Source organism: Streptomyces sp. YKOK-I1 (assembly GCF_054660435.1).
Window position 1 is genome coordinate 8874539 of the sequence record NZ_BAAGDR010000001.1, and the last position, 454376, is coordinate 9328914.

A 454376-nucleotide genomic window follows, 5' to 3' on the forward strand; every position below is an offset into this window, starting at 1 on the left:
CCGGCGGGAGCGGCCGCGGTTCGTCGGGATCAGCATCATGTACGACCTGCACATCGTCGACGCGGTGCGGTTGTTGCGGTGTGTGCGGGAGGCGGATCCTTCGGTGTTCGTGGCGATCGGCGGGGCGTTCTGTACGTACAACGCGAAGTTGATCGCGGAGCGGATCCCGGAGGCGGACTGTGTGGCGTTCGGTGAGGGGGAGCTGACGGTCGAGGGGTTGATGGAGTGTCTGGCGGCGGGGCGGGACTGGCGTGGGGTGCCGGGGTTGTGGTTCTGGCAGGACGGGCGGGTCCGCAGCAGCGGCCCGCCCAAACTCCCCGACCTGGCCAACGAACCCTGGCCCGCCCGCGACCTGCTCGTCCACCACCGCAAGAACGGGATCCCCACGCCCCGCGCGTCGACGTACACCAGTCGTGGCTGCCACGCCAAGTGCACCTTCTGCTACGCCCCCCGGCAGCCCGGAGTGGTCGACGGCCCCTGGCGGGTGCGGCCGGTGGAGGACGCCGTCGACGAGATCGAGTATCTGCAACGGGAGTTCGGCACCCGGTTCCTGTGGTTCAACGACGACAACTTCGGCGGCGCCTTCCAGGACGGCTACAGCCATGCCGTCGGCTTCGCCGAGGAGGTCCTGCGCCGCGATCTGAAGATCAACTTCCACTGCGAGTTCCGGGTCGACACCGGACTCATCGACCGGGAGGCGCTGCGCACCCTGCGCCGGGCCGGCATGGACCTGGCGCTGCTCGGCATGGAGACCGGCTCGCCCGGCATGATGAAGCGCTTCCGCAAGGGCACCACGGTCGAGTACAACTTCGACGCCGCCCGCCTGTTCAAGGAGGAGCGCATCGAGCTGGAACCCGGCTGGATCATGATCGAGCCGGGGACGACCCTCGACGAGCTCTGGGAGAACCTCAAGTTCATCGTCGCCGCCCGGGTGCACGAGAGCGAGAACCCGTTCTTCCTGATCAACCGGGCCATCGCCCTGCGCGGCACCGAGATCTACGACAAGGCCACCCGGTACGAGGAGCCCGACATCCCCGGCGTGGAGGGCGCCGCCCGGGAGGTGCTGCGGCACGCCCGCCGCGACTACCGCGTCGAGGACGAGCGCGTGGAGCACCTCTGGACGGCCTGGAGCAGGGTCTCCTCCGAGATCAACGACCGCAAGGAGAACGAGGTCCCCTTCCTCGCCCAGAGCATCGCCGACGCCGTCCGCGCCCGGCGCGGCACCGGCGCCGCCTCCCTGCGCCCCCTGCTGGGCCGGCTGCGCCACTGGGACCAGGGGCTCGCCGGGCTGCTCGTGGCCTTCCTGAACGCGGGGCTGCTGCTCGCCGACGAGAACCCGCCCGGGCTCGCCGAGCGGCTGGAGACCGAACTGCGCGCCATGATCGTCGCGTACGACCGCGAGCATCTCGGTCTGGCCTTCCCGGACTTCGTCGTCGAGACGGCGCGGGCGTGCGGCGAGCACGCCCTGGCCCAGGTGAGGGGCTGAGGCGATGACGGGCGAGCCGATCCGGTTCGCGGCGGTGGGCTGCGGCCGGGTGTTCGAGCGCTACCACCTGCCCTGCGCCGACGCCCGCGACGCGATGCGCCTGGTGGGCGTGGTGGACACGGACGCCGGACGGGCCGGGGAGCTGACGGCGGGCCGGCCGGGGGTGTGGACCGGCACCCGCGTCGACCGGCTGATCGAGGAGACCCGGCCGGACCTGATCAGCGTCTGCACCCCCAACGACGCCCACGCCGCCCCGGTGCTGGCGGCGCTGGACGCCGGCATCGCCGTGCTGTGCGAGAAACCCCTCGCCGCGACGGTCGCGGACGCGCGCCGGATCGCCGCCCACCCCGCCGCCGAGGAACTGCTGGGGGTGAACATGCCCTTCCGGTTCCATCCGCTCCTCGAGGCGTTCACCGAGGCGGTCCGGCCGGGGGCGCGGCGCGTCACGTTCACCTTCGCCACCCCCGGCAACCGGGTCTGGCGGGCCCGCACCCCCTGGTACGGCGACGCCCGCCGGGCCGGCGGCGGCGCCCTCCTGGACCTGGGGCCGCACGCCCTCGACCTGCTCACGACGGTGTTCGGCCCGGCCGAGGTCGAGGCGTGCGAGACGGACGCGCCGGAGGTCGAGGAGCGGGTCCGGCTGGACCTGTCCTTCCGGGGGCTGCCGGCGAGGGTGGACATCGACCGGGCCGCGCGCCGGCTGGAGACGTCGGTCACCGTCGCCACCGCCGACGGGGACCACGTCCTCGATCTGCGCCGGGGCGAACTGCGCCGGCCGGACGGCACGGTCGACAAGGGCGGCGACCGGCCCGAACTCGCCGCCGTCTCGGCGTACTTCGACCGGGTGACGGGCGCGCCCGGCGGCCCGCACGCCAAGGTGGGCGTCCGGGACGCCCTGGCGCTCCAGCTCCTCGTCGAGTCGGCCTACGAGCACGCCCGTCGGCCTCGGCCGAGGAAGCGGGCCACTTCGGCGCAGTAGCGCTCCGGCCGCGCGCGATGCACGTAGTGGCCCGCGTCGAGCGCCAGCAGCCGCCCCCGGGGCACCGCCGCGGCCACCTCCGCCAGCAGGGAGCGGGGCACCGGGCTGGACAGGCCTCCGCTGATCACCAGGGTGTCGGCGGTGACCTCGGGCAGCCGCCGCCACCAGCCGGGATCCGCCCGCCGCAGGCCGTCGATGACCGGGCGCACCGCGGCCCCGTCCAGCTCACCCGTGCGCAGCAGTTCGCGCAGCTCCCGGTAGAGCGAGACGACGGGCGCCCGGTCGCCGGGCGCCCGGGACCGGGCCCGCAGCTCCGCCTCCGCCGCCGTGTCGCGCGGCGGCGGAGGTGTGTCCTCGATCACCAGCCGGCCCACCCGCCAGGGCTGCCGCTGCGCGACCAGCCAGGCGACATGACCGCCCATCGAATGCCCCACCAGGTCGACGGCGTCCAGACGGTGACGGTCCAGCAGCGCCGTCACGTCCCGGTACATCAGCTCGAAGGTGTACGCGTCCGCACGGACCCTCGGGCTCAGACCGTGCCCGCGCTGGTCCGGCACGAACACCCGGCGCCCCAGGGGCCGCAGCGCGGACACCACCCGGTCCCAGCCCCGCCCGGTGTCGCCCAGCGCGTGCAGCAGCACGGTCGGCCGGCCCGCCGGATCACCGGTGATCCGGCAGGCCAGCGTCACCGCGGCGTCAGGAGCGCGCACTGGTCACGAGGTAGTCCACGATGGCCGTGACCGTCTGCTGGTGCCAGACCAGATTGGCCGGCAGCCTGCGCTCCAGCAGCCGTTCCAGCCGCCGCCTGATGACGATCGCCATCACCGAGTCCAGCCCCGTCTTCAGCAGTGAGCGGTCCGGGTCCAGCTCCGCCGGGTCCAGCTTCATCTCGCTGACGATGACGGAGACCGTCTGCTCGTGCAGCAGCTCCCGCAGCGCCTCCTCGGTGAGGTCCGCCGCCCGCGGAGGCCCGGCGGGCCCGGCCGGATCCGGGGGCGGGTCGTCGGTGAGGTCGCGCAGCAGGCCCCCGCGCCGCGCCCCGGGCGGCAGCGGCACCGGCCGCAGCACGGCCAGGGCGGCCGCCCCGGACCGGGCGGCCAGGTCCCAGGCGCCGAACGCCTCGGCCGCCGTGATGTCCCCGACGCCGTGGGCCCGCAGTTCGGCGTCCACCGCCGCGTTGTCCGCCATGCCCAGGCCCCGCCAGGACGTCCACGCCAGACTCAGACCGCCCACCGCCCCCCGGCCGTGGTCGTGGACGGCCAGGGCGTCGAGAAACGCGTTGGCGGAGGCGTACGCCGCCTGACCGGTGAGGCCCAGGAACTGGCCGCACGAGGAGAAGTGGACCAGGAAGTCCAGGGACCCCGGCGGGAACAGCCGGCGCAGGGTCAGGGCGCCACCGGCCTTCGGGCGCAGCACCGCCGCCAGCGCCGCCGGGTCCAGCCGGTCGACGAGCTGGTCGTGCAGGACCCCGGCCGCGTGCACCACCCCGCGGATCGGGGGCAGGCCCAGCGCGTCCGGCGACAGCGCGGCCGCCGCGGCCTCCGGGTCGGCCAGATCGAGGGCCACCACCCGCACGGTCACCCCGAGGGCCTCCAGCGCCCGTACGGTCCCGACCCCGCGGGCCCGGGCCGGATCCGTCACGGCGTCCCACCGCGACCGGGGCGGCAGACCACCACGCCCCGCCAGGACGAGACGGCGCGCGCCCCGCTCCACCAGCCACCGGGCGATCTCGCCCCCGAGGACGCCCAGCCCCCCGGTGACCAGGTAGGTGCCGTCCGGCCGGCACCGGGGCGGGGCGTGCTCGCCGCCCGGACCGGCCGGGACCAGCCGGTTCACGAAGGCCGCGCCGTCGCGGACCGCGACGACGTCCTCGCCCGGATTCCGGGCGATCACCCGCACCGCGGCGACCAGATCCTCCCGCGTGGGCCGCGGACCGAGATCGAGCGTGCCGCCCCACAGGCCGGGATGCTCGCCCCCGACCACCCGGCCGAGCCCCCACCGGGACGCCTGCGCCACCGCCTCCAGCCGGTCCGCCTCCCGCACACCCGTGGTCAGCGACCACAGCCGCGCCGTACCGGGCGGCCACACCCCGAGCCGCTGCGCCGCCCACGCCAGCCGCCACGCCTCCCGCACCGCGAGGTCCCCGGCCGTCAGCGGCTCCGCGCAGGGCAACACGAGGACGTCCACCGGCCCGGACACCCGTCCACGCAGCCCGTCGAGCGCGTCCGGATCCTCCACCGGCAGCCACGCGACGCCCAACTGGTCGACTGTAGTGCGCAGTTCGGCGGCCAGCGCACTGTCCGCGCCGATCGCCACCAGGGTCCGGGGGAGGGCGGGACCGCCCTGCGGGAGGGGCCGCCACTCCGTCCGGAACAGCAGCTGTCCGGGCGCGCCGGGACGGGGCTCCGCGTCCGCGCCCGCGTACCGCACCCCGGCCAGCACGGCCGCGGTCCGTCCGTCCTCCGCCGAGATCCGCACGCCCACCGTGCCCACGGCGCCGGTGACCGGTCCGTCCACGAGCGCCTCGAGCCGGGCGCGGACCGGCGGCTCGCCCGTGGTCCACACCCGCCCCACCCCGGCCACCACGCGCAGGACGGCGGGCCTCGGGAAGGCGACGGCCGCCATGGACAGCGCGGCGTCGAACAGCGGGGCCCAGGTCCGCGCCGCGGAGCCCCGTTCGTCGGCCGCGACGACATCCGCGCGCAGCCCCCCGGCCAGCCGCTCCAGCCGCTCCACGCGCCAGGGGAAGGCCATCGACGGCACCCCGACCGAGGCCAGCTCGGCGGTGATCCGGTCCGCGGCGAGCGGTGTCCCGGGTCCGCCGCCGGCCGTGGGAAGGGCCGGTGGCGCCGGCTCGTCGGACGCGGTGGCCGTGGCGTGGGTCAGCCACGGCCGCCCGTCCCCGTCGGGGTCCGGGGTACCGGCCCCGTCGGGCTCCACGGTCCTGGACAGCAGCCGTACGACACCGTCCTGGGCGACCACGTCGACGTCCCGGGCCTCGGCCAGGGTCAGCGGCAGTTCGAACGACACCCCCGACAGAGCGGGCCGGCCCGCCGCGGCCAGGAAGGTCTGGAGGACGACGGCCGCCGGGACGAGCTCCACCCCGTGGAGGGCGTGGCGGCCCGGATACGGCCGTGACGCCAGGTCGACGCGGGTGCGCCACAGGTCCAGCGGGCTGCTTCCGGCCAGTGTGCTGCGCGACCCCAGCAGGGTGCGGCGCGCGCTGTCGTGCCGGCCCCGGTCGGGCCGGCGGACCGCCGGCTCGCGCCAGTGGCGCTGCCGCCGCCAGCTCCGGGGCGGCAGGGACAGGGGCGGCCCCTCGTCCGGGGTGGCGGCGGGCCAGTCCACGGCCGCACCCGCGCAGTACAGCAGCGCCGCGTTCGTCAGCAGCTGGGCGCGCCCGCCGGCGTCCCGGCGCAGTGACCCCGCGACACAGTGCCGGTCGGCCCCGGCCGCCTCCAGGGTCTCCTGCACGGAGTGCCGGACCACGGGATGGGCCGACACCTCCAGGAAGGTCCGGAAGCCGTCCTCGGCCGCCGCGGCCACCGCCCCGGCGAACCGCACCGGGTTGCGCAGATTGGCCGCCCAGTAGGCGCCGTCGCGGGGAACCGGGTCCCGGGGATCGGCCGACGCGGTGCCGTAGACGGGCAGGCCGGGCGCGTGGACGGCGAGGTCGGCGGCGGCCTCCGCGAGCTCCTTCGCCAGCGGGTCCATCTGCGGGCTGTGGAACGCCACGTCACTGTCCACCCGGCGCACCAGCAGCGCCGGATCCGCCGCCAGTTCCCCGGCGAGCGTGTCGATCTCCGCCCTCCCGCCCGCCACCACGGTCGACGTGGGCGAGGCGAACACCGCCGGCCCCACTCCCTCGGCGCCGCCCAGCCGGGCCGCGGCCTCCTCGGCGGGCAGGCCGATCATCAGCATGCCGCCCGCACCGGCGACCCGCCGCAGCAGCACACTGCGCCGGCACACCAGCCGGGCACCGTCCCGCGGCGACAGGATCCCGGCCGTCACCGCGGCCGCGATCTCCCCCATCGAGTGGCCGAGGACCGCCGACGGCGTGAACCCGAGCGACCGCCACACGGCGACCAGGCCGAGCTGGACCGCGTAGATCATCGTCTGGGCGAGATCGACGCGGCCGACGTCCCCGTTCTCGATCAGCTCCCGGGCCGTCGCGCCGATCTCCTCGGCGAACACCGGCCCGATCCGGTCGATCGCCTCGGCGAACACGGGCTCCGTGGCCAGCAGTTCACGGCCCATGCCGGGCCACTGGGCGCCGGTGCCGGAGAACACCCACACCACCCCGTCGCCGCCCCCGCCCGTCGGCGGGCCCTCGACGACCCCGGGGGCCGACTCGCCCGCCGCGAACCGGCGCAGCCCGCCCGCCAGTTCCCCGGGACCGGCGGCGACGACGGCGACCCGGCGGTCCAGATGGCTGCGCCGCGCCCCGAGGTCCCGCGCGAGGACGCCGAGCGGCACGTCCGCGCCGGGCCCGCCCAGCCAGTCGGCGAGCCGGGCCGCGTCCTCCCGCAGGGCCGCCCCGGACCGCCCGGAGAGCGGGAACAGCCGGGACGGCGTTTCCTGTCCGGCGGGACACGGCGTGGGCGTGGGTTGCGCCTCTTGCTTGTTGGGGGGCGGCGTGGGCTGGGGGTGCGCCTTCTGCTTGTCGGGGGGTGGCGAAGGCCGGGGGTGCGCCTTCTGCTTGTCGGGGGGCGGCGCGGGCGTGGGTTGCGCCTCCTGCTTGTCGGGGGACCGCATGGGTCCGGGCTGTGCCTCCTGCCCGGCCGGGGACCGCGTCGGCCGGGCGGGTGCCTCCTCCAGGACGACGTGGGCGATCGTGCCGCCGTAGCCGAAGCTGGAGACGCCCGCCCGCCGGGGCCGCTCCCCGCGTCGCCACGGGGTGCGCTCCCTCGCCACCCGTAGCCCCGACTCCTCCCACGGGATGCGCGGGCTGGGCACGGAGAAGTGCCCGCTCGGCGGGATCTCCTCGTGCACCAGCGCGAGGATCGTCTTGATCATCCCGGCGATCCCGGAACCGGCCTCCAGATGCCCGATGTTGCCCTTCACCGACCCGATCAGACAGGGGCGGTCCGCCGGCCGGCCCGCGCCGAGGACCGCCGCGAGCGCCCCGGCCTCCAATGGGTCGCCCGCCACGGTGCCGGTACCGTGCGCCTCCACGTAGTCCACATCGGCGGGCGCGATGCCGCACCGGTCGTACGTCCTGCGCAGCAGGTCCGCCTGGGCCTCGCCGCTGGGCGCCATGATCCCGGCGGTCCGCCCGTCCTGGCTCACCCCGCTGCCCCGGATCACCGCCAGCACCCGGTCGCCCGCCCGCTCGGCGTCCGCCAGCCGCTTCAGGACGAGGACGCCCGCGCCCTCACCCCGGCCGTAGCCGTCCGCCGCGGCGTCGAAGGGCTTGCTGCGGCCGTCGGGCGAGGTGGCGCCCGCCCGGTCCAGGGTGACCGACAACCCGGGCGCGACCATGAGGTTCACCCCGGCCGCCAGCGCCAGGTCGCAGTCCCCGGACAGCAGGCTCCGGCGGGCCAGATGGACACCGACCAGCGAGGCCGAGCAGGCGGTGTCCACGGCGAGGCTCGGGCCCCGCAGATCGAGGCTGTGCGAGACACGGTTCGCGGTGGCGCACAGCGCCGCGCCGATCCCGGTCCACGCCTCGATGCCGGGGAGGTCCTCCAGCAGCCGCCGCCCGTAGTCGTCCGAGCCGACACCGACGAAGACCCCGCAGTCGCCGCCGCCGAGACCCAGCGGCGGGATCCCCGCGTCCTCCAGCGCCTCCCAGGCCAGTTCGAGCAGCAGCCGCTGCTGCGGGTCCATCAGCTCGGCCTCGCGCGGCGCGATCCCGAAGAACTCCGCGTCGAAACCGGCGATGTCGGCGAGGAAGCCGCCCCGGCTCGTGGTGGCCCGTACGACGGCCTCCTGCTCGGGCCCCGCCTGCGCGTACGGCGCCCAGCGCTCCGCTCCGTCGCCGATGCCGTCCCGTCCCTCGACGAGGAGGTCCCAGAACGCGGCGGGGGAGTCGGCGTCGCCGGGGTACCGGCAGCTCAGCCCGACGACCGCGACGGGCTCCTCGGGCCCGGCCGCCCGGGGGAGACGCGCCTGCGTCACGCGACCCTCCCCTCGGAACCCGGCGTCTCCAGCACGGTGACGACCGCGGCGGTGATCATCAGCCCGGGTCCGGCGCTCAGCAGGAGCAGATGATCGCCCGCGCCCAGATCACCGGCCTCCACATGGTGGTTGAGCTGGAGTCCCACGTCGGTGGCGCCCGCGTGCCCCACGTCGCGGAAGAAGTCGACGGCGCCCAGCGCGGCGTCCAGCCCCATCGGCCGCAGATGGCTGTCCAGGAAGTCCGCCGTGGCGGCGCCCAGATGGAGCACGCGTGACAGGTCCGCCACGGCGATCCCCGCCTCGGCCGTCACCTGCTCGACCAGCTTCGTCCCGCTCGCCCCGTACTCCTGCACGATCTCCGACGCCTTCGGGCCCAGCTCCTCGACCATCGCCTCCAGGTGCTCGTTCATGTCGAGCGGGCGCCCGGTGGTGACGGCCGGCGGGAAGATCGGCTCATGGCCCCGGTTGAGGATCTCGAAGTGCGGGAGGGAGACCGACTCCACCGAGCGCAGCGCGGCCCAGCCGGACTGCTTCGACAGCACGACCGCCGTCGCCGCGTCGGCCAGCACCGCGTCCCGGTGCGCGTACCACCGGTCGACCGACGGGGCGCCGAAGTTGTCCGCCGCGCTCACCACGGCCCCGGTGCGCGAGGGCGCGCACAGCAGGTACTGGGCGGCCACCTCCAGGGCGGCGAGGAACGCGTTGCAGCCCTGCTCCACCGTCAGCGCCGGCACCCCGGAGCCCAGGGTGGACCGCAGGATGTAGTGCGGCGCCGACCAGCCGTCGGGCCCCTGGTGGTAGGCGCAGGAGTGGACGAGGAGGTCGATGTCCTCGGGGCCGAGGCCCGAGCGGCGCACCGCCTGCCGTACGGCCGCCACCGCCATGTCCGGCGCGGAGACCCCGTCGGACACGGCGATGTTGCGCCACCCGCAGGAGTCCATCCGCTCCCTGTCGTACGCCCCGCGCCGCACCGCCTCGGCCACGCTCGCCCGGGGCGGGATGTACGCGCCGGTGCCTGCCAGGAAGAGGTTCTCTGTTCGCACGCTCACTTGTCCTAACTGTCCGGACGCCCGGGCTGCCCCGGCGGTCCGGTCCTCGGTCGGATGACCTTCCCGGTCTCGGTGGTGGGCAGGTGTGCCACGGAGGCGAAGGCATGCGGGACCCAGGAGGGCGACAGACGCTCCCGGCAGAAGCGCTCCAGCTTCTCCAGGTCGACCGTCCCGGGGGTCACCGTCGCCACGATCCGCTGCCCGAGGACCGGGTCGTCGGCGCCGGAGACGAGACAGGAGGCGACCTCCGGGAAGGCGAGCAGGACGGCCTCGATCTCCTCCGGGCCGATCTTGACGCCCGCGACGTTGATACAGGTGGACAGCCGCCCGGTGAGGACGAGCCGCCCTTCCTCCCAGCGGGCCAGGTCGCCCGTGGTGAACCCGCCCCGCAGCGGTGAGGTGTCGACGGTGTCCTGCTCGGCGTATCCGAGCATCGCCGACCGTGAGGTGACGGTGACCAGTCCCGTGCCGGCCTCGGCGTCGGGGACGGGGGAGAGGCGGACCTCCACCCCGGGCAGCGGGGCGCCCGGCCCGGCGGCGTCCGGTCGCCACGGGGCCGGAGGGGTCACGCAGACGGGCCCGGTCTCGGTGGTCCCGTAGACCTGGCCGACGTGCCCCGAGAGCCGGGTCGCGACCAGTTCGGCGGTGTGCGCGTCCAGGGCCATCCCGGCGGAGAGGAACCCCACCGCGCGCCCCTCCAGGGGCAGCGAGCGGGCGGACCGCGCGAGCAGCCGCAGCAACGGGGGCACCCCGACGAACAGCGTCACCCCGTCCTCGGCGAGCTCGCGCAGCAGCATCCGCGGCCTGTCCGGGGCGGTGCAGCGGACATGGGCGCCCGCCAGGGGCGCGGCGAGGGCGCACAGCCCGAAGCCGTACGCGTGCTGGAGCGGCACCGGGCACAACAGCCGGCTGTCCGGGCCCAGCGCGAGGGCCGCACGGTAGTTCTCCACCTCGGCGAGCAGCGCGGCGGCGGACCGCAGGGCGAGGCGCGGACGACCGGTGGTGCCCGAGGTGAGCTGGGCCGTCGCCGCCGCCTCGAAGGGGGTACGGCGCATCCGGCCGCCGTGCCCGCTCAGCCGGCGCGCCCCGCAGTCCCCGGCCGGGAGGGGGAGCGCCGACGGTGCGTCCAGGGGGGTCCACAGGAGGTCGAGCGGGCAGCGTTCGCGCAGCCGGTCCAGCTCCCACGGGGTGATCCGGCGTGAGAGCGGTACGGCGACCGCCCCGGCGGCCAGGATCGCGAACACCTCGCTGACGAACTCGGCCGCGGGCCCGCCCAGGGTTCCCACGAGGACCCCGGGACCCGCGCCCGCCGCCCGCAGGGCCCGCGCCTTGGCGTCGACCCGTTCGACCAGTTCCTCCGCACCGGTGCTGCCGGTCTCGTCGCTGATCAGCGGCGTGTCTCCGAGCCGGGCCGCCCGCTCGCGCAGCAGGGAGAGCAGTTCCGTGCGCGCGGCCGTCATCCGAGCTCGGTCAGCGCGCGGTGCAAAGCCCCTGCCGCCTTGTCGAGGACCTCGCCGGTGTGCGCGGTGCTCAGGAACCACGGTTCCAGCGCGTTGGGGTGGAAGTAGACGCCCTCGCGCTGGGCCAGGGTCTGCAGGCGGCGGTGCCGGGAGAAGTCGACGGCGTCGGCGAGGTCGCGCAGGGTGCCGTGCCGCTCGGGCGGCCTGCGCAGCAGCGCCACGCACAGCAGGGTGCCGACCCGGCTGATGTGCACCGGCCGCTTCTCGGCGGCGAACACCTCGCGCAGCGCCGCCTCCGCGTCGGCGCCGATCGCCTCCAGTTCGTCGTACAGCCCGGGCCGGGAGCGGATCTTGGTGAGCACGGCGACGACCGCGCGCAGGGCGGCGTGGTTCCCGGCGTAGACGCCGGCGTGGTGCGCCTCGTTCGTGGCGAGCAGCCGCATCGCCTCCTTGCGCCCCCCGAACGCCGCGACGGGGAAGCCGCCGCCCATCACCTTCGACAGCACGGTCAGGTCCGGTTCGACGCCGTACCGCTCCTGCGCCCCGCCGCGGGCGACCCGGAAGCCGGTGATCACCTCGTCGAAGACGAGCAGGGCCCCGCTGCGCGCGGTGAGGTCGCGCAGCAGTTCCAGGAAGCCGGGGGCCGGGGGGATCACCCCGGCGTTGGCCAGTACCGGCTCCAGGATGACGGCGGCCGTCCGGTCGCCGTCCCGGGCGAAGAACTCCCGGACGGCGTCGGCGTCGTTCCACGGCAGCTGGGCGGTGTGCGCGAGCGCCTCGGGGATCATCCCGGGCGCGCCGGGGACGACGTCCGTCGGCCGGGTGCCCGCGACCTGGAGCGTGGTCTTGCCGGCGCGCAGCACGGTCTCGCTCCAGCCGTGGTAGTGCCCCTCGAAGGTGACCACCAGGGAGCGGCCCGTGACGGTACGGGCGAGGCGCAGGACGGAGGCGACCGCCTCGGTGCCGGAATTGGCGAACCTGATCTGCTCCACGCCGGGCACCAGTTCGGCGACGAGCCCGCCGGCCTCGGCGTCCAGTGCGTGCGGCAGACCGGTCATATGACCTTGGGTGAACTGATCGGCCACGGCCTCCGCGACATCGGGGTCCGCGTAGCCGAAGAGATGGGGACCGTAGCCCATGTTGAAGTCCACGAGCTCGCTGTCCTCGACATCCCGTATCGAACAGCCGTGGGCGCGCCGTACGACGAGTGGGACGGGTACCGCCGTGGCGCGCATGCTGCTGCTGACGCCCCCGGCGATGACCTCCTTGATGCTTTTCAGGTAATCAGTATTCGTCCGACGTTCGGCGTCCATGGCACCCACTGAAAACCTCCAGCTTCGTCGGCCTGATCCGAAACCACAGAATGCCGCAGAGGTTTCGAGGCCGACAGCGGCCGTTGCCGGAATGGCCGGATCACGGGGGGTGATAGGCCAGTCTTGGGTGGCAGGATCGGACGGGTGATCAGGCCGCGTTGCGGAGGGGGAATGTGATGTCTTCTCGGGGCGTCGCCGTCGTCACGGGGGCGGGTTCCGGCCTCGGGGCGGCCGTCGCCGTACGGCTCGCCGCCACCCATGACCTGGTGCTGACCCATCTCGACCAGGACTCCGACCTGGTCAGGACCGTCGACCGGGTGACGGCGGCGGGTGCGGACGTCGTCGCCACCGTGCCCGGGGACCTCACCCGCGAGAAGACCGTGGAACGGCTCGGGGAGGTCATGGCGCGATACCGGGAAAGGCTTGACGTCCTGGTCTGCAATGCCGGCGCATACACATATGCGCCATGGCAGAAAACCACCTGGGACGAGGTCAGATCGGCCGTCGACATCAATCTCCTCGCGCATATCGCCTGCGCACGGACCGCCACCCCGCATTTGGTGGCCCGCGGGTCTGGCCGGATCGTTGCCGTTTCCACCGTGCTCACCCGGATCGGACGCGTGGAACTCGCCCCCTACATCGCCGCGAAAGGCGGTCTGGAGGCATTCGTGCGCGCCCTGTCCCGTGAACTCGGCCCGCACGGGATTACAGTGAATTCCGTGAGACCGGGGCCGATCGAACTCAGTACGGCCCAACGGTCTCATCCGGATTACCCGGCCTGGCGCGAACGGGAATTCGCCCGCCAATGCATCAAACGGCATGGGCGTCCCGAGGATGTGGCGGCGGCCGTGGCGTTCCTGGTTTCCCCGGAAGCCGGATTCATCACGGGCCAGAGCCTGACCGTCGACGGCGGCTGGGATCTCCACTGACCTGCTCGGGCAGGCCGATTGAAGGACCACTACGCGCATGGAACACCACGCACACGGCTCCTGCACCCATGTCCTGCTGGTGCGGCACGCGCAGTCGCACGCCAGCGTGAAGAAGCAGCTGGCGGGCTCCCGGAACTGCCGCGGGCTCACCGAGCGGGGCCGGGACCAGGCCGCGCGCCTCACGGCCCGGCTGGCGGCGGAACGGCTGCGGCCGCACGCCCTGCTGACCAGCCCCGTCCGCAGGGCCCGCGAGACCGCCGACATCCTCGCCGGGGGACTGCGCGTAGGGGCGCCGGACGTCGAACGGGAGGTGCGGGAACTCGACTTCGGGGCCGCCGACGGACTGTCCGTCGAGGAACACCTGCGCCGGCACGGCTCGTTCGACATGACGGCCGATCCCGACCGGCCCTTCGCGCCCGGCGGGGAGACCTGGAACCAGTTCCGGTTCCGGGCCGGCCGCGCCGCCGGCGCACTGCTGGCCCGGCACCGGGGCGGCACCGCCGTCGTGGTCTGCCACGCCGGTCTCATCGTCGCGGTGATGTCCGCACTGCTGGACAGGGTGCCGACCACGCTGTTCACCGACGCCACCCCGGCGGCGACCTCGATCAACGAGTTCGTCCACGACGGCACCCGGTGGAGACTGGGCCGCTTCGACGACGCCCGGCACCTCGACGACGCCTGACACCTCCCGGACCCACTCGCCTCAACCGTCCTGCCGGGGCCCCCGCTTGCGCTCCATCATGTGGCGGCCCAGCGCCTTCTTCCGCTTCCAGTCCCGCAGCAGCTCGGCGCTCAGGCGCGCGTCGCTGCGGGCGGCGATCCGCCCGTTCTCCCGGACCAGCTTGTGGTAGTTCTCCAGCCGCCGCAGCGGCAGGGTCCCGTCCTCGGCGGCCGCGAGCACCGCGCAGCCGGGTTCCGCCCGGTGCGAGCAGTCGTGGAAACGGCAGTCCCGGGCGAGGGCCTCGACATCGGTGAAGGCCTGGGCGAGACCTGCGTCGGCGTCCCACAGCCCCACCCCGCGCAGCCCCGGGGTGTCGATGAGGACCCCGCCGCCCGGCAGCGCCAGCAGATCACGGGTCGTGGTCGTGTGCCGCCCCTTGCCGTCCGCGTCCCGGGTGGCGTCCACCCGCTGTACATCCGTCCCGGTGAGCGCGTTGGCCAGCGTGGACTTCCCGGCACCCGACATGCCGAGCAGCGCGGCCGTGCCGCCGGAGACCAGGGCGGCGAGCAGGTCCATCCCCTGCCCCGTGGCCGCACTGACCGGCAGCACCCGCGCCCCGGGGGCCACCCGCTCGGTGTCCTCCACGAGATACGACAGCGTCGTCGCGTCGGGCACCAGATCGGCCTTGGTCAGCACCACCACCGGCTGCCCGCCGCTCTCCCACGCCAGGGACAGGAACCGCTCGACCCGCCCGAGGTCCAGCTCGTCCGCCAGCGACACGGCGATCAGCACCTGGTCGATGTTGGCGGCCAGCACCTGTCCGTCGGACCGCTGCGAGGAGACGGCCCGCACGAACGCCGTACGCCGCGGCAGCACGGCCCGTACGACACGCTGCTCCCCGTCGACCGTCACCCAGTCGCCGGTGCAGGGATGGCCCGTGGCCTCGGCGGACACCAGCGCCCCGGTACCCGCCCGCAAGGGCACCGCCCGCCCGCTCCGGTCGACGGTGACCACCTCGCACGACCCGCGATCGACCCGCACCACCCGCCCGGGGCTGAGCCCCCGCGTCCCCTCCGCGGCGAAGCCGGCCGCGACGGCGTCGCTCCAGCCGTACGGAAGGAGCGGATGCGGGGTGCCGGGGGAGGAGGTCAAGCCACCAGTGTACCGGCCAACCCGTCCCGCCCAGCCGGGACTTGCCCCTCACACCGACACGGTCCCCCCGCAGCTCCCGCAGCCGCGCGGGCTCCAGCCTCGGCTCCCGGGCGGAGGCGGCGAGCAGGGCGCGCCACAGCAGCGCCTTGCCCTGCACCCCAGCCGCATGGCCTCGCACTCCACCAGGACCGCGAGGCCGGAGCGGCGCAGCGGCCGCCCGTTGGGCGTCAGCCGCGCGGCCTTCTCCCCCGGCCATGCGCCGTACACCTGGTGGTGCCGCACCGGAATCCCGAGGTCGGCCAGGACACCGAGCAGGGACCTCCGGTCCTGGGTGATCTCCGCCGCCGGTCAGATGGTCGTTGAGGGAGACGTCCAGGACCCTGTGCCGGTTGTCTCAGCTCTTGGTGGCGGCCGCGGCGCGGGTCGGTGCGCCCAGGGCCCAGAAGAGGACGCCGAGGAGCATGAAACCGGCCAGTGGGACGGCCTCGGTCAGCAGGTACCTCCAGCGTTCGGCGTGGGTCCAGCCGTCCGGGGCGTAGGCAGAGCCGAACCAGTGGTCGCCGAGGCCGGGGGCGACGAGCTGCACGCTCGCGAACAGGACGAGCAGGGTGAGCACGGTGCTGATGGTGCGGGGGAGGGGCGCCCGGTAGGGGCGGGGGGTGTCGGGGGCCTTGCGGCGCAGGACCGCGAGGGCCGGGAAGATGCCCAGGTAGCTGACCAGGGTGGTGGAGACGGCGAGGCCGAGGACGGCGCCGAAGAGCTTGGCGGCGCTGCCGCCGGTGAGCTGGTGGGCCAGGATCAGGACGACGGTGGAGACCAGTCCGCTGAGGATGTTGACCCGTACCGGGGTGCCGAACCGGCTGGAGATGACGCCGAGGAAGCGGGGCGCCGCCCCGTCGTAGCCGGAGACGGCGAGGGCGCGGTCGGAGCCCATGACCCAGGTGACGCCGGAGGACAGCACGGTGAGGATGAACAGGATCGCGGCGAGGTCCCCGAGCACGCTGCCCGCGCCGCTGAGCGTGGCGGTGCCGTCGCCGGCCACGGAGCCGCCGTAGACGGTGAAGACCTGGCGGATCGCGTCGATGAACCCGCCGAGGCCGGTGACGGCCTTGACCGGCAGGACGAGCAGGATGCCGAGGATCGGCAGCGCGTAGAGCAGGACCGCGAGGAGGGCGCTGCGGAAGATGGCGAAGGGCACGTCCCGCTGGGCGTCCGTCATCTCCTCGCCGGCGGTGTTCGGCAGCTCGAAGCCGACGTAGTTGAACATCAGGACGGGGATCAGGCCGACGAATCCGGCGTACGTCGGGGAGAAGTCGCCGAGTCCGAAGCCGTGCAGGCCGTGGCGGACGCCGTAGAGCACGACGGTGACGGTGAACAGGCCGAGCAGGACGAACCGGCTCCAGGCGCCGATGGTGGGGATCCACTTGCCGACGTCGAAGGAGAGGATCGCGGCGAGCACGCCCACCCAGACGAACGCGAGGGTGAAGACGTAGAAGGCCGGGGTGCTCAGGTCCTTGCCGTCGTGGAAGAAGGTGGTGAAGGCGGTGACCGCGGACACCGACAGGGTGCCGCCGAGCCACACCGGATTGGTGATCCAGTACAGGAAGTTGTTGACGGCTCCGGCGAGGCGCCCGAAGGCCCGGCTGGTCCAGATGTAGGGCCCGCCCTCGTCGGGGAACGCGGCGCCCAGCTCGGCGATCAGCAGCGCGGACGGGACGAAGAACACGACGGCCAGCACGATCAGCCAGGTGAAGGCCTCGGCGCCGGAGGAGGCCACCGTGCCGATGGTGTCCACGCCGACGATGGTGCACAGGAGGAAGAAGAGGATGTCGAAGCGGCCGAAGTGCTTGCGCAGTTTCCGCCGCTCGGCCTGGGCTGCCGCCGGCATGCCGGCCGGCTCGGAGAGGATCTGGCCAGCGGCCACCGGGGCTCCTGGATGCTCGTGGTACGGGCGGGATCCGGCCAATGATGGGCCGTCGCCCCAAATGCCCACAAGTGTTCGAGCGCAAGTCTTGCCTGTTGCTTACGAAGCGAACGAGGTCCCCGCAGCCGCGTCGGCCGGGCTGCGGGGACCTGGTTCGGGTGTCGCGCGGGCCTCAGTGGCCCCCCGCGGGTGCCGGCCGCATACGCGCGGCCGTGGTGACGGGTTCCTTCCGGGGTGCCCGTTGCGGTACGAGGACCCGGCCGACGACCGTGGCGTAGAACAGACCGGAGGCCATGACCAGGGCGAAGTCCGGCGGGTACAGGGTGATCATGCGCCAGGCGGCGACACCCACCCACAGCACCGCCGTACCGCCGCTCCACACCCGGACGCCGATGCGGAAGCGCAGATTGGTGGCGCGGCCCGCGGACGCCGAGCCGGTGGGCCGCCAGGACTGGCGCCGGCCCCGGACGATGTCCCAGATGGCGAACAGATGGGCCCAGCCGTACAGCAGCCGTACGGCCCAGGCCTCGATCCGGTAGGGGCACCGGTGCCACAACGGGAAGACCAGCAGGGTGTAGACGACGCTGGGCAGCACCAGCAGCATGTAGTCGACCTGGAGTTTCTCCGGCATCGCCACCAGCAGCACGATCGGCAGCAGGGGCGCCACGAACGTGAAGACCGCCGTGTGCAGGTAGTAGAGGAAGCCGGAGAAGTAGCAGAGCCGGGTGGTGAGCCGGAGCTTGGCGCTCCAGAACTTCCTGCTGCCCAGCAGGCTCATGGACCCCGAGCACCAGCGGTACTGCTGGTGGTAGAACGCGCTGACGTTGTCGGGGCAGTTGCCGGTGGCCAGGGGGATCGGGACATAGCGCAGCTTCCAGCCCAGGCGCCCGAGGTCGAAGCCCGTGTGCACGTCCTCCGAGTGCTCGATCAGCGTCGTACCGCCGTTGGCCTCCAGGGCCGTCCGCCGGTACACCGCGCAACTGCCCACGCAGATGGCGCCGCCATGGCGCTGCCGGGACACCTGCACGGCCCGGTAGAACAGCTCCTGCACGGAACCCGCGCCGCGCTCGATCCAGGTCTGCCGCCGGGCCACGCGGAAGTACTGCGGCGACTGGACGATGCCGGTCTCCGGGTCGTGGTCCATGTACGGCAGGAGTTCCTCCAGCAGATCCGCCCGCGGGGCGAAGTCGGCGTCGAGGATGAGGACGTACTCCTCGTCGGAGATGCCGAGGCCGTAGTGCAGATTGCCCGCCTTCTTGAACCAGCCCCGGTTGGGCCTGCTCCCGTACTCGAAGCCGAACTTCTCGGCCATGGCGGCGAGTTCGGCGGAGGCGGAGTCGTCGAGCACATACGCGGTGGCCCGGCCGGGATAGCGGTCGGCGAGCCGGCGCACATGCCGCCAGGTGTTCTCCAGGACGTCGGCGGGTTCTCCGCAGACCGGGAGGAAGACGGCGACCGTCGGATAGGTCTGCGGACGCCAGTCCCGGACCAGCTCGCGGTGGGCCGTCAGGTCGAAGTCGGGGGTGAAGCCGTTCACCCGCAGCGAGGCCAGGTAGTAGAGGATGCTGAAGACCAGGCACGGCAGCAGGACGAACAGCCAGGGCGAGGACTGGATCAGCCGGAACTGGCTGTAGACGAGACAGCCCATGCTGACGATCGAGGCGCCGGTGAGCACCCAGAGACGACGTCTGGCGTAGGAGTACTTCTCCTCGTCGTCAGGGGGCTGGGGCAGCACGGTGCCGGCTTGCCGCCCGGACCGGAGTGTTATCCGCGGGATGGTCGGTCGTCGGTCGGTCTCCAGCGTCAGGTCAAAGGAATCCAGGCTCAAGGCGTGCTCCTCGAAGGTGTGCTCCTCGAAGGGGGGCGGTCACCTCCAACCGATAGCCAGGCAGGGTGTGACCTGCGCCTTCCGCTGGGCTGATTGCTGCACCGGTCGCTCGAAGGAAGGATGCGCCGGAGTGGCACCCGGCGAGGAGCGCAGCGGACCGGGGCCGTGCGGCCTCGGCGGGGCCCTGGAACACGGTCTCTGCACTCGGGTGAACCTTGACCGGGGCTCGGACGAATCGCGGTGACGGTGCATCACCTATCAGCTGTCCTATCGTCATATTTGCCTTTGGTCCCCACCCCCTCAGGAACCGGAGGCACCCATGCCCTCAACGCATTCCCGCGCCCGTCGCGTCGCCTGGACCTCGCTGGCCCTCGCGGCGGCGGTGGGCTTCCTCCCCGCGAACCCGGCGCACGCGGCCGGATCCGGAACGGCCCCCAAGGCCAAGACCCCCGTGCAGACCTACGGCAGGCTCCACGTCTGCGGCACCCAGCTGTGCGGCGAGTCCGACCAGCCGGTCCAGCTCCGCGGCATGAGCACCCACGGCACCCAGTGGTATCCGCAGTGCCTCACCGGCGCGGCGCTGGACGCCGTCGCCCAGGACTGGAAGGCGAGCGTGCTGCGGGTCTCGACGTACGCCCGGGAGGGCGCCTATCGCGCGGATCCGAAGAAATACACCGAACTGGCGAGCAGACTCGTCGACATGGCGAGCGCCCGCGGCATGTACGTCATCGTCGACTGGCACACCATCCACCCGGGCGATCCCCACGAGGACCTCGACAACGCCCGCGCGTTCTTCAAGGCGATCGCCGAGAAGCACAAGAACAAGAACAACGTGATCTACGAGATCGCCAACGAACCCCACGGGGTGAGCTGGTCGACCATCAAGGACTACGCCGCGAAGATCATGCCGGTGATCCGCTCCCGCGCCCCCGGCAGCGTCGTCCTCGTCCCGACGCGTGGCTGGTCCACGCTCGGCGCCGCCGAGGCGACCAACGAGAAGATCATCCTCGCCGACCCCGTACGCGACAAGAACGTCATGTACACGTACCACTTCTATGCGACGGCCGGGCGGGAGCAGTTCCTGAAGCTGCTCGACCGCGCCTCGGACAAGCTGCCCATCTTCGTCACCGAGTGGGCCGTCGCCTCCTGGAACGGCTGGGGCACCGACTACCCGATGGCCCAGAAGTTCGTCGACCTCATGGCCAAGAAGAAGATCAGCTGGACGAACTGGAGCCTCTCCGACAACCACAAGGACCTGTCGGTGTTCAAGAAGGGCGCCTGCAGCACGGGCAAGTTCGGCACCGCCTCGCTCTCGCCCAACGGCGTCTGGGTCCGCGACCGCGTCAGAGGCTGATCTCCTCCGCCGCGAACGGGTCCCCCGAGCCGCACCGATCCGGCTCCGGGGACCCCTGCGCGTCAGCCGTGGAAATTGATGTAGCCGTTTCCGTCCGCGTCGTTCGCGCGCTTGGTGTAGGAGTGGACGTCGGCCCGTGAGCCGTTGGGCTTCACGAGGTAGATGGTGTCCTTGTCGTTGTTCCAGATGAAATTGCAGTTCTGGCGGTAGACGACATTGCCGGCGTCGGAGTCGGTGCCCCGGCCGCCCCGCAGCTTCACCTGGTCACCCGGCTCGAGCCGGTGGCTCGCGGGGAAGGTGAACTTGTTGCCCGTGGCGTCCTTGACGACGTACCCCCGCAGATCGACCGTCGCGGTGCGGGAGTAGTTCTTGATCGTCAGGTACTCGTCCTTGGTGTTGCCGCCGGAGCAGCGGTTCGAGTCCGTGCCGGGCGCGTCGTACTGCACGCCCTTGAGCTTCAGCGCGGACGTGTACTCGGTAGCCCGGGCCGGACCGGCGGTCGACACGGCGAGCGCGCCCGCCAGGGACGCGGCGGCCAGAACATGACGCATGCGCGTGGGCATGAGGAATCCCCCCCTCAATGGTGCGATTGGAGCGCCTGGAGCATACCGAATGTGACAGAGGCGTGCGCTCTGCGTGTTCTTTCCGTGAAGAGTTCAACTCTGCAGTTGCGCATTACGCATCCACATCAGCAATACGCAACTGCATCTCCCTGGTCAAATCGACATCCGCCAACCCCTTGACGCCTGTCCGTGCGGCGGCCAGGGTGTTCCACCACAAGCAATTCAATGCGCTATGCGCAACACATTGTGTGGCCCGAACACATCTGGCAGACCATCCATCCTCGGCCGCAGCACTGGTTCCGCGGCTGAACGCCGAAAAGAGGGCGATCGTGACCCCCACGCAGACCGAGGTATCCCAGCGGCGGGGTGCGCCCGAGGATGCGGACGGCGCTCCGGTGATCTCCGTGCGCAATCTGTGGAAGGTGTTCGGGCCGAAGGCCGAGCGGGTGCCGGGTGATGAGGAGCTGTGCGGCCTGACCCGGCGTGAGCTGATGGATCGGACCGGGTGTACGGCCGCGGTGCGTGATGTGAACTTCGACGTCCGCAAGGGCGAGGTGTTCGTGGTGATGGGCTTGTCGGGTTCGGGCAAGTCGACGCTGGTGCGGTGTCTGACGCGGTTGATCGAGCCGACGTCGGGTGAGCTGGTGTTCGAGGGGCAGGACATCCGGCAGGCGGACGCGGCGCGGTTGCGGGAGTTGCGGCGGCGGAAGTTCTCGATGGTGTTCCAGCATTTCGGGCTGTTGCCGCACCGTCGGGTGGTGGACAACGTGGCGTTCGGTCTGGAGATCCGGGGGATGGGGCGGGCGGAGCGGACGCGGCGGGCGCTGGAGGTGGTGGAGCTGGTCGGTCTGGCCGGCTACGAGAACTCCTACCCCGACCAGCTCTCCGGTGGTATGCAGCAGCGGGTGGGTCTGGCGCGTGCGCTGGCGGGTGATCCGGACGTGCTGTTCTTCGACGAGCCGTTCTCGGCGCTGGATCCGCTGATCCGGCGGGACATGCAGAACGAGGTGATCCGGCTGCACCACGAGGTCGGCAAGACGATGGTGTTCATCACCCACGACCTTTCCGAGGCCCTCAAGCTGGGGGACCGGATCCTGATCATGCGGGACGGGAAGATGGTCCAGTGCGGTACGGGTGATGAGCTGGTGGGGGCGCCGGCGGACGACTATGTGCGGGAGTTCGTGAAGGACGTGCCGCGGGGTGATGTGCTGACGCTGCGGTGGATCATGCGGGCGCCGGAGGACGGGGATGCGCTGGACGGGCCGGAGCTGGGTCCGGACGTGGTGGTGCGGGAGGCGACGCGGGCGGTGCTGGCGGCGGAGAAGCCGGTGAAGGTCGTCGAGGACGGCAAGCTGCTGGGGATCGTCGGGGACGAGGAGATCCTCGCGGTCGTCGCAGGGCAGGAAGGCGGCCGGTGATGACCGTCACCATCGAGAAACCAGAGAAGACCGAGCCCGCGCAGCCGACCGCTTTGGCCAGGAGGGCGCTCAAGGTCAGCCGGCCCGTGGTGCTCGGCGCGATCCTCGTCGTCTGGCTGCTGCTCTTCGCCGTTCTGCGCGGCAGGCAGACCCTCACCCTGGCCGCGGCCGACCTGACGGGTCTGCACCGCTGGTTCAACGACGTCAACGACTCCATCGGCGCCAACCGCAACTCCAACCCGCTCTTCCTGTACTTCTTCAACGAGATCCGGCTGGTCATCGACACCCTGGTGACCTTCATCCAGGATCTGATCTCCCAGCCGTCCGACGCCCGGCCGGTCCCGCAGATCGGCTGGCTCGGGGTCGTCGGCATCGCCGGATACGTCTCCTGGGCCCTCGGCAACTGGCGGGTGGCCTTGCTGGCGGTGGCCGGGTTCACGTTCATGGGCTTGCAGGGTCTGTGGCAGGAGAGCATGGACACCCTGGCCCTGACCCTCTCCGCGGTCCTGGTCGCGCTGCTGTTCGCGATCCCGCTGGGGGTGTGGGCGGGACTGTCGGACCGCTTCAACCGGGTCGTGACACCGTTCCTGGACTTCATGCAGACGATGCCGACCTTCGTCTACCTGGCGCCCCTGACCCTGTTCTTCCTGATCGGCGGCGCTTCCGCGGCCATCGCGACGCTCATCTACGCGGCACCCCCGGCGATCCGCATCACCGCGCACGCCATCCGCTCGGTGCCCACGACGACGGTCGAGGCTGCCGACTCCCTGGGCGCCACCCGCAGACAGGCCCTGCTCAAGGTCCTGCTCCCGATGTCCAAGCGGACCGTGGTGATGGGCGTCAACCAGACCATCATGGCGGCGCTCGCCATGGTCACGATCGCGGCGCTGATCGATGCTCCGGGTCTGGGCAAGACGGTGGTCCAGGCGCTGCAGTCGCTGGATGTCGGTACGGCGTTCAACGCGGGCCTGGCGATCGTGGTGATGGCGATCGTACTGGACCGGGTCACCACCGCGGCCAGCGCGCGTGAGGAGAGCGCCCGGAACTCGAAGAACCGCTTCCTGAAGTGGCGCAAGCAGCTCCTGGGAGCCGGGGCCGCCGTGACGGCCGTACTGATCTACCTGTCGCACACCTACCTGTGGGCGGCGGAGTTCCCCGGCGAGGGCAGCACCGGGAGCGCGATCGCGAGCGCCGCCGACACCGCGACCACCTGGGCGCAGGACAACCTCTCCGGCCTGACCAACGCCTTCCGCGACGCGATCACCAACGGTCTGCTCAACCCCTTCCAGACGCTGCTGACCGATTCGCCGTGGTGGGTGGTGGCGGGGGTGCTGGTCTCGCTCGCCGTCGTGCTCGGCGGCTGGCGGGCCGGGGTGACCACGGTGGTGTGCGTGGGCCTGCTGGTCGGCACGGGCATGTGGTCGGACGCCATGACGACACTGGCCTCGACCCTCGTCGCCACCGTGCTCGTCATGGTGCTGGGCATCGTGTTCGGGGTGTGGATGGGGCGCAGCCGGATGGTGGACCGGGTGATGCGGCCGAGTCTGGACGCGGCGCAGGTCATGCCGCCGTTCGTCTATCTCGTGCCGTTCCTGGCGCTGTTCGGCGCGACCCGGTTCACGGCGATCGTCGCCGCCCTCGTGTACGCCGCGCCGGTCGCGATAAAGATCATCGCGGATGGGGTGCGGGCGGTGCCGGAGGCGACGGTGGAGGCGGCGACCTCGGCCGGGTGCAACACCTGGCAGATCATCACCAAGGTTCAACTGCCGATGTCACGCAGTGCTCTGACCCTCGCCACGAACCAGGGTCTGATCTACGTGCTGTCGATGGTTGTGGTGGGCGGCCTGGTGGGGGCGGGCGCCCTCGGCTACGACGTGGTGGCCGGTTTCTCGCAGGGCCAGTTGTACGGGAAGGGACTCGCGGCGGGTCTCGCCATCGTCCTTCTCGGCGTCATGTTCGACCGGATCACTCAGGCAGCGGCGCGGCGTACCAGCGCGTAAGGAGCAACTGACCATGGCAGGACAAGCAACACACTGGAGAGCCGGCGTGGTGGGCATGGCCCTCCTCGGCCTCACGCTCACCGCCTGCGGCGGCACGAAGGTCGGTGACAGCTCCTCGGAGGCCGGCAGCTCGGGCGGCTCCGGAAAGTGCGGCACCTTCAACCTCGCGGTCAACCCGTGGGTGGGCTACGAGGCCAACGCGGCGGTCATCGCGTACGTCGCACAGCACGAACTCGGCTGTACGGTCAACAAGAAGGACCTGAAGGAAGAGATCGCCTGGCAGGGCTTCGGGACGGGTGAGGTCGACGCCGTCGTGGAGAACTGGGGCCACGACGATCTCAAGAAGAAGTACATGACCGACCAGAAGACCGCGGTCGACGCCGGCCCCACCGGCAACGAAGGCCTGATCGGCTGGTACGTGCCGCCGTGGCTGGCGAAGGCGCACCCGGACATCACGAACTGGGAGAACCTGAACAAGTACGCGGCCAACTTCAAGACCTCGGAGTCGGGCGGCAAGGGTCAGCTCCTGGACGGTGACCCGTCGTACGTCACCAACGACGAGGCGCTGGTGAAGAACCTGAAGCTGGACTTCAAGGTGGTGTACGCGGGCAGTGAGACGGCGCTCATCCAGGCCTTCCGCAAGGCGGAGAAGGACAAGGAATGGGTGATCGGCTACTTCTACGAGCCGCAGTGGTTCCTGTCCGAGGTCCCGCTCGTCAAGGTCAGCCTGCCCAAGTACACGGACGGCTGTGACGCCGACGCCGCGAAGGTCGCCTGCGACTACCCGGTGTACAAGCTCGACAAGATCGTCAGTGCGAAGTTCGCCAAGTCCGGCAGCCCCGCCTATGACCTGGTGAAGAACTTCACCTGGGCCAACGACGACCAGAACACCGTGGCCAAGTACATAGCCGAGGACAAGATGACCCCGGAGGCGGCGGCCAAGAAGTGGGTCGACGCCAACCCGGACAAGGTCAAGGCCTGGCTGAAGTAGCCCCGGCCTCCTGAGCTCGGAAACCGGTCGGAACACGCCCGGTGGGCGGTGCGCGATCCCTGCGCACCGCCCACCGGGCTTCGCCGTGTTCGGGCCCGTTTTCCGAGGTCCCGGGACCCTTGACACCCCTCCCCGGGGCGGGCACATTGAGTTGCGCAACATGAATCGTGTTGCGCAGAGGGCAACTTGGCCGGAGGTGCGGCGATGGCGGGACCCCGAGTGGTGATCATCGGTGCGGGTGTCGTGGGTGCGGCGCTGGCGGACGAGATCTCCGCGCGTGGCTGGACCGAGGTGACGGTGGTCGACCAGGGCCCGCTGCCGGCGACCGGGGGCTCGACGTCACACGCTCCGGGTCTGGTCTTCCAGACGAACTCCTCGAAGACGATGACGGAGCTGGCCCGCTACACGGTGGAGAAGTTCTGCTCGCTGGATGTGGACGGCAAGCCGTGTTTCCTCCAGGTCGGTGGTCTGGAGGTGGCCACCACCCCTGAGCGTCTGACCGAACTGCGGCGCCGGCACGGCTGGGTGACCGCGTGGGGTGTCGAGGCCGAGCTGCTGACGGCCGAGGAGTGCGTGGAGCGGCACGGGCTGCTCGACGGGGAGAAGGTGCTGGGCGGTCTGCTGGTGCCGACGGACGGTCTGGCCAAGGCGGTCCTGGCGGTGGAGGCGCAGATCCGCAGGGCGACGGAACGCGGTGTCCGCTTCCTCGCTCGCCACGAGGTCCTCGACGTTCTCCACGCCGACGGTGAGGTCAGCGGGGTGCTGACCGACCAGGGGGAGATCCCCGCGGACATCGTGGTGTGCTGTGCGGGGATCTGGGGTCCGAAGATCGCCCGGATGGTGGGGATGAACCTGCCGCTGACCCCGCTGGCGCACCAGCTGGCCTGGACCGGCCCGATCCCGGCGCTGGCCGGACAGCAGCAGGAGGCGGTGCGTCCGATCCTGCGTCACCAGGACGCCGACCTGTACTACCGCGACCGTTTCGACGGCATCGGCATCGGCTACTACGGCCACCGCCCGATGCCGATCTCGGCCGACGACATCCTCTCCGTGGACGAGGCCGAGGCGATGCCCTCGGTGCTGAAGTTCACCGAGGAGGACTTCGAGACCGCCTGGAGCGAGACCCAGGCCCTCCTCCCCGCGACGCGGGAGGCGAAGGTCGAGGAGGGCATCAACGGCCTGTTCTCCTTCACCACCGACAACTTCCCCCTGCTGGGCGAGTCCCAGGACGTCAGGGGCTTCTGGGTCGCCGAAGCCGTCTGGGTCACCCACTCCGCGGGCGTCGGCCGCGCCATGGCGGAGTGGCTGGTGGACGGCTACTGCTCCTCGTTCGACCTGCACGAGTGCGACGTCAACCGGTTCGAGCCGCATCAGCTGTCTCCGGAGTACGTGCTGGCGCGGGACTGCCAGAACTTCGTCGAGGTCTACGACATCCTGCACCCGCTGCAGCCCTCCGGCGACCCGCGCCCGATCCGCACCAGCCCCTTCCACACCCGGCAGAAGGAGCAGGGCGCGTTCTTCCTGGAGGCCAACGGCTGGGAACGCCCGCACTGGTACGAGGCCAACGCGCCCCTGGTCGAGGGCCGCAGTATCCCGACCCCCAACGAGTGGGCGGCGCAGTTCTGGTCGCCGATCGTGGGCGCGGAGGCACAGGCCACCCGCGAGACCGTGGCGATGTACGACATGACCGCGCTGAAGCGGCTGGAGGTCAGCGGCCCGGGCGCCGGTGCGTTCCTGGAGCGGCTGACCACCAGCAAGGTCGCCAAGTCGGTCGGATCCGTCACCTACACCCTGTTCCTTGACCACGACGGCGGCATCCGCAGTGACGTCACGGTGGCCCGCCTGGGCCGTGACCTCTTCCAGATCGGCGCGAACGGCAACGTGGACCTGGACTGGCTGACCCGGCACCTGCCCGCCGACGGCACCGTCCAGGTCCGGGACATCACCGCCGGGACCTGCTGCATCGGCCTGTGGGGCCCGCTGGCCCGCAAGGTCCTGCAGCCCCTGACCGACACCGACTTCTCCAACGACGGGCTGAAGTACTTCCGTGCCCAGCGCGCCTACATCGGATCCGTCCCCGTCACCGCGATGCGCCTGTCGTACGTCGGTGAGCTCGGCTGGGAGCTGTACACCACCGCCGACCAGGGCCAGAAGCTGTGGGACACCCTGTGGGCCGCGGCCGAGCCGCTGGGCGGGATCGTCGCCGGACGCGGGGCGTTCAACAGTCTGCGGCTGGAGAAGGGCTACCGCTCCTTCGGCACCGACATGACCTACGAGCACGACCCCTACGAGGCCGGGATCGCCTTCGCGGTCAAGCTCGACAAGGGCGACTTCATCGGCCGCGAGGCGTTGGAGCGGCGCAAGGACGACGTCCGGCGCAGGCTGGCGTGTCTGACCATCGACGACCCGCACTCGGTCGTGATGGGCAAGGAACCCGTCTACGACGGCGACCGCCCGGTCGGCTATGTGACCAGCGCGGCCTACGGCTACACCGTCGGCAAGGGCATCGCCTACGCCTGGCTGCCGGCCGACCTCGCCGTCCCCGGCACCGCCCTCCACATCGGCTACTTCGACCAGCGCGTCGACGCGGTCGTCGCCGAGGAGCCCCTGTTCGACCCGTCCATGTCCCGCCTGCGCGGCTAGCGAGCAGCGTCCACTCCGAGGGAAGGAACACCGCCGGTGACCGCACAACTGCTGGACGGCAAGGCCACCGCCGCCGAGATCCGCCGCGAACTCACGGAGCGCGTGGCCAAGTTGACGGCGGCGGGCGGTCGCCCGCCCGGTCTGGGCACCGTCCTCGTCGGCGACGATCCGGGCAGCCGTGCCTACGTCGCCGGCAAGCACCGGGACTGCGCACAGGTCGGCATCGCCTCCCTCCGCCGCGACCTGCCCGCCGACGCCACCCAGCAGCAGGTCGAGGACGTCATCGACGAACTCAACGCCGACCCGGCCTGCACCGGATACATCGTCCAGCTCCCGCTCCCGGCCCACCTGGACGCCAACGCCGTGCTGGAGCGCATGGACCCGGCCAAGGACGCCGACGGACTGCACCCGGTGAACCTCGGCCGGCTCACCCTCGGGGTCGACGCACCGCTGCCCTGCACACCGCGCGGCATCGTCGAACTCCTCCGCCGTCACGACGTGCCCCTCGCCGGAGCGAGGGTGTGCGTGATCGGCCGCGGCATCACGGTGGGGCGTCCCATCGGCCTGCTGCTCACCCGCAGGTCCGAGAACGCCACCGTGACCCTGTGCCACACCGGCACCAAGGGCCTGGCCTGGCACGTCCGGGAGGCGGACATCGTCATCGCCGCCGCCGGTTCGCCCGGTCTGGTCACCAAGGACATGCTGCGCCCCGGCGCGGCCGTCCTGGACGTCGGCATCACCCGTACCGACCAGGGCCTGGTCGGTGACGTCCACCCGGACGCCGCCACCGTCGCCGGGCGGCTCGCGCCCATGCCCGGCGGGGTGGGCCCCATGACCCGGGCCATGCTGCTCGCCAACGTCGTCGAGGCCGCCGAGAAGAACGCCGGCGCGGCATGAACCCGCACGGGCTGCCACGGCCCGGCCGGACCCTGGTCATGGGCGTCGTGAACGTCACGCCCGACTCGTTCTCGGACGGCGGGCTGTCGTTCGCCCCGGAGGCGGCCGTCGCGCACGGACTGGAGCTGGTCGGGCAGGGCGCGGACATCGTGGACGTGGGCGGTGAGTCCACCCGGCCCGGCGCCGTGCGTCCGCCGGTGGCGGAGGAGCTGCGCCGGGTGCTGCCCGTGGTCCGGGAACTGGCCGCGGCGGGCGCGGTGGTCAGCGTCGACACGATGCGGGCCGAGGTCGCCGCCCGTGCGCTGGACGCGGGCGCCCGGCTGGTCAACGACGTCTCCGGCGGGCTCGCCGATCCCGCGATGCTGCCGTTGATGGCGCGGACCGGAGCGCCGTACGTCGTGATGCACTGGCGCGGACACGCCGCCGGCATGCAGGCGCACGCACGCTACGGCGATGTCGTGACCGATGTGCTCGGCGAGCTGCGCGCGAGGATCGACGCCGCGCTGGCGGCGGGCGTCGCGCCCGGGTGTCTGATCGTCGACCCCGGGCTGGGCTTCGCCAAGGAGGCCGGGCACAACTGGGAGCTGCTCGGCCGGCTGGGGGAGGTGCGCGCGCTGGGCTGTCCCGTGCTCGTGGGGGCGTCGCGCAAGTCGTTCCTGGGCGCCCTGCTGGCGGACCCGGTGACGGGGCTGCCCCGCCCGGCGGCGCAGCGGGACGCCGCGACCACGGCCGTGTCCGTGCTGGCCGCGGCGCAGGGCGTGTGGTGTCTGCGCGTGCACGATGTCGCCTCGACGCTGGACGCGGTGCGGGTGACCGCCCGTTGGGGCGCCGAGGGCGTCGGATCACCCGCGCCGACGGCGGCGCTGAGCTGAGCCGGACCGAGCGGGTGGGCCGGGCTCAGCCCAGGTGGCCCATCCGGCGGCTGATCTCCGCCGCGCCCTCGACCAGCAGCGGGGCGAGTTCATGGATGCGCGCCTCGGTGAAGCGGTAGGCGGGGCCGGAGGCGCTGAGCGCGGCGATGACCTCGCCGTCCCGGGAGCGGACCGGGGCGGCCATGGCGTGCAGCCCGATCTCGAGTTCCTCCAGCGTCATCGCGTACCCGCGGTCGAGCGCCTCGGTGAGGTTCTTCTCCAGCTTGGACTTCACCGTCAGGGTGTGCGGCGTCAGCTTGCGCAGCCCGGACGCGGTGAGGACGTCGGCGCGGGCCTGCGTGGGCAGATGGGCGAGCAGGATCTTGCCGCTCGACGTGGCGTGCAGCGGGGTGAGCTGCCCCACCCAGTTGTGCGTGCCGACGGCGCCGGGGCCGCGTACCTGGTGGAGGTTGACGGCGTAGTGCTCCTGGAGGACCGCGATGTTGACGGTCTCGCCGATCTGTTCGCTGAGCCGCTCGCACACCACCCGTCCCTGCTGGGTGATGTCGAGCCGGCCCGTCACCGCTCCGGCGAGCCGCACGAGCCCGAAACCGAGCCGGTACTTGCCGCGCTCGGCCGTCTGCTCGACCAGGCCGCGTGTCTCCAGCGCTCCGAGCAGACGGAACGCGGTCGACTTGTGGACGTCGATCTCGGCGGCGACCTCGCTGACACCGGCCTCGCCGCGCTGGGCGAGGATCTCCAGGACGCTGACGGCACGGTCGACGGACTGCACGCCGTTCACCGCACCTGTCGTTGCGCCCTCTGCCGCGTAGTTGCTCATAGCGCAACTATACGCAATGGCCGACGGGGGGCGAGGGGCCACAGTGGCCGGACATGGGGCCGATCGGACACTTGACGCGCCGACTGTTCCCCGCACCCTAGGGCCGGTCGTTCGTCAGCGGAAGACCACGGTGCACTTCCCGTTCACCAGCACACGGCTCTCGCTGTGCCACTCCACGGCGCGGGCGAGCACCCGGGCCTCGACGTCCCGGCCGATGGTGACCAGCTCGTCGGGGTCGCGGGAGTGGTCCACCCGGACGACGTCCTGTTCGATGATCGGGCCTTCGTCGAGGTCGGACGTGACGTAGTGCGCGGTGGCCCCCACGAGCTTCACCCCGCGCCGGTACGCCTGGACGTACGGCCGCGCGCCCTTGAAGCTGGGCAGGAAGGAGTGGTGGATGTTGATGGCCCGGCCGTCGAGCTGCTTGCACAGGTCGTCGGAGAGGATCTGCATGTACCGGGCCAGCACCACCAGGTCGACGTCCAGCTCGCTCACCAGCTCCAGCAGCCGCGCCTCGGCCTCGGCCTTGGTCTCCCTGGTCACCGGGATGTGGTGGAAGGGGATGCCGTAGCTCCGCGCCAGCGGCTCGAAGTCGCGGTGGTTGGAGACGATGGCCGGGATCTCGATGCGGAGCGAGCCGGTGGACCTGCGGAAGAGCAGGTCGTTGAGGCAGTGGCCGAACTTCGACACCATGATCAGGGTGCGGGTGGGGGTCGAGGCGTCGTGCAGTTGCCAGCTGATCCCGTACGCCTGCCCGACCGGGCCGAAACCGGTCCGCAGGTCCTCCAGTGAGACGCCGGGGTCCGAGACGTCGAAGTGCACCCGCATGAAGAAGCGGCCCGACGCCCGGTCGTCGAACTGCCGGCTCTCCAGGATGTTGCCGGAGCGGTTCAGCAGGAAGGTGGACACGGCGTGGACCAGGCCGGCCTGGTCGGGGCAGGACAGGGTGAGGACGAACTCGCGGCCGGGCTGCGGTCGGGGGGACATGGCCATCCTCCGTGATCGGGTGCGCAATCCATCTGGCGCGGAGGCCTCCGGCACGTATCCGTCTGGTGCGTATTGCGCAACGCTGTGGGTGATACGCAACATGCTCCAATGCCGGCGGCCCGGTGGTCAAGGGGTCAGGAACGGCGGAGGTGGCCCAGGCGGTCCGAGATCTCCTCGGCGGCCGCCCGTACCGCGGCGCAGACCGCCGGCAGCCGCTGCGCGGTCAGCCGGACGGACGGTCCCGAGGCGCTGAGCGCGGCGACCGCCTGCCCGTCGAAGGTGAAGACCGGCGCGGCCACCGCGTTCAGGCCCGGTTCGAGCTCCTCGAGGCTGTACGCGACCCCGTCCGCGCGGGCGCGCTCGAGCTGGGCGCGCAGGAGCGCGGGGTCGGTGACGGTGTGCGGGGTGTAGCTCTCCAGCGGCTCCGTGAGCCGGTCCGCGAGCGCGGGTTCGGGCAGATGGGCCAGCAGGATCTTGCCGCTGGACGTGGCGTGCAGCGGGGTCCGCCGGCCCAGCCAGTTGTGCGTGGTCAGGGCCGAGGGGCCGAGCACCTGGTTGATGTTGATCGCTGCGTCCCGGTCCAGGATCGCCAGGTTGATGGTCTCCGCGATCCGGTGCGCCAGCCGCTCGCACACCGGACGGCTCTGCTGGGAGAGGTCCAGCCGGACCGTGGCGGCACCGGCGAGACGGATCAGCCCGAGGCCGAGGCGGTACTTGCCCCGCTCCTCCGTCTGCTCGATGAGTCCGCGCATCTCCAGGGCGGTGGCGAGCCGGGACGCCGTGGACTTGTGCACCCCGAGTTCGGCGGCCATGTCCGTGACGCCCGCCTCGACGTGCCGCCCCAGGAGTTCGAGGATGGTCGCCGCCCGGTCGACCGACTGCACCGGGGACTCGGGCTGCGCCGGGGCGTCCGTACCGTCGCTCATTGCCGCTGTCGCTCCTCTGTCGTTGTTTCGTTGTTTCTCCATACAGAACAAGCATCGCAGTATGCGACACCGTCGCGGCTCGGTGAACCCCTTGACAGTGGGTGTCCGTGAGGGGACAGTTTCGGCGGACGTTGCTTATCGCGAAGATAGTTGCGAACTATGCAACAAGGAGATCGACTGTGACACACGAGGTACGCGCCGTCGTCGCCCGGAACCTGCAGTCGAGGCGGTCGGCGAGGGCGTCACCGATGTCGCGCCCGGCGACTTCGTCGTCCTCGACCGGCGTGCCGTCTGCGGCACCTGCCGCGCCTGCCGCAGAGGCAGGCCGTGGTGCTGCTTCGCCACCCGCAACGCCGCGACCCTCGTCGCCGCCGGACAGTGCACCAAGGTCAACCCCACCGCCTCCGCCGCCGCGGCGGGGCTGCTCGGCTGCGGCGGTGTGGGCATGGCCGCCATCGCCGGAGCCAAGGTGGCCGGCGCCGGCCGCATCATCGCCGTGGACGTCGACGAGCGGAAGCTGAAGCGGGCCGAGCGGTTCGGCGCCACCGACGTCGTGGACTCCTCCGGGACCGGCGCCGTCGAGGCCGTCCGCGCCCTCACCGGCGGCTTCGGCGCCGATGTCGTCGTGGACGCCGTGGGCCGCCCCGAGACCTTCGAGCAGGCCTTCTACGCCCGCGACCTGGCCGGCACCGCCGTCCTCGTCGGTGTCCCCACCCCCGGGCCGACGCTCGAACTGCCGCTGCTGGACGTGTTCGGCCGCGGCGGCGCCCTGAAGTCCTCCCGGTACGGCGACTGCCTGCCCTCCCGGGACTTCCCCACCGACCACCCCCTCGCCCTGTTCGTCCCCCCGTCGCGGGTGTCGGACCACTCCGAAGGTGACACGATGACCAGCACGAACCTGCCGCCCAGCCTGATCCCCACGCTGACCGGCGCGTACTACACCGACCCCGGGATCTTCGCCCAGGAGCAGGAACGGGTCTTCGAGGCCATGTGGTTCTGTGTGGCCCGCGCCTCCGAGCTGGACAAGCCCGGCGCGTTCCGCACGTATCAGGTCGGCCGGGAGAGCGTGCTCGTCTCCCGGGCCCGGGACAACTCGGTCAAGGCGTTCCTCAACATCTGCCGGCACCGCGGCGCCAAGCTCTGCACCGAGGAGTCCGGCGAGGTCAAGCGCGCCTTCCAGTGTCCGTACCACGCATGGACGTACGGCCTGGACGGCAAGCTCGTCGCCGCCCCGAACCTGACCTCGATGCCGGACATCGACCGGACCGAGTACGGCCTGATCAACGTCCATGTCCGCGAGTGGCTGGGCTATGTGTGGGTGTGCCTCGCCGACGAGCCGCCCTCCTTCGAGGCGGACGTGCTGGGCGCGGTCGTCGAACGCCTCGGCGACATCGCCTCCATCGAGCGCTACGACGTCGACAACCTGTCCGTCGGCAGGCGCATCACGTACGACGTGAAGGCGAACTGGAAGCTCATCATCGAGAACTTCATGGAGTGCTACCACTGCGCCACCATCCACCCCGAACTCACCGAGGTCCTCCCGGAGTTCGCGGACGGCTACGCGGCCCAGTACTACGTGGGCCACGGCGCGGAGTTCGGCGAGGAGATCCAGGGCTTCACGGTGGACGGCTCCGAGGGCCTGGACCGCATCCCCGGGGTGGCCGAGGACCAGGACCGCCGCTACTACGCGATCACCGTCAAGCCGCAGGTCTTCATCAACCTCGTCCCCGACCACGTCATCTTCCACCGCATGTACCCGGTGGCCGTCGACCGCACGATCGTCGAGTGCGACTGGCTGTACCTGCCGCACGTCGTCGAGAGCGGCAAGGACGTGGACCGCTCGGTGGAGCTGTTCCACCGGGTCAACGCGCAGGACTTCGACGCCTGCGAGCGCACCCAGCCCGGGATGAGCTCGCGGATGTACGCCAAGGGCGGGGTCCTGGTGCCCAGCGAGCACCACATCGGCGAGTTCCACACCTGGCTCCAGAACAAGCTCGACGTGGGCCCCACGCACTGACCACCCCTCCCCCCTCTTGACAACCGCAGCTTCCCGCCCGAACCATGTTGCGCATGACGGATGTCGTTGTGCCATGTGAGACAGCTTGTCTGGAGCCCGCATGAGGAGCATCACCGTCGTCGGAGCATCGCTGGCCGGGCTGAGCACGGTCCGCGCGCTCCGCACGGACGGCTACGACGGCGAGATCGTCGTCGTAGGAGAGGAGCGCCACACCCCCTACGACCGCCCTCCGCTGTCCAAGGACTTCCTCAAGGGGGACATCGACGCCGCCGCGCTCTCGCTCGGCGACGCGGAGGAATACGCGGACCTGGACGTGCAGTGGCTGCTCGGCGAGCGGGCGGTGGGCCTCGACCCCGGCGCCCGGACCGTCACCCTGGCCGGCGGACGGCATGTGCGCACCCACGGGGTCGTCATCGCCACCGGCGCCGCCGCCCGCACGCTCCCCGGCACGGACGGCCTGGCCGGCGTCCACACCCTGCGCACCCTGGACGACGCCCTGGCGCTGCGCGCCGAGCTGACGAACGGCCGGCCCCGGCTCGTCGTCATCGGCGCCGGTTTCATCGGCGCCGAAGTGGCCTCCACCGCCCGTGGACTCGGCCTGGACGTCACCGTCGTCGAGGCGCTCGGCATCCCGCTGGAGCGCCAACTGGGGCGCGAGATGGGGCTGGTGTGCTCCTCGCTCCACAGTGACCACGGGGTCCGACTGCTGTGCGGGACCGGCGTCGCGGGACTTCTCGGCGAGGGCCGGGTCACGGGCGTGCGGCTCGCCGACGGGCGGGTGCTGCCCGCCGACGTCGTCGTGGTCGGGGTCGGGGTCAGGCCCGCCACCGACTGGCTGGCCGGGTCCGGGGTGCCGGTGGACGACGGGGTGGTGTGCGACACCGGCTGCGCGACCGGTGTCCCGGATGTCGTCGCCGTCGGTGACGTCGCCCGCTGCCCGCACCCGTTCACCGGACGGCACGCCCGCATCGAGCACTGGAGCAACGCCGGCGAGCAGGCGAGGACCGCCGCCCGCACCCTGCTCACCGGGGTGTCCGCCCCCGCTCCGGCCACCGCGCCCTACTTCTGGTCCGACCAGTACGGGGTGCGCATCCAGCTCGCCGGGTACGTCGCTCCCGGCGCCGAGCCCGAGGTCGTCGAGGGCGATCTCGGCAGCCGTACCTTCACGGCCGTCTACCGGCGCGAGGGCACCCCCGTCGCCGTGCTCTCCCTCGACCAGCCCAAGTTCTTCAACCGGCTCCGCCGCACCCTCGTCCCCGCCGTCCCGGCCGCCGCCCACTGAGCCCCCACGCGAGGAAACGTCGATGACCCTGTTCCACCAGTCCCTGCACGAGCTCGACCCGGAGATCGCGGCCGCGGTCGACGCCGAGCTGCACCGCCAGCAGTCCACGCTCGAGATGATCGCGTCGGAGAACTTCGCTCCGCTCGCGGTCATGGAGGCGCAGGGCTCGGTCCTGACCAACAAGTACGCCGAGGGCTACCCGGGCCGCCGCTACTACGGCGGCTGCGAGCACGTGGACGTGGCCGAGCAGATCGCGATCGACCGGATCAAGGACCTGTTCGGCGCCGAGTACGCCAACGTCCAGCCGCACTCGGGCGCCTCCGCCAACCAGGCCGCCCTGTTCGCGCTGGCCCAGCCCGGCGACACCATCCTCGGCCTGGACCTCGCCCACGGCGGCCACCTCACCCACGGCATGAAGATCAATTTCTCGGGCAAGCAGTTCGACGTCGTGGCGTACCACGTGGACACGGAGACCGGGCTGGTCGACATGGCCGAGGTGGAGAAGCTGGCCCTGGAGCACCGCCCGAAGGTGATCATCGCGGGCTGGTCGGCGTACCCGCGGCAGCTGGACTTCGCCGAGTTCCGCCGGATCGCGGACGCGGCCGGCGCCCGTCTGTGGGTGGACATGGCCCACTTCGCCGGCCTGGTCGCCGCCGGACTGCACCCCAACCCCGTCCCGTACGCGGACGTGGTCACCTCCACCACCCACAAGACCCTCGGCGGCCCCCGCGGCGGGATCATCCTGGCGAGGAAGGAGTTCGCGAAGAAGCTGAACTCCTCCGTCTTCCCCGGCTTCCAGGGCGGCCCCCTGGAGCACGTGATCGCCGCCAAGGCGGTCTCCTTCAAGGTCGCCGCGAGCGAGGAGTTCAAGGAGCGCCAGCAGCGCACGCTCGACGGCGCCCGCATCCTCGCCGAGCGCCTGACCGCCCCGGACGCCCGCGAGGCCGGCGTCGACGTGCTCTCCGGCGGCACCGACGTGCACCTGATCCTGGTCGACCTGCGCGCCTCCGAGCTCGACGGACAGCAGGCCGAGGACCGCCTCCACGAGGTCGGCATCACGGTCAACCGCAACGCCGTCCCCAACGACCCGCGCCCGCCGATGGTCACCTCCGGCCTGCGCATCGGCACCCCGGCCCTCGCCACCCGCGGCTTCACCGCCGAGGACTTCACCGAGGTCGCCGACGTCATCGCCGAGACCCTCAAGCCGACCTACGACGCCACCGCGCTGAAGGCCCGGGTCGAGGCCCTCGCCGCCAAGCACCCGCTCTACCCCGGCCTGTAACCGACAACCTCCCACGGGGGCATGCCCGGCACCGCTCGGCATGCCCCTTCGAACTCACGGAGTATGGCGTGGCAATCAGCGTCTTCGACCTGTTCTCCATCGGCATCGGCCCGTCCAGCTCGCACACCGTCGGCCCGATGCGTGCCGCCGGGATGTTCGTCACCCGGCTGAAGCAGGAGGGCCTGCTGGCGCAGACCGCCGCGGTCCGGGCGGAGATGTTCGGTTCCCTGGGCGCCACCGGCCACGGCCACGGCACCCCCAAGGCGGTGCTGCTCGGCCTGGAGGGGTACGAGCCGCACACGGTCGATGTCGCACGGGCCGAACTGGACGTGGAGCGGATCCGCGCCACCGGGCGCATCCGCCTCCTCGGCGCGGAGATCGGCCCCGCCCACGAGATCGACTTCGACCCCGCGGCCCAGCTCGTGCTGCACCGCCGACGCTCGCTGCCCTACCACGCCAACGGCATGACCCTCTTCGCGTACGACGCCGACGGAGGGCCGCTGGCGGAGCGGACGTACTACTCGGTCGGCGGCGGTTTCGTCGTGGACGAGGACGCTGTCGGCGCCGACCGGATCAAGCCCGACGACACGCCTGTGGCCCACCCGTTCCGCACCGGCGACGAACTGCTGCGCCTCACCGCGGAGACCGGTCTGTCGATCTCCGCGCTGATGCTGGAGAACGAGAAGGCCTGGCGCACCGAGGCGGAGATCCGCGCCGGTCTGCTGGAGATCTGGCGCGTCATGCGGGCCTGTGTCGCCAAGGGCCTGGGCCGTGAGGGCATCCTCCCGGGCGGTCTGAAGGTCCGTCGCCGGGCCGCCGCCGCGGCCCGGGCGCTGCGCAGCGAGGGCGACCCGGCGGTCCGCGCGATGGAGTGGGTGACGCTCTACGCGATGGCGGTGAACGAGGAGAACGCGGCGGGCGGCCGGGTGGTCACCGCCCCGACCAACGGCGCGGCGGGCATCATCCCGGCCGTGCTGCACTACTTCCTCGACTTCGTGCCGGGCGCCGACGACGACGGCATCGTCCGCTTCCTGCTCGCCGCCGGGGCGATCGGCATGCTCTTCAAGGAGAACGCCTCCATCTCCGGTGCCGAGGTCGGCTGCCAGGGCGAGGTCGGATCCGCCTGCTCCATGGCGGCCGGCGGACTGGCCGAGGTGCTCGGCGGCAGCCCGGAGCAGGTCGAGAACGCCGCCGAGATCGGCATGGAGCACAACCTCGGCCTCACCTGCGACCCCGTGGGCGGCCTGGTCCAGATCCCGTGCATCGAGCGCAACGGCATGGCCGCGGTCAAGGCGGTCACCGCCGCGCGGATGGCCCTGCGCGGCGACGGGCGGCACCACGTCTCCCTCGACAAGGTCATCAAGACCATGAAGGAGACCGGCGCCGACATGAAGGTCAAGTACAAGGAGACCGCCCGCGGCGGCCTCGCCGTCAACGTCATCGAGTGCTGAGGCCATGGGACGGGCCGAGGAGGGGGCGACCATCGTGTACTGCGTGGGCGCCACCGAGGACGGCTCGAACACGTACAACGTGGTCGACGTGCGGCTCGCCCCCCAGCTGCCGGCGATGCTGCCCGACCGGCTGCGGGCGGCCCAGCGGGTGTTCGACCGGACCGGGGGGCTGCCCGCCGCCGGACCGTTCCCGCCGGAGGGCGACCTGCTGGACCTGCGCGAGGACGTCGGCCGGCACAACGCCGTCGACCAGCTGATCGGCCGGGCGCCGCGGTCCGGTGGACCGCCGCTGTCGCGGAGCGTGCTGCTGGTGTCCGGCCGGGCCTCCTTCGACCCGGCGCAGAAGGCGGCCATGGCGGGCATCCCGGTGCTGGCGGCGGTCTCGGCACCGTCCTCCCTCGCGGTCGACCCGGCGGCCGGGACCGGCCTGACGCTCGTCGGCTTCCTGCACGGTACGTCCATGAACGTGTACACGGGCGAGGAACGCATCGACCTGCGGGCCCGGGCCATGGCAGGGGGACGGGACACATGAGCCGGTACGGCCGTACCCCGGCCGGCGCCGCGGTCGCCCCGCCTCCGTCGTGGCCGCCCGACGTCCGGCACCGCCCCCGCCGGGTCGCCATGCTCAGCGTGCACACCTCACCGCTGCACCAGCCCGGCACCGGCGACGCCGGCGGGATGAACGTCTACATCGTGGAACTCGCCAAGCGGCTCGCCGCGCTCGGCGTCGAGGTGGAGATCTTCACCCGCACCACCTCGGCGGCGCTCCCGCCCCGGGTCGCACTCGCGCCCGGTGTCCTGGTCCGGCACGTGGACGCCGGACCCTACGAGGGGCTCGCCAAGGACGATCTGCCGGCTCAGCTCTGCGCCTTCGCGCACGGGGTGACGCAGGCCTGGGCGGGGGAGCGCCCCGGCCACTACGACCTGGTCCACTCCCACTACTGGCTCTCCGGTCACGTCGGCCGGCTCACCGCGGAGCGCTGGGGTGTCCCGCTGGTGCACGCCATGCACACCATGGCCAAGGTCAAGAACGCCGGCCTCGCCGACGGCGACACCCCCGAACCCGCGGCCCGGGTGGCCGGCGAGGCGGAGGTCGTACGGGCCGCCGACCGGCTGATCGCGAACACCGGGAAGGAAGCCGGGGAGTTGCTCCACCACTACGACGCCGACCCCGGCCGGGTCGCCGTCGTGCACCCCGGGGTCGACCTCGCGCGCTTCCGGCCCGACGCCCGCGGGGTCGACGCCGGGCGGGCCGCGGCCCGGTCCCGGCTCGGCCTTCCGCCGGACGCCCTGATCCCGCTCTTCGTGGGCCGCATCCAGCCGTTGAAGGCGCCGGACGTCCTGCTGCGCGCGGTGGCCCGGCTGTTGCAGGAGCGGCCGGACCTGCGGGAGCGGCTCGTGGTGCCGGTCGTGGGCGGCCCCAGCGGCAGCGGCCTGACCCGGCCGGAAGGCCTCCGGAAACTGGCGGCCCGGCTGGGGGTGTCGGACGTCGTGCTGTTCCGGCCGCCGGTCGGCCAGGACCGGCTGGCGGACTGGTACCGGGCGGCGTCCGTGCTGGTCATGCCGTCCCACAGCGAGTCCTTCGGCCTGGTGGCCGTCGAGGCACAGGCCTGCGGCACCCCGGTGATCGCGGCCGAGGTCGGCGGTCTGCCGGTGGCCGTGCGGGACGGGGTGAGCGGCGTCCTCGTGCCGGGGCACGATCCGGCCCACTACGCCCGGGCCCTGGCCGCCTTCGCCGACGACCCGGCCCGCTCCGCCCGGATGAGCGAGGCCGCGGTCCGCCACGCCCGGTCCTTCGACTGGGCCACGGCCGCGGCGGCCACGGCGGACGTGTACACGGCGGCCCTGCGCGGGCACCGGCTGCACCGGGTGCCGTGACGCACGTCTTCGGGCTCCACGCCTGCCGACGCGCCCTACGCGTGCCGATGGCCCCGGTCGGCGTCGAACTCGGTCCAGGCCCGCTCCCACTGGCCCCTGCGACGCACGTCCAGCCGGATCCGGGCGGCCCACCAGCCGCCCGCGACCAGGAGGCCCACGCCCGCTCCGGCGGTCGCGCCGAGGGCCGCGCCCTGGGACCTCGCCTGGGCCGGGGTGGGCGGGGTGGGACGGACGCGGCCCGTGTCGTCGAGCCACACCGTGGTGGGGGAGCCCGCCTTGCTGCCGGAGGCCACCTGGGCCTCACCCGTCACGGACGAGCCGTCGGCCCCGGTCCACCGCACGGCCGCCCGCACCCACGCGTCCGCCGTCCCGCGGAACCGTGCCGGTGTCGTGGGCGCGTCCTCGGCGAGGTGTGCGGTGGTGTGGTGCAGGCCCCGCGCCTGGTCGAGGGCGGAGCGCTCGCCGACGTCGGCCATCGTCACGCCCACCACCGGCACCGTGAGCAGCAGCGTCGCCACCGCCGCGGCGCCGAGCCATGCTTCGGCGACGTCGGAGCGCCGCCGCAGCGGGTTGCGCCGCCAGCGCCAGAACCACACCCTGCCCACGTGTTTCGGCATGTGTGCATCCTTCCGTGCGCGATGTGCCCGACCGTGACCTCTCTACGGTGACGGATCGGCGTTCGATGGTGGCAGAGGCCGAACGGGACGTACCACAGGGCCGGTCGGCCCGGTCGGCGGCCGAAGTGCCGCTGGGCGGTACGTCGTCGAACTCTGCCGGCACCGATGTCTCGTGTCATGCGTCTGCCGGCTACAGCAGGCTGCTCCAGTACGGCCAGAAGCGGGTGAGCACGAGCAGCGCGATCACCCCGTACCAGGCGGCGAGCAGCATCCCGTGCGTGTCCCGGACCACCTCCAGGACGCCCCGGCGCACGGGGACGACTCCCTGTTCCAGGCAGTGCACGGTGACGTACCAGAACAGGGCGATGGTGGCGGTCCAGACCACGGCGCAGTAGGGGCAGATCTTGTGGAGTTCGTACAGCGACTGCACGATCAGCCAGTGCGTGAACACCACCCCCAGCAGCGCTCCCGCGTCCAGCGCGAGCCACAGCCGGCGGTGCAGGCGCGCCCCGCAGAGCACGGCGGCGCCCAGGGCGGTCACGGCGGCGAAGGCGCCCAGGCCGAGCAGCATGTTGGGGAAGCCGAACACGCTGCCCTGCGCACTGGACATGACGCTGCCGCAGCTCACGACCGGGCTGATGTTGCAGGGCGGCCGGTAGGCGGGGTCGCGCAGCAGCCGCCAGTCGTCCACGGCCAGCTGGAAGGAGGCCAGCCAGCCGGCGATCCCGCTGAGGACCATCACCCATCCGGTACGGCGGCTGCCGCACACCGCGAGCGCGGGGCCGTGGCTCATGCGGCTCGTCGCGGGGCGGAGGCCGACGAGGTCCGGCCTCCGGGTGTCTGGGCCGATGCCGGTGCGGCCCGCCGCCGGTAGACCAGGTACGGCCGGACCAGATAGCCGACCGGGACGCTCCAGACATGCACCAGCCGGGTGAACGGCCAGGCCGCGAAGAGCAGACAGGCGGTCAGGGCGTGCAACTGGAACAGCAGCGGCGCCCCGGCGATCGCCTCGGGCTGCGGCTGGAGCACGAACAGCCCCCGGAACCAGACCGAGACCGTGGAGCGGTAGTCGTACCCGGGGCCGAACACATTGTGGGCGGCGGTGGCGGTGATGCCGAGCAGGACGGTGGCGGACAGCAGCGGGAAGAGCACCTTGTCGCTGCGGTCGGTGCCGAGACGGATCCGCCGGGTCAGCAGCCTGCGGGCGCACAGCATCCCCAGCCCGGTGACCATGGCGAGCCCCGCCACCGAACCCGCCCAGACGGCCGTCGTGTGGTAGGCGTGTTCGCTGATCCCGGCGGACTCGGTCCAGGACGCCGGGATCGCCAGCCCCGCCACATGCCCGGCGATCACCATGAAGGCCCCCAGATGGAACAGCGGGCTGCCCCAGCGCAGCCAGCGGTGTTCCAGGAGCTGGCTGGTGTGCGTGGTCCAGCCGAACTGGTCGTGCCGGTAGCGCCACACGTGCCCGGCGACGAACACGGCGAGGCATACGTAGGGCACGGCGACCCACAGCAGCAGATCGTTCATCGCGGGTCCTCTTCATGACTGGCCGGGGCGGTGAGGGGCGGGACGAAGGTGTCCGGCGGGGCGAACTCGCCGTTGCCGTAGGCGGGGTACGTGCCGTAGGGGTCCAGGCCGACGTCCTCGTTCGGCGGGCCCTCGGCGACGAGCAGGGCCACCGCCGCCCGGTCCGCCTCGGTCGGCGGCGGCAGCAGGGTGAGCAGCGCGGCCAGCACATGCCGGTACGGCGAGTCGGCGTCGGTCAGCGCCCGCTGGATCAGCTCCAGCCCGCGCCGGTGCTGGCGCAGGGGCGCCTCGCCGCCGCCGGGGCCGGCCAGCGCCGCGAACTCCAGCACGACCGGGAGGTGGTCGGGAAGTTCACCGCCGTCGGTGTCCCAGCCGGCGACCCGGTAGCGCTGGTTGAGGGTGAGCAGGGCCATGCCCCGGCGGCGGGTGTCGCCGTGCAGGTAGTACGTGAGGTAGAGGCTGCTCTTGCGGCGCAGGTCGAACATCTCGACGTAGTGCCGCTCCAGTGCCTCGGGCTCCTGGGCGGCGAACCAGCCGGTGAACCGGGCCAGGTGCTCCGCCGCGGGCGTGGCCGGCAGGGCCGCCACCACGGTGGTCAACTCGGTGCGGGCCGACGTCAGTTCGGCGTCCGGATACTGGAGGAGCAGCGACACGAGCCGCAGGGTCAGCGCCCGGCCCGCGGTCTCCTCGGGGGTGAGCCGGGCCGGGCGGCGCACGGCGGCCCGGACCCGGGTGCGGACCAGGGCGGGAAGGGTTGCGGGCAGCGGGCTCATCGGTGGTCTCCGGCGGTGGTGTCGCGGCGCAGGGTGGGGAGGCCGAGCATGATCTTGCGCGGCGCGGCGTCGCCCGGGGTCTCGACCGGGCAGCGGTTCTCCAGGGCGGTCAGCGCCGCCGCGTCCTCCTTGTGGGCGGCGGGGACGACGTACCGGTCGGCGTACTTGGCGACCGCGAGCAGCCGGTGCAGGTCCTCCGCCTCGCGTGCGGTCAGGCCGACGGCCTCGAGCACCGTCTCGTCCCCCGCCTCGCCGAGGGTGCGTTCCCGCATGTAGGAGCGGAGCGCCGTGAGCTTCATCAGCACACCGGCGACGACGTCCGTGTCCCCCGCGGTGAACAGTTCCGCCAGGTACTCCAGCGGGATCCGCAGCCGGGTGACGGCGGCGAAGACATGGTCGGGGTCGTCCTGGTTCCCGCCCGCCGCGTCGACGGCGTCGAGCACGGGGGACAGCGGCGGGACGTACCAGACCATCGGCAGGGTGCGGTACTCCGGGTGCAGCGGCAGCGCCACCTTGTAGCGCATGACCAGGTCGTACACGGGGGAGCGGCGGGCGGCGTCCAGCCAGTCCTCGGGGATGCCCGACTCCCGTGCGGCCGCGCGGACCCCGGGGTCGTGCGGGTCGAGGAAGACACCGCGCTGGGCGTCGAGCAGGTCGTGCTCGTCGGGGGTGGCGGCGGCCTCGCCGACACGGTCGGCGTCGTACAGGAGGAGACCGAGGTAGCGCAGCCGGCCGACGCAGGTCTCGGAGCAGACGGTGGGCTGACCGGCCTCGATGCGCGGGAAGCAGAAGGTGCACTTCTCCGCCTTGCCGGTGGCGTGGTTGACGTACACCTTCTTGTACGGGCACGCCGTCACGCACATCCGCCAGCCCCGGCAGCGGTCCTGGTCGACCAGGACGATCCCGTCCTCGACCCGCTTGTACATCGCGCCGGACGGACAGGCCGACACACAGGCCGGGTTGAGGCAGTGCTCGCACAGCCGGGGCAGATGGAAGAGGAAGGTCTGCTCGAACTCGAACTTCACCCGCTCCGCCCACGCCCCGCTGAGGTTGGGGTCCGCCCCGGCGTTCTCGGGCGCTCCGCCGAGGCCGTCCTCCCAGTTGGCGCCCCAGGTGATGGCCGTGGGCCGGCCGGTGAGGACCGAGCGGGGGCGGGCGACCGGGATGTCCTTCCCGGCGGGGGCGCTGACGAGGTTGTCGTAGTCGTAGGTGACCGGCTCGTAGTAGTCCTCGATCGACGGCAGGTCGGGGTTGGAGAACAGGGACAGCAGCCGCTTGATCCGCCCGCCGGAGCGCAGGACCAGACGCCCGCGCTTGTCGAGCATCCAGCCGCCCTTCCAGTGCTCCTGGTCCTCGTAGCGGCGCGGGTAGCCGACGCCGGGCTTGGTCTCGACGTTGTTGAACCAGGCGTACTCGACGCCGGTGCGGTTGGTCCAGGTCTGCTTGCAGGTGACCGAGCAGGTGTGGCAGCCGATGCACTTGTCGAGGTTCATCACCATCGCCACTTGAGCCATCACGCGCATGTCAGTACTCCACATCCTGCGAGCGACGGCGGATGACGGTGACCTCGTCGCGCTGGTTTCCGGTCGGGCCGTAGTAGTTGAAGGCGTAGGTGAACTGCGCATAGCCGCCCGCGAGATGGGTGGGCTTGAGCAGCAGCCGGGTGAGTGAGTTGTGGATGCCGCCGCGCCGGCCGCTGACCTCGGTCTTCGGCACGTTCACGGTGCGGTCCTGGGCGTGGTACATGTACACGGTGCCCTCGGGCATCCGGTGCGTGACCACCGCCCGGGCGGCGACGACACCGTTGCGGTTGTACGCCTCGATCCACTCGTTGTCCTGGACGCTGATCTTCTCGGCGTCGGCGGTGGACATCCAGATCGTCGGTCCGCCCCGGGACAGGTCGAGCATGTACTTGTTGTCCTGGTAGTTCGAGTGGATCGACCACTTCGAGTGCGGGGTCAGATAGCGGACGGTGACCTCCGCGCGGTCCTTGTCGTGCAGGTGTTCGTCGCCGTAGTGCCGGGGGGTGTTCAACGGGGGCCGGTAGACCGGGAGTTGCTCGCCCATTTCGGCCATCCAGTCATGCTGGACGAAGAAGTGCTGCCGGCCGGTGAGGGTGTGCCAGGGCTTCTTGTGCTCGGTGTTGATGACGAACGGCGAGTAGCGGCGTCCGCCGGTCTCCGAGCCCGACCACTCGTACGACGTGATCACCGAGCGCGGCTGGGTGCGGGTGTCGGCGAACGTGATCCGCTCCGCCTCGCGCTCGGCGGACAGCTCGACCAGACCCTCGCTGCCGGTCTGCCGCTCCAGCTCCCGGAAACCCTCGGTGGCGAGGCGGCCGTTGGTGGTGCCGGACAGCGCGAGGATCGCCTCGCACATGTCGCTCGCGGTGGCGAGCGAGGGCCGCCCGGCGGCGACGCCGTCCCGGACGGTGCCGTTGCGGTGCCGCAGGTCCTCGATCTCCTGGTCCGGGTGGACGGTGACGCCCTTGGTGGTCGTGCCCAGGGTGTCGAGCAGCGGGCCCACGGCGCGCATCTTCTGCCCGACCGCCGTGTAGTCCCGCTCGATCGTGACCAGCTTCGGCATGGTCCGCCCGGGGACCGGCTCGCACGCGCCGTCCTTCCAGTCCCGCACCACCCCGCCCGGCTGGGCGAGTTCGTCGGGGGTGTCGTGCAGCAGCGGCACCGCGAGGACGTCGGTCCGGGTGCCGAGGTGCTCGGCGGCCAGCTCGCTGAACCGGTCGGCGATCGTCAGGAAGGTGTCGTAGTCGGTGCGGGCCTGCCAGGGCGGCGCGATGGCCGGGGTGAAGGCGTGCACGAAGGGGTGCATGTCCGTGCTCGACAGGTCGTCCTTCTCGTACCAGGTCGCCGCCGGCAGGACCACGTCGGCCAGCAGACCGGTGGACGTCATCCGGAAGTCCATGCAGACCAGCAGGTCGAGCTTGCCCTCGGGGGCCTCCTCCCGCCACACCACGTCCTTCGGGCGGCCCTCGGGCGGGGTCTCCTCGGAGCGGACCGCCGCGTCGGTGCCCAGCAGATGCCGTAGGAAGTACTCGTTGCCCTTGCCGGAGGAGCCCAGCAGGTTCGCCCGCCACACCGTCAGCACGCGCGGGAAGTTGGCCGGGTCGTCGGGGTCCTCCACGGCGAACCGCAGCCGCCCCGACTTCAGTTCGTCGACGATGTGCTCGGCGACCGGACGGCCGGCCCGCGCCGCCTCGTCCGTCAGATCGAGCGGGTTGCGGTTGAAACCGGGGTGTCCTGGCGTCCAGCCCAGCCGCACCGCCTGCGCCAGACAGTCCGCGAAGCCCTTGCCCTTGAACCGTCCCTCCCCCAGCGGGGAGGCCAGCTCCTCGGGCCCGAACGCCTCGTACCGCCACTGGTCGGAGTTCAGGTACCAGTACGAGGTGCCCGCCATGTGCCGGGTGGGCCGCTGCCAGTCGAACGCGAACGACAGGTGCTGCTGGCCGGTGACCGGGCGGACCTTCTCCTGGCCGACGTAGTGCGCCCAGCCTCCGCCGTTGACGCCCTGGCAGCCGGTCATGGTGAGCAGGGCCAGGAAGGCGCGGTAGATGGTGTCGGAGTGGAACCAGTGGTTGGTGCCGGCGCCGAGCGCGATCATGGACCGGCCGTGGGTGCGCTCGGCGTTGCGGGCGAACTCCCGGGCGATCCGGGCCGCCTGCTCGGCCGGCACCGAGGTGATCGTCTCCTGCCAGGCCGGGGTGTAGGGCTCGGAGGCGTCCTCGTACGACGACGGCCAGCTGCCCGGCAGACCCGGCCGCTCCACCCCGTACTGGGCCAGCATCAGATCGAAGACGGTGGTGACGAGCCGTCCGCCGACACGCCGCACGGGCACCCCGCGCACCATGACCGAGCCGCCCTCGGTGCCGCCCTCGTCGAAGCGCGGCAGGGACACGGCCACGGACTGCTCCGCCCGGCCGAGCAGGCTCAACTCGGGCACGGTGTCGCCCAGATCGAGGTTCCAGTGGCCCGGGTCGGTCTTCGTCCAGCGGAAGCCGAGCGACCCGTTCGGCACGACCGGTTCGCCGGTGGCCGCGTCGAGGAGCACGGTCTTCGACTCGGCGTGTTCCGTCTCCTGTCCGAGATCGGCCGCGGTCAGGAACCCGGCCGGCACCAGGCCGTTCTCACCGTGCTCGCGCAGCGCCACCAGGAACGGGGCGTCGGTGAACCTGCGCAGGTAGTCCTGGAAGTACGGCACCTCGCGGTCGACGAGGAACTCGCGCAGGATCACATGCCCCATGGCCATCGCCAGCGCGCCGTCCGTGCCCGGGTGCGGGGCGAGCCATTCGTCGGCGTGCTTGACGTTGTCCGCGTAGTCGGGGCTGACCGCGACCACCTTGGTGCCGTTGTAGCGGGTCTCGGTGAGGAAGTGCGCGTCGGGCGTACGGGTCACGGGGATGTTGGACCCCCACATGATCAGATAGCCCGCGTTCCACCAGTCGGCGGCCTCCGGTACGTCCGTCTGGTCGCCGAAGACCTGCGGCGAGGCGACCGGCAGGTCGGCGTACCAGTCGTAGAAGGACAGGAGCGTGCCGCCGATCAGCGAGGTGTACCGGGCGCCGGCCGCGAAGGACGCCATCGACATCGCCGGGATCGGGGAGAAGCCGGCGACGCGGTCGGGGCCGTACGTCTTCACGGTGTGGACCTGGGCGGCGGCGACCAGCTCGGCCACCTCGTCCCAGTCGGCGCGCACCAGACCGCCCTTGCCCCGGGCGCGCTTGTAGGCGCGGGCCTTCGCCGGGTCACCGGTGATCTCGGCCCAGGCCGCCACCGGGTCGCCGAGCCGCCCCCGGGCCTCGCGCCACAGCTTCAGCAGCGCCCCGCGCACATACGGGTAGCGGACGCGGCTGGGGGAGTACGTGTACCAGGAGAACGACGCGCCGCGCGGGCAGCCCCGGGGCTCGTACTCGGGGCAGTCGGCGCCGATCGACGGGTAGTCGGTGGCCTGGTGCTCCCAGGTGATGATGCCGTCCTTGACGTACACCATCCACGAGCAGGAACCGGTGCAGTTCACCCCGTGCGTGGAGCGGACCACCTTGTCGTGTGCCCACCGGTCCCGGTAGAAGCCCTCCCAGTGCGGATCGCCCGTGCCGAACACCGCGCGGCCGTCCGCCGACACCTCGCGGCGCGTGAGCAGCCGACGGGCCGCGAGCGGCCAGCCCTCACCGGCGTGCGGCTCCCGGCGCCCTGCGTTCTGATCGTTCTCCATGGCCGGAACGCTAGGGGGCGCGCCCCCTTCCGCACCTGGGGCCGGCGGCCCCTGCCCGAAGACCTTCCGGCCCTCTCCGGCCGGCCGAGACAGGGCCCAACGGCCCTGGCGGCGGGACCCGGTCGGCCGGGTGGCCGCAGGCGGTCTTCCGTGCATGCTGGGCCCCGATCGGACCGCGGACGCCCCTGTGCACGACCGCCCTTCCGTGCCCGCCCGGACGACCGATTCCCCGTCCCCGGCCGCCCGGGCGCAGCGCACACGGCGCGTGGCGCGCGGCGCCCGGCCCGATCCCGCGTCCGGCCCTCCACCACGGCCGGACGCGGCCCCTACCCTCCGAGGCGCGACCGCCTCGACCGTTCCCGCACCAGAGGAACCAGGAAAGAAGGAAGACACGTCATGGACGGATCGCACCGCCGGACCGGCGCCCGCGTCCTGCTCACCGCGGTCGGTACGGCCCTCGCCGTCGCCGGACCGGTCATGGTGCTGCGCGGCCGCGGCGGCCGAAAGGAGATCCGAGCCGAACTGGCCGCCCAGAAGATCACCTTCCCCCGGCACGGCCTGCCCGCCGATCTCGCCGCCCACGCCGGCCGCGGCGTGGAGAGCGGCCCCGACGCTCACGCCTACGCCGAGTTCATCCAGGGCAACCTCACCCAAGCCACCGGCGGCCGCACCTACGCCGAGATCACGGCGGAGCTGCACGCCGCCGGCGGCGACGACGAGAAGCTCTCCCGACTGCGCCAGACCGCCTTCATGGGCCAGTCCCTGCGCGCCTCCCTGATGTCCGCCTACCAGGCCTGGCACCTCACGACCCTGGTCACCGGCCTGGGCGCCGCGCTGACCGGCCTCGGCGTCGCCCTGGTGGCGACGGCGAACACCCTGGCCCCGCGCACCCCGAACCGCCGCTGACGGCCCGTCCGGCCCCGGCGCCGGCCTGGCGCAGGGACCCTCGGCCCCGTGGAAGAAGCCCATCGGCCGCCGCGCCGACCACCGCCGCCGGTGGATGCTGACGGCGACCGAACCGGAGGTACCCGTGCACGACCCCATCGACCACCCTCAGGGCCGATCCCACCGCTGTCGCTCGCGGCGGGCGCCGCGCACGGTCCGGCCCGGTCACCGTCCGGCCGCCCGCCTCGTCTGCCCCGACTCCAGGGCGGCCGGACACAGCCTCAGCACGCCGGGCAGGCCCGCGCGATGAGCACCGCCGCCCATGCCGTCCGGCGTCAGCGGCACGACGCCGGGGAACGGCCGTTCATCGTCATCTGGGAGTCCACCCGCGCCTGCCCGCTGGCCTGTCTGCACTGCCGCGCCGAGGCCGTGCCCGACCGCGACCCGCGTGAGCTGGACACCGCCGCCGCCAAGGACCTGCTGCACCAGGTGGCCGCCTTCGGGCAGCCCGCCCCGCTGTTCGTGATCACCGGCGGCGACCCGTTCCAGCGACCCGACCTGACCGAACTCGTCGCGCACGGCCGGCAGGCGGGCGTCCGGGTCGCGGTGTCCCCGTCCGGTACGCCGACCCTCACCGCCGAACGGCTGCGGGAGGTGCACGCGGCGGGCGCGGTCGGGCTCTCGCTGAGCCTGGACGGTTCCACCGCCGGGATCCACGACACCTTCCGCGGGGTCCCGGGGGTGTTCCGCTGGACCCTGGACGCCTGGGACACCGCCCGCGCCCTCGGGATGAAGGTGCAGATCAATACCACGGTCGCCCGGCACAACCTGCACGACCTCCCCGATGTCGTCCGCCTGGTCGCCGAGCACGGGGCGATGCTCTGGAGCGCCTTCTTCCTGGTGCCCACGGGCCGCGGCCGCGGTCTCGGCGCGCTGACCACGGGCGAGGTGGAGGACCTCCTCAACTTCGTGTACGACATGGGCCTGACCGTGCCCGCCAAGACCACCGAGGCCCACCACTTCCGCCGGGTCGCCCTCCAGCGCCGGATCCTCGCTGCCACCGGCGACGACCACGCGGCGGTGCTCGGACTCGGCCCGCTGTACCGGGAGTTGCGCGAGCGGGCCGCCGAGCTGGGCCTGGACGCCGGGGTGCGCCGGGTGCGTCGCCCGCCGCTGGACGTCAACGCCGGCCGCGGCTTCGTCTTCGTCTCGCACACCGGCACCGTGCACCCGAGCGGTTTCCTGCCCCTCGGCGCCGGCAACGTGCGCGCGACACCGCTGACCGAGATCTACCGCACCGCGGAGCTGTTCACCGGCCTGCGCGACCCCGGCCGGCTGGGCGGCCGGTGCGGGGCGTGCGAGTTCCGCCGGGTCTGCGGCGGCTCGCGGTCGCGGGCGTACGGCGTCACCGGTGACCCGTACGCCGAGGAGCCCTGGTGCGGTTACGTCCCCGGGTCCTTCCCCCACCAGCGGGAACTGGCCGCCCTGCTGGGCGGCGGTACCGGCACCGAGCCGCCCGTCCGTCCCCGCCCGACCGCCCCGTAGGCGGCGAGGAGCACCATGTACCGCAAGAACGACGACCCGGCCGTCGGGGGCGGGCCCCCGCCCTCTCGATTCAAGGCGTCCGGCCTGCGCGGGCGGCATCTCGCCGCCCATCTCCTGGTCGCGGCCTGGGCGGTGCTCGCGCTGACGGCGGCCGCAGCCCAGCAGACTCCGGTGGCTCGCTGGCTGGCCGTCCACCTCTTCCTGCTGGGCGCCGCCACCACCGCCGTCGTGGTGTGGAGCGAACACTTCGCCGTGGCCATGCTGCACGCCCCGCAGCCCGGCCGGCGCTGGAGCGCCGCCCGGCTGGCCGGCGTCAACGCGGGCGTCGTCGGCGTCCTCACCGGCGTGTGGACCGACCGGGCCGTCCTGACCGGCGCCGGCTGCGCGCTGCTCGTCGCCGCGATCGGCGCACACCTGGTGGTCCTGGTCCGGATGGGCCGGGGCGCGCTGGGCGGACGGCTCGCCCCCCTCGCCGACTACTACCGGGCCGCCGCGGCCGCCCTGGCCGTGGGTGCGGTGCTGGGCTGGCTGCTGGCCACCGGCCGGGCCGGGCCGGGGCACCACACCGCGCTGCGGCTGGCCCATGTACACGTCACCCTCCTCGGCTGGATCGGACTGCCCGTGCTGGGCACGCTGTTCATGCTCTGGCCCACCGTGCTGGGCGTGCGCATGGCCGAGCGCACCACCCTGCTGGCGCGCCGGGTGCTGGTGCTGACCGGGGGCGGGCTGCTCATCGCCGTCGCCGGACTGGCGGCCGGCCTGCGTTCCGCCGCCGTGGCCGGTGTCGCCGCCTACACCGTGGGCGTCGCCCTCGCGGCCCACCTGTGCGCGCGGACGGTACGCCGACGGCCCGCGATCTCGGCCGCCGCCGCGTGGACGCTGGCCGCCGCGGCGGGCTGGCTGCTCGTCGGCGTGACCGTGGACCTGGTGCTGCTGGCGGCCCGGCCGCTCCCCGAACTCGCGGACGCCCTGGGCTCGTTGGTCCCGGTGCTGCTCATCGGGCTCGTCGCGCAGGTCCTCGTCGGCGCCCTCACCTACCTGCTGCCCATCGTCCTGTCCACCGGTCCGAGGGAACGGGCCGCGCTGCGGGCGGTGCTCGAACGGGGCTGGGTGCCCCGGCTCGTCGCCCTCAACATCGGCGTGGCCCTCCTCGCGCTCCCGCTGCCCGCCCCCTTCGGTACGGCGGGCATGCTGCTGGCCGGAGCGGGCGGGGTCGCGTTCCTCGCGCAGGTGGTGTGCGTCCTGGCGCGCAGCGGCCGGGGACTCCTCCGGGAGCCGGACCACGGGACCGCCACCTGGAGGAGTCCCGTCCTGTGGGGCACCGCCGCGGGCGCCGTGGTGACCGTGCTGGCCGTGCTCGTGGCGAACAGCGGCGGCGGCACGAGCGGCGGCACGAGCGGTGGGACGAGCACCGCCGCGACGGCGGGTGCGGGCGCCGGGACCTCCCGCACGGTCGCCGTCACCCTGACCGACATGCGCATCCGCCCGGCCCGGATCGAGGTCGCCGCGGGCACCGCGCTGCGGCTGAAGGTCACGAACACCGACGCCCAGCGCCACGACCTCAAGGTCGACAACGGCCCCGCCACCCCGATGCTCGCCAAGGGCGCGACCCGCGTACTCGACCTCGGCACCGTCACCGGGAACCGTGCGGCATGGTGCACCCTGCCGGGCCACCGGGCCGCCGGGATGACCCTGGACATCGTCGTGAGCGAGGACACGGCCACCGCCGGCGGCGCACACGGGGGACACACCTCGGCCGCCGACGACACCGCCCTCGACCTCTCGGCCGACTTCTCCACCGGCTGGCGGGCACGCGACGCCGCCCTGGCCCCCGCGCCCGGCGGAACGGTCCACAAGGTCGAACTGCACGCCGCCCGTACGACGGTGGAGGTGGCCCCGGGGGTGAAGCAGCAGATGTGGACCTTCGGCGGCACCGCACCCGGCCCCACCCTGCACGGCACGGTGGGCGACGTCTTCGAGGTCACCCTCGTCAACGACGACCAGGAGATGGGCCACGGCATCGACTTCCACGCCGGATCCCTCGCCCCCGACCGGCCCATGCGCACGATCCGGCCCGGCGAGCGCCTCCTCTACCGCTTCCGTGCCGAGCGGGCCGGAGCCTGGCTGTACCACTGCAGCACCGCGCCGATGCTCCAGCACCTGGGCAACGGCATGTACGGCGCAGTCGTCATCGACCCGCCGGGCCTGGCGAAGGCCGACCACTCGTACGTCCTGGTCTCCTCCGAGCTCTACCTCGGTACGCCCGGCAGCACCGCCCAGGTGGCGAAGATGCGTCAGAACACCCCGGACGCCTGGGTGTTCAACGGCGTCGCGAACCAGTACACGAAGCGGCCCCTGCAGGTGAGGGTCGGCGAGCGGGTCCGGTTCTGGGTGGTCGCGGCCGGTCCGAGCGACGGCATCGCCTTCCATGTCGTCGGGACCGTCTTCGACACCGTGTACAAGGAGGGCGCCTACCTGCTGAGGCCCGGCGACCCGGGCGGCGCCCAGGTGCTGGACCTGGCCACGGCGCAGGGCGGGTTCGTCGAGACGACGTTCCCCGAGGCCGGTCACTACGCGTTCGTCGACCACGACATGCGTCACGCCGGGGCCGGAGCGCACGGCATGGTGGAGGTGAGCGGGTAGTGGACACCGTCGGCTGGTGGTCCCTGGTGCGGTTCGCGCACGTGGCCGGCGCGGCCCTGTGGGTCGGCGGCCAGCTGGCCCTCTCCCTGGTGGTCCTGCCGCTGGCCCGCCACCTCCTCGCCCCGGAGGCCAAGGACCGCTTCACCGCCGCGGCCGGCCGCCGGTTCGGCCTGCTGACCGGGGCGGTGTTCCTGCCGGTACAGCTCGCCACCGGCTGGGCCATGGCCTGGCACCGGGGCGTCACCTGGGCCTCCCTCGCCGAACCCGGTTACGGCCGTACGCTCGCGACCAAACTCGCCCTGTTCGCGGTGGTGATGCTCGCGGCGGCCGGACACGGCATCGCCCACGCCAAGGGCCGTTCCGACCTGGCCCGCGCTCTGGCGGTCGTCTCGCTCACCGCCTCACTGGGCGTGGTCCTGCTCGCCACGGCCCTGCCCACGACCTGAGCCGGACCACTCGGCCCGCGATCGAGGCCGCACGGCCCGCGGCAGGGACCGGTCAACCCTCCTCCCGGAGCGGACGGCGGCGCAGAGTTGACGGAACGGAAGGCAACTTGGTGAAGGAGCCGTGATGCACACCCGGGAAGTCGACGCCCCGGCCGTCCAGGCCCTGCTGGCCGCGGCGGTGGCCGCGCCGTCGATCCACAACACACAGCCCTGGCGGTTCGGCCTGGACCCGGACAGCAGATCGATCCTGGTCCGCGTCGACCGGGAGCGACAGCTGCCGGCGGCCGATCCCGGGCGGCGCGCCCAGTACCTCTCCGTGGGCGCCGCCGTCCTCAACCTCAGGGTGGCCGCGGAGCACCTGGGCTGGGAGCCCGTCGTCCGGCTGTGTGCCACCGCGGACGATCCCGACCTCCTGGCCACGGTGCAGCTGACCGGCACCGCAGCGGCCGGGCAGTCGCCGGTGCGCGATCTGTACGGGGAGATCGAGCGACGCCACACCAGCCGGATGCCCTTCACCGGCCGCAGTGTGCCGGACGCGATCGTGCAGGAGATGACCGGCGCCGCCCGGGCCGAGGGCGCGCACCTGGACGTTCCCGACATCATGGCGACCCGGCGCCTGCTGCGCCTGACGGCGGCGGCGGAGTCCCGCAACGCCGTGCACCCGGCCCGCGCGTCCGAGGCGCGCACCTGGCTCACCGCCCCGGGAACGCGCACCTCCTACGGCATTCCCGTGACGGCCCTGGGGCCGCGGGACGCCTCCGGGCGGGTGCCCGTGCGCGACTTCGTCGGTGCGGTGCCCGCGCCACGGCTGCCCACCCTGCCCTTCGAACGGCACGTCCAGGTGGCCCTGCTGTGGACGTCCCACGACCGTCCGGAGGACTGGCTGCGCGCGGGACAGGCGCTCCAGCGCGTGCTGCTCACGGCGACCGCGCACGGGGTGCGGACCTCGATGCTGCACCAGGCGATGGAGTGGCCGGACCTGCGGGCGGCGACGGCCGGATCGCGGCACCGGTGCTGCCCCCAGGTGATGATCCGCTTCGGCTACGGCCCGGACGGCGCCGCCACGCCCCGCGCGTCCGCGGACTGCGCCCACGCCGACGGAGGAGGGGCCGGTCCGTCCGCCGGCGCCGACAAGCGGCAAGCGGCCGAGGAGGTCCGCGCGTAGAGTCGTTCGCGGCCGGACTGGAGCACGACTCGAACGGGCCCGCGCGCCCGGGACGGGGTGGCGCGGTGGGCACCGAAACCAACCGGACACGGGCGGCGGGCCTGGACGGTGAGCTGACGGAGGCGCTGGTGCGCAGCCGCCGGTTCTTCACCCGGGCGGAGGTCTCCGACGACCTGCGCACCCTGCACCGCTCGGGCGGCCGCCGGGCCGACGAGTTCTACCGGGACCGCTGGTCGCACGACAAGGTGGTCCGCTCCACGCACGGGGTGAACTGCACCGGCTCGTGCTCGTGGAAGGTGTACGTCAAGGACGGCATCATCACCTGGGAGGCCCAGCAGACCGACTATCCCTCGGTCGGCCCGGACCGCCCCGAGTACGAGCCGCGCGGCTGTCCGCGCGGGGCGGCGTTCTCCTGGTACACGTACTCGCCGACCCGGGTCCGCCACCCCTACGTGCGCGGCGTGCTGCTCCAGATGTACCGGGAGGCCCGGGCGCGGCTGGGCGACCCGGTGGCGGCCTGGGCCGACATCGTCTCCGACCCGGAGAAGGCGCGCCGCTACAAGCGAGCCCGCGGCAGGGGCGGCCTCGTCCGGGCGAGCTGGGACGAGGCGGTCGAGATGGTCGCCGCCGCACACGTGCACACCATCAAGGAGTACGGCCCCGACCGGCTCGCCGGTTTCTCGCCGATCCCGGCGATGTCGATGGTCTCCCACGCCGCCGGGGCCCGCTTCTACTCGCTGCTCGGCGGAGTGATGCTGTCGTTCTACGACTGGTACGCCGATCTGCCGGTCGCCTCCCCGCAGGTCTTCGGCGACCAGACCGATGTACCGGAGTCGGGGGACTGGTGGGACGCCGGCTACCTGATCATGTGGGGCTCCAATCTGCCGGTGACCCGCACCCCCGACGCCCACTGGATGGCGGAGGCCCGCTACCGGGGCCAGAAGGTCGTCGCGGTGTCACCCGACTACGCGGACAACGTGAAGTTCGCCGACGAGTGGCTCGCGGTCCAGCCCGGCACCGACGGGGCACTGGCGATGGCCATGGGGCATGTGATCCTCAAGGAGTTCTTCGTCGACCGGCGGACGCCGTACTTCACCGACTACGTCGAGCGGTACACGGACCTGCCCTTCCTGGTCACCCTCGACGAGGCCGAGGGGGAGGCCGCGGGGCAGGCCGAGGGGCAGGCCGGGGGCGAGCCGGGCACGTACACGCCGGGCAAGTTCCTGACCGCCGCCGACCTCGGCGGCGAGGCGGCCGCGGCCGAGCACGCGGAGTTCCGGACCGTGCTGCTGGACGCGGCCACCGGACGGCCCGTGGTGCCCAACGGCACGCTCGGCGACCGGTACGGCGACGCGGGCGCCGGCCGCTGGAACCTGGACCTCGGCGGCATCCGGCCCCTGCTCTCCGCCGAGGGCGGCGACGAGGCACCGGTCGCCGTCGTCCTGCCCCGCTTCGACGCCCCCGACGGCAGCGCCGGCCGGCTGCGGCGCGGCGTGCCGGTCAGACGGATCGCCGGACGCCGGGTGACCACGGTGTACGACCTGCTGCTGGCCCAGTACGGCGTGGCCCGCGAGGGTCTGCCCGGCGCGTGGCCCGCCTCGTACGACGACGCCACCGAGCCGTACACGCCCGCCTGGCAGGCCGCCGTCACGGGAGTGGAGGCCGGGAAGGCCACCCGGATCGCCCGGGAGTTCGCGGCCAACGCGGAGGAGTCCGGCGGCCGCTCGATGATCATCATGGGGGCGGGGACGAACCACTGGTTCCACTCCGACACCATCTACCGGGCGTTCCTGACGCTGACCACGCTGACCGGCTGCCAGGGCGTCAACGGCGGCGGCTGGGCGCACTACGTGGGCCAGGAGAAGGTGCGCCCCCTCACCGGGTACTCGGCGATCGCGACGGCCGCGGACTGGAACCGGCCGGCGCGGCAGATGATCCAGACGGCGTACTGGTACCTGCACAGCGACCAGTTCCGCTACGACCCCTTCTCCGCCGACACACTCGCCGCGGCCGGTGCGGGCGGCCCCTTCGCCGGGAAGTCCACGGCGGACGTGATCGCGCAGTCGGCCCGCCTGGGCTGGATGCCGTCGTACCCGACCTTCGACCGCAATCCCCTCGACCTGGCCGACGAGGCGCAGGCGGCAGGGCGTGCCGTGGGTGAGCACGTGGTGGCGGAACTCAGGGCCGGGCGGCTGGGGTTCGCGGGCGAGGACCCCGATGCCCCCGAGAACTTCCCGCGTGTCCTGACGGTGTGGCGGGCCAACCTGCTCGGCTCCTCGGCCAAGGGCGACGAGTACTTCCTGAAGCACCTGCTGGGCGCCGACTCGTCCGTGCGCGCCACGGAGGCGCCGCCCGGGGCCCGGCCGAAGGACGTGAAGTGGCGGGAGGAGGCCCCCACCGGCAAGCTCGACCTGCTGCTGACCCTGGACTTCCGGATGACCAGCACGACCGTCTTCTCCGACGTCGTCCTGCCCGCCGCGACCTGGTACGAGAAGCACGACCTGTCCAGCACCGATATGCACCCCTTCGTGCACGCCTTCAACCCGGCGATCGCCCCGCCCTGGCAGACCCGTACCGACTGGGACGCCTTCCACACCCTCGCCGGGGAGTTCAGCCGCCAGGCCGCGGAACATCTCGGCGTACGCCAGGACGTGGTGGCCGCCCCGCTGCTGCACGACACCCCGGACGAACTCGCCAACCCGCACGGCAGGGTGCGCGACTGGAGGGCGGGTGAGTGCGAACCCGTGCCCGGCCGCACGATGCCCAAGCTGGTCACCGTCGAGCGTGACTACGGTGCCGTCGCCGAGAAGATGGCCGCGCTCGGCCCGCTGCTGGACAGCCTGGGCGCCACGACCAAGGGCGTCACCTTCGAGCTGGAGCGCGAGCTGGACCACCTCCGGCACAAGAACGGCACCGTACGCGGCGGAACGGCCGACGGACGGCCGTCGATCGCCCGCGACGTGCACGCCTGCGAGGCGATCCTGGCCCTGTCGGGCACCACCAACGGCCGGCTGGCGACCCAGGGCTTCCGCACCCTGGAGGCCCGCACCGGCACCCGGCTGGCCGATCTGGCCGCCGAGCACGAGGGCAGGCGGATCACCTTCGCGGACACCCAGGCCGCGCCCGTGCCGGTCATCACCTCCCCGGAGTGGTCCGGATCGGAGACGGGCGGGCGCCGCTATGCGCCGTTCACCGTCAATGTCGAGCGCCTCAAGCCGTGGCACACCCTCACCGGGCGGCAGCACTTCTACCTCGACCACGACTGGATGGCCGCGCTGGGCGAGCAACTCCCCGTGTTCCGGCCCCCGTTGAACATGCAGGCCCTGTTCGGTGAGCCCCGGATCGGCGACATCGGCGAACTCGGGGTGACCGTGCGCTACCTCACCCCGCACAACAAGTGGTCGATCCACTCCGAGTACCAGGACAACCTGTTCATGCTCTCCCTCTCCCGGGGCGGGCCCACGATCTGGATGAGCACCCGGGACGCGGCGAAGATCGGCGTCGCGGACAACGACTGGGTCGAGGCGGTCAACCGCAACGGCGTGGTCGCCGCCCGCGCGATCGTCTCGCACCGCATGCCGGAGGGCACGGTCCACATGCACCACGCCCAGGACCGCCTGATCGACGTCCCCCGCACGGAGACGACCGGCCGCCGGGGCGGCATCCACAACTCCCTTACCCGGCTGCTGATCAAACCCAGCCATCTGATCGGCGGCTACGCGCAGTTGTCGTACGCCTTCAACTACCTCGGCCCGACCGGCAACCAGCGCGACGAGGTCACGGTGATCCGCCGCCGTACCGATCAGGAGGTGACGTACTGACATGCGTGTCATGGCCCAGATGGCGATGGTGATGAACCTCGACAAGTGCATCGGCTGCCACACCTGCTCGGTCACCTGCAAACAGGCGTGGACCAACCGCACCGGCGTCGAGTACGTGTGGTTCAACAACGTCGAGACCCGGCCCGGCCAGGGCTATCCGCGCCGCTACGAGGACCAGGAGCGGTGGCGCGGCGGCTGGGAGCTGAACAGGCGCGGCAACCTCGCGCTGAAGGCCGGAGGCCGGTTCAAGAAGCTGATCCAGATCTTCTCCAACCCGGTGCTGCCCTCTCTCGACGACTACTACGAGCCCTGGACGTACGACTACGCCACCCTGACGAACGCACCGCTCCAGGAGCACACCCCGGTCGCCCGCCCCCGGTCCCTGATCACCGGCAAGGACATGAAGATCGCCTGGTCGGCGAACTGGGACGACGACCTCGGCGGCTCGGCCGCGACCGGCGAGCAGGACGTGGTGCTGAACCAGGTCGCGGAGAAGGTGAGGCTGGAGTTCGAGCAGACCTTCATGTTCTACCTGCCGCGGATCTGCGAGCACTGCCTCAACCCGTCCTGCGCGGCCTCCTGCCCCTCCGGCGCGATCTACAAGCGCACCGAGGACGGCATCGTCCTCGTCGACCAGGACCGCTGCCGCGGCTGGCGGATGTGCGTCACGGGCTGCCCGTACAAGAAGGTCTACTTCAACCACCGCACCGGCAAGGCCGAGAAGTGCACCTTCTGCTTCCCCCGGGTCGAGGTCGGGCTCCCCACCGTCTGCTCCGAGACCTGCGTCGGCCGGCTGCGCTACATCGGCCTCGTCCTCTACGACGTCGACCGTGTCCTGGAAGCCGCCTCCACCCCGGACGACACGGACCTGTACGAGGCACAGCGGCAGGTCTTCCTCGACCCGCACGACCCCGAGGTCGTCGCCGCGGCGGAACGGGCGGACATCCCGCGGGACTGGATCGAGGCCGCCCGGCGCTCCCCGGTGCACGCCCTGATCAACACCTACAAGGTGGCCCTCCCGCTGCACCCGGAGTACCGCACCCTCCCCATGGTCTGGTACATCCCCCCGCTGTCCCCGGTGGCCGACGCCGTCCGCACCACCGGCGAGGACGCCGAGGACCACCGCAACCTCTTCGCCGCCGTCGAGGCCCTGCGCATCCCCGTCGACTACCTCGCCCGACTGTTCACCGCGGGCGATCCGGCCCCCGTGGACGCCGTGCTGCGCCGCCTGGCGGCCATGCGCTCCTACATGCGCGACATCAACCTCGGCCGCGAGCCGGACGCCGCCATCCCCGAGGCGGTCGGCATGGGCGAGGAACAGATGTACGACATGTACCGGCTCCTGGCCCTGGCCAAGTACGACGAGCGGTACGTCATCCCGCCGGCCCACGCCGAACAGGCCCACCGGCTCGAGGAACTGGCCACCGAGTGCAGCCTGGACTACGAGGGCGGCCCCGGCATGGGAGGCTCCGGCCCCTTCGGCGAGACGTCCGGCGGCGCCGCCCCTGTCGCGGTGGAGAACTTCCGGGCCCTGCGCGAGCGCCAGACCTCCGACACCCCCGCCACCCCCACCGACAAGGCCGGCCGCGTCAACCTCCTCAACTGGGACGGCAAGGGCTCCCCACCCGGCCTGTTCCCGGATAAACAGGCCGGCAGGGGCAGCGACGAGGAGGCCGGACCGAAGCCATGAGACTGAAGACCCCACGCACCGTCCGCACCGCCCCCTGGCACTCCCACGCCTGGCAGGCCCAGTCCCTGCTGCTCGCCTACCCCGACGAGCGGTTCGAACAGCGCGCGGCCCTCGCCGACCGGGTTGCCGCCGCCCTCCCGGAGCCGGTCGCCGCCCCCCTGCTCCGCTTCACCGCCCACGCCGGGCGGACGCCGACCGCCGACCTGGCCGCCGCCTACGTGGCCACCTTCGACCACCGCAAGCGCTGCTGCCTCTACCTGACGTACTACGCCCACGGCGACACCAGGAAGCGCGGCCTCGCCCTGCTGCGGCTGAAGCAGACCTACACCGCGGCCGGATGGCGCCTCGGCGACGACGAACTGCCCGACCACCTCGCCGTCGTCCTCGAGTTCGCCGGGACCGACCCGGAGGCCGGACACCGCCTGCTCACCGAGCACCGCGCCGGCCTGGAACTGCTGCGCCTGGCCCTGACCGAGGACGGCTCGCCCTGGGCCGCCGTACTGGACTCGGTCTCGGCCACGCTGCCGCCGCTCGCCGGAGACGAACACGAGGCGGTGAGACGTCTCGCCGCGCAGGGCCCGCCCGAGGAACGGGTGGGCCTCGACCCGTACGCCTCCCCGGTCCTCCTGCCCGACCCCGTCGTAGGAGGTCCCCGGTGACCGCTCCCGCGCACCCCCTCCCCCTGGCGGCCGAGGCGGGCACCGGCGGCATCCTGCTCTGGGTCGTCCTGCCCTACGTCGCCCTGGCCGTCTTCGTCCTCGGCCACGTCTGGCGCTACCGCTACGACAAGTTCGGCTGGACCACCCGGTCCTCCCAGCTCTACGAACGCCGTCTGCTGCGCATCGGCAGCCCGCTGTTCCACTTCGGCATCCTCGTCGTGCTCCTCGGCCACATCGGCGGTCTCGTCGTGCCCAAGAGCTGGACCGAGGCGGCCGGGATCAGCGCACACACGTACCACATCGGCGCGGTCGTCCTCGGCACGGTCGCGGGCGTCGCCACCCTGGGCGGACTGGCCGTCCTGATCTACCGGCGCCGCACCGTCGGCCCGGTCTTCTCCGCCACCACCCGCAACGACAAGGCCATGTACGTCTCCCTCAGCGCGACCCTCGTGCTCGGCCTGTCCGCCACGGTGGCCGCGAACGTCGTCGGCGAGGGCTACGACTACCGTGAGACCATCTCCCCTTGGTTCCGCTCCCTCTTCGCCCTCCGGCCCGACCCCGGCCTGATGACCGGTGCCCCGGTGCTGTTCCGGCTCCACGCCCTCAGCGCCCTGCTGCTCTTCGCGGCCTGGCCCTTCACCCGCCTGGTGCACATGCTCACCGCACCCCTGGGCTACCTGACCCGCCCCTACATCGTCTACCGCAGCCGCGATCCCCGCCTGGGCACCCGCCCACCACGGCGCGGCTGGGAACGCGACGGGTCGGTGTGAGTGCGCGCCGAAGCGGCGTGACACAGATCTCGGTGCCGGCGAAGTCGGCCGACATAGCCTTGGAGGACAGCCCTTGACCTGCAAGAAGCGGACAGGGAGCGCGTTCCGGGAGTCCTGCATGCAGCGCACCATGTCCAAGTCCAAGATCTAACGTTTGGGTGTTTTTGCATGGACACAGGTGGCTGGCTCCCGCTTGGGAGGTTCGCTGCGTGACTCGACAGCTCGTCCGCGGCATGGGGCCTGAGCGAGTGGGCTGTGCCGGCGCCATGGGCTTCGGCTTCGGTACCGTCGTTATTTCCGACACCGAGACCGAAGCCGACTCCACCGCGGCGGCCCTCCGCGTGACCTGCAGCGTCATGATCACCCGCGCCCGCGCCCGCGAACGGGGCCGGTTCCGGGCCGACAGGGCAGCCGGTTGCCGCGCCACCCGGGGGCTGCACGGGTAGGCCGTGATGCGCTAAGCGCCCACTGGGTGAGATGTCCGGGGGAGGGGCGGGCGGTGCCCGACCCGTACGTACGACAGGGGAGCCCGGTATCCGCCATGCCGCCGCCTCCCAGCAGCGATACTGGATGCATGGACCCGACGATCACCGCCCCCCGCGCCGAGGTGCTGCGAGACCGCTACCGCAGTCGACTGCCCGAGCGTTTGCAGGAGCTGGCCGGCCCCGTCGAGGGCAACGTGGACCTGCCGCTCCACATCGTCTGGTCCGGGCGGACGAGCTACAGCCTGGACCGTCCGAAGTCCCGCATGACGCTCTACCGGACCGTCCTCGCCGAAGGACTGCGTGAGGACCTGGCGGCCCTCCTGCACCACCGGCTGCTCACCGAGCAGTGGCCCGTGCTGCGGCGCTTGATCAGTCCCTACATCCGCGAGGTCTGGGAGGATGCCTTCCCCGAGCTGCTCCGCACCGCTCCGGCCGGCACGACCGCCGCGTGAAGCTCACTCCGCTCCACGAGCGTCTCCTCGCCGACATCCTCGACCTCGGCTCCCCTTACCCGCTGGTCCTCACCGGCGGATACGCCGTGCAGGCCCACGGCCTGGTCGAACGCTTCAGCCGTGACCTCGACGTCGCCACCGAGAACCCCGCTCCGATGCAGGAGATCGTCGCCTCACTCACGGCGGGCCTCAGCGCGCGAGGATGGCGGACCACGCACGTCCAGACCGATCCGCTGAGCGGCCGTTTCCTCGTCACTGATCCGGACACCGGCGAGGAGTGCGAGGTCGACGTCCTCAAGGAGGCGTTCTGGGCTCCGCCGGCCCAGACCCCCTATGGCCCCGTTCTTTCCCTCGACGACGTGATCGGCACCAAGGTCCGTGCCCTGGCCGACCGCGGCACCGTCCGCTCCCTCATCGACGTCCAGGCCGCCTCCCGCCACCGCTCCACCGCCGACCTCGAATCCCTGGGCCGCCGTCGCGCCCACGACGAGTTCAGTCTCGAAGACCTCAGGGACCGGCTGATCGGCGCGGACTGGTACGAGGATGAGGACTACACCGCGTACGGGCTCACCTCCCAGTAGATCGAAGAACTCAAGGCGTGGCGCTGGAGTGGGCGGAGGATCTGGGTGCGCGGATCCATGACGAGAACGCCTGAGAGGCGGTCATCGCGTCCATCCCCCCTCTACCGCCGTTGCAACGAGGGCTGCCGTGTGGCCAGCAGGTTCCCACCTGGAGCCGTCCACGGCGGGTGGCTTCCCTGCACAGCGGATGTGCAGTGCAGCCGAGCGATACCCCGCAGTGGCTCACGGCGAAACCGGGCTGCAGTAACGGTCAAAAACCGCATCCCGCTCCCACGCCCATGTCCAGTCCGGGTCCCGACGGTGGAACTCGGGCACGGTCAGCTCGAAGAATCGGTCGGAAGGCTTCCGCGACGAACGGTGAACAGGTGTTCACGGAAGGCGGTACGTCCTCTCGTCCGCTTGCGCAGAGTCTCCCTCGTCCTGCGCACGGCGAGGGCCAGGAGGAGGCAGCGGTCCTCTGGCGGCAGCGACGTATCCTTGCCTCCATGTACGGAGACCGTCTCTCCGAACAGGACGTCGAGTTTGTCCCGCCAGTCGGTCAGGGCGGACCTGATCCGTTCGGCAAGTCCGGCATCGAGCGCGGACCACGAGGACGGGACGTCCATGGGGAGCGAGGAATCGGTCAGCCGTTCATGTTCCCGCCACGCGAGCACGATCGAGTCCGCCGTGCGGACCGCTTCCACGGCGTCGAGACGGTTTAGCGAAGCCTTGGCCTTGTCGACGGAGTGAAGATAGGCAATCAGGCCGGGGGCGTTGCGCGCCCTCAGCCGGGCCTCCACGACACTCTGGGCAGACGGCTGCTCGCTGAGGTGGACGACGTGAATCCCTGACTGGACCGGGATGAAGTGATCAGTCCAGAGGTCCTTGGCCACGTTCAGGACGAGGTAGGAGCCCAGTTTCTCCAGAAGCCCGGCATGCTCTTCGAGCATGGTGAGGAAATCGGCCGAGATCCGGTCGTGCTCGGGGTCCTTGAGGTCGACCTGGTAGGCGTGGCGCTCTTCGGCGGGAAGCCGGCCCACCTTGGGTGTCTTCCAGTCCGCGTCCAGTTTCACGATGTCGGTGTCCTCGTCCGTGTGCCGGGCGAGGAGGTGCAGGGCCAGGGTGGTCGATCCGTACGACCGCGGGGCGACAATGATCAGCACGTGAGATTCTCAGAACGTAAGGAAGGAGAGCAACAGGACTAATCCAGCCATACCGATTGCGGCCACGGTGAGATCGACGGCCACCTTGATCGCCCGGAACTTTCGGCGCGCGAGGACGGTGAGAGCGGCCTCGCGTTCCGGTACCTCCGTGCAGTTCGCCAGGAGCCGCGGGACAGAGGTCGACGCGTGCCTGCTTCCGCTGCCTCCGTCACCGAACTCCTCACGCCAGACGAGCCCGTCGTCCTTCGGGAAGATGGGGTGCAGGGCCGTCAGCGCCGATACCAGGGCTGCCCCGAGCAGGATGCCCACCAGTGCCACAGCCGCACTGAGCATGCGAGAGGAGCCGACAGGTGTGGTCAGTGCCGTCCCCGCCGTGATCGCAAGTAGTGCACCGGCAACTCCGCACAGCGCTGTCGCTTTCGTATCCGCACGCTGCACCTCGACGAACATCCTGCTTTCGCCACTCGGAGGTATGCCGGTTGTTGTCGAGACGGAAAGCGGGACGTTCTGCGCTTCGGATCCTTCCACTACCTTCTCCCCTTCCGTTGCCTGCGGCTTGGAAATAGCAGTCTGGGCAGGCGAACGGAACTCAGCTGCCCACCGAGTGGTAGCGGCCGTGATCGATAGATCACAGTCGGGAGCCCGGCTTGGTTTGAAGGTCGGTCATGGCCAGGTGAATCATGGCTTCGGATCGGGTCCGGAGCGTCTCGTAGTCGCGGGCCGGACGCCTGTGGAGCATCAGTCGGCCGTAGGTCCGCTCGACCACCTGACATTCCGGGACCGGGCGAAGCCCTAGGGCGACGGGGTGGGCTGAACGATGACCGGGCTCGGTGCCGAGGGCGGCCCAGTGCTCGAGGTAGTGCCCGTTCCGAGACCGGTCTCCGAACGGGCGCTTGGTCGGCGACGTCACTCCTCACAGTGAAGCGATGTTCCTCACAATCTTCGAGTCCGACTGTCCTTGTAAAGTGAAGACCGCCCTTGACCTGCACAAAGCAGGCAGGGAGCCACCCTCCAGGAGTCCAAAGTGCTGCGCACCATGTTCAAGTCCAAGATCCACCGCGCCACCGTCACCCAGGCCGACCTGCACTACGTGGGATCGGTGACCATCGACGCCGAGCTGCTGGACGCCGCCGATCTGCTGCCCGGTGAGCTGGTCCACATCGTCGACATCACCAACGGGGCGCGGCTGGAGACGTACGTCATCGAGGGCGAGCGCGGCTCGGGGGTGGTCGGGATCAACGGGGCCGCCGCCCATCTCGTCCACCCCGGAGATCTGGTGATCATCATCAGTTACGCTCAGGTCACCGACGCCGAGGCGAGGGCGCTGGAGCCGCGGGTCGTGCACGTGGACGGCGACAACCGGATCGTGGCCCTCGGGGCCGACGCCTCGGAGCCGGTACCGGGCTCCGACCAGCGGCGCAGCCCGCAGGCGGTGTCCGTCTGAGCGACGCGTCGGCCGTACCGACCGCACGCATCGCACCGGGAGTGCCCATGAGCGACATCGAGATCCGTGACAACCGGACGGCCGGCCGTCTCGAAGCCCTCGGTGAGGGGGCCGAGGTCGTGGGTCACATCGAGTACTTCGTCCTGGAGTCGCCCGCCCGCGCCCTCGTCCCGGTGCACACCATCGTGGAGCCGGCCCACGAAGGGCAGGGCATCGCGGGCTCCCTCGCGCGCGAGCTGTACGGCATCGCCGCGCGCGAGGGCGTCCCGGTCGCGCCTCTCTGCCCGTACGTCGTGAAGTGGGCGGCCCGCCACCCGGAGGAGGCCCCGGCCGCCGACCCCGCCCTGCTGGCCGCCGCCAAGGACTGGCTGCGCGCCCATCCCGGCCGTTTCTGACCGCCGGGCGGACCCACCCGGGTGAGTGTCCGGGGCGGTGCCGGGTACGCGGGGGAGTAGTCCAGAGCCGAGCGACACGACTGGCCGGAGGACACGATGACCACCCCACCCCCCGACCCCGCCCCGCCCACGCCGACGCCGGGCCCTCCGGACCCGTACCCGACCCCGGTGCCGACCCCCGAACCCCCACCGGCCCCGCAGCCACCGCCGATGCCGGGCCCGCCCCCGGAGCCCTCTCCGTCACCGATTCCCCCGGGCCCGGAACCAGTCCCCAACCCGGAACCGGGCCCGCCGCTGACATGAGACCGGGGGCGGCCCGAAAGGGCGCGGGGAACTGCGCGACCAGCACCCCACACCCGCACTCCTGACCAGGCGCTACGCACCCACTTCGGACCGATCCCCACCCCACAACGTGTGGAACGCCCCCTCCCGGTCCACCCTCCGGTACGTGTGCGCCCCGAAGAAGTCCCGCTGCCCCTGAGTGAGCGCCGCGGGCAACCGCTCCGCCCGCAGCGCGTCGTAGTACGCCAGCGCCGCCGCGAAGCCGGGCGTGGGCACCCCCTGCCGCACCGCGGCCACCACCACCTCACGCCAGTCGTCCTGCGCGGCCCCGATCTCCGCCGCGAACGTCTCGTCCGACAGCAGACTCGGCAGATCGGCCCGCGCGTCGTACGCCGCCCGGATCCGGTCCAGGAACGCCGCCCGGATGATGCACCCGCCCCGCCAGATCGCGGAGACCGCGCCGAGGTCGATGTCCCAGCCGTACTCCTCGCTGCCCGCCGCGATCTCGTGGAAGCCCTGGGTGTACGACACGATCTTCGACGCGTACAGCGCCTGCTCCACCCGGTCCGCGAACGCCGCCGCCTCCGCCTCGCCCAGCGGGGCCGCCTTCGGCCCGGCCAGCCCGCGGGACGCGTTGCGCAGCGCCGCGTGTCCGGACAGCGAGCGGGCGAAGACCGCCTCCGCGATCCCCGACACCGGCACACCCAGGTCGAGGGCGATCTGGACCGTCCAGCGGCCCGTGCCCTTCTGCTCCGCCTCGTCCACGACCACGTCCACGAACGGCCCGCCGGTCGCCGCGTCCACGTGCGACAGCACCTCGGCCGTGATCTCGATCAGGTAGGAGTCGAGCCGGCCCCGGTTCCAGGTGCGGAAGATCTCCGCGATCTGCGCCGGCGCGTACCCGGCGACATCGCGCAGCAGCTGGTACGCCTCACCGATCAGCTGCATGTCGGCGTACTCGATGCCGTTGTGGACCATCTTCACGAAGTGCCCGGCGCCGTCCGGCCCGACGTGCGTCACACAGGGCGCGCCGTCCGCCGCCTTCGCGGAGATCTTCTCCAGCATCGGTCCGAGCGAGCCGTACGACTCCGTCGAACCGCCCGGCATGATGCTCGGCCCGTGCAGCGCGCCCTCCTCGCCGCCGGAGATGCCCGTGCCGACGAAGTGCAGGCCCTGCTCGCGCAGTTCGCGCTCCCGGCGCCGGGTGTCCGCGAAGTGCGCGTTGCCGCCGTCGATGATCATGTCGCCGGGCTCCAGGAGCGGGGCGAACTCCCGGATGACCGCGTCGGTCGGCTCCCCGGCCTTCACCATGATCACCAGTCGGCGGGGCCGCTCCAGCGCCGCCACGAAGTCCTTGGCGCTCTCCGCCGCCACGAACGTTCCCTCGTGCCCGAACTCCTCCACCAGCGCGTGGGTCCGCGCCGCCGTCCGGTTGTGCAGCGCCACCGTGTAACCGTTGCGCGCGAAGTTGCGGGCGAGATTGCGGCCCATGACCGCGAGTCCCGTCACACCGATCTGCGCTGTAGTGCTCATAGGGCAGGCTCCTAGGGGTGGTGCCGGTCTGTTTCGTCCTGGGGCCCATCCTTGCGGGTTTCCCGCTCCCCTGCGCGCACCGGGAGCGGCTGATTGCGGTCTTGTCACGGGCTGTGAACGGCCCGTACTTTTGCCCCTCCTGACGCTTGTCGAGGGGGAACTCCATGGCCGTACGCGGCCGGCACCGCCGGTACCAGCCGAACAGGATCAACCGGGCCTCACTCACGGTCACCGCGGGCGGCGCCGGTATGGCGATACCGCTCATCGGCGCCGGGGCGGCCCAGGCGGCCGACGTGGACACCTGGAACAAGGTCGCCGCCTGCGAGTCCAGCAACAACTGGCACATCAACACCGGCAACGGCTTCTACGGCGGCCTCCAGTTCACCCAGTCGACCTGGGAGGCGTACGGCGGCAAGCGGTACGCGCAGCGCGCCGACCTGGCCACCAGGGACCAGCAGATCGCCGTCGCGGAGAAGGTCCTGGAAGGCCAGGGCCCCGGGGCCTGGCCGGTGTGCTCGGTACGGGCCGGACTGGCCCGGGGCGGCGACACCCCCGACATCCACCCGAACGGCACCTCCGGCGGCACCTCCGCCAAGCAGTCCAAGTCCGCCAAGTCCGCCAAGTCGGCCAAGACGTCGCTGAAGGACGTACAGCCGCAGGCCACGCCCCAGTCCCGGGCCGGTACCGCCGAGATGTACACCGTCGTCCGCGGCGACACCCTCTCCGGCATCGCCGACACCGAGGACGTCAAGGGCGGCTGGCGGCGGCTCTACGCCGCGAACCGGAGCACGATCGGCGCCGATCCCGACCTGATCCTGCCGGGCCAGCGGCTGAGACTGAGCGCCCCGGCCGACACGAAGGCCCCCAGGACGAGCCCGAGCACGTCCAGATCCCGCACCGAGAAGGAATCCGACGCCGACGACAAGGCGAAGACCGGCCATTCCCTGGTCGCCCCCGTCGCCGCGGCCACCGGGACCCCGTACCACGCGACCGGCTCCTCCTGGTCGAAGGGCTACCACACCGGCGTCGACTTCCCCGTCCCCACCGGGACCTCCGTGAAGGCCGTCGCCGCGGGCACGGTCGTCAGCGCCGGTTGGGGCGGGTCCTTCGGCTACCAGGTGGTCATCCGGCACGCCGACGGCCGCTACACCCAGTACGCCCATCTGTCCGCGATCTCCGTGCGGGACGGGCAGTCGGTGGGCGGCGGGCAGCGCATCGGGCGCTCCGGCTCCACCGGCAACAGCACGGGCCCGCATCTGCACTTCGAGGTGCGGACGGGGCCCGGTTTCGGTTCGGACGTCGACCCGCTGGCCTACCTGCGGGCCGGCGGCGTCAGGATTTGACCCGCACCCGATGCCGGTCGACGGCCGGCATCGGGATGTACGTCGCGCTCCAGAGCGGGCTCTGGAAGAAGACCATCGGCCGGTCGGCCGGGGCCGGCGCCTCGGCGAGGTCGTCGAGGTTCCCGATGTCCTCGAGAGACTCCCCGGCCGGGACGAGAGGCTCCCCGGCCTGGACCGGTACGAGCGGCTTCTCCCACCGCTCCGCCTTCTCCTGCCGCATGCCGTCCCGCATCTCCACGGCGGCCAGCAGATCCTCCGGCAGGTCCGCCATGAGCGGCGCCGACGCGGTGTCCACGGCCGTCAGAGCGGGCCGCGCCGCCTCCTCCGGTGCGGCCACAGCCCCGGCCACAGCGGATCCTCCTTGAAGACGCTCGGTGGTCAGCAGGATGAGCCCGCCCGCCGCCACGACTGCGCAGCCCAGGGCGAGCACGGTGCCCGTCGTGCCGTACCGGAACGTCTCGCCGAACATCGTGATGCCGACCGCGGCGGCCACCACCGGGTTGACCACGGTCAGCGTGGCCAGCGGCGCCGCTAGGCCCGCGCCCCGGTAGGAGGCCTGCGACAACAGCATGCCCGCGGTGGCCAGCACGCCGATCACCGCGAGGGAGGGCACGTCGGCCGTCGAGACCCCGCCGGTCCAGTCGACCGCGACGGTCTTGGTGAAGACGGACGACATGCCGAAGGCTATGCCGGAGGCGGTCGCCAGCAGCATGCTGCGCACCGCCGGATGCCGATGCGCGGCTCGCCCGGCGACCATCAGGGCCACCACCGCGCCGGCGGTCACCACGGCCACGCTCACCCGCTGCGCGGTGCTCAGCGACTGCGCGTCCGAGGCGCCGACCAGGGAGAGCAGACCGGCCAGACCCACCGTCGCCATGATCGCGCCCCGCCAGGCCGTCGCCCCGGCCCTGCGGCCGACGAACAGCGCGGCCATCGGCAGCGCGAACACGATGGTCAGAGCCCCCAGCGGCTGCACCAGGCTCAGCGGGCCGTAAGCCAGCGCCACCACGTGCAGCAGACCGCCGAGGCCGTTCAGCACGACCGCCGCCCACCAGCCGGGGCGGCGCAGCGGCGCGTACTCCCCGTCCGGCGAGGACACCGCGACCTGCTCCTGCACGATCGCGCCGGAGGCGTACGCCACGGCGGAGACCAGCGACAGGACCACGGACAACGCGAGGGCGCTCATGAGCTGCTCCTCTGCGTGAGGCCGGGGCCCGGGACCCGGCGCGGCGAACGGTCGGCTTTCATAACCAACACGATGCCTTGTCGATCTGTTCCCGTCGTCGTACCTGAGCACTCAATGCCTCCTACTGCCGATGGAGTACGACGGGACCACCGTCCTCCCTCAGACGGGTGACGTCTGAGGGATCCCCCTGATGTCGGCTACGGCCGCCCTTGGTACTACTGCACGTCGTGGACCTCGACCCCCGGCTCGCCGCGCTGCGCCCGCTCGGCGGCTTCTTCGTCCTACGCGCGGCCGCAGCACCGCCGCGCCCGCTGCCGACCCTCGCGCAGGCCTACGCAAACCTGTCGTCGGATGTTTACGGAAATGTGCTGACTTTCCGTGTCCGGAAGGTGAGCCGGGCGCTGCGGGCCCCCGAGGAGCGGATCGGGGCCTCCGTGGCCCAGCAGGGGCTCGCGGCCCGGCTGTGGTCGGCGGCCCTCGGCTGCGCCGTCCTGTACGGCGCGCTCCCCGACCTCGATCCGCGGCTGCTGCGCTGGGACCCGGACGGCAGCGCGCCCGACGACCTCTGGCTGACCGAGGTCAGGGAGCTGCCCGGGGACGCCCCGACCCTCGCCGCCGCCGTACTGGACGGCCACCTCGCACCGCTGTCGGCGGCCCTGCGCGCCCACCACCGCGTCGCGCCCGGTCTGCTGCGGGGCAACGCCGCCTCCGCGCTGGCCGGGGCCGCCCGGCAACTGGAGCAGTGGGCGCGGGCGCACGGGCGCCCCGGGGCCGCCGCACGCGCGCGTGCCCTCACCGCCGAACTGTTCACCCACCCCCTCCTCGCGGACACCGGCGTCCGCGCCGGCACCGCCTTCCGCCGCCGCAGCTGCTGTCTCTACTACCGGGTGCCCGGCGGCGGAGTCTGCGGTGACTGTTGCTTCACACGACCCCCGCGCTCTTCCCCGCGCGCCCCGTCTGGGTGACCATGAAGGGAGCCAGCCGCTGAGAATGGGGGGTTCCGGGTGCGTGTGGGACTGCTGACCCGGGAGTACCCCCCGGACGTGTACGGCGGCGCGGGCGTCCATGTCGAGTTCCTCGCCCGGGAGTTGCACCGGCTCGTCGACCTCGACGTGCACTGCTGGGGCGAGAGCTCCCTCAGGGAGCGCGCGGAGGGCGTCCAGCGCCACCGCCCCTGGTCCGCCCTGGACGACGCCAACGACGCGCTGCGCACCTTCTCCGTGGACCTGGCCATGGCCGCCGCCCTCGAAGGCCGTGAACTCGTCCACTCCCACACCTGGTACGCCAACCTGGCCGGCCATCTCGCCAAGGAGCTGTACGGCGTCCCCCACGTGGTCACCGCGCACTCCCTGGAGCCCCTGCGCCCCTGGAAGGCCGAGCAACTCGGCGGCGGCTACGCCCTGTCGAGCTGGGCCGAGCGGACCGCGCTGGAGGCCGCCGACGCGGTGATCGCCGTATCGGCGGCGATGCGCGAGGACATCCTCACCTGCTACCCCGCGCTCACCCCGGAGCGGGTCCACGTGGTGCACAACGGCATCGACACCGGCATCTACCGCCCGGACCACGGCACCGACGCACTGGCCAGGATCGGACTGGACCCGGACCGCCCCTACGTGCTGTTCGTCGGCCGCATCACCCGCCAGAAGGGCGTGCCCCATCTCCTGCGCGCCGTACGGGACATCGACCCGGCCGCCCAGGTGGTGCTCTGCGCGGGCGCCCCCGACACCCCGGAGATCGACCGGGAGTTCCGCGACCTGTTCGCCGGACTGAGCCGCGCCCGCGACGGCGTGCACTGGATCCCGCGCATGCTCCCGCGCCCCGAGGTGATCCAACTCCTCACCCACGCGGCCGTGTTCGTCTGCCCCTCGGTCTACGAGCCGCTCGGCATCGTCAACCTGGAGGCGATGGCCTGCGGCACCCCCGTGGTCGCCTCCCGGGTCGGCGGGATACCGGAGGTCGTCGAGGACGGGGTGACCGGCCTCCTCGTACCGGTCGACGAGGAGGCCGCCGTGTTCGAGGCGGGGCTCGCCCGGGCGCTGGACACGGTCCTGGGGGATCCGGCGGCCGGACGCCGGATGGGTGAAGCCGGGCGGGTGCGCGCGGTGCACGAGTTCGGCTGGGACGCCGTGGCCCGGCGGACGGTCCGGCTGTACCAGGAGATCGTCAAACAGGCGTAGCGGGCCCCGTGGCGGGGCATCCATGGGTTCCAACCAGGGTGAGGGGAGCGGCCAATGCGTCGTGGTGGACCTTCTGTGCTCGGCATCGTGCTGGCGGGCGGCGAGGGCAAGCGCCTGATGCCCCTGACCGCCGACCGGGCCAAACCGGCCGTCACGTTCGGCGGCACGTACCGGCTCGTCGACTTCGTGCTGTCCAACCTCGTCAACGCCGACATCCTGCGCATCTGCGTGCTCACGCAGTACAAGTCGCACTCGCTGGACCGGCACATCACCACCACCTGGCGGATGTCCAGCCTGCTCGGCAACTACGTCACCCCGGTGCCCGCCCAGCAGCGGCTCGGCAAGCGCTGGTACCTGGGCAGCGCCGACGCCATCCTCCAGTCGCTGAACCTGGTCTACGACGAGCGGCCGGAGTACGTCGCCGTCTTCGGCGCCGACCACGTGTACCGCATGGACCCCCGCCAGATGCTCACCCAGCACATCGACAGCGGCGCCGGGGTCACGGTGGCCGGGATCCGGGTCCCGCGCAGCGAGTCGTCCTCCTTCGGGGTGATCACCCCCGGCTCGGACGGTCAGACGATCGAGAACTTCATGGAGAAGCCCGCCGACCCGCCCGGCCTGCGGGACGAGCCCGACACCGTGTTCGCCTCGATGGGCAACTACCTCTTCACCACCAAGGCCCTCATCGAGGCCCTCCAGCGGGACGCCGAGGAGGAGGACTCCGTGCACGACATGGGCGGCTCGATCCTGCCGCAGCTCACGCGGCGCGGCGAGGCCCAGCTGTACGACTTCAGCTCCAACCACGTCCCCGGCGAGACCAGCCGCGACCAGGGCTACTGGCGGGACGTCGGCACGCTCGACGCGTACTACGACGCCCATATGGACCTGATCGCCGAGCGCCCCGCCTTCAACCTGTACAACCGCAGCTGGCCCATCTACACCCACTCCAACCAGCTCTCCCCGGCCCGCTTCAACGCGGGCGGCATGGCCAGCGAGTCGATCATCAGTGCGGGCTGCCTGATCCGCGGCCAGGTCACCCGGTCCGTGCTGTCGCCCGGTGTCCGGGTCGACCCGGGGGCGGTCGTCCAGGGCTCGATCCTGCACGACAACGTCCACATCGGCCGGGGCGCGGTGGTGCGCGGCGCGGTCCTCGACAAGAACGTGGAGGTGCCGCCGGGCGCGACCATCGGGGTCAATCCCGAGCGCGACGGAGAGCTGTACACCGTGTCCGAGAACGGGGTCATCGGCCTCGGGAAGGGACAGCAGGTGTCATGAACTTAATCGGCTGTTAACTGTGCGTAGCCTGAACATGCTTGACCGTGATCGCCTCCAAGGGGTTGACTGCTGCCTCACCCGTCGTCGACGCGAGGCAAGCCCTTGTCTGCTGATGATCTTCTGGCACCCCTCGACCTGGCGTTCTGGAACATCGAGTCCTCCGAGCACCCGATGCACCTCGGTGCCCTCGGGGTCTTCACCGCGCAGTCGCCCACCGCGGGCGCCCACGCGGCCGATCTGCTCGCCGCGCGCGCGGCGGCCGTCCCCGGGCTGCGCATGCGCATCCGTGACGTGTGGCGGCCCTTCGATCCCGTCCTGCCCCTCGACCTGCGGCGCCCGCTCGCCATAGGCGGTGCGGTACGCGAGAGCGACCCCGACTTCGACCCCCACCGGCACGTCCGGCTGCACGCCCCCACGGCCGACTTCCAGACCGCGGCCGGACGGCTCATGGAGCGCCCCCTGGAGCGCGACCGCCCGCCCTGGGAGGCGCACGTCCTGCCGGGCGAGGACGGCCTGTCCTTCGCCGTGCTGTTCAAGTTCCACCACGCCCTCGCCGACGGACTGCGCGCCCTGACGCTCGCCGCCGCCGTCCTGGACCCCATGGACCTGCCCGCTGCCCGGCCGCGCCCCGCCGAGCCCGCCCGGGGCCTGATCCCCGATGTGCGCAGACTCCCCGGGCTGCTGCGCGGCGCCGTCTCGGACGTGGGGCGCGCCCTCGACATCGGCGCCTCCGTCGCCGTGTCGCGGCTGGGCGTACGCTCCACCCCCGCCCTCGCCGCCGCGCCCACCGGCACCCGCCGCACCGCCGGGGTGGTCCTCGACCTCGACGACGTGCACCGCGTCCGCAAGGTGGTCGGCGGCACCGTCAACGACGTCCTGATCGCCGTGGTGGCCGGCGCCCTGCGCAGCTGGCTGGACGAGCGCGGCGACGGCAGCGAGGGTGTACGCCCCCGGGCGCTGATCCCCGTCTCCAAGCGCCGCCCGCGCACCGCACACCCCCAGGGCAACCGGCTCTCCGGGTACCTGATACGGCTTCCGGTCGACGACCCCGACCCGCTCGGCCGGCTCGCCCAGGTCCGCACCGCCATGGACGCCAACAAGGACGCGGGGCCCGGCCGGGGCGCGGGCGCCGTCGCCCTGCTCGCCGACCACGTCCCGGCGCTCGGCCACCGGCTCGGCGGACCGCTGGTCAGCCAGGCCGCCCGGCTCTGGTTCGACATCCTCGTCACCAGCGTCCCGCTGCCGAGCCTCGGTCTGAAGCTCGGCGGCAACCCGGTCACCGAGGTGTTCCCGTACGCCCCGCTGGCCCGCGGCCAGTCCCTGGCGGTCGCCGTCTCGACGTACCGCGGCCGGGTCCACTACGGGCTGGTCGCCGACGGCGAGGCCGTCCCCGATCTCGACCGGTTCGCGCACGCGCTGACCACCGAGGTGGAGACACTCATCACGGCCTGCGGTTCCTGACCGGAACGGGTTTGGAGGAGAGGCCCGGCGCTCCGTAGACTTCCCCGTTCGAAAGCGGGCGCGGTCGGAGCGCCGCACTTCTCAGCAGGGAACAGCAGCGCGATGACGGTGACAGAGGACGGCTCGGCCGCCACCGAGGAGACGGTCTACGGCCCCGGCATCGACCCCGAGCGGCTGGCCGTCTGCCTCGGCGTGCTCGAGGAACTCGACAAGCTGGAGGTCGACCACCCGGACGCGATCGCCGTGCGCCGGGCCACCGCCGGTGTCTACCGCACGGTGAAGCAGCGCCGCCGCCAGGAGCGCCGGGCCTCCAAGACCGCCCATGACAAGGCGGTCACCGAGTCCACCGCGACCGGCTCCGCGCAGCGCATCGACGACGAGACCGAGGGCATCCTGCCGTCGTCCGTCACCGAGGCGGGCCGGATCGCCGGGATACTCCAGCGCCCGCGCTCCTGCTACACCTGCAAGACCCGCTACGTCGAGGTCGACTACTTCTACCACCAGCTCTGTCCGGACTGCGCCCGGCTGAACCGCGCCAAGCGGGACGCCCGCGCCGACCTCACCGGCAAGCGGGCCCTGCTCACCGGTGGCCGCGCCAAGATCGGCATGTACATCGCGCTCCGGCTGCTGCGCGACGGCGCGCACACCACGATCACCACGCGCTTCCCCAAGGACGCCATCCGCCGTTTCAAGGCCATGGACGACTCCGCCGACTGGATCCACCGGCTGGAGGTCGTCGGCATCGACCTGCGCGACCCGGCGCAGGCCGTGGCCCTCGCCGAACAGGTGTCCGATGCGGGTCCGCTGGACGTGCTGATCAACAACGCCACGCAGACCGTACGGCGCCTGCCGACCGCCTACGCCGCGCTGGTCGACGGCGAGAGCGCCCCGCTGCCCGCCGGTGAGCTGCCCGCCCACCACGTCATCGGCGCCTTCAACTCCGGCGCGGTCGACGGACTGGCCGCGCTGCCCCTCGGCACCAGCGGTCTGGACGCGCAGAAGGTCGCCGACCTCGCCCTGGTCGCGGGCAACGCCAGCGTCGCCCGGCACCTCGACGGCACCGCCATCGACGCGGGCGGGCTCGTCCCCGACGTCGTCGACAGCAACACCTGGGTGCAGACCATCGAGCAGATCTCCCCGGTGGAGCTGCTGGAGACCCAGCTGTGCAACTACACCTCGCCGTTCATCCTGATCAGCAAGCTGCGGCCGGCGATGGCCGAGGCGGCCCGGCGGGCGGCCAGCGGGCGGTCGTACGTCGTGAACGTGTCCGCCATGGAGGGTGTCTTCGGCCGGGGCTACAAGGGCGCGGGGCACCCGAACACCAACGCCGCCAAGGCCGCGATGAACATGGTCACGCGGACCAGCGCGCAGGAGATGTTCCAGACCGACGGGATCCTGATGACCTCCGTCGACACCGGGTGGATCACCGACGAGCGGCCCCACTTCGACAAGCTGCGGCTCGCCGAGGAGGGGTTCCACGCGCCGCTGGACCTGGTCGACGGGGCGGCCCGGGTCTACGACCCGGTGGTGCGGGGCGAGGCCGGTGACGACGTGTACGGGGTCTTCCTGAAGGATTATTCGCCGGGCAAGTGGTGAGTTCTTCGGGTGCGGGTTGTGGGGGGTTGCTCGCGCAGTTCCCCGCGCCCCTTCAGGTTGCGGTGCGTGCCGCCCTCACGCGGGTGCCGCCGTCCACCAGGAGATCAGTGCCCGTGATCCATTGCGCCGCATCCGAACACAGCCACAGCACCGCCTGCGCCACGTCCTCCGGTTCGCCGATGCGGCCGAGGGGGAGGTCCGCCGCGATGGCCCTCTCCTTCGGCTCCCAGACGAACCGTGCCATCTCCGTCCGTACCAGGCCGGGGGAGACCGAGTTGACCCGGACCGCCGGACCGAGTTCGCCGGCGAGCTGCTGGGTGAGGTGGAGGAGGGCGGCCTTGCTGGTGCCGTAGGCGCCGACGCCGGGGCCCACGTGGCCCGCGCCCTCCGTGCAGACGTTGATCACGGTTCCGCCGTGCTCGCGCATCCAGCCGTGCCAGGCGCACTGCGCGAGGCGCAGCGGGGCCTCGACGTTGACGGTGAAGGCCTCGCGCCACAGGGCCGGATCGGCGTCCATGAGGGGGCCGTACGGCTGGTTCGTCGCCGCGTTGTTGACCAGGACGTCCAGGCGGCCGAAGGTGCGCAGGCACAGGTCGGTGAGCGCCTCGGGGTGCCCGGGGTCCGCGACGCTCCCGGGCAGGCCCACCCCGCCCAGCTCACGGGCGGTCCGCCGGACCTCGTCGGGATCGCGGGCGCTCACGCACACCCGCGCCCCCGCCTCCGCCAGGAGCCGTGCCACCGCCCGGCCGATGCCCCGGGTGGCGCCCGTGACGACGGCGGCCCTGCCGTGCAAACCGTACGACGAGGTCATCGGCGTACGGTCTCACGGGGTGCGCTCAATCGACAGCCCCGAGACGGGAGTTGCGGGCCGCGATGAGTTCCAGGACGGTGCGCCAGTCCTCCAGGACCCCCGCGTCGACGTCGGGGGAGCGGCCGTCCTCGTCGGCCTGGTGGAGACGGGCCAGGTCGTCGTCGGTGCCGCGCCAGGGGTGCAGCCGGAGCAGATGGGCGACACGGGGGCCGAGCAGGGGGCGCACGGCCTCCGCGGTGCGCTCGGCGCGGCCGGTGGGGTCGGCGGGCCGCAGGAGGTGGCCGATGGGGTGGACCAGGCCGGTCAGCTGGAGCTCCTTGTCCGCGGGGCGGCTTCGGCGCAGCAGCGCCGCCGTCTGGAGCGCGTGGTCGTGCAGGTCGACCCCGTGAGCCGGACCGCCCGGGGACTCCGGCACGCCCCGGCACGCGTACAGCAGGTCCATCAGCTCCTCGACGCCGCGCAGCTCCATGCGTCAGTCCTCCCGCGAGACAGCCGTTCGGTACCTCAGCAGATCATGGCGTGCTTGCGACGGGGCGAACGGCACTTGAACGACGCGGCCGACCGTCGCCCGGACGGGTCCAGATACGCCGGACGGGTGAACTCGACCGGCGCGAAACCACCGAAAAGGGTTCAATTCACCTACGTGGAGCCGTAGGTGACACGCCATGGTTACCTCAAATTTTCGACGCTATCGAGCGGCACCCCGCTCATTTGGTTAGTCTGTAGCGACGGACAGCAGGACGGAGTGCCACCCACACCCACCGTCCGTCCGGGGCAAGCCGGTTCACAACGGCCAGCTCTCCTGGGAGTCACGGCACCACCGCGTAGCCATCGGCTCCAGCCCGACCCGAGGGAGCGTTAAGCGCCGGACCGCAGACTGGCCGGCACGCCCCGAGGGTGACCCGACACATAAGGAGTGCGCGGTGACACCGGAGAAGACCAATCGCGAACAACGCCCCAAGGAACGCACGGAGCGCGCCGGCCGCAGGCCCGGCGAGATCGGCAGCCTCGACGTGTGGGCGCGCTCCGCCCCGATCCGCCTGGCCGGTTACGAGGACGACCTCGCCGAGGACCACATCCTGCCCAGCGTGGACTGAGCCGCCCGGCCCTGCGCCGCTCGCGCTCAGTCGAGCGGCGCTGTCCGCGTCCAGGGGCGCAGCCCCTCCAGCTGCTCCGCGACCCGCAGCAGTTCCGCCTCGGCCCCCGGCCGCCCCACCAGCTGGACGGCGGCCGGCGCCCCCGAGGGCAGGGTGCCGAACGGCACCGCCATCGCGGGCCACCCGGTCAGGTTCCACGGCGGGGTGAGCGGCGAGTAGTTCGTGTTGACCAGCACATTGCGCAGCCAGCCCCGCTCGTGCCAGGCCTGCGACCTCGGTGAACGCCGGGCCAGTGCCGGTGTGAGCAGGACGTCGTACTCGTCGAAGAACGGCTCCAGGCGCCGGCGCAGCTCCTCCCGCGCCGAGCCGCCCCGCACCCCGTTCAGGAACCGCCGGCCGAGGGCCGCGTGCACCCGGGTGCGCCGGGTCAGCAGCCGGGGGTCCAGGGGGGCCGCGTCCACGGCCGTGCCCGCCGTCCAGTGCGCCAGCGAGGTCACCCCCAGTGACAGCGGGTAGCTCGGGTCGGCCCGCCGTACCTGATGGCCCGCCTTCATCAGCACCCCGGCCGCGTCCCGCGCCGCGTCCGCGTACGGGGCGCTCACCGTGACCCCCGCCAGCGGGCTGCGCACCGACACCGCGATCCGCAGCGCGCCGGGCTCGCCGTCCTGCCGTACGGCCCCCGTGTCGTCCGCCAGGACCGACAGCATCAGCCGGGCGTCCTCGACCGTCGTGGCCAGCGGGCCGTTCTCCGACATCCCGAACCAGTCGCCGTCGCCTATCCCCGCCGGCACCACCCCGTGCCCCGGCTTGATGGTCACCAGACCGCAGTTCGCGGCGGGTATGCGCAGGGAGCCCATGCCGTCGTTGCCGAGCGCGATCGGCACCATCCCCGCGGCCACGGCCGCCGCGCTGCCGCCGGAGGAGCCGCCCGCCGTGCGCGAGGTGTCCCAGGGGTTGCGGGCCGTGCCGTGCACGCCCTCGGTGGTGCCGAAGACACACAGCTCCGGCACGTTGGTCAGCCCCACGACCACCGCGCCGGCCTCCCTCAGCCGGGCCACGGTCACATGGTCGGCGCCGGCCGGTGTGTCCGGGGTCGCGGCCGAGCCGACCCGCGTCGACTCGCCCCGCACCGGCAGATTGTCCTTGACCGCCACCGGCACCCCGGCCAGCGGCAGTTCGGCCAGGTCGGACCGGGCGGCCACCTCGTCTGCCTCGGCGAGCGCGGCCTCCGCCCGCACCACCCGGAACGCCCCGATCCGGCCGTCCAGGCGTTCGATCCGGGCGAGGTGCTCCGCCACCACCTCCCGCGGGGTGACCCGCTTCTCCCGCACGGCTGCGGCGATCTCGACGGCGGTCCGGCCGACCCAGGTGGTCACGGCGACTCCTCGGTGCTTCTGGTGGGTACGTGGTGCTACTGGTGAGTACGTAGGGAGAAACCATGCCCGGCCGGGCGGCCCGCGTCGAGAGGCCGCCGGGGAAATCGGTCAGGAACCCACCTGCGCCCGCAGCCACTCCTCCACCTCGCCGACATGCGCGGCCGCCGCCGCGCGGGCCGCCTCCGGATCGTGCGCGGCGAGCGCGCGGTGGATCGCGGCGTGCTCGCGCCGGGTGCGCTCGAACGCGCCCTCCTCGCGGTAGCCGCGCCACACCCGGGCCCGGAACGTGCGCGAGGACAGGCCCTCCAGGATCGCCGCCATCGTCTCGTTGCCCGCGGCCCCGGCGATCGCCCGGTGGAAGGCGAGATCGTGGGCGAGGATCTCCTCCGGGTCCTCGGTGGCGTTCATCGCCGCCAAGTGCCCTTCCACCACGGCCAGTTGCGTGGGCGTGATCCGGGCGGCGGCCAGCGCGGCCGTCGTCGACTCCAGGATCCGCCGCACCTCCAGCAGCTCCACCAGACGCGGCCCGCGCGAGAGATCGGCGACCACCCCGAACGTCTCCAGCAGATCACCGGCCTGCAGCCGGGTGACGTAGATCCCGGAACCGTGCCGCGCCTCCAGCACGCCGAGGACCGTCAGCGCCCGGATCGCCTCCCGCATCGAACTGCGGGAGATGCCCAGCTGGGCCGCGAGATCGCGCTCGGTCGGCAGCCGCTGGCCCGGCTCCAGCAGCCCCTCGCCGATCATCGCCTTGATCCGCTCGATGGCGCGCTGCGTCACCGTGCCCTTAGGGGCGGTGCTCCCGCTCTGCCGCGGCTCGTCCACGTGCTCTCCTCCTCGCCGGTCCGCGCAGTCTAGCCAGGGATGTGGTCCGACCACTTGGGTCAATACCGCCCCTTGATCCCGGTCGGGGGCTGTCGCGGCGGCGAAGTGGTCTGATAAATATGCGGCTGTCGTACGAAGCACGTCAGATGAGGAGCCGGCCGATGGCCCCGCCGACCACCGCCCGCGTCACCGCGGTCGAGACCCACGACATCCGCTTCCCCACCTCGCGCGAGCTCGACGGCTCCGACGCGATGAACCCGGACCCCGACTACTCGGCCGCCTACGTCGTGCTGCGCACCGACGCCGCCGACGGCCACGAAGGGCACGGCTTCACCTTCACCATCGGCCGGGGGAACGAGGTGCAGGTCGCCGCCATCGACGCCCTGCGCGCCCACGTGGTCGGCCGGTCCGTCGACGCGCTCTGCGCCGACCCCGGCACCCTCAGCCGCGACCTGATCGGCGACAGCCAGCTGCGCTGGCTCGGCCCCGAGAAGGGCGTGATGCACATGGCGATCGGCGCGGTCGTCAACGCCGCCTGGGACCTCGCCGCCAAGCGCGCGGACAAGCCGCTGTGGCGGCTGCTCGCCGAGGCCGACCCCGCCTGGCTCGTCAGCCAGGTCGACTTCCGCTACCTCACCGACGCCCTCACCCCCGACGACGCTCTCGCCCTGCTGGTGCGCGGCAGGGAGGGCGCCGCCGGCCGCACCGCGCACCTGCTGGAGCGCGGCTACCCCGCCTACACCACCTCCGCCGGCTGGCTCGGCTACGACGACGAGAAGCTGACCCGGCTCGCCGTCGGGGCTGTCGCCGACGGCTTCCGGCAGATCAAGCTGAAGGTCGGCGCGGACCTCGCCGACGACATACGGCGCTGCCGCGCCGCCCGCGCCGCCGTCGGCCCCGGCATCCGGCTCGCGATCGACGCCAACCAGCGCTGGGACGTCGACGAGGCGATCCGCTGGACCCGCGCCCTCGCCGAGTTCGACCCGTACTGGATCGAGGAACCCACCAGCCCCGACGACATCCTGGGCCACGCCGCCGTCCGCCGGGCCGTCGCCCCGGTCAGGGTGGCCACCGGCGAACACGTCCACAACCGTGTCGTCTTCAAGCAGCTCCTCCAGGCCGGCGCCCTCGACGTCCTCCAGCTCGACGCCGCCCGCGTCGGCGGCGTCAACGAGAACCTCGCGATCCTGCTGCTCGCCGCCAGGTTCGGCGTCCCGGTCTGCCCGCACGCGGGCGGCGTCGGCCTGTGCGAACTCGTCCAGCACCTGTCGATGTTCGACTACGTCGCCCTCACCGGCACCACCGAGGACCGCGTCATCGAGTACGTCGACCATCTGCACGACCACTTCCTCGACCCCGTGGTGATGCGCGCGGGGCACTACACGGCCCCCACCGCGCCGGGGTTCTCGGCGGCCATGCGCCCCGGGTCGATCGAGCGGTACACCTACCCGGGCGGCACCTTCTGGGCCGCCGACCTCGCCGTACGGAAGGAGAACGAGGCGTGAGCGACTTCGCGGGGCTGAGTGCCCTGGTGACCGGTGGCGCGTCCGGCATCGGCCGGGCCACCGCCGCAACTCTGGCCGAGCGCGGCGCCCGGGTGGCCGTCCTCGACCTGGACCCCTCCGGCGTCGACAAGCCGATCCTCGGGTACCGCGCCGACGTCACCGACGACACCTCCGTCCGGGAGGCGGTCGCGGCGGCCGTCGCCGACCTGGGCGGTCTGGACGTCCTGGTCAACAACGCGGGCATCGGCGCCCAGGGCACCGTCGAGGACAACGACGACGCCGAATGGCACCGCGTCCTCGACGTCAACGTGATCGGCATGGTCCGGGTGGCCCGCGCCGCCCTGCCCCACCTCCGGCGGTCGCCGCACGCCGCGATCGTCAACACCTGCTCCATCGCCGCCACCGCGGGCCTGCCCCAGCGGGCGCTCTACAGCGCGACCAAGGGGGCCGTCCTCTCGCTCACCCTCGCCATGGCCGCCGACCACGTCCGCGAGGGCGTCCGGGTCAACTGCGTCAACCCCGGCACCGCCGACACCCCGTGGGTCGGCCGGCTGCTGGACGCGGCCGACGACCCGGCCGCCGAACGCGCCGCGCTGGAGGCCCGCCAGCCCACCGGCCGCCTGGTCAGCGCCGCCGAGGTCGCCGGGGCCATCGCCTATCTGGCGAGCCCCCTCTCCGGCGCCACCACCGGCACCGCGCTCGCCGTGGACGGCGGAATGCAGGGCCTGCGGCTGCGCCCGGCGGCGACCCGATGACCGGCCAGGGCCGCAGCGGCGACCCGGTGGCCGCCGTCGGCCGCAGCGGCGACCCGAGGCCCCTCCTCGGCCACAGCGCCGTCCCCGTCACCGGCCTCGGCCTCGGCGCCGCACCCCTCGCCAACCTCTTCACCGAGGTCACCGACGAACAGGCCCACGACACCGTCGCCGCCGCCTGGCGCCACGGTGTGCGCTACTTCGACACCGCACCGCACTACGGACTCGGCCTCTCCGAACGCCGCCTCGGCGCCGCCCTGCGCGAGCACCCGCGCTCGGCGTACACGGTGTCGACCAAGGTGGGCCGCCTCCTGGAGCCCCACCCGGACGGCGGCGACGACCTCGCCGACGGCTTCGCCGTGCCCGCCACCCACCGCCGCGTCTGGGACTTCAGCGCCGACGGCGTACGGCGCTCCCTGGACGCCTCCCTCGAACGCCTCGGTCTCGACCGCGTCGACGTCGTCTATCTGCACGACCCCGACGACCACGCCGAACAGGCCTTCCGCGAGGGCTACCCCGCCCTGGAGAAGCTGCGCTCCGAGGGTGTGGTCGGGGCGATCGGCGCGGGCATGAACCAGGCCGAGATGCTCACCCGGTTCGTCCGCGAGACGGACGTCGACGTGGTGCTCTGCGCGGGCCGCCACACCCTGCTCGACCAGCGTGCCGCCGCCGAACTGCTGCCGGCGGCCGTCGAACGGGGCGTGTCCGTCGTCATCGGCGGCGCCTTCAACTCCGGGCTGCTCGCCGACCCCGGCCCCTCGGCCACGTACAACTACGCACCCGCCCCGCCCGAACTGCTCGACAAGGCGCTGCGGATGAAGGCGGTGGCCGGCCGGCACGGCATCACGCTGCGCGCCGCCGCCCTGGCCTTCTGCGCCGCCCATCCGGCGGTCGCGAGCGTCCTGGTCGGCGCCCGCTCGGCGGCGGAGGCCGACGACTGCGCGGAGCAGTTCGCCACCCCGGTCCCCGACGCCTTCTGGCAGGAGCTGCGGGACACCGGACTGCTTCCGCCCGAGGAGCCGTCATGAGAATCGCCCTGCACACCAAGGTCCGCGCCGACCGGATCGACGCCTACGAGTCCGCGCACCGCGAGGTGCCCGAGGAGCTGACCGACGCGATACGGGCCGCCGGGGCCTCCTCCTGGACCATATGGCGCAGCGGCACCGACCTCTTCCACGTGCTGGAGTGCGAGGACTACGCCCGACTCCTCGCGGAGCTGGAGAAACTGCCGGTCAACGTGGCCTGGCAGGCCCGGATGGCCGAACTCCTCGACGTGGTCCACGACTACTCCGGCCGCGGCGCCGACGCCGGCCTGCCCGTCGTATGGGAGCTGCCGTGACCGTGGACGCCCACCACCACGTGTGGGACCTGTCCGTACGGGACCAGGACTGGATCGGGGCGGGCAGCCCGCTCCGCCGCGACTTCACCCTCGCGGACCTGGAACCCGCGGCCCGTGCGGCCGGGGTGGACCGTACGGTCCTCGTCCAGACGGTCACCGTGGCCGAGGAGACCCCCGAGCTCCTCGCGCTCGCCGCCACGCACCCGCTGATCGCGGCCGTCGTCGGCTGGACCGACCTCACCCGCCCGGACACCGCCGACGCACTCGCCCGGCTGCGCGGACTCCCCGGCGGCCGGTACCTCAAGGGCGTCCGCCACCAGGTCCAGGGCGAACCCGACCCCGGCTGGCTGCTGCGCCCCGACGTCCAGCGGGGCCTGGCGGCCGTGGCGGCGGCGGGCCTGGTCTACGACCTCGTCGTCCTCCCGCACCAGCTCCCCGCCTGCGCCGAGGCGGCCGCCGCCCTGCCGCAGCTCACCTTCGTCCTCGACCACCTGGGCAAACCCCCCGTCGCCTCCGGCGCCCTGGAACCCTGGGCCTGCGACGTGCGCGCCCTCGCCGCCCTCCCCAACACCGTCTGCAAGCTCTCCGGCCTGCTCACCGAGGCCGACCCCGCCCACCGGAGCACGGAGGACCTGCGCCCGTACGCCGACACCGTCCTGGACGCCTTCGGCCCGGACCGGCTGATGTTCGGCTCGGACTGGCCGGTGTGCACGCTCGCGGCCCGGTACGAGGACGTCGTCACCCTCACCGCCGGGCTGGTGAACCCCGCCGAACACGGGCAGCTCTTCGAGCGCACCGCCGTACGCGTCTACGACCTGTGAGCCGCCGCCGTCAGCCGGGTCGGTGGCAGGTACTCCCTCACGTAGGTGCGGTGCCAGCACGCGCCCGTCTCCCGCAGCTCCCGCCAGGTGGTGTACCGGTAGCGGAAGAGCCGGGCGCGGACGTACCGCGGTGGCTCGCCGGGCGGGAACGGTGAGCGGCGCAGCAGCCTCAGGGTGTCGCGGTCCTCCGCCAGCAACCGTTCCACCAGCGCGCCGAACCACGGTCCGGCGTACGCCGGGGAGAGCGCCGCGAACCACATCAGCCAGTCCAGCCGCAGATGGCAGGGGGCGAACTGGCGCGGCCAGTACCGGGGATCGCCCGGCTTGCCCTTGAACTCGTACTCCCGCCAGTCCGATTCCTCGCGCGGTACGTCGTCCCGGGTGCCCTCGACCACCACCTCGTAGCGGATCCGGCTCACGCTGCCGAACGCGCCGTACGTGTTGACCAGGTGCAGCGGATCGAAGGAGCGGTTCATCACCTGGCGGCGGGAGAGCATGTTGACCACCGGGCGGTGGCTCAGGAAGACGAGCACAGCCGCCGCCACGAGGACCACCACCTCGTACCAGAGCGGTGGGCCGGCGAGCCGCCGGTGGTCCGTGGGCAGGGAGAGCGCGGGCACGGCCAGCACCACCGTGATCCAGTTCAGCCAGGCGAAGTTCCCCGACAGGATCAGCCACAGCTGGGTCAGGATCATCAGTGCCGCGGCCGCCGTGGCCACCGGCTGCGGCGCGAACAGCAGGAACGGCACCACGAGTTGGGTGACATGGTTGGCGGCCGCCTCCACCCGGTGCAGCGGCCCCGGCAGATGATGGAAGAACCAGCTCAGCGGGCCGGGCATCGGCTGGGTCTCGTGATGGTGGTAGAGACAGGTCAGCTTCCGCCAGCAGGCGTCGCCCCGCATCTTGATCAGCCCCGCCCCGAACTCCACCCGGAACAGCAGCCAGCACACCAGGAAGAGCACCACGACCGGCGGGTCCACCTCGTCGTTGCCGAGGAACACCGCGAGGAACCCGGTCTCCAGCAGCAGCGACTCCCAGCCGAAGGAGTACCAGGTCTGGCCGACGTTCACGATCGACAGATACAGCGCCCACGGCACCAGCCACAGCAGCATCCCCGCCCACAGCGGGACCAGCCCGTCCAGCCCCGCCAGCAGTGCCGCCGCCACCGCACACCCCGTCCAGGCGCAGCCCGCGAACAGCCGGTCGGAGTAACGCCACTGGAACAGGCTGGGCGCCGCCCGGAACGGCACCCGCTCGACGTAACGGGGGACCGGCAGCATCCCGCGCTCGCCCAGCAGCGCGCGGAACTGGAGGGCCGCCGTCAGGAACGCCACCAGATACACACCGGCCAGCGCCCGCTGGAACAGCAGTCGGCTCAGCCAGTAGTCGGGTGCGGTGAACCAGTCCACGGCGGTGCGCTCCTTCGCGTTCGTTGCGACCATCGTGACGGGGCGTGATCCCTCCCTCCGTTTGCGTCACCCTCGTGAGTGAAGCAGACAATGGAGGGCGAATCATCCAGATCCTTCGGGAGGCAGAGGTGCGAGTACCCGTTGCGACCCTCACCGCCTGCGCCCTCGCGGCGGTGCTCCTCGTGGCCGGCCGCAGTGGCGCGGAGGAGAACGGCACCCCGCCGGATGCCGGGGTCGTCCTCCCGGCGACCGGGGAGCAGGACCTCTCCGGGGATCTCGGGCCCGAGACCGTCCCCGAGATCCCCGACCTGCCCGACGGCGGCGGGCTGGTTCCCGACGGACCCGACGAGTCCGACACCACCGAGCTGGTCGACGGCGTCGCCCTCGACTGAGACGCCGTACGGCCCCCGGTCGAAGAATCGGACGAATCCTGGCAAGGTGGCCCCATGGTTGATCGGGGAGCGAGCGCCCTGTCACTCCCGGACGACTGGCCCGCCCACCCGGATCCGATCCTGGCGCTCAACCGCATGGGCAGCTTCGACTGGGACCTGGACTCGGGGCAGTTCCACATGGACGCCCGGGCCCATGAGATCTTCGATCTGCGGCCCGACGAATACGACGGCGACCCCGCCTCCCTCGCCGTGCGCGTCCCGCCCGGCGAGGGCGAACGCCTGGACGAACTGGTCTCCCAGGCCATCAAGGACGGCAGCGAGAACTACGGCGCCTACTTCCGGATACGGCTGCGCGACGGCGCCCTGCGCTGGACCCACACCCAGGGCTACATCCGCCGCGACGGCACCGGCCGCCCCCGCCGGATCGTCGGCATCATCCGCGACGCCACCGACGAGCTGAGCGACCTCGCCGCCCGTGACGAGGCGGCCGCCCTCGACGACGCCCGCCGCGAGCAGACCAACGTCGTCCAGCTCACCACGGCCGCCCTCGCCCACGCCCGGACCGTGCAGGACGTCATCGACGTCCTCAAGGACACCCAGGGCCTCACCCACCTCGGCGCCACCAGCCTCGTCATGGGTCTGGTCGAGGCCGGGCGGATCCGGCTGGTCGCCGAGGGCCCCGAGGGCAGCTTCGTCCCCGGCACCCTGGTCACCCGGATCGACGAGCCGTACCCGATGAGCGAGGTGGTGCGCACGCTCACCCCGCGCTTCATCGAGTCGGCGGAGGAGTTCGCGGCCGGCTATCCCGTGCTGTGGCCGCACATCACCGACCTCAGGATCACCTCGGCGGCCTATCTCCCGCTGATCGTCCAGGCCCGCCCGATCGGCGCCATGGGCCTGCTCTACAGCAACCGCGAGGGCTTCACCCAGGAGGAGCGCAACATCCTCGTCGCCCTCGGCAGCAGCATCGCCCAGAGCCTCCAGCGTGCGATGTTCTACGAGCAGGAGAAGGACATCGCCCAGGGCCTCCAGCAGGCCATGCTGCCCCGCACCATCCCCAGCGTGCCCGGCGCCGACGTCGCCGTCCGCTACCGCGCCGCCACCATCGGCGGCACCCACGGCCGGGACATCGGCGGCGACTGGTACGACCTGATCCCCCTGCCCGGCGGCCGGGTCGGCGCCGTCATCGGCGACGTCCAGGGCCACGACACCCACGCCGCCGCCGTCATGGGCCAGCTCCGCATCGTCCTCAAGGCCTACGCCGCCGAGGGCCACACCCCGGCCACCGTCATGGCCCGCGCCTCCGTCTTCCTGCACGAACTCGACACCGACCGCTTCGCCACCTGTCTGTACGCGGAGGCCGACCTGTCCACCGGTGTCGTCCAACTGGTGCGCGCCGGGCACATCGACGCCCTGCTGCGCGCCGCCGACGGCACCTGCCGGCGCGTCCACGTCCCCGGCGGGCTGCCGCTCGGGCTGTCCGCCGAGTTCGGCAGCCTCGAGTACCCGGTCGGCACCATCGAGCTCGACCCCGGACACACCCTGCTGCTGTGCACCGACGGCCTGGTCGAACAGCCCGGCACCGACGTCGACGACGGCATGCGGGGCCTCGCCGCCCTCGTCGCCGCCGGCCCCGACGACGTCCGCAGACTCGCCGACCAGCTCATCGACGTCGCCGAGGAGCGCGGCGGGGACGACGACGTGGCGCTGCTCCTGCTGCGCCGGCGCGGACTCGACACCCCGCAGACCGGCGGACGGCTCCAGCAGCATGTCGCGCCGGGCGACCCCGAGGCCCTCACCGCCGCCCGGCACATGATCCGGGCCGCCGTGCGCGCCTGGGGCGCCCGTGACTGCGCCGACGAGATCGAACTCGTCGCCGACGAACTGATCACCAATGCCCTCATGCACACCGAGGGCGCCGCGATCGTCACCCTGCGGGTCCTCGGCGGCGGCGACCGGCGGCTGCGCGTGGAGGTCGAGGACTCCTCCAGCGCCCTGCCGCGCCGCCGCGAGGCGGGCGAGAACGGGGTCTCCGGACGCGGGCTGCTCCTGGTGGACCTGCTCACCGACGTGTGGGGCGTGGAGGCGCGCGGCGGCGGCAAGTGCGTGTGGTGCGAGTTCGTCGTGCGTGAGCGCGACTGACCTCCGTGGCACCCTGGACCCATGCCGGAACTTCCCGAGGTCGAAGCGCTGAAGGACTTCCTGACGGAGCACGTCGTCGGCCATGAGATCGTGCGCGTCCTGCCGGCCGCCGTCAGCGTCCTGAAGACGTACGACCCTCCCGTCACCGCCGTCGAGGGGCACGAGGTCACGGCCGTGCACCGGTACGGCAAGTTCCTCGACCTGGAGACGGACGCGGGCCTCCATCTCGTCACCCATCTCGCCCGGGCCGGCTGGCTGCACTGGAGGGACCGCCTCCCCGACGGCCCGCCCAAGCCCGGCAGGGGCCCGCTCGCCCTGCGGGTCGCCCTGGAGACGGGCGAGGGCTTCGACCTCACCGAGGCCGGCACCCAGAAGCGGCTCGCGGTGTACGTCGTCCACGACCCGCAGCAGATCCCCGGAGTCGCCCGACTGGGCCCCGACCCGCTCGCCGCCGGCTTCGACGAACCCCGCCTCGCCGGGCTCCTCACGGGTGAACGCCGGCAGCTCAAGGGCGCGTTGCGCGACCAGAGCCTGCTCGCGGGCGTCGGCAACGCCTACAGCGACGAGATCCTCCACGCGGCCCGGATGTCCCCGTTCAAGCTCGCCGCCTCCCTCACCCCGCCGGAGATCCACACCCTGTACGAGGCCCTGCGCACCACCCTCACCGAGGCGGTCGAGCGGTCGAGGGGGCTGGCCGCCGGGCGGCTGAAGGCCGAGAAGAAGAGCGGGCTGCGGGTCCACGGCCGTACGGGGGAGGCCTGTCCGGTGTGCGGCGACACCATCCGCGAGGTCTCCTTCAGCGACTCCTCGCTCCAGTACTGCCCCACCTGTCAGACCGGCGGCAAGCCGCTCGCCGACCGGCGGATGTCACGGCTGCTGAAGTGACACGGCTGTCGAAGTGACACCCGGGCGGCGCCAGGAACCGGCTCACCAGATGCTGTTGGTGATCGGGTACGCGATCGCCATGACCACGCCCACGACCAGCGCCGGTACGGCCAGCAGCCGCGCCGTCCAGACCACGGACGTCGTGGTGCTCGCCGTGGACGCCGGGTAGCGGCGGGGGCGGACCGTCAGGTCGCGCCCGGCGAGGGCGCACAGCAGCAGCGCCACCGCCGCCGTGACCAGCGAGACGACGAGCGCGGGGAGCATCCCCGAGTCACTGATGTGCTGTCCGAGGTCGCCCTTGACGTCGTGCAGCGCCTGGACGGCCGTCTTCGCCTTGTACACGGCCCGTGCCGCGGTGCCCACCGAGGCGACGGCCAGCACCAGTGCGACCCCGGCGAGCACCGGCGCCCGCTGTGCGGGCCGCGCCTGCTCGCGGCCCCCGGTCCCGGCCGGGGCCCGGGGCGCCGCCTCGGCCACGGGCGCCCGTCGCGGCCGGGGCGTCCGCCGGGTCGCGGGTTCCGCGGGAGCGGGCACCGGCGCGGGCTCACGGACGGGCGGGATTCCATGGACCGGCGTGGCAGCCGCGCCCGGACGGCCCGGGGCGCCCTCGGTCCCGCCCGTGCCTGTGGCCCCGCCTGTGCCTGCGGTCCCGCCTGTGCCTGCGGTCCCGCCCGTGCCTGCGGTCCCGCCCGTGCCTGCGGCCCCGCCGGCGTCCCGGCCCGCACGGTCCTCGCCCGGGATCCGTGCCGCCGTACCGCTCCGCGGCGGGGCCGGGCGCCCGGCACCACCCGCGGTTCCCGCGTCCGTCGGGGTCCCGCCCTCACCGGCGCCGTCCGAAACGGCAGGGTGCCCTCCCTCTCCGGTGTGCTCCCGCAGCCCGCCGGGCACCGCGTGGATCCCGCTCCGCCCGTCCCGCCGCGCCTCCTGCTCTTCCTCCTCGGCAGGCCCGGCAGGTGGGGTCTTCTCCAGAGGCCGTCGCAGCGCCGCAGGCGGCGGCGGTTCCGGCTCGGGGGCGGGCAGCGGGGCGGGCGCCGGTACGATCTCCGCCTCCACCTGGAGGGTCGCCTCGCCGGTGACGACGCCCTTCAGCAGCAGCTCGCCGCTCAGCCGGCCCGCCCGGGAGGTCTCGACGCTGATGTCCAGGCCCTCGGGCGACTCCTCGGCCCGTAGCCAGCCGCCCGCCTCGGCGACGGGATGGGGGGTGCAGGCGCGGGCCAGGGGCGGGCCGAGCAGCTGGACCGGCCGGTGCGGGGTCTCGGAGTCCTGCGGCACCCGGCCGAAGTCGATCCGCACCGGATCGGGCCGCGGTTCGACGTCGGCCAGTGCCTTGCGCGCCTCGTCCGAGACCACCCGGATGTCGTTCTGGACGAGTTCCTCCAGGGCATCGCACGCGCCCAGCGCCTTGGCGAGGTCGGTGCTCTCCAGCCAGGCGCGCAGTTCCGCCACCGCGCCCAGCCGGGTGTAGAAGTTGGCGGCCCCCATGGCCTTGCGCAGGGCGGGCGGCAACGGCTTGGCCACGATCCGCCGCCGTCGGCTGTGGGCGAGGTACATGTCGCCCTGCATGTCGACGGTGCGGCCCGGGGTCTGGTGCGGGCTCTGCCGCCGGACATGGTCGAAGACGTACTCGTACAGCTCGTCCAGGGACACCTCGCCGTCCGCGTCGAGGTCGGCGTCCCCGGTGGCCAGGCCCTCCACGACGGCGTGGGTGAACACGGAGGGCCGCGGGGCCGCGGTCCGGGTGAGCTGGGCGCCCTCGAAGGCGTACTCCATGGAGTTGGAGGCGGTGATCACGGCCCAGCCCCGTCCGCCGCCGAGCTTCTCCCCGGCGAACGACTCCAGCACATGGACGTCCCCCGCGGCACGGACCGAGGACGAACCCCGGGAGAACGCGCCGCCGTAGCAGCAGTCGAGGAACAGCACGGTCCGCCTGGCCCGGGTGCGGAACATGCAGTGCCGGACGAACTGCGCGGAGACCGCAGTCGCCTCCAGCAGCCGGGGTTCGGTGTCCCGGGCCGCGAAATACAGGGATCCGGATTCGCTTTTCAGGCCGTGGCACGAGAAGTGCAGCATCAGCGTGTCCTCGCGCCCGCCCTCGGAAAAGAAACGCTCGATGCCACGCCGGATGGCGTCCACCGGTTCATTTCTCAACACTTCCACATCGAAATCGCCGACCTCCGGATCGCCCAGGACTTCCGCGAGGGACACGGCGTCCTGCGCCGGTGCCCGCAATTGTCCGAGGCCCTGGTCGTCGTACCGGTCGTTGGCGATGATCAGCGCATGCCGGGTGGTGGTCATGGCTCACGCCTCGATGGGGGAGTGGCGCCTGACGAACAGGTCGAACGCCTCCGACACCTGCTCGGTCGTCGCCTCGGAGATCTCCAGCTGGTCGTCGTCCAGGGTCAGCCGCAGGCTGGGGCGGGTGCCCCGGCAGCGGCCGCGCCACTCCCGGATGGCGTTCACGACCTGGGACAGTCCGGCGGCGGAGCTGCCCAGGCTGACCAGCAGGGCTCCGATCGTGGCGATGTCCCCGGCGCGGGCGCCCGGCGGGAGCGCCTCCTCGCCGGTGACCGTGGTGACGTCGTCGACGTCGAGCTGCAGCAGTTCCTCGCGCAGAAAGCCGGTCAGTTCCGCGATGTCCTCGGCCTCCGCGCCCTCCTCGGACAGGAGGATTCGCAAAGTCTTTTCCATCGGTGGCTCCACGTGTCGACAACATTTTCTGCCGAAACGCACGCCATGGCAAATCGCGATATCACGGCGATTTATCTGCCGGGAAAGGTGGGGGAGTCATGGGAATCACATGAATCACGGGAATCGAGGGAATCGCGGGAATCCCTGTCCGGGAACGAGGTTGAATTCGATACCGAAGTGACCTGAACTCACTTCGGTACGGACTCAGTCGGCGGGCAGGGTGACCAGATGCTCGCCCTCGGCGGTGCGCAGCTCGTAGCGGGCGACCTCCCCGGGGTGGTAGGCGGTGCCGCCCTTCATGGTGTTGGGCCGGGCGTCGTGCAGCGGGACGTTCCAGCTCGTGACGGTCTGCTCGGAGCCGTCGTGGCCGACGGCGATCAGCCGGCAGTCCCGGGGGCCCGCGCCGTCCTTCACCTTGAGCTCGATGTCGCTGCCCCAGGCCTCGTCCTCGATGGTCACCTGCGCCCATACGCCCGACTTCTCGTCGGTGGCCGTGACCCGTACCGCGTCCTCGGCGTCGTCACCGCCCGCCATCATCGCGACCGCGGGGCCGGCGAGCGCGATCACCACGGAGGCCGCGAGCGCGAACATCACCCGACGGCGGGCGGCCCGGTGCCGGGTCGCCACCTCGGCGAGCAGCTTGTCCAGCATCCGCGGCCCGGGGCCGGCGAACGGGTGCACGCTGCGCGGGGTGGCGCGTCGGTAGAGCATCATCTGCCGAGCGGTGGGGCCGAACTCGGTGACCTGTGCCGCGCATTGAGGACACTCCATGAGGTGGTCCTCGAAGCGGAAGGCCTCCGCCTCGTCCAGCACGCCGAGCGCGTACGCGCCGACGTCGCGATGCCTCTCCAGGGACCTCATGCCGAAACCTCGTGCCGTTGAGTGCCAGTGGGGTTACTCCTTGCTCCCACCGGTACGGACCAGGCACATGAATCACTCAGGCGCGTACCGAATCGTGACCCAGATGTTCGGAGCGGCCGGGCTCGCGGATTGGTCGGATTCTAAAAAAGATGGATCGCGAGGTGTCCGAGGGGCAGTCCGAGCTGCCACGCGGGCGTCCAGACCTTCGGTCCCTCGTCCTCGCCGCCCCCCGGAGTGCCGCCCGGGACCGCGTTGAGATCGGGGGCGAGCAGCTCGGTCTCCTCCAGCCAGCGCCAGGCTGCCTCGGCCAGGTCGAGATCGGGCGAGGGGCCGTCCGACTGCTTCGCCTCGGCCCTCAGTTGGGACATACGTTCGTCGACCCAGTCCTGCCACGGCTGGTCGTACGCCGTGAGCGAAAGCCAGGTCTCGAGTTGGGTGACGACCCGGATGCCGGGGAGCTCGCCGTCGGTGTCGGACAGGAAGATGGTGAGCGCCAGGGCGTCGCGCCCGGCGCGGAACTCGAAGGACGTCGGCGGCATGAGATCGCCGGTCCGCAGCAGTTCGTCGGCGATGTACTCGGCGTACAACCAGGCCATGGGGACGGTGAGTTCGCCGCCGCCGGCGCCGTCCGTGCTCTGATGACCTCTGTGCTGCATCCCTTCCTGCCTTCCTCCGGTGCGTGCGCGCAGCCCGTCGCCGGGCCCCTGGAGTCCGGTGGCCGGCCCCCAGGCCGGAACACGGATAAGGACACCCGATTACTCAACCGGGGTCCTCGGCAAGGCGCTTTACGAAGGCTTGACTCAGCCGTGTGTTTCAGCCCAGGTCGGGCGCGTATCCGGGAAGCACCCGGCGCAGGGCGCGCAGCGCGTAGTACGCGCGGGACTTCACGGTACCGGCAGGGATGCCGAGGGCTTCGGCGGCCTCCGCCACACTGGCCCCCTGGAAGTACACGAGCACCAGGACTTCACGGTGTTCGGGAGTGAGTGTCTTCACGGCCTCGCGTACATCGAGGGCCGCGGCGGCCCGTTCGGCGTGATCGCCGCAGACCGGCGCGTTCTCCAGCACCGCGTCCCCGACCTCCGGGGGCCGCGCCTGCCGGGCCCGCCGTGCGTCGATCGCCAGCCGCCGGCCGACGGTGAGCAGCCAGGGCCGTACGGAGTCGAAGGCGTCGGTGCGCAGGGCCTCGGGATGCTGCCAGGCGCGGACGAGGGTCTCCTGGACGAGGTCCTCCGCGCGCTGGCGGTCGCCGTCGCAGAGCCGCAGCAGCAGCGCGAAGAGCGGCCGGCCGTGTTCCCGCTGGAGCGCGGCGAGTTCATGTTCGGCGGTCGTCTTCGTGGCGGCGAGGGCGGTTCCGGCGGTCATGGGCGTATGGCACCGCAAGGCACCGGTTCCGGACAGGGCGCGGACACGGCTCTGCGGCGGACGGTCGATCGCGTCGACGAACGGTTCGACGAACGGTCGGGGCTACGCCGATCGGGCGGCCCGTAGGGAGCGGCGGAGCGGTCCGTCCGGGGGCATGCGCTAGGAGTGAGGCGTGCGTAAATATGACAATCTATGTGAAAGGGGGTAACCCATGATCGTCGCACGCAGGCACGCGGTGGCCCTGGCCGTGACCGCCCTCCTCGCCGCCGGCGCCGCATGCCAGGCCCATGAGCGGGAGCGGCAGCAGCCCCAGCGGCCCGGACCGCCGGCCGCCTCCGCCGCCCGCGGCTTCACCCTCGTGGCCTCCGGCGACATCCTGCCGCACAGCTCGGTCATCGAACGCGCCCAGTTCGACGCGGGCGGCACCGGTTACGACTTCCGCCCCATGCTGGCGGACATCGCGCCCGTCGTCTCCCGGGCCGATCTGGCCCTGTGCCACATGGGCACCGTGTACGGCGCGAACGGCCTCTACAGCGGCGCCCCCGTCTTCAGGTCCCCGCCCGAGATCGCCCAGGGTCTCGCCGCCACCGGCTACGACGGCTGCGCCACCGCCTCCGACCACAGCCTCGACGACGGTGCCGCCGGGGTGCAGCGCACCCTGGACGCCCTCGACGGGGCCGGGGTACGGCACACGGGCACCGCCCGCTCCCAGGCCGAGGCCGGCGCGGTCCCCCTGCTGCACGCCGGCTCCGCCGAGGTCGCCCACCTCTCCTACACCTACGGCACCGACTCCCCGGTGCCCGCGGAGCAGCCCTGGAGCGTCGGCCTCGCCGACGAGCACCGCATCCTGGCCGACGCCCGGGCCGCCCGGAAGGCGGGCGCCGACGTGGTCGTCGTCTCGGTGCACGGGGGCACGGAGTGGCAGGACGCCCCGGACGACCGCCAACTCGCCCTGGCCCGCGCCCTCACCGCCTCCCGTACGGCCGGCCGCCCCGACGTCGACCTCGTCCTCGGCGCCCGCGCCCATGTCCCGCAGGCGTACGAGAAGGTCAACGGCACCTGGGTCGTGTACGGCCTGGGCGACCAGATCGCCGGTGAGACGGTCAACGGCCAGGGTGTCGGGGACCCGCGCGGCAACGAGTCCACCGTCGCCCGCTTCGCCTTCGCCCCGCCCGCGAAGCCCGGCGGCCGCTGGGAGGTGGCCAGGGCGGAGTTCCTGCCGCTGATGTTCGACGTCGACGCGGGCCGGGTGGTCGACCTCAACAAGGCGCTCGCCCAGGGCGCCGGGGTCCAGGGCGTGCGCGACCGGATCCGGGACGTCGTCCTCAGCCGGGGCGCGGCCAAGGACGGGCTGGTGATGGGGGAGTAGGGGGAGTAGGGGGCGTCGCCCGCGGCGGCGGCCGGCGTCAGTCCTCGACGTCGACGTGGTCGAAGGTCTTCAGCATCTCCCGCAGCACCCGCACACAGGTCTGCACCTCGGCCGCGGTGAGGTCCCCGCCCACCTGGCGGTTCAGCATGTGCTCGCGGCCGAGGACGAGGGTGACGAGCCGGTGGCCCTCCTCGGTGAGCCGGATCAGGGACGAGCGCTGGTGCGCGGGGTTCGGGACGCTCTCCACCCACCCCCGCTCCGCCGCGTCGTTGACCATGCGCTGGACGAACTGCCGGCTGAGCGCCATGACGCGGGCCATCTGCGGGACGGTCATGTCCCCCTTCTGGCGCAGCAGGTCCAGCACCGAGCGCACTCCCACGGACGCCCCCTCCACCGCCTCGCCCTGCTCCACCTTGCGCAGGGCGCGCCGGTAGAGCGGTCCGACGAGGTCGAAGACCTCGGTGAGGCGGTGGCCGAGTTCATCGGGCGGGAGCGGAGTGTCGTTCACGCTCCCATCATGCACGCAGGGACGACATGACAACCAGGTTGTCAAAATCTCGAGAAGATGACACCTTGGTTGTCATGACTGCTGCTGCGGAACCGAAGTACTTCACCTCCTCCGACGGCGACCTCGCCTACCACGAGGCGGGCGCCGGGGACCTCGTCGTCCTCCTCCACTCGGGATTCGTCGACCACCACGTCTACGACGCCCACATCCCCGCCCTCGCCGAGACCCACCGGGTGATCGCGGCCGACGTACGCGGCCACGGCGCCTCCGCCAACGCGACCGAGCCGTTCCGCTGGGCCGACGACGTCGCCGGACTGCTCCGCCACCTCGACGCGGGCCCCGCCGTGCTCGTCGGTGTCTCGATGGGCGGTCGCATCGTCAGCGACACCTTGCTGGAACACCCTGAACTCGTCCGGGCCGCCGTCGTCTGCGGCGCCTCGACCAGCGACTTCCAGGACTCCGACCCCTGGCACCGGGAGATCCAGACCGAGATCGCCCGCACCCTCGCGACCGGGGACCTCGAAGGCTGGCTGAAGGCCTTCCTCTCCTATGTGCCCGGCCCCCACCGCACGCTCGACGACATCGACCCGGCCATCCCGCGCCGACTGCGCGAGATGGCCGTCCGCACCCTCTCCAAGCACACGCCCGGTGAGAAGGACTGGCTCGAGCCGGTGACCGACACCTGGTCCCGCGTACCGGAGATCGACGTCCCGCTCCTCACCCTGAACGGAGCCCTCGACACCCCCGACGTGATCGCCTCGGCACAGCGGCTGGCCGACGAGGTCCGGCACGGGCGCGCCGAACTCATCGACGGCACGGGGCACTACCTGAACATGGAGAAGCCGGCGGAGTTCACCGCGGCGATCAGGACCTTCCTGAAGTCCCTCTGAGCCGCACCGCTACGGCACCACGGTGACCGGCCACCGCCCGGCCTTCACCAGCCGCACCGCGACCGATCCCACGATCCGGTGCCCGGCCTGTTCGGAGGCGCCCACCACCACCGCGTCGGCCTTCAGCTCGTCCGCGGCCCGCACCAGACCCGTGTACGGGTCGCCGTGGAAGGTGTGAAACTCCCAGCGCACGTCGAATGTCCCTCGCACCCGCTCGGCGGACTCCCGGATCTGCGCGACCAGGTCCTCGGCGATCTGCCCGGTCGTCTCCGCGACCGGCACCCCGAAGGCCGTCCCCGCCGCCATCACCGGCTGCACGTACACCACGGCGAGCAGCGCGTGCTGGCGGCGGGCCAGACCTCCCGCGTAGGCCGCGGCCCGCAGGGAGGAGTCCGAACCGTCGACCCCCACCAGGACGACCTTGGGGCCGTCCGTGCCCCGCTCGAACCGCTGCGAGGGCTCCCGCGAAGGCTGCTGCGCATGCTGTTCCGTCACGGCCCGAGGCTATCGGAAGCCACCGCAACCCCCGGCTCCGCGGGCACCCGAGGGCTTCGGGCATCGCGACGCCCCGCGACCGACCGGCGCTGCGCCGGAGGGTGGAATCGTGTGACCGGTGCGGTGCGCGGGGGGCCGGACGGGCGACTGATGACTGCATGAAGAAGGATCAGTTGTTCACCCGGCGCCGGATCCTGCTCGTCGGCGCCACCGCCGCGGCCGGGGCGGCCGGAGCCGCCGGACTGCTCGCCACGGGAGACGACGAACCGGCCGGCGACCCCGCGGGCCCCGCCGCGGGCGCCCCGGCCCGCCCCGCGATGAAGGCCTCCGCCTACCGCCTCCAGCCCCTCACCGGGTACGGCCCCCCGAGCGCCGCCCCCGACCGGGTCCCGGTGCGCAGCGAACCGCTGATGAGCCTGTCCGGGCGCGGCCGCAGCATGGTGCTGACCTTCGACGACGGCCCCGACCCCCGCTACACGCCGCAGATCCTCGACACCCTCGCCCGCTACGACGTCCGCGCGATGTTCTTCGTGTGCGGGGAGATGGCCGTCGACCACCAGGACCTGCTGGCCCGGATGGCCGACGAGGGCCATGTCGTGGGCAACCACACCTGGTCCCACCCGCTGCTCACCACACTCTCCCGCCGCCGGATCCGCTCCGAGATGACCCGCACCAGCGAGGTCATCGAGACCGGCTACGGAGAGCTCCCCCGCTGGTTCCGCGCCCCCTACGGCGCCTGGAACCGCGCCGCCTTCCAACTGGGCTCCGAACTCGGCATGGAACCCCTCGCCTGGACCGTCGACACCCTCGACTGGACCACCCCCGGCACCCGCCGCATCGTCGACCGGGTCAGGGAGGGCGCGGGCCCCGGCGTCGTGATCCTCTCGCACGACGCCGGCGGCGACCGCTCCCAGAGCGTCAAGGCCCTGCGCCGCTATCTTCCCCAGCTGCTGGACTCCGGCTACCAGATCACCGTCCCCCGGCGGCAGCACACCTGAACCGGGCCGCCCGCCCGGCCCGGGCCGCTCAGCGGACCTCGACCAGGCGGGCGAAGGCGACGACGTTCCCGTCGTACCCGTTCGCCTTCGAGAAGCCGCCCCCGCAGGTGATGACCCGCAGTTCGGGGGCGCCCTTGGAGGCGTAGACACGGTCGCCGGGGAAGTTGTTCTTCGCGAAGACCTCGATGCCGTAGATCTCGAAGACCGCCGTCCTGCCGTCCTGCCGTGTCACCTCGACGCGATTGCCCTTCTTCAGCGCGCCGAGTCCGTAGAACACGGCCGGGCCCAGCTTGTTGTCGACATGGCCGACCACGACGGCCGTGCCCTTCTCACCGGGCGACACACCCCCGGTGAACCAGCCCGCCAGATTGGGGTCCTCCGGCGGCGGCGCCCCCACCCAGCCGTCCGCGTCCAGCCCGACCGGCATCACCGGGGCGTTCACCGAGATGGCGGGGATCGTCACCCGGTCCGGCTGGGCGAACGCCAGCGCGGCCGGGGCCCGGCCGAAGGCCCCGGCCGAGGCGCGGCTGTCCGGAGCCGCCGCCGCGGCGGGCTGCGGCGGACCGATGTCGAACTCCCCCGAACCGTTGCGGATGAGCGCGAGACCGGTGAGCAGCACCAGCGCTATCACTCCCCAGGGGGCACGCTTGCGCTGCCGCTCCTCCTCTTCCGCCCGCTCGGACAGGTCGTAACCGGACATGCGGCAATCCCCTTTCGACACGGCCGTCGCCGCGTCCCTTTCGCGCATATCAGAACGCTAAGTCCGGTACCGGCAACCGGCGACGGCTCACGGGCGAACGGGTGGCGGGCGCGCCGTTCGGTGCGCCATCCGAGTCGCCGCCCGGAGGATTTTTCTGACGGTCCGTGACCTGCGGCGATGGGTGATCACGCGCTTTTCCCCCGGCGTGTCCGCTCACCAGGACGGACCATTCCCGAAATGCGGGCGCGTGCACGGCATCTGAGGGTCGTTCCGGGAGGCGTTCTCTCGCCGACAGACCGGGGACGGGACCCGGGGCGCCTTCCGCGGAGGATCACATGCGCACCACAAGTCTTCGGAGAGTCTCGACGGCCTCGGCGGTCTCGGCCGCCGCGGTCGCCGCCCTGGGCCTCGCCGCCCCCGTGGCCGTCGCGCGCGACGGCATGAACATCAGCCCCAGCAACATCGTCGTGCAGCCCAGCGTGATCGCCCGGGGCGGCCAGATCACGGTCACCGTCGACGGCTGCCCGCAGGGCGGCACCATGACCTCGGACGCCTTCGGGACCGCCACCCTCACCGCGATCAGCGGCACCAACCAGAGCGCCCGGGGCACCGCGACCATCAGCAACAACGCCCGCCCCGGCAGCTACGACCTCACCGTGACCTGCTCCGGCCGCACCCTGGTCAGCCCGCGCGCCTTCACCGTGCTCGGCGGTGTCCGCGGCGGTCTCGGCGGCAGCAGCTCCACCGGCGCCACCCCCACCGACATCGCCATCGGCGGCGGGCTGGTCGCCGCCGCGGTGGCCGGCGGCGGGCTGTTCTGGATGCGCCGCCGGGCCGAACGCCGTACCTGAACGCCGTATCCGAGGCGCGCTCACCCGCCACGGCGCACAGGGTCCCTGACGGCACCGCCCACCCGGGCGGTGCCGTCAGGCCGTGTCCGCGCCCCTGCGGCGGCGCGCGAGGTGGTACGCCATCCCGACCGAGCCCGCGATCAGCGCGGCCCCCAGTGCGATCTGCTTCAGGTCGAATCCGGCCACGGTGCCACCCTCGCCGGCCTGGACGCCGTGGGGCAGCGGGAAGGGCGTCGGAAGGGGCCCGTGACCGGCGGCGACGGTCAGCTCCTTGACAGCGCTCAGACCGCCGCAGGTGAACGTCACCCGGTACACCGCCCCGGGCCTCGCGTCCCGGTCCACCAGCGTCACCGCCGAGGAGGACCCCCGAGGGACGGTGACCGCGTCGAACACGCCCGAGGTGACCGTCACCGAGCCCTTGCAGCCGCTGACCTCCCGGTCCACCAGCAGCGTCACCTGGCCGCCCGCCGCGACGGTGGAGGGCAGCACCCGGTACCCCTCGGACATGACGTAGTGGCCGTCGTCGCTCGCGACGGCCACCGGGGCGGTGAGGGTCAGGGCGGTCATGCCCAGCAGGGCGGCCGAGGCGACGCGTATCGCGCGCATGGTGGTTCCTCCGGTCTTCGAGGAGCCGCGGCGGACCTGTTCCGCTCGTGCCGTGAATGCACCTCGATGACCGAAACGCTAGGAACGGGTGTGCGCCCGCGCGATCGCAGTAGCGCGAATGGGGCACGGATGTGGGCCGCCCAGGGGACAACCGCTCCCGCGAGTGGGGGACGGCCCCGGCGTGGCGGCCCGATCCGTCCCCCCGGCGGTGCGTCAGCCGCCGGCGTTCGGGAACAGGTGCAGGAAGGGTTCGGCGGAGGCCGCGATGCCCCGGCTGTAGGGGGCGTCGAAGTCCCAGATGAGGAAGAGCAGGAAGGCGATCAGGGCGGAGAACAGCCCGGCCAGGATCAGCTCCCGGGGCGTCCGCCTGATCTGGAGCGCGAAGACCATGCCGATGGTGATGATCCCGCCCGCCAGCAGCCCGAACCACACCACTCCGGGCATGGTCGCCCCGGTCGCGCCGGCCCGGGCGTTGCGCGCCTGGTCCGCGGCGGCCATCTGGTCCAGGACGGGCTGGTAGGCCTGTGCCTGGAAGTCGTCGGCGGGCCGGTAGTCGGTGACGTCGACCCGGACCTTGTGCAGGAGCTCGTCCCCGCGCTCGGTCACCTCGCCCTTGTCGGCCATCGTCTTCCACTCCGTGGTGACGACGTGTCCGACGTAGGCGTCGACGTCCGCCCGGATCCGGTCGCGGACCTCGGGCGGGTACACCCGCACCCGCTCCGAGATCTCGTGCAGCGCCTGGGCCTCGGCCTGGACGTGGTCCTCGGCGCCGCCCCGCGCGTCCCAGACCCCGGCGATGGCCAGGCCCAGGACGATGGCGTACACCACGCCGATCCACATCGTCATGTACTCGATGACGTCCGGGGTCTCGGACGGGTCCTCGTCCTCGGCGGCCGAGCGGTGCCGCAGAAAGGTCACGGCGACGACGACCACGCAGGCGGCCAGCATCGCGAGGGTGAGAACAAGCCATTCCGGCAAGACATGCCTCCTGGATCGGCGCTAGCGGGGCCGCAGCGCGGCGACGGCGGCCAGCGCGGGCACGGTGATGAGCAGGACGTAGGTGACCGGAGGGGTGCGCTCACCGGCCGGTCGGGGGCGTGGCTTGGAGTGGTACTCCGGGTAGGTCACGGGGGTCACCGACGGCCGCGGACGGGGCTTCGGCGGTGTCGGTTTCGGCGTCGGCCTCGGTGTGGCGGCCGGCCGGGGCGGAGGCGCCGCGGGTGCGGGCGGCGGGGGCGTCGGCGCGGGTCTCGGCCTGAGGCTCGGCTTCGGGGGCGGGGCGGGCCTGAGCGTCGGTTTCGGCGGCGGGGTGGGCTTCGGCGGCGGGGGCGGAGGCGGCGGGGGCGTCGGGACCTGGCAGGTCGTGGGCAGCACGGGCTTCGGGAACTTCGGTGCCTTCGGGAAGTCCGGTGAGTCCGGGAAGTCCGGTGACGTCGGTGGCGTCGGCCAGGCTTGGGCCCGCCCTCCCGCCACTGCCACCGCCGAGGTGCCGCCCTGGCCCGTGGAGGCGTACGCGCACGCGTCGGCCGCGGCCGTCCCGGCCGGCGCGGCCGCGAGGATCCAGGCCGCCGCCATCAGGGACAACGCCCGGGTGACGAGGGCGGATCGGGTCGGTTCGGGTCCATGCACGACCGAGATCATGCGGTCCGCCGCGTCCCCCTACGCGCCCGATGGCCCCGATTGCCCCGAACGAGGGAAGTCCGCGCCCCGAGGTTTCGCCGGTGCGGGGGCGCGCGTCCCCTTCGGGTACAGCTGTACGACCCCGGGGCCGGGCCCACGCCTGGCGCGAAGGGGCCCCCGGACCCCCCGGGGCACAGGCCTCGGAAAGATTTTTGTGCCGCGTTTGAACACAACGACCGCCGCCATGCGTACCCAGTGCCGTGCGGCGGCGCAGCAGGGCGCTGCGAACACCCTTAGGACTATCGGGGAGTTGTTGACGATGAAGACCTCCTGGCGGAGCGCCTCACTCGTGGCGAGCGCTGTGGGCGTTCTGGTGCTGACGACGGCGTGCGGTCAGGAAAGCGGCACGTCCGCGTCCAGCCAGAACGTGGGCGCGACGGCCCAGGCCGGCGGTATCGCCGGTGTTGGCAGCGGCATCGGCGGCGTCGGAGCCGGTACGGGTGCCTCGGCGAGTGCGAGCGCGACCGGCGCGGCCGGTGCCGGTGCCCAGGGCGAGGCCGCGGGCGAGCTGGCGATCAGCACCAATGCCGAACTCGGCAATATCCTGACCGACTCGAAGGGGATGACCCTCTACCGCTTCGACGCGGACACCGCCGAGCCGCCGAAGTCGAACTGTGACGGCGACTGCGCCACCACCTGGCCGCCGGTCTCCGCCGACGACGTCTCCGCGGGCGACGGCATCGACAAGTCGCTGCTCGGCGAGGTCACCCGCTCCGACGGCACCAAGCAGCTCACCGTCGACGGCTGGCCCGCGTACTACTACGCCAAGGACGCCAACGCCGGTGACACCACCGGCCAGGGCGTGGGCAACAAGTGGTTCGCGCTGGCCCCCGACGGCAAGAAGGCCAAGGCGGACTCGGCGTCGGCGTCGGCGGGTCTCTCCGTCCGCAACGACCCCAACCTCGGCAAGATCGTCGTCGACAAGAACGGCATGACGGTCTACCGCTTCATCAACGACAAGGCGTGGCCCAAGCCGGTGTCGAACTGCAACGACGCCTGCCGTGACAAGTGGCCCATCGTCGACCCGGTCGACTTCTCCCAGACCAAGGGGATCCAGGAGAAGGGCTACATGAACTTCACCCGGTCCGACGGCGACAAGCAGCAGACCATCAACTGCTTCCCGATCTACACCTTCTCCGGTGACAAGTCCCCCGGCGACATCAACGGTCAGGGCGTCGGCGGCACCTGGTACGCCGTGTCCCCGAAGGGAGAACTGGTCGGTGCGCCCAAGCAGTAGAGATCACCTCCCCAGGGCTGATCCCCGCACCTGCTGAACCAGCGCGTCCGACCACAGGTCCGCCCCCTCCACGCCGCACGGAGGGGGCGGATCGCCGTTTCCCCGTTCCTGCCGCCTATGCGTAGACTTTCGCCGCCCTTCAAGCGGCCCATCCGGCACGTGCCGCAGGCAGTGACCGGGAACGGACGGTCAATTTCCGTTTCCACTCGCCCCTTTGGCGGGCGATCAGTAGCCTCAGCTCGAACACCGGATCGCCTACGCCTTGGAGAGAGAGATGGAGCGTCCCGCCTGGGCCCCTCGGAGCATCGACATCTCGGTGCCGAGCGTCTCGCGGATCTACGACTACTTCCTCGGCGGTTCGCACAACTTCGAGGTCGACCGGGAGGCGGCCCGCAAGGCCATGGAGTTCACCCCCGGGCTGCCGAAGATCATGCAGGCCAACCGGGCGTTCATGCGGCGCGCGGTGCGCTGGGCGGCGGGCGAGGGCATCACCCAGTTCCTCGACGTCGGCTCGGGCATACCCACCTTCGGCAACGTCCACGAGGTGGCCCAGGCCGCGAGCCCCGGCGCCCGGGTCGTCTACGTCGACCACGACCCGGTGGCCGTGTCGCACAGCCAGGCCGTCCTGGAGGGCAACGGGGACGCGGGCGTGGTCGCCGCCGATCTGCGCAAGCCGCAGGAGATCCTGGGCAGTACCGAGGTGCGGAGTCTGATCGACCTGGACCGGCCGGTGGCGCTGCTGCTGGTTGCGATACTGCACTTCGTGGAGGACGCGGACGACCCGTACGCGGCGGTGGCCGAGCTGACCGAGGCGCTGGCGCCCGGCAGTGTGCTCGTCCTCACCCATGCCTCGTACGAGGGAATGCCGGTGGCCCGGGAACAGACCGAGGCGATGGTGGACGTGTACAAGGACATCCGCCTCCCGTTGATCATGCGCACGCGTGACGAGGTCGCGCGGTTCTTCGAGGGATACGACATGGTGGAACCGGGACTGGTGCCGATGCCACGCTGGCGGCCGGAGACGGACCCTCAGGACGAGGATCCGTACGCGTTCTGCGGGTTCGCCGGCGTGGGGCGTACCGCGTGACCGCCGCGCCGGACGGGCCGGAGGACAGACTGCGCCGGTTCGCGACGATCTGGAGCCGGGCCGTGTTCCCGGTGACGTCGACGTCGCTGACCCGGCCGGAGTTCGAGGAACAACTCCTCCCGTCGGCCCGGCGGTTGCGGGAGGCACTGCTGGCGAGGACCTTCGACGCGGACACCGGCAGAGCGGTCGGCGCGGCCCTCGTCGAGGCGCACTGCACCGACCCCGAGGCGCTCAGCCGCGCCCTCGACTGCGTCGACGCCTATCTGGTGCTCTACTGCGGTGAGGACGGCCCCCAGGAGGAGCTGCGCACCCGGGCCTCCCGGCTCCAGCACGCCATGGCCGCCGGGTACGCGCAGGCCCTGCGCGAGCGCACGCTCGCCGAGCAGGAGGCCATCGCCCGGGCCGCGCTCCAGGCCCAGGGCGTGGTGGCGCAGGCGCTGCACGCGAGCGAGGCCCGCTTCCGCGCGGTCTTCGAGGGCGCCGCGATAGGGATCGGCATGGCCGACCTCGACGGCAACATCCTCCAGGTCAACGGCGCGCTGCTGCGCATGTTCGGCATCTCCGAGCAGACCATGCACGGCCGTAACGTCAGGGAGTGGACGCACCCCGAGGACGCCCCGCAGACCTGGCGGCTCTACGACGAGCTCGTCCGCGGCGACCGCGAGCACTACCACCTGGAAAAGGCGTTCTACCGCCCCGACGGGACGGTCCTGTGGACCAACCTCACGGTGTCCCTGCTGCGGGACGCCGACGGCGAACCGCAGTACCAGCTGGCCCTGATGGAGGACACCACCGAGCGCCGGCTGCTCAACCTGCGGCTGCGCTACGAGGCCACCCACGACGCCCTCACGGGTCTGCCCAACCGCACGCTGTTCTTCGAACGCCTGGAGAAGGTGCTGGGCGCGGGCGAGAAGCAGGGCTTCGGGCTGTGCTACCTCGACCTGGACGGCTTCAAGACCATCAACGACAGCCTCGGTCACGCGGCCGGTGACCAGCTGCTCGTCGAGGTCGCCGACCGGCTCCAGTCCTGCGCGACCGCGCCCGGAGAGATGGTGGCCCGCCTCGGCGGCGACGAGTTCGTGGCGCTGACCACCGGCACCGAGACCCGAGGCGAGGTCGATGAACTCGCCACGCGGATCCAGAACGCCCTGGTCGCACCGGTGCGCATCGACGGCCGGGAGCTGACCGTGCGGGGCAGCATCGGCATCGTGGAGGGGCGGGCGGGGGAGCACAACGCGGCGGAGGTGCTGCGCAGCGCCGACATCACCATGTACCGGGCCAAGTCGGCGGGCGGCAACCGCTTCGAGCTCGCCGACCCGGAGGCCGACGCCCGCGCGATCACCCGCCACGGGCTCACCACCGCGCTGCCGGCCGCCCTGGAGCGCGGCGAGTTCTTCATCGAGTACCAGCCTCTGGTCCACCTCGGCGACGGCAGTGTCCGCGGCGCGGAGGCCCTCGTCCGCTGGCTGCACCCGCAGCACGGGGTGCTCGGCCCCGACCGGTTCATCCCGCTCGCCGAGCACACCGGGCTGATCGTGCCGCTCGGCCGCTGGGTCCTGGAACAGTCCGTACGGCAGGCCCGCGCCTGGCGGGAACGGGACGGGGACACCGACCCGGTGCGCATCAACGTCAACCTCTCGCCGTGCCAGCTCACCCATCCCGGGCTGGTGCAGGACACGGTCGACATCCTGGAACGCACGGGCATCGAACCACAGGCCCTGTGCCTGGAGGTCACCGAGTCCGCGCTGATCGGGGCCGACGACGACCTGCTCAAACCGCTGCGCAGGCTGGCCGAGATGGGCATCGACATCGCCCTGGACGACTTCGGCACCGGCTACTCCAACCTCGCCAACCTGCGCCGGCTGCCGGTGAGCGTGCTCAAGCTGGACCGCTCCTTCACCCAGGGCATGCAGCAGTTCCCGGCCGACCCCGTCGACCTCAAGATCGTCGAGGGCATCGTCTCGCTCGCCCACAGCCTCGACCTCGCGGTCACCGTCGAGGGCGTGGAGACCGGCGCCCAGGCCGAACAACTGCGCATACTCGGCTGCGACACCGCCCAGGGCTGGTACTACGCCCGCCCGGGCCCACCGGAACGCCTCCACGAACTGGCCCTGGCAGACGCGACGGGCTGACCCCCCGGGCACCGACCCCGACCGGGCCCGGGACACCGCCGCCGAGGCGTTCCCGTCCCCCGTCGGGGTCGCCACCCCGGACCTGGTCACCGAGGTCCGCGCCGAGCAGGGGGACTCCCCCTGAGGGACACCGTTCAGCCCGCCGCCCGTGTCCTGCGCTCGTCCGCCACCGCCACCGCCGCCCGGACCAGCGCCGCCGTCGCCGTGGAGCGGGACTGCTGGGGCCAGGCGACGGCCAGGACGGCCGGGGGCGCGTCCCGGACCGGGCGGTAGACGACACCGGGGCGGGGGTAGCGGTCGGCGACGGACGCCGGCAGCAGGGGGACGGCCTCGCCGAGGGCGACGAGCGTGAGGAGCTGCGCGAGGTCGGCGCCCCTGCCGCGGACCGCGTCGATGTACGCGTACACCGTGTCGGCGCGCAGCCCCAGGTCGGCCAGGCACAGTCCGGCCCGCCCGGCCAGCGGATGGCTCGTGGCGAGGGCGGCGATACGCGGTTCGGCGGCCAGCTCCTCCGCGTCGAGACCGACGCGGTCGTACGGCTCGTAGACCAGGGCGGCATCGGCCTCGCCCCGCCGCAGCAGCCGGGACTGCTCGTGCCAGGCGCACAGCCGGACGGAGACCGGCACCGCGGCCGGGTCGGCGGCGTACCGCGCGAGGATCGGCTCCAGCAGCCCGCCGTCGCCGTCGGCCTTCACGGCCAGCGCCAGCTCCGGCCCGGCGGCGGCCGCACGCCGGGCCCGCCGCCCGGCGGCCTCCAGCGCCTCCAGCGCGAACCGGGCCTCCGGCAGCAGGACTTCACCCGCCGGTGTCAACGTCACGCTGTGCGTGGTGCGTTCGAGGAGTACGGCCCCGAGCTCCTCCTCCAGCGCGCGGATCGCCCGCGACAGCGGCGGCGGCGAGATGCCCAACCGCTGCGCCGCGCGGGCGAAGTTGAGCTCCTCGGCGACGGCGACGAAGTAACGCAGCGGACGGGACTCCATGGCTGCCTGCTCTCCTCCTCCGTGACCCCGACGATCGGTATTGCCCTGAGGGTAACAACCGCGAGCGAAACGGACCTTCAGTTCACCGGACCGTGGCGGCAGGCTCAGGGGTGTCCCGACAAGCCTTGTTCCAGGAGCAGTTCATGATCGTGGTCACCACTCCGACCGGGCAGATCGGCCGTGAGGTCGTCGCCCGCCTCCTCGACGCCCCCGAGGCCTCCGCACCGGTCCGGGTGATCGTCCGCGACCCCGCCGTCCTCGCCCCCGAGGTGCGGGAGCGCGTGGAGGTCGTGCAGGGGTCGCACGCGGACCCGGCGGTGCTGAAGGAGGCCTGCCAGGGCGCCGACCGGGTGTTCTGGCTGGTCCCGCCGAATCCCGCGGCGGAGAGCGTCGAAGAACACTTCCGGGCCTTCACCGAGCCGCTGTGCGAGGTCATCGAGGCCCAGGGCCTGGAGCGGGTCGTGGCCGTCTCCACCCTGGGCCGCGGTGTCGCCAGGAACGCGGGGCTGATCTCCGCGGGCCTGGCCATGGACGAGGCGATCGCGGCCACGGGCGTCCACTACCGGGCCCTGTGCCCGCCCTCGCTGATGGAGAACGAGCTCCGCCAGCTGGCCTCGATCCGCGACGCGGGTGTCTTCTCCACGTCGCTCGTTCCCGACCGGGTGCTGCGCCTGTGCGCCACACGCGACATCGGTGCCGCGGCCGCCCGCCTGCTCCTCGACGGCTCCTGGACCGGGCAGGAGGACGTTCCGCTGGTCAGCCCCGACGACCTGACCCCCGAAGGCATGGCAGGCGTCCTCTCCGAGGTGCTCGACCGCCCTGTGCGCGTCGAGTTCACCACCCCCGCGCAGCTCGCGGCACGGTGGACCCGGCTCGGCGCCACCCCGGCATGGGTGAAGGGCTTCGCCGACATGGTCGACGCCCAGAACACCCAGGGCTTCTACGGCGTCGTGCAGCCCAGCACCCCCGACACCGCCCCGACCGGCTTCCGCCAGTGGTGCGAGGAGGTGTTCCGGCCGGCCGCCCTCCGGGGCTGAGCCGCAGCTCATCGCTCCAGCAGCATCCGCTGCAGCTCGCGCGCCGCCCGCGGCGGTGCCACGTCGCTGCGGTGCGCGAGGGCGATCGTCCGGTGCAGACCGGGCCGGGCGAGCGGGGTGACCCGCAGGCCCCGGCCGGACCGGGCGGCCACCATCCGGGGCACGACGGCCACCCCGAGACCGGCCCGGACGAAGCCGAGGACCGCGTCCATCTCCCCGCCCTCGACCGCGAAGTCCGGCTCGAAGCCCTCCGACCGGCAGGCGGCCACGGTCAGTTCCCGCAGGTCGTAGCCGTGCCGGAACATCACCAGGCGCTCGCCCTCCAGATCGGCGATCCTGACCGTGCGCCGCCCGTCGCCCGGTTTGGCCTCCTCGGGGGAGGACACCACCACCAGGTCCTCGCGCAGCAGCTCGACCGTGGTCAGCGCGGGGGAGGGCGTCGGCAGGGGCAGCACGACCAGGGCGAGGTCCAGGGCGCCGCGGGCGAGCTCTCGTACGAGATCGTGCGAACCGCCTTCCTCGATCAGCAGCCGGATGCCCGGATAGCGGTCGTGGAAGGCGCGCAGCACGTCCGGCAGCAGACCGGTGCACAGACTCGGAGTGGCCCCGAGCCGCACCCGCCCGCTGCGCAGCTGCACCAGCTCCTGCACCTCGTACCGCGCGGTCTCGGTGTCCGCGAGGATCCGCCGGGCCAGCGGCAGCAGCGCCTCGCCCGCGTCGGTGAGCGTGATGTTGCCGCGCGCCCGCAGGAACAGATCCGCGCCCAACTCCCGCTCCAGCGCCCTGATCTGCTGCGACAGCGAGGGCTGGGCGACATGGACCAGCTCGGCGGCCCGGGTGAAGTGCCGGGTCTCGGCCACCGCCACGAAGTACTGGAGCTGCTGGAACTGCATCCCTCCAGGATAGGCGGATCGATAGAGGATGCCTATCGGAACGAGCCGTTTCATGTCTTGGACCGATGGGGCCGAACGGCCCTAGCGTCTGGAGGCATGGCTCTGGCAACGCGGACGGACCGACGGCCGTCGATGGCGCGTACCGTGTGGGACTCCTCCGTCGGCAAGAAGACGGTGATGGCCGTCAGCGGACTGATCATGCTGCTGTACCTGGTCGTCCATATGATCGGAAACCTGAAGATCTTCTTCGGGCCGGGCGAGTTCAACCACTACGCACACTGGCTGCGCACCGTCGGCGAACCGTTCATGCACTACGAGTGGACGCTCTGGCTGATCCGCGTGGTGCTGGTCGTCGCCGTGATCGCGCACGCCACCTCCGCCTACCAGCTCAGCCGGCGTGACCTCAGGGCCCGCCCCGCCAAGTACGTGCACCGCAAGGCCCGCGCGAGCTACGCGACCCGCACCATGCGCTGGGGCGGGATCATCCTGGGGCTGTTCCTCGTCTGGCACCTCCTGGACCTGACCACCGGCACCGTGCACAGCGGCGGCTTCCAGGAGGGCCACCCGTACCAGAACGTCGTGGACACCTTCTCCACCTGGTACGGCAACGTCATCTACCTCGTCGCCATGCTCGCCCTCGGTCTGCACGTCCGGCACGGCTTCTGGAGCGCCGCCCAGACCCTGGGCGCCGGCAGCCGCACCCGCGACCGCGCCCTGAAGGCCACGGCGAACGTCCTCGCGCTGCTGCTCACGGCCGGCTTCATCGCCGTACCCGTGGGCGTCATGACCGGAGTGGTGAGCTGACCATGACCTACACCGAGTACACGATGGGCGATCCCCTCGTCGACACCGTGGCCCCCGCGGGCCCCGTCGCCGAGCGCTGGGACAAGCGCCGCTTCGAGGCCAAGCTGGTCAACCCCGCCAACCGGCGCAGGCACACGGTGATCGTCGTCGGCACCGGACTCGCCGGCGGCTCGGCCGGCGCCACGCTCGCCGAACAGGGCTACCACGTCGTCCAGTTCTGCTATCAGGACTCCCCGCGCCGCGCCCACTCGATCGCCGCCCAGGGCGGCATCAACGCGGCGAAGAACTACCGCAACGACGGGGACTCGGTCCACCGCCTGTTCTACGACACCGTCAAGGGCGGCGACTTCCGGGCGCGCGAGTCCAACGTCCACCGCCTCGCCCAGATCTCCGTCGAGATCATCGACCAGTGCGTGGCCCAGGGCGTGCCCTTCGCCCGTGAGTACGGCGGACTGCTCGACACCCGTTCCTTCGGCGGCGTCCAGGTCTCCCGGACCTTCTACGCCCGCGGCCAGACGGGCCAGCAGCTGCTGCTCGGCGCCTACCAGGCCCTCAGCAGGCAGATCGCCGCCGGGAACGTGGAGATGCATCCGCGGACCGAGATGCTCGATCTGATCGTCGTCGACGGACGGGCCCGGGGGATCGTGGCCCGGGACCTGATCACCGGCAAGATCGACACCTATTTCGCGGACGCCGTCGTCCTCGCCAGCGGCGGCTACGGCAACGTCTTCTATCTGTCGACGAACGCCATGAACTCCAACGCCACCGCGATCTGGCGGGCGCACCGGCGCGGCGCGTACTTCGCCAACCCCTGCTTCACCCAGATCCACCCCACCTGCATCCCGCGCACCGGCGACCACCAGTCCAAGCTGACGCTGATGAGCGAGTCGCTGCGCAACGACGGCCGGATCTGGGTGCCGAAGGCCAAGGGCGACATCCGCCCGGCGAACCGGATCCCCGAGGACGAGCGCGACTACTACCTGGAGCGCATCTACCCGTCCTTCGGCAACCTGGTCCCGCGTGACATCGCCTCCCGCGCCGCCAAGAACGTCTGCGACGAGGGCCGGGGCGTCGGCCCCGGCGGCCAGGGCGTCTACCTGGACTTCGCCGACGCCGTCGCGCGCATGGGCCGCAAGGCGGTCGAGGCGAAGTACGGCAACCTCTTCGACATGTACCAGCGGATCACCGACGAGGATCCGTACGAGGTGCCGATGCGGATCTACCCGGCCGTGCACTACACGATGGGCGGCCTGTGGGTCGACTACGACCTCCAGACCACGATCCCCGGCCTGTTCGCGATCGGCGAGGCCAACTTCTCCGACCACGGGGCGAACCGGCTCGGCGCGTCCGCGCTGATGCAGGGCCTGGCCGACGGCTACTTCGTCCTCCCGGCCACCGTCAACGACTACCTCGCCCGCCACCCGAAGCAGAGCGAGGTGACCGACGACCACCCGGTCGTGCAGGAGGTGCTGGCCGAGACCCAGGACCGGCTGAACCTGCTGCTGTCCGTGGACGGCGACCGCACCCCCGACTCCTTCCACCGCGAGGTGGGCGAGCTGATGTGGGAGTTCTGCGGCATGGCCCGCACCGACGCCGGACTGCGCAAGGCACTGGAGCGCATCCCGCAGATCCGCGAGGAGTTCTGGCGCCGCATCAAGGTCCCCGGCACCGGCGAGGAGTTCAACCAGTCCCTGGAGAAGGCCAACCGGGTCGTCGACTACCTGGAGCTCGCCGAGCTGATGTGCCTCGACGCCCTGCACCGCGCCGAGTCCTGCGGCGGCCACTTCCGCGAGGAGTCCCAGACCCCGGACGGCGAGGCCGCCCGCCGGGACGAGGAGTTCGCCTACGCCGCCGCCTGGGAGTTCACCGCCACCGGCGAGGCCCCCGCCCTGCACAAGGAAGACCTGGTCTTCGAGTACGTCCACCCCACCCAGCGGAGCTACGCATGAAGCTCACCCTGCGCGTCTGGCGACAGCGCACCGCCGAGGCCGACGGCGCCATGTCCACGTACGAGATGGACGGCGTCTCGCCCGACATGTCGTTCCTGGAGATGCTCGACACCCTCAACGAGGACCTCATCCTGCGTGGCGAGGACCCGGTCGCCTTCGACCACGACTGCCGCGAGGGCATCTGCGGCGCCTGCTCCCTCGTGATCAACGGCGATGCGCACGGACCCGAGCGCACCACCACCTGCCAGCTGCACATGCGGTCCTTCGCGGACGGCGACACGATCGACGTCGAGCCGTGGCGGGCGTCGGCGTTCCCGGTGATCAAGGACCTCGTGGTCGACCGGAGCGCCTTCGACCGGATCATCCAGGCCGGCGGCTACATCACTGCGCCCACCGGGGCCGCGCCCGAGGCGCACGCCACGCCGGTGCCGAAGCCCGACGCCGACTTCGCGTTCGAGCACGCGGAGTGCATCGGCTGCGGGGCGTGCGTCGCCGCGTGTCCCAACGGGGCCGCGATGCTGTTCACCTCGGCGAAGATCAACCACTTGAACGTCCTGCCCCAGGGGGCGCCCGAGCGGGAGACCCGGGTGCTGGACATGGTGGCGCGGATGGACGAGGAGGGATTCGGCGGCTGCACGCTGGCGGGGGAGTGCGCCACCGCCTGTCCGAAGGGGATTCCCCTGGTGTCCATCACCGCGATGAACAAGGAGTGGCTGCGAGCCGCGCGGAAGGGCAGGCGGTAACACCCGGAACAGCGCCGGAGCGCCTGGCATTCAACATTCCCACATCCCTGCTCCCGGCACCGGACACGTACACGCCAACCGGGGTCGGGAGAAACAGGGGGAGCGCCACCGTCCCCGATGTGGCCCGTGCCCAGGAGTGAGCCATGACCGGCGTTTCCACCCTCGACCGTCCCCAGCAGTCCACGGCACCCGTCCGCTACACCGTCACCCTGGCCCGCGACGAGGCCGACGTACGGGCCGCGCAGCGGCTGCGGCACGAGGTGTTCGCCGGTGAGATGGGCGCCCTGCTGTCCTCCCCGCAGCCGGGCCTCGACGTCGACCCGTTCGACGCCTGCTGCGACCACCTGCTGGTGCGTGACGCGGAGACCGGCCAGGTCGTCGGCACCTACCGGCTGCTGCCCCCGGAGCGCGCCTCGGTCGCCGGACGGCTCTACTCGGACGGCGAGTTCGACCTGAGCCGGCTCGACGCGATCCGGCCCGGCCTGGTCGAGGTCGGCCGCTCGTGTGTCCACCCCGACCACCGCGACGGCACGGTCATCGGCCTGATCTGGGCCGGCATCGCCCGCTACATGGTGGACCGCGGCCACGAGTGGCTGGCCGGCTGCTGCTCGGTCCCGCTCACCGACGGCGGCGCCCTCGCGGCCGCCACCTGGGACCGGGCCCGCGAGAAGCACCTGGCCCCCGAGGAGTTCCGGGTCCGCCCGCTGCTCCCGTGGACCCCGAAGGAGGCCGCCGCGGTCCCGGCCGCCCGCACCGAACTCCCCGCCCTGCTGCGCGGTTACGTCCGCCTCGGCGCCTGGGTGTGCGGCGAGCCCGCGCACGACCCGGACTTCGGCGTCGCCGACCTGTTCGTGCTGCTGTCGATGCGCCGGGTCGACTCCCGCTACCTGCGGCACTTCCTCTCCCTCGTGCCGAGCGCCTGATGAGCGTCTGGCTGCCCGGCGCGCCCTGCACCCCGCGGGCGTGCGTGGAGGGCACGGCGTCCTGGACGGCCGTACCGCGCGCCGTGCTGCGGCTCGTCACGGTGGTCGTCCTGGTGCTGGCCGGGGTCGCCCTCTCCCCGCTCGGCCGGCGGATCCCGGCGGCGGCGATACGGCGCTGGAGCCGGGCCGTCGTCCGGGCGGCCGGGGTACGGATCCGGGTGACCGGCGAGCGCGCGCCCGCCACCGGCGGACTGCTCCTGGTCGCCAACCACATCTCCTGGCTGGACATCCCGCTGCTGGCCGGGGTCCGCCCGGCCCGGATGCTCGCCAAGAAGGAGATCCGCGGGTGGCCGGTCGTGGGAGCGATGGCCGCGAACGGCTCCCTGTTCATCGACCGGGACCGGCTGCGCGCCCTGCCCGGCACGGTCGCCGCCATCGCCGGGGTGCTGCGGTCCGGGCAGGCGGTCGCGGTGTTCCCGGAGGGCAGCACCTGGTGCGGCCGCGCCCAGGGACACTTCCGGCGCGCGGTGTTCCAGGCCGCGCTCGACGCGGGGGTCCCGGTCCAGCCGGTCCGGATCCGCTACCGGGACGCCGCCGGGGCGGCCAGCACCGCGCCCGCCTACGTCGGCGACGACCCGTTGCTCGCCTCGCTGTGGCGGGTGACCTCGGCGCGCGGTCTGATCGCGGAGGTCGAGGTGCTCCCGCTGCTCGTACCGGACGGTGCCTCCGACCGCAAGGCACTCGCGGCGGCGGCCGGGGAACGGGTCCTGGCCGCGCCCCACGAGCATCGCCGCCGGTCCCCCGACGAACGCCTCTAGCCCCATCGATTCCCCGCAAGCGGGGGGCCGTCGGGCGCCCGGGATGGGATCATGGCGCGCGTCCCGACCAACTGAGGGGAGCGCGCGCGTGAGCACAAGCCCGGCCGGCCGAACGGTCCTGGTCACCGGAGGCAGCGGTTTCGTCGCGGCGCACCTGGTGCGGCAGCTCCTCGAGCGCGGCCACCGGGTGCGTACGACGGTCCGCAGTACGGCGAACCCGGCGAAGGTCGCCCCGCTGCGCGCCCTCCAGGACGCCCACCCCGGCCGGCTCGGCCTCTTCGAGGCGGACCTGCTGCGGGAGGGCTCCTTCGACGAGCCGGCGCAGGGCTGCTCGGTCGTCTTCCACGTCGCCTCGCCCTTCCTGATGCCGGAGAAGATCAAGGACGGGCAGCGGGACGTCGTCGACCCGGCCCTGCACGGCACCCGTAACGTCGTCGGGGCCGTCGACCGCACGGAGACGGTGGAACGCCTGGTGTTCACCTCCACCGTGGGCGCGATCTTCGGCGACTACGCGGACGTCGACCGCATGGACGGGCGGGTCCTGTCGGAGAAGTACGTCAACACCACCAGCACGGTGGAGAACAACCCGTACCACTACGCCAAGACGGTTGCCGAGCAGGCCGCCTGGGACGCCGAGGCCGCGCAGAGCCGCTGGCGGATGGTCTCCCTCAACCCCGGCCTGATCCTCGGCCCCTCCCTCACGCCCGCCTCCGACTCGGGCAGCCTGTTCCTCCTCGACGAGCTGTTCAAGGGGTACTTCTGCTACGGCGCCCCCGACTTCAGCTTCACCACGGTCGACGTCCGGGACGTGGCCGCCGCCCATGTGGCCGCCGCCGAACACCCGGACGCCCACGGCCGGTACATCCTCGCGGCCGAGGAGATGACCTCCTTCCACCAGATGGCGCAGCTGCTCCGCAGGCACCACCCGCGCGATCTGCGCCTGCCCCGCACCGCGCTCCCGCACTGGCCGGTCCGCATCCTCGGCCCCGCGTTCGGCCTCTCCCAGGACTACATACGCAAGCACCTGGGCATCCGCTTCCGCGTCGACAACCGCCGGAGCACCGAGGAACTGGGCCTCGTCTACCGCCCGGTTGAGGAGACCCTCGTGGACCACCACCGGTCCTGGAGCGAGCAGCGGCGCCGCTGACCCCCTACCGGTGCACGATCCCGGCGAGCCGCCGGTGGGAGTCCAGCAGCGCCGTACGGTCGTACGTGCTGGTGGTGACGAGGAGCTCCTGCGCGCCGGTCTCCTTCACCAGGGTCTCCAGCTCGTGCGCCACCTGCTCCTCGGTGCCGGCGATGTGGCCGGTCAGGCCGGACTCGTAGAAGCCGCGTTCCTTCGCGGTCATCGGGCGTGCCTCGACCGCCTCGGCGGGCGGGAGCGGCGGGAAGGTGCCGTGGGTGCGGGAATACGCCATCGACCAGGCCTCCGGGAGCAGCAGGCGCCGCGCCTCCTCGGGGCTCGCGGCCACGGCGACCGTGCCGGAGACGACGACGTACGGCTCGGACGCCCAGGGGGAGGGGCGGAACAGCGCACGGTAGGCGTCGATGCCGCGCCGCATCTTCTCGCGGTTCCCGAGGTCGCCGATCACCAGGGGCAGGCCCGCGCGGGCCGCGATCGTCGCACCCTCACCCATGGCCAGCACGAACGGCGGCACCGTCAGCCCCTCGGCCGGGTAGGCGTGCACCCGGGTCGGCGAGGTGCCCCGGAACCAGCCGAGGAGTTCCCCGAGCTGGGCGGCGAAGTCGTCGGCGTCGTCCTTGTCGCGGCCGAGCGCCCTGCGCACCCCGTCCGTGAAGCCGACGGACCGGCCCAGACCCATGTCGATCCGCCCCGGGAAGAGGGACTCCAGGACGCCGAACTGCTCGGCGACCACCAGGGGCCGGTGGTTGGGCAGCATCACCCCGCCGGTGCCGACCCGGATGGTGCGGGTCGCGCTCGCGACGGCGGCCGCGAGGACGGTGGGCGCGGAGCCCGCGACGCCGGGGACACCGTGGTGCTCCGAGACCCAGAAGCGATGGAAGCCGAGGCTCTCGGCCTCCCGCGCCAGCGCCACCGTGTCCCGCAGTGCCTGTGCCGCGGTGTGGCCCTCGCGGATCCGGGACCGGTCGAGGACGGAGAGGCGGGCGGAGGCGATCGCGGAGCTCATACCTGGTTCAACATCTGACGGCTCACGGGATTCCCGGGAAAATGCTTCCATGACCGACAGCAGCGGACGGCCGATCGCCGTGTTCGATCTGGACAACACCCTCGCCGACACGGCCCACCGCCAGCGGTTCCTGGAGCGCAGGCCGCGCGACTGGGGCGCGTTCTTCGCCGCCGCGCCCGAGGACCCGCCGATCCCGCAGGGCGTCGCGTTGGTGCGGGAGCAGGCCGAGGAGTGCGAGGTCGTCTACCTCACCGGCCGGCCGGAGCGCTGCCGGCGGGACACGCTGGCGTGGCTCGACGCCCAGGGGCTGCCCGAGGGGCGGGTGTACATGCGGCGCAACGACGACCGCAGACCCGCCCGCCGCACCAAGCTGGAGATCCTGCGCCGGCTCGCCCGGTCGCGCGAGGTGCGGATGCTGGTGGACGACGACGCGCTGGTGTGCGAGGACGCCGAACGGGCGGGATTCCGGGTCGTCCTCGCACGCTGGAGCGCGCCGTCGCCGGAACTGCGCGAGGCGCAGGAGGGGGAGGGCCGTACCTGATCGTCGATCGGGTGCGTCAGTCCGACACCCCGTCAGTCCGACACTCCGTCAGTCGGTCTCGTCCAGGCGGAAGCCGACCTTCAGGCCCACCTGCCAGTGCGCGATGTCGCCGTTCTCGAGCTGCCCGCGCACCTGGGTGACCTCGAACCAGTCCAGGTTGTGCAGGGTCTGCGAGGCGCGGCCGATGCCGTTGCGGATGGCCTGGTCGACGCCGTCCGGCGAGGTGCCGACGATCTCCGTGACCCGGTAGGTGTGGTTCGACATCGGGTGCTCCTCTCGGCCGTGTCACTCCACCGTGCCCCAACCCGCGGCACACCGCCATGCCACGCCACTCGCCACCACGCGATAAAAGCCTATTTTCCTACCCGTACAGTGATATAAGGATCATGTGAGGAATGTGATCTGCGAGTGGGGGTTCGAAGGAAACCATGCGCCGGTTCAGAATCGCGATGTCCCGGCAGGCGCCGATTCCCGTGGCGCGCCACCCCGTCCCGCGTATGCGGACCCGGGCCCGCTGGTACGGGCCGTTCTCCGTAGGTGTCGACCTGGCCGCCGCGGCCCTGCCGGTCGCCGCGACCATCGTGGAGGTCCATGAGCCCCACCCCCTGCGGCTGGCGGCCGCCGCGGCCCTGCTGTGGCCGCTCATCGGGGTGGTGAGCAAGCGCTACACCCCCGTCGCCTGGGGCGACGGAGGCGGGCTGCGCGCCGTGGCCCGGGACTGGCTGGTCCTGGTCGGCGCCCTGGCGACGCTACGGGTGGTCTGCGGACTGCAGAGCGTGCCCGCCGAGGCGTTCACCGCGCTCATCCCCGCCCTGGTGGCCACCGGTGTCTGCCAGAAGCTGATCCACCGTCATCTGCTGGCCGCCCGCCGCAACGCCCGCGCCCTGCGCCACGTCCTGGTCGTCGGCGAGGCCTCGGCCCTCGACGCCGTGGTCGGACAGCTCGCCCAGCGCACCGACCACGAGTACGTCATCGTCGGCGCCTGCCCGGTGGGCGAGGACGAGGTGACCTCGGGCGTCCCCGTGTGCGCGCAGCTGACCCGCGAGGCACCCGACACACCCGACACGGACGCCGCCGTCGTCCTCGGCGCGGCCGACGAACTCGGCGCCGACCTGGTCTTCGTGGCACCCGGCCCGCACCTGGACGGCGAGCGGATGCGCCGGTTGTCCTGGGCGCTGCACGACCGGGGCCGCTCGCTCATGGTGCTGCCCGGCATCACCGACGTGGCCCGCCGCCGGGTGCGGCTGACCTCGGCGGCCGGTCTCACCCTGCTGCACATCGCCCCGCCGCTCCAGCGCGGTGCGCACACCGTCGCCAAGACGGCGGTGGACCGCACGGGCGCCCTGCTGCTGCTCCTGCTGCTCTCGCCGCTGCTGTGCGTGCTGGCGCTGGCCGTCCGGCTCGGCTCACCGGGCCCGGTCCTCTACCGTCAGACCAGGGTCGGCCGGCACGGCATGCGGTTCGCCATGTGGAAGTTCCGCACCATGGTGGTCGACGCCGACCGGCTCAAGGGCGGGCTGGAGCAGCAGAACGAGAACGACGGACACATGTTCAAGATGCGCCGCGACCCCCGGGTCACGCCGGTCGGACGCGTCCTGCGCCGCTACTCCCTGGACGAGCTGCCCCAGCTGTTCAACATCCTCTTCGGCCACATGTCCCTGGTGGGCCCGCGCCCGCCGCTGCCCGAGGAGGTCGTCAAGTACAACGGCGTCGAGATGCGCCGGCTCAACGTCCGGCCGGGCCTGACCGGTCTGTGGCAGGTCAGCGGGCGCTCGGACCTGTCCTGGCGCGAGACGGTCGCACTCGACCTGCGCTACGTCGACAACTGGTCGCTGTCCGGCGACGTCAACGTGATGGCCCGCACCGTCCGAGCGGTCCTCAACGGCCAGGGAGCCTATTAGGCAGGGCGCCTGTCAGGCTTGTGAGGAGCGGCCCCGGGTTCCGGCCCGCGGGCCGCTTCCGCCATCCGGGCAGGTCTGCCGCCAACACGCGGCCGACGCGGGTCCTTCGTCCCCGCCGCCGTGAAGGATCGCGTCATGGTACAGACCACTTCCGTCGCGGACCCGGCGCGCCGGCCCGTCGTGGACCGCCGGCTGCGCGGCTTCACCGGAGCCGGATACGACAAGGGCCGTCCCCCGCTGGTGCAGGCCGCCTGGTACGCCGCCCAGCATCTGCTGTTCACCCAGTGGTGGTTCCCCGCCCGGTGGCGGCCGCCGCTGCTGCGCGCCTTCGGCGCCCGGGTCGGCCGGCGGGTGCTGATCCGGCGCGGGGTGCGCGTCCACTGGCCGTGGAAACTCGACGTCGGCGACGACGTCTGGATCGGCGAGGACGCCTGGATCCTCAACCTCGAACCGGTCACCATCGGCCACGACTGCTGTGTCTCGCAGAGCGCCCTGCTGTGCACCGGCAGCCACCGCCGCCGCAGCGCCACCTTCGAGTTCGACAACGGCCCCATCCGGCTGGAGCCGGGCAGCTGGGTCGCGGCCCGCGCGGTGGTGCTGCGCGGGGTCACCGTCGGCCGGGGCGCCGTGGTCGGCGCGGGCGCCGTCGCCCACCAGGACCTCGCGTCCGGCGCGGTGCTGACGACGGGCGCGGCGGCGCCCGCGAGGGGAGGGGCGGCATGAGGCTGGTCCACGTGGTCACGCTCGTCAGTGACGACGGGGCCTTCGGCGGTCCCACGAGCGTGGCGGCCGCCCAGCTCGAGGAGTGCGCCGCCCGCGGCCACGACGTCCGGCTGGTGTCGCTGTGGCGGGGCAGGGGCGCGGCGCCGGCCCCGCGGCGGGTCGGCACCGTCCCCTTCGTCTCCCGCCCGGCCCGCCGCCTCGTCCCCGGCCGGGGCTGCCTCGGCCTGATGCACCCGCTGCTGCTGTGGGACCTGTGGCGGGAGACCGGCCGCGCCGACGCCGTGCATCTGCACGCGGGCCGCGACCTCGTCTCCCTCGCCGCGCTCGCCGTGGCCCGGCTGCGGGGCAAGGACTACGTCACCCAGACCCATGGCATGGTCGAGCCCCGTACCTCTGCCGTGGCGCGGGTCTTCGACCGGCTGTTCGTGCCCCTGCTGCGCGGCGCCCGCGCCTGTCTCGTGCTCACCGAGCGGGAGCGCCGCGAACTGGGCGGGGTCCTGGGCCCGGACGGCCCCCCGCTCGTCGACCTGCCCAACGGTCTGCGGGTGTCCACCGCGCCGGACGCCGACCGGACGCGCACCGGCCACGACGTGGTCTTCCTGGCCAGACTGCACCCGCGCAAACGCCCCGAGGCGTTCGTGGAGATGGCCGCCCTGGTCCACAAGGAGTTCGACGAGGCCCGCTTCACGCTCTACGGCGCCGACGAGGGCTCGCTGCCCGCCGTACGCCGGCTGATCGAGGACCGGGGGATCGGCGACGTCGTCTCCTACGGCGGCGCGCTCGACCACGCGGCCGCCCTGGCGGCGTACCGCCGGGCCGCGGTGTACGTCCTGCCGAGCGTGCAGGAGCCGTTCCCGATGACGGTCCTGGAGGCGCTCGCCGAGGGAACCCCGGTCGTGTGCACGGACAGCAGCGGCATCGCGGCCGAACTGGCCCGCAGGGAAGCCGCGTTGGTCACCGACGGCAGCCCGCGGGCGCTGGCCGACGCGGTGGGCCGGCTGCTCGCCGACCCGGAGCTGCGGCACCGGCTCGCCGCGGCCGGCCGGCGGGCGATCGACGAGGTCTTCTCCATCCGCGCGGTCGTGGACCGGCTGGAGAAGCTGTACCGGCAAGGGTGACGGAAGCGGTTCGGCCGCCGGGTGCGGCCGAACCACCGCCCGTTCAGTGCCGCCGCGCGCGGCTCGCCGTACGGAGGATGTCCTCGAAGCGCGAGGCACAGTCCTCCAGGGCGAACTCCCGCTCGGCCAGGGCCCGGCTCTCCTTGCCCAGCGACTCGGCGCGCGCCGGGTCGGACAGGATCTCCCGCCCCCAGGAGGCGGCCTCGTCGAGCGAGGTCTCCTCCGGCGGGAACACCGCCGACCCGGCGCGGCGCAGCAGCTGCGCCGCCAGGTTGCCGGCCGGCATCAGCCCGAGCACGGGACGTCCGGCGCACAGGTACGACAGGGTCTTCGACGGCACCGAGAACTCCCCGGCGTCCGCGCCCAGCAGCACCACGAGGAGATCGCCCGAGCCCAGCACCTCGGGCAGCCGCTCGTAGGGCTGGAAGGGCAGCAGGGTCAGATCGACGCCCCGCTCGGCCGCCGCCCTGCGCAGCACCGGCACCGCCGGGCCGTCGTTGACGACGACCAGCCGCACCGGGGTGCCCCGCGCGCCCAGCCGCTCGGCCAGCCGCACCAGCAGCTCCGGGTTGTGCTTCAGGCCGAGCGTGCCCGAGTACAGCACCGTCCGCACGCCGTCCAGGCCCTGCTCGGCCGACCAGGCGTTGGCCCGGTCCACCGGCACGATCTCGTCCAGCGGCGCCCAGTTGGGGATGACGGTGACCTTGCCGGCCGTGCCCCACGCGCGGTGCACGCGCAGGAACGACTCGGCGATCACCACGACGGCCGCGGCCTGCCGCGCCGACCACTTCTCGCCGGCCCCGAACACCTTCGCGGCGACGCCCATGGACCGCGCGACCTTCTCGGCGGCGAAGCTCTTCAGCGCCTCCGCCGTCACGTCCTGGTGCCACAGCACCCACGGGACGCCCATCCGCCGCAGCACACCCGCCGCGACCACCAGCACCGGGATCGGCATGTTCGACAGCAGCGCCACGTCCGGCTTCTCCCGCCGTACCTGCCGGGCCAGTTCCAGGCCCAGCAGGGTCTCCTGGCGCAGTCGGCGGAAGTAGGCGTCCTTGCGCAGCGCGGTGCCGTCGCCGATGGTGACGAAGCGCAGCCCGGGGGTGTCCCCGGCGAGGTTGCCCTTGCCGGAGACGTAGGCCGTGCAGGTCGAGTGGACGACGTCGTGACCGCGGCGCGCCAGTTCACGGCTGAGCTGGGCCTGGAAGGGGTGGCCGCTGTAGTCGTGGACGAGGATCCTCATGGGTTCACCGCCTCCTCTGCTCGCCCGCGGCTCACTGCTGGGAGCGCTTGACCTGGTCGTAGACCCAGGCGTAGGTCGTCTCCAGACCGTCGAGCAGGGTCACCGACGGCTCCCAGCCGTGGATCTCCTGGATCAGGGTGTTGTCGGAGTTGCGGCCGCGCACCCCCTGCGGGGCGTCGAGGCGGTACGCGCGCTCGCAGCGGACACCGGCGATCTCCTCGACGAGGTCGACGAGCTGGTTGATGGTGACCAGCTCCGAGGAGCCGAGGTTGACCGGGATCCCGCTGTCGCCGTTCAGGATCATCTGGCTGCCGTGCACGCAGTCGTCGATGTACATGAACGAACGGCTCTGGAGCCCGTCGCCCCAGATCTCGATCCGGTGGTCGCCGCTGAGGACCGCCTCGGCGATCTTCCGGCACACCGCGGCCGGCGCCTTCTCCCGGCCGCCGGTCCAGGTGCCGTGCGGGCCGTACACGTTGTGGTAGCGGGCGACGCGGGTGACGAAGCCGTAGTCCTCGGCGTAGTGCCGGCACATGCGCTCGGAGAACAGCTTCTCCCAGCCGTAGCCGTCCTCGGGCTGCGCCGGGTAGGCGTCCTCCTCCTTGAGGGCGGTCAGGGCCGGGTCGGTCTGCTTGCCGGCGGCGTACACGCAGGCGGAGGAGGAGTAGAAGTAGCGTTCCACACCGGCCTCGTGGGCCGCCTGGAGCATATGGGTGCTGGTGAGCACCGACATCATGCAGGCGGCCTTGTTGTTCTCGATGAAGCCCATGCCGCCCATGTCGGCGGCCAGCATGTACACCTGGCGTGCGCCCCGGACCGCCACGCGGGCGCTGTCCAGGAGCGAGAGGTCGGCGACCGCGTTCTCGGCGTCGGGGTGGACCTGGTACCAGTCCTGGCGCGGCTTGATGTCGACGGAGCGGACGGTCAGGCCCTGGGCGAGAAGGTCGCCCACCAGGTGACCGCCGATGAATCCCCCGCCCCCGGCGACGACGACGTCTACCTGCTGGCTCATGCGCAACTCCTCTGTGAATCGGGAGATCTGATGGCCGATAAGCTATGCAGACTTGTCATGATTTGGGGTAATTGGCACGCCGAGAATTTCGCGATTTCTGCGCGCCTGGGGTGATTAGGGCGATCTAAGCGCTATATATCCTTCAGTGATGTTTCAGCCTAAATATTCGCTCGACGGAGAGGCCGGGATGCAGGACGCTCGCGTCCGCAGTGTGGCTGCGGTCTCCCTCTGGGCCGTGGCGCTGACGGTCCTGCTGCCGGGGCTGATCCTCCAGTCGCACGGCGCGCACCCGTCGGCCGCGCTCGTCCTGCAAGGCGTCGTCGTGGTGCACAGCGGCGGTGCGCTCGCCCGGGTGCTCACCGCGTCCCGGGTGCAATTCGTCGCCCTCGGCTTCTGGGTCTTCGCCTACATCTGGCTGGGGCTGGCGGGCCTGGCGATGCTCGCCGCCGACGCGTACCCCTGGCCGTACCGGACCGACGAGACCACCGCGCTCATGGCCGTGGCCCTCGTCGAACTCGGCCTCCTCGCGCACAGCGCGGGAGCGGCCCTCGCCGCCCGCCGGGAACGCGCCCGCGGGGACACCGCCCCGCCCGGACGCCTGGAACGCATCCTCGCCCGCCGTGTCGCGCCCTGGCGGCTGCTCGCCCTGTGCGCGCTCGCCCTCGGCCTCGCCGCCGTGCTCATCGCAGGCCAACCCGGCCGACTGGGCGCGTACTTCACCAGCCGGCAGGCCATCACCGAGGCCGGCGGGGAGGACGCCTCGCTGCGCTCCCTGCTCAGCTGGTCGCTGTCGGTGCCCGCGTTCTGGGCGCTGCTCGGGCTGCTCAGGGTGCCGTGCCGCCCCGGCGGCGACCGCTGGCTGCGCGCGGTGCGCTGGCTGCTGCTGCCCGTGCTGCTCGCCCTGAACGTGGTCGTCAACAACCCCATCAGCAAGCCGCGGTTCTGGGCCGGCATGGTCCTGCTGACCCTGCTCTTCTCGGTGCCCCGGCTCTGCCGGCCCCGGGCCTTCCGCGTCACCTCGGCCGCGATCCTCGCCGCACTGCTGTTCGTCTTCCCCTACAGCGACTACTTCCGCTACAGCGACCGGGAGACCCTCACCGTCGCCTCCCTCGCCGACCAGTTCACCTCCAACGGCGACTACGACGCCTTCCAGCAGATGCAGACCGGCGTCGACTACGCCCACGACCACGGGTTCTCCCCGCAGAACGTCCTCGGCCCGCCGCTGTTCATGGTGCCGCGCGCGATGTGGCCGGAGAAACCCAAGGACACCGGCATCTCCCTGGCCGAGTACGCCGGGTACGAGTTCCACAACCTCTCCGCGCCCCTGTGGATCGAGAGTTACCTGTGGGCCGGCCCCCTCGCCGTGATCCTCGTCTTCCTCCTGCTCGGCGCGTTCGGCCGGCGCGTGGACGACATCCGCCACCGGCTGCGCGAGAGCCCCGCCGCCCTCGCCGCCCTGCTCGTCCCCGCGTTCGCCTTCTACCAGATGGTCTTCCTGCGCGGCAGCCTGCTCGCCATCGCGGGTCCGCTGACCCTGCTGGTGGCCGTACCGCTGCTCATCACCACCCCCGTCGCCCGGGCATCCCGGTTCCGCTCATCGGCGATGCCGGCCGCAACCCCCCGTCACGCATCGATCCCCGGAACAGGAGGGCACCCGTGACCGGCCCCATCCATCTCGACGACCGGTACGACGAGCCGGACCAACTACGCGACCAACTGCGCCGCATCCTTCGCCACCGCGCCCTGATCGCGCTGGGCCTGGTCCTGGGACTGCTCGGCGGGCTGGCGCTGGCCGAGTACCGCGCGCACACCTACACCGCCACCGGGGAGGTCCTGGTGCGCTCCACCGCCGACCCGTTCGGCGCGGTCGGGGTCTCCGCCGACAACCAGGTCAGCATGACCACCGAGCAGCAGGTCGCCACCAGCGCCGAGGTCGCCCGCCGTGTCGCCCGCGCCCTGCGCCTGCCCGAGAGCCAGGCGAACGGGCTCGCCGCCCGGCTGCGCGTCACCAACCCGATGAAGTCCCGGGTACTGCGCTTCGAGTTCACCGCCGGCAGCCCTCGGCGCGCGGCGGAGGGCGCCAACGCCTTCGCCGAGGCCTACCTCACCGACCGCAAGAGCCGCAACGACGCCGCCGTCCGGCGCGCGACCGACGCCCTCGGCCAGCAGATCCGGGTGCTCAACCAGGATCTGGCCGAGGAGAAGCTGGGGCAGAAGGACGCCAAGACGGCCGCGCAGAGCCAGCTCTACACCCTCCAGAAGCGCGTCCTGGACATCAAGTCCCGGGACACCGACGCCGGTGACGTCGTCCGCCGGGCCAGCGCCCCGCACCTGCCGGTCGGCCCCGGTCTGCGCGTCCTGCTCGCCCTCGGCCTGGTGTGCGGCCTGCTGCTCGGCCTGGTGCTGGCCTGGCTGCGCTCCGCCCTGGACTCCCGGATCCGCTCGGTCGGCGAACTGCGCGGCGCGCTGCGCGCCCCGGTGCTCGGCATCCTGCCCGACGACGAGGACGGGCGCGACGAACTGCTGAAGGTCGGCCGCACCGGCGGCACCCGCGCGGAGGCGTTCCGCGCCCTGGCCTTCCGGCTGCGCAAGACCGACAGCCCCTCGGGGCCCGGCCAGGTGCTCGTCGTCGCCCCGCGCGACGCCGAGGCCGCCGAGGAGGTCGCCGCCAACCTGGCCGCCGCCCTCGCCGAGTACGGCGGCGAGGTCCTGCTGGTCGACGCCGACTCCGACGCCTCCAGGCTCTCGGACCGGCTGCCGCTGATGCCGTACGAGGCGCCCACCCTGGAGGAGGCGTTCCTGCCCAGCGGGAGCGTCCTCGTCGACGCCGACGTCTCCGGGCGGCTGGCCTTCCGCTCCGGCGGCGGGATCGGCGCGCACACCCGCTCGAGCCTGTCGACCGAGGCCCATCGGCTGCGGCCGGGCACCGAGTCCACCACCGTCGTCGTGACGGGGCCGTTCCTCACGCACGCCGACGCGCTCGCCGTGGCCCAGCGCGTCGACGGCGTGGTGCTGGTCGTCGGCCTCGGCGCCACCCGGCAGGACGACCTGCGCCAGGTGCAGGAACTGGTCGACTGCTCCGGCGGACGCCTCCTCGGCACGGTCCTCGACGCCGCCCGGCCCCGCCGCCTGCGGCTGCCGCGCCGCCGCCCGAAGTACCGTCCGGCCTCGCACCCCGCCGCGCCGATGGAACTTCCCGCGCAGGACGGCACCTTCTCCATCTCCCGGCGGTGACCGCTGCCGACACGACCGCTCCCACCCGCGCCGGGGCGAAGGCCCCGCGCGCGGTGGCGGCGGTCGCCCGGGGCGGGTGGTGGGGCATGGCGGGTTCCGTCGCCAACGCCGTCTTCTCCTTCCTGCTGGTCGGCCTGTTCACCCGCGCCGTCGGCGCGGACGGCTCGGGCGTGGTCTTCACCGGCGTCGCCCTGTTCACCATCCTCAGCAACACCTGCAAGCTCGGCGCCGACGCCGGGCTCATTCGTTTCGTCCCCCGGGACCTCGCCCTGCACGACGGCCGCTCGGTCCCCGACCTGCTGCGCATGGCCGTCCTGCCCGCCGCCGTGGTCTCCACCGCGGCCGCCGCGCCCCTGCTGCTGTCCTCCACCGCGGCCCGGCTGCTGCTGCCCCAACTGCCCCCGGCGGACGCCGTCTCCCTGGTACGGCTCTTCGGCGTCTTCCTGCCCGTGGCCACCGTGGGCATGGTCCTGCTCGGCGCCACCCGGGCCTACGGCACGGTCGTCCCGTTCGTCGCGGTGGAGCAGATCGGCAAGCCGGTGCTGCGGCTGCTGATCGCCCTCCCGGTCGCCTTCCTGCTGCCCAGCATGACCGCGCTGGCCTCGGCGTGGCTGCTGCCGGCGCTGGCCGGTTCCGTGGCCGCCTGGTTCACCCTGCGCCGCTGCCGGGCCGGCCGGGGGCCGACGACACCCCCGGCCGACGGCGGGTCCGTGTCCTGGCGGACGTTCTGGGGCTTCGCCGCGCCCCGCGCGGTCTCCTCCGTCTTCGACATCAGCGCCGTGTGGGTCGGCGTCATCCTGCTGTCGGCCATGGCCACCGCGGGGGAGGCCGGCGTCTACACCGCGATCGGCCGTGTCGTCACCGCGGGCACGCTCCTCCAGCTCGCCGTACGGCTCGCCGTCGCGCCGGAGGTCAGCCGGCTGCTCGCCCTCGACGAGGACACCGAGGCGCACTCCCTGCACCGCGTGTCGACCTGCTGGATCGTGCTGTTCTCCTGGCCGCTGTTCGCCCTCCTCGCGTCCTTCCCCGCGACCTTCCTGTCCGCCTTCGGGCCGGAGTTCGTCCGCGGCGCCCCCGCCCTGGTCGTGCTGTGCGCGGCCTCGGTGGTCAACGTCGCCGTCGGCAACGCCCAGACCGTGCTGCTGATGGCCGGCCGCAGCTCCTGGCATCTGGCCGTCACCGCGGTCGCGTTCACGGTGCAGCTCACCGTCGGGGTGCTCGCCGTCCCGGCCTGGGGCGTGCTCGGCGCCGCCGTGTCCTGGGGCGCGGCCATCGTCGTGGAGAACCTCGCGGCGGCGCTGCTGATCCGGTGGCGTCTCGGCTTCACCACCGTCGACCGCGGCTATGTCACCGCTCTGGGAGTCGCCCTCACGGTCTGCGTGGTGCTGGGAGCCGCCCGTACGAGGGAAGGTGACACTCCATCAGGACTCGCCGTGGCGATGGCCTTGGGAATGTGTGTATTTGCTATTAGTTTGTGGCGATATCGGACGTCGCTGAGAGTGACCGAGCTGGCCGGAGTGCTGCGCCGCCGCGCCGCATGAGGCCGGCCCCGGCCGCAGCGCCGCGGCCCACTCGGTGGGCGTCTTCCGAGCTCCGTACCACTCCCACCACTGCCACCCGGGGTTCCCTTGCACCTGAGAAAGCTCCGTTCGAAGCCGGTCACCAGGGTCGCCGTCACCGCCCTCGTGTGTTCCGCAGCCCTGCTCGACGCCTCCCTCGCCGCGGCCGCCGACAGCGGTCCGAAGACGTTCTCCGCCGATGCGCTGCCGACCTGGCAGACCGAAGGCATCGTGTGGTCGATGGCCGCCGCGAACGGCGTCGTCTACGTCGGAGGAACCTTCGAGGCGGTCCGCCCGCCGGGTGCGGCGCCGGGCCGGAAGCTGGTGGCCCGCCGCAACTTCGCCGCGTTCGACGCCGTGACCGGCAAACTCCTGCCCTGCGCCCCGGCCTTCACCGGGCACAACCACACCGTGCGGGCCATGAAGGCCTCCGCGGACGGCCGGGTGCTGTACATCGGCGGGTCCTTCGACACCGTCGGCTCAGAGAAGGCGGCCAACGTGGTCGCGCTCAACACCGCCGACTGCTCGGTGCGCAAGGAGTTCAGGCCGACCGTGTCCTCGACCGTGCGGGCCGTCGAGCCCACCGACCGGGCGATCTACCTCGGCGGTGACTTCGGCCGGGTCTCCGGCGAGACCAGGAGCCGTATCGCCGCCGTCACGCCCAAGGGCGCGCTGCTGCCCTTCAAGGCCGAACTCGACCAGCCGGTGCGCGCCCTGTCGGCCGCGCTCTCGCAGGGGCGCCTCTTCGTGGGCGGCGACTTCGAGCAGGTCAACGGGCAACGTGCCCGTTCCCTGGTCACCCTGAACCCCGTCACCGGCGCCACCGTGCTCGCCTACCCCGGCTGGTTCCCGAGCCAGTCGTCGGTGAAGACGATCGCCCAGGACAACTCCCGTTTCTTCGTGGGCGCCGAGGGCCATGGCCCGGGCATCTACGACGGCCGGATCGCGGGCCGGACCGCCACCGGCATCATGGTGTGGAACGACACCTGCCGTGGCGCCACCCAGTCCGTCCTGCCCTACAACGGGGTGCTCTACAGCGCCTCGCACGCCCACGACTGCAACGAGACGCCCGGTGGTTTCCCCGACCGGGGCGACCGCCAGCACTTCCTGGCCCAGCGGGTCGACGACCGCAGGATCCTGCACTGGTTCCCCGACACCAACGGCGGCCTCGGCGAGCAGGTCGGCCCCCGCGTCCTGGTGGCGTCACGGGGCGTCCTGTGGGCGGGCGGTGAGTTCACCGAGGTCAACGAGGCGCCCCAGCAGGGCCTCACCCGCTTCGGTGACAAGGACACCGGCGCTCCGGAGGAGCCGCCCACGCTGTCCCTGTCGGCGGCCGAGCCCGGCAAGGTCACCCTCGCCTGGCGGGCCGCCTGGGACCGCGACGACGCCGTCCTGACGTACCGCGTCTACCGCGACGGCAAGCTGGTCACGACCAAGGCCAAGTCCTCCGCCTTCTGGGACCGCCCCCGGATGACCTGGACCGACACGGTGCCGGCCGGCTCGCGCCACCAGTACGCCATCGAGGTGACGGACGGCGCCAACACCGCGGCCAGGTCCCGTTCCCTGACCGTGAACGTGCCCAAGAAGCCGGCGCAGCAGACCACGACGGCGCCGAAGCAGACGGCCCAGGACGGCGCCCAGGCCGCGCAGTCCGGCCGGACGGCCCAGCGAGGAAAGGGTGAGGCGCGATGACCCGCATCGGATTCGCCCCCGGCGTCTACGACCTGTTCCACATCGGCCACCTCAACATCCTGCGCGAGGCCCGGCGGCACTGCGACCGGCTCGTCGCGGGGGTGAGCTCCGACGAGTTGACGGCACGGCTGAAGGGCAAGGTCCCGGTCGTCCCGCTCGCCGAGCGGCTCGACATCGTCCGCAGTGTGAAGTACGTCGACGACGCCATCGTGGAGACGGAGGTCGACAAGCTCATCACCTGGAAGCGGGTCGGCTTCCACGTCATCTTCAAGGGCGACGACTGGCGCGGCACCCCCAAGTGGCTCGAGTACGAGCGGCGGTTCGGGGAGGTCGGTGTGGAGGTCGTCTACTTCCCGTACACCATGCACACCTCCAGCACCCTGCTGCGCAGCGCGCTCAGGATGCTGGCCGCCCACGAGCCGCCGTCGATCCCCTCAGCGCAGCTCCCGGAACCACTTCACCAGGAAGGCGGCCATGAACAGGACGTGTGCCAGCAGCAGCGTGGCGTACACCGCAAGGAAGACGTCCTGACTGCCCAGGAATAGGAAGGCCAGACAGGTCAGGCCGTAGTCGACGGGCAGCAGCAGGACGGCCCTGAAGGCCGGGGGCGCACCGGGCGGAACCTCGCCCGGTGTCCGCCGCTTGAGCTTCTCCGTCAGGATCCCGGCGAAGAAGATCACCACGGCCGCGAGCTGGAAGACCATCGGCGCCAGCAGCCAGAGCGGGCTCGGCAGGGCGAAGAACCGGTAGAACGACACCAGCACCACCAGGTGCAGGGTGAGGATCTTGACGCAGTCCAGCACATGGTCGAGCCACTCGCCCGACGGACTCCCCGACCGCTGTCCCCGCGCCAGCTGACCGTCCGCCGAGTCCAGGAAGAACCCCACGGCCAGGGCCGCGCCCACGCAGGCCGCCATCGACGGCGTGGGCGGCAGCAGGGCCACCGCGGCCAGCGCCGGAAAGGTGAACAGGGCGCCGAGGACGGTCAGCTGATTGGGTGTCGCCCCCGCCTGATAGGCCAGCGCGGCCAGGACCCGCCCGGCCGGGCGGTTGACGAACCGGGTGTAGAGCGAGACCCCCTTCGCGGGCTTCTGTGCCGCCGACAGATGCCGGAGAACCTCAACAAACTCGGCCATTTTCCTCCTTATTCATATCTATTCAGGCAAATTCACCGAATGGCTTACAAATCATTGGAAAGAAGGCAATTATGGCAGAGTGGGGAGGCGGGATGTCCCGTGTGAGCCGTCGGCAGCTTCTGCGTGGCGGGGTGACCCTGCTGGGCGCGACGGTCCTCACCGGCCACAGCGCGTCCGCCGCGTCGGGACCGGGAAGCGGCCCCGGCGCCGCGGTCGGCCCCGCCGGTGCGGTGCGGGCGCCGGCCTCCGCCGGTCTGCTGTCCCGGGTGATCAACGTCCGCGACCTCGGTGCGGTGGGCGACGGACTCGCCGACGACACCGCCGCGTTCGAGTACGCCTACGCCCTAGCCGCCGCCCGGGTCTCCCGGGGCATCGGCCGCACCGTGATCGAGATCCCGCCCGGCGAGTTCCTCATCACCCACCCGAACGCCCTGCTGAACGGGGCCGCGCCGCTGCGCCCGGCCAACGGGCTGCGCTTCTCCGGCGCGGGCAAGCGCATGACCACCCTGGTCTTCCGCCCGCCGGTCGGCCCCGGCTCCTATCTGTGCCGCAACGAGGACATCTGGGCCAACCTGTCCTTCGAGCGCATCCAGTTCCGCTCGGCGACCCCGGGCGCCTCCTTCTTCAGCTCCTATTCCACCGGCCAGGCGCAGGACTACCGGTTCTCGGAGTGCGAGTGGATGGGGGAGTGGGAGTACGGCATCTCGCTGGACGGCACCGACACCAACTCCGAGATGCGCTGGGAGGCGTGCCGGGTCGGCGGCGCCTACCGCAGGGCGTTCCTCTACTCGGGCGTCACCGGCCGGGGGCAACAGCCCAACGACCAGGACCAGTTCCTCAACTACTGGTTCACCGACATGAAGGTCGAGTACGACTGGGGCAACTTCCTGGAGTTCCCCTACGGGGGCTCCATCACCTGCCGGGGCGGCTCGTACATCATCACGGGCACCCGGCCGCCGAGCCAGGAGTACGGCACCACGAGCACGTTCTTCCGGTTCCCCGTCGCCCGGCACCACGACTCGGTGCAGCGCTTCCACGCCCAGGACATCCGGTTCGAGGTGCGCAATCCCGACGCGCGGGTCATCGACTGTGTGTGGAAGAGCGGCACGGTCCACTTCAGCGACTGCGACGACACCGGGCTGGCTTTCAAGGACTTCGCGCCCGAAGTGCGGCCGCACCGCTATGTCGTGGGGCCGCGGGGGCCCCTGATCCGGTACGACTCCTGCCAGTTGGTCGGCCGGCACGAATACCGAACGGACGGCGCACGCGACTCCCTGCCGACGGTCGCCCGCTATGACATGTGTCTGCTGCGCAGCCATCCGCAGGAGGAGTTCGCGGTCACCGACGGCTCCGCGAAGGCCGATTTCGTCAGCTTCGTCGACTGCCTGGCCGATGCCGGTGCCGATGCCGACGCCACCGACCCGGCGACGGCCCGCGCCCCGGAACCGGCGGGCGACGCCCCGCCGTCGGCTCCGGCTACGCAGGTGGCCCCCGGGGTGCCGACCGCCGGTCCGGCCGGGACCGCGAACCCGACGGCGGCCCCGGCGCAGACGCCTCCGCCCGCGTGAGGGCGCGAGGTCAGCGGACGGTGCTCAGCGACAGCGCGAACCGACGCGCGCCGTCCGTCCACCAGTGGGTCAGCTCAAGCCCTGCGGCGGCCAGTTCGGTTCGCACACCCTCCTCGCGGAACTTCGCCGACACCTCGGTGCGCAGGTCCTCGCCGGGAGCGAAGTCCACGGCCAGGCCCAGCGTGGGGATCTTCACGGTCTGCTCGGTGCGCGAGCGCAGCCGCATCTCGATCCACTCACTGCGCGCGTCCCACAGCGCGACGTGATCGAAGGCCCCGGGGTCGAAGTCCGCGCCCAGCTCGCGGTTGACGACGGCCAGGACGTTCTTGTTGAACTCGGCCGTCACCCCGGCCGCGTCGTCGTACGCCCGGACCAGCACCTCCTCGTCCTTGACGAGGTCCGTGCCGAGCAACAGCGTGTCGCCCGGGGACAGCAGGGCGCGCAGCGAGCCCAGGAACACCGCGCGTTCGGCCGGCAGCAGGTTGCCGATGGTGCCGCCGAGGAACGCCAGCAGACGCGGGCCCGGCGTGTCCGGCAGGGCGACCTCCTTGGTGAAGTCCGCGATGAGGGCGTGCACGTCCAATCCGGGCCGCTCGGCGATCAAGGCGTGACCCGCCTGGGTGAGCGCGCTCTCGCTGACGTCGACGGGCACGTACGTGGCCAGTCCGGTCAGCGCGTCGAGGAGATGGCGGGTCTTCTCCGAGGACCCCGACCCGAGTTCGACGAGCGTGCGGGCGCGGGCGGCACGGGCGATGTCGTCGGCGCGGTCCACGAGGATCTCGCGCTCGGCGCGCGTCGGGTAGTACTCCGACAGTTCGGTGATGCGCTCGAACAGCTCGCTGCCGCGGGCGTCGTAGAACCACTTGGGCGGCAGCGTCTTCGGGGCGGTGGTCAGGCCCCGCAGGACATCGGCCCGCAGGGCCGCGTCCGTGGCGTCCTCGGGGAGGGTGCGGGAGATCTGGAACGGACTCACGTGCGGGGCTCCTTGGGTGGTGCGGACACCGGCTCCTTGAGGGGGGTGAGGAGGACCTCGGTGCGGTTCGCGGTGAGGAGGGTGCGGTCGGGGACCTCCAGCCAGTGCGGGTCGTCGTCGTACGGTTCGGAGGCCACGACCGTGCGCCGGCCGGGGTCGGTGCGGTACCAGAGGGAGTCGCCCCAGGCGGTGGCGGTGATGGTCGCGCCGTCGGTGAGCAGCAGGTTGAGCCGGGAGCCGGGGGCCGCCGCCGCGACCTCCGAGGCGGTGTCGGCCAGGGCCTGCCCACCGGGATCGCCGGCCCGCAGCCGGGCCAGGACCAGCGCCCAGACGAACGCGGAGTCGGTCCGGGCCTCCATCGACAGCAGATCCGCCGCGGGCAGAGTGTGGGCGAGGACCGCCAGGGAGTCCGGCCAGCCCGGCACCGCCCCGTTGTGGCTGAACAGCCAGGGCCCGCCCGTGAACGGCGCCGCGGCGGCCTCCGCGTCGGCCCCGGCGAGCGTCGCGTCCCGTACGGCGGCCAGCACCGCGCCGGAGCGCACCACACGCGCCAGGTCGGCGAACGACAGGTCGGCCCAGACCGGCCCGGCACGGCGGTAGCGGGCCGGGACCGGATCGCCCTCGGCGTACCAGCCCACGCCGAAACCGTCGGCGTTGACCGTCCCGTACCGCTGCCGCCTGGGCGCCCACGACTGCCGGTACAGCCCGTGCGGGGGGTCCACCAGGATCCGGCCGAGCGGCTCCGGGGGCCCCAGACAGGCGAGATGACGGCACATCAGAGATTCCCCGAGCGGGCGGTGCGGAAGCCGGAGAAGATCTGCCGCCGGATCGGGAGGTCCCAGTTGCGGAACGTGCCCCGGCAGGCCACCGGGTCCACCGCGAACGAACCGCCGCGCAGCACCTTGTACTCGGGGCCGAAGAACACCTCCGAGTACTCCTTGTAGGGGAACGCGGTGAAGCCGGGGTAGGGGAGGAAGTCGCTCGCCGTCCACTCCCAGACGTCGCCGATCAACTGCCGTACGCCGAGCGGGGACCCGCCCTCCGGGTAGCTGCCGGCGGGCGCGGGGCGCAGATGGCGCTGGCCCAGGTTGGCGTGCTCGGGCGCGGGGTCGGCGTCGCCCCACGGGTAGCGCATCGAGCCGCCGGTCGCCGGGTCGAAACGGGCCGCCTTCTCCCACTCGGCCTCGGTGGGCAGTCGGCGCCCGGCCCAGCGGGCGTAGGCGTCGGCCTCGTACCAGCACACGTGCAGGACCGGCTCGTCGGGCGGGACGACCTCGGTGATCCCGAACCGGCGGCGCAGCCACTGCCCGGCGTCGCGGTGCCAGAACAGCGGCGCGTGGAGGCCGTGCCGGCGGATGTGCGCCCAGCCCTCCTTCGTCCACCAGCGCGGCTCGTCGTAGCCGCCGTCCTCGATGAACGCCTGGTAGGCGGCGTTGGTGACCGGGGTGGTGTCGATGTGGAAGGGGGCCACCTCGCGCCGGTGCGCGGGGCGTTCGTTGTCCAGCGCCCAGGGCTCGGCGGAGGTGCCCATGGTGAACGGGCCGCCGGGGACCAGGACTTCGGCCGGACCGGTGAACAGCGGCGCCGGCGCCGGATCGGGAGCGGTGAGGACCTGCGGGCCCAGCCGCAGCTGATGGGTGATCAGCATGGTCTCGTCGTGCTGCTGTTCGTGCTGGGCGATCATCCCGAAGGCGAACCCCGCCTCGGTGAGCCGGGTGCCGTGGAAGTCGGCCGACTCCAGCACGTCCGTCACCCGCCCGCGCACCTCCGCCGCGTAGGCGCGGGCCTCCGCGGGCGGCAGCAGCGGCAGCGAGGGGCGTTCGGCACGCGGGTGCTCGAAGGCGTCGTACAGGCCGTCGATCTCGGGGCGCATCGGCTCCCGGCCGCCCACCGTGCGCAGCAGCCAGAGCTCCTCCTGGTTGCCGATGTGCGCGAGGTCCCACACCAGCGGGGACATCAGCGGGGAGTGCTGGGCGGTGAGGTCCGGGTCCTCGACGCAGGAGGTCAGCAGGGTGGTGCGGTCCCGGGCGGTGGTCAGGGTGGTCAGCGCGCGCTCGCGGAGCGTGTCGGCGTCCGGGAGGTGCTCGGTGGTCATCGGCGCGGGTCCTTCCCGTACGCGCGGGTGTCCGTGCCGCGCAGGCTGTCCAGCTGGTCGTCGGCGGGGGTGCGGCCCTTGAGCACATAGCGGTCCCGGTACTCCGAGACGGCGTCCACGATCGCGGCGGGGGCGCCGAGCCGGGGCAGGGCGCGCAGGGCCGCGGCGAAGCAGGCCACGGCGGCCGTGTGCAGTCCGGGGTCGGCCAGGCCGTACCGGGCCGCCTCGATCCACAGCGGATTGTGCGGGGCGGGCTGCGGCAGTCCCCGCGGGGCCAGGGGCTCCACGGCGTGGCAGGCCTCCTCGGCGGCCTCCGGATCGTCGAAGAGGGCCGTCGTCACGGCGACCGGCACGATCCAGCCGTGGTCGCCGGGCTGGGCGTCGATCATGCGCAGCTCCAGATGGCCGCGCGGCCTGACCGGCGGGAACAGCGTGGTCAGGTGGTAGTCGAGGTCGGCACGGGTCGGCCGCCCGGTGCGGGTCCACTCACGGAACGTCATCCGCTCGGGCACGTCCCACGGCCCGCTGTCGCGCCGTACGCACATCACCGGCGCGTCCAGCACATGGCGGGCCCAGGCGTCACGGGGGTCGCCGTCCAGGGCCGGGGCGCCCGCGCGGCCCGCGCCGATCTCCATCCACAGCAGCTGCCGGGTGGAGCGCCAGCCGGTCGGGTCGCCGCGCAGCAGCGGGGAGTTGGCGAAGGCCGCCACCAGGACCGCGCCCAGGGTGTGCGCCAGCCACCAGCGGCGTCCGTGCCCCAGCGGGCCGGACCCCTCGTAACCGGCGTCCAGACAGACCTGTACGGAGGCCGAGGTGCACATCATGGCGCGGCCGGCCGGGCCGGTGCGGTCGAGACAGGCCTCCATGGCGTCGTAGCGCGGCTCGCGGAGGAACCGGCGGGGGGTGTGCCAGGGGTCGGTGCCGAGGCCGGTGAGGACGAGCTCGTGCTCGCGCAGGACCGCGCGGACGGCGTCCAGGTCGGCGGAGAGGGTGCCCACGCACTCGGTGAGGGAGGCGGCGGGCGGAGAGCTGAGCTCCAGCTGGCCGCCGGGCTCGACGGTGAGCGCCGACCGCAGGGGCACGCTCTCCAGCGCGGCGTAGGCCGCCGCGAGTCGTTCGGGTGTCACGGGGAGCTGCGGGGCGCGCAGCTCGTGGACGAGCCATTCGAGTTCGACGCCGACCGTCCTGGGCGGGCCGGTCTTGAAGCAGATGCCCCTGACCAGGGCCTCCACCTCGGCTTCGGAGAGGCTGTCGCGGTGCTCCGTACAGTCGGTGGGGCTGTCTGGGCTGTCGGTACAGTCGCTGACCGAATCGGACATGTCGGGATCCTCCTGAGGTTCCACCATGCCACCGGTCCGACGTCGGGGCCGCCGGACCGCCATCACATCTGTCCCACCCAAGACCCTCGATTCGAAACGCACAAGGGTGCAAAATGGTGCATAAACCTCGGTGAGCCTTTGATTCCGTGCCGATCGCGTGCTGTTACCTGGGAGTTCCCTGACTGTTCCCGGTATCGGAAAATTTCGTTGCACGGCCCGTACGCCGTCGCCCACGATGCGTGCATGAGCACGACGACGGGGGTGGCGCCATGAGCGCGCGCCTGCGCGGCATCGCCCGCGAGACCGAGGGGATCGTCGCGGCCGGGGGCTATCGCTCGCCCGGCGGCCGCGCGGTGGAGCTGACGGCGCTGATCGAGGCCGCCCGGGCCGGGACCCGGATGCTGGGACCGGAGCCGGTTCCGGTGCCCCCGGCACCCTCCGTGGTCACCTCCGTCGAGGTCACCGGCGAGAGCAGCACCGAGGCCGCCCGCCGCCTCGCGGACGCGCCGGTCGCCGTCCTCAACTTCGCCTCCGCCCGCAACCCCGGCGGCGGCTATCTGAACGGCGCCCAGGCGCAGGAGGAGGCCCTGTGCCGGGCCTCCGCGCTGTACACCTGCCTGCTCGAGGCCCCTGCGTTCTACGAGCACCACCGCGCCCGTCGCGATCCGTTCTACACCGACCGGGTCGTCCACTCGCCGGCCGTGCCCGTCTTCCGGGACGACCGGGGCCGGCTGCTGGACGAGCCGTTCACCGCCGGGTTCCTGACCTGCGCCGCGCCGAACGCGGGTGTCGTGCTGCGCACGGTGCCCGAGCGGGCGCCGGAGCTGCGGGGCGCCCTCGCGTCCCGCGCCGAGCGGGTCCTGCAGACGGCCGCCGCGCACGGCTACCGGCGGCTGGTGCTGGGCGCGTGGGGCTGCGGGGTGTTCCGCAACGACCCCGCGCAGGTGGCGGGGGCGTTCCGGGTGCTGCTCGGCCCCGGCGGCCCCTTCGAGCGGACGTTTGAACAGGTGGTGTTCGGGGTGCTGGACCGGACGCCGGGAGCTGTGGTGCGGGCCGCCTTCGAGCAGGTGTTCGAGGATGGGAGTCGTGGGGCTCAGGTCCAGCCGTAGCGCTCGTGCAGCCGCTGCCGGACGAGGTTGAAGCGGCCCCGGTCCAGTGCGCAGGCCTCGCGGCGCATGCCGTCCTCGTGGAGGCGCAGGACGCGGTCGACGTCGACCCAGGAGTCCCGTCCGGTGCGGTCCCAGGGGCCGCTGCCGATCCCGACCCACTCGCGGTCGTTGTCGTGCCGCTTGCTGGAGAGCTGGACCGCGAGGAACGTGCCGGCCGCCTCACGGGCGACGACGAGCACCGGGCGGTCCTTGCCCCGGCCGTCGTTCTCTTCGAAGGGCACCCAGGTCCAGACGATCTCACCGGGGTCCGGGTCGCCGTCGTGCGCGGGGGAGTACTCGGTGCGGACCCGGCCCACCTCGCGCGGGTCGGCCTCGGTGGTGGCGGAGGGGCCGAAGCGCCCCGGGACGTTCTCATCGGTGAAAGCGGTCACGGGGGCACCCTAATCGCAGCCCCTGCACAGCCGGATGGCACCCACCGGGTCGCCCGGAGGGGCCTGCGCCGGGTCACCCACCGGGTTGCTCCGGGGGGTGTTCGCCGGGTCGCCCACCGGGGTCGCTCTGGGGGGGTGCCGGATCGCCCACCGGCTTGTTCCGAGGGGTGTTTGCCGGGTCGCCCACCGGGTCGCCCTGGGGGTGTTTGCCGGGTCGCCCACGGGTCACCCCGAGGGGCGTTCCGCCGGGTCGCCCACTGGCTTGCTCCGAGGGGCGTTCGCCGGGTCGCCCACCGGCGTCGCTCCGGGGGGTGTTCGCCGGGTTGCCCACCGGGGTCGCTCCGGGGGGTGTTTGCCGGGTCGCCCACCGGCTTGCTCCGAGGGGTATTCGCCGGGGCACCCGTCGGGTCACCCCGATCGGCATTCGCCGGGGCACCCACGGGGTCACCCCGAGTGCGCCTGCGGAAGCGCCCCGAGTGCGCTCGCGGAAGCGCCCTCGGCGTGTCCTGAACGCACCCGTGGGGGCGACCCGAAGGCCGCCCCCACGGGCATGTCACGCGGGTCGGGTGCGGGTCACGCTCCTTCGACCGGCACCTTCTGCGACGGCGGTGCCCCGGCTCCATTCAGGGGCGAAGTCCCGGCCGGGGCCTGCCCGTTCTGGTTCATGGACGCCAGCAGCTGACGCGCGAGCCCGAGCCCGGTACCGCCCATGGTGAGGGCCTTCGCGAACACGTCGGCCATGCCGTCGGCACCGTTGAGCAGCACCATGTTGTCGACGTTGCCGAACGCGGACGCGCCCGCCTGGACGATCTCCGGCCACTTCTCCGCGAGTTGCTGGGCGACGACGGCCTCCTGGTTCTCGGCGAGGGCCGCGGCCCGCGCCTTGATGGCCTCCGCCTCCGCGAGACCCTGCGCCTTCGTCGCCGCGGCCTCCGCCAGACCGCGGGCCTGCGCGGCGGCCGCCTCGGCCTCACCGGTGGCCCGGGTCGCCGCCGCGGTGGCGGCACCCCGGGTCTTGGTGGCCTCGGCCTCGGCGCCGGCGGCGGTCTTCACCCGGGTCGCCTCGGCGGCGGCCGCGAGTTCCGTCTCCTTCGCCTTGGCCTCGGCCGCCGAGATCCGCGCGTCGCGCTCGGCCTCGGCCAGCGTGCGCTTCTCGTAGGCCGCCGCGTCCGCCGGCTTGCGGACATCGGCCTGGAGCTGCTGTTCGCGCCGGTGCGCCTCCAGTTCGGCGACCCGGGTCTCCTGGACGACGACCTCCTGCCGGGCGGCCGCCTCGGCGTGCGGGCCCGCCTGACGGGCCTTGGCCGCCGCCTTGTCCCGCTCGGCCTGGTAGCCGGCCTGGAGGATCTCGCTGTCCCGGGTGGCCTCGGCCATCCGGGCGAACGAGGCCTGCTCGGCCTCCGTGGCGAGCCGGTTCGCCTCCGCCTGCGCGATACGGGCGTCCCGCTGCACGGCCGCCGCGTGCGGCATCGCCAGGTTCTGGATGTACCCGGTCGGGTCCTCGATCTCGTGGATCTGGAGGGAGTCCACGATCAGACCGAGCTTCTCCATCTCCGTGCCGCAGGCGGCACGGGTCTGCCCCGTGAGCTTCTCCCGGTCCCGGATCATGTCCTCGACCGTCAACCCGCCCACGATGGAGCGGAGATGACCGGCGAACACGTTGTGCACCCGCTCCGACATCATCCTCTGCTGGTCGAGGAAGCGCCGGGCGGCGTTGGCGATCGACACGAAGTCGTCGCCCACCTTGAAGATGACCACGCCCCGCACCTTCAGCGGAATGCCCTGGTGCGTCACGCAGTCCACGTGCAGCTCGGTCTCGTTCAGGTCGAGCGACAGCTTGCGCACCACCTGCACGCCGGGCATCACCAGCGTGCCGCGCCCCGTGACGATGCGGAAGCCCATGCCCTCCTCCAGCCCCTCCACACGGTGCTTGGAGCCGGAGATGACGAGTGCCTCGTTGGGTTCCGCGACCCGCCACATCAACTTGAACAGACCGATCAGAACGAGAACGGCGGCGACCGCCATCCCCGCAACGACGCCGACAACCATCGGCATACGCCCCCTTTGCATGGTGCCCTTTCGGCACCGAACGAAGGGAGTGTGCGCCTGCCGGGGCCCCGGGTGAAGACGCAGACGGATCCTTGTTGCAATCTTGACGCACACATGGCCGACCCCGCTCTCACCTGCGCCTGAGCCGGCTCAACTGTCGTACGCCTCCGTGACGTAGACGGTCCTCGGCGCCAGGTACTCCACCACCATGACGACCCTGCCGCGCTCGATCCGGCCGGTGCCGTCCGCGGCGTAGGCGAGGAAGTGCTCGGCCCCGCCGCGCACCCGGACGATCACCTCGCCGACCAGCCCCGGCCCGATCGTCCCGGTGACCCGCCCCATCAGCCCGACCATCGACGCATCGTCCATGGTCACAGCGTACGGGCGGCAGGACCGCGGGTCAGCGGGTCGACGTGAAGGGCACGGTCAGACGGCCGGGGAGTCCGCCACGAGCGGCTCGGGCCAGTGCTCGTGCCAGCGCAGCTCCGCCTCCAGCTGGGCGGCGAGCGAGAGCAGCAGCGGCTCGCTGTGCGCCGGGCCGAGTAGCTGCGCGCCGACCGGCAGTCCGCCGGGCGCGAAACCGGCGGGGACGTTGACGCCGGGCCAGCCCAGCACGTTCCACGGCCAGGCGTAGGGGCAGGCGGCGATCATCGCGCGGTCGGTGGCGAACCCGCTCAGATGCAGCATGGCGCCGATGCGCGGCGGGGGAGCGGCCGTGGTCGGCGCGAGGACGACGTCGTACGAGGTGAAGAAGGAGCCGATACGGCGGTGCAGGACCGCCTCCGCGCGCCGGGCCGCCTTGAGCGGGGCGCCGCCGAGCAGCCGTCCGAGCCGTGCGGCGTCCCGGGTGCGGGGGTCGAGGAGCGCGGGGAAGGGGGCGTCGGCCACCCACTCGGCGATGCCCGCGGTAGCCCGGGGCACGAAGGTGAGCCCGATCCGCCCGTACGGCGGGTCCGCCTCCTCGACCTCGTGGCCCAGGTCGGCGAGGTGCCCGGCCAGTTCGACGACCCGCGCCCGCACCTCCGGCGTCAGCCGTGCGGGCACCGCGGTGAACGGGGGCTTCAGCGAGAGCGCGATCCGCAGCCGTCCGGGGTCGCGGCGCACGGCCGCCGAGGCGTCGATCGCGGCGGGCCGGTGCGGATCGAGGGCGTGGTTGCCGCTCGCCGCGTCGAGGAGCAGGGCGGCGTCCTGCACCGTCCGGGCGAGGGTGCCGTTGACGGTGATGCCCTGGAAGGACTCGCCGCGCGGCCAGGTGGAGACCCGGCCCCGCTGCGGCTTCACTCCGACGAGATGGGTCCAGGAGGCGGGGATACGGACCGAACCGGCCCCGTCCGACCCCAGCGCGGCCGGCACCAGGCCCGCCGCCACCGCGGCCGCCGAGCCGCCCGAGGAGCCGCCCGGGGTGTGCCCGGTGCTCCACGGGTTGCGGGTCGCGCCGAAGGCGGGGCCCTCGGTGAACGGCCACTGCCCCAGCTCACAGGTGTTGGTCTTGCCGACGACGACGGCCCCGGCCGCGCGCAGCCGCCGTACCGCCTCCCCGTCCCGGGCGACCGGCGGGTGCTCGCCCGCGCAGCCGAACGCGGTCGGCGAACCCGCCACGTCCATGTCGTCCTTGACCGCGACCGGCACCCCCAGCAGCGGCCCGCGCGCCCCGGCCGCCAGCTCCCGGTCGGCGGCGTCGGCCTCGGCGAGCGCGGCCTCGGCGCGGACGATCCGGAAGGCGTTGAGGGTGGCCTGGCTGGCCTCGATCCGGGCCAGGGTCTGTTCGACCAGCGTGCGTGAGGAGACCTCGCCCGCGGCGAGCGCCCGGGCGGTCTCGGCGAGGCCGGCGGCACGGTCGGGCGTCATACGGGGCACCTCCGGGACGACGTCGTCTGACACTACCGAACGGTAACGTCTCGGGGGCGGTTGACGGAACGGCGCGCGGGGAGCGGTGGTTGACGGGGTGTCACGCCGGTGGTCGACGGGGTGTCACGCCAGCGGTCGACTGGGTGTCACAGCGGCAACACAGGCACCACCTGTTCCTGCGCAAACCATTGACGTGTTCCTGACTCGCGCCTACCTTCTGACCGACTTTCCGAACCTTGTTCGGTATGTCGGACTACTGAGCCGTAGTGAAGAGAGCCGACCATGACCTCACCCCGCCCCGCCGCGTCCCCGTCCCGCCGAGCCCTGCTGCGCGCGATGGCCGTCCTGCCCGCCTCGGCGTTCGTCCTCGGCGAGCTGCCCGGCCTGCTGGGCACCGCCCTCGCCGCGGCCCCGGCCGCCGGCTCCGCCACCCGCTACACCATCGTGCCGTTCCTCAACAGCAACGACGGCACGGTCAACGTCTACCAGTCCGACGACGCCACCGACTTCCGGCTGGTGCAGTCCTCCGCGTACACCCCGCCGTCGAACCGCATCCGCGACGCGAGCGTGTTCAAGCACTCCGACGGCTACTACTACCTCACCTACACCACCCACACCTGGCAGGACGTCAGCACCACGATCGGCTTCGCCCGCAGCTCCGACCGGGTCACCTGGACGTTCCTCTACGACTACACGGTCCCGATCACCAACCTCTCGCGCGCCTGGGCGCCGGAGTGGTTCGTGGACAGCGACGGCAGCGTCAACGTCATCGTGTCCTGCTCGCTGACCAGCGACGAGTGGATCTTCACCCCGTATCTGCTGAAGGCCACCAACACGGCGCTGACGGCCTGGAGTTCACCGGTCGCCCTGTCCGGTATCGGCTCCAACCACATCGACACCTACATCGTGAAGGTCGGCTCGACCTACCACGCCTTCACCAAGAACGAGACGACGAAGTACATCGAGTACGCCACCGCGAGCAGCCTCGCCGGGCCCTACACGATCTCCAAGACCGGCGACTGGGCCGGCTGGGGCAGCTACCGCGAGGGCCCCTCGGTGATCCAGCTCGACAACGGCACCTGGCGGATCTTCTTCGACGGCTACGGCGACGGCAACTACTACTACAGCGACAGCACCGACTCCTTCGCCACCTGGAGCGCGCCCAAGGCCCTGCCGGCGATCTCGGGCACCGCCCGCCACTTCACCGTCATCAAGGAGACGGTGTCCGGCGGCCCGAGCATCACCAAGAACGCCACCCGCTCCTTCCAGTCCGCCAACTACACGACGCGGTACTGGCAGACGCAGTCCTCGCTGCTCAACCTCCCGGTGGTGACCAGCTCCAGCACCAGCAGCGAGAAGACGGCGTCCACCTTCACGGTCGTCGCGGGCCTCGCCGACTCGGGCGGCTACTCGTTCCGCGACTCCTCGGGCAACTACCTGCGGCACTACAACTTCCGCGCCCGCTTCGACGCCAACGACGGCACCACGACCTTCGCCAAGGACGCCACGTTCGTCGCCCGCACCGGCACGGCGAGCGGCTCGGTGCGCTTCGAGTCGTACAACTACCCGGGCTACTACCTGCGGCACTACAACTACCAGCTGAGCGTGGTGGTGTCGGACGGGACCGACCTGTTCCGGCAGGACAGCTCCTTCACCCCGGTGACGGCCTGGGCCTGAGCACCCGTCAGCCGGTGATGTCCACGCCGCAGCCGTGGGCCAGGGCGTCCAGACCGTGGTCGTAGCCCTGGCCCACCGCGCGCAGCCGCCACAGCGGGCCGCGGCGGTGGAGCGCGGCCGGCAGCCGTGGAAGACGAAGTCCTCGTCGAGGGCGACCTGCTCGTCCTCGACGACCACGAAGGCGACGACGTCGATCTCGCACACCGTCTGCGCCGCCCAGGACGCGGTGACCGTCCAACGGGCGGACGCCGCAGGCCCGTTCGGGGGCGGCAGATCGAGGACACCGCCGCGCGGCGGCCGGGTAGGTGATGCGCCGCATCCGGCGGTCGGCGTCGCCGCCCGGCGGCGGGACGACGTCGGTGACGTTCCCGGAGAGGTTGATCGCGGCGGCCCCGCCGAGTCCGACGACCCGGCCACGGGCGGCTACGGCCTCGGGACGGGTGCCACCCAGCACAGGAGCCCGCCGCCCGGCAAGCGGCCCGACGGGCCTCCCGGGGCGTCGGGGCGTCGGGGCGCAGAGTGCGCGGGTGGCAAGGGTGGCGCGGACTGCTCGGGTGGCGCCTCTTCGTTCCGGCCGGAGTTGGGGCGTTCCGGGCCGGGGGAAGCGGCGGCCCGTGGTCACCGTGGCTCGCGCAGTCCCGCGACGAGGAGGCCGACCAGACGGCGGGCGTCGTAACGGGCGTCGTGCTCCGCGCCGATGCAGAGATTGCCGGCGCCGCGCATGAGTTCGTAGGCGGTGATGCCGGAGCGGATCTCGCCGGCGGCCACGGCGGCCTCGATCAGCTCGGTGCACACGGGCATCAGCCGGTCGAGGAAATAGTGGTGCAGGCCCTCGAAGCCGGCGTCGTCGGACTGGAGCACGGCCGCGAGCCCGTGCTTGGTGACCAGGAAGTCGGTGAAGAGGTCGATCCACCGGCCCAGCGCCGTGTACGGGGTCGGGCCTGCCGCCAGCAGCGCCGGGCCCGCCTCGGCACAGGCCTCGACCTGGTGCCGGTAGACCGCGATGATCAGATCGGCCCGGGTCGGGAAGTGGCGGTAGATCGTGGCCGTGCCGACGCCCGCCTTCGCCGCGATGTCGCGGACCGGCGCCTCCACGCCCGACTCCACGAAGATCGCGGCCGCCGCGTCGAGCAGGCTCTCCTTGTTGCGCCGCGCGTCCGCCCGCTGCGGCCGCTCCGCCTGCCCCGCGCCGCCCTCGCCGTCCTTCACCGTGCGTTTCCTCCGCTCCCCGTTCGGTCAAGCGAGACGCCGTTCCGTTTGCCCATGATGGCACGGTGGCCCAAGGGGGCGCCCTAGGGGCGGGGCCAGGGGCGGCCGCCGATGGCCTCGATACCGTGGTTGAAGCGGCGCAGATAGCCCGCGAAGGCGGCGATGTCGTCCTGCGACCAGTCGTGCATCACCTGGTCCAGGATGTCGACGATCCCCTCGCGCTCCGCGTCCACCAGGCGCAGCCCCTCGTCGGTGAGCCGGAACTTGCGGGCCATCCCGCCCTCGGGGTCGGGGATGCGCTCGATCAGACCCGCCCGCATCGCCGCCGCCGTCTGCCGGTTCAGCGTGGAGGCGTCCAGACCGAAGGCGTCGCTCAGCTCCCCGATCGACATCGGCCCCTGGATCTGGATCCGGCTCAGCAGGATGTACGCGCTGCGCTCCAGGAGGCTGTTCTTGCGGCGGCCGCCCCGCTGGTTCAGGAACGTATGACGGCTGAGCAGCAGCTGCTCGTACTCGACCTCATGGGTGGGCGTCTCCATGGGGTCATCCTGGCATATGGGTGTGCACGGGCCACATCATGTGGTTGATACATACGGCATGTACGATGCACATCTTCCCGCACGTCCGTTCCCGCACGTCCGTTCCCGCACGTCCGTTCCCGCACGTCCGTTCCCGCACGTCCGTTCCTGTACGTCCGTTCCCGCACGCGCGTCCAGCGCGTCGGGTCGGCACCCCTTCACCTTCACCGAGGAGAGTCGCCCATGGGCGCCCCCGTTCCCCAGCCCACGGCCCGCTCAGGAGCCGTGATCGCCACGCTGGCCTTCGCCGGCACCACGGCGGCGATCATGCAGACGCTGGTCACGCCCCTCATCGCCGAGCTGCCCCGGATCCTGGACACCTCGTCCTCGAACGCGGCCTGGGTGATCACGGTCACGCTGCTGGTGGCGGCGGTGTGCGTCCCCGTCGTCGGCCGTCTCGGCGACCTGGTGGGCAAGCGGCGCATGCTGCTCGCCTGTTCCGTGCCGCTGGTCGTCGGCTCGGTGGTGTGCGCGTTCGCCTCCGACGTCGTGACGATGATCGTCGGGCGTGGACTCCAGGGCATGGGCATGGGCATGGTGCCGCTCGGCATCGCGCTGCTGCGGGACGTCGTACCGGCGGAGAAGCTCAGCGGTTCCATCGCGCTGGTCAGCGCCTCCATGGGCATCGGCGGCGCCATCGGACTGCCGCTGGCCGCCGCCGTGGCGCAGTACGCCGACTGGCGCGTCCTGTTCTGGGGTTCGGCGGCGCTGGCCGCCGTCGTCGCCGTCCTGATCTTCCTGCTGGTCCCCGACGTCCCCGCCGGCGCGAAGGGGCAGCGCTTCGACCTGCCCGGCGCGATCGGCCTCGGCGTCGGCCTGGTCTGTCTGCTGCTCGCGGTCTCCAAGGGCGCCGACTGGGGCTGGGCCTCGGGCACCACGCTCGCTCTGTTCGCCGCCGCCCTCGTGGTGGTGCTCGGCTGGGGATTCTGGGAGATCCGCACCACCGACCCGCTGATCGACCTGCGCACCACCGCCCGCCCCCGCGTCCTCCTCACCAACCTCGCCTCGGTCTTCATCGGCTTCGGCATGTACGCGAGCATGCTGGTGATGCCGCAGCTGCTCCAGTTCCCCGAGGCCACCGGCTACGGCCTCGGCCAGTCGATGCTCGCCGCCGGACTGTGGATGGCCCCCGGCGGTCTGATGATGATGGTCGTCTCGCCGCTCGGCGGGAAGCTCACCAACGCCCGCGGCCCGAAGTTCACCCTGATCTGCGGCGCCCTGGTCCTGGCCGTCGGCTACTTCGCCTCCATGGCCCTGATCGGCTCCGCCTGGGGCGTCATGGTCGTCACCATCATCACCAGCAGCGGCGTCGGACTCGCCTACGGCGCCATGCCCGCGCTGATCATGAGCTCGGTGCCGCTGACCGAGACCGCCGCCGCGAACGCCTTCAACACCCTGATGCGCTCGCTCGGCACCTCGATCGGCTCCGCCGTCATCGGGGTGATCCTCTCGCAGATGACCACCACCATGGGCGGCTACACCTTCGCCTCCGAGGACGGCTTCCGCACCGCGCTCCTCGTCGGCGGCGGCCTCGCCCTGGTCTCCGGCGCCATCGCCGCCGTCATCCCGGCCGCCCGCGACACGGCCGTCGGCCAGGAGAGCACGGACCCGGCCGCCGAGCCGGAGCAGCCCGCCAAGGTCTGACCCACCTCGAGGGGCGCCCGGCCACCGGGCGCCCCTTTCGTCACCCCAGGTCCAGCAGCCCCCGCCGCACCGCCTCCGACACCGCCGCCGCCCGGTTGTCCACGCCGAGCTTGCGGTAGAGGCGCACCAGATGCGTCTTGACGGTGGCCTCGCTCAGGAACAGCGCCTCGGCGATGCCCCGGTTGCTCAGCCCGTCGGCCAGCAGCCGCACCACCTCCACCTCCCGCCCGCTCAACTCCCGCTCGGGCGCCACCACTTGGCCCACCAGCTCGTCCATGACCTCCGGAGCGAGCCCCAGTGCCCCGACGGCCGCGCCGCGCACCGCCCGGAACAGCTCCTGCGGCGGCCCCGCCTTCAGCACATACCCCCGCGCCCCGGCCTCCAGCGCGCGCACCACGTCCGCCCGGCCCGAGTAACTCGTCAGCATCACCGCCGGCACCCCCGGCGCCTCGGTCGCGAGCCGGCGCACCGCCTCGATCCCGTCGACCCCGCCCCGGCCACCGAACCGCAGATCCATCAGCACCACATCGGGCCGCAGCCGCGCCGCGAGCCCCACGGCCTCCTCCCCGCTGCCCGCCTCCGCCACCACCTCGACGTCCGGCTCCCCCTCCAGCAGCGCCCGCAACCCGGCCCGTACGACGGCATGGTCGTCCGCGAGCAGCACCCGCAACGGCCCACCGCTCATCGCGCGGCCACCGGCGCCGGGCGGGCCGAGGGCGCCATGGGGACCGTGGCCCGCACACAGGTGCCGTGGCCCGGAGTGCTGCCGACGGCGAGCTCGCCGCCGCACTCGCGCAACCGGGCTCGGGCGGCCGGCAGCCCCAGCCCCCGGCCCGCAGAGGAGAGTCCGGTGATCCGCCCGGGCTCGAACCCGGCGCCGTCGTCCCGCACTTCGAGCTCCACGCGGTCCACCCCGGCCCGCAGCGTGACCTGGACGTTCACCGCGTGGGCGTGCTCCCGCACATTGGCCAGCGTGCTCTGCGCCACCCGGAACAGCGTCGCCGCGGCCTGCGCGTCGAGGCCGGCGGTCTGTACGACGGGGCGCGTGCTCTGTGCGGCGGGGCCCGTCGGCTGTGTGGCGAGGGTCGTCCCACGGGGGCCCGCCGTGTGGAATCGGACCCGCGCCGCCGCGCCCTCCGCCTCGGCCCGTGCGCACAGCAGCCGCAGCGCGCCCTCCAGGCCGGCCTCGTCCACGGCCGACGGCGTGAGGTCGCGGATGATCCGCCGGGTCTCGGCGAGCGTGGTGTGCAGCCCGTCCGCGACGGCCCGCACCCGGGTACGGGCCACGTCCTGGCGCCCGTCCCAGTCCCGCTCGGCGGCCTGCAGCAGCATCACACCACCGGAGAGCTCCTGGGCCAGGGTGTCGTGCAGATCCCGGGCGATCCTCGCCCGCTCGGCCAGCACCCCCGCCTGCCGCTGCTGTCGCGCCAGGACGTCCCGGGTGCCCCGCAACTCCTCCACCAGCCGCAGCCGTTCGGCGGCGTCCCGCTGCTGGGAGCGGTAGAGCGCGAGCGTGCCCCACACGGCCGCCACCGGGATCAGCACCACCTCCGGATCGAACGGCCCCGTACCGTAAGCCAGTTGAGCCACGAGTACGACGGTCAGCGCGCCCACCGCCACCCCGGCCGCCCGCCGCCCGAGCACGCGCAGTGCCGCGCAGGCCAGCGGGACGGCGCACCAGGTGTAGGTCGGGACGAGCGAGGGGGCGAGATGCAGCAGCAGGGCCCAGAGCCCGAGCAGCGCCGCGATCCACGCCTGCCGTCCGTACCGGCCCCAGGGCCCGGAGCGCCCGAGCCGGTCCCCGGCGGCGAGCCCGCCCGCGTAGCCGACGGCCAGCAGGGTGCTGACCGTCATCACGTCCCAGCACGGCCCGATCCCCAGCCGCGCGAATCTCACCAGCCCCGCCCCGACGACCAGGAAGAACGTCAGATGGGTGAGGTGGGACAGACCCGGCCGGCTCCCGAGGACGGCTTTCACAGCGGTACGGACGGGAGCGCGGTCGGACACGAAATCCCCTTGGACGATGATCCGTTCGAACAGGGGAGCCGAGTCTATCCGTCGGCTGTAGGGACGATGTGAGGACGCTCGGCGACCATGGTCAGGCGCCCGGGCGCAGCCCGAGGAAGCCCGGCGTCGGATCGCCCTTCACCTCGCCGAAGTACAGGGCGAAGGTCTGCTTCAGCCGCTCCACCTCGGCGCGGTCGGACATGAAGCGGGGGAAGCCGTCGAGGTGGGCGTTGGGGTACTCCCAGACCGGCTTCAGCCCGGCCGGGGGAGTGATGTCGGTGCGCACCGACCAGCCGTTGAACGCGCTCGCCTGAGTGGCCGTCGACAGCTGCCAGTTGAGGTACAGCTTCGCCGCCGTGGTGTTCGCGGCAGCCTTCAGGATCGCCGCCCGCTGGCCCCAGGCCATGAACGGCGCGCTCTCGGGCATCACCCACTTCACCGGGCCGGTGGACAGCGGCGCGCCGGAGCCGCCGACGCCGATCGCGTACTGTCCGGCGCGTACGGCGTCACCGGGGGAGTTGCTGCCGCGCGCGAACCGGACGTCCTGCGCGGCCAGTCGGGCCACGAAGTCCCAGCCGTAGTGCTTGACGTACAGCGAGTAGAGGTAGAGGACCGCGTCGTCGTCGTGCGGGAAGGAGGACGCGATCCGCCCCTTCCACCGCGCGTCGAGCAGGTCCAGCGGGGTGCGCGGCGCGTCGGCGCCGGCCGCGGCGGGGCCGTACATGAAGCTGAATCCGATCGCGGCGATCGCGACCCAGGCGCCCTGCGGGTCCTTGAACTTCTCGTGGACCCGGGAGAATCCGGCGGGCCGGTAGTGCAGCAGGCGGCCCTGGGACTTCCAGCGGACGAAGTCCTGGAGCGTCTGCAACTGGACGACGTCGGGGACGAGGGTGCCGGTGGCGAGCTGGTTGTCGATGCGGACGTCGTGGTACTTGCTGTAGTCCACGATCAGCTTCAGGTCGATGTCCGGGAAGCGCTTGAGGAAGGCGGCCTTGGTGCCGTCCTGCTGGGTCGGGGTGTCTCCGCCCGCGTACACGACGAGCTTGCCGCCCTCCGCGAGGGCGGCCTGGTACAGCTCGTCGAGCGACCGGGTCTCCTCGGCCCCGGAACCGGACCGCGCGGTGGTGGGGGTCGTGGCGGGGGTGGCGGAGACGGGGGAGGTGCCGAGGGCGCCGAGGCCGAGGGCGGCACCCGCGCCGGTCGCGAGAAGACGCCTTCTGCTGGGGGAGCTGGGCATGATGCGCAGACCTCTCTGAACTCTGAGGGGGGGGTGGGGACCGGGCGCCGCGGTCGATCCCGATTCTGCGCCGCGCGGGCGCTGCCGCGCGTCGTCCGGACGGCCCCGATGCCGGGCGTCCGGTGGAACCCCCGTTCAACCGATCGGTTGAACGACAGGAGGTGGGGCGGGGTGGCTCCAGGGAGGGCTACGACCGTGTCAGGCGCCGTGCCGTCAGCGCGAGGTGCAGCCGCAGCCGGCCCTGCGGGGTCCGCACGGGCCAGCCCAGCAGATGCTCGGCGTGGGTCAGCCGGTCCTGGAGCGTGGAGTGGTGCACGTTCGCCTCGGCGGCGGCCGCCCGCAGACTCGCCGTCGCGACGACGGCGTACAGCGTGGTGAGCAGCCAGGGTGCGTCCGCGGCGGCCGCCTCCAACGCCTGGACGTCCGGCGGCGGTTCGGCCCCCGGCAGGACGACCTCGGCCAGCAGGGCGATCCCGCCCAGCTCGTCGGCGTACACCACCCGGGGTCCGGGATCCTGCGCGGTTCCCTCGGCGGTGAATCTCAGCGCGGTGCGGGCGGCGGCCCAGGAGCGCGGCAGGTCCAGGACGGGGACGGCGGGGCCGACGCCGGTCCGCGGGCCCGCGGCCTCCGTGACCGCGGCCTCGGCGGGGACCACCCGGGGCCGTCCGGACGGTACGGCGACGGCGCGGGCGGCGGCGTGCGGGTCGAGGCCGAGCCGCCGGGCCGCGTGCAGCCGGGCCGGTTCACCGGCCGTGGCGTCCAGCACCGTCTCGACCAGGGCGGGATCGTCGAGCGGGGCCCGTCCCCGGGTGCGGTCGAGGACGAGCCGTGCCGCTCCGGCGGCCCGCTCCAGGATCACCGCGTCGACCACGCTGGGCACCGCTCCCGAGCGCTCCAGCCACAGCGCGGGCGCGCCCTCGGGCGTCAGCGCCGCGGACGGCCACTCCGGGTCCGGCGGGAGGTCCGAGTCGCGTCGGGTGCCGTCCGCCTCGACGCGTACCCGTACCCGCCGGTCGGCGTCGACCAGCCGCGCGGGCACCCCGGCGAGTACGGCGGCCCCGCGCACCAGCGCCTCCACCCCGGCGCGGGCCTCGGCCAGGCGGTCGAAGTAGGCGATGACCCGCACGGCGGCACCCGCGTCCGGGTCCAGAGCGGTCAGACGCCCGGCCAGCTCTTTCATACGGCCATCATGCGCCACGCGTGCGCCGCTGAGGAGAGCCGAGAGCCGGGGGCACGGGCGGACCGCCCGTGATCAGGATCGTGCATGCCGGTCCGATCCGTTCGCGCTGGTAGGAGGGACGGCGGGAAGGCGAAGGCCCGGACACACCCGACGGAACGCCGGCCTCCGGTCGGCCTCCCTCCGACCGGTCGGCGCCCCGCGCGTCGAGACACCGGCCCCATTTCCCCTGGGCAGGCCCGTGAGGTCCTGGCGTGGACCTATTGCGCGCCGGAGCAGACCCGCGTGCGCCGGCTTCGACCCACCCCGTCTGAAGCAAGCCGATGCGGTCCTTTGGCGGGCCTGCTCTGGGGTTCTGGCGCAAGTCCCGTCGGACCGGAGTCGGGCTACTCCGCGAGGAGTCGTCGCAGCCAGTCCACGTGGGCCGCTCGGGCCGTGCGGGACAGCGCCGCCTGGGGGGCGAAGCCGTCGAAGCCGTGGAAGCCGCCGGGCCAGACGTGCAGCTCGGCCACTCCGCCCGCCTGCCAGATCCGGGAGGCGTAGGCGACGACCTCGTCCCGGAAGGTCTCCGCGGAGCCGACGTCGAGGAAGGCCGGGGGCAGCCCGGACAGGTCCTCCGCGCGGGCCGGCGCCGCGTACGGGGAGACGTCGGGGCCGCCGCGCAGCCCGCCGAGCAGGGCGCCCCAGCCGGTCTCGTTGGCCGTGCGGTCCCACACGCCGAGGCCCGCCATCTGGTGGGAGGAGGGGGTGTCGTTGCGGTCGTCCAGCATCGGGCACATCAGCAGCTGACCGATCGGCCGTGGCCCGCCCCGGTCGCGCAGCAGCAGGGCGAGCGCCGCGCTGAGCCCGCCGCCCGCGCTGGCCCCGGCGATCACGATCCGCTCCGGGTCCGCGCCCAGCTCCTTCGCGTGCTCCGCCGTCCACAGCAGTCCGGCGTACACGTCCTCGACCGGCGCCGGGTGCGGGTTCTCGGGCGCCAGCCGGTACTCCACGGACACCACGACCAGGTCCAGTTCCCGGGCCCAGTCCAGCGCCACGTCGACGCCGACCCGGTTGGTGCCGAGGACCATGCCGCCGCCGTGCACGTGGTAGACGACCGGGCGCGGCCGGGCGGGGGCCGGTGCGGTGGGCCGGCAGATCAGCAGCGAGATCTCGGGGGCGCCCTCGGGCCCCGGCACCGTCCGGTCCTCGACCTCGAAGGCGCCGCCCGCCGTCAGATCCAGCTCGGCCAGCATCGAGATGCCCGGCCCCTGGCGGATGGCCTCGATGTCCTCGGGGGACATCCCGGGCTGGATCACCTCCTTGATCAGCTCCAGCGCGGCGGCGAGCTCGGGGTCGAACGGCGGCGGAACGGATGTCATGGCTTCTCCTCACACGAGAACGCGGCGGCTCGTGCGGACATGATTCAGCCGTCCGCCGCCGTCCGGAGCACCGCCGTCCGGCGGAACCTCCCCGCCATCCGGCGGGTGACACCCTCCACGGCCGTTCCACGGCCTTCCACGGGCCCGGCGCCTTGCGAGGTCATGACCTGTCGATCACCCTCGGCTTCATCGTGCTCGTCCTCACCGTCACGACGATCACCAGCCTGCGGGCAGCCGCGGCGACTGCGGCGGCCTAGGAGGCCGGGTCCGGGGCCGACGCCGCGCGCATCATCACGCAGTCGAACTCGATCACGCGGCCGGTGGTCGCCTCGCGGGTCACCGGGTACATGCCGGTGATGCCGAAGCCCTCCGCCTCGTACGCGGCGACGGCCTCGCCCATCGTCGGGCTGCCCTCGTACAGCCGCAGACAGGCGACCTCGGACTGCATGCCCACGAAGTCCGCGACGCGCTTGCCGGCCCCGGCGAACACCTCCAGGTCATAGCCCTGGGTGTCCATCTTCAGATACGGGACGGGGTCGGCGAGCCCCGCCAGGGCCTCGTCCATCACCTCGTCGAGGCGGCGGATGCGGATCTCCTCGGTGTCGGACTTCTTGAACCGGCTGTAGCGGCCCTTGCCGTAGTCGCTGGGCGGCAGCAGGGAGTTCATGGTCAGCCAGCTCTTGTGGATCTCCGCGGTCGTCTCCTCGCGGCCCAGTCCGCACTGGTGGACCTGCCACTCGGGGTCGTTCTCCGCGGCCTTCGCCAGCCGGGCGAACGTCTCCGAGGTCGGCTCGAAGGACACGATCCGGCCGGTGTACCCGGCCTTGCGCAGCCGCTTGGCGTACTGGCCGGTGTTGGCGCCGACGTCGAAGACGCAGTTCACGCCGTACAGCTGGAGCATGGCGGTCACATGCTGGACGCACAGGTATTCGGCAGCGGAAAGCTGGATCCTGCGCTCGTCCTGGTGCTCCGGGTCCTCTATCAGGAGCACGGCCCCGGTGTCGCCGAGCGGGACGACCCCCTTCTCGGCGACCCCCGTCCGCGCGCCGCCGCGGGTGCGCCGCAGGACCCAGGTGTCCTTGTCGACACCGGTCACGCGGTACGGGCCACCCCGCCGGGAGACGACCTTCGTGGCCGCGTCCACGTCGGTCACCTCGTAGGGGCCGCCCCGCCGGGACACCACCGCCGCACCCGGGCCGAGATCGGTCACTTGGACGCCCACGCGGGGCATCAGCTGGAGCAGTCGTCGAAAAAGGGTCTGCATCCCCCAGCCTTATCAGACCGTATGGCCGGCGGTCTGCGGGTTGAACGACTTTCGACGCGGTGGCGACGGGCGGGAAACACGGGGGACACGGCGAGGGGGCCGCGGCCGTCGTGCCGCGGCCCCCTGGTGGCGTGCCCCACGCCGGGGTTCGTCCCCGTGATCAGGCGGCGAGCTCGCCCGCGGTGCCGTGCAGCCGGGCCACGACCTCGGTCAGCTGGGCGGCGACCTCGGCGTCGTCGGACGGGTGGGTCTCGGCGAAGCGGGTCAGCGAGCCCGGGATGGAGAGCTTGACGTCCTCGAGGACCTTGCCGCCGGCGATGCCCACGGCCTTGCGGGCCTCGTCCTGCGCCCATACGCCGCCGAACTGGCCGAACGCGGTGCCGACCACGGCGACGGGCTTGCCGCCGAAGGCGCCGGCGCCGTAGGGGCGGGACAGCCAGTCGATGGCGTTCTTCAGGACGGCCGGGATCGTGCCGTTGTACTCGGGGGAGAAGAGCAGGAACGCGTCGGCGGCCTGGGCGGCCTCGCGCAGCTTCGCGGCGGCGGCCGGGACGCTGCCCTCGACGTCGAGGTCCTCGTTGTAGAAGGGGATCTCGGCCAGGCCCTCGAAGAGCTCGACCTCGGCGCCCTCGGGAGCGACCTTGACGGCCGCCTCGGCGAGCTGGCGGTTGGTCGAACCGGCGCGGAGGCTGCCGACGAGCGCGAGGATGCGGACAGACATGGGAACTCCCAAGGGGCTGAAACAGGGCGTTTAAGATCCGGACCGAGGTCCGCTTAATTTCTAGCACCTTAAACGGACCGTGGTCCAGTTTCATTCCCGGTGCTTTACGCTGAGTTCATGTCCAGCCTTCTGCCGCCCTGTCCGGAGCCCGAGGAGAAGATCGGCGAGCCCCAGCAACTGATCCAGCTGGGAACCGCCGGCGACGAGCCGTGCCTGCGCGCGGACGCGGCGCGCAACCGTGCGCGGCTGCTGGACGCCGCCGCCCGGCTGATCGCCGAGCACGGCGCCGCCGGGGTGACGATGGAGGCGGTGGCCGCGGCCGCCAACGTGGGCAAGGGCACGGTCTTCCGGCGCTTCGGCGACCGCACCGGTCTGCTGATGGCGCTGCTCGACCACGCGGAGCAGAAGATGCAGGCCGCGTTCCTCGGCGGGCCCCCGCCGCTCGGACCGGGCGCGCCGCCCGTGGAGCGGCTGCGGGCCTTCGGCATCGCCCTGCTGCGCCGCCTCGCCGACGAACTGGACCTGCAACTGGCGGCCGAGGCCGCCGCGGACCGCCGCTACGCGGTGCCCGCCCATCGCGTCCAGCACAGCCATGTGGTGCTCCTGCTGCGCCAGACGCTGCCCCACGCCGACCACGAACTCCTGGCCCACACCCTGATGGGCTACCTCAACCCGGTCCTGGTCCACCATCTGACCCGGCGGTGCGGGGTGCCGATGGCCCGGCTGGAGCACGGGTGGAGCGATCTGGTGGACCGGATCACGGCAGGCGGCTGAGCGCTCGCCGCGCGCACGCCACGACACGCCGTGACGCGCCGCGCCGTACCGGAATCCTTGTTCGGGCGTTCGTCGGAATTCGCACTGATGAGCGCAGGTGCTGGTCGGCGCTTGATCAAAACTGGGCGTCCCCCGCCCAAAACGCCGCTCACAGCTTCTGCCAAGATGCCGTACGTCATGGTGCAGATACCCAACACGCCCGCGCCGACGAAGCCGCCGGCGCCGCGCCCCGTGCCCACCAGCGCCGACGTGGCCCGCCTGGCCGGAGTCTCCCGCGCGACCGTCTCCTACGTGCTGAACAACACCAGCGCCGTACGTATCAGCGAGCCCACCCGACGCCGGGTCCACGAGGCCGCGCGGGAACTGGGGTACGTGCCGCACGCGGCCGCCCGCAGCCTGCGCGCCGGACACAGCCGGGTCGTCCTGATGCCCACGCTGCCCGTCCCGGCCGGCCCCCTCTACAGCCAGTTCGTGCACGACTTCCAGGGCGCCCTCAGCCGCCTCGACTACACCGTCGTCCAGTACGGCAGCTCCGGACTGCGCGGCGACGACGCCGCCCGGGCCTGGGCCGAACTGCGGCCGGTCGCCGTGCTCGTGCCCACCCCCGGCATCGGTCCGGAGGGCGTCGCCGTCCTCAAACGGTCCGGCGCGCGGGCCGTGGTCACCCTGAGTCCCGTGCCCGTCGAGGGCGCCCACGCGCTGCTCCTGGACCACGCCCGCGTCGGCCACAGCGCCGCCGAGCACCTGCACGCGCGGGGCAGACGCCGGATCGGTGTCGTCGTGCCCGAGGAGCCCGGCATGGAGATCTTCTCCGGACCCCGCCTCACCGGCGCCCGCGAGGCCCTGCGCGGCACCGACGCCACCGTCGTCGAGCTGCCCCTCGCCTACACCCAGAGGTCCGCCGCCGCCCTCGCCGCCCGCTGGGCCGACCTGGGCCTGGACGCCGTGTTCGCCTACAACGACGAGTACGCGATGCTGCTGATGCGGGCCCTGACGGAGGCGGGGGTGCGGATCCCCGAGGACACGGCCGTCATCGGCGCCGACGACCTGATGCTGGGCCGGCTGCTGCGGCCTACGCTGAGCACGGTGCGCATCGCGCTGCCCTCCGGCCGTGAACTCGCGGCCCTGGTCGACCGGGCGGTGCGCAACCCCGGCGCGGAGCCGGAGACACACCCCCTGTCCGGCGCGACGGTGGTGCACCGCGAGTCCAGTTGATCCATGGAGGGTGCGCCCGAGCGGAACAAGCTGTTAAATGCTCAACCAGATGGGACGTGTGCGCCCCTGAGCAGTGCGTCCCGCGGGTCACCGATCGGAGAGCCATCCATGCCGCTGCTCGACCCCCAGACCTGGCAGACCTCGCAGTCCCGCGCCCTGACCGGCCCGCGGCACACCGTCACCGAGCCCGCCACCGGGGCCTCGCTCGGCACCGTCGTACTGGCCTCCGCCGCCGATGTCGCCCCGGCCGCCGAGGCCTCCCGCGCCGCCCAGGGCGAATGGGCCCGCCTGCCGCACTTCGTCCGCGCCGGGGTGCTGCGCAAGGCCGGCGACCTGTTCGCCGCACACGCCGACGAACTGCGCGACTGGCTCGTCCGCGAGTCCGGCTCCATCCCGGGCAAGGCCGACTTCGAACTGCACGTCGCCGCCCAGGAGTGCTACGAGGCCGCCGCCCTCGCCTCCCGTCCCGCCGGCCAGGTCCTGCCCAGCGAGGCGCCCAGGCTGTCGTACACCCGGCGGATCCCGGTCGGCGTGGTCGGCGTGATCTCCCCGTTCAACGCCCCGCTGATCCTCTCCATCCGCTCCGTCGCGCCCGCCCTCGCGCTCGGCAACGGGGTCGTCCTCAAGCCCGACCCGCGCACGGCGGTCTGCGGCGGCCTCTCGCTGGCCGCCGTCTTCGCCGAGGCGGGCCTGCCCGCGGGCCTCCTCCAGGTGCTGCCCGGCGGCGCCGAGACGGGCGCCGCCCTGGTCGCCGACCCGCGCGTGCCGGTCATCTCCTTCACCGGCTCCACCGCCGCGGGCCGCGCGGTCGGCGAGGCCGCCGGACGCCACCTCAAGCGCGCCCATCTGGAACTCGGCGGGAACTCCGCCCTGATCGTGCTGGAGGACGCCGACCTCGACGCGGTGATCTCCACCGCCGCCTGGGGCTCGTTCTTCCACCAGGGCCAGATCTGCATGACCACCGGCCGCCACCTGGTCCACGCCTCGCTCTACGAGGAGTACGTCGAACGGCTCGCCGCCAAGGCCGAGTCCCTGGCCGTCGGCGACCCGCACCGCGCCCAGGTCCACCTCGGCCCGCTCATCGACCGGGGCCAGCTCACCAAGGTGCACGGCCTGGTCGAGGCCAGCACGGCCGCCGGCGCGAAACTCGCCGCGGGCGGCACCCACGAGGACCTCTTCTACCGGCCGACCGTCCTCACCGGCGTCGACGAGACGACCCCGGCCTACGCGGAGGAGGTCTTCGGCCCGGTGGCCCCCGTCCGCTCCTTCACCAGCGCCGACGAGGCCGCCGCGCTCGCCGCCCACAGCGCCTACGGCCTCTCCCTGGGCATCGTCACCCGCGACGCCGCCCGCGGCCTGGACCTCGCCGAACGCATCCCCACCGGCATCGTCCACATCAACGACCAGACGGTGAACGACGAGGCCGTTGCCCCCTTCGGAGGCGTCGCCGCCTCCGGCACCGGCGCCCGCTTCGGCGGCGAGGCCAACGTGGAGGCCTTCACCGACCTGCGCTGGACGACGGTGCGCGGCGATGTGGCGCCGTACCCGTTCTGAGGTCTACTGGTCGGCCTTGGCCTGCTGCTCCGCCACCGACTTGCGGACCTCGTCCATGTCCAGCCCCCGCGCCTGCCCGATCACGTCCGCGAGGGCGGCCTCGGGCAGCGCGCCCGGCTGGGCGAACACGGCGACACGGTCACGGACGATCATCAGCGTGGGGATCGACTGGATGCCGAACGCCGCGGCCAGCTCCGGCTGCGCCTCGGTGTCCACCTTGCCGAACACCAGGTCCGGGTTGTCCTGCGCGGCCTTCTCGTACACCGGCGCGAACTGACGGCACGGGCCGCACCAGGCCGCCCAGAAGTCGATCAGGACGAAGTCGTTGTCCGTGACCGTCTGGTCGAAGTTCTCCTTGGTGAGCTCCACGGTGCTGCTCATGACCTGCAACCTTCTTCCTGGTGTGGGCTTCCTGGTCGGCACCAACACGGCCGTGCGGGCGCGTATTCCGCGCCCCTACCCGTGTGGCCACCGGGCACACCACCCACCAGACTGACCCCATGACGGAATCGGAAACCATCGCCTACGACGTCGTGGTGCTCGGGGCCGGGCCCGTGGGGGAGAACGTGGCCGACCGCACCCGTGCGGCCGGCCTCACCACCGCGGTCGTGGAGAGCGAGCTCATCGGCGGCGAGTGCTCGTACTGGGCCTGCATGCCCAGCAAGGCCCTGCTGCGCCCGGTGATCGCCCGGGCCGACGCCCGCAGACTGCCCGGACTGCGCCAGGCCGTCCAGGGACCCCTGGACGCGGACGCCGTCTTCGCCCGCCGCAACTGGTTCACCGGCGACTGGACGGACGACGGCCAGGCCGACTGGCTCACCGGCATCGGCGCCGACCTCTACCGGGGCCACGGCAGACTGGCCGGCCCGCGCACGGTGACCGTCGGGGACCGGACGCTCACCGCCCGGCACGCCGTGGTCGTCTCCACCGGCACCCGCGCCGTCCTGCCGCCGCTGCCCGGCCTCGCCGGGGTACGGCCCTGGACCAGCCGCGAGGCCACCAGCTCCCAGACCGTGCCCGGCCGGCTCGTCGTGGTCGGCGGCGGAGTCGTCGCCACCGAGATGGCCACCGCCTACCAGGCCCTCGGCTCCCGGGTCACCGTCCTCGTCCGCGGCAAGGGCCTGCTGAACCGCATGGAGCCCTTCGCCGGCGAACTCGTCGCCGAGGCGCTCACCGAGGCCGGCGCGGACGTACGGACCGGGACCTCGGTGGAGTCGGTGACCCGCGCCGACGGCACCGTCACGGTCGTCACCGGCGCCGGGGACCGGATCGAGGCCGACGAGATCCTCTTCGCCACCGGCCGCGCCCCGCGCACCGACGACATCGGCCTCGACACCATCGGCCTGGAACCCGGCTCCTGGCTCACCGTCGACGACAGCCTGCGCGTCACCGGCACCGACTGGCTGTACGCGACCGGCGACGTCAACCACCGCGCCCTCCTCACCCACCAGGGCAAGTACCAGGCCCGGATCGCGGGCGCCGCGATCGCCGCGCGCGCCGCCGGCACCCTCCTGGACGGCGCCGACCCGTGGAGCGCCCACGCCGCGACGGCCGACCACGAGAGCGTCCCCCAGGTCGTCTTCACCGACCCGGAGGCCGCCGCGGTCGGTCTCTCGCTCGCCGAGGCCGAACAGGCCGGGTACCGGGTGCGCGCCGTCGACGTCGACATGTCCTCGGCCGCCGGGGCGGGCCTGTACGGCGAGGGCTACAAGGGCCGCGCCCGGATGGTCGTCGACCTGGAGGAGGAGATCCTGCGCGGGGTCACCTTCGTCGGCCCGGGCGTCGGCGAACTGATCCACTCCGCGACCGTCGCCGTGGTCGGCCGGGTCCCGATCGCCCGCCTCTGGCACGCGGTCCCGTCCTACCCGACCCTCAGCGAGGTGTGGCTGCGCCTGCTGGAGGCCTTCCGGGACAACTGAGCTACGGCAGCTCGAAGTTCAGGGCTCCGGCCGCCTCCGACGGGGTCGGCTGGGCCCAGCGCTCCAGCACCGTCTGGTGGGCGGACAGCGAGCGCAGCTCGGCCCGGTCGAGGTACAGGGTGCCGTCGAGGTGGTCCGTCTCGTGCTGCACGATCCGGGCGGGCCACCCGGTGAACACCTCGTCCAGCGGCCGCCCGTGCTCGTCCTCGCCGGTCAGCCGGACCCCGGCGGCCCGGGCCACCACCGCCTGGTAGCCGGGCACGCTCAGACAGCCCTCGAAGAACGCGGCACGGGCCGGACCGATCTGCTCGTACGACGGGTTGACCAGGACCCGGAACGGCAGCGGCACCCGGCCGCGGGTCACCCGCACCTCCTCCGGCACCGGCGCCGGGTCCTCGATCACCGCGATCCGCAGCCCCACGCCGACCTGCGGCGCGGCCAGCCCGACGCCGGGCGCCGCGTGCATCGTGACGCGCAACGCCTCGACGAACCGGGCCAGCAGAGCCGCGCCGAGCTGACCGTCGTAGCGCTCGGTGCCGGCGCGCAGGACCGGGTCGCCGGCCGCGACGATCGGCAACGGGCCGCCCGGGGCGAGGAGTTCCTCGACGCGGTCGGCAAGGGGCGTACGGGGACGGGGAGCTGCCATCGGGCCAGCATGACATGAGCGACGCCCATGTGACGCAGGTCACGAGAACTCGTGGGAACTCGGCCCGTGCGCGATCCGACTACTGGACCGTCCCGGCTCAACCCGTCCCCCCGATCCCGGAGTAGCCCGCCGATGTCCACCGCTCCCTCGACGTCCCCCGCTTCCGGCCCCGCTCCAGAGGGGGAACCCCCGTCGGACGAGGCCTCCGAGGCAGCCCCGGCCCCGGCGCCCAAGTCCCCCGGCCTGTGGGCCCCGTTGCGCCCCCTGGTGCTGCGTCTGCACTTCTACGCGGGTGTCCTGGTCGCGCCGTTCCTGCTGGTCGCCGCCGTCACCGGCCTCCTGTACGCGGGCTCGTTCCAGGCCGAGAAGCTCCTCTACGCGCACGAGATGACCGCGCCCGTCGGCGACACCAAGCTGCCGATATCGGAGCAGGTGGCCGCCGCCCGCAAGGCCCACCCGGAGGGCACCGTCTCGGCCGTGCGGCCCTCCCCGGCGGACGGCGCCACCACCCGCGTGATGCTCTCCGGGGTCGAGGGCGTCGACCCCGAGCACACGCTCGCCGTGTTCGTCGACCCGTACACCGCCGAGGTGCGCGGCGCGCTGGAGCAGTACGGCTCGTCGGGCGCCCTGCCGGTGCGCACCTGGATCTCCGGGCTGCACCGCAACCTCCACCTCGGCGAAACCGGCCGTCTCTACAGCGAGTTCGCCGCGAGCTGGCTCTGGGTGATCGCGGCCGGCGGTGTCGCGCTGTGGTTCTCCCGCCGTCGCGCGCTGCGCAAGGTCCGCGGCACCAGCGGCCGCCGCCGCACCCTCGGGCTGCACGGCACGGTCGGCGTCTGGGCCGCCGCGGGCTTCTTCTTCCTGTCCGCGACCGGACTGACCTGGTCCACGTACGCCGGCGCCAACATCGACGAGCTGCGCACCTCCCTCAAGCAGGCCACCCCGTCCGTCTCGGCCGCGGTGAGCGGCGGCGGCGAGCACGCCGGCCATGAGGCGGCCTCCGGCTCGGGCGGCGACGGCGAGCACGGGGTCGGCCTGGACAAGGTCCTCGCCGCTGCGCGCGCCGAGGGGCTGGGCGACCCGGTCGAGATCGTGCCGCCCGCCGACGCCTCCTCGGCGTACGTCGTCAAGCAGGTGCAGCGCAGCTGGCCCGAGAAGCAGGACGCCGTCGCGATCGATCCGGCGACCGGCGAGGTCACCGACACCGTGCGGTTCGCCGACTACCCGGTGCTCGCCAAGCTGACCCGCTGGGGCATCGACCTGCACACCGGCAGCCTCTTCGGGCTGGTCAACCAGATCGCGCTGATGCTGCTCGCGCTCGCCCTGATCCTGCTGATCGTGTGGGGCTACCGCATGTGGTGGCAGCGCGGCCGGGGCTCCGCGTTCGGCCGCCCGATCCCGCGCGGCGCCTGGGCGCAGGTCCCGCCGTACGTCCTGGTCCCGCTGATGGCGGCGGTCGCCGTGCTCGGCTACTTCGTCCCGCTCCTCGGCATCCCGCTCGCCGGGTTCCTGGTGGTGGACGTGGTCCTCGGCGAACTGGCCCACCGACGGCGGACGAAGGCGAAGGCGCAGGCCTGAGTCCGCGTACACGGGAGCGGCCCGGCGGTGGGGTCCACCGCCGGGCCGCTCCAGTGTCCTGAGCCGGACTACTCCTTTGGGAAGTCCCCGGCCAGCGCCGAGGCGATCCGCAGATGCGGGCCCGCCTCCGTGTGCCGGCCCTGCCGCTCCAGGGTGCGGCCCAGCATCAGCCGGGCGTAGTGCTCCACCGGGTCGCGCTCCACGATCAGCCGCAACTCGGTCTCGGCGCGGCGCAGTTGGGCCGAGTGGTAGTAGGCGCGGGCCAGCAGCAGCCGCGGTCCCGTCTGCTCCGGCACCTCGTCGACCAGCGGCGCCAGCACCCGCGCCGCAGCGGTGTAGTCCCGCGCGTCGAAGAACAGCCTCGCGCGCTCCCAGCGCTCGGCCGGGGTCCCGTGGGTGTAGTACGCCGACTCGTTCGCCGCGTCGTACCCCGTGCCGTATGTCATGTTCACTCGTGACCTCCTTCGGGGCCGTCAACCGGGGGTGGTGGTTGAATATTCCACTACTGCTTCGGCGGTGGGGCGGCGTCGGCGGCGCCCGGAAGCTCCATACGGCCCAGCCACCCCGTGAGCAGCGCTTCGAGGGACGCGGCCTCGGCGGGCGTCAGCAGGTCCAGCAGGCGGCGTTCGTTGTGCATGTGCTCGGTGAAGGCCCGGTCGATCAGTTCGCGGCCCGGCCCGGTGAGGGCCACGATCCGGCCGCGCTGGTCGTCGGCGGAACGGCGGCGCGTGACGAGCCCGGCCCGCTCCAGCCGGTCGATCCGCTTCGTCATCGCGCCGGTGGTGACCATGGTGTGCGCCGCGAGTTCGCCGGGCGCCCGCTCATAGGGCTCCCCGGCGCGGCGCAGCGCGCACAGCACGTCGAACTCCCCCTCGCCGAGGCCGTAGCGGCCGTAGACGAGGCACAGTTCCTCGGTGAGCCGGTCGGCCAGCCGGTGCAGCCGGCCGATCACTCCCTGGGGACTCACGTCCACGTCGGGGCGCTCGCGGCGCCAGTCGGCCTGGATGCGGGCCACGCGGTCCACGGGGTTCACGGGGTTCACGGGGTCCAGCGGTTCACCGTTCTGCTCCATGGGTCCATATTAGCTTCCCAGGAAGTTATATTGGCTTCCATGGAAGCCAATCTGCGCTGGGTGGCACTGACGGCCCTGACCGCGGTCGCGCCGGTGGCCTGGGGCGCGAACTACTTCGTCACGCACGAGTTCCTGCCCGCCGACCGTCCGCTCTGGGGAGCCGCCCTGCGGGCGCTGCCCGCCGGGCTGGTCCTGCTGGCCCTGTGCCGGCGGCGGCCGCACGGCGCGTGGTGGTGGCGTTCCGCCGTGCTCGGGCTGCTCAACATGAGCGTGTTCTTCGTCCTCGTCTACGCCGCTTCCCAGCTCCTCCCGACGAGCGTCGCCTCGACGGTCATGGCGCTGTCGCCGCTCACGATGATGCTCATCGCCTGGCCCCTGGTGTCCGAGCGGCCCCGGGCGACCCACCTGGCCGGGGCCACGATCGGACTGGTCGGGGTCTGCCTCATGCTGCTCACGGGGCCGGAGGCGGTGAGCGTGCCGGGGGTGCTCGCCTCGGCCGCCGCGCTGCTGGTGTCGTCCTTCGGTCACATCCTGGCCAAACGCTGGAGCACCGGCACGGACGTGCTCGCGTCGACGGCCTGGCAGCTCACGGCCGGCGGCCTCTTCCTGCTCCCGGCCGCCGCGGCGGTGGAGGGCGCTCCACCCGCCCCCTCCACCCCGACCCTCCTGGCTTTCGCCTACGTCTCCCTCGTCGCCACGGCCCTGGCCTTCGTCGTCTGGTTCACCGGTCTACGGCACCTGCCCGCGGGCACGGTCGGTCTGATCGGCCTGCTCAACCCGGTGACCGGCGTCGTCCTCGGCACGGCGATCGCGGGGGAGGCCCTGTCCGTCCAGCAACTGGCCGGCCTGGCCCTGGTCCTGTCGGGGGTCACCCTGGGCCGCCCCCGACGCACACCCCGGCCTTCCGGGCCGGCGCACTCGGCCCCGGGCCCGGAGCGGCAGGTGGCGAGAACGTCTCCCGTCCTCCCCGGCGTCGAGGGCGATCGGTCATGATCGGTGCATGAAGGAGATCGTGCTGATGCCGGATCCGGCGATCCCGGCAGTCGACTGCGGCGAACCACTCGTCGACGTCCGGCTCGACGGATTCCTGGCCGCCGACTTCCGCAAGGCCGCCCCCTCGGGGGGCGTTCACGCGTCTGCGTACATCCGGCCCGTGCTCGTGACGTCCCGAACACCGCATATTCCTTGCCGTAGGCCGAGTCGCGATGCGGTCGCTCTCGTCTGGGGCGGCGACTACCCGTTGGCCGCCGCGCCGTTCATCGCCGGGCCCAGGTCCGCCGGGGTGGACGTGGCGTTCGGCGGCGGGGGAAGGACGACCAGCGGCTGACCGGCGGGCGGGACGGGCGGCGTCATGTCCGTCTTGGGCAGGGTCGGCGGCTTGGTCTGGTTGAACAGGGTGGTGTCGAAGTCGACCAGACCGGTGTTCTCCATCACCGTGATGTGGTCGAGGACGGTGTCGTTGGCCTGGTCAGCCAGGGCGCGTACCAGGGAGTTCTTCGTCGTCGAGCGGACCTTCGCCACGGTGTTGAAAATGGAACCGTGCGTCATGCGCAGGATGTTGGCGAAGTCGACGTCGAACTGCTTGCCCTGGGACGCCTTCAGGGTGGTGACGAACCCCTCCTGCTGCGGGCTGGCCACGTTGGGCAGGACGACGTTCAGCATCGGCGCGATCTTGCGGCAGGTCTCGTCCAGCGCCGCGTGTCCGTCGATCAGGTGCTCGCTCGCGGTGATGACGGCCTTGCTCTGGCCCTTCTCCACCCCGATCAGTCCGACGGGGTGCTCCCAGAGACCGGCCGCCCGCACCGCCACCACGAAGGCCCGGTCGCTTTCGGTGAACGGCCCCCACTGGGTGTTGGCGATGAGCCGGTCGGACGAGGTCGACACGGTGGTCAGACCGAGCATCGACGGATATACGAGGGCGCTCACTGTCAGGGCCAGGGCGCCGCCCACGACGAGAGTGCCCACGATGTTCCGTGAGATCTGCACTGTTCCTCCTGCGCGGTCGAGGGATTGGTCGAGTCGCTCATCGCCCGGCGGGGCGGCGGTCGCAGACGAATACGTGCGTGACGTGGCTTGGGCTCACCCCGTCCCAATAAATGTTCAAGAGGGAGCAAAGAAGATCTTGACTGTGGCCGTTCGAAGGAGGGAGTGCGCGCCGCGCATCCGGCGCCGGCCGTCATCTGCCTGGGCGGATGAGGCTTTCCAGTGTCCGAGGCAGTGGATACACCCGCTCTGCGGGGAGCAGCCGCCGGGCTTGGGCGGCCTGCCCGCCTTGCGCCAACGCCGCGGCCTTGCGGACCTGCGGGGTGAGGTCGGTGAGGCCGACGATCCAGTCGTCGGTGAACGCACGGATCAGACCGCGGCCGATGCCGACCTGGATGCTGTAGTGGTTCAGTGCGGCTCCCCGCAACGAGCGTTCCGGGTCCCACTGGACATGGACCGCCGCCTGAGCGACAGCTGCCGGATCCGCGGTCGTGAGCACAGCCTGGGACAGCGCCTCCTCCCAGCCCTGCCGGGTCATCCGTACTGCGAGAACGCGCTCTTGACCGGGTTTGCGGGCCCAGTTGCTGCGATGCATGAGCCACAGGAACGAGGGCTTGATCCACGTCATCCTGTGGAAGGAGAACGGCGCGACGAAGCGGCCCGCTCGCAGCGTCGCATCGGCCAGGGCAGGCGCGTATGCCTGGTAGACCACGATCGTGTCGGCATCGTAGTCCGCGCGAACCTGGTACTGGGGTGCCATGCGCCGCACCCTGTCATCCGCTCCCCTGGCATCGCGAACGTTTTTCCCACCCCGGCCGGAGTGGATGTGCTGGTCATGGGCGCTGGTTGACGGCTGCTACGAGGACGGTCGCCTCGCGGCCGACGGGGCCACCAGCGGAGCCGGACTGCCACCAGCAGAGCTGGAATCGGCCCTCCGCGCCCTCAGGGGCGGTGCAGGGTGATGACCGAAGGGGTGTCCGGGTCCCCCTTGACGACGAAGAGTTGTGGCCGGTCGGCCGTGCCGGCCGCCTGCCAGTCGCGGAGGGCGCCGCAGCCCTGGATCGTGAGCGTGATGCGGTCCCGCGGTCCGCCGTGGGCCGGGCGGCCGGCCTCGGGCTGCGGCGCGAAGGTCCACGTCCCGGTGCCGTCGCAGGAGTCCCACGGCCCGGCGTTCTCGTCGACCAACGGCAGGTTGATGCCCTCGGCCTCGCCGTTCTCGTCCAGTCGCAGCCGGTACGCGCCACCGCCGCCGTACCAGTCCCCGACGTACTCGCTCCGGTCGAGCCGGGGCGGCTCGTAGGCGTGCCAGTGGGTCCACTGCTGGAGGCACCCGCCGACCACGGTGAGGAGCAGGGCCGCTCCGGTGACAGCGCCGATCCGGGCCGCCATCGCGCTCCACCCCAGCGACCGGTGGTGCGCGTACCAGGCCGCCGTCACCGGGAGGAGTCCGGTGCCCGCGATCCAGGCCACCGTCCACCCGACCGGGACGCGCCACACGGAGGCGGCCCACGCCGTGTGGGCCGCGGTGACCGCGGCGGCCCCGAGCGCCGCTCGCAGCGCCGCCCACGGCGGAGCCGGCATAAGCCGGGCCAGTGCCATGGCGGGCAGGGTGAACAGCAGCCAGTGCAGGTACCCGGCGAGGACCACGAGGAGGAGCACCCGGGGGAGCCAGGTGAGGGCGCCGCCGGCGAAGCCGATGCCGTGGTCGTCGCGCATGCCGGCGGTGGCGAGGAAGACCGCTCCCGCGACGACGAGCTGCGCCATGAAGGCCAGCTCCGCCCCGGTCGCCAGGTACGACCACCTCCCGCCGGGCGCCGGAACGGCGGACTGCGGACTCGGCTGCAGTGCCACTACCGGCACCCCCATCCCTGGTCATCAGCCGCGTGACGCCGTAGCCGCGCCCCCGGCCATCGCCAACCGTGAACACCCCGCGTGCCGCAGCCCGTTTCACCCGGGAGCCTCCCAGACGCTCCCACTCGGCCGCCTCGGGGGAACTACGCAAGCGCACACGTATGCGAGACGGGCCCAAGGCGCGAAGCCTACGAGCGCTGATCAGCCGGTCGGGCCGCCCGGCGCTGATATGGCCCGACTGAGCAAGGCGCAGCGCCGCTGTTGTCATGTCTCCGTGGCGACCGTTGTGTCTTCCCTGCTACGATCAGGCTCCGATTTGAACGCGTTCAAAGTGAGGATTGCGTGCCCGAGTCTGTCACGCCCGACCGAAGTGACACACCCGCCGTCGCCTTGGGGCCCACGGCGCTGATGCTCGGGATCATCTCTGCCGTGGGGGCATGGCCGGCGTTCATGTTCGCCGTGTTTCCGTGGTCGATCCTCGCCGGCGCCCTCTCCGTCACCTTCGGCGCCATGGGTATTCACTACGCCCGCCTGGGCGCAGGCCGCTTGTGGACCGCAGTGGCAGGGACCACCCTTGGGGCAACCGGACTGGCCGTTGCCATCACCTTCATCGGGGCGCTCGGCGTCTGGTGAGTGGCAGCCTCCAGTACCGCGAACGCCGCACCGAGGGACGGCGGCGAGGTCGGAGCACCGAGAATCCCGTCCCCGGCGCCGCAGGCTCAGGACCCGGCACGGTCCCGCGGCCTGAACTACGTGTTCGATTGCGTGATTTCCCTGATGGCACCGGGACATATTCCGGGAGAGAATCCTCCGAAACGCTCATTGATGCCGGCGGCAACCGTGGAAGCGGGCGGATGCGTCAGGGACTGTGAGTCCGCGCGTGAAGGAGTGAATTTTGCCTGGCAATCTCCAGACGGATCCACACGTCACCGCCGCCTTCGATACCCCCGCACCTGTCTACCGTCCTGATTCTCGACTTTGGGCGGTCCTTCGGCACTCACTGTCGATCACCCTGACGACAGCAGTCATCACCACGGCCTTCATGGTCCTCACCCTTCCGATGATGGCGGTTTTTCTCATCGACGATGACTTTGTCCTCACCGAGTACGCCGAGTCCGTTCTGTGGGCCGCCGGCATGGGGTTTATCGCAAGCCTTCTCATCTCTCCCCTTGCCTTTGGATTTGAGCGGCTGGTCATGCGTGGCGGCCGGGCATGGAAGGTGCTGGCGGTGTGCGCACCTGTAGCCTCTCCGGTCGCGGCTGTACTGCTTGTTGTCTCACTGGCCAAAATTCCGCACTCGGCCGCCGTCTCTGATGCCGTCGGTGTTGCGATCCTGTGCTTCATGAGCTTCGCCGTCTATTGGTTGTCGCTGTGGTCATTGAATGCTGTTCGCTACGGCGTTTGGCGCCTTGTCCACCGCATGAGCCGAGGCCGGCGGTTCGGCTGAGCTTTCCGCACCCACCCCCGGTGGCCGATATCGCGAGGTGCCGGAAAGGTCCCGTGAGTCACGGCCGGATGCACGCGGCCGGTGAAGACTGCGACAGAGGTGATGAGATGAGTGACCACTCTCCGTACCCCCCTTTCCCGCCAGGGTTTGGCCCGCCTCCGCCTCCTCGGCGCCGTCCTGCCGAAACAGTGCTCATAGCCGTGTCGGGGGTCCTGTTCGGTGTGGCTGCCCTGAACACCGCCGCGCTGTCCTTCCTGTTCCTCTTTCTCGGCGACGGCTGCGGGTCGCCGGACAGTCCGCCGGCCTGCAGCAGCGACTGGTGGGGGATGGTGGCGTTTCTGGGACCCGTGGCCTCGCTGGCCGCGGCCGGCGGCACCGGGTTCCTCTGCTTCACCTGGGCTCGGCGGCGGGGCTGGACACCATGGCTGGCCCTGTTGCCGGCAGTGCTGATCTACGGGACCGCGACGCACCTCGTCCACCACAGCTGGGGGTGGACATCCATGGGCGTCATCCGCACCCTTTTCTCCGATTTCATGGATGCGGTGGCGGCCAGCGGCGATCGCCCATAGCCGTCCCGGCGCGCCAGCGGCTCTACGCGCCTTGCGCCAGGGCTTCGGTGGGGAGGCGTGACGCCCGGTCGGTGATCAACCGAGGCCGGCAGCATCCGAGAGGCCGCGCCGTCAGCGGTCACTGGTTCATGGCAAGCAGAGAGACGGGCTTGAGCCTGCTGGTGCGCCCGCCCGCCTTTCCTCAGGTCAGCGCGTCCTTCCGCGTGGTTTGAGTGGTGTGGCCGGCAGCTCCGGCGCGGGCGAGTTCTGCGTGGCGGCGTAGTCCCCCGGGCCGCGGGGAGCGGACACCCGGGCGTCGGTGGTCTCCTCCGCCACGTGCGCCACGTAGAAGGGGCTGGAGAAACCGGTGTCGTTGTGGAAGTGCGTGAACACGAAGGACGCCGACTGGTGCTCGGCCGGGGCGAGAGTGAGGGCACCGACGATCACGGCTACACCGATCAGCTGCCACCACACCGATCTCGAGTTCAGCACGGTGACCAGGCGAACACCGATTGAGTCGAGCGTGCCGTACGACCAGGATGACGCCGAAGATGGCCATGGTCCATGGGCCGGTGGGGGTGATGCCCCCTTGCATCTGCGCGAACGCTTCGAGGAGATTGAGCCAGCCGGTCACCCACCCCCAGCGGGCGCGTGATCTGCATCCTGGCCGGCGGCATGAGCCTGTTCGGGTTCGGCATGAGCCACGGCGGGCCCGAGAGGGAGATCTGATGACTGGTCAGTAAAGTCGGCATTGGGTCAGCATCGGTCCAGCCAAAGCAGGCCACAGATGCCCACGAATGGGGAGCGTGGACAGCCTCGGAGGCGTGTGTTCGGCAGCATCCGAGGGTCCGAGCCGTCGGCGATCACCGGTTCACGGGAAGCAGCGAGACGGGCTGGAGCGTTCTGGAACGCAAGTCCGACTTTCCCCAGGTCACCGCGTCCTTCCCCGCGGTTTCAGGGGTGTCGCCGGCAGCTCCGGCGCGGGCAGCGGAGCCCCGTCGTAGCCCCGTACCTCCCCGAATCGTGCCCCCTTCATCCAGTCCTCGCGGGCCTGTTCGATCTCGTCCTGAGACCGTCCGACGAAGTTCCACCACATGATCAGCTCCTCCTCGAAGGGCTCGCCGCCCAGGAGCATCAGGCCCGCGTCGGAGGCGGCGCGCAGGGGGAGATCGGTGCGGCCGCAGCCGAGGTAGAGGAGGGAGCCCGGCAGGACCGGGACGCCGTCCACGTGGACCTCGCCGGACATCGACAGGACGCCGTACTCGAAGTCCGGGACGAGCGGCAGGCGTACGTCCGTGCCCTGGGCGAGGGCGAGGTCCGCGCCCACGATCGGGGTGTACGTCGTCCCGGGGGAGCGGGAGCCGTCGAGTTCGCCGAGGACGAGGGTGGCCGTGAGGCCGGGGGCGGTGACCGTGGGCAGCGCGGCGTGGTGTTCGAAGCGGGGCTCGGTGTGGCGGTGGGCGTCGGGGAGGGCCACCCAGAGCTGGGCGCCGTGGAGGAAGCGGGCGTGGGTCCGCGGGCTCTCCTCGGAGTGACTGATCGCGCGGCCCGAGGTCATGAGGCCGAGTTCGCGGGGGCGGACGGTCTGCAGGCTGCCCGTGGAGTCGCGGTGCAGCACCTCGCCCGCGTGCAGCCAGCTGACGGTCTGGAGTCCCATGTGCGGGTGCGGCGGCACCTGCATACCGGGTTCGTCGGCGATGTCGTCGGGGCCGTAGTGGTCGACGAAGGCCCAGGCGCCGATCATGCGCCGGCCCAGGTTCGGCAGCAGCCGGCGCACCTCGGTCGACTCGCCGAGCTTCACCCTGCGGGGGCTCAGCAGCTCGCGGACGGGTTCGGCGACGACGAATCCACGCCCGCCGCACACGCTCGGCACGGGCGCACGGTCAAGGTTGCTCATGCGGTCAACCTAGCGGCCGGGTCCCCGGGACGGGCCGACTCGCCGCCCGTTCTTCAGTCGTTCAGCGTCGCCGCGAGCTCCCGGCCGGCCTCGGCGATCTCGCTGTCCCGGTCCGTGAGGAGGTCCTCCAGGAGGTCGCGCTGGGCCCGGACGGCGTGGCGGGCCTCGCGTTCCCAGGCCACGTGGTTGTCGGGGTGGCGCAGCAGCTTGGGGTAGGCGGCGGCCGTGGTCTCCCACTGGCGGGCGTCGGCGATGCTCTTCAGCAGGCGCAGTATCGCCACCCGGCAGGTGACCTGCGGGAGCCGTGCGAGTTCCCAGAGGAACGGCACCGTGGCCGCGGTCGCCTGGTCCACCACGAAGCCGTACCGGCAGATACGGCGCCGCAGTTGCCCGAGGGCGCCTTCTGCGGTCTTGGCGTCGCCGCGGGCGACGGTGGTGAGCAGGGCGGGGATGCCGGCGGCGGATCCGGTGGTGTCCTGGATCTCGGGCCAGGGCACATGTCCCAGGTCCTTCAGGGGTGAGGTTCTCTTCGTGGCAGTCATGTCGTGGTGGTGCGGGTCGGCAGCATGGCCCAGACGGTCTTGCCCGCGGGGGAGCGGCGGGTCCAGCCCCAGTGCTCGGAGAGGGCTTCGACGATGTGCAGCCCGCGGCCGTGCTCCAGCAGGTCGTCGCCGGGGTGCGGGTAGAGGGGCGGGCTGTCGCTGGGGTCGGTGACGGCGCACATCAGGTGCGCGCGGCGCAGGGTGAGTCTGAGCCGTACGTCGAAGTGATCCGTCGGCAGGTGCGGCAGGCCGTGCAGGACGGCGTTGGAGGCGAGTTCGGTGACGACGGTGAGCGCGTCGTCCGTGCAGTGGTCGAGGGACCAGCCGCCGAGCGTGCGACGGGTGAAGTTCCGTGCCTCCACGCATCCCTCCCGGTCGCCCCCGAGATGCAGGCTCGAGGTTCTGAACGAGTCGAGGACGGACTCGTGGTTCCGGAACTGCGCAGGTGATGACACGGGGCATCTCCCTGAGGCGAGGTCAGGACGGGTTGCCGGAAGTGCGGTTGACGGCATGGTTATTATCCACGCTGACGATGTCCTCGTGCAATTTCACGGGAAATTGCGCGTACGAAGCGAGGAGAGTTGCCGTGTCGTCAGGAACCGGATCGATGTCGAACGGAGTGCGGGCGAGCTCGCTGGGCGTCCGCTGGATCAAGAGCAGTCACAGCAACGCGGAGGGCAACTGCGTCGAGGTCGCGGCGCTGGACGGGGGCGGCATCGCGATGCGCAACTCCCGGGACCCCGACGGCCCGGCCCTGGTCTACACGCCGGCCGAGGTGGCGGCGTTCCTGGCGGGGGCGAAGGACGGGGAGTTCGACCACCTGCTGTGAGCGTGCGCGGCGGGAGGGCGCCGTCCGACGCGGCGCGCGGTTCAATTCCCGTGCTCCATACGGTCGTAGGACGTCGGATGCGATACTGGGGTCTGTCGTCTGCCGGTCCGTGGGGAGTCACAGCATGTCTGCCGAGTCGCCTCGAGTCTCCCGCCTCGAACCGTATCTGAACCGCGCGGAGCCCGCCCCGACCTTGCTCAAAATGCTGGTCGGGGTTCAGCTCACGGGCATGCGGGAGGACGCCGGGCTCGCCCAGGACCAGGCCGCGCGTGCGGTGCGGTTCAGCCCGGCGAAGCTGTCGCGCATCGAGGCCGGCAAGGGGCGCCGCCCTCCCACGGAGGGCGACGTCCGCGCCCTGCTGGCGCTGTACGGCGCCGAGGAGCACGAGGCCGCGGTGCTGCTGGAGCTGCTGCGGCAGGCGGGGGAGCCGGGCTGGTGGCAGCGGTACGACAAACGGCTGATGCCCGAATGGTTCGATCGGCTGGTCGGACTTCAGGAGGCGGCCACCGCGATCCGTACCTTCGAGATCCAGTACGTACCGGGTCTGCTCCAGACCCCCGCGTACACCCGTGCCGTCGTGGAGCGCGGACTGCCCTCGGCCTCGCCGCGGGAGGTGGAGCGCCGGGTGGAGCTGCGGACCCGGCGCAGCGAGCTGCTGCACCGCGCCGACGCCCCGCGGGTGTGGGCGATCCTCGACGAGTCGGTGCTGCTGCGGGTGCTGGGCAGCCGCGAGGTGATGCGGGAGCAGCTCGCCCATCTCGTGTCACTGGCCCGGCTGCCCCATGTCACCGTGCAGGTCGTCCCGTTGGACGTCACGCACGCCTCGGCGCCGGCCATCCCCGTCACCTATCTGCGCTTCGGCGGCGCCGATCTGCCCGACATCGTCTATCTGGAGCAGATCAGGAGCGCCACCTTCCTGGAGGACCGGGACGAGACGGAGGAGTACCGGGTCGCCCTGGACCGGCTGGCCGACCAGGCGCTCCAGCCGCGGGAGTCGCTCAGGATGCTCGAGGAGACCATCCGGCAGCGTTACGCCTGACGGCCCGACCGGGCCGGGGCCCGGTCAGCCCAGCCGTCCCACGCCGCCGAACTCGATCCACTCCTGGGTGAGTTGGCGGGGCGCGACCTCGGTGTCGGGCCGCCAGGTGGAGACCTCCACCAGTCCGGGGTCGAGGACCTCGAGCCCCTCGAACCAGCCGGCGACGTCCTTCTGCTCCCGCACCCGGCCCCAGTGCCCCTGCGTGGCCTTGTCCATGAAGTCGGTCACGAACTCCCGGACCGCCGGGTCCTCGCTGACCAGCTGACACATCACCAGATAGCTGCCGGGGGCCAGGCGTTCGGCCACCCGGCGGACCACGGCGGACGGGCCGTCGGTCTCGCTGTCGGGGATGCAGTGGAAGACCGAGTTGAACAGCACGGCCACCGGCTGGGAGAAGTCGATCAGCCGCTCGGTGTCGGGATGGGCGAAGACGGCCTCGGTCTCGCGCATGTCGGCGTGGATCACGGTGGTGCGCTCGTTCTGCTCCAGCAGGGCGCGGCCGTGCACGAGGACCATCGGGTCGTTGTCGACGTAGACGACGCGGGCGCTCGGGTCGATCTGCTGGGCGACCTGGTGGACGTTGTCCTGGGTGGGCAGGCCCGATCCGTGGTCCAGGAACTGCCGGATGCCGTACTCCTGCGTCAGGGTGCGTACGACCCGCTGGAGGAAGCGGCGGTTGTTCAGGGCGAGGACGCGGGTGCTCGGGACGACCTTGTCGAGCTCGGCGCAGGCGGCCCGGTCGGCCGCGTAGTTGTCCTTGCCGCCGAGATAGTGGTCGTACATGCGCGCGGCTGTCGGGACCGTGGCGTCGATCTCCGTGGACAGAGGCTTCCCGGACTGCATGTCTTCTCCCCCAGCTCCCGGCCGTGGCCGCGTCGTCGCGGTCGGTAACCCATCCTAGGGAAGCGGCAATTGGCGACGCCACCCCTTGATCGACGGTTCGCCTGAAGGGGGCGTACGGAACGGGTCTTGGACTACAGGTCCAATGGCTGGACGTACGGTCCAGGCGGTGGTCTAATCGGCCCATGGACACCAGGGAAGCCGAGCGGGACGCGATCCTGCGGGCGCTCGTCCCCGTCGTGGACGGGATCGCGGCCACCTTCGGGCCGGTGTGCGAGGCCGTCCTGCACGACTACCGGCGGCCGGAGAGGTCGGTGGTCGCCGTCGCCGGATCGGTGACCGGACGGACGGTCGGCGGGGCGATGAGCGAGATCGGCCTGCGCGTCCTGGCCCGCGGCGACGACGCCCGTGACGAGCTGAACTACGTCACCCGTACCGGCACCGGCAGACGGGTGAAGTCGTCCACGATGGTGCTGCGCGACTCCACCGGCGCGGTGTTCGGCGCCCTCTGCGTCAATGTGGACATCACCGAGGTCGACCGCGCGCGGGGGCTGCTCGCCGCGCTCGCGGGCGCCGACGCGCAACCGTCGCCGACGCCGGTGACCACCTTCGGCGACGACATCGACTCCGTCGTGGACGCCCTGCTCGACGAGCATCTGCGGCGCCAGGACCAGACCTGGCCCGGCCTCGACCGGACCCGCCGCCTCGCGCTCTTCCGCGGCCTGGACGAACGGGGCGTCTTCGCCGTACGCCGAGCCGTCGAACAGGTCGCCGCCCGCCTCGGCATCTCCCGGGCCTCCGCCTACCACTACCTGGCGCAGGCGAGAGCCGCGCCCACCGACTCCTCCGAGGGAGCCCGCCCATGACCACCGCACCCCCGCCGATCACCCTCGACGACGTCCGGGACGCGGCCGTCCGGCTGAAGGGGGTCGCCCGTCGCACCCCCGTGCTGCGCTCCCGCACCCTGGACGCGGCCGTCGGCGCCGAGGTGTTCCTGAAGTGCGAGAACTTCCAGCGCGTCGGCGCCTTCAAGTTCCGCGGCGCCTACCACGCGGCCTCCCGGCTCGCCCCCGAACAGCTCGCCCGGGGCATCGCCGCCTACTCCTCCGGCAACCACGCCCAGGCCGTCGCCCTGGCCGCCCGGGAGCTGGGCACCACCGCGGTGATCGTGATGCCCGAGGACGCCCCGCGCTCCAAGCGGGCGGCCACGGAGGGCTACGGCGCCGAGATCGTGACGTACGACCGCTACACCGGCGACCGGGAGGCCGTCGCCCGGGCCCTGGCCGCCGAGCGGGGCCTCGCCCTGATCCCGCCTTACGACCATCCGCACGTCATGGCGGGCCAGGGCACCGCGGCGCTCGAACTCCTCGACGAGGTGGACGGCCTGGACGCACTCCTCGCCCCGGTCGGCGGGGGCGGACTGATCGCCGGGAGCGCCACCGCGGCGAAGGGGCTGCGGCCCGGCATCCGGATCGTCGGCGTCGAACCGGAGGCCGGGGACGACACCCGGCGGTCCCTGGAGGCCGGCCGGCGGATCGAGATCCCGGTGCCGCGCACCATCGCCGACGGCCAGGCCCTGTCCACGCCCGGTGAGCTGACCTTCTCGGTGAACCGGCGGCTCGTCGACGAGATCGCCCTCGTCTCCGACGACGAGATCCGCGCCGCGATGCGCTTCGCCTTCGAGCGTCTGAAGATCGTCGTGGAGCCGAGCGGCGCCACCCCGCTGGCCGCCCTGCTCGCGGGCCGGGCCGGCGCACCGGGCCGCCGTGTCGGGGTGATCGTCTCCGGCGGCAACATCGACACCGGCCGTTTCGCCGAGTTGTGCGCGGGCGGTGCCTGACGCCCGGTCCGCCGAATGGCGCCCCCCGGTGGCGGGGCGGACGATGGAGGTGTGGGGTGCGGCCCCCACCGGTGACGTCCCGGGCCGCCGGGGAGACCGGCCCCGGCCGTGGCGCAGCACGGCCGGAAGGAGGACGCCATGCTGGAAGTGAAGACGCTGGACAAGCCGGACGAGCGGCGCGACTTTCCCCGGGGCCACCTGGAGGCCGTCCACATGACCGGGCTGGACTTCGCCATGGCGACGTTCGAGCCCGGTTGGCGCTGGACGGAGTCGGTGGCACCGATAGCGGGCACCGAGACCTGCCAGATCCACCACAACGGGTACGTGGTCAGCGGACGGATGCACGTCACCATGGACAAGGGCGGCGAGACCGAGGTGGGCCCCGGCGACGTCTTCGTGATCTCACCCGGACACGACGCCTGGGTCGTGGGTGAAGAGCAGTGCGTGGTCTACGACTTCGCGGGGTCGATGGCCAAGGAGTACGCGAAGGCCGACTAGGGCGAACCGGGCCGCACATCCGTCGTCGGAGCAGGGGCCGGAGGGCCTGGGCGCGTTGCCCGGGTCCTCCGGCCATGTCACCGGCTCCCCGCCGTCACGGCCTTCAGTTCGGTCAGTGACTCGCGGAGCAGCTCGGCCAGTTCGCGGTGTTCGGCGGGGGCGATCCAGCGTTCGTAGCCGATCTTGAAGACGGCGATCCCGGCCTCGGCGGCGAGGGCCGCGGCGGGGTCCGGGACGCCTCGGGCGTGCAGGGCCTCCGTCACGGCGGCGGAGAGCGTGGCGAGTTTGATCAGCTCGCGTTCCAGGAGTTCCGGGTGCGAGCCGACGACGGACTGCCGCTGCCGGGCTCTCTCGCGCTCCGGGAACACCGCCGCGACCGCCGCCAGTCCCGCCGCCACGACATCGATCGGCGCCGCGGCCGGGGGCGCCTCGGCGACCGCCTTCGTGAACACCTCCCGCAGCACCTCCGAACCGCCGAACAGCACCTCGCGCTTGTCGGCGTAGTGCCGGAAGTAGGTGCGTTCGGTGAGCCCGGCCCGCCGGGCGATCTCCGCCACCGTGGTCTGTTCGTATCCGCGCTCGCCGAACAGTTCCAGCGCGGCCCGCGCCAGGCGCTCCCGAGTGTTCGGCTCCCATCTGCCCATGGCCGGATCCTACGCGATGACAGTCACTGACATCAGTGCTAGCGTCGATGACGACAGTCACTGACATCGCTCGGTGCCGCCCGACGGCATCCGACTCACTCGTGGTCTGAGGTACTCCCATGCGCATCTTCGTCACCGGCGCTTCCGGCTGGCTCGGTTCCGCCCTCGTCCCCGATCTCCTCGACGCGGGGCACGAGGTCACCGGCCTCGCCCGCTCCGACGCCTCCGCCGCCGCGCTCTCCGGCGCCGGGGCCGCGGTGGTCCGGGGCACGCTCGACGACCTCGACGTCCTCGGCACGGCCGCCGCCGCGTCGGACGGCGTGGTCCATCTCGCCTTCCAGCACGACATCGCCTTCACCGGCGACTACGCCGGCGCCGCGCGGGCCGACCGCAGGGCCGTCGACACCCTCGTCGACGCGCTGGCGGGCACCGGGCGCCCCCTGGTCGTCGCCGGCGGGTTCATGGGCTTCCCGCCGGGACGTCCCGCGACCGAGCGGGACATACCGACGGCCGACGGCTCGGCGCTGTCCGTCCGCTCCGCCACCGCCGCCGCGGTGCTGGACGCGGCCGCCCGGGGCGTGCGCTCGTCGGTGGTACGGCTGTCCCCGACCTGTCACGGCGAAGGGGACGCCGGGTTCATGGCCTCCCTCGTCGCCCTCGCCCGCGCCAAGGGCGTCTCCGGCTACCTCGGCGACGGCGCCAACCGCTGGCCCGCCGTCCACCGCCTCGACGCGGCCCGGCTGTTCCGGCTGGCGGTGGAGCACGCACCGGCGGCGAGCGTGCTGCACGGCGTCGCCGACGAGGGCGTCGAGATCCGCGCCGTGGCGGAGGTGATAGGCCGCCATCTGAACGTGCCGACGGCCCCGATCGCCCCCGCGGACGCCCCGGCCCACTTCACCTGGCTGGCCGGCCTCGTAGGCCAGGACGTTCCCGCCTCCAGCGCCCTCACCCGCGAACTCCTCGACTGGCGCCCCCTGCGGCCGGGGCTTCTGGAGGACCTGGAGAAGGGGCACTACTTCCGCGCGTGAGCCGGTGCTCCCGTGAGCCGGTGAGCGGCGTTCAGATCGGGAGCAACCGCCCTACCAGCGCGCCGAGTTGGTGTGCGTTGCGGCACTCGTGCATCGCGACCAGCCCGGCGTACTCGGGGGCGGCCGAGTCGCCCGTGCCCCACAGCGGACGGGGCTCCGGGTTCAACCAGTACAGACGGCGGGCCCGTTCGGAGATCTCCCGGAGCGCCGCCAGGTTCGGGTCGCTCATGTTCGTCCGCGCGTCCCCCAGGACGAACACCGTCGTGCGCGGGCCCACGGTGGCGCCGTACCGCTGCGCGAACTCGCCCAGCGCGACACCGTAGTCACTGCTGCCGTGATAACCCGTCAGCCGCGCCTCGGCGCGGATCCGGGCACCCAGCCCCTCGGGATCGGCCCGGCCGTGCTCGAGCAGCCCCGTGACCTCGTCGATCCGGTTGACGAAGGCGAACACCCGCACCTTGCCGAACTGGTCGTGCAGCGCCTGCACCAGCAGCATCGTGAAGTCGGAGAAGCCGGACACCGAGCCCGACACATCGCACAGCAGGACCAGTTCGGGACGGGCCGGCCGCCGACGGCGCAGCACCGGCCGCATCGGCACCCCGCCCGTGGACAGCGAGCCGCGCAGGGTGCGGCGCAGATCGATCGTGCCGCGCGTGGCGCGGCGGCGGCGCGCGGCCAGCCGGGTCGCCAGCTTCCGCGCCAACGGCTGGACGGTCCGCCGCAGTTCGGCCAGCCGGTCCCGCCCCGCGTACAGGAAGTCCACCCGGTCCGCGGTCGGCGCCACCGCGCGCCGCGCGATCTCGTCCCGCCCCCGGCGCTCCGCCACCCGGCGCCGCGCCTCCGCCGCCACCAGCCCCCGGAACTCCTCGATGCGCCGCCGGATCTCGTCCTCCAGCAGCCGCCCCGCGAACCCGGAACCACCGCCGCGCCGCCGCATCTCGTCCCGGACCCGGGCCAGCAGCGTCTGCGGGCGCAGCCGGTCGAGGGTCTGGTACGACGACCAGCCGTCCGCCCCCGGTGAACTCCCGTATCCGCCCAGCCCGTCGACCGCCTCGATCGCCAACTGGCCCAGCAGGGCGCGGTCGTCGGCGGCCAGGGCGTCGGCGAGCCGCTCGCGCAGGGAGTCCCGGTCGCCGGGCTCGCCCGCGGGCGCGCCGACGCCGTAGGGGAAGTACAGGTCGAAGACGGTGTCGAACACCCTGCGTTGGTCCGGCGTGTGCAGCAGGGTGGCGGCCAGCCCCTCGCGCAGCAGCCCCCGGTCGGCGAACCCGAGCGCGGCCACCGCCTCGGCCGCGTCCACGGTCTCGCCGGTGCCGATCCGCAGGCCGTGCGCGCGCAGCGCGGCCACGAACCCGGTCAGCCGGTCTGCGGCGCCGCCGCTCACACGGCGTCCAGGTCGAGCTTGGCCCCGGCCTTCAGGATGTCGTCCTGGTGCTTGAGGATCACGCCCAGACTGTCGCGTACGACGGTCGCGTCCAGCGTGGTGGCGCCCAGCGCGAGCAGGGTGCGCGCCCAGTCGATGGTCTCGGCCACCGACGGCGCCTTGCGCAGGTCCATCGCCCGCAGCGCGGCCACCACCCGGACCACCGACTCGGTCAGCGCCGTGTCCAGCCCGGGCACCTTCAGCCGCACGATTTGCCGCTCCAGCTCCTCGTCGGGGAAGCCGAGGTGGAGAAAGAGACAGCGGCGGCGCAGCGCCTCCGACAGCTCGCGGGTGGCGTTGGAGGTCAGGACGACGAACGGCCGGCGGCTCGCGGTGATCGTGCCCAGCTCCGGGACGGTGACCTGGAAGTCGCTGAGCACCTCCAGCAGCAGCCCCTCCACCTCGACATCGGCCTTGTCGGTCTCGTCGATCAGCAGCACCGTCGGCTCCTCGCCGCGGATCGCCGTCAGCAGCGGGCGGGGGAGCAGGAACTCCTCGCTGAAGATGTCGGTGCGGGTCTCGTCCCAGGTCTCGTCGCGGCCGGCGCTGATGCGCAGCAGCTGCTTGGCGTGGTTCCACTCGTACAGCGCGCGCGACTCGTCCACGCCCTCGTAGCACTGGAGCCGCACCAGCCGTGCCCCGGCCACCTGGGCGACGGCCTTGGCGAGTTCGGTCTTGCCGACGCCGGCCGGGCCCTCCACGAGCAGCGGCTTGCCGAGCCGGTCGGCCAGGAACACGGTCGTGGCGACCGCCGGAGAGGCCAGATAGCCGGTCTCGGCGAGACGGGCGAAGACGTCGTCGACGGACGTGAACAACGGGCCCTCCGGGGGATCGGGCGGATCGGTCGGGGACAAGCAGGTCCGCACACATATCTAAGCGCTTGTTCACCCGCCTTGTCGATGTTGTCAGTGGCGGCGGATACCTTGCGGCCATGGGTATCTACCTCGTGAGCGTGGACCCGGAGGACTGGTCGGTCCCCGGTGAGGACGGCCACGGCGATGTCGCCGCCGCCCTGGACGAGCGGCTGGCGCGGCGCGGTCTGCCGCCGTACCGGCCGGGCCGGCCGCCCCAGCCGGGCCGGTTCGCGGAGAAGACGAGCCCGCCGATGGACGGCTTCGACACGCTGTGCCGGGCGCACCTCGCCCCCGAGGAGCGGCACACCCTCCTCAGCTGGTCGTTCCTGGTCCCCTTGGCGCTGGAGGAGCCCCTCCTGCTGCCGGTGGAGAACGCCCACGACACCGAGACCCTGGTCGTCGCGGCCCCCTACGCCCTCGCCCTCGCCGAGCGGCTCGCCGCCGCCCTGCGCCTGCCGCTCGACCTGATACCGGAACCCTCCGGCCCCCACGGACTCGGCGCCTGGTTCCTGGACGGCGCCGCGCAGAAGGCCGCCGCGACCCGCCCCGGCCCCTGGGCCGAGGACCTGGACACCGCGTTCTTCACGGCGCTGTATCTGCGCGCCGCCCAGTACGCGCTGCGGTACGACTGCCCGATGACCTACTCCTGAGCGCGCTCCACCAGGAACACCGTCAGCCACTCCGCGTCCGCCGCGTGATAGCCCAGCCCCACCAGCGCCTCCGAGGCCGCCCGCATGTGCTCGGCGCCGTAGACCACGGCGATCGTGAACGGCCCGGTGCGGCTCGTGTACGCCTGGTCGAACTCGGTGAGCACCCGCACGAGCAGCCGGTCCCGGCGGCGCATCACCAGGTCGTCGAGGCCGGGCATACCGTCCGCCACGGCCTGCTCGGTGTCGCTCACCAGATCCTCGGTGGCCATGTGCCGGGCCAGATAGCGGCGGGTGCCGAACATCCGCATGCCCGCGGTCATCGCCGGTGTCAGCGTGGCGATCAGCAGGCGCTCGCGCAGCGGCAGCCGCCGGAAGCCGGACTCGAACTCCCGGCCCGACATGTCCGGGCACACCACGGGCACCCCGAGCGTCCGGTAGTCGATGTCCTGCACGACCAGCCCCAGCCGCTCGTTGTACTCCAGCTGCTCGTACGACGCGACCAGGGCCTCCGCGCCCGGGGAGCGCGTCTCCCGGCCGATGCCCTCGGCGAGCACCAGGTCGCAGCGGCGCAGCCGGTCCGTCACCTCCCGGTAGAAGGCCGGCTCCCCGAGGTGGATCATCGGGAAGAGCAGGAAGGACAGGCCCGTACCGGGTCTGGTGAACCGGATCACGGCGGAGCGCACCCCGGCCAGCCCGGTCACCTCGATGAACTGCATGGGAGCCCCCTGGGTCCGCGCACGGCACCAGGCCCATACCCGCGCGGGGCCCCGCTCAGCCGACCAGGATCACTTCGAGGGTGCGTGGACCGTGCACGCCCTCCACCCGGTCCAGTTCGATGTCGCTGGTCGCCGAGGGGCCGGAGATCCAGGTCAACGGCCGTGCGGGGTCGAGCCGTTCGAGGGCCTGCGGCACCGACGAGACGACCTGGTCCGGTACCCGCACCACGCAGATGTGGTGGTCGGGGACGAGGGTGATCCGGCGGCGGCCCTGGTCGGGGGAGCCGTCGAGCACGATCGTCCCGGTCTCGGCGATCGCCACCGCGCAGGCCGTGACCACGGAGTCGACCCGGTCCAGCTCCTCCGCGGTGCTCGCGGCGGTGTCCTCGACCCGTTCGGCCCCGGTCGCCGACAGCCATCCCGTGTCCAGCCCCGGTGGCACGACCACCGACCTCGCCCCGCGCTCGGCCAGCAACCGGCCGATGACGGACGGCAGTTCGTCTTGGGTGCAGCGGTGCACGTGCGCGCGGTAGTCGGCCAGGTTCTCCGCCAGCAGCGCCACCGTCTCCTCGACCCCACGGCCGTCTGCGTGCGTGTGCAGATAGCCGCGCTCGATCGGGGTGTCGTCCTCGGGCGCGTCGGCCAGCGCGCGCCGCACCCGCCCCAGGATCCGTTCCCTGCTGTTCACTTCGCCCCGTCCTTCCCGCCGTTCGTTCCGCCGCGGGTGCGCTGCCACCAGTCGCGGAAGGGTTCCGCCGGTACGGCCGGCAGGTCCCGGCTGCCGCTCCACGCCTTCCCCGGTCCGGGGAGCGTACGGGGGTGCAGGCGGCGGGTCCGGGAGGCGAGCCGCTGTCCGGTGCGCAGGGCTGCGGGGTGGGCGAACGCCCAGCGTGCCGCCCGCATGGCCGCCCGCTCGGCCGCGTGCCCCTTGGCGGGCTTGAGGACCACCTTGTTGCCCTCCCGGATCACCGGTCCGCCCTGGACGACCCGCTCGCGCAGATGCACCAGCACCTCGGGGATGTCGATGGCGACCGGGCACACCTCGTAACAGGCGCCGCACAGCGAGGAGGCGTACGGCAGCGAGGCGTCGATCTCGCTGCCCGTGCCCCGCAGTTGAGGGCTGAGGATGGCGCCGATCGGGCCGGGGTAGACCGAGCCGTAGGCGTGTCCGCCGGCCCGTTCGTAGACCGGGCAGACGTTGAGGCAGGCCGAGCAGCGGATGCAGCGCAGGGCCTGGCGGCCGACCTCGTCGGCGAGGGTGTCGGTGCGGCCGTTGTCGAGCAGGATGAGGTGGAAGTTCTGCGGGCCGTCGCCGTCCGTGGTGCCGGTCCAGGTCGAGGTGTAGGGGTTCATGCGCTCGGCGGTCGAGGAGCGGGGCAGGGTCTGCAGGAAGACCTCCAGGTCCCGCCAGGTCGGCACGGTCTTCTCGATGCCGACGACGGAGATCAGGGTCTCGGGCAGGGTCAGGCACATCCGCCCGTTGCCCTCGGACTCGACGACCACCAGGGTGCCGGTCTCGGCGACCATGAAGTTGGCGCCGGAGATGCCGACCCTGGCCCGCAGGAACTTCTCCCGCAGATGCAGCCGGGCCGCCTCCGCCAGCTCGGCGGGCGTGTCGGTGAGCCCCTCCGGCGCCGCGCGCCCCCACGCGCCCATCTCCCGGCGGAAGATGTCGCGGATCTCGCCCCGGTTGCGGTGGATGGCCGGGACGAGGATGTGAGAGGGCCGGTCCTTGCCCAGCTGCACGATCAGCTCGGCGAGATCGGTCTCGTAGGCGCGGATGCCCTCGGCCTCGAGGGCCTCGTTCAACCCGATCTCCTGGGTGGCCATGGACTTGACCTTCACGACCTCCGACTCGCCGGTCGCCTTCACCAGATCGGCCACGATCCGGTTGGCCTCCTCGGCGTCGGCCGCCCAGTGCACGGTCCCGCCCGCCGCCGTGACCGACTCCTCCAACTGCACGAGGTAGCGGTCGAGATGACGCAGCGTATGGTCCTTGATCCGCTTGCCGGCCTCCCGCAGCTCGGCCCAGTCGGACACCTCGGCGACGGCCTTGGCCCGCTTGCCGCGGATGGTGTGGGTGGCGTGCCGCAGATTGCCGCGCAGGGTCTTGTTCCCCACGGCCTCCCGCGCGGCCTTCGGGAAGGCGGGCATGCCCAGATACGTGCCGCTCATCGGGCCGGTTCCTCCTCCGTGCTCGCCAGGATCTCCGCGAGATGCACCGGCCGCAGACCCGACTTCAGCCGGGTCATGGTCCCGCCGATGTGCATCAGACACGAGTTGTCGGCCGCGCACAGCACCTCCGCCCCCGTCGACTCGGCGTGGCGCACCTTGTCCGCGCCCATCGCCGCCGAGACATCGGAGTTCTTCAGCGCGAACGTGCCGCCGAACCCGCAGCACTCCTCCGCGCCCGGCAGCTCCACCAGTTCCAGCCCCTTCACGGCCTGGAGCAGCCGACGGGGCCGGTCCCCGAGCCCGAGGCCGCGCAGCCCGTGACAGGTCGGGTGGTAGGTCACCGTGTGCGGGTAGTAGGCGCCGACGTCCGTCACCCCGAGCACGTCCACCAGGAACTCGGTCAGCTCGTAGGTCTTGGGCACCACCGGTGCCAGCGCCGTGGCCAGGGAGCCCCCGCGCCCTTCCGCCCGCGCCCGCTCGCCCATCCGCGGATACAGCTCCCGCACCATCGCCCCGCACGACCCGGATGGCGTCACGATCGCCTCGTACTCCCCGAAGACATCGGAGAAGTGCCGGGCGAGCGGCTCGGCCTCATGGCGGTAGCCGGTGTTGTAGTGGGCCTGGCCGCAGCAGGTCTGGGCCATCGGGAAGTCGACCTCGACACCCAGCCTGGTCAGCAGTTTCACCACGGCACGGCCGGTGTCCGGATAGAGCGTGTCGTTGACACAGGTCAGGAACAGTGCGACACGCATCGCGGCTCCTTGGGGTCGATCATCGGATGGGTGCAGGGTAGTCCGGCGGCAGAGCCCGGGGGAGGCCCCGGCTCACCGCGCGGCGAGCCGGGCCTGTGCCTCGCGCCACCGCCCGGTGTCGCCCTGCGGCTCGTAACGCGTCAGCGGCTGGGTGTGGGCGAGCAGCCGGCGCATGTCGGCCCGGTCGCCGACCAGTCGGTGCGCCCGCGCCTGCACCAGGACGTTGCCGAGCGCGGCGGCCTCCGTCGGCCCGGCCACCACCGGCAGCCCGCAGGCGTCGGCGGTCAGCTGGCACAACAGCGCGTTGCGGGTGCCGCCCCCGACGATGTGCACCACGTCGACGGGATGATCGGCGAGCCGCTGGGCGTCCTGGACCGCCCGGCGGTGGGCGAGGGCGAGCGAGTCGAGGATGCAGCGGGTGATCTCGCCGCGTGTCCCGGGCACCGGCTGCCCGGTGGCCCGGCACGCCTCGGCGATCCGCTCCGGCATCCGCCCGGGCGCGAGGAACGCGGCGTCCCCCGCGTCCACGACCGACCGCAGCACCGGCACGGCCGCCGCTTCCCGCAGCAGCACCCCCAGATCGGGGTCACCCCAGGCCCGTACGCACTCCTGGAGCAGCCAGAGGCCCATGATGTTGCGCAGGTAGCGGACCGTGCCGTCCAGCCCAAGTTCGTTGGTGAAGTTGGCGGCCCGGCTCTCCTCGGTGAGCACGGGCGCCGCCAGCTCCAGCCCGGCCAGGGACCAGGTGCCGGTGCAGATGTAGGCGAACCGCTCCCCGGTGGCGGGCACGGCTGCCACCGCGGACGCGGTGTCGTGCGAGCCGACGGCGGTCACCGGCACCGGCCCGGTCAGCCCGGTCTCCTCCAGCACCCCGGCGCGCAGCACCCCGGCCGGATCGCCCGGCTGCCGCAGCGGCGCGAACAGCTCCAGATCGATGCCGAGGCGCGCGGCGAGCTCGTACGACCAGTCGCGCGTGCGGGGATCGATGAGCTGGGTGGTGGAGGCGTTGGTGATCTCGGTGCCCTGCTCCCCGGTCAGCCAGTACGCCAGCAGGTCGGGGATGAGCAACAGCCGTTCGGCACCGGTGAGACGGTCGGCCATGAGCTGGTACAGGGTGTTGAAGGGCGCGTACTGGATGCCGGTCGCCGCGTACAGCTCCGCGGCCGGCACACCGGCCCACACCTTCTCCGCGACTCCGTCGGTGCGTGCGTCGCGGTAGTGCACCGGATTGCCGAGCAGCGCCCCGTCGCCGTCCAGGAGCCCGTAGTCCACGGCCCAGCTGTCGATCCCGACGGAGTCGACCTGCCCGGCGGCCCTCAGCCCGTCGAGCACACCGGCGTAGAGACCGAGGATGTCCCAGCGCAGGCCCTCCGGCACCCGCACCGGCCGATTGGGGAACCGGTGGGCCTCGACCAGTTCCAGGGAATCACGGCTGACCCGGCCGACCATGACGCGCCCGCTGGACGCGCCGAGGTCGACCGCGGCATACGACCGCACACCCGTCACCGGAGGAAAGCGGCCGCCACACCCGCGTCGACGGGCACGTGCAGCCCGGTGGTGTGGGTGAGCTCCCCGCCCGTCAGCGCGAACACCGCGTTCGCCACATGCTCGGGCAGCACCTCCCGCTTGAGGATGGTCCGCTGCGCGTAGAACTCGCCCAGCTTGTTCTCCTCGATCCCATAGGTCGCCGCCCGCTGGGCACCCCAACCCCCCGCGAAGATCCCCGAGCCGCGCACCACACCATCGGGGTTGACGCCGTTGACGCGGATCCCGTGCTCGCCCAGCTCAGCGGCGAGCAGCCGGACCTGGTGGGCCTGGTCGGCCTTCGTCGCGGAGTAGGCGATGTTGTTCGGCCCGGCGAACACGGCGTTCTTCGAGGCGATGTAGACGATGTCCCCGCCCAGCCCCTGAGCGATCATCACCCGGGCCGCCTCCCGCGACACCAGGAACGATCCCCGGGCCATGATGTCGTGCTGCAGGTCCCAGTCCCTGGCCGAGGTCTCCAGCAGCGGCTTGGAGATCGAGATCCCCGCGTTGTTGACCACGAGATCCACCCCGCCGAAGGCGAGCGCGGCGGCCCGGAACGCACCGGCGATCTGCTCCTCGTCCGTCACGTCGACGGTCACGGCGACCGCCTTGTCCGGCCCGCCCAGCTCCTCGGCGACGGCGGCCGCGTTCTCGGCGTTGAGGTCGGCGACGACGACACACGCCCCCTCGGCGACCAGCCGGTGCGCGATCGCCTTCCCGATCCCGCTGCCGGCGCCGGTCACCAGCGCCACCCGGGTGGCCAGCGCCTTCGGCTCCGGCATCCGCCGGAGCTTGGCCTCCTCCAGCGCCCAGTACTCGATGCGGAACTTCTCCCGCTCCTCGATCGGCGCGTACGAGGACACCGCCTCCGCACCCCGCATCACATTGATCGCGTTGACGTAGAACTCACCCGCGACCCGCGCGGTCTGCTTGTCCTTGCCGAAGGAGAACATGCCCACGCCGGGCACGAGCACGATGGCCGGGTCGGCGCCGCGCATCGCGGGGGAGCCGGCCTCGGCGTGCCGCGCGTAGTAGGCCGCGTACTCCTCCCGATAGGCGGTGTGCAGTTCCTTCAGCCGCGCGATCGCCTCCTCCAGCGGAGCGGTGGGCGGCAGGTCGAGGACGAGCGGCCGTACCTTGGTCCGCAGGAAGTGGTCCGGGCACGACGTGCCCAGCGCGGCCAGCCGGGGATGCTCCGCGCGCGCCAGGAAGTCGAGGACGACGTCGGAGTCGGAGAAGTGCCCGACCTGCGGCCGGTCCTGCGAGGCGACCGCCCGCACATACGGCGCGAGCGCCGCCGCCCGCTCCCGCCGCTCACCCTCCGGCAGTGCTTCGTACCCCTCGACGACGGGCCCGAACGGCTCGGCCTTCCCCCGCTCCTCCAGGAACGTCTCGGCGGTGCGGATGATGTGCAGCGAGTTGCGCTCGCACTCCTCCGCGCTCTCCCCCCAGGCGGTGATGCCGTGCCCGCCGAGGATCACCCCGACGGCCTGCGGGTTGGCGGCCTTGATCGCGGCGATGTCCAGCCCGAGCTGGAACCCGGGCCGCCGCCACGGCACCCACGCCACACTGTCCCCGAAGCACTCGGCGGTCAGCTTCTCCCCGTCCGCCGCACAGGCGAGCGCGATCCCGGAGTCCGGGTGCAGATGATCCACATGCGCGGCGTCGACGAGCCCGTGCATCGCGGTGTCGATGGACGGCGCCGCCCCGCCCTTGCCGTGCAGGCAGTAGTCGAACGCGGCGACCATCTCGTCCTCGCGCTCGACCCCCGGATACACCTCGACGAGCCCCCGCAGCCGGTCCAGCCGCAGCACGGCCAGCCCGCCCTCGGTGAGCGTGCCGAGGTCGCCGCCCGACCCCTTCACCCACATCAGCTCGACGTCCCCACCGGTGACGGGGTCGGTGCCGGTGCCCTTCGCGGACGCGTTGCCGCCGGCGTAGTTCGTATTACGGGGATCAGCGCCAAGCCGATGAGACCGTGCCAGGAGAGCGCCGGCTTCGGGATGGGTGGACATGGAGAATCCTTACTTTTCCAGGAAGAGGGGAGTGGGCTTCTTTTCAGGGGCGCGGGGAACTGCGCGACCAGCCACAACCGGCCCGCACCCCGCAACGGAACAGATCCAGGCAGACGCTCACGCGCCCCAGCCGGCCTGTGCTCCTCCCACCCGCTCGGCAACGATCTTCTCCGCCCACCCCGACCGCCGGTACGCAGCAATGGGGTCGCCGTCCAACCCCATCTCCTCCCGCACCTCACGAAGAAGCGGCCGCACGTCCGTGTTGTACGCATCCATCAACACGGCATTGGCTTCCAGCACATCCCCCGAAGCCTGCGCAGCAGAAAGCGTGTCCCGGTCCACCAGCAGCGCCTTCGCCGTAGCCTCCTGCACATTCATCACCGAACGGACGATCGCCGGGATCTTCGCCTCGATGTTGTGGCACTGGTCCAGCATGAACGCCACCTCGGAGGTGAACCCCCCGCCCCGCACCACCTCGTACATGATCCGGAACAGCTGGAACGGATCCGCCGCCCCCACCATCAGGTCGTCATCGGCGTAGAACCGCGAGTTGAAGTCGAACCCGCCGAGCTTGCCCTCCCGCAGCAGCGTCGCCACGATGAACTCGATGTTCGTCCCCGGCGCATGATGACCGGTGTCCACCACGACCTGCGCCTTCGGCCCCAGCTTCAGACAGTGCGCATACGCCGTACCCCAGTCCGGGACATCCGTCGAGTAGAACGCCGGCTCGAAGAACTTGTACTCCAGCAGCATCCGCTGCCCGTCCCCCAGCCGCTCGTACACCTCGGCCAGCCCCTCTGCCAGCCGGTCCTGCCGCGCCCGGATGTCGTCCTGGCCCGGATAGTTCGTCCCGTCCGCGAACCACAGCTTCAAATCCGTGGACCCCGTCGCGTCCATGATGTCGACGCACTCCAGCAGATGACCGACGGCCTTGCGCCGCACCGCCGCCTCGGGATGGCAGATGCTGCCCAGCTTGTAGTCGTCGTCCTGGAAGGTGTTGGAGTTGATCGCCCCCAGCCGCACCCCCCGCTCCTCCGCGTGCTTCGCAAGTGCGGAGTAATCCTCCACCTTGTCCCAGGGAATGTGCAGCGCCACCGTCGGCGCCACACCGGTGACCGCGTGCACCTGCGCCGCGTCCTCCAGCTTCTCCTGCGGCGTGCGTGGCACGCCCTCCTGGGCGAACACCTTGAAACGGGTCCCCGAGTTCCCGTACGCCCACGACGGCGTCTCGACGGCCTGGGTCTTCAGCGCGGCCTTCACGGCGGCGAGGTCGGTCACTTCGGGCTCCTGTGACATCGGTCCGGGACAGAGCCCGGATGAAACGATTCAGAACGGGAAGCTATGAGGCCACGAAGGCAGTGTCAACCCTTTCGACCGCGCCCCCTTTTCGTGACCGCCGCGTGACCTTCGGCTATCGAAAACTTTTCGAGACGGACCCATTGACGTGACATGCTCGCCGTGCCTAACGTCCCGGCAATCCAGTTGAAACCTTTCACGACGCCGTGACGGGCCCCCAGGGGCACCGCCGCGGACGTTCGTCGAGGAGCCACCCATGACCCACCCGTCCGACACGGGACCGGCCCCGGTGCTGGCGCTCAGGGACGTCGCCAAGTCCTTCGGCGCCGTACGCGCCCTGCGGGGCGTCTCCCTGGAGCTGTTCCCCGGCGAGGTGCACGCCCTCGCCGGGGAGAACGGCGCGGGCAAGTCGACCCTGATCAAGACCCTCGCGGGGGTGCACCGGCCGGACACCGGCCGGGTGCTGCTCGACGGCGAGCCCGTCGTCTTCCACGGTCCCGGCGACGCCCGCGACGCCGGCATCGCCGTGATCTACCAGGAACCGACGCTCTTCCCCGACCTTTCGATCGCCGAGAACATCTTCATGGGCCGCCAGCCCCGGCGCGCCCTCGGCCGGATCGACCACAAGGCCACCCACGCGGCGACCGCCGCCCTGATGACCCGGCTCGGCGTCGATCTCGACCCCGACCGCCCGGCCCGCGGACTGTCCATCGCCGACCAGCAGATCGTGGAGATCGCCAAGGCGCTCTCCTTCGACGCCCGCGTCCTGATCATGGACGAGCCGACCGCCGCCCTCACCGGCAGCGAGGTCGCCCGCCTCTTCGGAGTCGTGCGCACCCTGCGCGAACAGGGCGCCGCCGTCCTCTTCATCTCGCACCGGCTGGAGGAGATCTTCGAGATCTGCCAGCGGGTGACCACCCTGCGCGACGGCGCCTGGATCGCCAGCGAGCCCCTCGCCGGCATGACCGAGGACGACCTGGTCCGCCGTATGGTCGGCCGCGACCTCGACGAGCTCTACCCCAAGCAGGACGTCACCCCGGGCGAGGTCGCCCTGAGCGTGCGCCGGCTGACCCGCGAGGGCGTCTTCACCGACGTCTCCTTCGACGTACGGCGCGGCGAGATCGTCGGACTGGCCGGACTGGTCGGCGCCGGACGCACCGAAGTGGCCCGCGCGGTGTTCGGGATCGACCGCTGGGACGCCGGTGACGTCACCGTGGACGGAAAGGCGCTGGTCAACGGCGCTCCCTCCACCGCGATGTCCGCGGGCCTCGCCCTGGTCCCGGAGGACCGGCGCGCCCAGGGCCTGGTGATGGACATGTCCATCGAGCGCAACATCGGCCTCACGGGTCTGCGGACGACCGTGAAGGCGGGCCTGATGGACCGGGGCGCCGAGCGCAGCCGGTCCCTGGACTGGGCGGTCAAGCTCCAGGTGAAGTACGCCCGGATCGCCGACACCGTCAACACGCTCTCCGGCGGCAACCAGCAGAAGGTCGTCCTCGCCAAGTGGCTGGCCACCGCCCCCAAGGTGCTGATCGTCGACGAGCCCACCCGCGGCATCGACGTCGGCACCAAGGCCGAGGTGCACCGGCTGCTCAGCGAGCTGGCCGCCGACGGCGTCGCCGTCCTGATGATCTCCTCCGACCTGCCCGAGATCCTCGGCATGGCCGACCGCGTGCTGGTGATGCACGAGGGCCGGCTCACCGCCGAGATCCCCCGCTCCGATGCCACCGAGGAAACCGTGATGGCCGCAGCCACCGGGAGGGCCGCCGCATGACGGTCGCCACTCCTGAGCAGGCCCCCGTCGCCGAGGCGCCCCAGTCCAGTGGGACGCGACTCGTCGACCGTGTCTTCAAGATGCGCGAACTCGCCATCCTGGTCGTCTTCCTGGTGATGATCGCCGTCACCCAGGCCGGCAACAGCGAGTTCCTCTCCGAGCAGGGCATCAAGGACCTGCTGCTGAACGCGACCATCCTGGTGCTGGTCGCCACCGGCCAGTCGCTGGTGGTGATCACGAGGAACGTCGACCTCTCGGTCGGCTCCACCCTCGGCATCAGCGCCTTCGCCGCCGGCACCTATCTGCACGGCGGCGGCAACCCGGTCGTCGCGATCGTCCTGGCCGTCCTGCTCGGCGTCGGCTTCGGGCTGCTGAACGGACTGCTGGTCAGCCTCGGCCAGGTGCCCGCCCTCGTCGTCACCCTCGGCACGCTGTACATCATCCGCGGCATCGACTCCATCTGGGTCGGCTCCCGGCAGATCACCGCGGCCGACCTGCCCGGCGGCTTCGTGGACTTCGGCTCCGGCGGCCTGTCCGCCGTGCCGTACCTGGCGCTGATCGCCCTGGCGGTGCTGATCGCCACGGCGTACTACCTCAAGCACTTCGGCAGCGGCCGGGAGCTGTACGCCCTCGGCTCCAACCCGGAGGCCGCCCGCCTCGCCGGCATCCCCGTGCGCAAGCGGATCCTCGCCGCGTACACCTTCTGCGGCGGACTCGCCGGACTCGCCGGCGCGATGTACCTGGCCCGGTTCGGCAACGTCGACTCCGGGACCGGCAACGGCTACGAACTCACCGTCGTCAGCGCGGTCGTGGTCGGCGGCGTCGTCTTCACCGGCGGCTCCGGCAGCGTCTACGGCGCCGCCCTCGGCGCACTCCTGCTGACCTCCATCAACAGCGTCCTGCCCGCCCTCGGCGTCAGCTCGGTGTGGGTCCTCGCCATCAACGGCGTCCTGCTGCTGCTCGCGATCGCGGTCGACCGGATCGTGGCGCTGCGGGTGGCGACCGCCCTGAAGAAGAAGTCGGCGTCCGTCACGCCGGCCGTGGAGAAGGGGGAGACCCGTGCGTGAGTCTCTTGCCGGTCGGGTGATCCGCTGGGACACCGTGGTCAGTGCGCTGCTGATCGTCCTGCTGCTGTTCTCCTTCTCCTTCGTGGACGGCTTCGGCAACGCGCTGAACCTGTCCTTCCTCATCGGCAACACCCTGCCGATCGCGCTGGTCGCGCTGCCGATGACCCTGCTGGTCGTCTCCGGCGAGATCGACCTCTCGGTCGCCTCCACGGCCGGACTGTCCGGCGCGGTGATGGGCGCCCTGTGGAACCAGGGCATGACCATCGAGACGATCATCCCGCTCTGTCTGCTGCTCGGGGTCGTCTGCGGGCTGATCAACGGCCTGCTGGTGACCCGGCTCGGACTGCCCTCCCTCGCCGTCACCATCGGCACCCTCGCCGCCTACCGGGGCATCGCACAGATCGTGCTCGGCTCCGACGCGGTGACCGATTTCCCCTCCCAGTACCTGGACTTCGCGGCCGGACGGGTCGGGGACAGCTTCCTGCCGCAGGCCTTCCTGCCCTTCCTGGTCCTGCTCGCGATCGCCGTGGTCGTCCTGCACGCCACGCCGTTCGGACGGTCGCTGTTCGCGATCGGGGCGAGCGAGGAGGCGGCGCGGTTCGCCGGGATCCGCGTCAAGCGGCAGAAGCTGATCCTGTTCACGGTGACGGGGTTCATGGCCTCGCTCACCGGGATCTTCTGGGCGCTGCACTACGCCAGCGCTCGCTATGACAACGCGACCGGTCTCGAACTCTCCGTGGTCGCGGCGGTGTTGCTCGGCGGTATCGACTTCGACGGCGGCAAGGGCACGTTGGGCGGTGCGATCGCGGGGGTGTTCCTCCTCGGTGCGCTGCAGAACGTGATGAGCCTCGTCAACGTCTCCGCGCAGTCCCAGATCGTCGTGACCGGTGTGCTGCTGGTCGTGTCGGTGCTCGGCCCCCGGGTCGCCCGTCAGGTGTCCGTTGCTCGGGCGGCAGCTCGTTCCGCCGGTTAGGGCGCGGCGGCCGGCTGCGGGTCCGTCGTAGCTGGTCGCGCCCGCGCGGCGGGGCCGCATATCGATGCAGCCCCGCGCCCCCAAGAAGAAACCCTCACCTCACCTTTCTCACGAAGGAACCCCATGCGCAAGTCATCCCTTCGGCGTGCCTGTGCCGCCCTCGCTGTCGTCTCCTCGCTCTCCCTCGCCGCCACCGCCTGCGGCGGCACCACCAAGGAGGACGTGAAGAGCGAGGGGGCCTCGGCGGCCGCCACCGGCAAGGCCGACCCGAACGCCGCGACCAAGAAGGGGCTGACCGTCGGCTTCCTGCCGAAGCAGGTCAACAACCCGTACTTCACCACCTCCGACAAGGGCGGCGAGGCGGCCCTGAAGGAGCTGGGCTCCAGCTACAAGGAGGTCGGTCCGTCCAGCGCGACCGACACCTCGGGGCAGGTGTCGTACGTCAACACCCTGACGCAGCAGAAGGTCGACGCGATGGCCGTGTCCGCGCAGGACCCGGGCGCCCTGTGCACCGCCCTGAAGACGGCGATGAGCAACGACATCAAGGTCGTCACCTACGACTCCGACACCAACCCCGAGTGCCGCAACGCCTTCGTCTCGCAGGCCTCCGCCGAGGACCTCGGCCGCACCGAGGTGCAGCTGCTCGCCGAGCAGATCGGCTACAAGGGCGAGATCGCGATCCTGTCCGCCGCGCAGACCGCGACGAACCAGAACACCTGGATCGACTTCATGAAGGACGAACTGAAGGACGCCAAGTACAAGGACATCAAGCTGGTCAAGGTCGCGTACGGCAACGACGACGCCCAGCAGTCCTTCCAGCAGACCCAGGGCCTGCTCCAGGAGTACCCGAACCTGAAGGGGATCATCTCCCCGACCACCGTCGGCATCAAGGCCGCCGCCCAGTACCTCTCGGGCTCCAAGTACAAGGGCAAGGTCAAGCTGACCGGCCTCGGCACCCCCAACGACATGCGCAAGTACGTCAAGAACGGCACCGTCGAGGGCTTCGAGCTGTGGGACCCGGCGAAGCTCGGCGCCCTCGCCGCGCAGACGGCCGTGGCGCTGGTCTCCGGCCAGATCACCGGCAAGGAGGGCGAGACCTTCACGGCCGGCGGGACGTCGTACACCATCGGCAAGGACGGTGTGATCAGCCTCGGCAAGCCGACCGTGTTCGACGCCAAGAACATCGACCAGTTCAACTTCTGATCCCCACGCCCCAGTCCCCCCACCCACCGGGAGCGGTACCTCCGATGCAGCGCGTCTGTTTCCTGCTCAAGGTCCGTCAGGACCGTCTCGCCGACTACCGCGAACGGCATGCCGCCGTGTGGCCGGAGATGCTTCAGGCTCTCTCGGCCACCGGGTGGCACAACTACTCCCTGTTCCTCAGAGACGACGGCCTGCTCGTCGGCTACCTGGAGACCGAGGACTTCGCGGCCGCCCAGGCCGGGATGGAGGCCGCCGAGGTCAACGCCCGCTGGCAGGCCGAGATGGCACCGTTCTTCGAGTCCCTGGACGGCGCCCGGCCCGACGAGGCCATGAAGCCCCTCACCGAAGTGTTCCACCTCGCCTGACACCACCCCGTACCCTCCGCTCGTACGACAATGGAGTCCCCCGAGATGAGACGACGCACCCTGTTGGCCGGCGCCCTCGCGAGCGCCGCGGCGACCCCTCTCCTCGCCTCCGGCACCGCCCGCGCCGCCGACCCCGGTCCGTCCGTGACCAGCAAGGGCACCACCCAACTCGACGCCACCGCCGTCTTCTTCGTGTCCTACGACGGCCTGGTCAACAACAACTCGTTCCAGAAGAACGGTCTGTTGACCTACAAGGGCTACCAGTACGCCGCCTGGTACACCTCCACCGGCAACGCGGTCGTCGCCCGCCGCGTCCTCGGCGGCACCACCTGGTCCACGGTCACCCTGTCCCACGTCCTGAAGTACAGCGACTCCCACAACGTCATCTCCATGGGCGTCTCCAAGGCCGACGGCCGGCTCCACCTCAACATGGACTCCCACAGCGACGGCTTCTTCTACGTGAAGTCCGTCGCCGGACTCCTGGACAACCCGGCGTCCACGTCCTGGACCTCGTCCGTCTTCGGCGCCGTGCAGACCAGCCTCGACGGGCTCGCGCTCACCTCGCAGTTCACCTATCCGCAGTTCGTCTCCACGCCGGAGGGCAAGCTCCAGCTGAGCTACCGGGTCGGGATCTCCGGCAACGGGCGCAACGCCCTCGCCGAGTACGACGGTTCGGCCTGGACCGCGCTGGGGGAGTGGTCCAGCTCCACCGGTACCTACACCAGCTCGCACGGTTCCTCCACCGCCCGCAACATGTACCTCCACGGCATCGACTACGACGTCAACGGACGGCTGCACTCCTTCTTCACCTGGCGCGAGCAGTCCGCGGCCGTCATGTGCAGCAGCGGCGGCATCACCAACCACGACACCGGTTACGTCTACTCCGACGACCGCGGGCGGACCTGGCGCAACAACGCGGGCACCCTCGTCGGCACCACCGGCACCTCGGACACGGTGGCCGTCACCGACGCGGGACTCGTCGTCGACTCGCTCAACCCCGACCACTCCCTGATGAACCAGGAGAGCCAGACCACCGACTCCGGCGGCCTGCCGCACGCGATCATCAGCTACGTGCCCGGCCGCTTCGGCCAGTGCACCACCAACTACGTCAGCGACCGCACCGCCAACGGCCGCGCCTTCCATGTCCGCAAGAACTCCTCGGGCACCTGGCAGAAGACGGAGATCCCCGTCGTCCTCGGCTCCAGCCAGCGCACCAAGCTGATCCTGGACAAGTACGACAACGCCTACGCGATCTTCCCGTTCGGGCGGATCGCCGGCGCCTCGAAGTCCTCCGGATACACCGACTGGAGCGTGCTCTTCGACGGCAGCGGGCTGAACGCCTTCGGCGAGGTCGTGATCGACGAGTTGCGCGTCAAGTACGACAACACGCTGTCGGTCATGTACCAGGAGAAGTCGAGCGGGACCACCCCCTCGGCGCTCCACGTCATCGACTTCGCACTGCCCGCATGACAAGAACGACCAGGGGTCGGCGTGACGGTAATGTGAAGCCCGTCCCGCCGAACCCCGTTCACCTGGAGGTCCCCGCCTGATGGCCCAGCCGGTGGGAATCAAGGACGTCGCCCGTGCCGCAGGAGTCTCCGTCGGCACGGTCTCCAACGTCATCAACCGCCCGGACACCGTCGCCACGGAGACCCGGGCCCGTGTGCTGTCCGCGATAGACCGGCTGGGGTACGTCCGCAGCGAGTCCGCGCGCCAGCTGAGAGCCGGCCGGTCCCGGATCATGGGGCTGCTCGTCCTCGACATGGGCAACCCGTTCTTCGTGGACGTCGCGCGCGGCGCCGAACGGGCCGCCCGGGACGCCGGGCTCGGTGTGATGGTCTGCAACAGCGCCGAGAGCGTGGGCGAGGAGGCCGAGTACCTCTCGCTCTTCGCCGAGCAGCGGGTGCGGGGCGTGCTGCTCACCCCCGCCGACGCCACCGGCCGCAACATCGAGTCCTTCCGCCGCCACGGCATCCCGTTCGTGCTGGTCGACCGGGTCTCCGAGGGCACCACCGAATGCTCGGTGTCCGTGGACGACGTCGCGGGCGGCGCGCTCGCCGTCCGGCACCTCGTGGACGCCGGGCACCGCTCCCTCGCGTACGTCAGCGGCCCGCCCGGCTTCAACCAGGTCCGCGACCGCCGCACCGGCGCCCTGAACGCGCTCGCGGAGGCCGGTCTCGGTCCCGACTGTCTGCGCGAGCTGCCCACCGAGCGGCTCGACGTGGCCGCCGGACGCGACGCCGGCGCCCGGCTGCTCGGACTCGCCGACCGGCCCACGGCCGTGTTCTGCGCCAACGACCTGCTCGCCCTCGGCGTGCTCCAGGCCATGTACGCGGCCGGCGTCGGGGTCCCGGACGACCTCGCCATCGTCGGCTACGACGACATCGAGTTCGCCGCCGCGGCCGCCGTCCCGCTCACCTCGGTCCGCCAGCCCGCCGTCACCATGGGCGCCCTGGCCGCCGAGATGCTGCTGGAGGAGACCGAGGAGGACACCGGCAGACGGCACGAGCACCGCAGGGTCGTGCTCCAGCCCGAACTGGTGGTACGCCGCTCCAGCCTGTCCGCCCGCTGAGCGGCCGTTCAGTAGCCGCTCATGATCCCCCGGGCGCCACCGCCCGCCCGGAGATGTGCTGAACTGGGACGCGGCCCGTACACCGAGCGTCCCAGGAGACCCCTGTTGTCCCTCAGCTACCGCCAGCCCGGCGTCGTACTCACCGACCGCCGTTTCACCGTCCCCCTCGACCACACCGACCCGGCCGGGGAGACCATCGAGCTGTACGCCCGTGAGGTCGTCGCGAGCGAGAAGGCCGGCCAGGACCTGCCCTGGCTGCTCTACCTCCAGGGCGGCCCCGGGTTCGGCGCCAACCGTTTCGTCGGCAGACCGGCCTGGCTCGGCCGCGCACTGAAGGACTACCGCGTCCTCCTGCTGGACCAGCGCGGTACCGGCGCCTCCACGCCCGCCAACCGCCAGACGCTCCCGCTGCGCGGCGGCCCGGCCGCCCAGGCCGACTACCTCACGCACTTCCGCGCCGACTCGATCGTCCGCGACTGCGAGGCCGTCCGCCACGAGGTCACCGGCGGCGCCCCCTGGACCGTCCTCGGCCAGAGCTTCGGCGGCTTCTGCACGGTCAGCTATCTCTCCCTCGCCCCCGAGGGCCTGGCCGCCGCCCTGATCACCGGCGGTCTGCCCGCCCTCGACGCCCACGCCGACGACGTCTACCGCGCCGCCTACCCGCGCATGGAGCGCAAGAACGCCGCGCACTACGCCCGCTACCCGCAGGACGTCGAGCGGGTCCGCCGGATCGCCGACCACCTCCTGACGCACGAGGTCACCCTCCCCGGCGGCCACCGGCTCACGGTCGAGGCGTTCCAGACGCTCGGCATCCTGCTCGGCACCGGAGACGGCAGCCACCGACTGCACCACCTCCTCGAGGACGCCTTCGTCCCCACCCCGCACGGCCCCGAGCTGTCCGACGCCTTCCAGGAGCAGCTCCGCGGCCAGCTATCCTTCGCCGGGCACCCCCTCTACGCCCTCGTCCACGAGGCGGTCTACGGCCAGGACGCCCGCCCCACCGCCTGGTCGGCGGAGCGGGTGCGCGCCGAGTTCCCGCAGTTCGACGCCGCGAAGACACTCACCGGCGACGGACCGCTGCTGCTCACCGGCGAAACGATCCACCCCTGGATGTTCGACACCGACCCCGCCCTGCGTCCCCTGCGCGAGACCGCCGGCCTCCTCGCCGCCAGCACCGACTGGACGCCCCTGTACGACCCCGCCCGCCTCGCCGCCAACGAGGTCCCGGTGGCGGCCGCGATCTACCACGACGACCTGTACGTCGACACCGCCCACTCCCTGCGCACCGCCCGCGCGATCCGGGGCCTGCGCACCTGGGTCACCGACGAGTTCGAGCACGACGGCGTCCGGGCCGGCGGACCCCGCGTCCTGGACCGGCTGCTCGCCCTCGTCCGTGACGAAGCGTGATGTCAGTGTCACCGATTAGTCTTCGGGCATGACCGTGCCGACCATCCCTCAGCTCCAGCCCATGCCCGAGGACTGGCGACGGGCCCTGGCCGTCGTGGCGCACCCGGACGACCTGGAGTACGGCTGCTCCGCGGCCGTCGCCGCCTGGACCGACGGCGGCCGTGAGATCGCCTATGTGCTGGCGACCCGCGGCGAGGCGGGCATCGACACCATCGCGCCCGCCGAGTGCGGCCCGCTGCGGGAGCGGGAGCAGCGGGCGAGCGCGGCCGTCGTGGGCGTCACCGAGGTGGAGTTCCTCGACCACCACGACGGAGTGATCGAGTACGGGCCGGCCCTGCGCCGCGACATCGCGGCCGCGATCCGCAGACACCGCCCCGAACTGGTGATCACCCTCAACCACCGCGACACCTGGGGCGGCGTCGCCTGGAACACCCCCGACCATGTCGCGGTGGGCCGGGCCACGCTGGACGCCGCGGGGGACGCCGGCAACCGCTGGATCTTCCCCGAGCTGGCCGAGCAGGGCCTCCAGCCCTGGAACGGCGTGCGCTGGGTCGCGGTCGCCGGCTCCGCCACCCCCACCCACGCCGTGGACGCCTCGGCGGGCCTGGAGCGGGCGGTGGGCTCGCTGCTCGAACACCGCGCCTACATCGAGGCCCTCACCGACGAGGACCCCGAGACCTATGTACGCGGCTTCCTCACCGGGGTGGCGCACTCCGTGGGGGAGCGGTTCGGCGGCAGGCCGGCCGTCGCCTTCGAACTGTTCAACCGATAGAGACCGACCGGACACCGACGCCCGAGGGGGAGTGGCGCCATGACCGACACCGACGTACTCGCGCAACGCTTCGAAGAGCACCGCGCCCATCTCAAGGCCGTCGCCTACCGCATGCTCGGCTCGCTCACCGAGGCCGAGGACGCCGTGCAGGAGGCCTGGCTGAGGCTCGCCCGCAGCGACGTCGACGTGGTGCGCAACCTGGGCGGCTGGCTGACCACCGTGACCGGCCGGGTCTGTCTGGACCTGCTGCGCTCGCGCACCGCCCGCCGCGAACTGCCGATGGACGAAGGGCGCGAGGGGTACGACACCTTCGTCCCCGACCCCGTGATCGGCCCCCTCACCCGGACCGATCCCGAGCAGGAGGTGCTCCAGGCCGACGCGGTGGGCCTCGCCCTGCTGATCGTGCTGGAGACCCTGGAGCCCGACGAGCGGCTCGCGTTCGTGCTGCACGACATGTTCGCCGTGCCGTTCGACGACATCGCGCCGATCGTCGAGCGCACCCCGGCCTCGACCCGGCAGCTCGCGAGCCGGGCCCGCCGTCGGGTCCAGGGGGCCACGCCCGTGGCGGAGCCGGACCTCGGCAGGCAGCGCGAGGTGGTCTCCGCGTTCCTGGCCGCCGCCCGTGCCGGGGACTTCGAGGCGCTGGTCTCCGTCCTGCACCCCGATGTGGTGCTGCGCGCCGACTCCGGGGCGCTGGTGCGTGGCGCGGCGGCCTCCAAGATCGTGCACGGCGCGAAGACAGTGGCCGAACAGGCCATTTTCTTCCGGGAGTTCGCTCCGGCCGGGCGGCTGGCGCTGGTGGGTGGCGCGGTCGGGATCCTCAACGGTCCCGAGGGCGAGGTGCGTTCGGTCATGGGGATCACCGTCGCCGACGGCCGGATCGTCGCCCTGCACATCCTGGCCGACCCGGAGCGGGTGGCTGCCCTGGAGGTGCCGGAAGGAGTGTGAGCGCAGGTCAGTAGGGTGGAGGGCATGCACGACAAGACGGTGGACCGGGACGGACTGCGCGGCGACTGCGCGAACTGCTTCGGCCTGTGCTGTGTGGCGCTGCCCTTCGCCCGCTCGGCCGACTTCGCGCTCGACAAGCCGGCCGGGCGGCCCTGCCTCCACCTGGCGCAGGACCACCGCTGCGGCATCCACGACCGGCTGCGGCAGAAGGGATTCAGCGGCTGCACGGTCTACGACTGCTTCGGCGCCGGCCAGAAGGTCTCCCAGGTCACCTTCGGCGGGCGGGACTGGCGGGGCGCCCCGGCCGGGCACGCCCGGGAGGTGTTCGAGGTGTTCCCGGTGGTCCGCCAGCTCCACGAGCTGCTCTGGTACCTCACCGAGGCGCTCGGCCTGCCCGCCGCCCGCCCGGTCCACCCGGAGCTGCGCCGGGCCCTGGAGCGGACCGAGGCGCTCACCCGGCAGAGCCCCGGGGAGCTGGCCGCCCTGGACGTTCCGGCCCACCGCCAGGAGGTCAACGTCCTGCTGCTGAGGACCAGCGAACTGGCCCGCGCCGGTGTCCGCGGCCGCGGGAAGGACCGCCGGGGCGCCGATCTCATGGGCGCCCGCCTCAAGGGCGCCGATCTGCGCGGGGCGAATCTGCGCGGGGCCTGTCTGATCGCCGCCGACCTCACCGGCGCCGATCTGCGCGGCGCGGACCTGATCGGGGCCGACCTGCGGGACACCGACCTCACGGACGCCGACCTGACCGGCGCCTTCTTCCTCACCCAGCCCCAGGTGACCGCGGCCCGGGGCGGCGTCGGCACCCGGCTGCCGGACTCAGTCACCCGCCCGGTGCACTGGACAGCGTGACACTGAGCCGGCCCCCTCCGAAACCGCCGCGGCCCCAGCCGTCTGCGGTGCCGGCCTGCCGGGCGCGATCTCTCGCGCTGCCGGTTGGTGTGGGTCGGTCGTTTCCGGGAGGGTCTCGGCGTCGGCCGTCCGTGGTGCCGGCCTGCCGGGCGCGGTCTCTCGTGTTGTCGGTTCGGGCCTCCCGGCCCTCTCCGGGCGGGCCCCGCCCGTGCCGGTCGCCGTCGCCTCCCCGCCGCTCGGCGCCCCCGTGGCCGTACGCCGCTGCAGACCCATCCGCAGCCCCTCCGGCATCAGCGTCAGCCGCTCCGTGACCCGCAGCCGGTACGCCGGGTCGGGGCGCAGGTCGTAGCGGCGCAGCAGGAGGCCGAGGACGAGGGTGGCCTCGTGCAGGGCGAACTGGCGGCCGATGCAGGCGCGGGCGCCCGTGCCGAAGGGCTTGAAGGTGTGCGGGGCGCGTCCCCGCACGGCCGCGGCGTCGAAGCGGTCCGGGTCGAACCGCTCGGCGTCCTCGCCCCACACCTCGGGGTCCCGGTGCAGCATCGCCGTCAGGACCAGCGCCCAGGCGCCCCGCCGCATCGGATGCTCCCCGCCCAGCACCGTGTCCTCGCGGGCCTCCCGGGCGAACCCGGGCGCCGTCGGCCACAGCCGCAGCGCCTCGTCGAGGACCCGGCGCACATAGCGCAGCTTCGCCACCTGTTCGTACCCGGGCACCGCCGTGTCGCCCCACACCCGGTCCACCTCGGCCCGCGCCCGGGCGGCGATCCGCGGGTTCAGGGAGAGGTAGTGCAGCGCGAAGGAGAGCGCGCCGGAGGTGGTCTCGTGGCCCGCGACGAGGAAGGTGATGACCTGCCGCCGTACGTTCTCGTCGGACAGCCGCTCACCGGTCCCGGGGTGCGCGGTGTCGAGCATCCGGTCGAGCAGGTCCCCCTGCCCGCCGCCTCCGGCGCGCCGCTGCCGTACCAGCTCGTCGACCGTGCGGTCGAGGTAGGCGATGTCGGCCTCGTTCTGCCGGGCGGCACCCTTCAGCAGCCCCGGGAACGGCAGGGTGTTGAGGCGCTGCGCGTAGGTGAGGGTGCCCACCATCGCGCTGACGAAGGGATGCGGGCGGGTGCGCTCGAACGAGCCGAAGTCATGCCCGAACCCGGTGCGTGCGATCGTCTCCAGGGTCAGCTTGGTCATGTCGCCGGGTACGTCGACCGGGCGTCCGGCGGCGGCCTCCCGGTCCCAGTGGGCGGTGAGCCGCTCGGCGACGTCCAGCATCATCGGGTGGTAGGCCGCCATGGCCTCCCGGCTGAACCCGGGCGCCAGGACGTCGTGCGCGAGCTGCCAGTTGGGCTCGTGGTTGTACGCCGTGAACAGCGCGTCCCCGACCACCGGCCGCAGATTGGCGATGCCCAGCCCCACGTGTTTGGCGAACCGCGCCTCGTCCGCCATGTCGGCGGCCAGCTCCGCACCCCACACGAACACGAACTCCCGGCCGAACGCCTTGCGCCGGAAGATCGGGCCGAGCTGCCGGGCGTAGCGCAGGGAGTCCTGGAGGGGAGTGCGCCGGCTGGCGCCCAGGAGGTCGCCGAGCAAGGGGATCCGGTACGGCGGGTGCGGGATGCGCCGCAGCTCCGGCCAGCCCAGCTCGGCGCTGCGGAACCCCTTGGGCAGGATGTCCCCGGTCGTCGTCGACACCGTCTCCGCCATGACGCGATCTCCCTTGATCCAGCGGCAGGTTGGAACTGTTGTACGTGAGTTCAATAACGCGCCCAGTCTCGTCCCGCTGTTGAACCGGCGTCAAGTAAAGTGCGGGCATGGCCGCGAACCAGGAGGAGCGCACCCGGCGCCGACTCAGTACCGAGGAACGCAGGGAGCAGCTGCTGTCGGTGGGCGCGCGCCTGTTCTCGGAGAGTCCTTATGACGAGGTCCGGATCGAGCGGGTCGCCGGGATCGCCGGGGTCTCGCGCGGGCTGCTCTACCACTACTTCCCGACCAAGCGGGACTTCTTCGCGGCGGTCGTCGAGCGGGAGAGCGAGCGGATGCTGCGGATGACGGCGGCGGTGCCCGGCGTCCCGGTCCGCGAGCAGCTCGCCGCGGGCCTCGACACCTATCTGGAGTACGTCGAGACCCATGCGCACGGCTACCGCGCCTTCCATCGTGCCGACGCTGCCGGGGACCGGGGCGTGCGCCGGGTCTACCAGCGGGCCCTCGCGGCGCAGGAGGAGCAGATCCTGGCCGCCCTCGGCGCCGACCCGGAGTTCGGCCCGCTCTTCGAGGAACGCGCCGACGTACGGCTGGCGGTGCGCGGCTGGCTGGCGTTCATCACGGCCGTCTGCCTGGAGTGGCTGCGGGGGCCCGATCTGACGAGGGAGCAGGTCCGGGACCTGTGCGCGCGGGCGCTGCTCGGGGTCATCGCGCGCTGACGGTCCTACGACGGGCACGAAAGATCACCTGTCCGGCTTGGCGTGCGCCCCGAACTCCGATAGGTTAGGCAAGGCTTACCTAAGGAGGTTCTGGGATGGGTGACAGCCACAGCTGGACGGCGGTGCCCGGTGCGGCCGAGCGGGCCCGGTCGGTGCTGGCCGCCTCGTGGTCCTGCGCGGTGACCGCCGACGGCGGACGCGAGGAGTTCGTCGGCGCGCACACCGTCGACGAGGACGGCCGGGTGCACCTCCATGTGCCCGACGACAGCTCCCTGCTCACGGCGGCCATCTGCGCCCCCCGCGGCGAGCCCTCCGCCGTCCTGGAGTTCGCCGACGTGGCGCCCGTCCCCGTGCGCCACCGTATCCGGGGCCGGCTCTGGCTCGCCGGCTGGTTCGCCCCCGAGGACGACCATCTCGTCCTCCACGCCACCCGGGTCGTCCTGAAACAGGCCACCGGCGCCGTCGTGGTCGGTCTGGACGAGTTCGCCGAGGCCCGCCCCGACCCCCTCGCCACCGCCGAGGCCCAGTTGCTCACCCACCTCGCCGACGCCCACCCCGACGCCGTCGAGCGGCTCACCCGTCTGGTCCGGCACGAGAGCCTGCACGGTGCCGTACGGGTCCAGCCGCTCGCCGTCGACCGGCACGGACTGACCCTGCGGATCGAACGCGCCCGCGCCCACGGCGACGTACGCCTGCCCTTCCACACGCCCGCCGACGACGTCGGCCAGCTCACCGAGCGCATGCACGTCCTGCTCACCCAGGCGAGCACCGCGTCCTGCCCGCGCCCCCTACAGCGGCAGCGCACAGACGGCGACGGGTGACGCGAACGGCTCGCCCGCGAGCCGCAGTCCGCCGCTGCCGGCGTCCACCTCGAAGACACTGACCGTGCCCGAGCGCTGGTTCGCCGCGAACAGCAGACCGCCGTCCGGCGAGAGGGCGATCTGCCGGGGGAAGTCCCCGTGCACCGGGACCGTGCCGAGCAGCCGCAGCCGCGCCCCGTCCGCCTCCACCGCGTACCGGGCGAGCGTGTTGTCGCCACGGTTGGCCAGGAACGCGTGCGCCCCGTCCGGCGTGAGGGCGAACTGCGCCGGATAGCTGGGATCCGTCTTCGCCCCCGTGGACTGCGGCGCACCGATCGTCAGCCGCCCGCTGCCGGCGTCGTACGCGCAGACCGCGACCGTGTCGTCGCCCTCGTCGGCGAGATACGCGTACCGCCCGCCGGGATGGAAGGTGAGGTGGCGCGGCCCCGCGCCCGGCCGGGTGTGCGCCTGCGCGACCTCGGTGAGCGTGCCCGCGCGCTCGTCCAGGCGGTAGCTGTACACGGTGTCCGTGCCGAGGTCCACGGCCAGGACGTGCCCGCCGTCCGGCGCCGTCAGGAACTGGTGGGCGTGCGGCCCCCGCTGACCCGGCCCCGGCGCCGGACGCGTGTGCGTGACCCGGGCGGTGCGCTCGCCCAGCGCCCCCGAGGCGCCGATCGGGTGCACGGCCACACTGCCCGAGCCGTAGTCGGCGCTCAGCAGCCACCGCCCGCTCGGATGCACCGACAGATGGCAGGGGTGCGCCCCGCCCGTCGCCCGGCTCCCCAGCACCGTGCGGTCGGACAGCCGTACGGCGGTCACCGTGCCCTTCGCCCGCTCGTTCACCGCGTACAGCGTGCCGCCGTCCGGGTGGATCGCGAGGTACGACGGGTCGGGGACGCCGGTGATGGTGCCCCGGCCGGTGATCCGGCCCGAGGACGGGTCGTACGAGGCGACACCGATGCCCTTCCCGCCGCCCTCGGCGGAGGTGTAGGTACCCAGGTAGAGGGGCCGGGGACCGGACGGACTCGGTGCGGGCCCGGACGAGGAGGACCCGGACGACGAGGGCTCCGAGGACCGCGGAGCCTGCGGGGACGTCGCGGCCTCCTGGGGCTCCTGCGCCTTCCGCGCCGCCCCGGACGAGCCGTCGCCGTCACCGCCGCAGCCCGCCACGGCCGGTGCCACCGCCGCGCCGCCGAGCACCGCGACGAACCGCCGCCTGCTCCACGGGCCGCGTTCCCCTGCCGTCCCACTGTTCATTCCGCGCACCTCAGGTCGTCCCGCGCCCCCGCCGTCCCCAGCACCTTGACGCGGAACGACCCTCGAACGCAAAAGCGGAGGGCCCCGCCCCGGCTACCAGTCGCCGTCCTGCACCGGCGTCCCCGGTGCGTCCTTGAGCGGGTGCACCTGGCCGGGCGCCGGCTGCTCCCAGGGGTCCGGATCGTCACCGAGCCAGTCGCCGACCGGCTTGACCCCGGACAGGGCGTCGCCCGGAGCGAGGTCCTGCGCGCCCTCGTCGTAGTAGTCGAACCAGGGCAGCCCGGCCTTGGTGTACGCGGCACGGTCCACCGGGGACGGCGGGGGCTCCTCGCCGGTGATACGGCGCCACTCCGGGGGAGTGACCAGGTGCACGAAGACCCGCGCGCCCGGCTCCCGTGTGTAGTCCTCCACCGGGCGGGTGTCCCGGTAGACCTCCTGCCGCATCGCACCGCCCACACCCAGCCCCATCGCCGCGACGGCCCGCGCCCGCGGCGCACCGGGCGGGGCGGGGACGGCGGCGGGCATCATGGGCATCGCCGCCTGCGGGGGCATCGCCCCGGGGGCCGCGGGCACCGCGCCGTGCCCGCCCCCGACCGACTTCACGCTCCGCGTCTCCAGGGAGAGGAGCCGCTGCGCCTCCTCCCACTCCGCGTGCTTCTCCTCGTTCAGCGGGAAGGACTGGAGCTGGACCCCGCCCCACACCTCCTCGCCGGTGACCTGGCCCTCCACGGTCGCGCCCAGGCCGAGCGGCACCGCCACGAACTGGCGGACCGTGCCCTTTCCGGAGTTGATGCCGTCCAGCCAGGGCTGACGCGGCAGCGCCAGGTAGTTCTGCGGGTCGTGGGAGAGCCGGTCGCTCCACGGCTTGCCGGAGACCGCGCACACCTTGCCCGCCCCGACCTGGAGCGCGGCCGGCCGCGTGGAGCCCGCGAAGCCCAGCCACATCGCCTCGCGGAGATACATCGGCAGCAGCACGCCCCCGCGTGCCAGCCACTCGGCGGGAACGGTGTCCGGGTGGTCGGCGACCCGGCGGAGCGGGAACGTCCCCAGTCCGGGCGGCAGGTCGTGCTCGCCGCTCTCCGGCAGCCGCAGGGTCCGCATGAACCGCACGGCCACCCCGCCCGGCAGCCTCAGCGTGTCCCCGTCGATCCGTACGTTCGTGCCGCCCACAGGCGCGCTCCCTCGCATCCGGCGCCGGCCCCGTCCCGGCGCTCCCTCAGAGAGAACGCCCGCCGATCCCCGTGCGGTTCCGCCACAGCTCCTCCTGGATGCCGAGGCGCTCGCGCAGCCGGGTCAGCCGCGGCATCCGCGCCCGCTGCTCGGAGGAGACCCGGTCCAGTTCCTCCAGGAGCCGGCGCGAGCGGTGCTCGGTGTCCAGCTCGTCGATCATCCGGTTCACCTCGGTGAGCAGGGCGCCGTGCAGCTGCCACTGCCGCGCGTCGTGCTGGAGCCGCTCCAGCAGCAGCTGGGCGAGCTTGTCGCGGGTGGCCGCGGCCTGCCGCAGCTCCGCGGTGAGCCGGGCCTCGGCGGCGTCCGCGTTGAGGCTGACATGGGTGGTGACCAGCACCGCGAAGCTGACCACCGCGTCGGCGATCTCCGACAGCAGCCGCTCCACGACCTCGCCGGTCTCCTCCGGGAACAGCGGATCGGGCTCGCGCTCCTTGGCGAGGTCGGTCAGGGTGCGTGCCAGCACCCGCAGGACGACCGTGCAGATCTCCAGGGTGTCCAGACCGGTGCGCAGCACCACCCGGCGCAGCAGGCCCTCCCGGACCCGGGGATTGAGCCGCAGACTGTCCTCGGCCTGCCGCAGCGCCGCGTCCACCTCCACGATGTCGTGGTCGAGGCGGCGCGCCTCGTGCAGCCGGGCGGCCGCCTCCTCGACCGCCGGGCGGCCGGCCGCCTCCTCGCCGATCCGCAGCATGAGCTGCCGCAGCCTTCGGGCCAGTCCCTCGATCGACTCGCCGGCCTCCTCGATCCACACCGGGGGCGGCAGCAGCAGATTGACGGCGAGGCCGACGACCGCGCCGATCAGGGTCTCCACGATCCGCGCCCAGGCGGTGTCGCCGACGGTGGTCACGCCCAGCACCAGCATGGCGCTGATCGCCACCTCCGGCACGTACTCGTCGACCCGGACCAGGTTCCCGACCGCCAGCGAGGCCACGATCAGCAGCGCGAGACTCCACCAGGTCAGGCCGACGAGCTGGCTGAAGGCGATGGCGACCAGGACGCCGGCCACCACCGAGTTGACCCGCCGGACGCTGTTGGTGAGCGTGGCGAACAGGGTGACCTGGACGACCAGCAGCGCGGTCAGGGGCGCGGTGAGGGGGGCCGCCTCGGGGCTGAGTCGCAGGGCGACGACGTACGCGATCGTCGCCGCGGCCGCGGAGCGGAACGCCTGGACCACCGCCGGTTCCCGATGACGCCGCAGAAACCGGATGAACGGCTCCGCTCGCTGGCTTACCTCTCGCATTCCCGGACCAGTTCCCCTTCCCCACGGTGCTCGAACGTTTCTTCTGTACCCATCCCCGGGTTGTCCGCACCCCCAGGACGGCGGTCCGCAGGATGGTTTCCACGGGTGCCGCGGGGCGACGCTCGGTTCATGAGACTTCACACCATCCGACTCGGTATCCCCGTCGTTCTCTCCCTGCTCTGCGTCACCACGGCCTCGACCGTCACTGTCGCGGCTCCCCGGGCCCCCCGACCGGATGGTCGGCGACGCCCGGGTCGTCGGCCTCGGCGAGGCGACCCACGGCTCGCCGGCCTTCTTCGCCCTCAAGGACCGGGTGTTCCGCCATCTGGCCGAGGAGTTCCAGCGGGACCACCGGCGTCGGCGATGACATCGCCTGAACCGGCCTCGAGGTGTACGACCAGGTCACCCGGAGCCGCGCAGGCCGCCGCCTCCATGCGCTACCGCGACGCGGCGATGGCCGACAACGTGCTGTGGTGGCAGCGGCGCACCGGCACCAGGGTGCTGCTGTCCGCGCACGACACCCACCTCGGCCATGTGCCCCCCGACCCCGCCGAGCACCCGAAGGTACAGGGCGCGCTCCTGCGCGACGCCCTCGGCGCCGGACACCTGAGCTTCGGGGGCACCTTCGACCGGGGCTCGTTCAACGCCACCGGCCCCGAAGAGGTGACGCTCGACCGGGTGCCGTACCCGGGACTACGCGTACAGCTGGTCCAGGAAGGCCGACAGTCGGCTCGTCGTACGGGCGATCTGCTCGTCCAGGGTGAGGCTCTCCTCCAGCCGGCCGCCCGACTCCGGGACCTTCCTGCCGCGCACGTACAGGGAGCAGGCCAGGTCCGCGCACATGTACAGGCCGACCGAGTTGCCCTCGCGGCCGGCCGCGCCCGCCTTGCGGGCCGTCATCAGCGAGACCCCGCCACCGGGGTGGGTGGTCAGGCAGAGCGAGCACATGCTGCGGTGCGGCAGCCCGCGGCGCGAGGAAGGCAGACGCAGGGTCACGCCCACGAGTCCGCCCGGCCGCTCGGCGACCACATAGCTGCGGTCGGGCGCCCCCGGATCCCGCCAGCCCAGGAAGTCCAGCTCGGCCCAGGGGAGTTGGTCGAGGTCACGGGGCGGGGACAGCCGTTTGGCCTCTCCCTTCGAGCAGTTGACGAACGAGGTGCGGATGTCGCTTTCGGTGAGTGACCTCATGGGGAGCCTCCTGGGGTGCCGGTTCACGTGACCTAGTGTGAACCTAGTGCTTCTAGGTTTGCGCCTAGAGTAAATAGCCTCACCGAGGAGAGCCAGTGGATTTCCAGGACGTCCCTCCGTCACCGCGCGCCCGGACGGCCCTGCGGCATGTCGCCGCCCGCTCCACCGGCCCAGCCCTCGGCCCGGACCTGCGGATCACGCTGAACTTCCACCCGGACCGGGAGGCCGGCGGTCTGCCGATCCTCGCCGCGCTCGCCCGGGACGGCGTCTACCGCTCGCAGTTCGTCACCGGCACGAGCAACGGCGGCCTCACCGCCCACCCCGGCGGTGACCGGTGGCGCTGGGAGAGCCGGATCTTCGGAGGGGCGTACGACGACGCGGACCCGCGTGAGCGACCGGTGTACGGCGCGCTCGACTTCCGCCGCCAAGTCGTCGGCGCCGCCCCGAGGTTCGGCTCCTCGCACCTGCGGCTGCGCCCGGGCGCGCTCAGCCGTGCCACCTTCTGCTACCCCGACAGCGCGGCCGAGCCCGGCGACTTCGGCGTCGCCGCCGCGATGCCGCTGATCGCCCTGGCCGAGGCCGACGAGCGGGACGCCCTCAACGACTACGTCGAGGCCCATGTCCACGGGGGCGTCGATCTCGCCCGGGACGTCGAGGCACTGGTCCTGGACCCGAGCTACCGCGGCACCCCGGTCGAGGCGGCGGCCGGCGCCCTGCCCTGCCCGGTCGAGTGGCACCCCGGCTACCGCATCACCGTCGCCGAGCTGTACCGGAACGCCGAGTACCGGGGCCGCGCGTACGCCGAGCTGGGCGCCCGGATCGCCGAGGGCGCGGTGGTCGACCCGCGCGTGATCGGCGACGCGGTGCGCGCGGGTCTGGCCGCCCCGCAGGACCTCAAGATGGTCTGGCACACCCTCGCCCGCTTCGGCGCACCCCCGGGCGCGGGCACGGCCGAGACAACCGAGAACGCCCTCACCCGCCACCGGGCCGACCTCACCCGGCCCACCGCGCGGTAGCCGAAACGCCCGCATTCCGGTGCCGAAAGCGCCCTGCGCACCGGTGGTGGGAGTCCCCGGTTCGGGCGGCCATACCCGCGTCGCCAGTGCGCCCAGCGCAGAGGCGCGGGCGATCAGGCCCGTACCGTTCGCCGCTCCCCGGCGGGCGGACAGTCACCGCAGGTGGTGCGTCACGCCGTCGGAGGTGAGGCCGCGAGCGGCGCGAGGACCCGGCCCTCCGATGGGACGGCGCGGGCGGCTAGCGATCACCCGGGGCGCGCGGCGTCACCGGCGGTGCGGGAGTCTCGCCGACGGCGCACCGGCACCCGGTAGCGCGAGCGGTGCCGCAGCCGTAGCGCCTGGGTGGTCTCCCGCGGTCCCGCCCGCGCAGCCGCCCCGGCGTGGTCCCGCGCTCCCCGGCCGACGCCGGATTGGCCGACAGGACATGGCGGTACACCTCGCACACCGCGACCGGCACGGCCACGCGGTCGAAGGAGGCCAAGGAACGCCCGCCCTCAGCCGACGGGATGGGCCGCCTGCCAGGCCAGTCGGCGCGGCGCGCCCGCGCCGACCCCGGTGAGGAACTCGTCCAGCGCCAGGAACTCCTCCCAGACCGGCCGACCGCCCGCCCGCGACAGCTCCGCCACCACCAGGTCCTCCAGGTCGGCCACCCGTTTGTCCTTCCACACCTTGTCGGCCAGGCTCACCAGCAGATCCTCGACCTCGACGCCCGGCGCCTGCCAGGAGGCGTGAGTGCCCGCGAAGCGCGCCAGCCGGGGAGCCACCCCGCGCGCCAGCAGCAGCTCGCGCCCCGCCTCCTCGTGCCGGGCGCCCGGACCGGACAGCTCAGCGGGGTGCAGCACTTTGCCGATGTCGTGCGTGGCCGCGCCGAACAGCACCGCCGCCCCGTCCACGGCCAGTTCCGGCCGGTGCTTCCCGGCCCACGCCACGATCAGGGCGGCGACCTCGTGCACGGCCCGCAGATGGGCGACCAGCCGGGCTGGCGCCCCGAGGTCGCCGAGCAGCCCGGCGACGCCCGCCGGCAGAGGCCGCAGCGGCGGGTCCGACGTCTCGTCCAGGGCGATCGACAGCACGTCCGGGGTGGAGGTCATCGGTCCAGCCTAATAATCCGGGGCGGCCGACCGGACCACCGCCTGCACGCGCTTCTCTCCCCTGCACCGTTGCGGCGAAAGGCAGTTGTCTCGCCATGCCCCCACCGCATTGCACCCCCGCACTTGTCTCGCATCATGAACTAAGGGTTGGAGGAAGTCGCGCCCGGCCCGTCCCCGAGGGTATGTTGCAGATCGGGCAGGGCACGAAAGGAGCGGGCATGACGGGGCGGAACGGGCGCACGGTACGCGATCTCAGGCGGGCCAACCGCACGGCCGTCCTGCAACGGCTCTACTTCGACGGCCCCCTCAGCCGCTTCGAGCTGGGCCCGGCCACCGGCCTCAGCTCCGGCTCGATCAGCAACGTCGTCGCCGACCTGGTCGCCGACGGACTGGTCGAGGAGGCCGGCAGCGTCGACTCCGACGGCGGCCGCCCCCGCATCCTGCTGCGTGTGGCCCCCGGCAGCGGCCACATGATCGGCGTGGACGTCGGCGAGACCCGGGTGCGGATCGAGCTGTTCGATCTCACCCTCACCGAACTCGCCCGCGTGGAACACCCGTTGGAGCAGCGGCGGTACGAGGTCGAGGGCATCGTCGGCCACGTCCGGGACGGTGTCGCCGAGGTGCTCGCGACGGCCGGCCTCGCCCCCGAACGGCTCCTGGGCGTCGGCATCGGCGTCCCCGGCATCGTCGAGCACACCCCCGGGGGCGGCGCCGTCGTACACGGACAGACGATCGGCTGGGACGCCGTCCCGCTGGAGGCGCTGCTGCGCGAGGGCTCCCCCCTGCCCGACACCGTGCCGTACTTCATCGACAACGGCGCCCGGACCCTCGGCCAGGCCGAGATGTGGTTCGGCGCCGGACGCGGTGCCCGCAACGCCGTCGTGGTCCTCTTCGGCTCCGGCGTCGGCGCCAGCCTCGTCACCCCCGAGGCGGACCAGGGCCGGGCCCTCGAATGGGGCCATCTGACGGTGCGGGTCCGGGGCCGCCGCTGCCGGTGCGGCGCCCTCGGCTGTCTGGAGGCGTACGCGGGGGCCGAGGCGCTCCTCGACCGCTGGCGCGAGGCGGGCGGCCGGCCGCCCGCGGACACCGACGAGGAGAGCGCGCTCGCCGCGATGCTCGCCGCCGCCCACCCGGACGACGGCACCGAGGGCGACCCGGTGGCCCGCGCCGTCCTGGAGGAGACCGCCGAGTACGTGGGAGCGGGCCTCTCCGACCTGATCAATCTCTTCCAGCCCGAGCGCATCCTCATCGGCGGCTGGGCGGGCCTCCAGCTCGGCCCCCGTCTCCTGCCCGCCGTACGCCGCCACGCCACCGCCTATGCCCTCGGCCACCCTGCCCGCCGGGTCGGCGTCGACCTCGGCAGGCTCGGCCCCGACGCGGTCACCGTGGGCGCGGCGATCCTTCCGCTCGCGGACTTCTTCGCACACGGCGGCCGACGCCCCGCCCCGCAGCCCGATCTCCCCCGGCCGGCCTGGCACACCGCCCTGGAGGAGCGCACCCCGCACTGAGGTTTCACCGGCCGCTGCCGAGGTACCCGCCCTCGCCCCCCCAGAAGTGGAGGCACACCGTGGCCGCCCACCGCGACGAGGGTCCGGGCGAGACCGGCCCCCCTGTCCCCCGAGACCTGCCCGACCAGCAGACCCGCCCCGGCGAGGACCCGTGGGACGTCAACGCACCCGACCTGCCCGACACCGAACTCCCCGCCACCGACGAGGCCGGCACCGGCCGCCGGGGCGACCCCCGCCCGGCCGGCAGCCGCCCCGGACAGCCGACCCCCGAGGAGCCCTCCGGCTGAGCCGGAACACGGGTGCGGCGCCGCCCTCGCGGCTGCGACCATCGGCCGCATGGCTGACTGGGCGACGTACGTCGTCGTGCCCGAGGAGGGCGCACACGAGGTGTACGAGGCGCGTTTCGGGGCCGTGGGCCTCGACCACGACCTGCTGGCCGGCCCCGACGTCGTCCTGCCGGCCCTGCGCGCCCGCCCCCGGGCGGACGGGTGGCGCGAGGACTGGATGTGCGAGGCGGCGGCCCTGTTCGACCTGCGCCGCCGCGTCCTGCTCTGCTGTGCGAGCGAGGGCCCGGTCACCGAGTTCCGGCACCGCGCGGTCACCTGGCGGGCGCTCGCCCGCGCCTGGCCCGGCTGGGAGCTGCGCTGGACCTATGACGGCCCCGCCGACCTGCGCCGCCATCTCGGCCTGGACCCGGCCGCCGTACGCGAGCGCGAGCGCAAGGTGTACCCGGCCCCGTTCCTCGGCCCGGACGACGAGGAATTCCTGGAACGCGATCCGCTGGTCACCGCCGTGACGGTCGGCGACCGCCGCTGTCATCTGCTGGCGGCGATCGACGACCACCCGGTCTGCGAGGGCCCGGCCCTCCTCGACCGGCTCGCGGACGCCCACGACCACGGCCGCTGCACCGTGCCGGCCGGGGCCGGCATCCACCTCGACCCCCTGCGCCGCCGGGTCGGCTGGTGGACGATGAGCACCGTGGCGGAGGCCGGGGAGATGGGCGCGTACTGGCCCGGCTGGACGGTGGAGTGCTGGCAGGACCGCTGGGAGGAGCACGCCCGGGCGGCCCCCGGCCGACTGGTCCCGCCCCGCGTGGACCCCGCGCAGGCGCTCGCCGAGCTACGGGAGGACGCCGTGGAGCACTGGTCCCGCCGCCCCGGTTCCGCCGCCCTGTACGGCTGGATGCAGGCGGCGGTCACCGACACCGTCGCCGCCGACGTCGTACGGGCGATCCGGGACCTGTGACGACGTGCCGCATCCCGCCTTCCGCCCGCGCACCGGCACCGTCGCCCGCGGCTCAGGCGAACGCGTTCACCCCGGTCAGTTCGGCCGAGAGGTCCCACAGCCGGGACGCCTGCGCACGGTCCGTCGCCCAGGCCTTCACCCCGGTGCGCTCGCCGTTCTCCGGAGCGGGCTCGGCGATGTCGCAGTCCTCCAGATAGACGCCGCCCATGCCGTCCAGCTGCGGGGAGGTCGCCGCCCACACCTGGGTGGCCGCGCCCTGCTCCGGCGTCTTGAAACCGGGCTGCGGGATCGGGTTGCCGTCCTCGTCGATCCAGCCGTTCGCCATCATCTCCTCCCGTGGCAGATGCCGCTGGAGGGGCGTGAGGATGCCGCCCGGGTGGAGCGCGAAGGCCCGTACGCCGCGGTCCCGGGCGAGCGCGTCGAGGTGCACGGCGAACAGCACGTTCGCCGTCTTGGCCTGCCCGTACGCCTGCCACTTGTCGTAGTCCCGCCGCCAGTGGACGTCGTCCCAGCGGATGCCGGAGAAGTGGTGGCCGCGCGAGGACACGGACACCACCCGAGCCCCGCCGGGCTCGATCGCCGGCCACAGCCGGTTCACCAGGGCGAAGTGACCGAGGTGGTTCGTGGCGAACTGCGCCTCCCAGCCCGGCCCGACCCGGGTCTCCGGGCACGCCATGATCCCGGCGTTGTCGATCACCAGGTCGAGGGTGCGGCCCGAGGCGAGGAACCGGTCGGCGAAGGCGCGCACGCTGTCCAGGTCGGCGAGGTCGAGCTCGTCCACCTCGACGTTCTCGATGCCGTCGAGGTTCTCCCGGGCCGTCTGCGGGCGGCGCGCCGGGACGACGACCCGGGCGCCGGCCTTCACCAGCGCCCGGGTGGTCTCCAGACCGAGCCCGGAGTAGCCGCCCGTCACGATCGCCAGCCGTCCGTCCAGATCGATGCCCCGCAGGACGTCGTCCGCGGTGCTCGTGGCGCCGAAGCCCGAGCCGATCTTGTGCTGTGCGGTGCTGCCCATGTGGCTGTTACTGCTGTTGCTCATGTCTGAAACGCTACGAATTGGAGTGCGCTCGAAGTCAAGCGGAGACGCCGTTGCGGGACCAGTCCAGGAGCTTGTCCATCGGCCAGGTCGTCACGATCCGCTCGGCGGGCACCTCGCACTCCTCGGCCCGCGCGCAGCCGAGGATCTGCCAGTCCAGCTGGCCGGGCGCGTGCGCGTCGGTGTCGACCGAGAACAGCACCCCCGCGCCGACCGCCCGCCGCAGCAGCCGCCGGGGCGGGTCCAGCCGCTCGGGCCTGCTGTTGATCTCCACGGCCGTGCCGGACGCGGCACACGCCGCGAACACCTCGTCCGCGTCGAACTCCGACTCCGGCCGCCCCCGCCCCCGCACCAGCCGCCCCGTGCAGTGCCCGAGGATGTTCGCGTGCGGATCCCGTACGGCCTTCAGCATGCGCCGGGTCATCGCCCGCCGGTCCATCCGCAGTTTGGAGTGCACGGACACCACGACCACGTCCAGCCGGTCGAGCAGCTCGGGCTCCTGGTCCAGGGAGCCGTCCTCCAGGATGTCGCACTCGATGCCGGTCAGCAGCCGGAACGGCGCCCAGGACGCGTTCAGCTCCGCCACCACCTCCAGTTGGGCGCGCAGCCGCTCCGGCGACAGCCCCCGGGCGACCGTCAGCCGGGGCGAGTGGTCGGTCAGTACGGCCCACTCGTGGCCGAGGGCGGCCGCTGTCCGCCCCATCTCGTCGATCGGACTGCCGCCGTCCGACCAGTCGGAGTGCAGATGGCAGTCGCCGCGCAGCAGGGCCCGCAGCTCCTCCCCGGCGCCGTCGGTGAGCGGCCGCCCCACCTCGTCCTGGAGTTTCCGCAGGTAGGACGGCACCTCGCCGGCCAGTGCCTCACGCACCACCTGGGCCGTCTTCGGCCCCACGCCCTTCAGTGACTCCAGCGTGCCGGACCCGGCCCGCTCGGCCACCTCGCCCTCGGGCAGCTCGGCCAGCACCCTGGCGGCCGTACGGAACGCCTTCACGCGGTACGTCGGCGCCAGGGACCGCTCCAGCAGGAAGGCGATCCGGTCCAGGGCATCGAGCGGATCCATCGCCACCTCCTCGCTCCAGCGTCGCCCAGCGCGGCGTTTTACGCTCTATGACATGACCGAAGTCGCGAGCCCCTTTATGAACCAGCCACGGATCATGGTGCTCGGGGTGCAGCCGGGCAAGCCCCCGTTCCGGATCGTGGAGATCGACGGTGAAGTCGTCGGCTCCGCGCACACCGTCACCGACGTCCTGGAGACGGCCGCCGCGTTCGGCATCACCGTCCACGATCTCGACGACCCCAATGTCGTGCGCTGGGTGGGCGGCGACAAGTACACCTGGAGGCCGCGCCCCTAGGCCCTGTCGTCACATTCCCGCCTGCCCCGCGACGCCATGCACGCCGCGGGGCCGCCCTTCGGGCGACGGCGGGAATGTGACGACAGGGCCTAGGAGACACCTCGCCGGGGCCGGGGAGCGTGCACCGCGCGGCTCATCCGGCGTCCGAGCAACAGGTAACCGAAGAGCGCGCCCGCCGTGTTGAGGATGACGTCGTCGATGTCGAAGGCGCGCCCGGTGATGAGCGCGCCCTGCGCGAACTCCACCAACAGCATCACCGACGCCGTCAGCACCAGCACCCGCAGCACCCCGCGCGCCTTGGGCGCGAGCACCGGTACGAGAATGCCGAACGGCACCCCGAGCAGCACGTTCCCGCCGATCTGCTTGACCGCGTCCCGCAGCGCGGGCTGGTCCAGATAGGCCTGGAGCGACCGGCCCGGGTGCAGATTCGAGTGCACGAGCGCCTCGGAGGCGGGGGAGGGCTCGAGGGTCAGCCGCGCCAGCACCACGGCGAACCCCACCATGAAGGCGAAGGCGAACAGCATCGCGAGGAGCCGCAACGGGAAGGGCAGCGGACGGGGCTCGGAACGCGCCGGTGCGGTCTTCTTCTCAGGTGCCGCTCCCTTCCGAGGTGCGGCTTTCCCGGGAGCGGACTTCTTCCGGGAGGCGCCCCGCCGCCAGGGCGCCGCCTTCCTGCGGGGCGCCGCCTGATTCCCGGGTGTGGTCTTCTTCTCCGGTGTGGCTTTCTTCTCGGAGGCGGGCTTCCTGCCGAACGCGGCCTTGCGCCAGGCCGCCTTCTTCCTGGGAGCGGCCTTCGTCCCGCCGGACGCGGTCGCGTCCGGCGGCTGTTCGTGTCGGGGCGGGCGCAGGCGGAACACGGTGCGTGGGCGTGAGGCTGCACGGGCCATGCTGTCCTCCAGTCTTCAACTTACCTGCGTCGTAAAGCGGTTACCCGCTCAGGACCCGAGGATGCGCATGGCCCGTGGGAACCCCGTCCGGCAGGTCAGGACGCGTAGGTGACCTTGACCTCCTCGAAGCCGAGGGAGTGCAGCAGACCCTCCAGCATGTCGGTGGTGTTGGTCTCGGCGCGTGCGGTCAGCTCGCTGTCCTTCGCCGCCTCGCCGATGTGCTTCACGGCGAGCTTCTGCACGGCCTGCTCGCTGTTGGGGTTGTCCGAGAAGAGGTCGCCGAGGCGGTCGAGGAGACCGCGCTGCTTGGAGACCGCGTACGAGCGGTCCGGGTCGAGGGCCGGCTTGCCGAGCCGCGCGTGCGGCAGCCGGAGCGTGGCCGACGTACGGTCGCCGTCGACCGTCACATCGTCGTCGCCCACCTCGCCGAGGTCGACATAGGCGTCCACGGTGCCCGCCCCCACATACAGGGTGCGGGTGCCGCGGAGGGCGTCCGGGAGGTACTTGGCGTCCTTCTCCAGGTCCACGACGACCTGGAAGTTGCCGGAGGCGGCGTCGTAACGGCTCATGTCCTGAATGGACTTGAGCAGGGCGGGGCCCGAACGGTCCTTGGTCTCGGTGCCGAAGAACTCGCGCAGCCCGGGCAGCAGGCTGAGCCGGATCCCGGCGAACATCACGGTGAGCACGACCACGACCGCGATGAGCACCTTGGCCCAGCCGGGTATGCGCCCCTGGAGGCGCTTGACGGGAGTCGTCATGGCGACGGCCCTCCTTCCTGTCAGGACGGATTCCCGTCAAAGCCCTTGGCAGACCGCCTTGTTGACGACCTGTGACAGAAAGCGAGCCCTTGGGGCACGGTGACCCGGCCCACCGGGGTCCCCGCGATCACGCCCGCCGTCCTCACCCGCTCGGCCCATCCGGCCGACCGCGCGGCCCGGCGGGGTCCGTAGCATGAGAGATCCCGTGAGTGATCCCCTCCAGTCGGACCTGGTCGAGGAGTCCTTTCGTGCGAGACATCTCCGTGTTCAGCGGCAGCGCCCACCCCGAGCTGGCCGCCGAGGTCTGTTCCCATCTGGGCGTGCCGCTGAGCCCCACCCGGCTCAGCAGGTTCGCCAACGACTGCCTGGAGGTCCAGCTCCAGGCCAACTGCCGGGAGCGGGACGTCTTCCTGGTCCAGCCGCTGGTGAAGCCCGTGCAGGAGCACCTCGTGGAGCTGCTGCTGATGTGCGACGCGGCCCGCGGCGCCTCCGCCGGCCGGATCACCGTGGTCATGCCGCACTACTCCTACGCCCGCTCCGACAAGAAGGACGCGCCCCGGATCTCCCTGGGCGGCCGTCTGGTCGCCGATCTGATGGCGGCGGCCGGGGTCCACCGGGTCCTCGCCATGACCCTGCACTCACCCCAGGTGCACGGCTTCTTCTCGATGCCCGTGGACCATCTGCACGCCCGCCGTGAGCTGGCCGCCCACTTCCGCCGCTACGACCTGACCTCCACCACCGTCGTCTCGCCCGACCTCGGCAACGCCAAGGAGGCGGCCGCCTTCGCCCGGATGATCGGCGCCCAGGTGGCGGCCGGCGCGAAACAGCGCTACGCCGACGACCGGGTCAGCATCAACTCGGTGATCGGCGAGGTCACCGGCCGGGACGTCATCGTCCTCGACGACGAGATCGCCAAGGGCAGTACCGTCCTCGAGCTCCTCGACCGGCTGCGGGAGCTTCAGCCGCGCTCGATCCGGGTGGCGTGCACCCACGGACTGTTCGCGGCCGGCGCCCTCAAACGGCTCAGCGAGCAGCCCGACGTCCTGGAGATCGTCTGCACCAACACCGTGCCGGTGCCCGCCGAGGAGCACACCGACAAGCTGCGGATCCTGTCCATCGCCCCCGCCCTGGCCGAGGCCGTGCGCCGTATTCACAACGGTGAGTCCGTCAGCGCCCTGTTCGACGCGGCCCGCAGCGAATAGACAGGAAGGAGTGGATACGCGCATGTCGTCACCCATGTGACCAGGGAGGGCTCGCAGTGGCGAAGGCGAAGTTCGAGCGGACGAAACCGCACGTCAACATCGGCACCATCGGGCACATCGACCACGGCAAGACGACCCTCACGGCAGCCATCACCAAGGTGCTGCACGACAGGTTCCCCCAGCTCAACCCCTTCACCCCGTTCGACCAGATCGACAAGGCGCCCGAGGAGCGGCAGCGCGGCATCACCATCTCGATCGCCCATGTGGAGTACCAGACCGAGCGCCGGCACTACGCGCACGTGGACTGCCCCGGGCACGCCGACTACATCAAGAACATGATCACCGGCGCGGCCCAGATGGACGGCGCGATCCTGGTGGTCGCGGGCACGGACGGGCCGATGCCGCAGACCAAGGAGCATGTGCTGCTGGCCCGGCAGGTGGGGGTGCCGTACATCGTCGTCGCCCTCAACAAGACGGACATGGTCGACGACGAGGAGATCCTGGAGCTGGTCGAGCTGGAGGTGCGCGAACTGCTCACCGAGTACGAGTTCCCGGGCGACGAGGTGCCCGTCGTACGGATCTCCGCGCTGCGGGCCCTGGAGGGCGACCCGCGGTGGACGCAGTCGGTGCTGGATCTGCTGGACGCGGTCGACGAGGCGGTGCCGGAGCCGCAGCGGGACGTGGACCGGCCGTTCCTGATGCCGATCGAGGACGTCTTCACCATCACCGGGCGCGGCACGGTCGTCACCGGCCGCATCGAGCGCGGCACGCTGCGGGTCAACAGCGAGGTGGAGATCATCGGCATCCATCCGCAGAAGACGAGGAGCACGGTCACCGGCGTGGAGATGTTCCGCAAGCTCCTCGACGAGGGCCGGGCCGGGGAGAACGTCGGCCTGCTGCTGCGTGGCGTCAAACGGGACGAGGTGGAGCGGGGCCAGGTGGTGATCAAGCCGGGCTCGGTCACCCCGCACACCCGGTTCGAGGCGCGGGCGTACATCCTGTCCAAGGACGAGGGGGGCCGGCACACGCCGTTCTTCCAGAACTACCGCCCGCAGTTCTACTTCCGCACGACGGACGTGACGGGCGTGGTGACCCTGCCGGAGGGCACCGAGATGGTCATGCCGGGCGACAACACCACCATGCTCGTGGAGCTGATCCAGCCGATCGCGATGGAGGAGGGGCTGAAGTTCGCCATCCGGGAGGGCGGGCGGACCGTGGGGGCCGGACAGGTCACGAAGATCGTGCGGTAGGGCCCGGGAGCGCGGGTCGGCGGAGCGCGGTCATAAGGTGCCGGACGTGGCCTCGGGCTGCCCCAGGGCCGAGTCCAGCGTCGTGGCGGGCGGCAGTAACCGGTGCAGTCCGGTGGCCTTGAGGACGCGCAGGGCCAGCGGGTGGGTGCAGACGAGGTGGAGCTCGCCGTCCTGGTCGAGCACTCGGCTGCGGGCCCGGTACAGCAGGCGGAGTCCGGAGCAGTCGAAGAAGTCGATCGGCGAGAGGTCGATGACCACCCGCGGGGCGGGCCCGGCGGTCGCCTCGTCGAGCCGCGGACCGATCTCCGTCGCCGCGACGATGTCGATCTCGCCGCGGAACTCCAGCACCGTGTACCCCCGCTCCTGCCGGACGCACAGGTGTGGGGTGTCCGCGGCGGGTTCCTGCTGCACGACGACATCGCCTCCAACCCGCTCCACCGGTCGGGAGCCTTCAACGGCGGGGAAGCGCACAGCAGTTCCCCGCCCCAGCAAGGTACCCCGATAGAGTGAATTTCAGCATGTTCGATTGACATATGTCTTCGAAACTCGGGCGTGTCTCGACCGAGTTTTTTCGCGTCGTGAGCGAAGGGGTGCGAGAAGCTTACGAGAGCGCCTGCCATGCCTTGGACAGGGCTGTCCGGAACTGCTCCGTCTGGTGCGCCGTGAGCTCCCGCACCATCTGCTCCTCCAGCTCCCGCACGGGCTGCGCGCACTGCTCCAGCAGCGCCCGCGCCTCGTCGGTGAGCAGGATCAGCAGCTCGCGCCGGTTGCGCGGATTGCGCTCGCGACGGATCAGGCCGCGGTTCTCCAGGGAGCGCACCAGATCCGCGATGGACTGGGCGGTCACGAAGGAGTCCCTGGCCAGCTGGGCGGCGGACAGCCCGTCGTGCCGCTCCAGGACGGTCAGCGCCGTGTACTGCAGGGCGGTGATTCCGGACGGCTTGACGAGTTCGTCCAGCCGGGATCGCACGACGAGCTCCACCTGCTTCACCATGTAGAGCAGGGACGGGGGAGCCTTGTGGGGCGGGCGCGCGGGAGTCGCCGCCTGGGTCGTCTGGGTGCCGGCCATGAGTCCGAGCGTAGACCATTGACAGGAAACCTGTCTGTAATGAGACTGCGGACCAACAGGAATCCTGTTAGTTGAAATCTTGGCGACGATGCTGAGGAGTGGTGATGACCACCTTCGAGATCGACCCCGGTCGACTGTTCATCGGGGGACAGTGGCGCGAGGCCGCGGACGGAGCGCGGACCGAGGTGGTCGACCCGTCCCGGGGCGCGGTCGTCACCACCGTCGCGGAGGCGGGCGCCGCCGACGTGGACGCGGCGGTGCGGGCCGCCCGTGAGGCCTTCGACTCCGGCCGGTGGTCCGGGCTCAGCGGCCGGGAGCGCGGCCGGATCCTGCTGCGGGTGGCCCAGCTGATCCGAGAGGAGGCCGACGAGATCGCCCGGCTGGAGAGCCTGGACGTCGGCAAGCCGATCACCCTGGCCCACGCGGTCGACGTCACCAACGCGGCCAACGACTACGAGTACTACGCCACGCTCGCCTTCTCCCTGGAGGGCGGCAACCGCGACACCCCGATGAACGCGCTCGCTTACACCAAGCGCGGCCCGATCGGCGTCGTCGCCGCCATCACCCCCTTCAACTTCCCGCTGATCCTGGCCGGTTCGAAGCTCGCCCCGGCCCTGGCCGCGGGCAACACGGTCGTCCACAAGCCCGCCGACGAGACCCCGCTGAGCGCCCTGTACATGGCGGGACTGCTCCAGCGGGCCGGAGTGCCCGACGGTGTCGTCAACGTCGTCACCGGCACCGGCCCGATCGCCGGAGAGGCGCTGCTGCGGCACCCCGGCGTGGACAAGATCGCCTTCACCGGCTCCACCGCGATCGGCCGGCATGTCGCGGGCATCGCCGGCGAGAACCTCAAGCAGGTCACCATGGAGCTCGGCGGCAACGCCGCGCACATCGTCTTCGAGGACGCCGACCTGGAGAAGGCCGTCGGTGCGGTCATCAAGGGATTCGTCTTCAACACCGGCCAGTTCTGCATGGGCGGCCCGCGCCTGCTGGTGGCCCGCCCGGTCTACAGCACCCTGCTCAACATCCTCGGCGAGGCCGTCCCCGGTGTGCCCGTGGGCGACCCGCGCGCGGCGGAGACCGTCGTCGGACCCATGGCGGGGGAGAAGCACCTGCGCAAGGTCGAGGAGTACGTCGACCTCGCCCGCAAGGAGGGCGCCCGGATCGTCTGCGGCGGTGAGCGCCTCGACCTCGACGGCGGCTACTACTACAAGCCCACCGTCATCGCCGACCTCCCGAACGACTCCCGGGTGATCCAGGAGGAGATCTTCGGCCCGGTCCTCACCGTCCAGCCCTTCGACGACGAGGACGAGGCCGTCGCCCTCGCCAACTCCACGCCGTACGGCCTGGCTTCGGGGGTGCAGACCGGCAACCTCGCCCGCGCCCACCGGGTCGCCGACCGCCTCCAGGCCGGCATCGTCTGGGTCAACGACTGGGCCATGCTCGACCCGGCCGTCCCCTTCGGCGGCGTCAAGGACTCCGGCTTCGGCCGCGAGTACGGCCCCGAGGCGCTCGCCTCCTACACCAAGGTCAAGTCCGTCGTCGTCTCGCTCGACTGAACGCGCCGTACAGCAAAGGGAGTTCCACCGATGTCCATCACCACACGCGCGGCCGTCGTCGAGTCCGCCGGAGCGCCGTTCACCCTCTCCGAGGTCGTCCTCGCCGAGCCCGGCCCGCACGAGGCGGTGGTCCGGCTGGTGGCGGCCGGCCTGTGCCACACCGACCTGGGCGTGCAGGGCGGCGGACTGCCCTTCCCGCTGCCGGGCGTCCTCGGCCACGAGGGCGCGGGGGTCGTGGAGGCGGTCGGAGCGGCCGTCACCGGGGTGGCCCCCGGCGACCATGTCGTCCTCTCCTTCACCTCCTGCGGTGAGTGCCGCAACTGCCACGGCGGTCACCCCGCCTACTGCGCGACCTGGCTGCCGCTGAACCTCATCGGGGGCCGCCGCGCCGACGGCACCAGCACCATCAGCCGCGACGGCGAGCCGCTCGGCGGGCACTTCTTCGGTCAGTCCTCCTTCGCGGAACGGGCCCTGGTCGACGAGCGCAGCCTGGTCAAGGTCGACCCCGACGTCCCGCTGACGTCGATCGCCCCGCTGGGCTGCGGTGTGCAGACGGGTGTCGGCGCCGTCTGGAACGTCCTGCGGCCCACCGCAGGTGACACGGTCGTCGTCCTCGGCGCCGGAGCCGTGGGTCTGTCCGCCGTCATGGCCGCCGCCCTCAGCCCCGCCACCACGATCATCGCCGTCGACCGGGTCGCCGAACGCCTGGCACTCGCCAAGGAGTTGGGTGCCACCCACACCGTGGACGCCGGCGGGGCCGCGCTCGGCGAGGCCGTCGCCGAGATCACCGGCGGCCGGGGAGCCGACGGGATCGTGGAGACCACGGGCAGTACGGCCGTGCTGCGCCAGGGAGTCGACGCGCTCGCCGCCCGCGGCACCCTGGTCGTCGTGGGCGCACCGCCGTTCGGCAGCGAAGTCGCCCTGGACGTCAACGGGTTGCTCGGCGGCAAGCGGGTCGTCGGCCTCACCCTCGGCGACAGCGAGACACAGACCTTCATCCCCGCCCTGGTGGAGCTGGTCAAGGCGGGGCGGCTCCCGCTGGACCGGCTGATCGGCACCTACGCCTTCGAGGACATCGGCCAGGCGGTCCAGGACATGACCTCGGGCAAGACCATCAAGCCGGTGCTGACCTTCTGAACGACCGTCAGTCCACCGTCAGGACCAGCTTCCCGGTGGTCCGGCCGGTGTCGCCGAGCCTGTGCGCCTCGGCGGCACCGGCCAGCGGGAAGGTCCCGGCGATCGTCGCGCGGAGCTTCCCCGCCTCCACCAGTTCGGCGATCGCCCGCATCCCGGCCCGGTCGGCGTCCACCAGCATCCGCACCGCCCGCACTCCCAGCCGTTCGGCCTCCTCGTGGAACTCCGTCGAACCCACCGGCAGGATCGACACCACGGTCCCGCCCGGCCGCAGCACCCGGAGCGAGCGCACCGAGGTCTCGCCGCCCAGCGTGTCCAGGACCACGTCCACGTCCTTCACGGCCTCGGCGAAGTCGGTCTCCCGGTAGTCGATCACCTCGTCGGCGCCCAGGTCACGGAGGAAGTCGTGCTTGCCCGCGCTGGCCGTGCCGATGACGTACGCGCCGCGCGCCTTGGCGATCTGCACCGCCACATGCCCGACGCCCCCGGCGGCCGCATGGATCAACACCCGCTGCCCGGCCGCGAGTCCGGCGTTCTCCACCAGCGCCTGCCAGGCGGTCAGCGAGACCAGCGGCAGCGCGCCCGCCTGGACGTGGTCGATGCTCTCCGGCTTGTGCCACAGGGCGCGGACCGGCGCGATGACGTACTCGGCGTGCGAGCCGTGGCCCCACGGGTACGGCAGCATCCCGAAGACCTCGTCGCCGGGTGCGAACGTGGCGACCCCGACGCCGACCGCCTCGACGGCCCCGGAGACGTCCCAGCCCAGGACGAAGGGCGGCTCGCCCAGGAACCCGCCGGTGGCGCGGTGCTTCCAGTCGGTCGGGTTGACGCCGGCGGCGCGCACCCGTACCAGTACCTCGTTCGCGCGCGGCGCGGGCCGCTCCGCGTCCCTCTCCCTCAGGACCTCGGGGCCGCCGAGGACGTCCTGGCCGATGACGCGCATGGTGTTCACAGTGCTCATGGTGGACCAGCCTGCCGGGCCCCGGCCCGCCGGGAAATGGCATGAATGCCAACCTCCGATAGAATCGTGCCATGCCGCATCGCGCCAAGCCCGACCGCCACCGAGTCGTCGTCCTCGCCGTCGACGGCGTCTACCCCTTCGAACTCGGTATGCCGAGCCGGATCCTCGGCGCCGCCGACGGCCGCTACGAGGTGCTGACCTGCACGGTCGACGGCGGCCCGGTGCGGACGAACGCCGACTTCACGATCGGTGTCGAGCACGGCCCCGAGGCGCTGGCGACCGCGGACACGGTCGTGATCGCGCCCGTCGCCCCCGACCGGCTCACGGCCGGGCTGCCGCCGGGCCTGGCCGAGGCCCTGGCCCGGATCCGTCCCGACGCCCGGATCGTCTCCATCTGCACGGCCGCCTTCTTCCTCGCCGCCGCGGGACTCCTCGACGGCCGCCGGGCCACCACTCACTGGAACTGCGCGGACCACTTCCGCCGGATGTATCCGCAGGTGGACCTCGACCCGGACGTCCTCTTCGTCGACGACGACCGGGTGCTGACCTCCGCCGGCGCGGCCTCCGGCGTCGACATCTGTCTGCATCTGATCCGCAAGGACCACGGCAGCGAACTCGCCAACAAGGTGGCCCGCCGCTGCGTGGTGCCGCCGTTCCGCGACGGCGGGCAGGCGCAGTACATCGAACAGCCGGTGCCCGAGGCCGGTCCGGCGAGCACGGCGGCCACCCGGGCCTGGGCCCTCGCGCACCTGGGCGAGCCCCTCACCCTCACCGACCTCGCCGCGCACGCCCGGATGAGCCTGCGCACCTTCGCCCGCCGCTTCCAGGACGAGGTGGGCATCAGCCCCGGCCGCTGGCTGATCCAGCAGCGGGTGGCGCACGCCCGGCAGCTGCTCGAGGCCAGCGACCTCTCCGTGGACCAGATCGCCGGCCGGGTCGGCTTCGCCACCGGCGCCTCGCTGCGCCAGCACCTGCACGCGGCGATCGGGGTCTCCCCGCAGGCCTACCGCAGAACGTTCCAGGCGGCCCGCTGAACGTACCGGCCCGCCCCGGCGTCGTAGGGACACGGGATCGACCGGAGGGACGGGGGCACGCATGCGCAGAGGGCTGGCGGCGGTGACGGCGGCACTGGTGGCGGCCGTGGGCTGCGGGGCGGGGGCGGGGGAGAAGGCGGACCTGGTCGTCGAGGGAACGCCGCCGGCGACGCCGTACACCGGACGCCTGGACATCGCGACGACGACGCTCGACACGTACACCCCGCAGGCCCTGCTGGCCGAGTCCGGGGCCGCGGGCCGGGCGCTGGAGTGCGACGGCGAGATCTACGACGGCGATGGCCCCGACGGCTGGAGCAGCGGCGACGGCGGTGACACCCCGGAGGACGGGCTACGGCTCTTCTTCGACATGGTGCAGCCGCAGGTCCCGGACTCCGGCTACCGGGTGGAGCGTGAGGCGGACGGCCGGGTCCTGTACTCGTACGACGTCGGCGGCCGGACGAAGGTCGCGGTCGTGGTCGCCGAGGACCAGAAGGGCCGGCCGGGCTGGGGTCCGGAGACGAACGCCTCCTGCGACCCGGCCGAACTCCCCGCGAGCTTCACCGACTCGATCGGTCTGGAGATCTGGACCGACCGCGACGGACATCGCGTCCCGACCACCGCCGTCACCAGCCACGCGGGTGCGGAGCACTGCGGCTGGGAGAAGGCGCACTTCCTGGGGATGGGCCGGGGCGAGGACTACCGCCAGTACGTCCGCGACCCCGACGGTGTGCTCGAACCCGGCCTGCTCACCGCCCCGTACGACGGCGACGTCCGGATGCCGGCCGGCGCCCACGACACCGGATACCGCTACGGCCACCGGCGGTTGTGGCTGACGAAGGACCGTACGACGGCCTACGTCCGTACCCCCGACGGAGTCGAGGCCTGGCCGCAGGCGAAGAAGGCGGTGGCCTGCAAGTGAGGGCGGTTCAGCGGCTGGCGTGCAGGGCGACCAGCAACTGCCAGACCTGGTCGGCGATCTCACCGGGAGTGCCGCCGAGGTCGCCGTGCAGCCAGTCGGCCAGCACACCGGCGAAGGTCGCGGCGACGGCCGAGGCCACCAGCGGGGCGTCCGCCGCGCCCGCCCGCTCACGCTCCCGCAGGCTGTAGGCCCGCAGGTCCCGGTGGAGCACCCGGCCGAGCGGACCGCCGCCGCCCGGTGCGAGCAGGGTGCGGTAGAGCGGGGCATGCGGGGTGAGCGAGGCGAAGAACTCCGCCAGGGCGGCCGGCGCCCGCACCGGGTCCGGCCGCCCCTGCCAGGCGTGCAACGCCTCCACGGCCTCGCGTACGACATCCGCGCACGCGTCGACGGCGAGGGCCTCCAGGTCGGGGTAGTGGACGTAGAAGGTGGCCCGGCCGACACCGGCCCGCCGCACCAGCGCCGCCACGCCCACCTCCTCCAGCGGCCGCTCCGCGCACTCCGCCAGCAGCGCGGCCCGCAGCCGGGCCCGGGTCCGGGCCGCCCTCGGGTCCTCGGCCTCCGCCCGGATCACTGCGCGAGGAGCACGGCGGCCAGGGCGAGCGCGCCCGGCAGCGCCTGGGCGACCAGGATCCGCCGGTTGGCGGTGACCGCGCCGTACACGCCCGCGACGATCACACAGGACAGGAAGAACACCTGCGCCGCGAACCCGGTCGGGTCCCCGGCGACCAGCCCCCACACCAGGCCCGCCGCCAGGAACCCGTTGTACAGGCCCTGGTTGGCGGCCATCGGGGCGGTCCGCCGCGCCAGCTCCGCGTCGAACCCGTGGAAGCCCATCCCCGGCTTCTTCTGCCACAGGAACATCTCCATCACCAGGATGTAGAGATGCAGCAGCGCCACCAGCGCGACCAGTACACCGGCCAGAATTTCCATGATCTCCCTCTGATCTTCCGCAACTTCCTGGACAGGTGTCCACTATAACGGGACACCTGTCCAGGAAGTCCAGGGGGGTGTGCCGTGACCGTGGACACGGCGGTCTCCACGGTCTCCTCGCCCGGGGTGCGGCGGCGCGGGCCGCGGCCACACTGGAGACATGACCCCAGCACCGGCACGCACCGCGCAGCAGCGCAAGCACGACACGCTCCACCGGCTGGAACACGACGTCGACGTCTGGGTCGCCACGGCCGCCGAGGACGGCGCCGCCCCCCAGCTGGCCCCGCTCTCCTACGTCTGGGACGGCGCCGTCCTGCTGGTCGCCGCCCCGGTCACCACGCCCACCGGCCGTGCCCTGCACGACACCGGTGTGGCACGTCTCGCCGTCGGCCCGGCCGACGACGTGGTCATGATCGAGGGCCGGGCCGTCGCCGTCCCGCCCGCCGACCTTCCGGAGGAGGACGCCGAGATCTTCGCCGGCAAGACCGGCTTCGACCCCCGTGAACTGGCCGCGCCCCACCTGTACTTCCTCATCCGCCCGCAGCGGATCCGGTCCTGGCGGACCCGGGAGGAGGAGACCGGGGGGTGCGAGGTGATGCGGGACGGGGAGTGGCTGGTGGCCGGCTGAAACCGGGGTATCCGCAAGGTCCGGGACGGGAGCCGGCTCGGCGGGGTCGCGTGGGCGTCGCGGCGGAAGGCCAGCCGGGTACCGTCGGCGCTGCGGATCTCGACGCGGTGGGCGGACACCTCGGTCTCCTCAGCGTCCAGGAGCTCCTTGTAGAACTCGGCGAGTTGCTCCGGCTCGGCACAGTCGAGCACCACGACTCCCGCTTTCACCACGGCCATGTCGTCTCCTCCACGAGGTCGGGGACGGGCGGTGGTCGACGACCTGGACGAGGCCGAACACGCTGTCGTCGGCCTGGGCGGCCGCCCCCTGGACACGAAGGGCTCCGCGGGCCCACTCAAGGAACGCGGCTACGCCGACCCGGCGGGCCACTCCTTCACCCTGCGCCACACCACCCCGACCACCCCCAAACACGGCTGACCACCGCAAGCGCCTTTGCCGAACACCTCGCGACCCGGACTGATGCGGTTCCGGCGGCTTTCTCCCAGGGGCACTGCGGCTGCGGGGGGCTGTCTCCCGGGACACTGTGGCTACGGCGGCTATCCCTCGGGGCGTGCGGTTCCGGAGGCTCTCTCCCCGGGGTGCTCTCGGGGGCGTGCGGTTCGGGAGGCTTTCTCCTCGGGGTGCTCTCGGGGGCGTGCGGTTCGGGAGGCTTTCTCCTCGGGGCGCTGTGGCTGCGGCAGCTTCCCCCGGGGCACCGTGGCTCCAGCAGTCTCGGACCGGGCCGATCCGGGGCCGGTCTTTCGGACCGGGCTGTTTCAGCGCCGCCTCCTCGGCCCCGCCTCCTCAGCCCAAACGCCCTGCAGCTCCGGCGCTCTGCAGCCCAGGCCGCTCCAGCCTGCCTCCCCAGCCTCAGCCCCGGCTGCGTCGGCGGCGAGGGCTTCGGCCGAAGGGCCGGTTCAGCCCCGGCTCTTCGGCCCGTGCCGGCACCACCCCGTCCTCCGGTCCGGACAGCTTCAGGCCTGGCCAATCCGCCCGGGTAGCTTCACCCCGACCGAGCCGCCGTGCCACTTCAGTCCACCCCTCAGCCCCGGCCCTTGGGCCAGCCCCGGCCCAGTCAGCCCGGGCGGCTTCAGGCCCCGCCGCTCAGGCCCGGCCGCCCTTCTCCTTCGTCGGCCAAGTACCCGTCGAGCGTTCGATGGCCTTGGCACCCGTGCGGTCGGCCGCGCTTCGGGCCGCCGCGAGATCACCGCCCGGCTCGCCCACGGGCAGGCACGGCCGACCACCAGACGGTAGCGCCCGGCCGTCACCGGCCGGCCGCCCCGGCCGCTCATGGGACCTCCCGCATGCTCGCACCGGTCGCCCGGTCGCCGTCCCCCTGACCGATTTCCCGGGTTCCCCGATTTCCGCCGACGGCACGGTGTGATCCCGACCTGCCGGGGCAGCCGGCTCGCGTGAGCGGGACGACACCGAAGCCGAAGCCCGGCCCGGCCGCAAGGACACGGCCCTCGGCGCCGCACGCGTGGACCTGATGCCGGGCCTGGACAGCGAGCGGGTGGAGGAGGTCGCCGACCGGATCAAGCGCGCCATCGGCGACGCGATCTTCCTCGACGTCACCGACCGTCCGCCGCCCGGGGCGCGCAAGAGCCCCGCCGCGACGGGGGAGCGCGGCGGGGCCTGACTGTCGGGTGCCCGGTGCGGGCCGGTTCATGCGTGCCGGCGACAGATTTTTCTACGCGTGCGCCGCCGCCGTGCGGTCAGCGCCGTGCGGTCAGCTGCTCTGCGGCTCGGCGACGAACACGGGGATCTCCCGGTCGGTCTTCTTCTGGTAGTCGGCGTACGGCGGAAAAGCGGCGACGGCACGCTCCCACCACTGGGCCTTCTCCGCACCGCTGATCTCACGGACCGTCATGTCCTGCTTCGCGGGACCGTCCTGGAGCTCCACCTCCGGGTCGGACACGAGGTTGTGGTACCAGACCGGATGGGTGGGCGCCCCGCCCTGGGAGGCGACGAGCGCGTACCGCCCGTCGTGCTCGACCCGCATCAGCGGGGTCTTGCGGAGCTTGCCGCTGCGCGCGCCCCGGGTGGTCAGCAGGATGACCGGGAGCCCGGTCTCCCGCAGCGTGGTCCCCTCGGTGCCGCCGGAGCTCTCGTACAACTCCACCTGCTCCCGCACCCACTGGGTCGGGCTGGGCTCGTACTCGCCTTCGAGAGGCATGGCATCCGTCCCTTTCGTCACATGGTCGCTCACGACCGGCTGACCCCTTCAACACCATTGCCCCCTCGATTCATCCGCCCCCCTTACCTCGCGGGTAATCGCGCCGCCCGCACCCCGTCGGCACACTCGGAGCCATGACGAAGACCACCGGCACCCGCGCCGTGATCGAGGAGCTGCTGCGCCGTATCGGCGAGGGAGACCCGGAGCGGATCGCGGCCCTGTACGCCGACGGCGTCGACTGGCGGCTGTCCTGGCCCGAGGACGAGCACGGCCGCGCCGATACGCCCTGGATCCGGCATCGTGCCACCGGCGCCGAGGCGGCCGACCACTTCCGGGCCCTGGCCGCCCAGCACACGCCCGGGGCGGCGGACACGCGCGTGGAGCGCGTCCTCGTCGACGGCGCCGACGCGGTGGTGCTGGGCGAGATCCGGCAGACCGCCGCCCCCACCGGGCGCCCCTACCGGGCGGCCTTCGCCCTGCACCTCACCGTCCGCGACGGCCTGGTCGTCCGCCACCACGTGTACGAGGACAGCCTGGCCGTCGCCCGGGCCTTCACCCCCTGACCCCCCAGGAGGCCTACACCACCATCCCGACAGCCAGCACGATCATCACCCCGCTCGACACGAGTGCGGTCGCGAGGCGTCCGCGGTGGCCGGTCAGGGTCCGGCCGAGTAGAGCGCCGCTGCCGGCCAGCAGCAGTTGCCAGCTCGCGGACGCGGCGAAGGCGGCCAGCACGAACGTGCCCTGTTCCAGGGGGCGTACGGCGTCCGTGGCACCGGTGCCGAGCACCAGCGCGGCGAAGTAGACGACGGTGGTCGGGTTGAGCAGCGTGATGCCGAGCAGGGCGAGGTAGGCGCGGGCGGCGGTGGGCGGGGTGGGCACGGAGCGGGTGGCGAGCCGGTGGGCCCGGTACTGGCGTACGGCCGTCAGGGCGCCGCGTGCCGCGAGGGCCAGCAGCACCAGGGCCGAGGCCCAGCGCAGCGGCACCAGCACCGGCCGCAGCGCGGCGGCGAGCGCGGACCCGCCGACGGTGGCCAGGAGGGCGTAGAGCCCGTCGGCGGTGGCGACGCCGAGCGCGGCGCACGCGCCGGTGCGCAGGGAGGTGCGGGCGGTGAGGGAGACGAGGTAGGTCGCGACGGCCCCGACGGGTACGGCGATGCCGTAGCCCGCGATCAGGCCCGCGACGAGCGCGGCCGTCACCGGCGCACGGGATCGGGCCTCCGGGGACGGCCGGGCTGCTGCCGGTGCCGCGCCGGAAGGACGGCGTCGGACAGTGGCGGCAGCAGAACGGTGCATCGGGACATGGCTGGATCCTGCGACTCGCCCCCGCCCACCGGCAAGTGGATTTCCGTCCCGAGGACCTCCGTGCGGTGCAGTCCTAGACAGCTCCACCACATCGGAGGTCTTCGCCATGTTCAAGACCCGCCGGTGTCAACAACGCTCGTGATCAATACACCTAGTCCACGAGCGGCTGCGCGACGGCACCGTGGACCGCGAGGGCGCGATCGCCCTGGCCGTCATCCTGCTGGTTACCGGCCACGCGACGACCGCCACCACGTGGCGTTCGGCTTCGGCATCCACCCGTGTCTCGGCCGGAACCTGGCCCGCGCCGAGCTGGAGATCGCCCTCGGTGCCCTCGTCGCGCGCCTCCCCGGCCTGCGGCTCGCGATCCCGGCCTAGGGCGTCCGCTGGAGACCCGGCGACATCATCCGGGGGATGCTCGAACTCCCCGTGACCTGGTGAGGGTTACGGCCTTGCGCGGCGACACCCCCACCGGCGGACCCATCCGCATCGACACGGACGTCCGCATCCGAGCCGGTCAGTGCGCGCTGGCCGCACCGGGCGTCTTCACCCAGGACGACGACGGCTTCAGCACACTGCTGCCCGGCCGGGAGGACGGCGTGACCCGAGGGAGCCCCCGGGTCAGCCCTTGCCCCGCAGCAGGGCGCAGACGAAGTCCTCCTGGAGGGCGCGCATCCGCGCCAGCACGGCGGGTGTCTGGGTCTCGTTGATCTGACTGGTCACCGAGAACGTCAGCGAGCGGCGGCCGTCCGGGGTCGCGGCCATCAGCTGGGTGTAGCCGGGGAAGTTGCCCGTGTGCCCGAGCACCACACCGCAGCGCGTCCGGTACCGGAAGATGCCGAGGCCGGTGGTGTTCCGCCCCGGCCCGGCCGGCTGCGAGGCGCCGGGCCGCCACCGCCGCTGCTCCCGGACGACCTTCGGGCCGTACAGCGCGCCCCCGGCGTAGCCCCGGACGAACCGGGTCGCGTCGGCGGGCGTGGAGACGATCCCGCCGGACGCCCAGGCGCCGGAGGCGCTCAGCAGCTCGCTGACGTCCACCGGCGGCCCGGGCGGGGTGACGTCGTAGCCGTGGAGGTAGGGCACGGGCAGCCGGTAGCCCTGCGGCAAGCTCGTGTCGCGCAGCCCCAGCGGCCGGTACACCAGCGTGCGCAGCAGCTTCTCGTACGGCGTCCCGGTGGCCGCCTCCGCCATCAGCGCGATGGCGATGTTGTCGGAGTTGGAGTAGTGGTACCGGGTCCCGGGCCGGAAGAGCAGGGGCCGGCCGGCCACGTAGTCGAGCAGTCGGTGCGGATCGAAGCGGCGGTGCGGGTCGGCCTGCACCTGGGCCAGGAACACGGGGGACTCCGAGTAGTCCGGCAGTCCGCTGGTGTGGTTCAGGAGCTGGCGGAGCGTCACCTTGCCCCAGGCGGAGGGGAGTTGGGGGAGTCGTTTGCGCAGGGTGTCGTCCAGCCGCAGCCGGTGGCGGTCCACCAGGCTCAGCGCCACCGCCCCGCTGAACGCCTTGGCCGTGCTCGCGAGACGCATGTGGTCGGTCGTCCGGGGCGCCCGGCCGGTGGCGAGGTCGGCGACACCCGCCCGCACGACCCGCGTCCGCCCGTCCCGGCGTAGTACGGCGATCGCCCCCGGTGGCCCACCGGGACCGTCGACGAACGCCTCCAGCCGGCGGTGCAGCGTACGGTCGTCCGGCGTCACCGAGGCGGCACCGGCCGGGTCGGCCACGGCCGCCGGGGCCAGCGCGCCCAGGCAGACGACGAGGACGGACAGGGCCCGCGGCCGCCGGTGGAGCGGGGTGCGGTGGTCGGGTGCGGAAGGCAGCGGCATGGGGGGCTCCCGGGGGTGAACGGCCAAGAAGGCAAGCCTCCGTGCGCCCCGGGCGGATCGCCGCCCGGGTTGCTGCACACGGCCCAGCGGGCCAGGGTCGACGGCGGAACCCGATCACCGTGCGGAGGCGCCGACATGCCCGTGCTCTTCTTCGACATCGGAGCGACCCTCGCGGACGCGGCCGTCGACGCCGACGGCTCCCTGACCCTCACGCCCCGGCCGCGTGTCCTGGCCGTACTCGACACCTTCGCCGAGTTCCGCAAGGGGATCGTGTCCCACCCCGGCCCGGGCGAAGCCGCCGTCGCCCGGGCCGAGTCCGCCCTGCACACCGCGTTCCCGGGCCGCTTCCCCGACGAGGCGCTGGTGCTCTGGGGCGCGAAGGACAGCCCGGCGATCTTCGAACGGGCCGTCGCGGCCACCGCCCGCGACGGGGTCCCGGCGGTACCGGCCGACGCGTGTGTGTTCGTCGGTGAGGACGCCCGGGAGCGCGCCTTCGCCGCACGCGCGGGGCTGCGCACCGCGCCCCACCCCGTCCTCACCCTCGCCGCGGTCGAGGGGCGTCCCGTGTTCGAGGCCCGAATCGCGCTCCCGGCGGGACGCGGGCCGGCCGACCTGGAGGCGGTCGCCGGCACTACCGAGGCCGTACCGCTGCCCGGCGACGACCGGCACCTCGTACCGGCACTGGTGAGCGCGCTGGGTGCCGGGGTCCTCGAGCGCGCCGGATTCACGGTGGACCCGGGCGCTCCCCTGCCCCTCGCCTGAGGCTCACCCCATCAGCAGCCGGGCCGCCTCACGCGCCTCGGCGGCCGGTGTGGCCGCCCCGTCGATCCCGGCCGTCACCATCGCGCCCTCGGCCAGCAGGAACAGCGGTCCCGTCAGGGCGCCGGACAGCCCGGCATCGGCGACCAGCGCGCCGAGATACTCCCGCAACGCCCGCTTGTGCGCCCGTACCCGCTCCGCCACCCGCTCCGAGGTCGCGCCCAGCTCGCCGTACGCGTTGATCCAGGCGCAGCCCCGGAAGTCCGGCTCGGCGAACCACGCCTCCAGCCAGTCGAACACCGCGAGGATCCGCTCCCGGGGCTCCTCCCGCCGCGCCACGAACTCCGCGAGCCGTCCCCGCCAGCGCAGGTCCCGGCGCTCCAGATAGGCCTCCACCAGCAGTTCCTTCGCGGGGAAGAGCTGGTACAGCCGCTTGAGCGAGACCCCCGAGGCGGCCCGGACCTCGTCCATCCCCACGGACTGCACACCCCGCCCGTAGAACAGCGTCTCCGCGGCGTCGAGCGCCTGTTCGCGCGCCGTCATGCCGTCCATGGCCACCATCACCGTGCTCCCGATCCCTCTGCCGGGTCCTCCCCGTCGGCTCCGCCTTGACGGGGAGAACGCTCGTTCTCTACGTTGGCAGCGTACCGGAGAACGCTCGTTCTCCAGGTGTCGTCGCAGCCGGCCGCAGTCACACCCCCAGGAGACGCCCCATGTCCGACCCCCGACCGCCCTTCCCGCCCTTCACCCGGGAGACCGCCGCACAGAAGGTCCAGGCCGCCGAGGACGCCTGGAACACCCGCGACCCGCACCGCGTCGCGCTCGCCTACTCCGAGGACTCCGTCTGGCGCAACCGCGACACCTTCCTCACCGGCCGCGCCGCGATCGTCGACTTCCTGACCGCCAAGTGGGCCCGCGAGCGCGAGTACGCCCTGCGCAAGGACCTGTGGGCGTTCGACGGGAACCGCATCGCCGTCCGCTTCCAGTACGAGTCGCGGGACGCCGACGGCCGGTGGTGGCGGTCGTACGGCAACGAACTCTGGGAGTTCGACGCGCGCGGACTGATGACCCGCCGGGAAGCGAGCATCAACGACGTACGGATCGACGAAGGGGACCGCCGCCTCCACGGCCCGCGCCCCGACTCCGAGCGAGGGCTCTCCTTCCCGCTCGCATAGGGTGCCCGGGTGACCGCACCCGAGGAGAAGCCGCCCTTCCTCTACGTCGTCGTCTGCGCCGCCGGCGTCGCCTCGGGCGTCGGCAGGCTGATCACCGCCGCTCAGGAACGGGAGTGGCAGGTCGGGGTCATCGCCACCCCGCACGCCATGAACGGCTTCTTCGACACCGCCGCCGTCGAGGCGCAGACCGGCCGGCCGATCCGCTCCGCCTGGCGGCGCCCGGGAGACCCGCGCCCCTTCCCCGACCCGGACGCGGTCGTCGTCGCCCCGGCCACCTTCAACACGATCAACAAGTGGGCGGCGGGCATCGCCGACACCCTGGCCCTCGGCACCCTGTGCGAGGTCACCGGCCAAAGCGTCCCGGTCGGCGTCCTGCCCTGCGTCTCCGACGGCCTCGCCGCCCACCCCGCCTACCAGGACAGCCTCATACGGCTGCGCGGCATGGGCGTCCGCCTCGGACCTCCCCACCAGGGCGGGGAGTTCGGCTGGGAACGGGCGCTGGACCTGGTGGAGTGAGTCACCCGGGGGAGCGGCCCGCGCCGACGTAGGCTCCCCTCTGTGTACTCCCCACCGAGTCAGGAGCAGCATCGATGCAGTACGTGAAGCTCGGTTCGACGGGTCTGGACGTGTCGCGGATCTGTCTGGGCTGCATGACCTACGGCCTTCCCGACCGGGGCGCGCACGAGTGGACCCTCGACGCGGAGGCCGCACGTCCGCTGATCCGCCAGGCGCTGGACGCCGGCATCAACTTCTTCGACACCGCGAACGTCTACTCCGACGGCACCAGCGAGGAGATCGTCGGCCGGGCGCTGCGCGACCTCGCCCGCCGCGACGAGATCGTCCTCGCCACGAAGGTGCACGGCCGGATGCGCCCGGGCCCCAACGGCGGCGGCCTCTCCCGCAAGGCGATCCTCTCCGAACTGGACCACAGCCTGACCCGCCTCGGCACCGACCACGTCGACCTCTACCAGATCCACCGCTACGACCCGCACACCCCGGTCGAGGAGACGATGGAGGCGCTCCACGACGTGGTCAAGGCGGGCAAGGTCCGCTACATCGGGGCGAGTTCGATGTACGCCTGGCAGTTCTCCAAGATGCAGTACACCGCCGAACGACACGGCTGGACCACGTTCGTGTCCATGCAGAACCACTACAACCTCCTGTACCGCGAGGAGGAGCGCGAGATGCTGCCGCTCTGCGCCGACCGGGGCGTGGGCGTCCTGCCCTGGAGCCCTCTGGCCCGGGGCCGCCTCACCCGCGACTGGGGCACCCCCACCGAGCGCAGCGCCACGGACACCTTCGGCAGCACGCTCTACCTGGAGGGCGACCACACCATCGTCGAGGCGGTCTCCCGCATCGCCGCCACCCGCGAGGTCCCCCGCGCCCAGGTGGCCCTGTCCTGGCTCCTCCACCAGCCCCAGGTCACGGCCCCGATCATCGGCGCCTCGAAGCCCCGGCACATCGAGGACGCGGTGGCGGCGGTGGAACTGGAGCTGACCGAAAAGGAACGGCAGGAACTGGAACGCCCCTACAGCCCCCATCCCATCTCCGGCCACTGAAGGGCCACTGAAGCGCGCCCCTCACGGGCGCGGGGAACTGCGCGACCAGCCCCCACGCACCCGCACCCGCCGAACGGCTAATGCGGACCCGCCGCCGGGGCGAACTCCGTACCGCAGGGCCCGGCGCCTTCACTCTCCCGCAGTGAAACCCTCGCCCCACTCATCGACATGGTCCGGTAATACCGCCCGATCCGCTCCGCCGACCGCCCCACGTAATGCCCGATGAACGACCGCCGGAACCGATCCCCGCTCCGGTTCGGCGGAGACCCGTGCACCAGACTCCCGTTGAAGAACAGGACATCCCCCGGCGCCATGTCCACCGGCACGGGCGCCAGCCCGGCCGGCGGGGGCACATACTCCCGCGCGAACGACACCTCCGCGTCCGCCTCCTCCGGACAGAACACCTCCATCCGATGCGTACCGGGGACGACTTCCAGCCCCCCGTTCCCCCGGTCGATCTCGTCGCACGCCAGCCAGGCCGCCACACAGGTGCCCGGCTCCACCCGCAGATAGAAGTTGTCCTGGTGCAGCGCCTGCCCCCGCGCCCCCGGCGGCTTGAAGTAGAACATGCTCTGCGCGGCCAGCACCTCCTCGCCCAGCAGTGTCTCCAGCACCTCCCGCAACCGCCCGTCCAGCAGCACCCGCCGGGCGAGCGCACTGATCTCGTGCGGATGCATCACCCTCGGGAACCGGTCCAGCGGATCGTCCCCGGCGCGCGGCTCGAAGTGCCCCGGAACCGCCCGCCCCGCCGCCTGCAGCCCCGCGAACTCCGCGCGCAGGCGCTCCACTTCGTCGTGTCCGAACAGCCCCCGGACGACCGTGAAGCCGTCCTCCTCGTACTGCCGCAGCATGGGTGCCCTCCTTGATCGGTCCCCTTATCGTGAGGCGGACCCGGCCCACCGGAGGATGCCCATGCCTGCTGACGACCTGCCCGCCGCTGCCGGGCCCGGGGATCCCTCGCCGCCGCCCGGTCTGGTGGTCGCCGCCCATTTCGACGAGCGCCCGGGGTACGGGGTCGACAGGCCCGGGGGATCGGACAGCTGGCTGTTCACCTGGACGACCGCGGGGCGGGGCCGGCTGCGGCAGGGCGCGAGCGAGGTACGGGCCGGCGCCGGTGATCTGATCGCCCTCGCGCCGGGTGTCCCGCACGGCTACTCGGTCGAACCCGGCGCCCCCCACTGGCGGTTCTGGTGGGCGCACTGTCAGGCCCGCCCCTCCTGGACCCCCTGGCTGCGCCCGTACGGCACCGACGACGGCCTGTACGCCGTGACCCCCGTGCCCAGGGCCCTGCACCCGCGCGTCGAGGCCGCGTTCCGGCGACTGTACGCCGACGCCCGCCGGCCCGGGGGAGCCGAGCAGGCGCCGGACGGCTGCGGCATCGCCGTGGCACACGGCACCACCGCCCGTGAACTCGCCCTGTGCGCACTGGAGGAGGCCGTCCTGCTCACCACGGCCGCCGCCCGTGCACCCCTTGCCCCACCCGGCCTCGACGAGCGCGTCCGGCGCGTCCAGGCGCTCCTCGCCGCCGACCCCGGCGCCCCGCACACCGTCGACTCGCTCGCCGCCCTGGTCGCGCTGTCCCCCTCCCGGCTGTCCCACCTGTTCACCGAGCAGACCGGCCAGTCCCCGATGCGGGCCCTGCGCGAGGCGCGGCTGCGGCACGCCGCCCGGCTGCTGGAGGGCACCGACCTCCCCGTGGAACGCGTCGCGGCGGCCTCGGGATTCGTGAGCCCGTTCCACTTCACACGGGTGTTCCGCGCCCGATACGGCAGTCCGCCCGGCGCGTACCGGGACGGAATACGCGCCACAATGGACCCCCCGGGAAACGGCCCCTGAAAACGACGGCAAAAAGGGACACCGATACCGGGACCCTCCCTAACTCAGACAGTGCATTGACGTTTCGTCAATTCCTGGGCCCCGCACGCCGTGCACGAAACCGCGAGATCTCTTGTTCCTCCTGGTCCGGCTGTGCGAAGGTGTGGCGTGTCGGCGCACGGACAACGTTTTCTCCCCTGTGCGCGCGAGGCCCCTGTGTTCCGTCACACCCCCCACGCTTCACAAGAGCCAGCTCCTCCGCTGACCTCACAGGTGTCGAACCCTGCCTATTGCCGCATGTCCCGCTCCCCCCGGACATGCCTCCAGGAGGAATGCAGCCGTGAATGACGCAGGCCTGTCGAATTCCCCTTCGGCTCGCCGCCTCGACGTGACGGACGAACAGCTGAGCGCGGAACTGACCCAATGGACGGGGGAGGAGCCCGCACTCCATCCCGTCGGTGAGTTGCTGGACCGGCACTGGGAGGCGGTCTTCTCCTACGCGCGGCTGTGCACCGACGGCGAACGCGCGGCCGGCATGCTCACCACCGCCGCCTTCACCCGGCTGTTCGGTGCGACCCAGCACCAGGACGGACCGACCGCCGCCTGGCGCCCCCATCTCCTGGCCACCGTCCGCCGGCTCGCCGCCGAGTGGGACGCCGACGGCCGCCGCGACCTGCTCCACCCCGCCCTGCGCGTCCAGGACGCCGACGACACCCCCGTCGCCGCCCGGCTGCTCCCGCCGGCCAACCGCCGTATGATCGCCCGCGCCTTCCAGCGGCTGCCCCAGTCGGCCCGCTGCCTGCTCTGGCACTGCGAGGCCGAGGCCGAACCCCTCGCGATCCCCGCCGGACTGCTCGGCCTCGACGAGGAGGGCGCCCACGTCGAACTGCGCCGCTCCCGCGAGCGGCTGCGCGAGGAGGTCCTCCAGGTCCACCGCGAACAGGCCACCGACGACGAGTGCCACCGCTACCACCGTCTGCTGGACGTCACCTGCCGCCGCGGCGGCCTGGACGTCGACCCCGATCTGCGCGGCCACACCGAGCAGTGCCGGCACTGTGCGCACACCGCCGACCAGCTCCTCCAGTTCGAGGGACTGCTCGGCGTCGCCCTGGCCGAGGGCATCCTCGGCTGGGCGGCCGGCGCCTACCTGGAGGGCCGGGCCACCGCGGACGGCCGCGAACGGGCGGCGGCGCCCGCGCCGGAGCGGCACCCCGGCGCCACCGGCGAGGCCTTCGACGGCGAACCGGCCGCGCCCCGGACGCCCGCCGGCGCGCCGACCCTCGCGTCCGGTGCCCGGGGCGGGGCCGAGGCGCCCCGGCCTGCGGCCGGCCCCGGCTCCGGAACCGAGCTCGCCCTGCGTCCCGCGTCCCGCCGCTCGGACCGCAAGGCGGCCCGCCGGATCCGCCGCCGCAACCTCACCGCCGCCGTCCTGACGGTCAGCGGCATGGTCGTCCTCCCGCTCGTGGTGTGGGCCGCCCTCGGCACCGACGGCGGCTCCGGCTCGACCGCGGGCGAGGGCACCAAGACCCCCTCCGCGGGCACCGACACCGCCACCGACACCCCGTCCTGGATCGCCGACCAGGAGACCCAGGGCACCCTGCGCGGCCGACTGCACAACGTCGCCTCCGGGCTCTGCATCGGCGTCGCCGGCGGCAAGGCGGCCAAGGGCGCCGACACCGAGCTGGCCACCTGCTCCTCCGACGCCGGCCAGCAGTGGACGTACGAGACCGACGGACTGCTGCGCAGCGCCGCCGACCCGAACCTGTGCCTCGACTCCCACCTCGGCTACGCCGTGCGGCTCGGCGAGTGCGCGGACTCCTCCGCGGGGACCGCGAAGAACGTCCGGTACGACTTCACCCTCCAGGGCACGCTCGTCCCGCGCTCCGACCAGAACCTGGCCCTCGCCCCCGCCGCCACCGACGGCTCGGGAGCCCTGGTCCTGAAGAACCGCGCGAACGGCACCTCCCAGCGCTGGGTGATCGACACCTCGCAGCCCGACCCGCAGATGGAATTCGTCAACTGGGGCGCCGACGACACCGGGTCCGCCGGCCCGACGCCGACCGCGACCCCCCAGGCGGCCACGCCCAAGTCGGCCGACCCGGCCCCTTCGGCCACCCCGACGACGAAGAGCTCCTCGGGCACCTCCTCCTCCGGCAGCTCCTCCTCGGGCACCTCCTGCTCGTACTCCTCCTGGTACTACTGCACCTGGGGCGGCAAGGACGGCGGTTCCGGGTACGGCTACGGCGGCTCCGGCTACGGTTCCTCCGGCAACGGCAACGGCTCCGGCGGCGGGTACGGCTCCGGCAGCGGCTACTCCGGCGGCGGCCGCCGCTGACGGAGACCTCGGCGGGCTCAGACCACCTGGAGCGACACCCACAGTGCCACGACCGCCGCGCCCAGCGTGACCGGCACGGTGAGCAGCCCCAGCCGAGTGAACTCCCCGACCTCGACGTGCTCCGCCCGCTCCTGCACCACCCGCCGCCACAGCAGGGTCGCGAGCGAACCGGCGTACGTCAGGTTGGGGCCGATGTTCACCCCGAGGAGCACCGCGAGGACGGCCCCGGTCCCGGCCGGGGCCGCCAGCGGGACCAGCACCAGGACCGCCGGCAGATTGTTGATCAGATTGGCGAGCACGGCGGCCAGCGCGGCCGCGCCGAACAGCGCGATCAGCCCCGAGCCGTCCGGCAGGGCATGCCGCAGCGCGTCGGCGAGCCCGTTGTCGACGACCGCCCGGACGACGATCCCGAGCGCGAGCACGAAGGCCAGGAACCCGGGCGCCGCCGACCGCACCACGGCCACCGGCGTCACCCGCCGCCGCGCCAGCGCCCGCCCGGCCATCACCAGGGCGCCCGCGAGCGCCGCCCACGCCGGTTCGATACCGAGCGCCGAGGCCACCACGAACCCGGCCAGCGTGCACCCCACCGTGACCAGCGCGAACAGCGGCAGCTCGGGTGCCGGACCGGCCTCGGACACGGCACCGGACGGTCCGGCGGGCAGGTCGTCGGCGAAGAAGCGCCGGAAGACCGCGTACTCCAGGCTCACCGCGACCAGCCACGGCAGCGCCATCAGCGCCGCGAACCGGGTGAAGCTCAGCCCGCTCGCGGTGAACGCCAGCAGGTTCGTCAGATTCGACACCGGCAGCAGCAGCGAGGCCGTGTTGGACAGATGCGCGCAGGCATAGACATGCGGCTTCGAGCGCACCCCCATCCGGGCCGCCGTGGCGAACACCACCGGCGTCAGCAGCACCACCGTCGCATCCAGACTGAGCACGGCCGTGATGATGGAGGCCAGCACGAACACCGAGGTCAGCAGCCGCCGGGGCCGCCCCGCCGCCCGCCGGGCCATCCACGCCCCGCACGCCGTGAAGAGACCCTCGACGTCACACAGATGCGCCAGCACCAGCACCGCTGCGAGAAACCCGACGACCGGCCCCAGCCGCTCGGTCTCCGCCAGCGCGTGCCCCGGCGAGATCGCCCCCAGCCCCACGGCCACCACGGCGGCCGGAACGGCGACGAACGCCTCCGACCGCCCGGCGGGCCGCACCACGGCCCACGCGAGGGAGGCGACGAGCAGGCAGACGGACAGGGCTTCGGCAAGCGGGGCGTTCAGGACAAAACTCCGAGAGACGGTCGGACGACGGTTCAGGCCCCTTCTGCCCACCCAGGGGCGCGGGGCTGTATTGAATGTGCGGCTCCGCCGCGTGGGCGCGACCAGCCCAGGACGGCCCGCACGCGCCGTCAAACCTAACCCACCACGGCGAACGCCCTACTCCTCCTCGAAGAGCCCCAGCTCCGCCCAGATCGTCTTTCCCTCCGTCGTGTGCCGGCTCCCCCACCGCCGCGTGAGCTGCGCGACCAGCAGCAACCCCCGCCCACCCTCGTCCCACGTCTTCGCCCGCCGCAGATGCGGCGCGGTGTGACTGGTGTCGGACACCTCACAGATCAACGTCGTCGCATCGTGGATCAGCCGCAGCCGTATCGGATGGGCCCCGTACCGGATCGCGTTGGTGACCAGCTCGCTCACCACCAGCTCGGCCGTGAACGACGCCTCACTCATCTCCCAGCGCGCGAGCTGGTCGACGACCTGCTTGCGGATCGGCGCGACCAGCGCCGGATCGGCGGGGATGTCCCAGGTCGCGACCTGGGACGCGGGCAGCCCCCGGGTGCGCGCCAGCAGCAGCGCCACGTCGTCGGCGACGCCCCCGGCCGGCAGCAGGGCGTGCAGCACCCGGTCACAGGTCTCGTCCAGGGAGTCCGCGTACGCGGAGAGGGCCTCGCTGAGCAGCCGGTGACCGGCCTCCGCGTCCCGCTCGCCGGACGCGAGCAGCCCGTCCGTGTAGAACGCCAGCACGCTGCCCTCGGTCAGCTCCAGCTCCGCCGACTCGAACGGCAGCCCCCCGACGCCCAGCGGGGGACCGGCGGGCAGATCGATCCGGTGCGGCGCGCCGTCCGGCCGCAGCAGCAGCGGCGGGGGATGTCCGGCCCGGGCCAGCGTGCACCGCCGGGACACCGGGTCGTACACCGCGTACAGACAGCTCGCGCCGACCTCGCCGGGGTTGCCCTCGCCGCCGGCCTCCTCGGACAGCCGTACGACGAGATCGTCGAGGTGGGTGAGCAACTCGTCGGGGGCCAGGTCGATGTCGGCGAGGGTGCGCACGGCGGTCCGCAGCCGGCCCATCGTCGCCGAGGCCTGGATGCCCTGGCCGACCACGTCCCCGACGACCATGGCGACCCGCATCCCCGACAGCGGGATCACGTCGAACCAGTCGCCGCCCACCCCGGCGCGCGCGGCCGGCAGATAGCGGGAGGCGGCGTCGACGGCGACCGTCTCGGGCAGGGAACGCGGGAGCAGGCTGCGCTGCAGGGCGAGGGCCGTGTCGCGCTCGCGGGAGAACCGGCGGGCGTTGTCGATGCAGACGGCCGCCCGGGCGGTGATCTCCTCGGCGAGCAGCACATCGTCCGGGGTGAAGGGGTCCGGCCGCTGGTAGCGGGTGAGGACCGCGACGCCCAGGGTCGCGCCCCGGGCCCGGATCGGCACCGACATGGTGGAGTGGATGCCGAACTCGCGCACCCGCTCGCCGCGCAGGGTGTCCCAGGCCAGCCAGGCGTTCAGCTCGTCCACCGAGGCGACGATGGTGCGGCCCGCGATCAGCGAGTCGGCCTGCGGGGAGCCGGCCGGATAGCGCAGGACGTCCCCGGGCTTGGCCACGGCCATCGGGTTGCCGGCGTCGACGGAGTGGTGCGCGGCCCGGCGCAGTTCCAGCGGGGCGACGAGCCGGGTGGGCGGATCGCCACCGTCCTGGGGGTCCAGCAGATCGACGCTGACGAAGTCGGCGAGCGCGGGCACGCACACCTCGGTCAGCTCCTGAGCCGTCCGGGTGACGTCGAGGGTGCTGCCGATCCGCACGCTGGCCTCGTTGACCAGCCGCAGCCGCTCGCGGGCGAGGTAGTTCTCGGTGAAGTCGTGCGCGGCGAGGCACACGCCGCGCACCCGGCCCGCGGCGTCGGTGACCGGCTTGAACCGCGCCAGCCAGGCGTGCGCCCGTTCCTCGCCGCCGGTGCGGGTGTAGATCTGGATGTCCTCGGCCCGTCCGTTGGCGAGCACCCGGATCATGTGCGTCTCCAGTTCGGCGCTCTGCGGCCGGCCGCCGATCTCGGAGAGCCGCAGCCCTCTGATGCGTTCCTCGGGCAGACCGATCGCCGCGGCCATCGCGTCGTTGACCCGGGCCAGCCGCAGTTGCTCGTCGTAGACGGCGACGGCGCACGGCGCCTGGGCCAGCGCGGCCGTGTCCAGGGGGTCGTCGGAGGCGCGGGAGCCGTCCGGGGTGAGCGGGGTCACGACGAGCCAGGTGCCCGGGGTGTCGTGCAGGGCCGGGCGGTGGTGGGCGAGCAGCCACACCCGTACGGTCCGGCCGTCGCGGTGGCGCAGCGCCAGCGTGCCGTCCCAGCGGGGGCCGGTGGGGGCCGGAGGCCTGCCCTCCGCGAGGAGCTCGCCTGCGGGCCGGCCGAGCACCTCGGGCGACGCCCAGCCCAGCAGGGTGCGGGCGCCCTCGTTCCAGCCGACGACCGTGCCGGTGTCGTCGACGACCACCCGGGCCGTCGCGGCCTCGTCGAACGGATACTCCGGGCTCATCGTCGCCACTCCATCGCGGACACTCACAGTGAACAGGCGCGCCACATCCGTTCCAGCCTAGTCCGTTCCGCTCGTGCGCGGACGGGAACCCCCTCCGGGGGCCGCGCGGTCTCATTCCTGCCGAGGTCAAGGGTCAATTCCGGCCGAAGCGGCATGCCGGACGCGACTGTCACCCGTGGGGCGTCAGGACGCCCCCGGCCCCTTGACGGGCAGGAGGGGCTCGTCGTCAGATTCTGTTTGGTCACGATCAGTTGTCAGATCAGTTGTGAGTACTTCTGGGTCCTGAGAGGGAGAGCCGCCAGTGACAGTCACTCGCAGATCCGTCTTGATCGCCTCCGCGGCCGCCCCGGCCGCCGGAGCCCTCCCCGCCGGTCCGGCCGAGGCGGCTCCGGCGGCCGGGCACACCGCCGGCCGCCACACGGTCGCCCTGCGCGACGGCTGGCGCTTCGCGCTGGTCAACCCGGGCGGGATCACCGACCCGACCGGCGCGTACGCCGACGCGGCCACTCCCGGCCACGACGACTCGGCCTGGCGCGAGGTCGCCGTCCCGCACGACTGGAGCATCGAGCAGGGCCCCACCACCGAGCACGGCACCACCAGCGGCACCGGCTTCTTCCCGGGCGGCCTCGGCTGGTACCGCCTCGGCTTCACGCTGTCGCCCGCCCACGCGGGCAAGCGGATATCGGTCGAGTTCGACGGCGTCCACATGGACGCGTACGTCTACTGCAACGGCACCGAGGTCGGCCGCCACCCCTACGGCTACACCGGCTTCGCCTTCGATCTGACCGGGCTGCTGCACACCGACGGCACCACCGGGAACGTGATCGCGGTCAAGGTGCAGAACCGCCTCCCCAGCAGCCGCTGGTACTCCGGCAGCGGGATCTACCGCGAGGCCCGCCTGGTCGTCACGGAACCGGTGCACGTCGCCCGCCTGGGCACGTACGTCACCACCCCCGAGGTCACCGCCGAGCGCGCCCTCGTGCAGGTGGCGACCGCCGTCGAGAACGCCTCCGGCGCGGACACGGAGGTGGAGGTCGTCTCCCGGATCGTCGCGCCGAACGGCCGTACCGTCGCGCGTACGGCCTCCACGGTCACCGTGGGGGAGCGGGCCACCGAGACCCAGCGGCTCACCGTGGACCGCCCGCGGCTGTGGGACTTCGCGGCGCCCCACCGCTACACCCTGCAGACCGAGCTGAGGGTCTCCGGCCGGGTCACCGACACCTTCCGCACCCCCTTCGGGATCCGCACCTTCCGCTTCGATCCGGACGAGGGCTTCTTCCTCAACGGCAGGCACGCCAAGATCAAGGGGGTGGACCTCCACCACGACCTGGGCGCCCTCGGCGCCGCGGTGAACAAGGACGCGATCCGCCGCCAGATGACGATCATGCGGTCGATGGGGGTCAACGCCTTCCGCACCTCCCACAACCCGCCCTCGCCCGAGATGATCGAGGTCTGCGAGGAGCTGGGCATCGTGATGATGGTGGAGGCCTTCGACTGCTGGCGGACCGGCAAGACCCGCTACGACTACGGCCGGTTCTTCGACGAGTGGTGCGACAAGGACGCCGGTGAGATGGTCCTCGCCGCCCGCAACTCGCCCGCCGTGGTGCTCTGGTCCATCGGCAACGAGATCACCGACTCCACCTCCACCGCCGGACTCGCCATGGCCGACCGGATCATCGCCGCGATCAGGGCGGCCGACGGCACCCGCCCGCTGGTCATCGGCTCCGACAAGTACCGCACCCCGCCCGCCAAGGGCTCCGCCGCCGATCTGATGCTGGCCAAGCTCGACGGCCTCGGCCTCAACTACAACACCGCGAAGAGCGTGGACGCGCTGCACGCCGCCTACCCGCATCTGTTCCTCTTCGAGTCCGAGTCCTCCTCGGAGACCTCGACCCGAGGGACGTACCAGGAACCCGAGCACCTGAACACCGGCGAGAACCACACCCCCGGCAGGCGCGCCACCTCGTCCTACGACAACAACCTCGCCTCCTGGACGATGAGCGGCGAGTACGGCCACAAGAAGGACCGGGACCGCAAGTGGTTCGCCGGGCAGTTCCTGTGGTCCGGCATCGACTACATCGGTGAGCCGACCCCGTACAACGTCTTCCCGGTGAAGGCCTCCTTCTTCGGCGCGGTCGACACGGCCGGCTTCCCCAAGGACATGTACCACCTGTTCCGGAGCCAGTGGACGGACGAGCCGATGGTCCATCTGCTGCCGGCCACCTGGAACCACGAGGAGGGCGACACGGTCGAGGTGTGGGCGTACGCCAACGTCGACACCGTCGAGCTGTATCTCAACGGAACGTCGCTGGGCGTGCGGACGTTCGACACCAAGACGACCGTGGACGGCCGCGTCTACCTGGAGACCACCGAGGCCACCGGCGACGACAAGACCTTCACCACCGGCCCCTGGCCGGGCAGTTACACGAGCCCGAACGGCAGCGCGGGCACACTGCACCTGACCTGGAAAGTCGCCTATGAACCAGGGGTGTTGAAGGCGGTGGCCCGGCGCGGCGGCAGGGTCGTCGCCACCGACGTCCTGCGTACGGCCGGCGCCCCGCACGCCGTACGGCTCACCCCTGACCGCACCTCCCTCCCGGCGGACGGGCGTTCCCTCGTCTTCGTCACCGCCGACGTCGTCGACGCGCACGGGGTTCTCGTCCCGGACGCCGAGCACCTCATCTCCTTCGCGGTGAGCGGCGGTTCGCTCGCCGGACTCGACAACGGACGCCAGGAGAGCGCCGAGCCGTACCAGGCGAGCACCCGGACCGCCTTCCACGGCAAGGCGCTCGCGATCGTGCGCGCGGGAACCGAGGCGGGGCCCCTGAAGGTGACCGCCCGGGTGGAGGGGCTGCGCGAGGGCACCGCCACCGTGCGCACCACCCGGGCCCGCCGGGTGGCCGCCACGCCCGCCGCCGCGTTCGCCCCCGCCTCCCCCGAACCCGTGAACTACCCCTATGCGGACGCCAGTTACTCCGGACGGGCGGACACCCTGCCCGCCGCGATGCTGGACGGGAACCCGGCCACCGGCTGGTCGAACGCCTTCACCAAGGCGGCCACCGCGCTGCTGCCCGCCTTCGGCGGGGCCCGGCCGACGGACTGGGTCTCGGTCGACTGGGGGCGCACCCGGGACGTGGACCGGGTGGCGGTCTCCTTCACCGTGGACGCCACGCACAGCCTGCCCGCGTCGATCGAGGTCGCGGTGGGGGACGGGCGGCGGTACACGCCGGTCACCGGGGCGGCCGTGGAGTGGGCCACGGACTCGGACGCCCCGACCGTCGTCACCTTCGACGCGGTGCGCGGCTCCCGGGTGCGGCTGACGTTCACCAGTGCCGCACCCGGCACGGCCCAAGGAGCCGTGCGGATCAGCAGGTGGGAGACGTGACCGGGTCAGCGGTCCGGGCGGGGGCCGGGCGGGGGCCGGGCGGGGGAGGGCCGTCCGTTCCCGTCCGGACCGTTGACGCGGTGTCATGACTGGGACAAGCATGTCCCTGCGCCTATTTGGGAGCGCTCCCATGACGCTGACCGAGGAGCCGGACGTGACACGACGCAGAACCGCCCTGCTGTCCCTCGCGGCCCTGCTGGGCGCCGCCCTCACGGCGCTGCCCGTGCGGCAGGCCGGCGCCGACGAGGTCGAGCAGGTCAGGAACGGCGGCTTCGACACCACCGCCGACCCCTGGTGGACCAGCAACGTCACCGCCGGCCTGTCCGACGGCCGCCTGTGCGCGGACGTCCCCGGCGGCACCGCCAACCGCTGGGACTCCGCGCTCGGCCAGAACGCGATCACCCTGGTCAAGGGGTCCTCGTACCGCTTCTCCTTCGCCGCCTCCGGGGTGCCCGAGGGGCATGTGGTGCGGGCGATCGTGGGGCTCGGGGCCGCCCCGTACGACACCTGGTACGAGGCGACGCCGGTGCTGGGCGCGTCGGGCGACTCCTACACATACACCTTCACCTCGCCGGTCGACTCCACCGAGGGGCAGGTCGCCTTCCAGGTCGGGGGCAGCACCGACCCGTGGCGGTTCTGCCTGGACGACGTGTCCCTGCTCGGCGGGGTGCCCCCGGAGGTCTACGAGCCCGACACCGGGCCACGGGTGCGCGTCAACCAGGTCGCCTATCTGCCCGCCGGGCCGAAGAACGCCACCCTCGTCACCGACGCGACCGCGAAGCTGCCCTGGCAGCTGAAGAACGCCGCCGGGGCGACGGTCGCCCATGGCTGGACCGTGCCGCGTGGCCTCGACGTCTCCTCCGGGCAGCGCGTCCACTCCATCGACTTCGGCGCCTACCGGGGGCGCGGCACGGGCCTCACGCTGGTCGCCGACGGCGAGACCAGCCGCCCGTTCGACATCGGCACGACGGCCTACGAGCAGCTGCGGCTGGACGCGGTGAAGTACTACTACACCCAGCGCAGCGGCACCGCGATCCGCGACGACCTGCGCCCCGGCTACGGCAGGGCGGCCGGCCACGTCGGCGTCGCGCCCAACCAGGGCGACACCAGCGTCCCCTGCCAGCCGGGGGTCTGCGACTACCGTCTCGACGTCAGCGGCGGCTGGTACGACGCGGGCGACCACGGCAAGTACGTCGTCAACGGCGGCATAGCCACCTGGGAGCTGCTCAGCACCTACGAGCGCTCCCTGCACGCCCGCACCGGCCGGCCCTCGACACTGGGCGACGGCACCCTCGCCCTCCCCGAGAGCGGCAACAAGGTGCCGGACATCCTCGACGAGGCCCGCTGGGAGCTGGAATTCCTGCTGAAGATGCAGGTACCGGACGGACAGCCGCTCGCCGGCATGGTCCACCACAAGGTCCACGACGAGCAGTGGACCGGCCTCCCCCTGCTGCCGAGCGCCGATCCGCAGAAGCGCGAGCTGCACCCGCCGACCACCACGGCCACCCTCAACCTCGCCGCCACGGCCGCCCAGGCGGCCCGCCTCTACCGGCCCTACGACAAGGAGTTCGCGGCGCAGGCCCTCACGGCGGCCCGCAAGGCCTGGGCGGCGGCCCTCGCCCACCCCGACGTCCACGCCAGTCCCGCCGACGGCAACGGCGGCGGCACCTACGACGACGCCGACGCGACCGACGAGTTCTACTGGGCGGCCGCCGAGTTGTACCTCACCACCGGCGAGAAGCGGTTCGCCGACCACGTCCTCGGCTCCCCGGCGCACACCGCCGACATCTTCGTCCCAGGCGGCTTCGACTGGTCCCGCACGGCCGGCGCCGGCCGCCTCGACCTCGCGCTCGTGCCCAACCGGCTGCCCGGCCGGGACCAGGTCCGCCGGTCCGTGGTGCGGGGCGCCGACACCTACCTGGCCACGCTCGCCGCACAGCCGTACGGCATGCCCTACGCCCCCGACGGCAACCGCTACGACTGGGGCTCCAGCCACCAGGTGCTGAACAACGCGGTCGTCATCGCCACCGCCTACGACCTCACCGGCGCCTCGAAGTACCGCGACGGGGCCGTCCAGAGCATGGACTACGTCCTCGGCCGCAACGCGCTCAACCTCTCCTACGTCACCGGCTACGGCGAGGTCGCCTCCCATCGCCAGCACAGCCGCTGGTACGCCCACCAGCTCGACCCCGGCCTTCCCGAGCCGCCGAGGGGCACCCTCGCGGGCGGCGCGAACTCGAGCATCCAGGACCCCTACGCGCAGAGCAAACTCCAGGGGTGCGTGGGCCAGTTCTGCTACATCGACGACATCCAGTCCTGGTCCACGAACGAGACCGCGATCAACTGGAACGCGGCCCTGGCCCGGCTGGCGTCCTTCGTGGCGGACCAAGGCTAGGCATGCTGTCGGTACCGCCTGGAAACTCGCTTGACCTGGGGATATTTACGAGTAAGTACCCGGGCGGTACCGTGAGGGCATGCCAGCCCTCAATGTGGAGTTCAGCGATCGCGAGCTGGAGGACCTGCGGCAGATCGCCAAGGAACGCGGCACGTCGATGAAGGCGCTCGTGCGGGAGGCGGCCGCCGCCGACATCGCGCGGCACCGGGCGCTGCAGGAGGGCGCGGAGGCGTTCCGCCGCTTCTTCTCCGCCCACGCCGACGAGTTCGCGGCCGCGTTCCCGGACGACGAACCAGCCGTCAAGGGCGAGGGGCGGGTCGCCTGACCGATGACACCCGTCATCCACATCGATGTGCCCTGGCTGCTCCAGCGCCACGAAGAGGTCCTTCCGGACCAGCCCACCGTCAACGACTTCTCCGCCCTGGTCGCGGCCGTCGCCCGGCACCGGGTGGATCCGCCCCGGCTCGGCGTCGACTCCGACCCGGCCTGGCGGGCCGCCGCCCTGCTGCACACCCTCGCCCTGCTCAAGCCCCTGCCGTCGGCCAACGCCCGGTTCGCCTGCGCGACCGCGGTGGCCTACATGTTCGTCAGCGGCGTCGGCATCGACCCGCCCTACGGCGCGCTCGTCGACCTCGCCCGTGACCTGATCGCCGGCAAGACCGATGTGTACGGGGCGGCGGACCGGCTGCGGTCCTGGCAGATATAGCCCTGCGACATGTTTGTGGCCGCCGGCCCAGGGCGGGAGGAACAGGGCCGGCGGCCGTGGCGCGCAGGAGAGCCGCCGTCCTGCGCGGGGCCTCCGAGGAAGTGGCCGGGTCCCAGTCCACTACCGCGCGCACTTCCCGGGAAGGTGCGCGACGCCCCTGCGCGTGCGTCTGTTTCACACGGGGCGCAAGAACGGACGAAAGGCGTGCCGCGGGGCATTCGCGCGACCTTGTTGTCGACATTCTTTCAACAACGGGCAGGTTGTCGCCGCGCCTTGTTGCGCACGACTTAGTTGTGCAATGGTGAACCATCCGAGCGGGGGGTGACGGCCGGGTCCCTGTGCGACGCCTGTGGGGCGGACGCACGCTCCCCGTCGCGCCATCAGGTACGTACCAAAGGAACCGCTCAGTGCCGACCGCCCAGCCGCCTCGCCCTCCCTACCCGCCGCCCGGCGTTGGCCCCGGAGAATCCGACGAGTCCCTCGCCGCAGGGATCCGCGGCGGCACGGACAGCGAGGTCGCGCAGTCCACCGCGGTGCTGATCGCCCGGCACTGGCGGCCGGTCCACGAGTACGCGGTCATCTGCCTCGCGTCCTCCGGGAACGTCTCGAACATGCTCACCGCGGCCGCCGTCCACCAGGTCTTCGACCGGCTGAAGCTGGGCGAGCCGGGCACCGCGCTGCGGCCCCGGCTGCTGGTGACCGTACGGGACATGGCGCGGCTCTGGGCCGCCGACGAGAACATCTCCGGCGTGCTGCCCGTGCTGACCAAGCCCGCCGGGGCGCGGGGCATGCGCGCCGCGAAGTCCATGACCCCGGACAACCGGGTGCTCGCCGAACGCTCCTTCCAGAGCCTGCCCGCGGTCGCCCGCTGCGTCCTGTGGCACGTCGAGGTCGAGGCCGAGTCGATCCCGGCGGCCGCCGGACTGCTCGGCATGGACACCGAGATGGTCGCCGGCGCCTACGAACAGGCCCGGGACAAGCTCCGCGAGGGGCTGGTCCGCGCCCACCGGGACCTCGCCCCGAGCAAGGAGTGCCGCTTCTACAACCGCCTCCTCGACGTGCCCATCCGGCGCGGCGGCGAACTGCTGCCGGACGTCCGCAAGCACCTCGACGAGTGCCGCTACTGCCGGGCCGCCGCCGAGCAGCTCGGGCACTTCGAGAACGCGCTCGGTGTGCTGCTCGCCGAGGCCGTCCTCGGCTGGGGCGCCCGCCGCTACCACGACTCCCGCCCCGGGCGCGCCCAGCAGCCCGTACGGTTGAGGGGCTCCGCCCGGCACCGGGGCGGCCGGCCGCGCGGCGGCACCCTGCTCTCCCGCATTCCCTCGCCACGCCGTCGCTCCTCCGGCGCGGCGCGCTCCCCGCGCGCCCTGTTCACCGGTGTGGGGCTCGCCTCCGCCGGGCTGCTGACCAGTCTGCTGGCCGCCGGGATGTATCTGGACGACGGCGGCGCCGACCCGGCCGCCTCCACCAGCGGTGTCGTCCCGGGCACCGACACCCCGGCCGCCAGTGCCTCGCCGACCACCCCCGGCACCGTCCAACTCCCCACCGCGCCCCAGCGGACCAGGCTGCGCGACGCCGACGCCGACCTCTGCCTGGACATCCGGGGCGAGGCCGAGGCCGGCGCGGCCCTCGAACTCGCCACGTGCGGTACGGGGGCCACCCAGCAGTGGTCGTACGCCGAGGACGGCCAGCTGCGCAGCGCGGCGCAGCCCGACCTGTGCGTGGACTCGCACGCCGACGCCGGGGTGGTCATCCTCGGCGACTGCGTGGACGTAGGGGACTCCCGGGCGGACGACGTCCGCTACGACTTCACCGTCCAGGGCGAGTTGCTGCCCCGCTGGGACGACTCCCTCGCCCTGACCAGTGCCGGAACCGAGGCGGGCGCCGACGTGGTGGTGAAGGTCCGCGACCGCTCCGACGCCCAGCGCTGGCTCCCCGACACGGCCGCCGCCACGCCCGGCTCCCTCGCCGTCACCGGCACGGCCGCCCCTCCGTCGGCCCAGCCGGTGGGCCTGGAGGAGGGAACGGCCTGAGGAACGGTCACGGGGGCGGTCGGAGAGCGGCCGAGGTGGCCGTCGGAGGGTGGTCGAGGTGGTGGTCGGAGGGCAGTCGAAGCGGCTGGCTGAGGACGTCCGGGCGGGCGCGGCCTGAGGGTGGTGGGGCGGCCCTGAGGATGGTCCAGGCGGCGGTCGGAGGGTGGTTGAGGTGGCGGCCTGAGGACAGTCCAGGCGGTCGGCCTGAGAGTGGTGGTGGCGGCCTTGAGACGGTCCCGGCGGCGGCCTGAGGGTGTTCCCGGGTGCTAGATCTCGTCCTCCGCCAGGTCGGCCGGGCCCACGGTTGCCGGTGTGGCATGGCCCGACAGGGCCAGCGTGAGGTCGAACTCGGCGAGCAGACAGCGGATGACGTGCTCGACGCCGGGCTGTCCGTCCAGGCCGAGGCCGTAGACGTACGGGCGGCCCAGCAGGACCGCCTCGGCGCCCAGGGCGAGGGCCTTGAAGACGTCGTCGCCGGTGCGGATCCCGCTGTCGAACAGGACCGTCAGCCGGTCGCCGACCGCCCGTGCCACCCGGGGCAGCGCGTCGGCCGCGCCGATCGAGCCGGCCACCTGGCGGCCGCCGTGGTTGGAGACCACCACGCCGTCCATCCCGGCGTCGGCGGCCAGCCGGGCGTCGTCCGGATGCAGGATGCCCTTGAGGACGATCGGGCCGTCCCAGTGCTCCCGCAGGAACGCCAGGTCCGGCCAGGTCTTCCCGGGGTCCGCGAACAGACCGATGAAGTGCAGCACGGCCGCGTTCGGATCCTCCGCCGCCGGCTTGGCCAGGCCCGCCTGGAAGGCGGGGTCCGTGAAGTAGTTGGCGGTGCCCACGCCGTGCAGGAAGGGCAGATACGCCTGGTCCAGGTCACGCGGACGCCAGGCCAGCAGCGGGGTGTCCAGGGTGACCACGAGTACCGTGAAGCCACTCGCCTTCGCCCGGCCGAGGAAACTCCGGGTCACCTCGCGATCCTTGGACCAGTACAGCTGGAACCAGCGCTCGGCGTCCCCCATCGCCTCGGCGATCCGCTCCATGGGGGTACTGGAGGCGGAGGACAGGATGTACGGCACTCCCTGCGCGGCCGCCGCCCGGGCAGCCGCGGTCTCCGCCTCCGGGTGCATGATCGACAGCACGCCGACCGGTGCGAGGGCCAGCGGCGCGGGCAGGGCCCGGCCCAGCACCTCGACCGTCAGATCCCGCTCGTGGACGTCCCGCAGCATGCGCGGCACGATCCGGCGGCGCTCCAGCGCGGCCCGGTTGGCCCGCGCCGTGCCGCCGTCCCCCGCGCTGCCCGCCACATACCCGACCGGACCCGGCCCGAGCCGCCGCTCGGTCAGCTCCTCCAGCCGGGTCAGATCGGTGGGCAGCCGGGGGACCTGGCCCGTCATCCCGTTCAGATAGATCTCGTACTGGAAGTCCGCCCAGTGCTTCGCCATCCGTCCCTACCGCCTCTCGCCGTCGAGCCCGCGTGCACGGCGACGATACCGGCGGGTAGGGACAGGAGGGAGGAGGGCTAGCGCCCGGCGGCCGACGCGTGCAGGATCCGGGCCAGTTCGGCCGGGCGGGAGAACATCGGCCAGTGACCGGTGTTCATCTCCACCAGCTCCCAGTTCTCGTCCTTGAAGAGGTCCGCCACGGCCGGCGGCGGGGCGTCCCCGTCGAGCAGGCACTTGATGTACGTCGTGGGGAGATCGCCCGCGGAGCCCTTGAGTTCCGCCCCCTCGGTGAGGGTGGCGCCGGGGTGGGCGGTGGCCCTGGCGAGTATCCCGGCGATCTGCTCGTCGGTCAGGTCCTGGCCGGCGTAGTCCTCGGCGTCGAGCGGGAGCCAGACGCCGCCGTTCGCCTCGATCGACGCGCGGACGTGGTCGCTCGACCAGCTCGCCAGGAAGGACTCCCCGTCGAAGGGCACGTCCGCGTCCACGTACACCACCCTTCTGAGCCGGTCGCCGATCCGCTCGGCCGCCTGCCCCACCGGGATCCCCGAGTAGCTGTGCCCGACCAGCACCACGTCCCGCAGGCCGAGGCGCTCCACCTCGGCCACGACGTCCTCCACATGTGTCCGCTGCCCCGCGGGCTCCGCGGCCCGCTCGGCGAGCCCGGACAGCGTCAGGGGATGGGCCTCGTCCCCGGCGGCGCGCAACTCGGCCGCCACCTCGTCCCAGGCCCATCCACCCAGAAAGGCACCCGCCACCAGCACGAAATGAGTCATGCCCCCACGGTAGAGGCAGGGTCTGACAACGCCCCTCCGCCAACCGCCGCGCCCGGACCGGTGATCGGCGGAACCGGCACCTCCACGGTCCGGGCGAGGCGCGCGCCCTCGGGGCCGTACACCGCCCGGGGCTCGGGGAACAGCCGCAGCAGGGCCAGGTAGAGGACGGCGGCGACGGCCAGCGACAGCGGGAGGCTGATGTCGATGCCGTTCGCCAGATCGCCCAGCGGGCCGACGAACTGGCCCGGGATGTTCGTGAACAGCACACCGAGCAGGGCCGACACCCACCAGGCGGTCATACCGCGCCAGTTCCAGCCGTGCGCGAACCAGTACCGGCCGCCGCGCTGACGGCGGTTGAAGACCTGGAGGGCGTCCGGGTCGTACCAGCCGCGCCGGGTGTAGAAGCCCAGCATCATCACGACCATCCACGGCGTCGTACAGGTGATGATCATGGTGGCGAAGGTGGAGATGGACTGCACGAGGTCCAGGCCGAACCGGCCGATGAAGATGAACGCGATCGACAGCACGCCGACCAGCACGGTCGCCTGCACCCGCGACAGGCGCGGGAACACCGAGGAGAAGTCCAGCCCGGTGCCGTAGAGCGAGGTCGTGCCCGTGGACATGCCGCCGATCAGCGCCAGCAGACACACCGGCAGGAAGAACCAGCTCGGCGAGATCGCCAGCAGCCCGCCCACGAAGTCGGGGGCGGCCGGGTCGACGTACTCCGGGGCCTTGGCGGCGATGATGCTCGCGGTCGCGAGGCCGAAGACGAACGGCAGCAGCGTCGCGAGCTGGGAGAGGAACGCGGCGCCGATCACCCGGCGGCGCGGGGTGGCCGCCGGGATGTAGCGCGACCAGTCGCCCAGGAACGCGCCGAAGGACACCGGGTTGGACAGCACGATCAGCGCCGCGCCGATGAAGGAGGGCCAGAAGAGGGACTGCGTCGCCGCGTCGGCGGAGTCCGTGAAGACCCCCGCGTACGAGGCGTCGAAGTCACCGGCGAAGGCGATCGCCCCGAGCAGGAACAGCACGGTCGCCGAGGTCACCGCGACCTTGTTGACGAACAGCATGAACCGGAAGCCGTACACGCACACCGCGAGGACCAGTCCCGCGAACAGCGCGTACGCCACCCCGTAGGTGACGTTGCTCCGGGAGAGGCCGAAGAGCCGGTGCGCGCCGCCGACCAGCGCGTCGCCGGAGCTCCACACCGAGATGGAGAAGAAGGCGACCGCGGTCAGCAGGGACAGGAAGGAACCGACCACCCGGCCGTGCACACCGAGGTGCGCGGAGGAGGACACCGCGTTGTTGGTGCCGTTGACCGGGCCGAACACCGCCATCGGGCACAGGATCAGCGCTCCCGCGACCACGCCCAGGAGGGTGGCGGCGAGGCCCTGCCAGAAGGAGAGGCCGAAGAGGATCGGGAAGGCGCCGAGCACACAGGTGGAGAAGGTGTTCGCACCGCCGAAGGCGAGCCGGAACAGGTCGAACGGACTCGCCGAGCGTTCGGCGTCGGGGATGCGGTCCACACCATGGGTCTCGACCTCGGTGAGGGAGGGCGGCGCGGTGAGGGAGGTCTCGGGGGACGGCGGGGTCACGGGGGCTCCAGCAGCGGGCGGTCGACGGCGGAGCGCGGGGTGGCGCGGCGGGGAGCCGGACGCCGTCGCTGCCGCGGGGTGGGCGGCGCGGGCGGAGGCCGTCCGGGACGGGGTCTGCCGAACCTAAGCGGTGGGGCAGGACCCCGGCCAGTGGACGGATCATCCTTCTTCCTGGTCCCGGGTGGATGAATCGTCCCGAGTGGATGCGTCGTCCTGGGGGTCGGTCACCTCCCCCGTGTCGGGCCCCTGGGCCCGGACCCGCTGCACATGCTCCAGGGACTCGCGCAGCTCGGTGAGCCAGTCGTCGGTGTGCCGCTGGACCAGCCGGACGCACCAGGCGAGCGCCTCGCTGCGGCTGCGGGCCACGCCCCCGGCGATCAGCGTGTCCAGGACCTGCCGTTCGGGCTGCCGCAGCCGGGTCATCACCGGCGCCGCGACATGGGTGAACAGGGCCCGCTCCCCGTCGCACACCACGCCCCACGACACCTTGCGGCGGAACCGGTGCTCGGCGTCCCGGGCCACGGCCATCCGGGCCTCGCGCGTGCGCTCCCGGAACTCCTGGATCCGGGCCGTGACGGCGGCCTCCCGCTCGGCGGCCGGGGCGTCCCCGGCGAGCCGCGGCGCGGGCACCCGGCCGATCACGGTGATCTCCTCGCGGTCCACGACGACCTCGACGAGTTCCTCGAACAGGTCGTCGGGCAGCCGCCCGGCGAACCAGCCCCTCAGTTTGTCCCTCTGCTCCGAAGTAATCATGTAATGACGATTACTCCGCTGGTCCATGAACACAAGGGGTCGCGAAGGGGTCAGCCGAGAGCGGAAAGTGAGCAGGAGCGGAATGTTTCAGGCCGATTAACGAAGCCATCGAAACCAGCCATCTGGCCGACCGAAGAGATCATGAAGCGCTTGCTTCCGGGGTTGGAACGTTCGAATTCCGTGACTTCACGCCACTGATTCAATACGCAAGGTTACTGAAACGCATGGGGTCGATGTGAGTTTCGGCGGCGGACTCGGCAGACTCGCGGTCGCCGCGTTCGGCTCCGATCGGGTCGGCCGGCACACCCCGTAATCGAGCGGAAGGATGCACACAATGCGGAACACCGCGCGCTGGGCGGCGACCCTCGGCCTCACGGCCGCCACCGTCTGCGCACCCCTGACCGGGGCCGCGCTCGCCGCCCCGGCCGCCGCCCCCGCCTCGCTCTACGCCCCGTCCGCCCTGGTGCTGACCCTGGGCCACGGCGAGAGCGCCGCCACGGTGGGTGCCGCCCGTGCGGTCACCCTGAGCTGCGCGCCGGGGCCCTCCGGCACCCACCCCGCGGCCGCGCTCGCCTGTGCGGAGCTGCGCGCCGCCGGCGGCGACCTGGACGCCCTCGCGGGCCCGGGCGACGCCCTGTGCACCAAGCAGTACGCCCCGGTCGTCGTCACCGTCGACGGGGTGTGGCAGGGCAAGCGGGTCGCCTATGAGCGCACCTTCGCCAACGAATGTGTGAAGAACGCTGCCGGGAGCAGCCTCTTCGCCTTCTGAGACCGGGATCGCGTGGCTCCCGTGGACGCCGTGACCGGCCCGTGACGTGGGGAGTGCGGGCCAATGGACACGGGACGACCGTGATCTCGTAACCCAGGGGCCGGACGGGCGGAGTGGGGCCGCCCGCCGGTCCCTGGGGTCATTCCGTACGGCTGTCCGTGAGGCCGTCGGGCAGCGAGGCGAGCGGTGGGAAGCGCCCGAGCAGGCCCGTCGCGCGGAACAGCCGGTGCAGGGACGGCTGGTCGCAGACGACCCGCAGGCGGCCGCCGCCGCGCACCGCCCGGTCCTGGGCCCGGCACAGCACCCGCAGCCCCGAACAGTCGAAGAACTCCACCCCGCGCAGATCGACCAGGACGTCGACGGCCGTCGCGGCCGTCACCGCGTCGAGCTGGTCCGCGACGAACCCGGCCGTCGCCAGGTCTATCTCGCCCGTCAGCTCCACCACGGTGCAGGGGCCGTTGACACGAGTACGGGCGTGGGGATTGGCCGGTGGCGTCATGTCCGCTCCACCTCGGCAGGGGGCTTTCGGCGGCTCACGGGAACCGCTTTCGGAGCCGGTAGCTACCCCGTCGGGGCGCAGGGCATCCCTGCACGGCCGGGCGCAAGATCAAGTTCACTCGTCCCAGTGAATTTCCGGCATATCGCTTGTTGTCGGAGCTTCGGGGTGGTCTTCGAAGGGGTTGAGTTCGTCGGCGCGGGCCTCGGCGTCCTCTATCTCCCGCAGGACCGCCTCGAGCGCGGTCTCGGGCGGTTCGCGGTCGTCGGACATGGCCTGCTCCTCGGGTCGGGCGTCTTCGGGGCCCTTCAGTGTCGCGCGACGCGCAGCGGCACCGGCTCCGGGGGGCCCGGGGCCCCTTCGGCCAGGCCGCTGACCTGCGCCCACCAGGACGCGCCGTCCTCGATGTGCCGCAGCATGACGCCCTCGCGGATCGCCCAGGGGCAGACCGTGACCCTGCGCAGCCCGGTCAGCTTCATCGCCGTGTGCCCGACCACCGCCCCGGCCAGGCTCTGCGCGGCGCGCGGTGCGGAGATGCCGGGCAGCCGGGCGCGTTCCGCCGCCGGGAGTTCGGCCAGCCGTTCGATCGCGGTCCGCAGATCACGGCGGTGCAGGGTGCGCTCCACGAACGGACCGTGCCGGCCCGGCAGGGCCCCGCACAACCGGCCGAGCTGCTGGAAGGTGCGGGAGGTGGCCACGGCGGTGTGCGGGCCCTCCCAGCGGATCCGGGCGGCCACGTCCCTGAGCTGATGGCGGACCCTGCGCCGCAGCGCCCGGACCAGGTCCGGGGACGGCGGGTCCTGCCCGGTGAAGACGTCATGCGTCAGCCGGTTCGCCCCGAGCGGCAGCGAGGCCACGAAGTCCGGCAGCCGGCCCCGGCCGAACGCCACCTCGAACGAGCCGCCACCGATGTCCAGCAGCGCGAGCGGGCCGGACCGCCAGCCCATCCAGCGTCGGGCGCCGAGAAAGGTCAGCTCCGCCTCCAGCTCGCCCGGCATGGTGCACAGCGCGACCCCGGTCCGGGTGCGGACCGCCCGCAGCACCTCCGTCCGGTTGGGGGCGGCGCGCACCACGGCGGTGGCGAAGGCCAGCGGGCTCGCCGCACCCCACCGGTCCGCGGTCCGGGCCGCCGCGGCGACCGCGGTCACCAGCCGTTCGACGGACTCCTCCGGGACGGGCGCGCCCGGACCGACCTGTTCGGACAGCCGCAGCCGCCACTTCTCCGTGTGCACCGGGAGGGGCACCCCGCCCTCGGCGTCCGCCACCACCAGCCGTACCGTGTTCGACCCCACGTCCAGCACGCTGATTCTCATGGCCCGGCGCGTACCCAGAGGGCCGAATCCCTACGCCGGACGCGGTACGAAAGGAGCCACCGTCCCGCAGCGGACGGTGGCTCCTCGTGCTCCGGCGTTCCCCGTGCTCCGGTGTGCCCCGGTACGGATCTGCGGGACTACATGTGGACGACCGGTGCGGCGTCCGCGTCCAGCTCCGGCACCCCGCGGCGGAAGAGCGCGAACGCGATCACCGCGCCCGCCGCGAAGAGGCCCGCCGACCACCAGAAGGCGGTGGTGTAGCTCTCGATGGTCGCCTGCGCCTGGACCAGCTTGCTGGTGGCGTCCCGGCCGGCCAGGTAGTCGGTCGCGGCGCTCGCGGCGAGGGTGTTGAGCAGCGCGGTACCGATCGAACCGCCGACCTGCTGCATGGCGTTGACCGTCGCGGACGCCACCCCGGCGTCCTCCGCGGCGACCCCGCCGGTGGCCATCTGCATGGCGGGCGGCATGACCAGGCCGAGTCCGATGCCGGTGACGACCAGCTGCGGCAGCACCGCGGTCGCGTAGTCCGAGCCGACGCCGATCCCGGTCAGCCAGGCCATGCCGGCGGCGGCGATCGCGAAGCCCAGCGGGATGACCGCCTTCGGTCCCATCCGGGGCACCAGGACGGTCGTGCCGAGCTGGGCCGCCACCATCAGCGCGCCGACCATCGGCAGGAACGCCACACCGGTCTTCGTCGGGCTGAAGCCCAGGTTGAGCTGGAGGTAGTAGGTGAGGAAGAGGAACACGCCGAACATGCCGGCGCCGGAGATCAGCACGGCGAAGAAGGACGCGGCGCGGTTGCGGTCGAGCAGGATGCGCAGCGGCAGCAGCGGGTGCGCGGCGCGGGTCTGCCACCAGGCGAAGGCAGCCAGCAGCACCCCGCCGCCGATCAGGAAGCCCCAGGTCTCGGGGGAGCCCCAGTCGTGCGTCTCGGCGTTGGAGAAGCCGTAGACCAGAAAGAACAGTCCGGCGGCGACCAGGACCGTGCCGGGGACGTCGAGCTTGGAGTTCCCCGCGTCGCGGTGGTTGGTCAGCAGGACCCAGCCGCCCGCGAAGGCGAGGACGGCGATGGCCACGTTGACGTAGAGGGTCCAGCGCCAGTCCAGCGCGTCGGTCAGGACGCCGCCGAGCAGCAGGCCCACCGCGCCGCCCGCGCCGGCGATGGCGCCGTAGACGCTGAACGCCTTGGCCCGTTCCTTGGCGTCGGTGAACGTCGTGTTGAGCAGGGAGAGCGCGGCCGGGGCGAGCAGCGCGCCGAAGGCACCCTGGAGTGCGCGGGCGGTGACCAGCATCTCGAAGTTGGTGGCGGCGCCGCCCAGTGCGGAGACCGCGGCGAAGCCGACGACCCCGACGAGGAAGGCGGTCTTGCGTCCGAAGAGGTCGGCTATGCGGCCGCCGAGCAGCAGCAGCGAGGCGAAGGCCAGCGCGTAGGCGGTGACGATCCACTGCCGGTTGCCGTCGGAGAAGCCGAGGTCGGCCTGGGCCGAGGGCAGGGCGATGTTCACGATGGTGGCGTCCAGCACCACCATCAGCTGGGCCAGGGCGACGACCGCGAGGATCCACCACTTCTTGGCGGAGGCGGGCGGCGCCGGCTCGGTGCCCGTGCGGGCGCCGTCCGTCAAGGTCTTCGGGGGCATGCGGAACCACTCCAGGGAGGTCGGTGCGGTGGAGCAGGGGGAAGGGCAAAGAGCGCGTAAACGAAACGGTTTCGTACACATCGAGCCTAGACCACTCTGAGCGAAACGGCAAAGTTTCGTTAGGAGGGGTTGTGGGGCCGGCCGTAGCGTGGACCTCATGCCGGAACTTGCCGGAATCCACCAGGTGACGATCCCCGTCACCGACCTCGGCCGGGCGCGCGACTGGTACGGGCGGGTTCTCGGCCTCTCGGTCTCGCGGGAGTCCGCCGACGCCGAGGGAGTGCCGCGCGAGGTCGCCGGCCTGGTCCCGGGACTGGGAGACACCCTGCTCGCCCTGCGGGTCGCCCCGGCCGCGGTGCACGAGCGCCGGGACTTCGGCGCCGTGAGCCTCGCCGTGCGCGACCCGGCCGCCGTCGATGCCTGGGCCGCGCACCTCGACGCGCTCGGCGTCCCGCACGCCCCGGTCGTCGACGCGGCCCCGGGCCGGCTGCTGGCCTTCGCCGACCCCGACGGCATCCCCCTCCACCTCTGCAGCAGGGAGCAGCGCGGCATGGACCCCTCCGATCTCACAGGTGCCGCTGTGACCCTGGACGACGGCCGGCCCGCCGTCCGCTTCACCCGCACCTACGACCATCCGGTCGCCCGGGTCTGGCGGTTCGTCACCGACCCGGCCGAATTGGCCCACTGGTTCCCGTCCCGCGTGACGATGGACCTGCGCCCCGGCGGCACGATCCGCTTCAGCGGCGATCCGCATCTGCCGGAGTCGACCGGCCGGGTCCTCGCCGTGGACGCGCTCAGCCATCTGTCCTTCGCCTGGGGCGGCGACGAACTCCGCTTCGACCTGGAGCCGGAGGGCGACGAGCGCACCCGTCTCACCCTGACCGACGTCCTGGACCGCGCCGACGCCGCCGCACGCAACGCCGCCGGCTGGGAGGTGTGCCTGACCGCGCTGGACAGCCGCGCGACAGGCACCCCGGCGTCCTCACCCCACGAGGGCCCCCGCTCCTGGGAATCCTCCTACCGTGCCTACGTCGAGGCGGGCTTCCCCTCGGGCGCCCCGCTGCCCGACACCTCCTGACGAGCACGGGACGCCCGCCCCCGCTCTACGTCAGCTGCCGCCGTACCAGTTCGTGCAGGCGGCCGGTCGTGTCCGCGAGGAGTTCGGCGGGCGGGCCCTGTTGGGTGATTCTGCCGTTCTCCATCACCACGACCCGGTCGGCGTCCAGCACCGTCGACAGACGGTGGGCGATGACGATCCGGGTGGCGTTCAGCTTGCGGGTGCTCTCGATGACCGTGCGCTGGGTGTCGTTGTCGAGGGCGCTGGTCGCCTCGTCGAAGAAGAGGACACGGGGCCGGCGGATCAGCGCCTGGGCGATCATCAGCCGCTGGCGCTGGCCGCCGGAGACCGAGCCGCTGCCGGAGACGATGGTGTGCAGCCCCATCGGCATCCGCCGGATGTCCTCCGCGAGCCCCGCCAGCTCGGCCGCCGCCATCGCCTCCTCCGGCGTGTAGGCCCCGGTGCCGCAGATGACGTCCAGGATCGAGCCGGTGAACGGCTGGGCGTGCTGGAGCACCACCCCGCACTGCCGGCGCACCGCGGACTGATCGAGCGCGGCGAGGTCCTGACCGTCGTACAGCACCTGGCCCGAGACCGGCCTGTCGAAGCCGATGAGCAGGCGCAGCAACGTCGACTTGCCGCAGCCGCTCGGGCCCACCACCGCCACGAACTCGCCCGGCCGGACCTCGAAGGAGACGTCGTCGAGGACGAGCGGACCGTCGTCGGAGTAGCGGAAGGAGAGCCTGCGGGCCTCCAGGGCGCCGGACAGCGGGCCCGGGCGGGTGCTCGCCGTACGGACCTCCGGAGTCGCCTCCAGCACCGGGCGGATCTCCTCGAACAACGGCAGCGCCGCCACCGCCGAGACGAAGGCACCGGTCAGCGAGGTGACCGAGGTGAGCAGCATCGTCATCGACGTGTTGAAGGTGAGGAAGTCCGCCGCCGACAGCGCGCCCCGCGCCGGACCGGCCAGCAGCATGAACATCAGCAGCGAGCACAGCGGCAGATACACCGCGCCCAGCACCGTGGAGAGGTTCTTGATCCGGCCGAGGCGCTGCTGGAGCTCACGGCTGCGCGCGAACTGCTCCGCCCAGGCCGCGTACGCGTAGTTCTCGGCGGCCGCCACCCGCAGCTTCGGCAGGCCGCGCAGGGTCTGGAACGCCTGGTTGTTCAGCTTGTTGGAGAGCACCACCAGCCGCCGCTGCCAGCGCACCTGCCACAGCCCGAGCCCCAGGAACACCCCGGCGACGACGACCAGCATGCCGATCGCCGCCAGCGCCATCGGCACGCTGTACCAGAGCAGCAGCCCCAGGTTCATCGCGCCGACGGTGAGCGACTGCGCGACCGAGGGACCGAGTCCCGCCAGCAGCCGGCGGATCGCGCTGATCCCCATGGCGGCACTGGCCAGCTCACCCGTGGACCGCTCGGCGAAGAACCGCGTCGGCAGTCTCAGCAGCCGGTCCCACACCGCCGGCTGGAGGGTCGACTCGATCCGGCCCTCCAGCCGCAGGATGGTGAGGTTCTGCAACAGCGTGAACGCCGCCGCGACCACCCCGCCGACCATCACGGCCAGACACACCTGCACGATCAGCCCCGACTGCGCCTTCGGCACGTACTCGCCGAGCACCTTGCCCGTGGCGACCGGCACCAGCGCCCCGATCGCCACCGTCACCAGCCCGCTCAGCATCAGGTGCGTCAGATCGCCGCCGGTGCCCCGCATGCTGAACCGCAGCAGCCCCAGCGGGCTCGGCCTGCGGTCCGGCAGCGGACGGTAGAACATGACGGCCCGTGGCTCGAACTCCTCGGCGTTCGCCCTCTCGACCGGGGTCTCCCGTCCCGTCGACGGCTGTACGGCGACGTAACCGCCGCGCCGCCACAGCAGCGCGACCGGCGCCCCCGACAGCGTCCGCCGGCCGACCAGCGGGCCGACGTCGTCCCGCCACCAGCGCCCGTCGAGCCGTACCGCCCGGGTGCGCACCCGGGCGGCCAGCGCCACCTGCTCGACCGGGTCGAGACGGTCCTCCGCGGCCCCCGTCCGCGTCGGCTCCACGAGCGCGATCCCGGCCGCCCCGGCGACCAGCCGGCACGCGGCGAAGGTGGCGTCCGCGTCGGCGGACGTGGTGCGCCGGGCCGTCTTCGCGCCGATCGAGGCGAGCAGCGTCCGGTCGGCCCGGTCACGGACCGCCTCGCCCGCCTTGATGCCCGCGGCGGCCCGGGTCTCATGGGTGCGCTCCAGCTGCTCGATCCAGCGGTCCAGCGTGGTCAGCAGGCGGTACTGCTGGTCGACCATGCTCTGCCACACCGCCGGGTCCATCAGCAGATCGGCGGCCGCCTCCGCGCCGTACAGGGACCCGTACTGCACACTGCCCGGCGGAACCTGCATCCAGAACACGTCGTCGTCCGTCACCGACGCCGGTCTCTCCGTCGCCGTCGGCGCCTGGAAGAGGACGGACAGGCCGCGGCCGACGCCCAGGGCGAGCGCGTACTCCAGCGGGCTCGACGTCGGCGGTACGTACTGGGGGTTGCCGTACGCGTCGTAGGACCAGGTCTGGGTCCCGGCCGGCTGGTACAGCTCCCGCAGGCCGATGCGGTGCACCACGCAGTCCCGCAACGGCCGGGCCACGAGCGTGTGCTGAGGTCCGGCGACCGGGCCCAGCAGCAGCGCCCCCGCCTCCAGCCGCCCCAAGTGGTGCCAGTGGCCCTGCTGTCCGGCGTCCACCGCGAACAGGTCCAGCGCGCCGGACACGACGAGCCACAGCGCCTGCGGGCCTTCGAGGTCGAGGCGGCCGAAGCCCGTGCAGTCGATGCGCGCGCCCATCCCGCCCAGCGCGCCCAGGACGACGTCACCGTCGGACATGGCGGTCACCGCTCCCTGACCAGCGCCGCGTACGCGCCGCCGCGCGCGACGAGTTCCTCGTGCCGTCCCCGCTCCACGATCGTGCCGTGCTCGAGCACCACGATCTCGTCGCTGTCGCGGACCGTGCTCAGCCGGTGGGCGATCACCACACAGGCGCAGCCGCGCCGGCGCAGGTTGTCCATGACCACCAGCTCGGTCTCCGCGTCCAGCGCGCTGGTCACCTCGTCCAGGACCAGGACGCTGGGCCGGCGCACCAACGCCCGTGCGATCTCCAGGCGTTGCCGCTGACCGCCGGAGAAGTTGCGGCCGTCCTGCTCCACCCGGCCGGCGATGCCACCGGGCCGGCGCATCACGACGTCGTACAGCGCCGCGTCCCGCAGCGCCTCGATCACCGCCTCGTCCGGGATCGACGGGTCCCACAGCGCCACGTTGTCGCGGACCGTGCCCTCGAAGAGGAACACCTCCTGGTCGACGAAGGAGACGGAGGAGGCGAGCGCCCCGCGCGGGATGTCCTCCAGCCGCTGTCCGTCGATCCGGATCACGCCCTCCCACGGTGTGTACAGGCCCGACAGCAGCCGGGAGACCGTCGACTTCCCGCTGCCCGAGCCGCCGACCAGCGCCACCTGCCGCCCGGGGCCGACGGTCAGGTCGAAGCCCGACAGGAGGGGCTTGTCCAGCGGGCTGTAGCCGAAGGCGATGTTCTCCAGCTCGACGTGCCCCCGGAGCCGGCGCGTGGAGTCGGCGCCGGCGCGGCGGTCGTAGAGCGGGTCGGCGCGGAAGCTCTCCACGTCCTTGAGCCGGGCCACGTCGGCCGCGAAGTCCTGGATGCGGCCCGCCACACCGTTCAGCCGGGTCAGCGGGGCCGTGAAACGGGCGACCAGCGCCTGGAAGGCGACCAGCAGACCCACGGAGAGATGGCCCTCGATGGCCCGCATCCCGCCGATCCACAGGATCAGCGCGCTGTTGAGGGTGGCGAGCGTCGGCGCGACCACGCCCAGCCAGGCGCTCGGCACCCCGAGCCGCTGCTGCTCCTCCAGCGTGGTGGCGTGCTGCCCGGCCCACTTGCGGAAGTAGCCGTCCTCCCCGCCGGTCGCCTTCATCGTCTCGATCAACTGGAGCCCGGTGTAAGCGGTGTTGGTGAGCCGTGCGGTGTCCGCCCGCAGTTTCGCCGTACGCGTGGCACGCAGCCGGACGACGACCCGCATGGCGACGATGTTCAGGAGCGCCACCCCGATGCCGACGAACGTCAGCTGCGGGTCGTAGGTGTAGAGGAGGACGGCGTACAGGACGACGACGATCGCGTCCACGCCCGCCGAGGCCAGATCACGGGCCAGGGTCTCGGCGACGGCGTCGTTCGACTGGAGCCGCTGCACCAGGTCGGCCGGGCTGCGCTGGGAGAAGAAGGTCACCGGCAGCCGCAGCAGATGGCGCAGGAAGCGGGCGCTGGAGAGGGTGGAGGAGATGATACGGCCGTGGTGGAGGTTGGCCTGCTGGAGCCAGGTCAGCGCGACGGTCAGCAGGACGCAGGCGCCCATCGCCGTGAACAGCGTCTCCAGCAGCGAGGTCTGACCGCCGATCAGGAACATGTCGATGTAGGTCCGGCTCAGCGCCGGGACGGCGGCGCCGACCAGCACCAGCAGCAGACTCGCCAGCACGGCGGCCGGCAGGGTGCCCGCCGTGCCGCGCAGCCGGGCCGGCAGGGCGCCCAGCACCCCCGGCCGGCGCCCGCCCCGCTCGAACCCCTCGCCCGGCTCCAGTACCAGCACGACCCCGGTGAAGCTGCCGTCGAAGTCCTCCATCGGCACGAACCGCCGGCCCTTGCCGGGGTCGTTGACGAACACGCCGCGGCGGCCGAAGCGGCGGCCCATGCCGTCGTAGACGACGTAGTGGTTGAACTCCCAGAAGAGGATCGCGGGGGCCCGTACCTCGGCGAGGGCCGCCAGATCCATCTGCATGCCCTTGGCGGTGAGGCCGTAACCGCGCGCCGCCTTCAGCAGGTTGCCGGCCCGCGAGCCGTCGCGCGAGACCCCGCACGCGATCCGCAGCTCCTCCAGCGGGACATGCCGGCCGTAGTGGCCGAGGACCATCGCGAGGGAGGCGGCGCCGCACTCCACGGCCTCCATCTGCAGGACGGTGGGGGTGCGGACGCTCTTCGCCCCGGCCCGGGGGACCGTGCGCCGGGGCGGCGCCGCCCGTCTCCGGCTCCGGGTCTGCTCGGCGGTGGTCACGGAAGCAGCCAATCGACGGGTCGCTGGTCGGCCAGCCGGATCGCACCCGTGGCCATGGTCAGGGAACTGAGCTCGTACGGCGGCCCGTCGGCGGAGGACCACCGGTAACCGCTCTTCGTGGAGGCCGACTTGTCGAGCCGCACGAGAACCGCCACCGGACGCCCGTCCTCGGTGAACTGCTCGCCGAGCCCGCTGTCGCCGAGGAACGCGGAGATCTGCTGGGCCGACTGGGCCGTGCGGTCCACCGACTTCACATGGCCGCGCAGCACGCCGTACTCCTGGGCGGGCACGGTCTGCACGGTGAGGTCGACGGCCGCGTCCTCGGGGATCGACGCGGCGCTTCCGGCCGGCACGTACACGGTGGCGTACAGCGGGTCGTCGGCGTCGGCGACCTTCTCCACGGCGGCGACGTTCGCGCCGGTGGCGATGATCTGTCCGAGGGAGGCGGCGAGGGCGGTGATCCGGCCGGCGGCGACCGTGCGGACCACGGCCTCGCCGTCGGCCGTACGGACCTTCAGCACCGGCGAGTCGGCGGGCAGCCGCTCGCCCTCCTTCGCGAGGACGGCGGTGACCTGGCCGGCCGCCGGGCTCTGCAGGATGTAGCTGCCCTCGCCGTGGGTCAGCACGGCGGGCGCGCTCACCGTGGTGGCGACCGAGCCGGTCACCGCCCAGCCGGAGGCGGCCGCCATGACGGCGACGGTCACGGCCAGCACCAGCCGGCCCTGAGGGCGCGCGAAACGCACCGGGAGGTCGAGTTCCTCCGGTGACTGGAGCTTGGTGAGGGCCTGTTGGCGGAACTGCACGGGCGCTTCTTCCGGGTCGGGACGCCGACGAGTCCCGGAGCCGGGTGAGGGCTCCGGGACTCAGAAGGTCACACGGGGTGCGGTCAGAGACCGGCGACCAGGTTGGTGACCGGGGCGGTGTTCAGGCCGGTGACACCCTCGACGGTGCCGACGACCGTGTCGACCAGGCCGGAAACCGGGGCGACGCCGTCCACCAGGCCGGTGACGGTGCCGAGGGCGTTCACGGACAGACCGCCGGAGACGTTGTCGAGGTCCGCGTCGGAGATCTCGACGGTCTCAACCTGGGGGGTGGAGTTCATGGTGGAACTTCCCTTCATATGGATATTCACAAGGGGGGAGCGGCCCCCTCTGGGGACAGACGACGGCCGCGACCGTGGGGGCCGGACCCCCGTTTCCGGGAGGCGTCCGAGCCCTGCGGTGCGATGGATGAAAGCAGGTCCGCGGGGCGCGGTTCCAATCAATCACCGGCCTCACCTGGGAACTTGCCGCACGGGAGGGGCGAACGGTGCAGGCGCGCGCACGACTTGTCGCCGACTCCTTCACGACTCGGGCCGGATTCACCCGGGTTCGCTCGGATGAGCGGCGGGGGCCGTCACGGCGAATCCGACACTCCTGCCCCAATGACGTGAGCGGGATCCGGGAGTTGTGCAGAATCCCCGCTTCCGGTGACCCCCTTGGGTAATCGATGTGCAGATTCTCCGACGGGCGCGGACCGTGACGCTCCGCTCACCGACGGTGCGTCCCGCGGGGTGGCCGGGACTGCCGGGATCGAGACATCCGATCCGTCAGGGGACTGTGGGGCGGCTGTGCGCCTGGCGGGATTTCGATGCCCGTGTCCTGGAAGGATCCCGTCTGCTTCGACGGTGGTCGTCGCGGTTTGGGGGGTTCTCGCCCCATGGCCCGGTCAGGGCACGGTCATGGCCGATTCCGCATTGCGCAAAGGAAGTTGGCAAACGCGATTGAACGCATCCCGCGCCCCCCGCGTACTCAAGGCCAACCAGGCGCCGCTGTACGGAGCTGCCGACGACCGGCAGCCAGACCCCGTCCCCCAGGAGGTCGAGTTTTTTGAGTCACAAGCGAGTCACGAAGCGCAATGCCATCATCGCCGCCGGCGGTGTCGCGGCGCTCGGAGCGGCGGCCATCTTCCTTCCGCAGGCCAACGCCTCCCAGGACGGCTCGAACAACGCCGCCTCCGTGAAGGCCCTGAAGGCGGGCGACGCCTCGGACCTCGCCGCACAGCTCCAGGAGCTGCTCGGTGACGCCTTCGCCGGTTCGTACTACGACTCCGACGGCCAGCAGCTCGTCATCAACGTCATCAACGTCGAGGGCGACGACATCAACATCGACGGTGACAAGAACCAGGTCATCGTGCAGGCGGAGGAGGCGGGCGCCAAGGTCCGCCAGGTCGACAACAGCACGGCCGAACTCGAGGCGGCCGCGGCGACGTTGAAGAAGGATGCGACCATCCCGGGCACCGCCTGGGCCGTCGACCCCAAGACGAACAAGATCCTCGTCACCGCCGACTCCACGGTCACCGGCAACAACTGGGACCAGGTCCAGTCCACGGTCGCGAAGCTCGGCTCGGGCATGGCGACCCTCAAGAAGTCGGCCGGCACCTTCTCCACCAAGGTCTCCGGCGGCGACGCCATCTTCGCCCAGGCGGAGGGCGGCACGGTCCGCTGCTCGCTCGGTTTCAACGTCACCGCCAGCGACGGAAGCCCGGCCTTCCTGACCGCCGGTCACTGCGGCGTGGCCGCCAAGGAGTGGTCCGACTCCGAGACCGGGCAGCCGATCGCCACGGTCGACCAGGCGACCTTCCCCGGCAGTGACTTCGCACTCGTGAAGTACGACGACGCGAACACCCAGGCGCCGAGCGAGGTCAATGTCGGTCAGCAGACCGTCGCCATCTCGCAGGCCGCCGACGCGGTCGTGGGCACCCAGGTCTTCCGGATGGGCAGCACCACCGGCCTCAACGACGGCCAGGTGCTCGCCCTCGACGCCACGGTCAACTTCCAGAGCGAGACCGACCCCAACGGTGTCGACACCGTCAACGGCCTCATCCAGACCGACGTCTGTGCCGAGCCCGGCGACAGCGGCGGCCCCCTGTTCACCCAGGACGGCCAGGCGATAGGCCTGACCTCGGGCGGCAGCGGTGACTGCACCGCCGGCGGCGAGACCTTCTTCCAGCCGGTGACCACCGCCCTCGAGGCGACCGGCGCGACCCTCGGCGACGGCGGCGGTGTGGGCGCCGGTGACGCGGTCGGCGGCGACGACAACGCCGGCGCGGGTGCCGTGGACGAGAACGGTGACGGTATCGACGACAACACCGGCGAGGCCATCCAGGGCGGCGACGAGCAGGCCGGTGCCGTGGACGAGAACGGTGACGGTATCGACGACAACACCGGCGAGGCCATCCAGGGCGGCGACGACGCCGGTGCGGGTGCCGTGGACGAGAACGGCGACGGCATCGACGACAACACCGGCGAGGCCATCGACGGCAACGGAGCCGAGAACCAGAACGGCGCCGAGGAGAACAACAACGGTGTCGAGGGCGGCTCGGGCGTGAACGAGTCGCACTGACCACTGACACCTGCTGAACGGTCCGGCCCTCCGGCGGGGGCCGGACCGTTCATGTCGTCAGCTCGCCCGCAGCAACAGCAGCGCCACGTCGTCGATCCGCTCCTCCGCCGCCGCGTACGGCCCCACCAGATCGTCGGCCAGCTCCTCCAGCGGACGGTCACCGCCCTCGCCCAGCCGTCGGCCCAGCTCGGCGACCGCGTCCTCGATGTCCACCCCGGGCGACTCGATCAGCCCGTCCGTGTACAGGGCGAGCACACAGCCGGGGGCGAGCTCCACCTCCGTCGTCGGATAAGCCGCCGACCCGTCGATGCCCAGCAGCGGACCGCCCGCGAGGTCGAGCACCCGCACCTGTCCGTCCGCCCGGCGCAGCAGCGGCGGCGGATGCCCGGCCCGCGCCATCACCGCCCGCCCGCGCGCCGGGTCCAGCCGCAGATACAGACAGCTCGCGAACAGATCGGACCCCAGGTCGATCAGCAGCCGGTTGGTGCTGCGCATCACCTCCGCCGGCTCCTGCCCGACGGTCGTGTACGCCCGTACGGCCGTCCGGAGCTGCCCCATCAGCCCCGCCGCCGTCACGTTGTGGCCCTGGACGTCCCCGATCACCGCCGCCGCCAGCGGCCGGGACGGCACCAGGTCGTAGAAGTCGCCGCCGATCTCCATGCCCCGGGTGGCCGGCAGATAGCGGGCGGTCGCCCGCACCCCGGGCAGTTCCGGCAGCGTGTGGGGGAGCAGGGCCGCCTGGAGACCGTGGGCGAGCTGGTGCTTGACGTCGTACAGCAGTGCCCGGTCCAGGGCCTGCGCGATCAGCCCGGCCAGACTCGTCAGCACCGCCCGTTCGTGCGTGGAGAACTCACGCGGCCGCCCGTACGCCAGCACACAGGCGCCCACCGGACGCCCCGAGGCGATCAGCGGCAGATACGCCCACGCCTCGAAGCCGTCCGGGCTGGACCGCTTGGCCGGATAGAGCTGCTCCAGCTGCCGCCGGGACGCGAAGAACGACGGGACGCCGTGCGCCACGGCGTGCGCCCCCGGCGAGGGGGCCGACAGCGGCATCCCCTCGTACCGCTCCACCGTGTGCGGGTCGGGATAGCCGTGATGGCCCAGCACATGCAGCCGTCCCGCCCGCGCCCCGAGCAGCGCCAGCGCCTGACTGCCCACGGTCGGCGCGATCTCGTCCGCGACCAGCCCCACCACGTCCTGCACGGTCACCGTCTCGGTGAGCGCCCCCGCCAGACTCAGCGCCTGCGACATCGACACCAGCCGGGTCGGCGCGTCCCCCGGCCGGGCCGGCGAGGGCTTCGGCTCCGACACGTTCCGGGCCCGGGTGATCCGGACGCTGATCCCCGTGATGCTCGGGTACAGCCGGAACGACAGCCAGTCCTTGGGCGGCCGCAGCGCCACGAACGACACCGGCGCCTGCCCGATCAGCGCCGCCCGGTAGCGCTCCTCGTACGAGGGATCGTTGAGCCAGGGCACCGCGGCCCACAACTGCACCCCCAGCAGCCGCCGCACCGGCACCCCGAGCAGATCCGCCGCCGCCGTGTTGGCGAAGCCCACCCGGCCGCTCAGATCCAGCGAGCACAGCCCGTACGGCAGCCGGGCCACCATCCGCGCCGCCTCCACCGTGCCGAGGGTGTCCGCGGTCCCGCCGATCGACCAGGCGTCCATCAGATCGGACTCGACCCGCAGGGCGCGGTTCTCCGCCGCCGTCCGCTCCAGCCGCACCGCCAGCCGCTCACAGCCCGCGGTCAGCTCCTCGCGCTCCCGCTCGGACAGCTCCGGCGGGTGCGAACCGGGCCAGGTCACGTACACCGCCCCGTACACCCTCGACTCCGTCGCCACCGGCATCGCCGCCAGCGCGAAGGGATACGGCAGGACGACCGCGATCCGCGGGTACCGGCGGGCCATGTCCTCCTCCCCGCCGACCCACACCAGCCGCCGCTCCCGGACCGCCTCCGCCACCGGGATCGGCGCGTTCAGCCCGACCCGCTCCCAGGGCGCCGAGAAGGAGCGGGGCAGCCCCGCCGTCACCGCCATCTGGAGCACTTCCTCCTCGCCCGGCCGCAGGTACACGGCACCCGAGTGCGCGCCGACCGCGTCCATCATCGAGGTCAGCGCCAGGGACAGCAGCGGCCTGCCGACCGGCGTCCGCACGGCGGCCGCCGTCTGACCGGCCTGGATCCCGTCGGACACGGTGCCCACCTCCTCGGCCCACCGACCACCCCGGGTTCCCGCTCCAAATCTGCCCCCTACCGGGCGAGGGCGCACGGCGAACGCGCCGCGGCGGGGCGTGGACGGCCCCGCCGTGAGGAGGGGCTGCGCCCGGGTCCCATACGCGCTGTAATTGCGGACGTGGTCAGTGAGGGTGCTGCGGGGCGCGGAGCGGGACCCGTGCGCGCCGAAGTCGCCCTCAAGACGATCACGGCCGATCCCGCCGCCCCGGACCGCGCGCGGCGCGTCCTGGAACAGGCGCTCGTCTTCACCGGGGCGTCCCTCGCGGCCCTCTACGCACCCGGCGAGGACGCCGGACCGCTCCGGCTGACCGAGTCCGCCGGTGTGCCCGGGGCCCTGTACGGACTGCGCGAGAGCTATCCCGCCGACGGCCGCTCCCCGGTCGCCGACGCCCACCGCACCGGGCGGCCGGTGTGGCTCGGCCCGGACCACCTCGCCGAGGGCGCCCCGGACGTCCGGCTGGCCGCCCTGCCGGTGCCCGGCGACGGCGGACGTCTGCTGCTCGCCGTCAGCGAGCGCCCCACCGGCTTCGACGGCGACGACCGCACCTGCCTCGCCCTCGTCGCGGAAGCCCTCGCCGCGCCCGCACCCCCCGCCCCCGACACGGAGGACGAACCCGGCGCCGGCTCCTTCGGCCTCGCCATGGACACCGGTCGCGTCGAGGTCGGCGACGCGCTCCTGGAGCTGTTCGGCATGGACCGGCAGGACTTCGACGGCCGGGTGGAGACCCTCCTCGCCCGCACCGTCCCCGAGGACCTGCCCTCGCTGATGTCCGTCGTCGAGGCCGACCACATGTCGATCGGCGACCGCGAACTGGAGTTCCGGGTGCTCCGGCCCGACGGCCCGCCCCGCTGGCTGCGGCTGCGCGGCCGGCTGCTGCCCGGCGGGGAGGACCGGCCGCCCCGGCTCGTCGGCACCGTCGCCGACGCCTCCAGCCTGCGCGCCGAGGTCACCGACGTGGCCCGGGTGCAGCGCCTGGCCGCCGCCCTCGCCACCGCCGGCACCGTCCGGGACGTCAGCCAGGCCGTCGTCACCGCCCTGCGCGAGCCGCTGCGCGCCGACCGGATCGCCCTCGCCGAACTGGAGAACGACCGGCTCGTCGTCATCGTCCTCGACCCGCCCGACCCCGAGGCCTGGCCCGAGCTGTGGCGCTCGGAATGGCGCGGCGAATGGCCCGACGCACCCGTGCGCGCCATGCCCACCCTCGCCGCCGCGCTGCGCGAGGGCCGCGCCCGGATCTGGCCCGCCGGCGCCGGCGAGCTGGAACCCGCCCTCGCCGAGGTCGGCCCCGGCGGCCTCGCCGTCCTGCCGCTGCCCGCCGCCGGCCGGACATTGGGCGCCTGTCTCATCGGCTGGGACAGCCCGCACGACTTCGGCCCCGACGAACGCGCCCTGCTCACCGCCTCCGCCGGGCTCGCCGGACAGGCCCTGCTGCGCGCCCACGCCTTCGACGCCGAGCACGAACTCGTCGGCATGCTCCAGCGCCAGCTCCTCCCGCGCCGGCTGCCCGTGCTCCCCGGTGGGGTCGCCGTCGCCCGCTATCTGCCCGCCACCGCCGGGCTGGAGGTCGGCGGCGACTGGTACGACGTGATCCCGCTGCCCGACCACCATGTGGCCCTCGTCATCGGCGACGTCCAGGGCCACAGCGCCGGTGCCGCCACCCTGATGGGCCAGATGCGCACCGCGCTGCGCGCCTACGCCGCCGAGGGCCACCCGCCGGACGTGGTCGTCGCCCACTCCAACCGGCTGCTGACCGAGCTGGAGACCGACCTCTTCGCCACCTGCGCCTACGTGGACATCGACATGGAGTCCGGCACCGGCTGGTGCGTACGGGCCGGACACCCGCCACCGGTGCTGCGCCACCCGGACGGCGCAACCGAGCTGGCCGAGGGCGAGGGCGGCCCGCCGCTCGGCGTGCTCGACCGCACCGAGTTCCCGATGACCCCGCTCAGGCTGCTGCCCGGCACGGTGATCGCCCTGACCACGGACGGCCTCGTGGAGTCCGCCCAGCTCGACATCGACACCGGCCTGGCCCGGCTCGCCCAGGAGCTGTCCGCCTCCGACCCCGCGGATCTGGGTCTGGTGGCCGACGCCCTGCTCGCCGGCGCCCACCGCGCGGACGACGTGGCCCTGCTGCTGATGCGCTACGACGGCATGGCGGTCAAACCCCTGCGCGAGGGCTGGACCGTGTGGCGCGTGCCCGAGGCCGCCCGCCAGGCCCGCCGCTTCACCCGGCGCACCCTGCGCTCCTGGGGCGTGACCGGGGACGCCGTCGACACGGCCCTGCTCGTGGTCTCCGAACTCGTCACCAACGCCCTGGTGCACACCGACGGCCGGGTCCGCCTCGACCTCACCCTGGCCGGCAACCGGCTGCGGGTGGCCCTCACCGACACCTCGCCCCGCACCCCCGTCAAACCCAACCTCGGCTGGGAGGCCACCGGCGGCCGCGGCATCCTCCTCGTCGAGGCCGTCTCCGAGACCTGGGGCACGCTCCCGGTCAGCGGCGGCAAACAGGTGTGGGCCGAGCTTCCCCTGGACCGCTGACCCCTGGACCGCTGACCGTTGACGTGTCCGTGCCCCGGTACCCCGTCCGGGATGCGCTCCGGCCCGGAATGGAACATCGTCAGGGGTGAGGACCAAAGGCAGACAACCACCACGATCCAGGCATCCCGGGGTTACGGGGGCAGAGGTGAGGCGATGAAGGCTCTCGTGCTGTCCGGCGGTGCCGGTACCCGACTCCGGCCGATCACCCACACCTCGGCCAAACAGCTCGTCCCCGTGGCCAACAAGGCCGTGCTCTTCTACGGCCTGGAGGCCATCGCCGCCGCGGGCGTCACCGAGGTCGGGGTGATCGTCGGCGACACGGCCGACGAGATCCGCGCGGCCGTCGGCGACGGCTCCCGCTTCGGCCTCGCCGTCACCTACATCCCGCAGGAGCGGCCCCTCGGCCTCGCCCACGCGGTCATGGTGGCCCGCGACTACCTCGGCGACGACGACTTCGTGATGTACCTGGGCGACAACTTCATCGTCGGCGGCATCACCGACCTCGTCGACGAGTTCCGCAGGGTCCGCCCCGCCGCCCAGATCCTCCTCACCCGGGTCCCCGACCCGCGCTCCTTCGGCGTCGCCGAACTCGACGCGGACGGACAGGTCGTCGGTCTGGAGGAGAAACCCGACCGGCCCAAGAGCGACCTCGCCCTGGTCGGCGTCTACCTGTTCACCCCGGCCATCCACGCGGCCGTGCACACGATCCGGCCCTCCCGGCGCGGCGAGCTGGAGATCACCCACGCCATCCAGCGGCTGATCGACGACGGCGCCGACGTCCGCTCCACGATCATCAAGGGCTACTGGAAGGACACCGGGAACGTCGTCGACATGCTGGAGGTCAACCGGACCGTCCTGGAGGGCCTCGAACCCCGGATCGACGGCGAGGTCGACGAGGCCTCCGAGACCGTCGGCCGGGTGGTCGTCGAGGCGGGCGCCCGGATCGTCAACTCACGTGTCGTCGGCCCCGTCGTCATCGGCGCGGGCACCGAGGTCCGCGACTCCTACGTCGGCCCCTTCACCTCCGTCGCGGAGAACTGCCGGATCACCGACAGCGAGCTGGAGTTCTCCATCGTGCTGCGCGACTCCTCCATCGACGGCGTGGGCCGCATCGAGAACTCCCTGATCGGCCGGCACGTGGAAGTCACCCCGGCGCCCGGCGTGCCGAGTGCCCACCGTCTCGTCCTCGGCGACCACAGCAAGGTACAGATCCACACATGAACCTCCTCGTCACCGGAGCCGCCGGCTTCATCGGCTCCACGTACGTCCGCGGCCTCCTCGCCCGCGACACCGCCCTCGACATCACCGTCCTGGACAAGCTGACCTACGCGGGCACCCTCACCAACCTGCCGGCCGGCCACCCCCGGCTGGAGTTCGTGCAGGGCGACATCTGCGACGCCGACCTCGTCGACAAGCTGGCCGCCGACGCCGACCAGATCGTGCACTTCGCCGCCGAGTCCCACGTGGACCGCTCCATCGAGGGCGCCGGGACGTTCGTCCGCACCAATGTGCTCGGCACGCAGACCCTGCTCGACGCGGCCCTGCGGCACGGTGTCGGACCGTTCGTGCACGTCTCCACCGACGAGGTCTACGGCTCCATCGAGACCGGCTCCTGGCCCGAGGGCCACCCGCTCGGCCCCACCTCCCCGTACTCCGCGTCCAAGGCGTCCTCCGACCTGATCGCGCTCGCCTACCACCGCACCCACGGCCTGGACGTACGGGTCACCCGCTGCTCCAACAACTACGGCCCGCACCAGTTCCCCGAGAAGGTCATCCCGCTGTTCGTGACCCACCTCCTCGACGGCGAGCGGGTCCCCCTGTACGGCGACGGACGCAACGTCCGCGACTGGCTGCACGTCGAGGACCACTGCCGGGGCGTCGACCTCGTGCGCACCCAGGGCCGCCCCGGCGAGGTCTACAACATCGGCGGCGGCACCGAACTCAGCAACCGGGAGCTGACCGGGCTGCTGCTGGCGGCCTGCGACGCCGACTGGGACCGCGTCGACCACGTGCCCGACCGCAAGGGCCACGACCTGCGCTACAGCGTCGACTGGACCAAGGCCCGCACCGAACTCGGCTACCGGCCCCGGCACGACTTCACGGCCGGTCTCGCCGACACCGTCGCCTGGTACCGGGACCACCGCGACTGGTGGGAGCCGCTGAAACGGGGAGCGCGGACCGTATGAGATGGCTCGTCACCGGCGCCGCCGGACTGCTCGGCCGCGACACCGTCGCGGAACTCGCCCGGCGCGGCGAGGAGGTGACCGGCCTCGACCACGCCGGCCTGGACATCACCCGCCCGGACCAGGTGGACCGGGCCGTCGCCGCGCAGCGGCCCGACCTCGTCGTCAACTGCGCCGCCTACACCGCCGTCGACGACGCCGAGAGCGACGAGGCCCGCGCGCTGCGGATCAACGGCGACGGCCCCCGGCTGCTCGCCCGGGCCTGCGCCGCGCACGGCGCCCGGCTGATCCACGTCTCCACCGACTACGTCTTCGCCGGCGACGCCACCGTCCCCTACCCGGAGGACCACCCCCCGGCCCCGCGCACCGCCTACGGCCGCACCAAACTCGCCGGCGAGCGGGCCGTCCTCACCACCCTCCCGGCCGCCTCCGTCGTCCTGCGCACCGCCTGGCTCTACGGCGTCCACGGCCCCAGCTTCGTGCGGACCATGCTCGGTCTGGAGGCCCGCCGGGACACCCTCGACGTCGTCGACGACCAGCGCGGCCAGCCCACCTGGAGCGCCGACGTCGCCGCCCGGATCGCCGACCTGGGCCCACGCACCGGCCGTACCGCCACCGGCATCCTGCACGCCACCGCCGCAGGCGAGGCCAGCTGGTACGAGCTGACCCGCGAGATCTTCCGCCTGATCGACGCCGACCCCGACCGGGTGCGCCCCACCACCAGCGACGCCTTCCCCCGGCCCGCCCCGCGCCCCGCCTACAGCGTGCTCGGCCACGGCCGCTGGCGGGAGACCGGCCTGCGCCCCCTGCGGGACTGGCGCACCGCCCTGCACACCGCACTGCCGCTCATCCGCAAGGAGACCCAAGGAGTCCGTTCGTGAAACGCCATGAGTTCCTCCGGGAACTGCACAAGGTCACCGCCACCCGCAACTACCTGGAGATCGGCGTCAACGACGGCCGCAGCCTGCGGTTGTCCCGGGTCCCCAGCATCGCCGTCGACCCCGCGTTCAAGGTGACCTCCGAGATCCGCTGCGACGTCCATCTGGTGAAGGCCACCAGCGACGACTTCTTCGCCCGCGACAACCCCCTCCAGCACCTCAGGGGAGGCCGGCACCCATGGCGCAACCTGCGCCGCGGCCGCCCGGCCCTCGGCCACTGGCGGCGCCCCGTCCTCGACCTCTCCTTCATCGACGGCATGCACCTGTTCGAGTACGCGCTGCGCGACTTCATCAACGTCGAGCGGCACTCCGACTGGGCGAGCGTGATCGTCTTCGACGACATGCTGCCGCGCAGCGCCGACGAGGCGGCCCGCGACCGCCACACCACCGCCTGGACCGGCGACGTCTACAAACTCACCGAGATCCTCGCCCGCCACCGCCCCGACCTCGTCACGGTCCTCGTCGACACCCAGCCCACCGGCCAGCTCCTCGTCTTCGGCGCCGACCCGCGCAGCCGGGTACTGAGTCAGCGGTACGACGAGATCCTCGCCGAGTTCGACGTGCCCGACCCGCAGAAGGTCCCCGAGACGGTCCTCGACCGCGTCCGCGCGGTCCCACCGGAGACCCTCCTGCAGGCCGGCTTCTGGCGCCCCCTGACCCGGGCCCGCAACCGCCACCTGCCCCGCACCCGAGGCTGGGACGCCCTGCGCACCGCCCTGACCCAGGTATCAGTCGCCCCCTGACCACCGACGGAGTCCCCGCGCCCCCTCTGGCCAGGGGCGCGGGGATTCCGCCGGCTCTTTGGGGGCGTGGTTTTTTGGGGGCGCGGGGAACTGCGCGACCAGCCACGACGCACCCGCACCCGAACGACGGCCTCAGCGCTCCCCGCGCCCCCCACCCCGCACGACAAGCCCCAGCACCCGCCGCCACACCCACCGCACCCGCCGACCCATCCTCCGCACCCTCCCGGGCCGAGGCGCCGCCACGGCCCGCACCCCGTCCGACCCCACCCGCAGCGCCACCGCCAGCGGATGGAACCGCACCTCGGGCCCGTCCGGCGTCAGACAGAGCGCCGTGCGCCAGGTACGGCCCACGAGGTCGGTGACGGGCAGCGACGCCTCCAGCCGCCCGCCGGGCAGCAGCACCGCGGGCACGTCGTGCGAACCCGGCCCGCTCAGCCGCAGCAGCACCCCGGTGCGGACGGGCACATGCAGCCGCAGGTCCGCCCCGATCCGCTCCCCGGCGACCGTGACGTCCCCGGGCACCAGCCGGCCGAGGCCCAGCCGCCGGCCCGCGCGGCCGATGTCCAGCGCGAGACTGGTGTGCCGGTCGGTCCAGTACGGCAGCACCACGCGCCCCGCGACGACGGCGGCCGGCGGCTCCGGGCGGTCGTGACGCGGCGCCGGGCCCAGCCGCAGCTCCTTCGTCCAGCCGCCGAGCCCGACCCGTACATACGCGTCCCACAGCCCGTCGCCCGGCAGCACCGCCCGGTCCGCGGGGTCGACGGTCGCCGTCCCCCGCAGCACCAGCCGCACCCGGCTGCCGTCCCCGGCCGGGACCGTCTCCCGGACCACCTCGACCGGATGGAAGTACTGCGCGGCACTGGCCCGGTCGCGCAGCAGCAGATCAGGCCGGGCCCTGCCGAAGCGGCCGACCGTGTCCTCGCCCAGCCACCGCACCGCCTCGCCGACGTCCTTCGGCGGCCACTGCGGGGAGCCCCCGGCGGCCGGGAACGTCATCGGCCCGCCGTCGTGCGTCAGCTCCGCGGCGAACGCGATCCGCAGCACCCCGTCCTGCCAGCGGACGTCCTCCGGGTCCACGGTGAGCGCGACCCCGGACTCCCACTCGGCGAACGCGACGACATCGTCGTAACGCCCGTCCGTCACCAGTGCGGCGACCACCCGCTGGGTGGGCTGGAGCGGTGCCGCCACCCCCGGTCCGAACCGCTCGACGATCACCGCGTGGATCTCCCCGAACAGCTCCTTGCGGTAGTCCTCGGGCAGGTTCAGGAACTTCCGGCCGCGCAGCCGCTCCACCATCTCCACGCGCAGCCAGCGCCGGAAGAGCCGGTCGCGCAGCGGGCCCGGCTCGGTGTACCTCTCGACGACGTCGAGGGCCTCGCGGAGGTTCTTGAAGTACCCGGCCGGATCGAAGCGCTGGAAGCCCGCGTTCGCGTCGTCGTCCCGTCGTACGTGGTAGTAGCAGACGTAGTCGCCGAGCACCGAGACGTTGTCCGCGCGCAGATAGGCCTCGGTGACGAAGACATGGTCCTCCAGGCGCCGCCGCCCCTCCGGGAAGCGCAGCCCGGTGCGTTCCAGGAACGCGCGGCGGACCATCTTGTGCGGGGTGAGACTGTCGATCAGCGGCGCGTTCTCGACGCTCGCCTTCGGCCGGTTCACCCGGAACAGCTCCACCGGCACCCCGCGGCCCCGGCCGACCATCTTCCCCACGACCACGTCGGCGTCGTTGGCGACCCCGTACGCGTACATCCGCTCCAGGGCCTCGTCGCCGAGGTGGTCGTCGTTGTCGACGAACATGACGTACTCGCCGCGGGCGGCGTCGATGCCGACGTTGCGGGGCTTGCCCGACCAGCCGGAGTTCTCCTGGTGGATGACCCGCACCCGGGAATCCTCGGCGGCGAGCGCGTCGAGACGGGCGGGGGTGGCGTCGGTGGAGCCGTCGTCCACGAAGATCACTTCGTAGGCGTCGGGCGGCAGCGACTGCCTGAGCAGCGACGCGACACAGTCCTCGATGTAGGGACCGGGGTTGTAGACGGGGACGATGACGCTGACCTTGACCGGCATCGGGCTCCTGGCCCCCTTGGGATCTGCGCCGTAGGGCGGATGAGCGTGGCCCGATGCTAACTCCGCGGCCCCTCGGTCACCTGTCCTGTTCCCGAGCGTTCATGAGCCGTTGCCCGCCGTTGCCCGCCGGTTGCGGGGGAACGGGGCCGCAGAGCCGATTTCCGGCCTTGGTCCGGTCGGGGGAGGCGCGGCCCGGCCACGCGTAGCCTGGCCCCGTGCGACTCCTGCTGATGTCCGACACCCACCTGCCCCAACGCGCCAGGGAACTCCCCGGCCCGCTGCTCGCCGCGCTTCCGGAGGCCGATGTCGTCGTGCACGCCGGGGACTGGGTCGACGTCGCCACCCTCGATCTGCTGGAGAGCCGCAGCCGACGGCTGATCGGGGTGTACGGCAACAACGACGGCCCCGACCTGCGCGCCCGGCTGCCCGAGGTGGCCCGTGCCGAGCTGGGCGGGCTGCGCTTCGGCGTGATCCACGAGACGGGCCCGGCCCAGGGGCGCGAGGCCCGCTGCACCGCCCGCTTCCCCGAACTCGACGTCCTTGTTTTCGGCCACAGCCACATCCCCTGGGACAGCACCGCCCCCGGCGGACTGCGCCTGCTCAACCCCGGTTCCCCGACGGACCGCCGCCGTCAGCCGCACTGCACCTATCTCACCGCCACCGCGGCGGGCGGCCGGCTCACGGACGTCGTCCTGCACCGGCTGCCGCCCCGCTGAGAACCGGGCCGCGCCCGGCCGAAACGGTCGGGGGCGGCCCGGCTGCTGCGAGTCTGCTGTGCTTCACGGACCTCCTTCCCTCGCGGGGATGGATGAACGTGCCACTACCCAGCATCCGCCCGTCCCACACGCCCTGATTTGGGTTAATTGGGCATATCCTCCGGAGGGTGGCCGTGGATCGCCCCGGCCGTCCCCGTCAGCGGAGCGCCCGTGCCGCCCCAGCGCAGCGCGACGATCTCGGCGGCCACCGACACCGCGACCTCCTCGGGCGTACGGGCGCCGAGGTCGAGCCCGACCGGGGAGCGCAGCCGGGCCAGCTCCGGCTCGCCCAGCCCCGCCTCGACGAGCCGCCGCCGACGGTCGTCGTGGGTGCGCCGGCTGCCCATCGCCCCGATGTACGCGGCCGGCCGGCGCAGCGCCTCCTCCAGGAGCGGCACGTCGAACTTCGGATCGTGGGTGAGGACGCAGATCACCGTGCGTTCGTCCGTCGGGGTGCCGCGCAGATACCGGTGCGGCCAGTCCACGACCACCTCGACGCCCTCCGGGAAGCGGCTCGGGGTCGCGAACACCGGGCGCGCGTCGCACACCGTGACCCGGTAGCCGAGGAAGTCACCGATGCGGGCCACGGCCGCCGCGTAGTCGATCGCCCCGAACACCAGCATGCGCGGCGGCGGGGCGAAGGAGTGCAGGAACACCGTGACCGCGTCCTCGCGCCGCTGCCCGCGCGGCCCGTAGTGCCGCAGGCCGGTGGCGCCCAGGGCGAGCTCCCCGCGCGCGTCGGCGGTGACCGCCGCGTCCAGGCCCTCCGTGCCGAGCGAGCCCGCGGCCCGGTCCGGCCGGACCGCGAGGGCGGCGCCGAGCGCGGCCGGGCCGTCGGTCACGGTCGCCAGGGTCACCGGTTCGCCCGCGGCGACCGAGGCGGCGAGGACACCGAAGGCGGGATCCCGCGCGGGGATGACCGGCCGTACCAGCACGGTGAGCTCCCCGCCGCAGGTCAGCCCCACCGCGAACGCGTCGGCATCGCTGTACCCGAAGGTCTCCAGGCGGGCCCGCCCGCTCGCCACGACCTCCTGGGCGAGTTCGAACACCGCGCCCTCCACACAGCCCCCGGACACACTGCCCACGACCTCGTCGTCCGGCCCCACCGCCATCGCCGCCCCCGGCGCCCGCGGCGCGCTGCGGCTGACCGCGACCACGGTCGCGAGCCCGAACGGCACACCGGCGCCGTACCACCCGCTCAGCACCGGGAGAATCTCGCGCACGTCTGCACGTTAATCCGTTGCGGTCCCGCCCGCCGCTCTGGTGCACTGCGCGGGCAACGGCACCGGAAGATCAGGAGCAAGAGATGCGCACTGCGTTCATGTCCACCCCGGAAGGAACGACCCCCACTCCAAAGGACATGACACCTCGTGCATCTGCTCAACCTCGGGATCCTCGCCCACGTCGACGCCGGTAAGACCAGCCTCACCGAGCGGCTGCTGCACTCCGCCGGGATCATCGACGAGCTCGGCAGCGTCGACGACGGCAGCACCCGGACGGACACCCTCGCGCTGGAGCGGCAGCGCGGCATCACCATCAAGTCCGCCGTCGTCTCCTTCCCGGTCGGCGACGTCACCGTCAACCTCATCGACACCCCGGGCCACCCCGACTTCATCGCCGAGGTGGAGCGGGTCCTCGGCGTGCTCGACGGGGCCGTTCTCGTGGTGTCGGCCGTCGAGGGCGTGCAGGCGCAGACCAGGATCCTGCTGCGCACCCTGCGCCGGCTGCGCATCCCCACGCTCGTCTTCGTCAACAAGATCGACCGGCGTGGCGCCCGCGAGGACGGTGTGCTGCGCGAACTCACCGAGAAGCTGGCGGTGCCCGTGGTCCCGATGGGGACCGTGAGCGGGATCGGGACGCGCGAGGCCGCCTTCCACCCCGCTCTGGTGCCGCCGGACGTCCTCGCCGAGCACGACGACGAGCTGCTCGCCGCGTACGTCGACGGCACCCTCACCCCCGCGCGGATCCATGCCGCGCTCCTCGACGGGACCCGCCGCGCGGTGGTCCACCCGGTCTGGTTCGGCTCCGCCGCGACCGGCGCCGGGGCGCCCGAACTCATCGCAGGGATCAAGGAGTTGCTGCCCCGCGCGGACGGGGACCCCGACGGTCCGCTGTCCGGATCGGTGTTCAAGGTGGAGCGGGGACCGGCCGGCGAGAAGATCGCCTACGCCCGTCTGTTCTCCGGCACCCTGCACACCCGCGACCGGGTGCCGTACGGGGAGACCACGGGCAAGGTCACCGCGATCAGTGTCTTCGACCACGGCACCGACGCGTACGAGGAGACCGTCACGGCGGGCCGGATCGCCCGGCTGTGGGGACTCACGGACATCCGCGTCGGCGACAGCCTCGGCGCACCGCACCGGGAGCACGGCCGGGTGTTCGCACCCCCGACCCTGGAGTCGGTCGTCGTCCCGGACGCGGACACCGACCGGCGCTCCCTGCATCTGGCCCTCACCCAGCTGGCCGAACAGGACCCGCTGATCGCCCTGCGCCACGACGGGGTCCGCCAGGAGACCTCGGTGTCCCTGTACGGGGAGGTGCAGAAGGAGGTCGTCCAGGCGACCCTCGCCGACGACTACGGCCTCCGGGTCAGCTTCCGGGGGACGACACCGCTGTGTGTGGAACGCCCGGCCGGGAGCGGGGCCGCCGCCGAGTTCATCAAGAAGGACGCCAACCCCTTCCTCGCCACGGTGGGCCTGCGCGTCGACCCCGCCCCGCCCGGCACCGGCGTCACCTTCGGACTCGAGGTGGAGCTGGGTGCGATGCCGTACGCCTTCTTCAAGGCGGTGGAGGACACCGTCCGCGCCACCCTCGGCCAGGGCCTGCACGGCTGGCAGGTCACCGACTGCGCGGTCACCATGACCCACTGCGGCTACTGGCCCCGCCAGAGCCACGCCCACCAGGGCTTCGACAAGAGCATGTCCAGCACCGGGTACGACTTCCGGGGCCTGACCCCGCTGGTCCTGGTCGAGGCGCTGCGCCGGGCGGGCACCCGGGTGTACGAGCCCATGCACCGCTTCCGGCTGCGGGCCCCGGCGGACACACTGGGCGCGCTGCTGCCGGTGCTGGCCGCGCTGCGGGCCGTACCGCGGTCGACGGACACCGGGGGCGGCCGGTGTCTGCTGGAGGGAGCGGTGCCGGCCGCCCGGGTGCACGGACTGGAGCAGCGCATCCCAGGGCTGACCAGGGGCGAGGGGGAGTGGGAGAGCGCCTTCGACCACTACGCGCCCGTGGCCGACGGGACGGTCCCGGAGCGGCCGCGCACCGACCACAACCCGCTCGACCGGAAGGAGTACCTGCTGAACGTGACGGGCCGCACGGGCGCGTGAGGTGCGCGATGGGCGCAAGAGGTGAACAACGTTCAACCTTACTCGTGAGTCAGATGTATTGACGGTGTCCGGAAAGCGCCCGACTGTAGTGGACATGCCGAATGTCCGGGCACGTCTGCTCGCTGTTCTGGTTGTCCTCTGCGGACTCTGCGGTTTCCTCACGGCGGCGGGCACGCCCGCCGCCGCGGCCACCGTCCCCGACTCCCTCTCGTTCGACGGCACGGCGCTCACCGTGTCGAACGGCCGCTTCGTCGACGCGAACGGCCGTGAGGTGGTACTGCGTGGCTACAACGTCTCCGGTGAGACGAAACTCGCCGAGAACAAGGGTCTGCCCTTCGCCTCGGTCGCCGACGCCAGGAAGTCGGCGACGGCCCTGCGCGCCCTCGGCGGCGGCAACGCCGTGCGCTTCCTGCTCTCCTGGGCCTACGCCGAACCGGTGAAGGGCCAGGTGGACACCACCTATCTGGCCTCCGCCACCGCCCAGATGCAGGCCTTCCTCGACGCGGGCATCCGGGTCTACCCCGACTTCCATCAGGACCTGTACTCCCGCTGGCTGTTCAACTCGGGCAGCTGGTACACCGGCGACGGCGCCCCCGCGTGGGCGGTGGCGCTCGGCGGCTACCCCACCGAGTCCTGCGGCATCTGCTTCGTGTGGGGCCAGAACATCACCCAGAACAGCGCGGTGACGAAGGCCCAGTACGACTTCTGGCACAACACCTACGGCCTCCAGGACTACTTCCTGGCCACCGCCCAGAAGACCATGGCGTACATCAAGGCGAACCTCAGCACCGAGGAGTTCACCGGCGTCCTCGGCTTCGACCCGTACAACGAGCCCTACGCCGGCACCTACGACTCCGGCCAGGCCAGCCGCACCTGGGAACGCGACCTGCTGTGGCCCTTCTACGTGAAGTTCCGGGCCCGGATGGACGCGGCGGGCTGGACCGACAAGCCCGCCTTCGTCGAGCCGAACCTCTTCTGGAACGGCAACGTCAGCAAGGAGGAGGGCGGCCTGCTCGACGCCGGCACCATCGGCTCCCGGTACGTCTTCAACACCCACTTCTACGACCAGAAGGCGATCTCCGGGATCCTGATGTGGGGCAACGCCGAGGACGGCCAGTACGTGAGCGACTTCGGCACGGTCCGCGACCGCGCCTCGGCGCTCGGCACGACGGCCATCGTCAGCGAGTTCGGCCACCCGCTGAACGGCAGCACCGCCGGCAAGGCGCCGACCGTGCTCAAGGCGATGTACCAGGCCCTCGACTCACGGGTGAAGGGCGCCAACTGGTGGACCACCCCGGCCACTTCGGGACCGGTCCTGTCCGGTTCGCAGTGGCAGTGGGACATCTACAACGGGCGGCACCACGAGCTGATGAACGACAACGCCGACAAGGTGATGACCTCCGGTGACGCCTGGAACGACGAGGACCTCTCGGCCGTACGCCTGGACGACAGCGGGGTGGCGACGCTCCGTCAGGACGCCCGCCTCCTCGACCGGGTGTACCCGAGCGCCACGTCGGGCTCCACCGTCGCCTTCACCTACGAGGACCGCTCCCGCGACGGCTCCACCACGCTCACCTGGAACCCGGTCCCCAGCAGCCTGCCGAACGTGGCCTCGCTGGTCGGCTCCGGCCAGTACAGCGTGTTCGTGTGGCGCTCGAACGGCGGGACGGCGCCGACGGAACTGCATCTGCCCGCGTCCTTCCCGACCGCGTCCACCACGGTCGTCTCCGACCTGGGCACGGTGTACGGGCCGTCGGCGTACTCCTCCTCGACGAAGATCGGCGCCACCGTGGAACCGGGTGGGACGGGCAGCCGCCGACTGCTGCTCAGCACCACCGACTCCGGTGTCCTGCACTACGCGCTGGTGACCAACGGCGCGACCTCGCCGTCCGCGACCCTGCTGGCCGCGGCCCGCAGCGAACTGGCGGCGTGGGTGGCCTCGAAGATCGGATAGCCCCGGCAGCACAGGAGAAGGGGGCGGGCGCCCGGCGCCCGCCCCCTTCTCCTCGCGTGCTGCCCGTCGGATCAGCTGCCGGTGCCGGTCCAGTCGGCGGCGACATGGCCGAGCCGTACCCGCTGCGGGTGGTCGCCCACCGGGATCGACAGCACCTTCTGGCCGGTGGCGAAGTCGATCGCGGTGACCTGGTCGGCGCCGCTCTCGGAGATCACGCAGTCCTTGCCGTCGCCGCTGACCGTGGCCCAGTACGGCTTGGACGCGGTGACCAGCGGACCCTCCTGGAGGGTGCTGCGGTTGACGACCGTCGCGTAGTCGTCCATGGTGCCCGCGACGCACAGCTTGCTGCCGTCCGGGCTCATCGACAGGCCGTGGTGGCGGGAGTCGTTGACGTACGTGGTGCGGTCGTCGCTCGTCGCCGGGTTCTTCGGCAGGGTCTTGGTGCGGGTGATGCTGTCGCTGGCGAGGTCGTACTCGAAGAAGCCGTTGAAGAACGACACCTGGAAGTACAGCTTGGACTCGTCCGGCGAGAACACCGCCGGGCGCACCGCGTCGGAGTAGTCGGTGAGGCCGATCGCGTCCAGCTTCTCCCGCATGTCGATGATCTTGACCTGCTTGTAGGTGGTCGCGTCGACGACCGTGATGTGCCGGTCGCCCTTCGTCCAGTCCAGCCACGGGGCGTCGAGATCGGTGTTCACGTCACCGATCGCCATGTTGTAGATGTACTTGCCGTCCTTGGTGAAGATGTTCTCGTGCGGCTTGTCGCCGGTGGCGAACGACCCCACCTGCTTGCCCGTGTTGATGTCCAGGACGTGCACGGTGTTGGCGGTCGACGCGGAGACCGCGACCCGGGTGCCGTCGGGGGAGACGGCCATGTGGTCGGAGCGGTAACCGGACACCGGGAAGCGCCAGTTGATGGCACCGGTGGAGAGGTTGATGGAGACGACGTCGGCGAAGCTGGGGCGCGAGACGACCACGGACTTCCCGTCCGGCGTGGAGTACATGTCGTCCACGAACTGGTCGTGGCCCTCGCCGACGCCGTTGCGGATGGCCATGAAGTAGATCCACTTGATCGGGTCGGCGTTGATCTCCGCCATCCGCGCGTCCTTGTCGGGGATCACATTGATCCGGCCGACCTTCGCGAAGTCACCGGTGGACTTGATGACGTCCGCGGTGCCCTCCCAGTTGTTGCCGACGAACAGCACCTCGCGCAGTGCGGCGCCGGACGCGGCCTGGGCGGTGGTCGCGGGGGCGGTGACGGACAGGACGAGGGCGGCGGCTACGGCACAGAGGTGCCCGGGTCTGAAGGCGGCCATGAGTGCTCACTCCTCCGGAGTGGGGAAACGGGTGGGGCAGGGCTGAGCGGCTCGAAGAAGCCCGAATCTGAACACGGCTGCGTTCAGACTGTACTTACTGGAAAGTAAGGAAGGGGTGCCCTTCGCCACAAGACTCTGTGCACGACAAAATTGGCCACGGGGGAGCACGGAGCGACTCGGGAGGGTGCAGTGACGGGCAGGCTCAGGGCGCCGACCGGCCGGTACGGCGGCAAGACCGCGGTCGAGCGGCAGGCGGAGCGGCGCGGGAGATTCCTCGACGCGGCGCTGAAGCTGTTCGGGGGCGCCCCCGGTTACCGCGGGACGACGGTGGCGGCGCTCAGCGAGGCCGCGGGGCTGTCGACGCGTCAGTTCTACGAGGAGTTCCGCACCCTCGAGGACGTCCTCGCCGTGCTCCACCTTCAGGTCAACGACTGGGCGGAGGAGGCGGTCGTGGCCGCGTTCGCCGCGGCGGAGGGCCTGCCGCTGGCCGAGCGGGTCACGGCGATCTTCCGCGCCTACGCCGCCGACGTCACCTCGGACCCGAGCCGGATCCGGATCACCTTCGTCGAGATCGTGGGCGTCAGCCCCCGTCTGGAGGAGCAGCGCCTGGCCCGCCGGGCCCGCTGGATCGAGCTGATCTGCGCCGAGGCCACGGCCGCCGCCGAACGGGGCGAGGCGGCCCCCCGCGACTACCGTCTCTCGGCGACGGCCTTCATCGGCAGCGTCAACGGCCTCCTCCACGACTGGAGCGCCGGCTGGGTCGACGCCACCCTCGACGAGGTGGTCGACGAACTGGTCCGCCAACTGCTGGGGATACTGCGCCCACCGGGCTGGACCCCGGAGGATGAGCCATGCTGAAGCGTTGTGCGGCCGCACTCCTGCTTGCTCCGCTGCTGCTTGTGTCGGGGTGCAGAGGAACGCTTGCCGAGCAGTACGAGAAGGGCTACCGCTTCGGCCAAGAGGGACCTGCGGGACATCTCGGGGGTCTCACTTCGTTCGACAGAACCGACACGGCAAGGTCGGAGTGCAACGACCACGCCGACGCACAGGGAGTGAAGACTTCCCAGAAGTGGATGGACGGCTGCATCGACGGCGCTCTGGGCCGACCCGCCGATCCACCGGCGTATCGCTGATGCCGCAACAGTGAGCCTCTGCCGGTCTCCCTCACCGCAGCCGCCTCACCGCCTCCACCGCTCGTTCCGCTCCGTTCTCCGCGCGCACCTGTGCGCCCAGCTCTCCGGCCCGTTCGGCGTACCGGGGCTCGCGGGTGGCGCGGACGAGGGCCGCTGCCAGGGTCTCGGCGGTCAGGCGGCGCAGGGGGACCGTCCCGGGAGCCACCCCCGCCCTCACGAGGCGGTCGGCCCAGAAGCCCTCGTCGAACTGGACCGGGACCGGCACGGCCGGCACGCCCGCGCGGACCCCGGCCGCCGTGGTGCCCGCGCCGCAGTGGTGGACCACCGCGGCCGTCTCGGGGAAGAGCAGCGAGTGCGGCACCTCGTCGACGGTCAGGAGGTCGTCGCCGTCGGCCGCGAGACCCGCCCAGCCGCGCTGGATCACCCCGCGCAGCCCCGCCAGCCGCAGCGCCCGTACGATCTCGGCGCTCAGCCGACGGGGGTCGGGCACCGTCGCGCTGCCCAGGCCGATGAAGACCGGTGGCGGCCCCGCGTCCAGGAAGTCCCGCAGGACGGAGGGGAGTTGTCGCTCGCGGTCGTACGGCCACCAGTAGCCGGTGATGTCGAGCCCCGGGCGCCAGTCGTGGGGCCGGGGCACCAGGAGCGGGCTGAACCCGTGCAGCACCGGGGTGGAGCGCCGCTCGCGTGCGCGCGGGCCCTTGGCCGGCAGGCCCAGCCGGGCGCGGACGGCGGGCAGGACCGGGGCGAAGACCTGGTCGACCGCCCGCTCGACACCGTGCCCGGCGAGACGGTTGCCGAGGGCACCCCAGGAGCCGCCGCCGAGCATGGGCGGGGCGAACTCCCGGGTGGGCGCGATGGGCTGGAGGTGGAGACCGAGGATCGGCAGGGCGAGCCCCTCGGCGACGGTCTGCGCCAGGGGTGCGAGCGGGGCCGCCGCCAGCAGGGCGTCGGCCGACTGCGCGGCGGTCAGGAGATCGTCGGTCATCTCGCCGACCACCGCCCGCGCCAGCCGGATCGCCCGCAGCAGCTTGCCCGGCCCGCTGTCGCTGTGGTGCAGCCCCCGGCCGCGCTCCGACTCCAGTTCGGCCCGCGGGTCGACCGGGAGCGGATGGAAGCGCACCCCGGAGCCGGTCACCAGCGGCGCGAACCGCTCATGGGTGACCAGGGTGACCTCGTGGCCCGCGCGCACCAGAGCGTGCCCGAGACCGGTGAAGGGGGCGACATCGCCCCGGGAGCCCGCCGTCATGATCGCCACTCGCACGTCGGACAGTATGGCGGCGGCCGGAGCGCGGTGGGGCCAACGACCTGAAGGAGGCCTTCACTTCATTTCTGAGACCGGTCACATCACTCTTCCTGAGACCGGTCACATGACTTCTGTCGCAGCCGTTGACTTGCCCCACGGGCGGCCCTACTTTCGGGCCCGCAACCGTTCGGTTCGCCGATCCTCGTTCGAGATGTCGAATACCCTCGGAGTCGCCGCATGTATCCCCCACCGCGCTCAAGCCTTCTCAGGCGCTGCAGAACCGCAGCCGTGCGCCTCCTCGCGCTGGCGCTGACCGCGACCGCCGCCCTCCTGTTCGCGGGCCCCGCCCCCGCGCAGGCCGCGACGACCCGTCAGATCGCCGTGCCCACGGCCCCGATGGGCTGGGCGTCCTGGAACAGCTTCGCCGCGAAGATCGACTACAGCGTCATCAAGGGGCAGGTCGACGCGTTCGTCGCGGCGGGCCTGCCGGCGGCCGGGTACCAGTACGTCAACATCGACGAGGGCTGGTGGCAGGGCACCCGCGACAGCGACGGCAACATCACCGTCGACGAGTCCGAGTGGCCCGGCGGGATGAGCGCCATCGCCGACTACATCCACAGCAAGGGACTCAAGGCCGGCATCTACACGGACGCAGGCAAGGACGGCTGCGGGTACTACTACCCGACCGGTCGCCCCGCCGCGCCGGGCAGCGGCAGCGAGGGCCACTACGACCAGGACATGCTCCAGTTCTCGAAGTGGGGCTTCGACTTCGTGAAGGTCGACTGGTGCGGCGGTGACGCCGAGGGTCTCGACGCGACGACGACGTACACGGCGATCAGCGACGCGGTCGCCAAGGCCACGGCCGCCACCGGCCGTGCGCTGACCCTCTCGATCTGCAACTGGGGCTACCAGAACACCTGGAACTGGGCCCCGGGCCTCGCCCCCATGTACCGGACCAGCACCGACATCATCTACTACGGCAACTCGCCGTCGATGACGAACCTGCTCTCCAACTTCGACCAGGGCCTGCACCCGCTCGCCCAGCACACCGGCTACTACAACGACCCGGACATGCTGATGGTCGGCATGACCGGCTTCACCGCCGCCCAGAACCGCACCCATATGAACCTCTGGGCCATCTCCGGAGCCCCGCTGCTGGCCGGCAACGACCTCACCACCATGACCACCGAGACCGCGAACATCCTCAAGAACCCCGAGGTCATCGCCGTCGACCAGGACGCGCGCGGACTCCAGGGCGTCAAGGTCGCCGAGGACACCACCGGGCTCCAGGTGTACGGCAAGGTCCTCGCCGGCACCGGCAAGCGGGCCGTCGTCCTGCTCAACCGGACCTCCGCCGCCGCGAACATCACCGTCCGCTGGTCCGACCTGGGTCTGACCAGCGCCTCCGCGACCGTGCGCGACCTGTGGTCCCGGTCCGACATCGGCTCGTACAGCACGAGCTACACCCAGAGCGTCCCGGCGGGCGGCTCGGTGATGCTCACCGTCACCGGCGGCACCGAGGCCTCCGGCAGCACCTACACCGGTACGTCGAGCTTCTCGGGGGTGGTCGCGGGCGCCACCGGCACCAAGATCGTGGACGTCGCCTACACCAACACCGCCTCGACGGCCAAGACCGCGACCCTCAAGGTCAACGGCCAGGGCGCCACCACGGTCTCCTTCCCGCCGACCGGCTCCAGCCAGGGCACGATCAGCCTCCTCGTGGGCCTGTCCAAGGGGTCGGCCAACACCCTGACCTTCAGCAACGCCCCCACCCTCGCCGACATCACCGTCCGACCCCTGGCGGGTGTGAACGGCACCCAGGTCGTCGGCAAGGCGTCCAGCCGCTGCCTGGACATCTACAACAACACCATCACCAATGGCACCCAGGCCGAGATCTGGGACTGCAACGGCGGCCAGAACCAGTCCTGGACGTACACCTCCCGCAAGGAACTCGTGGTGTACGGCAACAAGTGCCTGGACGCCTACAACCTGGGCACCACCAACGGCACCAAGGTCGTCATCTGGGACTGCAACGGCCAGAACAACCAGAAGTGGAACGTCAACAGCGACGGCACGATCACCAACGTCAACGCGGGCCTGTGCCTCGACGTCAACGGTGCGGCCACCGCCAACCGCTCCGTACTGGTGCTCTGGTCGTGCAGCGGCGCCACCAACCAGAGCTGGTCGCTGAACTGACGCGGACGACACCGCCGCCGCCGGACGTCAGCGCATCCGGCGGCGCCGCACCGGCAGCGGGGGCCGGTGCCGGTGTCGGTGCGGGGGTGCGGGAGGAAGCGGACGCGGGCGGCGCGCCGCTCCCAGGACCGTCCGCAGCACGGCGACGGAGAGCTTCCGGCCCGCCGCCGACGCCGGCCCCGGCAGCGCGGAACGACGGCCGCGCGAGCGCCCCAGCCGGGCCGAGAAGGTCCAGGTCATCCGGGAGGTGACCTGGACCCCGGCGAACCTTCCTCCTACTCGTCCCATGCCTGGATCATCGTCTGGTCGACGATCTTGCCGTCCCGCAAAGTGATCATCGACTCGGCGAGGACCCGCACACCGTCCGCGTACTCGCAGGACTCGGTGAAGGCGGCACGGTCGCCCTGCACGATGCACTCGTCCACCTTGTGCGCCTTGATGTCGCGGCTGTACACGTCCTGGAGCAGCTCGCCGATCTCCGCCCTGCCGTGCAGCACCCGGGGGCTGCTGGGCTGGGTGTTGCGGTCGACGATGCGCAGCTGCGCGTCGTCCGCGTAGAGGGACAACAGATCCGAGGCGGTGGATCCCTCGATCCCCCTGCGCAGAGTGTCGGTGGAGAAGCCGGAACTTGACGCGGTGCCCATGGTGACCTCCTTGGAGGGCCGCGGACCGTGGGGAGCCGGGCCGCCGGTCCCTCTCCTTCGAGCGTCCTCCGCCCCGCGGGCCACGGCAAGCGCAGCGGCCACGGCTCCGCCTCCCGAGTGAGCCCGGCCCGCCACCCGTGTCCGGGACGGCGCCCCCCGCGTTGCTGAAGGCATGATCTCCACTCGACGCATCGCCGCAGTCGTCGCCCTCGCCGCCGGGGTCACGGGCCTCGCCGCGCCCCTGGCGAACGCGGCCGACGCCCCGTCCGACGGCCGGATCCACCCGATGGCCCTGATCGACTCGCTGGTCGCCGACGGGATGCCGGCGGGGCACCGGGCCGAGCTGCCGCCGGTCTCCCGCCAGCTCGCCGAACTGAACAACGTGCACCAGCTCGACAAGCTGAGCGAACTGCACCAGGTCACCGACCTCGCGGCCCCTGTCACCGGGCTGCTCCCCGCGATCCAGTAGCCGCAGGTTCCCCGTGGGGCCGCCGCCCGGGCCTTCCCGCCGGGCGGCGGCCCCTTCGGCATCGGCGCCCTCAGGGCCCTTCGCTCACTCGGCCGTCGCCAGGAACTGGGTCGCCGCCAGCTCGGCATAGAGCGGGTCACCCGTCACCAGCTCACGGTGCGTCCCCACCGCCCGCACCCGGCCCGCGTCCATGACGACGATCCGGTCGGCCATCGTCACCGTCGACAGCCGGTGCGCGACGACCAGCACCGTCGTCGTCCGGGCGACATCGGCCACCGTGTCCCGCAGCGCCGCCTCGTTCACCGCGTCCAGCTGCGAGGTCGCCTCGTCGAGCAGCAGCAGCCGGGGCCGGCGCAACAGGGCGCGGGCGATGGCCACCCGCTGCCGCTCCCCACCGGACAGCTTCGTCCCCCGGTGCCCCACCAGCGTCTCCAGGCCCTGCGGCAAACGGTCGGCCAGCCCGTCCAGCCGGGTCGTCTTCAGCACCCGCCGTACGGTGTCGTCGTCCGCCTCCGGATTGCCCAGCAGCAGGTTGGCGCGCAGCGAGCCCGACAGCACGGGCGCGTCCTGCTCGACGTACCCGATGGACCACCGCAGCAGCGGCAGCTCCCAGTCCCCTAGGGCGCGCCCGTCGAGGCGGACCGTGCCGGACTCGGGGTCGTAGAACCGCTCGATGAGCGAGAACACCGTGGTCTTGCCCGCGCCCGACGGGCCGACGAACGCCGTCATGCCCCGTGCCGGGACGTCGAACGTCACTCCGTGGTGGACGTACGGCAGGTCGTCGGCGTACCGGAAGCGGACGTCGGTGAAGGAGAGCGAGGCAGGTTCGGCGGCGGGGGAGGGCAGCGGGGCGGGCCGGGCCGCCGGTTCCGCGGGCAGCGCCAGCGCCTCCTGGATCCGGCCGAGGGCCGCCGCGCCCGTCTGGTACTGGGTGATCGCACCCACGACCTGCTGGATCGGCGCCATCAGATAGAAGACGTACAGCAGGAACGCCACCAGGGTGCCGACGCCGATCGCGCCCGTGGCGACCCGCGCCCCGCCCACCGCCAGCACCGTGATGAACGCGCTCTGCATCGCGAGCCCGGCCGTGTTCCCGGCCGCCGCCGCCCACTTGGCCGCCCGCACGCTCTGCCGCCAGGACTCCTCGGCCGCCGCGTGCAGCGTCTCCTCCTCCCAGGGCTCGGCGCCCGACGCCTTCACGGTGCGCAGCGCGCCCAGCACCCGCTCCAGCGAGGCCCCCATCACCCCGACCGCGTCCTGCGCCTGCCGGCTGGCCCGGTTGATCCTCGGCACGATCACCCCGAGAACCGCTCCCGCGCACAGGATCACGGCCAGGGTCACCCCCAGCAGCACCGGATCGACCAGCGCCATCATCACGACCGTCGCGGCCAGGGTGAGCCCTCCGGTGCCGAGGCCCACCAGCGAGTCGGTGGTGACCTCGCGCAGCAGGGTCGTGTCGGAGGTGATCCGGGCCATCAGGTCACCGGGCTCGCTGCGGTCCACGGCCGGGATCCGCAGCCGCAGCAGATACGAGGACAGCGCCCGCCGCGCGCCCAGTACGACGGACTCGGCGGTGCGCCGCAGTACGTACGAACCCAGGGCCCCCACCGCCGCGTTGGCGACGACCAGGCCCGTCAGGACGAGCAACGCCCCGGTGATCGCCCGGTCGTGGGACAGGTCCTCGATCAACCCCCGTGCCACGAGCGGCAGCAGCAGCCCGGTCGCCCCGGTGACCAGCGACAGCACCGCCCCCGCCAGCAGGGTCCAGCGATGGGGGCGGACATAGTCGAGCAGCAGCCGCCACGGGGGTCGTATGCCGGCTGTCTCTGCGTTGCTCACGGGGCTCCTCGGCGCGGGGTCGGGCCCCCAGGCTACGGCGGCGGGCGCCGAGCGTGCCCTTACCGCTCCGTCACGCGTAGGGTCGGACCTGGGACGGATGACCGCAGAGGAAAGGGGCAGCCCCATGCCGCAGGACGTACGCGGAGTGATCGCGCCGGGCAGGAACGAGCCGGTGCGGGTGGAGACGATCGTGATCCCGGACCCCGGCCCCGGCGAGGCGGTCGTACAGATCCAGGCCTGTGGCGTGTGCCACACCGACCTGCACTACAAGCAGGGCGGGATCAACGACGAGTTCCCCTTCCTGCTCGGCCACGAGGCGGCGGGCGTGGTGGAGTCCGTCGGCGAGGGCGTCACGGACGTCGCCCCGGGCGACTTCGTGATCCTGAACTGGCGTGCGGTGTGCGGCCAGTGCCGGGCCTGTCTGCGCGGGCGCCCCTGGTACTGCTTCGACACGCACAACGCGCAGCAGAAGATGACCCTCCTCGACGGCACCGAGCTGTCCCCGGCCCTGGGCATCGGCGCCTTCGCGGAGAAGACGCTGGTGGCGGCCGGCCAGTGCACCAAGGTCGACCCGTCGGTGTCGCCCGCGGTGGCCGGGCTGCTCGGCTGCGGGGTGATGGCGGGCATCGGCGCCGCCATCAACACCGGCAACGTGGGCCGCGGGGACACGGTCGCGGTGATCGGCTGCGGCGGCGTCGGTGACGCGGCGATCGCCGGCGCGAACCTCGCCGGTGCGGCGCGGATCATCGCCGTCGACATCGACGACCGCAAGCTGGAGACGGCGAAGAAGATGGGCGCCACCCACACGGTCAACTCCAAGGAGACCGACGCCGTCGAGGCGATCCGCGAGCTGACCGGCGGCTTCGGCGCCGACGTCGTCATCGAGGCGGTCGGCCGCCCGGAGACCTACCGGCAGGCCTTCTACGGCCGCGACCTGGCCGGCACGGTCGTCCTGGTCGGCGTCCCGACCCCGGAGATGAAGCTCGAACTCCCGCTCCTGGACGTCTTCGGCCGCGGCGGTTCCCTGAAGTCCTCCTGGTACGGCGACTGTCTGCCCTCCCGCGACTTCCCGATGCTGATCGACCTGCACCAGCAGGGCCGGCTGGACCTCGGCGCGTTCGTCACCGAGACGATCGCCCTCGACGAGGTGGAGCAGGCCTTCGAGCGGATGCACCACGGCGACGTGCTGCGCTCGGTGGTGGTGCTGTGATGGCCGCCCGGATCGAACGGCTCGTCACCTCGGGGCAGTTCAGCCTCGACGGGGGCACCTGGGACGTGGACAACAACGTCTGGATCGTCGGCGACGACCACGAGGCGATCGTCATCGACGCCGCCCATGACGCCGCCGCCATCGCCGAGGCCGTCGGCGACCGCCGGCTCACCGCCATCGTGTGCACCCACGCCCACAACGACCACGTCGGCGCGGCCCCCGCGCTCGCCGAGCTGACCGGCGCGACCATCTGGCTGCACCCGGACGACCTGCCGCTGTGGAAGCTCACCCACCCGGACCGTGAGCCCGACGCCCATCTGGCCGACGGCCAGGTCATCGAGGCCGCCGGCACCGACCTCACCGTCCTGCACACCCCCGGGCACGCGCCCGGCGCGGTCTGCCTGTACGACCCCGGACTCGGCGTCCTGTTCACCGGCGACACCCTGTTCCAGGGCGGCCCCGGCGCCACCGGCCGCTCCTACTCCCACTTCCCGACGATCATCACCTCGATCCGCGAGAAGCTGCTCTCCCTTCCGCCCGAGACCAAGGTGCTCACCGGCCACGGCGACGCCACGACCATCGGCGCGGAGGCACCCCACCTGGAGGAGTGGATCGCGCGCGGGCACTGACGCTGCCGTTGGCGGGAAACGGCGCGCGCAAGGCCGTAGGACACTCCTACGATCATCCGCATGACCACCACCGCGACCACGCTCACGATCCTGCACACCACCCGCGTCCTGCGCTGCGCCCCCGAGGGGCCGGCGCTGGACGGGGAGCGCGCCGCGCTCGATCTCATCGGCGACGCGATGGGACAGGACGCGGAACTGGTGGCGGTCCCCGCCGAGCGGTGCGGGGAGGAGTTCTTCCGGCTGCGGTCGGGGGCCGCGGGCGCGGTCGTGCAGAAGTTCGCGAACTACCGGCTGCGGCTGGCCGTCGTCGGCGACATCTCCCGGCACCTCGCCGACAGCTCCGCGCTCCGTGACTTCGTGTACGAGGCGAACCGGGGCGGGCAGCTCTGGTTCGTCGCCGACGAAGGCGAACTGGCGGAGCGGCTGCGCCCCGGCGGGTGACCGCGGGCGAACCCGCCGGAAAAGGCGACAGAAGATGTCCGGCTTCCACGCGACCCTCGAATCCACACCGGGGAACACGAGGGACACACGAGGAGGCCGGACATGGCAGGTCCGCTGGCGGGCAGGGTCGCACTGGTGGCGGGGGCGACGAGAGGCGCCGGACGGGGCGTCGCCGTCGAACTGGGCGCGGCCGGGGCCACCGTCTATGTGACGGGACGCAGCACGCGCGACCGCCGCTCCGAGTACGACCGCCCCGAGACCCTCGAGGACACCGCAGACCTGGTCACCGAGGCCGGGGGACAGGGCATCGCCGTACCCACCGACCATCTCGAACCCGACCGGGTCCGCGCGCTGATCGAGCGCGTCGACGCCGAGCAGGGCCGGCTGGACGTCCTCGTCAACGACATCTGGGGCGCCGAGCACCTCTTCGCATGGGACACCCCCGTCTGGGAGCACGACCTCGCCAAGGGCCTCAGACTGCTCCGCCTCGCCGTGGAGACCCACGCGATCACCAGCCACCACGCCCTCCCGCTCCTGCTGCGGCACCCCGGGGGCCTGGTCGTGGAGATGACCGACGGCACCGCCGAGTACAACCGCGACACCTACCGCAACAGCTTCTTCTACGACCTCGCCAAGACGTCCGTGCTGCGCATGGCGTTCTCCCTCGGCCATGAACTCGGCCCGCGCGGCGCCACCGCCGTCGCCCTCACCCCCGGCTGGATGCGCTCGGAGATCATGCTCGACGCGTTCGGCGTCACCGAGGACACCTGGCGCGACGCCCTGGCCGCCCAACCCCACTTCGCGATCTCCGAGACGCCCCGCTATGTCGGCCGGGCCGTCTCCGCCCTCGCCGCCGACCCGGACGTGGCCCGCTTCAACGGCCGGTCCCTCTCCAGCGGCGGCCTCGCCCCGGTCTACGGCTACACCGACCTCGACGGCAGCCGCCCCGACGCCTGGCGCTATCTGGTCGAGGTCCAGGACGCGGGGAAACCGGCGGACGTGACGGGCTACCGCTGACCCCTCACCCGTCCGAGACCGCCGTCATGGGCCAGCGCGCCGGATGTCCCGGCGGCAGCGCCAGGTCCTCGCGCACGGCCGTGTAGTAGCCCTCACGGCCGGCGCGCTGCCGCTCCAGCAGTCCCTGCCAGGCCTCGGGGTCCACGGTCCCCGCCCGCAGGAACGCCTCCATGTCCATCACCACCCGCACCCACACCCGGGCCCGGTCCACCACCTGCCGGCTGCCCAGCATGATCAGCGCCTCCCCGGCCGGGTCCCGCCCGTCGGTGGCCTCCGCCAGCAGCGGCTCCGCCTCCGCCAGTGCCATCGGATGCGGATGCGGGTCGTTGCCGAGGTGGGCGGCGACGCGGTACGTCAGGACCACCGACCGCTTCAACGCCTGCGCGTAGTCGGCGTACACCGACAGCAGCCGCTCCTCCCACCGCGCCGCCTGCTCCCGCCCGAACCGGGCCCGGTCGCTGCGCACGACCGCCAGATACGAACCGAGGGCACCGATCACGACCCCTATGAGAGCGGGAAGTTGCTGGATGAAACCAGACATACGTGAACGAACTCCATTTCATCGGCCGGATGTACTTCACTGATTCGTCACAGCTTGCCCCGGACCACAACCACGCACCCCGCCCACCGGTCTAGGTTGTCGAGATCGCAACCGCGCCGGAAAGAGGGCACCCATGGGGGACATACGCAGAAGAGGAGCCGTCGCGCTCGGGGTCACGGGGCTGCTCGCCCCGCTGACGCTCGTGCTGGGCGCCGCGCCGGCCCAGGCCGCCACCTGCACCACGCAGGCCGGGCCGTACCAGAAGCAGGTCGAGAAGTTCCTCGGCCGGCCCGTCGACGGCCGGCAGTCGGCCGCCGACTGCCGGGCCATCCAGGCCTTCCAGAACAAGCACGGCATCACCCCGGCCATCGGCTACGCGGGTTCCGTCACCTGGGGCGTGATGGACCTCATGAACAAGCAGAAGGCCGTGGGCGACAACCCCAACGCGGCCGGCCGGTGCCCCACCAACAAGGGCCGGATCGCCTGCGTCAACCTCACCCTCCAGCTCAGCTGGATCCAGGACGGCAGCAGGCTCGTCTACGGTCCCGTCCCGGTCCGCACGGGCCGCAACGGGTACGAGACCCGCACCGGGCTGAAGAAGATCTACTGGCGTGACATCGACCACGTGTCGAACATCTACAACGTGCCGATGCCCTACAGCCAGTTCTTCGACGGCGGTCAGGCCTTCCACTCGGTCAACCTCAGCATGTGGAACCCGCCGGGCTCCCACGGCTGCGTCAACATGACCACGACCACCGCCAAGAAGTACTGGTCGCTGCTGAAGAACGGCGACGACGTCTTCGTCTACGGTCGCAAGCCGGGCACCTGACGGCACCCGGCCACCCGCCCCCGGGCTCAGCTCTCCGGCGCGTCTCCGAAGTCCGGGATCTCCAGCCGTATCCCGCCCTGCCGTGCCGACTCGTGCGCGACGATGCCCGGCAGGGTGTAGCGGGCCGCGACCCAGGCGTTCACCGAGGGCAGGGTGCGGGTGGTGACGGCCGTCACGAAGTCGTCCACCAGGAAGTGATGGCTGCCCTCGTGCCCGTTGTGCAGCTCGTCGAACGCGCGCGGCAGCCGGGAGCGGTCGTGCACGGGCGCCGAGCCGGAGGTGAAGGCGGCCCGCAGTTCCGGCGCGATGTGCTGGAGCGACGGGTCGTCGGGGGACAGGGTGGGCTTGGGCTCAAGGAGCTCGCTGATGTCCGTGACGCCCTTCTTGTCCTGCCAGAACGCCACCGTGGCGAGCTGCTCCATGCTCGCCTCCGTGCCGAAGAAGCGGAACCGCGACTCCCGGATGTGCGAGGGATAGCCCACCCGCCGGAACTCGTTCGTACGGAACGAGCCGCCGCCCGCCACCTCGAACAGCGCGGTCGCGTTGGAGACGTCGTTCCCGAACTGGCTGACGTCCTTGTCGAAGACGCCGTCGCCGCGCCCGTCCACCACCCCGATCGCCGACACGCTCACCGCGTGCGTCTTCCAGGCGCCGAGCACCCCGCCCACCGAGTGCGTCGGGTAGAGCAGTGGCGGATAGCTGGCGGTGGCCTTCCAGTTCTCGCCGCCGCTGTACCGGTACGCCTCGTAGAACCCCAGGTCCATGTCGTGGACGTAGTCGCCCTCGGCGTAGAAGAGCCGCCCGAAGGCGCCCTCGGCGATCCGGTTGCGGGCGTGCACGGTCGCCGGGTTGTACTGGCTGGTCTCGCCCATCATGTACGTCAGTCCGGTCGCCGCGACCGCGTCGATGATCGCCGCGATCTCCTCCGTGCTGATCGCCATGGGGACGGCCGAGTAGACGTGCTTGCCGGCGTTCAGGCCCTGGACCACCAGGGGGCCGTGGGTCCAGCGCTGGGTGAAGATCGCGACGGCGTCCACCGCCGGTGACTCCAGCATCGCCTCGTAGGAGGGAAAGGTGCCGGCCAGCCCCTGCGCGGAGGCGAGCTGCTCGGCCCGCTCGGGCAGCAGATCGGTGACGTACACGTCGCCGACGCCGGGGTGGGCCTGGAACAGCGTCGCGAACTGACCGGAGAACTGACCGGCGCCGACGACGCCGAGCGAGAACGTCATGGGAGGAATGCCCTTCGTTGACTGGGATACTTACTTTCGTTGCAAAAGAATCTGGTCGTCAAGAGGGCCGATGGTGAGCCCTTCGGTCCGTTTTCTCTTACCGGAGGCGGCCTGATATTTTTGCGGTGAAAGAAAGATCGCGCCTCCGGCCCTGGGGGAGACTGACCCGCATGACCGCACGTACCGCCAGCTGGCTGCCGCTGAGCCCCCAAGAGCGCTCGGTCGCGATCGAGGTGCTCGTCCACGGGCCGCTGTCCCGCACCGACCTCGCGCACCGGCTGAACCTCTCCGCGGGCAGCCTCACCCGGCTGACCAAGCCGCTGATCCAGTCGGGCCTGCTCGTCGAGGTGGCCGAGGCGGGAGTCCCGGCGGAGGTGCGGCAGGGGCGCCCCTCGCAGCCGCTCGACGTGGTCGCGGGCTCCCGCACCTTCCTCGGCTTCAAGATCACCGAGGACATGGTGTACGGCGTCGTCACCACCCTCAGGAGCGACATCGTCGCCCGCCACGACCGCCCGCTCACCAGCCATGAGCCCGCCGAGGTGGTCGCCCTCCTCGGCGAGATGACCGAGGAGCTGACCGGCGCGCATCCCGGGATCGCCGGTATCGGCATCGGGGTCGGCGGGTACGTCCGGGACCGCGCCGTGGTCGGCGAGTCGGTCTTCCTCGGCTGGCGGGACGTGCCGCTCGCCGCGCTCGCCGAGCGGCGCACGGGTCTGCCGGTGGTCGTCGAGAACGACGTCGCCGCCCTGGTCGAGGCCGAGACCTGGTTCGGCGCCGGCCGCGGCCTGGACCGCTTCGCCGTGCTGACCATCGGCGCCGGCCTCGGCTACGGACTGGTCCTCGGCGGCCTGCGGGTCCCGTGGGCCGAGGAGGGCCGCGGGTTCGGCCGCCACTGGATCGTGAACCCCCACGGGCCGCTCACGCCCGACGGGGAACGCGGCAGCGCGGTCTCGCTGCTGACCATCCCCAGCATCCGCTACCAGGTCCAGGCCGCCACCGGCCGCGCGTGGAGTTACGAGGAGATCCTCGCCCGCGCCGCCGACGGCGAGCCCCTGCCCGCCCGGGTCGTCGAGGAGGCGGCCCGCGCCCTGGGCACCCTGGTGGCCCAGATCGCCAACTTCGCCATGCCGCAGAAGATCCTGCTGGCCGGCGAAGGGGTCGGCCTGATGGAGGTGGCCGGCGTCACGGTCGCGGAGACCGTCCGCTCCCACCGGCATCCGCTGGCCACCCCCGTCGACCTCGAGACCAAGGTGTCCGACTTCCACGACTGGGCACGCGGAGCCGCCGTTCTGGCCATCCAGGTGCTGGTGTTGGGGGCCGGGAAGGATGAACGGGCCGATGGGGGTTGACAGATGGGGGTGTACAGGGGGACGTGATCAGTAACACGGTACGAAATGCCCGAATTATCCTTACTTACTCACGCGGCCTTCACCCCGGGAGCCGTATGCTTCACACCATGTCCACCACTGTTGAAACCGTTTCCGAGCGTTCGGCTGACGAGGTCAACGAGGAGATCCGGGCCCTGTGGCTGCGGTCGGGCGGGACACTGAGTGTCGAGCAGCGCGCGGAGTACCAGCGCCTCGTCCTGGAGTGGGCCGCCGCGGCTCCGCAGCCGCTGAACGCGGTCTGAGCCTCGTAGGCCGAAGCGGGCACCCTGACCGGGTGCCCTTTTCGTTTGCCCCGCTCAGCCCCAGGTCGCCGAGTAGTAGTCGCGGTAGGCCTTGCGGTCCTGTTCGGCGCGGAAGTAGCGGGTGGCGACCAGGGCGATCAGACTGCCGCCGATGACCAGCAGACCGGGACCGATGTTGTTGGGGTCGGTGAGCCGGGCGGCGAGGGACGTCCCGCCGCCGATGCCCGTCACCGGGGTCGTCGAGCCCGGCGAGGTCGAACCCGGCGCGATCGCCGCCTGGGTGGGGGAGAGGGACGGCTGGGGGGCGCCGGACGGAGAGGTGCCGCCGCCCTGCCCGTTGCCCGCGGGGGCGGCCACGATGAGCGTCACGCCCAGCTGTGCCAGGGCCCGGGTCACCGGCTGGAAGAACGTCGTCCCGCCCGTCGTGCAGTCGCCGCTGCCGCCCGAGGTGATGCCGAGCGCGACGCCCTCCGAGAACATCGGCCCGCCGCTGTCGCCGGGTTCGGCGCACACGTTCGTCTCGATCAGACCGCTGACCGTGCCCTCCGGGTAGTTCACCGTCGCGTCGAGCCCGGTGACCTCCCCGTCCTTCAGCCCCGTGGTGCTGCCGCTGCGGAACACCCGCTGGCCCACGGCCGCGTCGCCCGTCCCCGTGATGCGCACCCCGTTGCCGTCGCCGATCGCCACGACGTCGGCGCCGTCACCGGCCTTGCCGCTCGCGTACTGCACCAGCGAGAAGTCGTTGACCGGGAAGCTCTGCTGGACGGTCTGGCCCACCTGCTGCTTCGCCGTGTTGTCGGCGAACCAGGTCGATCCGGTCGGCCCGCAGTGCCCGGCGGTGAGGATGAAGTCGTTCGTCCCGTTGGTCACATTGAACCCGGCCGAACAGCGGCCGCCCGTCGACAGGATCGGCTGGGCGCCGTTGAGCCGGGTGGTGAACTCGCCCGTGGTGCGCTCCATCCGGACGTAACTGCCGATACCCGTCGCGGTCTTCGTCAGGCTCGCCCAGTCGGCGGCCGACACGGTGCTGTCGGCCTGCACGATGACCTCGTTGGTCTTGTAGTCCGTCACCCACGCCGTGCCGGGCACCGTGGGCGCCGAACGCAGCGTCGCCGCGGCCGACTTCAGTTCGTTCATGCTGTGGTCCACGAGCTTCGGCCGGGCGCCCGCCTTGCGCACGGTGGCGGCCGACCTGTCGTCCATGACCGCCACGACCGGGCGCCCCTCGTCGTCGAGCCAGGTCCCCGCGGTGCGCGCGGTGCCGAGCTTCTTGACCAGTGCCGCACCGGGGTTGGTGACCACGGACTCCGGTGCGGTGCGCGGTGTCGCCGAGGTCGCGGGCGTCTCGGTGGCCATGGCCGCCTGGGTGACCATGGTCCCGCCCAGGAGAAGTCCGCCGACTGCCGCCAGCCGTGTCACCCGCCGGACGATCCGTCGTCGTGCGTGCCTCATGCCCAGCTCCCGAAAACCCCGGTTGTGCGGCTCCAACACCGCGGGGCGCTCCGGTCGTTGAGTGCCCTCACCCCCATACGTGCGAGGGCCCGGTCATGTTCAGCCCGGAAGTGATCACCTCGCGGAGCCGTGTCAGTGTTTTCGGCCCACTCCACCGAACATCGCGACCTCCGCCGGCTCCGGCCCGTCCGTCCCCCGCTGCTCGGGCCGCCAGCGCGAGCACGACACCACGCCCGGCTCCAGCAGCTCCAGACCGTCGAAGAAGCGCGCCACCCGCTCGGGGGTGCGCTGGGTCAGCTTCGGGGTGCCGTGCTCGTTCCAGAACTTCACGGCCTCGTCCACGTCCGGCATCGCGGGGGTGGTGACGGTGTGCGACAGCACCAGATGACTGCCCGTGGGCAGCCGGTCGAGCAGCCGCCGCACCAGGGTGTACGGATCCTCGTCGTCGCCGACGAAGATGACCACGCCGAGCAGCATCAGCGCGACCGGCTCCGCGAGGTCCAGCGTCTTCTCCGCGTGTTCCAGGATCGCCTCGGTGTGGCGCAGGTCCTCGTCGAGGTAGTCGGTGCGGCCCTCGGGCGTGCTGGTGAGCAGGGCCCGGGCGTGCGCGAGGACCAGCGGGTCGTTGTCGACGTAGACGACCCGGGCGTCCGGCGCCAGCCGCTGGGCCACCTCGTGGGTGTTGTCGGCGGTGGGCAGTCCGGTGCCGATGTCGAGGAACTGGCGGATCCCTGCCCTGGTCACCAGATGGGTCACGGCACGGCCCAGGAAGAGCCGGTCGGCGCGGGCGTACTCACCGATGTCCGGGTGTAACTCCCGGATCCGGTCGCCGGCGGCCCGGTCGACCTCGTAGTTGTCCTTGCCGCCCAGCCAGTAGTTCCAGATGCGGGCGGTGTGCGGCTGGGTGATGTCGATACGGGAGTTCTCTGGCGTGGGTGTCAGGGATGACATGGGTTCGGCTCCGACGGCAGGAGGGGCGGACGGGGAGGTGTGCGATCAACAAGTAATCTATGCAAGGGAGTTGACACCCGGGGCGGGACCAGCGGAATCCGTGGCGGGATGCCCGGATTCCATCGCCGCGGGGCCGAGCCGGGCCCAGCTGCGCGCGTCGCCCCAGACGGCCGAGGCGTCGGTGTAGGGGCGAAGGAGAGCGGCGAGCGCGGGGTCGCCACGGCCGTTCAGTTCGTCGGAGGCGATGCTGCGGGCGATCCCGGCGAGGAAGTCGGCGAGCTGCACCCGGGCGTCGTACCGGGAGACCACGAGCCGCAGCCCGGCGAGTGCGATGCCCTGCCGCCGCGCCGTGCGCTCGATCCAGGCGATCCGCTCCGGTGTGAGCATGTTCTGCCGGTCGTGGACCAGCCGGACCGGCCGCCCGCCGCGGCTCCAGTGCGCCGCCGTACGCACGACGGAAGGGAGCAGGGGATTGAGCAGGGGGACGAGCGGGGGCCCCGCGGAATCGATTCCGTCCCGATAGGCGGCCGCCCGGGGCCGCGCGGTCGCCAGCCGCCCCAGAATGTCCGCCGCGGGCGTTCCGGAATACGCCCGCAGCAATCCGTCGACCGTGCGGAAAAACCCCTCCACGGGTTCCTCGGGCCCTTCCGCGGACCGTACGCGCAGCAATCGGTTGGCCGCCGCGAGGAATTCCCGCCATTCCTCGCCCGAGAAGGTGCGGGGCCCCTCACGGAAGAGCGCGTCGGCCGCCCCGGGATCGCCGAGCAGCAGGTCCGCGGTGCGGTCCACCACGAAGTACGTCTTCTCCACCAGATGCACATGGGCGTGCCCGAAGAGCGGCCCGGACTCCGACAGCAGCCATTCCAGGACCGCCCGGTGTTTCTCCCGCAGCAGGTGGTTCGCCTTGTACTCCTCGGCGGGGGAGCGGATACGGCCGCGGATCTCCCGCACCTGCGCGGCGGCGCGTTCCTCCGTGAGGCGCACACTGGCGTGGGCGAACACATCCGTGTTGCCGCCGGTGAGATTCTCCCCGTCCGAGCCGGACTCGTCGCACGCCACTTCCAGGGATGTCCCGTTCAGCCGATCCCAGGTCACTCCACAGCCCCCTATCTTGTGCCCCATGAACAGGATCCCGCACGAAACGTCCGGTGAGCCAAACCCTTTTCGGTCCGTCAACCTCGACCTGTTGCGCCGCCGTACGAGCATGAAATGGCGCACCCATCCGGCCGACGTCCTTCCGCTGTGGGTCGCGGAGATGGACGTACCGCTCGCCGAGCCCGTCGTCCGCGCGGTCACGGACGCCCTGGCGCTCGGCGACACCGGCTATCCGGCGGGCACGGCCTACGCGCGGGCGCTGGCCCGGTTCGCCGCCGAGCACTGGGACTGGCACGGGCTCGCGGTCGAGCGGTGCGCGATCGTGCCGGACGTGATGATGGGCGTCGTCGAGATGGTCAAGCTGGTGACCGGGCCCGGCGACCGGGTCGTGGTGAACCCGCCGGTGTATCCGCCGTTCTTCCAGTTCCTCGCCCATATGGACCGCCGGATCGCCGAGGCGCCGCTCGGCGCGGACGGACGGCTCGACCTCGCCGTCCTGGAGGAGGCGTACCGGCGGGCGGTCGCGGACGGCGGGCGGGCCGCGCATCTGCTGTGCAGCCCGCACAACCCGACCGGCACCGTGCACACCGCCGAGGAGCTGACCGCCGTCGCCGCCCTCGCCGAGCGGTACGGCGTCCGGGTGGTCGCCGACGAGATCCACGCCCCGCTCACCGCCGCCGGCGTGGACTTCGTGCCGTACCTGAGCGTGCCCGGCGCGGAGTCCGGGCTGTCGCTGATGTCGGCCTCGAAGGCCTGGAACCTGGCCGGTCTCAAGGCGGCCCTGGCGGTGGCGGGCCCCGAGGCCGCCGCCGACCTGGCCCTGCTGCCCGAAGAGGTCGCCCACGGCCCGAGCCATGTCGGCGTGCTCGCCCACACCGCCGCGCTGAGCGAGGGGACGGCCTGGCTGGACGCACTGCTGACGGCCCTCGACGCACACCGGCTGCTGCTCGCGGAGCTGCTGGCCGAGCACCTCCCCGATGTCCGGTACCGGCCGGGGGAGGGCACGTATCTGGCCTGGCTGGACTGCCGCGCCCTGGGCCTGGGGGACGACCCGGCCGCGGTCTTCCTGGAGCGCGGCCGGGTGGCGCTGAGCCGCGGGCCCGACTTCGGCACCGGGGGAGCCGGGCACGTCAGGCTGAATCTCGCCACTTCGCCCGAGATCCTCACCGAGGGGGTGCGCCGGATGGCTGCCGCGCTGCGTTCACGGAGATGAACGGAGGTGCTCATGGGGATGCGCCGACGAAGTCGCCGCCCGGCCGCCGTGCCCGCCGCCGCGGGCCTCGTCCTGGAGGGACGTCTTCGACGCCGCCCTGCTGCCGACCGTGCCCTTCGCGGCGTACCCCTTCTTTTCGGGGCGCTGGTGTTCCCGCCTGCCTAGGATGCGGGGCATGGATGACAAGGCGCTCGAACGGCTGGGAGCGGGCAAGTATCTGCTGATCACCAGCTACCGGAAGAACGGCAGCGGGGTCGCGACCCCGGTGTGGGTGGTGCGCGACGGGGACACGCTGGGGGCCTGGTCGGCCGCCGACGCCTGGAAGGTGAAGCGGATCCGGGCCCGCGGTGACGTCCTCGTCGGCCCCTGCGACGTACGCGGCAATCCCACCGGCGAGCCGGTCCCGGCCACCGCCGAGATCTGCGACGCGCAGACCACCGCCCACTACCGCACCCTGCTCGCCCGCAAGTACGGGATCCTCGGGCGGCTGACGCTCCTCGGCAGCCGACTGCGGCGCGGGCAGGACGGGACCGTCGGGATCCGCATCACGCTGTGAGCACGGAAAAGGGGGGCGTGGACCGCACGGTCCACGCCCCCCTCCGCATGCCGTTCCGTTCTTCGTCCTACGGCGCGTCCACGACCGTCCCCGTCAGCGCCTGCTGGCCGGGAAGCGGGTCGCCGTTCTCGTCGGTCAGCGCCAGCCGCATCGACTCGGCGGGCTCGGCCACCTGGTCCTTCACCGTGGGCACGGTGAAGTCGACGGTGGTCGCCCCGGCCGGGATGTTCAGCCACGCCCACACGTCCGCCTGGGACAGCGGGCGCTCCGGGTCGGCGGGGCCGTCGGCGTGGTCCGCGAGCCACTGCGGGTCCACGTCCTTGGTGGACAGCTCGGTGCCCTCGGTCACCGGCAGCACCCGCACCGGCGTCCACATGTCCACGCCGGCCGCCTCGGACAGGGAGATCCGCCAGCTCAGCGAGCCGCCCTCGGTCACCCGGTCGGCGATCGGCGTGAGCGACGCCGTCGGCGCCGGGTCGTCGTTGCGCGCGATGACGCCGCCCAGGTACGAGCCGACGACGGCACCGCGGACCGCCTTGGCGACGAGGTCGTACTGCTTGTCGTAGCCGAAGCGCGTGTCGCCCTTCACCACGACCGGCACGTCGACGGGCGTCGACCCGGGCCGGACCGTGACCAGCTTGTCCACGGTCCGTCCGGTGTCCGGGTCCAGGACGGTGAAGCGGACCTTGCCGGTGCCGTGTCCGGAGACCGCGACCGGGACGTGGTAGGTGCGGGTACCGGAGTCGCCCTCGTCGACCGACAGCCGGCCGATGTCGACGCGCGGCAGCCGGGCCGCCGTGACCGACGGGGTGCCGGGAGCCCAGCCCCAGGCGTCCATCAGCCAGGCCCGCCCGGAGCGCGAACGTGGAGTCAGTTCCAGCGACTTGACGTGCTCGAGGTCGAACCCGGCGCGGGTGGCCGCGGTGAGCGGCACCCGCACCTCGCGCGCCCAGTAGGAGGAGGTCCGCTCGGTGCCGGGCAGCCCGTCGGCCTTCACCTGGCCGAGCCGGGCGCGGTGACCGGCGGAGTCGGTGAGCGACACGTCCAGCTTGGTGCCGGTGGTGTTCGGCGGCACGAAGACCCGCAGCGTCAGATTCCGGGCGCCGGACAGCGAGAGCGGCCTGGCGGGGGTGACCTTCGTCGCCCTGCCGGGCGCCGACCACTTCAGCGCGACCGCGCCGCGGCCGGCCTCCTTCTCCAAGGCCCAGGTGGCGAAGTGCGGGGAGGAGCCGTGGGCGTCCGGCCCCAGGCAGGCCTTGGCCGGAGCCGGGTCCACCGCCGCGCACAGCCTGCCGCCGGACACCTTCACCCCGGCGTCCGGCAGGAATCCACCGGTACGGCGGGCGCCGACGGCGTGGGTCAGCACCCGGGCCGGGTCGGCCGAGGGCGCGCGCCGGCCGGTGCCGTCGAGCAGCGGGCGCACCCGGTCGTCGCCGGCCACGAACAGCCGGGCGGCCGCGGCGATGTAGGTGGCGCCCGCCTTGTGCTGCTGGTCGGCGGTCAGCCGGGTGCGGGTGCCCGTGGAGCACACCGGGTCGCGGTCCGTGCTCTCCGGGTCGTCCCAGAAGTCGTCGTTCGCGGGCGCCTGGGCCTTGCCCGGGGTCCACTCCGTGTTGAAGAAGTTGTGGTTGGCGCCGACCACGTACACGGCGCTGTGCAGGGCGGCGCCCTTGCTGACGCCGCGCGTGCCGTCGGCGTACACCTCGCCCTGGAGGTCGGAGACGTCACCGTCGCAGCCGGGCAGGATCGTCGCGGAGGGGACGTCGGCGACCGGGTTCTGGCCGAAGACCGTCGGGCCGATGAGGACGGTGCCGCGGATCTTCCAGCGGACCGGGCCCCGGTAGCCGTCCTGTGCGGCGGGCGCCCGGTAGAGGCTGTCCATCGCGGCCCGGTTGACGCCCTCGCCGCCGCGCGAGTGCCCGACGAGGAGGACGCGGTTCAGGTCGGCCTTCGGCGCGTCCCGTACGACCGCCGGTGCGTCACCCGGGTGCGCGGTCCAGCCTGCCCACTTCGCGAGGTGCTGCCGCACCAGCGAGGAACGGGCCTGGGCGCCGCCGTCCTCGGCCGCCCAGTCCTGGGCGTTGATGCCGTTCGCCGAGATCGACACCGTCACATAGCCCTGCGAGGCCAGCAGTTTCTGGTCCTGGAGATAGCCCTGGTAGCTCGGGATCGCCTTCAGCCCGGTGGGGCAGGGCCAGTCGCCGGTCACGCCGTCGTCACCTCCGCCCGGCTTGTAGCAGGTGGCGTGCCGGCCGTGCAGGAACAGCGCGAGCGGCCGCTTGCCGGGGGCGCCCTTCGGCGCGACCACCACGGCCTGCATCTCGACCGGCTCGGCGAAGCCGGGCAGCTTCACCGGGTCGAGGTCGTACTCACCGGTGACCGTGCGGTACGCGCCGGGCCTGCCGGGGTCCACGGAGTTGGCCGGGAGCGCGGCCGGCGGCCGCGCGGTTGTCAGGGAGTTCTTCGACGGTGCGCCGGAGTCCGCGCCGGCCTCGTCCAGCCGGCGTCCGGCCGCGAGGACCTGGAGGTCCGTCAGCGACGCGGCCCGGTCGAACGGGAGCCGGAAGGTACGGCCGTCCTTGGCCGCCTTCGGCACACCGAGCAGTCGGCCGCCCGCGTGGAACTCCACCCGGGCGTCCCCCATGGGCACGGTCCGCTCCGCGCGCCACACCAGCTGACGGGACGCGCCCTCGCCGGTGACGCGCCATCCCGGTGGCAGTCCGCCGTCGGAAGCGGCCGACGCCGATGGACCGGACGGCTGCTGGGCCTGGGCCAGCCCGGGTGTTCCCGCCAGTGCCGCGAGTACGGCCACGGCGGTGACACCTATGCGCCGGGCATGGAACAAGGGTCCCTCCTCACACTTCGCGTGTGGGCGCCCCGTCCTTACCGGGAGCGCCTCACGCCTCGAAGGAGGCGATCAGGGACCTGTGGGTTGCCTGTGGGGATCGAATCGGCCCGCGAATGACCGGAACTGAGCCTCCGTCACCCGCACGGGAGCCGGTGGCTAGTGGTGCCAGCCCCGGTACGGCTCGTCGATCAGCTGGAACACCGGCTCGCCGCGTACCGGGTCCTTCACCGTGGAGAGCCGGACGCGGTCGCCGCTGTGGATGCCGATGAGGGGGCCCATGACCCGGCCGCGCACGACGAACCCCTCGGTCATCTCGACCAGCGACACGTTCCGCGCGGAGGGGGTGTTGCGGTGGACGACGGTGGCGTGGCGGACCGTCCCGACGCCCTCGCTGCGCTCCGTGCGCAGATCGCTGCCCTGGCACACCGGACACAGCAGCCGGTGGTACATCGAGGTGCCGCACCAGGTGCAGCGTTGGAAGAGGATCGCCTCGCCGTCGGCCCTCGCGCGGTCGAGCAGCCCCGCGGAGGAGCCGGCTGCCCGCTGAACGGCGCTTCCTGAGTAGTGGTACACGCTGGTCAACTCCCTGCCCCGGGCCGGAATCCCCCGTGCGCGGCTCACCCGTGCACGGACGTGCCCGGTCACCGTGCCACCGTGCACGGGCTCAGCGTATGGCACTCAGTGCCAGGCGTAAAGGTACTGCGTACCCACAATGTGGGGCGGATTCAGGTCCGGCCGAGCGTCGTCTCGATCTCCTGCACCACCCGCCACAGCGGCGCCCCGCGCCGCGACACCACCACGACCACGTCCTCGGGGTGTCCGTCGGCCGGGGGCGCGGGCGCCGTGCCGAACGCGGACTGCACATACCCCAGCGCATGGTCCACGGTGGCGGTCGCGTCGCCCTCGCCGTCCGAACGCAGCCAGGACCGCAGGGCGTTGTTGTGCGCGGCGACCACGGCCGAGGCGATCACATCGGCCCGCAGGCTGCTGTCGGCCCCGCCGGCGAAGCGGCCCCGCAGATACGCGGCGAGGGCGCGCTCGTAGCGCCACACCACCGACAGCTCGTACGCGCGCAGCCCCGGCACCTTCTTGGTGAGCCGGTAGCGCTGCACGGAGAAGGAGGGGTTCTCGGCGTACATCCGCAGGACGAGCCGGGCGCCGTCGCACACGCGCCGCACCGGCTCCGCGTCCGCCTCGCTCGCGGCGAGGAAGGCGGTCATGTCGGCCAGGCACCGCTCGTGGTCGGGGAAGACCACGTCCTCCTTGGAGGGGAAGTAGCGGAAGAACGACCGCCGGCCGACGCCCGCGAGGGCCACGATGTCGTCGACGGTGGTCTGCTCGTAGCCCCGCTCCAGGAACAGCCGGAAGGCCGCCGCCACCAGGGCGTCCCGCATGGGCGGCTTGGCCTCCGCCTTCTCAGTGGCGCTCATGGACGGAACGTAACATCCGAGGCCCTCCGGTGGCACTCAGTTCCCTCCGGTCGCCGCCGGACAGGGAACTGAGTACCTGGCACGGAGTGCCGGGAAAGCGGGGGCTCAGAGCCGCTCGGCCGCCTCGACGACGTTCGTCAGCAGCATCGCCCGGGTCATCGGGCCGACGCCGCCGATCGGCGGGGCGAAGGAGCCGGCGACATCGCCGACATCGGGGTGGACGTCACCGAGGACGCCCTCGACCGTGCGGGTCAGGCCCACGGACAGCACGGTCGCGCCCGGCTTGATCCAGTCCGGCCGCACCAGATGGGCCACCCCGGCGGCGGCCACCACCACATCCGCCTCCCGGGCGTGCGCGGCGGTGTCCTGGGTGGCCTCGTGGCACAGGGTCACCGTGGCGTGCTCGGTGGCGCGGGTCAGCATCAGGCCCAGCGGGCGGCCGACCGTCACACCGCAGCCGATGACGCAGAACTGCTGACCGGTGATCGCCACGTTGTTGCGGCGCAGCAGATCGATGATGCCGCGCGGGGTGCACGGCAGCGGCCCGGGGATGCCCAGCACCAGCCGGCCCAGGTTCGCCGGGTGGAGCCCGTCGGCGTCCTTGACCGGGTCGATCAGCTCCAGCACGGCGTGGGTGTCGATGTGCGCGGGCAGCGGGAGCTGCACGATGAAGCCGGTGCACGCCGGGTCGGCGTTCAACCGCAGCACCGCGGCCTCGACATCGGCCTGGGAGGCGTCGGCGGGCAGCTCCACCCGGATCGAGGCGATGCCGACCTGGGCGCAGTCCCGGTGCTTGCCGCCCACGTAGGAACGGCTGCCGGCGTCGTCGCCGACGAGGATCGTGCCCAGACCGGGGGTGATGCCGCGCTCCTTCAGCGCCTCCACGCGCAGGGAGAGTTCGTTCTTGATGTCGGCCGCGGCGGCCTTGCCGTCGAGAAGAGTTGCGGTGGTCACGGAGTGGACGAGCCCTTCGGGAGAGAAACGACGGTCCTGTCATCGTACGACCCCTGCGTCACCCTCCCCGCAGGAGCACCCACCACCCCGGCGTAACCTTTCCGCACCGCCGACCAGCCCCAGGAGCCCCCCGTGCCGTCCGCCCGCCCCCGTCTCCTCTACGTCACCGACCTGGCCTACCCGGCCCGTGGGCGGCGCTACGGCGACGAGGACGTCCGGCTCACCTCCCGGCTGCGCGCCGACTTCGACCTCGCCCTGTGCCACCCCCTGGACGCGGCGGCCCTGATGGACGGCTTCGACGCCGTGATGGTCCGCAACAGCGGGCCCGTCCTCGGCTACCAGGACGCCTACGACGCCTTCCGCGAGCGCGCGCAGCGGGACGGCGTCCGCGTCTACAACCCGCTCACCGGGCGCGCCGACATGGCCGGCAAGCAGTACCTCCTCGACCTCTGCGCCCAGGGGTACCCGGTGATCCCCACGGTCGACCGCGCCGAGGAACTGCACCGCCTTCCCGAGACCGACCGGTACGTCGTCAAGCCCAAGCTGGGCGCGGACTCGCTGGGCCTCAGGATCGTCACCGCGGACGACCTGCCCGCCCTGGCCGACGGCGCCGTCCTGGTCCAGCCGTGCGTCGACTTCGCCTACGAGGTCTCCTTCTACTTCGTCGACCACGACTTCCAGTACGCCCTGTACGCCCCCGACCCCGGCCGCCGCTGGGAGCTCCGGCCGTATGCACCCACCCCCGCCGACCTGGAGTTCGCCCGCCGTTTCATCGACTGGAACACCCTGGCGTACGGCATCCAGCGCGTCGACGCCTGCCGCGCTCCCGGCGGCGAGCTGCTCCTCGTCGAACTGGAGGACCTCAACCCCTATCTCTCCCTGGACGTCCTCGACGACGCCGGACGGGACGCGTTCGTCGCCGCGACCACGCGTTCCCTGCGCCGCTTCCTGACCGGCTGAACCCGTCCGCCCGTCCGCCCGTATCTCTCCCCGGGGACACGGAACGGAGGGAGACCAGGGTGCCGACACCGGCCGAACCCGGACAACCGCAGGAGCGCAAGGTCGTGGAGCCCATCCGGGTCCTCAGGCCCCGCAACACCGACGCCCTGGCGGACCTGTTCCGCGAGATGACCGAACTGACCAAGGAACCCGTCTCCTACGAGTCGATCCCGATGCAGGGGCTGCCGGGCGGCACCGACGAGCCGGCGACGGAGCAGCTCCCCCCGGTGGAGCACTGGACCGACACCGTCCCCGCGCCCGACGCCGACGGCCACGATCCCGCGGGACCGGCGACGGAACCGGTCGTGGGCCAGGACTGGGCGGCCGAACAGCACCCGCACGAGCCCGCCGACCCGGGCACCCACGGGCATGTGCACGGGTCCGCCGCGGTGCAGGACACCGCGCCCCAGCCCGGGTGGGGCGAGCACGTCTCGGCCATGCCCTCGACGGCTCCGGGCGGGCGCCCCGCGTACGGATCCCGCCCCTACGGACCCCCTCCGGGGCGGACCGGCACCGGCCGGCGCCCGGGCGGTGGGTACCCGGGGGCGTCCGTTCCGCGTGGTGCGCGCGGGCGCGACGACGAAGGGTCCGGCAACGGGCTGCGCCGGGCGGCCATCACGATCGGCGTGTGCGCCGCGGCGCTCGTCGGCTTCGCCGGTGCCCTCCTGGTGCCGGGCCGTGGCGGCGAGGCGGCGGCGGAGACCGTCCAGCCGCAGCCGAGCGCCACCCAGCCGGACACCTCCTCGTCGGCCGACCCCGACGGCGCCGGCACGCTGCGGGAGGGCGACAGCGGCGCCGAGGTGACCGACCTCCAGCAGCGGCTGCTGAAGATCCCCGACGTGTACCGCGACGGGGCCACCGACGGTCAGTACAACGCCACCCTCACCGAGGCCGTGGCCCGCTTCCAGCTCTGGTACGGCATCCGGGGCGACGAGGACGGCGTGTACGGCGACGACACCCGTCAGGCCCTGGAGTCACGCACCGGCGGCTGACGCCAACGGTCCGACACAGCACGCGTCAGCCTCGCGGCCGGGCGCCGGGGCGACCGCGACGCCCGGATGGCCGGGCGGCTGGGCTGCCGGGGCGCAGGGGGTGCCGGGCTGCCGGGTGCTTGGTACCCGGGCCTGTGGAACCGTAAGGCGGTCGGCCGTGATGCCCGGATGGCCGCGAGGCCGGGGCGACCGCGATGGCCGGGCCGCGGGCCGCTGGGCTGCAGGGGCGCGGAACGGACCCGCGCGGTGGCGCAGCACGCCGAGCGTGACCTCGGCCGGTTCCCGCACGGCCGCGGTGGCGGCCAGCTCCTGGAGCCGGTCCATCTCCGCGCGCTGACGTGCCACGACCCGGGTCAGGGCGGACTCGCTCGTCACGCCTTGAGCATGGCACAGGTGTGCGGCCACGATCAGGGCCTTCGCCGGCGCCGTGGCAGCAGCCGACGCCGGGGCGCTCAGCGGCCCGCGTGGGACTCGATCAGGGCCTGGGTGACACAGCGGACGCTGCGGGCGATGTGCTGGAGCTGCATGAGCTCGGCGGCGTACAGCTTGATGGTGTGCTCGATGACCGACTCGGGCATGCCCAGCCGGGGCAGGTCGGCGCGCGCGGTCTGCAGGGCGGTGCGGGCCACCCGGATCTCCTGCTGGACCTGGATCTGGGCGTGACGGCCCAGCAGCACCGGCTGACGCAGCATGAGCGGGTAGCTCGCGTACCGGGCGGGCACCAGCTCCCGCAGCCACTTCGCGGCCGAACGCTCCCAGTCGTAGCTGCCGGGGGTCTTGACCTGGCACGGCCAGTCCGGGCTGATGCGCTGCGTCGTCGTCAGAGTCATGGTCATCGCTTCCGGGTGTGCGGCGTCGGGACGGGTGGTCCGACGGGGTGGGGCGGCCCCGGTCCAGGGGATGACCGAGGCCGCCACGGGCGCTCGCGCGAGCGGCGCCCCGAGCACCCTGGGCGCCGACGTGGGTAGGGGACGACGGCTTCGGGTGCCCGTACAGGAGCCCTGAGCGGGCGGGTGCGGCCGTGAGCAGTATTTATATATACCGACGGGTTTGCAAGGCGTATGAAAACATTCATGTGCGAAGTGCCCGCAATGATCCCTCTGCCCTTTTCCGGGGGAGGGGGGTGGTCGGGGCGGCCGGGGGTGGCCGTTTCACTCGCGCAGGAAGAACTGGTGCTGCTCGGCGATCTGCTCGTACTCCTCCAGCCGCGCCTGGGTGCGCTCCGGGCCCGCGTCGGTCATGGCCTGGAGCAGCGCGGCGGCCATCACGCCGGGGGCGGCGTAGGAGTCGAACACCAGCCGGGAGCCGGTGCCGCTGGCGAAGGTGACGTCGGCCTCGTCGGCCACCGGGCCGAGGGCCAGATCGGTGATCAGCGCGACCTTCAGTCCGGCGCTGCGCGCGACCCGTACCGCCGTCAGCGTCTCCTGCGCGTGCCGGGGCATCGAGAACGCCAGCACCCAGGTCCCGCCCGCCTCCCGGGACTGCAGCAGAGCGTCGTAGGCGACGCTGCCGCCCCGGGTCACCAGCCGGACGTCGGGGTGGACCCGGCGTGCGGCGTAGGCGAAGTACTCGGCGAGCGAGGCCGAGATCCTCAGGCCCAGGATGGTCAGCGGCGTCGACTGCGACAGCGCCCGCCCGACCTCGATCACCCGGTCCGGGTCGGACAGGTCCCGCCGCAGGTTCTCCAGGTTCTCGATCTCCGCGTCGACCGCCGCCTGGAGCTCGTTGCTGCGGTTCGCCTCGTCCGGGGCGGGCCCGCCGGCCAGGGTGCCGAGCGCGATCGACTGGAGCCTCTCGCGCAGCGCGGGATAGCCGCTGAAGCCGACCGCAGCGGCGAACCGGGTCACCGAGGGCTGGCTGACCCCCACGCGGTCGGCGAGGTCGGTGATCGACAGGAACGCCGCCTCGGTGATGTGCTCGATCAGGTACTGGGCGATGCGCCGTTGTCCCGGTGACAGATGGGGCCCGTCGAAGAGGGCCCGGAGCCGGGAGGTCGGGGACACCTCCGCTTCGGGATCCGTCTTGCCCGAGGTGATCGCTGATGCCTGTGCGCGTGCCTGTTGCGGCGATGGCACCGATGCGCCTCCTTTGTCTCCCACGCAGCTCAACATAGCTCACGGAGCGTGCGGGACAGCGTGCCCGAGCCCCTGCCCGTCGCACACCCCGCCGGCCGTCACCGCTGGTAAATCGTGATCGAGTGACCGACCTCGTCCACCTCGTGGCTGGACCGGATCAGCCGGGCGAGCCGCCCCCTGGCCCGGGCCACGGCCGAGTCCGACACGGCTACCACCCCGTGCACCGAGCGCAGCGGGGCGTGCCGGGGATCGGAGGAGTGGATGCCGTACCACGAGGGCACTCCGCTGCCCTTGTAGACGAGCCAGATCCGTTCGCCCGCGTACCGTCCGCGCAGCCGGACCGCGAGCCGGCCGAGGTCCTGGCCCCAGTCCACGTTGGAGTCGTGCAGCCGCAGACGCGTCTTCGCCGGCCCGCCGAACGCCTCGTTGGAGTACGGCAGGTAATAGGGGAACGTGCGCAGCGAGCTGACGGCGACGAACGCCACCAGCGTCCAGGTCGCCACCCGCCGCCACCGCCACCGCACCGCCAGGACGCAGCCGCCGGCCACCGCCAGGAACATGGGCAGGAACACCGCGTACCGGGTACCGAAGTTGCGCGACCCGGTCATCGCCGCGGCCAGCAGGACCGCCGCGGGGACCAGGACGTACGGCGCCGCGGGCCGCAGCCGCCGTACCGCCACCAGGGCGGCCGCGCCCGCCGCCCACAGCGCGAGCATGCCGAGCGGGGTCTTCACCACCAGCGCGACCGGCAGGTAGTACCAGCGCGACCCGGAGTACACGTGCCCTAACAGGAACCCCGACCAGGTCTGGTTCTCCAGCCCGAACTGCATCTGCATGCCGTCCCGGTACGCCTCCGGCAGGGGCAGCAGCCGGACCAGCAGCCCGCGCAGCCCGTGCACCACGGGGACGTGCGTCTGCCGGGGATCCCAGCGCAGCCGGGGGTCCACCACGAGATATGTCAGCCAGACGACGGCCACGGCGGTCACCGCCACCACGGCCGCCGCGGCCGCCGCCCGGCGCACCCGCCGCGGTCCCACCGACCAGGCCGCCAGCGCCCCGCACACCGGTACGGCGGGCAGGGCGCTCATCTTCGTGGCGAGGGCGGCGCCGAGCGCGGCCCCGGCCAGCGGCAGGTACCGCCGGGCCCGTCCGGAGCGGCGGGCCCGCCACAGCAGCCAGGCCGAGGTCAGCAGGAAACCGGCCGCCGGGACGTCCAGCGTCGCCAGCGAGCCGTGCGCGATCACATCGGGGGAGAAGGCGTACAGGGCGAGCGCGGCCAGGGCCGGGACCGGCCCGGCGAGATCACGGGCGAAGGCGAACACCACGAGCCCGAACAGAAGCGTCAGGACGATCACGGGCAGACGCGCCCACAGCATCAGCCGCCAGGGGTCGTTGCCCGATTCGTAGAGCAGATGCCGGCCCGCGGCGGTCTGGCCGCCGGTGAAGTCCGGGTCCACGTGCGGGTCGGCGAGGGCCACACCGGCCGCCACGACCAGCTTGCCCAGGGGCGGGTGCTCCGGGTTGTACCGGATCCGGTGCTCGTGCAGATAGTCGGCGGCCGTGGCCACATAGACCGGCTCGTCGATGGTCGGCGTCTGCTGCACGGCCGTGGTCACCATCACCGCCGCCATCTGGGCGAGGAGGAGGCCCGCGAGCAGCGGTACGAGCCAGGCTCTGCGGCGTGCCGGGGCCGGGGGGCGCGGGCCTGCCGCCGCCGTGCCGGTGACCGGTCGCGGGACCGTGTCCGTGTGCTGGGTGTGCTTCATCGCGTGCCCCGCGGTGTCACCCGCGGGGCTTCGGCGGGAGCGGTCCGCGGTGGCCACAGGGCCACTGTGCACCGGCTCCCGCCTTCAGGGGCGTTACCGCTTCAGGAGTCGTACCGACAGACCGTCCGCCGTGTACACAGGTACGGCGCGCAGGGTGGCGGAGTTCAGCTCCACCTTGTCGAACTGGCCGCGCAGCGCGCAGGTGTCGATCACCGGGACGACGTCCCCGGCGCGGGCGGGCTGCTTGTCGTCCAGGCGCAGCGACAGCACCGAGCCCTGGCCGAGGGTGACCCGGCCCGACACGGTGAGCGCGGCGCTGTGGTCGTGGCGCAGCGGAAGCTCCAGCGTCGCGCCCTTCGACTGCGTCCAGGTGCCCCGCACCCGCACCGGCTGCTCCGCGCGGACCGTACCGCCGGTGAGCCGGACGTCGCCCTGGCCGAGCGCGTTCGCGTGCCCCGCGACGAGGGTGCCCTCCTCCACGACCGTGCCGCCGTGGTGGCGGTTGTGGCCGGTCAGGGTGAGCGTGCCGGAGCCGCGCTTGGTGAGGGAGCCGTCGCCCTCGATGTCGTTGCGCCAGGCGTCGGCCGCGTGGAAGCCGCCCTTCGCCGCGTCCAGGGTGACCGTCACGTCGGAGTCGAAGGCGCCGTAGCCGTCGGCGGCGGCGAACAGGTTCAGCCGGCCCCACTGCTCGAAGCCGTCCAGCAGCACGTACCCGGAGGGCAGCGCGGTGGTGCGCAGCACCTCGCGGCGCTGCTCGGCGGTCAGATACGGCTGGCGGGTCTCCAGCAGCACCTCGGCGCCCTTGGGCACGGTCAGGGGCTCCGTGCGGCCCTGGCGCTCCAGGACGTACGTCAGCCGCGGCTCGGCGGCCCGCCGGTTGGCGTCCCGGTCGGCGTACTTGTCGGAGGCGTCCGCGTGGGCGTAGGCGAACAGCGTGTCGGCCGTCGTGCCCGTCCTGGCGGTGAAGTAGGCGAGGGCCTGGGCGCGGGCGGCGGCCTTCAGGTCGGCGTTGGCCGGGTCGGCGAGGGTGGCCGCGGCGAGCGCGGTGGCCATGATGCGGCCGCCCATGACGTCGACCGTGGAGTGCATGCCGGACATGATCCGGGTGTGGCTGAGCTCCAGGGCGCGGGCCACCAGCTCCTGGAACCGCTCGGGCACGGCGTACGCGAACGCCAGCGCCGCCAGGTGGAAGGCGTTGGTGTGGCCGCTCGGGAAACCGCCGTCGTCGGTCGCCGAGGTGCCGCGCTGGCGCAGCAGCTGGGGGACGACGACGACCTTCGAGTCGTAGACCGGGTAGCCGAGCGCGTCGGTCGTCCCGGTGTCGACGACCTCGCTGTCCTCGTTCATGCGCCACGGCCGCGGGTACTGGAAGGCGTACTTGCCCGGGTTGCCCGAGGCGTACGGGCCGCGCACGGTGTCGACCAGCTTGGCGACCAGACCGAGGTCCGAGGTGTACGAGCCGGCGCCGAGCGCGGAACCGGCGGGCGCGCCGGCCGGCACGGCGTCGCTGATCGTCGTCGCGGGCGTGGTGTCCGGCGCGCTGGTGATCGACGTGACCGCGAGGGAACCGGCCTTGTACAGGTCGGCCAGGGTGCCCAGGCCCGCGATCATCGCGTAGCTCTGGTGCTGGCGGTCGTAGACGAACGCCTCCCGGCCCTGAGCCTCGGTGCGCGCGCCGGTGAGCGCGGCGCAGTAGCGCATGTTGGCGCGCAGGATCTCCGGCCGCAGCGGGGTGCCGGTGTTCCAGGCCGAGCCGGTCTTCCATATCTGGGCGAAGCCGCCGAGGACCCGCACCACGGCGTTGGTCTCGGGCGTGAGGTTCGTCAGGACGTTCGTCTTGTAGTCGTCGACGAACGGCAGCGGGCTCGTGGCGGCCTTGGCGTCGGCGGCGCCCAGCCAGGAGACCAGCGTCGGCGCGGCGACCAGGGCCGCCGAGCCGCCGAAGGAGACCTTCAGAAAACGCCTTCTGTTCACGGCCGAGGGGGAGTGGAGCCCGGCGGGTGACGGCATGGGTGTGCCTCTCTTGAGTTCTGCGGCCAGGGGGCCAGAGGGAAGAGATGTGATCACGTGCGGCTCGTGGGCCTGATGACGACTCCTGAGCCGGATGACGCGTACGAGCGAAGATCTACGGCCGGGCTGTGTCGCTTCCGCGAGGGCCCGGCGACCGGTACATGTCCTGCGGGTGAACGTGAGAGCGGTTTCTCGCAGGAGCGCGGTTTCTCGCGGGAGCGTCGTCTCTCACAGCAGCGCCCGCGCGAGCGCCACCGCACCCAGGACCGGCGGCCCGGTCAGCGGCCGTGCGCGCGCTCCCGGCACGGCGGCCCGCAGCGCGCGGGTGAAGGCCTCGAAGAGCGCGGGCTGGTGCAGGATCGTGCCACCCGCCACCACCACGTCGTCGACCGGGACCCCGCGGGCGGCGAGCCGGGCGACGAGCGCGGCGAGCGCCCCGCCCCCCTCGGCGATCACGGCACGGGCGAGCGCGGAGCCGGCGTCGGCGGCCGCGAAGACCACGGGGGAGTGCCGGCCCCACTCGGCGGAGGCGCTCTGCGCGCCCTCCAGCGCCGCGCCGAGCGCGGGCACCTCGGGCACGTCGAACGCGGCGACGAGACCGGCCGCGAGGGCGTCCGGCTCCTCACCGCGGTCGTGGGCGGCCCATACGGCCCGGGCCGCCTCCCGGACCAGGCCGGCGGCGCCGCCCTCGTCGCCGAGGACCGCGCCCCAGCCGCCGACCTGCACGGGGGTGCCGTCGGGCAGCAGGCCCACCGCGACCGAACCGGTGCCGGCCACCAGGCCGGCCCCCTTGTCCAGTCCCGCGGCGGGCACGAGAAGCTCGGCGTCGCCCACGATGTGCGCGGGAACGCCGAGAAGGTCCTGAACGGCGGCGCGGATCTGCGCGCACTGCCGGGGGGTCTCGCAGGCGTGCGCCCCCACGGCGAGCGCGTCGGGGCGCACGCCCGGGGGCAGCGACTCGTGGACGAGCCGGGCCAGCCAACGGGCGGCGGCCGCGGTGTCGTGCGGCCGCCAGCCGCTGCTCGGCCCGACCCGGTCGGCCACGACGTCATCACCCGCCATCGCGCGGAGATGCGTCTTGGTACCGCCCACGTCGACGCCGACCACGAGGGGGCGCGAAGGGGGAGAGTCCTGCACGGATCCTCTTTCGTCGTTGCATCGAGCTGCGACGGTGGGCGAACCGTGACCTGCGGAATTGCGTTTTTCTGGTGAACTAGGGAAGCCCCGGGACGGGCTTCTGGTGAGCACGGCAGGCGAGTACCGTGAAGTTCGTTAGGAAGTTAACTAACGAAGTACAGTGCGTCAAGAGAAGTCGCGCACTCGACCTCCGCGGACCCTCCCGGGCCGTCGCGGGGCGGGAACGCGCGCCGTCGTCGCATCCTTTCGCCGCAGTCCGCCGAACCGATCGGCCGGGTGCGCGGCCCGGTACCCGTGTGGGGGAAACTGTGGAACACGACGTGGCGGAAGCCCCCCGCCTGACCGAGAGCGCCAGCGCCGTCTTCGCCGTGCTGGCCCAGGCGAGCAGGGCCACCCGGCCGCAGCTGGCCAGCCTGGCGGGGCTCTCCAAGCCGACGGTCTCCTCCGCCGTGGCGGAACTGGAGGGGGCCCGGCTCGCCGCGCACTCCGGCACCGCCTCCAGTGGCACCGGCCGCTCCGCCGCCGTATACCGCCTCGGCCCCGTAGCCGGCGCCGTCCTGGCCGTCGACCTCGGCCCCGCGTACACCCGGGTCAGGGGCTGCGCCCTGGACGGCACCCTGCTCGCCGAGGCCACCGCCCCCCGCAAGGACGCCGCGCACGCCGTACGCGAGGCGCTCGCCGCACTGCCCGCGGGCGCGCCGCTGCGCTCCATCGTGGTCGCCGTCGGCGATGTCACCGCACGGGACCTCCAGGGCAGCGGGATGCGCCCGGCCACCGCCAAGGCCGGCCCGGTCTTCGACGCGATGGCCGTGGCCCTGCCCCAGGGCGTCCCCGTGCACCTGGAGAACAACGTCAACTGCGCCGCGCTCGCCGAGCTGCACGAGGGCGCGGCCCGCGGCCGGCACACCTTCGGCTATCTGCGGATCGGCGTCGGTATCGGTCTCGGCATCGTCGTCGGCGGCCACGTGCTGCGCGGCTCGAACGGCGCCGCCGGTGAGCTCGCCCGGCTGCCCTACCCCTGGGACGACGGCCGTGAGCCGCGCCGGGAGGCCCTGGAGGAGTACATCGGGGCCCGCTCGCTGCTGCGCCGCGCCAAGGAGGCCTGGGCGGACCGGGACGGGCCCTGCCCGCGCACCACGGACCGGCTCTTCGTGCTGGCCGGGGAGGGCCGGGCCACCGCCCGTGCCGTCGTCGACCGCCATGCCGCCGATGTGGGCCGGCTCGCCGCCGCCGTGACCGCCGTCCTCGACCCCGGCCTGATCGTGCTGGGCGGCAGCACCGGCGCGGACCCGCAGGTGCTGCCCGGTGTGCGGGCCGAGCTGGCCCGGCTGAGCTGGCCGACCGAAGTGGTCAGCAGCACGGTCGGGGATCTCGGCACGGTCGTGGGCGCCGCCCGGCTCGCGGTCAGCCGAGGAGTCCAAACCGTGACCGAGGCCGCGGGGGGGAAGGATTGACGGCCTCCGACTCGATCTGCCAATGTCCGGACAAGCGCTTTCTAAGTCGGCCGGGACGCCGACTCGGGTTGAGCATCCCGCCCGTACGTGAAGTACGGCAGCCGCACGAGGGCGTGCTTGTGCGACGACGGCCCTCATGGCCGGGGATCCCTCCCGCCAAGGCGACGCGGCCGGGCGAGGCCGCGCTCCCGGGAAGCGAAATTTCCTGCAAAATGCACCCGTGCCGCATCGATCGGCGCCGTGCTCCGTCCCCTACGACGAAAAAGGGATCGAAGATGACCACTGTGGGTGTGCGGCGCTCCCGCCGACTCGGCGGCATAGGCCGCCTGGTTCCCCTCGCTGCCGTGGCCACGGCAGGTGCCCTGATGCTCACCGCCTGCGGAGGCGGATCGGAATCGGGTGGCAACGCCAAGTCGCTGACGTTCTGGATCTCCACCGTTCCGGGGCAGGACGCGGGCTGGAAGAAGCTGGTCGCGCAGTACAAGAAGGAAGAGGGCGTCAACGTCAAGCTCGTCAACATCCCGTACGACGGGTACACGACGAAGCTGCACAACGCCGCCCAGGCGAACTCCCTGCCCGACGTGGCGGCGGTGCCGGCGCTGGACCCGATCTGGTCGAGCAAGCTGATCGACCTCAGTTCCATCGCCAACAACAAGAGCAACAACATCAACGCCAACTTCCTGGCGAAGGACTCGTCCGGGAAGGTGCTGTCCATCCCCTCGGACGTCACCGCGTCCGGCATGTTCATCAACAAGTCGCTCTTCGAGAAGGCCGGCGTCTCCTTCCCGACCTCGCCCGACAAGACCTGGACCTGGGACGAGTTCATCGCGGCGGCGAACAAGGTCCGCGAGAAGACCAAGGCCAAGTACTCCCTGACCTTCGACCAGTCGCCGTCCCGGCTCCGCGCCATGGTGTACGAGATGGGCGGCCAGTACGTCCACGCGGACTCCTCCGGCACGTTCTCGGTGGACGCGGCGACCAAGAAGGCCGTGAACACCTTCGTCGGCTGGAACGACGACAAGACCATGCCGAAGTCGGTGTGGACCAGCGGCGCCGACCCGTCGGCCATGTTCCAGAGCGGTGACGTCGTCGCCTACTGGTCCGGCGTGTGGCAGGTCGCCTCCTTCGCGGACAGCATCAAGAAGTTCGAGTGGGCGAGCGTCCCGACCCCCGCCCAGCCGGTCCAGGCCAGTGACGTCAACAGCGGCGGCATGACGGTGGGCTTCAACAACAACGCGGAGGGCGCCACCGCCGCGAAGAAGTTCCTGTCCTGGCTGTACGAGCCGGCCCACTACAAGACCCTCTGCGAGACGTCCGGCTTCCTGCCCGTCGAGAGCGGTCTGAACCCGACGTACCCCTTCAAGTCCGAGGCGGCGCAGGCGGCGTTCAAGCTGTACAACGAGGAGATCCCGCTCTACGCCCCGATCTCCGGCTACTTCAACAGCGCGCAGACGAACTGGGTGCTGAAGGGCAAGAGCCTCACCGAGGACCCGACCAAGACGGAGCTCGGCAAGGCCATCAACGGTCAGCAGTCCGCCGAGAAGGCCCTGGAGAACATCGTGGCCGGCTACAACCAGCAGGTCGGCGGCGCATCGTAGGCCACAGGGCCGGGCGGCGGTGTCCCGACACCGCCGCCCGGCCCTGGCCGCCCACGTGATGCCGGGCTCATGGCCCGAGCCCACCGCCATCCCATCCACCAGCACGGAGACAGGAAGATGACAAAACGCGCCTCGGACGTGTCCACGAGCCCGCCCAGGAGACGCAGTAAGTACACGCTTGCGCCGCTCGTCCTCATCGCGGCCAATGTCGTGCTCTTCTCGCTGTTCTTCGTCTGGCCGGCGGTGATCGGGCTCATCTACTCGTTCACGAACTACACCGGTGTGGGGGCGTTCCAGTTCATCGGACTGGACAACTACCACAACCTGTTCGGGGACTCCACGTTCTACGACGCACTGTCCCGGACGCTGCTGTACACCGTGCTCTTCGTACCGCTGAACTTCGTGGTCTCGCTGCTCGCCGCCAACCTGGTGGTGAGCAAGCACGCCAAGGGCGGCTCGGTCGCCCGCGTCATCTTCTTCATCCCCTGGCTTCTGTCGCCCATCGTCGTGGGTGTCCTGTGGCGGTGGATGTTCGGTGAGAACTTCGGACTGGTCAACTACGTCATCGAGAAGCTCGGCGGAAGCGCCGTTCCGTGGCAGTCGGACGCGGACCTCTCGTTGCTCGTGGTGGTGATGGCGGCAGCCTGGGCCTGGACGGGTTTCACGATGCTGCTGTTCATCGCGGCGATCAAGAACGTACCGGTGTCGTACTACGAGGCCGCCTCGCTCGACGGCGCCGGCCCGTGGCGCCAGTTCTTCAGCATCACGCTGCCGAGCATCGCGCCCACCTCGTTCATCGTCATCCTGCTCAACACGATCAACGCGATGAAGGAATACCCGGTGTTCGTCGCCCTCAACAACGGCGGACCCGGCACGTCGAACAACCTGCTCGTCCAGTACATCTACGAGACCGGCTTCAAACGGGGCCAGATCGGCTACGCGAGCGCCGCGTCGTTCGTGCTCATGCTCATCCTGATGGCCGTCGCGATCATCCAGCTGATCGTCAACCGGCGGGTGGAGAACCGATGACAACCACAGACATCCCACGCCCGGTCGACAAGGGCCCCGGACGGCCCGTCTCCAAGAAGCGCCCCCGTGGGGCGGCCACCGGTGGTCTCCGGCAGGCGGTGTCCGCGACGACACTGCTGTGGATCATGGCGTGCCTGTACGGGTTTCCGGTGCTGTGGTTCATCCTCAGCTCCCTCAAGCCGGCCAGCGACCTGTTCTCCTATCCGCTGACGCTGATTCCGCACAACCCCACCCTGTCGGGTTTCAAGGCGGCGTGGGACAGCGCCAACTTCTCGCAGTACTTCATCAACACGGCCATCGTGTGCGTGATCACGACGATCCTCACGGTGGGCGTCAGCTGCTGCACCGGCTACGCGCTGGCCAAGTACGACAACAAGTGGCTCAAGGTCTTCTTCGTCTGCATCCTGGCCACCACGATGCTGCCGTCCGAGGTCATGCTCGCCCCCGAGTTCCTGGTGGTCCGCAACCTCGGCCTCTACAACTCGTTCGCCGGCATCATCCTCCCGGCCGTGCTCACCGCGACCGGATGCTTCATGTTCCGCCAGTTCTTCCTGACGGTTCCCGACGAACTGGTGGAAGCCGCACGCATCGACGGCGCCCGCGAACTGTCGATCTTCCTGCGGATCATGGTGCCGCTCTCCCGGCCCATCATGCTGACCCTGGCCATCCTGTCGTTCCAGTGGCGGTGGAACGACTACATCTGGCCGCTCCTCATGCTCAACGACCCCAACAAGTTCACCGTGCAGATCGGCATCCAGAGCATCGTCGGCGCACAGAACATCAACTGGTCGGTCCTGCTCGGCGCCTCGGTCATCTCCATGATCCCGCTGATCGCCGTCTTCCTGGTCTTCCAGCGCTACGTCATGGGCGCCGACATCAACGCGGGACTGAAGGACTGACCTTGCCCACCCCGCTCGACCACGAGTTCGTCCGCGCGGTCGCCCGCGCCGCCGACCGGTCGGCCGCCCCGCTGGCGGCCGACCCGGACGAGGAACCCGAGGGTGTGACCCACCGCGTGCTGGCCCGGCGGGTGAAGACCCTGGTCGCGGCGTACCGTTCCCCGGACTCGGCCCTGCACGGCAGCGGGCGGGCCGTCGCCGCCGCGACGACCCATCTGCGCGCCCTGCGGGCCACGCAGACCGGCACCGGACTCTTCGCCGGCGGCGACAACGTGCAGTCGCCGCCGGACTCCGCGTTCACCGTCAACGACGTGTGCGACGCGCATGTCCTCGCCGCCGGCGCGGGCCCGGAGCTGCGCGATGTCACGGCCGCGCTCGCCGAGATCGCCGGCGCCGCCCTCGGCCCCCTCCTGACCGGCGGGGTGCACACCCCGAACCACCGCTGGGAGCTCTGCGCGGCACTGGCCCGGCTGCACCGGTCGTTCCCGGACGACCGGCTCCCGGCCCGCGTCGAGGAGTGGCTCGCCGAGGGCGTCGACATCGACGCGGAGGGCCTGTACTCGGAGCGCAGCGCCAACTACGCGGCCCATGTGTCCAACCCCTCGCTGCTCCTGCTCGCCGCCGTGCTCGGCCGCGCCGACCTGCTGGACGCCGTAGAACGCCATCTCGCCACCACCCTGGACCTCATCCGGCCCGACGGCACGGTGGAGACCGTCCACTCGCGACGCCAGGACCAGCACCACCCGTTCCCGCTGGCGCCCTACCTGCCGCACTACCGGCTGCTCGCGATCCGCACCGGACGGGGCGACTTCAGCCGGGCGGCACGGCTGGCGGCCGCCGACGGCATCGACGACCCCGGCCTGCTCGCCGAGACCCTCCTCACCCCGGACCTGTGCCGCGTCCTGCCGGCACCGGCCGCGGAGACCCTTCCTCGGGCCCGGTACCTCACCACCGCGCGCCTCGCCGCACACGCCTCGGCCACCGCGCACACCGTGGTGTACTGCGGCTCCGACGTGCCCGGGCACCGGCGCATCCGCTCCGGCCTCGCCTGCAACCCCACCTTCCTGCGCCTGTTCGCCGGCGACGCGGTCCTCGACGCGGTCCGCCTCTCCCGGGGATTCTTCGACCTGGGCCCGTTCCGCGCCGCCGACATGCAGGTGTCCGCCGACCACCGGTACCTGCTCACTGAGACCCTCACGGCCGCCTACTACCAGCCGCTGCCGCCGGAGAGGCGACAGGACGACGGCGCCTACCGCATGGCGGACGAGGGACGCTTCTCGGCCGCGATGGCCTTCCCGGACCGGCCCCGGGACGAGGTCGCGCACACGACCCGCGTCGAGGTGGACCTGCGGGAGGACGGCGCCGACCTGCGGATCGACATCAGCGGGCCACCGGTGCCCTGGGCCCTCGAACTGACCTTCCGGCCGGGAGGTGTGCCGCGGGGCGCCGTACCGATCGGCGACGGGCGCTGGTGCCTGACCACGGGGCCGGTGACCTACCGGGCCGGTGACGACGAGATCCGGATCGAGGCCGACGTCGAGTCGGGCGAACCGCTCGCCGGGCCCGACCGCAGCGACGTCCTGCGGTACGACCCGGGTCAGGACCACACCGTCGTGGGCGGCACCGACGCGACGACCGGGAACCGCCTCTACCTCGGCGGACTCGGCCCGCACACCCTGACCGTCGCACTGCGCGCCCACCGGCCCGCGCCCGTCGAGTGACCCCGACGCACCACGCCATGGCCACCCCCGGCATGAAGGATTGATTTCCCGTGCACCACACGTCCCCACCCGTGCACCTCACGCACCAGCGCGGCCCGCTGCACGACCTGCCGGACAGCCCCGAGGCCTACGACGCCGTCCTCGCCGACGTCGTCGAGCAGGCCCTGCGGCGCATCACGCCGGAGGGCAACCTCGAACACCCCGACTGCGCCGACGACATCGGGGACACCTCCCTCGGGATCACCTCGCTGCTGGCCCTGGCCTGGCAGCGGACCGGGGACCCGAGGCTGCCGGAGGCGGTGCGCCGCAGCCTCGCCTTCCATCTGCGCGAGCGGGTCTACCGGGACGACAACCCCGGCTACCCCAACCTCAGGGTCCGCGACTCCGGTCTGCCCTACGCCCGGTACGTCCTCGAGGCGGGCGCGCACCCCATCGGCGACTGGCCGAGCACCGCGTGGGCACTGCTCCAGGCCGTGAACCTCCTCGACTCACCGGAGAGCCTGGTCGAGGCCGGCCTGCGCGCCCAGCTGCTCGACGTGGCACGGGGCTACTGGAACTGGCTGACCGAGGCCACCTTCTTCAACCCGCAGGAGGCCGGCAACCAGGCCATCGGCTGTGTGGTCGGCGGCCTCATGCTCGCCCGCCACCTGCCCGGCGCTGAGGGGGAACGCGTCCGCTCCCGCGCGCTCGAGCTGTACGAGACGAGGATCCGCGCCCACCGGGTCGCCGACCGGGGCGCCCTGCTGCCCCCCGAGCACGGCGGCGCCTACGACAACAACTACGGCCCGATCTCGCTCTCCTTCCTCGCCCAGGCCCACCGGATCAGCGGCGAGGACGTCTTCGCCGAGGACGGCGAGGCCCTCGCCCGCTACCTCGACGCCCGGCTGACCAACGGCGGCTTCGACAACGGCGGCCCCCGCTACAGCGAGCAGCACTCCGCCTTCGAGTCCGTGCTCGGCCTGCGCTACTTCGGCGCCCGCATCGGCTCCGACCTGGGCCGCTACCGGGGCGACAGCCGCTGGGCCCGGCACGCCGTCAAGCCGGACGGCGGGGTCGACGGCCACTTCGCGTGGATGCTGGTCTGGCAGATCCAGGACACCACCCCCTGGCACCGGGAGCCGTCCACCGGGACCGCACGGCACCAGCTGCGGTCCAAAACGGTCTCCGTCGCCTTCGACGACCGGATGACCCCGGCCGTGATCGAGGCGGCCGGCACCTATCTGCTGCCCGCCGCCGTCGACCGCCAGCACGGCTTCGGACCCGTCACCGACGGCTTCCTGCTGTGCCGTCCCATGGGCGAGGTCCGGGTCCGCGACGTCCGCGCCGACGGGCTGACCGCCAAGCTGGTCACCAAGCCCGTCGTCGGCCGGGACCACGTCCTGCGCCATGTGCGCTCCCTGTACGTCACCGACGGCAGCACCCTGTGGACGACGGTCGCCGTGGAACGCCTCGACGGCAGCCCCTACCTGCTGGCCGGCCTGCCCTACGCCGAGGACGACGGCGACCGGGTCCGCCGTACGGCGCACGCGCCCGTCGCCTCGGCCGGCACCCTGCGCCTGACCCACCCCGAGGGCACGGGCCCCGACCGGTTCGACGCCCGCGCCGGGCTGACCCAGGAGCAGGCCGCCTTCGCCCTCGCGGAGGACCCGCGCGGCTACGGCAACCCCGACCAGGGCTGGGCCCACCTGGTGCGCTCCAGCGCCCTGGAGGCCGGTCCGATCGCCGACGCCCCCGACGACCTGCACGTCTTCGCGGTGCGCTACGGCACGGAGGAGCCCTCCCGCGTGTCCGTGGCGTGGACGCCGGACGGGCTGACCGTGACCACGGACGCCTTCACCGCCGTCCTCGGACCGCAGGACGCGCACGCCGAGCCGCAGCTGACGCTGCGCGCCACCGCCGGCCACTGACCGGAGCCGGGCGTCCGGGCAGCAGTCGGGGGCGGGCGAGAGCCCGCACCGGTGCTCCAGGAAGCCCAGACCGGGCCGCGACGCCGCCCGGGGCCGCACGGTCCCGGGCGAGGCGTACGTCCGCCGCCCGGGCTCAGGATCCCGGCCGTCACCGGGCCGGGCACCAGCAGATCCCGCCGCGCCCGGGCCGCGCCCCCGCGGCTAAGCCGGGCCGCCGACAGCCGGCCCGAGCAGCAGATCCGCACGGTCCCGGGTGGCCGCCACCAGCTCGGCGTTGCGCCGGTCGCTGCGCATCACCCACGCCACCGCCTCCTCGTGCCCCTTGCCGAACTCCTCGTGCCGCGCGACCAGCCGCCGTACCCGCTCCTCCTCGTCCGACTCGACGAACCACACCTCGTCCAGCCCGGCCCGCACCCGGGCCCACGCGCCCGTGCCCAGGAGGAGGTAGTTCCCCTCCGTGACGACCAGCCGGACGGCCGGCTCCACCGGCACCGCCCCCGCGATCGGCTGCTCCAGCACCCGCTCGAAACCCGGCGCGTACACGGTGTCCCCGGTCTCCTCGCGCAGCCGGCGCAGCAACGCCGCGTACCCGGCCGCGTCGAAGGTGTCCGGCGCGCCCTTGCGGTCCCGGCGGCCGAGCCGCTCCAGCTCGGCGTCGGCGAGATGGAACCCGTCCATCGGGACATGCGCCGCCCACGGCGCGCCGTCGGCGTTCAGTTCCCGCACCAGGCGCTCGGCGAGGGTCGTCTTGCCGGCACCGGGGCTGCCGGCGATCCCGAGGAGCGCGCGCGGCCGGCCGGCCCCGGCGAGGGAACGGGCCCGGCGCAGCAGATCGTCGAAAGTGAGCACACAGCAGAGTGTCGCAGTCTCCTGGAAGGAGACCCATGGAGAACGACAGGCAACGACAGGCAGGGAAAGGAGGGCGACCGTGTCCGACGACGAGACGCAGATCCGCACCCTGATCACCCGCTGGGCCGACGCCGTCCACCGCGGGGACCTCGACACCGTCCTCGCGGGCCACGCCGAGGACCTCGTCATGTACGACGTACCGGCACCGCACGAGGGCATCCGCGGCCTGGCCGCCTACCGCGCCTGCTGGCCCCCGTTCTTCGCCTGGCAGGCCCAGGGCGCCCGCTTCGACATCGACACCCTCGACGTCACCGCGGGACACGACGTCGCCTACGCGCACGCCCTGCTGCGCTGCGGAACACCGCGGGAGCTCGCGGAGAGCCCCGGCCTGCGGCTGCGCCTCACCTTCGGCCTGCGCAAGGAGCACGGCCGCTGGCTGATCGCGCACGAGCACCACTCCTTCCCCCACGACTGATCCCCACGGCTGCCGTCATACCGGCGCGGATCCCGGGGAACCGGACCCTGTATGACGACGACGCTCGGCCTCCCCGAAACCATCCAGGCCTGCCTCTTCGACCTCGACGGGGTCGTCACCCGGACAGCCGTGGTGCACGCGGCCGCCTGGAAGGAGACCTTCGACGCCTTCCTGCACGCGCGCGAGGGCGACGGATTCACCCCGTTCGACGCGGACGACTACGACGAGTACGTCGACGGCCGCCCCCGCGCGGACGGCGTACGCACCTTCCTCGCCTCCCGGGACGTCCACCTGCCCGAGGGCCGGCCCGACGACCCGCCCGACGCCCTCACCGTCCACGGCCTCGGCAACCGCAAGAACGAGATCCTCCTGGCGAGGATCCGCTCCGAGGGCGTCCAGCCCTACGACGGCACCCTCCAGTACATCGAGGCGGCCCGCGCGCGGGGACTGCGCACGGCGATCGTCTCCTCCAGCGCCAACACCCGGGACGTGCTGCGCTCGATCGGCGCCGAGCACCTCTTCGACGTACGGATCGACGGGCTCGTGGCGGCCGAACGCGATCTGCCGGGCAAGCCGCGCCCCGACACCTTCCTCGCCGCCGCCCGCGACCTCGGCGTCCCGCCGTCCCGGGCGGCCGTCTTCGAGGACGCGCTGGCCGGGATGGACGCCGGGCGGGCCGGGAACTTCGGGTACGTCGTGGGCGTTGACCGCGTCGGACAGACCGACGCGCTGTACGCGCACGGCGCCGACGTCGTCGTCAAGGACCTCAAGGACCTCACGGACCTTCAGGAGCGGGGAGGGCAGGCGTGATCACCCACCGTTCGTACACCGTGGAACCGTGGTGCGTGCGCGAGACGGAGCTCGGCCTCGATGTGCTCGCCCAGAGCGAGTCGGTCTTCGCCCTGTCCAACGGGCATGTCGGCTGGCGCGGCAACCTCGACGAGGGCGAACCGCACGGCCTGCCCGGCTCCTATCTCAACGGCGTCCACGAACTGCACCCCCTGCCCTACGCCGAGGCGGGCTACGGCTACCCGGAGTCCGGACAGACCGTCATCAACGTCACCAACGGCAAGGTCCTGCGGCTCCTCGTCGACGACGAGCCCTTCGACCTGCGCTACGGCCGCCTCGTCGCCCATGAGCGGGTGCTGGACCTGCGGCGCGGTGTCCTGGAGCGCAGCTGCGAGTGGACCTCCCCGGCCGGCACCACGGTCCGGGTGCGCTCGACCCGGCTGGTCTCCCTCGCCCAGCGGGCCGTCGCCGCCGTCGCCTACGAGGTGGAGGCCGTCGGCGGCCGCTCCCGGGTGGTGATCCAGTCCGAACTGGTCGCCAACGAGAGCCTGCCCGACCCCGACGGCGACCCACGGGCCGCCCGCGCCCTGAAGTCGCCCCTGGAGCCCGAGGAGGACGTCGCCGTCGGCAACCGGCTGCGCCTGGTGCACCGGACGCGACGCAGCGGACTGCGGGTGGCCGTCGCCGCCGACCACACCGTCACCGGACCCGGGCGGACCACGACGAGCAGCGAGAGCAACGTGGACGTGGCCCGGCTGACCGTCACCTCCGTGCTGGAGCCGGGCGAGACGCTGCGGGTGGAGAAGCTCGTCGCGCACGGCTGGTCCGGCGCCCGCTCCCGGCCCGCGATGAGCGACCAGGTCGAGGCCGCCCTCGCCGCCGCCGGACACAGCGGCTGGCAGGGCCTCCTCGACGAACAGCGGGCCTGCCTCGACGACTTCTGGGCGCGCGCCGACGTCGAGGTCGACGGCGACGAGGAGATCCAGCAGGCCGTCCGCTTCGCCCTCTTCCACGTCTTCCAGGCGGGCGCCCGCGCCGAGCAGCGCGCCATCCCCGCCAAGGGCCTGACCGGCTCCGGCTACGACGGACACGCCTTCTGGGACACCGAGACCTTCGTGCTGCCCCTGCTCACCTACACCGCGCCCGACGCCGTCGCCGAGGCGCTGCGCTGGCGGCAGAACACCCTGCCCGCCGCCCGGGAGCGCGCCGCCCAACTGGGCCTGAGGGGCGCCGCGTTCCCCTGGCGGACCATCGAGGGCTCCGAGGGCTCCGCGTACTGGCCGGCCGGCACCGCCGCCTTCCATGTCAACGCCGACATCGCCGACGCCGTCGTACGGTACGTGGCGGCCACCGGCGACCTCGGCTTCGAAGCGGACACGGGCGTCGAACTGCTGGTGGAGACCGCCCGGCTGTGGCGCTCGCTCGGCCACCACGACATCCACGGCACCTTCCACATAGACGGCGTCACCGGCCCCGACGAGTACAGCGCGGTCGCCGACGACAACACGTACACCAACCTGATGGCCCGCGCGAACCTCCTCGCGGCCGCCGACGCCGTCGAACGCCAGCCGGAGGCGGCGGCCCGGCTCGGCGTGGACGAGGAGGAGAGCGCCGCCTGGCGGGACGCGGCCGAGGCGGTGCACCTCCCCTTCAACCACGAACTCGGCGTGCACGAACAGCACGCCGGCTTCACCCGCTACCAGCGCTGGGACTTCGCCGGCACGCGCCCCGACCAGTACCCGCTCCTGCTGCACTTCCCCTACTTCGACCTCTACCGCAAGCAGGTCGTCAAACAGGCCGACCTGGTCCTCGCGATGTACACCTGCGACGGTCACTTCGACGACGAGCAGCTCGCCCGCAACTTCGCCTACTACGAGCCGCTCACCGTCCGCGACTCCTCGCTGTCGGCCTGCTGCCAGGCCGTGATCGCCGCGCAGGCCGGCCATCTGCGCCTCGCGTACGCCTACACGGCCGAGGCCGCGCTGATGGACCTGGCCGACCTGGAGCAGAACACCCGCGACGGACTGCACATGGCCTCCCTCGCCGGCACCTGGACGGCCCTGGTGGCCGGCTTCGGCGGACTGCGCCGCGACGGCACCGGCCTGCGTTTCGCCCCCCGGCTGCCCGAGCGGTTCAGCCGGCTCGCGTTCAGCGTCCAGCTGCGCGGCAGCCGGCTGCGGGTGGAGATCGGCCCCGACAAGGCGACGTACACCCTGCTCTCCGGCGGCCCCCTGACGATCCGCCACCACGGCACACCCCTCATCGTGAACGGCGAGGGCCCCGTGGTGCGCCCCGTGCCGCCCGCGCCGGTCCGCCCGGCCCCCGCCCAGCCGCCGCACCGGTCACCGAAGAGCCGGTGAGCCGTACATGTGTTTCCCGGCCGCCGGACGCAGGTAGGTAGTGGGATGTCGGCGACCGGGGCGGGCGAGGGGGAGTGGCATGGCGGCGGACCGTGGGCAAGAAGGCCGGCTGGCCGAGGAGTTCTTCACACCGGGAGGCTCGTCCTTCACCGAGTTCCTGGCGGCACACCGCCCGGGACTGCTCCCCACCCGCCCGCCGTTCCCCGACGGCGTCCGCGCCGCCCCCGACGCCTTCCCGCACGGCACCACGGTGCTCGCCCTCTCCTACCGCGACGGCGTCCTGATCGCGGGCGACCGCCGCGCCACCATGGGCCACCTCATCGCCCAGCGCGACCTGGAGAAGGTGCACCCGGCGGACGACCACACCGCCGTCGCCTTCGCCGGCACCGTCGGCCTCGCCCTGGACATGGTGAAGCTGTACCAGGTGGAGCTGACCCACTTCGAGAAGGTCGAGGGCATCCCGATGACCCTCGGCGCCAAGGCGCGCCGGCTCGCCACGATGATCCGGCAGAACCTCGGCCAGGCCATGCAGGGCCTCGCCGTCGTCCCCCTCCTCGCGGGCTACGACTTCTCCGCGCCCGAGGGCGCCAGGGGCCGTATCTTCAGCTTCGACGTGGCCGGCGGCCTCTACGAGAAGGCCCCCTTCCACGCCGAGGGCTCCGGCTCCCCGTACGCCCGGGGCGCCCTGAAGAAGCTGTTCCGTGCGGACATGTCCCGCCGGGAGGCGGCCCTCACGGCACTCCAGGCCCTCTACGACGCGGCCGACGACGACTCCGCCACCGGCGGCCCCGACATCAGCCGCCGCATCTTCCCGATCGTCTCGGTCATCACAGAGGAAGGCTTCGAACGCCTTCCCGAGGAGGAGACGGAGACCTTGAGCCGCGAAATGGTGACCCACCGAAGCGAGCGCCCCGACGGCCCTCATGCAACACCGTGACGGGTAGCGCCCCTCCAGGGGCGCGGGGAACTGCGCGACAAGCCACAACGCACCCGCACCCGACCACGCACCCTCAGGCCCGCACCACCCACTCCTTCCGCCACCGCACCAGCTGCTGCTCAGGATCCCCGGTATAGGACCACGGCGTACGCGTAGCCCGCCGCCCGAGCACCCGGAGCAACGGCGCAGCCACCTCCGCCGCGTCCGCCCAGCACGCCGCATGCGCCAGGTAATGGAAATCCCGCAGCTCACCCGGCGCCACGACCGAGTCCGGCCGCCCGGTGATCCACCGCTCCCAGGTGCGCCGTACGTCGCTCACCGCCCCGTCGTTGTTCCAGTGCTGGGCGAGCCCCACCCGGGCCGGCCGCCCCTGGGTGGTGTCGACGGCGTACCGGTACTCCTCGACCCGGGCGTACTGCACCAGCACCGGCAGCGGGCACCCCGGCGGAGCCACCCCCGCCGCGTCGCGTGCGAAGTCGTACATCAGGCCGTGCGAGCCGTGCCAGCGGGCGGAGTAGTAGTGCAGCACCTGGAGGTGGCCCTCCATGCTGTACGGGTCGCGCCGGTGCAACTCGTCCCACCAGCGGGCGAGTTCCTGCCGGCGCACCCCGGCCGGATAGAGCCGCGCCACCGAGATCAGCGAGACCCAGGGCGTGGGGTCCGACGGGTACGTCTCGGCCGCCGACAGGCACGCGAGCACCGCCGCGTCGATCCGCTGCTGGTCGATCGCCACGCCCCGGCCCGCGGAGATGGCCAGGTTGAACGCCCGGGCGGTCTCGGTGGCCGCCCGCAGCACGAGCGCGTCCGCGCTCTGCGGTTCGGCGGCCAGCCAGGTCTCCACGGTCGAACTGCCCGCGCAGACCTGCGCCAGCAGCCGCACCCGGTGACCCCGGGCGAGCCAGTCCGGTCCGGTCGTGCGCAGCAGTTCCCGCAGGCCCTGCCAGCGGCCGATGACGATGTCATGGCGTGCGGAGGAGAGGGACACGTCCCCGCAGTCGGGGTCGAACTCGGGAGTGAAGCGGTCACGCGCCATCGCTCGGGTTCCCCTCAGAAGTCGGTGGGGAGACCCTCGTAGGCGGTGGCGTGCGCGGCCGCGTGGCCGTCGGGCGCGTAGTCGGCCTCGACGGTCCGCGAGGCGTCCAGCCGGGCCGGGCGGTAGTAGTCGCTGCCCTTGCGCCAGTACCAGAGCATCGGCACCAGGCCCACGGCGAGCCCGCCGATGCCGATGGTGATCGCCGCGGGCTCCAGTTCGCCGAGCGACTCCGCGAAGATCCAGAACATGAACACCGCGCCGAACAGCGGCCACAGCCCGCCGAGCAGGAAGTCCGACGCGGACCGCAGCAGGGTCTTGCGGTAGGCCACGACCGCCGCGAGCCCGGCGAGGCCGTAGTAGATCGCGATCTGCAGGCCGATCGCCGAGATCGCGTCGGCGAGGATGTCGCCCACCGAGCCCAGCGCGTTGGAGGCCACGAACATCGCCAGCGCCACCCCGCCGACGACCGCGATCGCGATCCACGGGGTGTTCCAGGTGCGGTGCACCCGGCCCAGCGCGGAGGGCATCGTGCGGTCGCGGCCCATCGCGAACAGCGAGCGCGTGACCTGGATGAGCGTGGTCTCCAGGGTGGCGATCGTGGACAGCATCACCGCGATGATCAGCAGCTTGCCGCCCCAGCCGGGGATCAGTTCCTCGCCGAGCGCGGCCAGCACGTTGGCGCCGTTGTCCTCGATCTGCTGGGCGCTGAGGATGACGTTCACCGCGATGGTGAACACCTCGAAGAGCAGGAACACGATGCCGACGCCGATCAGGCCCGCGAGTCCGGTCGTACGGCGGCTGTTGCGGGTCTCCTCGCTGAGATTGCTGGTGACGTCCCAGCCCCAGTAGTAGAACGCGGCGACCAGCGCGCCCGAGGCGAAGCCGGAGACCCCGTCGAAGTGGCTGAAGCCGAACCAGGACCAGTCGAACGGCAGCGCGTTGTCCTGGCTGTGGAAGCAGGCGAGCAGTGCGAACAGCGCGAGGATCGCCAGTTCCACCCCCGACATGATCAGCTGGGCGCGCACGGTGAGCCGGGCCCCGCCCAGCACCACCGCCAGCATCACCACGAACCAGGCCGCGCCCACCACCGTCGACAGCGCGGTGTTGTCGGCGAGGCCCTCGTCGAAGAGGGCGAGCGTCATCGAGCCGGCCGGCAGCGAGCCCGCCACCATGAAGATCGTCGCCGAGACGACCAGCGCCCAGCCGCTGAGGAAGCCCAGGAACGGGTGGAGGGTCCGGCCCACCCAGGAGTAACTGGCTCCCGCGTTGACATCGATGCGGCCGAGCCGGCTGAACGCGAGCGCGATGCCCAGCATCGGTATCGCGCAGTACAGCAGCGCCGCCGGGCTGGCCAGGCCCACCGCGCCGACGAGGACCGCCGTCGTGGCGGCGATGGAGTACGCCGGGGCACTGCCCGCGACCGCCATCACCACCGTGTCGAAGGTGCCGAGGACGTTCGCCTGCAGCCCTCTTCCGGTGCTGTTGCTCATGCTCGTGCTGCTTTCCGTCGTGCACATGGGGGGTGTGGGTGGAGCGCCGCCGGGCACCGAAGGGTCGGCCTCGGGAAACGTCGACGGGGAAAGCCACGGCGGTTACCGTTCCGCCAAGCGTCGCGGAACGGTCACACCGAGTGTGCGAGTGATGATAGCCCCACCTCTTGAGCTTTCAAGATTGACGGGTGGGTAACGTGATTCACTCCCCGATCCGGTCCAGTTGGCGCAGCCGGTTGGTGGCGTCCAGGGCGGCGACCTTGTACGACTCCGCCAGCGTCGGGTAGTTGAACACCGCGTCCACGAGATAGTCGACCGTGCCGCCGCAGCCCATCACCGACTGCCCGATGTGGATCAGTTCCGTGGCGCCGGTCCCGAAGCAGTGCACCCCGAGGAGCGTGCGGTCCTCGGGCGAGACCAGCAGCTTCAGCATGCCGTGCGCGTCGCCGATGATCTGCCCGCGGGCCAGCTCCCGGTACCGGGCCACCCCGACCTCGAACGGCACGCTGTCCTCCGTGAGCTGGTCCTCCGTCCGCCCCACGAAGCTGATCTCCGGGATGGTGTAGATCCCGATCGGCTGGAGGTGGTGCATCCGCGCCACCGGCTCCCCGCAGGCGTGGTACGCGGCCGCCCGGCCCTGCTCCATCGAGGTCGCCGCCAGCGCCGGGAAGCCGATCACGTCCCCGACGGCGTAGATGTGCGGCACGCGCGTGCGGTAGTGCTCGTCGACCTCGATCCGGCCCCGCGGGTCGGCCGCCAACCCGGCCTTGTCCAGGTCGAGTCCGTCGGTCAGGCCCTGCCGGCCCGCCGAGTACATCACCGCGTCCGCCGGTATCTTCTTGCCGCTGGCCAGCACGGTCAGCGTGCCCCGCGGATGCCGCTCCACGGCGGCCACGGTCTCCCCGAACCGGAAGGTGACCGCGAGATCGCGCAGATGGTACTTGAGCGACTCGATGACCTCGACGTCGCACATGTCGAGCATCCCGGCCCGCTTCTCCACCACCGTGACCTTGCTGCCGAGCGCGGCGAACATGGAGGCGTACTCCATGCCGATCACCCCCGCGCCCACGATCACCATGGACCGCGGCACCCGCTCGACGGTCAGGACGTTGTCGGAGTCGAGGATGGTCCTTCCGTCGAACTCCACGCTCTCCGGCCGCGCCGGCCGGGTCCCGGTGGCGATGACGATGTGCTCGGCGCTGATCGTCCGCTCCCGGCCGCCCGCCTCGCGCAGGGCGACGGTGTGGTCGTCGACGAACCGGCCGGTGCCGGAGAACAGGGAGACGTGGTTGCGGGACAACTGGCTGCGGATGACATCGGTCTCACGGCCCACCACATGCTGGGTGCGCGCGGTGAGATCGGCGACGGTGATGTCCTCCTTCAGCCGGTAGCTCTGCCCGTACAGATCGCGCTGGGTGAGACCGGTGAGGTACAGCACCGCCTCGCGCAGGGTCTTGGAGGGGATGGTGCCGGTGTGGAGGGAGACCCCGCCGACCATGTCGGGGCGGTCGACGACGGCGACGCGGCGGCCCAGCTTGGCCGCGGCGATGGCGGCCTTCTGGCCGCCGGGACCTGATCCGATGACGAGCATGTCGAAGTCGGGCACCCTCCGCAGTGTGACAGCGAGGGGTGCCGCGGGGAAAGAGCGGAGAAGGATCTACGGCAGCAGCTTCTCGATCGCGGTCGGGCCCTCCTCGGCGAGCTTGCGCCGGGCCCATTCGAGGTTGCGCGGGGTGAGGTCGCGGCCCGTGGCCAGGACCATGTCCTCCGGCGACACCTCGCTGCCCGTGCGCGTGTGGAGCAGCCTGTCCGGGGTGACGCGGTCCGCGGTGGGCCGGGCGCCGCCCGGCTGTGAGGTCGGCATGGTGTCTGCTCCTCGCGTCCGAAGGAATGTACTAACACCATTCATCCTCCTGGCGCACCCTGCAATCCCGATCACTTCATGCCCATGACGGCCGAGATGCCGAGAAGATCGGTCGGGCGTGTAATGAGCCCATGGCACCCACCACCGCCGGGACACCGCGACGCGGGGTACTGCGCAGACTCGGCGCCTGGTGCGCCCGCCACTTCGTGATCGTCATCCTCGCCTGGCTGGTGGCCCTGGTCACCCTCCAGCTGATCGACCGCGCCGTCGGCGGTACCTACGAGGACAACTTCCAGCTCTCGGACACCCAGTCCCAGAAGGGCCTCGACGTCCTCCAGGAGCACGACCCGCAGGCCGGCGGGTACAGCGCGCAGATCGTGATGCACGACGACCAGCCGCTGAGCGCGCTGAGCTCGCAGATGTCCACCACGGTCGGCGACCTGCAGAAGCTGCCCCACGTCCTCTCGGTGCAGAACCCGCTCTCGCAGACCCCGACCAAGGTCGGCCCGGTGTCGAGCGACGGAAAGACCGGCTACATCACCGTGCGCTTCGACAAGCAGCCCAACACCCTCGGCGACGCCTACCTCGACGGCGTCGACCAGGCCGTCCAGCCGCTGCGGGCGGCCGGCGCCGACGTCGAGTACGGCGGCTCGCTCGGCGAACTGGCCCGCCCCAAGGCCAACGACTACCTCAGCGAGGCGATCGGCTTCGCGGTCGCCATCGTCGTCCTGCTGATCGGCTTCGGCAGTGTCATCGCGGCCGGACTGCCCCTCGTCACCGCGCTGATCGGCGTCGTCGGCGGACTCGCCATCCTCGGCCTGCTGGCCGCCGCGTTCACCTTCGCGACCGTCTCACCGACCCTCGCCACCATGATCGGCCTCGGTGTCGGCATCGACTACGCCCTGTTCCTGATCACCCGGCACCGGCAGAACCTGATGAACGGCGCCGATCCCGCCGAGGCCGCCGGACACGCCACCGCCACCAGCGGCCGCGCCGTCCTGGTCTCCGGCACGACCGTGATCATCGCGCTGATGGGCCTGTACGCGTCCGGGGTGTCCTTCATCGGCAAACTCGGCCTCGCGGCGGCCATCACCGTGATCTCCGCCGTCGCGGGCGCCCTCACCTTCGTACCGGCCATGCTCGGACTCGTCGGCCGCAGCATCGACCGCTGGCATGTGCGCAAACCGATCGCCGAGACGGACGCCGAACCGGGCGCCGCCCCGCACGGCACCTGGCACCGCTACGCCCAGCGCGTCGAGCGCAGACCCTGGGAGTACCTCAGCGCCGGCCTCGCCGTGATCGCGATCCTCGCCATCCCCGTCTTCTCCATCCAGCTCGGCCACATCGGCGACGGGGCCGACCCGACCTCCTTCACCGACCGGCGGGCCTACGACCTGATGACCGACGCCTTCGGCCCCGGCTCCAACGGGCCCCTGACCGTCGTCATCGACCAGACGTCCGTCCCCTCCGACAAACGCGCCGACCTCCAGTCCCAGGCGCAGAAGACCCTGAACGCCGTGCCCGACGCGGCGACCGTCACCCCGCTGACCCCCACCCAGGACGGCGACGTCCTGATCGGCACCGTCTACTCCACCCAGGCCCCGCAGGACGCCACCACCACCGACCTGGTGAACCGGCTCAAGGACACCACCCTGCCCGACGCGGTCTCCGGATACGACGCGAAGGGCTATGTCACCGGCACCACGGCCGCCCAGGTCGACTTCCGCGACATCGTCGCCAGCCGGCTCCCCCTGATCATCTGCGTGGTCGTCGGCCTCGCCTTCCTGATCATCCTCGTCGTCTTCCGCGGCCTGCTCGTCGCGGTCAAGGCCGCCGTCCTCAACGTCCTGTCCATCACCGCCTCCTACGGCGTGGTCGTCGCCGTCTTCCAGTGGGGATGGGGCGGGCCCGCGCTGGGCGTCCACGGCGACGTGCCGATCGAGAGCTATGTGCCGATGATGATGTTCGCGATCATCTTCGGCCTCAGCATGGACTACGAGATCTTCCTGCTCTCCCGCGTCCACGAGAACTGGCTGCGCACCGGCGACGCCAAGGACTCCGTCGCCCACGCCCTGGAGATCACCGCCCGGGTCATCACCTGCGCCGCCCTGATCATGGTGAGCGTGTTCGCGGCGTTCATCATCAGCGACAACATCGTCGTCAAGATGCTCGGCCTCGGCCTCGCCGTCAGCGTGCTGATCGACGCCACCGTCGTCCGGCTGCTCATGGTGCCGGCCGTGATGACGCTGCTCGGGGAGAAGGCCTGGTGGACCCCGCGCTGGCTGGACCGGATCCTGCCGCACATCGACGCCGAGGGCGACGCCGAGACCCTCACCGGTCCGGACGCCACGGGGCGAGGACGAGCATCGTGACGTCGTCGCGGACCTCGGGGGAGTGCCGTACGACGTCGGCCCAGACCCGGACGGCCGTGGTCGCCGGATCGGCCCCCGCGGTGAGGGCGGGCAGCCGCTCCGTCAGCGGATAGAACACATCGGCGGCGTCCCGCGCCTCCCACACCCCGTCCGAGGCGAGGAAGAGCCGGTCACCCGCGCACAGCGGCACCAGCAGCCCGTCCGGCCGGGGCGCGTCCGGCAGGTCCAGGCCCAGCGGCGCCCCCGGCGTGACCGCCACCTCCGTCGCCGTGCCGTCGCGCAGCAGCACCGGCGGCGGATGCCCGCACACCACGACCCGTACGGCATCCCCGCCCGGGGTGAACTCCAGCAGCACCGCCGTCGCGAACAGCTCCGCGTGCGGCACCCGGGCCGAGTCCACCGCCAGCCGCCGGTCCAGCCGGGCCGCCACCGCCTCCAGGGACGGCTGGTCCAGCACCGCCTCCCGGAACGCCCCCATCAGCGACGCCACCGTCGCGATCGCCGCCAGCCCGTGCCCCTGTACATCCCCCAGCACCGCCCGCACCCCGTGCGCGCTGTCCCGTACGTCGAAGAAGTCGCCGCCCACCAGCGTGCCGCGCTCCGCCGCCCGGTACAGGCCCGCGCAGGACACCCCGCCCACCCGCTCCGGCACCGGCGGCACCACGGCCTGCTGCGCCGCCTCGGCGATCGTGCGCTCCACGTCCAGCTGCACGTCCCGGCGGCTGCGCACGAACGCCACGAACACGCTCAGCAGGGCGACGAAACAGATCGTCAGCAGGTCCGTCTGGCCCGGATCGTCCAGCCGGAACGCCGGCACGTTCAGCATCACGACCACGGCCGCCCCCAGCACGGCGGTCGCCACCGGGCCGTACGACAGGACCGCGAGCGGCGGGATCGCGCCCAGCAGGAAGCCGATGTCCAGCGGGTCCGGGCTCACCAGCGTGGCCACGCACACCCCCGCGATCAGCGCGATCGGCAGCGCCCGCACCCAGCGCGGCGGCGGCGCGCCCCGCAGCCAGCCCCGCCGCTCCCCGTCCACTCGTGCCACACCACCACGCTCCACCCCGGCACCACCGGGCGCACGCCGGGAAAACCGGTGGACGCCCCGTCAGACGATCTTCTACGGTGTCCCTGCACGCCCGGAGACCACGGAAGGAGGCGAGCGCCGATGAAGCTCTCACACATCCCGCGCTCCCGTTCCGTGACCCCGGCGTGCCGCGTCTGACCCTCGTCCGACGCCCGGGAGCGCCTCACGTCATTCGCATCCCGGAGGAATTCCCTTGACCGATCTGGTCATCCGCGCGCTCGACGAGCGCGACGTCCATCTCTTCGACACCCTGCCCGACCCGCTGGGCAACGCCGAGGCGTTCCGCAACGCCACCTACCGTCCGCACTGGAAGCGGGTCGCCCTGCGCGACGGGCGGGTCGTCGCCCGCGCCGCCTGGTGGGGCGGGCCCGACGACAGCGAACCGGTCACCGTCGAGTGGTTCGACTTCTCCGACGGCGAGGAGGAGGCGGCCGCCGAACTCCTGCGCACCGCGCCCTGGCGGGTCGGCCTGGAACTGGTCCTGCCCGGCGGCTGGCGCGAGGACCCGGCCCTGCGGGCCGCCGCCGAGGCCCGTCACGCCGCCGCCCGCGCGGCCGGCCAGAGCCTGCTCGTGGAGCGCTTCGTCTACCGCTGGACCCCACCGTGCGGACTGCCCGAGCGCCCCGGCCGGCTCGCCTTCGCCCCCGAACCCGACGACGCGGTGTTCTTCGACGCCCTGCGCCGCATCCACTCCGCCACCCTCGACGCCCACGCCCGCAAGGCCGTCGCCGAGGGCGGCGTGGACCAGGCCGCCCAGGAGGAGCTGGACTTCTTCCGCTGGTGCCCGTCCCCGCGCGAGTGGTGGCAGGTCGCCCGCACCCCCGAGGGCGACCTGGCCGGGATCCACATCCCGGCCCACAACCCCTCCGGGCCCTGCGTCGGCTTCATCGGCGTCCTGCCCGAGCACCGCGGCCACGGCTACGCCTACGACCTGCTCGCCGAGTGCACCCACTACCTCGTCGAGCGGGGCGCGGAGTTCATCGCCGCGGCCACCGACCAGGGCAACTTCCCGATGGCGGCCCACTTCACCAAGGCGGGCTACCCCGTGGTGCGGGAGCGGGCCAACTTCACACCGAGCTGATCAGCGCGGCTCGCCGGCGCCCCGGCCCAGCAGGGCCTCGGCGTCGGCGAGGATCTCGGTGACCCGCAGCCCGAACGCGGCGTCGCACGGGTGCGCGCGCCCGTCCCGGGCCGCGGCGAGGAGTTCCCCGGCGGCCCGGGCCAGCGCGTCGGCGGCGCTGCCGGTGGGCTCCGGCAGGCGTACGACCCCGCCGTCGCCGTACAGCTCGACGGCCGCCCCCGACGCCGCGGGCGGGGCGGTCAGACTGAGCGTCACGGTGCTGGAGGCGCCGCCGGTGTGCTCCAGGACCAGGTGCACGGTGTCCCGGGGGCCGGGCGCCGCGGCGCTCACCCGGCGGACGTCGCCGAGGACCGGCAGCAGCACCGACAGGGCGTGCGGGCCCACGTCCCACAGCGCGCCCTTCTCCCGCCGCCAGGGCGTGGCGAACGGGCTGTCGCCGTCCTCGGCGAACACCGACCCCAGCCAGCGGGCGTGCCCGGTGAACCAGCCTCCGGCCTCCGTCCGCGCCGCTATCCAGTCGGCGGTCTCGCTCAGGTACCGGGAGGTGAAGAAGACCACCGAGGCGACCCCCGCCTCCTCGGCCGCCGTCACCACGGCCCGTGCTCCGGCCGCGGTGGTGGCGACGGGCTTGTCCAGCAGGAGGTGCCGGCCCGCCCGTGCGGCCCGGACCGCCAGCTCCGCCTGGACGTCCGGCGGGAGCGCCACGGCGACCGCGTCCACGTCCGCGAGGAGCGCGTCGACGTCGTCGTAGGCGCGGGTGCCGTGACGGTCCGCCAGTTCCTTGGCGGCCTCGGGGCGACGGCCCCACACCCCGGTGAGGTCGAGGTCCTCGTGGGCGGCGAGGACGGGGCCGTACACCATCCCGGCCCACGGGCCGGTACCGAGCAGACCGATGCGCATGCTGCTGAATCTCCCCTGCTGTGCGAAGCCACGCCGAACACGGGCGAGCTTCGCACATCGGTCCGGCCCGGGGACACCCCCCGGTTCAGCGCCGCGAGGGTGCGGCGGCGAAGCCCGTCAGCAAGGCGTCGGCGTGGTCCGCACCGTTCTCCAGGGAGATCTCCCGGGCCGACTGGGCGGCGCGGACGGTGGCGAAGAGGACGCCGGTCCCCTCGAAGAGGCAGCCGTACACGGCGGGGCGGGGCAGGCTGTTGTACGCCCAGGGCGCCGAGAAGTAGTACGCCCCGGTGTCGTGCAGCACGATCAGATCGCCTTCGGCGAGTTCGGGCAGCGGGTGCGCGTGCGCGACGACGTCCCCGGCGAAGCAGAGCGGCCCGGCGATGTCGTACGGCACCAGCGGACCCCGCTTGGGCGTGCCGTCGGGGCCGTACGCGGTGACCCGCAGCGGCCAGGACCGCGGCATGAACACCGTCCGGGTCGCCACCTGGGCGCCCGCGTGGGTGAGCGCGATCCGGCGGCCGCCCGCCTCCTTGACGTACTCGACGCGCGCGGCCGTGACCCCGCTCTTGGCGACCAGGGAGCGGCCGAACTCGGTCACCACCCGGTAACGGCCGTCCAGCAGGGCGGGTTCCACGGCGCGGAGCGCGGCCACGTACCCGGCGTACGTCGGTGCGACGGAGTCGTCGGCGAAGTTCACCGGCAGCCCGCCGCCCAGGTCGAGGCTGGTGACCTGACGGCGGCCGGCGCGCGCGTCGATCTCCTCGGCGAGCCCGTGCAGCGCCGCGAGCCCCTGCGCGATCAGCGGCAGCGGGCAGCCCTGGGAGCCGACGTGCGCGTGCAGCCGGGTCAGCCACGGACGTCGTACGAACGCCTCGACGACCCGCTCTCGGGCTCCCGGGTCGCGCAGGGCCACACCGAACTTGGAGTGGGCGGTCGCGGTGCTCATCGCCTCGATCGCACCGCTGCCGACCTGCGGATTGACCCGCAGCCCCAGCACGGAGGAACAGTCCTCGGGGCGCAGGGCGTCGATCCGGTCCAGCTCGCCGAGGTTGTCGGCGTTCAGCGCGACACCGAGGTCCAGCGCCTCGCGGATCTCGCCGCGGGTCTTGGCGGGGGAGTCCAGCACGATCCGCGCCGGGGCGAAGCCCGCGTCCAGCGCCAGCCGCAGCTCACCGGGGCTCGCCACCTCGCAGCCCAGGCCGGCGTCGGCGAGCAGCCGCAGCACCGGCACCAGCGGGCAGGCCTTGGCGGCGAAGGCGTGCAGCACCTCCGGCACCCCCGCGAACGCCTCCTTCAGCGTGGCGACGCTCTCCCGCACGCCTTCGACGTCGAGGAGGCCGGCCACGGGCCGGTCCTCCGCCAGCAGCCCGTCGGCGACCGCCTGCCGTACGGCGCGCGCGACCTTGTCGGTGGAGAACGACACGTCCGGGACTCCTTCCCATCGGGGGCGGGACACCTCCAGGTTCCCCCCTGGGCGGGTGGTCCATCCGGGTGTCGTCCCGTCGATTCCGTGCGCGGGGCGAGGGGCGCGCGTGACTCAGCGTGCACCACCGCGTTACGTACGGCACGAACCGCGTGGCGCGATCGTGCCCCCGGAGGGTGACGTGTGTGCCTCGTGTGCATGAATCGCCCAGGTCCGGGCACACGCAGCGCAACAACCGTAGAGAGGGGCGCTCGTGATCGTTCCGGACCCCAGGGTCGCCAGGACGTTGCTGACCCGGTACGCGACGCTGAGGATCGCTCAGGCGGAGCAGGAGCGGCCGGAGACGGCCCGTGAACTGCGTGATGTGACGTACACGCTCTGTGTGCTGATGGGCACGTCCGACGTCCGGGAGGCGGTGGCCGCGGCGGACGCCCTGCTGGACTCCCGGGCCGCGACCGGCAAGGGGTTGTCGCTCGCCGTCTGAGCGGTGACCGCGCGGCCGGGACCCGGTGGGGCCCCGGCCGCGCGGTGCTTCCTCAGGAGGCCGCCGAACCGCAGCGGTCGGCGGACCGGGCGCCCGGCCGCGGGGCCGGGCCGGCCAGCCACTCCGCGATGGTGCGCGCGATCGGCTGACCGGTGTCCACCTCCACGAAGCCGAACTGCCCCGACTGGTTGCACTCCAGGAACCACCACGTGCCGTCGGCGTCCTCCGCGAAGTCGAAGGCGCCGTAGGCCAGTTCCGCCTCGCGCAGATACGTCCGTACGGCGTCCGCGAGCCGGGGCGGGACGTCGGCGGGGCGCCACGGCGTGGTGGAGGGCGCGTAGCGCACGTCCACCACGTCCGGATCGGCGCCCCGGGCCGTGTCCTTGCGGGCGGCCAGGATCCGCTCGCCCACCGCGGTCAGCCGGATGTCCGCCCGTTTGGCTATCCGGCGTTGCAGCAGGGTCGGACCGTAGGCCACGGCCGCGAAGTCGGCGCCGGGCGGCACCCGGGTGGTGGGCACCGCACGCGGCGGGTCCTGCGGATGCGCCCCGGACACCGGTTTGACCACCAGGTCCGGGTAGCGCTCCGCGAAATCCCGCGCGGCCTGCGGGAAGGTCGTGATGAGGGTCGCGGGCACGGGCAGCCCGCTGCGCTGCGCCAGCCGCAGCTGCCACGGCTTGTGCCGGGCGCGCACGGACGCGTCCGGATGGTTCATCCAGCGCACACCGGTGCCCCGGAGCATGCCGTAGAGGGCCTGCGAGGCCTCTTCCGTGAGCCACGCGGACGGCTGGGCCGCCCGCGCCGCCGCGGCGCCCGGCCGGCGCACCCACACGGACCGCAGTCCGTCCAGGCTCACCAGCCGGCCGGCCGAGGACAGATGGCCCCGGAACGCACCGTGGACGAACTCGCCCGACAGGGCGACGGTGCTGGTCAGATCGGCCGGATCGAGCCGGACGACCGGGACGCCCGCGGCGTTCAGGTGCACGACCACCATGTCCGCCGTCACGTCCTCTTCGCAGGTCAGGATAAGCACGGTCATCTTGCGCGGCCCGTGCTCAGTCGTCGAAGTGGGTCTTGGAACCCGCGGTGGAGGTGGTGGTCCCCAGTTCTCTGAGCAGGGCGTGGTCACGAGCGGCGACTCGGCCGTCGAGGAGTACGTTCAACTGCAGTCCGGGGTCGTAGGCGTACGGAGTTGCGAACTCCAACTCCACCGCAGGGCGTGCGTAGTTGAGCGCGAACGGTTGCATGTTCTCTCCCTCGTCGGTACTGCCTCGATCAAGCGGTGCCGCTGTGCGACGTCACTCGGGCCCGCTGCGTTAGGTGCGACCTTCAGTCACTTATACGAATCGAACGGGTGGTTGGTTTCCTTACTCTCCGTGATCATCGGCGAGTCGGGGCCCCAACAGGGCGCGGAGCAGGGGAGATGTGCCGAACGTGGGGTGAAAACGTCTTCAAATACGGTCAGTTGGGGTGCCGACCGGGTCGGGAGAACGGCGCAGGGAGCGCAGGGCGAGCAGCAGGACACCGATGTCATCGAGGTAGACCGGGTCGGGCAGCAGGTCGGTCGGTAGCACGAAGTACAGGACCGCGCCCCAGAACACCCAGCGCGGGCCGGTGGGCAGTCCGGCGCGTCTGAGGTCCCGGCGGGTGCGGACCAGCCGCACCAGCACCGCGGCGGCGCACGCGAGCAGGGTCGCGGCGAGTACCGCGGCGACGACGAGGAGCGTGGTGGTCGTGTCCACGGGCCCTCCCTCCGGGTCCGTCGCGCGGTGTGCTGCCCTTGTTTCGGATTCCCCGTTTTCGGTTCCCGAATTCCCCTCTTCCGGCGGGATTACCTCGGCCGGTGGTCGGAGGCTTCCTCGGGCCCGTCGGCGTCGACGGACGCCGGGCGCAGGCCCATGGTGCTCTCCTTGAGCCGCTCCAGGGTCCTGCCCCACTGCTGGAAGGGCGAGCCGCCCTTCTTCGCCGGGGCGGGACGCTGGGGCTCGACGCCCGCCTCGGCCGCCGCCTCACGGTAGGCGGCCAGCGCCTCGTGGGCCTGCTCGGCCGCCTCCCGGTACAGGTCCCGGGACTCGGTCATCGCCTCCAGGGCCGCCTTGTACATGGCCACCAGCTCGCGTTCCCGGGCGAGTTCCTCCTCCAGGGTGAGCAGCTGCCACTTCTCCCGGAGCAGGGTGAGCGCGGCGTCGCCGCCCTCCGGCAGGGGCGCGGGCAGCGCGACGTAGCGGCGTACGGCGTCCAGCACCTCCGTGGGATGCGAGCCGTCCAGGAACACGCTGCGCACCGAGAAAACCCCGGCGTCGTAGCCGTCCGGCGCGGGGCTGCCGGGCAGCACCAGCGCCCCGCCGCGCGGCACCTCGATCCCGAAGTCCTTCAGCGCCCAGTTCACGGTCCGCAGCTGGTGCGGCGCCGCCCGGTGCTCCACCACCCGGTGGTGCAGGCCGGGGGGCAGCAGGGAGACCAGCGAACGCCGTCCCCGGTCGTCCGGCGTCATCGCCTCGTGGACGACGACGTCGACGGTCCAGGTGTCGCGCAGGGCGGACCGCAGGACGCGGCGCAGATCCTTGTCGTCGGCGGGCAGCGGGTTGATGTCGAGGAACCGCTGGCCGGTCACGGTCTCCTGGCCCCACGCGGTGTCCGTCTCCCACGGCCAGAAAAGCTCGGCGGGCGAGGGCCAGCGCAGGTCCCAGGGCTGCTCGGCCTCCGCGACCAGCGTCCACTCCTGGCCCCGGCCCGACCACTCCGACAGTTTCAGCCGGGCCCGCACGGTAATGTTGTCGGGTACCTGCCAGCGGGCCTCGAAGGCCGACTCGCCCTCGGCGGTCTCGCTGTCGGGCAGCTCCCGGAAGTCCTGGAGCCGCTCGGCGTCCTTGAGCGCCCGGAGGTGGGTGCGCAGGACCTCCGGTGCGGTGGGACCGGTGTGGCGGCCACGGCCGAGCCAGACCGTGGAGGGCGTGGTGGGCGGGGCGGTCGCGGAGATGTGCATGATCCGTTCGTGAGCCGTGGACGAGGGCGATGAGCCGAGCCCAGTATCGCGCGCCGCGGGGTGTGCTTGATCACGCGGGGCCGGGTCCCGGCCTGCTTCGAGGTGCGCCTTCCCCGCCCGGCGCGCCGTTACGCCTCGCCCCCGGACATGCGTACGGGGTGTGTGCCGGGCGCACGGGGTGGCCGCCGTTCACCAGGGTCGCCGTCCGCACACCGGTGGGCACACCGTGCCACGCCCCCGAGAATCGATCTCGGCGGCCAGGACTCGCCCGTCATCCGCGTCGGGGCGAGCCCTGGCCGCCGTGTTCCCTCGTGTTCCCTCAGCCGCCGAGGTACGCCAGTTCCGGGAAGTGCCGCTGGTAGGCGTCCAGCAGGCGCCGGGCGACGGCGTACGAGTCGATCAGCGGGTGGATGGTCAGGGCCCGCACCGCGTGGTCGCGCCCGCCGGCCGTCGCGGCGTGGATCACCGCGCGTTCGACGGCCTTGACCGAGCACACCAGCCCCGTGCCGTGGTCGGGCAGCGAGGCCCCGGCGATCGGGTGGGCGCCGTTGGCGTCGACATGGCAGGGGACCTCGATGACGGCGTCGTCGTCGAGGACGGGGATCCGTCCGCGGTTGCGCACGTTGAGGATGAGGGTCGCCCGCTCGTCCAGCGCGATGGCGCGCATCAGGGCCAGGGCGACCTGTTCGTAGCCGCCGGACTCCAGGTCGCAGGAGTCGCGCTCGCCCATGCCGACGGCCTCGCGGTTCTCGGCCATGTAGGTCGTCTCGCGCTCCAGCCGGGTGGCGTCCCAGGCGTTCCAGGCGGCGCGGGGCACGGACTGCTCCAGGGCGGGGGCCAGGGCGTCGTAGAAGCGTTGCTGCTGGGAGTGGAGGAAGGCGCCCCGGGTCTGTTCGGCGGCCCGTGCCGAGTGCACCGACTCACGGCTGAAGTAGTAGTAGTGCAGATACTCGTTGGGCAGCGCGCCGAGGGTGCGCAGCAGGTCGGCGCCGAACAGCTTGCCCTCCTCGAACGAGGTCAGCGCGGTCTCGTCGGCGAGCAGGGACGGCAGCAGATCACGGCCCTCGGCGTACAGTCCGCGCAGCCAGCCCAGGTGGTTGAGCCCGACGTAGTCGAGGCGGACACGGGCCGGGTCGACGCCGAGCGCACCGGCGACCCGGCGGCCGAGGCCCACCGGGGAGTCGCAGATCCCGATCACCCGGTCGCCGAGGTGCGCGGTCATCGCCTCGGTCACCAGACCGGCGGGGTTGGTGAAGTTGATGACCCAGGCGTCGGGCGCCAGCGCGGCGACCCGGCGGGCGATCGCGACGGCCACGGGGACCGTGCGCAGCCCGAAGGAGATGCCGCCGGCGCCGACGGTCTCCTGGCCGAGGACGCCCTCCTCCAGGGCGATGCGCTCGTCCGCGGCCCGGCCGGCCAGCCCGCCGACGCGGATGGCGGAGAAGACGAAGTCGGCCCCGGTGACCGCCTCGTCGAGGTCGGTGGTGACGGTCACGGTGGGCGGGTCGGGGTGCCCGGCCGCCTGGTCGGCGAGGACCTTGCGGATGATCGCCAGCCGGGAGGCGTCCAGGTCGTACAGGGTCACGTCGGTGACGCGTCCCGCGCCGCGGTCGCCCAGCAGCGCCCGGTAGACCAGCGGGACGCGGAAGCCCCCGCCGCCCAGGATCGTGAGTCTCATACGCCGACCACCTCGTTCATCCGTGCATCACCTTGCTCATACCTCGACCACCTCGACCCCCGACTCGCGCAGCCGTGCGCAGGTCTTCTCCTCGCCCGGCGCGTTGGTCACCACGACGTCGAGGTCCTCGGGCCCGCACACCCGGGCCATCCCGGTGCCGGGGAACTTGCCGGCGTCCGCCACCAGGACCACCTGGGCGCTGGCGGCGATCATCGCCCGCTTGACCGGCACCTCGACGGCGGTGGTGTCCAGCACCTGGCCGTCGGGGCGGACCCCGCTGGTCCCGAGGAACAGCCGGTCGGCGTGCACCTGCCGCAGGTTGTCCTCGGTGAGGAAGCCGACCAGGGAGCGGTAGTCCCGCCGGACCACCCCGCCGAGCAGGATCAGCTGGACATCCTTGTCGTCCTGGAGCTCCTCGTACACGGCCAGGTTGCTGGTGATCACGGTGAGGGACCGGCCGTGCAGATGCCGGGCCACCCGGTGGGCCGTGGTGCCGATGTCGAGCAGCACGGTCTCACCGTCCTTGACGAGGTTTGCGCACCAGGCGGCCAGGGCGTCCTTGGCCTCGACCCGGACACCGGCGACGTCGGCGAACGGATCGTCCTCGCCCACCACGGGCGCGGCGCCGCCGTAGACCCGTTTGAGCAGGCCCTCGTCCTCCAGTTGTGCGAGGTCACGGCGGATCGTGGCCTGGCTCGCCCCGACCCTCTCGGCCAGGACGGACACCGAGGTCGGCCCGTCCGCACGCAGGGAGCGAAGGATCAGCTGATGTCTTCGGTCAGGGAGCATGCGGCAGACCATACTCGTGAACTCGCCAAACTCAAGCAAAGTCGCGCATGAATGTCTCGATATTCGCTTGACCCTTGTCAAACCCGCGCACCGGGTGCACTCTCTTGCGTAATTCGGAGCCAGGCCCGGACCCCACTCCGGTCGGCCGAAGCGGATGAACGGCGTATTCCGCCGTCCCGGACGCGTCGGCACCGTCTGAGAGGACCAGGTCGTACACCCCGGGTGGCTGAAGGGTTCCACCCACGCCGATGCTCTTCAGCCACCCGGCCTCCCCGCCGCGCCCCAGCGCGGACCCCGACCCACAGGTCCTGCCGGACGCGCCAGACATGCCGAACTCGCTGAGATCTAGGAGAAGATCGTGGACCTTTCCCGCAGACGATTCCTTCAGGCCGCCGTACTGACGGCCGCCGCGGCCGGCGCCACCGCAGCGTGCGGCGGCGGCTCGGCGTCGAGCGGCAGCAAGGACAGCAAGAACCTGACCTTCTGGTACTGGGCCGGCGGGCTGAGCGACAAGGTCGTGGCGGACGCCAAGACCCACTTCTCCGACATCACCCTGAAGACCTCGGTGGTCGGCGGCGACTTCAAGACCAAGCTGCTCACCGGGCTGCGGGCCGCGCAGACCGCCCCCGACATCACCGGCATCAAGGGCGAGGACATCGCCTCCTTCCTGCCCAACGCCAACCGGTTCGTCGACCTGAACACGGTCGGCGCGAAGAAGCTGACCCCGGACTACCTGGCGTGGAAGCTGAAGCAGGCCACCACCCAGGACGGCAAGCTCATCGGCTTCCCCATCGACATCGGCCCGTGCGCCACCTTCTACCGCGAGGACCTCTTCGCCAAGGCGGGCCTGCCCACCGACCCCGCCAAGGTCTCCGCCGCGCTGTCCACCTGGGACGACTACTTCCAGGCCGGCGTCGAACTGCACAAGGCCGTGCCGAAGACCTACCTGGTCAACAACATCGGCTCGGTGTTCGGGATGGTCATCGGCCAGGGCACCCGGCGGTTCATCGACGAGGACAACAAGTTCATCGGCGACCAGGACCACATCCGCGCCGCCTGGACGACCGCCGTGAAGCCCTACAGCCTCGGCATCGACGCGAAGATCAACGACAACACCTGGAACGCCGCCATCGGCAACGGCACCCTGGGCACCGAGATCGGCGCCGCCTGGCACGCGCTGGACATCAGCAACGCCGCCCCCGGCACCAAGGGCAAGTGGCGGGTGGCGAGCCTGCCCGGCGGCGCCTCCAACCTCGGCGGCTCCTTCCTCGCCATCCCCGCGACCAGCGGAAACCCCGAGGAAGCCTTCAAGATCATCAGCTGGATCCTCAGCCCCGAGAACCAGGCCCGCGGCTTCACCGACGCCGCCCTCTTCCCGACCGCGCCGGCCGCCTACAAGCTGCCCGCGCTCACCGGCGGGGACGCCTTCTTCGGCGGCCAGAAGACCATCGAGATCTTCGGCCCGGCGGCCCAGAAGATCCCCGCGGCCTACGAGGCCCCGGCCGACGCGGCGGTCTCCGCGCCGTACTACGCCGAACTGACCAGCATCGAGGCCAAGGGCAAGGACCCGGACCAGGCCTGGAAGGACGCGGTCAGCCAGGCCAAGCAGATCGCCCAGCGGCAGGGAGTGAAGTGACATGTCGTCCAGCCCGGTAGCCGGTCCGGCACCCACCGGACCGACCTCCGGACCCGGCGCCGGCCCCCTCGGGCAGCCCGCTCCGGACCCCTCGCGCGGTCCGGGGCGGCGCGCCCCCAGGATCCGGCCGGTGTCGGCCGGGGCCCGGCCCCGGCCGGGCCGACGGGTCCTCAGGCACTGGCCGCAGTACCTCGCGATCTCGCCGTACTACCTGATCTTCTCGGTCTTCATGCTCTTCCCGGTGCTCTACACCGTGTACCTGGCGTTCCAGAAGTGGGACGGCATCGGGGAGATGCAGTTCGTCGGCTTCCAGCAGTTCCGCTTCCTGTGGGACGACCCGGTGTTCTGGATGTCCATCCGCAACACCCTGATCATCTGGGTGCTGTCGACCGTGCCGATGCTCTTCATGGCACTGGTGCTCGCGGTGCTGGTGAACTCCACCAAGCGGTTCACCGCGTTCTACCGGGTCTGTCTGTTCATCCCCAGCATCACCTCGCTGGTGGCCATCGCGATCTTCTTCGGTGCGGTCTTCAGCAACAACTTCGGCCTGATCAACGCCATCCTCAGGGGCCTGCACCTGTCGGCCGTGCCCTGGATGAGCAACGAGTGGACGATCAAGCTCGTCATCGCGACGCTGATGACCTGGCAGTGGACCGGCTACAACGCGATCATCTATCTGGCCGGCCTCCAGGCCATCCCCTCCGAGCTCTACGAGGCGGCCCGGATGGACGGCGCGGGCCCGGCGCGGATCTTCTTCTCGATCACGATCCCGCTGCTGCGGCCGATCATCCTGTTCACCGTGGTGATCTCCACGGTCACCGGACTGCAGAGCTTCACCGAACCCCAGGTGCTGTTCGGCAGCGACGCGGCCACCAACCCCAACTCCGGCGGACCGGGCCAGGCGGGTCTCACCACCCTTCTGTACTTCTACCACCAGGCCTTCGACAACAACGACTTCGGCTACGGCGCCGCGATCGTCTGGGCCTTCTTCCTGCTGATCCTGCTCATCGTCACCCTCAACTGGTGGCTGGTGCAGCGTAAGGAGCGACGGTCATGAACGGCTTGAACCGCAAGCGCCTGCGGGGCCTCGGCGTCCATGCGATCCTCATGACCGGCGTCGTCATCTCGGTGTTCCCGTTCTACTGGATCGTCGTCATGGCGACGAACACCTCGCAGGACATCTACAGTTACCCCCCGAAGCTGTGGTTCGGCGACAACCTGCTCACCAACCTGCGGCACCTGTTCGCGAAGATGGACTTCTTCGGGTCCCTGGGCAACACGATGATCGTCGCGGTCTGTACGACGGCGCTGGTGCTGTTCTTCGACTCGCTGGCCGCGTTCGCCTTCGCCAAGTACGACTTCCCCGCGAAGAAGTTCCTCTTCGGCGTGCTGCTGTCGATGTACATCCTGCCGACCCAGCTGGCGATCATCCCGCAGTACGAGATCATGGTGCAGCTGGGCTGGCTGGGCACCCTGAAGGCGCTGATCGTGCCCGCCGCGGCCAACGCCTTCGGGATCTTCTGGATGCGGCAGTACACCTCCACCAGCGTCCCCGACGAACTCCTCGACGCCGCCCGGATCGAGGGCGCCGGGTTCTTCCGCCAGTACTGGCACGTGGTGCTGCCGTGCGTCCGTCCGGCGCTGGCGTTCCTCGGCATCTACACCTTCATCGGCGCCTGGAACGACTACATCCTGCCGTTGGTGATGCTGGTCAACCCGGACAAGCTCACCCTCCAGGTGGCGCTCGCCCAGCTGTACGCCGGTCACTCCACCGACTACAGCATGGTGATGTCCGGGGTGCTGCTCTCCGTCATCCCGCTGGTGATGGTGTTCACCTTCTTCGCCCGCGGCTTCATCGCCGACGCCACCAAGGGGGCGCTGCGCTGAGGTCCGGAGTGCGCAGCGTGGACGAGGGGCCGGCCGGCTGGACGGCGGGGCAGTGGGTGCCGTCGGCGGGGGTCACCAGGGTGGTCAGGTAGGTGTCGATGGCCTCGCGCGCGCAGGGGCTCGCCCAGTAGTCGCCGTGTCCGGCGCCGTCGTAGGTGAGGAACACCGCCTCGCGGCCGATCTGACGGGCGACGCCGGCCCCCCAGGCGTGCGGGGTGGCGACGTCGTAGCGGCTGTTGGTGACCAGGATGGGCGGGGTGCCGTCGACGCGCAGTGCGTGCTGCGGATCGGCGACCTCCGCCGGCCAGCCCTGGCAGCCGGTCAGATCCGTCCACGCGAGTGTGCTGAACCGGGTGACCGGTGCGATCCGGGCGAGCCGCCGCCGGTAGTCGGCGAGCGTGGCGTACGAGGGCACGGCGAGGTCGAAGTCCTGGCAGAGCACGGGGTAGTAGGCGTACGGCGCCGGTTCGCCCTGGGCCTGCAGGGAGGGGCGCGCCCCGGCGGGGTCCGGGGTGTCCAGGTCGGCCAGGAACTCGGCGAACCGGAACCAGTCGGCGGTGCTGTACAGGAACTTGAGGGACAGGTCCTGAAGATGCTCGTCGGTGAAGACGTAGTCGCCTCCCTCGCCCAGTTCACCGGCTGCGGCGCGCCGGTACAGCGAGTCGAACAGGGCGCGGACGTCGCGGCCGTGGAGCGCGCAGGACGAGGTGCGGGCGCACCAGTCGGCGAACTGCCCGAACGTCTCCTCCATCGCGATCGCCCGGGTCTTCTGGAGGGTCCAGGCGTCCAGACTGTGGTCGATCACGGAGTCCAGGGTCATCGCGCGGACGTGCCGCGGGTAGAGCTCGGCGTACCGCTGGCCGAGGGCGGTGCCGTACGAGACGCCGTAGTAGCTGATCCGCTCCTCGCCGAGGCCCGCGCGGATCGCGTCCATGTCACGGGCGACGCTCGTGGAGTCCATGTGCCCGACGAGCGACCCGGTGCGGGCGCGGCAGTCGTCCCCGAGCGCGCCGTTCGTCCGGCGCAGGGCGGCGAAGGACGCTCCGCTGTCGGGGTAGAGCAGTGACTCCTGGGCGGTGACCAGCTCTTCGTCGCAGGTCACCGGGTTGCTGAGACCGATGCCCCGAGGGTCGAAGCCCACGATGTCGAAACGCTCCAGCAGCTCGGGCGAGAAGGAGTAGGGCGCGCCGAACGCGAACTCCACCCCGGAGCCGCCCGGGCCGCCCGGGTTGATCAGCAGCGAGCCGATCCGGTGCTCCGGGTCGGTGGCACGATGACGGACGAGCGCCAGGTCGAGGGTCTCGCCCCGCGGCCGCTCCCAGTCGACGGGGACCGTGGCGGTGGCGCACTCGAAGGCGCCCTCGCCGTACGGCGACGCACAGGGCTGCCAGGACAGGGCCCGTGGTGACGGGGCGGCGACGGACGTCCCGCCGAGCAACTGGGCGAACAGGGCGGTGGCCAGAACACCGACGGCGAGTCTGCCGCGCCGCCTCGGGCGTTCGGCGACGGAAGGGGGTAACGACACCTGTGATCCTCCGTGAATCAGGAACTCACCAACGGATCACAGCATCGCAAGGAACATGATCAGCCGTCAGAACCGTCCGGGCAGGGCCGGCGGACGCGAGGGCGAAGCCGCGGAGCCCTCAGGGCAGGACGTCGTCCGGGTCCCGGCCACCCATGTCCAGGCGGAACGGGGGATAGGCGTCCGTCATCAGGGTGACGTAGGCGGCGACCCGCAGCACCCACCGGTTGAGGCCGGTGATCAGGTCGAACAGGTCCCGCGGGTACTTCTCGGTGAAGAGCAGGACCACGGCCGCGACGAACGCCAGGAACGTCACCAGGCCGCCGTTCCACCAGCCGTATCCCCAGCCGCCGACGAAGAAGCCCAGGACGATGTAGTGCGGGATGGCCAGCAGCCACCACTTCACCAGGACCAGGCCCCGGGAGAGCCGCTCCGGGTAGACGATGTCCAGCCGGGCCGGGTAGTCGGGCTCCTCGCCCAGGCTGAACGGCGGGTAGCGGTCGGTGGCCAGCGCGTTGTACGCGTAGAAGGCGACCCGCCAGCTCCAGCGCAGCACGCCCAGATTGAAGTCGAACAGGGCACGTGGGTACTTCTCGGTGAACAGGATCGCGAAGAAGGCGATCACGCCGACCACCGTGAAGGCGATCCACAGGAAGAACAGCACGATGATGTGCGGGATCACCAGGATCCATTTGACCAGCCACAGCCAGCGCGACAGGGGCGCGTCGAGCCGTGCGGTCACCCGGACCGGGGCAGGTATCGGATGCGACATGGCTCCCGCCTCCTGAGGTCACATGTGCTCCTCCTTCCACTCTGCCCCCGATGGCCCCGCGCCGCAGGGCTGCGGGCCGCCGCCGGATCAGAGACGGATGACGATCAGGGCGGTGTCGTCGGTGGTGCCGGTCGCCGGGAGGAGATCGGCGAGGAGGGCGTCGGCGAGCTCCTCGGGGTCGTCCTTGCGGTGCCGGACCAGGGAGTCGGCCAGCCGGTCGAGACCGGTGTCGATGTCCTCCGTACGGCGCTCGACCAGCCCGTCGGTGTACAGCACGAGGGTGGCGCCCTCCACGAACGAGGTACGGGCCTGCGGACGCGCCAGGTGCTCGGGACGGGCCGCGAGCGGCGGGTCGGTGGCCTCGTCGAGGAAGCGGACCGTGCCGTCGGGGTGCAGCAGCGCCGGGGGAGGGTGCCCCGCGCTGCTGTAGGTGACGGTCCGCTCGGCCCAGTCGATGAACGTCGTCACGACCGTGGTGGACTCGGCGCCCTCGACCGAGCGGGCGTACAGACCGAGGGCCTCCAGGGCCTGGCCCGGACCGTCGGCCACCCGGCAGGCCGCGCTCAGCGCACTGCGCAGCTGCCCCATGACACAGGCCGCCGCCAGACCGTGCCCGACGACGTCACCGACCGCGACCGCGAGGTTCCCGTCCGGCAGATCGGCGAGGTCGTACCAGTCGCCGCACACGTTCAGCGCGCCGATCGCCGGCCGGTAGCGCACCGCCGCCGCGTGCTCCCCGGTCGGCCCCGGCGCGGGCAGCATGGCCGCCTGGAGGGCCAGGGCGACCTCGCGCTCATGGGCGTGCGCCCGGCGCAGCCGCTCGTTCACCTCCTGGAGCTCCCGCGCACGGGTGTACAGCTCGGCCTCCAGCACCCGGGCCCGGCTGTCGTCGCCCGGCCCGCCGAAGGCCCGGATCAGCTCGGTGACCTCCTCCACCCGGTGCACGATCAGCTCCACCTGCCCGTCGGGGCCGAGGACGGGCGCGTTGACCGGGCTCCAGAAGTGCTCCTGCCACTGACCGGGCCGGTCGGGGTCCTCGATGTCGTAGCGCAGCAGCGCCATCGTGTCCCGCTCGCCGGTGGCCACCGTGCGCAGCATCGACGTCTCGGTCTCCTGCCGGCCGGCCGCCGCCGGATCGTTGGGGTTCTCGGGGAAGACGTCGAAGATGTAGCGGCCCACCAGCTGCTCGCGGGTGCGCCCGGCCAGGCGTACGAAGTCGTCGTTGGCGTCGGCGTAGACGAGATCCGGGGTGAGCAGGGCCACCATGCCGGGCAGGGCCCGGAACACCGCCGTGTAGTCGATCTGCGGTTTCCTCATGTCCTGCCTGTCTGGTTCGCGCCGGGCGTCGGTGTGCCGTTCCACGATAGAAGTGCGGACCCGGCTCGGTCAGCCCGACGACAAGTCCCGGGACGCGGACCCGTCCGTAGGGGCTGCGGGGGCGGGGACCAGGGACGCACCGGTCACGGAGGTCTCGGCGGTTTCACCCATCCGAGTGACCGTTCGACGGCCCGCCTCCAGTTCTCGTACTCCGCCTCGCGCCGCGCCGGGTCCATGTCCGGGATCCACTGGGCCGCCCGGTGCCAGTTGCGGCGCAGCACCTCCAGATCGGGCCAGTAGCCGGCGGCCAGCCCGGCCGCGTAGGCCGCGCCGAGGGAGACCGTCTCGGCGACCATGGGCCGCACCACGGGCACGTCGAGGACGTCGGCGACGAACTGCATCAGCAGGTTGTCGGCCGTCATGCCGCCGTCCACCTTGAGCTGCTTGAGGGGCACCGAGGAGTCGGCGTTCATGGCGTCCACGACCTCCCGGGTCTGCCAGCCGGTGGCCTCCAGCACCGCCCGGGCCAGATGCCCCTTGGTGATGTACGAGGTCAGACCGACCATGACCCCCCGCGCGTCACTGCGCCAGTGCGGCGCGAACAGCCCGGAGAAGGCGGGCACGATGTAGCAGCCGCCGTTGTCCTCGACCGTGCGGGCGAGCGTCTCGATCTCCGGCGCGCTGCTGATCAGCCCCAGCCGGTCGCGGAACCACTGCACCAGTGAGCCGGTGACGGCGATGGACCCCTCCAGGGCGTAGACCGGCGGCTGCTCCCCGATCTTGTAGGCGACCGTGGAGAGCAGCCCGTGCCGGGACCGCACCAGGTCGGCGCCGGTGTTGAGCAGCAGAAAGCTGCCCGTCCCGTACGTGCATTTCGCCTCGCCCGGGGAGAAGCAGGTCTGGCCGAACAGGGCGGCCTGCTGGTCGCCGAGGGCGGCGGTGATCCGCACGCCGGGCAGCAGCGAGCGGGCGGTGCCGTAGTGCTCGGCGGAGGACCGGATCTCGGGCAGCATGGGGCGCGGCACCCCGAAGAATGCCAGCAGCTCCTCGTCCCAGGTCAGGGTGCGGATGTTCATCAGCATGGTGCGGCTGGCGTTGGTGGCGTCGGTGATGTGCAGCCCGCCGTCCGGCCCGCCGGTCATGTTCCAGATCAGCCAGCTCTCGATCGTGCCGCACAGCACCTCGCCGTTCTCGGCGCGCCGCCGCAACCCGTCCACCTGGTCGAACAGCCAGCTCAGCCGGAGCGCGGAGAAATAGGTCGACGGGGGCAGACCGCACCGCTCCAGGAAGAACTCGTCCCCGGGATCGCTCCTGAGGGCCGTGACGAGGTGTTCGGTGCGGGTGTCCTGCCAGACGATCGCCCGGCCCAGCGGGGCGCCCGTGCCGCGGTCCCAGACCACCGTGGTCTCGCGCTGGTTGGCGAGGCCGATCGCGGCGATGTCCTCGGCCCCGACCCCGGCGCCGGACAGCGTCTCGGGGACGATCCGCTGGAGGTTGCGCCAGATCTCCACGGCATCGTGCTCGACCCAGCCGGGCCGGGGGAAGTGCTGCTGGTGCTCACGCTGGGCGACCGAGGCGAGCCGTCCGTGGTGGTCGAAGAGGATGCATCGGGTGGAGTTGGTGCCCTGGTCGATGGACATCACATAGCGCTCGACCATGATCGGGTCTCCCTTCCGGCGCTTCGACCGGCTCGTCGACCGATTCTTCGCTGCGGGCTGCGGGCCGCGGTCACCAGCGGCTCGCGCCCAGATCCCTGGAGATCGCCCGTGCGGCCTCGCGCAGCAGGTTGATCAGGTGCGACCGGGGGTGACCCCGGCTGTCGCAGACCCGCTCGAGCTGGCCGGACAGCCCGATCGCCCCCACCACCAGGCCGCCGTGCCCGCGGATCGGCGCGGCGACCCCGGCCTCTCCCATGCTCATCTCCTGGACCTCGTCGGCCCAGCCCCGCTCCCGGATCTCCGCCAGCGCCCGGCTCAGCAGGCCCCGCTCGACCAGGGTGTGCCGGGTGTAGGCCTCCAGCCCGGACTCCAGGGCCGAGTCCAGGGGCGCGGTGCCGTAGGCGAGCAGGACCTTGCCGAGGGAGGAGGCGTGCAGCGGCAGCAGCGATCCCACGTCCAGGGTCTGGAAGGTGTCGTCCGGCCGGAACACATGGTGGACGACCAGGACCCTGCCCTCCAGGGGGGTGCCCAGCCGGACCGATTCCCCGCTGCGGGCGGCGAGGGCGTCGGCCCAGTTGATGGACCGCGAGCGCAGTTCGTTGACGTCGAGGTAGCTGGTGCCGAGGTGCAGCAGGGCCGCCCCGAGCTGGTACTTTCCGGTCGCGGGGTCCTGCTCCACGAAGTCCACGTGCTGGAGGGTGCGCAGGATGCCGTGGGCGGTGCCCTTCGCCAGCCCGAGCGAGGCCGCCACCTCGCCTAGCCCGAGACGACGGGGTCCGCCGGCGAGGAGCCGCAGGATCGCCGCCGCCCGTTCGATCGACTGGACCGGGCCGGTCATGAGCCGAGCCTATTACCGTGGTGAGGGGTTCGCCCCCGCTGCGCGTTCGGCAATGCCGACCGGGATTCGTTGACCCTCCTCCGCTTTGGTCCCTAACGTGCACTGAGGTCCGGCAAGAGTGCCGGTGCCCGGTATCGGCCGACAGCATTCACGACAGCACTCACCGGAGGAGAGAAGATGGCGGTACAGCTCGGCATACTGCCCCGGGAGACAGTGGAGCACGTGTGTCCGCTGCCGCCCGTCCCCGGGGCCGTCGCAGCCGTACGCCGGCGCGTGGGGGAGGTCCTCGCCGACTGGAAGGTGTCCGAGGACATCGTCGACGACTCGCTCCTCGTGGTGTCGGAGCTGCTCACCAACGCGATCGTGCACGCCCTGCCCCCGGCGGAGCTGCGACTCTCCTGGATCCGTGGCGCGGGGTCCGGCACGCTGCGGGTGGAGGTCACGGACGCGGGGCCCGCCCTGGTGCCCGGCCAGACCCGCGCGGACATCGACCCCGACGAGCACGGCCGCGGCGAGCAGATCGTGCACGCCCTCGCCGCGGCGCACGGCAAGCGGGTCCACTCCGGCGGGGTCACGCGGTGGGCGGATCTCGTCGCCGCGTGACGTGAACGGATGTCCTTGATCGCGCTTCGGCGCGCGTGATCACGGGCAGCGTGTTCCGCAGCATGTTCCATTGGAAAATGCCAAAGCGGTCCCCTTTGGCCGGTACTTTCCGTAACCTCGGTCTCACCCGTACGCTCCGGGTCGCCTCAACGGCCCTTCCCCGACCCGCACTTGAACCGCTCCTGCCGCCCCACGCGCCGAAAGGACACGGTCATGGCCGTCGAGGCCGAGGTTCTGCACGAACTGCACCGGCTGCGCACGTGCGTGCCGCAGCTGAGAGGAGCGCTGGCGGCCAGCGCCGACGGACTCGTCCTCGCCCGGGACATGCCCGACGTCGAGGCGGAGGCGCTGGCGGCGCTCACCGCGGCGGCGCTGGGCGTCGGCCGCCGGATGGCCGACCTCGCGGCGCGCGGGGAGTTCCGCGAACTGCTCGTCCGGGGCGCCGGGGGATACGTCGCGACCTACGCGGCCGGCCCGTCCGCCGTGCTCACGCTGCTCGCGGACGACCGGGTCAACGTAGGCCGGCTCCACCTCGAAGGGCGGCGCAGCGGCACCCGTATCGCCGAACTGATGACGACGGCCGCCAGCCCCGACCGCCCCCGCCTCCCCGACGAGCCGCCGCCCCCCGCCCAACCGCCCCGCACCCTGGGCTCCCTCCCCCTGCGCATCCCCCCGCAGTCCCGCTACGGCTCCTGAGCGCGGGGGCGTCCGGCTGGTACCGGGTCCTGGGCGCGGGGCGTCGAGGCGATACGGGGTGTGCGGGGGCGTCGGCTGTGGGGGTGGGTCAGCCGGTTGGGGTCCTCCGTGCGGCCGCGGTGGCGGGTGGGGTGCGGGCGGCGGGTTTCCTCGCGGTGCCGATGCGGGTCCTGGGCGCGGGGCGTCGAGGCGATACCGGGTGTGCGGGGGCGTCGGTTGTCGGGGTGGGTCAGCCGGTAGGGTCCTCCGTGCGGCCGCGGTGGCGGGTGGGGGTGCGGCGGCGGGTCGCCACCCGTTCGGGGCCGGGGCCCGGGCCCGCGGGGGCGCTGAAGCCGCCGGGGACCAGGCGGGGCGGGGCCACCGTCGGGGACGCGGGCGAGGGGGGACGGGCCTGGCCCTCCCGCTCGCCGTCCCGGGGCGGTGTCGGCGGCGGAACGGCACGGCTGATCACCCGCCCGTGCGGCATCAACGGGGCGCAGGCGGAGCACACTTCGGTGAGCGTCCACACCTGGGCGACCGCCGGGTCGTGCCGCAGCACGAGGACGACCGTGCCCGCGCAGTTGACCCGGGTGCCCTCGTGCAGCGCGCACCGCTGGCGCCGGCACCAGCAGGCGGCGTCGTGATGCACCGCCGCCGCCCTGGCGTGCGCGGCCGCGTGGGCCTCGGCGAAGCGGCGCAGCGCCGCGAGGTCCCGGGACCGCGGCGGCATCGCGCACGCCGACGAGCAGGTGACCGAGGCGGAGCGGTCCCGGTGCCCGACCACGCGGATCGTCCAGCAGCGGCCGGGCCGGCGGGCCGAGGGGGCGTCAGGGTACGTAAGAGCCAAAGCACATGTCCTTCGTGGTGATCGTGGGGGGAGGGCGACGAGTCCGGAGTGGTTCCGGCACGGCGGCCCGCCGGAAGAAGTGACCTCGTTCACAGCATGCCCGTGCCGGGGCGGACCATTCGCGCTGTGCCCCCCTTGGCGGACACACCACCGTCCGCGTCTACCCCTAAGCTCCCCTCATGAACACCGGGGAACCCGACAGACGCGTCATCGATGGCCGATTCGAGCTGCTGCACCGGCTCGGAGGCGGAGGCATGGGGTGGGTGTGGCGCGCCCGCGACCTGGCACTGCACCGCGACGTGGCCGTGAAAGAGGTACGGCCGCCGGATCCGGCGCTGGCCGAATACGACCCCGACGGCGCCCGCACCCTGCGCGAGCGCGTCCTGCGGGAAGCCCGTGCGATGGCCCGCGTCCATCACCCCAACATCGTCACCATCCACCACATCGTCGACGGCGGCGAGAACACCTATCCCTGGATCGTGATGGAGCTGGTCACCGGCGGCTCCCTCCAGGACCGGCTCCAGCAGGGCGCGTTGACCCCGGTGGAGGCCGCGCGCCTGGGGCGCGAGGTGCTGTCCGCACTGCGCGCCGCGCACGCCGTCGGCATCGAGCACCGCGATGTGAAGCCGGCCAACGTGCTGCTGCGCCCCGACGGACGGCCGGTCCTCACCGACTTCGGCATCGCCGCCCTGCGCGAGGCCACCAGCCTGACCGCGACCGGCTCCGTCATAGGCTCGCCCGACTTCATGGCACCGGAGCGCGTCAGCGGCAAGGACGGCGGCCCGTCCGCCGACCTCTGGTCGCTGGGCATGCTGCTCTACGTCGCCGTCGAGGGGCACCACCCGCTGCGCCGCGCCAGCACCCTCGCCACCCTGGCCGCCGTACTCGCCGAGGACGTGCCGCCGCCCCGGCAGGCGGGCCCGCTGACCGGTCTGCTCACCGCGCTCCTGGTGCGCGACCCGCAGGCCCGCTCGGAGGCCGCGGAGGTCGACCGGCTGCTCGCCGCCGCGACGGGGGAGGCGCCGGCGGACGCGACGCCGGGCGCCTTCGGGCCTCCGGCCGGCGACGCTCCGGTGCAGGCACCGCCCGCCGGGTTCGGCCCGGCGCCCACCGGTTACGGGCACGCGCCCTACGGCGGCCAGGCCCCCGCCTTCACCGGCGCGCCGACCTCCTATCCGATCGCCCCGCCGGCCGGCGCCCCCACCCCGGCCCCCTTCCCCGCCCCGACGCTCCCGCCCGGCGCGGTGACGGTCCCGGCCTCCGGCATCCCCCGCCGGCCGCTCCGCAGACGGGTGAACACCGTTGTTTCGGCCGCCACCGGTACGGTCCTGGCCGGTGTCCTGGTGTGGAACGTGGGCCCGTTGCTGCTGGACGGCGGCGACGACGGATCCTCCGGGTCCGGGGCCTCCGGGTCGTCCGCCTCCGCCAGTGCCTCGGCGAGCGCCCGCTCGGGCTCCGCCACGAGTTCCTCCTCCGGCGGACAGTCCGGGGAGAAGCTCGACCTGCTCACGGCGGACGGGGTCCGCACGGTCGTGAAGAAGCTGAAGGCCGCCATGGGCGGCTCGAAGGTCACCGACCTCACGATCTACCCGGAGTACGCCATCGCCGAGGCCCCGGTCGCCGGCAACGCCAAGCTCTACGACCGCTACGAGTACCGGGGCGGGGACGTGGCGGTGAAGAACGGCCCCGGCGGCACCGTGACCAGCGGCGAGACCCCGGTCGACCTGGACAGCTTCAACTGGGACGCGGTGCCCGGACTGCTCACCAAGGCAGGGAAGACCCTCAACATCAGCGACCCCACCATGCGCTACCTGGTGATCAACCCGGCGTCCACGATCTTCAACGACCCGCCGACGATGAACGTCTACCTCGTCGACGACTACGGTGGCGCCTACCTGGAGGCCGACCAGAAGGGCAACGTGATCGAGGCCCACCCGCGCGACGACGGCTGACCCGTGCGCGGGGGCCGCCGCGTCAGTGGGGGAACGCCCGGGGCTGCCGCAGGACGGGGAGTTCCTCGCGGAACTCCTCTATGCGGGTGCTGATCTGCCGCATCAGCACGGTGTCCGCGAGGCGGTCGAGATAGAGGTTGCGGCGGGCGAGACCCACGGCGTCCACGCAGAAGTACACGGACATCAGCGGATTGACGAAGAGTTCGCTGCCCCGGGTGCGCTCGGTGAAGCGCACATCGCCGAACTCGCCACGCACGGCGGCGGCGACGGAACCGTTGACGATGCTCGGATGCCCCGGCGTCGACGCCTGGGCGTGCGCCACCGCGTCCAGGTACAGGGCCCCCTCACGGCTGTCCCGGGGCAGCGAGAACGCGCCGAGGTAGGCGCCCTCGCGGTCGAGCGCGGCCAGGTTCTCCAGGACGAGCGCGTGGTTGACGCCGTGATAGGCGTCCACGCCGAAGCCCAGACAGGCCACCAGCCGGTGCTCCACCCCGTCCAGGGCGTGCACGGCGGCCAGACTGGCCATGTCCTCCTCGGGCGTGCCCAGTCCGTGCTCGTCGCCGCGCATCAGGATGTCCGTGCCGCCGTCCACGAGGACGACCGCGTCGACCCCGCCCAGATGGTCCACGAGCGCCCGGTAGGCGTCCCGCAGCGGGGCGACGCCGGTGCGCGGGAAGGCGTACACGGTGGCGGGCAGCCCCTGTCCGTCGAGCCAGCGGGCCAGGGCGTGTTCGGGGAAGTAGTCGCCGCGGGCCCTGGTGTCCGGGCGCACCGCCGCCACGTCCGGCTCCAGCCAGACCTCGTCGGGCAGGCCGTACAGCTCGGTGAAGGACAGATTGGCCAGATGGACGTCCTTGCCGGCCGACCGCAGCGCGAGCGCCAGCGGAAGGCCCGCGTACACGTCGAAACCGCCGCCCGCACCGGCGACGAGCACCCGCCGCGCATCACGCAGACGGGTGAACAGAGGAGGCTCGTGGAGGGAGAACACCCCGGGAAGTTAGCAGGCGGCGATCATGCGGCCCACCGGAATCCCGGGGTTCCCGTCCGGCCGTGCCTACGCGCCGCTCTCGCGCAGCATGTCCTCGCGCTCGACGAGCTTCACGCGCTCACGGCCCTGCGGCTCGCCCAGCGCCTTCTCGGCGGCGTCCAGCTTGTACCAGCCCTCCCAGGTGGTGAAGCGGACCGCGCGCTCGGCGAGGAACGCGTCCACCGCCTCCGGCTCCGGCGAGGACGGGGCGTGCAGCCGGCCGCCCGCGTGGTCGGCCAGCAGGTTCGCCACCGTCTCGTTGGCGTCGCCCTTGGTGTGGCCGATCAGGCCGATGGGGCCGCGCCGGATCCAGCCGGTGACGTACACCGACTGAAGGTGCGCGCCGCTCTCCTCGACGACCCGGCCGCCCTCGTCCGGGACGGTGCCCGAGTCGATGTCCCAGGGCAGCTTGGGCAGCTTCTCGGAGAGGTAGCCGACCGCGCGGTAGACCGCGGTGACGTCCCACTCCTTGAACTCGCCGGTGCCCTTGACGTTGCCGGTGCCGTCGAGGGCGGTGCGCTCGGTGCGCAGGCCGACGACCCTGCCGTCCTCGCCGAGGATCTCCGAGGGCGACTCGAAGAAGTGCAGGAACAGCTTGTGCGGGCGGTCGCCGGTGTCGCGGATCGCCCAGTTCTCCAGCGTCTTGGCGACCATGTCGGCCTGCTTGTTGCCGCGCCGGGTGGCGATCGAGCCCTCGTCGTAGTCGATGTCCTCGGGGTCGACGATGACCTCGATGTTCGGGGAGTGGTCCAGCTCCCGCAGCTCCATCGGGGAGAACTTCGCCTGCGCCGGGCCGCGGCGGCCGAAGACGTGGATCTCCAGCGCCTTGTTGGCCTTCAGACCGTCGTAGACGTTCGGCGGGATCTCCGTCGGCAGCAGCTCGTCGGCCGTCTTCGCGAGGACGCGGGCGACGTCGAGGGCGACGTTGCCGACGCCCAGCACGGCGACCTTCTCCGCCTGGAGCGGCCAGGTGCGCGGCACGTCGGGGTGACCGTCGTACCAGGAGACGAAGTCGGCGGCGCCGTAGGAGCCGTCCAGCTCGATGCCCGGTATGGACATCTCGCGGTCGGCCGTCGCGCCGGTCGAGAAGATCACCGCGTCGTAGAAGGCGCGCAGGTCGTCGAGGGAGATGTCGGTCGGGTAGTCGACGTTGCCGAACAGACGGATCTGCGGCTTGTCGAGGACCTGGTGCAGGGCGGTGATGATGCCCTTGATCCGCGGATGGTCCGGGGCCACGCCGTAGCGGATCAGTCCGAACGGGGCCGGCATCCGCTCGAAGAGGTCGATGGAGACACCGGGGTCGGCGGCCACATCGGACTTGAGCAGCGCGTCGGCGGCGTAGATCCCGGCGGGGCCGGCTCCGACGATGGCTACCCGCAGGGGGCGGGGCATGATCAGGTTCCCTTCGAGCGGTGACAGATCAACTCGGGGGAAGCCTAAACTGAGGCATACCTAAGTCGGTACGCGGGTCCGGTCTATGGACTCATAAACGTCATTTATGAGTCAGTGCTCGCGGCAACCCCGCTCACGGCAGCGGCTGTTCCGCCCAGATGACCTTGCCCGTGGGGGTGTACCGGGTGCCCCAGCGGTCGGTGAGCTGCGCCACCAGGAACAGCCCGCGGCCGCCCTCGTCGGTCATCGCCGCGTACCGCAGATGCGGCGAGGTGCTGCTGGCGTCGGACACCTCGCAGATCAGCGTGCGGTCGCGCAGCAGCCGGACCCGGACCGGCGCGATGCCGTAGCGGATCGCGTTGGTGACCAGCTCGCTCAGGATCAGCTCCGTCGTGAACGACAGCTCCTCCAGGTCCCACCCGGCCAGCTGCCGCACGACCGCCGACCGCACCTCGCCCACCGCGGCCGGATCCACCGGTACGTCCCACTCGGCCACCCGGTCCGCGCCGAGCCCCCGGGTGCGCGCCACGATCAGCGCGATGTCGTCGTTCGGACGGGCCGGCAGCAGCTCGTCCAGGACACCGCGGCAGGCCTCCTCCGGCGTGCCGTCGGCGGTGCGCTCCAGCGCCGTGCGCAGCAGCTCCAGACCGGTGTCGATGTCCCGCTGCCGGTCCTCCACCAGCCCGTCCGTGTACAGCACCAGCCGGCTGCCCTCGGCCAGCTCCAGCTCGGCCGTCTCGAACGGCAGCCCGCCCAGGCCCAGCGGCAGCCCGGCCGGCACCTCGGGGTACTCCACCCGGCCGTCGGGGTGGACCAGCGCCGGCGGCGGATGCCCGGCCCGTGCCACGATGCACCGCCGCGACACCGGGTCGTAGATCGCGTACAGACAGGTCGCCCCGGACACCGGACCATGGGCGCCGTCCGCCGCCTCGTCCTGGTCGATCCGGGTCACCAGCTCGTCCAGCAGCCCGAGCAGCTCCTCCGGCGGCAGGTCCAGCGCGGAGAAGTTGTGCACGGCCGTGCGCAGCCGCCCCATCGTGGCCGCCGCGTGCAGCCCGTGCCCCACCACGTCCCCGACGACCAGCGCCACCCGCGCCCCGGACAACGGCAGTACGTCGAACCAGTCGCCGCCCACCCCGGCCTGGGCCGGCAGATAGCGGTAGGCGATGTCCAGCGCGTTCTGCTCGGGCAGGGTGCGGGGCAGCAGACTGCGCTGGAGGGTGACCGCCATGCCGTGCTCACGGGTGAAGCGGCGCGCGTTGTCGATGGAGACCGCCGCCCGCGCCACCAGCTCCTCCGCCAGCGCCACCTCCTCCGGGTCGAACGGCTCGGGCCGCTCCGACCGCAGGAAGCTCACCACGCCCAGCACCAGCGCGCCCGCCCGCACCGGCACGGTGATCAGCGAGTGGATGCCGAACTCCACGATCTGCTCGGTCCGCTCCAGATCCTGCGCCCGCCAGCCCGGCGCCTCCGCGAGGCGTGCCTCCAGCACGGCCCGTTCGTCCGCCAGGGCCCGGGCCTGCGGCGCCGAGTCCACGAACCGGATCCGCTCGCCCACCGCGTACAGCGGCGAGCCCTTGCGGACCCCGCTCATCGCCGTGCGCCGCAGCGCGCCCCGCGCCTCCGGCTCCTCACCGGCCAGCACCGCGTCGAACAGGTCGACGGTGACGAAGTCCGCGAACCGCGGCACCGCCAGCTCGGTCAGCTCCTCCGCCGTCCTGGTGACGTCCAGGCTCGTGCCGATGCCCACCCCGGCCGCGTACAGCAGGTCCAGGCGCTCCCGGGCCGCCTCCGCCCGCCCCGACAGGGCCCGCAGCTCCGTGGAGTCACGCAGCGTGGCCACGCTGCCCTCCGGGCCGCCCGCCAGATCGGTGGGCCGCTGGTTGATCGCCAGCAGCCGGTCGCCGACCAGATGCACCTCGTCCGTGACGATCCGTCCCGACGCCAGCAGCTCGGCGGTGCCGGGGTCCAGGCCCAGGTCCAGGACCTGACGGCGCTCGGCGTCCGGCGGCAGGTCGAGCAGCCGGTGCGCCTCGTCGTTGGCGAGCAGCAGCTCGCCGTCCCCGCCGACGATGATCACCCCTTCGCGCACGGCGTGCAGCACCGCGTCGTGGTGCTCGTACATCCGGGTCATCTCGCGCGGCCCGAGACCATGGGTCTGCCGCAGCAGCCGGCGGCTGACCAGCGCGGTGCTCGCGGTGGCCAGGGCGAGCGCCACGGCGGCGCTGCCGAGGACGAGCGGCAGCTGACGGTCGGCGTTGCCGCCGACATGCCGGGTGGTGATGCCCGACGACACCAGACCCACGACCGTCCCGTCGGGAGCCTTCACCGGGACGACGGCCTGCACCAGCCGGCCGATGGTGCCGTCGACCTCCTCGACGACGGTGCCGCCGTCCAGCGCGGGCTGGATGTTCCCGACGAACTTCTTGCCGATGCGGTCCGGTTTGGGATGGGTGTAGCGGATGCCGTCGGTGTTCATCACGACGATGAAGTCCATGTCGGCTGCCTTGCGGGCGGCCTCGGCCGACGGCTGGAGCACCGCCGTCGGGTCCGGGCTGCGCAACGCCTCGACGATGCCCGGGGAGTTGGCGAAGGTCTGCGCGACGGCGAGCGAGCGGTTGCGGGCCTCCTGGGTGGTGTCGTGGCGCACCTGGAGCAGCAGTGCGACGACGGCCGCCACGACCAGCAGCAGCACGATCGCCACCTGCAGCACGAACACCTGCGCCGCGAGACTGCGCCCACCCAGCGCGGACTCCGGCGCACGCCGAACTCCCGGGCCCCGGGGACGACGGGCCGGCCGGGCACTCGGGCGCCCCAGGACACGTGCCATGTGCCATTCCTACACTGCCCGGCCCCATGAGGCGAGAGGCGTCACACAGGGTCACAGGACGGGTCGCTCACGCTCTCCCTGCGTGATCTTCGAGATGGTCCGGAGGCGGGTGGTCCGGAGACGGGTGGCCCGGAGACGGGTGGCCTGGGGGTGGGTGGTCCAGAGGTGGGTGGTCTGGAGACGAGCGGTCCGGAGGCGGGTGGTTCGGAGGCGGGTGGTTCGGAGATGTGTGGTCCGCAGGCGGGTGGTCTGGAGACGGGTGGTCCGCAGGCGGGTGGCCTGGCGACGGGTGGCCCGCAGGCGGGTGGTCTGGAGACGGGTGGTTCGGAGATGTGTGGTCCGCAGGCGGGTGGCCTGGCGACGAGCGGTCCGGAGATGGGTGATCCGTGGGCGGGTGGGGCGTACGCGGGTGCGTCGGGAGGGTGGCGAGCAGTAGCGCGATGTCGTCCGCCCGGTCCACCGCCCGCCGGGCCGAGGCGGTCAGCCGGTCGGCGACCTCCCCCAGGGAACCCCCCGCCCCGTCGCCCGACTCCGCGAGCGCCGCGCGCAGGGCCGCGATGCCCTCGTCGATGTCGCGCCCGGGCCGCTCCACCAGCCCGTCCGTGTACAGCGCCAGGATCGCGCCGGGCTCCAGCCGCAGCTCCGTCACCGGATACCGTGCGCGCGGGTCGACCCCCAGCACCACCCCGCCCGGCAGATCCACCGCCGTCGTACGGCCGTCGGGCCCGCGCAGCAGTGGCGGCAGATGGCCGGCCCGGGCCGCCCGCGCCCGGCCCGTCGCCGGGTCGAGCCGGACATAGCAGCAACTGGCGAACTGGCCGGGGTCGAGGTCGATGAGGAGGTGGTTCGTGCCGGACATGACCTCCTGCGGCGGATGGTCGCTGAGCGCGAACGCCCGCACCGCGCTGCGCAACTGCCCCATGGTGGCCGCCGCCTGCACCCCGTGCCCCTGGACGTCCCCGATGACCAGCGCGAGCCCGTCGCCCGCCTCCACCACGTCGTACCAGTCGCCGCCCACGTCCATGCCCTCGGTGCCCGGCAGATAGCGCCCCGCGGTCTCCACGCGCGCGTGCTGCGACAGCCGCCGGGGGAGCAGGGCCTGCTGGAGCCCGCGCGCGAGGGCCGCCTCCGTGTCGTAGCGCTGGGCCTTCTCCATCGCGTGGGCGATCAGCCCGGCGAGCGCGGTCAGCACGGTGCGCTCCTCCTGGCTGAAGCTGCGCGGACCGTCGAAACCGAGGATGCAGGAGCCGACCGGGCGGCCCGAGGCGATCAGCGGGAGGAAGGCGCGGGCGCCCTCCCTGGCGTCCAGGTCGATGCCCGGATAGGCGGCCGCCAGCTGTGGCATCGAGTCGAAGAACAGCGGACGGCCCGTGGTCAGCGTCTCCACGCCGGGCAGCCGGGCGTCCAGGCCCACCCCCTCGAATGCCGAGAGGAAGCCGTCGGGGAAGCCGCTCTCCCACGCCAGGTACAGATGCCGCTCCTGGAGCAGGTAGATCGCGAGCCGGCGGCCGCCGAACGCGGGGAGCAGCTCCTGCATCACCACCTCGGACACCTGGCGGGCGGTCACCGCCTCGGTCAGCGCGATCGCCAGCACGATCGGCCGGTACAGCGGCGCCGTCTGCGCGGCCGGGTCCGGTGCCGGGACCTCGGCGTCCACCGGTTCGGGGGCCGCTTCGGGCGGGACACGGGTGGCCGGGACGGCGGTGCAGGTCAGCAGGTCGGGGCCGGGGTAGACGGACATGCTCAGCCAGTCGCCCTCGAACACCCGCGGGCCGTCGGCGGGCCGCCGTACATGGAAGTGCACGGGCTCCGGCGACAGCAGGGCGCCCCGCAGATGCTCCTCGCCGGCCGGCTGGTTCAGCCAGGGCACGGCCTCCCACAGCGGCTGGCCGACCAGCTCCTCGCGGTCCACGCCCAGGAAGTGCGCGGCCCGGGCGTTGGCGTACACGACCAGCCCCAGCCGGTCGACGCAGAACACGCCCTCCGGGAGCAGATCCGCCGCGCCGTCGGCGAGGGCGCCGGCCCCCGGGTCGAGCAGGACGCCGGTGACGGACCCCGACGGCCCCTCGGCCGCCGCCCACAGCTCCAGCAGCCGCAGCCCGCCCTCCGTGGTCCGCACCTCCAGCGGCAACGGCGGCGGGCTGCCCCGCGCCGTCTCCTTGAGCAGGTCGGGAAGGCGGTGCGCGTCGGTCGGGTCGACGGCTTGGGCCAGCTCCTCCAGCGTGCCGGGGACGTCCCCCGGTGGCAGCCCGAACAGCGCCCGCGCCCGGTCGTCGACGTGGACGGTGTCGGACGCCGGGTCCCACGAGAACCGGCCGACCCGCCCCGGCGCCGGTCCCGCCGCGGGCGGCCGTACGCACACCGGTGCCTCGTCCCAGGTGACCGGCGCGCCCTCGGCCTCCAGCCGCACCAGTTCCGCCGCGAGACGGTCCGCCACCCGTGCCAGCCGCTCCTGCTCGGCCAGCACCTCCGCCGCGTCGGCGGCCGCCGCCCGCAGCACGATCAGCACGCCGAACGCCCGGCCCCGGGCCGCGACCGGGAGGTACAGCGAGCCGAACTGGAACGGCAGCCCCGCCGCGAGCTGCGGATACCGCCGCATCGCCTCCGTGGCGTTCGCCAGCACCACCGGTACGCCCGTCCGCTGGACGTCCACCACCGGGAACGGCCGGTCCACATGCACGCGCCACCAGGGCCGGAACAGCCGGCCGGGCAGCCCCGCGATCACTCCGAGCCGCAGCATCCCGGGGGCGCGCGAGCGCAGGTACACGCCTGCGGCACGCCCGTCCGCCGCCCGCAGCGCGTCGACCGCTGCCGCGGTCAGCAGCGCGGGCGACGGCCCGGACGGCCTCCGCTCGTCCCCGGCGCTCCCAGTCATCGGCCCTACCCCGTCCGTGCGCCGCCGCGTGGTCGACACAGCAAGAATGCGCCACACCTGCGGTGCTGTGCATCCGGGCGGGGGCGGCTGCCGTTGTCGACCGGGCGGGTGCCGTCCCGCCGCGCGGGGTGAGTGGTGTCGGGCTGTGCGGTGGGGTGGGTGGTGAGGCGGGCCGGGTGGTGTGGGCTGTGGACTGGATGGTGCCGGGTCGTGGCGCGCGACGGGGCGGACGCGAGCCGGGCGACATGCGGCCGTCGAGCGGGCCGGGCCCGTCGGGCGGTGCCCGGCTGTCGTGCGGGACGGGGCGGCGCGGATGGGGCGAGGCTGTCGTACGGGGCGGGGGCGAGGCCGTGAGACCGCCGAGGGATGGCGGTCGTGGTGCGGGGCGCGCCGGCCGGAGGGCGCCGGGCCCTCCGGTCCGGGGGCGAGGCAGGCTCGCCGGGCCGGGTCAGGCCGTGGTGTGCAGGGTCGTCTTCGCGAGTTCGTACGCCGGGAGCATCTCCTCGTGTTCCTCGTCGTCCAGGCCGCCGAGGTGCAGGACGACCGGGCCGTCGGGGGTGACGACGGCGAGGGCGTGGGACGTCCGGAGCGCGCCGCTGCCGGGCGTGCTGTACTCGACCTCGGTGGCGGAGAGCCCGCCCGTCTCGAAGGTGCGGTACTCCTCCCGCGCCGCTCCCTTCTCGGCGGCGACGAAGTCCTCCAGCACGGCCCGCGCGCCGGCGTCCCCCGGCTCGCCGGTCCACACCCGGAGGAAGCCGATGTTGCCCGCGGGCTTGGCGTCTATCTCGCAGGCCATGGTGACCGGCCCCTGGCGCAGGAACGCGTCGGCCAGATCCGCCAGGTCCTCGCTCACGCCCGCCAGTTCCGCCTCGGCATCGACCGCCTTCGGCTTCCAGGACTTGGCGACGTCGAAGGTGACCGGCAGCTCGCAGGCCGACCCCGCCGCACCCACACTCGCCCCGCGCCGCGCGACCTCGACGCCGGCCCGGGCGGGTTCCCCGTCCCCCGTCGAACAGCCGCCGACCAGCGCCGTCAGCAGGACCGCCAGGGTCAGCCCCTGCGGTCCGTTCCCCACCCCGTGACGCACTTCCCGGTCTCCTCCCGATGGCGGCGGTGCACTGTAACGCGCGAGGTCAGCGGTCCCGTACCGAAATACGGCCGGCGCCGTCCGGGCGCGGTCCGGCACCGGGCAAGGCCTTCGGATGACGGAGAGTGACATTCCGTCACCGTGCGGACGCGGGCAGTCGCGACCGATGGCGGAGTGATCCTGGCAGGCCCTCATCGCGTCTTCACAGGAGCGACACCGGCCGACCCGCCGGTGGCGTCCCCCTTCGGTGACGTGCGCCGATCCCGCCGCGCACCGCTGGGGGAGCTGTTCCGACCGGCCCGGACACGGACGTCCGTGCGACGAGTTTCTTGGGGGACCCCTTGGTGATCCTGCGTCCAGAGGTGGAGGGACGCCGCACCGGCCGCGCCGGGGGCGGCGAGCGGAAGCCGCGCCGCAGCCTCCCGCTGCGCGCGGCCGTGTTCGTCGGACGCACGCTGCGCGACGAGGTGTACGGCATCGTCGTCGACCCCCTCCGCCAGCTCCGCCGGCGCGGTCCCGGAGCGCTGCTGCTCGCGTTCGTGGCCTGCGGCGGCGTGATCTTCTTCCATGCCCTCGCCCAGAACCCGGCCGGTGCCACCGTCGTGCGGATCCTCGGCGGCGTCCAGGGCGACCTCCCGCTGTGGCTGGCCCTGCTGCGCACCCCCGTCTCCCTCTACGTTCCCGCCCTCGACCTGCCGGTGTGGGCCGGCATCACCCAGCTCTTCCTCGCCTTCGCCCTGGCCGAACTCGCCCTCGGCCGACTCAGGACCCTCGCCGTCGCCTACGCGGCCACCCTGGCCGGCACCCTCACCGTGCGGGTGATGATCGCGCTGGGGCCCGGCCGGTGGGGCATCGGACTGCCGCCCGAGGCGGGCCAGGTGCTCGACACCGGCCCCTCCGCCGCCGTCGTGGGCCTGTTCACCTATCTCTCGGTGGTGCGCCGCGCCCCCGTGGTGTTCTTCCTCACCGGCGGCTCGATGGTCGTCGAGTCGATCGCCAAGCCCAACCTGGCCGGCCGCGAGCACCTGATAGCCGTCGCCGCCGCCGTCGTGCTCGGTCTGTACCACGAACGAGCCCACCTCAGGCGGCTGTTCAAGGCTCCGGTGCCGCTGTCCGCCGCGGTCCCGGAGGGCCGGCCGAGGCGCTCCGCCTGAGATCTTGCTATGAATTCACGCGTCGGTTGAACACTCTCGCGCCCTGCTGCGTATGGGGCGGGGGATTTCCATGCTTAGGCCGCCGACGACGAATTCGCGTAGGAGCACTCCTTGGTACAGAACAGACGCAGACGCCCGACGGGCGGCCGGCGGGCGACCCTCGCCGCCGTCGCCCTGATCCTCGGCGGCGGCGGGCTGATGGCGGTGAACGTCTACGCCTCGGCCACCTCCAACGGCGACACGGTGGAACTGACCGGCGGAGGTTCGGTCACCATCGACTGTCCCGACGTCGGCAACAGCCTCACCACCGTCCCCGACGGCGCCCGCTCCGAGGTCGACCGTGAACTCGCCGCCCTGGACCAGCAGATAGCCGCCGCCTACCAGCAACTCCAGGACCAGGCGCAGGCGGTACGGCAGGACCAGGGCTTCGCCGACAACGCGGTGATGAACCCGCTGAAGGAGAAGCGCGGCGCGACGATCGGCCGGATCGCGGAGGCCATCGACCGCGACGGCGACCGCCCGGACGGCCTGGACGCGCTCGCCGCCTGCTCCCTGCGCATCACCGAGGAGCAGAAGCAGCAAGGCGGGCAGGGACAGCAGCAGGGTCAGGCGCAGGGGCAGGACGCAGGCCAGGGACAGGGCTCGGCTCAGGAGCCCGGTCAGAACGGCCAGGGCAACGGCGGCCAGGCGGGCAACGGTCCCGTCGCCGGGGACTACGTCGACATCAGGACCGTCCCGGCCTCCCTCCACCTCGACCCCCGCTCCGGCCCCTCCCGCGGCACCTTCGTCACCAGCTGCGGAGTGAACGAGAACGGCCTGTTCAACTCGGACAACGTCATCGTGGCCCCCGGCGTCAGCAACGGCGCCCACCACTTCCACGACTACATCGGCAACCAGTCCAACACCGCCTTCGCCTCCGACGAGGACCTGGCGAACGCCGAGACGAGCTGTGTGGACCAGGGCGACAGGTCCACGTACTACTGGCCGGTCCTGCGGCTCCAGAACGGCACCGAGGAGCAGGACGCCAAGAGCCCCGGCGGCGGCGTCGAGGGCAACGCGGGCGAGATCGTCACCCCGAAGGACGTGACGCTGACCTTCGTCGGCAACCCGGTCTCCAAGGTCACCGAGATGCCCCGGCTGCTGCGCATCATCACCGGCGACGCCAAGGCCTTCGTCAACGGTCCGGGCAACGCCAACGCCTCCTGGAGCTGCACCGGCTTCGAGGAGCGTCAGCTGAAGGACAAGTACCCGCTGTGCCCGTCGGGCAGCGACGTGGTGCGCACCTTCCGTTTCCAGAGCTGCTGGGACGGCAGCAACATCGACAGCGCCAACCACCGCACCCACGTGGCCTTCGCCGCCCCGGACGGCACCTGCCCGACCGGCTTCAAGGCCATCCCGCAGCTGGTGCAGCGCATCGTCTACGACGTGGACGCGCCGAGCCTCGCCGACGGCGGCCGTACGACGCCGCTGTTCGCCGTGGACTCCTTCCCCGAGCAGCTCCACAAGCCGGTCACGGACCACGGCGACTTCATCAACGTCTTCGACGAGGGCCTGATGAAGCAGATGGTCGACTGCATCAACGAGAGCCGGAACTGCGGCGCCGGGACGGGTGACGACGGGTCCGGCGGCAACGGCGCGGGCGGCAACGGCTCCGGCGGCGGAGCGGACAACGGCGCCGGCAACGGATCGGACGGCGGTTCCGGCGGTGGCGGGGGCAACGGCTCCGGCAGCGGTTCCGACGGCGGGGCGGACGGCGGCGGCTCGGGCGGCACCTCGGGTGACGACGGGCAGCAGCCCCCGGCCCAGTCCCAGGCCCCCGCCTCCCAGACCCCCGAGTCCCCGGCGACCGAGCCCGCCGGCACGGAGCCCCAGAAGGGGAACTCCGGCAACGGCGGCGCTGCGGCCGGCACGGACACCCGCGACGACACCAAGCCCGACGCGGACGCTCCCAAGGCGGCCACCTCCGCCCCCGCCGGCAAGCCGGCCGGCGAGGTCGGCACCGCCGCGACCGCCCCGGCCCAGGCCCAGGCCCCGGCGGACACGGGCGACGACGACACCGGTACGCCGGCCCCGGCCGACAGCGCCACCGAGGCGCCCGCCGACAACGGCGCCCAGCCCCCGGCCGACACCGGCAACGTCACCGAGCCCCAGGCCGTCTCGGGCAGCCTCGCCGAGACCGGCGGCAACCTGTGGCCCGGGGCCGCCGGCGGCCTCCTGGTGATCGCCGGGTTCGTGGTGCTCTACCGGAACATCCGCCGCACCGCCTGAGACACCGGATCACGTCTGAGACACCGGATCACGGCAGAGGGGCCCGTCGCAGCGCCGACGGGCCCCTCACCCCGTACGGGTGCTCCCACCGCCGACCCACCGCCCCGGCACCGGCCCGCGCGGTATACGTCGCTCGAGCCGCCGCGCGACGATGGGAGCACCATGGAATCCGTGGAGTACTACTACGACCTCGGCAGCCACGGCCGGCCCGTGACGACCTCCTCCCCTCAGGCCCAGCTGTGGTTCGACCGCGGGCTGGTGTGGTCGTACGCCTTCCACCACGAGGAGGCCGTGGACTGCTTCGAGGCGGCGACCCGGGCCGACCCCGACTGCGCGATGGCGTACTGGGGCATCGCCTACGCCCTCGGCCCCAACTACAACAAGCCCTGGGAGTTCTTCGACGACCGGGACCTGGAGCGGACCGTGGCCCGCACCCACGCCGCCGTGGAGCTGGCCCACGAGAAGGCCGCCGGGGCGACCCCCGTGGAGCGGGCGCTGATCGGAGCCCTGCGCGCCCGCTATCCGCAGACCCGGCCCGCCCCCGACTGCACGGTGTGGAACGAGCCGTACGCCGACGCCATGCGCGCCGTCCACGAGCTGGCCCCCGGCGATCTCGACGTCGCCGCCCTCTACGCCGACGCCCTGATGAACCTGACCCCCTGGCAGCTGTGGGACGTGCGCACCGGCCGCCCCGCCGAGGGCGCCCGCACCCGGCAGGCCCAGGAGGTGCTCGACCGGGCGCTCGCCGATCCGGCGGCGGCCGTGCACCCCGGACTGCTGCACTTCTACGTCCACCTCATGGAGATGTCGCCCACCCCCGAGGCCGCCCTGCGGGTCGCCGACCGGCTGCGCGGGCTGGTGCCCGACGCCGGGCACCTCCAGCACATGCCCTCGCACCTGGACGTGCTCTGCGGCGACTACCGGCGGGTCGTCACCGACAACAGCGCCGCGATCGCCGCCGACGCGAAGGCCCTGGCCCGGTCCGGCCCGATGAACTTCTACACGCTGTACCGGTGCCACAACCTCCACTTCAAGATCTACGGCGCGATGTTCCTCGGCCAGTGCGGGACGGCCCTGGAGACGGTGGAGCGGCTGGAGGCCACCATCCCGGAGGACCTGCTGCGGGTGGAGAGCCCGCCCATGGCCGACTGGCTGGAGGCCTTCCTCGGCATGCGGTTCCACGTCCTGATCCGCTTCGGCCGCTGGGACGACATCCTCGCCCTGCCCCTCCCCTCCGACGCCGAGCTGTACAGCTTCACCACGGCGCTGCTGCACTACGCCCGCGGGGTCGCCCTCTCCGCCACCGGCCGGGTGCCGCGGGCCGAGACGGAACGTGAGCTGTTCCGGACGGCCGCCGGGCGGGTCCAGGAGACCCGCATGCTGTTCAACAACACCTGCGCGGACATCCTCGCGATCGCCGACGCGATGCTCGACGGCGAGCTGGAGTACCGCAAGGGCCGCCACGACCTCGCCTTCGCCGCCCTCGAACGGTCGATCGCCCTCGACGACGGTCTGCCGTACGACGAGCCGTGGGGCTGGATGCAGCCCACCCGGCACGCCTATGGCGCCCTGCTCCTGGAACAGGGCCGGGTCGCGGAGGCGGAGGCCGTCTACCGCGCCGATCTCGGGCTCGACGACACCCTGCCGCGGCCCTCCCAGCACCCGGGCAACGTCTGGTCCCTGCACGGCTTCCACGAGTGCCTGGTCCGCCGGGGCAAGGACGCCGAGGCCCGGATCGTCGCCCAGCAGCTGAAGCTCGCGGCCGCGCTGGCCGACGTACCCGTCCGGGCGTCCTGCTTCTGCCGACTGGAGCCTTCCAACGACCCGGCGGTCACACCGGGTTGCTGTGCCGTGGACAATTGACCGACTGCTGTCCAGATACCTCGAGGGGACCCGGAGCATGGCGGGCGCACGGTGAACGAGACGCTTTCGAAGTGGACCGCGGGGATGGCGGGCAAGGACGCCGTCACCCGCGCACGCAGATGGGCCCGGCTCGCCCTGGTCCTCGTCCTCGGCTGCGCGGCGGTCGTGGCGGGCGGCGCCGGGTCCGGGGGCTGGGTCGTCCTGCTCATCGGCCTCGCCGGTCTCGCCGTCGCCGGGGCCGGCGTGTGGTGGATGCTCGCCCGCCGGGGCGGCGCCCGGTTCCTGGGCGGGGTGCTCGCCGTGCTCGCGCCCGTGGGCGTGCTGGTCCTGTACGCCACCTCGGGACTGTGGGTGGTCGCGGTGGGCGCCCTCGCCCTGTGGGGAGCCGCCCTGGCCTCGGCCCGTCAGTCGCTGCGCAGTCTGCGCCGCCCCAAGGGCACCCACGGCCGCCGTGTCCCGCCGCCCCGCCGGCCCGTCCTGATCATGAACGTGCGGTCGGGCGGGGGGAAGGTCGAGAAGTACGGCCTCGTGGCGCGCGCCGAGGCGCTGGGCGCCAAGGTGGTCCTGCTCGGCACCGGCGAGGGCTGGACCGACCCGGTCGCGGAGGCCCGCAAGGCCGTCGCCGAGGGCGCGGACCTGCTCGGCGTCGCGGGCGGCGACGGCACCCAGGCGCTGGTCGCGGCCGTCGCCGCCGAGCACGACGTGCCGTTCATGGTCATCGCGGCCGGTACCCGCAACCACTTCGCGATGGATCTCGGCCTGGACCGCACCGACCCCGCGCTCAGCCTCGACGCCCTCACCCACGGCGTCGAACTCCGGGTGGACCTCGGGGACGTCGACGGGCGGGCCTTCGTCAACACCGTCTCCTTCGGGGCGTACGCGGAGATCGTGCAGAACCCCGAGTACCGCGACGCCAAGACCGCCACCGCGCTGGAGCACCTGCCCGACCTGCTCCAGGGCGCCGCCGGACCGACCCTCGACGTCCGCGCCGACGACACCCTGCTGCACGCCCCGCAGGCCCTCCTGGTCAGCAACAACGCCTACGCCCGAGCCGACCCGTTCGGCGGCGGCCGCCGCCCCCGGCTGGACGCCGGCCTGCTCGGTGTGATCGGCGTCCGCGTGGAGGGCGCCGCCCAGGCCGCCGAACTCGCCCTGCTCGGCGAACGGGCCAGCGGCATCACCACGCTCACCCCCCACCGCGTGGTCGTCGAGGCCGACCGGGACCGCATCTCGGTGGCCGTCGACGGCGAGGCGCTCGAACTGCCCACCCCGGTGGTGTGCACCGTACGGCCCAGCGTGCTCAGGGTCCGGGTGCCCCGGCACCGCCCCGGCGCCGCCTACGCGCCGCCGACGGTCGACTGGCGGCGCATCGTGCGTCTGGCCCTCGGCCATCACGACCCCAAGACGATCAAGGATGCCTACGATGTCTGACCGCCTGCCGAAGCTCACCACCCCGGACCTGGTCCACGACCTCGCCACCCTGGACCAGGCGCTCTACGAGACGGTCACCATCACCCGCACCCCCACCCTCGACACCGCGCTGCGCCGGCTGTCCGCGGCCGCCGACCACTCCAAGCTGTCCTTCGCGGTCGCCGCCGGACTGGCCCTCGGCGGCGGCCGCTCGCGCCGCGCCGCCGTCCTCGGCGTGGCAGCCATCGGGGTGGCCTCGGCGACCGCGAACCTGGTCGGCAAGCGGCTGGTACGGCGCCGGCGGCCGCACCGGGCCGAGGACTCGCCGTTCCCGGACCGTCATGTGCCCATGCCGGCGTCGGCGTCCTTCCCCTCCGGGCACACCGCCTCGGCCGTCGCGTTCGCCGCCGCCGTCGGCCCGGCGCTGCCGGCGGCCGCCGTCCCGCTGGGCGTGCTCGCCTGCGCGGTCGGCTACTCCCGGGTCCACACCGGCGTGCACTACCCGGGGGACGTCATCGCCGGCGCGCTCCTCGGCACGGGCTCGGCGGCCCTGGTGCTCTCCCTCGCCGCCCGCGCGGAACGCTGATCACCGCCTGCGGACGTCCAGGACCGTGCTCCCGGGCGCGAGGCCGCCTTGGCAGCCACCTCGCCTGCCAAGTCGGCCCTTTCGCCTCGTGTGCCTTGTCCGCGGTGACCAGTTCACGCCAGGTGAGCCGGGACCGCTCCCGATACGGCCGGAATCCCATTTTTCGCTACCGTGAGTAACATGGTCCACTTTCCTTCGACGTAGGTCCTACTCGCCAGTAGGTCCGCCCCCGACCACCCGTCATCCCGTTCGGAGGACCCCCCATGCCCTCTCCTGAGGACGCCCTGCACCAGGCCCGAGCCGCCTACGAGGAGCACACCCGCACCTGCCGCCAGTGCCACGTCGACATGTCGCCCTGCGCGGTCTCCAAGCTCCTCCTGCGCGCCTACAACAACGCCCGCAGGGCTCAGGGACGCACCGGCTCCGCGCTGCGCTGACGCGGCCGTCCGCAGGTCACGCCGGGACGGTCACCGCCAGGTTCCTGATCTCGTAGCCGCCGATCTCGTCCTTGAACGACACCCGCGGTACGCCGGTCATCCGCAGCCCGTCGAGCGCGAACAGACGGCTGAGCAGGACGTCCGCCTCCAGTACGGCGACGGAGGCACCCGGACAGCGGTGGGCGCCGTCCCCGAAGGCGAGCCCGGCCGCGCCCGCGCCCAGCCCCATCGCCCGGCCGGGGCGCAGCAGCCCCGGACCGTCGCCCGCCACCGCGGGATCGGCGTTGGCCTCGTCCACGTGCACCGTGATCAGCTCACCGGCCGCCACCTGCGTCCCGCCGACCGTCAGGGGCGCGGTGGCCCGGCGGGCCAGCCGCCCGACGACCGGCTCCAGCCGCAGGATCTCCTGCAACAGCGCCAGCCGCTCCGCCTCGGCCGCCGCCCGGTAGCGCTCCAGCAGCCCCGGGTCGCCGAACAGATGCCAGGCGGCCACAGAGATGAACTCCCGTGTGGTGACCATGCCGGCCGCCGCGTACGTCAGACACTCACCGAGGATCTCGGCCTGCGAGCAGCCCTCGGCCAGCAGATGCGAGATCAGGTCGTCCCGCTCCCGGCGCCGGTGCGCGCGGATCGCGGGGCGGACGTCGGCGAGATGGATCGCCAGCCAGTTGGCGTTCCCCCGCACGGTCCAGTACAGGCCGCGCAGGCTGGTCAGCCCCGGCCGCCCGAACTCCTCGGGGAAGAACCGCTCCAGCCGCCGCTTCAGCCCCGGGCGGCTGTGCGTGAGCCCGATGATCTCCCGCACCACCTCGATCGCCATCGTGAAGCTCAGGTCGGACACCTGCGCGGTACCGGCCGCCCGCAGCGCCGCCACCTGCTCCTCGGCCACCCGGGTCATGAGCGCGCGGTAGTGCTCGTCCACCCGCCGGGGCGTGAAGAACCGGGCGGTCCGCCGCCGCTGCTCCCGGTGCTCCGGCCCGTCCTGGTAGAGCACGGGCCGACGGATGCGCCGGGGCAGTTTCTCCACCGTCTCGATCCCGAGACCCGCCTGGACGGTGTCCGTGCCGCGCAGCAGCTCACGGGCGGCCGGGTACCCGTGCACGACCCAGCTCCCGTCGGCCGCACGGCTCACCGGGCAGCCAGGCGGACCGAGCCCCCGGTCCACCTTGCGCACGCTCTCCGGTACGTCCCCCACCGGGACCCCCTCCCCTCACACGGCCATGCCAGTGTGACGGCGGCGACCGGCCGCGCGACGGCCTTCTTCCGGCCAAGCGCGCGGTGCCGGTGGGGGACCCGGGTGGGGCGGCGCGGACCCGGGGTCCGTCACCTCATGTCACGCGGGCCGTACGGCACCCCGGACCGTGCCCTCGCCGACGGCCATGATGGGCTCCTCGCGGATGGTCGCGCCGGGGCCCGGGGCGTGGATCATCATGCCGCCGTCCGTGCACAGACCGACATGGCTGAGATCGTCGTGGAAGAACACGAGGTCACCGGGGCGGAGTGCGTCGAGACCGACCCGGGTGAAGGCCTTCGCCTGGTCGATCGCGACCCGCGGCAGCGTCACTCCGGCGGCCCGCCACGCGGCCTGGGTGAGGCTGGAGCAGTCGTACGACTCCGGTCCGGTCGCGCCCGGAAGGCAGGGCCGCCCGATCTGCGCCCGAGCGAAGGCGAGCGCCTTGTCGGCCTTGCCGAGGTAGGCGGTGCCGGTGCCGGCGAAGGTGGGGCCGGCGGGGGCGGGCATGGGCGCCGGGGTCGGCATGGGGGCGGCTGCGGGCATGGGGGCCGAGGCCGGGGTGGGAGCGGTGGCCGCGAAGGCGGGGTCGGTGAGCGGGTCCATCGGCGGTGCCATGGGGGCGGGAGCGGGCACGGGGGCGGGAGCGGGCATGGGTGCGGCTGCCATGGCCGGGGCTGCCATGCCCGGCATCGCGGCGGCCGGGCCGGCAGCGGGGACCGTCATGCCCGGCATGCCCGGCATCGGTCCCGCCATGGTGGCCGCGGGAGCCGGGAAACCGGTCATGGCGGCGGCACCCACGAGTTCGGGAGCGGGGAAGCCCGGGGTGGGCGCGGGGGCGGCCGGGGCCGCTTCGGGCATGAGCGTGCCGTTCGGCGGAGTCCCGGGACCGGCCTGCGGCATCGGGGTGCCGACGGGGGGAGTGCCCATTCCCGCGTCGGGCATGGGGAAGGCGAACGAGCCGGTCATCGGGCCGGCCGGGGCCATCGGCGCACCGGCGGAGGGTACCGCCTCGGGGTACGGGAAGCTGAACGGCGGCTGCGCCACACCGAATTCGGAGGGCGGGAAGACCGCGCCGGGAGCACCGCCGGCGGGCATCGGGGTGCCCGGGGCAGGTGTGGCGGTGGCGGCGCCGGGCATGGGGAAACTGAACGAACCGCTCGCGGGGCCGTTCTGCGCCGGGACGGGCGCCGGGGCGGAGTCCGGCATGGGGAAGGTGAACGAGCCGGTTCCCGGGCCCTGTTGGGGCATCGGGGTGCCCGGGGCCGGGGTGGCGTTGCCCCCGTCCGGCATCGGGAAGGCGAACGAACCGGTGCCCGGGCCGGCCTGCGGCGCGGGAGCGCCGGGCGCCGGGGCCGGCACGGGGGCCGGAGCGTCGAAGTCCGGGAGGATGAACGTGCCGGTCGTGGGGTCGACTTCGGGCATCGGGAAGCTGAACTGGGGCTTCGACGCGCCGAATCCGGACTTCTGGAACGCGGGCGCGGGCCGGGCGCCCCGGGCCGCCGCCTTGGCGGCCCCCGGAGTCATGATCTTGGCCTCGGGCATCTGGTCCGTGCCGCCCACCACCGGCTGCGGGCCCGTGTCGGAGCTCAGGACGGCCTGCGAGGACGTGTTCTGACCCGCCCACGCGGCCGTGGCCTCGGCTCGGTACGCCTGCTGCGCCGCGGTGTCCCCGGGCCGCGCCACGGGGGTGGCCGGGGGTCTCATCTGCTGGGTCGCCAGAGGCTGGGCGGCCATGGCCTGAGGAGGAGCGGCCTGAGGGGGCGCGGCCTGAGTCGCCATGGCCTGCTGAGCCATCGGCTGGGGCGCCATGGGCTGAGGGGTCATGGGCTGAGGGGGCATGGTTTGCGGCGCCATGGGCTGCGAGGCCATGGCCTGCGCCGTCCCACCCGCCTGCGGCGCCATCGGCTGCTGCCCCACCATCGTCTGAGGCGTCATCGGCTGGGGCGCCATGGCCTGGGGCGCCATCTGCTGCGGCACCATCGGCATCGCCATCGTCGCCGCGGGCGACGGCTGGGAAGGCGGGGACTGCTGCGGCGCCGCGGGCTCCAGGGCCGCGGGGGCCGGCCGGGCCGCCGTGGGCATCGGCTGCGTGGCGGGCGGCAGCGCGGCCACGGCCCGTGCCGGGAGCTCGGGGACCTGCCGTGCGGGTGCCTCGAGTTCGAGCCGTCGGCCCGATTCCAGGGCGAGCGGCGCCGACCGCTTCTCGAACGCCTCCTCCAGCTCCTTCGGCACCCGGGGAGCGGCGGGGCCGCCGATGGGGCGGGCCGGCATCCGGTCGGCCGGGAGGGCGGCGGCCACGGTGGGACCGATGCTGCCGCGCGCCCCGTCGAACCACTTCCGGGTCATGGCGTCGGTCGACGGGTCGGACCCGCGTCCGCCGCGCGCCAGGGAGACCCCGGAGCGGCGCCCGCCGGCCTGGGCACGCGTCACGTTGTACTTCCCGGTGTCGCTCTCGGCCCGGTCGTACAGCGCGTTGACCGCCTGCTGGATCTCCGCCCGGCTCGGCTCGCCGACGTCCGTCGCCATGGAAGACGTACTCCTTCCGTGCTCCGCCGGGCCGTACCGGCCCGCGGATCCGGGCGACCCCACGGAGGGGGTGCCCCAAGCTCAATGCCCTGCCGGGCTGTTGGGCCGTCCGACCCGGCGTTCGTTCGCCGGAGTCGATCGTGCGGCCTGGGCGCAAACCTAACCAACATGTGTGACTGGTGTGAAGATTGAAGTGTTAAATGTCCGATACGTATTCGTGACCTTCGTCTCTCGCCTCTTCGCGCCGATCCGCAATGACCGGTTCACCACCGTTCATGATCGCTCACGATCGCCGCGAAGACCAGCCCCGGGCCCCGAGGGCCGACGCTCGATTCGAGCGTCGCCACGATCGAATCGAGCGTCGCCGCTTGCCGTCGCCGCGCGGGCGACCGTAGATTCATCCCATCCAGTCGCCCGATTCGACCAGGGATGTGCCATGGACCGTGCCCGAATCCGTCATCTCCTGGCCCGCGAGAGCGCGGACGCCGAGCGGCGCAACCCCCGTTCCCGGGACGCCTACGCCCGTGCCGACCATCTCTTCGGCCGGGTGCCGATGACCTGGATGAACAAGACGGCCGGCGCCTTCCCCCGGTACCTGGAGTCCGCGCGGGGGGCCCGGGTCCGGGACATCGACGGGCACGAGTACATCGACTTCTGTCTCGGCGACACCGGCGCCATGGCGGGCCACTCGCCGGCCGCCGTCGCCGACGCCGTACAGCACCGCTTCGCCACCCTCGGCGGTGCGACCGCGATGCTGCCCACCGAGGACGCCGAATGGGTCGGCGCCGAGCTGACCCGCCGCTTCGGTGTGACCCGCTGGAGCTTCGCGCTCACCGCCACCGACGCCAACCGCTGGGCGATCCGCCTCGCCCGGGCCGTCACCGGCCGACCGAAGATCCTGGTCAACAGCTACTGCTACCACGGCAGCGTCGACGAGTCCCTGATCGTGACCGGACCCGACGGCCACGGCGCGCCCCGCCCCGGCAACGTCGGCGCCCCCTGCGACGTCACCCTCACCAGCCGGGTCGCCGAGTTCAACGACCTGGACCACCTGGAGCGCGAACTCGCCCACGGCGACGTGGCCGCCGTACTGATGGAACCCGCGCTCACCAACATCGGCATCGTCCTGCCCGAGCCCGGCTATCTGGAGGGCGTGCGCGAACTGACGCGCCGGCACGGCACGCTGCTGATCAACGACGAGACGCACACCTTCTCCGCCGGACCGGGCGGCTGCACCGCCGCCTGGGGCCTGGAGCCCGATGTGCTGACCATCGGCAAGGCCATCGCGGGCGGTGTCCCGGCCGGCGCCTACGGCCTCTCCGCGGACCTCGCCGACCGGCTGCTGGGCCGCGCCGACCTGGACCTCGTCGACATGGGCGGGGTCGGCGGCACCCTCGCGGGCAACGCGCTCTCCGTCGCCGCGACCCGCGCGACCCTCGAACACGTCCTGACCGACGACGCGTTCGCCCATATGCACAAGCTGTCCGAACGCTTCGAGGCGGGCGTCCGCGCGGGCATCGAGGCCCATGGACTGCCCTGGTCGGTCAGCCGCCTCGGCGCCCGGACCGAGTACCGCTTCACCGACCCCGCGCCCCGCACCGGCACCGAGGCCGCGGCGGCCGGCGACACCGAGCTGGAGGACTTCCTGCACCTCTACCTCGCCAACCGGGGCATCCTCCTCACCCCGTTCCACAGCATGGCCCTGATGTGCCCCGACACCACCGAACAGGACGTCGACACCCACACCGGCCTGTTCGCCGCCGCCCTGGCCGAACTGGCCGGCTAGGCCCAGGGACATGGACGACATCGACCGCGCCATCCTGCGCGAACTCCAGACCGACGGACGCATCGCGTACGCCGACCTCGGCCCCCGGGTCGGGCTGTCCGCCTCCGCCGCCCGCCAGCGGCTGCAACGCCTGCTGGACTCCCGTGCCGTGCAGGTCGTCGGCGTCACCGACCCGATGGCCATGGGCGGCCAGGCCATGGCGCTCCTCGGCATCACCGTCGACGGTGATCCGCGCCCGGTCGCCGACGCGCTGGCCGCCCACCCCGAGGTGGTGTACTCGGTGCTCACCTCGGGCGGCTTCGACCTGTTCGCCGAGGTGGTCAGCCCCACCGCGAAGGACCTGCTCGACTTCGTCAACGACACCGTGCGGCCCACCGAGGGCGTCAGCGGCGTCCAGTCCTTCCCCTACTTCGCCATCCACACCCACCGGTTCCTGTGGGAGGTGGGGTGACCTGGGACGACCCGGGCGGGCCTCGGAGGACCTGCGGGAAGCAGGGCGACGACGGCGCCGTAGGGTGGCCGGTATGCGCGTTGACCTCGATCCCGAGTCCCTGGGCGCGGGAGCCTTCTACCGGCTGCTCACGGCCGTCGTAGTCCCCCGTCCGATCGCCTGGGTGTCCACCCTCGCCGCCGACGGCACGACCGCCAACCTCGCCCCGCACTCCTTCTTCACCGTCGCCTGCACCGACCCGCCGATCGTCCAGTTCACCTCCGTCGGCCGCAAGGACTCCCTGCGCAACGTCGAGGCCACGGGCGAGTTCGTCGTCAACTTCGCACCCGAGCCGCTCCTCGCGCAGATCAACGCCACCGGCACCGACTTCCCCGCCGACGAGGGCGAGTTCGACGCCGTGGGCATCGAGCGGGAGCCCTCGCTACGGGTGAAGCCGCCCCGCGTGGCCGCCTCGCCCGTGGCGCTGGAGTGCCGGCTGCACTCCACCCTCGGCATCGGCAACTCCACCCTGGTCCTCGGCCAGGTCGTGCACGCCGCCGTACGCGAGGACGTCCTCGTGGACGGTCACCCCGACGTACGGCTCTTGCGGCCCCTGTCCCGGCTGGGCCGCAACGAATGGGGCACCCTCGGCGAGGTCCACGACCTCGCCCGCATCGCCTACCGCGACCGGCCGCCCTCCTGACGTCCGCCGCCCTATGATCGGATCATGACGAGAGCGGTGGCGAGAGCGGTGACGGAGAAGGCGGGCGCGGACGGCTCCTGGCGTTCGCTGTGGTCGAAGAACTCGGCACTGTCGATCGGCTCGGTCGACTCGTTCCTCTCCATCGGCTCCGTGGGCAGCTCCCTGTCCGTCGGCTCCGTCGGCGGCTTCCTGTCCGTGGGGTCCGTCGGCTCCGCCGTCTCCGTCGCCTCCGTGGGCTCCTGGCTCAGCGCCGGCTCGGTGCTGTCCGCCCAGTCGACCGGCGCGGTGCTCGCCTGGCGCACCCGGGCCGGCGGCGGCCGCGCGATCGGCGCCGCCGCGGTCGCCCTCGCCGGAGCGGCGGTGCTCTGCGCCTGGCGGGCGAGCCGTCCGGCGAAGTGACCGCCCGGCGTCCCTGACCGGGCGGCCGGTCCCGGCTCCGTGGGATCAGCCGACCGCGCCGTGGCGCGCCCAGTCGCGTGGGGAGCGTCCGTAGGCCGCCCGGAACACCCGGCTGAAGTGGGCCGGGTCGACGAAACCCCAGCGCTGGGCCACCGCCGACACCGTGGGCGCCCCCGAGTCCCGCCGCCTCAGATCCCGGGCGCACCGCTCCAGCCGCAACCGGCGGATCAGCCGGGCCACGGTGACGCCCTCCTCCTCGAACAGCCGGTGCAGATAGCGCACGGAGATGTGGTGCGCCGCCGCGATGCTCGCCGGGGACAGCCCGGGATCCGCGAGATGCCGGTCGATGTGCTCCCGGACACGGGCGACGAGCGGATGGTGCGGGTCGGCGGGGACGGGCGCGTCGATGGCCGTCCGCTCGTCCACCAGCGTGCCGAACAGGTCCACCACACTGGCCGCCAGCCGGGTCGCGACCGCCGGGGAACAGGTCGGCAGGGACGCCGCGAGTCCGGTCAGGAAGGACACCAGCAGCGCACCGGCGCCTTCCGTGCCCGCGAGCGCGGTGCCGGTGACCCGCCGCAGATCCTCCTCCGGCAGACCGAGCGCGCGCCGGGGCATGTGCAGCACCCGCGTCGTGAACCGCCCCGGATAGTCCAGGGCGTACGGGCGTGACGTGTCGTACACGACGAGATCGCCTTCGCCCACGCGCGCGTGCCGGCCGTCCTGGAGGAGCGTGGCCGTGCCCGCCGTCTGCACCCCGACGGCCACGCAGTCCGCGTCGGCGCGGGCGATCTGCGCGGGCGTACGGCTGGCGCGCTGCGCGTCCGCCTCGACGGTGGAGATCCACAGACAGCCGAGCCGTCCGCTGGAGATCCGGCCCGAGAACGGTCCGTCCCCGCGCGGGGTGACGGTCATCGGCACCAGCGCCCTGCCCAGCGCGTCGCGCCAGTACGTCAGCCGCTCCCCCTCGGGAACGGCGTCCGTCGTCCACACCAGGCTCACCCGGTTCTCCCTTTCTGCCGTACGAGGCACGGGAGAGCGCGCAGCGGCGGCGGCCCGGTCTCCCCGCCGCCTCCAGCCAAGCAGCCGGCCGGGACCGCCTCCAGGCAGGAAACAGGCAGAAACGTCCCGCCGCGGTGGTGCGCGCACGGAACAGTCCGGTGCGCCGAGAGACAAGACACGCGGGAGCGGCGGCGGCGAGGATGGTGCCACGGCGCGGGGACCTCGCCCGCCGGTGCCGCCCTAGGGCGTGTCGAGGCGGGCGAGGGCGTCGCGGGCCGCCGTCACGCGCTGCGGGTCGGCGTCCGGGCCGAGGGAGACACAGCGCGCGAAAGCCTCCCGGGCCTCGTCCCGCCGCCCGGCCGACGCCAGGGCGTGGCCCAGATGGACGAGCTGACGGCTCTCCATGGCCGTGTTGCCGCTGCTCCGCCAGATCGCCATGGCGGCACGATGGTGCTCGACCGCCTCCGGCCAGCGCTCCAGCAGGGCGAGGCTGGACCCCGTGCCCGAGTGCATGCCGCCCCGGCCGAACTCGGCGATGTGCGGCGCCAGCCGGTCCTGGACCCGCTCCAGGAACGCCAGCGTCTCCTCGTACACCACCAGGGCCTCCTCGGGCCGCCCCGAGTCCATCAGGATCAGCGCGCGTCCGTGCCGGGCCTGGAGGCTCCCGTGCAGATCGCCCGCGGCCTCGAACAGCGTGACCGCGCGGTGCATGTGCCCGGCGGCCCGGACGTGGTCCTCCAGCCGGCGGAACGCCAGCCCCTGATAGATGTGCGCCCACGCCTCCTGGCGTACGTCCCCGGCCCGCCGCGCGGCCCCCAGCGCCTCGACGGAGCGCTCCAGGCTGTCGTGCGGGCGCCCCTCGCAGGTGAGCAACGCCCACGCGTGGTAGTTGAGATGCGTCGCCTCCAGGAGCGGATCGCCCAGCTCGCGCGCGCTGCGGGCGGCCGTGCCGAAGACCTCCGGCCAGTGCCCCCAGAAGATCCACTGGTCGGAGAACCAGTGCAGCGCCTCGGCCACCTCCACCACGGTCCGGTGCGCCCCGCCGGCCGCCGCCGCGCGCAGGGCCGCCAGCCAGCTCGCGCCCTCGGCCTGCAACCAGGCCCGGGCCCGCGCCGCGCTCGACAGATCGACCGTCCCGTCGAAGTCGCCGGGCGGCGCCCCGTGGTCCGGCTCGAACCAGCGCCCGGCCACGACCGTGGTCCCCAGCAGCCAGTCGTACAGCGCCTCACGCACGCGTACGGCGTCCGAGGCGCTCTCCTCCGCCGCCAGCCGGGTCCGCGCGTACAACCGCAGCAGGTCGTGCAGCCGGTACCGCTCCCCGTACGCCCCGAGCAGCCCGGTCTCGACCAGCTCCTCCAGGGTGTCCTCGGCGTCGAACAGCGCCTGACCCGTCAACCGGGCTGCCCCGGCGGCCCCCGTGTCCGGGCCCGGCAGCAGCGCGAGCCGCCGGAACAACCGGGCGGCCGTGGGCGTGAGCTGACGGTACGACAGGTCGAAGGCGGCGGCGACCCGCACGTCCCCGGCGGACAGCGCGTCCAGGCGCCGGTCCTCGGCGGCCAGCCGGTCGGCGAGCCGGCGCACCGTCCAGCCGGTGCGGGTGGCCAGCCAGTTGCCGGCCACCCGCAGCGCCAGCGGCAGATGTCCGCAGCGGCCGGCGACATCGGCGACGGCGTCGGGATCGGCCGCCGCCCGCCCGGCGCCGACCAGGGCGGTGAGGAACGCGGCGGCCTCCGCCGGGCTCAGTTCCCCGAGCGGCATCCGGTGCACACTGTCCAGCCCGGTCAGCATGCGCCGGCTCGTCACGACCACCATGGCCGTGCCCGCGGCCGGCAGCAGCGGCCGTACCTGGGCCTCGTCGCGCGCGTCGTCGAGGACCAGCAGACAGCGCCGCTCCGCCAGCACCCGCCGGTACAACGCCGGATGGCCCTGCGGACCGGCCTGGGCGAGCTCCCGGTCGGCCACCCGGAGCGCCTTCAGCACCCGGAGCACCAGCTCCGCGGGGCCGGGTGGCTCCTCGTCGGTGCCGCACAGATCGACCACCAACTGCCCGTCGGGGAACCGGTCGGCGAGCGCACGGGCGGCGTGCAGCGCGAGCGTCGTCTTGCCCGCGCCCGGCGGCCCGGACACCGCCACCACCACCGGCTGCGCCGTGTCCTGCCGCCCGGCCAGCTCCGTGAGCCGCGTCAACTGCGCCTCGCGGCCCACGAAGTCGTCCACACCGCGGGGGAACGCCCGGACGCCCACCGGGCTGTATCCCGGCGCGCGCCCCGTCCGGGCGGCCGCGAGCAGCCGCTCCCGCAGCGCCTCGTCCAGCCCCAACCCGTCCGCGAGTGCCGCGACCGTACGCCGCTGCGGAGCCGCCCGCCGCCCCCGCTCCAGGTCGCCGATGCCCCGCACACTGACGCCCGACGCCTCCGCCAGACCCTCGATCGTCTGCGACGCGGCCAGCCTCAACTCCCGCAGCAGCGGCCCGAACACCGCTCCCTCCCCGCTCAATCCCGTCCCTCCCGCCCCTGCCGGGCTGCCCGCACCACCGACCGTGATCGATCGGATTCTAGGAGAGCGGGGCGTTTGCGGTGCGATCCCGACCGGGATCCGGACAGCGCCGCCCAAGCGCTCCGGGCGGGACCGCCCGCTCTCGTCACCGGCCGTTGTTTCCGCAGGTCGGACGCGTTGTCAGTGGTCGCCGATAAGTTCATTGGTGTCGCGCCGCTCGGGTGCGGCGAATCCCCTGTGCTGCGCCGCCCCGGCGTGTGCAGCCGTGTGCCGCAAAGGAGATGGTGAGTTGTCGGACCGGGAGAACTGGGAAAGGGCGAGTACGGCCCGGGTGGTGCCGCCCGCCCGTCCGCGCAAGCTCGCCAAGGTCCCCTTCGTCGAACTGGCCGAGGGACGCCTGCAAGGGGTCGTCTCCAGCGGCTCGGACATCGAGCGCGTCTACGTCTCGTCGATCGCGGCCGGGACCTACGCCTTCGCGTGCAGCACCAACAACAACCGGCCCTGCGGCGGCGCGCGCGGCTCGTTCTGCAACCACATCCGCGCCCTGGTCACCGAGGCGGTCCTCCAGTACGGCGGCCCGCGCGTCGCCCGCTCCCTGCGCGTCGAGCCGACGGGCGGCGAGCCCGACGCCGCCGCCCTTGTCGCCGCGATGACCGGCACCCGCCCGCAGCAGGCGGACGGCAAGGCGGCCGCCGCCCCCGTCTTCAGCCGGTTCCTGCGCCACCTCGCCTATCTCGAACAGGCGCCGGTCACGGACCCGTTGCCGGAGATGCACTGGTTCGCCCCGACCAGGGCGGAGAGCGCGGTGACGTCCGTCTCCGAGGGGGCCGCGGACCCGGGCGGCGCGGGGGAGCGCCCGGGTGCGGGGGAGTCCACCGGGGTGCTCGGTGCCCCGGTGGACGGGCTGGAGGAGGCCCTGGCCGCGGCCGACGCCTTCGACCGGTGTCTCGTCGCCGGGCTGCTGCGGCCCCGGCCCGACCAGGCCGCCGGTCTGGCGGAGCTCGCCCGCGCCGTCGCCGGCAGCCCGCTGGCCGCGCTGGTCGCCGAGGCCGCCGAGAAGGCCGCCGCGGGAACGGCGGGCGAGGACCACCTCCTCGCCCTGGCCGCCGCCCGCTCGGCCCTCCTCGGCGCCGTCCACGACGCGCTCACCGACCGCGCGGACGCCGCCACCGGCCGCACCCGCGCCGACGGCACCCCCTCCGCGGCCGGCGACCCGCAGCAGGCCAACCTGCTCGCCGCCGCCCGGACCTGGCTCGCGGACCTCGCCCGCGCCGGCTGGCAGGGCATCGACCACGAACTCGTCGGCGGCGCCGCCCCGATCGTCTCCGCGATGCTGCCCCGGCCCGAACTGCGCCGGCTCGCCGCCCTGCTCGACGGTTTCGCCGCCGAACTCGCCGCCTCCTGCCCCGGATCCGCCCTGGAGCGGATCCCGGCCCGCCGCTGGGGCGACCTCTGGGCACGCGCCCTGCTGCTCACCCGGCCCGGAGCCCTGGACCGGCCCGCCGCCGGCACGGCCACCGGCCGGCTGCTGCCGCTCGGCATCGACCTGCACGAACACGCGACCGCCGCGCAGGCCCAGGTCCACGCCGTGTTCGAACCCGAGGACGGCACGCCGTCCCGGCTGGTGCGCGCCAGCGTCTCGGTGCCCAAGCCGGACAGCGTGGTCGCGGCCGGTGTCTGGCAGCTGCTGCGGCCGCATCTGCCCCTGCTCGCGGCCCTCGGCGAAGGCCGGGCGATGCGGCTGGACGCCATGCCCCTCACCGAGGAGGGCGACCTCCTCTGGGACGACACCCGGGTCCGCCCGGGCGAACCGGCCGACCCCTTCGCCACCGCCCGCGTCGCCCTGCCCACGGCCACCGCGGCGGCCACCGCACCGCTCGACCGGCACCCCGCGCGCCTCGCCGAACCGGTGTACCTGGAGGGCTACGCCACCCGGCAGGACGGCGACACCCTCGTCCTCACCCACGCGGGTGACGACCTCGTCGTCGACACCGACCGCATTCCGGTCGCGGGCCCGCTGACCCCCGAGGCCGTCGCGGCCTCCGGCGCCTGCATCGGTCTGCTCCGCTGGGACGGCGGCGCCTTCCGGCTCCAGCCACTGGCCGTCGAGACCACCGTGCGCCGCAAGACCGTCGCCCTCCAGGCGGGTGCCTGGGCCGGCGGCACCACCGACAGGACGGGCGTCAAGGCGGAGAAGGCCGCCACCGACGCCGTGACCGTCCTGCGGGAGCGAGCGGGAAGGCTGCTGCGCAAGTGACCGAACGGACAACCGAGGCGACGACCGCCCCGACAACTGCCCCGAGGGCGACCCCGGCCCCCGAGACGCCAGGCACCATGGCGGCGACCCCGGCCACCGAGCCGAGCGTCACCCCGGTGGCGGATCAGGCTGCCGAGGCGACAGGTGGGTTGCAGGCGTCCCCGGCCGCCGAGATGTCAGACACCGTGGCGGCCACCCCGGCCGACGAGGCGACACCCGCCCTGAGGGTGCCCGCGGCCGCCGAGACGCCAGGCACCAGGGCGGCGACCCCGGCCACCGAGCCGAGCGTCACCCCGGTGGCGGATCCGGCTGCCGAGGCGACAGGTGGGTTGCAGGCGTCCCCGGCCATGGAGGCGCACCGCGGCGTGACGGCCGCCCCGGCCGCCGAGCCGGGTGCCACCCCGGCGACGGGCCCGGCCGCCGAGTCGGAGGGTGGCCCGGCTGCCGAGACGACGGCTATCGCGGCGGGAGCCCCGGGGCCCGGGGCCGACCCGTGCGACAACCGTCGGCAGGTGCTGTACTGGCGGCTCCTCGCCCGGCTCTTCGACCCCGAGGAGCAGGCCGCCCTGGAGTCGGCGAGCCTCGCCGTCGTCGAGGACATCGGCCTCCCGCCCGCCCTGCTGGACCCGCATGCCTCCGTCGACTCGATCGTGCAGCGCCATCCGCACCTGGCGGACGAATTCGACGGGCTGATGGTGGCCGACGACAGCGACGACGAACCACGGGACGGCGCCGCGGAGGTGCGCCGCGCGGCCCTGGTGTCCAAGGTGCTGCTCAATGTGTTCGCCACCGGCAGCGGAGCCGTCAGCGCCGGGCAGCTGTCCCGGTGGCAGTCCGACGCTGGCTGGCTGGAGCGCGCCCTGGGCTGCTCACCCGGCGATCTGCGCGGCGGACGCGGCGGACGCGGCGCGGGCCGGGGCGTGAGCCCCACCGGGACCGGCGGCCACCGCGCCACCCCCGACCTCGGCAACCTCATCCCGGCGATCGGACCCGAACTGGGCGCCCTGGAGGGCGACCTCGTCCGCCGCATGAGACTGCGCGAGGTGCTCGCCGACCCCGCGCTCGCCGCCCGACTCACCCCGAGCATGTCCCTCATCGAGCAGCTCCTGCGCGACAAGAACAACCTCTCGGGTGTGGCCCTCGCCAACGCCAAGTCGCTGATCCGCCGGTTCGTCGACGAGGTCGCGGAAGTTCTGCGCACCCAGGTCGAGAAGGCCACCGTCGGCGCGATCGACCGCTCGATCCCGCCGAAGCGCGTCTTCCGCAACCTCGACCTCGACCGCACCATCTGGAAGAACCTCACCAACTACAGCCCCGAGGAGGAGCGGCTCTACGTCGACCGCCTCTACTACCGGCACACCGCCCGCAAGACGACACCCCAGCGGCTCATCGTGGTCGTCGACCAGTCGGGCTCGATGGTCGACTCGATGGTCAACTGCACCATCCTGGCGTCGATCTTCGCCGGACTGCCGAGGGTGGACGTCCACCTCGTCGCGTACGACACCCGGGCGGTCGACCTCACCCCCTGGGTGCACGACCCCTTCGAGACCCTGCTGCGCACCCAGCTCGGCGGCGGCACCGACGGCACGGTCGCGATGGCCCTGGCCCAGCCGAAGATCGCCGAGCCGCGCAACACCGTCGTGGTGTGGATCTCCGACTTCTACGAATGGCACCACCAGCCGCTGTTCGACAGCATGGCCGCCCTGCACCGCTCCGGGGTCAAGTTCATCCCCGTCGGCTCGGTGACCAGCTCCGGGCGCGGCAGCGTCAACCCCTGGTTCCGGGAGCGCTTCAAGGACCAGGGCACACCGGTGATCTCCGGCCACATCCGCAAGCTCGTCGACGAACTCAAGACGTTCCTCGCCTGATACCCCACAAACTGAGAAAGGCCCTGTGATGACCGACCTGTTGCGCGCCCCCGCCGAGATCAAGTTCGCCGAGGAACTGGACTGGCTGGAGTCGATCGACGACCACCCCAAGCCGTTCTCCTGGCGGCTGTCGCCGAAGATGATCCGGGTGTTCGTCCTGGGCTCCGAGCGCGCCGACGGCCTCGACCGGGAGATCGACCAGAAGTGGTTCGGCGACCGCAGCTTCGTCGAGCGGTCCATCGTGACCCTCGCCTCCGACCGCGGGCTGCTGCTCATCGGCGACCCCGGCACCGGCAAGAGCTGGCTCGCCGAACTGCTGTCGGCGGCCATCTGCCGCAACTCCACCCAGGTCGTGCAGGGCACGGCGGGCACCACCGAGGACCACATCAAGTACTCGTGGAACGTGTCCATGGTGATCGCCAAGGGCCAGTCGCGCGAGTCGATGATCCCCTCGCCGATCATGACCGCGATGGAGACCGGCACCATCGGCCGCTTCGAGGAACTCACCCGTTCCACCAGCGACGTCCAGGACGCGCTGATCTCGATCCTCTCCGAGAAGTACATCTCCGTCCCGGAACTGGACGGAGCCGGCGGGGAGAACATCGTCTTCGCCAAGCCCGGCTTCTCCGTCATCGCCACCGCCAACAGCCGCGACCGGGGCGTGAACGACCTGTCCTCCGCGCTCAAGCGCCGCTTCAACTTCGTCCGCATCCCGGTCGTGACGAACAAGAAGAGCGAGGCGGAGATCGTCCGCTTCCGCACCGAGGAGCTCCTGCGCCGCCACCGGATCGAACTCGACGTCCCGCCCACCCTGCTGGACGTGCTCCTGCAGAGCTTCGCCGACCTGCGCGCCTCCGCGGCCGCCGCCGGCAGCGACGACGAGAAGCTGGAGTCCGCGCTCTCCACCGCCGAGCAGATCGGTGTCCTGGAGGACGCCATCCTGCACAGCAACTTCTTCGGCGACCGCGCCCTGACCGCCCGTACCCTCGCCTCCTCGCTCGTCGGCTCCCTCGCCCGGCGCGAGCCCGAGGACCTCGCCATCCTCAACAAGTACCTGCACGGTGTCGTCGAGCCGCGCAGCAAGGAAGAGGGCGGCTCCTGGCCTGAGTTCCTCGAGGGCGGCCGCGACGCGATCGCGACCCTGTCATGAGCGGCGCGCGGACGAGTACCGGCAGCACCTTCGAGGGCCTGCGCGGCCAGCTCCACGAGGCCGCCACGGCGTTCGCCGACGGGCCCGGCGCCCTGGAGGGCATCCTGCGGGGCATCGTCGACGACGTCGAGCGCGCGGTGCGCGAGCCGCTGGAGATCTTCCCGGTCTGCCACCACTCACCCGCCTCGGCGCTCGCCATGGCCCGCCGGCTCCGCGAGAAGCAGCCGAAGGTGGTCTACCTGGAGCTGTGCGAGGACATGGCCCCCCTCCTCACCGAGCTGCGCAACTGCCGCCTCCCGGTGGCCGTCCAGGCGTTCGCGTCGGAGGTCGAGGGCTTCCCCGCCGACTGGTCCCCGCTGTCGGTCGTCGCCCCGATCACGGAGGCCTCCGCCGAGTACCAGGCCATCGCCTACGCCCTGGACACCCCCGGGGTCGAACTGGTCCTCGTCGACCGCTCCTCGGACCATGTGTTCCAGTGGGAGACCCAGGACGAACCCACTCCCTCGGACCCCGACGCCCCGGCGGCCGGCGAGGAGAGCGCCCTGCACGGCGACGCCGTCGGCGTGGAGATCGGCGACCTGCGCCCGCGCTTCGCCGAACTGGAGGAACACCTCCTGCGCCACGGCCGGGTCCGCCACTGGTCCGAGTGGTGGCACCAGTACGTCGAACTGCCCCTGGGCGACAGCGACCACGACACCTACCGCCAGGTGATGCTGCTCATCGGCAGTCTCTTCCGCCGTCTCGCCCCCGGGGAGGCGCACAAGGTCCGCGTCGACGAGGACCGCGAGCGGTACATGTGGACGCGGATGCGGGAACACCTCGCCGCCACCGGCACCGACCCCGCCGACTGCCTCTACGTCTGCGGAGCCTTCCACGCCGCGAGCCGCGTCGAGGAGTTCGGCGTGCACGGCAGCGACACCTTCACCATCGGCGCGCCCAGCGGCACCACGTGGCGGCACGGGCTGATCCCGTCCAGCCACGCCGCGATCGAGGCCCAGTTCGGGCTGGCCGCCGGCTCGGTCTCCATCGCCGCCACGGAATGGGCCAAGAACCTCAAGCGCACCCGGGTGAAGCCCTACCGGCTGGCGGGCCAGGCGGGCACCAAGCCGAAGAAGAGCCTCCCCGCGCCCACCGCCCCACCGTCCGCCGCCCCGCCCGCGCCCGCCGACAGGCTCACCGGGTTCCTGCGGCGGCCGCCCGTCCTCGACGCCCTCGACGAGGCCGAACTGCTCGGCTGGTCGGTGGAGATCGTGCGCGCCGCCCGCCGCAACGGCTACCTCGCCTCCACCGCCGACGCCATCGCCGTCTTCGAGACCTCGATCCTGCTGGCCGGCCTGCGCGACCGCGCCAAGCCGACGCCGTACGACTTCCAGGACGCGGCCGTCACCTGCATCGAGAAGGACCGGGTGCCGGGCCGGCGGGACGTGGGCCGGCTCGTCGAGATCATGATGGGCGGCGACCGTGTCGGCCAGGTCGGCTACGACGCGCTGCCGCCGCTGGCCCGGGACGTCCACGACCGGCTCGCCCCGCTGAACCTGAGGCTCCAGCAGCGCGGGGTCCAGCGGGCCCTGCTGGACATCGCCGCCCAGCCCGGACTCGCCCCCTGCTCGGACGTGCTGTGGATGCTGCGCCGGCTGCTGCCCGAGGGAGCCGCCCGCCCCATCATGGGCGACCGCAGCCTCGGCGAGCGCCCCATCCAGGAGTCCTGGGACCTCGCCCTCGGCACCCACCAGCGGTCGCTCATCGAACTCGGCTACGAGGGCGTCAGCATCGAGCAGGTCCTGGAGCAGCGGCTGCGCCGCACCGCGTACGCACCGCAGGCCACGGCCGCGACCGTCCTCGCGACGGTCGAGGACGCGATCGTGTACCTGCGCAGCCGACGGCTCGCCGACGAGCTGGGCACCCGGGCGCTGGAGGTCCTCGCGGGCGAGCGCAGCGTCGACGGCGCCCCGGAGGTGCTGGGCCGCGTCCGCCGGCTGCTGGCGTACTACCGGACCGCCGAGCCGGTCCTGCCGTCCTGGATCGAGTCCTTCGTCAAGGCCGGGTACGCGCACTACTGCACGCTGCTGCCGACCGCGTTCGCCGACGAGGACGCGACCGTCCGCCAGGTCGCCGCGATGCTGGGCTTCCTGTTCAGCATGGAGAGCCTCGCCCTCTCCCTGGGCTGCGACCGCACCCAGCTCGAACTGGCCCTGGCCCAGTCCCGTCCGGCCGAGCCCGCGCGCACCGCCCTGCTCTGGGCGGCCCAGACCCACCTGGGCACCCTGCCCAGGGCGGCGCTGCGGGAGCGCTGCGACGACCTGCTCGCCAACCCGCTGGTCGTCCCGGCCTATCCCCGCTACCTCAGCGGGTTCGTACACGCCCTCGAACCGGTCCCGGCCCTCGCGGACTTCGTCGTCGAGGCGGTGTCCAACGCCTTCGCCCGCCTCCCCGACCGGGTCCTGCTGCCCTGGCTGCCGACCCTCATCACCACCCTGCGCGCAGGCGGCACCGAACTCGCCCCGCTGATCGTCCGCGAGGCCGGCCGGATCTTCCCGGCCCGCCTGGCGGAGCTGGACACCTGGGTCCCGCCGTGGCGGCTCCCGGAGGCACCGCCCCTGGCACTGGCGTCCGCGCCCACCGGCGGCGGCGCGGCACTCCTCGCCGCCCATCCCGCGACCTGCGACGCGCTGGCCGCACTGCTGGGCTGTGAGGGCACCTGGGAGACGGCGGAACCGGGGGGCGCGCGCCTCCTGGCGCGCCACCCCGGAACCGCCCTGGCGCTCGAGGCCCTGCTGGCCGTCAGCTGACCGGCAGCGCCGCCACCAGGCGCCGGACGGCGTCCACGCCCAGCGCCGGGTTGGCGGCGGCGTGCTGCACCAGCTCCTCGTCGTCGAGCAGTTCGGCCAGCCGGGCCGCGGGAAGCCTGGGATGCCGGGCGAACACGGCCCGGACCCCGGCATCCGGATCCCGGGTCAGCCGCTCCACGACCTCCGGCGCCGTGCCGGGATCCCGGGCGGCCAGGGCCCGGACCGCCGGGTCCCCGTGGTCGGCGTACACCGCGAGGCCATCGGCCGGGAAGCGCGGCCGGGTGAGGAGGAGCTCGCGTTCCCGGCCGGTGCACTCCAGAAAGCTGCGCAGCAGCAGCTCTGCCGGGGCGTCGGGATGGTTCTGGGCCAGCAGGACCCGTACTCCCAGGTCGTCGTCGGCGCCCAGCAGGTCCACCAGGTCCGGCGGCAGCCCTCGCTCCGTCGCCGCGCGTCGGCGCAGCAGCGGATGCCCGGACAGGGCGTCCCGCCGGACGGCCTCGGGATCGCGGGGGTGAAGGCTCTCGAAGTGGGGGCCGAAGGTGAGGTCCAAGGGAACCGCGTAGTCGATGCCGGCCCGCTCCTCCTCGCTCCACGCCGGGTGGACGGACACGGCGAGCCGCACCTTCGGCTCGGGATCGACGGCGAGGGCCCGCAACTCGTCCGGCCCGAGGTCGTCCCGGCGCGCGATCTCCTCCCGCACCTCCGGATCCGGATCGGAAGCCAGCAGGACCACCACGTCGGACGGCAGTGAGGCGTTGCCCGCGATCATCGAGCGCTCCTCGGGACCCGCCGGAGCGGTGAGCACGCTGTCCACGACCGACCTGGTCAGCGGCAGGTTCATCAGGACGTGGGTCCGCGCGTGGCACGGGTGGTCCGGCAGGCTGCTCTCCACCCAGGCCGGATCCTCGTCCTGTCGATGACCTTCCGCCCTCCTGCGTACCTCGTCGTCCGGGTCCGCCAGCAGTGCGGCGCGGCGCTCGGCGGACAGCCAGGTCCACATGCCGACGCCCCAGGCGCGGACCTTGGGGTCGGGATGCGTGGGCATGGCCCGGCGCAGTTCGTTCGAGAACTGCCGGTAGATGCCTCCGCCCAGTTGCTCGTTGTCGTAGGTGCTGATCATGCGGACGACGGTCGCGTCGGGCAGCGGCCTCGGCCGAAGCGACGCGGTCGGCAGGGGGCCGTCGGCCAGCCAGGCGCGCACGATCCAGTCGGGATCGTCCACCAGCCGCGCCCGCTGAGCGGGGTCGGCATGGGCGCTGCCGGCGAAGAAGCGGCGGGTGAGGTGGTCCGGATGAGTGATCACGGCGTCGACGACGGCCTCGGGCAGAACCCGGTCCCGGCACAGTACCGTCCGGACCGCGAGCGGGCCGTCCAGGAGCAGGCGCAGCAGGATGTCCGGTGGTGTGACCGGATTGAGCGCGAGCCCGGCGAGCCGCCGGGTGGTCAGGTCGGCGCTCTCCCAGATCTCGTCGGGTGTCGGCATGGACGAGGTCCCCCCCAGGACGACGAATGGGCCCCCTGCGTGCGCAGAGGGCCCATGACCTTAACCCGTCGCTAGCGGCGGTGCGTGCCGATCGTCACGGAGCCGGGCTTCACCCCCGCCCCCGTGTCGAGGACGACCGTGCCGTCGGACTTCTTCCAGATCCTGATCGCGAAGGTGTCGGGGTTGTCGGTGGCCGTGACCCGGAAGCCGTAGCCCTTCTTGCCGCCCACCGTGCCGGAGCCCTCGACGACGGCCTTGGCGCCGCTGACGACGAGCCAGTCCAGGGCGGTGGAGCGGAACTTCACCCGGGCCGGGCCGGAGACGTAGGTGACCTGGCCGAGCGGGGTGGCGGCCTGCGGCAGGTAGCGGGCGGCGACGATGAAGAAGCTTCGGGTGCCGACGGCACCCGCGCCCACCACCGGACCGGCCGAGCGGTCGTACACGACGACCTCGCCGAGCGTACGGCTTGCCGAGGCGCCGTCGTCGTCGGTGACCGTGACCACCGGCCGGCGGATGCCCGCCGAGGTGTAGGTGTGCTCGGCGCGGCAGCCGGTCGCGGTGACCGTGCCTGCGGTCGGCCTGGTGCCGTCCTTCCAGTCGATGGCGCAGGTGTGGGTGTCGGCGGTGCCCGGGTCGGTGAAGACCGCCGTGACGGCCGTACGGCGGCCGGCCGGGACCGGGCCCGTCGGGCCGGTGGCGGAGGTGACGGCCGGGGCCGCGTTCTTCACCGTGACGACGGCCGTGTCGGTGCTGCGCCCCGCGGTCAGGGTGAGGGTGAACGTGCCGTTGTCGGCGCAGGTGACCGTGGTCCGGGCCGCCCCCGCGTCGGCGATCGTGCAGGGCGCGCCCTGTTCGAGCGTCCACTTCGGGGTGCCCGCGCCGGAGTGCGTGCCGTTCAGGGCGATCGCGTCGCCCTCCGTGCCGGTGGCGTCGGGACCGGCGTGCACCACGGCGACCGGGTCGATGCTGGTCAGGGTGGGCACGACCTTCTCGATCAGGCCGTCCGCGTCGAACTCCATCTTGTCGATGGTGGTCTCACGGTGGGTGCCGTCACCGCCGGGGATCGCGAAGCGGTGGTAGGCGATGTACCAGTCGTCCGTGCCCGGGACTTGGACGACCGAGTGGTGGCCGGTGCCCAGGATGCCCTGCGAGGCGTCCTTCTCCAGGATCACGCCCCGCTCGGTCCAGGGGCCGGTGGGGGAGGAGCCGGTGGCGTAGGCGACCCGGTAGTTCTCGTCGCGGGTGTCGTTCTCCGACCACATGAAGTAGTAGGTGCCCTTGCGCTTCACCACGAACGAGCCCTCGTTGTAGCCGCTCGGGGTGATGTCCTTGATCTGCGCGGTGTCGATCGAGGTCATGTCGGCGTTCAGCGGCGCCACGTACGCGTGGCCGTTGCCCCAGTAGAGGTACGACTGACCGTCGTCGTCGGTGAACACGGCCGGGTCGATCATCTGGCCGCTCAGCTGGCCCGCCTTCAGCAGCGGTGCGCCGAGGGCGTCCTTGAAGGGACCCGTGGGCGAGTCGGAGACCGCCACGCCGATGTTCGCGTCGGCGCAGAAGTAGAAGTAGTACTTCCCGTCCTTCTCGGCGATCGTCGGCGCCCAGGCCCTGCTGTCCGCCCAGCTCACGTCCGGGCCCAGGTCGAGGATGACACCGTGGTCCGTCCAGTGCACCAGGTCGGTCGAGGAGTACGCCTTGAACTGCGTACCGCTCCAGCCGTCGAAGCCGTCGGTCGTCGGGTACAGGTAGAAGGTGTCGCCGAAGCGGACGATGTTCGGGTCGGCGTTGAGCCCCGGCAGTACCGGGCTCTTCATCTCGAGCGCCGAGACCGTCCAGGTGCGCTTCTTGCCGTCGGAGCCGGTCACCTCGTACTTCACGGGCTTGGTGAAGTCCTGCACGCTGCCGGAGGCGGGGCTGACGGCCGCGCCGTGGGCGAGGGTGAACTCCGGGGCCAGCGCGGTGAGGTCGGTGCCCTCCTTCAAGGGCAGGGTGATGCGGCTGTCGCCGTTGTCGATGAGCGCGTCGACCTTGAGCGCCGGGTGGGTGGCGCGCGCGATGCCCGTGGTGTTGCCGCTGAGCTCCATCACCTCGGCCGCCGACAGGGCGCGGTCGTAGATCCGGAAGTCGTCGACCTCACCGCCGAAGTACGGGTCGGCCGCGTACAGGGAGCGTCCGATGTAGCCGCTGTAGTCCTTGTCGGCGTCGTACAGCTCGGACGGCTTGATGGTGACGCCGGTCGCCCGGGCCGCCTCGATGCCGTCCACGTAGAGGACCATCGTTCCGGTCGAGCCGTCCAGGGTGACGGTCACGTGCCGCCACTCGCCGGCGGTGAGCTGGGAGCCCGCCGTCAGCTTCGACTCCGCCGACCAACTCGCCTTGGTGATGGCCGAGTACAGCTTGGAGGAGCCGTTGGAGGGGCTGGCGAAGAGGTACTTGTTGCTGTCCGGACCGAGCCCGAACAGCCACTGCCAGCTGCTGCCGCCCTTCCACTTCGCGTACGTCGAGACGGTCACGCTGTCGGCGTTCTTCAGCACACCGTTCGGGATCTTCACATACGGCGAGTCGCTCGCGCCGGACATGCTGAACGAGCCGCCGCTCACGCCGGTGCCGAAGGCGGGCGTACGGACGTAGGTGCCGTGGTAGCCGTGGCCGCTGGAGTCGACGGCGATGTTGCCGGACGTCTCGTCGAAGCCGTAGTGCAGCAGCAGGTCGGCGGGCACGTCGGCGCCCTCCGCGGAGACCGTCACCTTCGCCTGCACGGGGATCGCGGCGCCGTCGGGCAGGCTGCCCGTCACCGTGAACTCACCGGGCTGCGCGTACGCCGACTCCGGGACGTCGTCCCAGGTCACGGCCACCGGCCGCTCGACCCCGTCGGAGTAGGTGGCGATCACCGTCGCGGGCAGCACCGGCGCCTCACCGGTCCGTGTCTTCACCGTGACGTCCTCGACGCCGGTGACGAGCTGGTCCGGCTGGTAGGCGGTCAGCAGTCGGTCGTACTCGGCCTGGGTGACCGGCAGGACCGTGCCGTGACGGGGCCGCGAGGGCAGGTCGTAGTCGGCGACCGGTGTCCAGGTGCCGGAGGCGAGGTCGGTGGTCTCGAAGGGGAGGTAACCGCGCCCGCCGAACTCGTCGAGGAAGGCGTACCACTTGTCCTCGGTGTTCGACTTGAACACCAGCGGGCCCTCGGCCGCGCTCATCGCGCCCTTGCCGATGCCCTCGGCGACCGCGTCCCAGGACAGGTTCAGCAGCGAGTCGCTCTTCTCCTCGAAGATGAACTTGCTGTTGGGCGTGGAGGAGGTGTTGTTGCGCTCGTCCTTCGACAGCCGGAAGTAGGTGCCGTCGTGCTGGATGACGGTGGAGTCGATGACGGAGTAGCCGCGGTCGATCCAGACCTTGGGCTCGCTGAAGGTGTAGAAGTCCCGGGTGGTGGCGTACATCATCCGGTTGTAGGTGTCGCCGGAGTGCGCCTCGTTGTCGTACAGCTTCGACGCCCAGAAGACGACGTACTCACCGAGGTCGCTGTCGTAGTACGCCTCGGGCGCCCAGGTGTTGCCGGCGCTGTCGGGGGAGACCTGCACCAGGCGCTGGTTCGTCCAGTGCACCAGGTCGGTGGACTCCCAGACCATGATGGACTTGCTGCCGGTGCGCTGGGCGGCGTCCCAGTCGCCGTTGCCGTAGATCCTGAGGTCGGTGGCGATCTGGTAGAACTTGTCGCCCTCGGGGGAGCGGATGATGAACGGGTCGCGCAGGCCCTGCTCGCCGAGCGTGGAGGTCAGGACGGGCTCGCCGTCGTTGAGCTCACGCCACTTCAGAGGGTCGTTGCCCTTGCTGAGCGCGGCGTAGAGCTGCTCGCCGTTCGCGGTGCCCTCACCGGTGAAGTAGCTGAACATGTAGCCCTTGAGGGCTTCCTTCGCGGGGAGTTCGGGGACCTTCGCGGTGAACACCCGGGTCGTCTTCGCGTCGCCCTTGGTGACCGTCGCGGTGAGCTCGACCGTGGTGGCGCCCGCGCCGTGGGCGGGGCGGTGGACCACGCCGCCGGCCGAGACGGCGTCCGGGTCGGCGGAGGACCAGGTGACGTCCGTGCCGTACCTGCCGGAGGCCGGCAGCGTGAGGTTGCCGCGGACGTCGTCGAGGTTGTGGACGGTCAGCGCCTCGGCGGCCTGCTCGGTCGCGGTCTGGTCGTCGAAGGCCGAGAGGACCGTGATGTCGAACGTCCTGGTCGCGCTGACCGTGCCCTTCTTCAGGGTCGCGGTGAGGGTGGCGTGGCCGTCGGGCCGGCCCGCGGTCGGGCGGGTCACCTTGCCGGCGTCCGTGACGAGGTCGGTGTTGTCGCTGGCCCAGGTGATGGTGGAGCCGCCGGCCGTACCGGTCTTCGGCAGCGTCAGGTCGGCGGTGACCGCGCTGGTGTCGCCCAGGTCGAGGGCCGCCTTGTCGTCCTCGACCCCCTGGGTGGCGACGGGGAGCGCGAGCTGCTCGACCTCGGATGCCGCCAGGGCGCGGTCGTACACGCGGAAGTCGCGCATGCTGCCCTTGAACAGCTTGTCGCCCGAGTAGACCGACTTGCCCACGTAGTTGGCGGTGGTCGTGCCGGAGCCGATCGCGCCCGGGGTGATGGTCACCGAGGTGTTGCGGGCGACCTCGACGCCGTCCTCGTACAGGACACCGGTGCTGCCCGTCTGGGTGTAGGTGACGTTCTTCCACACCGAGCGGGTGAGGTTGCGGGAGTCGGAGGGCTTGGTGGTCTGTTCCGTCGACCAGTTGCCGGTGGCGATCGAGGTGCGCAGGGAGTTGCCGGTGGCGAAGAGATAGCCGTTGCCGTTGCTGCCGCTGGAGTTGCCGAAGCCGTAGAGGAAGTACGGCGTGGTCTGCGTGGCGTCGAGCTTCACGTCGAAGGCGACGCTGATCGACGTCAGCCCCTTCATCACGTCGTTCGGCACCTTGACGTAGGTGTCCGAGCCGTTGAAGCCGAGCCCCTGGCCGGACCAGTCGGCGGTGCCGTTGAGGGTGCCGTCCAGGCCGTGGCCGGAGGCGTCGGGCACGGTCGTGCCGGAGGCGCCGTCGAGCTTGTACCAGAGGGCGAGTCCGTCGGTGAGGTCGTCCGCGGCCTGCGCCGGTGCGGCCGCCGCGGTGAGACCCATGAGCAGCGACACGGCGGTCACAGAGGCCAGTTGGCCCGCCCCGCGTCTCGCCCGGAAGCGGAAGCGTTTTCTCTGCGTCATAGGAGACCGCCGTTTCAGCCGTGTGACGTGATGTTGCGAGAGTGTCAAACGGTGTACAGGGTCGCGTCAAGACTTCTCGAACAATGTCCGACAGGTCGAACGAAACGTCATGGATCTCAAGCTCCGCTGTTCAGTGCTGTGTTGACGACTCCGGCGACTCCAGCCACGCGGTGAGCGCCCACCACCAGTGCAGGGCGGCGAGCGGGCCGCCGTCGCCCTCGGTGAGGGAGGCGGAGGTGATCTGGCGGAGCCGGCCGAGGCGGTAGCGGACGGTGTTGGGATGGGTGAACAAGGCCGCCGCGGTCTGGTCGAGCCGACGGCCGTTGTCCAGGAACGCCAGTGCGGTGAGCGCGAGTTGCCGGTGGAAGGCGTCCGCGGGGTCAAGCTCCACGAGCAGACGGCGACTCAACAGCGCGCCCAGGTCCGGCTGTTCGGTCAGCGCGATCCGGCCGGCGAAGTCCGTGACGTCGTACACGCCGTGCAGTGACTGCCGCCGGCCGAGGTCCAGCGCCCGCACCAAAAGCCGGTACAGGCCCGGAAGTTCGGACAGGGCGACGGCGGGCGCGACCACCACGAGCGCCTCCGGCGCGAGCTCGCCGGCCTCGGGCGGACGTGGTCCGAGACCCACGGTGCGGCCGTCGAGCGGCACGGTCACCACATGCGCCGAGCGCACCGCGTCGCCGCGCGCGGGCGCGGCGACCAGGCAGTGGTAGCGGCCCTCTGCGTCCGCCCGGACCCCGGCCCGCGCCAACTCCTCCGCGCGCGGCGCGACTTCACCGAGCAGGGCCTGGTGCAGCAGCCGGGTGCGTACGGCGCCCAGCGCGCGCGGCGGGTCGTGCTCGGCGGCCCGGTAGCCGTGGATCACCTGCCGCTCCACCGCGGCGCCGTACTCCTGCAACCGCAGCACCACGGACAGCAGGACCCGGTCCGGCACCCCCGCCGAACGGCAGCGGTCCACGACGATCTCGGCCACCCGGGCGAGCGCGGCCTGCACCCCCCGCAGCACCACCGTCATCGGCACGCCCTGCACGGCCCGGTCGGCACCCAGCAACAGGGCGGCGCTGAAGTCCTGTTCGTCGACCGGACCGGCCTGCTCGGGCGCCGTGAACCAGGGGGCCGCCGCCCGCAGCACCGCCGTCACATGCGACCGGGTCGCCTCCTCCGTCAGCCGGGACAGCTCGGGGGAGCGGCTGCGGGCCGCGCGCGCCAGTTCGCCGTACACGTCCGGGTCGTCCGCCATGCCCCGCAGCACCGCCGTGACCGGTTCCGATCCGCGCACGACCGCCATGGTCCCCTCTCCGCCCGGCCGCTGTCTCCGGGCCACAAGCAAGCGGTTGCCGCGTTGGCGCCCGCGCACTACCGCGCTGCTGTGACGACCTGGTTTCCTGTTGGGCTACCGACGGTAACAGTGAGGCCGCCTCCGGCGCACCCTTCACGCGCCACCCATGTACCGACCAAACCTTTCCCAAGCATCCCCCAAGTGCCACCCCAGTGACGCCTCCAGGAGGGCCGCTCATGGACACCCCCGAAGCCTCCGGAATCACCCGCCGCCACGCACTCACCGTGGCCGGCGGGGTCGTCGCGGGCGCGACCCTCGCCGCCCACGCCTTCCCGGCCTTCGCCGCCGAGTCGCAGGACGCCGACGCCATCGTCGTCGGCCACGGACTCGCCGGACTGGTCGCCACCGCCGAACTCGCCGCCGCCGGACGCAAGGTGCTCCTGCTCGACCAGGAACCCGAGGCGAGCATCGGCGGCCAGGCCTTCTGGTCCTTCGGCGGGCTGTTCTTCGTCAACTCCGACGAACAGCGCCTGATGGGCGTCAAGGACACCTACGACCTGGCCTGGCAGGACTGGCAGGGCACGGCCGGCTTCGACCGCGGCGTCGACGACCCCAAGGGCCAGGACTACTGGGCCTACCGCTGGGCCAAGGCGTACGTCGAGTTCGCCTCCGGGGAGAAGCGGTCCTGGCTGTCCGGGCTCGGGGTGCAGTGGTTCCCCATCGTCGGCTGGGCCGAGCGCGGCGGCGGACTCGCGACCGGACACGGCAACTCCGTGCCCCGCTTCCATGTCACCTGGGGCACCGGCCCGGCCGTGGTCGAACCCTTCGAGAAGAAGGTGCGGGCCGCGGTCGACGCGAACAAGGTCACCTTCAAGTTCCGCCACCGCGTCGACGAGATCGTCACCACCGGCGGAGTCGTCACCGGGGTGCGCGGGGCGATCCTGGAGCCCAGCAGCGCGGCCCGCGGCAAGCCCAGCTCCCGCACGGTCGTCGGCGACTTCGAACTGCGCGCCCCGGTCGTCGTCGTCACCTCCGGCGGCATCGGCGCCAACCACGACCTGGTCCGCCAGAACTGGCCCGCCCGGATGGGTACCCCGCCGAAGTACCTGGTCACCGGCGTCCCCGCGCACGTGGACGGCCGGATGCTCGCCATCACCGAGAAGGCGGGCGGCCGCATCGTCAACCCCGACCGCATGTGGCACTACACCGAGGGCCTCAGGAACTACGACCCGATCTGGCCCGGCCACGGCATCCGCATCCTGCCCGGACCCTCCTCGATGTGGTTCGACGCCACCGGCAAGCGCTTCGACAGCCCCGACATCCCGGGCTACGACACCCTGCACACCCTGCGGAGCATCACCGCCTCCGGCTACGACTACTCCTGGTTCGTCACCACCCAGAAGATCATCGCCAAGGAGTTCGCGCTCTCCGGCTCCGAACAGAACCCCGACCTCACCAACAAGAACATCTGGCAGCTGCTCACCCGCATCTGGCAGACCCCGGAGCCGATCGAGAAGTTCAAGAACAAGGGCGAGGACTTCGTCGTCGCCACCACCCTCACCGACCTCGTCGCCGGAATGAACAAGCTGACCGGCACCTCGCTGATCGACCTCGCCGACCTCAAGCGGCAGATCGAGGCCCGCGACCGCGAGATCGACAACGCGTACACCAAGGACGTCCAGGTCATGGGCATCCGCAACGCCCTCAACTACACCGGCGACAGCCTCAGCCGTACGGCGTCCATCCACCGCATCCTCGACTCCGGCGCCGGACCGCTGATCGCCGTCCGCCTCAACGTCCTCACCCGCAAGACCCTCGGCGGCCTGCAGACCGACCTCTCCGGCCGGGTCCTGGACGCCTCCGGCAACCCCGTCCCCGGTCTGTACGCGGCGGGCGAGGTCGCCGGCTTCGGCGGCGGCGGGGTGCACGGATACCGCTCCCTGGAAGGCACCTTCCTCGGCGGCTGTCTCTTCTCCGGACGCCAGGCGGGCCGGGCGGCGGCGGAGGCCACCGCGACCTGACGCGTCCGGCGGAACACCTCTCATCGAGCGAGACATGCCGGTGAGTGGCCCGGCTCACATGGTCAAAAAAGTCACTCACCGCCACCATGGGTCCCGTCACCGTCAGGCTGAAGGGGTCCAGGATGTTCCGCAAGGTGCTGGTCGCCAACCGTGGTGAGATCGCGATCCGTGCGTTCCGCGCCGGCTATGAGCTGGGCGCGCGCACGGTCGCCGTCTTCCCGCACGAGGACCGCAACTCACTGCACCGGCTGAAGGCCGACGAAGCCTACGAGATCGGCGAACCCGGGCATCCGGTGCGCGCCTACCTCTCCGTGGAGGAGATCGTCGCCGCCGCCCGCCGGGCGGGCGCCGACGCCGTCTACCCGGGCTATGGGTTCCTCTCCGAGAACCCCGAGCTGGCGCGCGCGTGCGAGGAGGCCGGCATCACGTTCGTGGGCCCCGACGCCCGCACGCTCGAACTGACCGGCAACAAGGCGAGCGCGGTCGCGGCGGCCCGGGAGGCGGGCGTCCCCGTCCTCGGCTCCTCCGCCCCCTCCAACGACGTCGACGAACTCGTCCGGGCCGCCGAGGAGATCGGCTTCCCCGTGTTCGTGAAGGCCGTCGCGGGCGGCGGCGGCCGCGGCATGCGCCGGGTCGAGGACCCCGCCGTGCTGCGCGAGTCCATCGAGGCCGCCTCCCGCGAGGCCGCCTCCGCCTTCGGCGACCCGACCGTCTTCCTGGAGAAGGCCGTCGTCGACCCCCGCCACATCGAGGTGCAGATCCTCGCCGACGGCGAGGGCAACGTGATGCACCTCTTCGAGCGCGACTGCTCCGTCCAGCGCCGCCACCAGAAGGTCATCGAGCTGGCCCCCGCGCCCAACCTCGACCCGGAACTGCGCGAGCGGATCTGCGCCGACGCCGTCCGCTTCGCCCGCCGGATCGGCTACCGCAACGCGGGCACCGTCGAGTTCCTCCTCGACCGCGACGGCAACCACGTCTTCATCGAGATGAACCCCCGCATCCAGGTCGAGCACACGGTCACCGAGGAGGTCACCGACGTCGACCTCGTCCAGGCCCAGCTGCGCATCGCCTCCGGCGAGACCCTCGCCGACCTCGGCCTCTCCCAGGAGACGGTCACCCTGCGCGGCGCCGCCCTGCAGTGCCGTATCACCACCGAGGACCCCGCCAACGGCTTCCGCCCCGACACCGGACGGATCAGCGCCTACCGCTCCCCGGGTGGCTCCGGCATCCGCCTCGACGGCGGAACCACCCACGCCGGTACGGAGATCAGCGCCCACTTCGACTCCATGCTGGTCAAGCTCACCTGCCGGGGCCGCGACCTCGAGGCCGCCATCCGGCGCGCCCGGCGTGCCGTCGCCGAGTTCCGCATCCGCGGCGTGGCCACCAACATCCCGTTCCTCCAGGCCGTCCTGGACGACGCCGACTTCCAGGCCGGGCGGGTCACCACCTCGTTCATCGAGCAGCGCCCGCACCTGCTGACCGCCCGCTCCTCCGCCGACCGCGGCACCAAGCTGCTCACCTACCTCGCCGACGTCACCGTCAACAAGCCGCACGGCGAGCGCCCCGAGCTGATCGAGCCCACTACCAAGCTGCCCCCGCTGCCCGCCGGCGAGCCGCCGGCCGGCTCCCGGCAGCGGCTGGTCCAGCTCGGCCCCGAGGGCTTCGCCCGCTGGCTGCGCGAGTCCCCGACCATCGGCGTCACCGACACCACGTTCCGCGACGCCCACCAGTCCCTGCTGGCCACCCGGGTGCGCACCAAGGACCTCCTCGCCTCCGCCCCGCTCGTCGCCCGCACCCTGCCCGACCTGCTCTCCCTGGAGTGCTGGGGCGGCGCCACCTACGACGTCGCCCTGCGCTTCCTCGCCGAGGACCCCTGGGAGCGGCTGGCCGCCCTGCGCGAGGCCGTCCCCAACATCTGCCTCCAGATGCTGCTGCGCGGCCGCAACACCGTCGGCTACACCCCGTACCCCACCGAGGTGACCGACGCCTTCGTGCAGGAGGCCGCCGCCACCGGCATCGACGTCTTCCGCATCTTCGACGCCCTCAACGACGTCGGCCAGATGCGCCCCGCCATCGACGCCGTACGCGAGACGGGCACCGCGGTCGCCGAGGTCGCCCTCTGCTACACCTCGGACCTGTCCGACCCGAACGAGCGCCTGTACACGCTGGACTACTACCTGCGGCTCGCCGAGCAGATCGTCGAGGCCGGCGCGCACGTGCTCGCCGTCAAGGACATGGCGGGCCTGCTGCGCGCCCCCGCCGCCGCCAAGCTGGTCTCGGCGCTGCGCCGCGAGTTCGACCTCCCGGTCCACCTCCACACCCACGACACCGCGGGCGGCCAGCTCGCCACCTACCTCGCCGCGATCCAGGCGGGCGCGGACGCGGTGGACGGCGCGGTGGCCTCCATGGCCGGCACGACCTCGCAGCCCTCGCTGTCGGCGATCGTCGCCGCCACCGACCACTCCGAGCGCCCCACCGGCCTCGACCTCCAGGCCGTCGGCGACCTGGAGCCGTACTGGGAGAGCGTCCGCCGCATCTACGCCCCCTTCGAGGCGGGCCTCGCCTCCCCGACGGGGCGCGTCTACCACCACGAGATCCCCGGCGGCCAGCTCTCCAATCTGCGCACCCAGGCCGTCGCGCTCGGCCTCGGCGACCGCTTCGAGGACATCGAGGCGATGTACGCCGCCGCCGACCGCATCCTCGGCCACCTGGTCAAGGTGACCCCCTCCTCCAAGGTGGTCGGCGACCTCGCCCTGCACCTGGTCGGCGCCGGCGTCTCCCCGCAGGACTTCGAGGCGGCCCCCAACCGCTACGACATCCCCGACTCCGTCATCGGCTTCCTGCGCGGCGAGCTGGGCACCCCGCCCGGCGGCTGGCCCGAGCCGTTCCGCAGCAAGGCCCTGGAGGGCCGCGCCGACGCCAAGCCGGTCAACGACCTCACCGCCGAGGACCGCGACGGCCTGGAGAAGTCCCGCCGCGCCACCCTCAACCGGCTGCTGTTCCCCGCCCCGACCCGCGAGTTCGAGGCCCACCGCCAGGCGTACGGCGACACCAGCGTCCTGGACAGCAAGGACTTCTTCTACGGTCTGCGCCCGGGCAAGGAGTACTCCGTCGACCTGGAGCCCGGCGTACGGCTGCTGATCGAGCTGCAGGCCGTCGGCGAGGCCGACGAACGCGGACTGCGCACGGTGATGTCCAGCCTCAACGGCCAGCTGCGGCCCATTCAGGTCCGCGACCGGGCGGCGGCCTCCGACATCCCGGTGACCGAGAAGGCCGACCGTGCCAACCCCGGCCATGTCGCCGCCCCGTTCGCGGGCGTGGTGACCCTCGCCGTCGCCGAGGGCGACGAGGTCGCGGCCGGTGCCACGGTGGCCACCATCGAGGCGATGAAGATGGAGGCGACGATCACCGCGCCCAAGGGCGGCCGGGTCACCCGGCTCGCCATCAACCGGATCCAGCAGGTCGAGGGCGGCGACCTGCTGGTCGTGGTCGACTGAGCGGACGGCCGCCGGTGGGGTCACTCACCGGCGGCCACGTACCGCTCCTCGTCCTCCTCCAGCTCCGGCCTGCCGGACACGTCGACCCGCACCCCGTGCGGCTCCAGCGCCTGCCGCACCCGCTCCGCCATCGCGTCCGACAGATAGTGGTGGTGCAGGTCCAGTTCCTCCAGATGCGTCAGCGGCTGACCGGTCAGCAGCGCCTCGGCCCCGGAGTCCGTGAGGGTGCCGCGGCCCAGGTGCAGAGCGGTCAGCCGGGCCACCACCGGCGCCGAGGCGACGGCGGCGGCCACCTCGTCCTGGATGTCGGCGTTCTGCAGGCCCAGCCGGCGCAGCGCGGGCAGTCCGGAGCCGTCCAGGACCGGCGCCAGGTCCTCGACGGTCGTCGTACGGCCGTACCACTCGGAGCCCAGCCAGATGTCCAGGTGCTCCAGGGCGGGCAGCTCCGAGGCCGCGAGCCCGTGCAGCACATGCGCGGGCAGCCCGCCGTTCTCGAACCGCAGGACCCGCAGCCCGTCATGGCTGATCGGCTTGAACTCCAGCCCCGCACCGTCGCCGAAACCGTCGGTCGAGCCGCGCACCGCCAGTTCCCGCAGCCGCGGATAAGCCTGGAGGATCGGGCTGACGTCACCCTGGACGATCCAGGACAGCTCCGACTCCTCGAAGGTGAGGTCGGCGAGATAGAGGGCCTGAAGGCCGGTCAGCCGGCCGGCGGCTTCGGCGAGCAGCTCCGCCGTCTCCCCGGGGTCGCAGCCGTCCAGGTCACCGCCGTAGGCGCCCCCGCCGAGGACCAGCGCGCGCACCCCCGCCGGGTCCACGGTGTCCAGGAAGCGCTGCCAGTGCTCGTCGAAGTCCTCCTCGTCGGTCCGCAGACCGCTCACCAGCTTCCAGGCGACCGTCCCGGCCTCCGGCAACGGCTGTGGCCCGGCGCCGGGCTGCGGGAAGACCTGCACGGGCAGGCCGTGCAGACGGGAGACGTGGTCGAGGGACACGACGGGATCCTTCCGAGCGCGGACGACGGCCGGCACCCGAGGTCCGGGCCTGTGGCGGCTCTTTCTACCAAGGCCCCCGGCAGGACACCGCCGACCGGTTCTGCCCCTGCGGGCAGCGGTTGTGCCCTCGCGTCCGCTGACACCGGTCCGGCGGCGGGCTACCGTCCGCCCGTGAACAACTGCACATTCCCCGCGGAGCTCTCCGCGTGAGCGAAGAGCACGCCGTCGACACCCCCGCGCGGGACACCGGGCCCGGAGCGCCGACGCAGACCCCGCCGCCCCCCTCACCCCGCCGGCGCGGTCCCGGCCCCGTCGTCTTCCTGGTCCTTCCCGGACTGCTCACCCTCTCCGCCGTCGCCGGAGGCCTGGCCCTGACCGGCGGTCTCCCCGACGACTGGACCCCGGGAGGCGGTACCCGGCAGGACGCGGTGGCCGGCGTCAACGACACCTACGGCCCCTGGCTGCGCAAGGCCGCCGACGCCTGCACCGTCGTCACACCGTCCGTCCTCGCCGCCCAGATCGACCAGCTCACCGGCTGGGACAACGCCACGGCCGGCGCCTTTGCCGGTGCCTCCGGCGGGCAGGGCATCGCGGCCTTCACCGACGCCCAGTGGCGCACCTGGGGCAAGGACGACGACGGCAACGGCACGTCCTCGCCCGGCGATCCGGCCGATGCGATCATGGCGCTCGGCCGCCAGGACTGCTCCCTCGCCCGAAAGGTCACCGACCTGAGAACCGACGGAACCGTCAACGGGGACCTGGTCGACCTCACCCTCGCCGCCTACGCCGTCGGCACGGACGCCGTGCGGAAGGCGGGACGTGTCCCCGCCGACGCGACGACCTACCTGACCGAGGTCAAGGCCCTGTTCGCGAAGTACGCCGAGTTCGACCGCGAGGACCCGAGCGGCGGCGGCGCGGCGGGCGCCCAGGCCGACGCCCTCCTCGCCCCGCCCGTCACCACCCTCACGATCACCTCTCCCTACGGCTCCCGCAAACACCCCCTCACCGGTGTCACCAAGCTCCACACCGGCGTGGACTTCGGTGCTCCCCAGGGCGCCCAGGTCTCCGCGGCCCGCGCGGGCACGGTCGTCTTCGCGGCCATGACGAAGGCCTACGGCAACCGGGTCGTCGTCGACCACGGCACCATCGAGGGCAAGCGGCTCCAGACGACGTACAGCCATCTCTCCCGGATCGACGTCACCGCGGGCCAGGCCGTGCAGACCGGCACCCCGGTCGGACGGGTCGGCTCCACCGGCCTGTCCACCGGCCCGCATCTGCACTTCGAGGTGATCTACGACGGCTACTACACCGATCCTCAGCCCTGGCTGGCGTCCACGGGCTGACGGGACGCCGGTGGGGAGCCGGCTCAGGCGGTGAGACGGCCGCCGATCGACCGGGCGACGTCGGTGTGCGCGAGGTACTCCACGATGTCGTGGGCCCGGTCGCGGGAGTTGAGGACCGCGAGGTCGACGAGGCCGTCCGCCCAGTCGTCGCCCAGGGGACAGCCGATGGCCACCGCGTCCGTCGGGCACCAGACGTTGAGCCAGTCCGCCACCCTGTCGGGCCGCTTCGGCCCGCCGACCAGCAGCCTGCTGTACACGCTGTCCAGGCCGAGCGGGCTGCCCGCCGTGGTCAGATGGACGGCGTGCACGCCCGGGGACAGCCGGGTGATGAGATCGAGGCCGACGACCGTGCCGAGGCTGTGGCAGACGAGGACCACCTCTCCCGAGTCCGGCATCGTCTCCAGCACGCAGTTCAGGACCTCGTCCCGTACGGGCCGGTCCGCGTCGAGATACGCGGCCACGTCGTGGAAGGCGACGGCGATGGCCCAGGCGTCGAGGTCGCTCCGGGCGGCCAGCCAGCCGAGCCGCCGGTGCAGGGCCCCGACGACGTCGTCGAGGGCGAGCCCTTCGGCGGCCGGCTGCTGCTCCTGCGGTACGTTCCACCTGGTGGCCGCCTCGCCGATGATCTGCTCGTACACCGCGCGGGCCGACGGCGAGGAGGGCGCGGCGGCTTCCGCCGCCATGGCGCTCGGCGCATCGATCGTGCGGGGCACCGCTTCGTGCCTGGCGAGGGACTCCATGAGCAGGTCGCCGTAGTAGGGGAACCAGATGTCCTCCGGGTCGACGGGCGCGAGCCCGGCCCGCACGAGCCCCTGGTTGAGTCCGCCCGCCCAGTCCCGGCGGAGACCCGCGGGCGGGTGGTGCTCCTGGGACCGGCCGTGGAGGAAGACCAGATGCCGGTCGCCGCCGAACGCCCCCTGCCGGGCGCGCAGGCCCGTGAGCACGAGCGGCGGCTCGGGCGTCCGCTCGGCCGCCGGAAGCGGCGCGGCGGCGGGCATCGCGGGGGAGGGGGCAGTGACAGAGCCGGCGGGAGGGGCCGCGGCCCGGGGCTTGGTCAGGCCCGACTCGGGGCCCATGCCGTCCAGCGGCGACGGCCCGTCGGCGCGCGGCAGCGCGGCCAGGTGCCGCAGGACGGAACTGATGCGGACGCCTTCGTTGGCCACCCAGTCGATGGCGTCGTCGCCGTCCCCCGGCCGCCAGACCTGACCGTCGGTGCGCAGCACCCGGCCCTGCCCGTCCGTTCTGGGCACCCCGCTGTGATGCAGCGCGACGACCTCCCACTGGTCGTTGTAGACGGGGGAACCCGAGTTGCCGGGCTCGGTGTCCGTCTTGTACTGGAGGAAGTCGTCCAGGCGCACCTGGAGTGTGTTGTCGCGTACCGCGATCTCCTTCAGCCGGCCCATCGGGTGGCCGACGACGTTGACGGGTTCGCCGATCACCAGCTTTCCCTCCTGTGCGCTCAGCCGGTTCCAGCCGAACGTCTCCCCGGGCGGCCGCCCGTCCGGGCCCGGCGGGACGAGCACCAGGGCGAAGTCGAGACGTTCGTCCGCGACGAAGAACCCGTCGGGATCGAGGGCCAGCCGCGTCGGTGCCTGCGGTGTGTTGTCGATGCTGACCTGGGCGTCGAACTCCACGAAGCACTGCCGGGCGGTGTCCGCGTCGGACAGGACGTGGTGGTTCGTCATCAGCAGACTCGGCGACACGAGGAAGCCGGTGCCGAGCGGAAGCTCCCGGCCGTTCTCCCGCACCGAGATCCGGGCCACGGTCCGGGCCGCCCGCGCGCCGCGCGGCAGGAAGCTCCAGGCCTGCAGTTCCGTGGACACCCCGAGGATGCGTTCGTACGCCGCGGTGGCGGCCAGCGGTTCGGCGCGGACGGCCTCCACCGCCAGCGCCGGGGACACCGCGTGCCGGTCGAGCAGCCGGGCCGCGCGGGCGGCGAGCGCCTGCTCGGAGTCCGGGAAGGTGACGCCGGCGTCCTGCTGCCGCTCGACGGCCCGCCGCTCCTGCGCCGCCTCGTCGTACCGGGCGGCGGCCGCCTCCGTCTGGCGCTGCCGCTCCTCGCGGGTCCGCTCAGCCGTACCCATGTCAGTCCACCGTCCTTCCAGCGATGTGCCACGGCGCGAAGGCGTTCGTCAGACCGGCCAGAGCCGTGCGCAGTTCGGGGTGGTGACGCAGCAGCACCGTGATCATGCTGTTGTCGTCGATCCAGGCCATGCCGGCCCTGGAGTACACCTCGGGCGTGTAGTACTCGGTGAAGAAGCGGTCGCTGTTCAGCCGGCGCGAGGCCATCAGGATGAAGATGCGGAACGCCGTGTCGCTGAAGGCGAAGCCGGCCGGCAGCTTCTCCGCGTACAGCCCGACCATCAGGTCGACCTTCTCGATGTCGCCGTCGTAGACCTGCTCGATCTGCCGCGCCCACTCCTTGTCGGGCGTGAGTTCCGCGAAGCCGGCGGCCGGCTTCAGGCGCAGCAGCCGCCGGAACGCGTTGTAGCGCGGGACGCCCAGTTCGCGGGAGCGCAGGATGTCGGTGGCCGCGAGGTCCTGGAGATGACCGTCCGGACGTTCGAACTCCTGCAGGAACCTGGGGAAGTTGTGCAGGGTGACCAGCCCGGGGTGCAGGGTGCCGAAGCTGTAGAGCAGATCCGCCGTTGCGGTGGTCTCCAGGACCTTCAGGGCCCCGGGCCCCGAGATGTCCCGCAGGGTGCAGTGCCGCAGCGTCCCGTCGTCGTCGGCGGAGCGCAGATGCCACTCGTCCCGGATCAGCGGATGCATGCGGTAGACCGCGACGAACTCCTCGGTGAGGGAGTACGGGACGCCGTAGTGGTCGGTCTCACCGCCCGGGATGCCGCTGATCACCTCGCTGTCGCTGATCCGGCCGAACAGCCGGTGGACCCGCTCGCCCGCGATGCCCCACCAGTTGGCGCGCAGGGCCGTCACGGTAGTGGGGTGGCCGATCACGGCCGGTGTCCACTCCACGGTGTGGATCTTGGCCAGCAGCGCGGCGTTGACCAGCCTGGCCCGCTGGAACAGCTCCTCGTCGGGCCAGGACGGGTACGCCCCGTGGAGGTGGTCGCAGATCGCGTTGTGCTCCCGGGCGAACAGGTTCTGCATCATCGCCAGACCCAGCCAGAACCCCGGCACCCGGGAGGGGTCGCGGGAGGGGTCCGAGGGGAACGGGGACTGCTCGTCGTCCCACAGGTGCACCTTGCCCTGTTCCCCGGTGCGCATCAGCCGCTGTTCGCTCTCGTTCGTGCCGTAGATCTGCGAGGCGTCCCACCAGTGCGAGGAGACGTTGACCCGGGTGTCGGGTGTCCCGGCGGGCGCCGACGGATCGCGGGTCGGGTCGTCGGGGGTCCGCATGATCCGCATGGGCTGTTCCGGCCAGGGGTCGTCGTCCCTCAGGGGCACTTCCCAGGGCCGGTCCGTGGGACTCGTGCCGTGGGAGAACCAGTCGCGGACCATGAACTGCAGCCAGGCGGCGACCAGGGAGTTGACCGACTCGGCAGGCGTCAAGGCCTCCCGGGTGAGCAGGGCGCGGCTGACCTCGCGCGGACTCGGCTCGGACAGGACGTCCTCGGGCGTGGCCGAGGCGACGCGGTCCAGCGGGATGTTCCGTCCGAAGCGGGTGCCCGCCATGCCCATCCTCGGTTCGCCGAGGTCGTTGTGGCTGCCGTCCGCGGTCCGGTTGACCCGGTGCCGTTCGGACGGGGGCGCGGGATCGGGCTGATGCACGGAGGGCACCTTGCCGGTGTCGTGGAGGTTCTTCTGCCGGAGCCTGACGCGCAGTCCGAGGAGCGTCAGCAGGCCGGGTGCCACGGGTAGTCTGTCCCAGCCGATGCGCCGGTCGACGTATTCCGCGGCACTGGTGACGATCCGCCAGGGCAGCGAGGTCCGGTATCCGGCCAGGGGGCGTCGTGGGGTGTGTCGTCTCTTGCTCATCGCGGTTCTCCAAGAACCCGGGAATGCGGTGCAGCCGGTCAGGTGACACCCCCCTCGAAAAACCCGCATTCCATTCTAGGTAAATCGCTGCTCACCTGCATCTCGGCGCTTTTCGGCGTTTCCACGGCGATGCATTCAAGTTGAATTCAACACTTCTGCGGGATCGTTGAACAGCGCCCGAACGGGCACCGGCAACCCATCCGGCCTAGTGTGGCAAGAGGGGGGATTCCTTATCGGGGTCGACAGTTGGGAGAACCGAAATGGGTAAGGTCGCCACCCACACCTTCCAGACGTATCGAGCGGTCGCCAGTTTCGAGCGGGCCAGGGAAGTCGCCAGCACGACATCGCCGTTCACCATCGAGGTCCGTTTCCTCGGCGGACTGACCAGCAATCAGCAGGACGCCTTCGCGGCGGCGGCCGACCGCTGGGCCCGGGTCATCGTCGGTGATCTGGACACCGCGGTCGTGGGATCCGACGTCATCGACGACCTGCTGATCGAGGCCGAAGGAGTGACCATCGACGGTCCCGGCCGCGTCCTGGGCATGGCCGGCCCCACCGATTTCCGCGAGGAATCGGCGCAGTTCGGAGCGTTTCTGCCGGCGAAGGGCGTCATGCGGTTCGACTCCGCCGATCTCGCCCAGATGGACGCGGAGGGCACCCTCGTCGACGTGATCACGCACGAAATGGGACACGTCCTCGGCATCGGCATCCTGTGGACGGCCTTCGGTCTCCTCAAGGGCGCCGGCACGCAGAACCCCACCTTCGTGGGCGAGCGCGCGATGGCGGAGTTCGCGGCGCTTCTCGGCGAAGAGGAACCGGTCCCCGTACCGGTCGCCAACTTCGGCGGACCCGGCACCCAGGACAGCCACTGGCGTGAGGCCGTCTTCGTCACCGAACTCATGTCGCCGTTCATCTCCGGCGCGGGCAACCCGCTGAGCCGGATGACCGCGGCGAGCCTCGGCGACCTCGGCTACCAGGTCGACCTCGAGGGCGCGGAGCCCTACAGCCTCCCGGATCTGCTCCAGATCGCCCGTGAAGGCGCTCTCGTACCGCACACCGCGCCGATCGGCGACGGCATGGTGCTCCCGGTCGTACCCACCCGCCTGCCCGCCGCGACACCCTAGTCCCTGTCGTCACATTCCCGCCTGCCCCGCGACGCCCTGCACGCACTCTCGGCGCACCGGGCCCTGACCCGAGTACGTCCAGTACGCGAGTCAGGGCCCGGCACGCCGAGGGCACGCACCTGACGCCGCGGGGCCGCCCTTCGGGCGACGGCGGGAATGTGACGACAGGGCCCAGGACGTCGCCGTCGGCGACGCCCGCTGCGCGACCGCGGAGGGTAGGCACGCTCCGCGGTCAGCGCAGGACGGCCTCCCAGGTGTCCACCGCGTAGTGCACGCCCATCCCGTGGCGGGCGTACAGCTGCGGGGCGCCCGTGGCGTTGGAGGTGTCCACGCCGAGCCCCACGGTGTCCCGGCCCCGGGCGGCGAAGGCCGCGAAGGCGTGCCGCAGCATCAGCCCGGCGAGCCCGCGCCCCCGCGCCTCGCGCAGCACTCCGAGGCTGCGGATCCACCCCATCGCCTCACGGTCGTCGCGCGCCAGCAGGAACCCGGCGTCCCCGAGCTCGTCCGTGCCGACGATCCACACCAGCGACCAGTCGAGTCCCTCGGCGTCCACATCGTGCAGCCACTGCTCGTATTCGCGCGGCTGGAAGTCGAAGTGCTCGGCGAACGTGGCCTGGTAGAGCTCGTGCACCCGCCCGCGGTCCGCCTCGGTGGCGCACGGGCGCAGCCGCACCCCGGCGGGCAGGGCCGGGGCGTGGTCCCCGTCCGGGTCCAGCGCCCGGCGCAGCACGTGATAGCGGCGTACGACGGACCAGCCGCGTTCCGTCAGCAGCGAGGTGTCCAGCGTGGGCGCGATGTTGAGGTGCAGATGCACGACGGCGCGCCCGGCGCCGTTCTCCCGGGCCCGCTCCAGCGCCCGCGCCTCCATCGCCTCCAGGACGAGCCGCCCGGCGTCCTGGCGGTCGGGCAGGACATAGTGGTCGATGTCGACGCGCTCGCCCCCCGACTCGTCCCACAGCAGCCCGTAGGCCACCAGCCGGTCGCCCGCGAAGGCGAGCCAGGAGTCGCGCTCCAGATCGGTCTCGGGATGCTTCAGATCGGCCTCGACGGTGTGCAGGTCCGTCTCGGGCCTGCCGATCTCGATCAGGTCGACGGCGTTGAGCAGTTCGGTCACGGCGGGCGCGTCGGCGAGAGCGGCGGGGCGCAGGACATAAGACATGGGGCAAGGGTCGGCAGCGGCGGGACCGGCCGCAACGTATTTTGTCCTGGCACCGAGTGCCGCCATGAGCCCTGTATGCGCCCCCGTGCGCCTGGGCAGAATCCGTTCTGCCATTGATCACACGGGGGAGTGACACGTGTCTCCCCTCGAACTACCCGGGAAGGCAGGTCGGTTGTCGTGCAGTTGCGTCTTCCCGCCTCCATATCCGACGCTCAGCGCTGTCTGGCCGAGGGGGCGGTACCGATCGGCGGGGCCACACTGGTGTGGGCCGCCTGGCAACGGGACGGCTTCCCGGAACAGGCGGTGTCACTGCGTCATGTGCCGGAGGCGAACGTCGTCGGTGCCGAGGAACTCGGCGGGGCCGTGCTGCTGCACCGCGTCGACGCCACCGTGCCCGAGGTGCTGCACCGGGCGGCCTCCGGCATCGGCACCGGCGCGGTGCGCCGGACCGCCACCGTCGGCGGCAACATCGTCGGCAGCACCCTGCGCTGTCTGCTCCCCGCGGCCCTGGTCCTGGACGCCCGCGCCACGGTCCTGGAACCCGACAGCGTGTACGACACCGATCTCACCGAGCTGGTGGCCAAGCGCCCGCTGCTGCTCGGCCTGCGCTGGCGCACCCCGCTGGTCAGCGGCTACCGCAAGGTGGAGGGCGACGCGGGCGGTCCGCCCCCGCTCGTCGTGGCCGCCGCGGTGCACGCGGACGCCGACGGCGAGGGTCCGGCAGTGCTGCGGGTGGCCGTACGCGACGGCTACGAGGTGCTCAGCGAGAGCACCCTCTTCGACACGGACGCCGACCAGGTGCTGCACGCCCTGGAACAGAGCGACCTCGCCGCCCTGCCCGCCCCGGCCCGGGGAGAGCTGCGCGAACAGGTCACGGACGTGCTGGCCCGCACGGGCGAGGTCTGAGGCCTCCTCACGTCTCCACCATCGGCCGGTACACGTCCGCCGCCAGTCCGAACGTCCAGGCGACCCCCTCCCGCGCCGTCCGCGTCGACGGTGGTACCCGCAGCCAGTACGTGCGCCGGGTGCCGTCCGGCTCCGGCGTGGAGTTGACGACCTCCACCATCACCACGGGCTCGTCGTCCGCGAGGTCGATCCGCCACAGGATGCCCGTCCCGTCCCGGTGGACGGGGCGGGCGCCGGAGTCCGCCAGATAACGGTCGTAGCCGTAGTACTCCAGCATCACGCGGCGCAGTTCGGCGTTCTCCTCGGCGCGGATCCGCTCCGGGGTGAGCGACGGCAGCTCCGCCAGGAAAGCGGCCGGCACCGGCATGCCCCGCCAGGCGTACAGGGCGAAGCCGTCGGGGTAGGCGAGCGCCGGGCCGTCGCCTTGGTCGAGCCGGCCCGCCTCGTCGCGGTGCAGGGTCACCGGCCGCTCCGACACCACCGCCACCCGCGCGAACGGCCACCACCAGCCCGCATTGCGGGACACCGTGGCCAGCCCGTCGAGCGGGCCGCCGTCGGTGGCGAACGCGGCGAGCCACGGCGCGTCGTGCTGCCCCAGCACCGCGTCCAGCAGGATCAGCCGGATCCGCGCGGCCTCCTCGCCCGTGTCCCCGCCGGCCAGCTCCTCCAGGAGCCCGGTCCGGATCCGGTCCACCAGCGCCTGGGTGGAGTCCCACAGCCGGCCCCCCGTGGCCGCCCAGTGAGCGGGCCAGCCCGCCGTGCCCAACTCCGCGTGCAGCACCTGCCGCTCCTGCGCCCAGGGGGCGCTGCGCACGGTCTCGCGCACGCTCGGACCCGTGTCCGTCATCGCCCGGATCAGCGTCACCGCCTCGCGCGGCGAACCCGCCCACACCACTCGCTCCGGCTCGGCCAGCCCGGCCTGCCGGTAGGCCCGGCGCACACCGGCCTCGGCCGCCGCCCGGTCGGCGGGACCGGTCGCCGTGGCGCACGCCCGCCACGCGGCGAGATCCTCGTCCGAGGCCACGGCCCCCACCTGCACACCCGTCGTCGTCATCGGTCCTTCCCCCACTCCCTGTTCACCCTTGTTCCGTCCTGCTCGTCCCGCCCCGGCCGACCGGTGCGGGCCCGGCCCGGGTCAGTCCGCGACGATCCGCACGGACCCCGGCACGTACTCCCGCTGCCGGATCACCCGGTACCAGCCCTTCGGCAGGGGGATCACCGCGTGCTCCTCGTGCACCACCCGGCCGCCCTGCGGCAGATGCAGCAGCAGCGGCCCGAACGGCCCCGGCTCGCGCACCAGATCACCCGGCCCCACCACGGCGTGGGCATGCCCGGTGACCTCGCCCAGCGCCAGCACCAGCCGCCCCCGCCCGTCCCGCGCCTCCCGCGGCGCCTGGGCGACATGCGACGGCACCGCCGCCGTGTCCACGGGCACGATCAGCACGTCTCCCTGCCGGTACATGGCTCTCCCCTCACCGCCGGGTGCCCTCGCACCGGCCTCATGACCACGACCGTACGGGCCACCACTGACAACGCCCGGAACCAGCCGCGGACCCCACCCCGCAACCCCGCCCCCGCCGACCGCCGTTGTCAGTGCCTGTTGGTACAACTGCGGGCATCAGGGATCGCACACGTTTTCCGCACAGGAGCAGCCGTATGTCCTACGCCACGCATCTCGTCTCGCTGTACGGGCTGCCCGCCTACTCCTTCCCGGGCCCCGACGCCCCGACCGACGGCCTGCCCGACGCCGACGGCTTCGCCTGGCGGATCACCAGCGACGTCTACGACTCCGACGAGCCGTGGACGGCGGCCTTCGACCGCTTCTGCGCCGCCGTCGACACCACCCGCGTACGGGCCCTGATCGTCGGACCCTGGCAGGAGGCGTACGACACCGATCCCACCGACGTCGTCGACGCCCTGGTCGGCGCCCGGGACCGCTTCCCCGCGCTGCGCGCCCTGTTCGTGGGCGACATGGACTCCGAGGAGTGCGAGATCTCCTGGATCAACCAGACCGACGTCACCCCGCTGCTCACGGCCTTCCCCACGCTGGAGGAGTTCGGCGTCCGAGGCGGCTCCGGCCTGGAGTTCCCGGCGGTGAGCCACAGCGCGCTGCGCGAACTCGTCATCGAGGCGGGCGGACTGTCCGCCGCAGTGGTGCGCGGGGTCGGCGCCAGCGACCTGCCCGCCCTGGAGCACCTCGACCTGTGGCTCGGCACCCCCAACTACGGTGGCGACAGCGAGGTCGCCGACCTGGAGCCGATCCTGTCCGGCGCCCGTCTGCCGCACCTGCGTCACCTGGCCCTGCGCAACAGCGAGATGCAGGACGCCGTCGCCGCGGCCGTCGCCTCCGCGCCGGTGGTCGCCCGTCTGGAGATCCTGGACCTCTCCATGGGCATCCTGACCGACGAGGGCGCCGCCGCGCTGCTCGGCGGCCAGCCGCTCACCCACCTCAAGAGGCTCGACCTGCACCACCACTACCTCACCGAGCCGCTCCAGGACCGCCTGCGCCAGACCCTGGCGGGCGTCGAACTGGACCTCGACCACGCCGACGCCGACGAGTACACGGAGGACGACGGCTCGGTCTGGCGCTATGTCGCCGTGGGCGAGTGAGTACACCCGAGTGAGCACACCCGCCCCGCCGACGCCGCGTTTCGCAGTGGTCGGCAACCCCGAGAACCGCCGCGTCGCCCTCTTCGGCGACGCGGTGCTCGCGGCCGGCCTGCCCGCCCCGCGGATCGTCCCCTGGACGGACGTCCTGCGCGACGGTGGAGCCGACTTCGCCGACGACGAGACCGTCCGCGTCGACTCCCCAGGGGAGAACACCGAGGTCGACCGGATCCTGCGGGGCGCCGGAGACCCCACCCGGGTCGAGGGCTCGGCCCGCTGGTACGCCCGGTTCACGGCCGCGGTGCGCGGCCTGCGCGGGGGCCGCCGCCTCGACGACCCGGACGACCTCGCCGTCCTGTTCGACAAACGCCGCTGCCATGCCGTCCTCGACGCCGCCGGGGTCCCCGTGCCCGCCTCGCCGACCTCGGGCCCGGGCGCGGCCGAGGTGCGCGGCTGGGACGACGTACGGGCGCTGATGCGCGAGCACCGGATGCACCGGCTGTTCGTGAAACCCGCGCACGGGTCGTCCGCCTCGGGCGTCCTCGCCGTGGAGGCGGGCGGCGGCGGCCGGATCAGGGCCACCACCTCGGTGGAGCTGGCCGCGGACGGCAGCCTGCACAACTCCCTCAAGGTGCGCCGCTACGAGAGCGAGCGGGACATCGCGGCCGTGGTCGACGCCCTCGCCCCGGACGGCCTGCATCTCGAACGCTGGCTGCCGAAGGCCTCCCAGGAAGGCCGCGCCGCCGATCTGAGGGTCGTCGTCGTGGCCGGCCGGGCCACCCACGCGGTGGTCCGCACCAGCCGCTCACCCCTGACCAATCTCCACCTCGGCGGCAGCCGGGGCGACCTCGCGGCCGTCCGCCGGTCCTTCGAGGCGGCGGGCACCCGCTGGGCCGATGTCCTCGGGGTGTGCGAGCGGGCCGCGGCCTGCTTCCCGCGCACCCTCTGCGTCGGCGTCGACCTGCTCCCGGCCGTCGGCTGGCGCAGGGCCGCCGTCGGAGAGGTCAACGCCTTCGGCGACCTGCTGCCCCGGCTGACCGGCCTGCCCGGCAGCGGCGCCGAGGGACTGGACACCTACGGCGCCCAGGTGGCCGCCGTACTGCACGACCGGCACGACCGGCACGACCGGCGCGACAGAGGAACACCCCATGCCTGAACCCGACATGCCAGTCATGTCAGAGATCATCGACATGAAGGACGTCGTCGGCAGCCACGACATGCTCCTGGTCACCCTCGACACCCTGCGGTACGACGTGGCCGTGGAACTGGCGGAGGCGGGCCGCATCCCGCACCTCGCCCGCCATCTCCCCGGCGGACGCTGGGAGGAGCGGCACGCCCCGGGCAGCTTCACCTACGCCTCCCACCAGGCGATCTTCGCGGGCTTCCTGCCGACCCCGGCGGCGCCCGGCCCGCACCCGCGGCTGTTCGCGGCGAGCTTCGCGGGCAGCGAGACCACCGCCGACGGCACCTTCGTGTACGACACCCCGGACCTGGTCTCCGGCCTGGCGAAGGCCGGTTACCACACCGTGTGCGTCGGGGGAGTGGGCTTCTTCAACAAGCAGGGGCCACTCGGCTCGGTGCTGCCCGGCCTCTTCCACGAGTCGCACTGGGCACCGGAGTTCGGCGTCACCTCACCGCACTCCTTCGAGAACCAGATCGCCTGCGCGGAACGTGTCATCGCCGAACTCCCGCCCGAACAGAGGCTGTTCCTCTTCGTCAACGTCTCCGCCCTGCACCAGCCGAACTGGTTCCACCTGCCCGGTGCCACCCGCGAGGCCGGCGACACCCGCGAGACCCACGCCGCCGCCCTGGAGTACGTCGACCGGCACATCGGCCGGCTCCTCACCGCCGCGAGCAGCAGACGCCCCTGCTTCGCGATCGTCTGCTCCGACCACGGCACCGCCTACGGCGACGACGGCTACACCGGCCACCGCCTCGGCCACCCGTCGGTGTGGACCGTCCCGTACGCCCACTTCTTCCTGGACCCGGCGGAGGCCGCCCGATGACCACCGCGACCGTGACGACCCCCTACCAGCACTACGTCTACGCCTACCCGCACAAGACGGCCTACCGGAAGCTCACGGACCGGCCGGTGCTGCGGAGCCTCTGGGCGGCCGAGCCCAAGGACGCTCTCTCGCTCTACCTGCACATACCGTTCTGCGAGGTCCGCTGCGGCTTCTGCAACCTCTTCACCCGTATCGGCGCCCCCGACGGCCTGACCGGTGCCTACCTTGACGCCCTGGAACGCCAGGCCGGCGCCGTACGGGACGCGCTGGGAGAGGACTTCCGCTTCGCCACGGCCGCCTTCGGCGGCGGCACCCCCACCTTCCTCACCGCCGCCGAGCTGGACCGGCTCTGCGACATCGCCGAGCACCGGATGGGCGCCGACCTGCGCGCGGTCCCGCTGTCCGTCGAGGCCTCGCCCGCCACCGCCACCGCCGACCGGCTCGCCGTCCTGGCCGAGCGCGGCGCCACCCGGCTCAGCCTGGGCGTCCAGAGCTTCGTCGAATCCGAGGCCCGGGCCGCCGTGCGCCCGCAGCGCCGCGCCGACGTCGAGAGCGCCCTCGCCCGCATCCGCGACGCCCGCATCCCGGTCCTCAACATCGACCTCATCTACGGCATCGACGGCCAGACCGAGCGGAGCTGGCGGCACTCGCTGGACGCCGCCCTCGCCTGGCGCCCCGAGGAGCTCTACCTCTACCCGCTCTACGTCCGCCCCCTCACCGGCCTCGACCGGCGCGCCGCGACCGGCCCCGACCCGGCCTGGGACGAGCAGCGCCTGACCCTGTACCGGGCCGGCCGCGACCACCTCCTCGCGCACGGCTACACCCAGCAGTCCATGCGGATGTTCCGCCGCGCCGACGCCCCGCCGCAGGGCGCCGACGACTACGCCTGCCAGACCGACGGCATGATCGGCCTGGGCTGCGGAGCCCGCTCCTACACCGCCCAACTGCACTACTCCTTCGACTACGCGGTCGGCATGCACGAGATCCGCGGCATCATCGACGACTACGTCACCACCACCGACTTCACGCACGCCGAGGTCGGCCACCCCATGACCCCCGACGAGTCCCGCCGCCGGCACCTGCTCCAGTCCCTGCTCCAGGCCCAGGGACTCGGGGTCGCCGACTACCGCGCCCGCTTCGGCCGCACCCCCACCGAGGACTTCGGCCCGGAACTCGCCGGGTTCGCCGACCGGGGCTGGCTGACGGAGGACTCCGGGCTCGTGCGGCTCACCGCCGAGGGCCTCGCCCACTCCGACGCCATCGGCCCCGAACTGTTCTCCCCGGCCGTGCGCGCCGCCATGGCCGCCTACGAGAGGAAGTGACGGGCCGCGATGGACCTGACCCTCCTGTACCGGGGCCCGCTCGCCTCCTGCGACTACGACTGCCCCTACTGCCCGTTCGCCAAGCGCCGCGACTCCACCGCCCAACTGCGCGCCGACCGCGCCGCGCTGGAACGGTTCGCGGCCTGGGCCGCGGACCGGACGGACGACCGGCTCTCCCTCCTCTTCACGCCCTGGGGAGAGGGCCTGGTCCGCTCCTGGTACCGGCGCGCCCTGACCGAGCTGTCCCACCTCCCGCACATCCGCCGCGTCGCCATCCAGACCAACCTCAGCTGCCGCACCGACTGGCTCGCCGACGCCGATCCGGAGACCCTGGCCCTCTGGTGCACGTACCACCCGGGCCAGACCCCCTACGACCGCTTCCTCGCCAAGTGCCGCGACCTCGCCGACCGAGGCATCCGCTTCAGCGTCGGCGTCGTCGGCCTGCCCGACCACCTCGAAGCGGCCCGCCGCCTGCGCGCCGACCTGCCCGAGCACGTCTACCTGTGGATCAACGCGGCCGAGGGTCACACCTACACCGACCCCGAGGCCGAGGACTGGACCGTCCTCGACCCGCTCTTCCCGTACAGCCGCCACCCGCACACCAGCGCCGGACTGCCCTGCCGCACCGGCGAGTCGGTGATCTCGGTCGACGGCGAGGGCACCGTCCGCCGCTGCCACTTCGTCCCCGCCGAACTCGGCAACCTCTACGACGGCACCTACCGCACCGCCCTGCGCCCCCGCGCCTGTCCCCTCGCCGTCTGCGACTGCCACATCGGCTACGTCCACCTGGAGACCCTGCCGCTGTACGACGTCTTCGCGGGCGGCGTCCTGGAACGCGTACCGGCGGCCGGGCCGTATTCCACGGGAGCTCTGACCTCGGTGATACTTCCGGCATGACGACTCCGCGAGATCCAGGGACGCCGGAAGCCAGGCCGCTCCGTGCGAGCACCCGGTGGTCCCGCCTGGAGTTCGACGGACACGCCATCACCCATACGTTGCGGGTGTGGCCCCTTCCCTGGGGGCGCACCACGCGGATGCCGCTGGAGGAGCTGCTGATCCTCGACATCCCCCGAAGACACCGCAACCGGGACAACGCGCCGCCCGAGGTCTTCACCCTCGTGCTGCACCGGGACGACGCGGGCCGAGTGCGCACCACCCACATCACGCTGGGGAGGACGGGACGTGCCCAGAGGCTCTTCCGCTGGTTCGCCAACTGTGTGAACGAGGCGCTCACCGAGCAGGCGCGGCTCGTCCTGGCCGCCCGTGACCCTTCGGTACCACACGTTCCGGCCGCCCCGGACGACCGGTACACCAGACCGCTGACACGGATGCTCCAGGACTCCCCGACCGCGCCGAGCGGCGATGGGGCGGCGACGGCCTTTCCCCGTCCGGGCGACATCCTCCTCCACGAGCTGCTCCGGGACGGCCGGCTTGTCGAGTGGTGGCGGGCTCTGCGCACGCCGCCGACGCCACTCGACTGGGCACCGCGGGCCGATGTCCTCCTGAGCTGGAGCCATGAGATGTACTACGACCATTTCCGGCCCAGCACCACCTGGGACCTGCACTTCGACAGGGCCGACTGGAGCCGGTTCCTGGGCGGAGCGAAACATCGGCTGCTCAAGGCGGCCGTCCGGCACGCCTTCGACCACCCCGACCTGGAGATCGAGGGCCGGCCGTGGGTGCTGCGTCGGCTGTGGAGATGGGCGGGCTTCGACGCCTACCTCGTCGCACGGCACGCTCATCGCCGGCTGGCGTTGAGCGAGTACGGAGGACGCCCGTGAGGACCGCCCGCCGACGCGCGGGGGCGCGTGGGCGGGCGGCTCTCGGATGCGGTGTTACGGGGTCACGTCCGTGACCCTCCAGCGCTGGTTGGAGCCGGAGTTGGGCTGCCAGGTGGTCACGGCGGCACCCTCGTTGGTGGCCTGGCCGCCGACTTCGAGGACACGGGAGGTGGCGACATTGACCAGGGTCCAGGTGCCGTCACCCGTGGTCGACATGATCCACTCCGTGGCCGGGTCCCGCTCGCCGGTGTCCGGCTCGACGACCGGCACGTTGTCGCGCACGGCGAGCCGCTTGCCCTCGGCCGGGTTGGCGAACACGTACCGCTGACGGTTGCCCTTCTTGCCGTAGCGCGCGTCGAGCTGCCACTCCTGCGCGACCGTGCCGTTGGCCGAACCGATCACCAGGTTGGTGCCGTTGGCGCCGACGGTGACCGCCTTGCCGCTCTGCACGCCGGTCAGCGTGTAGGAGTGGCCCTTGCTGAAGAGCCCCGCGTTCTTCGCGACGCCCGAGACACCCTTGACGGAGAAGGAGGTCACGGACTGGGCGGGCACGGTGTAGGTGGCCCTGCCGTCGACGACCTTCACCGGGGCCTGCTGGACGAGCTTGCCGTCGGCGCTGGTCACGGTGGGGGTGACGGTCGCGTTGCCCTTGATCGTGCGGAACTTCGACAGGTCGATGGTGACCGTGCGGGCCGCGGTGGTGCTGTTGACGTGGACCAGCGAGGCGCCCTTGCCGTCCTTCGTCACGGCCGCGGCGCTGGAGGTGTCGTCCACCTTGATCAGCTTGTCGCCGGGCTTGATGAAGTGCGTGAAGTTTCGTGCCGTGTCGAACTTGGTGTTCGTGTAGATCGGGCACGACTGGAGCGTGTCCGCGCTGGTGCAGCTGAACGGGAGCTGGATGGAGCCCCAGTTGCCGCCCTTGGCGGACTCGCCGCCCGGCTTCATGTTGTCGTAGTCCTCGACCGGCTGCCAGAACACCCAGGCCTTGGGCTCCAGTTCGCGCAGGTCGTTGACGATCTGCTGGGCGAGGCCGAGGCCCGGGCGCATGTCGGTGAAGCTCTGCCCGTCGCCCCAGTCGCCCTCGACCTCGCTCATCCACAGTGGCTTTTCCGCGGCCTTGGCGAGATCGCGCACGGTGGTGCGCTGCCCGGTGCCGTAGGTGTGGACGTTCATCTGGCCGACGGCGTCCTTGGACGCCTGCGAGTAGGAGTTCCAGTTCGTCGCGAAGATACTCGGGTTGGTCTCGTCCATCGCCGAGATGTCGGCCTTGACCTTGGCCTTCTTCAGCGCGGCCGGGAGCGCGGCGAGCACCTTCTGCTGGAGCTCGGGCCCGATGTGGGCACCTTCCTGCCGGCCGCCGACGGGTTCGCCGTCCGAGCCCAGGCGCGTGCTCCAGTAACCGGTGTTGGGCTCGTTGAACGGGTCGATCGTGTCGACCTTGATGCCCTCGGACTTCTCCAGGAGCCTGGTCGCCCCGGCGAGATACGCGGCGAAGTCGTCGACCGAGTCGGCCTTGAGCTGGTCGGTGGTGGCGTTGAATCCGCCGGAGACGTACCCGCTGACGGTCATGAACCACGGCGGGGAGTTGCTGAACGTCTCCCAGTGGTCGATGTCGTTCTTGATGCGGTTCACCCACCAGCGCTGGGTGGCGTCGGCGTCCTTGTTCCAGTCCGCCGCGTCGTCCGCGCTCCACCAGTCGGTGTCCGTCCGGGTGGTGCCCGCGGGCGCCTTCCACCAGCCCTCGACCGCGCCGCCCGCGCGCAGGTAGTCCTTGACGTCCGGCGCGTTGCCGCCGCCGATGTTGTAGCGGGCGATGTTCAGGGCGAGCCCGTCGTCGCCGAAGAGCAGCTTCGCGAGCTTCTCGCGGATCGCGGGCGGGTAGTCGCCGGTCGCGTTGGCGAACCAGACCAGGCTGGTGCCCCAGCCCTCGAACTTGTCGTGCTGGTACGACGGATCCGGCGTCACGGTGACGGCGGCGTCGGCCTGAGCCTGAGCGGGGACGCTCAGCAGGGCGGCCCCGGTGGCCAGGGCGGTCAGCGCGGCGGCCCCGAGGGACCGTCTGGTACGGCGTGCCATCAATGCTCCCAACTGCGGTGCGGTCGCTGTGGTGGGCCCCTCCCGCCGCGCGGGCAGGAGGGGATGGCCCCCGGCACGGGTCAGGCCGTGCCGGGGAGTCGTGGGGTGCTGCCTGGGGTGGTGAAGGACCTACAGGGCCTGGCGCAGTACGGCGACCGCGCGCGGCCCGAGGACCAGGGCGCCGTCCGTGCGGTCGTCGCCGACCAGCACCTCGCCCTCGAGGCCGGTCACCGGCACCGTCGCGTCGGTGCGGTTGACCAGGAAAAGGAAGCGTTCCGTCGCCCCGCGGCGGACGGTCAGCTCGACCCGGCCCCGCGCGTCCTCGGGGAGTTCGCTGCTCACCCCGGCCGGCTCCAGCAGCCGCGGCAGCAGTGAGCGCAGCCCGTCGACGCCCAGCCGGGTGGAGACGTAGGCGGCGGAACCGGCGCCCGTGGTGCGCCGGGTGATCGCGGGCCGGCCGGCGTGCACACCGGTGAGGTAGTTCGCCAGGACCTCGGTGTCGGTCTCGTCGGTGACGGTGATCCGGTCGGTCCACAGGGTGCCCGGGCCGGCGCCGTCCAGCTCGACGTCCTCCCCGGCGAGCAGCGGGCCGAACTCCTCGATGCGGATGCCGAGCAGCTCGCGCAGCGCACCCGGGTAGCCGCCGAGCCAGACGTGGTCGTTCTCGTCGACGACACCGGAGAAGTAGGTGGTGATCAGATGGCCGCCCTGTTCGGCGTACCGGGTCAGCTCCTTGGCGAGTCCGGCGGGCACGACGTGCAGCACGGGCGCGACGAGGACCTGGTGGCGGGAGAGGTCGGCGCGGGTGGTGACCAGGTCGGCGCGCACGCCCAGGGCGAGGAGCGCCGAGTACCAGTCGAGCGCCTCCTGCCGGTAGTCGAGCAGGGAGGTGGGGTGCGAGTCCTGCTCGCTCGCCCACCACGAGTCCCAGTCGTACAGGATGCCGACGGACGCGGTCTCCCGCTCCGCGCCGGCCACGGGGGCCAGCGTCCGCAGGGTGGCGCCCAGTTCGGCGACCGCGCGGAAGACGTCGCTGTCGGCGCCGGCGTGCGGGACCATCGCCGAGTGGTACTTCTCGGCGCCGGCCGCGGACTGGCGCCACTGGAAGTAGCACACCGCGTCCGCGCCGTGCGCCACGTGCAGCAGCGCGTCACGGGCCAGCTCGCCCGGCCGCTTCGCCACGTTCACGGGCTGCCAGTTCACCGCGCTGGTGGAGTGCTCCATCAGGAACCAGGGCCGCCCGGCGGCGATGCCGCTGGTCAGGTTGGCGGAGAAGGACAGCTCGTCGCGGTCCTGCGGGCCGGGGTGGACGTAGTGGTCGTTGGAGACGAAGTCGATCTCGTCGGCCCAGTCCGGGTAGTTCATGCCCTTGGTGTTGCCCATCACCATGAAGTTGGTGGTGACGGGGATGCCCGGGGTGATCTCCTTGAGGATCTCCCGCTCGGCCACGAGGTGGTCCTTCAGGGCGTCCGAGGAGAACCGCTTGAAGTCGAGCTGCTGGGTCGGGTTCGGGTGCGAGGCGGCCAGCCGGGGCGGCAGGATCTGCCCCCAGTCGGTGTAGCGCTGCGACCAGAACGCGGTGCCCCAGGCGTGGTTGAGGGCGTCGAGCGTCCCGTAGCGGGCGCGCAGCCAGACGCGGAAGGCACGGGCCGCGTCGTCGGAGTGGTCGTAGACGTTGTGGCAGCCCAGCTCGTTGGAGACGTGCCAGGCGACCAGCGCCGGGTGGTCCTTGTAGCGGTCGGCGATCGTGCGGACCAGGCGCAGGGCGTGCTCGCGGAAGACCGGCGAGGTGGGCCGCCAGTGCTGGCGGGCGCCCGGCCACAGCGTCTCGCCGTTCGCGGTCACCGGCAGGATCTCCGGGTGGGCGGTGGTCAGCCACGGGGGCGGGGAGGCGGTCGCGGTGGCCAGGTCGACGCCGATGCCGCCCGCGTGCAACAGGTCCATGACCTCGTCGAGCCAGCCGAAGTCCCAGGTGTCCGGGCCCGGCTGGATCCTCGCCCAGGAGAAGATCCCCACGGAGACGACGGTCACGCCGGCCTCCCGCATCAGCCGGACGTCCTCCTCCCACACGTCCCGGGGCCACTGCTCGGGGTTGTAGTCGGCGCCGTAGACCAGACGCGGGGCGGGGTCACCGTCCGCCCCGCGCAGCATGCGGGACTGGAGGGTGGAGATCATGGCGGTCCTTCCGAAGGGTGGTGCACGGGGGCGGCGCGGCCCGGGAGCCGCGCCGCCCGGCGTTGACGTACTGCTGCCCGAGAACTACTTCTCGATGGTGAAGCCCTGCTCCTCGCCGTACTTGACGGAGGCTTCCTGCCAGGCCTTCAGGCCGTCCGCCAGCGTGGTGGAGGAGACGTAGGCCTTGCCGACCGTGTCGTTGAAGATCGAGTTGGCGTACGGCTGGAAGGGCAGGTACGACCAGTCGTCGGCGACGTTCGCGGCCGACTCGGCGAAGATCTCGTTGGCCTTCTGGCCGCCGAAGTACGGGAACTCCTTGTTCTTGAACGCGGTGTCCTGGAGCTCCGCGACGGTCGCCGGGAAGGCGCCCTCGCTCACCCGGGTGGCCACACCGTCACCGGCGTTCGCGTACTCGACGAAGGCGTAGGCGAGTTCCTTGTTCTTGCCGAGCGCGGGCAGCGCGAGGGAGGAACCGCCGTTCTCGGAGCTGGCCTTGTCGCCCTTGGTCCAGGCCGGCATGGCGGCGGCGCGCCAGTCCCCCTTGGCGTCCGGGACACCGGTCTCGAAGTTGGCGGGCATCCAGGCGCCGGTGGCCAGGGTGGCGATGGTGCCGTCGCCGAGGCCCTTGTACCAGTCGTCGGTCCAGCCGGAGATCGGGGCGAGCAGCTTCTCGTCGATCAGCTTCTGCCAGACGGTCTCGAACTTCTTGGCGCCCGCGTCGTCGAAGTTGATCGCGACCTTGGTGCCGTCGACCTTGTAGGGGCGCGAACCGGCCTGCCACAGCATGGAGGTGGTGAAGCCCGCGTCACCGGCGTCGTTGGCGATGTACGCCTTCGGGTCGGCCTTGTGCAGCTTGCGGGCCGCGTCCAGGTACTCGTCCCAGGTGGTCGGGACGGCGATCTTGTACTTGTCGAAGACCTTCTTGTTGTAGAACAGCGCCATCGGACCGGAGTCCATCGGCAGGCCGTAGACCTTGTCGCCGTCGCTCACGGCGTTCCACGGGCCCGGGTTGTACTTGGCGGCGAGCTTGTCCGCGCCGTACGGGGCCAGGTCGCTGAGACCCTTGGTGAGGGAGTACTGGCCGAGCGCGAAGTACTCGACCTGCGCGACGTCCGGGACGCCCTTGCCGGCGGAGATGGCGTTCGACAGCGCGGTGTAGTGCTTGTCGCCGGACCGCTCGCTGACCAGGTTGATCTTGACCTTGGGGTACTTCTTCTCGAAGTCGGCGGCGACCGACTTCAGGGTGGGCTCCCAGGCCCAGACGGTGACCGAGCCACCCTTCTTCAGGGCCGACTGGATGTCCCCGGCGGAGACGGCCTTGGTGTCCGAGCTGTCGTCCGAGCTGCCGCATGCCGTGGCGCCGAGGGCGAGGGTGGAGAGGAGGGCGAGGCCGCGCAGGATGCGGCTCGATGATCTGCGCATGAGGGTGTTTCCACTTCTTCGTGGGTGGGACAGGTGAGGGTGGGGGTGGTGCCGGTAGTGCTCACATGTGGGGTTCGGGGGGCGCGGCCCGCGTCACTCCTTGACGCTTCCGGCGGCGAGGCCGGACTGCCAGTACTTCTGGAGGAACAGGAAGGCGGCGATCAGGGGAAGGATCGTCAGCAGGGAGCCCGTGATCACCAGGTTGAAGATCACGTCACCGCCGATGGTCTGTGCCTGGGAGCTCCAGGCGCTCAGACCCAGCGTCAGCGGGTACCAGTTCGGGTCCTTGAGCATGATCAGCGGGAGGAAGTAGTTGTTCCAGGTGGCGACGGTGGTGAACAGCAGCACGGTCACGATGCCGGGGGCCAGCAGCGGCAGGGCGACCTGGAAGAAGGTCCGCACCTCGCTCGCCCCGTCCATCCGGGCCGCCTCCAGCAGCTCGGTCGGGATCGCCTCGGCGGCGAACACCCACATCAGATAGAGACCGAAGGGCGACACCAGCGACGGGATGATCACGGCCCAGGGGGTGTCGGTCAGGCCCATCTTGCTGAACATCAGGAAGGTCGGCACCGCCAGCGCCGTACCCGGCACGGCCACGGCGCCGATCACCACGGCGAAGACCGCGCGCTTGCCGGGGAAGTCGAACTTCGCCAGCGCGTACCCGCCCAGCACCGCCAGCAGGGTCGCGCCGCCCGCGCCGAGCACCACGTACAGCAGGGTGTTGAGCAGCCAGCGGCCGAAGATGCCGTCGTGGTAGGTGAAGGTGTCCCGGACGTTGTCCCACAGAGCGAAGTCGTGGGCGAACCACAGCCCGTTGGACTCGGCCAGACCCGTCTGGGTCTTGGTGGAGTTGATGACCAGCCAGATCAGCGGCACCACGGTGTAGAGGACCATCAGGCCCATCAGCACCGTCAGCAGCACATTGCGCCTCGGCTTGCCCGGGGTGTGCTTCTTGCGGGGGGTCCGCAGCCTCGGGGCGGTGTTCTTCGCGGGGGAGGCGGTGACAGAGGTGCTCATCGGGTCACGCTCCCTTGCGCATGCCGCGCAGCTGGACGGCGTAGGCGACGATCATCGTGATGACGCCCATGATGATGGCCACCGTCGCGGAGTAGTTGTGCTGCTGGCCGTTGAAGGACAGCGAGTACGTGTAGAAGTTCGGCGTGTAGTCCGTGGTGATGGAGTTCAGCGCCAGGGGGCGCAGGATGCTCGGCTCGTTGAAGAGCTGGAAGCTGCCGATGATCGAGAAGATCGTGGCGATGACGATCGCGCCCCGGATCGCGGGCAGCTTGATCGAGGCGATGATCCGCCACTGGCCGGCACCGTCGATCTCCGCCGCCTCGTACAGCGAGGTCGGGATGACGCGCAGCGCCGAGTAGAAGATCAGCATGTTGTACCCGACGAACTCCCAGGTCACGATGTTGCCGATGGAGGCGAGCACCCAGCTGGGCGAGAGCAGGTCCGGCAGCGAGGTGCCGAACGCGGAGTTGATGTCGCCCACCAGGCCGTACTTGGTGCCGTACATGAAGCCCCACATCAGCGTGGCGACCACGGCGGGCACGGCGTACGGCAGGAAGATCGTGATCCGGAAGAAGCTCTTGCCGTAGAGCCGGCCGCTGTCCAGCGCCAGCGCCACCAGCAGGGCGATGCCCAGCATGATCGGCACCTGGACCACCAGGAAGAGCGCCACCCGGCCGACCGCCGCCCAGAACGCGTCGTCCTGGAGGGCCTGCGTGTAGTTGTCCAGGCCGACGAAGTGGTTGCCGCCGATGAGCTGGTCCCGGTAGAGGCTCAGATAGATCGAGTAGCCGATCGGAGCCAGGAAGACCAAGGCGAACACGGCCACGAAGGGACCTATGAAACCCCACCCCGCCCAGGAGCGTCGGTCCCGTCTCGCCGGAGGCGGTGCCTGCCGTGGCTCGGCGGCCGCCGGCGGTTGCAGCGTCGTCATGTCGTTCCTCGCTCGTGCGGTGGTGGAACCAGTGGTGGTGCGGTGATTTCTGGCCGCCCCACCAGAACCATGATGTTTACGCAAACATCGGCCACGCAAGCGTCTTGGCGGACTGTTATGTTTACGTAAACATTGGATGGCGGCATGTCTACACTGCCCTGATTACGATGGTCAAGGGTCCTTTGGGGGAGACCGTGACACCTGTGCGGACAGAGAGGCGGGGACGCCATGGAGATGGCTGAAAGAACCCCGGCGAAAACGCCGAGACAAGGCCGGGTCACCGCCTCCATGGCCGATGTGGCCCGACTGGCGGGGGTCTCGTCGCAGACCGTCTCCCGGGTCTCCAACGGTTACGCCGGTGTGAACGAGGAGACACGGCGGCAGGTGCTCGCCGCGATGAAGGAGCTGGGCTACCGGCCCAACAGCGCGGCCCGCGCGCTCAAGCGCGGGGAGTTCCGCACCATCGGCGTGATCACCTTCTCGCTGTCCTCGACGGGCAACGTGCGCACCCTGGAGGCGATCGCCAACTCGGCCGCCGCCGAGGGGTACGCCGTGACGCTGCTGCCGGTGGCCCTGCCCACCCAGGACGAGGTACGCGGCGCGTTCACCCGGCTCGAGGAGCTGGCCGTGGACGCGGTGATCGTCATCATGGAGGTGCATCTGCTGGACGCGGCGACGATCATGCTGCCGCCGTACGTCCAGGTGCTGGTCGTGGACTCCGACGCGGGCGAGCACTACACGGTCGTCGACACCGACCAGGCGGGCGGCAGCCGGACCGCCGTACGGCATCTGCTCGGTCTCGGACACGAGACGGTGTGGCATCTGGGCGGACCCGAGGACTCCTTCGCCGCGCAGCGGCGCACGGACGCGTGGCGGGCCGCGCTGACCGAGGCGGGGTGTACGGCGCCGCCGCTGATCCGGGGTGACTGGTCGGCGGAGTCGGGGTACCGGGCCGGGATCGAGCTCGCCGCGCGCGAGGACTGCACGGCGGTGTTCGTCGCCAACGACCAGATGGCGCTGGGGCTGCTGCGGGCGCTCCAGGAGCGGGGGCGGCGGGTGCCCGAGGACGTGAGTGTCATCGGGTTCGACGACATTCCCGAGGCGGGGTCCTTCATGCCGCCGCTCACCACCGTGCACCAGGATTTCGCGGAGGTGGGGCGGCTGTGCGTGCGGGCCGTCCTGCGCAAGATGCGCCATCCGGACGACGGGGCGAGGGGGACGACGCTGGTGCCGACGCGGTTGGTGGTGCGGTCGAGTACGGCTCCGCCGTCCGGGGCTCGGTAGTTTTCGGGGTGCGGGTGCGTTGTGGCTGGTCGCGCAGTTCCCCGCGCCCCTGACGGCGTCAGCGCGAGGCCGTCAGAGCCGGTTCGCCGGCTGCTCTGACCGCCGTGCGCCAGGCTGCCGTCACCGCCTGGTGGGCTGCCCTGGTGCCGCGGTCCGTTTCGGCGGGGAGGCGGATCGGGGCGCCCAGGTGGACGTGGCAGTGCGGGCGGCGGATCGGGGCCGTCAAGGTGCCCGCGAGTTGCTTGGTCGGGGAGCCGGAGGCGATGCGGCGGGCTCCGGCATGGCCGATCGGGACCACCATCGCGCCGGTTGTGCGGGCCAGACGGGCGAGGCCGGTGCGGAAGGGCTCCGGGGGAGTGGGGGCCGCGTCCCTGCGGCGGGGCAGGCCGCCCTCGCCGTAGAGGAGCACATGACGGCCGCCGGCCAGGGCCTCGGCGGCCGCGTCGAGCGCGAGGGCGGCGTGCGCGGTCCCCCGGTGGACCGGGATGTGCCCCTCGCGGCTGAGCGCCTTGCCGAGCAGCGGGATCCGCCACAGGCCCGCCGTCGCCAGCACCACCGGCTTCAGGTCGAAGCTGCGCAGCGCGGCCATCACGACCGCAGGGTCGGCCAGGGAGTCGTGGTTCGCGACGAAGATGCTCCCCTCGGGCAGCCGCATCTTGATCTCACTCGTGACGGTGAGCCGCCCGAAGAACGGGGTCAGGGCGATGACGGTGCGACTGAACACGGGCCGGCCTCTCGACGGGTGATGATCCGTTCACAGTCTCGCGGGTGGCGGGGGCCGGGCGCCTGAGTACGGATACTCAACGCGAGGGGCGGTCACGTTCCGGGCGTGGGCGCGGCCGTCGTCCGGTTCGAGGTGCCGGCCGATGACCCGGCGCGGGTGGATCCGGATCACCTCGGCGCTGAAGAAGTCGGGAGCCATGGGCGGGGCGTCCAGCGTGAGCACCTCGGCACGGCCGCGGACCTCCACGCCCCGGCCGTTGCGGTACTTCCGGCTGCGGGAGAGCGCGGGGCCGCCGATGTCGATCGTGTCGTCCTCGTTCCCGACGACGCCGACCGGGCGCACCCGGGGGCCGCCGTCCGGTCCGGTGGTCGCGAGGCGGGCCAGTGGCCGGGCGGCCGGGCAGGCGCGCTCTGCGGGAGTGAAGGCCGGTGCGGGGGTCATGGGGCCGACGCCAGGACCTCAAGTCCGGTCGAGGTCAAGGCGGAGCCGCCGCCGCTCCCGGGGGACTCGCGTCGCGGCTGATCACCGCGGCGGGGGAAGATGGAACCGCAAGCCAAATGGTCAACCGACATGGAGGAGCGGGCACATGCAGCACGAGCGAGCGGGTCGGCCGGCCGGCCCCGAGGACCTCGTCGACGTCGCCCGGCTGGTCACCGCGTACTACGCGCTGCACCCCGACCCGGCCGACCCCGCGCAGCGCGTGGCGTTCGGCACCTCGGGCCACCGCGGCTCGTCCCTGAACACCGCCTTCAACGAGGACCACATCGCCGCGACCAGCCAGGCCATCTGCGAGTACCGCGCCGCTCAGGGCACCGACGGCCCGCTCTTCGTCGGCGCCGACACCCACGCCCTGTCCGAGCCCGCGCGCGTCACCGCCCTGGAGGTGTTCGCGGCCAACGACGTCACCGTGCTCATCGACAGCGGCGACGGCTACACGCCCACTCCGGCCGTCTCGCACGCCATCCTCGCCCACAACCGCGGCCGCGCCGTTGGCCTCGCCGACGGCGTGGTCGTCACCCCCTCGCACAACCCGCCCGCCGACGGCGGCTTCAAGTACAACCCGCCGAGCGGCGGCCCCGCGGGTTCCGACGCCACCTCCTGGATCCAGGACCGGGCCAACGACATCATCGCCGCCGGTCTGAAGGACGTCCGCCGCATCCCGTACACCCGGGCGCTCGCCGCGCCCACCACCGGGCGCTACGACTTCCTCGGCACGTACGTCGCCGACCTCCCGGCGGTCCTGGACCTGGACGCGATCCGCGCGGCCGGGATCCGGATCGGCGCCGACCCGCTCGGCGGGGCCTCGGTCGCCTACTGGGGCCGGATCGCCGAGCAGCACCGGCTCGACCTGACCGTGGTCAATCCGCTCACCGACCCCACCTGGCGGTTCATGACGCTGGACTGGGACGGCAAGATCCGCATGGACTGCTCCTCGCCGTACGCGATGGCCTCGCTCATCGGCCGGCGGGACCGGTTCCGGATCGCCACCGGCAACGACGCCGACGCCGACCGGCACGGCATCGTCACCCCGGACGCGGGCCTGATGAACCCCAACCACTACCTGGCCGCCGCCATCGCCTACCTCTACGCGCACCGCGAGCAGTGGCCCGCCGATGCGGGGGTGGGCAAGACGCTGGTGTCCTCGTCGATGATCGACCGGGTCGCCGCGGACCTCGGGCGCCGGCTCGTGGAGGTGCCCGTCGGCTTCAAATGGTTCGTGGACGGGCTGGTCGACGGCTCGCTCGGCTTCGGCGGCGAGGAGTCGGCGGGCGCGTCCTTCCTGCGCCGCGACGGCTCCGTGTGGACCACCGACAAGGACGGCATCATCCTGGCGCTGCTCGCCTCCGAGATCACGGCGGTCACCGGGAAGACGCCCTCGGAGCACTACACCGGTATGACGGAGCGCTTCGGCGAGCCGGCCTACGCCCGTATCGACGCGCCCGCCACCCGCGAGGAGAAGGCGCTGCTGGCGAAGCTCTCGCCCGCGCAGGTAACCGCCGACACGCTCGCCGGTGAGGCCGTCACCGGCGTCCTCACCGAGGCCCCCGGCAACGGCGCGGCCCTCGGGGGCATCAAGGTCACCACGGCCAACGCCTGGTTCGCGGCCCGCCCCTCCGGCACCGAGGACGTCTACAAGATCTACGCCGAGTCCTTCCTGGGCGCGGAGCACCTCACCCGGGTCCAGGAGGAGGCCAGGGCGGTGGTGACGGCGGCCCTGGAGCCCTGACGGCACCGGACCGGACATGGCCAGGTGGGGGGCACCGGCACCAGCGCCCCACCTGTCGGCCGGCGCCTGGCGTGATGGTCTGACGTCTCGTCACCAGGGTGGATGCGCGGTGGAGTTGGTGTGCCGAGGTCGTCGTCGGGGCGGGGTGTGCCGCGGGTGCCGCCGGGTGCCGGGCTCCGGGCGGACGGATATGATCCTGTAAACGTAAAATGCCGGAATTGGCCCGGAGTGATCCCCGGAGTGATCGATGTCCCGCAAGCGCCCGCCGGACGAAGGCGACGAGCTGCTGGCCAGGCTCGGGTCGCTGACCGCCCAGGCACGGGAGCGTGCGGAGCTGCAGCGCTCCCGTGTCGAACTGGCGCTCGCCCTCCAGCGCGGCATGCTGCCCCGGGACCTCCCCGTGGCCCCCGGGTACCGGCTCGCGGTCCAGTACGCCCCCGCCTGCTCCGGCCTCAACGTCGGCGGCGACTGGTACGACGCCTTCACCCTGCCCGACGGGCGGATAGGCCTGTCCATCGGCGACGTCCAGGGCCACAACATCGAGGCGACCGCGTTCATGGGGCAGGTCCGGGTCGGCCTGCGGGCGCTCGCCTCCGTCACCGGTGAGCCCGGAGAGCTCCTCGCCCGCACCAACGACCTGCTGCTCTCCCTCGGCGGCGATCTCTTCGCCACCTGCACCTTCATGCGGCTCGACCCGGCCAGCGGGGTCCTGGAGAGCGCCCGGGCCGGACACATCCCCTGCGTCTGGGCCACCGCGGACGGCAAGTCCGGCACAGCCCAGGACGAGGGCGGCCCGCCGCTCGGTGTCGTCGAGGGCGTCGACTACCCCGTGACCCGCTACCGCCTCACCAAGGGCGGCTTGTTCGTCCTGCTCACGGACGGGGTCGTCGAGGGCCCCCGGCTCAGCGTCGACGAGGGCCTCGACCAGGTCGTCCGGCTCGCCGGGATCGCCGCCGTGGCCGGCATGGAGGCCGGTTCGCTCGCCGCCGCCGTGCTCAGGGGCGCCGAACGCTCCGGGCACGAGGACGACGCGGCGGTCCTGGTGGTCGGCCACGACGGACTGCCGGCGGACACCCCCGGGATGCCCGGGATGCCTCGGCTGCGGCCCTAGCTCGTGTCCGGCCCAGGGACCGGACGGCAAGGGTCTCACCTCGCCGACCGCGCCGGGACGGTGTCTGATGGCTGCTGTGCTGGGTATCCGGGACCTCGAGCTGCGCCGGACGGCGGTCTTCGCCGTCCAGACGCTCGCCGTCGCCGTCTGCTACTACGGGGCCGGGCGACTCGGACTCATCCGCCGGCTCGTCGTCGAGGGCGCCGTGTTCACCCCGATCTGGCCGCCCACCGGCGTCGCGGTCGCCTCCCTGCTGATCCTCGGTCTGCGCGCCTGGCCGGGCATCGCCCTCGGTGTCCTCCTCGTCATCCTGTCGATCACCACCCTGCGCCCCGTCGCCCTCGTCACCGTGGTGGGCAACACCGCCGCTCCGGTCTGCGCCTACCTCCTGCTGCGCAGGGTCGGCTTCCGCGCCGACCTCGCCCGATTACGCGACGGCCTCGCCCTGGTCTTCCTGGCGGCGCTCACCGCGATGCTGCTGAGCGCGAGCGTGGGCGTGGGCCTGCTGATCCTCACCGGCAAGCTCGACGCGGAGTCCTTCTGGCCGGTCTGGCTGGGCTGGTGGGTGGGGGACGCGATGGGCGTCCTGATCGTCACGCCCGTGCTGCTGCTCCTGCGGACGGCGCGCGGCCCCCTGACCCTGTCCCGCTGGAAGGAGGCCGCGGGTCTCGCGGTGATCTGCCTCGCCCTCGTCCCGCTGGCCACCCGGAGCACGGTCAGCGTGCTCTTCCTGGTCTATCCGCTGCTGATCTGGGCGGCCCTGCGCTTCCTGCTGGCCGGCAGCATGCTGTGCGCGCTGTTCACCTCCGTCATGGCGACGATCGCCGCCACCGACCGGACCGGGCCGTTCGCCCGCCTCAGCCGGGTCGAGGTGATGATCAAACTCCAGGCCTTCAACGGCACGATGGCCCTCACCGCCCTGCTGCTCTCGGCCGTGATCATGGAACAGCGCAACACCCGGCGCTCCGTGGAGCGCGCCTGCCAGGAGCTGGTGGAGGTCCTGGAACACCTCGCGGCGGGCGACCCGCCGCCCGGCCGGCCACCGAGGGACCCCGGCCGCGGAGGGTGAACCTGGCATGCTGACGCCGTGCAGAAGCCCGCCCCGGTCACACCCGACGCCCCCGGCCGCGTACGCTTCCCGCTCCTCACCCGGCAGTGGCTCGACCTGTGCTTCCTGCACTGGGCCGTCGCCCGGGGTGCCCTACCTCGGGTCCTTCTAGGAGACCAACGTCCGGCTGTACTCCGGCTGCCGTATCTCTGGTCTGTCTCTGGTCCCGGATGAGGGTGCACGCGGCCGACGGTCTCGTGACGTACACGAGCCGCCGCCGGCCCGGTCCGCGCGGTGCGTACAGCCGTGTCGTGGTGCGTCCCGGCGCGGGTCGAGGAACCGACCGGGCTGGAGCACTTCCTCACCGCCCGCTGGGGCATGCACAACGCCTTCTTCGGCGGGGCCGCCTCTCTGCCGAACCATCATCCGCGCCGCGGGGCCGCCGTCACCGTCAGGCCCGGCGGGGGCCGGTAGTCCGCACCCAGGCCCAGTCCGGTCGCCAGTTCGAGCATCAGCAGTTCGAACATCGGTTCCTGGTCCAGGATCAGCGGGTTGAAGTGGGCGAACACCTCCAGGGCCACCTGTCCGTAGAGCGAGCGCCAGCACGACAGCATGACGACCAGCGCGCCGAGCGGTATCTCCACCCCGGTGGCCGAGCGGTAGGCGGTGATCTGCCGGCGCAGCCTCGGGTCGAGATCGGCGTCGGCGATGATCGGGTAGGGGCGGGTCGCCCACAGCCGCATGTGCTCGGGCCCCCAGACGGACGCCAGCTCCTGGATCCAGTCGCCGGTCAGATCGGTCTGGGCGGAACCGGCGGCCACCGTGGGGGTGCCGAACAGCAGGGCGAACTCCTGGCGGTGGGTCAGTCCCCACCGCCGGAACACCCGGCAGGGGGCGACCAGCCGGGCCGCGAGATCGGTCTCGGGCTCCGCCTCGACGGAGTCCCGCAGCAGCGCGGTCAGCTCGGCGACGATGTCCCGGGCGGTGTGCCGGACGATGTCTCCGAGGTCGTCGAAGTGCCGGTAGAGGGCCGCCGGGGTCACCCCGACCCGGCGGGCGATCTCGGCGAGGGTCAGCGCCTCCACCCCTTGGCCGGTGATGACCGCCCGCGCCGCGGCGCGGACCTCCCGCGACATCTGCCGGCGCAGCCGCTCGCGGCGTGTGGGGGCGGAGTGCGGGTCGTCGTCCGCGTCCTCGTTCAGTCGTCCTCCTTCGGCCGGCCCGTCGCATCGGGAGCGGGATGCGACAGTACCGAGGTCGGACCGGTGACCTGCCGGGTTCCGCACAAGAGGCCCTCGGACGGGTCCGGCTGCAGGCCGTGGACGGTCAGGACGGCCACCGCGGTGACGGCGACGAAGC

The 454376-nt window shown here is 72.4% G+C and carries 385 protein-coding genes and 15 pseudogenes (2 of these 400 running past the window's edge); 209 read left to right on the forward strand and 191 right to left on the reverse strand.

The annotated features are described in order from the left end of the window. Nucleotides 1-1486, forward strand: partial view of a B12-binding domain-containing radical SAM protein gene (locus ACYQ8Q_RS39500; RefSeq protein WP_460071565.1) — the 3' portion only. The gene continues 251 nt to the left of window position 1, outside the view; only the last 1486 of its 1737 coding nucleotides appear in the window; its start codon lies beyond the left edge, outside the window; its stop codon occupies nucleotides 1484-1486. A 4-nt stretch (nucleotides 1487-1490) separates the two neighbouring features. Then, on the forward strand, nucleotides 1491-2465 hold the full coding sequence (locus tag ACYQ8Q_RS39505; protein WP_460071566.1) for a Gfo/Idh/MocA family protein: 975 nt from the start codon (nucleotides 1491-1493) through the stop codon (nucleotides 2463-2465). Here the strand turns inward: ACYQ8Q_RS39505 and ACYQ8Q_RS39510 are convergent. Genes ACYQ8Q_RS39510 through ACYQ8Q_RS39530 form a run of 5 tightly spaced genes read right to left on the reverse strand, consistent with a single transcriptional unit; the run spans nucleotide 2411 to nucleotide 12407 of the window. Beyond that, nucleotides 2411-3175: an alpha/beta fold hydrolase gene (locus tag ACYQ8Q_RS39510; RefSeq protein ID WP_460071568.1), complete on the reverse strand. Its 765-nt coding sequence runs from the start codon at nucleotides 3173-3175 to the stop codon at nucleotides 2411-2413. The genes ACYQ8Q_RS39505 and ACYQ8Q_RS39510 overlap by 55 nt on opposite strands. Beyond that, nucleotides 3162-8585, reverse strand: a complete 5424-nt coding sequence (locus ACYQ8Q_RS39515; protein ID WP_460071570.1) for a type I polyketide synthase — start codon at nucleotides 8583-8585, stop codon at nucleotides 3162-3164. Before ACYQ8Q_RS39515 ends, ACYQ8Q_RS39510 begins: the two co-directional genes overlap by 14 nt. Beyond that, nucleotides 8582-9634: a ketoacyl-ACP synthase III family protein gene (locus ACYQ8Q_RS39520; protein ID WP_460071571.1), complete on the reverse strand. Its 1053-nt coding sequence runs from the start codon at nucleotides 9632-9634 to the stop codon at nucleotides 8582-8584. The genes ACYQ8Q_RS39515 and ACYQ8Q_RS39520 overlap by 4 nt, the downstream gene beginning before the upstream one ends. A 5-nt stretch (nucleotides 9635-9639) precedes the next feature. Continuing rightward, nucleotides 9640-11094: a class I adenylate-forming enzyme family protein gene (locus ACYQ8Q_RS39525; RefSeq protein ID WP_460071573.1), complete on the reverse strand. Its 1455-nt coding sequence runs from the start codon at nucleotides 11092-11094 to the stop codon at nucleotides 9640-9642. Then, nucleotides 11091-12407, reverse strand: a complete 1317-nt coding sequence (locus tag ACYQ8Q_RS39530) for an aspartate aminotransferase family protein (RefSeq protein WP_460071576.1) — start codon at nucleotides 12405-12407, stop codon at nucleotides 11091-11093. Before ACYQ8Q_RS39530 ends, ACYQ8Q_RS39525 begins: the two co-directional genes overlap by 4 nt. Before the next feature lie 176 nt (nucleotides 12408-12583). Between ACYQ8Q_RS39530 and ACYQ8Q_RS39535 the strand changes: the two genes are divergently transcribed. Continuing rightward, nucleotides 12584-13336 carry an SDR family NAD(P)-dependent oxidoreductase gene (locus ACYQ8Q_RS39535; RefSeq protein WP_460071578.1) on the forward strand — a complete coding sequence of 251 codons (753 nt, stop codon included), beginning with the start codon at nucleotides 12584-12586 and terminating at the stop codon, nucleotides 13334-13336. A 37-nt stretch (nucleotides 13337-13373) separates the two neighbouring features. Continuing rightward, the gene (locus ACYQ8Q_RS39540; protein ID WP_460071579.1) at nucleotides 13374-14018 is read left to right on the forward strand and encodes a histidine phosphatase family protein; all 645 of its coding nucleotides are present in this window, start codon (nucleotides 13374-13376) and stop codon (nucleotides 14016-14018) included. 21 nt (nucleotides 14019-14039) lie between these two features. Here ACYQ8Q_RS39540 and rsgA read toward each other — a convergent pair whose 3' ends face one another. From rsgA to ACYQ8Q_RS39555, 3 genes are all read right to left on the reverse strand, one after another. Beyond that, entirely contained in the window at nucleotides 14040-15149 is a 1110-nt protein-coding gene (gene rsgA / locus ACYQ8Q_RS39545) for a ribosome small subunit-dependent GTPase A (RefSeq protein ID WP_460071581.1), read from the reverse strand. A gap of 394 nt (nucleotides 15150-15543) precedes the next feature. After that, on the reverse strand, nucleotides 15544-17073 hold the full coding sequence (locus ACYQ8Q_RS39550) for an APC family permease (RefSeq protein ID WP_460071583.1): 1530 nt from the start codon (nucleotides 17071-17073) through the stop codon (nucleotides 15544-15546). A gap of 172 nt (nucleotides 17074-17245) precedes the next feature. Beyond that, nucleotides 17246-18721 (reverse strand): glycosyltransferase family 2 protein, encoded by a 1476-nt coding sequence (locus ACYQ8Q_RS39555; protein WP_460073675.1) that lies wholly within the window; start codon nucleotides 18719-18721, stop codon nucleotides 17246-17248. 499 nt (nucleotides 18722-19220) lie between these two features. Between ACYQ8Q_RS39555 and ACYQ8Q_RS39560 the strand changes: the two genes are divergently transcribed. Further along, the gene (locus ACYQ8Q_RS39560) at nucleotides 19221-20255 is read left to right on the forward strand and encodes a glycoside hydrolase family 5 protein (RefSeq protein WP_460071585.1); all 1035 of its coding nucleotides are present in this window, start codon (nucleotides 19221-19223) and stop codon (nucleotides 20253-20255) included. Nucleotides 20256-20317: 62 nt separating this feature from the next. Here ACYQ8Q_RS39560 and ACYQ8Q_RS39565 read toward each other — a convergent pair whose 3' ends face one another. Continuing rightward, complete coding sequence (locus ACYQ8Q_RS39565) at nucleotides 20318-20818, reverse strand: lamin tail domain-containing protein (RefSeq protein WP_460071587.1); 501 nt, start codon at nucleotides 20816-20818, stop codon at nucleotides 20318-20320. A gap of 329 nt (nucleotides 20819-21147) precedes the next feature. Between ACYQ8Q_RS39565 and ACYQ8Q_RS39570 the strand changes: the two genes are divergently transcribed. From ACYQ8Q_RS39570 to folP, 6 genes are all read left to right on the forward strand, one after another. Continuing rightward, nucleotides 21148-22236, forward strand: coding sequence for a quaternary amine ABC transporter ATP-binding protein (locus ACYQ8Q_RS39570; RefSeq protein WP_460073677.1), 1089 nt, complete (start codon nucleotides 21148-21150; stop codon nucleotides 22234-22236). After that, nucleotides 22236-24236 carry an ABC transporter permease gene (locus ACYQ8Q_RS39575; RefSeq protein WP_460071589.1) on the forward strand — a complete coding sequence of 667 codons (2001 nt, stop codon included), beginning with the start codon at nucleotides 22236-22238 and terminating at the stop codon, nucleotides 24234-24236. Before ACYQ8Q_RS39570 ends, ACYQ8Q_RS39575 begins: the two co-directional genes overlap by 1 nt. Before the next feature lie 13 nt (nucleotides 24237-24249). Beyond that, the gene (locus tag ACYQ8Q_RS39580) at nucleotides 24250-25227 is read left to right on the forward strand and encodes an ABC transporter substrate-binding protein (protein WP_460071590.1); all 978 of its coding nucleotides are present in this window, start codon (nucleotides 24250-24252) and stop codon (nucleotides 25225-25227) included. A 204-nt stretch (nucleotides 25228-25431) separates the two neighbouring features. Continuing rightward, entirely contained in the window at nucleotides 25432-27870 is a 2439-nt protein-coding gene (locus ACYQ8Q_RS39585) for a GcvT family protein (protein ID WP_460071591.1), read from the forward strand. A 36-nt stretch (nucleotides 27871-27906) separates the two neighbouring features. After that, nucleotides 27907-28767, forward strand: a complete 861-nt coding sequence (locus ACYQ8Q_RS39590; RefSeq protein WP_460071592.1) for a bifunctional methylenetetrahydrofolate dehydrogenase/methenyltetrahydrofolate cyclohydrolase — start codon at nucleotides 27907-27909, stop codon at nucleotides 28765-28767. Further along, entirely contained in the window at nucleotides 28764-29639 is an 876-nt protein-coding gene (gene folP / locus ACYQ8Q_RS39595; RefSeq protein ID WP_460071593.1) for a dihydropteroate synthase, read from the forward strand. The genes ACYQ8Q_RS39590 and folP overlap by 4 nt, the downstream gene beginning before the upstream one ends. A gap of 25 nt (nucleotides 29640-29664) precedes the next feature. Here the strand turns inward: folP and ACYQ8Q_RS39600 are convergent, their stop codons facing one another. The 3 genes from ACYQ8Q_RS39600 to ACYQ8Q_RS39610 all read right to left on the reverse strand — a co-directional run bounded on the left by ACYQ8Q_RS39600 (nucleotide 29665) and on the right by ACYQ8Q_RS39610 (nucleotide 32372). Then, nucleotides 29665-30459, reverse strand: a complete 795-nt coding sequence (locus ACYQ8Q_RS39600; RefSeq protein ID WP_460071595.1) for an IclR family transcriptional regulator — start codon at nucleotides 30457-30459, stop codon at nucleotides 29665-29667. A 114-nt stretch (nucleotides 30460-30573) separates the two neighbouring features. Next, nucleotides 30574-31446, reverse strand: coding sequence for a formyltetrahydrofolate deformylase (gene purU, locus ACYQ8Q_RS39605; RefSeq protein WP_460071596.1), 873 nt, complete (start codon nucleotides 31444-31446; stop codon nucleotides 30574-30576). 134 nt (nucleotides 31447-31580) lie between these two features. Further along, nucleotides 31581-32372 carry an IclR family transcriptional regulator gene (locus ACYQ8Q_RS39610; RefSeq protein ID WP_460071598.1) on the reverse strand — a complete coding sequence of 264 codons (792 nt, stop codon included), beginning with the start codon at nucleotides 32370-32372 and terminating at the stop codon, nucleotides 31581-31583. Nucleotides 32373-32592: 220 nt separating this feature from the next. On the opposite strand from ACYQ8Q_RS39610, the pseudogene ACYQ8Q_RS39615 reads away from it, so the two are divergent. The 7 genes and pseudogenes from ACYQ8Q_RS39615 to mshA form a co-directional block, all read left to right on the forward strand. Next, nucleotides 32593-33189 (forward strand): annotated as a pseudogene (locus tag ACYQ8Q_RS39615) (zinc-binding dehydrogenase); the annotation flags it as partial. A 66-nt stretch (nucleotides 33190-33255) separates the two neighbouring features. After that, the gene (locus ACYQ8Q_RS39620; protein ID WP_460073678.1) at nucleotides 33256-34389 is read left to right on the forward strand and encodes an aromatic ring-hydroxylating oxygenase subunit alpha; all 1134 of its coding nucleotides are present in this window, start codon (nucleotides 33256-33258) and stop codon (nucleotides 34387-34389) included. Between the two features lie 100 nt (nucleotides 34390-34489). Continuing rightward, nucleotides 34490-35671 carry an NAD(P)/FAD-dependent oxidoreductase gene (locus tag ACYQ8Q_RS39625; protein ID WP_460071599.1) on the forward strand — a complete coding sequence of 394 codons (1182 nt, stop codon included), beginning with the start codon at nucleotides 34490-34492 and terminating at the stop codon, nucleotides 35669-35671. Nucleotides 35672-35693: 22 nt separating this feature from the next. Further along, complete coding sequence (gene glyA / locus ACYQ8Q_RS39630) at nucleotides 35694-36953, forward strand: serine hydroxymethyltransferase (RefSeq protein ID WP_460071601.1); 1260 nt, start codon at nucleotides 35694-35696, stop codon at nucleotides 36951-36953. A gap of 68 nt (nucleotides 36954-37021) precedes the next feature. Continuing rightward, nucleotides 37022-38404: an L-serine ammonia-lyase gene (locus ACYQ8Q_RS39635; RefSeq protein WP_460071602.1), complete on the forward strand. Its 1383-nt coding sequence runs from the start codon at nucleotides 37022-37024 to the stop codon at nucleotides 38402-38404. Next, nucleotides 38397-38936 (forward strand): annotated as a pseudogene (locus ACYQ8Q_RS39640) (formate dehydrogenase accessory sulfurtransferase FdhD); the annotation flags it as partial. The gene ACYQ8Q_RS39635 and the pseudogene ACYQ8Q_RS39640, both read left to right, overlap by 8 nt. Continuing rightward, entirely contained in the window at nucleotides 38933-40282 is a 1350-nt protein-coding gene (mshA, locus tag ACYQ8Q_RS39645; protein ID WP_460071604.1) for a D-inositol-3-phosphate glycosyltransferase, read from the forward strand. The pseudogene ACYQ8Q_RS39640 and the gene mshA, both read left to right, overlap by 4 nt. A gap of 35 nt (nucleotides 40283-40317) precedes the next feature. Here mshA and ACYQ8Q_RS39650 read toward each other — a convergent pair whose 3' ends face one another. From ACYQ8Q_RS39650 to ACYQ8Q_RS39675, 6 genes are all read right to left on the reverse strand, one after another. After that, complete coding sequence (locus ACYQ8Q_RS39650) at nucleotides 40318-40899, reverse strand: Rv1733c family protein (RefSeq protein WP_460071605.1); 582 nt, start codon at nucleotides 40897-40899, stop codon at nucleotides 40318-40320. Nucleotides 40900-41089: 190 nt separating this feature from the next. Continuing rightward, a complete protein-coding gene (locus tag ACYQ8Q_RS39655; protein WP_460071607.1) occupies nucleotides 41090-41692 on the reverse strand; it encodes a vitamin K epoxide reductase family protein in 603 nt (200 codons plus the stop codon). Then, nucleotides 41689-42429, reverse strand: coding sequence for a respiratory nitrate reductase subunit gamma (narI, locus tag ACYQ8Q_RS39660; protein ID WP_460071608.1), 741 nt, complete (start codon nucleotides 42427-42429; stop codon nucleotides 41689-41691). Before narI (ACYQ8Q_RS39660) ends, ACYQ8Q_RS39655 begins: the two co-directional genes overlap by 4 nt. After that, nucleotides 42426-43202, reverse strand: a complete 777-nt coding sequence (narJ, locus tag ACYQ8Q_RS39665) for a nitrate reductase molybdenum cofactor assembly chaperone (protein WP_460071609.1) — start codon at nucleotides 43200-43202, stop codon at nucleotides 42426-42428. Before narJ (ACYQ8Q_RS39665) ends, narI (ACYQ8Q_RS39660) begins: the two co-directional genes overlap by 4 nt. Beyond that, nucleotides 43199-44725 carry a nitrate reductase subunit beta gene (gene narH / locus ACYQ8Q_RS39670; RefSeq protein WP_460071611.1) on the reverse strand — a complete coding sequence of 509 codons (1527 nt, stop codon included), beginning with the start codon at nucleotides 44723-44725 and terminating at the stop codon, nucleotides 43199-43201. Before narH (ACYQ8Q_RS39670) ends, narJ (ACYQ8Q_RS39665) begins: the two co-directional genes overlap by 4 nt. Nucleotide 44726: 1 nt before the next feature. After that, nucleotides 44727-48428 carry a nitrate reductase subunit alpha gene (locus ACYQ8Q_RS39675; RefSeq protein ID WP_460071612.1) on the reverse strand — a complete coding sequence of 1234 codons (3702 nt, stop codon included), beginning with the start codon at nucleotides 48426-48428 and terminating at the stop codon, nucleotides 44727-44729. Between the two features lie 396 nt (nucleotides 48429-48824). Between ACYQ8Q_RS39675 and ACYQ8Q_RS39680 the strand changes: the two genes are divergently transcribed. The 12 genes and pseudogenes from ACYQ8Q_RS39680 to ACYQ8Q_RS39735 all read left to right on the forward strand — a co-directional run bounded on the left by ACYQ8Q_RS39680 (nucleotide 48825) and on the right by ACYQ8Q_RS39735 (nucleotide 63644). Next, on the forward strand, nucleotides 48825-49334 hold the full coding sequence (locus tag ACYQ8Q_RS39680; RefSeq protein WP_460071613.1) for a hypothetical protein: 510 nt from the start codon (nucleotides 48825-48827) through the stop codon (nucleotides 49332-49334). A gap of 285 nt (nucleotides 49335-49619) precedes the next feature. Beyond that, nucleotides 49620-50858 carry a TIGR04053 family radical SAM/SPASM domain-containing protein gene (locus ACYQ8Q_RS39685; protein WP_460071615.1) on the forward strand — a complete coding sequence of 413 codons (1239 nt, stop codon included), beginning with the start codon at nucleotides 49620-49622 and terminating at the stop codon, nucleotides 50856-50858. 15 nt (nucleotides 50859-50873) lie between these two features. Continuing rightward, entirely contained in the window at nucleotides 50874-53501 is a 2628-nt protein-coding gene (locus ACYQ8Q_RS39690; protein ID WP_460071617.1) for a multicopper oxidase domain-containing protein, read from the forward strand. Continuing rightward, entirely contained in the window at nucleotides 53501-53947 is a 447-nt protein-coding gene (locus ACYQ8Q_RS39695) for a hypothetical protein (RefSeq protein WP_460071618.1), read from the forward strand. Before ACYQ8Q_RS39690 ends, ACYQ8Q_RS39695 begins: the two co-directional genes overlap by 1 nt. 124 nt (nucleotides 53948-54071) lie before the next feature. Beyond that, nucleotides 54072-55112 carry an Acg family FMN-binding oxidoreductase gene (locus tag ACYQ8Q_RS39700; RefSeq protein ID WP_460071620.1) on the forward strand — a complete coding sequence of 347 codons (1041 nt, stop codon included), beginning with the start codon at nucleotides 54072-54074 and terminating at the stop codon, nucleotides 55110-55112. A 65-nt stretch (nucleotides 55113-55177) separates the two neighbouring features. Continuing rightward, nucleotides 55178-58933 (forward strand): nitrate reductase subunit alpha, encoded by a 3756-nt coding sequence (locus ACYQ8Q_RS39705; protein ID WP_460071622.1) that lies wholly within the window; start codon nucleotides 55178-55180, stop codon nucleotides 58931-58933. Nucleotide 58934: 1 nt separating this feature from the next. After that, a complete protein-coding gene (narH, locus tag ACYQ8Q_RS39710; protein WP_460071623.1) occupies nucleotides 58935-60623 on the forward strand; it encodes a nitrate reductase subunit beta in 1689 nt (562 codons plus the stop codon). Further along, on the forward strand, nucleotides 60620-61282 hold the full coding sequence (gene narJ / locus ACYQ8Q_RS39715) for a nitrate reductase molybdenum cofactor assembly chaperone (protein ID WP_460071625.1): 663 nt from the start codon (nucleotides 60620-60622) through the stop codon (nucleotides 61280-61282). Before narH (ACYQ8Q_RS39710) ends, narJ (ACYQ8Q_RS39715) begins: the two co-directional genes overlap by 4 nt. Further along, nucleotides 61279-62052 (forward strand): respiratory nitrate reductase subunit gamma, encoded by a 774-nt coding sequence (gene narI, locus ACYQ8Q_RS39720; protein WP_460071627.1) that lies wholly within the window; start codon nucleotides 61279-61281, stop codon nucleotides 62050-62052. The genes narJ (ACYQ8Q_RS39715) and narI (ACYQ8Q_RS39720) overlap by 4 nt, the downstream gene beginning before the upstream one ends. Nucleotides 62053-62261: 209 nt before the next feature. Beyond that, complete coding sequence (locus ACYQ8Q_RS39725; protein ID WP_460071628.1) at nucleotides 62262-62498, forward strand: hypothetical protein; 237 nt, start codon at nucleotides 62262-62264, stop codon at nucleotides 62496-62498. Between the two features lie 128 nt (nucleotides 62499-62626). Beyond that, nucleotides 62627-62989 (forward strand): hypothetical protein, encoded by a 363-nt coding sequence (locus ACYQ8Q_RS39730; RefSeq protein WP_460071629.1) that lies wholly within the window; start codon nucleotides 62627-62629, stop codon nucleotides 62987-62989. Next, nucleotides 62986-63644, forward strand: a pseudogene (locus ACYQ8Q_RS39735) (nucleotidyl transferase AbiEii/AbiGii toxin family protein). The gene ACYQ8Q_RS39730 and the pseudogene ACYQ8Q_RS39735 overlap by 4 nt, the downstream one beginning before the upstream one ends. A gap of 243 nt (nucleotides 63645-63887) precedes the next feature. On the opposite strand, the gene ACYQ8Q_RS39740 reads toward ACYQ8Q_RS39735, so the two are convergent. Further along, nucleotides 63888-64712, reverse strand: a complete 825-nt coding sequence (locus tag ACYQ8Q_RS39740) for a hypothetical protein (RefSeq protein WP_460071630.1) — start codon at nucleotides 64710-64712, stop codon at nucleotides 63888-63890. A 9-nt stretch (nucleotides 64713-64721) separates the two neighbouring features. After that, entirely contained in the window at nucleotides 64722-65240 is a 519-nt protein-coding gene (locus ACYQ8Q_RS39745; protein ID WP_460071631.1) for a hypothetical protein, read from the reverse strand. 496 nt (nucleotides 65241-65736) lie between these two features. On the opposite strand from ACYQ8Q_RS39745, the gene panD reads away from it, so the two are divergent. Together panD and ACYQ8Q_RS39755 are read left to right on the forward strand one after the other, a co-directional pair. Next, nucleotides 65737-66156 carry an aspartate 1-decarboxylase gene (gene panD / locus ACYQ8Q_RS39750; protein ID WP_460071633.1) on the forward strand — a complete coding sequence of 140 codons (420 nt, stop codon included), beginning with the start codon at nucleotides 65737-65739 and terminating at the stop codon, nucleotides 66154-66156. Nucleotides 66157-66203: 47 nt separating this feature from the next. Beyond that, nucleotides 66204-66551, forward strand: a complete 348-nt coding sequence (locus tag ACYQ8Q_RS39755) for a GNAT family N-acetyltransferase (protein WP_460071634.1) — start codon at nucleotides 66204-66206, stop codon at nucleotides 66549-66551. Nucleotides 66552-66926: 375 nt separating this feature from the next. On the opposite strand, the gene gndA is transcribed toward ACYQ8Q_RS39755, so the two are convergent. After that, nucleotides 66927-68366 (reverse strand): NADP-dependent phosphogluconate dehydrogenase, encoded by a 1440-nt coding sequence (gndA, locus tag ACYQ8Q_RS39760; protein WP_460071636.1) that lies wholly within the window; start codon nucleotides 68364-68366, stop codon nucleotides 66927-66929. Between the two features lie 164 nt (nucleotides 68367-68530). On the opposite strand from gndA, the gene ACYQ8Q_RS39765 reads away from it, so the two are divergent. Next, the gene (locus ACYQ8Q_RS39765; RefSeq protein ID WP_460071638.1) at nucleotides 68531-69709 is read left to right on the forward strand and encodes a transglycosylase family protein; all 1179 of its coding nucleotides are present in this window, start codon (nucleotides 68531-68533) and stop codon (nucleotides 69707-69709) included. On the opposite strand, the gene ACYQ8Q_RS39770 is transcribed toward ACYQ8Q_RS39765, so the two are convergent. Then, on the reverse strand, nucleotides 69699-70895 hold the full coding sequence (locus ACYQ8Q_RS39770; RefSeq protein ID WP_460071639.1) for a DMT family transporter: 1197 nt from the start codon (nucleotides 70893-70895) through the stop codon (nucleotides 69699-69701). The genes ACYQ8Q_RS39765 and ACYQ8Q_RS39770 overlap by 11 nt on opposite strands. 227 nt (nucleotides 70896-71122) lie before the next feature. Between ACYQ8Q_RS39770 and ACYQ8Q_RS39775 the strand changes: the two genes are divergently transcribed. The 5 genes from ACYQ8Q_RS39775 to ACYQ8Q_RS39795 all read left to right on the forward strand — a co-directional run bounded on the left by ACYQ8Q_RS39775 (nucleotide 71123) and on the right by ACYQ8Q_RS39795 (nucleotide 77404). Next, a complete protein-coding gene (locus ACYQ8Q_RS39775; RefSeq protein ID WP_460071640.1) occupies nucleotides 71123-71860 on the forward strand; it encodes a (2Fe-2S)-binding protein in 738 nt (245 codons plus the stop codon). 39 nt (nucleotides 71861-71899) lie between these two features. Then, a complete protein-coding gene (gene glgA, locus ACYQ8Q_RS39780; protein WP_460071641.1) occupies nucleotides 71900-73072 on the forward strand; it encodes a glycogen synthase in 1173 nt (390 codons plus the stop codon). A 54-nt stretch (nucleotides 73073-73126) separates the two neighbouring features. Next, nucleotides 73127-74347, forward strand: coding sequence for a glucose-1-phosphate adenylyltransferase (gene glgC / locus ACYQ8Q_RS39785; protein WP_460071642.1), 1221 nt, complete (start codon nucleotides 73127-73129; stop codon nucleotides 74345-74347). 102 nt (nucleotides 74348-74449) lie between these two features. After that, complete coding sequence (locus ACYQ8Q_RS39790) at nucleotides 74450-75808, forward strand: wax ester/triacylglycerol synthase family O-acyltransferase (RefSeq protein ID WP_460071644.1); 1359 nt, start codon at nucleotides 74450-74452, stop codon at nucleotides 75806-75808. 102 nt (nucleotides 75809-75910) lie between these two features. Further along, nucleotides 75911-77404: an SDR family NAD(P)-dependent oxidoreductase gene (locus ACYQ8Q_RS39795; protein WP_460071647.1), complete on the forward strand. Its 1494-nt coding sequence runs from the start codon at nucleotides 75911-75913 to the stop codon at nucleotides 77402-77404. Between the two features lie 52 nt (nucleotides 77405-77456). Here ACYQ8Q_RS39795 and ACYQ8Q_RS39800 read toward each other — a convergent pair whose 3' ends face one another. Together ACYQ8Q_RS39800 and ACYQ8Q_RS39805 are read right to left on the reverse strand one after the other, a co-directional pair. Continuing rightward, entirely contained in the window at nucleotides 77457-78215 is a 759-nt protein-coding gene (locus ACYQ8Q_RS39800; RefSeq protein WP_460071649.1) for an SDR family oxidoreductase, read from the reverse strand. Nucleotides 78216-78240: 25 nt separating this feature from the next. Continuing rightward, complete coding sequence (locus ACYQ8Q_RS39805; protein WP_460071651.1) at nucleotides 78241-78684, reverse strand: hypothetical protein; 444 nt, start codon at nucleotides 78682-78684, stop codon at nucleotides 78241-78243. Nucleotides 78685-79138: 454 nt separating this feature from the next. Between ACYQ8Q_RS39805 and ACYQ8Q_RS39810 the strand changes: the two genes are divergently transcribed. Further along, nucleotides 79139-79312 (forward strand): hypothetical protein, encoded by a 174-nt coding sequence (locus tag ACYQ8Q_RS39810; protein ID WP_107103433.1) that lies wholly within the window; start codon nucleotides 79139-79141, stop codon nucleotides 79310-79312. Between the two features lie 26 nt (nucleotides 79313-79338). Here the strand turns inward: ACYQ8Q_RS39810 and ACYQ8Q_RS39815 are convergent, their stop codons facing one another. Further along, nucleotides 79339-80688 carry an amidase gene (locus ACYQ8Q_RS39815; RefSeq protein WP_460071653.1) on the reverse strand — a complete coding sequence of 450 codons (1350 nt, stop codon included), beginning with the start codon at nucleotides 80686-80688 and terminating at the stop codon, nucleotides 79339-79341. A gap of 108 nt (nucleotides 80689-80796) precedes the next feature. After that, nucleotides 80797-81513, reverse strand: coding sequence for a FadR/GntR family transcriptional regulator (locus ACYQ8Q_RS39820; protein WP_460071655.1), 717 nt, complete (start codon nucleotides 81511-81513; stop codon nucleotides 80797-80799). 161 nt (nucleotides 81514-81674) lie between these two features. On the opposite strand from ACYQ8Q_RS39820, the gene ACYQ8Q_RS39825 reads away from it, so the two are divergent. From ACYQ8Q_RS39825 to ACYQ8Q_RS39845, 5 genes are read left to right on the forward strand one after another with little or no spacing between them, the layout of a single operon-like run. After that, nucleotides 81675-83018: an enolase C-terminal domain-like protein gene (locus tag ACYQ8Q_RS39825; protein ID WP_460071656.1), complete on the forward strand. Its 1344-nt coding sequence runs from the start codon at nucleotides 81675-81677 to the stop codon at nucleotides 83016-83018. Then, complete coding sequence (locus tag ACYQ8Q_RS39830; RefSeq protein ID WP_460071658.1) at nucleotides 83015-83773, forward strand: SDR family NAD(P)-dependent oxidoreductase; 759 nt, start codon at nucleotides 83015-83017, stop codon at nucleotides 83771-83773. The genes ACYQ8Q_RS39825 and ACYQ8Q_RS39830 overlap by 4 nt, the downstream gene beginning before the upstream one ends. Beyond that, a complete protein-coding gene (locus ACYQ8Q_RS39835; RefSeq protein WP_460071660.1) occupies nucleotides 83770-84798 on the forward strand; it encodes an aldo/keto reductase in 1029 nt (342 codons plus the stop codon). The genes ACYQ8Q_RS39830 and ACYQ8Q_RS39835 overlap by 4 nt, the downstream gene beginning before the upstream one ends. Beyond that, nucleotides 84795-85109 carry an L-rhamnose mutarotase gene (locus ACYQ8Q_RS39840; protein WP_460071662.1) on the forward strand — a complete coding sequence of 105 codons (315 nt, stop codon included), beginning with the start codon at nucleotides 84795-84797 and terminating at the stop codon, nucleotides 85107-85109. Before ACYQ8Q_RS39835 ends, ACYQ8Q_RS39840 begins: the two co-directional genes overlap by 4 nt. After that, nucleotides 85106-85930, forward strand: coding sequence for an amidohydrolase family protein (locus tag ACYQ8Q_RS39845; RefSeq protein WP_460071664.1), 825 nt, complete (start codon nucleotides 85106-85108; stop codon nucleotides 85928-85930). Before ACYQ8Q_RS39840 ends, ACYQ8Q_RS39845 begins: the two co-directional genes overlap by 4 nt. On the opposite strand, the gene ACYQ8Q_RS39850 is transcribed toward ACYQ8Q_RS39845, so the two are convergent. Then, nucleotides 85918-87339 carry a lipase maturation factor family protein gene (locus ACYQ8Q_RS39850; RefSeq protein WP_460073679.1) on the reverse strand — a complete coding sequence of 474 codons (1422 nt, stop codon included), beginning with the start codon at nucleotides 87337-87339 and terminating at the stop codon, nucleotides 85918-85920. The two genes, ACYQ8Q_RS39845 and ACYQ8Q_RS39850, sit on opposite strands and share 13 nt — an antisense overlap. Nucleotides 87340-87467: 128 nt before the next feature. On the opposite strand from ACYQ8Q_RS39850, the gene ACYQ8Q_RS39855 reads away from it, so the two are divergent. The 3 genes from ACYQ8Q_RS39855 to ACYQ8Q_RS39865 are packed head-to-tail and all read left to right on the forward strand — an operon-like array spanning nucleotide 87468 to nucleotide 90758. Continuing rightward, nucleotides 87468-87731: a hypothetical protein gene (locus ACYQ8Q_RS39855; protein WP_460071666.1), complete on the forward strand. Its 264-nt coding sequence runs from the start codon at nucleotides 87468-87470 to the stop codon at nucleotides 87729-87731. A 54-nt stretch (nucleotides 87732-87785) separates the two neighbouring features. Beyond that, nucleotides 87786-89873, forward strand: a complete 2088-nt coding sequence (locus tag ACYQ8Q_RS39860) for a SpoIIE family protein phosphatase (RefSeq protein ID WP_460071668.1) — start codon at nucleotides 87786-87788, stop codon at nucleotides 89871-89873. Between the two features lie 21 nt (nucleotides 89874-89894). Continuing rightward, on the forward strand, nucleotides 89895-90758 hold the full coding sequence (locus ACYQ8Q_RS39865; protein ID WP_460071670.1) for an Fpg/Nei family DNA glycosylase: 864 nt from the start codon (nucleotides 89895-89897) through the stop codon (nucleotides 90756-90758). Nucleotides 90759-90800: 42 nt separating this feature from the next. Here the strand turns inward: ACYQ8Q_RS39865 and ACYQ8Q_RS39870 are convergent, their stop codons facing one another. The 5 genes from ACYQ8Q_RS39870 to ACYQ8Q_RS39890 form a co-directional block, all read right to left on the reverse strand. Continuing rightward, nucleotides 90801-93053 (reverse strand): caspase, EACC1-associated type, encoded by a 2253-nt coding sequence (locus ACYQ8Q_RS39870; RefSeq protein ID WP_460071672.1) that lies wholly within the window; start codon nucleotides 93051-93053, stop codon nucleotides 90801-90803. 3 nt (nucleotides 93054-93056) lie between these two features. Further along, nucleotides 93057-93446 (reverse strand): hypothetical protein, encoded by a 390-nt coding sequence (locus tag ACYQ8Q_RS39875; RefSeq protein WP_460071673.1) that lies wholly within the window; start codon nucleotides 93444-93446, stop codon nucleotides 93057-93059. A gap of 204 nt (nucleotides 93447-93650) precedes the next feature. Continuing rightward, the gene (locus tag ACYQ8Q_RS39880) at nucleotides 93651-94307 is read right to left on the reverse strand and encodes a zf-HC2 domain-containing protein (RefSeq protein WP_460071675.1); all 657 of its coding nucleotides are present in this window, start codon (nucleotides 94305-94307) and stop codon (nucleotides 93651-93653) included. 140 nt (nucleotides 94308-94447) lie between these two features. Further along, nucleotides 94448-94963, reverse strand: coding sequence for a hypothetical protein (locus tag ACYQ8Q_RS39885; protein ID WP_460071676.1), 516 nt, complete (start codon nucleotides 94961-94963; stop codon nucleotides 94448-94450). Between the two features lie 157 nt (nucleotides 94964-95120). After that, nucleotides 95121-95669 (reverse strand): sigma-70 family RNA polymerase sigma factor, encoded by a 549-nt coding sequence (locus ACYQ8Q_RS39890; protein ID WP_460071678.1) that lies wholly within the window; start codon nucleotides 95667-95669, stop codon nucleotides 95121-95123. 211 nt (nucleotides 95670-95880) lie between these two features. Between ACYQ8Q_RS39890 and ACYQ8Q_RS39895 the strand changes: the two genes are divergently transcribed. Further along, complete coding sequence (locus ACYQ8Q_RS39895; protein WP_460071679.1) at nucleotides 95881-97038, forward strand: CapA family protein; 1158 nt, start codon at nucleotides 95881-95883, stop codon at nucleotides 97036-97038. Between the two features lie 37 nt (nucleotides 97039-97075). On the opposite strand, the gene ACYQ8Q_RS39900 is transcribed toward ACYQ8Q_RS39895, so the two are convergent. Next, the gene (locus tag ACYQ8Q_RS39900) at nucleotides 97076-97546 is read right to left on the reverse strand and encodes a MarR family winged helix-turn-helix transcriptional regulator (protein ID WP_460071680.1); all 471 of its coding nucleotides are present in this window, start codon (nucleotides 97544-97546) and stop codon (nucleotides 97076-97078) included. A 74-nt stretch (nucleotides 97547-97620) separates the two neighbouring features. Between ACYQ8Q_RS39900 and ACYQ8Q_RS39905 the strand changes: the two genes are divergently transcribed. Beyond that, a complete protein-coding gene (locus tag ACYQ8Q_RS39905; RefSeq protein WP_460071682.1) occupies nucleotides 97621-98436 on the forward strand; it encodes an alpha/beta fold hydrolase in 816 nt (271 codons plus the stop codon). Nucleotides 98437-98445: 9 nt separating this feature from the next. On the opposite strand, the gene ACYQ8Q_RS39910 is transcribed toward ACYQ8Q_RS39905, so the two are convergent. Next, a complete protein-coding gene (locus tag ACYQ8Q_RS39910; protein WP_460071684.1) occupies nucleotides 98446-98931 on the reverse strand; it encodes a universal stress protein in 486 nt (161 codons plus the stop codon). A gap of 158 nt (nucleotides 98932-99089) precedes the next feature. Between ACYQ8Q_RS39910 and ACYQ8Q_RS39915 the strand changes: the two genes are divergently transcribed. Then, on the forward strand, nucleotides 99090-99929 hold the full coding sequence (locus ACYQ8Q_RS39915; RefSeq protein WP_460071685.1) for a polysaccharide deacetylase family protein: 840 nt from the start codon (nucleotides 99090-99092) through the stop codon (nucleotides 99927-99929). 28 nt (nucleotides 99930-99957) lie between these two features. Here ACYQ8Q_RS39915 and ACYQ8Q_RS39920 read toward each other — a convergent pair whose 3' ends face one another. Next, nucleotides 99958-100629, reverse strand: coding sequence for a class F sortase (locus ACYQ8Q_RS39920; RefSeq protein WP_460071686.1), 672 nt, complete (start codon nucleotides 100627-100629; stop codon nucleotides 99958-99960). Nucleotides 100630-100964: 335 nt separating this feature from the next. Here ACYQ8Q_RS39920 and ACYQ8Q_RS39925 point away from each other — a divergent pair, with 335 nt between their 5' ends. Then, entirely contained in the window at nucleotides 100965-101480 is a 516-nt protein-coding gene (locus ACYQ8Q_RS39925; protein ID WP_460071687.1) for a hypothetical protein, read from the forward strand. 75 nt (nucleotides 101481-101555) lie between these two features. Here the strand turns inward: ACYQ8Q_RS39925 and ACYQ8Q_RS39930 are convergent, their stop codons facing one another. The 3 genes from ACYQ8Q_RS39930 to ACYQ8Q_RS39940 all read right to left on the reverse strand — a co-directional run bounded on the left by ACYQ8Q_RS39930 (nucleotide 101556) and on the right by ACYQ8Q_RS39940 (nucleotide 103214). Further along, a complete protein-coding gene (locus ACYQ8Q_RS39930) occupies nucleotides 101556-102086 on the reverse strand; it encodes a hypothetical protein (RefSeq protein ID WP_460071689.1) in 531 nt (176 codons plus the stop codon). A gap of 213 nt (nucleotides 102087-102299) precedes the next feature. Beyond that, nucleotides 102300-103064: a bestrophin-like domain gene (locus ACYQ8Q_RS39935; protein WP_460071690.1), complete on the reverse strand. Its 765-nt coding sequence runs from the start codon at nucleotides 103062-103064 to the stop codon at nucleotides 102300-102302. A 21-nt stretch (nucleotides 103065-103085) separates the two neighbouring features. Beyond that, nucleotides 103086-103214, reverse strand: a complete 129-nt coding sequence (locus ACYQ8Q_RS39940) for a hypothetical protein (RefSeq protein WP_460071692.1) — start codon at nucleotides 103212-103214, stop codon at nucleotides 103086-103088. Nucleotides 103215-104025: 811 nt separating this feature from the next. On the opposite strand from ACYQ8Q_RS39940, the gene ACYQ8Q_RS39945 reads away from it, so the two are divergent. The 3 genes from ACYQ8Q_RS39945 (at nucleotide 104026) to ACYQ8Q_RS39955 (ending at nucleotide 108222) form a co-directional block, all read left to right on the forward strand. Next, complete coding sequence (locus tag ACYQ8Q_RS39945) at nucleotides 104026-105003, forward strand: SCO0930 family lipoprotein (protein ID WP_460071694.1); 978 nt, start codon at nucleotides 104026-104028, stop codon at nucleotides 105001-105003. A gap of 274 nt (nucleotides 105004-105277) precedes the next feature. Next, a complete protein-coding gene (locus ACYQ8Q_RS39950; RefSeq protein WP_460071696.1) occupies nucleotides 105278-106090 on the forward strand; it encodes an SAM-dependent methyltransferase in 813 nt (270 codons plus the stop codon). After that, nucleotides 106087-108222 carry a putative bifunctional diguanylate cyclase/phosphodiesterase gene (locus ACYQ8Q_RS39955; protein ID WP_460071698.1) on the forward strand — a complete coding sequence of 712 codons (2136 nt, stop codon included), beginning with the start codon at nucleotides 106087-106089 and terminating at the stop codon, nucleotides 108220-108222. Before ACYQ8Q_RS39950 ends, ACYQ8Q_RS39955 begins: the two co-directional genes overlap by 4 nt. A gap of 134 nt (nucleotides 108223-108356) precedes the next feature. Here ACYQ8Q_RS39955 and ACYQ8Q_RS39960 read toward each other — a convergent pair whose 3' ends face one another. Then, complete coding sequence (locus ACYQ8Q_RS39960) at nucleotides 108357-109202, reverse strand: LysR family transcriptional regulator (protein WP_460071700.1); 846 nt, start codon at nucleotides 109200-109202, stop codon at nucleotides 108357-108359. Nucleotides 109203-109345: 143 nt separating this feature from the next. On the opposite strand from ACYQ8Q_RS39960, the gene ACYQ8Q_RS39965 reads away from it, so the two are divergent. Beyond that, a complete protein-coding gene (locus ACYQ8Q_RS39965; protein ID WP_460071701.1) occupies nucleotides 109346-110239 on the forward strand; it encodes an NAD(P)H-binding protein in 894 nt (297 codons plus the stop codon). 8 nt (nucleotides 110240-110247) lie between these two features. Here ACYQ8Q_RS39965 and ACYQ8Q_RS39970 read toward each other — a convergent pair whose 3' ends face one another. Next, nucleotides 110248-111132 carry a LysR family transcriptional regulator gene (locus ACYQ8Q_RS39970; protein WP_460071703.1) on the reverse strand — a complete coding sequence of 295 codons (885 nt, stop codon included), beginning with the start codon at nucleotides 111130-111132 and terminating at the stop codon, nucleotides 110248-110250. A 132-nt stretch (nucleotides 111133-111264) separates the two neighbouring features. Here ACYQ8Q_RS39970 and ACYQ8Q_RS39975 point away from each other — a divergent pair, with 132 nt between their 5' ends. The 6 genes from ACYQ8Q_RS39975 (at nucleotide 111265) to ACYQ8Q_RS40000 (ending at nucleotide 117516) form a co-directional block, all read left to right on the forward strand. Continuing rightward, nucleotides 111265-111936 (forward strand): succinate dehydrogenase, encoded by a 672-nt coding sequence (locus tag ACYQ8Q_RS39975; RefSeq protein WP_460073680.1) that lies wholly within the window; start codon nucleotides 111265-111267, stop codon nucleotides 111934-111936. A gap of 2 nt (nucleotides 111937-111938) precedes the next feature. Further along, the gene (locus ACYQ8Q_RS39980; RefSeq protein WP_460071705.1) at nucleotides 111939-113885 is read left to right on the forward strand and encodes a fumarate reductase/succinate dehydrogenase flavoprotein subunit; all 1947 of its coding nucleotides are present in this window, start codon (nucleotides 111939-111941) and stop codon (nucleotides 113883-113885) included. After that, complete coding sequence (locus ACYQ8Q_RS39985) at nucleotides 113882-114628, forward strand: succinate dehydrogenase/fumarate reductase iron-sulfur subunit (protein WP_460071707.1); 747 nt, start codon at nucleotides 113882-113884, stop codon at nucleotides 114626-114628. Before ACYQ8Q_RS39980 ends, ACYQ8Q_RS39985 begins: the two co-directional genes overlap by 4 nt. A 143-nt stretch (nucleotides 114629-114771) precedes the next feature. Continuing rightward, nucleotides 114772-115551 (forward strand): GNAT family N-acetyltransferase, encoded by a 780-nt coding sequence (locus ACYQ8Q_RS39990; protein WP_460071710.1) that lies wholly within the window; start codon nucleotides 114772-114774, stop codon nucleotides 115549-115551. Beyond that, nucleotides 115551-116369, forward strand: a complete 819-nt coding sequence (locus ACYQ8Q_RS39995; protein WP_460071712.1) for a lysophospholipid acyltransferase family protein — start codon at nucleotides 115551-115553, stop codon at nucleotides 116367-116369. The genes ACYQ8Q_RS39990 and ACYQ8Q_RS39995 overlap by 1 nt, the downstream gene beginning before the upstream one ends. An 88-nt stretch (nucleotides 116370-116457) precedes the next feature. Beyond that, a complete protein-coding gene (locus tag ACYQ8Q_RS40000; RefSeq protein ID WP_460071713.1) occupies nucleotides 116458-117516 on the forward strand; it encodes an NAD-dependent epimerase/dehydratase family protein in 1059 nt (352 codons plus the stop codon). 4 nt (nucleotides 117517-117520) lie between these two features. On the opposite strand, the gene ACYQ8Q_RS40005 is transcribed toward ACYQ8Q_RS40000, so the two are convergent. Then, nucleotides 117521-118519, reverse strand: a complete 999-nt coding sequence (locus tag ACYQ8Q_RS40005) for an LLM class flavin-dependent oxidoreductase (protein WP_460071715.1) — start codon at nucleotides 118517-118519, stop codon at nucleotides 117521-117523. Between the two features lie 49 nt (nucleotides 118520-118568). On the opposite strand from ACYQ8Q_RS40005, the gene ACYQ8Q_RS40010 reads away from it, so the two are divergent. After that, entirely contained in the window at nucleotides 118569-119060 is a 492-nt protein-coding gene (locus ACYQ8Q_RS40010) for a phosphatase domain-containing protein (RefSeq protein WP_460071717.1), read from the forward strand. 48 nt (nucleotides 119061-119108) lie between these two features. Here the strand turns inward: ACYQ8Q_RS40010 and ACYQ8Q_RS40015 are convergent, their stop codons facing one another. Then, the gene (locus ACYQ8Q_RS40015; RefSeq protein WP_460071718.1) at nucleotides 119109-119324 is read right to left on the reverse strand and encodes a dodecin; all 216 of its coding nucleotides are present in this window, start codon (nucleotides 119322-119324) and stop codon (nucleotides 119109-119111) included. Nucleotides 119325-119557: 233 nt separating this feature from the next. Here ACYQ8Q_RS40015 and ACYQ8Q_RS40020 point away from each other — a divergent pair, with 233 nt between their 5' ends. The 3 genes from ACYQ8Q_RS40020 to ACYQ8Q_RS40030 all read left to right on the forward strand — a co-directional run bounded on the left by ACYQ8Q_RS40020 (nucleotide 119558) and on the right by ACYQ8Q_RS40030 (nucleotide 122802). Then, nucleotides 119558-120961: a sugar transferase gene (locus tag ACYQ8Q_RS40020; protein WP_460073681.1), complete on the forward strand. Its 1404-nt coding sequence runs from the start codon at nucleotides 119558-119560 to the stop codon at nucleotides 120959-120961. A 135-nt stretch (nucleotides 120962-121096) separates the two neighbouring features. Further along, on the forward strand, nucleotides 121097-121684 hold the full coding sequence (locus tag ACYQ8Q_RS40025; protein ID WP_460071720.1) for a DapH/DapD/GlmU-related protein: 588 nt from the start codon (nucleotides 121097-121099) through the stop codon (nucleotides 121682-121684). Next, nucleotides 121681-122802, forward strand: a complete 1122-nt coding sequence (locus ACYQ8Q_RS40030) for a glycosyltransferase (RefSeq protein ID WP_460071722.1) — start codon at nucleotides 121681-121683, stop codon at nucleotides 122800-122802. The genes ACYQ8Q_RS40025 and ACYQ8Q_RS40030 overlap by 4 nt, the downstream gene beginning before the upstream one ends. A gap of 43 nt (nucleotides 122803-122845) precedes the next feature. On the opposite strand, the gene ACYQ8Q_RS40035 is transcribed toward ACYQ8Q_RS40030, so the two are convergent. Together ACYQ8Q_RS40035 and ACYQ8Q_RS40040 are read right to left on the reverse strand one after the other, a co-directional pair. Continuing rightward, entirely contained in the window at nucleotides 122846-124045 is a 1200-nt protein-coding gene (locus ACYQ8Q_RS40035; protein ID WP_460071723.1) for a glycosyltransferase family 4 protein, read from the reverse strand. Between the two features lie 31 nt (nucleotides 124046-124076). Beyond that, a complete protein-coding gene (locus ACYQ8Q_RS40040; protein ID WP_460071725.1) occupies nucleotides 124077-125057 on the reverse strand; it encodes an NAD-dependent epimerase/dehydratase family protein in 981 nt (326 codons plus the stop codon). 187 nt (nucleotides 125058-125244) lie between these two features. On the opposite strand from ACYQ8Q_RS40040, the gene ACYQ8Q_RS40045 reads away from it, so the two are divergent. The 5 genes and pseudogenes from ACYQ8Q_RS40045 to ACYQ8Q_RS40065 form a co-directional block, all read left to right on the forward strand. Then, on the forward strand, nucleotides 125245-126717 hold the full coding sequence (locus ACYQ8Q_RS40045; protein WP_460071727.1) for a hypothetical protein: 1473 nt from the start codon (nucleotides 125245-125247) through the stop codon (nucleotides 126715-126717). After that, nucleotides 126714-128291 (forward strand): YveK family protein, encoded by a 1578-nt coding sequence (locus tag ACYQ8Q_RS40050; RefSeq protein ID WP_460071729.1) that lies wholly within the window; start codon nucleotides 126714-126716, stop codon nucleotides 128289-128291. The genes ACYQ8Q_RS40045 and ACYQ8Q_RS40050 overlap by 4 nt, the downstream gene beginning before the upstream one ends. After that, nucleotides 128288-129832 carry an oligosaccharide flippase family protein gene (locus tag ACYQ8Q_RS40055; protein WP_460071731.1) on the forward strand — a complete coding sequence of 515 codons (1545 nt, stop codon included), beginning with the start codon at nucleotides 128288-128290 and terminating at the stop codon, nucleotides 129830-129832. The genes ACYQ8Q_RS40050 and ACYQ8Q_RS40055 overlap by 4 nt, the downstream gene beginning before the upstream one ends. 87 nt (nucleotides 129833-129919) lie before the next feature. Further along, nucleotides 129920-131542, forward strand: a complete 1623-nt coding sequence (locus tag ACYQ8Q_RS40060) for a PQQ-binding-like beta-propeller repeat protein (RefSeq protein WP_460071733.1) — start codon at nucleotides 129920-129922, stop codon at nucleotides 131540-131542. Beyond that, nucleotides 131539-131955: pseudogene (locus ACYQ8Q_RS40065) on the forward strand (adenylyltransferase/cytidyltransferase family protein); the annotation flags it as partial. The gene ACYQ8Q_RS40060 and the pseudogene ACYQ8Q_RS40065, both read left to right, overlap by 4 nt. A 21-nt stretch (nucleotides 131956-131976) precedes the next feature. On the opposite strand, the gene ACYQ8Q_RS40070 reads toward ACYQ8Q_RS40065, so the two are convergent. Then, nucleotides 131977-132678 (reverse strand): CDP-alcohol phosphatidyltransferase family protein, encoded by a 702-nt coding sequence (locus ACYQ8Q_RS40070; protein WP_460071734.1) that lies wholly within the window; start codon nucleotides 132676-132678, stop codon nucleotides 131977-131979. Nucleotides 132679-132770: 92 nt separating this feature from the next. Here ACYQ8Q_RS40070 and ACYQ8Q_RS40075 point away from each other — a divergent pair, with 92 nt between their 5' ends. Next, nucleotides 132771-134246, forward strand: coding sequence for a glycosyl hydrolase family 28-related protein (locus ACYQ8Q_RS40075; RefSeq protein ID WP_460071736.1), 1476 nt, complete (start codon nucleotides 132771-132773; stop codon nucleotides 134244-134246). Between the two features lie 10 nt (nucleotides 134247-134256). Here ACYQ8Q_RS40075 and egtD read toward each other — a convergent pair whose 3' ends face one another. The 4 genes from egtD to egtA are packed head-to-tail and all read right to left on the reverse strand — an operon-like array spanning nucleotide 134257 to nucleotide 138633. Further along, the gene (egtD, locus tag ACYQ8Q_RS40080) at nucleotides 134257-135219 is read right to left on the reverse strand and encodes an L-histidine N(alpha)-methyltransferase (RefSeq protein WP_460071737.1); all 963 of its coding nucleotides are present in this window, start codon (nucleotides 135217-135219) and stop codon (nucleotides 134257-134259) included. Continuing rightward, nucleotides 135216-135995 carry an ergothioneine biosynthesis protein EgtC gene (gene egtC / locus ACYQ8Q_RS40085; protein ID WP_460071739.1) on the reverse strand — a complete coding sequence of 260 codons (780 nt, stop codon included), beginning with the start codon at nucleotides 135993-135995 and terminating at the stop codon, nucleotides 135216-135218. The genes egtD and egtC overlap by 4 nt, the downstream gene beginning before the upstream one ends. Next, nucleotides 135995-137314, reverse strand: coding sequence for an ergothioneine biosynthesis protein EgtB (gene egtB, locus ACYQ8Q_RS40090; RefSeq protein WP_460071740.1), 1320 nt, complete (start codon nucleotides 137312-137314; stop codon nucleotides 135995-135997). Before egtB ends, egtC begins: the two co-directional genes overlap by 1 nt. Continuing rightward, nucleotides 137311-138633, reverse strand: coding sequence for an ergothioneine biosynthesis glutamate--cysteine ligase EgtA (gene egtA / locus ACYQ8Q_RS40095; protein WP_460071742.1), 1323 nt, complete (start codon nucleotides 138631-138633; stop codon nucleotides 137311-137313). The genes egtB and egtA overlap by 4 nt, the downstream gene beginning before the upstream one ends. Nucleotides 138634-138902: 269 nt before the next feature. Here egtA and ACYQ8Q_RS40100 point away from each other — a divergent pair, with 269 nt between their 5' ends. Continuing rightward, nucleotides 138903-139742 (forward strand): TIGR02452 family protein, encoded by an 840-nt coding sequence (locus ACYQ8Q_RS40100; RefSeq protein WP_460071743.1) that lies wholly within the window; start codon nucleotides 138903-138905, stop codon nucleotides 139740-139742. On the opposite strand, the gene ACYQ8Q_RS40105 is transcribed toward ACYQ8Q_RS40100, so the two are convergent. From ACYQ8Q_RS40105 to ACYQ8Q_RS40120, 4 genes are all read right to left on the reverse strand, one after another. Then, on the reverse strand, nucleotides 139727-140173 hold the full coding sequence (locus ACYQ8Q_RS40105) for a type II toxin-antitoxin system PemK/MazF family toxin (protein ID WP_055636018.1): 447 nt from the start codon (nucleotides 140171-140173) through the stop codon (nucleotides 139727-139729). The genes ACYQ8Q_RS40100 and ACYQ8Q_RS40105 overlap by 16 nt on opposite strands. A gap of 573 nt (nucleotides 140174-140746) precedes the next feature. Beyond that, nucleotides 140747-142228 carry an SPFH domain-containing protein gene (locus ACYQ8Q_RS40110; RefSeq protein WP_460071746.1) on the reverse strand — a complete coding sequence of 494 codons (1482 nt, stop codon included), beginning with the start codon at nucleotides 142226-142228 and terminating at the stop codon, nucleotides 140747-140749. 144 nt (nucleotides 142229-142372) lie between these two features. Further along, on the reverse strand, nucleotides 142373-142591 hold the full coding sequence (locus tag ACYQ8Q_RS40115; protein WP_206189786.1) for a hypothetical protein: 219 nt from the start codon (nucleotides 142589-142591) through the stop codon (nucleotides 142373-142375). A gap of 57 nt (nucleotides 142592-142648) precedes the next feature. Continuing rightward, complete coding sequence (locus ACYQ8Q_RS40120) at nucleotides 142649-144070, reverse strand: amidase (RefSeq protein WP_460073683.1); 1422 nt, start codon at nucleotides 144068-144070, stop codon at nucleotides 142649-142651. Between the two features lie 282 nt (nucleotides 144071-144352). Here ACYQ8Q_RS40120 and ACYQ8Q_RS40125 point away from each other — a divergent pair, with 282 nt between their 5' ends. Continuing rightward, a complete protein-coding gene (locus ACYQ8Q_RS40125) occupies nucleotides 144353-145747 on the forward strand; it encodes a glycoside hydrolase family 43 protein (RefSeq protein ID WP_460071747.1) in 1395 nt (464 codons plus the stop codon). A gap of 7 nt (nucleotides 145748-145754) precedes the next feature. Here the strand turns inward: ACYQ8Q_RS40125 and ACYQ8Q_RS40130 are convergent, their stop codons facing one another. From ACYQ8Q_RS40130 to ACYQ8Q_RS40140, 3 genes are all read right to left on the reverse strand, one after another. Then, entirely contained in the window at nucleotides 145755-146201 is a 447-nt protein-coding gene (locus ACYQ8Q_RS40130; RefSeq protein ID WP_460071749.1) for a hypothetical protein, read from the reverse strand. A 164-nt stretch (nucleotides 146202-146365) separates the two neighbouring features. Further along, nucleotides 146366-146956: a TetR/AcrR family transcriptional regulator gene (locus ACYQ8Q_RS40135; protein WP_460071751.1), complete on the reverse strand. Its 591-nt coding sequence runs from the start codon at nucleotides 146954-146956 to the stop codon at nucleotides 146366-146368. A gap of 83 nt (nucleotides 146957-147039) precedes the next feature. Beyond that, nucleotides 147040-147495, reverse strand: a complete 456-nt coding sequence (locus tag ACYQ8Q_RS40140; protein WP_460071753.1) for a MarR family winged helix-turn-helix transcriptional regulator — start codon at nucleotides 147493-147495, stop codon at nucleotides 147040-147042. Nucleotides 147496-147717: 222 nt separating this feature from the next. On the opposite strand from ACYQ8Q_RS40140, the gene ACYQ8Q_RS40145 reads away from it, so the two are divergent. Further along, complete coding sequence (locus ACYQ8Q_RS40145) at nucleotides 147718-149178, forward strand: MFS transporter (protein ID WP_460071755.1); 1461 nt, start codon at nucleotides 147718-147720, stop codon at nucleotides 149176-149178. A 40-nt stretch (nucleotides 149179-149218) separates the two neighbouring features. Here the strand turns inward: ACYQ8Q_RS40145 and ACYQ8Q_RS40150 are convergent, their stop codons facing one another. The 7 genes from ACYQ8Q_RS40150 to ACYQ8Q_RS40180 form a co-directional block, all read right to left on the reverse strand. Then, a complete protein-coding gene (locus tag ACYQ8Q_RS40150; RefSeq protein WP_460071757.1) occupies nucleotides 149219-149863 on the reverse strand; it encodes a response regulator in 645 nt (214 codons plus the stop codon). After that, nucleotides 149860-151185 (reverse strand): sensor histidine kinase, encoded by a 1326-nt coding sequence (locus tag ACYQ8Q_RS40155; protein ID WP_460071759.1) that lies wholly within the window; start codon nucleotides 151183-151185, stop codon nucleotides 149860-149862. Before ACYQ8Q_RS40155 ends, ACYQ8Q_RS40150 begins: the two co-directional genes overlap by 4 nt. 91 nt (nucleotides 151186-151276) lie before the next feature. Then, nucleotides 151277-152422 (reverse strand): ABC transporter substrate-binding protein, encoded by a 1146-nt coding sequence (locus ACYQ8Q_RS40160; RefSeq protein ID WP_460071760.1) that lies wholly within the window; start codon nucleotides 152420-152422, stop codon nucleotides 151277-151279. Nucleotides 152423-152609: 187 nt separating this feature from the next. Further along, a complete protein-coding gene (locus ACYQ8Q_RS40165) occupies nucleotides 152610-153602 on the reverse strand; it encodes a helix-turn-helix domain-containing protein (protein WP_460071762.1) in 993 nt (330 codons plus the stop codon). 383 nt (nucleotides 153603-153985) lie between these two features. After that, a complete protein-coding gene (locus tag ACYQ8Q_RS40170; RefSeq protein WP_460071763.1) occupies nucleotides 153986-154960 on the reverse strand; it encodes an alpha/beta hydrolase in 975 nt (324 codons plus the stop codon). A 253-nt stretch (nucleotides 154961-155213) separates the two neighbouring features. Continuing rightward, on the reverse strand, nucleotides 155214-156224 hold the full coding sequence (locus ACYQ8Q_RS40175) for an FkbM family methyltransferase (protein ID WP_460071765.1): 1011 nt from the start codon (nucleotides 156222-156224) through the stop codon (nucleotides 155214-155216). Nucleotides 156225-156384: 160 nt separating this feature from the next. Beyond that, nucleotides 156385-156945, reverse strand: a complete 561-nt coding sequence (locus ACYQ8Q_RS40180) for an NAD(P)H-dependent oxidoreductase (protein WP_460071767.1) — start codon at nucleotides 156943-156945, stop codon at nucleotides 156385-156387. Between the two features lie 117 nt (nucleotides 156946-157062). Between ACYQ8Q_RS40180 and ACYQ8Q_RS40185 the strand changes: the two genes are divergently transcribed. The 3 genes from ACYQ8Q_RS40185 to ACYQ8Q_RS40195 all read left to right on the forward strand — a co-directional run bounded on the left by ACYQ8Q_RS40185 (nucleotide 157063) and on the right by ACYQ8Q_RS40195 (nucleotide 160488). Next, nucleotides 157063-157719 carry a TetR/AcrR family transcriptional regulator gene (locus ACYQ8Q_RS40185; protein ID WP_460071769.1) on the forward strand — a complete coding sequence of 219 codons (657 nt, stop codon included), beginning with the start codon at nucleotides 157063-157065 and terminating at the stop codon, nucleotides 157717-157719. Between the two features lie 177 nt (nucleotides 157720-157896). Continuing rightward, nucleotides 157897-158934, forward strand: coding sequence for a LacI family DNA-binding transcriptional regulator (locus ACYQ8Q_RS40190; RefSeq protein ID WP_460071771.1), 1038 nt, complete (start codon nucleotides 157897-157899; stop codon nucleotides 158932-158934). Nucleotides 158935-159042: 108 nt separating this feature from the next. Then, nucleotides 159043-160488, forward strand: a complete 1446-nt coding sequence (locus tag ACYQ8Q_RS40195) for a benzaldehyde dehydrogenase (RefSeq protein ID WP_460071773.1) — start codon at nucleotides 159043-159045, stop codon at nucleotides 160486-160488. A 3-nt stretch (nucleotides 160489-160491) separates the two neighbouring features. Here ACYQ8Q_RS40195 and trxA read toward each other — a convergent pair whose 3' ends face one another. Next, nucleotides 160492-160869, reverse strand: coding sequence for a thioredoxin (gene trxA, locus ACYQ8Q_RS40200; protein WP_460071775.1), 378 nt, complete (start codon nucleotides 160867-160869; stop codon nucleotides 160492-160494). 119 nt (nucleotides 160870-160988) lie between these two features. Between trxA and ACYQ8Q_RS40205 the strand changes: the two genes are divergently transcribed. Next, nucleotides 160989-162407, forward strand: a complete 1419-nt coding sequence (locus ACYQ8Q_RS40205) for a dihydrolipoyl dehydrogenase family protein (protein WP_460071777.1) — start codon at nucleotides 160989-160991, stop codon at nucleotides 162405-162407. A 1-nt stretch (nucleotide 162408) separates the two neighbouring features. Here ACYQ8Q_RS40205 and ACYQ8Q_RS40210 read toward each other — a convergent pair whose 3' ends face one another. Then, the gene (locus ACYQ8Q_RS40210) at nucleotides 162409-163053 is read right to left on the reverse strand and encodes a peptide deformylase (protein WP_460071779.1); all 645 of its coding nucleotides are present in this window, start codon (nucleotides 163051-163053) and stop codon (nucleotides 162409-162411) included. Nucleotides 163054-163185: 132 nt separating this feature from the next. Between ACYQ8Q_RS40210 and ACYQ8Q_RS40215 the strand changes: the two genes are divergently transcribed. Continuing rightward, nucleotides 163186-164631 (forward strand): PepSY-associated TM helix domain-containing protein, encoded by a 1446-nt coding sequence (locus ACYQ8Q_RS40215; RefSeq protein ID WP_460071781.1) that lies wholly within the window; start codon nucleotides 163186-163188, stop codon nucleotides 164629-164631. Nucleotides 164632-164699: 68 nt separating this feature from the next. Here ACYQ8Q_RS40215 and ACYQ8Q_RS40220 read toward each other — a convergent pair whose 3' ends face one another. Both ACYQ8Q_RS40220 and ACYQ8Q_RS40225 read right to left on the reverse strand, forming a co-directional pair. Further along, entirely contained in the window at nucleotides 164700-165077 is a 378-nt protein-coding gene (locus ACYQ8Q_RS40220) for a tetratricopeptide repeat protein (protein WP_460073685.1), read from the reverse strand. Nucleotides 165078-165133: 56 nt separating this feature from the next. Then, nucleotides 165134-165703 (reverse strand): MarR family winged helix-turn-helix transcriptional regulator, encoded by a 570-nt coding sequence (locus ACYQ8Q_RS40225; protein WP_460071782.1) that lies wholly within the window; start codon nucleotides 165701-165703, stop codon nucleotides 165134-165136. A gap of 39 nt (nucleotides 165704-165742) precedes the next feature. Between ACYQ8Q_RS40225 and ACYQ8Q_RS40230 the strand changes: the two genes are divergently transcribed. Beyond that, complete coding sequence (locus ACYQ8Q_RS40230) at nucleotides 165743-166696, forward strand: EamA family transporter (RefSeq protein WP_460071783.1); 954 nt, start codon at nucleotides 165743-165745, stop codon at nucleotides 166694-166696. Between the two features lie 240 nt (nucleotides 166697-166936). On the opposite strand, the gene ACYQ8Q_RS40235 is transcribed toward ACYQ8Q_RS40230, so the two are convergent. The 3 genes from ACYQ8Q_RS40235 to ACYQ8Q_RS40245 all read right to left on the reverse strand — a co-directional run bounded on the left by ACYQ8Q_RS40235 (nucleotide 166937) and on the right by ACYQ8Q_RS40245 (nucleotide 169537). Then, entirely contained in the window at nucleotides 166937-167653 is a 717-nt protein-coding gene (locus ACYQ8Q_RS40235; protein ID WP_460073687.1) for a DUF4142 domain-containing protein, read from the reverse strand. A gap of 226 nt (nucleotides 167654-167879) precedes the next feature. Next, entirely contained in the window at nucleotides 167880-168446 is a 567-nt protein-coding gene (locus ACYQ8Q_RS40240; RefSeq protein ID WP_460071785.1) for a DUF4291 domain-containing protein, read from the reverse strand. A 182-nt stretch (nucleotides 168447-168628) separates the two neighbouring features. Continuing rightward, nucleotides 168629-169537: a hypothetical protein gene (locus ACYQ8Q_RS40245; RefSeq protein WP_460071787.1), complete on the reverse strand. Its 909-nt coding sequence runs from the start codon at nucleotides 169535-169537 to the stop codon at nucleotides 168629-168631. A 342-nt stretch (nucleotides 169538-169879) separates the two neighbouring features. Between ACYQ8Q_RS40245 and ACYQ8Q_RS40250 the strand changes: the two genes are divergently transcribed. From ACYQ8Q_RS40250 to ACYQ8Q_RS40260, 3 genes are all read left to right on the forward strand, one after another. Beyond that, the gene (locus tag ACYQ8Q_RS40250) at nucleotides 169880-170170 is read left to right on the forward strand and encodes a hypothetical protein (protein ID WP_460071788.1); all 291 of its coding nucleotides are present in this window, start codon (nucleotides 169880-169882) and stop codon (nucleotides 170168-170170) included. A gap of 262 nt (nucleotides 170171-170432) precedes the next feature. Beyond that, nucleotides 170433-170984, forward strand: coding sequence for a hypothetical protein (locus tag ACYQ8Q_RS40255; RefSeq protein ID WP_460071789.1), 552 nt, complete (start codon nucleotides 170433-170435; stop codon nucleotides 170982-170984). Nucleotides 170985-171205: 221 nt separating this feature from the next. Continuing rightward, nucleotides 171206-171553, forward strand: a complete 348-nt coding sequence (locus tag ACYQ8Q_RS40260) for a hypothetical protein (protein WP_460071791.1) — start codon at nucleotides 171206-171208, stop codon at nucleotides 171551-171553. A gap of 270 nt (nucleotides 171554-171823) precedes the next feature. Here ACYQ8Q_RS40260 and ACYQ8Q_RS40265 read toward each other — a convergent pair. The 4 genes and pseudogenes from ACYQ8Q_RS40265 to ACYQ8Q_RS40280 all read right to left on the reverse strand — a co-directional run. Beyond that, nucleotides 171824-172178: pseudogene (locus tag ACYQ8Q_RS40265) on the reverse strand (amino acid permease); the annotation flags it as partial. Nucleotides 172179-172463: 285 nt separating this feature from the next. Then, nucleotides 172464-173429, reverse strand: coding sequence for a pirin family protein (locus tag ACYQ8Q_RS40270; protein WP_460071793.1), 966 nt, complete (start codon nucleotides 173427-173429; stop codon nucleotides 172464-172466). 53 nt (nucleotides 173430-173482) lie between these two features. Further along, nucleotides 173483-173971 (reverse strand): hypothetical protein, encoded by a 489-nt coding sequence (locus ACYQ8Q_RS40275; RefSeq protein WP_460071795.1) that lies wholly within the window; start codon nucleotides 173969-173971, stop codon nucleotides 173483-173485. Next, nucleotides 173968-174333 (reverse strand): ATP-binding protein, encoded by a 366-nt coding sequence (locus ACYQ8Q_RS40280; protein ID WP_460071797.1) that lies wholly within the window; start codon nucleotides 174331-174333, stop codon nucleotides 173968-173970. The genes ACYQ8Q_RS40275 and ACYQ8Q_RS40280 overlap by 4 nt, the downstream gene beginning before the upstream one ends. A gap of 245 nt (nucleotides 174334-174578) precedes the next feature. On the opposite strand from ACYQ8Q_RS40280, the gene ACYQ8Q_RS40285 reads away from it, so the two are divergent. Next, nucleotides 174579-174800: a DUF397 domain-containing protein gene (locus ACYQ8Q_RS40285; RefSeq protein ID WP_460071799.1), complete on the forward strand. Its 222-nt coding sequence runs from the start codon at nucleotides 174579-174581 to the stop codon at nucleotides 174798-174800. A 124-nt stretch (nucleotides 174801-174924) separates the two neighbouring features. Next, nucleotides 174925-175839 (forward strand): helix-turn-helix domain-containing protein, encoded by a 915-nt coding sequence (locus ACYQ8Q_RS40290; protein ID WP_460071801.1) that lies wholly within the window; start codon nucleotides 174925-174927, stop codon nucleotides 175837-175839. 24 nt (nucleotides 175840-175863) lie between these two features. Here the strand turns inward: ACYQ8Q_RS40290 and ACYQ8Q_RS40295 are convergent, their stop codons facing one another. Then, nucleotides 175864-176682, reverse strand: coding sequence for an SAM-dependent methyltransferase (locus tag ACYQ8Q_RS40295; protein ID WP_460071803.1), 819 nt, complete (start codon nucleotides 176680-176682; stop codon nucleotides 175864-175866). 182 nt (nucleotides 176683-176864) lie between these two features. Between ACYQ8Q_RS40295 and ACYQ8Q_RS40300 the strand changes: the two genes are divergently transcribed. The 3 genes from ACYQ8Q_RS40300 (at nucleotide 176865) to ACYQ8Q_RS40310 (ending at nucleotide 179017) form a co-directional block, all read left to right on the forward strand. Next, entirely contained in the window at nucleotides 176865-177545 is a 681-nt protein-coding gene (locus ACYQ8Q_RS40300) for a helix-turn-helix transcriptional regulator (protein ID WP_460071805.1), read from the forward strand. Further along, nucleotides 177542-178519, forward strand: coding sequence for a threo-3-hydroxy-L-aspartate ammonia-lyase (locus ACYQ8Q_RS40305; protein WP_460071807.1), 978 nt, complete (start codon nucleotides 177542-177544; stop codon nucleotides 178517-178519). The genes ACYQ8Q_RS40300 and ACYQ8Q_RS40305 overlap by 4 nt, the downstream gene beginning before the upstream one ends. Nucleotides 178520-178657: 138 nt before the next feature. Then, entirely contained in the window at nucleotides 178658-179017 is a 360-nt protein-coding gene (locus ACYQ8Q_RS40310; protein ID WP_460071809.1) for a cupin domain-containing protein, read from the forward strand. 77 nt (nucleotides 179018-179094) lie between these two features. On the opposite strand, the gene ACYQ8Q_RS40315 is transcribed toward ACYQ8Q_RS40310, so the two are convergent. Further along, the gene (locus tag ACYQ8Q_RS40315) at nucleotides 179095-179661 is read right to left on the reverse strand and encodes a TetR/AcrR family transcriptional regulator (protein WP_460071810.1); all 567 of its coding nucleotides are present in this window, start codon (nucleotides 179659-179661) and stop codon (nucleotides 179095-179097) included. A gap of 119 nt (nucleotides 179662-179780) precedes the next feature. Between ACYQ8Q_RS40315 and ACYQ8Q_RS40320 the strand changes: the two genes are divergently transcribed. Continuing rightward, nucleotides 179781-180689, forward strand: coding sequence for an NAD-dependent epimerase/dehydratase family protein (locus tag ACYQ8Q_RS40320; RefSeq protein ID WP_460071812.1), 909 nt, complete (start codon nucleotides 179781-179783; stop codon nucleotides 180687-180689). Between the two features lie 31 nt (nucleotides 180690-180720). Here ACYQ8Q_RS40320 and ACYQ8Q_RS40325 read toward each other — a convergent pair whose 3' ends face one another. After that, nucleotides 180721-182073 carry a vWA domain-containing protein gene (locus tag ACYQ8Q_RS40325; protein WP_460071814.1) on the reverse strand — a complete coding sequence of 451 codons (1353 nt, stop codon included), beginning with the start codon at nucleotides 182071-182073 and terminating at the stop codon, nucleotides 180721-180723. After that, nucleotides 182070-182927: an AAA family ATPase gene (locus tag ACYQ8Q_RS40330; RefSeq protein WP_460071816.1), complete on the reverse strand. Its 858-nt coding sequence runs from the start codon at nucleotides 182925-182927 to the stop codon at nucleotides 182070-182072. Before ACYQ8Q_RS40330 ends, ACYQ8Q_RS40325 begins: the two co-directional genes overlap by 4 nt. A 116-nt stretch (nucleotides 182928-183043) precedes the next feature. On the opposite strand from ACYQ8Q_RS40330, the gene ACYQ8Q_RS40335 reads away from it, so the two are divergent. Then, nucleotides 183044-183616, forward strand: coding sequence for a hypothetical protein (locus ACYQ8Q_RS40335; protein WP_460071818.1), 573 nt, complete (start codon nucleotides 183044-183046; stop codon nucleotides 183614-183616). Here the strand turns inward: ACYQ8Q_RS40335 and ACYQ8Q_RS40340 are convergent. From ACYQ8Q_RS40340 to rhaI, 7 genes are all read right to left on the reverse strand, one after another. Continuing rightward, a complete protein-coding gene (locus tag ACYQ8Q_RS40340) occupies nucleotides 183607-184332 on the reverse strand; it encodes a hypothetical protein (protein ID WP_460071820.1) in 726 nt (241 codons plus the stop codon). The genes ACYQ8Q_RS40335 and ACYQ8Q_RS40340 overlap by 10 nt on opposite strands. Before the next feature lie 55 nt (nucleotides 184333-184387). Continuing rightward, nucleotides 184388-185020 carry a LutC/YkgG family protein gene (locus ACYQ8Q_RS40345; RefSeq protein ID WP_460071822.1) on the reverse strand — a complete coding sequence of 211 codons (633 nt, stop codon included), beginning with the start codon at nucleotides 185018-185020 and terminating at the stop codon, nucleotides 184388-184390. Beyond that, nucleotides 185017-186507, reverse strand: coding sequence for a LutB/LldF family L-lactate oxidation iron-sulfur protein (locus tag ACYQ8Q_RS40350; RefSeq protein WP_460071824.1), 1491 nt, complete (start codon nucleotides 186505-186507; stop codon nucleotides 185017-185019). The genes ACYQ8Q_RS40345 and ACYQ8Q_RS40350 overlap by 4 nt, the downstream gene beginning before the upstream one ends. After that, nucleotides 186504-187259 (reverse strand): (Fe-S)-binding protein, encoded by a 756-nt coding sequence (locus tag ACYQ8Q_RS40355; protein ID WP_460071825.1) that lies wholly within the window; start codon nucleotides 187257-187259, stop codon nucleotides 186504-186506. Before ACYQ8Q_RS40355 ends, ACYQ8Q_RS40350 begins: the two co-directional genes overlap by 4 nt. 72 nt (nucleotides 187260-187331) lie before the next feature. Beyond that, nucleotides 187332-188756 (reverse strand): rhamnulokinase, encoded by a 1425-nt coding sequence (locus ACYQ8Q_RS40360; RefSeq protein ID WP_460071826.1) that lies wholly within the window; start codon nucleotides 188754-188756, stop codon nucleotides 187332-187334. 5 nt (nucleotides 188757-188761) lie between these two features. Continuing rightward, nucleotides 188762-190801, reverse strand: coding sequence for a bifunctional aldolase/short-chain dehydrogenase (locus ACYQ8Q_RS40365; protein ID WP_460071828.1), 2040 nt, complete (start codon nucleotides 190799-190801; stop codon nucleotides 188762-188764). Nucleotides 190802-190918: 117 nt separating this feature from the next. Further along, entirely contained in the window at nucleotides 190919-192079 is a 1161-nt protein-coding gene (gene rhaI, locus ACYQ8Q_RS40370) for an L-rhamnose isomerase (RefSeq protein WP_460071830.1), read from the reverse strand. A 274-nt stretch (nucleotides 192080-192353) separates the two neighbouring features. Here rhaI and ACYQ8Q_RS40375 point away from each other — a divergent pair, with 274 nt between their 5' ends. The 11 genes from ACYQ8Q_RS40375 (at nucleotide 192354) to ACYQ8Q_RS40425 (ending at nucleotide 204027) form a co-directional block, all read left to right on the forward strand. Beyond that, nucleotides 192354-193871 (forward strand): sugar ABC transporter ATP-binding protein, encoded by a 1518-nt coding sequence (locus ACYQ8Q_RS40375; protein WP_460071831.1) that lies wholly within the window; start codon nucleotides 192354-192356, stop codon nucleotides 193869-193871. After that, nucleotides 193868-194938 (forward strand): ABC transporter permease, encoded by a 1071-nt coding sequence (locus ACYQ8Q_RS40380; RefSeq protein ID WP_460071833.1) that lies wholly within the window; start codon nucleotides 193868-193870, stop codon nucleotides 194936-194938. Before ACYQ8Q_RS40375 ends, ACYQ8Q_RS40380 begins: the two co-directional genes overlap by 4 nt. Then, the gene (locus ACYQ8Q_RS40385; RefSeq protein WP_460071834.1) at nucleotides 194931-195911 is read left to right on the forward strand and encodes an ABC transporter permease; all 981 of its coding nucleotides are present in this window, start codon (nucleotides 194931-194933) and stop codon (nucleotides 195909-195911) included. The genes ACYQ8Q_RS40380 and ACYQ8Q_RS40385 overlap by 8 nt, the downstream gene beginning before the upstream one ends. A gap of 123 nt (nucleotides 195912-196034) precedes the next feature. Next, nucleotides 196035-197114 (forward strand): rhamnose ABC transporter substrate-binding protein, encoded by a 1080-nt coding sequence (rhaS, locus tag ACYQ8Q_RS40390; protein WP_460071835.1) that lies wholly within the window; start codon nucleotides 196035-196037, stop codon nucleotides 197112-197114. A 44-nt stretch (nucleotides 197115-197158) separates the two neighbouring features. Beyond that, nucleotides 197159-197479, forward strand: a complete 321-nt coding sequence (locus tag ACYQ8Q_RS40395; protein ID WP_460071837.1) for an L-rhamnose mutarotase — start codon at nucleotides 197159-197161, stop codon at nucleotides 197477-197479. A gap of 45 nt (nucleotides 197480-197524) precedes the next feature. Then, nucleotides 197525-198949, forward strand: coding sequence for a BNR repeat-containing protein (locus ACYQ8Q_RS40400; RefSeq protein ID WP_460071838.1), 1425 nt, complete (start codon nucleotides 197525-197527; stop codon nucleotides 198947-198949). Between the two features lie 79 nt (nucleotides 198950-199028). Then, nucleotides 199029-200051 carry a LacI family DNA-binding transcriptional regulator gene (locus ACYQ8Q_RS40405; RefSeq protein ID WP_460071840.1) on the forward strand — a complete coding sequence of 341 codons (1023 nt, stop codon included), beginning with the start codon at nucleotides 199029-199031 and terminating at the stop codon, nucleotides 200049-200051. Between the two features lie 105 nt (nucleotides 200052-200156). After that, nucleotides 200157-201458 (forward strand): alpha/beta fold hydrolase, encoded by a 1302-nt coding sequence (locus ACYQ8Q_RS40410; RefSeq protein WP_460071841.1) that lies wholly within the window; start codon nucleotides 200157-200159, stop codon nucleotides 201456-201458. Nucleotides 201459-201486: 28 nt separating this feature from the next. Continuing rightward, nucleotides 201487-202230 (forward strand): PIG-L deacetylase family protein, encoded by a 744-nt coding sequence (locus ACYQ8Q_RS40415; protein WP_460071843.1) that lies wholly within the window; start codon nucleotides 201487-201489, stop codon nucleotides 202228-202230. A 39-nt stretch (nucleotides 202231-202269) separates the two neighbouring features. Then, nucleotides 202270-203178: a sigma-70 family RNA polymerase sigma factor gene (locus tag ACYQ8Q_RS40420; RefSeq protein ID WP_460071845.1), complete on the forward strand. Its 909-nt coding sequence runs from the start codon at nucleotides 202270-202272 to the stop codon at nucleotides 203176-203178. A 24-nt stretch (nucleotides 203179-203202) separates the two neighbouring features. Continuing rightward, the gene (locus tag ACYQ8Q_RS40425) at nucleotides 203203-204027 is read left to right on the forward strand and encodes a pentapeptide repeat-containing protein (RefSeq protein WP_460071847.1); all 825 of its coding nucleotides are present in this window, start codon (nucleotides 203203-203205) and stop codon (nucleotides 204025-204027) included. Here the strand turns inward: ACYQ8Q_RS40425 and ACYQ8Q_RS40430 are convergent. After that, the gene (locus tag ACYQ8Q_RS40430) at nucleotides 203995-205719 is read right to left on the reverse strand and encodes a cytochrome P450 (protein WP_460071849.1); all 1725 of its coding nucleotides are present in this window, start codon (nucleotides 205717-205719) and stop codon (nucleotides 203995-203997) included. The two genes, ACYQ8Q_RS40425 and ACYQ8Q_RS40430, sit on opposite strands and share 33 nt — an antisense overlap. Before the next feature lie 107 nt (nucleotides 205720-205826). Here ACYQ8Q_RS40430 and ACYQ8Q_RS40435 point away from each other — a divergent pair, with 107 nt between their 5' ends. Next, a complete protein-coding gene (locus ACYQ8Q_RS40435) occupies nucleotides 205827-206435 on the forward strand; it encodes a TetR/AcrR family transcriptional regulator (protein WP_460071851.1) in 609 nt (202 codons plus the stop codon). A 95-nt stretch (nucleotides 206436-206530) separates the two neighbouring features. Continuing rightward, on the forward strand, nucleotides 206531-207256 hold the full coding sequence (locus tag ACYQ8Q_RS40440) for a DUF2470 domain-containing protein (RefSeq protein WP_460071852.1): 726 nt from the start codon (nucleotides 206531-206533) through the stop codon (nucleotides 207254-207256). Here the strand turns inward: ACYQ8Q_RS40440 and ACYQ8Q_RS40445 are convergent. From ACYQ8Q_RS40445 to ACYQ8Q_RS40455, 3 genes are all read right to left on the reverse strand, one after another. After that, the gene (locus ACYQ8Q_RS40445) at nucleotides 207224-208492 is read right to left on the reverse strand and encodes a lactonase family protein (RefSeq protein WP_460071853.1); all 1269 of its coding nucleotides are present in this window, start codon (nucleotides 208490-208492) and stop codon (nucleotides 207224-207226) included. The two genes, ACYQ8Q_RS40440 and ACYQ8Q_RS40445, sit on opposite strands and share 33 nt — an antisense overlap. A gap of 93 nt (nucleotides 208493-208585) precedes the next feature. Next, the gene (locus ACYQ8Q_RS40450; RefSeq protein ID WP_460071855.1) at nucleotides 208586-209662 is read right to left on the reverse strand and encodes a hypothetical protein; all 1077 of its coding nucleotides are present in this window, start codon (nucleotides 209660-209662) and stop codon (nucleotides 208586-208588) included. A 46-nt stretch (nucleotides 209663-209708) separates the two neighbouring features. Beyond that, nucleotides 209709-210962 (reverse strand): FUSC family protein, encoded by a 1254-nt coding sequence (locus ACYQ8Q_RS40455; RefSeq protein WP_460071857.1) that lies wholly within the window; start codon nucleotides 210960-210962, stop codon nucleotides 209709-209711. 235 nt (nucleotides 210963-211197) lie between these two features. On the opposite strand from ACYQ8Q_RS40455, the gene ACYQ8Q_RS40460 reads away from it, so the two are divergent. Both ACYQ8Q_RS40460 and ACYQ8Q_RS40465 read left to right on the forward strand, forming a co-directional pair. Further along, complete coding sequence (locus tag ACYQ8Q_RS40460; protein WP_460071859.1) at nucleotides 211198-211329, forward strand: hypothetical protein; 132 nt, start codon at nucleotides 211198-211200, stop codon at nucleotides 211327-211329. 86 nt (nucleotides 211330-211415) lie between these two features. Continuing rightward, nucleotides 211416-211556 (forward strand): annotated as a pseudogene (locus tag ACYQ8Q_RS40465) (erythromycin esterase family protein); the annotation flags it as partial. 99 nt (nucleotides 211557-211655) lie between these two features. Here ACYQ8Q_RS40465 and ACYQ8Q_RS40470 read toward each other — a convergent pair. Beyond that, nucleotides 211656-212150 carry an FBP domain-containing protein gene (locus tag ACYQ8Q_RS40470; protein ID WP_460071861.1) on the reverse strand — a complete coding sequence of 165 codons (495 nt, stop codon included), beginning with the start codon at nucleotides 212148-212150 and terminating at the stop codon, nucleotides 211656-211658. Nucleotides 212151-212245: 95 nt separating this feature from the next. Between ACYQ8Q_RS40470 and ACYQ8Q_RS40475 the strand changes: the two genes are divergently transcribed. Continuing rightward, nucleotides 212246-213166 carry a DUF3626 domain-containing protein gene (locus tag ACYQ8Q_RS40475; RefSeq protein ID WP_460071862.1) on the forward strand — a complete coding sequence of 307 codons (921 nt, stop codon included), beginning with the start codon at nucleotides 212246-212248 and terminating at the stop codon, nucleotides 213164-213166. Between the two features lie 494 nt (nucleotides 213167-213660). Here the strand turns inward: ACYQ8Q_RS40475 and ACYQ8Q_RS40480 are convergent, their stop codons facing one another. Then, nucleotides 213661-214257 (reverse strand): HD domain-containing protein, encoded by a 597-nt coding sequence (locus ACYQ8Q_RS40480; protein WP_460071864.1) that lies wholly within the window; start codon nucleotides 214255-214257, stop codon nucleotides 213661-213663. A gap of 218 nt (nucleotides 214258-214475) precedes the next feature. Between ACYQ8Q_RS40480 and ACYQ8Q_RS40485 the strand changes: the two genes are divergently transcribed. The 3 genes from ACYQ8Q_RS40485 to ACYQ8Q_RS40495 are packed head-to-tail and all read left to right on the forward strand — an operon-like array spanning nucleotide 214476 to nucleotide 217010. Further along, a complete protein-coding gene (locus ACYQ8Q_RS40485) occupies nucleotides 214476-215765 on the forward strand; it encodes an ROK family protein (RefSeq protein ID WP_460071866.1) in 1290 nt (429 codons plus the stop codon). A gap of 59 nt (nucleotides 215766-215824) precedes the next feature. Beyond that, on the forward strand, nucleotides 215825-216052 hold the full coding sequence (locus ACYQ8Q_RS40490) for a hypothetical protein (protein ID WP_460071868.1): 228 nt from the start codon (nucleotides 215825-215827) through the stop codon (nucleotides 216050-216052). A gap of 49 nt (nucleotides 216053-216101) precedes the next feature. Further along, nucleotides 216102-217010 carry a hypothetical protein gene (locus tag ACYQ8Q_RS40495; protein WP_460071870.1) on the forward strand — a complete coding sequence of 303 codons (909 nt, stop codon included), beginning with the start codon at nucleotides 216102-216104 and terminating at the stop codon, nucleotides 217008-217010. A 52-nt stretch (nucleotides 217011-217062) separates the two neighbouring features. Here ACYQ8Q_RS40495 and ACYQ8Q_RS40500 read toward each other — a convergent pair whose 3' ends face one another. Both ACYQ8Q_RS40500 and ACYQ8Q_RS40505 read right to left on the reverse strand, forming a co-directional pair. Next, on the reverse strand, nucleotides 217063-218025 hold the full coding sequence (locus ACYQ8Q_RS40500) for an SDR family NAD(P)-dependent oxidoreductase (RefSeq protein ID WP_460073689.1): 963 nt from the start codon (nucleotides 218023-218025) through the stop codon (nucleotides 217063-217065). 58 nt (nucleotides 218026-218083) lie between these two features. Next, nucleotides 218084-219106, reverse strand: a complete 1023-nt coding sequence (locus tag ACYQ8Q_RS40505; protein WP_460071872.1) for a PHP domain-containing protein — start codon at nucleotides 219104-219106, stop codon at nucleotides 218084-218086. Between the two features lie 52 nt (nucleotides 219107-219158). Between ACYQ8Q_RS40505 and ACYQ8Q_RS40510 the strand changes: the two genes are divergently transcribed. Further along, complete coding sequence (locus tag ACYQ8Q_RS40510; RefSeq protein WP_460071874.1) at nucleotides 219159-219398, forward strand: hypothetical protein; 240 nt, start codon at nucleotides 219159-219161, stop codon at nucleotides 219396-219398. 89 nt (nucleotides 219399-219487) lie between these two features. Here ACYQ8Q_RS40510 and ACYQ8Q_RS40515 read toward each other — a convergent pair whose 3' ends face one another. Together ACYQ8Q_RS40515 and ACYQ8Q_RS40520 are read right to left on the reverse strand one after the other, a co-directional pair. After that, complete coding sequence (locus tag ACYQ8Q_RS40515) at nucleotides 219488-219949, reverse strand: VanZ family protein (protein ID WP_460073691.1); 462 nt, start codon at nucleotides 219947-219949, stop codon at nucleotides 219488-219490. Nucleotides 219950-220380: 431 nt separating this feature from the next. Beyond that, a complete protein-coding gene (locus tag ACYQ8Q_RS40520) occupies nucleotides 220381-221043 on the reverse strand; it encodes a DUF4230 domain-containing protein (protein ID WP_460071876.1) in 663 nt (220 codons plus the stop codon). Between the two features lie 248 nt (nucleotides 221044-221291). Here ACYQ8Q_RS40520 and ACYQ8Q_RS40525 point away from each other — a divergent pair, with 248 nt between their 5' ends. Then, nucleotides 221292-222245, forward strand: coding sequence for a ribose-phosphate diphosphokinase (locus tag ACYQ8Q_RS40525; protein ID WP_460071877.1), 954 nt, complete (start codon nucleotides 221292-221294; stop codon nucleotides 222243-222245). A gap of 56 nt (nucleotides 222246-222301) precedes the next feature. Further along, the gene (gene tuf, locus ACYQ8Q_RS40530; protein WP_460071879.1) at nucleotides 222302-223495 is read left to right on the forward strand and encodes an elongation factor Tu; all 1194 of its coding nucleotides are present in this window, start codon (nucleotides 222302-222304) and stop codon (nucleotides 223493-223495) included. Nucleotides 223496-223525: 30 nt separating this feature from the next. Here the strand turns inward: tuf and ACYQ8Q_RS40535 are convergent, their stop codons facing one another. Further along, nucleotides 223526-223906: an anti-sigma factor antagonist gene (locus tag ACYQ8Q_RS40535; RefSeq protein ID WP_460071880.1), complete on the reverse strand. Its 381-nt coding sequence runs from the start codon at nucleotides 223904-223906 to the stop codon at nucleotides 223526-223528. A gap of 190 nt (nucleotides 223907-224096) precedes the next feature. Continuing rightward, nucleotides 224097-224564 carry a MarR family winged helix-turn-helix transcriptional regulator gene (locus ACYQ8Q_RS40540; RefSeq protein ID WP_460071882.1) on the reverse strand — a complete coding sequence of 156 codons (468 nt, stop codon included), beginning with the start codon at nucleotides 224562-224564 and terminating at the stop codon, nucleotides 224097-224099. 104 nt (nucleotides 224565-224668) lie between these two features. Here ACYQ8Q_RS40540 and ACYQ8Q_RS40545 point away from each other — a divergent pair, with 104 nt between their 5' ends. Beyond that, entirely contained in the window at nucleotides 224669-226123 is a 1455-nt protein-coding gene (locus ACYQ8Q_RS40545) for an aldehyde dehydrogenase family protein (protein WP_460071884.1), read from the forward strand. Between the two features lie 30 nt (nucleotides 226124-226153). Then, a complete protein-coding gene (locus tag ACYQ8Q_RS40550; protein ID WP_460071886.1) occupies nucleotides 226154-227260 on the forward strand; it encodes an NAD(P)-dependent alcohol dehydrogenase in 1107 nt (368 codons plus the stop codon). 7 nt (nucleotides 227261-227267) lie between these two features. On the opposite strand, the gene ACYQ8Q_RS40555 is transcribed toward ACYQ8Q_RS40550, so the two are convergent. Next, nucleotides 227268-228218 (reverse strand): NADP-dependent oxidoreductase, encoded by a 951-nt coding sequence (locus ACYQ8Q_RS40555; protein WP_460071887.1) that lies wholly within the window; start codon nucleotides 228216-228218, stop codon nucleotides 227268-227270. Nucleotides 228219-228289: 71 nt separating this feature from the next. Here ACYQ8Q_RS40555 and ACYQ8Q_RS40560 point away from each other — a divergent pair, with 71 nt between their 5' ends. After that, nucleotides 228290-229252, forward strand: coding sequence for a GlxA family transcriptional regulator (locus tag ACYQ8Q_RS40560; protein ID WP_460071889.1), 963 nt, complete (start codon nucleotides 228290-228292; stop codon nucleotides 229250-229252). A gap of 61 nt (nucleotides 229253-229313) precedes the next feature. Next, complete coding sequence (locus tag ACYQ8Q_RS40565) at nucleotides 229314-230171, forward strand: hypothetical protein (RefSeq protein WP_460071890.1); 858 nt, start codon at nucleotides 229314-229316, stop codon at nucleotides 230169-230171. A gap of 7 nt (nucleotides 230172-230178) precedes the next feature. Here the strand turns inward: ACYQ8Q_RS40565 and ACYQ8Q_RS40570 are convergent, their stop codons facing one another. Both ACYQ8Q_RS40570 and ACYQ8Q_RS40575 read right to left on the reverse strand, forming a co-directional pair. Next, nucleotides 230179-230742 carry a TetR/AcrR family transcriptional regulator gene (locus ACYQ8Q_RS40570; RefSeq protein WP_460071892.1) on the reverse strand — a complete coding sequence of 188 codons (564 nt, stop codon included), beginning with the start codon at nucleotides 230740-230742 and terminating at the stop codon, nucleotides 230179-230181. Continuing rightward, nucleotides 230739-231101: a DUF1304 domain-containing protein gene (locus ACYQ8Q_RS40575; protein WP_460071894.1), complete on the reverse strand. Its 363-nt coding sequence runs from the start codon at nucleotides 231099-231101 to the stop codon at nucleotides 230739-230741. Before ACYQ8Q_RS40575 ends, ACYQ8Q_RS40570 begins: the two co-directional genes overlap by 4 nt. Before the next feature lie 160 nt (nucleotides 231102-231261). Between ACYQ8Q_RS40575 and ACYQ8Q_RS40580 the strand changes: the two genes are divergently transcribed. Further along, complete coding sequence (locus ACYQ8Q_RS40580) at nucleotides 231262-231729, forward strand: pyridoxamine 5'-phosphate oxidase family protein (protein ID WP_460071896.1); 468 nt, start codon at nucleotides 231262-231264, stop codon at nucleotides 231727-231729. Nucleotides 231730-231764: 35 nt separating this feature from the next. On the opposite strand, the pseudogene ACYQ8Q_RS40585 reads toward ACYQ8Q_RS40580, so the two are convergent. Next, a pseudogene (locus ACYQ8Q_RS40585) lies at nucleotides 231765-231947 on the reverse strand (VOC family protein); the annotation flags it as partial. A 31-nt stretch (nucleotides 231948-231978) separates the two neighbouring features. Here ACYQ8Q_RS40585 and ACYQ8Q_RS40590 point away from each other — a divergent pair. Then, a pseudogene (locus tag ACYQ8Q_RS40590) lies at nucleotides 231979-232146 on the forward strand (VOC family protein); the annotation flags it as partial. Nucleotides 232147-232812: 666 nt separating this feature from the next. On the opposite strand, the pseudogene ACYQ8Q_RS40595 reads toward ACYQ8Q_RS40590, so the two are convergent. Together ACYQ8Q_RS40595 and ACYQ8Q_RS40600 are read right to left on the reverse strand one after the other, a co-directional pair. Continuing rightward, nucleotides 232813-232908, reverse strand: a pseudogene (locus ACYQ8Q_RS40595) (DUF4235 domain-containing protein); the annotation flags it as partial. Beyond that, nucleotides 232902-233111 (reverse strand): annotated as a pseudogene (locus tag ACYQ8Q_RS40600) (glutathione S-transferase family protein); the annotation flags it as partial. The pseudogenes ACYQ8Q_RS40595 and ACYQ8Q_RS40600, both read right to left, overlap by 7 nt. A 53-nt stretch (nucleotides 233112-233164) precedes the next feature. Here ACYQ8Q_RS40600 and ACYQ8Q_RS40605 point away from each other — a divergent pair. Continuing rightward, nucleotides 233165-233347: pseudogene (locus ACYQ8Q_RS40605) on the forward strand (cation diffusion facilitator family transporter); the annotation flags it as partial. A gap of 90 nt (nucleotides 233348-233437) precedes the next feature. On the opposite strand, the gene ACYQ8Q_RS40610 reads toward ACYQ8Q_RS40605, so the two are convergent. Further along, the gene (locus ACYQ8Q_RS40610; protein ID WP_460071898.1) at nucleotides 233438-233884 is read right to left on the reverse strand and encodes a nitroreductase family deazaflavin-dependent oxidoreductase; all 447 of its coding nucleotides are present in this window, start codon (nucleotides 233882-233884) and stop codon (nucleotides 233438-233440) included. A 134-nt stretch (nucleotides 233885-234018) separates the two neighbouring features. Between ACYQ8Q_RS40610 and ACYQ8Q_RS40615 the strand changes: the two genes are divergently transcribed. Beyond that, on the forward strand, nucleotides 234019-234447 hold the full coding sequence (locus ACYQ8Q_RS40615) for a nuclear transport factor 2 family protein (protein ID WP_460071900.1): 429 nt from the start codon (nucleotides 234019-234021) through the stop codon (nucleotides 234445-234447). Between the two features lie 13 nt (nucleotides 234448-234460). On the opposite strand, the gene ACYQ8Q_RS40620 is transcribed toward ACYQ8Q_RS40615, so the two are convergent. Next, nucleotides 234461-235084, reverse strand: coding sequence for a LysE family transporter (locus tag ACYQ8Q_RS40620; protein WP_460071902.1), 624 nt, complete (start codon nucleotides 235082-235084; stop codon nucleotides 234461-234463). A gap of 339 nt (nucleotides 235085-235423) precedes the next feature. Between ACYQ8Q_RS40620 and ACYQ8Q_RS40625 the strand changes: the two are divergent. Both ACYQ8Q_RS40625 and ACYQ8Q_RS40630 read left to right on the forward strand, forming a co-directional pair. Then, a pseudogene (locus tag ACYQ8Q_RS40625) lies at nucleotides 235424-235627 on the forward strand (cytochrome P450); the annotation flags it as partial. A gap of 41 nt (nucleotides 235628-235668) precedes the next feature. Beyond that, complete coding sequence (locus tag ACYQ8Q_RS40630) at nucleotides 235669-235896, forward strand: ferredoxin (protein WP_460073694.1); 228 nt, start codon at nucleotides 235669-235671, stop codon at nucleotides 235894-235896. Here ACYQ8Q_RS40630 and ACYQ8Q_RS40635 read toward each other — a convergent pair. Next, a complete protein-coding gene (locus tag ACYQ8Q_RS40635; protein WP_460071904.1) occupies nucleotides 235808-237007 on the reverse strand; it encodes a serine hydrolase domain-containing protein in 1200 nt (399 codons plus the stop codon). The two genes, ACYQ8Q_RS40630 and ACYQ8Q_RS40635, sit on opposite strands and share 89 nt — an antisense overlap. Before the next feature lie 135 nt (nucleotides 237008-237142). On the opposite strand from ACYQ8Q_RS40635, the gene ACYQ8Q_RS40640 reads away from it, so the two are divergent. Further along, entirely contained in the window at nucleotides 237143-237769 is a 627-nt protein-coding gene (locus tag ACYQ8Q_RS40640; RefSeq protein ID WP_460071905.1) for an HAD family hydrolase, read from the forward strand. 3 nt (nucleotides 237770-237772) lie between these two features. On the opposite strand, the gene ACYQ8Q_RS40645 is transcribed toward ACYQ8Q_RS40640, so the two are convergent. Next, complete coding sequence (locus ACYQ8Q_RS40645) at nucleotides 237773-238318, reverse strand: TetR/AcrR family transcriptional regulator (RefSeq protein ID WP_460073695.1); 546 nt, start codon at nucleotides 238316-238318, stop codon at nucleotides 237773-237775. 161 nt (nucleotides 238319-238479) lie between these two features. Between ACYQ8Q_RS40645 and ACYQ8Q_RS40650 the strand changes: the two genes are divergently transcribed. The 3 genes from ACYQ8Q_RS40650 (at nucleotide 238480) to ACYQ8Q_RS40660 (ending at nucleotide 240500) form a co-directional block, all read left to right on the forward strand. Then, complete coding sequence (locus tag ACYQ8Q_RS40650; RefSeq protein WP_460071907.1) at nucleotides 238480-238941, forward strand: nuclear transport factor 2 family protein; 462 nt, start codon at nucleotides 238480-238482, stop codon at nucleotides 238939-238941. A 9-nt stretch (nucleotides 238942-238950) separates the two neighbouring features. Beyond that, the gene (locus ACYQ8Q_RS40655) at nucleotides 238951-239457 is read left to right on the forward strand and encodes a flavoprotein (RefSeq protein WP_460071909.1); all 507 of its coding nucleotides are present in this window, start codon (nucleotides 238951-238953) and stop codon (nucleotides 239455-239457) included. Between the two features lie 74 nt (nucleotides 239458-239531). Then, nucleotides 239532-240500: an aldo/keto reductase gene (locus tag ACYQ8Q_RS40660; protein ID WP_460071912.1), complete on the forward strand. Its 969-nt coding sequence runs from the start codon at nucleotides 239532-239534 to the stop codon at nucleotides 240498-240500. Between the two features lie 77 nt (nucleotides 240501-240577). Here the strand turns inward: ACYQ8Q_RS40660 and ACYQ8Q_RS40665 are convergent, their stop codons facing one another. Then, complete coding sequence (locus tag ACYQ8Q_RS40665) at nucleotides 240578-241351, reverse strand: phytanoyl-CoA dioxygenase family protein (protein WP_460071914.1); 774 nt, start codon at nucleotides 241349-241351, stop codon at nucleotides 240578-240580. Nucleotides 241352-241412: 61 nt separating this feature from the next. Here ACYQ8Q_RS40665 and ACYQ8Q_RS40670 point away from each other — a divergent pair, with 61 nt between their 5' ends. Both ACYQ8Q_RS40670 and ACYQ8Q_RS40675 read left to right on the forward strand, forming a co-directional pair. Continuing rightward, nucleotides 241413-242336, forward strand: a complete 924-nt coding sequence (locus tag ACYQ8Q_RS40670) for a helix-turn-helix domain-containing protein (RefSeq protein ID WP_460071915.1) — start codon at nucleotides 241413-241415, stop codon at nucleotides 242334-242336. Between the two features lie 319 nt (nucleotides 242337-242655). Further along, nucleotides 242656-244650 (forward strand): RICIN domain-containing protein, encoded by a 1995-nt coding sequence (locus ACYQ8Q_RS40675; protein ID WP_460071917.1) that lies wholly within the window; start codon nucleotides 242656-242658, stop codon nucleotides 244648-244650. Between the two features lie 17 nt (nucleotides 244651-244667). Here the strand turns inward: ACYQ8Q_RS40675 and ACYQ8Q_RS40680 are convergent, their stop codons facing one another. After that, nucleotides 244668-245924 (reverse strand): SLC13 family permease, encoded by a 1257-nt coding sequence (locus tag ACYQ8Q_RS40680; protein ID WP_460073697.1) that lies wholly within the window; start codon nucleotides 245922-245924, stop codon nucleotides 244668-244670. Between the two features lie 156 nt (nucleotides 245925-246080). Further along, nucleotides 246081-248447: a SpoIIE family protein phosphatase gene (locus ACYQ8Q_RS40685; protein ID WP_460071918.1), complete on the reverse strand. Its 2367-nt coding sequence runs from the start codon at nucleotides 248445-248447 to the stop codon at nucleotides 246081-246083. 301 nt (nucleotides 248448-248748) lie between these two features. Here ACYQ8Q_RS40685 and ACYQ8Q_RS40690 point away from each other — a divergent pair, with 301 nt between their 5' ends. The 5 genes from ACYQ8Q_RS40690 (at nucleotide 248749) to ACYQ8Q_RS40710 (ending at nucleotide 256966) form a co-directional block, all read left to right on the forward strand. Then, entirely contained in the window at nucleotides 248749-251832 is a 3084-nt protein-coding gene (locus ACYQ8Q_RS40690) for a glycoside hydrolase family 2 TIM barrel-domain containing protein (protein ID WP_460071920.1), read from the forward strand. A 154-nt stretch (nucleotides 251833-251986) separates the two neighbouring features. Beyond that, a complete protein-coding gene (locus ACYQ8Q_RS40695; RefSeq protein WP_460071921.1) occupies nucleotides 251987-254227 on the forward strand; it encodes a glycoside hydrolase family 9 protein in 2241 nt (746 codons plus the stop codon). A gap of 79 nt (nucleotides 254228-254306) precedes the next feature. Beyond that, on the forward strand, nucleotides 254307-254552 hold the full coding sequence (locus ACYQ8Q_RS40700; RefSeq protein WP_055631620.1) for a hypothetical protein: 246 nt from the start codon (nucleotides 254307-254309) through the stop codon (nucleotides 254550-254552). A gap of 3 nt (nucleotides 254553-254555) precedes the next feature. After that, entirely contained in the window at nucleotides 254556-254933 is a 378-nt protein-coding gene (locus tag ACYQ8Q_RS40705; RefSeq protein ID WP_460071923.1) for a toxin Doc, read from the forward strand. 407 nt (nucleotides 254934-255340) lie between these two features. After that, entirely contained in the window at nucleotides 255341-256966 is a 1626-nt protein-coding gene (locus tag ACYQ8Q_RS40710) for an RICIN domain-containing protein (RefSeq protein ID WP_460071925.1), read from the forward strand. A 266-nt stretch (nucleotides 256967-257232) separates the two neighbouring features. Here the strand turns inward: ACYQ8Q_RS40710 and ACYQ8Q_RS40715 are convergent, their stop codons facing one another. The 4 genes from ACYQ8Q_RS40715 to ACYQ8Q_RS40730 form a co-directional block, all read right to left on the reverse strand. After that, nucleotides 257233-258402, reverse strand: a complete 1170-nt coding sequence (locus tag ACYQ8Q_RS40715; RefSeq protein WP_460071927.1) for a lactate 2-monooxygenase — start codon at nucleotides 258400-258402, stop codon at nucleotides 257233-257235. Between the two features lie 77 nt (nucleotides 258403-258479). Then, entirely contained in the window at nucleotides 258480-259175 is a 696-nt protein-coding gene (locus tag ACYQ8Q_RS40720; protein ID WP_460071929.1) for an alpha/beta fold hydrolase, read from the reverse strand. After that, the gene (locus ACYQ8Q_RS40725; RefSeq protein WP_460071930.1) at nucleotides 259172-260770 is read right to left on the reverse strand and encodes a purine-cytosine permease family protein; all 1599 of its coding nucleotides are present in this window, start codon (nucleotides 260768-260770) and stop codon (nucleotides 259172-259174) included. Before ACYQ8Q_RS40725 ends, ACYQ8Q_RS40720 begins: the two co-directional genes overlap by 4 nt. Nucleotides 260771-260929: 159 nt before the next feature. Beyond that, a complete protein-coding gene (locus tag ACYQ8Q_RS40730) occupies nucleotides 260930-261523 on the reverse strand; it encodes a hypothetical protein (protein ID WP_460071932.1) in 594 nt (197 codons plus the stop codon). Nucleotides 261524-261857: 334 nt separating this feature from the next. Here ACYQ8Q_RS40730 and ACYQ8Q_RS40735 point away from each other — a divergent pair, with 334 nt between their 5' ends. Continuing rightward, entirely contained in the window at nucleotides 261858-262292 is a 435-nt protein-coding gene (locus tag ACYQ8Q_RS40735) for a protease inhibitor (RefSeq protein WP_460071934.1), read from the forward strand. A 139-nt stretch (nucleotides 262293-262431) separates the two neighbouring features. Here ACYQ8Q_RS40735 and ACYQ8Q_RS40740 read toward each other — a convergent pair whose 3' ends face one another. The 4 genes from ACYQ8Q_RS40740 to ACYQ8Q_RS40755 form a co-directional block, all read right to left on the reverse strand. Beyond that, entirely contained in the window at nucleotides 262432-262791 is a 360-nt protein-coding gene (locus ACYQ8Q_RS40740; RefSeq protein ID WP_460071936.1) for an STAS domain-containing protein, read from the reverse strand. 114 nt (nucleotides 262792-262905) lie between these two features. After that, the gene (locus ACYQ8Q_RS40745; RefSeq protein ID WP_460071938.1) at nucleotides 262906-263061 is read right to left on the reverse strand and encodes a hypothetical protein; all 156 of its coding nucleotides are present in this window, start codon (nucleotides 263059-263061) and stop codon (nucleotides 262906-262908) included. Between the two features lie 35 nt (nucleotides 263062-263096). Continuing rightward, nucleotides 263097-264101: a Ppx/GppA family phosphatase gene (locus tag ACYQ8Q_RS40750; protein ID WP_460071939.1), complete on the reverse strand. Its 1005-nt coding sequence runs from the start codon at nucleotides 264099-264101 to the stop codon at nucleotides 263097-263099. Between the two features lie 137 nt (nucleotides 264102-264238). Then, a complete protein-coding gene (locus ACYQ8Q_RS40755; protein WP_460071941.1) occupies nucleotides 264239-265738 on the reverse strand; it encodes an MFS transporter in 1500 nt (499 codons plus the stop codon). Between the two features lie 157 nt (nucleotides 265739-265895). On the opposite strand from ACYQ8Q_RS40755, the pseudogene ACYQ8Q_RS40760 reads away from it, so the two are divergent. After that, nucleotides 265896-266249 (forward strand): annotated as a pseudogene (locus tag ACYQ8Q_RS40760) (VOC family protein); the annotation flags it as partial. 39 nt (nucleotides 266250-266288) lie between these two features. Further along, entirely contained in the window at nucleotides 266289-266816 is a 528-nt protein-coding gene (locus ACYQ8Q_RS40765) for an SRPBCC family protein (RefSeq protein ID WP_460073699.1), read from the forward strand. 25 nt (nucleotides 266817-266841) lie between these two features. Here the strand turns inward: ACYQ8Q_RS40765 and ACYQ8Q_RS40770 are convergent, their stop codons facing one another. From ACYQ8Q_RS40770 to ACYQ8Q_RS40785, 4 genes are all read right to left on the reverse strand, one after another. Next, the gene (locus tag ACYQ8Q_RS40770) at nucleotides 266842-269649 is read right to left on the reverse strand and encodes an NHLP bacteriocin export ABC transporter permease/ATPase subunit (protein WP_460071943.1); all 2808 of its coding nucleotides are present in this window, start codon (nucleotides 269647-269649) and stop codon (nucleotides 266842-266844) included. A 5-nt stretch (nucleotides 269650-269654) separates the two neighbouring features. Then, nucleotides 269655-271877 (reverse strand): NHLP family bacteriocin export ABC transporter peptidase/permease/ATPase subunit, encoded by a 2223-nt coding sequence (locus ACYQ8Q_RS40775; protein ID WP_460071944.1) that lies wholly within the window; start codon nucleotides 271875-271877, stop codon nucleotides 269655-269657. Beyond that, nucleotides 271874-272680 carry an HlyD family efflux transporter periplasmic adaptor subunit gene (locus ACYQ8Q_RS40780; RefSeq protein WP_460071945.1) on the reverse strand — a complete coding sequence of 269 codons (807 nt, stop codon included), beginning with the start codon at nucleotides 272678-272680 and terminating at the stop codon, nucleotides 271874-271876. The genes ACYQ8Q_RS40775 and ACYQ8Q_RS40780 overlap by 4 nt, the downstream gene beginning before the upstream one ends. 83 nt (nucleotides 272681-272763) lie before the next feature. After that, the gene (locus ACYQ8Q_RS40785) at nucleotides 272764-272979 is read right to left on the reverse strand and encodes a hypothetical protein (protein ID WP_055631607.1); all 216 of its coding nucleotides are present in this window, start codon (nucleotides 272977-272979) and stop codon (nucleotides 272764-272766) included. A gap of 766 nt (nucleotides 272980-273745) precedes the next feature. On the opposite strand from ACYQ8Q_RS40785, the gene ACYQ8Q_RS40790 reads away from it, so the two are divergent. Continuing rightward, the gene (locus ACYQ8Q_RS40790; protein ID WP_460071947.1) at nucleotides 273746-275260 is read left to right on the forward strand and encodes a S1 family peptidase; all 1515 of its coding nucleotides are present in this window, start codon (nucleotides 273746-273748) and stop codon (nucleotides 275258-275260) included. 57 nt (nucleotides 275261-275317) lie between these two features. Here ACYQ8Q_RS40790 and ACYQ8Q_RS40795 read toward each other — a convergent pair whose 3' ends face one another. After that, nucleotides 275318-277462 (reverse strand): SpoIIE family protein phosphatase, encoded by a 2145-nt coding sequence (locus tag ACYQ8Q_RS40795; RefSeq protein ID WP_460071949.1) that lies wholly within the window; start codon nucleotides 277460-277462, stop codon nucleotides 275318-275320. A gap of 150 nt (nucleotides 277463-277612) precedes the next feature. Here ACYQ8Q_RS40795 and ACYQ8Q_RS40800 point away from each other — a divergent pair, with 150 nt between their 5' ends. The 5 genes from ACYQ8Q_RS40800 (at nucleotide 277613) to ACYQ8Q_RS40820 (ending at nucleotide 283900) form a co-directional block, all read left to right on the forward strand. Further along, nucleotides 277613-280036, forward strand: coding sequence for a SpoIIE family protein phosphatase (locus ACYQ8Q_RS40800; RefSeq protein ID WP_460071951.1), 2424 nt, complete (start codon nucleotides 277613-277615; stop codon nucleotides 280034-280036). A 153-nt stretch (nucleotides 280037-280189) separates the two neighbouring features. Then, nucleotides 280190-281257, forward strand: coding sequence for a glucose-1-phosphate thymidylyltransferase (locus tag ACYQ8Q_RS40805; protein WP_460071953.1), 1068 nt, complete (start codon nucleotides 280190-280192; stop codon nucleotides 281255-281257). Continuing rightward, nucleotides 281254-282222, forward strand: coding sequence for a dTDP-glucose 4,6-dehydratase (gene rfbB / locus ACYQ8Q_RS40810; protein WP_460071955.1), 969 nt, complete (start codon nucleotides 281254-281256; stop codon nucleotides 282220-282222). Before ACYQ8Q_RS40805 ends, rfbB begins: the two co-directional genes overlap by 4 nt. Continuing rightward, nucleotides 282219-283100: a dTDP-4-dehydrorhamnose reductase gene (gene rfbD / locus ACYQ8Q_RS40815; RefSeq protein WP_460071956.1), complete on the forward strand. Its 882-nt coding sequence runs from the start codon at nucleotides 282219-282221 to the stop codon at nucleotides 283098-283100. The genes rfbB and rfbD overlap by 4 nt, the downstream gene beginning before the upstream one ends. Next, nucleotides 283097-283900 carry a class I SAM-dependent methyltransferase gene (locus ACYQ8Q_RS40820; protein ID WP_460071958.1) on the forward strand — a complete coding sequence of 268 codons (804 nt, stop codon included), beginning with the start codon at nucleotides 283097-283099 and terminating at the stop codon, nucleotides 283898-283900. Before rfbD ends, ACYQ8Q_RS40820 begins: the two co-directional genes overlap by 4 nt. Before the next feature lie 132 nt (nucleotides 283901-284032). Here the strand turns inward: ACYQ8Q_RS40820 and ACYQ8Q_RS40825 are convergent, their stop codons facing one another. Beyond that, the gene (locus tag ACYQ8Q_RS40825; RefSeq protein ID WP_460071959.1) at nucleotides 284033-285961 is read right to left on the reverse strand and encodes a glycosyltransferase family 2 protein; all 1929 of its coding nucleotides are present in this window, start codon (nucleotides 285959-285961) and stop codon (nucleotides 284033-284035) included. A gap of 215 nt (nucleotides 285962-286176) precedes the next feature. Between ACYQ8Q_RS40825 and ACYQ8Q_RS40830 the strand changes: the two genes are divergently transcribed. Then, nucleotides 286177-286677, forward strand: a complete 501-nt coding sequence (locus ACYQ8Q_RS40830; protein ID WP_460071961.1) for a metallophosphoesterase family protein — start codon at nucleotides 286177-286179, stop codon at nucleotides 286675-286677. A gap of 143 nt (nucleotides 286678-286820) precedes the next feature. On the opposite strand, the gene ACYQ8Q_RS40835 is transcribed toward ACYQ8Q_RS40830, so the two are convergent. Continuing rightward, nucleotides 286821-287939, reverse strand: a complete 1119-nt coding sequence (locus ACYQ8Q_RS40835) for an XdhC family protein (RefSeq protein ID WP_460071963.1) — start codon at nucleotides 287937-287939, stop codon at nucleotides 286821-286823. Between the two features lie 147 nt (nucleotides 287940-288086). On the opposite strand from ACYQ8Q_RS40835, the gene ACYQ8Q_RS40840 reads away from it, so the two are divergent. Both ACYQ8Q_RS40840 and ACYQ8Q_RS40845 read left to right on the forward strand, forming a co-directional pair. Continuing rightward, nucleotides 288087-290045, forward strand: a complete 1959-nt coding sequence (locus ACYQ8Q_RS40840; protein ID WP_460071965.1) for a GTP-binding protein — start codon at nucleotides 288087-288089, stop codon at nucleotides 290043-290045. 94 nt (nucleotides 290046-290139) lie between these two features. Beyond that, on the forward strand, nucleotides 290140-291999 hold the full coding sequence (locus ACYQ8Q_RS40845) for a cellulase family glycosylhydrolase (protein WP_460071967.1): 1860 nt from the start codon (nucleotides 290140-290142) through the stop codon (nucleotides 291997-291999). Nucleotides 292000-292070: 71 nt separating this feature from the next. Here the strand turns inward: ACYQ8Q_RS40845 and ACYQ8Q_RS40850 are convergent, their stop codons facing one another. Then, entirely contained in the window at nucleotides 292071-293315 is a 1245-nt protein-coding gene (locus tag ACYQ8Q_RS40850) for a YncE family protein (protein WP_460071968.1), read from the reverse strand. A gap of 189 nt (nucleotides 293316-293504) precedes the next feature. Between ACYQ8Q_RS40850 and ACYQ8Q_RS40855 the strand changes: the two genes are divergently transcribed. Then, complete coding sequence (locus ACYQ8Q_RS40855; protein ID WP_460071970.1) at nucleotides 293505-294173, forward strand: TetR/AcrR family transcriptional regulator; 669 nt, start codon at nucleotides 293505-293507, stop codon at nucleotides 294171-294173. 306 nt (nucleotides 294174-294479) lie between these two features. On the opposite strand, the gene ACYQ8Q_RS40860 is transcribed toward ACYQ8Q_RS40855, so the two are convergent. Then, nucleotides 294480-295694, reverse strand: coding sequence for a glycosyltransferase (locus ACYQ8Q_RS40860; protein ID WP_460073700.1), 1215 nt, complete (start codon nucleotides 295692-295694; stop codon nucleotides 294480-294482). Nucleotides 295695-295928: 234 nt separating this feature from the next. Here ACYQ8Q_RS40860 and ACYQ8Q_RS40865 point away from each other — a divergent pair, with 234 nt between their 5' ends. Then, nucleotides 295929-297887, forward strand: coding sequence for a ricin-type beta-trefoil lectin domain protein (locus tag ACYQ8Q_RS40865; RefSeq protein WP_460071972.1), 1959 nt, complete (start codon nucleotides 295929-295931; stop codon nucleotides 297885-297887). Nucleotides 297888-297914: 27 nt separating this feature from the next. On the opposite strand, the gene ACYQ8Q_RS40870 is transcribed toward ACYQ8Q_RS40865, so the two are convergent. Both ACYQ8Q_RS40870 and ACYQ8Q_RS40875 read right to left on the reverse strand, forming a co-directional pair. Next, on the reverse strand, nucleotides 297915-298175 hold the full coding sequence (locus tag ACYQ8Q_RS40870; protein ID WP_460071974.1) for a hypothetical protein: 261 nt from the start codon (nucleotides 298173-298175) through the stop codon (nucleotides 297915-297917). Beyond that, on the reverse strand, nucleotides 298163-298531 hold the full coding sequence (locus tag ACYQ8Q_RS40875; RefSeq protein WP_460071975.1) for a nuclear transport factor 2 family protein: 369 nt from the start codon (nucleotides 298529-298531) through the stop codon (nucleotides 298163-298165). Before ACYQ8Q_RS40875 ends, ACYQ8Q_RS40870 begins: the two co-directional genes overlap by 13 nt. Nucleotides 298532-298703: 172 nt before the next feature. Here ACYQ8Q_RS40875 and ACYQ8Q_RS40880 point away from each other — a divergent pair, with 172 nt between their 5' ends. Next, nucleotides 298704-299000, forward strand: a complete 297-nt coding sequence (locus ACYQ8Q_RS40880) for a hypothetical protein (RefSeq protein ID WP_460071976.1) — start codon at nucleotides 298704-298706, stop codon at nucleotides 298998-299000. Between the two features lie 84 nt (nucleotides 299001-299084). On the opposite strand, the gene ACYQ8Q_RS40885 is transcribed toward ACYQ8Q_RS40880, so the two are convergent. Beyond that, nucleotides 299085-300839, reverse strand: coding sequence for an ABC transporter ATP-binding protein (locus ACYQ8Q_RS40885; RefSeq protein WP_460071978.1), 1755 nt, complete (start codon nucleotides 300837-300839; stop codon nucleotides 299085-299087). Between the two features lie 124 nt (nucleotides 300840-300963). Between ACYQ8Q_RS40885 and ACYQ8Q_RS40890 the strand changes: the two genes are divergently transcribed. The 4 genes from ACYQ8Q_RS40890 to ACYQ8Q_RS40905 all read left to right on the forward strand — a co-directional run bounded on the left by ACYQ8Q_RS40890 (nucleotide 300964) and on the right by ACYQ8Q_RS40905 (nucleotide 304136). Next, nucleotides 300964-302049 (forward strand): S-(hydroxymethyl)mycothiol dehydrogenase, encoded by a 1086-nt coding sequence (locus ACYQ8Q_RS40890; RefSeq protein WP_460071980.1) that lies wholly within the window; start codon nucleotides 300964-300966, stop codon nucleotides 302047-302049. Beyond that, nucleotides 302049-302678, forward strand: a complete 630-nt coding sequence (locus ACYQ8Q_RS40895) for an MBL fold metallo-hydrolase (RefSeq protein ID WP_460071982.1) — start codon at nucleotides 302049-302051, stop codon at nucleotides 302676-302678. Before ACYQ8Q_RS40890 ends, ACYQ8Q_RS40895 begins: the two co-directional genes overlap by 1 nt. 60 nt (nucleotides 302679-302738) lie before the next feature. After that, a complete protein-coding gene (locus ACYQ8Q_RS40900) occupies nucleotides 302739-303119 on the forward strand; it encodes a DUF4180 domain-containing protein (protein WP_460071983.1) in 381 nt (126 codons plus the stop codon). A gap of 102 nt (nucleotides 303120-303221) precedes the next feature. Next, nucleotides 303222-304136 (forward strand): SDR family oxidoreductase, encoded by a 915-nt coding sequence (locus ACYQ8Q_RS40905; protein ID WP_460071985.1) that lies wholly within the window; start codon nucleotides 303222-303224, stop codon nucleotides 304134-304136. A gap of 4 nt (nucleotides 304137-304140) precedes the next feature. On the opposite strand, the gene ACYQ8Q_RS40910 is transcribed toward ACYQ8Q_RS40905, so the two are convergent. Continuing rightward, the gene (locus tag ACYQ8Q_RS40910; RefSeq protein WP_460071987.1) at nucleotides 304141-304677 is read right to left on the reverse strand and encodes a hypothetical protein; all 537 of its coding nucleotides are present in this window, start codon (nucleotides 304675-304677) and stop codon (nucleotides 304141-304143) included. Between the two features lie 133 nt (nucleotides 304678-304810). Between ACYQ8Q_RS40910 and ACYQ8Q_RS40915 the strand changes: the two genes are divergently transcribed. After that, entirely contained in the window at nucleotides 304811-305506 is a 696-nt protein-coding gene (locus tag ACYQ8Q_RS40915; protein ID WP_460071989.1) for a L,D-transpeptidase, read from the forward strand. 26 nt (nucleotides 305507-305532) lie between these two features. Here ACYQ8Q_RS40915 and ACYQ8Q_RS40920 read toward each other — a convergent pair whose 3' ends face one another. Beyond that, nucleotides 305533-306735 (reverse strand): Gfo/Idh/MocA family protein, encoded by a 1203-nt coding sequence (locus ACYQ8Q_RS40920; protein WP_460071990.1) that lies wholly within the window; start codon nucleotides 306733-306735, stop codon nucleotides 305533-305535. A gap of 170 nt (nucleotides 306736-306905) precedes the next feature. Here ACYQ8Q_RS40920 and ACYQ8Q_RS40925 point away from each other — a divergent pair, with 170 nt between their 5' ends. Further along, nucleotides 306906-308084 (forward strand): ROK family protein, encoded by a 1179-nt coding sequence (locus ACYQ8Q_RS40925; protein ID WP_460071992.1) that lies wholly within the window; start codon nucleotides 306906-306908, stop codon nucleotides 308082-308084. A 95-nt stretch (nucleotides 308085-308179) separates the two neighbouring features. Next, on the forward strand, nucleotides 308180-308365 hold the full coding sequence (locus ACYQ8Q_RS40930) for a hypothetical protein (protein WP_460071993.1): 186 nt from the start codon (nucleotides 308180-308182) through the stop codon (nucleotides 308363-308365). A 54-nt stretch (nucleotides 308366-308419) separates the two neighbouring features. On the opposite strand, the gene ACYQ8Q_RS40935 is transcribed toward ACYQ8Q_RS40930, so the two are convergent. From ACYQ8Q_RS40935 to ACYQ8Q_RS40945, 3 genes are all read right to left on the reverse strand, one after another. Then, nucleotides 308420-309817 carry a S1 family peptidase gene (locus ACYQ8Q_RS40935; RefSeq protein ID WP_460071995.1) on the reverse strand — a complete coding sequence of 466 codons (1398 nt, stop codon included), beginning with the start codon at nucleotides 309815-309817 and terminating at the stop codon, nucleotides 308420-308422. A 132-nt stretch (nucleotides 309818-309949) separates the two neighbouring features. After that, nucleotides 309950-310768 carry an SAM-dependent methyltransferase gene (locus tag ACYQ8Q_RS40940; RefSeq protein WP_460071997.1) on the reverse strand — a complete coding sequence of 273 codons (819 nt, stop codon included), beginning with the start codon at nucleotides 310766-310768 and terminating at the stop codon, nucleotides 309950-309952. Nucleotides 310769-310825: 57 nt separating this feature from the next. Continuing rightward, nucleotides 310826-311863 carry a hypothetical protein gene (locus ACYQ8Q_RS40945; protein WP_460071999.1) on the reverse strand — a complete coding sequence of 346 codons (1038 nt, stop codon included), beginning with the start codon at nucleotides 311861-311863 and terminating at the stop codon, nucleotides 310826-310828. Nucleotides 311864-311888: 25 nt separating this feature from the next. On the opposite strand from ACYQ8Q_RS40945, the gene ACYQ8Q_RS40950 reads away from it, so the two are divergent. Together ACYQ8Q_RS40950 and ACYQ8Q_RS40955 are read left to right on the forward strand one after the other, a co-directional pair. Next, nucleotides 311889-313076, forward strand: coding sequence for a MalY/PatB family protein (locus ACYQ8Q_RS40950; protein ID WP_460072001.1), 1188 nt, complete (start codon nucleotides 311889-311891; stop codon nucleotides 313074-313076). Nucleotides 313077-313251: 175 nt separating this feature from the next. Then, complete coding sequence (locus ACYQ8Q_RS40955; RefSeq protein ID WP_460072002.1) at nucleotides 313252-313632, forward strand: PPOX class F420-dependent oxidoreductase; 381 nt, start codon at nucleotides 313252-313254, stop codon at nucleotides 313630-313632. A gap of 67 nt (nucleotides 313633-313699) precedes the next feature. Here the strand turns inward: ACYQ8Q_RS40955 and ACYQ8Q_RS40960 are convergent, their stop codons facing one another. The 4 genes from ACYQ8Q_RS40960 to ACYQ8Q_RS40975 form a co-directional block, all read right to left on the reverse strand. Next, a complete protein-coding gene (locus tag ACYQ8Q_RS40960; RefSeq protein WP_460072004.1) occupies nucleotides 313700-316477 on the reverse strand; it encodes an alpha/beta hydrolase in 2778 nt (925 codons plus the stop codon). Nucleotides 316478-316636: 159 nt separating this feature from the next. Further along, nucleotides 316637-317053 (reverse strand): Zn-ribbon domain-containing OB-fold protein, encoded by a 417-nt coding sequence (locus ACYQ8Q_RS40965; protein ID WP_460072006.1) that lies wholly within the window; start codon nucleotides 317051-317053, stop codon nucleotides 316637-316639. 152 nt (nucleotides 317054-317205) lie between these two features. Next, complete coding sequence (locus ACYQ8Q_RS40970) at nucleotides 317206-317910, reverse strand: TetR family transcriptional regulator (RefSeq protein WP_460072008.1); 705 nt, start codon at nucleotides 317908-317910, stop codon at nucleotides 317206-317208. A gap of 105 nt (nucleotides 317911-318015) precedes the next feature. Beyond that, nucleotides 318016-318864 carry a bifunctional methylenetetrahydrofolate dehydrogenase/methenyltetrahydrofolate cyclohydrolase gene (locus tag ACYQ8Q_RS40975; protein WP_460072009.1) on the reverse strand — a complete coding sequence of 283 codons (849 nt, stop codon included), beginning with the start codon at nucleotides 318862-318864 and terminating at the stop codon, nucleotides 318016-318018. 132 nt (nucleotides 318865-318996) lie between these two features. Between ACYQ8Q_RS40975 and ACYQ8Q_RS40980 the strand changes: the two genes are divergently transcribed. Both ACYQ8Q_RS40980 and ACYQ8Q_RS40985 read left to right on the forward strand, forming a co-directional pair. Beyond that, a complete protein-coding gene (locus ACYQ8Q_RS40980; protein WP_460072011.1) occupies nucleotides 318997-319824 on the forward strand; it encodes an ATP-grasp domain-containing protein in 828 nt (275 codons plus the stop codon). Between the two features lie 59 nt (nucleotides 319825-319883). Next, nucleotides 319884-320855, forward strand: a complete 972-nt coding sequence (locus tag ACYQ8Q_RS40985) for a peptidoglycan-binding domain-containing protein (RefSeq protein WP_460072013.1) — start codon at nucleotides 319884-319886, stop codon at nucleotides 320853-320855. A gap of 452 nt (nucleotides 320856-321307) precedes the next feature. Here the strand turns inward: ACYQ8Q_RS40985 and ACYQ8Q_RS40990 are convergent, their stop codons facing one another. The 5 genes from ACYQ8Q_RS40990 to ACYQ8Q_RS41010 form a co-directional block, all read right to left on the reverse strand. Continuing rightward, on the reverse strand, nucleotides 321308-321691 hold the full coding sequence (locus ACYQ8Q_RS40990; RefSeq protein WP_340374187.1) for a hypothetical protein: 384 nt from the start codon (nucleotides 321689-321691) through the stop codon (nucleotides 321308-321310). Between the two features lie 315 nt (nucleotides 321692-322006). Next, the gene (locus ACYQ8Q_RS40995; RefSeq protein ID WP_460072016.1) at nucleotides 322007-322930 is read right to left on the reverse strand and encodes a MurR/RpiR family transcriptional regulator; all 924 of its coding nucleotides are present in this window, start codon (nucleotides 322928-322930) and stop codon (nucleotides 322007-322009) included. Nucleotides 322931-323028: 98 nt separating this feature from the next. Next, the gene (locus tag ACYQ8Q_RS41000; protein ID WP_460073701.1) at nucleotides 323029-324696 is read right to left on the reverse strand and encodes a phospholipid carrier-dependent glycosyltransferase; all 1668 of its coding nucleotides are present in this window, start codon (nucleotides 324694-324696) and stop codon (nucleotides 323029-323031) included. 93 nt (nucleotides 324697-324789) lie between these two features. After that, complete coding sequence (locus ACYQ8Q_RS41005; protein ID WP_460072018.1) at nucleotides 324790-326706, reverse strand: phosphatase PAP2 family protein; 1917 nt, start codon at nucleotides 326704-326706, stop codon at nucleotides 324790-324792. Between the two features lie 228 nt (nucleotides 326707-326934). After that, a complete protein-coding gene (locus tag ACYQ8Q_RS41010; RefSeq protein ID WP_460073702.1) occupies nucleotides 326935-327768 on the reverse strand; it encodes a BadF/BadG/BcrA/BcrD ATPase family protein in 834 nt (277 codons plus the stop codon). 395 nt (nucleotides 327769-328163) lie between these two features. On the opposite strand from ACYQ8Q_RS41010, the gene ACYQ8Q_RS41015 reads away from it, so the two are divergent. From ACYQ8Q_RS41015 to ACYQ8Q_RS41040, 6 genes are all read left to right on the forward strand, one after another. Then, entirely contained in the window at nucleotides 328164-329297 is a 1134-nt protein-coding gene (locus tag ACYQ8Q_RS41015; RefSeq protein WP_460072019.1) for an ROK family protein, read from the forward strand. A gap of 275 nt (nucleotides 329298-329572) precedes the next feature. Beyond that, nucleotides 329573-330895, forward strand: a complete 1323-nt coding sequence (locus ACYQ8Q_RS41020; protein ID WP_460072021.1) for an ABC transporter substrate-binding protein — start codon at nucleotides 329573-329575, stop codon at nucleotides 330893-330895. A gap of 117 nt (nucleotides 330896-331012) precedes the next feature. Beyond that, nucleotides 331013-331924: a carbohydrate ABC transporter permease gene (locus ACYQ8Q_RS41025; RefSeq protein ID WP_460072023.1), complete on the forward strand. Its 912-nt coding sequence runs from the start codon at nucleotides 331013-331015 to the stop codon at nucleotides 331922-331924. Then, on the forward strand, nucleotides 331921-332823 hold the full coding sequence (locus ACYQ8Q_RS41030) for a carbohydrate ABC transporter permease (RefSeq protein ID WP_460072025.1): 903 nt from the start codon (nucleotides 331921-331923) through the stop codon (nucleotides 332821-332823). The genes ACYQ8Q_RS41025 and ACYQ8Q_RS41030 overlap by 4 nt, the downstream gene beginning before the upstream one ends. A gap of 2 nt (nucleotides 332824-332825) precedes the next feature. Continuing rightward, a complete protein-coding gene (locus tag ACYQ8Q_RS41035) occupies nucleotides 332826-334544 on the forward strand; it encodes a hypothetical protein (protein WP_460072027.1) in 1719 nt (572 codons plus the stop codon). A gap of 71 nt (nucleotides 334545-334615) precedes the next feature. Further along, nucleotides 334616-336451 carry a hypothetical protein gene (locus ACYQ8Q_RS41040; protein ID WP_460073703.1) on the forward strand — a complete coding sequence of 612 codons (1836 nt, stop codon included), beginning with the start codon at nucleotides 334616-334618 and terminating at the stop codon, nucleotides 336449-336451. A gap of 201 nt (nucleotides 336452-336652) precedes the next feature. Here ACYQ8Q_RS41040 and ACYQ8Q_RS41045 read toward each other — a convergent pair whose 3' ends face one another. Then, complete coding sequence (locus ACYQ8Q_RS41045; RefSeq protein WP_460072029.1) at nucleotides 336653-337300, reverse strand: nucleoside/nucleotide kinase family protein; 648 nt, start codon at nucleotides 337298-337300, stop codon at nucleotides 336653-336655. A gap of 79 nt (nucleotides 337301-337379) precedes the next feature. Here ACYQ8Q_RS41045 and ACYQ8Q_RS41050 point away from each other — a divergent pair, with 79 nt between their 5' ends. The 4 genes from ACYQ8Q_RS41050 to prcB all read left to right on the forward strand — a co-directional run bounded on the left by ACYQ8Q_RS41050 (nucleotide 337380) and on the right by prcB (nucleotide 341861). Next, on the forward strand, nucleotides 337380-337775 hold the full coding sequence (locus tag ACYQ8Q_RS41050; RefSeq protein ID WP_460072031.1) for a YybH family protein: 396 nt from the start codon (nucleotides 337380-337382) through the stop codon (nucleotides 337773-337775). A 51-nt stretch (nucleotides 337776-337826) separates the two neighbouring features. After that, on the forward strand, nucleotides 337827-338585 hold the full coding sequence (locus ACYQ8Q_RS41055; protein ID WP_460072033.1) for an HAD family hydrolase: 759 nt from the start codon (nucleotides 337827-337829) through the stop codon (nucleotides 338583-338585). Further along, nucleotides 338582-340924: a glycoside hydrolase family 65 protein gene (locus ACYQ8Q_RS41060; RefSeq protein ID WP_460072035.1), complete on the forward strand. Its 2343-nt coding sequence runs from the start codon at nucleotides 338582-338584 to the stop codon at nucleotides 340922-340924. The genes ACYQ8Q_RS41055 and ACYQ8Q_RS41060 overlap by 4 nt, the downstream gene beginning before the upstream one ends. 79 nt (nucleotides 340925-341003) lie before the next feature. Beyond that, nucleotides 341004-341861, forward strand: coding sequence for a proteasome subunit beta (prcB, locus tag ACYQ8Q_RS41065; RefSeq protein ID WP_460072037.1), 858 nt, complete (start codon nucleotides 341004-341006; stop codon nucleotides 341859-341861). A gap of 73 nt (nucleotides 341862-341934) precedes the next feature. Here the strand turns inward: prcB and ACYQ8Q_RS41070 are convergent, their stop codons facing one another. From ACYQ8Q_RS41070 to ACYQ8Q_RS41085, 4 genes are all read right to left on the reverse strand, one after another. Next, nucleotides 341935-342894, reverse strand: coding sequence for a hypothetical protein (locus ACYQ8Q_RS41070; RefSeq protein ID WP_460072039.1), 960 nt, complete (start codon nucleotides 342892-342894; stop codon nucleotides 341935-341937). 14 nt (nucleotides 342895-342908) lie between these two features. Next, nucleotides 342909-344384, reverse strand: a complete 1476-nt coding sequence (locus tag ACYQ8Q_RS41075) for an APC family permease (protein ID WP_460072040.1) — start codon at nucleotides 344382-344384, stop codon at nucleotides 342909-342911. Between the two features lie 202 nt (nucleotides 344385-344586). Beyond that, complete coding sequence (sthA, locus tag ACYQ8Q_RS41080) at nucleotides 344587-345990, reverse strand: Si-specific NAD(P)(+) transhydrogenase (protein WP_460072042.1); 1404 nt, start codon at nucleotides 345988-345990, stop codon at nucleotides 344587-344589. A 51-nt stretch (nucleotides 345991-346041) separates the two neighbouring features. Further along, on the reverse strand, nucleotides 346042-346248 hold the full coding sequence (locus ACYQ8Q_RS41085; protein WP_460072044.1) for a hypothetical protein: 207 nt from the start codon (nucleotides 346246-346248) through the stop codon (nucleotides 346042-346044). 131 nt (nucleotides 346249-346379) lie between these two features. On the opposite strand from ACYQ8Q_RS41085, the gene ACYQ8Q_RS41090 reads away from it, so the two are divergent. Further along, nucleotides 346380-348620 carry an MMPL family transporter gene (locus ACYQ8Q_RS41090; protein ID WP_460072045.1) on the forward strand — a complete coding sequence of 747 codons (2241 nt, stop codon included), beginning with the start codon at nucleotides 346380-346382 and terminating at the stop codon, nucleotides 348618-348620. On the opposite strand, the gene ACYQ8Q_RS41095 is transcribed toward ACYQ8Q_RS41090, so the two are convergent. Beyond that, nucleotides 348580-349668, reverse strand: a complete 1089-nt coding sequence (locus ACYQ8Q_RS41095) for a PP2C family protein-serine/threonine phosphatase (RefSeq protein WP_460072047.1) — start codon at nucleotides 349666-349668, stop codon at nucleotides 348580-348582. The two genes, ACYQ8Q_RS41090 and ACYQ8Q_RS41095, sit on opposite strands and share 41 nt — an antisense overlap. A 232-nt stretch (nucleotides 349669-349900) precedes the next feature. On the opposite strand from ACYQ8Q_RS41095, the gene ACYQ8Q_RS41100 reads away from it, so the two are divergent. Beyond that, the gene (locus ACYQ8Q_RS41100; protein ID WP_460072049.1) at nucleotides 349901-350788 is read left to right on the forward strand and encodes a GNAT family N-acetyltransferase; all 888 of its coding nucleotides are present in this window, start codon (nucleotides 349901-349903) and stop codon (nucleotides 350786-350788) included. On the opposite strand, the gene ACYQ8Q_RS41105 is transcribed toward ACYQ8Q_RS41100, so the two are convergent. Both ACYQ8Q_RS41105 and ACYQ8Q_RS41110 read right to left on the reverse strand, forming a co-directional pair. Then, nucleotides 350789-351688: a Gfo/Idh/MocA family protein gene (locus ACYQ8Q_RS41105; protein WP_460072051.1), complete on the reverse strand. Its 900-nt coding sequence runs from the start codon at nucleotides 351686-351688 to the stop codon at nucleotides 350789-350791. An 85-nt stretch (nucleotides 351689-351773) separates the two neighbouring features. After that, nucleotides 351774-353111, reverse strand: a complete 1338-nt coding sequence (locus ACYQ8Q_RS41110) for a type III PLP-dependent enzyme domain-containing protein (protein ID WP_460072052.1) — start codon at nucleotides 353109-353111, stop codon at nucleotides 351774-351776. 253 nt (nucleotides 353112-353364) lie between these two features. On the opposite strand from ACYQ8Q_RS41110, the gene ACYQ8Q_RS41115 reads away from it, so the two are divergent. Further along, nucleotides 353365-353595 carry a DUF5133 domain-containing protein gene (locus ACYQ8Q_RS41115; protein WP_460072054.1) on the forward strand — a complete coding sequence of 77 codons (231 nt, stop codon included), beginning with the start codon at nucleotides 353365-353367 and terminating at the stop codon, nucleotides 353593-353595. A gap of 52 nt (nucleotides 353596-353647) precedes the next feature. Here the strand turns inward: ACYQ8Q_RS41115 and tgmB are convergent, their stop codons facing one another. From tgmB to ACYQ8Q_RS41145, 6 genes are all read right to left on the reverse strand, one after another. Continuing rightward, nucleotides 353648-354634, reverse strand: coding sequence for an ATP-grasp ribosomal peptide maturase (gene tgmB / locus ACYQ8Q_RS41120; RefSeq protein WP_460072055.1), 987 nt, complete (start codon nucleotides 354632-354634; stop codon nucleotides 353648-353650). A 16-nt stretch (nucleotides 354635-354650) separates the two neighbouring features. Beyond that, nucleotides 354651-354842 (reverse strand): putative ATP-grasp-modified RiPP, encoded by a 192-nt coding sequence (gene tgmA, locus ACYQ8Q_RS41125; protein ID WP_460072057.1) that lies wholly within the window; start codon nucleotides 354840-354842, stop codon nucleotides 354651-354653. A 204-nt stretch (nucleotides 354843-355046) separates the two neighbouring features. Then, nucleotides 355047-355337, reverse strand: a complete 291-nt coding sequence (locus ACYQ8Q_RS41130) for a DUF1232 domain-containing protein (protein WP_460072059.1) — start codon at nucleotides 355335-355337, stop codon at nucleotides 355047-355049. Nucleotides 355338-355426: 89 nt separating this feature from the next. Further along, nucleotides 355427-356581 carry a hypothetical protein gene (locus tag ACYQ8Q_RS41135; protein ID WP_460072061.1) on the reverse strand — a complete coding sequence of 385 codons (1155 nt, stop codon included), beginning with the start codon at nucleotides 356579-356581 and terminating at the stop codon, nucleotides 355427-355429. Nucleotides 356582-356900: 319 nt separating this feature from the next. Beyond that, complete coding sequence (locus ACYQ8Q_RS41140) at nucleotides 356901-358259, reverse strand: 6-phospho-beta-glucosidase (RefSeq protein ID WP_460072063.1); 1359 nt, start codon at nucleotides 358257-358259, stop codon at nucleotides 356901-356903. Between the two features lie 36 nt (nucleotides 358260-358295). Continuing rightward, nucleotides 358296-359048: a DeoR/GlpR family DNA-binding transcription regulator gene (locus tag ACYQ8Q_RS41145; protein ID WP_460072065.1), complete on the reverse strand. Its 753-nt coding sequence runs from the start codon at nucleotides 359046-359048 to the stop codon at nucleotides 358296-358298. Nucleotides 359049-359406: 358 nt separating this feature from the next. On the opposite strand from ACYQ8Q_RS41145, the gene ACYQ8Q_RS41150 reads away from it, so the two are divergent. Genes ACYQ8Q_RS41150 through ACYQ8Q_RS41160 form a run of 3 tightly spaced genes read left to right on the forward strand, consistent with a single transcriptional unit; the run spans nucleotide 359407 to nucleotide 362571 of the window. Beyond that, complete coding sequence (locus ACYQ8Q_RS41150) at nucleotides 359407-360684, forward strand: extracellular solute-binding protein (RefSeq protein ID WP_460072067.1); 1278 nt, start codon at nucleotides 359407-359409, stop codon at nucleotides 360682-360684. Nucleotide 360685: 1 nt separating this feature from the next. Beyond that, the gene (locus ACYQ8Q_RS41155; protein ID WP_460072068.1) at nucleotides 360686-361741 is read left to right on the forward strand and encodes a carbohydrate ABC transporter permease; all 1056 of its coding nucleotides are present in this window, start codon (nucleotides 360686-360688) and stop codon (nucleotides 361739-361741) included. Continuing rightward, complete coding sequence (locus ACYQ8Q_RS41160) at nucleotides 361738-362571, forward strand: carbohydrate ABC transporter permease (RefSeq protein WP_460072070.1); 834 nt, start codon at nucleotides 361738-361740, stop codon at nucleotides 362569-362571. The genes ACYQ8Q_RS41155 and ACYQ8Q_RS41160 overlap by 4 nt, the downstream gene beginning before the upstream one ends. Here ACYQ8Q_RS41160 and ACYQ8Q_RS41165 read toward each other — a convergent pair. The 5 genes from ACYQ8Q_RS41165 to ACYQ8Q_RS41185 all read right to left on the reverse strand — a co-directional run bounded on the left by ACYQ8Q_RS41165 (nucleotide 362537) and on the right by ACYQ8Q_RS41185 (nucleotide 368678). Beyond that, nucleotides 362537-364096, reverse strand: a complete 1560-nt coding sequence (locus tag ACYQ8Q_RS41165; RefSeq protein ID WP_460072071.1) for an alpha/beta hydrolase — start codon at nucleotides 364094-364096, stop codon at nucleotides 362537-362539. The two genes, ACYQ8Q_RS41160 and ACYQ8Q_RS41165, sit on opposite strands and share 35 nt — an antisense overlap. Nucleotides 364097-364214: 118 nt before the next feature. Next, complete coding sequence (locus ACYQ8Q_RS41170; RefSeq protein WP_460072073.1) at nucleotides 364215-364865, reverse strand: DUF4389 domain-containing protein; 651 nt, start codon at nucleotides 364863-364865, stop codon at nucleotides 364215-364217. Nucleotides 364866-364952: 87 nt separating this feature from the next. Further along, on the reverse strand, nucleotides 364953-366182 hold the full coding sequence (locus tag ACYQ8Q_RS41175) for a PP2C family protein-serine/threonine phosphatase (RefSeq protein WP_460072075.1): 1230 nt from the start codon (nucleotides 366180-366182) through the stop codon (nucleotides 364953-364955). Between the two features lie 143 nt (nucleotides 366183-366325). Continuing rightward, nucleotides 366326-367840: a glycerol kinase GlpK gene (gene glpK / locus ACYQ8Q_RS41180; protein WP_460072077.1), complete on the reverse strand. Its 1515-nt coding sequence runs from the start codon at nucleotides 367838-367840 to the stop codon at nucleotides 366326-366328. A 70-nt stretch (nucleotides 367841-367910) separates the two neighbouring features. Further along, on the reverse strand, nucleotides 367911-368678 hold the full coding sequence (locus ACYQ8Q_RS41185; RefSeq protein ID WP_460072079.1) for an IclR family transcriptional regulator: 768 nt from the start codon (nucleotides 368676-368678) through the stop codon (nucleotides 367911-367913). A 177-nt stretch (nucleotides 368679-368855) separates the two neighbouring features. Here ACYQ8Q_RS41185 and ACYQ8Q_RS41190 point away from each other — a divergent pair, with 177 nt between their 5' ends. Continuing rightward, nucleotides 368856-369281, forward strand: coding sequence for an ATP-binding protein (locus tag ACYQ8Q_RS41190; protein WP_460072081.1), 426 nt, complete (start codon nucleotides 368856-368858; stop codon nucleotides 369279-369281). A gap of 213 nt (nucleotides 369282-369494) precedes the next feature. Then, nucleotides 369495-369977, forward strand: a complete 483-nt coding sequence (locus ACYQ8Q_RS41195) for a roadblock/LC7 domain-containing protein (RefSeq protein WP_460072082.1) — start codon at nucleotides 369495-369497, stop codon at nucleotides 369975-369977. Nucleotides 369978-370206: 229 nt separating this feature from the next. Here the strand turns inward: ACYQ8Q_RS41195 and ACYQ8Q_RS41200 are convergent, their stop codons facing one another. Continuing rightward, nucleotides 370207-370803, reverse strand: coding sequence for a hypothetical protein (locus ACYQ8Q_RS41200; RefSeq protein WP_460072083.1), 597 nt, complete (start codon nucleotides 370801-370803; stop codon nucleotides 370207-370209). Nucleotides 370804-370982: 179 nt separating this feature from the next. Here ACYQ8Q_RS41200 and ACYQ8Q_RS41205 point away from each other — a divergent pair, with 179 nt between their 5' ends. Further along, nucleotides 370983-372755 (forward strand): serine/threonine-protein kinase, encoded by a 1773-nt coding sequence (locus ACYQ8Q_RS41205; protein WP_460072084.1) that lies wholly within the window; start codon nucleotides 370983-370985, stop codon nucleotides 372753-372755. Between the two features lie 22 nt (nucleotides 372756-372777). On the opposite strand, the gene ACYQ8Q_RS41210 is transcribed toward ACYQ8Q_RS41205, so the two are convergent. The 5 genes from ACYQ8Q_RS41210 to ACYQ8Q_RS41230 all read right to left on the reverse strand — a co-directional run bounded on the left by ACYQ8Q_RS41210 (nucleotide 372778) and on the right by ACYQ8Q_RS41230 (nucleotide 381966). After that, the gene (locus tag ACYQ8Q_RS41210) at nucleotides 372778-373743 is read right to left on the reverse strand and encodes a DUF1152 domain-containing protein (RefSeq protein WP_460072085.1); all 966 of its coding nucleotides are present in this window, start codon (nucleotides 373741-373743) and stop codon (nucleotides 372778-372780) included. A 66-nt stretch (nucleotides 373744-373809) separates the two neighbouring features. Then, on the reverse strand, nucleotides 373810-375174 hold the full coding sequence (locus ACYQ8Q_RS41215) for an FAD-dependent oxidoreductase (protein WP_460072087.1): 1365 nt from the start codon (nucleotides 375172-375174) through the stop codon (nucleotides 373810-373812). Nucleotides 375175-375307: 133 nt separating this feature from the next. Beyond that, nucleotides 375308-378004, reverse strand: coding sequence for a SpoIIE family protein phosphatase (locus ACYQ8Q_RS41220; RefSeq protein WP_460072089.1), 2697 nt, complete (start codon nucleotides 378002-378004; stop codon nucleotides 375308-375310). A gap of 67 nt (nucleotides 378005-378071) precedes the next feature. After that, on the reverse strand, nucleotides 378072-380879 hold the full coding sequence (locus ACYQ8Q_RS41225; protein WP_460072090.1) for a SpoIIE family protein phosphatase: 2808 nt from the start codon (nucleotides 380877-380879) through the stop codon (nucleotides 378072-378074). Between the two features lie 448 nt (nucleotides 380880-381327). Then, entirely contained in the window at nucleotides 381328-381966 is a 639-nt protein-coding gene (locus ACYQ8Q_RS41230; protein ID WP_460072092.1) for a lipoprotein, read from the reverse strand. Nucleotides 381967-382310: 344 nt separating this feature from the next. On the opposite strand from ACYQ8Q_RS41230, the gene ACYQ8Q_RS41235 reads away from it, so the two are divergent. From ACYQ8Q_RS41235 to ACYQ8Q_RS41260, 6 genes are all read left to right on the forward strand, one after another. Next, nucleotides 382311-383120, forward strand: a complete 810-nt coding sequence (locus ACYQ8Q_RS41235; RefSeq protein WP_460072093.1) for a hypothetical protein — start codon at nucleotides 382311-382313, stop codon at nucleotides 383118-383120. Nucleotides 383121-383318: 198 nt separating this feature from the next. Beyond that, complete coding sequence (locus ACYQ8Q_RS41240; RefSeq protein WP_460073704.1) at nucleotides 383319-385388, forward strand: DUF1996 domain-containing protein; 2070 nt, start codon at nucleotides 383319-383321, stop codon at nucleotides 385386-385388. A gap of 162 nt (nucleotides 385389-385550) precedes the next feature. Then, a complete protein-coding gene (locus ACYQ8Q_RS41245; protein ID WP_460072094.1) occupies nucleotides 385551-387251 on the forward strand; it encodes a hypothetical protein in 1701 nt (566 codons plus the stop codon). A gap of 84 nt (nucleotides 387252-387335) precedes the next feature. Beyond that, nucleotides 387336-388682, forward strand: coding sequence for a diacylglycerol/lipid kinase family protein (locus ACYQ8Q_RS41250; RefSeq protein ID WP_460073706.1), 1347 nt, complete (start codon nucleotides 387336-387338; stop codon nucleotides 388680-388682). Beyond that, a complete protein-coding gene (locus ACYQ8Q_RS41255) occupies nucleotides 388675-389247 on the forward strand; it encodes a phosphatase PAP2 family protein (protein ID WP_460072095.1) in 573 nt (190 codons plus the stop codon). Before ACYQ8Q_RS41250 ends, ACYQ8Q_RS41255 begins: the two co-directional genes overlap by 8 nt. A 263-nt stretch (nucleotides 389248-389510) precedes the next feature. Next, nucleotides 389511-389684 carry a hypothetical protein gene (locus ACYQ8Q_RS41260; RefSeq protein WP_460072096.1) on the forward strand — a complete coding sequence of 58 codons (174 nt, stop codon included), beginning with the start codon at nucleotides 389511-389513 and terminating at the stop codon, nucleotides 389682-389684. Between the two features lie 16 nt (nucleotides 389685-389700). Here the strand turns inward: ACYQ8Q_RS41260 and ACYQ8Q_RS41265 are convergent, their stop codons facing one another. Beyond that, a complete protein-coding gene (locus ACYQ8Q_RS41265; protein WP_460072098.1) occupies nucleotides 389701-390879 on the reverse strand; it encodes a cytochrome P450 in 1179 nt (392 codons plus the stop codon). 138 nt (nucleotides 390880-391017) lie between these two features. Beyond that, a complete protein-coding gene (locus tag ACYQ8Q_RS41270; protein WP_460072100.1) occupies nucleotides 391018-393444 on the reverse strand; it encodes a C40 family peptidase in 2427 nt (808 codons plus the stop codon). Between the two features lie 436 nt (nucleotides 393445-393880). On the opposite strand from ACYQ8Q_RS41270, the gene ACYQ8Q_RS41275 reads away from it, so the two are divergent. The 4 genes from ACYQ8Q_RS41275 to ACYQ8Q_RS41290 all read left to right on the forward strand — a co-directional run bounded on the left by ACYQ8Q_RS41275 (nucleotide 393881) and on the right by ACYQ8Q_RS41290 (nucleotide 396762). Further along, nucleotides 393881-395230, forward strand: a complete 1350-nt coding sequence (locus tag ACYQ8Q_RS41275; RefSeq protein ID WP_460072101.1) for a transaminase — start codon at nucleotides 393881-393883, stop codon at nucleotides 395228-395230. Nucleotides 395231-395240: 10 nt separating this feature from the next. Next, nucleotides 395241-395681 (forward strand): Lrp/AsnC family transcriptional regulator, encoded by a 441-nt coding sequence (locus ACYQ8Q_RS41280; RefSeq protein ID WP_460072102.1) that lies wholly within the window; start codon nucleotides 395241-395243, stop codon nucleotides 395679-395681. Nucleotides 395682-395754: 73 nt separating this feature from the next. Beyond that, entirely contained in the window at nucleotides 395755-396363 is a 609-nt protein-coding gene (locus ACYQ8Q_RS41285) for a flavin reductase family protein (RefSeq protein ID WP_460072104.1), read from the forward strand. 24 nt (nucleotides 396364-396387) lie between these two features. Beyond that, nucleotides 396388-396762: a hypothetical protein gene (locus ACYQ8Q_RS41290; RefSeq protein WP_460072106.1), complete on the forward strand. Its 375-nt coding sequence runs from the start codon at nucleotides 396388-396390 to the stop codon at nucleotides 396760-396762. A 45-nt stretch (nucleotides 396763-396807) separates the two neighbouring features. On the opposite strand, the gene ACYQ8Q_RS41295 is transcribed toward ACYQ8Q_RS41290, so the two are convergent. Together ACYQ8Q_RS41295 and ACYQ8Q_RS41300 are read right to left on the reverse strand one after the other, a co-directional pair. Further along, nucleotides 396808-397764 (reverse strand): AraC-like ligand-binding domain-containing protein, encoded by a 957-nt coding sequence (locus ACYQ8Q_RS41295; protein WP_460072108.1) that lies wholly within the window; start codon nucleotides 397762-397764, stop codon nucleotides 396808-396810. 240 nt (nucleotides 397765-398004) lie between these two features. Beyond that, nucleotides 398005-400260: an ATP-binding protein gene (locus ACYQ8Q_RS41300; RefSeq protein WP_460072109.1), complete on the reverse strand. Its 2256-nt coding sequence runs from the start codon at nucleotides 400258-400260 to the stop codon at nucleotides 398005-398007. A gap of 331 nt (nucleotides 400261-400591) precedes the next feature. On the opposite strand from ACYQ8Q_RS41300, the pseudogene ACYQ8Q_RS41305 reads away from it, so the two are divergent. The 5 genes and pseudogenes from ACYQ8Q_RS41305 to ACYQ8Q_RS41325 form a co-directional block, all read left to right on the forward strand. Beyond that, a pseudogene (locus ACYQ8Q_RS41305) lies at nucleotides 400592-401056 on the forward strand (hypothetical protein); the annotation flags it as partial. Beyond that, the gene (locus ACYQ8Q_RS41310) at nucleotides 401030-402517 is read left to right on the forward strand and encodes a hypothetical protein (RefSeq protein ID WP_460073708.1); all 1488 of its coding nucleotides are present in this window, start codon (nucleotides 401030-401032) and stop codon (nucleotides 402515-402517) included. The pseudogene ACYQ8Q_RS41305 and the gene ACYQ8Q_RS41310, both read left to right, overlap by 27 nt. Nucleotides 402518-402975: 458 nt before the next feature. Continuing rightward, nucleotides 402976-404385, forward strand: coding sequence for a VWA domain-containing protein (locus ACYQ8Q_RS41315; protein ID WP_460073710.1), 1410 nt, complete (start codon nucleotides 402976-402978; stop codon nucleotides 404383-404385). Nucleotides 404386-404413: 28 nt separating this feature from the next. Further along, nucleotides 404414-405535 (forward strand): ATP-binding protein, encoded by a 1122-nt coding sequence (locus ACYQ8Q_RS41320; RefSeq protein ID WP_460072110.1) that lies wholly within the window; start codon nucleotides 404414-404416, stop codon nucleotides 405533-405535. Beyond that, complete coding sequence (locus tag ACYQ8Q_RS41325; protein WP_460072112.1) at nucleotides 405532-408324, forward strand: DUF5682 family protein; 2793 nt, start codon at nucleotides 405532-405534, stop codon at nucleotides 408322-408324. Before ACYQ8Q_RS41320 ends, ACYQ8Q_RS41325 begins: the two co-directional genes overlap by 4 nt. On the opposite strand, the gene ACYQ8Q_RS41330 is transcribed toward ACYQ8Q_RS41325, so the two are convergent. The 3 genes from ACYQ8Q_RS41330 to ACYQ8Q_RS41340 all read right to left on the reverse strand — a co-directional run bounded on the left by ACYQ8Q_RS41330 (nucleotide 408317) and on the right by ACYQ8Q_RS41340 (nucleotide 416314). Continuing rightward, on the reverse strand, nucleotides 408317-409807 hold the full coding sequence (locus tag ACYQ8Q_RS41330) for a hypothetical protein (RefSeq protein WP_460072114.1): 1491 nt from the start codon (nucleotides 409805-409807) through the stop codon (nucleotides 408317-408319). The genes ACYQ8Q_RS41325 and ACYQ8Q_RS41330 overlap by 8 nt on opposite strands. Nucleotides 409808-409878: 71 nt before the next feature. Then, a complete protein-coding gene (locus ACYQ8Q_RS41335; protein ID WP_460072116.1) occupies nucleotides 409879-415026 on the reverse strand; it encodes a family 43 glycosylhydrolase in 5148 nt (1715 codons plus the stop codon). 130 nt (nucleotides 415027-415156) lie between these two features. Continuing rightward, nucleotides 415157-416314 (reverse strand): helix-turn-helix domain-containing protein, encoded by a 1158-nt coding sequence (locus ACYQ8Q_RS41340; protein ID WP_460072118.1) that lies wholly within the window; start codon nucleotides 416312-416314, stop codon nucleotides 415157-415159. Between the two features lie 227 nt (nucleotides 416315-416541). Here ACYQ8Q_RS41340 and ACYQ8Q_RS41345 point away from each other — a divergent pair, with 227 nt between their 5' ends. Together ACYQ8Q_RS41345 and ACYQ8Q_RS41350 are read left to right on the forward strand one after the other, a co-directional pair. After that, on the forward strand, nucleotides 416542-418326 hold the full coding sequence (locus ACYQ8Q_RS41345) for an FAD-binding dehydrogenase (RefSeq protein ID WP_460072119.1): 1785 nt from the start codon (nucleotides 416542-416544) through the stop codon (nucleotides 418324-418326). Nucleotides 418327-418448: 122 nt separating this feature from the next. Further along, nucleotides 418449-421823, forward strand: a complete 3375-nt coding sequence (locus ACYQ8Q_RS41350; protein ID WP_460072120.1) for a pyruvate carboxylase — start codon at nucleotides 418449-418451, stop codon at nucleotides 421821-421823. A gap of 20 nt (nucleotides 421824-421843) precedes the next feature. Here ACYQ8Q_RS41350 and ACYQ8Q_RS41355 read toward each other — a convergent pair whose 3' ends face one another. Further along, nucleotides 421844-422815 (reverse strand): STM4015 family protein, encoded by a 972-nt coding sequence (locus ACYQ8Q_RS41355; RefSeq protein WP_460072121.1) that lies wholly within the window; start codon nucleotides 422813-422815, stop codon nucleotides 421844-421846. Between the two features lie 206 nt (nucleotides 422816-423021). On the opposite strand from ACYQ8Q_RS41355, the gene ACYQ8Q_RS41360 reads away from it, so the two are divergent. Next, on the forward strand, nucleotides 423022-424158 hold the full coding sequence (locus ACYQ8Q_RS41360; RefSeq protein ID WP_460072123.1) for a M23 family metallopeptidase: 1137 nt from the start codon (nucleotides 423022-423024) through the stop codon (nucleotides 424156-424158). A gap of 23 nt (nucleotides 424159-424181) precedes the next feature. Here ACYQ8Q_RS41360 and ACYQ8Q_RS41365 read toward each other — a convergent pair whose 3' ends face one another. Further along, nucleotides 424182-426242: a trypsin-like serine peptidase gene (locus ACYQ8Q_RS41365; RefSeq protein WP_460072125.1), complete on the reverse strand. Its 2061-nt coding sequence runs from the start codon at nucleotides 426240-426242 to the stop codon at nucleotides 424182-424184. Nucleotide 426243: 1 nt separating this feature from the next. Next, nucleotides 426244-428097, reverse strand: coding sequence for a peroxidase family protein (locus tag ACYQ8Q_RS41370; RefSeq protein ID WP_460072126.1), 1854 nt, complete (start codon nucleotides 428095-428097; stop codon nucleotides 426244-426246). A gap of 260 nt (nucleotides 428098-428357) precedes the next feature. Here ACYQ8Q_RS41370 and ACYQ8Q_RS41375 point away from each other — a divergent pair, with 260 nt between their 5' ends. Next, the gene (locus ACYQ8Q_RS41375; RefSeq protein ID WP_460072128.1) at nucleotides 428358-429221 is read left to right on the forward strand and encodes a leishmanolysin-related zinc metalloendopeptidase; all 864 of its coding nucleotides are present in this window, start codon (nucleotides 428358-428360) and stop codon (nucleotides 429219-429221) included. Nucleotides 429222-429453: 232 nt separating this feature from the next. Here ACYQ8Q_RS41375 and ACYQ8Q_RS41380 read toward each other — a convergent pair whose 3' ends face one another. Further along, on the reverse strand, nucleotides 429454-430380 hold the full coding sequence (locus ACYQ8Q_RS41380) for a GNAT family N-acetyltransferase (protein ID WP_460072130.1): 927 nt from the start codon (nucleotides 430378-430380) through the stop codon (nucleotides 429454-429456). A 177-nt stretch (nucleotides 430381-430557) separates the two neighbouring features. On the opposite strand from ACYQ8Q_RS41380, the gene ACYQ8Q_RS41385 reads away from it, so the two are divergent. After that, nucleotides 430558-431286 carry an FAD binding domain-containing protein gene (locus ACYQ8Q_RS41385; RefSeq protein ID WP_460072132.1) on the forward strand — a complete coding sequence of 243 codons (729 nt, stop codon included), beginning with the start codon at nucleotides 430558-430560 and terminating at the stop codon, nucleotides 431284-431286. A gap of 7 nt (nucleotides 431287-431293) precedes the next feature. Here ACYQ8Q_RS41385 and ACYQ8Q_RS41390 read toward each other — a convergent pair whose 3' ends face one another. Then, nucleotides 431294-432340, reverse strand: coding sequence for a DUF6745 domain-containing protein (locus tag ACYQ8Q_RS41390; protein ID WP_460072134.1), 1047 nt, complete (start codon nucleotides 432338-432340; stop codon nucleotides 431294-431296). A gap of 81 nt (nucleotides 432341-432421) precedes the next feature. Next, on the reverse strand, nucleotides 432422-432748 hold the full coding sequence (locus ACYQ8Q_RS41395; protein ID WP_460072135.1) for a hypothetical protein: 327 nt from the start codon (nucleotides 432746-432748) through the stop codon (nucleotides 432422-432424). 194 nt (nucleotides 432749-432942) lie between these two features. On the opposite strand from ACYQ8Q_RS41395, the gene ACYQ8Q_RS41400 reads away from it, so the two are divergent. From ACYQ8Q_RS41400 to ACYQ8Q_RS41425, 6 genes are read left to right on the forward strand one after another with little or no spacing between them, the layout of a single operon-like run. Further along, entirely contained in the window at nucleotides 432943-433896 is a 954-nt protein-coding gene (locus ACYQ8Q_RS41400; RefSeq protein ID WP_460072136.1) for an STM4015 family protein, read from the forward strand. Then, nucleotides 433877-435049, forward strand: coding sequence for an STM4014 family protein (locus ACYQ8Q_RS41405; RefSeq protein ID WP_460072138.1), 1173 nt, complete (start codon nucleotides 433877-433879; stop codon nucleotides 435047-435049). Before ACYQ8Q_RS41400 ends, ACYQ8Q_RS41405 begins: the two co-directional genes overlap by 20 nt. A gap of 34 nt (nucleotides 435050-435083) precedes the next feature. Then, on the forward strand, nucleotides 435084-435899 hold the full coding sequence (locus tag ACYQ8Q_RS41410; RefSeq protein WP_460073712.1) for an STM4013/SEN3800 family hydrolase: 816 nt from the start codon (nucleotides 435084-435086) through the stop codon (nucleotides 435897-435899). Then, on the forward strand, nucleotides 435896-437221 hold the full coding sequence (locus ACYQ8Q_RS41415; RefSeq protein WP_460072141.1) for an STM4012 family radical SAM protein: 1326 nt from the start codon (nucleotides 435896-435898) through the stop codon (nucleotides 437219-437221). Before ACYQ8Q_RS41410 ends, ACYQ8Q_RS41415 begins: the two co-directional genes overlap by 4 nt. A gap of 9 nt (nucleotides 437222-437230) precedes the next feature. After that, nucleotides 437231-438118, forward strand: coding sequence for an STM4011 family radical SAM protein (locus ACYQ8Q_RS41420; RefSeq protein ID WP_460072143.1), 888 nt, complete (start codon nucleotides 437231-437233; stop codon nucleotides 438116-438118). Further along, nucleotides 438115-439002 (forward strand): hypothetical protein, encoded by an 888-nt coding sequence (locus ACYQ8Q_RS41425; protein ID WP_460072145.1) that lies wholly within the window; start codon nucleotides 438115-438117, stop codon nucleotides 439000-439002. Before ACYQ8Q_RS41420 ends, ACYQ8Q_RS41425 begins: the two co-directional genes overlap by 4 nt. Nucleotides 439003-439056: 54 nt before the next feature. Here ACYQ8Q_RS41425 and ACYQ8Q_RS41430 read toward each other — a convergent pair whose 3' ends face one another. From ACYQ8Q_RS41430 to ACYQ8Q_RS41450, 5 genes are all read right to left on the reverse strand, one after another. After that, nucleotides 439057-441078, reverse strand: a complete 2022-nt coding sequence (locus tag ACYQ8Q_RS41430) for a glycoside hydrolase (protein ID WP_460072146.1) — start codon at nucleotides 441076-441078, stop codon at nucleotides 439057-439059. A gap of 129 nt (nucleotides 441079-441207) precedes the next feature. Beyond that, on the reverse strand, nucleotides 441208-443253 hold the full coding sequence (locus tag ACYQ8Q_RS41435) for a beta-galactosidase (RefSeq protein ID WP_460072148.1): 2046 nt from the start codon (nucleotides 443251-443253) through the stop codon (nucleotides 441208-441210). An 84-nt stretch (nucleotides 443254-443337) separates the two neighbouring features. Continuing rightward, on the reverse strand, nucleotides 443338-444675 hold the full coding sequence (locus ACYQ8Q_RS41440) for an ABC transporter substrate-binding protein (RefSeq protein ID WP_460072149.1): 1338 nt from the start codon (nucleotides 444673-444675) through the stop codon (nucleotides 443338-443340). A 93-nt stretch (nucleotides 444676-444768) separates the two neighbouring features. Continuing rightward, the gene (locus ACYQ8Q_RS41445; protein ID WP_460072151.1) at nucleotides 444769-445692 is read right to left on the reverse strand and encodes a carbohydrate ABC transporter permease; all 924 of its coding nucleotides are present in this window, start codon (nucleotides 445690-445692) and stop codon (nucleotides 444769-444771) included. Nucleotides 445693-445696: 4 nt separating this feature from the next. Next, nucleotides 445697-446623 (reverse strand): carbohydrate ABC transporter permease, encoded by a 927-nt coding sequence (locus tag ACYQ8Q_RS41450; RefSeq protein WP_460072152.1) that lies wholly within the window; start codon nucleotides 446621-446623, stop codon nucleotides 445697-445699. Nucleotides 446624-446851: 228 nt separating this feature from the next. Here ACYQ8Q_RS41450 and ACYQ8Q_RS41455 point away from each other — a divergent pair, with 228 nt between their 5' ends. Then, nucleotides 446852-447907 carry a LacI family DNA-binding transcriptional regulator gene (locus ACYQ8Q_RS41455; RefSeq protein WP_460072154.1) on the forward strand — a complete coding sequence of 352 codons (1056 nt, stop codon included), beginning with the start codon at nucleotides 446852-446854 and terminating at the stop codon, nucleotides 447905-447907. A gap of 58 nt (nucleotides 447908-447965) precedes the next feature. Here the strand turns inward: ACYQ8Q_RS41455 and ACYQ8Q_RS41460 are convergent, their stop codons facing one another. Both ACYQ8Q_RS41460 and ACYQ8Q_RS41465 read right to left on the reverse strand, forming a co-directional pair. Continuing rightward, a complete protein-coding gene (locus tag ACYQ8Q_RS41460) occupies nucleotides 447966-448631 on the reverse strand; it encodes a lysophospholipid acyltransferase family protein (RefSeq protein WP_460072155.1) in 666 nt (221 codons plus the stop codon). 30 nt (nucleotides 448632-448661) lie between these two features. Further along, nucleotides 448662-449072 (reverse strand): PNPOx family protein, encoded by a 411-nt coding sequence (locus ACYQ8Q_RS41465; RefSeq protein ID WP_460072157.1) that lies wholly within the window; start codon nucleotides 449070-449072, stop codon nucleotides 448662-448664. 145 nt (nucleotides 449073-449217) lie between these two features. Here ACYQ8Q_RS41465 and pgm point away from each other — a divergent pair, with 145 nt between their 5' ends. The 4 genes and pseudogenes from pgm to ACYQ8Q_RS41485 all read left to right on the forward strand — a co-directional run. Further along, nucleotides 449218-450858 carry a phosphoglucomutase (alpha-D-glucose-1,6-bisphosphate-dependent) gene (gene pgm / locus ACYQ8Q_RS41470; protein WP_460072159.1) on the forward strand — a complete coding sequence of 547 codons (1641 nt, stop codon included), beginning with the start codon at nucleotides 449218-449220 and terminating at the stop codon, nucleotides 450856-450858. Nucleotides 450859-451105: 247 nt separating this feature from the next. Continuing rightward, nucleotides 451106-451969 carry a PP2C family protein-serine/threonine phosphatase gene (locus tag ACYQ8Q_RS41475; protein WP_460072161.1) on the forward strand — a complete coding sequence of 288 codons (864 nt, stop codon included), beginning with the start codon at nucleotides 451106-451108 and terminating at the stop codon, nucleotides 451967-451969. Between the two features lie 67 nt (nucleotides 451970-452036). Next, a complete protein-coding gene (locus ACYQ8Q_RS41480; protein WP_460072164.1) occupies nucleotides 452037-453038 on the forward strand; it encodes an MASE1 domain-containing protein in 1002 nt (333 codons plus the stop codon). 18 nt (nucleotides 453039-453056) lie between these two features. Next, nucleotides 453057-453449, forward strand: a pseudogene (locus tag ACYQ8Q_RS41485) (DUF2071 domain-containing protein); the annotation flags it as partial. Here the strand turns inward: ACYQ8Q_RS41485 and ACYQ8Q_RS41490 are convergent. Both ACYQ8Q_RS41490 and ACYQ8Q_RS41495 read right to left on the reverse strand, forming a co-directional pair. After that, complete coding sequence (locus ACYQ8Q_RS41490; protein ID WP_460072166.1) at nucleotides 453440-454153, reverse strand: TetR/AcrR family transcriptional regulator; 714 nt, start codon at nucleotides 454151-454153, stop codon at nucleotides 453440-453442. The pseudogene ACYQ8Q_RS41485 and the gene ACYQ8Q_RS41490 sit on opposite strands and share 10 nt — an antisense overlap. Before the next feature lie 62 nt (nucleotides 454154-454215). After that, nucleotides 454216-454376, reverse strand: partial view of a hypothetical protein gene (locus tag ACYQ8Q_RS41495; RefSeq protein WP_460072168.1) — the 3' portion only. 31 nt of this gene lie beyond the right edge of the window; only the last 161 of its 192 coding nucleotides appear in the window; the start codon falls outside the window, past its right edge — the gene reads right to left on this strand; its stop codon occupies nucleotides 454216-454218.

Bases quoted from the DNA above. Each gene is read 5' to 3' on its own strand.
- ACYQ8Q_RS41285 (WP_460072104.1), top strand. From the start codon at position 395,755: ATGCGCGTTGACCTCGATCCCGAGTCCCTGGGCGCGGGAGCCTTCTAC.
- ACYQ8Q_RS41410 (WP_460073712.1), top strand. From the start codon at position 435,084: ATGAAGGACGTCGTCGGCAGCCACGACATGCTCCTGGTCACCCTCGAC.
- ACYQ8Q_RS40120 (WP_460073683.1), bottom strand. From the start codon at position 144,070: ATGACGCCCGACCGTGCCGCCGGCCTCGCCGAGACCGCCCGGGCGCTC.
- ACYQ8Q_RS40745 (WP_460071938.1), bottom strand. From the start codon at position 263,061: ATGTCCGACGACCGCGAACCGCCCGAGACCGCGCTCGAGGCGGTCCTG.
- ACYQ8Q_RS40770 (WP_460071943.1), bottom strand. From the start codon at position 269,649: ATGTCCGACGGTGACGTCGTCCTGGGCGCGCTGGGCGGGATGGGCGCG.
- ACYQ8Q_RS41325 (WP_460072112.1), top strand. From the start codon at position 405,532: ATGAGCGGCGCGCGGACGAGTACCGGCAGCACCTTCGAGGGCCTGCGC.
- ACYQ8Q_RS39610 (WP_460071598.1), bottom strand. From the start codon at position 32,372: ATGAGCGACGGTACGGACGCCCCGGCGCAGCCCGAGTCCCCGGTGCAG.
- ACYQ8Q_RS40285 (WP_460071799.1), top strand. From the start codon at position 174,579: ATGTCGAACGGAGTGCGGGCGAGCTCGCTGGGCGTCCGCTGGATCAAG.
- ACYQ8Q_RS40015 (WP_460071718.1), bottom strand. From the start codon at position 119,324: ATGTCGAACCACACCTACCGGGTCACGGAGATCGTCGGCACCTCGCCG.
- ACYQ8Q_RS39650 (WP_460071605.1), bottom strand. From the start codon at position 40,899: ATGCCGAAACACGTGGGCAGGGTGTGGTTCTGGCGCTGGCGGCGCAAC.
- ACYQ8Q_RS41435 (WP_460072148.1), bottom strand. From the start codon at position 443,253: ATGATCTCCACCCTCCAGTCCCGCATGCTGCGCGGGGCGGACGGTGAC.
- ACYQ8Q_RS39950 (WP_460071696.1), top strand. From the start codon at position 105,278: ATGGAGCGTCCCGCCTGGGCCCCTCGGAGCATCGACATCTCGGTGCCG.
- ACYQ8Q_RS40920 (WP_460071990.1), bottom strand. From the start codon at position 306,735: ATGACGTTCTCGCTCGGCGTCGTCGGCGCCGGTCAGTTCTCCGGTCAG.
- ACYQ8Q_RS40230 (WP_460071783.1), top strand. From the start codon at position 165,743: ATGGAAGCCAATCTGCGCTGGGTGGCACTGACGGCCCTGACCGCGGTC.
- narH (WP_460071611.1), bottom strand. From the start codon at position 44,725: ATGCGCGTGATGGCTCAAGTGGCGATGGTGATGAACCTCGACAAGTGC.
- ACYQ8Q_RS39535 (WP_460071578.1), top strand. From the start codon at position 12,584: ATGTCTTCTCGGGGCGTCGCCGTCGTCACGGGGGCGGGTTCCGGCCTC.
- ACYQ8Q_RS41240 (WP_460073704.1), top strand. From the start codon at position 383,319: ATGGCGGTGAACGTCTACGCCTCGGCCACCTCCAACGGCGACACGGTG.
- ACYQ8Q_RS41465 (WP_460072157.1), bottom strand. From the start codon at position 449,072: ATGACCCCCGCACCGGCCTTCACTCCCGCAGAGCGCGCCTGCCCGGCC.
- ACYQ8Q_RS40910 (WP_460071987.1), bottom strand. From the start codon at position 304,677: ATGTCTGGTTTCATCCAGCAACTTCCCGCTCTCATAGGGGTCGTGATC.
- ACYQ8Q_RS41070 (WP_460072039.1), bottom strand. From the start codon at position 342,894: ATGGCGCGTGACCGCTTCACTCCCGAGTTCGACCCCGACTGCGGGGAC.
- ACYQ8Q_RS39560 (WP_460071585.1), top strand. From the start codon at position 19,221: ATGCCCTCAACGCATTCCCGCGCCCGTCGCGTCGCCTGGACCTCGCTG.
- ACYQ8Q_RS39885 (WP_460071676.1), bottom strand. From the start codon at position 94,963: ATGCAGCACAGAGGTCATCAGAGCACGGACGGCGCCGGCGGCGGCGAA.
- ACYQ8Q_RS40755 (WP_460071941.1), bottom strand. From the start codon at position 265,738: ATGCCCCCGAAGACCTTGACGGACGGCGCCCGCACGGGCACCGAGCCG.
- ACYQ8Q_RS40430 (WP_460071849.1), bottom strand. From the start codon at position 205,719: ATGGCGGAGACGGTGTCGACGACGACCGGGGACATCCTGCCCAAGGGG.
- ACYQ8Q_RS40505 (WP_460071872.1), bottom strand. From the start codon at position 219,106: ATGGATCCGCTCGATGCCCTGGACCGGATCGCCTTCCTGCTGGAGCGG.
- ACYQ8Q_RS39960 (WP_460071700.1), bottom strand. From the start codon at position 109,202: ATGGAGTCCCGTCCGCTGCGTTACTTCGTCGCCGTCGCCGAGGAGCTC.
- ACYQ8Q_RS41140 (WP_460072063.1), bottom strand. From the start codon at position 358,259: ATGAGACTCACGATCCTGGGCGGCGGGGGCTTCCGCGTCCCGCTGGTC.
- ACYQ8Q_RS40005 (WP_460071715.1), bottom strand. From the start codon at position 118,519: ATGAGCTCCGCGATCGCCTCCGCCCGCCTCTCCGTCCTCGACCGGTCC.
- ACYQ8Q_RS40435 (WP_460071851.1), top strand. From the start codon at position 205,827: ATGGCCGCGAACCAGGAGGAGCGCACCCGGCGCCGACTCAGTACCGAG.
- ACYQ8Q_RS40765 (WP_460073699.1), top strand. From the start codon at position 266,289: ATGGACCCCTCCGATCTCACAGGTGCCGCTGTGACCCTGGACGACGGC.
- ACYQ8Q_RS39620 (WP_460073678.1), top strand. From the start codon at position 33,256: ATGACCAGCACGAACCTGCCGCCCAGCCTGATCCCCACGCTGACCGGC.
- ACYQ8Q_RS41400 (WP_460072136.1), top strand. From the start codon at position 432,943: ATGTCCTACGCCACGCATCTCGTCTCGCTGTACGGGCTGCCCGCCTAC.
- ACYQ8Q_RS40925 (WP_460071992.1), top strand. From the start codon at position 306,906: ATGACCGCACGTACCGCCAGCTGGCTGCCGCTGAGCCCCCAAGAGCGC.
- ACYQ8Q_RS39565 (WP_460071587.1), bottom strand. From the start codon at position 20,818: ATGCCCACGCGCATGCGTCATGTTCTGGCCGCCGCGTCCCTGGCGGGC.
- ACYQ8Q_RS40180 (WP_460071767.1), bottom strand. From the start codon at position 156,945: ATGTCTGTCCGCATCCTCGCGCTCGTCGGCAGCCTCCGCGCCGGTTCG.
- ACYQ8Q_RS39770 (WP_460071639.1), bottom strand. From the start codon at position 70,895: ATGAGCGCCCTCGCGTTGTCCGTGGTCCTGTCGCTGGTCTCCGCCGTG.
- ACYQ8Q_RS40035 (WP_460071723.1), bottom strand. From the start codon at position 124,045: ATGAGGATCCTCGTCCACGACTACAGCGGCCACCCCTTCCAGGCCCAG.
- prcB (WP_460072037.1), top strand. From the start codon at position 341,004: ATGGCGGCGGACCGTGGGCAAGAAGGCCGGCTGGCCGAGGAGTTCTTC.
- ACYQ8Q_RS40350 (WP_460071824.1), bottom strand. From the start codon at position 186,507: ATGAGCGGCACGTATCTGGGCATGCCCGCCTTCCCGAAGGCCGCGCGG.
- ACYQ8Q_RS41475 (WP_460072161.1), top strand. From the start codon at position 451,106: ATGTCCCGCAAGCGCCCGCCGGACGAAGGCGACGAGCTGCTGGCCAGG.
- ACYQ8Q_RS40930 (WP_460071993.1), top strand. From the start codon at position 308,180: ATGCTTCACACCATGTCCACCACTGTTGAAACCGTTTCCGAGCGTTCG.
- ACYQ8Q_RS40615 (WP_460071900.1), top strand. From the start codon at position 234,019: ATGACGAAGACCACCGGCACCCGCGCCGTGATCGAGGAGCTGCTGCGC.
- ACYQ8Q_RS40160 (WP_460071760.1), bottom strand. From the start codon at position 152,422: ATGCCCAGCTCCCCCAGCAGAAGGCGTCTTCTCGCGACCGGCGCGGGT.
- ACYQ8Q_RS39970 (WP_460071703.1), bottom strand. From the start codon at position 111,132: ATGCAGTTCCAGCAGCTCCAGTACTTCGTGGCGGTGGCCGAGACCCGG.
- ACYQ8Q_RS41195 (WP_460072082.1), top strand. From the start codon at position 369,495: ATGGCCGTCGAGGCCGAGGTTCTGCACGAACTGCACCGGCTGCGCACG.
- ACYQ8Q_RS39700 (WP_460071620.1), top strand. From the start codon at position 54,072: ATGCACACCCGGGAAGTCGACGCCCCGGCCGTCCAGGCCCTGCTGGCC.
- ACYQ8Q_RS40935 (WP_460071995.1), bottom strand. From the start codon at position 309,817: ATGAGGCACGCACGACGACGGATCGTCCGGCGGGTGACACGGCTGGCG.
- ACYQ8Q_RS41365 (WP_460072125.1), bottom strand. From the start codon at position 426,242: ATGGGTACGGCTGAGCGGACCCGCGAGGAGCGGCAGCGCCAGACGGAG.
- ACYQ8Q_RS40540 (WP_460071882.1), bottom strand. From the start codon at position 224,564: ATGGCCGGCACCCAGACGACCCAGGCGGCGACTCCCGCGCGCCCGCCC.
- ACYQ8Q_RS39870 (WP_460071672.1), bottom strand. From the start codon at position 93,053: ATGACCACCACCCGGCATGCGCTGATCATCGCCAACGACCGGTACGAC.
- ACYQ8Q_RS41445 (WP_460072151.1), bottom strand. From the start codon at position 445,692: ATGAGCACCTCTGTCACCGCCTCCCCCGCGAAGAACACCGCCCCGAGG.
- ACYQ8Q_RS40195 (WP_460071773.1), top strand. From the start codon at position 159,043: ATGCCGCTGCTCGACCCCCAGACCTGGCAGACCTCGCAGTCCCGCGCC.
- ACYQ8Q_RS41320 (WP_460072110.1), top strand. From the start codon at position 404,414: ATGACCGACCTGTTGCGCGCCCCCGCCGAGATCAAGTTCGCCGAGGAA.
- ACYQ8Q_RS41425 (WP_460072145.1), top strand. From the start codon at position 438,115: ATGACGACTCCGCGAGATCCAGGGACGCCGGAAGCCAGGCCGCTCCGT.
- rfbD (WP_460071956.1), top strand. From the start codon at position 282,219: ATGAGATGGCTCGTCACCGGCGCCGCCGGACTGCTCGGCCGCGACACC.
- ACYQ8Q_RS41155 (WP_460072068.1), top strand. From the start codon at position 360,686: ATGTCGTCCAGCCCGGTAGCCGGTCCGGCACCCACCGGACCGACCTCC.
- ACYQ8Q_RS40355 (WP_460071825.1), bottom strand. From the start codon at position 187,259: ATGCGTGTCGCACTGTTCCTGACCTGTGTCAACGACACGCTCTATCCG.
- ACYQ8Q_RS39825 (WP_460071656.1), top strand. From the start codon at position 81,675: ATGGCCCCGCCGACCACCGCCCGCGTCACCGCGGTCGAGACCCACGAC.
- glpK (WP_460072077.1), bottom strand. From the start codon at position 367,840: ATGGTCGAGCGCTATGTGATGTCCATCGACCAGGGCACCAACTCCACC.
- ACYQ8Q_RS41310 (WP_460073708.1), top strand. From the start codon at position 401,030: ATGCACTGGTTCGCCCCGACCAGGGCGGAGAGCGCGGTGACGTCCGTC.
- ACYQ8Q_RS40405 (WP_460071840.1), top strand. From the start codon at position 199,029: ATGGCCCAGCCGGTGGGAATCAAGGACGTCGCCCGTGCCGCAGGAGTC.
- ACYQ8Q_RS41450 (WP_460072152.1), bottom strand. From the start codon at position 446,623: ATGACGACGCTGCAACCGCCGGCGGCCGCCGAGCCACGGCAGGCACCG.
- ACYQ8Q_RS40275 (WP_460071795.1), bottom strand. From the start codon at position 173,971: ATGACTGCCACGAAGAGAACCTCACCCCTGAAGGACCTGGGACATGTG.
- ACYQ8Q_RS40785 (WP_055631607.1), bottom strand. From the start codon at position 272,979: ATGAACTCCACCCCCCAGGTTGAGACCGTCGAGATCTCCGACGCGGAC.
- ACYQ8Q_RS41440 (WP_460072149.1), bottom strand. From the start codon at position 444,675: ATGCGCAGATCATCGAGCCGCATCCTGCGCGGCCTCGCCCTCCTCTCC.
- ACYQ8Q_RS39865 (WP_460071670.1), top strand. From the start codon at position 89,895: ATGCCGGAACTTCCCGAGGTCGAAGCGCTGAAGGACTTCCTGACGGAG.
- purU (WP_460071596.1), bottom strand. From the start codon at position 31,446: ATGTCCCCCCGACCGCAGCCCGGCCGCGAGTTCGTCCTCACCCTGTCC.
- ACYQ8Q_RS40705 (WP_460071923.1), top strand. From the start codon at position 254,556: ATGACACCCGTCATCCACATCGATGTGCCCTGGCTGCTCCAGCGCCAC.
- ACYQ8Q_RS40030 (WP_460071722.1), top strand. From the start codon at position 121,681: ATGAGGCTGGTCCACGTGGTCACGCTCGTCAGTGACGACGGGGCCTTC.
- ACYQ8Q_RS40660 (WP_460071912.1), top strand. From the start codon at position 239,532: ATGCAGTACGTGAAGCTCGGTTCGACGGGTCTGGACGTGTCGCGGATC.
- ACYQ8Q_RS40115 (WP_206189786.1), bottom strand. From the start codon at position 142,591: ATGGACGATGCGTCGATGGTCGGGCTGATGGGGCGGGTCACCGGGACG.
- ACYQ8Q_RS40100 (WP_460071743.1), top strand. From the start codon at position 138,903: ATGAGCGCGCGCCTGCGCGGCATCGCCCGCGAGACCGAGGGGATCGTC.
- ACYQ8Q_RS40895 (WP_460071982.1), top strand. From the start codon at position 302,049: ATGGCCGCCCGGATCGAACGGCTCGTCACCTCGGGGCAGTTCAGCCTC.
- ACYQ8Q_RS41430 (WP_460072146.1), bottom strand. From the start codon at position 441,078: ATGGCACGCCGTACCAGACGGTCCCTCGGGGCCGCCGCGCTGACCGCC.
- ACYQ8Q_RS41375 (WP_460072128.1), top strand. From the start codon at position 428,358: ATGGGTAAGGTCGCCACCCACACCTTCCAGACGTATCGAGCGGTCGCC.
- ACYQ8Q_RS40750 (WP_460071939.1), bottom strand. From the start codon at position 264,101: ATGAGAATCAGCGTGCTGGACGTGGGGTCGAACACGGTACGGCTGGTG.
- ACYQ8Q_RS40720 (WP_460071929.1), bottom strand. From the start codon at position 259,175: ATGACTCATTTCGTGCTGGTGGCGGGTGCCTTTCTGGGTGGATGGGCC.
- ACYQ8Q_RS40210 (WP_460071779.1), bottom strand. From the start codon at position 163,053: ATGGCAGCTCCCCGTCCCCGTACGCCCCTTGCCGACCGCGTCGAGGAA.
- ACYQ8Q_RS41245 (WP_460072094.1), top strand. From the start codon at position 385,551: ATGGAATCCGTGGAGTACTACTACGACCTCGGCAGCCACGGCCGGCCC.
- ACYQ8Q_RS40125 (WP_460071747.1), top strand. From the start codon at position 144,353: ATGACCTCACCCCGCCCCGCCGCGTCCCCGTCCCGCCGAGCCCTGCTG.
- ACYQ8Q_RS40215 (WP_460071781.1), top strand. From the start codon at position 163,186: ATGTCCACCGCTCCCTCGACGTCCCCCGCTTCCGGCCCCGCTCCAGAG.
- ACYQ8Q_RS40915 (WP_460071989.1), top strand. From the start codon at position 304,811: ATGGGGGACATACGCAGAAGAGGAGCCGTCGCGCTCGGGGTCACGGGG.
- ACYQ8Q_RS41480 (WP_460072164.1), top strand. From the start codon at position 452,037: ATGGCTGCTGTGCTGGGTATCCGGGACCTCGAGCTGCGCCGGACGGCG.
- ACYQ8Q_RS40580 (WP_460071896.1), top strand. From the start codon at position 231,262: ATGACCCCAGCACCGGCACGCACCGCGCAGCAGCGCAAGCACGACACG.
- ACYQ8Q_RS40740 (WP_460071936.1), bottom strand. From the start codon at position 262,791: ATGACGCCACCGGCCAATCCCCACGCCCGTACTCGTGTCAACGGCCCC.
- ACYQ8Q_RS39965 (WP_460071701.1), top strand. From the start codon at position 109,346: ATGATCGTGGTCACCACTCCGACCGGGCAGATCGGCCGTGAGGTCGTC.
- narI (WP_460071608.1), bottom strand. From the start codon at position 42,429: ATGAACGATCTGCTGCTGTGGGTCGCCGTGCCCTACGTATGCCTCGCC.
- ACYQ8Q_RS40320 (WP_460071812.1), top strand. From the start codon at position 179,781: ATGCGCATCTTCGTCACCGGCGCTTCCGGCTGGCTCGGTTCCGCCCTC.
- ACYQ8Q_RS41175 (WP_460072075.1), bottom strand. From the start codon at position 366,182: ATGAGGAAACCGCAGATCGACTACACGGCGGTGTTCCGGGCCCTGCCC.
- ACYQ8Q_RS39895 (WP_460071679.1), top strand. From the start codon at position 95,881: ATGATCGTCGCACGCAGGCACGCGGTGGCCCTGGCCGTGACCGCCCTC.
- ACYQ8Q_RS40425 (WP_460071847.1), top strand. From the start codon at position 203,203: ATGCACGACAAGACGGTGGACCGGGACGGACTGCGCGGCGACTGCGCG.
- ACYQ8Q_RS41075 (WP_460072040.1), bottom strand. From the start codon at position 344,384: ATGAGCAACAGCACCGGAAGAGGGCTGCAGGCGAACGTCCTCGGCACC.
- ACYQ8Q_RS40825 (WP_460071959.1), bottom strand. From the start codon at position 285,961: ATGCCGGTCAAGGTCAGCGTCATCGTCCCCGTCTACAACCCCGGTCCC.
- ACYQ8Q_RS40415 (WP_460071843.1), top strand. From the start codon at position 201,487: ATGACCGTGCCGACCATCCCTCAGCTCCAGCCCATGCCCGAGGACTGG.
- ACYQ8Q_RS41190 (WP_460072081.1), top strand. From the start codon at position 368,856: ATGGCGGTACAGCTCGGCATACTGCCCCGGGAGACAGTGGAGCACGTG.
- ACYQ8Q_RS41260 (WP_460072096.1), top strand. From the start codon at position 389,511: ATGCCCTCTCCTGAGGACGCCCTGCACCAGGCCCGAGCCGCCTACGAG.
- ACYQ8Q_RS40955 (WP_460072002.1), top strand. From the start codon at position 313,252: ATGGATGACAAGGCGCTCGAACGGCTGGGAGCGGGCAAGTATCTGCTG.
- ACYQ8Q_RS40990 (WP_340374187.1), bottom strand. From the start codon at position 321,691: ATGACCATGACTCTGACGACGACGCAGCGCATCAGCCCGGACTGGCCG.
- ACYQ8Q_RS40420 (WP_460071845.1), top strand. From the start codon at position 202,270: ATGACCGACACCGACGTACTCGCGCAACGCTTCGAAGAGCACCGCGCC.
- ACYQ8Q_RS40940 (WP_460071997.1), bottom strand. From the start codon at position 310,768: ATGTCATCCCTGACACCCACGCCAGAGAACTCCCGTATCGACATCACC.
- ACYQ8Q_RS39765 (WP_460071638.1), top strand. From the start codon at position 68,531: ATGGCCGTACGCGGCCGGCACCGCCGGTACCAGCCGAACAGGATCAAC.
- ACYQ8Q_RS41135 (WP_460072061.1), bottom strand. From the start codon at position 356,581: ATGCACATCTCCGCGACCGCCCCGCCCACCACGCCCTCCACGGTCTGG.
- ACYQ8Q_RS40400 (WP_460071838.1), top strand. From the start codon at position 197,525: ATGAGACGACGCACCCTGTTGGCCGGCGCCCTCGCGAGCGCCGCGGCG.
- tgmA (WP_460072057.1), bottom strand. From the start codon at position 354,842: ATGCAACCGTTCGCGCTCAACTACGCACGCCCTGCGGTGGAGTTGGAG.
- ACYQ8Q_RS40665 (WP_460071914.1), bottom strand. From the start codon at position 241,351: ATGCTGCGGCAGTACGAGGAGGACGGCTTCACGGTCGTCCGGGGGCTG.
- ACYQ8Q_RS40900 (WP_460071983.1), top strand. From the start codon at position 302,739: ATGACCACCACCGCGACCACGCTCACGATCCTGCACACCACCCGCGTC.
- ACYQ8Q_RS39580 (WP_460071590.1), top strand. From the start codon at position 24,250: ATGGCAGGACAAGCAACACACTGGAGAGCCGGCGTGGTGGGCATGGCC.
- ACYQ8Q_RS40610 (WP_460071898.1), bottom strand. From the start codon at position 233,884: ATGCCTCTCGAAGGCGAGTACGAGCCCAGCCCGACCCAGTGGGTGCGG.
- ACYQ8Q_RS41390 (WP_460072134.1), bottom strand. From the start codon at position 432,340: ATGACGACGACGGGTGTGCAGGTGGGGGCCGTGGCCTCGGACGAGGAT.
- glgC (WP_460071642.1), top strand. From the start codon at position 73,127: ATGCGTCGTGGTGGACCTTCTGTGCTCGGCATCGTGCTGGCGGGCGGC.
- ACYQ8Q_RS39755 (WP_460071634.1), top strand. From the start codon at position 66,204: ATGAGCGACATCGAGATCCGTGACAACCGGACGGCCGGCCGTCTCGAA.
- ACYQ8Q_RS41085 (WP_460072044.1), bottom strand. From the start codon at position 346,248: ATGCCGACCTCACAGCCGGGCGGCGCCCGGCCCACCGCGGACCGCGTC.
- egtC (WP_460071739.1), bottom strand. From the start codon at position 135,995: ATGTGCCGTCATCTCGCCTGTCTGGGGCCCCCGGAGCCGCTCGGCCGG.
- ACYQ8Q_RS39730 (WP_460071629.1), top strand. From the start codon at position 62,627: ATGGACCCGACGATCACCGCCCCCCGCGCCGAGGTGCTGCGAGACCGC.
- ACYQ8Q_RS40635 (WP_460071904.1), bottom strand. From the start codon at position 237,007: ATGCCGCTGCCTTCCGCACCCGACCACCGCACCCCGCTCCACCGGCGG.
- ACYQ8Q_RS40735 (WP_460071934.1), top strand. From the start codon at position 261,858: ATGCGGAACACCGCGCGCTGGGCGGCGACCCTCGGCCTCACGGCCGCC.
- ACYQ8Q_RS40560 (WP_460071889.1), top strand. From the start codon at position 228,290: ATGCCGCATCGCGCCAAGCCCGACCGCCACCGAGTCGTCGTCCTCGCC.
- narJ (WP_460071609.1), bottom strand. From the start codon at position 43,202: ATGAGCCCGCTGCCCGCAACCCTTCCCGCCCTGGTCCGCACCCGGGTC.
- ACYQ8Q_RS39795 (WP_460071647.1), top strand. From the start codon at position 75,911: ATGACGGTGACAGAGGACGGCTCGGCCGCCACCGAGGAGACGGTCTAC.
- ACYQ8Q_RS41380 (WP_460072130.1), bottom strand. From the start codon at position 430,380: ATGTCTTATGTCCTGCGCCCCGCCGCTCTCGCCGACGCGCCCGCCGTG.
- ACYQ8Q_RS41405 (WP_460072138.1), top strand. From the start codon at position 433,877: ATGTCGCCGTGGGCGAGTGAGTACACCCGAGTGAGCACACCCGCCCCG.
- ACYQ8Q_RS39525 (WP_460071573.1), bottom strand. From the start codon at position 11,094: ATGACGGCCGCGCGCACGGAACTGCTCTCCCTGCTGCGCGAGCGGGCG.
- ACYQ8Q_RS39655 (WP_460071607.1), bottom strand. From the start codon at position 41,692: ATGAGCCACGGCCCCGCGCTCGCGGTGTGCGGCAGCCGCCGTACCGGA.
- ACYQ8Q_RS40045 (WP_460071727.1), top strand. From the start codon at position 125,245: ATGCAGGACGCTCGCGTCCGCAGTGTGGCTGCGGTCTCCCTCTGGGCC.
- ACYQ8Q_RS40670 (WP_460071915.1), top strand. From the start codon at position 241,413: ATGCCTGCTGACGACCTGCCCGCCGCTGCCGGGCCCGGGGATCCCTCG.
- ACYQ8Q_RS41055 (WP_460072033.1), top strand. From the start codon at position 337,827: ATGACGACGACGCTCGGCCTCCCCGAAACCATCCAGGCCTGCCTCTTC.
- ACYQ8Q_RS40175 (WP_460071765.1), bottom strand. From the start codon at position 156,224: ATGCAGACCCTTTTTCGACGACTGCTCCAGCTGATGCCCCGCGTGGGC.
- ACYQ8Q_RS39685 (WP_460071615.1), top strand. From the start codon at position 49,620: ATGAGCACCGCCGCCCATGCCGTCCGGCGTCAGCGGCACGACGCCGGG.
- ACYQ8Q_RS39880 (WP_460071675.1), bottom strand. From the start codon at position 94,307: ATGAGGTCCCTGGAGAGGCATCGCGACGTCGGCGCGTACGCGCTCGGC.
- ACYQ8Q_RS41340 (WP_460072118.1), bottom strand. From the start codon at position 416,314: ATGGCGGTCGTGCGCGGATCGGAACCGGTCACGGCGGTGCTGCGGGGC.
- ACYQ8Q_RS41415 (WP_460072141.1), top strand. From the start codon at position 435,896: ATGACCACCGCGACCGTGACGACCCCCTACCAGCACTACGTCTACGCC.
- ACYQ8Q_RS40805 (WP_460071953.1), top strand. From the start codon at position 280,190: ATGAAGGCTCTCGTGCTGTCCGGCGGTGCCGGTACCCGACTCCGGCCG.
- ACYQ8Q_RS40290 (WP_460071801.1), top strand. From the start codon at position 174,925: ATGTCTGCCGAGTCGCCTCGAGTCTCCCGCCTCGAACCGTATCTGAAC.
- ACYQ8Q_RS40730 (WP_460071932.1), bottom strand. From the start codon at position 261,523: ATGATTACTTCGGAGCAGAGGGACAAACTGAGGGGCTGGTTCGCCGGG.
- egtA (WP_460071742.1), bottom strand. From the start codon at position 138,633: ATGTCCGATTCGGTCAGCGACTGTACCGACAGCCCAGACAGCCCCACC.
- ACYQ8Q_RS40575 (WP_460071894.1), bottom strand. From the start codon at position 231,101: ATGGAAATTCTGGCCGGTGTACTGGTCGCGCTGGTGGCGCTGCTGCAT.
- ACYQ8Q_RS39585 (WP_460071591.1), top strand. From the start codon at position 25,432: ATGGCGGGACCCCGAGTGGTGATCATCGGTGCGGGTGTCGTGGGTGCG.
- ACYQ8Q_RS39625 (WP_460071599.1), top strand. From the start codon at position 34,490: ATGAGGAGCATCACCGTCGTCGGAGCATCGCTGGCCGGGCTGAGCACG.
- ACYQ8Q_RS40685 (WP_460071918.1), bottom strand. From the start codon at position 248,447: ATGAGCCCGGAGTATCCGTTCGACGAGGCCGCGACGGCCCGGGTGGTC.
- ACYQ8Q_RS39925 (WP_460071687.1), top strand. From the start codon at position 100,965: ATGCGCACCACAAGTCTTCGGAGAGTCTCGACGGCCTCGGCGGTCTCG.
- ACYQ8Q_RS41000 (WP_460073701.1), bottom strand. From the start codon at position 324,696: ATGAAGCACACCCAGCACACGGACACGGTCCCGCGACCGGTCACCGGC.
- ACYQ8Q_RS40165 (WP_460071762.1), bottom strand. From the start codon at position 153,602: ATGAAAGAGCTGGCCGGGCGTCTGACCGCTCTGGACCCGGACGCGGGT.
- pgm (WP_460072159.1), top strand. From the start codon at position 449,218: ATGCAGCACGAGCGAGCGGGTCGGCCGGCCGGCCCCGAGGACCTCGTC.
- ACYQ8Q_RS41370 (WP_460072126.1), bottom strand. From the start codon at position 428,097: ATGAGCAAGAGACGACACACCCCACGACGCCCCCTGGCCGGATACCGG.
- ACYQ8Q_RS40170 (WP_460071763.1), bottom strand. From the start codon at position 154,960: ATGACATCCGTTCCGCCGCCGTTCGACCCCGAGCTCGCCGCCGCGCTG.
- ACYQ8Q_RS39680 (WP_460071613.1), top strand. From the start codon at position 48,825: ATGGACGGATCGCACCGCCGGACCGGCGCCCGCGTCCTGCTCACCGCG.
- ACYQ8Q_RS41455 (WP_460072154.1), top strand. From the start codon at position 446,852: ATGGAGATGGCTGAAAGAACCCCGGCGAAAACGCCGAGACAAGGCCGG.
- ACYQ8Q_RS41270 (WP_460072100.1), bottom strand. From the start codon at position 393,444: ATGGCGACGGACGTCGGCGAGCCGAGCCGGGCGGAGATCCAGCAGGCG.
- ACYQ8Q_RS41490 (WP_460072166.1), bottom strand. From the start codon at position 454,153: ATGTCGCGGGAGGTCCGCGCCGCGGCGCGGGCGGTCATCACCGGCCAA.
- gndA (WP_460071636.1), bottom strand. From the start codon at position 68,366: ATGAGCACTACAGCGCAGATCGGTGTGACGGGACTCGCGGTCATGGGC.
- ACYQ8Q_RS40890 (WP_460071980.1), top strand. From the start codon at position 300,964: ATGCCGCAGGACGTACGCGGAGTGATCGCGCCGGGCAGGAACGAGCCG.
- ACYQ8Q_RS40480 (WP_460071864.1), bottom strand. From the start codon at position 214,257: ATGACCTCCACCCCGGACGTGCTGTCGATCGCCCTGGACGAGACGTCG.
- ACYQ8Q_RS40315 (WP_460071810.1), bottom strand. From the start codon at position 179,661: ATGGGCAGATGGGAGCCGAACACTCGGGAGCGCCTGGCGCGGGCCGCG.
- ACYQ8Q_RS39860 (WP_460071668.1), top strand. From the start codon at position 87,786: ATGGTTGATCGGGGAGCGAGCGCCCTGTCACTCCCGGACGACTGGCCC.
- ACYQ8Q_RS40140 (WP_460071753.1), bottom strand. From the start codon at position 147,495: ATGGAGACGCCCACCCATGAGGTCGAGTACGAGCAGCTGCTGCTCAGC.
- ACYQ8Q_RS40500 (WP_460073689.1), bottom strand. From the start codon at position 218,025: ATGGGCAGCACCGCACAGCACAAGATCGGCTCGGGCTTCGGCGCCACG.
- ACYQ8Q_RS41395 (WP_460072135.1), bottom strand. From the start codon at position 432,748: ATGTACCGGCAGGGAGACGTGCTGATCGTGCCCGTGGACACGGCGGCG.
- ACYQ8Q_RS41205 (WP_460072084.1), top strand. From the start codon at position 370,983: ATGAACACCGGGGAACCCGACAGACGCGTCATCGATGGCCGATTCGAG.
- ACYQ8Q_RS39985 (WP_460071707.1), top strand. From the start codon at position 113,882: ATGAAGCTCACCCTGCGCGTCTGGCGACAGCGCACCGCCGAGGCCGAC.
- ACYQ8Q_RS41030 (WP_460072025.1), top strand. From the start codon at position 331,921: ATGACAACCACAGACATCCCACGCCCGGTCGACAAGGGCCCCGGACGG.
- ACYQ8Q_RS41330 (WP_460072114.1), bottom strand. From the start codon at position 409,807: ATGCCGACACCCGACGAGATCTGGGAGAGCGCCGACCTGACCACCCGG.
- ACYQ8Q_RS39890 (WP_460071678.1), bottom strand. From the start codon at position 95,669: ATGACCGCCGGAACCGCCCTCGCCGCCACGAAGACGACCGCCGAACAT.
- ACYQ8Q_RS40510 (WP_460071874.1), top strand. From the start codon at position 219,159: ATGACCGAAGTCGCGAGCCCCTTTATGAACCAGCCACGGATCATGGTG.
- ACYQ8Q_RS40375 (WP_460071831.1), top strand. From the start codon at position 192,354: ATGACCCACCCGTCCGACACGGGACCGGCCCCGGTGCTGGCGCTCAGG.
- ACYQ8Q_RS41010 (WP_460073702.1), bottom strand. From the start codon at position 327,768: ATGGCGGGTGATGACGTCGTGGCCGACCGGGTCGGGCCGAGCAGCGGC.
- ACYQ8Q_RS40205 (WP_460071777.1), top strand. From the start codon at position 160,989: ATGACGGAATCGGAAACCATCGCCTACGACGTCGTGGTGCTCGGGGCC.
- ACYQ8Q_RS41020 (WP_460072021.1), top strand. From the start codon at position 329,573: ATGACCACTGTGGGTGTGCGGCGCTCCCGCCGACTCGGCGGCATAGGC.
- ACYQ8Q_RS39800 (WP_460071649.1), bottom strand. From the start codon at position 78,215: ATGACCTCGTCGTACGGTTTGCACGGCAGGGCCGCCGTCGTCACGGGC.
- ACYQ8Q_RS40640 (WP_460071905.1), top strand. From the start codon at position 237,143: ATGCCCGTGCTCTTCTTCGACATCGGAGCGACCCTCGCGGACGCGGCC.
- ACYQ8Q_RS40905 (WP_460071985.1), top strand. From the start codon at position 303,222: ATGGCAGGTCCGCTGGCGGGCAGGGTCGCACTGGTGGCGGGGGCGACG.
- narJ (WP_460071625.1), top strand. From the start codon at position 60,620: ATGAGACTGAAGACCCCACGCACCGTCCGCACCGCCCCCTGGCACTCC.
- ACYQ8Q_RS40070 (WP_460071734.1), bottom strand. From the start codon at position 132,678: ATGGCCGAGTTTGTTGAGGTTCTCCGGCATCTGTCGGCGGCACAGAAG.
- ACYQ8Q_RS41345 (WP_460072119.1), top strand. From the start codon at position 416,542: ATGGACACCCCCGAAGCCTCCGGAATCACCCGCCGCCACGCACTCACC.
- ACYQ8Q_RS40455 (WP_460071857.1), bottom strand. From the start codon at position 210,962: ATGCGAGAGGTAAGCCAGCGAGCGGAGCCGTTCATCCGGTTTCTGCGG.
- ACYQ8Q_RS40305 (WP_460071807.1), top strand. From the start codon at position 177,542: ATGACCACCGCACCCCCGCCGATCACCCTCGACGACGTCCGGGACGCG.
- ACYQ8Q_RS41090 (WP_460072045.1), top strand. From the start codon at position 346,380: ATGGCACCCACCACCGCCGGGACACCGCGACGCGGGGTACTGCGCAGA.
- ACYQ8Q_RS40950 (WP_460072001.1), top strand. From the start codon at position 311,889: ATGAACAGGATCCCGCACGAAACGTCCGGTGAGCCAAACCCTTTTCGG.
- ACYQ8Q_RS40470 (WP_460071861.1), bottom strand. From the start codon at position 212,150: ATGAGGTCACTCACCGAAAGCGACATCCGCACCTCGTTCGTCAACTGC.
- ACYQ8Q_RS40865 (WP_460071972.1), top strand. From the start codon at position 295,929: ATGTATCCCCCACCGCGCTCAAGCCTTCTCAGGCGCTGCAGAACCGCA.
- ACYQ8Q_RS40025 (WP_460071720.1), top strand. From the start codon at position 121,097: ATGGTACAGACCACTTCCGTCGCGGACCCGGCGCGCCGGCCCGTCGTG.
- ACYQ8Q_RS39505 (WP_460071566.1), top strand. From the start codon at position 1,491: ATGACGGGCGAGCCGATCCGGTTCGCGGCGGTGGGCTGCGGCCGGGTG.
- ACYQ8Q_RS40520 (WP_460071876.1), bottom strand. From the start codon at position 221,043: ATGACGACTCCCGTCAAGCGCCTCCAGGGGCGCATACCCGGCTGGGCC.
- ACYQ8Q_RS40190 (WP_460071771.1), top strand. From the start codon at position 157,897: ATGGTGCAGATACCCAACACGCCCGCGCCGACGAAGCCGCCGGCGCCG.
- rfbB (WP_460071955.1), top strand. From the start codon at position 281,254: ATGAACCTCCTCGTCACCGGAGCCGCCGGCTTCATCGGCTCCACGTAC.
- ACYQ8Q_RS40545 (WP_460071884.1), top strand. From the start codon at position 224,669: ATGACCACCTTCGAGATCGACCCCGGTCGACTGTTCATCGGGGGACAG.
- ACYQ8Q_RS40295 (WP_460071803.1), bottom strand. From the start codon at position 176,682: ATGCAGTCCGGGAAGCCTCTGTCCACGGAGATCGACGCCACGGTCCCG.
- tgmB (WP_460072055.1), bottom strand. From the start codon at position 354,634: ATGACCGTGCTTATCCTGACCTGCGAAGAGGACGTGACGGCGGACATG.
- ACYQ8Q_RS39555 (WP_460073675.1), bottom strand. From the start codon at position 18,721: ATGGGCTGTCTCGTCTACAGCCAGTTCCGGCTGATCCAGTCCTCGCCC.
- ACYQ8Q_RS39990 (WP_460071710.1), top strand. From the start codon at position 114,772: ATGACCGGCGTTTCCACCCTCGACCGTCCCCAGCAGTCCACGGCACCC.
- ACYQ8Q_RS41335 (WP_460072116.1), bottom strand. From the start codon at position 415,026: ATGACGCAGAGAAAACGCTTCCGCTTCCGGGCGAGACGCGGGGCGGGC.
- ACYQ8Q_RS40270 (WP_460071793.1), bottom strand. From the start codon at position 173,429: ATGAGCAACCTTGACCGTGCGCCCGTGCCGAGCGTGTGCGGCGGGCGT.
- ACYQ8Q_RS39805 (WP_460071651.1), bottom strand. From the start codon at position 78,684: ATGGAGCTGCGCGGCGTCGAGGAGCTGATGGACCTGCTGTACGCGTGC.
- ACYQ8Q_RS39980 (WP_460071705.1), top strand. From the start codon at position 111,939: ATGACCTACACCGAGTACACGATGGGCGATCCCCTCGTCGACACCGTG.
- ACYQ8Q_RS40020 (WP_460073681.1), top strand. From the start codon at position 119,558: ATGCGGACCCGGGCCCGCTGGTACGGGCCGTTCTCCGTAGGTGTCGAC.
- ACYQ8Q_RS40225 (WP_460071782.1), bottom strand. From the start codon at position 165,703: ATGGAGCAGAACGGTGAACCGCTGGACCCCGTGAACCCCGTGAACCCC.
- ACYQ8Q_RS41225 (WP_460072090.1), bottom strand. From the start codon at position 380,879: ATGACTGGGAGCGCCGGGGACGAGCGGAGGCCGTCCGGGCCGTCGCCC.
- ACYQ8Q_RS40860 (WP_460073700.1), bottom strand. From the start codon at position 295,694: ATGACGGCGGGCTCCCGGGGCGATGTCGCCCCCTTCACCGGTCTCGGG.
- ACYQ8Q_RS40395 (WP_460071837.1), top strand. From the start codon at position 197,159: ATGCAGCGCGTCTGTTTCCTGCTCAAGGTCCGTCAGGACCGTCTCGCC.
- ACYQ8Q_RS40550 (WP_460071886.1), top strand. From the start codon at position 226,154: ATGTCCATCACCACACGCGCGGCCGTCGTCGAGTCCGCCGGAGCGCCG.
- ACYQ8Q_RS40495 (WP_460071870.1), top strand. From the start codon at position 216,102: ATGGCTGACTGGGCGACGTACGTCGTCGTGCCCGAGGAGGGCGCACAC.
- ACYQ8Q_RS39675 (WP_460071612.1), bottom strand. From the start codon at position 48,428: ATGGAGAACGATCAGAACGCAGGGCGCCGGGAGCCGCACGCCGGTGAG.
- ACYQ8Q_RS41280 (WP_460072102.1), top strand. From the start codon at position 395,241: ATGGACGACATCGACCGCGCCATCCTGCGCGAACTCCAGACCGACGGA.
- ACYQ8Q_RS39995 (WP_460071712.1), top strand. From the start codon at position 115,551: ATGAGCGTCTGGCTGCCCGGCGCGCCCTGCACCCCGCGGGCGTGCGTG.
- ACYQ8Q_RS39975 (WP_460073680.1), top strand. From the start codon at position 111,265: ATGGCGCGTACCGTGTGGGACTCCTCCGTCGGCAAGAAGACGGTGATG.
- ACYQ8Q_RS40440 (WP_460071852.1), top strand. From the start codon at position 206,531: ATGGGTGACAGCCACAGCTGGACGGCGGTGCCCGGTGCGGCCGAGCGG.
- ACYQ8Q_RS40485 (WP_460071866.1), top strand. From the start codon at position 214,476: ATGACGGGGCGGAACGGGCGCACGGTACGCGATCTCAGGCGGGCCAAC.
- ACYQ8Q_RS41025 (WP_460072023.1), top strand. From the start codon at position 331,013: ATGACAAAACGCGCCTCGGACGTGTCCACGAGCCCGCCCAGGAGACGC.
- mshA (WP_460071604.1), top strand. From the start codon at position 38,933: ATGAGCCGGTACGGCCGTACCCCGGCCGGCGCCGCGGTCGCCCCGCCT.
- trxA (WP_460071775.1), bottom strand. From the start codon at position 160,869: ATGAGCAGCACCGTGGAGCTCACCAAGGAGAACTTCGACCAGACGGTC.
- ACYQ8Q_RS40040 (WP_460071725.1), bottom strand. From the start codon at position 125,057: ATGAGCCAGCAGGTAGACGTCGTCGTCGCCGGGGGCGGGGGATTCATC.
- ACYQ8Q_RS40875 (WP_460071975.1), bottom strand. From the start codon at position 298,531: ATGGGCACCGCGTCAAGTTCCGGCTTCTCCACCGACACTCTGCGCAGG.
- ACYQ8Q_RS40150 (WP_460071757.1), bottom strand. From the start codon at position 149,863: ATGAGCGGTGGGCCGTTGCGGGTGCTGCTCGCGGACGACCATGCCGTC.
- ACYQ8Q_RS40220 (WP_460073685.1), bottom strand. From the start codon at position 165,077: ATGACATACGGCACGGGGTACGACGCGGCGAACGAGTCGGCGTACTAC.
- ACYQ8Q_RS41160 (WP_460072070.1), top strand. From the start codon at position 361,738: ATGAACGGCTTGAACCGCAAGCGCCTGCGGGGCCTCGGCGTCCATGCG.
- ACYQ8Q_RS41105 (WP_460072051.1), bottom strand. From the start codon at position 351,688: ATGCGCATCGGTCTGCTCGGTACCGGCCCGTGGGCCGGGATGGTGTAC.
- ACYQ8Q_RS41350 (WP_460072120.1), top strand. From the start codon at position 418,449: ATGTTCCGCAAGGTGCTGGTCGCCAACCGTGGTGAGATCGCGATCCGT.
- ACYQ8Q_RS40970 (WP_460072008.1), bottom strand. From the start codon at position 317,910: ATGAGCGCCACTGAGAAGGCGGAGGCCAAGCCGCCCATGCGGGACGCC.
- ACYQ8Q_RS40715 (WP_460071927.1), bottom strand. From the start codon at position 258,402: ATGGCGAAGCACTGGGCGGACTTCCAGTACGAGATCTATCTGAACGGG.
- ACYQ8Q_RS40850 (WP_460071968.1), bottom strand. From the start codon at position 293,315: ATGGCCGCCTTCAGACCCGGGCACCTCTGTGCCGTAGCCGCCGCCCTC.
- ACYQ8Q_RS40185 (WP_460071769.1), top strand. From the start codon at position 157,063: ATGTCCAGCCTTCTGCCGCCCTGTCCGGAGCCCGAGGAGAAGATCGGC.
- narH (WP_460071623.1), top strand. From the start codon at position 58,935: ATGCGTGTCATGGCCCAGATGGCGATGGTGATGAACCTCGACAAGTGC.
- ACYQ8Q_RS40565 (WP_460071890.1), top strand. From the start codon at position 229,314: ATGCGCAGAGGGCTGGCGGCGGTGACGGCGGCACTGGTGGCGGCCGTG.
- ACYQ8Q_RS41290 (WP_460072106.1), top strand. From the start codon at position 396,388: ATGACGAGAGCGGTGGCGAGAGCGGTGACGGAGAAGGCGGGCGCGGAC.
- ACYQ8Q_RS39540 (WP_460071579.1), top strand. From the start codon at position 13,374: ATGGAACACCACGCACACGGCTCCTGCACCCATGTCCTGCTGGTGCGG.
- ACYQ8Q_RS40460 (WP_460071859.1), top strand. From the start codon at position 211,198: ATGGTCGGCGACGCCCGGGTCGTCGGCCTCGGCGAGGCGACCCACGGC.
- ACYQ8Q_RS41420 (WP_460072143.1), top strand. From the start codon at position 437,231: ATGGACCTGACCCTCCTGTACCGGGGCCCGCTCGCCTCCTGCGACTAC.
- ACYQ8Q_RS39835 (WP_460071660.1), top strand. From the start codon at position 83,770: ATGACCGGCCAGGGCCGCAGCGGCGACCCGGTGGCCGCCGTCGGCCGC.
- ACYQ8Q_RS39905 (WP_460071682.1), top strand. From the start codon at position 97,621: ATGACTGCTGCTGCGGAACCGAAGTACTTCACCTCCTCCGACGGCGAC.
- ACYQ8Q_RS40650 (WP_460071907.1), top strand. From the start codon at position 238,480: ATGTCCGACCCCCGACCGCCCTTCCCGCCCTTCACCCGGGAGACCGCC.
- ACYQ8Q_RS41250 (WP_460073706.1), top strand. From the start codon at position 387,336: ATGGCGGGCAAGGACGCCGTCACCCGCGCACGCAGATGGGCCCGGCTC.
- ACYQ8Q_RS39915 (WP_460071685.1), top strand. From the start codon at position 99,090: ATGAAGAAGGATCAGTTGTTCACCCGGCGCCGGATCCTGCTCGTCGGC.
- ACYQ8Q_RS40645 (WP_460073695.1), bottom strand. From the start codon at position 238,318: ATGGACGGCATGACGGCGCGCGAACAGGCGCTCGACGCCGCGGAGACG.
- ACYQ8Q_RS41255 (WP_460072095.1), top strand. From the start codon at position 388,675: ATGTCTGACCGCCTGCCGAAGCTCACCACCCCGGACCTGGTCCACGAC.
- ACYQ8Q_RS40365 (WP_460071828.1), bottom strand. From the start codon at position 190,801: ATGTCCACCCATCCCGAAGCCGGCGCTCTCCTGGCACGGTCTCATCGG.
- ACYQ8Q_RS41275 (WP_460072101.1), top strand. From the start codon at position 393,881: ATGGACCGTGCCCGAATCCGTCATCTCCTGGCCCGCGAGAGCGCGGAC.
- ACYQ8Q_RS40145 (WP_460071755.1), top strand. From the start codon at position 147,718: ATGGGCGCCCCCGTTCCCCAGCCCACGGCCCGCTCAGGAGCCGTGATC.
- ACYQ8Q_RS40380 (WP_460071833.1), top strand. From the start codon at position 193,868: ATGACGGTCGCCACTCCTGAGCAGGCCCCCGTCGCCGAGGCGCCCCAG.
- rhaS (WP_460071835.1), top strand. From the start codon at position 196,035: ATGCGCAAGTCATCCCTTCGGCGTGCCTGTGCCGCCCTCGCTGTCGTC.
- ACYQ8Q_RS40845 (WP_460071967.1), top strand. From the start codon at position 290,140: ATGCCGAATGTCCGGGCACGTCTGCTCGCTGTTCTGGTTGTCCTCTGC.
- ACYQ8Q_RS40240 (WP_460071785.1), bottom strand. From the start codon at position 168,446: ATGGCACCCCAGTACCAGGTTCGCGCGGACTACGATGCCGACACGATC.
- ACYQ8Q_RS41170 (WP_460072073.1), bottom strand. From the start codon at position 364,865: ATGTCGCATCCGATACCTGCCCCGGTCCGGGTGACCGCACGGCTCGAC.
- ACYQ8Q_RS40075 (WP_460071736.1), top strand. From the start codon at position 132,771: ATGTCCCGTGTGAGCCGTCGGCAGCTTCTGCGTGGCGGGGTGACCCTG.
- folP (WP_460071593.1), top strand. From the start codon at position 28,764: ATGAACCCGCACGGGCTGCCACGGCCCGGCCGGACCCTGGTCATGGGC.
- ACYQ8Q_RS40310 (WP_460071809.1), top strand. From the start codon at position 178,658: ATGCTGGAAGTGAAGACGCTGGACAAGCCGGACGAGCGGCGCGACTTT.
- ACYQ8Q_RS41220 (WP_460072089.1), bottom strand. From the start codon at position 378,004: ATGGCACGTGTCCTGGGGCGCCCGAGTGCCCGGCCGGCCCGTCGTCCC.
- ACYQ8Q_RS41185 (WP_460072079.1), bottom strand. From the start codon at position 368,678: ATGACCGGCCCGGTCCAGTCGATCGAACGGGCGGCGGCGATCCTGCGG.
- ACYQ8Q_RS39575 (WP_460071589.1), top strand. From the start codon at position 22,236: ATGACCGTCACCATCGAGAAACCAGAGAAGACCGAGCCCGCGCAGCCG.
- glyA (WP_460071601.1), top strand. From the start codon at position 35,694: ATGACCCTGTTCCACCAGTCCCTGCACGAGCTCGACCCGGAGATCGCG.
- egtB (WP_460071740.1), bottom strand. From the start codon at position 137,314: ATGACCACCGAGCACCTCCCGGACGCCGACACGCTCCGCGAGCGCGCG.
- ACYQ8Q_RS40870 (WP_460071974.1), bottom strand. From the start codon at position 298,175: ATGGGACGAGTAGGAGGAAGGTTCGCCGGGGTCCAGGTCACCTCCCGG.
- ACYQ8Q_RS40700 (WP_055631620.1), top strand. From the start codon at position 254,307: ATGCCAGCCCTCAATGTGGAGTTCAGCGATCGCGAGCTGGAGGACCTG.
- ACYQ8Q_RS39530 (WP_460071576.1), bottom strand. From the start codon at position 12,407: ATGGACGCCGAACGTCGGACGAATACTGATTACCTGAAAAGCATCAAG.
- ACYQ8Q_RS39920 (WP_460071686.1), bottom strand. From the start codon at position 100,629: ATGTCCGGTTACGACCTGTCCGAGCGGGCGGAAGAGGAGGAGCGGCAG.
- ACYQ8Q_RS39875 (WP_460071673.1), bottom strand. From the start codon at position 93,446: ATGGAAAAGACTTTGCGAATCCTCCTGTCCGAGGAGGGCGCGGAGGCC.
- ACYQ8Q_RS40110 (WP_460071746.1), bottom strand. From the start codon at position 142,228: ATGCCGATGGTTGTCGGCGTCGTTGCGGGGATGGCGGTCGCCGCCGTT.
- ACYQ8Q_RS41005 (WP_460072018.1), bottom strand. From the start codon at position 326,706: ATGCCGTCACCCGCCGGGCTCCACTCCCCCTCGGCCGTGAACAGAAGG.
- ACYQ8Q_RS40445 (WP_460071853.1), bottom strand. From the start codon at position 208,492: ATGAACAGTGGGACGGCAGGGGAACGCGGCCCGTGGAGCAGGCGGCGG.
- ACYQ8Q_RS40880 (WP_460071976.1), top strand. From the start codon at position 298,704: ATGATCTCCACTCGACGCATCGCCGCAGTCGTCGCCCTCGCCGCCGGG.
- ACYQ8Q_RS39945 (WP_460071694.1), top strand. From the start codon at position 104,026: ATGAAGACCTCCTGGCGGAGCGCCTCACTCGTGGCGAGCGCTGTGGGC.
- ACYQ8Q_RS41145 (WP_460072065.1), bottom strand. From the start codon at position 359,048: ATGCTCCCTGACCGAAGACATCAGCTGATCCTTCGCTCCCTGCGTGCG.
- ACYQ8Q_RS41215 (WP_460072087.1), bottom strand. From the start codon at position 375,174: ATGCCCCGCCCCCTGCGGGTAGCCATCGTCGGAGCCGGCCCCGCCGGG.
- ACYQ8Q_RS40340 (WP_460071820.1), bottom strand. From the start codon at position 184,332: ATGCAGTTCATCGAGGTGACCGGGCTGGCCGGGGTGCGCTCCGCCGTG.
- ACYQ8Q_RS40300 (WP_460071805.1), top strand. From the start codon at position 176,865: ATGGACACCAGGGAAGCCGAGCGGGACGCGATCCTGCGGGCGCTCGTC.
- ACYQ8Q_RS40335 (WP_460071818.1), top strand. From the start codon at position 183,044: ATGGGTATCTACCTCGTGAGCGTGGACCCGGAGGACTGGTCGGTCCCC.
- ACYQ8Q_RS39600 (WP_460071595.1), bottom strand. From the start codon at position 30,459: ATGAGCAACTACGCGGCAGAGGGCGCAACGACAGGTGCGGTGAACGGC.
- ACYQ8Q_RS40555 (WP_460071887.1), bottom strand. From the start codon at position 228,218: ATGAGCACTGTGAACACCATGCGCGTCATCGGCCAGGACGTCCTCGGC.
- ACYQ8Q_RS39930 (WP_460071689.1), bottom strand. From the start codon at position 102,086: ATGCGCGCGATACGCGTCGCCTCGGCCGCCCTGCTGGGCATGACCGCC.
- ACYQ8Q_RS40010 (WP_460071717.1), top strand. From the start codon at position 118,569: ATGACCGACAGCAGCGGACGGCCGATCGCCGTGTTCGATCTGGACAAC.
- ACYQ8Q_RS39690 (WP_460071617.1), top strand. From the start codon at position 50,874: ATGTACCGCAAGAACGACGACCCGGCCGTCGGGGGCGGGCCCCCGCCC.
- ACYQ8Q_RS39840 (WP_460071662.1), top strand. From the start codon at position 84,795: ATGAGAATCGCCCTGCACACCAAGGTCCGCGCCGACCGGATCGACGCC.